The organism is Gimesia chilikensis, assembly GCF_007744075.1.
Lineage (GTDB): Bacteria > Planctomycetota > Planctomycetia > Planctomycetales > Planctomycetaceae > Gimesia > Gimesia chilikensis_A.
On the sequence record NZ_CP036266.1, the window covers coordinates 3446160 to 3907532 of the forward strand.

The window sequence follows — 461373 nt, forward strand, 5'->3', positions numbered from 1 at the left end:
TCTGAATGAACAGCTTTGGACGCGGATGATCAAATGGTGGATGCGTCGCGATCTGACGCTATCGATGCTGGGTGTGCCCCGGGCGCAACGGACTCAGATTGATCAGGGTTATCCGGGCGGGATTGTGCAGTTCGTGATCGATCGGATCGAGACGGTCTTCACCAGTCGCTCGCTGCGGGACAACTATTTCTGGCGCGTCTATCTGACGGGTAGTTATGATCCCGAATGTTGTCCGGAGTATCTCAAACGCGAAAACTTTGAACGGCTCAAAGGAGGACTGGTCGACCGGATCAGTGTGAATACGAATACCGTGGAAGGGTTCCTGAACCAGCACCAGGGTACGATTTCCCGTTATGTGCTGCTGGACCATATGGACTGGATGGCTGGAGCACAGCCTCAGTTGCTGCAGAGTGAGTGGCAGGCGATTGTGAACCGGGCGGCTGAAGAGACGCGCATAATCTGGCGGAGTGCAGGTATGCAGGTCGATTTCATCGATCCGCTGCAGGTGCAGCACCAGGGAGAGACAACCCGGGTGGGAGAAATGCTCCGTTACCAGAGTCAACTCGCAGACGAACTGCACGAGCGGGACCGCGTGAATACTTACGGTAGTTTTTATATCGCCGATCTGCAGGTCTGATCTGATGCCGAAGAAGAAGCGGCTTTTACTCGCGCGGAAAGGAATCGCCCGATGAGTTATCTGAGTGGACGCTGGAATGATGTCCGGACGCTGTGGCATTTGCTGGCTTCACGGATCGAAGGGCAGACGCACGCGGAGCGGCTGGACTCTTTCTATTCCGGACAGGCAGCGGGCTATGATCAGTTTCGACGAAAACTCCTGCATGGTCGTTGTGAATTATTCGAAAGTCTGCCGGTTCCCGAGAATGGCGTCTGGGTCGATCTGGGAGCCGGGACGGGAGAAAATGCTGAACTATGGGGCCCGCGCCTGCATGAGTTTCGTCAGGTCTACCTGGTCGATCTCTGTCAGCCTCTCCTGGATGTCTGTCAGCAGCGGATTACGGACCGGGGCTGGGAGCGGGTGTCTGCGGTTTGCGCGGACGCCACGCAGTTCTCGCTTGCGGAAACGGAGGTGGACCTCGTGACGTTTTCCTATTCCCTGACGATGATTCCCGACTGGTTTCAGGCTGTGAATCGGGCCTGGGAGTTATTGCGGCCGGGTGGGAGGCTGGCGATCGTCGATTTTTATGTCTCCCGTAAATACCCCGCTGATACCCTGCGACGGCACAACTGGTTTCAACGTCATTTCTGGCCGACCTGGTTTGCCGGGGACAATGTGTTTCTGAATCCGGACCACCTGCCATACCTGCTCGACCGGTTTGAACTGGTTTCACTGAAAGAGTGTCAGGGAAGTCTGCCGTTTGTGCCTCTGCTGAAAGTGCCTTATTACAGTCTGATTGCCCGTAAACCCGCCTGACCATTAAACGGAATCTATTGTGACTGTCGTCGGCTGCCCTCTGCGCTCGGTTCCGATTCTGTTATGATACGCGCTGTGTCACGAATGAGAATCAGAGCCACGTACAGGATGCCGACCAGATGTTGATTGAATCACTGCAGAATCCATCGCTCTTCGCACATGAGGTAGACGACTTCCAGGTCCTGGAGACACATATCTCCTGGGTACTGTTGACGGGGCCTTATGCATATAAACTCAAAAAGCCGGTCGATCTGGGCTTTGTGAATTTCACCACACTCGCTTTGCGGGAGCAGTACTGCCACGAGGAAATTCGGCTGAATCGACGTCTCGCGCCCGATTTGTATCTCAAGGTGATTCCCATTACCGGGACTGAAGCGGCACCGGAACTGGATGGCGCGGGGGAAGTCATCGATTACGCTGTGCAGATGCTGCAGTTTTCTCAGGATGATCTGCTGAGTAAAGCGATCGGGGACGGTCGGTTAACCGCCGGGCACATCGATCGCCTGGCTGAAGAAGTCGCGGAGTTTCACGGCCGGGCTGCGGTCGCGGATAGTGACTTGCCTTATGGAACGCCGGATAAGGTTATGGCGCCCGTCAAGGAAAACTTTCGGCACGTGGACGAGTTATTCGGCGATGATGACGAGGTCCGCGAAATGGTGGAGCAGATTCGCACCGAGAATGACCGCTGGCATGAATCCGCAAAAGGCTTGCTGGCGGAGCGGAAATCGCAGGGCTTTATACGGGAATGTCATGGGGATATGCACCTGGGGAATATGATTCTCAATGACGACGGGGTGACGATTTTCGACTGCCTCGAGTTCAACGCCGACCTGCGGTGGACCGACGTGATGAGCGAGGTGGCGTTCGTGGTGATGGACCTGGAAGACCGGGGACGTCCTGACTATGCGATGCGGTTTCTGAATCGCTACTTCGAACTGACGGGAGACTATGCTGGTGTGCCCCTGCTGCGGTTTTATCTCTCGTATCGGGCGATGGTTCGCGCCAAGGTGGCGGCGCTACGACTGAGTCAGCATGAATTTTCCCCAGCTGAAACCCGGGAGATCCGTGAGGAGTTCTGGTCTTATCTGAAACTGGCTCGCAAGTATGTGACGCGGGATGAACCTTTATTAATTCTGACACACGGCGTTTCGGGAAGTGGAAAATCGTATGGGACCGGGCTGCTCTTAGAAGGGATGCCGGCGATTCGCGTGCGTTCGGATGTGGAGCGGAAGCGATTACAGGCGGAGCAGGAGATTCCCGACGAGCGTCTCTATACATCCGAAGTGACCGAGCTGACCTATCAGCGGCAGGTGGAACTGGCCGAGACGATTCTGGACGCGGGCTGGTCGGCAATTGTCGATGCGACGACGCTCCAGGTCTGGCAGCGTTCCCTGTTCAGAGAACTGGCGTCAGCGCGGGGAGTCCGGTTTGTCCTGCTCTGTTTTGAGGCTGAACAGGATGTGCTGGAGCAGCGGATCGAAGACCGGCAGGCGTACGAAGAAGATCCCTCAGATGCGACTCGGGATGTGCTGCAATTGCAGCTTGATGTACGGGAACCGCTGACGACCGAGGAACAAGCGGTTTCAGTCGTCCTCCCTACAAAGCAGGAATGGACGACTGAAATGCTGGTTCAACTGGTGACTGGTTAGACACCGAATGCTGGAGGCAGCGGTGAACTATTCCGTTTCTGAAATCCAGGTGCGGGCGGCGTCCAGTTCGTGCAGGTCGAAGTATTTGACCTTGGCGGAGGTGAAGGGTTTGCAGAACATGGCCATGCCCTCTTCCCATTTCTTCTCGCCGACCATGGCCAGTTTGCCGATGTCTTTGAAGTGCTTGAGGTCGAACTTGATGTCTTCCCAGATGGCTTCCATGGACCAGCCGTGGAAGTCGTGGAGAACGACCAGCATGTGCAGGGGGCCGTGCTGCTGGATCAGTGTTTCAATCGTGGGGGTAAAGTCGTGGTAATCTTGCTTGACCAGCTTACCGGACATGTTGATTTCCACGTAGTTCTCAGTCTCGTGGTGTATGATTTCAAGTGACATCGGTTGTCTCCTTTAAAGGTGAGAGAAATACTTACAGTCTCCAGCATAATTAAATCAGGGCTGGTTTCCAATTCGTAATGGACAGATTTCACGGTTCCTTGATAAACCTGATTGCCCTGGTTCAGGCGGTTGTCGGAACCGGTGCCAGGGTGCCGGCTGGAAAGGTCATGATCTGTGTGGCGACACGTTCTGCCTGTGTGTGATCGTGGGTGATCCAGACGAAGGCCGGACGCTGGTTTGAGGTCTCAAGCCACTGTTGAATGATCTGCTCAAACTGCCGCGTGGTTTGCGGATCGAGGCCGGACGTCGGTTCGTCCATCAACAGGATCTGTGGGGCGAGAATCAAAGCCCGCAGCAGAGCGACGATCTGCCCTTCTCCCCCTGAGAGGGCACTGGATTTCCGCTTGAGAAACCCGTTGGGCCGTTCGAAGGAACTGAGCAGTTCCAGAACCGCGTCGACATTGTTGGATTTATCCTGGTTGATATGAAACTGCAGTGCGAATTTCAGATTGCTTTCTACGGTTCCTTCGATGAGGACGGGCCGCTGCTGCAAATAGACGACCTGGCTGCGGTAGGCGGGCAGGTCCTTGTCGGCGACGGGGGCATTCTGAAACAGAATGTCTCCCGCCTGGATTTCATCCAGCATGGCCAGAGATCGAAGGAACAGCGATTTTCCCGAACCCGTGGGGCCGACAATCGCGATCCGATCGCCGGGATGGACCTTGAGTGACAAATCGCGGACGAGACACTCCCCTGCACTGGTCTGACGGCCGATCGAGCGGGCTTCCAGTAGACAATCCTGGTCTGGTTCCGTCGCGTCACTCAAGCGATCTGCTCCACTTCGATCTGATCGTAGAAGGTTTGCATCCGCTTTTCCGACAGGCGGGCGGGCAGGAGTTGTGTCAGGTTGTCGGCAGCGGCCGCCATTCCCCGGCGGATGGCATCGGGGACCGGTTTGCCGCGATGCAGGGCCACCGCGATGCCCGCTGCCAGGCTGTCACCACAGGCAATGGGATTGACGACTTCCGCCCGAGCGGGTGTGAAGCGATAGACGTGTTCCCGCGAGGTGGCCCAGAGGGTGTCTTTGCCCTGCGAAATCACGACCCAGGTGGCGCCCCGCTGGTTGATCTGCTGCATGCCTTTAATGAGCGCCTCGGTATCAGCGAGTTTGGTCATCAGGGTGCGTTCCAGTTCCTCATGATTGGGTTTGACCAGGAACGGTTTTTCTTCGAGGGCTGCTTCCAGTTCCGGTCCGCGGGCGTCGAGAATCACGGGACAATGTGTCTCGGCGATCAGATCGCGGTAAAAGCTGGAGGGGGTGCCTGCGGGAAGCGAACCGGTAAGTACAACCACCTGGGCAGACTTGAGGTGCTTCAGGTATTCCTTCTTGAAAGCCGCCAGCTCCTCTGCAGTGATGGGTTGTGCGTTTTCAACCAGTTCGGTGGTCTTGCCGGTGGAACGATCCAGGATCGTCGTGCAGACCCGGGTCGGCGTCTGTTGCGGGATGACGCAGGATGAGACGCCCAGCTGATCGAGTTCGTTTGAGATCAGCTCCCGCGCGAAGCCTCCCGCCGGGTAGATCGTCTCGCAGGGAGTTCCCAGGTGCCGGACTGCGATGCCGACGTTGATGACCTTCCCGGAAGAGGCCCATTGCGCAGACTGACAGCGGTTGACCTCACCTGTTTCCAGGGAGGTCACTTCCAGAATCTGCTGCCAGGCCGGGCTCAAGCCGGCTGCGATAATCATGGTATCAATCCTTTACAAAGATAAACGGGAAAGGGGTCAGGGAACGAGTTCGCCGCGGAGCATAATCTGGCCCACGCGAATGCGGGTTCCCTGGTATTTGGGAGATTTCAATTCTTCATCCGGATTTTTGAGGCGAAACGCGACCGGAGTACGGTCCGGCTGCTCGGGATGAATTTCAACGGTCACGGTATGAATCTGGTTCGGGTCCAGGTTCTGTGCCAGTCGAAGCGTCGAAATTCGATGGTAGGTGCAGTAGCTGTCAAAGCGGGCTACCGGTTTCTGGCTCGGCTTGCCGTCGACAGTGATCAGGACCTGTCCCCCGTCGGGGCCGAGCAGGTCGTAGAGGGCTGCCTGGGTTCCGCGGAAGCGGAAAGTGATGCGACTGCCGGGTTCGTCAGCTTCCCAGATCTGCCCCATGCGATTGCCGAAGCGTTTCTGCAGAATATTGTCAGCGGGCAGCTTCTTCCAGTTGCCGGTGAGCATGGATGGTTCGAGGGGAATCATCTTGGCATTGGTCCAGTGGCTTTTGACGAAAGGCTGTTTCAGCTTGTCGGCATGATTGACTGGTTGAGAGTCGTTTTCCATTTTCTGGATAGCGTCGCCAATGACTTCGGTGTAGATCTCGTGTCCCTGGTCCAGCGGGTGAACACCATCTTTGGAGAACTGGATAATGCCGTCTGCCAGCGGCTTGTCGGACTGAAACTTAAGTTTCCCCTGCTGTTCGAGTTCGGCAATTTTGAGGGCGACATTGATGGACGGGATGCCGTAATGGTCGGCCAGGAGTTCCATGGCGGAAGCGGCCCGCGGGCATTCTCCCTCGCGGAGTTCCTTTTCGTAGTTCACGCGGAAGGTATAGACGAAGCAGATATCGGTCTGCGGATTTGCCTGCCAGATCTGTCGCACGATGCCATCCATCGAGTCCCAGATGGCCTCGGGTTGACGTCCCCCGTCATTGACGGCGAATTCGACAAAAACCAGATCGGGTTTGTGATCGAGGACATCGCGCTGGAGTCGAAAGACGCCCAGGTCACTGCCCGTTCCCCCGATGGCAGCGTGGATCTCGTGAATCCTGGCTTTGGGGAATGCCTCCTTGAGCCACTTGGTCGTTTTGACGCGCCAGCCGTTGGCTGCTGTGATGGAGCCGCCGAGATAGGCAACGTTGACTTCTTTTCCCTGCTGCAGTTTCTGAAGCACATTGCCGAGACCCTGGCGGGGTTTCACCAGTTCGGCTTTGACGGCGTGGTAAGCAGGCGGTGCAGCCTGGATTGAAAACAGAGCGGATAAGAGGAAGAGTCCAGCTGTGAGCAGCTTCAAACAGGACAGATGCATAGCGCGGTATCTCCGGAGGCAGACTTGCGAGTAAAGTATCAGTTAACAGGCCCAGTTTAACCTATCAGCAGGCAGATTGAAATGAGCGCGCACAGTCCAATTCACAGAGCGGATTATTCAAGAAGCCTCAGTAATCTTACAGAAGATCCTGCAGGATACCGGTCAGTTCGTCGTCGGAAATTTCGCGCGGATTGCCCCGCATGCTGTTGCCCCGGGAATCAGCGACGAGTGTGGGAATCTGTTCGCTGGTGACGCCCAGCTCTGAGAGTGTCGCAGGAATGCCGATACTGGCGTTTAAGGCTTCGATTTGCTGAATCAGGGAATCGGCGGCGTCGGCATCCGAGAGGGAGAGTCCGGGATCGAGGTGGCGGGCGATTTCTGCGTACTGCATTTCACAGACACTGCGGTTGGCTTTGAGCGTCGAGGGGAGCATGACGGCACAGGCGAGTCCGTGTGGAATGCGACAATGGGTTCCCAGGGCGGGGGCGACGCCGTGTGCCATGCCCAGTCCGGAGTTGGCGAGTGCGATGCCGGACAGCAGAGCGGCGTGAGCCATGCTCTCGCGACCCGTGCGGGAGTTGCCATCCGCGACAGCTTGCGGCAAGGCGGGGATGGCCAGCTTCAGACCCTGCAGGCTGAGTGCCTGGGGGATGGGTTGGGCCCGGCAGGAGATGTAGCTTTCCAGTAACTGGGTGATGGCATCCATGCCGGTGCGGGCGGTGATTTCGGGGGGTACCGAACAGGCCAGCTTCGGATCACAGAGGATGATATCGGGAATCATCTCGGGGGAACGCAGGCTCTTCTTGAAAGTGGGGGCGTAGCTGGAGATGACTGCGTTCTTGGTGGCTTCGCTGCCTGTGCCTGCCGTAGTGGGAATGGCCATTAAAGGGAGCGGTTTTGCTTTGAGTTGCAGCCCCTGCCCGACCCCTTCGAGGTAATCGAGGACGGTTTCGCTTTCCCGGTTGGTGATCATCGCGGCACACGCTTTGGCGAGGTCGATGCCGGAACCGCCGCCGATGCCGATCAGAAAGTCCCCTGCTCCCTGGGTATGGTGCTGGAGGATGTTCGTGACCTGGTCGACATCGGTTACTTCGGGTTCATGCGAAATCGTACGGATGTGTTCGCTGGAGATGCCCGCGCGGGAGAGCAGCGATTTCAATTCGTCCAGAACGCCGTTGGTTTCCAGGGAACGTGAGCCGGAGATAATCAGTGCCCGACTGCCCAGGGATGCGGCCAGTGTGCCTGCTTCCTGGAAACGATCCCAGCCAAAATGAATCTGCGGGGGAGCAAAGAAATCGTAGTGCATGGCGCTGTCTTTGTTATTAGAGAAAAATTCAGCCCGTGGCTTGCGTTGGTGACACTTCACTCGTGGGACAAGACATAAAAAAAGGGATACACTGAAAGGAGTGTATCCCCGGGACCGTATGAACTACGGTGTGTTACTTCTGCTGCAGTTCTGCTTCGATCGTTGAGACGACTTCTTTGGACTGCGGATTGGTGCGAGTCGGGAAGCGGGCAGCGATATCGCCGTCACGGCCGATCACGAACTTTTCAAAGTTCCAGCTGATAGGACCGGAGGATTTCGGCTTGGTGTTCTGAGAGGTCAGATACTTGTAGAGCGGGTCAGCGTCTTTACCGTTGACGTCAATCTTGTTGAACATGTCGAAGGTGACGCCGTAGTTCTTGGTGCAGAATTCAGAAATCTGAACCGAGGTTCCGGGCTCCTGGGCACCGAACTGGTTGCAGGGGAAACCGAGGACAACCAGACCTTTGTCTTTGTATTTTTCGTGCAGCGACTGCAGGTCTTTGTACTGGGGAGTCGCACCGCATTTGCTGGCGGTGTTGACGATCAGCAGAACTTTGCCCTTGTACTTGCTCAGATCAACGTCTTTGCCTTCCAGGGACTTCATGGTGCGATCGAGTACGGGGGGAACGGATTTCTTATCATCCTGACCGGCAATCAGAGTGGAACAGGTCAGTGCCAGCATGCTTGCCAGCAGGGTCATGGTCGTGAGGCTTCTCATCAATCTCTCCCTCATTTGGGATCCGGGCAATGTGCACGGCTCGTAAGTTAATAAAACAGACACAGGATGCTTTTCGTCGCCTCATGCGAGAACACTACGATCCCTCCAGTGTTATCGAATCAGAATGATAACCTTACTCAAATATTACATTGATGCCTGAGTAGAATCAATTGCACAGAAGTGTTTCCTGCAGGTATTGCAGGTGGGAAGCTGATTTATTTGAAGCGGACAGCTGGTGGATTAGGGAGAATAACGGCTTCAGGAGAGACGGTTGGCGAGGTTGGCTTTGTGGTAGAGGGTGCCCAGCAGTTCCGAAATGGGGAAGTCATCGTTGGTGCTGCTGGCTTCGATTTCGAGTTCATTCACCCAGCGGTTGCGGAGGTCTTTCTCGAGTTGCTCGCGGGCCGAGCTATTGAGTTCCTGGAAGTCGAACAGTTCCACGATATAGTGTTCAGAGGTATTGTCTGCATCCGGTTTGAGGGTGAAGGCGAGATGGGCCAGTGGTTCCCTGGCGATGATAAAGTCTTCGAAGGGAGCCAGTTCGAAAGATTTTTCCAGTTCGGAAATCAGGCAATGCTGAAAGGTTTCGTAGGGACGCTTCCGTTCTCCGGGGAGCATGAATTCCTGACGTTCGTAGTTCCAGTGGACCAGCCAGTGAGGCTTTCCCTCGATGGTAGTCTGAAACAGGATGAATGCACCAACAAAGTTGCTCATTGTTGTCGGTTAACCTTTCGCGGGAGGATGCTGCGCTCTGGATGTTGAAACTAGATGGCCCAATCGAATTTTATCATCACAGCAGATTCAGATGTTGTTGATTTCAGCGAAAACATGCTCATCCTCGAAGAAAGTGAGCGCAGAGCCCAGATTCCACGCTATTAGGGGAACCGCAGATTTGTGGAATTCTGAGGGAAATTCAGATTTTATGATCTTTTTCCTGTTTCCCATTGCATGCGTAGAATGGAAATTGTAGAATTACGCATAAGAGCTCACGTATGTAAGGTGAGCCCACAAAACTAATACAATCCCCCAAGACACCTGCCCCCTACACACCCGCCCCTGAAGGCAAACATTGTTGAGCCAACACTTTGGACCGTGTTTCGCCTGAGCGTAAGAAGGTTCCTTTAATGAAAATTCATCTTATCAGTGATCATCCCGATTTACCGGATATCGAGGTCAGTGTTGATGAGTTACCCGTTGTAATGGGAAGAAGTAACAATTGTGATCTGCGTGTGCTGGATCCGATGATGAGCCGCCAGCAGTGTGAATTGACCTTCCTGAACAACTCCGTTCGCGTACGTGACCTGGAATCGACCAATGGTACGATCGTGAACTCGGAAACCGTGCATGAAGCACCCCTCTACCCGGGCGATATTCTGACCATCGGAATGGCCAACTATGTCATCAGTTACTATGATGGCGAAGGTCAGGAAAGTTTCGAAGAGAGCTATTTCTCCGAGAATCCAGTTTAACAATTCCGCCTGAAGGCGGACCTCTCCCCTGGCTGACAGTGTAGTGGAATCGATTCCTGCACGTTGAATTTCTACTGAGAAATCGAAACAGCCATGTCTCACTCTGAAGAACTGTTTGATGTTGTCGATGCCGACGACCGGGTCTTGGAACAACTGCCCCGTTCCGTCGTCCACGCCCGCAAGCTCCTGCATCGTGCCGCAAATATTTTTGTCTTCAATTCCCGCGGAGAACTGCTGTTGCAGTATCGCGCCGCGACCAAAGACGAGTACCCACTGACCTACACCTCTTCTGCTTCCGGTCATCTGAGTGCCGGCGAGGATTATGCCGAGTCGGCTCGACGTGAGATGCAGGAGGAGATCGGCATCACGACGCCCCTGGAGCGACTGGCGAAATTCCCCGGAACACCCCATAACGCTTATGAGCATACGGTACTGTTTCGCACCGTTTCCGATGGCCCCTTCATGTTTGATCCGGTTGAGATTGAACGCGCGGAATTTTTCAGTATGGCCGACATCGAACGTATGCTGGAGGAAAACGCGGAAGGTTTCACGCCCCCTTTCAGGCAGCTTTTTCGCTGGTACCGGGCCTGCTACCGGGATTGAGCGTCTGCACGGAAACCTGCGGGAAGTTCAGCGGGGGACATGGCAGGAAACCTTCAACGTGAGGTATGCTTTTCGTGACCAGCGAAGTATTATTCAGGCTGATTCCCTTTCTCCTTGTCTAAATGCGATCAATTATGAGCTCAAAACCAGCCCTCTCTACGAACACTGTGGTGGGTACGAACACTGTGGTGGGACTCCTTCTGATCTGGGGAACTCCCTTGCTGCTGGCCGGGCTGATCCTGCAGCAGACCGCTGCGTTTCGCAATTCCAAAAGTGCAACCTTTGATGAAACCTACTATCTGAGCACCGCTCTGAAGACGGTTCACCAGGGGTTTCTGGACACACGGATCAGTGGGGAAGGCGTTGCGCCGCTGCCGATCATGCTGGATTATCTGCCGGTCGTCTGGAATGAGGAAGGCAGCCTGCGTGAGAATCCCTGGGAAGGTGAAGTCAGTGATCCTGCATTGATCCGACGCGCCCGCGGACTCAATTCGATTCTGGTGGGAATTCCAACGATGTTGGTGGTGTACTGCTGGCTGTACCGACGCCGGGGTTACCTGGCGGCCCTGCTGGGAGGCGCGCTGGTTACCTTTTCCCCGACGATGGAAGCTCACTTTTCCCTGGCCACGACAGATGCCTGCTTTACGCTGATGGCGCTGCTTGCACTGGCGACACTGGTCCGTTACTGGAAACAGCCCGGTGGCTGGAATCTGTTCTGGGTTGCTCTGGCGGTTTCAGTGGCCATCTCGGCGAAGTACTCGGGGATTCTGTTGCTGCCCTGTACCTTGTTGATTGTTGGTCTGGTCGCTCTGCAGAAATGGACCTCATTTTCCAAGGCGGCGGTCTGGTCTCTGGCGAAACGGGTCACACTGGTCTTTGGGATGTTTCTGCTCATGTTCGTTCCGCTGACCTGGGCGCTGCATTTGTTCTCGTTCACGGGACCTTTGAAAAACGTGCCTTATGCCGAAACCCCCGATTACTCTCCCTGGGTCAAGCTGCTCGGTCGGGGCCCGACGGCTCAGAAGATTATGGAAATCGCGCACAATGATATTAAACGGCCTGCTCCCTTTGCGGGTGTGTTGTTTCAGTTCCAGCATAACGAGGCAGGCCATGATGCCTATCTGATGGGGGAACTCTCCAAGAGTGGCTGGTGGTATTTCTTCCCCCTGGCCTGGCTCTGGAAAAGTACACCCGTGGAACTGCTGTTAACGGTGATCAGCCTGTGCCTGCTCCCCTTTCTGTGGGGCGATCTGAAACGGCTGGTGAGGCCCGTTCCCGCTCCTGTTTCTGAACTTCCAGAGGAAGAGCAGCAGACCGATGTCAGTGCACCGACGAGCCATGCGCCGCTGATCTGGGTGCTGGCTGTGGTGGTCTTTATGGGGATGTCGTTGACCAGCCGCTTGAATCTGGGACAACGATACCTGCTGCTCCTCTATCCCCTGCTGTTTATGTTCAGCATCGATCAGATGTGGCGCTGGTTCGAAGGGAAACTGGGCCTGCTGGTGACAGTGTCGGTGGCCTTGATCGGTTTTCAGGTGCAGTCGATTGTTTCGGTTCAACCCAATTATCTGTCCTACTTCAATGATGGAATAGGCGGGCCTCAAGCGGGGCACAAATACCTGCTGGATTCAAACCTTGACTGGGGGCAGGATCTGCCTGCGCTCAAGAAAATTATGGACGAACTGCCTCTCGAAGATCAGAAGAACTCATTGATTTACTACTTCGGGACCGCTCGACCGGATGCATTCGGGATTAAAGCAGCCCCGCTTCATGCCAATCTGGATGCTGATCCAGATCAGTGGAAATACATGATTATCTCGGCGAATCATCTGCAGGGACTGTATGCTCACGGGGAGGATCCCTGTGCTGAGTTCCGGAAGCTGGAACCATTCAAGATGGCCAATTATTCGATTTACGTCTTTGATCTGCAGAGTCCGGAAGCAAAACAGGCTTTGAAGCATTGTCTGAAAATCTATCAGAAATACGAGGACGAGCAGCAGGAAAAATAGAGCGGTTTTCTCTATATGCCTGTTCTGGTGAGATCGATCCTCTCGACTTTTGTTGAGACTATGGTTCCGGCTGTGGTCACCTGTTAGAATAAACGAATCTTAATATGTCGCTGAGACTGTGGTTCGCCTCCTGTTCTAACCAAAGTGGGGACTGCTGTGATAAGACTGCGATTGCCGGGACTGGTTTGCGCTGCGGGCCTGCTCGGATTCTTACTAATGAGCCCGTCCTCTGTTTGCGGAGGCGAGATCGAGTTTAACCGTGATATGCGGCCGATCCTTTCTGATCTCTGTTTTCAGTGTCACGGCCCCGATGCCTCTCAACGCCAGGCTGACCTGCGGCTCGATCAGGAGAGCGGTCTGTTGGGAACCAAGGCTGACCCGGGAGTGGTGGTTCCCGGAAATGCGGCTGAGAGTGAATTATTCAAACGACTCCTGACGACTGACCTGGAACTGGTGATGCCTCCACCGTCGTCTGAGAAGCAGATCACAGCAGACCAGATCGATATCATCAAACGCTGGATCGATGCGGGTGCCCGCTGGCAGAAACACTGGGCCTTTATTCCACCCCGACGCCCCGAGATTCCCCAGGTCAGGCAGCAGGCTTGGGTCCGTAATCCCATCGATGCGTTTGTGCTGGCGCGACTGGAAGCAGAGGGGTTGAAACCCTCTCTCGCAGCCGATCGATCGACGCTGCTCCGCCGACTGAGTCTGGATCTGACCGGTCTACCCCCTGCTCTGGCAGAGCAGGACACGTTTTTTCAGGATGAGTCTCCCGATGCTTACGAACGCCTGGTGGATCGTCTGCTGGCATCACCCCATTATGGCGAGCGGATGGCGCTGGAGTGGCTCGATGCAGCCCGCTTTGCTGATACCAGCGGTTATCAGACCGACGGGGAACGGCATATGTGGCGCTGGCGGGAATGGGTGATCAATGCATTCAACAGCAATAAGCCTTTCGATCAGTTTACCATCGAACAACTGGCCGGCGATCTGCTGCCGAACCCTACGCTGGATCAACTGGTTGCCACCGGTTTCAATCGGAATCATCGGGCCAATTCCGAGGGGGGAATCATCTTTGATGAATACCTGCTGGAATACGCGGTCGACCGGGTTGAGACCACGGGGACGGTCTGGCTGGGACTGACGGTGGGATGCGCGCGCTGTCACGAGCACAAGTACGATCCTGTTTCGCAGAAAGAGTTTTACCAACTGATCGCGTTTTTCAATAACATTCCTGAGCGGGGGCGAGTGATCAAATACGGCAATGCGGCCCCCTTCGTGAAAGCACCGACTGCTGCCCAACAGCAGGAGCTGGAAGCATTGAAACAGCAGATCAGCGGACTGGAACGGAAGCTCAAGTCCGCAGAGCCAGAGTTGAAGCGTCTGCAGAACCAGTGGGAGGCGAAGCAGCCTTCAGCCGACCTGGAGCTCAAATATCCGCAGCAGCACCTGGCCTACCGGATTGACTTTAACGGCGAACTGAAGCTGCAGGTCATTGGTAAGCAGCAGATGGATTACTATGCGAACCGGACGAATGCTTCGAGTGATGTGGAGAGATACGAGCGGGATGGATCGACCAGTCAGGCCCAATACGAGCCGACTGCAGAAGGACAGGCGCTGAAACTCAATGGCACCGAACAGCATGAAGTTAAAGAGTTGAGAGAGCCACAGGGGATCAAACTGGATGGTCAAAAGCCGGTCCATTTGAAAGGAGACGCGAAGCCGATTTTGAGCGACAAAGACCCGTTCTCGGTCGTATTTCAGGTCAACCCTGCTCAGCCAGACGGAACGATTCTGGCATCACTGACACCGAAGCAGGACGAGAGCGGCTTTCGGATCTTTCTCGAAGATGGACGGCTGCAGATCAACGTGGGGCCACGCTGGCTCGACGATGCGGTATTATTGGCAGCCCGCGACAAGCTCAAACTGAACCGTTGGTCGCATGTGGTTCTCACCTATGCCGGGAATTCGCAGGCAGGCGACTTCCAGCTGTATGTCAATGGAGCGCCACAGGAACTGGAGGTCAAACTCGATTATCTGACCGGCGGGTTCGCGTTTCCTGCGCCGTTTGTGTTCGGTGCCTATCACGATCGCGATTACTTTCGCGGGCTGATTGACGATTTCCGAATCTACCGAACGCAGCTGACTCCAGACTGGGTGACCCTCGACCTGGTGCGAGAGTCGGTCCCCGAAATTCTGAAGATTCCTGTCGGCAAACGAAGTGCAGGCCAGCAGCTGAAAGTGTCACGCTATTTCATGACGTATCGGGCGCCGACGGAGTACCGTCTCGCTTTCTTTAATTTGCGGTCTCTGAAAGAAAAACAGTTCGCCTTGGAACGTCGTCTGCCAACCAGCATGGTGATGCGGGAGCAGGATGAAATGCAGCCCACCTTTGTGCTCATGCGAGGCGAATACGACAAACCGGGCGAACAGGTCTCTGCCGACATTCCGGCCAGCCTGGGAACGTTGTCCGCCGACCTTCCCCGCAATCGACTGGGGCTGGCCCGCTGGCTCGTCGATCCGGCGAATCCGTTGACGGCCCGGGTGATCGTGAACCGCTACTGGCAGATGTATTTCGGGAACGGCCTGGTCAAGACGACCGAAGACTTCGGTTCACAGGGTTCCTGGCCAACGCATCCCGAACTGCTCGACTGGCTGGCGACCGAGTTCATTCGCACGGGCTGGGATGTAAAACGGCTGCAGAAGCTGATCGTCACATCCGCGACCTACCGGCAGTCATCGCATGTCTCGCCTGCTTTGTTGAAAGCGGATCCCGAGAATCAGTTACTGGCGCGGGCGGCCCGGTTGCGTCTGCCTGCGGAGATGATTCGCGATCAGGCACTGTCTGTCTCCGGTCTGCTTCGTCCCGAGATCGGTGGGCCTTCGGTCAAACCCTATCAACCTCAAGGAGTCTGGAAGGAGATCGCCAGTCAGGTCTATGAACCGGGTACCGGAGCCGAACTGTATCGCCGGAGTATGTATACCTACTGGAAACGCACCGTGCCTCCCCCGACGATGGCGACCTTCGATGCGCCGTCCCGGGAGACCTGCATCGTCAAACGTTCGCGGACCAATACGCCGCTGCAGGCTCTCGCGCTGCTCAATGATGTGACCTATGTCGAGGCGTCCCGCAAGCTGGCCGAGCGGATGCTCAAACTAAAAGTCCAGACGCCGGCGGAACGGATTCGTTTCGCGATGCGGGTTGTGCTGGCGCGTGAGCCGAGCGACCGCGAGCTGGATATCTTTCTTAAAGGATGGGAGCGTTACCACAGCCGTTTTGCAGCGCAGCCTGAAGCGGCGCGGAAGTTCCTCGACGTGGGTGAGTCGCGGTCGGCGATTCAGTACGATCCCGCGGAGCACGCCGCTTACACGGTGATTGCCAGTCTGATATTAAACCTGGACGAGACCATTAACAGGGAATAACCAATGCAGAACATGACAGATCAACTGACAATGCAGGTCAATCGCCGGTCATTTCTGCGCCAGAATACCGCCGGTGTGGGGCTGGCGGCACTCGCGACGCTGCTTCAGGAATCACAGGCAGAAAATCTGCGGGCGGCTGAACCAAAGCCGACTGTTACCAGCGGTCTGCACTTTCCGGCACGGGCGAAACGGGTGATCTACCTGAGTCAGTCGGGGGCACCTTCGCAGCTCGATCTGTTCGACTATAAACCGGGCCTGAAGAAGTTTCACAAGACAGAACTCCCAGATTCGATCCGCCAGGGCCAGCGGCTGACGGGGATGACCTCCGGCCAGAAGAGCTTTCCGATCGCTGCGTCGATGTTCAAGTTCGCCCAGCTGGGAGAGTCCGGCACCTGGATGAGCGAACTGCTGCCGCACACCGCGAAAATTGCCGACGAGATCTGCGTGGTCAAATCGCTGTTCACCGAAGCCATCAACCACGATCCCGCGATTACGTTTCTGCAGACCGGCAGTATTCAGGCGGGACGCCCCAGTATGGGGTCGTGGATATCATATGGACTGGGGAGCGAGAACCGGGATCTGCCGACGTTTGTGGCGTTGACTTCAGGAGCCGGCGGACAGCCTCTGTATGATCGTCTCTGGGGGAGCGGGTTTCTGCCCACGAAACATCAGGGAGTGAAGTTCCGACGTTCCAGTGATCCGGTGCTGTTTCTCTCGAATCCGCCGGGGATCGACTCCGAGCTGCGACGCGAGATGCTGGATGAACTGGGAACGCTGAATCGGATCGCGCTGGAGGAAAAAGGTGATCCCGAAATCGCGACCCGCATCTCCCAGTACGAACTTGCGTTTCGGATGCAGACTTCGGTTCCGGAACTGGCCGATCTGTCGCAGGAATCAGCCGAGACCTTTGACCTCTACGGAGAACAGGCGAAACAACCGGGCACGTACGCCGCGAACTGTCTGCTGGCCCGGCGTCTGGCAGAACGGGGCGTGCGGTTCATTCAACTATATCACCGGGGCTGGGATCATCATCTCAACCTGCCCAGTAAGATTAAGCAGCTGACCGGAGAGACCGACCAGGCGACGGCGGCGTTGATTCTTGATCTCAAACAACGGGGCATGCTGGATGACACGCTGGTGGTCTGGGCGGGAGAATTTGGTCGGACCGTTTACTGCCAGGGAACGCTCACCGCGTCGAATTATGGCCGCGATCATCACCCGCGGTGTTTCACAGTCTGGGCTGCGGGCGGCGGAATGAAACCCGGGATGACCTACGGGGCGACCGACGACTTCAGTTATAACATCACCGAAAACCCGCTGCCCGTGCATGACTTGAATGCGACGATCCTGCACTGCCTGGGGATCGATCACAAAAAACTGACGTTCAAATTCCAGGGCCGCGACTACCGCCTGACCGACGTGCACGGAAACGTGGCACAGCCTCTGTTGAGTTAACCTCTTGCTGCTCCATCAATAATCAGCTGGAGTCCAAGCCTCAGTCAGCCGATTCTGAAAAATGCGGGAACTTGACTGTGCCGACATGCGTCATTGAGTGAGACCGTCGCCGGCTCTGCCGGGACGCTGCATCGCAATTCACTATCTGACAAGGAGTTCAAGAGATGAAACGCTGGTCTGTTCCTCTGTTGATCGTGCTGGTTGTCGTCAGTCTGGTTTCCAACAGCTTGTGGAGTGCGCCTGAGGCGGAGTCGGAACAGGACAAAGTGCAGGCTCTGCTGAAACGCATCGAACAACTGGAGCAGCGGGTTGAGCAACTGGAAGGGACCCGCCCGCAGACGATCATGCCGACATATCCCCAGGTGCAGTTGCGAGATTTGCAGCAGAACGTGACTCCTCCAGCTACGATTCCTCCGGGCTGGAAAGAGCAGCAGATTAACGGGATGAAATATTACATCGTCCCGCTCCAGTCATCCCAGGTGGAAAGCGACATCAAAAGCGTTGCCCCCAGGCTGCCTCGGAAGGCGGATCCAATCCGGTAAAATCGGTACTATCGATGCGTTGTGGATACGTCCGGGGAGACGGGCGTCTACCAGCTCTGCAAATCGGTGAAACTGGCAAGAATCTAATAGGAATTGCCCCCGGGGGCGATTAAGATGGCAGAATGATCACCGTTTCATGATTTTGCCTCCCTGATATTGCCGCACCAAAGACGATGACAGCTCCCGTTTCTCGACCAGCCAACAGTATGAGCATGCGGATTCTCGTCTGGGGAACTCCCCTGTTCTTCTCCCTGTTGATCCTCGTACAGACTGGTGCCTTTCGCACGGTGAAAAGCCCGACTTTTGACGAGACGTTTTACCTGAGTGCAGCCCTGCAGACAGTACATCAGGGGGAACTGGATCAGCGTCTGCCTCGCAAGGGAGTGGCACCGCTGCCGATTCTGTTGAATTACTATCCGGCAGTCTGGGCCACCGGTGGCGTTTCGCGCGCCTTTATCTGGAAGGGGGAACTGACCGATCCTCCGCTGATCAACCGGGCCCGATTGATGAATGCTCTGCTGGTCGGTATTTCCAGCATGCTCGTAGTATATCTGTGGCTGTATCGACGTCGGGGATACCTGGCCGGATTACTGGGGGCGGCTCTGCTGGTGTTCTCGCCAGTGATGCTGGCTCATTTTTCTCTGGCCACGACGGACTCCTGTTTTACGCTGATGGCACTGCTCGCCCTGGCGGCTTTGACCGGCTACTGGAAACGCCCGCTGATCCGTACCCTGTTCTGGGTAGCATTGACGGTAGCACTGGCGATTTCCGCCAAGTACTCGGGTATTTTTCTACTGCCATGCGTGCTGGTTGTGGTCATCCTGGCGGCAGCACAGCAGCAGCTTAAGGGGGTTTCCCCGTCACAGCTGTGGAAGTTGTGTCAGCGTGTGATTGTTGTATTTACGCTGTTTTTGTTGCTGATGATTCCATTCACCTGGGCCTTTCATCTGTTCGCTTTCGCGGGACCGTTGAAAGCGGTTCCCTATGCCCGCACGCAGGACGATTCACCCTGGATCCGCATTCTCGGCCGCGGCACTACGGCGCAGAAGATCATGGAACTTGCTCACCGCGAGCTCCAAAGTCCGGCTCCCCTGTGGGGCATTCTGCATCAGATCGAACACAACTCGGAGGGACACCCGGCGTATCTCCACGGCGAGGTCTCTCTGGATGGGTGGTGGTATTATTTCCTGCTGGTCTGGCTCTGGAAAAGCACGCCGGTCGAACTGGTCTTCACCGTGCTGACACTGATTCTGATTCCCTTTTTGTGGCAGCCTGCCAGGAAAAATCTGCTGCCCATTTTAGCCCGGGATCAGACCGAAGCGCCCTCCACTGAAGACGAAACCTCAGAGACCGCGCCTACGCCACACGCGCCCTGTGTCTGGTTGCTGGCGGGAGCGGTACTGCTAACACTGGCGTTGATGAGCCGATTGAATCTGGGGCAACGTTACCTGCTGATTTTCTATCCGCTGTTGATTCTGTTTACCGTCGATCAGATCTGGCCCTGGCTGCAGAAGAAGAAAGCAGTGCTCTACCTGTTTTGTGGCGGTTGTATCCTGTTTCAGATTATTGCGCTGCAGACTGTCAGGCCACACTACCTGTCGTATTTCAATCGACTCGCCGGCGGTCCCGAGTCGGGCTATCAGTACCTGCTCGATTCCAATCTGGACTGGGGACAGGATCTGCCCGCGGCCAGAGCGGCCCTGGAGGAACTTTCCCCCGCAGACCGGGAACGTTGTCTGATCTGCTATTTTGGCACCGCGTTGCCGGAATCGTATGGGATTAAAGCCTTCAATATGCGGGAGCGGATGCCGACCAATCCTGAAGATTGGAAGTATCTTGTGATCTCGGCCAACTATCTGCAAGGTCTGTATTCCGGGAAAGACCCTTATCAGGATTTTCGTTCGCTGATTCCCCTGAAGCGGGTCGGTTACTCCATGTTCCTGTTTGACCTGCAGAGCCCCGAAGCCCGGCAGGCCCTCGAGACGGTGATTCAGGTCAGCATCGAAATGCGGAAAGAGTACGAGCAACGAGTCAAAGCACAATCGCAGGCAGAGGAAGACGAGCCGGGGCAGCGCTGACGGTAGACTGGTGGAATCCACTTAATCTTCGCTCGCGTGCTCCCGTACACTCTCATCCGGACTGCGGGGTGGTTATACTGTCGGCTGGCCCTTTGGGGCTGAGAACTTACCAGATCAGCACGCAGGCGACAGGCAAACATGCTTGAAAAAATGCCTGCAACAGGACACCGATAGAGACCCATGGAACTGACCCCGACCGAACTCAAACGCCTCGACGACCAGACGCTGCTCATCACCTGGAGCGACGGACAGCGGAAACGCTATGCTGTCTCTGACCTGCGTAAGGCTTGCCCCTGTGTGATGTGTCGCAATGAACGCAAGGCGGCCGAACACGCTCCCCAGCAGCTGACAATTCTGGCCCCGACCGAACTGGCACCGCTCAAGATCGACCGCATGGCACTGGCGGGAAACTACGCCTACCGCATCACCTTCAGCGATGGCCACAACACGGGCCTGTTTACCTTCGAGCACCTGCGTCAGCTGGGTGAAGTGGTTGAGTAGGCCTCAGTCCTGCTTCTGCCATTTCAGGGTGGTTAAATCGAGTTCGTAGACGTCTGGATTCTCCACTTGATCTGTCTCTTCAGCCGGGGTCGCGAGTTGCTGAGTGCCCCCCTCCACGCGGATGACATTCCGCTGTGGATCGTAGTTGGCGCGGTGCCGAAAGATCCAGCCGGGGTTTGTCCCTGTGGTCTCCAGTTTTTCAATCTGCCAGGTGTCTGTCTTGAGGCGGTAAACGGGCGTCTGACCTGTCACGCGCTGTTCCGAATATCCCAGACAGCCGATGAGGTAGATTTCGTCTTTGACCAGGGTGGCCGAGTGGAAGTCGGTGGGAGGGAAGACCGCTTGGGGGTAACCATAGATTTCAAAGTTTCCCTGGCCGTCGTGGACCACGACATCATTGTAAATGTAAAAGTCCGGATCGTAATAATCTTCGTGCTCACCGCCGACCTGCACGTAGCGGCCATCGGGCAGTTTCGTCAGGGATGAGCCGAAGCGGTCAAAACACCAGACGGCTCCCGGTTTATTAAAGTCTTTTTTATCTTTGAAGTGTTCGCGTGCGAGATAGGCGTTCTTGCCGGAGCGAATCATGTCGTCCCAGAACGGGTTGTTCATTCGCTGGGGATTGGTTGCGCCGAAGCGGGGCACTTTCCACTGCTGGTAGTCTGCGGGAGTGGCGCGAAATTCTGCTGAATCATCCAGCTTGAGCAGGTGCCGTTTCATTTCCTTAGAGGTCTGGCTCAGGTTGTCGCCGGCTGCCAGGAAGAGGTCCAGGATTTCGAGATTGTAAACATCTTCAATGACCGGGTAGAGATAAGGTTCGATTTCCTGTTCGGAACTCTCTTCCGCCTCTGGCCCCAGTGTCTCTTTCAGTGACTGCTGCCATTCTTCTCTGGTCATCTGGCCTTCGAGTTCTTTGGGCATTTTGAGCTGTGAGAAGTCGATGGGCTCCTGCGTGTAGCGAATGACCTTGAGCGGGTATTTGGGGTGATAGCCCCGATCCACGCCCCGGTCCAGCAACAGACGGACCCCTTCGACGAACTCTTCCTGCACGGCGCGGCGGAGGGCCGTGTTATTGAAGTCATCAGCCAGTTCGGGGTCGGCCCCCTGCTCCAGCAGCAGTCTGGTTTTCTCAAGGTCCTTAGCTTCCAGTGCGACCATCAATGCGGTTTCGCCAACGTGTCCGGGGGCATTGATATCGACGCCGCTCTGCAGTTGCTGTCGGATCTCGTCCGGTGTTCCCTGTTTGACGATCTGATGAAATTCCAGTACGGCTGCCTGTGGTTGCTGCACCTGTTGAGGCTCCTGTGGGGGATCTGCACATCCGGTAAGACACATCAGCAGACACGACACCAGGCAGGCGTTCGCGGTTCGTAAGCAAAGTAAAGCGAGTGGAAATTGCATCAGAATCACGGGGATCTCGTTAAGGAATCAGGAGCGCCGGGAGGCAGCATTATACGGCGGTCTGCTAGGGCTTCTCAAGTTCCTCGTCCGAGATAAACGAGCCGCCGCGGATCAGTTTATTCTGGCCGTTGCGATGGTCGATGATCTGCGTTTCGATGATCCCCTTCTCGCCGTCATCCGTTGTGACAGGCAGGCCTTGCGGGAGGTCCAGCGCATCAATAGTGAAGGTGGCGGCAGGGATTTTCTGGTTGACTTTAAGCCATTTCAATCGCATGGTGACGTGATGATCGATCCAGCGATTGGTGGATTCATACTGCACCGGCACCCAGACTTTTGAACGTTTCTGCCAGGTGACCTTGTTCTCAATGACGGGGGTGGACTTAAATTGCGGGGGCATGCCCGACTTAATAAAGAAGCGGTAACTGACGGGCGTGTATCCTTGTGCCGGGTCGAATTGCAGAATGAGCTTAGTGTCTTTTGGGTTGTTCTTGTTCAGGGTGACTTCCGTGAGACCCGCGGCGGTGGACTCGATCTGTTCCGCTTGATATTGCTTTAACCATTCTACGAGATCGGGAAGGAAAAAGTGTTCTCGACGTTTACGGGTTTGGGTCTGCATCAGTTCCGCAGTTTTAACCAGTCCCAGCACGCGGACATCGAATGGGGAATAATAGCCGCCCGGGTGCGCGTCCGGCTCATAAATGCGTACGCTGGTTCGATTCCTTTCGGTGTGAATGCTCATCTCCGGCGTGCGGATCCACGTTGATAGTGAGGTTTGAATCTCCGGTTTCTCTTCGTATCGCAACAGCGGCTGTTTGACTGTCTGATCAAAGCGGACTTTCTGGAACCGGTCGGCAAACCAGCACTCTGCGTCAAAGAGAATTGTGGCTTCTTCCGGTTGCGTTTTGGGAAAGGAAATGCGCGTCGTCGCCTGGAAATGCCCCGCTTGCAGCTGCAGGCGTTGTTGAATCATGCGTTCCACCAGCGTGTGCCACTGTTGTTGCACAGGGGGCGCTGTTTGCGTTTTCGGCTCCGCGGTCTGAGCTGAGGTCAGCAGCATACCAGACCAGAGGCAGGCGAACAGACAACAGCCGCGGAGTGCAGGTAACAGGTTCATCGGCGTCTCCCTTCACTGGTTGAGTGGAACGCGATAGCATCGCGCTATCGGATAGTGTACTATAGGTTATGTGTCGAAATAAAGCCGTAAACCTTCGAATCTGAAATCACAACGGGAGCCCTGCGATGGGAACCGCGGGTGATGCCGGGGGATGAACCGTGAGCTTGTCCTGGACCATGACTATTGATCAGAATGGGCACACAGAATCCGTACTTAATTTAAATTACAGAGATCAATCGAACGGAAGAGACTATGGCCGGACTGGCAGACCGCTTACCGATGCTCGTTGAACTGCTTAGTGAGGATCGGGACATCGTACGGGCAAACGCAGCCGATCAGAAAAAGGACTGGAATGGCAGTTGCAGCAGCACGTTGGCCAGCGACTTGCGCTTCTTTGCGATCGCCGATTATTTTCTGAAGCACGACATCGCTTCGTTTCAATCTCAACTTTCAGAGGCGGTCGAAATCAGGATTGAGATGTTCGCCCGTTCGGACAAAGGAGAGCCCATTGACGGTTCTTATCTGACAATGCTCTGTTACAAATCGTTGTTCGATGCCCTGGCGGCCTGTGACATGAATCGTGCCAAACAGTTGGCGGCACATCTCGGCCGACGCGTTGAACTGGAGCGCGAACATGACCATCCGTTTGATTATACGCTCGGTTACACTCTGCGTGCCTTCGTGTTGCGCGATCAGGAGCAGATGCAGGAATGGACTCCGAAATTCGTGGATCAGTGTCATAAGTCGAAAATGACGGATTTCCTGGGGTATGGTGCTGTCTTTCAGGCGCTCATCAGTCGAGATACAGCGGGCGTGAATGACGGACTGGCGAACATCGTCCAGGGACATCAGAAACAGTCGAAAGGGAGCGGCATCTTCGTGAGCACTGACGATGAACTACTCTGCGTGTGGGGGCTGGGGCTGGCCAATCTGGCGCGGGCACACGGAATTCCGTCCGAAGCCGTTCCGCCACTGATTCCCCGGGAATTGTTGAGTCCGGTGAATCGCAGGTTGGAGTAACTGTTATCAAACGTTGTTCAACCTGTCTGAGAATCATTCTAGAATAAGTCACAACATGGGTCACTCAGTTATCGAATTTCAGGGACAACAGCTGCGGTTGCACGACTCGAAAGTCAGGTGCGTTTATGAGGGGCTGCTCTATGAACGCGACCGACTGGGGGAACGCGACCGACTGGGTGCGGCGGAACTGCCCCGCAATGTGAACCGGTTATTTGACCGCTGGGAGTCAGAGCGGAATGGTCTGTTTCAGGCTCCGGGCTGTATCGACCTGGAACTGGATGACTGCCTGCAGGATCCCGAGGATGTCGTGGCCTGTCTGAAACTTGTAGATCAGCTGGAAGTCCACATTCGGGGGCTCAGCCTTCCGGTGCCTGGCGTTTTTGCCGATATGAAAGAGCTGCTGGAATTTCGCGAAATTGTCCCGTTCTTCGAACCGCAGAAAATTATGTTGCCTGTACTCAAGCAGTTTCGAGAACTCTTGCAGCAGAGGCCAGGCTTATGAGCAGCTACGACTGACGTGGGAACTGCGGGCGATGCCGGGGGATGAACCGTGAGCTTGTCCTGGGGCATGACTATTGATCAGAATGGGCGCACAGAACCCGTACTTAATTTGAATTACAGAGATCAATCGAACGGAAGAGACTATGGCCGGACTGGCAGACCGCTTACCGATGCTCGTTGAACTGCGTAGTGAGAATCGGGAAATCGTACGGGCAAATGCAGCCGATCCCAAAAAGGACTGGAACGGCAGTTGCAGCAGCACGCTGGCCAGCGGCTTGCGTTTCTTTGCGATCGCCGATTATTTTCTGAACCACGACATCGCTTCGTTTCAATCTCAACTTTCAGAAGCGGTCAAAATCAGGATTGAGATGTTCGCACGTTCGGACAAAGGAGAGCCCATTGACGGTTCATATCTGACAATGCTCTGTTACAAATCGTTGTTCGATGCGCTGGCGGCCTGTGACATGAATCGTGCCGAACAGTTGGCGGCACATCTCGGCGGACGCACTGAACTGGAGCGCGAACATGACCATCCGTTTGATTACACGCTCGGTTACACTCTGCTTGCCTTCGTGTTGCACGATCAGGAGCAGATGCAGGAATGGACTCCGAAATTCGTGGATCAGTGTCATAAGTCGAAAATGACGGATTTCCTGGGGTATGGTGCTGTCTTTCAGGCGCTGATCAGTCAAGATACAGCGGCGGTGAATGACGGACTGGCGAGCATCGTCCAGGGACATCAGAAACAGTCGAAAGGGAGCGGTATCTTCGTGAGCACTGACGATGAACTACTCTGCGTGTGGGGGCTGGGGATGGCCAATCTGGCACGGGCACACGGAATTCCCTCCGAAGCCGTTCCGCCACTGATTCCCCGGGAATTGCTGAGTCCGGTGAATCGCAGGTTTGAGTAACTATATTGCGCTTTGCGTGGTGCTTGGACTTCCCTGATCGAGACTGGGTTGTGTTTTGGGATACGAATGTGTACTTGTGTTGTTATGGCAGAAACCATCGTCTTGAAACTTTTTTACTTTTGAGGCCGAGCTTATGAGTAGTCCCGGGTATATCATCGCCCTGGTGATCACCTGCGTGGTGGTTGGGTTGATTCATATCTTTGGTTTTAAATCCCGAAGACAGGCCATCCGGATCCGTCGCGGCCAGATCATCTCTCCCAAAAAGAGTTATGAAATCCACGCCTGGTGCACGAACAAAGACGCGCGGGGCTTCATTCCGAATCGCCTGGCGAAATATGGCTACGAGGTGTTTATGGTTACCCCTTCTTACGACCGACCCGGAGATTTTACGTTCGCCGTGCGGGGCCCGAGTCTGAAAAAACTGATGAGATTACTTAATGAAGATGCCGACTTTGAAGTGGTGTAGTGCGACAGCGGAAGTGTTTCGGGATTAGACGACGCAAGCAAAGGAGACGAATATGGGGGCGAGTGGCTGGGTTGCTTATTGTGCGTATGAGTCTGATGTGGCGCGGGCGTTTCAGCAGTTGCGGCAGGCGGTGTTTGAGCGTCGCGACTATTCGCTGCCGGGGGATCTGCTGGATGGGCTCGACGATGCAACGTTGAATCAGAGTGCGCCGCCGACGCAGGATTTGCAGAAGCTGCTCAAGATCAGTCAGGCCCTGGACCAGGCGCTGGGCGGCATGGGGTTTGATACGAAAGATACTGAGAAGCAGACGCGGTCGGTCGAGAAGCTGCTCGGCAAAATGGAGCAGCACGGCTTCGCTTCCGCCGCCCGGGAGACGCTCCAGCCATCGCAGACGCCTCCGCCGGCCTCGATTGATGAGTTACTCGAACAGTGCGCGGAAGCCGGCACGCATTCGCTGCTGGACATCGACCATCTCTCCCCCACCCCGGAGCCGGGTGCCGCGACCCCGCTGAGCGAGGCAGACCTGCAGACCCTGTTCGGTACCACCACGCCCGCGAAAGCCGCTGTGGAAACCGCCGTCACGGCGGGAACGCTGCACGACCACTGCGCCCGCTGGCAGGCGGTTTACTGCGCGGTGTATGCGGAGGGGACGCCGGTGGAATATGTGTTTGTGGGGGTGAGCGGGGATTAGGGGGGGCTGATGTATTTTTATTTTATATCCGAATGAGTATTAATTATTACGACATCGGAAATGCGAACTTCTAAGAAAGAAATCTTGTCTTGGTCTAATAGATCTATCGTGGGTAAATGGGAATGTGCCAAAAGATTGTATGATTTGTTTTCTGTTAAATTCTTTAATTCATTCTCGGGATAAAATAGAGACTAGTTTCTGGAGTCTGAAAAATGCTGGGATTACAAGAGTATCTAGACAAGTTCTTGAAAAAGAATAATCTCATAGTGGCACTACTCAGAAGAGGTTTAACTAAACGTTTAGATGATATAGGGCTGGATCTGAAGACTGCTCAGCTAGATCAACTTATCGAATATATCTTAAGTGATGGTAGCCAACCAATTGATCTGAACTTTAATGACGACGATTTATACAAATTTAGTTGTTCTAATCAAAAAGAAGTTGAAGAAAAAATAGATGCGGTCATCCATGACTTAATTAATACTAACGAGATCGAAGATGAAATCCTTGAAGTTGAGAATGATCATCTTCAGTCATTGATTGATGAAACATCTTCTGTCCTTCTTGCATCCCTTAAAAATGAATCTCATGAGATGTTGAAAGGAAGGCGGGAATGTCGCGATAGATTTTCAAATAAAGTCACAGAAGTATGGGGGGAAGCTATAGGACTACTTGAGATGTTGTTTGTGATTGCATCTGAGTCAGTTGAAAATTATTTTGATCATTTCATCGAAGACTCATCGACTGATCGAAAACAACTACTCGACATTTTAGTTCGACTTCATGCAAGATCTTGCCAAATTACATCAGAGATACTGTTACTTTTACGAAACGGTTATGCTGATGGAGCACATGCTAGGTGGAGGTCACTACATGAAGTTGTATGCACGGCACTCTTTTTATCTCAAGGAGATCAAGATCTACTCGAGCGATACTTACTCCATGAGAAAATAGAATCATACAAGGCAGCGTTACAATACCGAGAGTACAGCGAACGTTTGAGTGTAGAGGAGATTACTGATCTCGAATTCGAAGAATTAAAGCAGAAGAGAGATGAACTCCTTACAAGGTATGGGAAAAGTTTCAATAGTACATACGGTTGGGCATCTGATGCGTTAGCAAAAAAAGCACCTACATTCGCTGATATTGAGTTTAGAGTTAAATTGGATCATTTGAGGCCTTACTACAGACTGGCTAGCCACAATATTCATGCTAATTCAAAAGGGATCACTGTGAAACTCGGCTGGGGTCTAGCAAACGATGAATATTTATTGGCTGGTCCAAGTATATATGGTCTTTGTGAAGCAGGACATTCAACAAGCATATCCTTAGTGCAGATTTCTATTGCTATTCTTACTTTGATTCCATCATTTGATTTTCATGTTATTTCCCAGTTGCTGTTGTTGTTGGAAAAAGAAGTAGGAGAAGCTTTCTTGTCTGCTCATCAAGAGTTAAACGAGAAAGCGAATTCAATGTAATAATGATTATATCCATGGATGAAGTTGTTAAACATTTTGTACAACGGCAGTGTTTTATTGTCGACATGCGTGAATGCTACCCACTGGTGTCTACTTAATAGTCATAATTGATATCTCCTTTCCCTGGTCTATGCCGACCGGTATGATTTCTGGTTGCGTGCGCTGGTGCGTGGTTTTTCTGAGAACCGGGGGACCGGTCGTTCTGGGTAGGCGGCGCGTTTCTGCCTGAGACGTTTCAACCGGGGCTAAGGCCCTGCGGCTAATGTCTTTTGTGTGGCCCGTGTTGCTGAGTATCGGGGGGACGGTAGAGCAGCGGCTACTTGTGATGATTGCCCTGGTGCGTTTTTCTGGGTTGTGATTCGATCGGCGGGCAGGCACACAGGCCTGCCCCTACTTTATTGTGTGCCAAATATTGTCATCCAAGGCTGGTTGTGGATTCATGATGCTGGAATGTAGAGTGGAGCAATTGCTGGTTGCTGAACCTGGGGCGTCTCGTGATATAATATGAGTGGCACTGTCTTGCTTTCGGATTCGCAAAATCCGTGTGCGTACCGGGATTCGTTGCTCTGTGATGAAACCAGTTCCAGTGATTCGAGGGGCTCATTATGTCTTACTCGCAATTTGTCGTTTTTTTGTGGGTCATCACTCCTTCGTTTATACTGGCTTTCCTGATTCGAAGTATTCAACGTTCTCAGAAACAGAATTCACGTCTTCAATATTTGTATCCTTTTGTATTGGGATTGTTGTGGGGGGCTCTCATGTTTTACTGGGATGGACTCACTGAGAATCTTGTGGAATCACTGTTGAAAGCCTGCCAGACATTTCTAGTGCTGTTTTTCATTTCTCTACCGGCTTCAATGACCGTATATCTCAAGGACAGACCTGACTGGCTGGTGCCTGTCGTTATTTTCACTCTGCTGACTACCATCGTGCTGACAATTCCCAGCATATCCTGATGTCTGAAGAATTGACCTGACCGGCTTCTGTTTACATTGAACTGGTGCCTGCTGAGTACTGGTCGATATCCCCCTTCCCTGGTCTGTGCCGATCGGTATGATTTCTGGTTGCGTGCGCTGGTTCTTGGTTTTTCTGAGAACCAGGGGGGCGGTCGTGTCTGTGTATGTGCGCGTTTCTGCCTGAGACGTTTCAACCGAGGCTAAGGCCCTGCGGCTGATGTCTTTTGTGTTGTCCGTGTTGCTGAGTATCGGAGAGGCGGTAGAGCAGCGGCTACTGGTGATGTTTGCCCTGGTGCGTTTGCCTGGGTTGTGTGCTGCGCGGTGGGCGGACAGGTGGGTCCGCACCTTGCATTTTTGATGGAATGTGAGTTGGTTATGGAGGGCTGGTTTGTTCGTTGTCTGTTGTGTGGCTTGCGGTTTGATTGTGGCGATGGGGACGTGGGGGTCAAGACAAAATTTTGTCCCGATGTGGCCGGATTTTGTCCTGGTCTGTCCCGGAATTTGTCCCGCTGTGTCCTGAATCTGTCTGGCTGTGGCCGACTGTTAAGTTCGATTTTTCGAACTGGTGCTGCAGAAACAGGTGTGGAGCGGGTGAACATGGGCGGCGATTCCGGTGCTGAGGTGTCACTGGTGCGGCGTGTTTCGGTGCTCAATCAGGTGCCTCGCGCGCGAGCCAGATTTCGAAGAGGATACGGTTCGGCGGGAGGGGATCAAGGGCGGTCTGGTCAGGTGTGGGGATTTGTGTGTGGGGATTTGTCTGGTGCGGTTGGGGAGATGGATGTGGATTGTGTGGTTGAGCTGGGACCTCTTGTTGCCTGTGGCAATCCCGGATTTTATCCGGGACCACCCGGTGGGGGGTTCATCAGGTGCGGTTGGGGAGTGTTCTGGGGTTGTTTGTCGCGTGGCGGGCGGACACGTGGGGCCGTGCCCTACGGTTGGGGTTGGGGAGATGAGTGTGGATTGTTTGGTTGAGCTGGGGTTTCCTGTTGCCTGTGGCAATCCCGGATTTTATCCGGGACCACCCGGTGGGTTGTGAGGGGAATGGGTTTTGTTGCTGGTTGGTGGGTTGGTTGTTTGATCAATTACCGGCGGCTAGCGCCTTGCCGCTCAGAGTATTTAGTTTCCTGGTTAATCGACTACGGTTGTCATGGGGCCTACGGCGGCGGTGGTGCTGTGGCCGAGGGGGTATTTTTTCAGGAGTTCCTGGATGTCGTCCAGTGAGATGTTGTTTAAGAGTTCGAGATCGTCGGCGACGGAGTAGTACTTCTGGCGATAGACCCAGTTGCCTCCCAGGGAGGAGAGGCGGCCCATGGGGCGTTCGCTGCGGAGGACCAGTCGCGAGGCGAGTTTGTTTTTGGCACGGTCCAGTTCTTCCTGGGTGATGCCGTTCTGGTTCACGTCGTCGAAGATCTGCTGGATCAACTGGAGGTTACTTTCAATCAGATCAGGTTCGGAACAGAGGTAGGTCAGCCAGGTGCCGCTGCCGTCGTATTCGTTGAAACCGATCTCGGCGGATTCGGCCAGGCCGGGGTCGACCAGCTTCCAGTACAAGCGGCTGTTGGAGTCGTCGCCGATGACGACCGCGAGGATTTCTGCGGGGAGCCGCAGGATGTCGCGGGCGGAAGGAGCCGGAGCGAGCTGCATGATGTGCTGCTGCTGGGTCTTCTTTTCGGTGATGATCTGCGTGCCAGTTTTGGGCTGGGCTTCGTCGGTGGGACGGTCTGTCTGTCCGCCGGGCCAGTGGTCGCAGAATTTGTGTGCGAGCTCGAGGACCTTGTGCCAGTCGGCGTTGCCGGCTACCGCGAGGGTAAGGTTGCCGGCGAGGTAATGTTTCGCGTGGTAGTCGCGCATCTGCTCTGCGGTGAGGTCGGTGATGGACTGCACGGAACCGAGGATGCTCTGCCCCAGCGGGTGACCCTGGAAGTGGGCCTGCATCACTTTTTCGTAGGCGGTGAAGCTGTGCAGGTCGTCGTACATGCCGATCTCTTCGAGGATGACCTTCTTCTCCATGTCGAAGTCGTCCTGGCGGAGACTGGGGTGAATCAGTGTGGAGAGCAGTTCCATTGCGGTGTCGATGTACTCGGGGAGAAACGAACCGTAATAGAGGGTGATCTCTTCGCTGGTCGAGGCGTTATAGTTCGCACCGATCTCGTCGAAGATGCGGTTGACGTCGTCGGCCGTGTATTTTTCGTTCCCCTTGAAGGCCATGTGCTCGAGGAAGTGACTGACGCCGGAGACGTCAGCGGTTTCATCGCGCGAGCCGGTGCGGACGAAGTAGCCGATGGCGAGGCTGTGTGCGTTGGGATTGAGTTCGGCGATGATCTGCAGGCCGTTGTCCAGTTTGGTTTCATGAAAGATCACGGGGCACCTCCAGCGGTTTGGGGCCGATCGTTAAGACGGTGAAATTGGCGGCGGGATGAGCGTGGACATAACCGAGAATACGGTCGGTCGTGAGCTGCTGAATTTCGTCGTGAATCTGATCGAGGGTAGTAATGTGTTTGAGATAGAACCAGTCGCGGGCGATCGAAGCGGCGCGGGAAGACGTGGATTCCTGCGACATGATCAGCGAGCTTTTGGCGCGGGCCTTACAGCGTTCGAGTTCGGAGATGTCGATACCTTCGCCGAGTCGCTGGAGTTCGTGGAGCGTGACGTCGAGTGTTTCCTGGGCCCGTTCGGAGGTGGTGCCTGCGTAACAGAGGACGCGCCCGATGCCTGGCATGCCGACGAGCGAGGCGGAGACGGTGTAGCAGAGCCCCCGCTTTTCGCGGACTTCGGTAAACAGGCGGGCGCTCATGCCGCCACTGAGGATGCCGACGGCGGCCCAGGCGGTGTAATAGTCGGGATGGCCGTAGGGGACGGCGTCATAAGCGACGCCGAGGTGTGTCTGGGTGGTTTCCTGTTCGGTAAAGAAGGTTTTCTCGGTCGGGAAATCCAGAGCGGGTTCTTCGCGGCCGGCACTGGGTTCCCAGTCGCCGAAGAGGCTTTCGATGAGGTCGCGAACTTCGTCGAAGTCGATGTTGCCGGCGATCCCGATGATGGTGTCGTCGGGATGGAAGCCTGCGTTGTAATGAGTGCGGATATCATCGATGGTGATGCCTGCCAGGTGCGCGAGTTCGCCGTCACTGGGAAGTCCCCAGGGAGCGGGAAAGGCGCGGCGTTTGAGTTCGACGAGTGCTTTCTGCCGGGCATCGTCTTCGACGGACAGCAGGGCCTGGGCGACGCCGGCGCGGGAGGCATCGAACTGGTCCTCGGGCAGATGCGGTTCACGAATGATGTGGGCGTAGATTTTGAGGGTCTCACCGATTTTGTCCGCGAGGGTGGCCCCGGTGAAGGTGATGTGGGCGTTGGAGACCCCTTCATGTCGCTGGACGCCGAGGTTGTCGAGGGCGCTGGAGAGCTGCTGGCTGTCGTACTCCCCTGCACCGCGGGAGATCAGATCGGCGAGGATACTGGCGGTGCCGCGTTTGTCGGGGGGATCGTAAATGCTGCCGCCGGGGACCATGATCGTGAATGCGGCCGACTGGACGTCGGGCATCGATTCGGTCACCAGTGTCAGCCCGTTTGGAAAACGATGCGTTTGAATCAGTTGTTTGCCCATACGGGTTGCAACCTTCCTGACTGGAGAGACGGTATAAACTGTGAGCAGAACGGGGGTCGCGATGGGTCTCGTCTGAAGGGAGACCGCGTTTGTCGTTCTGCAGTTGGATGTTATCTGAAATACTCGGGCGATCTTAGCGATTCGGCTGGTGAATTGGTAGTGTCATTTCGGGGTGGGATGGGAGTGTTGCTGCAAATGGTTGAGATGAATTGGGGGAGGCTGAGATCGGGTTTTATCGATTGGGGAGTTTTCTGTTTTTTCACTGTTGGACAAGCCAACAGATGGCGCCCGGTGGGAGGAATCTATCTGGTACCGTCGGGGCAGTGTTCTCTAGTTGTTTATCGCGAGGCGGGCGGACACACAGGTCCGCGCCCTACGGAAGAGGTTGGGGGGGGGAATATGGATTGTATTGTTGAACTGGGACCTCCTGTTGCCTGCGGCAATCTCGGATTGCATCCGAGACCACCCGGTGTGGAGGTGTAAATGGAAGCTTTCGCAATGTTTTACTGTCAGTTTCCTGCTCGCTGTGCTCGCCCCGAATTACATTTGGGGCTATCTATGTGGGGTTCAGTGGTGTTGATAAAAGTGAGAAAAAAATGTCAGGCGCTGGACATATTGGGGGTTGTTGATGTTAAGATGGGACAAGAGATGATTCCGGCAGCGTTCCCGTTTCAACTTGAGTCCCTCCCGAAGAATCCCCCCAGACAAAGGAATCCCCTGGTGCGAGCACATAACAAGTCGACAGCAATGAACCGAATTTCCAGAAGACGATTCCTGCGCCGGAGTCTGGCTGGAGTGGCAGGTATGGGAATAATGACGATGATCTCCGACTCAATTCAGGCTGCAGAGAAAAAGGCATCACCCCAGCATTTACGCGTCGAAAAGATCGAGCGAACGACGGTAAAAGTTCCCTATCGGGACGTGCCCGCCCGGAACATGGCACGCGAATTACCGCATTGGCAGTATACCGAAATTGTGGAAGTGCATTTGAAATCGGGGCACGTTGGCTTCGGTGAAACGCTGCTCTATTACACCTGGAACGAGACTTCGGATGAAGCCGTAGAGCGGGCGCAGGGTAAGAATGCGGCCGAGCTGATGTGGGACGACGATCTGGGAGCGGGGCTGCAGATGGCGCTGTTTGATGCGGTCGCGAAAGCAGCGGAAGTTCCCGTGCATGCGTTGCTGGGGAGGAAGGTTCACGACAAGACTCCCCTCTCGTGGTGGAACATTGATACTTCGGTCGAGGATATGGCGCTGGAATGTGCCGAGGCTTACAAGCAGGGCTACATGTCCTATAAGACGAAAGGACGTCCGTGGTACGACGTGTGGGCCCAGGTTGAAGAAGCCAGCAAGGTGGTGCCGAAGGATTTCAAGATCGACATGGACTTCAACGACACGCTGCTGGATGCGGAGCGTGCCCTGCCGATCCTGGAAGATCTGGCTCAGTATCCGCAGGTCGACATTTTTGAATCTCCGATTTTCCAGGATGACGTGGCAGGAAACAAAATTCTGATGGCGGCGACCGATGTGAATATCGCCATGCATTATGGAACCCCCGACCCGCTGATTGCGATTCGCGAAAACATCTGCGATGGCTTTGTGATCGGGCATGGTGCGCGGGAGCTGATGGCATCGGGGGCCGTGGCTGCGATGGCGGATAAACCGTTCTGGTTACAGCTGGTGGGTACGGGGATTACGGCTGCTTTCTCGCTGCATTTCGGTGCGGTGCTGAGTCATGCCACCTGGCCTGCTGTAAATTGTCATCAGTTGTACAAGTACAATCTGTTGACGGAGCCGATTGTGGTCAAAGAAGGGTTTGCTCAAGTGCCCGACAAGCCGGGCCTGGGATATGAACTGAATCGGGATATGCTTGAGAAGCTGCGCGTCGAGAAACCGGAGTCTCGTCCTGAACCGCCGCGTTTGATTGAAACGACGTGGAAAGACGGACGGAAGATGTACTTCGGCAACACGGGGGAAGTCAACTTTGTCCTGAACCCGGCCCGCGATGGGAATGTGCCTTACTTTGAGCGGGGCGTCGATACGCGACTGGTTCCGAACGACGGTTCAAAGGAATGGAAAGAATTGTATCAGAAGTCGAACACCAAGCCGTTATTGATTAAAGGATAGGCGACGGCAGCCAGCAGCAGGTTCGAAGTGAACTGGTTTGCAACGGGAGCGTGATCTCTGCTTAGAGCGAGGGAGCTTCGACGTAGTGGCTGGGTTTGTAGAGGGTCCGTGTGAGGCGGAAGCCGATGGACCGGTAGAGGTTGATGGCGGGTTCATTCTCGGCGGTGACTTCGAGGTAAGCCCGTTTGACGCCGGCTTCGCGGAAACCGAGGAGGCATTTGGTGACCAGTGCCCTGCCGAGCCCGAGTCCGCGGTGTTTGGGGGTGATGCCGACGTTCTGAATCGCACCCATGATGCGGCTGGGGACGATGGCCTGAATCGTGCCACAGTCGACGGGTTCTTCGTTGCCCATGCCGTCCCAGGTAATGAGCCAGGTACCACCGGGCAGGAAGTTGCGTTGCGTCGAGATATCGCGCATCAGTTTGCGACAGCCGTCGATGTCTCCCAGGCAGGGAAAGACGCGGGCGTCGAGTTCGGAGCGGAAGCTGTGATACTTGGTGATGGCGTGACGGTCGAGTGTGGTCAGTTCCCAGGGACACCAGCGGTAGCCTTCGGGCAGAGGATCATCAACCAGGCGCGCGTTGAGCAGGTCGATTTCCATGCGGAATCTACGAAAGTAAGTTTCGGTGAAGTCCATGAGAAGCTCGCTGCTGCACGAGGAGTCGGATCGAAAACGGACCAGATATTTAGAATACCTAATTTTACCATTCTCTATACTAGTGTCAATCTGGGGAGTTCGATTCGGCGGGAAAGCGTTGATTTTCCTGAAGCGAGTGCCTGTCGTGGCTGATGTACCCGATGGTAGCAGTTCGCGTGATTTACTTAAAATGCGGGCTGGAACTGTCCAGCGAGGAAAATCAGGAGATGCGATTTCAAATTCCGAGGTTTTCACTCAAGTTCCGGGAGTGGTGCAGCGGGATTGTCGGATCTGGAATTGTGGCTGTTTCCCTTAGTTGAAAAAACGGGTGAAACTTCTAGAATGAACTAACCGTTAGAGTTCATGTTTCCTGGTGAACATGATGATTCCCCGCCTCTGTTCCTACCCTGTTTGGAGTGATTCTCACAGTGACCGACAACAGTAACCTTGACGAATTGGTAAAACAGCATCAGGACATACTCGATGCTCACACGCGCGAGCACGTGCAGTGGCACTTCAATCCGGAAACGGGATCTCCCTACTGGCTGGAAAAAGCGAAGTCGTTCGACTTCGATCCGCTGACCGACGTGAACTGCTTCGAGGACTTGAACAAGTTTCCGCTGTTCGAAGATGATGAACTGCGGGGTGGTCCGGTTGATCGCTGGATTCCCAAGGCACTGCAGGGCAAGCCGACCTACGTCTTCGAGACTGGCGGTACGACAGGGATTCCCAAGTCACGCGTGGTAATCGACGACTTCCGCATCGACTATGAAAACTTCAGCGATACCCTGCCCGACGAGTACTTCCCGAAAGGTTCGAACTGGCTGATGTTGGGGCCCTCGGGTCCGCGTCGTCTGCGTCTGGCTGTTGAGCATATGGCTCAGCATCGGGGCGGGATCTCCTTCTGCGTCGACCTTGACCCTCGCTGGGTGGTCAAGCTGATCAAAAAAGGCAAGATCGACGAAGTTAAAGAATACAGTAATCACGTGATCGATCAGGCAATGACGATCCTGAGTGCGGGGCATGACATCAAGTGTATGTTTACCACTCCCAAACTGCTGGAAGCTCTCGCCATGCGTCTGATGGACGAAGGTTCGAGCATAGAAGAAGCCGGCATTAAAGGGATCTTCTGCGGTGGAACCGAATTCACACAACAGTGGTATCGCTTTGCCCGCGAAGAGCTGCTGGGTGAGAACGTCTTCATCACCCCGACCTACGGCAACACGCTGATGGGGCTGGCCTGCGGTAAGCCATTCGATCCGGCTGACAACTACAAAATTACATATTATGCACCGCAGCCCCGTGCTGCGATTCGCGTGGTTGATTTCGACGATCACACCAAGGTGGTGGGGTACGGTGAAACCGGTCGCGTGAAGCTGTTTACCATGACCAAAGAACTGTTCATTCCCGGCTTCCTGGAACGCGATGAAGGCGAACGCGAAATGCCTCACGTCAAGTATCCATGGGATGGCGTGAGTGGTGTGCGTCCCTTCCACAAAATCGCTTCGTCGACCACGGTGGGCGTTTACTAAGACGCAAGTGCTCGAGCAGTCAGAGATCGGCGACCGTCATTCAGGCGGTCGCTGTTGTTCCGGCTGTCTGAATCGGATTGAACTTCTGAACTATTTTGCCTGGATGCAAATTGCTGCCTGATTTGCATTGAATTCACAAAGGATAGCCGCCGTGCTGGAAATACCTGTACTTCGCTGGGGTACCCCATACGAAAGTTTCGATCAACAGGAAGTCGTTCATTTTGAAACAGGCGAGCCTCTCGCCAAAGTGCATCAGGCCAACGCCGGTCTGGTGAAAATGGACATGCGGAAAGCACAGCGGGCACGCGACCTGCTGCGAGAGATTCCGATTCCCAAGCTGCTGGAAATCTGTAAGAAAGCAGCTGAACTCTACATGACGGCGGAACTGCCGCTGGGCAACGGAACACAGACTCCCGAAGAGTTCTGCCGGATTCAGTCTGCCAGCACCGGGATGCCCGAGTGGATGTGTGCCAGCAACATGAAGAAGGTCTCCTTCGTACTGGAACACATGGAAGAGATTCTCGACGCCCTGACCCGCGGTCTGCCACTGGATATTCTGACTAAGGGGTATGGTAAAGAAGAGCGTGGCGTGATGCTGAGCTACCAGGCCAATTCGCCGGTACTGGGACTCGTGCTGCCTTCAAACTCACCAGGCGTGCACACACTGTGGATGCCGATCCTGCCGATGCAGATCGGTCTGGTACTGAAGCCGGGGTCATCTGAGCCCTGGACTCCTTACCGGATGACCGAAGCCTTCTGCCAGGCGGGTATACCACGGGAATGTATCTCCGTCTATCCGGGACCTCACGATGTGGGTTCCACGGTGACCGAGCTCTGTAAGCGAGTGATGGTATTTGGTGGTCAGCAGACCATCGATAAGTACAAGGCGAACCCGAACGTGCAGGCGCACGGTCCTGGTTTCAGTAAGATTCTGCTCGGTGACGATGTCGTGGATCAGTGGGAAGATTATCTCGACCTGATCGTGGACAGCATTTACCAGAACGGTGGTCGCAGCTGCGTCAACGCATCCGGCGTCTGGGCATCGCGGCATACTGAAGAGATTGCAGACGCGATCGCCAAACGGCTGGGACCGGTCGGACCGACTTCGATGACCGACCCCGAAGCCCCGCTGGCAGCTTTCACCATGACCGGTGCCGCCAAGGCGATGAATGGTCAGATTGAAGAAGGACTGAAAGAGTCCGGCGTGACCGAAGTGACTGAAAAGTATCGCGACGGTGATCGACTGATTGAGATGGAACGCTGCGATTATCTGCGTCCGACCATCGTGCACTGTGACAATCCCGACGCGACGCTGGCGAACACCGAGTACATGTTCCCCATGGCTTCAGTCGTGAAATGCGAACAGAAAGACATGCTGAAAAAGATCGGCATGACGCTGGTCTGCTCTGTATTTACTGAAGATCAGGACTGGACGCAGCAGTTGCTGGATGCAACACAGATCGACCGGTTGAATATCGGTCCGGTGAAGACGAATGCTCTGAACTGGTTGCAGCCGCACGAAGGGAATATTGTCGAATTCCTGTTCCGGGCGCGTGCCTTCCAGAACGAACCGCCGGCCGCTCACTGAGCCGGAAAGGTTAGATAAATCGAACTCTCACTGCAGACCGTCTGGTGAAAATCAGGCGGTCTGAATCAGTGAAGAGTGAGTCTGCTCCCGGATCTGGCTGGCCAGTGCTTCGGGAGAATCAGACATTAGCCATTGCACGATTCGCCAGTCTGACCACCGCGGATCGGGATCGCTGGAAGGACCTGCGATGAAGCCGAGGTGTCCCCCCTGCTCTGTGAGATAGAGCGTGACCTTGTCGTGGTTCGCGAGTTTTTCGATCGCGGGCTGGTAGGATTCGAACGGGATCAGCGGGTCGTCCTTAGCGGAGATGATCAGCGTCGGAACCGAGATTTCCGGCAGGACATCACAGGGACTGCAGCGGTTGTAATAGTCTTCGGCAGACTCAAAGCCAGCCAGCGGTGCAGTGAACTGATCGTCGAATTCAAGTAGCGTGCGTGGATAGTTCGCGCCGGTAATTTTGTGTGTATGTTCCTGGTACTGATGCGACTTGCGGATCTGTTTGATGAGGTTCGTCACAAAGTGCCGCTGGTAGCGACCGAAGAGTGGCTTGCCGAATACCTGCACACTTTCGGCGAGGCGAAGTGGCGGATTGAGGACCAGCGCCCGGTCGACGAGTTCCGAACCCGGTTTGTGACGGGCAAGGTAATTGAGTGTGATCGTACCACCCAGCGAAAAGCCCACGACGCCGATCGGCGAACGCGGGCACATGAACTCGATCTGTTCGAGGGCGACCTGAAGATCGTGAAAGCTGCCGGCGTGATAAGGAGATTTAGCGAGTCCCGTCCCTGCCCCACAGCCGCGGAGATCCATGCGAAACACACGAACTCCCCGCGCATTCAGCTTGTGAGCCAGGCGGATCATGTAAGAACTCTGATGACATCCCGACAAGCCATGCAGCAGGATCACCACGCGGTCCCCCGGTTTCCAGGGGCCCGGGCAGTCATCGTGCAGAATCAACAGATCGCTGTCAGGCAGGCGGCACGAATGCTGCTCTGCCTGATAGGGCGTTTTCACACGCGAGTGGAACTGCCCTACGATCGTCTGCAGATGAGGATTTTTATAGAGACGATGCGGCACAAACGGTGGAAATACCAGATCACTCTTCATTCAGCTTGATTCCTGCGGAACACACTTAGAATTACCGAATCAGACGAAGGCCGCGGTAGTCGGCTTGATGGTCAGATCCTGAACGTGAGCACGAGGTGGTAACTGGCTGATCATCAAGACGGCAGCAGCAACATCCTCGGGCTGCAGAATTTTGGCGCGATGTTCTTTGCTGACGGGCACAGGCCGTTCGTCCAGAATCGGAGTTTCGACCTCACCCGGGTAAATGGTGGAAACTCGAATCCCACGGTCTTTTTCCTCCTGGGCGACGGTGGTTCCCAGCGCAGTCATCGCAAACTTGGATGCATTATAGGCGACGCCGCCGAGCAGAGCAGCCCGCAAACCGGAAATCGAACAGATATTAATGATCAGTCCGTCCTGACGTTCCCGCATCTGGGGCAGAACCGCCTGCATGCAGTTGAAAGCTCCGGTCGCGTTGACGGTCATCAGGCGATCCCAGTCTTCAGGGGAGACAACTTCCATGGAGCGGTCTCGACAGTTGATGCCGGCACAATGGACGAGGATGTCGATCTGGCCCAGTTTCTCATTGGCTGCTTTGAAGAAAGCCGCAACGCTGTCACGATCGGCGACATCGATCACATGGTAGTCAATTTTGCCTTCGGCTTTGGCAGCAACTTTCTCCAGTGGTTCCTGACGACGGCCACCCACGACGACATCCGCACCGGCCTGGGCCAGTATGAGGGCACAGGCCTCTCCGATTCCAGTCCCTCCCCCGGTAACAACAACTTTCTTATTTTCTAATCCTGGCATGTTTCTGTTTCTCAATCTGGTGATATAGACAGGTGGGTCAATTCAAGGCGGGTCCTCAGTTGGAACCTGTCCCAATCTTACGAAAAATCAGATTGAAAAGAAATGATGTGCAGAGGGAAACCGGGATAATTCAGGCTTCCGCAGGCGTCTGTACAGAGGGTTTTCGACGCGGAGGCGCGAAGAGAAATGTGAGCAGGACCAGCAGCCCGAACAGCGTATAGCAGACCGTAAAGACCCAGGGAGCCGCATCAAAAAAGAGCGCTTCATGGACCCAGCTGGCAATAAAATCGCCCTCGTAGGAGGTTTCCCCTGCCTGGTCACGCAACCATTTTTCTAGTGTGGTCAGCGGACAAACGATACCCAGCAGGGATTCGGCTACGACGAACAGAATCGAACCCAGGTGGATCAGCCGGAATTTGAAATTGCGGATCCAGTTCCATCCGGCCAGGGCGCCGACCATGATCAGCAATTGTCCGATCAGAACGAACAGCACAAAGGCGAAGTGAATCACCACAATGGTATCCGCGGCCAGCTTGCTCAGAAATTGGGTATCGTGAAAATTCATCTCCACTTCCAGCGAGACAGGAAACTGTAGACGGGAATAACTTTTAATCCAGAGACTCTCTCTTAAGAGACGCCGGGTTGATTGAATATTCCTGAAAATGAGAGAGAATTCTCAAATTGTACCGAACTGGACTCTGAGTGGCGATTTGTGAAAATGAAGTTATGATGATTGACAGCACGACTTATATTCAGTTTAAGGAGACTTCGCTATAATGGCGTTGAGTTCCGAATGACCGTCGATATCATACTCAATCGATGAGTCAGCCATGAAGATGGATATAGGTGTGTTGATGACGGGACGTCGAATTTTGGGAACACGCATCGGAAAAGAAACTGTGAAGTCATCCGCAGAACAGCAACAGAATGAGGGACGCTCTGCCGCAGCGAAGTCTTCAGTCGCAGCAGACGCGCGTTCTACTAATCGCGGGACGGAAACGCTGATGAGAAAAGTGCGGCGGGGACGATTACGGTTACCGATCACTTTAAGTGTCGTACTGATGATCCTGAATGTCGCACTGATGGTGTTCTGGATCATTCTGGCGGCGCAAATTTACTGGTGGACGGCCCTGGCGATCGGTACGGTCGTCTTCGTGTTGATTCTGGTGGGACTCTCGCTGTATCTCGTGCTGACCATTAAGGAAGTTCGCCTGAATCAACGTCAGTCTGATTTTATCGACAGTGTGACGCACGAACTGAAAACACCACTCGCTTCGCTGAGACTTTACCTGGAAACACTACAGCTTCGTCAGCTTTCTGAAGAGCAGCGAGGCGAATTTTATGTCACGATGAAGACTGAGCTGGAACGACTGGATCATCTGATTTCGCAGCTCCTGGAGGTGAAACGTCTGGATGCGCTGGGGATGCAGTCCGATCCGGAAGACATTCTGCTGGAACCTTTGATTCGCCACTGTGCCAAGCTGGAATGCAATCGACGTCAGCTGGATATCGACCAGGTATGCGAGTTTGATATCGAGGCTGCCACGGTACATACACGCAGAATTCTACTGGAAATGATCTTTCGCAACGTGATCGACAATGCCATCAAGTATGGCGGTGCAGTGCCGAAGATTCAGATTCAAGTTCGCGTGAGTAGTGGTGGCCGGGTGATTTCCCGAGTGATGGATAATGGCGAGGGAGTCGATCCGGAAATCCGCAAAGAGATCTTTAAAATCTTCTATCGAGGCGAAAGTGAGTTGGAGCGGCGCAAAACAGGAACGGGACTGGGCCTGTATATTGTACGGACACTGGTACATCTGCTGGGCGGCAAAGTCACCGTACATGATCGACTGGACCAGCCCGGGAGCGTATTTGCCATCGATTTGCCAGGGAAAGCGGAAGAATGAAGTTACTTGTTGTTGAAGACGAAAAAGCACTCGCACAGGGTTTAAAGTTCAACTTCGAACAGGAAGGTTATACGGTACTGACTGCCGAAGACGGTCCGACTGCGATCCGTCATTTCGAAGAATGCTATGAGTCGGACGGGGAGAGTATTGACCTGGTCGTACTGGACCTGATGCTGCCGGGAATGAGCGGTTATGAGATTGCTAAGGAGATCCGCCGGATCGACGAAGTTGTGCCGATCCTGGTTCTCAGTGCCCGCGAGTTGAGTGAAGACAAGGCCTACGCCTTCGATTGCGGGACCGATCAGTATATGACGAAGCCATTCGCCTTGCCCGAACTTTTGAGCCGGGTCAAGAACCTGCTCAAGCGGAAAAGCCTGGTCCAGAAAGCGCCAGTCACGACGCGGAATGTGCCCAAGGAATACCAGTTCGGTAATGTGACGGTGGACTTTGAAGCATTTGAAATCGAAGTCGATGGTGAGCGAAAAAGTCTGACCAACCTGGAGTTGCGACTGCTCCAGTATTTCATCGAGCACGAGGGCATGGTACTGACGCGGGCCCAGATTCTGGATGACGTCTGGGGTGAGCAATCTGCCTTTGTGACCACCCGCACGATCGATAACTTCGTGCTGCGGCTACGAAAACTGGTTGAGAGTAATCCTGCCGAACCGGTGCACATTGTTTCCGTACGCGGGGCCGGATATCGCTTCATGCCGGAAGAGATGTCGGAGTAATCGAGTGGACAAGTGTGTGATCCCTTGAGGGTTTTCGGGTTGGAAGTCCTGAAATTGCAGACTTTTTTTCACTTTGACATAACTTTGACAATTATATGACCCTTACCAGACACCTCGTGTCGACCTCATTGTTAGAATCCCGTGGAAGTGAGAGATCAGTGGAAGTCTGGTTTCTGCAAATAAACCATCAAGACACCTAACGAAACGATGAGGATATCATGGCGAGTGTCATCTTAGAGCAACCTCCTGAGAATCAATCCACGGTTACAGCTCAGCCGAAGAAATCCAAAAAGCGCGAAGAGCGCGAGCAGATCATTTCCAAGTTCCACAAAGAGAACCTGAAATGGAGCAATGTGGACTGGGTCATTCTGTTGTGGATGGCAGGCATTCACATCGGTGCTGTCGCGGCGTTTTTCTTCATCTCCTGGCAGGCCGTCGTGACCTGTCTGGTACTGCACTGGGCCACAGCCAGTATTGGCATCTGCCTGGGCTACCACCGTTACCTCTCACATAAATCCATGAAGCTGCGTGCTCCTGCTGAGTTCTTCGTGCTGCTCTGTGGCGTGCTGTCGGGTGAAGGTTCACCTCTGACCTGGGCTGCGACTCACCGCTTGCATCACCAGAAATCTGACAAGCACGGTGATCCACACTCTCCGTTTGAGGGAACCTTCTGGTCTCACCTGCTCTGGTTGTTCGTGTATCGCAGCAAGGAAGTCAACCAGAAGTTCTTCGAGCACTATGTGCCCGACATGAAAGATCGCAAGATGCTGCAGTTCTTCGAAAAGACCTACGGACTCTGGGTGGTTGGTTCCGGCTTCGTCCTGTTCGGCATTGGATACGCAATGGGCGGCATGTACATGGCCTGGTCAATGCTGCTCTGGGGCCTGTGTGCCCGGATGGCATTTGTTTACAACTCAACCTGGTTTGTGAACTCCGCGACACACCTGTGGGGTTACCGCAACTATGAAACGACCGATCAGTCCAAGAACCTGTGGTGGGTCGCAATCGTCGCTTACGGCGAAGGCTGGCACAACAATCACCACGCTCATCCTTCTGTAGCACCCGCCGGTCACCGCAAATGGGAATTCGACATTACCTGGTGGTCCATCAAAGCACTGCGGGCCATTGGACAGGCATACGACGTTAACGATCGGATTCCTCAGAAGAATGCCGAGCCGGAAATCGATCCGGAGCCCGGCAAGAACGGCATCGTAGTCGCGAAGTAAACGCGTCGATTGAATAAACAATATGAAAGCCCTGACTGGCGAAAACCGGTCAGGGCTTTTTTTATACATGAATGAGATTAAAGAGGATGTCAGCTTTGTTTAATCTGTTCCAGATACCCCGGCCTTAAGACGTTTTCGCACCACTGTGCGGCTTTGAGCAGATCGTCAAATTTATCGGGATGTCCAGTGATCTGGATTCCCAGCGGCAGGCCGGTCTCGCTGACAGCCACGGGAATGGTAATTGTCGGAAAGCCGGTCAGGCTCCAGGGGGCATTCATACCAGGATTCCCGGTCGTTGTTGTGTCGGGAGCTGCTCCATGGGTGGCGGGAGAGATCAGGATTTCGGAACGGACGAAACAGCGTCGCATGATCTGGCTGATAGTATTCTGGTAGTCCAGGCAGGCCTGATAGCGTTCCTGGGAAACTCCCCTGCCCGCTTCGAGGACGTCGCTGATCGCAGGACCATAATGTTCCCGGTTCTGTTCGTAATCCTTGCCTAACTGGTGCAACATTTCGTACTGCATCAGGCTCAAGTGCTCTTCCAGGATCGAATCAAATTCGGATGGCAGTGGACATTCTCGAATCGGAGCACCAGCGGCGTTCAGTTCATCGGAAGCCATTGTGAGCGCCAGTTGCATTTCGGGTTCCGCACGCGCTGAGAAGAACCCGGAAAGCCAGCCGATCCGCGGTGGTTCGATCACCGGCTCCACGAGTAATGGCAGATATGTCGCCTGATCGGTCATGCAGTCCAGCATGATAACCAGGTCAACCACGGTTTGGGCAATCGGTCCGACATGATCCAGATGGTCCGAGAGCAGGATGACGCCATGTCGGTCAACCATTCCAAATGTGGGCTTCAGCCCGGCAACTCCGCAATACGCAGCCGGGCGAATGATGGAGCCTCCGGTCTGGGTGCCCACTGCAGCCAGGCACATGCCTGCAGCGACAGCGGCGGCAGAACCACTTGACGAGCCACCAGGCGTGTGTTCCTTGTTCCAGGGATTTCGTGTGGGTGGTGGATCGAAGCAGGCCAGCTGAGTCGTCTCCGTTTTTCCGGGAAAGATCGCTCCTTCCAGACGCAGGTTGGCGACGACCATCGCGTCCTGGGAGGCGGGCGTCTCGTCCCGCGATTCCAGCCCGGCCCGGGTGGGCATGCCTTTGACGTCGATGATGTCCTTGATACCCACGGGGATGCCATGCAGCGGACCCCGCCAGATGCCGCGTTGAATTTCCGCGTCCAGTTCATCGGCCTGTTGAAAGGCGGACACACGATCAAGGTAAGCCCAGGCGTGGATGACATCTTCTTCCGCATCGATTTTTCGGAAGCATTGTTCCAGAAGTTCGCGGCACGAGAGCGTGCCTGCCTTGAGGGCCTGTTGTGTGTCTGCGATGGTTTGAGGTGGTGTCTGGAACAGATTCATAATCGGTTTCTGATATATGGGTGCGGATTATCACAGGTTTTTTTGATTTTCAATGATTCCGGGTCGGAAATCAAATGGCAGTGGGTTGACGATTGGAAAATTAGCTCCATAATGCATGGTTCACGCGTTGATACGCTATCAATTCAGGGGCGGAATGCTGTCCCCGAGTATGGTGGGGTAGTCGTTGACCGGGTCAGATCTTAACCGAAGCAGCCCACAGCGGTTTATTCCAGGTGTACGAGGGGGCAGTATTTCGCCCCTGTTTTTATTTCCCGTGTCTATTCGCGATGCAGATCTCAATCAGGGCTACTCTCTCACTGGATAAACAGCCCGTAGTCTTCTATTGTAGATGTTTGAGCAGTCAGACGATTGCCGTTTGCCAAACAATGCCTCTATTTGATTTCGATCTCTGAAGTTACGCATGTCCAAACAATCACTACAGTACACCGTGCTGGCCCGTCGTTTTCGCCCGCAAAACTTCTCGGAAGTGGTGGGACAGGAAATGGTCGCTCGGGCGCTGCAGAACGCCATCCGGGGAGACCGGGTTGCCCACGCCTACCTGTTTACCGGTGCCCGCGGAGTCGGTAAAACGTCGATGGCCCGAATTTTAGCCAAGGCGTTGAACTGTCCCAACACGCAGGATGGAATCCCCTGTGGCGAGTGCGAAATCTGTCAGAACATCGCGACAGGCAGCGATGTCGACGTACTGGAAATCGACGGTGCGTCGAACCGCGGGATTGATGATATCCGCTCTCTGCGGGCCAATGTTAATGTGCGTTCGATGCGATCCAAATACAAGATCTACATCATCGACGAAGTGCACATGCTGACCAAAGAGGCCTTCAACGCCCTGCTGAAAACGCTGGAAGAGCCGCCTCCGAACGTTAAATTCATCTTCTGTACGACTGAGCCTAACAAGTTACCCGATACGATTCTGTCCCGTTGTCAGCGGTTCGATTTCGGGTATATCGAAGAGACGAGTATCTGTGAGCGACTCAGACAGATCGCGGAAGCAGAAGGGGTCACGGTTGCCGATGATGCCATCCAGCTGGTTGCCCGGCGGGCCGGCGGTTCAATGCGGGACAGCCAGTCCATTTTTGACCAGCTGCTTTCGTTTGGTGAAGATAAACTGACTGCAGAAGGCGTGCACCGTATCCTGGGGACTGCCAGTGATGAACGGTTGATAGAACTGCTGGATGCGTTGATGCAGCAAAAGCGGGATGTGGCGCTCTCACTGTTTGATGCGGCCCTGATTTCAGGCGTGCAGCTGAATGAGCTGGTTGATCAGCTCCTGAATTACCTGCGCGATCTGTCGGTCGTGGCGAGTGGCGCCAATGATGTTACGCTGCTGGCCATCTCGGAAAATAATCGGGAGAGCCTGCAACGACAGGCAGAGGTCTGGGGGATTCATACCTGTCTGGCAGCGTTTCAGGTGTTGAATGAAGCGCGGAATAAAATGTTCCGCGCCAGCCATGGTCGTGCCCTGGTCGAGCTGGCGTTGATCCGGATGTCTCTGCTGGAAGACCTCGACCAGTTGTGTGCGTTTGTAAAATCAGGCGGAGCAGTGCCTGCGATGGCAGCCGCTCCCCGTCCCGCGGTCTCCGCAGCCCCGGTTTCGGCTCCCGCTCCCCCTCCCCGGGAAGCCCCTTCCCGTCCGGAACCGGCTCCTCAACCGGCTGTCGATCAAAAAAAAATTGAAAAAAAAAATGAAAATCAATCGGTTGTAGCGTCAAATTCAATTGAAAGCACACCTCCTGCCCGGGATTTGATTCCACTACGGGCTGGGATGGAAAGTTTACTGTTGTCGCAACTTATTGAAAATACAGGGGATCTGTTGAAAGACTCCCTGAAGGGAGTGGCGTCAATAGCAATTTCTGGGCCGAAACAGCTGGATTTACAATTCTCCAAGAGCTATAATTTCGCAAAACAATACTGCGAACGACCTGAGATGTTGGTCAAACTCGAAGCAGCATTGGAAAAACTGACAGGAGAGCGGGCCAAGATCCGCCTGATTGTTCAGGAGCCAGCAGAGGCTGAAGAGGCCGCAGATGAAAATAACACACTGGCACAAAAAAAACGGGTAGAAAAACGAGATCTGGCACCTGCTGGAGATGAATTTCTGCAAGAGGCTCTGACTGTGTTTAATGCTCAGAGCGTGCGAGTGGATGTCTTAAAAGTCAAAACGGAAGAGAAAAAAGAGGAATCATAGCCATGTTCAAAGGACTGGGAAATCTGGCCGGCATGATGAAGCAGTTTTCGGAAATGCAGGGACGGATGCAGGAAATGCAGGACAAACTGGCCAAGCTGAAGTTCGAAGGCGCCGCCGGTGGTGGCATGGTGACTGTAGAAGCAAACGGCCAGCAGAAAATTCTGGGTGTCACCATTGATCCGACACTGATGGAGAGCGGTGATAAGGAAATGCTGGAAGATCTGGTTACCGCAGCTACCAATGCCGCTCTCGATAAAGCCCGCGAAGGCGCAGCGGAAGAAATGGCTCAAATCACAGGAGGGCTGAACATCCCCGGTCTCGATGAGGCATTGTCCAAGTTCAATCCCAATTCGTAGGCTGAGGTTTCCTCCCCCTGATTTCCAGCCAGGTATCGCTGGGTTTCGTTCGTCGATTTCTCATGATAAAGAGTTCACTTTTATGGCGTTTCGTGGAAGAGAGAATCAGTCTCATCCTTACGGTTCCAGCGTGGGGCAATTGATTGACCAGTTTGCTACGCTGCCCGGAATCGGTCGCAAGTCGGCGGAACGTCTGGCGCACTATGTCCTCTCGATTCCCGAGGCCGAAGCGCGTCAACTGGCAGATGCCATCATTGCTGTGAAACAGGCGATTCATCCCTGCAAGATCTGCTTTAACCTGACCGAACAGGAAGTCTGCAGCATCTGTGCTGATCCACGACGGGATAAAAAACTGGTCTGTGTTGTCGAACAGCCCCGGGATGTGGTTTCACTGGAAGCCACCAGTTCGTTTCAAGGTGTGTATCATGTGTTGCAGGGACGAATTTCTCCCCTGGAAGGAGTCGGCCCCGATGATCTGACGATCAACGCCCTGGTGCGCCGGGTCAAGCAGGATGGCGTACAGGAAATTATTATGGCTACCAACCCGACCCTGGAAGGGGACGGGACTGCGCTCTACATTTCGAATCTGCTCGAACACGAAAATGTGGAAATTACCAGGCTGGCGCGCGGAATAGCTTCCGGCAGCGTCCTGGAATTTGCGAATAAAGAGATGTTGGCGGATGCCTTGCAGGGACGACAAAGGTTCTAGGTTTTCATTTTCATTTGTTTCTTTAACAACCATGATGAGTTTGAATTCGGATAATATATGCATCTGAATATTTCACAACAAATGAAACTGGGCCAGCAGATGAAGCTGGCTCCCCGGATGATCCAGTCCATGGAGATTCTGCAGCTCCCATTACAGGCGCTGGAGGAACGCATTGACCAGGAACTGGCAGAGAATGTCTGCCTGGAACGCGTCAGCGATACTGAAGGGACAACGGATACCGAAACGGAACTGATGCGGAGTCAGGCTGACGACGATGCCAACAGTTACAAGCTCGACGAAAAAGAGATGGTCGCCGGCAACGAAACCAACAACGAGTCCGATTTCGAACGGCTGCTCGAGATGGCAGAACAGTGGCCGGAAGATAATGTGACTTCCGCGACCAAGCCTTCGTCAAACCGAATCAGCGAAGACATCGAACGTAACAACGATGCGGTCGCCAATATTTCAGAACGCCAGCAGACCATCAATGAATACCTGCTGGAACAGTTTCATTACTTTTCCTGCTCTCACGAGATCAAGGAATTCGGCGAATATCTGATTCAGAACCTCGATCATAATGGTCGGCTGCAGAGTTCCCTGCCCGAGATCGTGCAGGTCTATGGAAAATCAATCTCGCAGGAAGAGGCCGAAACCGCCCTGCACCTCATTCAGAAATGCGATCCTCCCGGCGTGGGGGCGCGGGATCTGAAAGAGTGTCTGCTCCTGCAACTCAAGCCGGACGCTCCCTATCGCGACGTGCTGGTCACCCTGATCACATCACACCTGGAAGATCTGGGACAAAATCGGTTACCCGTCATTCAACGAAAGACCGGCTACTCGATCGATACCATCAAAAATGCGATGTCCTATCTGCGTTATCTGGATCCATTCCCGGGACGTGGATTTGAATCGGAGCCGGTGTTGAAAGTGACGCCGGATGTCTTTGTCAAAAAAGACGAAAACGGCAAGTACGTGGTCGAACTTGAGAATGAGTACACACCACCACTGCGGATCAGCCGACATTACGCACAACTGCTCCGCAATAAAAATGACGATCAGACCAAAGACTACATCAAGAAGAAGATCGATGCCGCCAAATGGTTGATTGAAGCCATCGAGCAGCGGCACAGCACTTTGAAACGCGTGGCGCAGGCGATTGTCGACTTTCAGACCGACTTCCTCGATAACGGTCCGGAATACATCGTCCCCCTCAAAATGCAGCAGATCGCAGATGTGGTTGGCGTGCACGTTACGACGGTCTCGCGTGCCGTCGATGATAAATGGATCCAGACTCCGCGTGGTTTGTATCCTCTCAAGCGTTTCTTTGGCGGCGGTACCAAGACCTCCGACGGGGAAGACGTGGCCTGGGGCATTATCCGTCTCAAGATGAAAGAGATCATCGATGGGGAAGATAAAAGCAAACCGCTCAGTGATGACGCACTGGTCGATGCCCTGGCGAAGGAAGGTTACAACCTCGCACGACGAACCGTAACCAAATATCGCAAAGCGATGAATATCCCCTCATCCCGACAACGGCGTGAGTATTAAGCGGTCGCCACTTCAGAGTTGATGCTGCCAGCCACTTCGTTCCAGTGAAACGCGGGAACCATCGGTCTGTTCCAGGAACGCCCCCTGCCCTGAGTTGATTTCACCCAGGTGCGTAAGTGGGATTGAGAGTGGGTTTTGCTCAAGCAGTTTTTGTCCCTCTTCAGGTGAGACGGTGAAGAGCAATTCGAAGTCTTCGCCGTCGGAAAGTGCCTTCTGCAGACGCTCTGCTTCAGTCAGTTCTGTAGAAAGGCAGGCGTTGATGGGAAGCTGCTCTGAGCGGATCACGGCGCCCACGCCTGATTCAGTTGTTATATGCTGTAGATCGGAAGCCAATCCATCGCTGATGTCGATCATCGCGTGCAGGGAGACCATTTGCCTGAGGAGTGTTGCTTCCCTGATGCGTGGCGTAAAGGTCAGGTGATGTGACGCCAGGCTGCCTCCCAGAGCGCCGGTAACGAAGATCCAGTCCCCGTCACGGGCATTGGAACGTGTAATTGACTGCAGGCTCGGAGCCATTCCCATGACCGCGACATTGATCACCAGCGGACCGTCCCAGGTGTTCGTGTCACCGCCGATGACCTCAACGTGAAATTCTCTGGCGAGGTCAATCAGGCCCTGCATGACAGACTTGGCAAATTCAGCCCCCCGTGAACGGGGTAACGCCAGACTCACCAGGGCGGAATGCGGTTCTCCCGCCATCGCGGCGATGTCACTGAGATTCACTGCCAGCGCCTTGCGGCCTGCGAGTTCAGGAGTCGCAGGAGGAAACGTGAAATGCGTCCCTTCCATCAACATATCGGTTGCCAGCAACAGCTCCCTGCCCGCCTGCGGTTGCACAATGGCAGTATCATCGCCGATGCTCCGCAGGTCATGCGGAGGAGCCGGGCAACGGGTCTGGATCCATTCGATCAGTTCAAATTCGTGGAAAGCGGCAGCCATAGGTGATTCTAAAAGCGGGGCTGGTTGGACGGTAAATCGAGTCTATGTGAGTTCGACAACGAAGCTCATCATATCAGACAAGAGTCCCGCCTGGCGAGGCGGTGAGGTACAGATTCTGAGCGTAACCTGTTGATCGAATTCATCGCTTGTAAAAAAAGAACCCGGCACGCTTATACAAAAAGCGTGTCGGGCTGATGGATCCAGTTGATGAACTGAATGATGGATCTGTTAACTGAGCTTACGGGTTTCCGGCCAGATTCAGTGGCAGGTGTCCGTAGAGCGTTTCGTTCTGTCGCAGAATGTAGAACTTCAGCGGATTGAAACTGGAAAGCTTGGAATTGCTCAGAACGTAGGACACGTTGCTGAGGTTCACAGTTTCCCAGATGTGCAGCCCGACGAGGATATCACCCCGACGCATACCGTTCATGGCGGCAGGGCTGTGAGGACGCACGTCTTCGATCAGCATGCCTCCCTCATAGCGAGGGCTCAGCAGGTGCTTCTGAGAGTCAGGGATCTTTGCCAGTTTAATTCCCAGGACTTCCCAGGTCTTCTCGGCAGTCGGGTCCATGGCAATTTCGTTGTTTTGAGCACGTACAACCGGAGCACTGACGGGAGTCGTCCGGGCAACCGCACCAGCATCTGCCAGTGTGATCTGCACCGTCTGGGTTTTGTCCTGACGACGAATCAGCAGGTCGATTGTATCGCCCGGTTTATGTCCCATGAAAGCACGCTCGAGGTCAGCCCGGTCGACGATGTTGACCGAACCGGCTTTCATGATGATGTCGTCTTTCAGAAGCCCTGATTTTTCAGCTGGGCTGTCTTTTGCCGGTACTTTCAAAACCAGCATTTGCTTGTCACCCTGCTTGATGTCTTTCGCATGGATTCCGTGGTAGGTGTGATCGATCAGTTCGCTGCTGATCAGGTCAGCGATGATCTGACGGGCATCGTCGATGGGAATCGCAAAGCCGATACGCTGAGCACCAGCACGAATGGCGACGTTAATACCGACGACTTCTCCGTCCAGGTTGAGCAGTGGCCCGCCGCTGTTTCCCGGATTGATGCTGGCATCGGTCTGGATCAGGTTCTTGTAAGACTGTTTTTCGTTGACTTCCACGTCCCGTGAGAGGGAGCTGATAATACCGGAAGTCACTGTATGTTCATAACCGAAGGCATTACCGACAGCAATCACGGTTTCACCCAGCATCAGGTCCGAGGACGTACCGGGCGGCATGACGGTCAGTTTTTTGTTCGGGTTGATTTTGATAATTGCCAGGTCTTCGCTCTGGTTGGAAGAGACGATCCGGGCGTTGTAGGTGCTGCCGTCAATCATGGTCACACGCAGCGCGTCAACGCCGTCGATGACATGGTGATTGGTGACAATGTATCCACGGGGATCGACAACAATGCCGGTTCCCATGCCATTAACTTTGCGACTCTTACCGGAACCAAAGAGGGAATCGTCGGTACGTGCTGTCTTTTCGCTGTGGATGTTGACCACAGACGTCTTAGCACGCTCAATGGCGCGGACAAGAGGCGTTTTCCGTACATCGGAGGCTATACTCTGCTCACATAGGGCACCCGCTCCTGTTGCAAGAATCAGAGTGCACAGTGTGAGTCTATAAAAGCACTTAATCATTCGGTGGCTCAGTTCATCGAGGTGGCGGTGCGATTACTCGCGTGTCCTAGTTCCATCTACCGACCGGAGGCGATCCATCAATGCTCCGTAGAACTGGGTATCGGAATGAATTCTTTGGTGTCTTAATTATGAACAGACTCTCTGGAATAGTTTACCTAGTTGACAGTGCGTAACTTTAGGTAAGGCATGCGGATTGTCGCGTTGTCGCTTTTCGGTTTCTATTTGGGAATTCCGAAAAAGGCTCATGTCGGCCAGATTGGATAGCTGCGGAGACCACCTTCAGACACTAAAATGAGACTGTGAACGATGTTCAGGTTGCTTAATCCTGTTGATCTTGAGCGAGATCCTGCATTTTTCTGTATTTTGACAGCTTCTCCTGCATTTCAGATTTACCGTCGGGAGCAGCTTTCTGGATGGCGGATTCCAGTGTTTTTATGGCCAGTTCGAGCTGGTCATTCGCCTGATAAGCAGTCGCTAAAGTGTCGAGCAGATTGGCATCCTGTGACTCGGTCAGTTCACAGGCCTGTTTCGCATGCAGCACCGCTGCCTTGGGGTTTCGAAATTCCGGGTCCTGGCAGGTTGCGTAAAGCCAGGCCAGATCATTGTGTATGATCGGTGAGAGTGGATTGAGTTCAATCGCCCGCTGATAATCTTTTATCGCGGCTGCATATTGTTGTTTCTCTTCCCAGACGTCGGCTCGATTTCCAAATACTTGCGATACGAAGTTGTTGAGCTTGATTGCTTCATCGAAGTCTTGCAGCGCCAGATCGGGTTTCCCCTGCTCCAGATACGCGATGCCGCGGGCATTGAGTGAGTCCACTGCTTTGGGATTCCGTTTCAGAGCTCGATTGAAATCAGCGATTGCGAATTTTGGCTGATGGTCTTCCAGGTAAAGCATGCCCCGCAGTTGATAGGCGTGTGCGCTGTGCGGGGCCAGTTTGATCGCGTGATTCAGATCGTCCAGGGCCGCACGACTCTGCTGTTGTAAACGTTGAATTCCGGCCCGGTTAATATACAGATGAGCGTTGTCCGGTTTCAGTTTGATTGCTGCATCAATGTCAGCTATTGCCGCTTCGTAGTGTTTCAGCTCCTGGCGGGCAATAGCTCGGAGCTGGTACCGCTCCACGGTTGGTTTCTCTTGAATTGCCTTGTCCAGATATGAAATGAGATCGCCCGGGATTCTGACATCACTCTCCCGCACCCAGCCTCCCAACAGAGGCACCCAGAGCCACTCCTGGTTCTTTTCCGTGATGAGCACCACTTCTCCGGGGTTGAGTTTCTGTTTGATGCCGTCTGCGGTTTTCAGATCGGCTTCCCTGGATGTCACAATCCGAGTGTGCGGAGCGAGTTTCTGATTTTCCGCGCTGGCAGCAGGCAGGCAGCATAAAAACAGGTATCCCAGCAGGAGGCCTGGTCGGGGGCTAAACTTTAGAGAGGTGGACATATGGTTGCTCGTGGGGTGGGCTGGTCGTAAGTTCTTTGTGATTGTTAGTTTTTCTTTATAATTGATATTTTCTGTAGAATTCCCATGTTAACATGGTATGCTAGATGCGCGTACAACCGTTTTCAAATTTCAGGGAAATCCAACCCAGTCCAATCTGATTTTACGGGTACGTTGTCTTCCGGAACTATGATGTTAGAACAATGATCGAAAGGGGAGAATCGTGAAATCGATACTCAAATTGGTGAGTGTGGCTGCAGCCATCATGATGATGACCACTGCAGTTCAGGCAGGTAAGTGTCGATCGCAGTTGTGTTGTGTGAGCTCTGCACCTTGTGTGAGCGGATGTGATCCCTGTGCGACGATCACCTGCAAACCCGCCTGCAAGACAGTCGAACAGACTGTGATGGTGCCCGAGATGGTAACAGAAACCCGCAAGGTTCACTGTACCGCTTATCGGACAGAGACGCGGCAGCGGGATGTCACCATCTACGACAATGTGCCTGAAGTGAAAGAGATCACTCAGACTTACACGGCGTATGTTCCTGAAGTTCGCACACGGACTGAGAAGTATGTCGTCTGTAAACCGATCTGGAAGACCTCTCAGAAATCCTACACCGTCAACGTGCCCTACTACGAAACCCGAACCGCGACCCGCATGGTCGAACAACGGTTCTGGCGGGATGAGCAGCAGGAATACACGGTCAACGTTCCCTACACCGAACAGCGGACCGCGACCCGGATGGTTCAGAAAGTCGTTACCAAAGACGTCCAGCAGACCTACACGGTCAATGTGCCTTACACCGAAAAACGGACCGGCATGCGGACCGTCATGAAATGCGTGCCCGTCAAGCGCTATCGAACTGTCTGTGAAGATCAGGGACACTGGGAAGATCGTCCTATCGAGACCGCCTGCCCTGCCCCTGCCTGCGGTGATTGCGGGACCTGTGGCGATTGTTGTCAGCCCGCTTGTACTCCCGTCTGCACACAGCGGGTCTGGGTGCCGAAGATTGTACAGAAGAAGGTCGAATACACGTCCTACCAGCAGCAGTGCGAGCAGGTACCATTCACTTATGAAGTACAGTGCTGTAAGCCAGAGCAACGGACTTGCACCGTGCAGGTTTGTGAGACCGTATGTGTTCCCGAGAAGTATACTTACAACGTTCAGCTCTGCCGACCTGAAACCCGGACACGCACCGTCAAAGTCTGCGACGTGAAATGTGTGCCTCAGCAGTATAACTATCAGGTGCAACTCTGCCGTCAGGAAACTCGGACCTGCGATGTCAAAGTCTGTTCCTTCGTCAAAGAGGAAAAGACTCGCCAGGTTAACTACACCGTCTGCGTTCCTGAGCAGCGTACCTGTACACGCACGGTAACCGTCTGCAAGCGTGTGCCCCGTGTCGTGCAGCAGTCTTACACGGTCTGTGTGCCCTACACCGTCGAAAAAGAGGTTCCGGTTCAGGTCTGCCGTAGAGTACCCAAAAAGGTACTGGTTCAGGTCTGTGAGCCAGCCTGTTCGACCTGTAACTAATTGCACTGCAGGAGACTCACCCTGCAGACTGTGATAGTCGAAATCAGCCTCATACTTTCGAGTATGAGGCTTTTTTTATAAACTAAGTAATACGAAACGGTTTTTTATTCTATCAAGTACGAGTGATCTGATGTCTGCAGATTTAGCGAACGGGAACCCTCCCTCACGGTTTACCGAGGAATTTGAACAACTGACTGCTACACTGTCCCAACTGGCCACTGGTGCGGAGGCCGAGTTGAACTGGCCTGCCGAAGCCTGGAACGCTCTGAAAGAGGCTGGGGTCCTGGGCTGGAATGTACCTGTGGAGTTTGGGGGAGCAGATTTTGACTCACTTGAAATGACCTATGGTTATATTCGCCTGGCAGAAGCCTGTCTCACGACAACATTCGTGTTGACCCAGTTCAATGCGGCCTGTCAGCGGATCAACTGGTCCGCGGATACTGATTTCAAAACCACCGTATTCCAGGAACTGGTCAACGGAACGAAGTTCGCCACCGTCGGTATTTCGCATCTGACTACTTCTCGTCAGCATTTAAAGAAGCCGACCGTGAGTGCGCGTTCGGATGAGAACGGCTGGATTCTCGATGGTTTCGTTCCCTGGGTCACCGGGGCCGTCCACGCCGACTACATTGTGACCGGTGGTGTCTGCGAAGACGGAACCCAGATTCTGGCACTCGTCGATACAACGGCGGAAGGCGTAGACCCGCAGTCCCCGATCGAGATGCTCTCGATGACCGGATCCCATACAGGGGCGGTCAAACTGAACCAGGTACAGATTCCCTCAGAACACCTGATTGCAGGTCCTGTGGAACAGGTGATGAAACGCCCCGATGGCCAGGGAGGCGCCGGTTCCCTGACGACCTCTGCCCTCGCACTGGGAGTGGCACGACGGGCGATCTCCCGGCTGCAGGAAGAAGCAGAAAAACGTGCAGATCTGCTTGAGATCTATGAACCCCTGCACGCAGAATGCGCGGGGATTTACCGCGAGATGTTTGAGACCCTGGAAGCAGGAACCTTGAACGGTACGTTCTCTGAGAAAATTCGCGAGCGATCGAATTCGCTGGTGCTGCGGTCTTCACAGGCGCTGCTGGCTGCTGTGAAAGGAGCGGGGTTTGTCAAAGGGCATCCCGCAGAACGGGCGATTCGTGAGGCGATGTTCTTTCTGGTCTGGTCCTGCCCGCAACCGGTCGTACATGCCAATATGCGGGAGTTTGCCTGCGTGCTCGACTGAAGCTGATTACTTTTCTCCGGCCATGGCTTCGGCCAGGTTGATGATGTGATCCCGGACACGCCGCATGGCATTCAGTGTGGATGTGTAAGAGACGTTGATATAGGGATCGACCTTCTCCTCAGAAAGGTAATCCAAGTGCTCTTTGGAGAGCGACTTGACCTTGTTTTTGATCTCATTGCCGGAGTGCACGGTCGAATCCACAATGTCCCGGTTTTCGTGCTGATAAGCCTCAGTCACCTGGTGCAATTGATGTTCGACCATCGCCAGCACTTCAAGCAGGGAATCGTTATGCGATTCGTCGAAGCTTCGGCCCTGCTTTTTCAGTTTAAGCCGGAATTTGGCAATCCGCTGCAGATAGTCGCTGATCGATTCGTATTCATCTGCCATTCTCAACTGGCAGCGACCCTGGGAAATGACTTCCTGGGAGAGATCCATCGCCAGCAGATGCGTGATGTAACTGGTGATTTCATCCTGCATCCGGTCCAACTCTTCCTCGTGCTGGAAGAGGACTTCTACTTCCAGAGGGTCAGGCGTGTCCTGGGAAAGGATCCGTTTCAGAATCTGTACCATTTCATCACAGAGCTTGCCCATTTTGAGCACTTCGCCCCGCGACTGTTCGATCGCCAGCACCGGAGTTTCCAGAATGCGGATATCCAGGCTGGTCAGGTGGGAAATTTCCTGCGGTTTGTCCCTGACAATCTTGGTGAGCAGCGTGGCAATATTGCCGGCAAATGGCAGGAATACAAGTGTATTCAGAATATTGAACACCGAATGGGTGGCCGCGATGGCTTTGACGGTTTCCGGAAAGGTCACTTCGCCGTTAACCACGACCTCTTTAGTCACATCGACGTCAATCAACCAGGGAATAAATTTGACATACCAGAAAAAGATCGTGGAAATCCAGAGCACGCCGCCGATATTGAACAGAAAATGGAAGTAAGCGGCACGACGGGCATTCGTTGTGGTACCGATTGAAGCCAGCAGAGCGGTAACCGTAGTCCCAATGTTTTCTCCCAGAACGAGGGCTGCTGCCGTTTCAAAGGGAATCAGACCACTGGATGCCAGGGAGATGGTAATCCCCAGAGTTGCAGAAGAGGACTGCACAAGCACAGTCAGAATGCAGCCCACCAGCATACACTGGAAGACGCCCAGAAACGTATTGGCCTGGAAGTGCAGAAACCACTGGCGGAACTCGGGCATCTCATGAATGAACTTACAAGACTCTTTCATGAGCTGTAAGCCAAAGAAGACCATACCGACCCCCATGATCGCCAGGGCCACGTATCGCAGTCGTTCATTCTTGGAAAACAGATAGACGAACGCCGCGATTCCCAGCATGGGGAGACCGTACTTACCGATCTTCAGCACCAGAATCCAGCCGGTAACGGTCGTACCGACGTTGGCGCCCATGATCACGCCAATTGCCTGTGTCAGTGACATCAGGCCGCCATTGACGAACCCGACTGTCATCACGGTTGTCACAGAACTGGACTGAACGAGAACCGTGACCAGGAAGCCCACAACTGTTGCCAGCAGCCGGTTGTTAGTGACGGCACCAATCAGCCGTTTCAAACTGGCTCCTGCAATAGATTGAAGACCCTGGGACATGTACTTCATTCCCAGGAGGAAAATTCCCAGACCGCCAATGAGGGTGGTCGTCATTTCAAACATGTTGTTTCTGGACCCTGTGGTTGATGTCTCACTCCCCTGATTTCTGCGAAACGGGAGCGTTTAATCGTGTTCGTATGTCTTGATGTGTGTGAAACTATCGTTAAGATTTCGCATAGTTATTATGTAGATCAGGTGAGAATACAAGGGAGTAGGCGGCCTGTCTTGGCAGAGACTGCCAAAATTTTGCCCCTGATCCTTGTAGGATTGCTTCAGGCGCGGTAAATCAGTTCTAAGGCGGTTTTAGAACAATTTCCGCACTATTTTTCGCTGACAGACGTGTTTAAACGTTTACTTGGCGCAATAAGCCCCCGTAGCTCAATTGGATAGAGTGCTGGCTTCCGAAGCCAGAGGTTGCTGGTTCGAGCCCAGCCGGGGGTATTCTGCTTTGGCCCGCTGCTTACGGGGCTGATTGAGGTGAGGCCTGAACTGCCCTGCACCTTCTCTTCTGACATCCCCTTCTGAATCTTCCCGAGCGATTAACGGCCATCGTTGTGGTATGTGGAATCTTCAACGCTGGTGTGCTCGTCATCTGATGTTTTCAATGTGATCTCTATAGTGACTCCAAGCACCAGTCCGGCGATTACTCCACTCCAGAGATTCGATACCGTCTGCCACATTTGGGCATCGATCGGACCACTTTTGATCGGGGGATCGATAAATATTCCAAAGAGTGTGCCGCAAACAGTACACGGAATGAGCCACCCTGAGCGAAAGATGAGCGCTGTCATGCTGCCTGCGAACAGGCCGGCATAGAGTCTCCAGTAGGGACCGATGTCGTTCAACCACGCGAGTAAAGTAAATACACCCGTGAGGGTGGTCAACAGGATCTGAACAGTCAGCAGTGTCCGGCTGCGTGGGGGGCTGTCGCTGGATGATCTATTCATGAAATGCGTCCCAATCCCGTTTATGACGAAGACTGACTGACTCACCACAGAAACATGCTTGCCTTCTTGTTTAAGATCTGAATCTCATAAACCGCGCTGCACGGGGCCTGGGCGACTCCGTAGCAGACGTGGAGCGGCAGCAGATGTTCTTCCCGGGGATGGCAGAACCGGGCTCCATAAACGTCAGCCCATGCGGTCAGTCGCTGCATTCTCTCTGTCTCCGAATAGTCCGTGCTGCAAAACGTTTCCACGAGCCACTCTTCAAATGACTGATTCATTTTCTGCGACTCAGGAGTCTCGGCTGAGAAGAAGGCATCCAGATTATGGAAGGAAAATCCCGAGCCGATCACCAGTACTTTTTGCTGGTGAAGTGACTGCAGTGCCTGCCCCATTTGAATGTGTTGCTGTGGCTCCAGCGAATTCACAATTGACAGCTGGACACAGGGAATATCGGCTTCCGGATACATGATTTTGAGAGGCACAAACATGCCATGATCAAATCCGCGTATCTCATCCAGTCGGGCTTCGATATTGCTTTGTTGCAAGAGTTCAGCGACTTCGTGCGCCAGTACAGGCTTGCCCGGGCAGGGATACTGAATTTGATAGGACTCTTCCGGAAACCCGTGGTAGTCATAGATCAAAGGTGGCTGTTCCCCGGCCGTGATGGTGGGCAGCGACTCTTCCCAGTGGGCACTCACGATCACTATCGCAGCGGGTCTGGGGATTTGGGAGGCAATCTGTTTCAGGCAGGAAACCATTTCACGATGGCCGGGATCCCCCAGCAGCGGCAGTGGGCCGCCCCCATGTGAGAGGAACAGTGCTTTCGGGGACTGTTTCGTCATGACCTGCTTCTCTCAATGCTGCTGGCTGGCGAAAGGGGAGGACGTGATTCCGATTTGCTCAGGAAACGGTCCCTGAAAATCGCATACGCAGGTTTTCGATGACTTCGATGCCGCGGGGCATGGTGCCGATGCGTTTGAGGCGGCCTTTGTGTTCCAGGGCTTTGAGGTGGTCGACAACGCCGTTGGTGGATCTGATGCCGAAGGCGGCGCCGATTTCCCGTACGGTGGGGGCGGCCCCTGCTCTGGCTCGGTAAACGCGGATGAAACTGAGGATCGCCTGCTGTTTTACTGTGAGTCGTTTCATGCTCTTAACCTGATCGATGGGGAAATCAGTCAGGCCCTCAATCTGATCGTGGGGCCTGTGGGAATTTTGACAGACGGCCTGTAGAAATTCCAGAGCAGATTTATCTTCTGGCGTCGGAAAATGCAACTGAACGTGCCAGCTTAGATTAGTTCTTTGATTGGTGAACCATGAGGCAGAATAGGCATGGGGCGGCCGCTGCGGTCCAGGAATTCGTGATTCTGGTCAATGCCCATGAAATGGTAGACAGTGGCCAGCAGGTCGTTAGGATCCAGCTTGTTGTCCTTGGCGTATTCTCCCTTGGCGGTCGTCGAGCCGATGACCTGTCCCATGGGAGCCCCACCTCCGGAGACCAGGACCGACATCGCCCCCGGCCAGTGGTCGCGGCCCGGCTGCATGACCTTGCTTTTGGTGCCGGGTTTCACATCAATCCGGGGTGTGCGGCCGAATTCTCCCGAGACGACCAGCAGGACTCTCTTATCAAGACCGCGAGCATAAATATCTTCAATCAGTGCCGAAACGGCCCGGTCGAACGGAGGCATCCGCACGCTCAGGTCGTAATACAGGTCGCCGTTAATCGCGTGGATGTCCCAGTTGGAATGGATGCGGTTTTTCTGGGTACCGGGAATGTCGGGGTTGTTCATATACATCGTGACGAAGCTGGTGCCCGCTTCGACGAGTCGCCGTGCCAGCAATGCCCGCTGGCCCCATTTGTGTCTGCCGTAACGGTCGCGGGTAGCTTCGCTCTCCTGTGACAGATCAAAAGCCTGACGGGCTTTGTCACTGGTGAGCATGCCCAGGGCCTGTTCGTTGATGTTATCCAGGGCCTGCATGGAACCGTGCAGGTCGACGTCTCTGCGGAAGCTGTCAAACGACTGCAGCAGTCCCAGTCGGTCATCGAGGCGATCTTTGACACTGTTGGAAACCGAGAGGTTGGGCACTGAGTAACCCGGCGCACCCGGATTCCCACCTACGACAAAGGGCATCGCGGATTCCCCCAGGTAGGCACTGCCACCCCCGTAAGCCCGTGGAGAACTGGCGACATAATTGGGCACGCCGACGCGACGGTGCTCGCGCATTTTGGCGACGATAGGACCGACGGTGGGAAACTCGGAGACCGGGTTAACGCTCTGTGTTTTACGACCGCTCAGAAAACGGACTGAACCGCGGGCGTGTTGTGAGTCTTCATGTGAGATGGAGCGGATGATCGAAAATTTATCGGCGACTTTCGCGTGCAGCGGAAGCAGTTCGCAGATCTCCATGCCGGGCGTCCGCGTAGCGATGGGATTGAGCTGTCCGCGATAGTCACTGGGGGCGTTGGGTTTCATGTCATACGTTTCCATATGACTGGGGCCGCCCAGCAGCCAGATGAAAATCACTGCGGTATCTTCACGGTTGCCTGCCTGGGGATTGAGTGAGTTAGCCAGTACGCGCTGACGAAGCAGGTCGGCCAGCCCCAGACCTCCCAGTGCCATGTAACCGGCCTGAAGAAAACTGCGGCGTGACATTGGGCCGGGACAGTAAACAGAACGGTCAGCACTCATGAAGTTACCTCTGGCTTGTGGATACAGGCGGGAACGTCAATTACTTCGGGGGGGCACTTTGTGATGTCGGGATGCAGGAATTTCGCAGGGTTGTTTAGTTTTGATTCTAACCGTGCGAGTGGATACACACAAGTGGGAATTGATGCGTTTGTCTGTTTCTCCGGAGTTACTGCACTGGCTCTGTCCCACTGTCGGCGCGTACGTTGAGCCTGACAGGGGGACCTGGAAAATTCAAAAAGATTCAGAGAGACCGGCTGGCGGATTCAGTCGTGGTGGGAGGTAGGCAGGCTGTGGTGGCAGGGTTTCGCCCGGACAGGGGCAGGAAGGCGCGGGTGCGCTTCCTCCGGCTGTCCGATCTGCGAAACCGGTTCAGGAAATCGTACCACAAAAGGAGAGGGAAAACTGAGAATTCTCACGGTTTCCTTCCTGTGTGGTGGTTTCCTGAGTCACAGTCTGTTTGACCTGCTCAGGACGGGAAATCTGAATTTCCCGGGGGGCGTTAATTCCCAGACGCACGGTCCCCTTGCGGGTTTCGATAATCGTAATCTGGATGTTGTCGCCAATCTGAATGGATTCGTTGACTTTGCGGGATAAGACCAACATTGAAAGACTCCTTCTTGTAATGCGGAACAGAACGTGTTTCAAACAACTCGAACACTGCCTGGGCGGGATACGGATGCAATTCGATCTGTCTGTAGATCGACAGTAATCCGCTCTGTGCACCGACAAACTCTGATACGTGTCGGCGGTAGAATCAGGCAACCAAAAGGACTATTGAGTCAGTCGTTCGACTCAATTCAGCAACTGTTTTGCTGTCATGTGTCTCTTATATAGGAAGGGCTCGCTCCTCCAGCGGCGAGCATGCGGCCGGCTCCTGCCGGGCAAGTAGTTGATTGCTGGCGCGAACTGTATATCGGTTTGAATTTTCTTGCAAGACCAGTTTTGACTTTTTTACAAAAATGTCGTTTCAGGAGCCCTGCCTGACCTGTTGCAGCACGGAATCGTCGATCGATTTCATGTTCGAAAGGATCTTCTGGTGCAGTTCATCGCGAATTTTCTGGACCTTCGGATCCTGGGACTGGATGAGATTAGTCGCTTCCTGTGGATCTGTGGTTAGATGGTAAAGCTCATCTCTTTCAGGGTTTAGAAAGTCGCGGATCAGTTTCCATTCCGGCGTGCGGTACATTCGCATGTGGGTGTGTGACTGATGCTTAGTGCTATACTCCGCGTAAAAGTCGTTGTCCCATGCTTGCTCGTTTTCTTTTTTCAGCAGGGGTACAAAACTCGTGCCACGAATTGTCAGATTTGAGGGAATCGGGACCTGGGCCATCTCCAGAAGTGTCGGAAACCAGTCCAGATTCGAGACGGTTCCTTGAACGACCTGCCCGGATTGTGTGACTCCGGGCCAGAGCACAGCGGTAGGAACGCGGATGGAGTTGTCGTACATGTTAGGCCGCTGCCCCTTGGGAATGTTCTTTGTGGCGGGGGGATTCTGGTTGAGCACCCAGTGCCCGTTCCCTTTATGCCAGATGCCGTTGTGTCCCATGTTGTAGCCATGGTCGCTGGAGAAAATCACGATTGTATTTTCAGACAGATTCAGTTGTTTCAGTGTCTCCAGCAGACGTCCGACATTCCGGTCCACACTGGCCACGCTCGCCAGGTATTCGCGGGTCATCTGCTTGACCCGTTTCGTGTTCAGATCCGGATAGTCCGGGTTTGGAATCTGTGGATCCAGGTCTTTAAAGGGGGCCCAGTCTTCATCGGCGACCGGCAGCCAGCGTGTGTGCGGCGCGCGGAAGTGCAGAGACAGCAGGAACGGTTTGTCTGATTCCTGGCTGATGAAACGAATGGCATCATCGACGAGGATGTCGGGAAGCAGGCCTTTGAGCTTCTGATCTTTGCCATTTACTTCGAGCGTGGGATCTTTAGGCACATTGCCTCCGCTGCGAAAGCCCATGAAGTAATCGTATCCGAAGCGGGTCGGATGCTGTTGATCGAGCAGTCCCAGGTGCCATTTTCCGATCAGGCCGGTTCGGTAGCCCGCGTCGTTAAGCAGTTTGACCCAGGTGATCGTATCACCTTTCAGCCCCAGTTCCGGTTCCGTGCGGGGATGCAGCCAGTCTGTGATGCCCAGTTCACTGCCGTAGCGGCTGGTGACCAGACTGGCCCGAGAAGGACTGCAGACCGGCGTGGTTGTGAAGGAATTGACCAGGTAAGCTCCGTTCTGAAAGATCTGATCGATGTGGGGTGTCCTGGCGTGCGGATGCCCTGATTTCCCGAGTGCCCAGGGGGCCTGATCGTCGGTAAACAGGAAAAGAATATTAGGCTGTGAGGCGGCCTGAGTCGCCTGTTGTGCGGGGCTGATGAGGCAGCTGAGAACAATCAGAAACAAAAACAGAACGGAGCGCATAGTATCTGCCTTAAATAAACAGTTGGGGACAATTCACCGAACCAGGATTCCAGCTTGTCATCTCAGGCCAGCAACGTCAAGCATGTTGTAAACTCCTGTCTGGAAACGGGAAATGCACGATCTTTTTTGCATTCTGCCAGCCGGTCACATACAATCAGAGTGATTAAGTAGCTCACCCCCTTCCCCTTACGAGGATGCCTGCCCATGTTCAGACGAGTTTGCCGGGCTGAACGCGTTTCATTCCCAGCCCTGTCCGTTTTCAGTTTGACCTGTCTGCTGCTCATGCCCCTGGCGTTACGAGCGGCCGAGGAGCAACCCCTGGTGGCACCACGTCCGGAAGCACAGGCATCAGAATCAGATCCGGGGGTGTCAGCAGAAGATCTGGCGGTACGGGCTAAAGAATCGGTCGTGTCAGTTTCCTTCGCGGGACGTGACGGACAGGAAGCCGGCATGGGAACCGGATTCGTGATTGACGCCAATGGCTTGATCGCGACCAACCTACATGTGATCGGAGAGGCACGGCCGATTACCGTGCAACTCCTAGATGGGACCAGTTATGAAGTTCAGGAAGTCTACGCCACCGATCGGCAGATGGATCTGGCGGTCTTGAAAATTGCCGTCGATAATCTCAAACCACTCAAGCTGGCGGAGCCTGATACGCTCAAGCAGGGAGCAGAAGTGGTTGTGCTGGGGAATCCTCAGGGACTGCGTTACAGCGTGGTCAAGGGAGTCAACTCGGGTACCCGGGAAGTTGATGGTAAGCCGATGCTGCAGCTGGCGATTCCCATCGAACCCGGTAACAGTGGCGGTCCGGTCCTGGATTCCCAGGGACGCGTGCAGGGAATTGTGACACTCAAGTCAGCGGTCACCCGCAACCTGGGATATGCAGTGAATGTCAGTGCTTTAAAGGGACTGCTGGAAAAGCCGAACCCCGTACCCATCGATCGCTGGCTGACCATCGGTACTTTGGACGAGCATCTCTGGAAGCCCCTGTTTGGTTCCCGCTGGCGACAGCGTGCCGGACGGATCCAGGTGGATGGCTTCGGCTCCGGTCTGGGCAGCCGTTCGTTGTGTGTCTCTCAGGAAGTGTTGCCCGAACTCCCTTACGAAGTCGCCGTCGAAGTCAAGCTGGATGATGAATCGGGGGCTGCAGGGCTGATTTTCTATTCTGATGAAAATACAAAACACTACGGTTTCTATCCCAGCAACAAGAGTCTGCGAATCAGCCGTTTTGACGGGCCGGATGTCTTTTTGTGGCGGGTGCTGGATGAGAAAAAGAGCAACGCCTATCGCGAAGAAGAATGGAATCATTTGAAAGTTCGCCTGGAGAAGGATCGCATCCTCTGCTTTGTGAACGATGAAAAGGTTTTTGAGGTCAAAGATCAGCGCTATACCGAGGGGAAAGTCGGACTGGCCAAATTTCGTAATACGGTGGCCTCGTTCCGCGGATTCCAGGTTGCTTCCGAAATCCCCCCCTACCGCCCTTCCAAGGAGACCGCACAAAAGATTCTGGATCTGACGGAAGACCTGCGAGTGGATCGTCCACCCCAGGCAGATCTGATCGAGGCGGTAGTGAAGCAGACTGACGAGCGACGGGCGCAGCAGGCTCTACAGGAGCGGGCACGTCTGCTGCAGAAACAAGCCGAGCGTCTGAAGCAGTTGGCGCAGTCAATCCACGAACGTGCCGTACGCGATGAGCTCAAGGCAATTTTCGCCAGCGACAAAAAAGAGGCGGACATTGATCTCATGGAAGCCGCTTTATTGATCGCGCGTCTGGACAATAATGAAGTGGATCCTAAGGTCTACCTCGGCCAGATGAAGAGCATGGCCAATGAGATCAACAAGACGTTGCCCGAAGATGCGAATGCGAAAGCGAAGCTGAAAGCGTTGAATCAGTATCTGTTCCATGAAACGGGCTTCCATGGCAGCCGTACGAATTATTACAGCCGATCCAACAGTTATATCAACGAGACGATTGAGGATCGCGAGGGGCTGCCGATCACACTTTCCGTATTGTATATGGAACTGGGACGACGCCTGGGGCTCGACATTGATGGCGTGGGGCTGCCGGGACATTTTGTGGTCCGCGTGAATTCCATTTCGGAAAAGGGAGAACTGGTGGACGTCTTCGAGGGGGGCGAACCCCTGAGTGATGAAGCTGCCAAGGTGATGATCCTCACAGCGAATGGAGGCCGCTTTGATGCCGAGTTTCTCAAGTCACAGCCCAAACGCGAAATCATCCAGCGGATGTTGCGCAACCTGTTGAATCTCGCCCGGGACGACGAAGATGTGCAGGCCATGCTCCGCTATGTGGAGACGATGATTGCCATCGACGAGGAACTCTTGCAGGAACGCTGGCTGCGGGCCGTTTTGCGTTATCAGACGGGACGAATCGCCGAGGCGATCGCCGATACCGATTATCTGCTGGAGAAATCACCGGAAGGCTTTGATCTTCGGCGGATTCACGAATTTCGTAACTACCTGGACACAATGCAGCAGGACTGAAGTCAAGCACCTGCCCGAGGGGAGAGCTGATATGAACTGGATCCGGTGCGCTCTGGCTGGACTGGTATTATATTGTTTCATGGTGAGCCCGTTATCAGCCAGGCATCCCCTGGCGGCGCCGGGGGTAACCAGTCTGACCAACCCTCAGGTCAAATATCGCACGACCAGCGAGCATGCGATCGTATTAAAACGCGGCAAAGTGACTGCGGTGATTGTCGATAATGCGGCCGTCGATACCGAACTGCTACCGGGACATCGCGCCGGCTATAATGGTCTGGCTTCGCTCAAGTATACAGGGCAGAAAGAGAATCTGTTTGTTCCCGCGCTGGCTGGGCTCAACTTTGAGCACATTCACGATGGGACGACCCGGCTGCCGGAAAAGTTTGAGCCGCGTAAGTTTCCCATGCAGCTGAGGCTGATCTCAGAGGATACGGTGGAACTCTACCAGGCTCCGACGCCGAACTGGAACCTGGAAAGCTGCGGACGTTACCAGATTCTGGACGACGGGACCATCGAATACACGTTTGAGTGTATCCCACATGCGGATCTGTTCAAAAATGGCTATATCGGCCTGTTCTGGGCGAGTTACATCCAGGCTCCCCAGGATCGTCGGATCCATTTTTACGGGAAGCGGAAAGAGGGAACGGATCAGGTCGAACAATTTTTACATGCCCGCACACCCGCACATGGAGTCGAGAGTACACATCCCCCTGCCGGAGTCCGGTTCTTGCCGCGCGTTGCTGAAGATTTCCCGCTGGCATTGGTCAACCACCCCTCTGCATATGTGTATTCGCGTCCGTGGTACTATGGTATTCGCGACAATTATGCTTATACTCAGCTATTCAGATCACAGGATCAGATCTGGTTTGCCCAGTCCCCGACCGGAGGGGGAAAGCAGAATCCCGCCTGGGATTTTCAATGGTTTATTCCGGACTATCAGCCGGGAGAAGCCTATGGTTTTATCATGCGGGCCCATTATACTCCGTGGTCTGATCGCACAACTTTAGAACAACAAATTCAAACTCACTTATCTGCCCTGAAGCAGGACTGATTTCTCCCGTTTTACCTGCGGGTCCGTTGATGCCTGACATGGAAGTCAATGTTGTTAAGCAGGGGCATGGATTGTAAACACGATGCGAAAAATTGGGACGCTGCCCTCAGAGCAGCAGGCGAAACTGTTCGAAGACTTTCTGCTCACAGAGGAGATCGGCGCCAACATCGATACCTCCGGTGACGAGTGGAACATCTGGATCCTGGATGAAGATCAGGTCGAACAGGCCAAGCAGGAACTGGCCGCATTCACAGAGGATCCTGGCGCTGAGAAGTACCAGGCAGCAACCCGTCAGGCGGAAGCCATTCGGGACGAACGAATCGCCCAGGCCCGGGCGGCCGTCAAACGTCAGGTGAAAGTGCGTGATACCTGGAATCAGCCTTTTACCAGTCGCTGTCCGGTAACATCCCTGCTGATCGGTATCAGTGTGGTCGTATATCTGCTGTTAAATTTCAGTGAGTGGAATATTCCGGTCCGTCAGGCACTCAGTATCTGCTCGTTTCAGGTTTCGGGGGATATGATTCGTTATGACACTCGTTTACTGGATATCAGGCAGGGAGAGATCTGGCGGCTGATTACCCCCATCTTCATGCATTTTAATTTTCTACATATTCTGTTCGATTGTTTCATGACCTACCAGTTAGGAGGGGCAATTGAAATCAATCGGGGTAGTACCAAGCTGGCTTTGATGGTGGTCTTGTTGGCAATCCCTTCTAACCTGGCGCAGTTTTACTGGGGAGGCGCGCATTTTTCCTACGGAGGTCCCGGGTTTGGTGGGCTCTCCGGCGTGGTCTATGGACTGTTTGGCTATATGTGGATGAAAAGCCAATATGATCCACAATCGTCGTTTTATGTGCCTCCCAATATGGTGATCATCCTCATGGCCTGGTTCTTTATCTGTATGACAGGTGCGGTAGGAAATATCGCCAATATGGCTCATGCATTCGGATTGATTACCGGTATCGTCATCGGGCTGGCATCCACGTGGTGGCGCGAGGCTGGCAAATCAAATCGAACTGGCTGAAATCTGCTGTCAGTGATTGTTGCCCTCCCGCCAATCGCCTATAATTTCAAAAGAGTTTGCCGACACTACTGAGTCAAGAACAACAACTAATATTGCTGAACCTCTCAAGTGGAGCGAGATATCGGATGATGAATCGACAAAAATGGAGTTTAACCGCAGGGGTACTTTTTGTAATGAGTTTTGTTTCCCAATCGTTTGTGACTGCTGCAGACAACCCTGCTCCTCCTCAGAAAATTCGTACCGTGGAAGGGATCACGGAGTATGAGCTGGATAACGGGATGCGTGTGCTGCTCTTCCCTGATGCATCCAGCCCCAAGGTGACCGTCAACCTGACACTGCTGGTCGGGTCACGGCATGAAGGCTATGGCGAGACCGGCATGGCACACCTGCTGGAGCACATGTTGTTTAAAGGGACACCCACGCATCAGAATATCCCAAAAGAACTGCAGGCCCGTGGTGCCCAGTTCAACGGAACCACCTGGTACGACCGGACGAATTACTACGAAACGCTACCTGCCAGCGAAGACAATCTGGAATTCGCCCTGAAGATGGAAGCCGACCGCATGCTGAACAGTTATGTGAAGGCAGAAGACCTGGCTTCAGAAATGACGGTTGTGCGGAATGAGTTCGAACGAGGGGAAAACAGCCCGTCCCGCATGCTGATGCAAAAGGTGATGGCATCAGCATTCGAATGGCATAACTACGGAAAGTCGACGATCGGTAACCGGGCTGATATTGAGCGTGTCCCAATCGATCGTCTGAAAGCCTTCTACAAAAAATATTACCAGCCCGATAATGCCGTGCTGATTGTGGCCGGGAAGTTCGAAACGGATCAGGCTCTGCAGTTGATCAACAAATATTTTGGCACCATTCCCCGCCCCGAGCGCAAACTGGATAAGACTTACACTGAAGAGCCTCCCCAGGAAGGTGAGCGGATCGTGACGCTGAAACGCATTGGGGAAGTTCCCGTTGTCGGTGTCGCATATCACATCCCTGCCGCAGCCCACAAAGACATGGCGGCTCTGGATGTACTGGAATCGACGCTTACAGATGATCCTTCCGGTGTTCTGTATCAGGCCCTGGTGAAAACCAAAAAAGCATCCAGCGTATCGGGTTCGATTTTTGCGTTACACGATCCGGGCGTGCTGCGGCTGATGGTGGAAGTCATCAAAGGTAATGACCCGCAGGTGGTACTGGGCATTATGTTCGATACCCTGCAGGAAGTTCGGGAGAAAGGAATCTCTCCTGAAAACGTGGCCCGCGCCAAACAGAAACTGCTGAAACAGTACGAACAGGCCGAAAACAACAGTTCCCGTCTCGCGGTTGAGCTCTCTGAATGGGTGGCGATGGGCGACTGGCGTCTGCGGTTCCTGTATCGCGATGCGCTGGAGAAAGTAACTCCCGAAGATGTCAAACGGGTTGCCGACGAATATCTGAAAGAGAACAACCGGACGGTGGGGATCTTTGTTCCCGTAGAGGAAAGCCAGAAAGTCGCGATTCCCCAGGTGGCTGACATCGAAAAGATGATTGGCGATTACAAAGGCCGCGAAGCGGTCGCGACGGGTGAAAATTTCGACGTTTCTCCCGAGAATATCGAGAAACGGACCACCATTAAAACACTGCCCGGCGGTGTGAAAGTGGCGTTACTGTCTAAGAAGACTCGTGGCGAAGAGGTCAACCTGAGAATGACCCTGCGTTATGGGAACCTGGAAAATCTGCAAGGCAAGCGGACAGCTTGTGAGTTTCTGCCTGCGATTATGAAGCGGGGCACGAAAAACTTGACGCGTCAGCAAATTGAAGATGAACTCAACAAGCTGCGGGCCCAACTTTCGCTTTCCGGTTCGCCGGGTGAAGTGAATGTAGGAATCAAAACCCGCCGCGACAGCCTGGGCAAAGTGCTCGATATTCTGCGTCAGGTTCTACGTGAGCCGACCCTGCCGGCCAGCGAACTGGAACTGCTGAAAACACAGCAGGTCGCGATGTTGGATAAGCAGAAAACCGATCCTCAATCGCGGGCCATTCTCTCGGTACGGCGTCAACTGCGGCCCTATGCACCCGAAGATCCCCGCTATGTTCCGGATATCGATGAAGAGACTGCCCGCGTCAAAGCGTTGACGCAGAGTGATCTGCAGTCTCTGTATGAGAATTATCTGGGCGCCTCTGTGGGTGAAATCGCCGTCGTCGGTGATTTCGCAGAAGAGGAAATCTTCGAGCAACTGGGAACCGTACTGAACGACTGGAAATCTCCTGCCGCGTATGCTCATATTCCCTCTGAGCCACATAAGATTCCCGGCAAACTGACGGAGATCATCATTCCGGATAAAGCGAATGCATTCTACTTCGCTGGTCTGACATTTCCGATGAACAGCATGTCTCCCGAGTATCCGGATCTGATTGTCGCCGGTTCTGTTTTAGGATCCAGTGGTCTCTCCTCACGACTGGGTGACCGGGTACGTCAGAAGGAAGGTTTGGCTTATGGCGTGGGGGCGTTCATTCATGCAGATAATGTCGATCCCCGCGGATCGATTTCCATCTATGCCAGCTGTAACCCGGACAACATGGAAAAGGTCGAAGTTGCGATCAAAGAAGAGTTGGAACTGCTGATTGCCAAAGGCATCACAGGTGAAGAACTGGCTAATGCCCAAAAAGGCTACCTGGAACAACAGGAAGTCTCACGGACCAGCGATGCTTCACTGGCCGGGATTTTGACGACGAACCTGTTCGCCGAGCGTGACATGACTTATTACATTGATCTGGAAAAGAAGATCAATGCGGTCACAGCCGAAGCGGCTCAGAAGGCGTTTGCTAAATTCATTACCCCCAAAGATCTGATCATCACGGTCTCCGGGAGTTTGAAGAAGTAGCCTTTGCGATCTGTAAATCGTTAATCTAAGCTGATTCGGGCGGCTCAAACGGAATGGTTTGAGCCGCTCTTTTTGATTAATGGTCCGCAACTCTTATTTAACTTCCTTTACTATATCTCCGTTTCCGGCTGAGCTGTTTTCGCGTGGTGTAGTTGCTTTCAACTGTGATCGATCGACGGTTGATTGTTAGCTGAAAGTCACATGCCTTCAATCAACGATGCTTGATTCTCGCTCTGGAACTGGTTACCTTGGGCTTCTTGTCTTATTAACAAAGTCGATTTTACTCGCCCGATAAATACAGATATAGTAAGAGTTTGCAATGACAGACGAAGCAGACAATTCCCGGATTGAACAAGATCGCCAGTTAATTCTGGATGCTAAACAGCGTGGTACGGGAGCCAAGTTACTGGCATACACAAAACTTTCCGGTCCCGGCTGGTTGCAGAGTGCAATCACACTGGGGGGCGGGTCCCTGGCCGGTGGTCTCTACCTGGGGATTCTCTCTGGTTATCACCTGATGTGGCTGCAGCCACTGGCGATGATCATGGGCGTGATCATGTTGAGTGCCATTGGTTACGTTGCACTCTCCACCAAAGAACGCCCCTTCACGGCGATCAATACACACATTAACCCGGTTCTGGGTTGGGGCTGGGCGATTGCGACCCTGATGGCCAACCTCGTCTGGTGTATGCCTCAGTATGCACTGGGAACCGCGGCACTCCAGCAGAATCTGGCCCCCGAACTGTTTACCAATGATGACAGCGGGAAAATCTTAGCGGTCGCGATGATGTTTGTTCTTTCCGGGATTGTGATCTGGTTCTACGATTCGGGCGGATGGGGCATCAAGCTGTTTGAAGGGATTTTGAAGATCCTGGTCGGGATCGTGGTGATCTGCTTCTTTGGTGTGGTCATCAAGATGAGCGTTTCCACGAACGATCTGGACGGGGCCAAGATTCTGGCAGGCTATATTCCTAATTTCAGTCTGTTTAATAATCCCTCTCCCGAGTTTGCGGGTGTTTTATCCGAAGCGGGACAGTACGCCGATTACTGGAGGAATCTGATTGTCGGCAATCAGCAGAAGGTGATGATCACCGCGGCAGCGACAGCCGTCGGTATCAATATGACCTTCCTGTTACCCTACTCCATGCGGGCCAAAGGCTGGGACAAGGACTTCCGTGGTCTGGCAATGTTCGACCTTTCGACCGGTCTGTTTGTGCCATTCGTTCTGGCGACCAGTTGTGTTGTGATCGCAGCTGCTTCCCAATTCCACGCGAAACCGGCGGCGGGCCTGCTGGGAGAAAAAGACGAACAGGGACAGGTTGTTCAGGCCGATCCAGGTCTGCTGGGACAGTACCATAAACTGCTGGACAGCCGGATTCAGGCGGAAGTTTCTCCCGCAGAGTGGAAGGAACTGTCGAGCGATCAACAGGCACTGGAGCAGAAGCGGGATGCCATTCCCCTGCCGGAACGTAAGCTGGCTGCGATGCTGGTCAATCGAGATGCCTTCCAACTGGCTTCTGCACTGAAGCCGCTGGCGGGGGCGACAGTCTCACAACTGGTCTTCGGGATCGGTGTGTTATCGATGGCCGTTTCCACCATCATCATTCTGATGTTGATCAACGGCTTCGTATTCTGCGAAATGCTGGGAGTAGAACCCAAGGGGATGTACCACCGGATTGGCTGTTTCATGCCGGCGATTACAGGGGCAGTTGGCTCCTTCTTCTGGAAAGGGGATGCCAAGGCCTGGCTGGCGGTTCCAACTTCGATGTTCGGAATGGTGCTGTTGCCGATCGCCTACCTGACGTTCTTCTTTATGATGAACTCAAAACAGATCCTGGGCGAGCGGATTCCCACCGGCGGCAAACGGCTCGCCTGGAACATCGCGATGGGGATCGCCACCCTGCTGGCAACCTTCGGTTCGCTGTTCAGTATTAAATCCAGCAGCTTTGCCGGATACGGGTTTACCGCACTGGGGATCTTTATTGGACTGGCAATCGTGGTGCACTTCGTGCGCCAGCCCGCGCCGGTTGAACAGCCCCCTGCGGCTGAATAACGAAACCGCGTTAAGAGCTTCTTCAAGGCAGGCATTCGCTGGAATTAATTTTCCGGCGTGCCTGTCTTTTTTTGTGAAGCCTGCTGGAGTTCCTCGCGATTCTCAGTGTCTGAATCGGTCCGCTTACTGAAGAAGATTTTTGAAGGACGAATTCGCAGTCGTTGTGCCCAGAACCTTGCCAGCACAGCCAGAGTGCAGATGCCATACTTTACACAACGGCGGAAGTTGATACTCGAAGCTTCCGGAAAATAGCGGACCGGAACCGGTATGTCTCCCATGCGGAATTGAAAGTGAACAGCCTGTGCCAGGAACTGGCTGTCGAAGACGAAGTCATTGGAATTACGTTCGAATGGAATTGTTTCCAGGACTTCCCTGCGATAGGCACGGAAACCGCTGTGAAAATCTCCCAGGTTCTGACCCAGGGCAATGTTTTCGGTAATGGTCAGCATACGATTTGCCAGATATTTCCAGGCTGGCATACCTCCCGCGAGGGCTTCCTTACGTGTGCGGATCCGCGACCCCATTACGACGTCACAGATATCCAGTTTGAGTAACTCGACTGCGAGTCCTACCACGCGACTGTCATATTGATAGTCGGGGTGCAGCATCACGATGTATTCGGCGCCATGCTCCAGGGCATACTGGTAACAGGTCTTCTGGTTCCCGCCATAACCCCGGTTTTCTTTATGTCTGATGACCGTGAGCCCTTCCCGCAGAGCGAGATCCACGGTGGCGTCTGTACTGCCGTCATCAACCAGGATGATTTCGTCGACGACATTCTGTGGCAGATCAGCGAGTGTTTTGAGCAATGTCGATGCGGCATTATAAGCCGGCATGACGACGACGGTCTTGCCCGTCGTGGGAACTGGTTCCGCCGGAGCCGGTGGTGTATCAGTCTGTGGAGTGTAGGCCTGTTCGATTTCGGCCAGCAGTGGTTCCAGGTTTTGAAACTGGGCCATCATCTCGGCGCTGTCAGGTGCAAAGACGGGGACGGCGACACTCTGGTTGCTATCGGTACTGGTGGATGAATCGAGCACGTTACTCTCCGAGAAGAAGTGAAGTAGATCACTGCCGGGCAGCTTAAATCATGTTGTATCTAAGCTTAGTTCACGATTCGCTCCCTTCCCCGCTGGGATAGAGGACGCTGTCCTGCGGATTTTGATATGCTTCCGATTCTATCGATTTTGCCGGCTCTCGTGCCCGTCCCCGCTGAGGATGTTGTCTTCAGGCAACATTTTTTTCAAAGCGTCTGCAGCTTACGGATTTCAAACTATGTTTTGGGTACGTGATACTCCGTCCGCGGATCCAGATAGAAATGGTGTTAATCTCATGAATGGTCAAAAGCGAATCGAACTGCCCTGGCAAATCTGGCAGGCCATTAAGAGTCAGCAACTGCCGCTGATCTCGTTGGCGCTGGTCGTGCTGGTCAGCTATGGTGCTGCTCTGACCTTTGATTTTGTCAACTGGGATGACCCGTGGTACGTGATTCACAATCCGCTGATCAAGAGCTGGCAGCCCGAAAACCTGCAGCTGGTCGCTACAAAAGTGGTGACGCGAAACTATGCGCCACTCACCGTCTTTTCGTTTCTGGTTGATCATACACTCTATGGTTTGTGGGCCGGTGGATATCATCTGACGAACATTCTGCTGCACCTGATCAATGTGGTGCTGGCTTATCTGCTGGTCACCCGACTCAGCGGTAATCGAATGGTGGGCTGGGCGACGGCAGCGGTCTTCGCGATTCATCCAGTGCAGGTTGAAACCGTGGTCTGGATCTCTTCACGCAAAGGGCTGCTGTCCGGAGCGTTCATCCTGGCCGCACTCTGGTACTGGCTGAGAAAAGAGCGGACACTCGAACAGAATACCTGGGGATTTGTCTGTTTCATCGGAGCGCTGCTTTCCAAGGCACTGGCAGTCGTCGTGCCGGCGATTGTCTTCTGTTACGACTATTGGGTGGCAAAAGTTCCCTTCCGGGAAGCGGTCAAGCGACAGATCTTCCCGGGCTGCTGTGCCCTGCTCCTACTGGTGATTACCATGCTCGCACAGACGAGTGAACTGGGGGGCGTGCGCGACCATTTCGGTATGAGCAAGCTCGAAATTCTCTCCGTAGACAGCGTAATTATGTCCAAATATGTGCAGATGCTGATCTGGCCTCAGAGCCGTTCGGTGCTGTACGACCCGCCTGTCTCAGGCATTGGTCAGTTGGTGCTGTTGTCGGTCGTCTGCTGGCTAATCGCAGCGGCGCTGTTTGTGCGGATGGGCAGACGAAATCCGTTGATTCTGTTTGCGGGAGCTACGTTTTTGCTCCTGCTGTTACCGGTGCTGAACCTGTTCCCGATCACGACATTGATGAATGACCGCTATCTCTATCTGCCCTGTATCCCATTTTTTGCACTGCTGTTCAGCGGCGTTTATCAGATTCTGGAGCAACTGAAAATTCGTGTGATTATCGGATATTTTGGTAGACGGCGTGTGTCAGGCTATCTGGTGCCAGCTGTGTTTGGTGTTCTGGCGCTGGCACTCTTCACGCGTTTCAGTCTGCAGACCTCGCACTACCTGAGTGTCTGGAAAAATGGCATGAACTTGTGGCAATATACCGCGCAGCAGGTGCCCCAGTTACCCGTCGTGCAGATTCAACTGGCGAACAGTTATCACCAGCGGGGAGAGTCCGTTCAGGCGGTCGAAATCCTCAAGCGAGCCTTGCGCGACACACATCCGGATCGGCTGGACCGCGAACGGATAGAGCAGAAGCTCCAGGACTGGCAGGCAGAATAACGCTCCTTTGGAGATGCTCAGTCACCCTGCGAGGGCAGGCTTGCATTCTCCAGCTAAATTAGCGGCTTGCGACCCGAAAATAATTTCGAGTTGTCGATTCTCAACAGGCAAAAAACAGACGCTATCCCGCCAGCGGTTTGCGCGGACTTGAGTGTTTCTTTTACGAAACCGGTAAATATTATCCAAAAAACTTTTCTTTCTCTGCTTGACTGTTTTAACCCGTGACCTAGGTTTAGGTAGCAGAAGTTTGATCTTGAAAGTGAAAACGGATCAGCGCTGCAAAACGAGTTTGACATCATATCGGAAAGAGATTTCCGTTTTCATATGAGTTCAATCTACACCAATATTTTCTGTGAACATTTTTTGTGTACAGAATTAAGCTCTTCTAAGAGGGGGCATATTGGACGCTTCCTGCGAGGACGTCACTCAGGGAGGCAATGTTTCGGGTGAGCTGTGGTTCATTACCATGGCTTGGTTGTTTTGTCGATGCATGTGGTTCATGACTCGACTCCAATTGGAAAGAAAGAGAGCAACAATGAAGAATCTGACAAAGAGCATCAAGAATTTCCTGGTATCAGAAGATGGTCCTACAGCTGTTGAATACGCTGTCATGCTGGCTCTGATCGTTATCGTTTGTCTGACTGCCATCCAGGCTGTTGGTACAAACGCCAATGCGAAATTCGAAGCTGTTCGTGACGCGTTGACCTAATCGAGGCGATCTGTATCGCAACGAATCTACGAGAAAACCGCTCAGTCGAACACTTCGGCTGAGCGTTTTCTTGCGTAACGGGACACTGAAATTCAGGGCCTCAGCCTGCCCCGGCAATGAAATCCCCATGTGTTTCAATCACTGTTAAAAATCAAGGAGAGTGCAGTATGTTTCCGTACTATTTTGATGCCCACGCGGGAGCAGTTCTGGAATTTATGATGATGATTATGATGGTCATTGTCTGGTTCACTTCACTGCTGACCGGCAGCCGCATCTAAAGCCCGATCAAAAAAATGGCACACTGTCAGACCAGTCTCGCAGACTGGCGGGTTATTCTGCCGTCGATTGTCTCAATAATCCGGCGTTTCAACAGACAGTGTGACCTTCTCATGCAGGCCCTCCAGTGGCGTGGAAAAACCGTTGTTTTTTCAAGATATTCCCTGCCCTGCCCGGTCTGTGACCTAGACTGAATAATAAGCATACAACTGATCGCAGCTCAGCTCCTCTGCTTCGAACGGCGGTGGAACTCACAGAAAATGAGCCTTAACTGGGCTGTGAAATTTACTGACAAGAACTATCCCTCAGGAAATGTGTTCAACCGCATTTCACTCAGAATGAAATAAGAAAGGCCAGATTGATGGATTGGCATCAGTTACTTCTCGAGAATTGGCATGTTAAGTTTGTTTCCATCGTCTTGATTTACGCTGCTTACATTGATGGTAAAGAACTGCGGGTTCCGAACTGGATCACCTATCCGATGGTTCTCTCTGGTCTGGTCTACATGACCTGGACCGGTGGTCTGGCTGGCCTGGGCTGGGGACTGCTGGGAATGGCTGTCGGACTGGCTACCCTGCTCCCGCTGTATAGCGTAGGTGGCATGGGCGCGGGTGATGTGAAACTGATGGCCGGCATCGGTGCCTGGCTGGGAGTGAAAATCACCTTCTATGCATTCTGTGTGACAACCGTTGTGGGAGCTGTGATGGCTGTCGGCATGGTGCTCTACCGCAAGAGCTTTTACAAGCACCTGGGGCAGGCGATCATGATCCTGGACGAATGGCGTTCCGTCAAAAACCCACGGGAACTGTCGCGGATTGCTAAAGATCGCAAGCCTACCATGTACCTGCTGCCTTACGGGATTCCGATCTGCATCGGATCAATCGCTTACTTCTTCTATGCCGGCCTGCTGTAAGACTGGCAAATTTGAAGTCTGTGAAAATAGATAAAATAAGAGTTGTGGGCCTCTTCGGTTGTTATGCCGAAGAGGTCGCTCCAATCGGAATGATTATTTTAAACGATAAAATCGTTATAAATTGAAGCGAACGCTCTCTGAGTGCCGATGTTGACCATGATGACAGAAGTTCTTTCTGTTTTACTGTGAAAGCAGTTACCCATCGGGTCAGTCACTTCGATTCACAGTGCTCCTATGAGCCTGTGTGAAACATGAGTGTCGCTGATGTGTTTCTCTTTTACGGGTGACAGAAATGAAACTGAAGTCATTGATGATGTTGGTAGTCGCAGTCGGCTGTGGTTTAGTTGCGATGTTGGGCGTCCGACAGGTTCTGAATCGGGATAATCAGAAGGAAGAGGTTAAACGAGCGAACGTGCTGGTGACCATTTCCGAGATTGCTCCCGGGACTCCCCTGACGGAATCCAACGTGAAGTTTAAATCATGGCCCATTGATCAAATACCAGAAGGCTCAGTGACAAAGCTGGAAGAATATAAAGAGCGCTCAATTAAAACCCGGGCCGTTCCTGGCGAAATCGTGATGAAAGCGAAGCTCAGTGAACAAGGTGTAAGGGGCGCATCAGTTGAGATTCCAGATGGAAAACGGGTCTTTACGACATCGGTCGATATGACCAAAACACACAGTGGTTTGATACTCCCGGGTGACTTTGTTGATGTGTATGTGACATTCACGGCGCGAAAGCAACAGGGGGGATTGTCGACCATCACAAAAGTAATTCTGGAGCGCGTCAAGATCTTTGCCACGGATCATCTCACTGACGTTGGTGGAACCGAAAGCAATCAGGTCAAATCCAAGAACATATCGTTACTGCTCTCTCCCCGTGAAGGAGCGATTCTGAAGCTGGCTGAGAAAAAAGGAGAAGTTCACCTCGCCCTGCGGTCGCAATCAGATGATTCTGACACCGAGGACGTTCAGTTTGACGATCAGGAACTGGCAGAAGTCTTTTCAATTGATGGCAGTGAATATCTGCAGGATGATGAAGAGACACAGGGCGATGTAAAAGAAGACAAGCAGCCTGTTGTTAAGCAGTCACAGGAAAATACGAAGTCGGCAAAAGAGTTTCTCGATCAACAGCAAGAGCCTCAGATGATGACCTCTGCTGAAGTCGAAGTCGAGCCGATGGAAGAAGAGAAGAAAATGTGGCAGATTGAGATTTATTCAGGTGAAGAAAAAATTGTTCAGGAAGTGGAACTGCTGGAAGAGGAACTGAGTGACCAGCAGGCAGCTCTGAAAAATCTGTGGGACTCGTTTACGAAAAGACAGAAACAGAAAATCAATTGAAGTGTGACCCCCTGCTCTGTTTCACCGGACAGGGGATCGCCCAGACAGGCAGGATGGCCTGGCAGGCACAAACTGATAACCGATTCTGAGTAATACCAGGGCCCTCTTCAGGGGGGCACTGGTTGACTCAATTGTTAAAAGCAAGGGGCACGGATGCTGGCCTTCAACAAATTCTTCAAAGTTCATGGACTCTCACTCTGTCTGGCGCTGGTCTTCAATTTGATCGGTACCACGGCGTATTCTCAGAACGAACCACCCGTTCCGCCCGGAGCAAGTGAGCCGGTTGTCCAGGTTTCATCCGAGCAGATGAAACTGGAAGTGACCGAAAAGTTCTCCAAGATTCTGAAGTTTCCCGGCAAGATTAAGCGTGTCGACGGCTTCGACCCCACGGTTTTGAATGTCACCGCGCTGACTCCCAACGAAATTCGAGTGCAGGCTCTGGTGCCTGGAGTGACCACTCTGGTCATTACTGATGAAAACGGAAAGATCTATTCGGTAGAGACCTTCGTCAGTGGTGATGCCCGTCACCTGCAGGCTTATCTTAAAGAACTCTTTCCCCGCTCTTCTGTCACCGCAATCAAAGTGCAGGATTCGGTTGTGCTGCGAGGCTGGGTAACCGAGCCCGAAGCGATTACCGAAATGGTCGAAATCGCAGAACAGTTTTTCCCTAACGGCGTTTTGAATCAGATGAAGCTGGCTGGTGTGCAGCAGGTTTTGCTGAAAGTCAAAATCATGGAAGTACAACGTTCCAAGATTCGGCAGTTGGGCGTGAACTGGCTGTTCCTGAACCAGAGCGGATATGTTTACAGTAACCCGGGGTCACTGGTGCCGCTAACGGGGATTTCTGTTCCCTTCGGTGGTCCACCGGCTCTGACTGCTTCCCAGCAGCTGCTGGGGAATGCCACTATGGGCTTTGGTCTCGTTGGCGATAACAGCATCTTCCAGTCCTTCATCGAAGCGTTAAAACAGGAAGCCTTACTGAAAATTCTGGCAGAACCGGAACTGGTTACCACCAGTGGCCGCCCTGCTAACCTGCTGTCTGGTGGTGAATTTCCGATTCTCGTACCTCAGAGTCTGGGGACGGTGACCATTGAATGGCGTGAGTTTGGTGTTCGCATGGAAGCAGTTCCCATCGTACTGGGAAATGGACGTCTGCGACTCGAAGTACAACCTGAAGTCAGTGAACGTGACTTTTCTAACGCGGTACAGGTTTCCGGAACTACTGTCCCCGGTTTGACTGTGCGGCGGGCCAATACAGCTGTGGAAATGAACTTTGGTGAGACCATGGTCATCGCCGGTCTGATCTCCAGCCGAAAAACGGCTGAGACATCCAAGACTCCCTTCCTGGGCGAGCTGCCTGTCGTGGGAGCTGCATTCCGCCGGGTACGGTATACGGAAGGCGAAACGGAACTCGTGATCATGGTGACGCCGGAACTGGTCTCGCCACTGAAATCGGGACAGATTCCTCCGGGAGGACCAGGGCGGTTCACCGCGACACCAACCGATCGTGAATTGTATGGAGATGGAGTGCTGGAAGTTCCCAGCTATGGAGACAAATGTCCTGACTGCCGCTATTCAGTGCCTGGACCGATCAGCCCTGAGTCTATGATGCAGATGGAAGATAATGTACTGCCACCCGCTTCCCGGTCGCAGATGCCACCTCCGCCTGCACCACCGACGATCCAGTCTGAGGTGATTCATAAGCCCGCAATGTCTCCTGAGGAACTGAAAGCTCTGCAGGAACAGCAGAAGATGCAACAGGCTCCGGCGAAACCGGTCGCCGGTGCTCAGGGGATGAAAGTCCCTGACCTGACCGAGGGGACGCAAGGACAGTGGAAGGCGAAGCAGAAAACAGGAAATTCCGCACCAGCTCCCAAACCGGGGACTTTAAGTACACCACCCAAAGGACAGCCTGGTTTAATTGGACCGGGGGGCTAGAAAAAATTTAAAACCCGCCCCGCTCTGATTCGATAATAGAGTAATCAGAGGGAAGAATTAATACCTTAAGCAGAAGTGATCACTTATGAGTGGAGTAGTTCGACTATCAATTATTGATCCGAATGAGGCGACGCGCAATGAGCTGAAAAACATGCTGATTGGTGTCGATATGGTCTGGCTCGAGGCTGAGTGCAGTCGATATGAATTCTTCACCGAGGTGGTCTCACAGACCAAGCCGGACATTGCTCTGATTTCTCTGGATGCAAATCCTGAACTGGCACTGAACCTGATTGCCCAGGTGACCCGTGACCTGCCCAGTTGCAGTGTCATCGTGGTCAGCAGCTCGCAGGAAGGCAGCCTGATCCTGCGTGCCATGCGAAACGGGGCCAAAGAGTTCCTGGGCTTCCCGCTGGTACTGGAAGACTTCCTGTCTGCGCTGAATCGGATCCAGATCGCTTCGGGAAAATTAGAAGGTGGCGAGCACAAAGCGCCTCGTTCCAGCCAGGTCATTACCGTGGCTGGAGTGAGTGGCGGCGTGGGCTGTACTTCACTGGCCATCAATCTGGCCTGCTGTCTGGCGAGCAACGAACACAACAGCGTTGCGGTGATTGACTTGGATCTCGCACTGGGAGATACGGATGTCTGGCTGGACATCATTCCCGATTACACGATTCAGGACGTGGCTGAGAATATTTCCCGTCTAGATTATTCACTGCTGAAACGATCATTGACCAAACATAACTGTGGTGCGTTTCTGTTGCCGCGACCAGTGCAGATGGATATGTCTACGCAAATCAATACGGACGTACTCAGGCGAATTATTGCCCTGTTGCGGGCTACATTCACCCATCTGGTGATCGACGTCAGCAAGAGCTATAACAGTCTCGACCTGGCTGCGATGGAGCTTTCCGATACCGTTTTATTGACAGCACAGCTGGACCTGCCCTGCTTACGGAATGTGGTACGTCTTTCCCAGTTCTTCGACAACCATGATCAGATCGCTGACAAAGTGAAGGTGGTCATGAATCGTCTGGGGCTGGAAGATACACAGATCAGTATCAACAAAGCGCTGGAAACGATCGGTCGCGAGATTTTCGCGCAGATCCCCAACGATTATGCCACAATGGTTGAGTCCCGTAATAACGGGGTCCCACTGGTTATGCAGGCCCCCAAGGCCAAGCTCACCCGCAGTATTATGCAGCTGGCTGCACACGTGGGGGGAGACAGCCTGTCCCATGATGAAGACTCAGCCGCCAAGAAGAAAAAGAGTCTTTTTGGGTTCCTGAATCATTCCAAGTAGGTCGCCGAACACCCTCAGGCGTCCAGGTCGAGGTGTGTTCCGAGAGTGCCGTCTGCGTCGGGAGTCCGTCGCGGATGCTCCTCTTCGCTCTGCTGGTCCTTGCCAGGTGGGTGTTCCTGACCGTCGCCTTCATCATAACCCAGAGGCATGCGTCCGTCGGCATCGCGGTCTCCGGATTTGTCAGCGTCACCAACATCATGCAGTTGGTGATCGGTAATCTCTTTCTGGGTGATCTCACCACTGCGTTGCGCCGAATCAGCCTTCTGTTTTTCGGCTGAGGCATCACTACGCTGGGCCCCCGCGAATGAGCTGTTTATATTGACAGCTCCGGGATTGATCGAACTCATGATCACTGATCCTTCAACTGAAAGAGGTGCAAAGGCTCACTTCAGGTGGAATCTCTTCAGTAAAAATGTCCTAGTATCCAGACCGTACTGTCGGTGGATACCAGGATATTGTCAATAGCGATTCAGCAGCGTCCTGCTCTCTCGGAGGACAGTCCTGGAAATTACTGCTGCGCTTTCCAGGAGTTCAGTGTTAAATGGGCCTGCCCCTGATGGTGTGGCTCATGCCAGCAGAGAATCTGTAACGCCATCTGATTCGTCCAGCCACGTTCACTCAATCCTGCGGGAACCGTTTCCAGATCAGCTGCGGTGATCTGCGAGATCGCATCGAGGACATTTTCCCGGGATTCGCTCAGCACCGAACGAATGGTGTCGATCGAGGGGATTTCGTCGCTGGCGTTACTCCCCTTCTGGTACGAATCGAACCATTGAGTGAGGGATGAATCCGTTGAGCGCAGACGCTGTGAGGCGAAAAGCTCTTCCGTGATGCCCAGATGCATGATCTGCCAGGCGATATGTGCCCGTCCGGGGCCAGGTCGGAAGGTCAGCGCGCTGGTCGGATCGGAGAACTCACTGATTTCATCCAATATTTTTAAGGTCATGATCCGGTTAAACTTGAGCAGTTCGGGGATCGTGGCGATATCGATACTCATTTTCTGTTCACCCTGTTGTTCTGACGGTGTGGCGGTTGTGAAATTCTTTGCTGGATTGTATACCTCACGGTCTACATCGGAAAAGGGGCTGACTATAATATCAGCCAGAAGTACACAAGAATCGGGATTGTGGTTGAACAGACTGGAATCTTGAGAGGGAACAGATCAATTTTCAGCGTTAGATAAGGAAACTGCCTGACATGGGAGTCTTGGCAGAAAGATACCAGCAGAGCCTGGACTTTCTATTTGGTCGTCTCAATTATGAACGGATGGGGAGTAGCAAGTATTCCACCCAGGATTTCAAATTGAGCCGAATGGAGGAGTTATTGAATCTTCTGGGGAATCCTCAGAATCGGATCCCCACGATTCATGTCGCCGGAACCAAAGGAAAAGGTTCTACTTCGGTAATGATGGCAGAAATGCTTTCAGCAGCCGGCTATCGCGTGGGACTGTTTACTTCTCCACATGTGACTCGTTACGAAGAACGGATTCTAGTCAATGGTCAGCAGATGGAGCCGGAAGAACTGGTCGAGCTGGTAAGTGAGCTGTCCCAGGTCGTTGTGCAAATGGACCAGGCAGAGACTGGTCTGAGTCCGACATTTTTTGAGCTGACGACCGCTCTGGCCTGGATGCAGTTTGCTCGTCAGTCGGTTGACTTCGCGGTCATGGAAGTTGGTTTGGGAGGTCGACTCGATTCGACGAATGTCTGTTCGCCTCTGGTGACGGTCATCACGAATATCAGCTACGACCACACCGCCCTGCTGGGCAATACAATCGAACAGATTACCCGTGAAAAGGCGGGAATCATCAAAGCGGGGATTCCAGTCTTCAGTGGCGTTACCCAGCCCGAGGCGATTGCCGTGCTGGAGGAAATCAGCCAGGAGAAACAGGCTCCGCTCTATTTAATGCAGCGAGACTTTTCCGGAACATCAGTGGAAGCAGCTGAAATGCCGGTACTTTCAGCGGCAACCGGGCTTCCCTGTCAGCAGGTTGAAGTGCAAACCCCCTGGTCCAGGCTGGAACAGATTCCAGTGAGCCTGCTGGGGGCGCATCAGGCAATCAATGCGACTCTGGCGGTGACTGTTCTGGACTATCTGCGTCAACAGGGAGTCGAGATCCCGTTGGATCTGTTACGTAAAGGGATGGCAGACTTGAAATGGCCAGCCCGCATTGAACTGGTGCAGAAGCAGCCTCCCGTTGTTCTGGACACCGCACATAACGGTGCTTCGATTCAGGCTTTGGTTGATACGCTGTCGGCCGGTTTTTCTGAACCAGACCGGGTGCTGATTTTCGCGGTCACGCGGGACAAGGATGTGCAGGAGATGTTGAGAACACTGCTGCCTCATTTCCAGACAGTGATCCTGACACAATATCTTTCGAACCCGCGGCGGATTCCTGCAGAGGAACTGCATGAGATCACTCGATCGGTTCAAGAGGAGATCGGGAACGCGTCTGAACTGGTCGTGACTGCCAGTCCCGAAGCCGCCTGGTCGCGAGCCAGATCAGAAGCAACAGATAAAACTTTGATCTGTGTGACGGGGTCGTTTTTTATCGCAGCAGAGATGCGGGAACTGCTCCTCGGTAAAACTGATGAAGTGCTGCTGTCCGGGACCTGTTAAGTTTCCCGTGTTCAACTGACCCAATGGTCCTCGATCTAGTGTCATCGTACGCGCAGAAAAAAAGGGAAGCGGCATTTAAGCCACTTCCCTTTGGTATTATTAAGAACACGAGAGATTACGGTCCGACGCGAATCGGATTCCGTTTCCGTTTGTTCTTCTTACTCTTCTGCGTGGGAGCCATCATCTCAGCTTCGATTCCGGCAAAGTCAGCACTCATGCCTTCCAGACCAAAATCCATACCATCAGTGGGGGCTGTTTCACGGGCTTCGGTAGCTTCCTTAACCCATTCGAGACTCTTGCGTTCCCGACCGAAGCGGGTTTTAACAGTCTCGTAGTCGCGTGAAGCGGCTGCTGGCAATGAGGTTTTCAGATTGCCGAAGTTATCCACGATAATGGCTTCTGCATCGATGGGCAGATTGCCGCGTGTGTTCGCCGGCAGGTTGAGATCCGGGTGATCTTCCAGACGAATGGAAGGTGAAGCCACGGCATCAACCAGGTAGTTCTGTGTATCAAATTCGACAGTCGCTTTTTCGTCGAATTCTTCTTTAGCGACGTCGTACAGTTCAGCGACCTGCTCGCCACCGATTTCTTCACCGACTGCTGTTTTCAAGACAGAGTGAATCGTCGTTCCGGTTTTGGGGTACCACTGGAAGACTTCGAAGTTCGCCGTCTTGCCGTTGATGCCTCGAGGAGGTCGGACACTTTCCAGATAGTAGTGCACGTCTTCTTCAGCGGTTACCGCAGCGGTTTCATTACTCCAGGGAGTCATACGGGTTTCCCCTTCAGCAACAGCCGGCAGGACCACTTCTTCGATGGGACGCTGATAGTTCGGGTTTCGCACCACCAGCCGGACGCGATATTTGTAGGTCGCACCGGGAGTGAGGTCAAAGTCAAAGTAACGGAACAGCAACAGACGGCCTGCAGCACTCACATTCGCTTTCAGTTTCTGAACGAATTTCTTTTCATCGAAGGCTTCGCCGGGACGCTGCTGTCTCATGTCATCGACCATGCCACTGAAAACGTTGTCCATGGCTTCGGGCTGGCTGCCGTACATGAAGTCGCTGCGAATGCCACGCATGTCAAGTTGCAGGGTGGAGAACCCTTTCTGCTTTTCTTTGAAGACGCGTTCACTCGCATGTGTTTTCTTGTACTGATCCAGGAAGCGACGATTGATTTCCAGTTCCTGTTCGATTTCCTCCTGGCTGAGGGTGAAGTTCTCAACACGGGGGTGTGTAGCGACCTTGTACCAGAATCCAGCGATACGGCTGGGGAGTGGCATGGTGAAAACCCGGTCGGTAATACCTGTGTTGACGACTTCGGGATCGAAATCAGAGCTTTGGTTGAGAGTCTCAATGGCTACATCGATATCGACTTTTTCCCAGGGACCAGCCCAGGGATCTGCACCGGAGACGGCTTTCTTGCGTTCCAGTTCGAAATCGAGGAATTCCAGCAGTTTGCCGGTCTGCATGTTCTGCAGAGAGTAGGCATCACCCAGTGAACGTTCCAGTTTATCCTGCTGTGTGGCCAGGTCGAAGACACCGCGGACGGCAACAAACCGCAGACCACGTCCTTCGCGGGCCGGGCCAGCCATTCCCATGCCACCCATCCCTTCCGCGCCCATCATAGCAGGGTCTTCCGGCAGTGCGCCGCCTACCATTTCGGGGGCAACCATTCCCGGATCGTAGCCACCGGGGCCAGCGGCCATCATTTCAGCTTCGCCAGGAATCGCACCGAAGGTCAGACCAGTGGGAGAGCCGGGACCGCCCATGCCATCCATGCCCATTCCGGCAGTCGTAGTACGACGCTTGAATTGATCATATTCCGGTTCATCCGGTTTCGCTTTTTCAGTTTCGGTACCAGACTCTGAACCTTCCGCTCCCTCTTCTGTGGTTGCGTCAACAGGACGAGTCATCATGATGAAACGTCCGTAAGAGGCGACCAGGTCTTCCACGGGGAGCCAGTCCACTTCTTTGGCGCGTTCTTTTTTAGCGTAGATCTGATAATCCAGTGGGGTAGAAAAAGCATAAGGCGAAGCTTCGACGCCATCGATCATCAGCTTTTTCACTTTTTCCCGTAAGTCATCCTGTTTGAGGAATTCTTTCCGTTTGTCCTCAGGCCACTGGCTGTTAGCCACCATGGACTCAGAGGTATCCACCTTCTGGATTAACTCCTGTGGAGTCCGTTGTTCGGTCGACCATTTGGAGGTAAAGATGGCGAAGAGTACAAACAATGCAACGAAGCCCAATACGATTTTTTCCGCATGGTTCACTGCAAATTCTTTGTAATTCATTCCTTTGAGATTGGACATCAGGTTTTTCACGGGACCTTCTCCGTTAAGTGAGTTTTACTGTCTCTGATTAACTTCAGGTTCAGATCAATCTTATGTTACTGGTTTCCAGCAGGTTCAGCAGGTGTCTCGTTCTGCGGTGACGGCTGGGATGTATCTGGTTGTGTACCTGCACCAGGTTCTGCTGCAGGGGGACTGTTATTACCGTCCGCTGGCTCTGCGGGAGTATCTCCCTGAGCTGCGGGGGGCGTTACCGGTTGACCAGGTGCCGTTCCTGGAGTTGCCAGGCCTGAGGCTGCTGGTTGACCGGGAGCCGCTGGAGTATCTGTTGCCGGTGCTTCTGTCGCAGCAGGATCGCCTGGCTGCCCTTCAGTTGCTGCACCTGCATCCCCAGCAGGTTGCTGATTTCCATCAGTCTGTTCTGCTACTTCAGACCCTTCGGGTGGTACGTATGGTTTGTAAAGCGTCATCAGTCCGGCGATAGTGACGACTGCCAGTTCCGGGTCATTCATGGCTGCCTCGAGTAAGCTGCGGTTTTCCGCACCGGGTTGAAGACCGGAACCAGGAACGCCTCCGGCTTCCGCTTCCATTCCAAAACCACCAGACACGCCTGCACCAGGTAAGCCAAAGTTGTCGTTGCCAAAACCAGATTCGGCACCGAAGCCTCCTGCTGCACCGGAGCCTCCCATGGCACCGCCCCGCGTGGCTCCACCGCCTGCGTTGGAAACGATCGGCTGCATGTTGTCCGAGTACATCGAAGCCATCTGGACGCGAACAATTTTGGTCGGCCAGGGCATGCTGCTCAAGGATGCCAGCAGGTCCGGAAGTTTGGAAGACTGGATTGTTGCTTTGAGATAAAAGGCGCGTGTTTTGTAAGGGAGGTCTTCTTCCTCATTATAGTAACGTTTCAGGTTTTGGGACTGGCCACCCATGCCGCCGGGGACCATACCCATGCCTTCAGCAGACATGTCGCCGCCCATATCTCCATCACCACCACCGGCTGAGCCGTCGACGTTGTTACCAAAGATCTTCATTAAGTCCATATCGACATCGATGGACAGTGTTCCATCGCGGCCGCCGTCCATGCCTGCACCAGGACCAGCGCCACCGCTGCCCCCGCCAAACATGCCACCGCCGCCGGCCATCATTTCGGGATCCATGCCCCCCATTCCTTCCATGTCGCCGCCAGCCGGAGCACTGCCATCATCACCGGGGGTTCCACCACGCAGTTCCAGGACGGAAATCTGTCGTACCGGCGATTCGCTGATGTTGGCTGCACCTTTATTGACTTTAGCGATTGCTTCCAGAATGGATGTGACCAGCCAGACATCTTCCTGGGCATTCCACATCTCTTCGGATGTGGGAGGCAGGGTTTTCCACTTGTCCAGGGGAACGTGAGGAATGGTATTCGGCGAAAGCTGAACCAGTCCCGTGCCATCTTTGATGTCAAAGGGATTGGCGGCTTTATGTGCACGCAGGATTTCAAATTTGTAGGCACTACGATAAAGGTTACGCGGTACACGGGTGATCTCACCCCGGTAAGGGGTATCTGACATCAGAGGTGTGATTTCCGGCGGCCAGACAAACAGTTCTTTCTGCTTTTCCCAGACGAACTTATTCGACTCACCGATATAGTTCTCTTTCTTCTTGTTGATTTCCCGCAGTGCACTGGACCAGGTCTCATTGGGAGGATTCGGCTGAATCTGGGCATCGGTAAACGCCTTGTCGATAGCGGTTTTACGCTCATCGATTTCTTTAGCCAGACTTCCCGTTGCCATACTCCAGCCTACCACGGGCAGGATGAGGGCGATGAACAGGATGATCCAGAATTTATGAGTAATCAGAGGTTTCAATTTATCCATTGGGGTTTCCTCTACACTCCGAAGAGAATCAGTTTATTTTCAGTTTTACTTGTACTTCAAAATCCGTTGTCACAAAAGTCGAATCCGTTTTCGCGGATCAGGCAGGAGGAGCCTCGCCTTCAGCGCCGGGGGTCTCTCCCCCTTCTCCTTCAGCAGCCGGTGCTTCCGGTGGATTTTCTTCTCGCTCAAGCACTGGAATTGGTTGCCAGACGAACTCCAGCGTGAAGGTGGTCTTCTTCAGCGGGATGACTTTCGTTTCTTTCTCGGGACGTGGTCGAGGGCGAACTCCCGGACGTCCCATCGGACCCATTGGAGACGAACCGAAGCCGACATCCTCTCCCGGAAGCGCTCCCATGCCTGGCTGACCGCCTCCCAGTCCCGCGAAACCGCGGCCCATACCGCCGTCCGTGCCGCGCATACCGGGTGGTTTACCGTACGGATAGTACTGGAAGGGACGAACTTCGTCCTTGAGAATGACCGCATGGGAAATCCCCATTTTGCGAACATCGACCGGTTGCGAATTCGGGTTTTTGACAGTCCAGGACTGCAGGTTCTTGAGTAGTGTTTCATGCACGTAGAGTACGCCGACATCAGTTGTCGGTTTGGATTCATCGTGATGGTAATGCACGCCGGTCAGTGTGAAGACGTAGCCTTCACCTTCGGGTGGCTTTTCTTTATCAATAGGTGGCAACAGCGATTTGGCCTGGGGAGAGAGTTTTTCAAACCACTGGGCCAGATCTTTGTGATGGGTGACTGTGATACCGGGTAACTTGATGCGGTTGCTCTTGGCAATCTGTTCGTTGTCGATTTCATCGCCGACATCGCGGGGCAGACATTCATCAATGGCCTTGTAAACTTCCAGCCAGTTCTCGCGCGAATCGAGGTTCCAGACCAGTTTGTTACCGTTTTCGATCAGGGTTGTGAAATCCCCGGCAGCAGAGTCATAGCTGGATTTATAGCCTGAGACCTGTGTGGTGAGGTTATTGACTTTTGTTTCTGCTTCCCCAAAGCGATCTTTGCTGACCGAATTAGCAACATTGCTATAACCGACGGCTGAAATACAGAGGCCGACCATCAGAGCAGCAGCACTGACCACCGCCCATGGTTTCTTGCGGCGGATTTTGCGGGCCGTCGCAATTTCCGGTGGCAGAAGCGTGGTGCGAATCATGGTCTGCTTGAGTGCCTGCAGGGCGATCCCGTAGGGCACTGTGAAAGTCAGGATGTTGTCCTGGAACAGGGGTTCGTTGAGGACGGCATCGCCGACCAGCCCCTGGAAGTCATCCAGACGTTCGACTTCGTATTGCAGGTTCTGCTGCAGGAATTTCTGCAGACCGGCGAGTTTGAAACCATTGCCGGTACCGTAGACCTTAGAGATTTTGGCTTCGCGGTTCACACTGGAGAAATATCCGATGGAACGCTGGATTTCCGAGACGTATTCGTTGAACACGGGACGCAGCGCCTGGAAGACCGCACGAGGATCTTCGGAGCGGGTGGCATTACATTTCAGGTGTTCCGCTTTGGCAAAGGTGAGTTTCATTTCCTTGGTCAAAGCACGTGTGAAGTGGTTACCGCCGATGGGAACGTTACGGATCCAGATTTTGCTGCCGTTCGTTACCATCAAGGTGGTACTGTCGGCACCCATGTCAACCACGATGGATGACTCTTCCGGGTTGCCGTCGTAATCGGTATCAACCCGCATGCCGAGTGAGTCGTAGCAGAGTGTATTGTACAGACCCAGTGGTGCGATCTGAATCAGTTCCACTTCGACTTTACGATCAATGAACGGCTTCAGGGTTTTGAGGACCTGATCTCGTTTCATGGCGAAGATACCGACTTCGGCATCCAGCATGTAGCCCCCTTCTTCGATACCGCCTCCCAGAGGCTGGTAATCCCAGATAACATCTTCCAGGGCGAAAGGGATCTGCTGTTTGGCTTCGTACTTGACGATTTCCGGAACACGGTTGGACTGGACTGGCGGCAGTTGGATGAAACGGGCCAGTGAGGTCTGCCCCGGAACGCTGATGGCAATCACATCTCCCTTGATTTCGTTACGGGAGAGGAATGTATCCAGTGCCTGACTGATCAATTCTTCGGGATCTGCATCGGGCTGGCTGAGAATTTTCGGATGCGGAATATAGTCGAAGGCAACCGCAATAACCTGGTCGGCCGCTTCGGCATACCGTAGTCGGATGGCCTTCAAACCGGCCTGTCCTATTTCAATGCCCCAAACAGCTTGATTTTCTGCCATGTGTCTGGTTACTCCTGCTTTCTGGTGGAACTGGAACCAGTACTACCAGAGTGCTTGCGAATCGTGTTGCGAAATTGAATGTACGAAGTGAATTCCCGTCACCTGGATGAGAGAGCTTGTTCAGGCGGCCGGAAGAATCTGATTTCAGTCATTTCTGTAGAGACAGGTCAGGAAAAAATCGATAGAGATAATTCCCTAACATAAGGCTATCACAGGGTTTTGTATAAAGTCAATGAAATAACGGGTTTTGCCATCGAGTTCATCAAATTTTATCAGTCTGCTCCCTGCAACTGGAAGCCCGGAAAAGCGGTTTAACGATGCTCTTTTTGGGCCTCTTGAGTGACCTGTTTGTCTGCCTCTCGAAATGTTGGACGGATGCTGCAGGGCGAAAAGTTCCCACAATCATCATTTTTAGTACGATTTTTCCAGATTTTTTGCTGGATTTCATCCGCAGAATCATCTCACTCGCTGTGAGATATGGTCTGTGAGCGGGTGAAATGGGGCTGTATTTAAGTATTGTTTCAGCATGCATTTGGGATTTCTGACCCCTGTAGGAATCAGCACTATGGATACTCGGAACCAGTTTACGTATGCTAATTGTTGTGACGGTTTGTGCCGACACCAGGCCTGCCGCGTAATCTCATAAAGTTATATCTTCTGTAAAGTATTGCAGTGAAATGACATACAATGACATTGTGATATTGATTCCGTGCCACAGTCTGGATGACTTCCCGACAGAGCTCGATGAAAAAGAGGCGGAAAGCCTGCTGAATGCCTTTGCGGTTGCCTGGCATCCGGAGCTGTTGGCGACAACCCGGGTGATTCCGAGCTGGCACCGCTCCGATGAGCCTCCCCAGTTTCTGACCGATCGACTGTTGCTGGTCCCCAAGACGGCGGAAGACTGGCTGCCTTACGGCTGGATTGAAGAGGCTGAGTCGAACGGAGCGACCGTTGTCAGCGGCAAAATCCAGCGTGACGAATATTCCGAGGCGGCCTTAGCCCCCCTGCACTCCACCGAGGAGTCGAGCGAATCTGAAACAGAGAAGCCTGATTCGCCGTCAATAGTCGAGTTGTCAGCAGATCTGGTCGCTGATTTTTACGCACTCGGTTTCTGTTATATTCAGCTGGAACTGCTCACCCGCTGCATGCACCATTTCAGCAGTTTGGATGAAGCCACAATTCAACGGGAAGCAATTGCCGCCGCTGATGCTGCCCTCGCTCACGATGAAGAAGCTGCCCGGGCGCATCTCAAGGCCTGTTTCGAAGTGTTGCTGGAAAACCGCGAACGGTTTTATCCCATCGATTGTTACCTGATCGACCTCTGTCTGGTCGCTCCAGAATGGGCCAAGGAGAGTTTCCAAGAGGCGATCGAAGACGAGCAACCTCTGAATATCCTGATTACGGCGCAGGATCTGGAGACCGTTGCGGAGCAGAATCCAGACCTGATCACGGTTTTGAAAAAGAGCTGTGATAACAGGGAGACGGAAGTCATCGGTGGTGAACGGGAAGAGATCGCCACTCCTGTGATTGCGGTGGAATCGCTGATCTGGCAACTCCAGGCTGGTTCAGAGAAGATCCGCGAACTTTCAGGACGGGCACCGACGACCTGGGCGCGACGCCGGTTCGGACTGGCTTCCCTGCTGCCGATGCTCCTGCATCGATCGGGATTCCATTCAGCCCTGCACCTGGTTCTGGATGACGGGATTTATCCGGATTACGAACAGAGTAAGATACACTGGGAGGGCGCAGACGGCACCATTCTGGATGCCTACTCCCGGATTCCGATGTCAGCCGAAGGGGCTGCGAGCTATCTGCGATTTCCCCAGCGAATGGCGGAGTCGATGGAGGAAGATCAGGTCGGGGCATTAATGTTTGCCCGCTGGCCGGATGTGAAATCACCCTTTTATCAGGACATGAAACGCATTCATCGCTACGCGCCTGTATTAGGTAGCTTCGTCCTGCTGAATGACTTCTTCCAGGATACCGAATCTTCCGGGCGGCATTCTTCCTATGATGCGCGAGAGTACCTCTCTCCCTTTTTGAGCCAACTGGTGGCGATGCGGAAGCCGGATCCGTTGAGTCGTTTCATTGACTGTTTTCAGAGACACGACGAGTTTATGGCGGGACGCTGGTTTCAGACAGTGGCCCAGGCAATCTATGGGAAGCCGATTCAGGAACCTTCTTTATTAGAGCTGGAAGCAAAGGTCGAAGACGCGCACCCGGACGCTGAGGAACAGACGATTCAGGGGGCACGTACAGCACTGGATGGTTTCCGGGAGGCAGGTGTCAAAAAACTGGCCGACATCATTCTGCAGGGGGCTGACTCATCGCAGTCCGGTGTGCTGCTGTTGAATTCACTTTCGTTTAACCGGCGTGTCGTTGTCGATCTCCCTGATTTTCCCTTTGAACCGGAACCGCGGGATTACATCAAGGCGACTCAATTCGATGGGCAGCGCAAACAGGCGGTGGTGGAAATACCAGGTGCGGGATTCGTCTGGTTGCAGCCCGGGAAGAAGCCGGCCCCGGCGGCTAAGAGTAATATCCCGATCGGTGAGCCCCTGCTGTTACGCAACGAATTTTTTGAGGTGCATATCCACGAAGAGACCGGCGGGATTGCACAGATCAAAGAGTATGGACGAAAGCCCAATCGACTGAGTCAGCAGTTGTCATATCGTTTCCCTTATCAGCGGAATATTCCCCGCCCCGATCCCCTGGGGGACTGGGATGAGAAAACACCCTATGCTGCTGTTCGAGGCGTGAAGGCCGAACTGACCTGTGCCGGACCCGGAATGGGCGAGATTGTCACCACTGGTGAGTTGTATGACCAGGTCAGCGACAGTCCCCTGGCAACGTTCCGGCAGACATTTCAATTATGGCGGGGACGACCGGTACTGGATGTGAAAATCGAGTTGGATGTGCAGGTACAGCCCGAAGGAAATCCGTGGGACCATTACTATGCGGCCCGTTTTGCCTGGGGAGACAGCACGGCGTCTCTGACGCGTTCGCTACTGGAAAGTGCCCACGCGTTTCAGGGAGAACGTTTTGAAGGCCCGCACTATTTTGAAATCGCCGAAGGCGAGGAGCGGGTGACGATTCTAAATCACGGGCTGCCCTTCCATCGCAAAACGGGTCCCCGCATGCTCGACAGTATGCTGGTGGTCGAAGGGGAAACCAGACGCGAGTTCCAATTCTCGATTGCCTTGAACCAGAACTTCCCCATGCAGCTGGCCCGTAATGCCATGGTGCCAGCAGGTCAGTATGCGAGTCCCGCCGGTCCGCCGCGAATGGGCAACCAGGGTTGGCTATTCCACGTATCAGCCAGTAACGTGCAGATCACCCGGGTGATGGATCTTAAACACGATGAGCTGCGCCCCGAGGAATCACGAAAGGGGTTCGCCGTACGTCTGCTTGAAACCGAAGGCGTACATCGTTCAATAAAACTGCGTTGTTTCAAATCCCCTGTGAGCGCCCGACAGCGTGATTTCCAGGGAAAGACCGTTGTGGAACTTCCCGTAGAAGAGGATGCGGTGCTGGTCGAAATGTCGCTGTATGAAATTGCCGAGATCGAAATTTTCTTTGAGGAGTCGAACTGACAGATGATCGTGACGATTGATGGTCCTGCAGGATCGGGTAAAAGTACTGCGGCACGGGGGCTGTCTCAGCGATTGGGTTTCGAGTTCCTGGATACCGGGGCCATGTATCGTTGTGTGGCTCTGGCGGTCCTGAACCAGGGCATCGATCCAGCAGACTCAAAGTCCGTCGGCGACGTCAGTCAGCAGATTCGTATTACCTTTGCTGACGCTCATGTGATCTTGAACGGTGAGGATGTCACCCAGGCAATTCGGACCGCAGAGGTCTCGGAAACGGCGTCAAAGGTCGCACAATATCCTGTGGTTCGGGAAGCACTGGTGGATTTACAGCGACAGGCGGCCGAAGGAGTAAATATTGTCAGCGAAGGCCGCGATCAGGGGACGGTGGTGTTTCCAGATGCGTTGTGTAAGTTCTTTCTGATTGCCGACCCTGAAGAACGGGCCCGACGTCGCTTTGATGAAATGCAGGGACAGGATCAGGAGATTACCCGGGAAGAGATACTGCAGCAGATCCACCAGCGCGATCAGCGGGATGAAAGCCGCACCGTCGCCCCGTTAAAACCGGCCGACGATGCGGTGGAAATCAATACATCTCAGCTTTCAATCGAGGAAGTCCTGGATCAGCTTGAGCAGACAGTTCGTAAGCGTCAGGCTGCATCAGCCGATTAAATACCGAACCGATCTCGATTGAAACTGTTATTAGAACATCAGAGTCAAAGTGGCAGTCGTGCGGCTGTCGAGCAGATCTTTTCTGTTGGACAGCGGGAATTCCCAGGCAGCTGCGAATGACAGACACTTATTAAATCGGTAGTCGGCCCCGAAGGCGAATGTCAGGACGTTGTTTCCAGCGACACTGGATGAACCCAGGTTGATCCAGTCGCCTCCTTCGATATTCAGAGGGAGAGCCTGACCACTTTTGGTGTAGACGATGCCGTTCAACTCAGCCAGTGCAGAGAGTTTGCTGGTTACCGGGTGATCGTAGTGCACGCTGTAGTAAATCGACTGCGATTCTTCAGCCGTATCTCCGGGAACGTGATAACCGGTGGAGGCGATAAGGTGCCCGCAACCAATCTGCTTACCGATCGACAGGTACGGAGTCCAGACACTGTCGCCATTCCCCTGGAAGACGCGTGAACTGCCGTTAGTTGCTTCGTAAATCAGTCCCCCCGACAGCAGGAACTGGTTTTCCACATCGCGGACCAGAACGTATTTCAGTCCCAGACCGATATCAGACCAGCCGGTTCGGTTGCCGATTCCCCGTGTCTGCAGGGTGTTATAACCGTCTTTGACGGCGATGACTGAGAGGCGTTCGTTGAGCGCGACTCCCAGCTGAAGTGCGTAAACCTGCAGGTCCCCTGCCCCCAGAACCGGTGTTTGAGAATCAATCATCTGATTGATGAAGATGCCCCTGACATAAGTCAGCGAGCGGGGATCGATGGACCAGACCGGATTGCTGACCGGCATCACGAAGTCTTCAAAACAGCGATCGCTGGGAAAGCGATTCAGTAGAGGAATGCGATCGCAGAGCGTACAGGTCTGGCAGGATTCACAGCTGCAGACCGGAGTCTGGCAATTACAGGTACCACAGTTACAGCCCGTTCCACCAGGACAGGCTGCAGGCTGAGCAGTAGGTGCAGTAATTGCTTCGACCTGGGAATCCAGGGGGAGTTGCGCTGGAGTTGCGGGATCTGTCAGAGGAGGAGCCGGCGCAGGTTCGAGTTCACGAAAGACTTCTTCAATGGACTTGGGTGCTGCTGGTTCTTCGGCAGAAATTGCCGATCCGCAGATGTGGATAACGAGCATGGAATAGAAAACCAGCGCAAACCTCATCTCTTCCCCCTCCTGAAAATGAGACTGTTGTATTTTTGGGTTGTTTCGTCAGAAACACTCAATTGTCTCTTCAGATATCGGCAGTTCCGAAATGTGAAAACAGGTATATAAGTGCAACTTTATTCGTTTTTTCTGATTTGAAGGTTATACCGCTTTTGCTGCTGGCGTAAAAAAAGCACGCCAGTGAGGCGTGCTTTCTGGTTCAGGAGATTCAGAAGAACCAGTATAGCTTCAGTTGATTTGCAGTTCGTGCGTGCTTAGTGCATCAACTGTTTTTCGAAGTCGATCTCGTATTTTTTCATCTTCTTATAAAGCGTAGTTCGGTTGATACCCAGGGCTTTGGAAGTGTTCTGTCGGTTCCAGCCGTTGGCTTCCAGTGCTTCGATGATGATCTGTCGCTCGGGATTGGCGAGGGCATTTTTCAGTGAACTGCGTCCGCCGCTGCTGGTTTCTGTAGAGAGCGAATAGGACTGTTCCTGACGAATCTGCTCGGGCAGATCGTGTACGCGGATGTACTCCCCTTTGGAGAGGACCACAGAGCGTTCGATGACGTTGATCAGTTCTCGCACGTTGCCTGGCCAGGAATATTTCAGCAGGGCCTGCATGGCGGAAGGATCGAAACCTTTGATCGATTTCCCGATCTGTTCGTTGTAAACCTTAAGATAATGTTCCACCAGCAGCGGGATGTCGCTCATGCGTTCTCGCAATGCCGGCTGGGTGAGTGTGATGACGTTAACACGGTAGTAGAGGTCCTGCCGGAATTCCCCTTTCGCCACCATCTCTTCCAGATCCTGGTTGGTGGCCAGAATCAGGCGGATGTCCACGGAGTGTGTTTTGTTATCGCCGACAGCTTCAAACTCACGGTCCTGTAGAACACGCAGCAGTTTGACCTGCAGGCTGGGAGAAGCGGTCGCGATTTCATCCAGGAAGAGTGTGCCTCCGTCGGCCTGAAGGAACTTACCAATTTTGTCGTGAGTCGCTCCGGTAAACGAACCGGCTTTGTGTCCGAACAATTCGCTTTCGAGCAGTGTGTCGGGCAGTGCCCCACAGGCGACTTCGACGAATGGTTTGTTGGCACGATCGCTCAACTGATGAATGGCACGGGCCGTCATAGTCTTACCGGTTCCGTTCTCTCCCAGAATCAGAACTGTGGTGCGCGTATCGGCGACGCTTTCGATCAGATCGAACATCTTCTGCATTTTGTAGTCCTGTCCGACAATGTTGGACAGGCCATAGCGCTGATCGAGTTGTTTTTTAAGTGATTTGTTTTCTTCGACCACCTGTCGCTGATCCAGGCAGCGTTCAATGGTCAGGCTGAGTTCTTCATCAATGACCGGCTTGGTGAGATATTCGAAGGCCCCGAGGCGGATTGCTTCGACTGCACTTTCGATCGTGCCGTATCCGGTGAGCATAATTACGGCGGTGTCGGGGGCATTCTGCTCAACCCACTCCAGCAGATGGAATCCATCCTGATCCGGCAGGTTGACATCACAGATCACGACTTCAAACGGAAATTCTTTCAGTCGTTCGATGGCATCGAGGCAGGTTAGAGAGGTCTCTGTACGGTGCCCCAGACTACGCAGATAGTCTGCCATGGCTTCCAGAATGTATTGGTCGTCATCAACTACCAGTAATGAGCCTGAATTTGTCTTCATTGATTTATGTCTCGCCAAAAGGTGCTTGTAGCGTTGTAATCGTCGTACAACCGATTTGATGAACTAAAATTAATTGTGTGTTGGATCTCACTGGAACCAGTGTCTGACACTGTCAGCAACCGTCCAGACGGTTCGACAGCGCAGGTAGTGGAATCGCTCACCTGCTCCAGGGAGCATGTGAAGAGACCGGGTTTCAAGTCAGGCTTCTGGTCCGCCATCCCGGCGAACGGTAAGACCCGAGTTGAAAACTGGGAGACAATCATGATGAAGGGGTACCAAAACATAGACCACAGTTTCCTGCAGGCAACATCGGGAGCGACGCGGCTGTTGATTTTGGGAAGCAGCTGTTCCTCGGTTGCATCTTTGAGGTTCAGGAAACTGTTAATGTGACCACTGCTTGGCGGAAGCGATGGTTGGATCATGCCGCTTGCAGGGATCGCAGTGGATCTCGCACTGTGTTGCAGTGGCTCAATTGCCCCGCAGAACTGCTTCAGGCCTGAAAGTCGGTACAATCCCTGATTTCGCCATTTGAAACGCTATTTAGCCAGTTTTATCCCAGTTTCCTATGTTTTGGCTCAATCCGGGGAGAGAAATCATCACCGATTTTGGTGATCTGGGAGAGTTTTGGTGTGTTTTTCAGTCATGAATGAGGCAATGTTGTTTTTTGAAGGCATTCAGCAGAGATGAAATCAGAAGATTTACTGACAGGTAACGAATGATAACTGTAAACAGAGCCTTGAGATGGTGCCCCTGTACTGCTACTATTGGGACTTTGGTGGAAAGATTTTGGACGGTCTCTCAGAGCTGTAGTGATCTTTTGTCAGACCCGGTCAGACTCAGTGTCCCGTTGCATGTTATCGCTGCTTTTCTTTCGCGGTGCCGTGGCGGTGTTTCATTGTGTGTATGCATTCATGTCTGTTTTGACAGATCTGACCCGTCGCAGTTTTATTTCTGATGAGAACTTCGGGTGGTCATGCTCCGTAAAAAGCAACCTGCCTGGATAGTCTTTCGAACTGGTATTCCCGGTCAAACAAAGTGGGAGTTGTCCGTTGTTAAGAGCGATAATTAGTGATATTCACGGTAATCTCGAGGCGCTGGAAGCTGTCCTGGCTGACATTGATCGCCGTGAGATCAGCGAGATTTATTGCCTGGGTGATATCATCGGATATGGACCCAATCCGCGGGAATGCATCGATCTCGTCAGACAACGATGTAAGAAGTCTCTGCTGGGGAACCACGATCAGGCAGCCCTGTTTGATCCGGAGGGTTTCAATGCCGGTGCCGAACGTGCGATCTTCTGGACTCGGAAGATGCTGGAGACGGGTGATGCCAATAAAAACCAGGATCGCTGGGATTTTCTGGGCGAACTGCCGCGGATGATTCGCGAAGACAAACTGCTGTTCGTGCACGGTTCCGCCCGTAACCCGCTAAACGAATACGTCTTCCCGGAAGACATTTATAACCAGCGGAAAATGGAACGTATTTTTGGTCTGGTCGACCAGTACTGTTTCCAGGGACACACTCATATTCCCGGCATTTTCACAGAAAGCATGAATTTCCTTGCTCCGGATGAGATCGATTACGTTTACTCATTTGGCGAAGAGAAGTTCCTGGTGAATGTCGGTTCGGTGGGACAGCCTCGTGACGCAGACAGCCGCTCCTCTTATGTCATCATTGATGATGAGAAGGTGACCTTCTGCCGGGTTGAATACGATTTCAACACGACCGCCGAGAAGATTTACGAAATTCCTGATTTAGATAACTTTTTGGGCGATCGTCTGCGTGACGGTCGATAATCATGGAACAAAAACGACTTTTACTCTTTGTAGTACTGTCTGCCACAGTCATCTTTTTCTGGCAGATGTTCATTGTCCCCCGCATTGCTCCCCGTCCTCAGGTTGTCGCAGAACAGCAGGCTGAGAACGCGCCTGTGCAGGATGAGCAGGATCCCGATCTGCCCCTGGTCGCGAAAAAGCCGCCGACTAACGGCGAAGTCAAGCCGTTGCCCGAACAGCCGGAAGAACAGAAAGCCGGTTTTGCCCGCAATCCCAATCGGACAATTGTACTCGGTTCGCTTGATTCGGACTCAGGCTACTTTCTGCAGGCGAAGATCACGACTCAGGGGGCTGCCGTCCTGGAAGCCTCTCTGAACGATCCACTCTACAGGGATCTGGATGATAACAAGAAACAGTTGCAGGTCCTGGGGGAATTCAGTGGTGCCAAAGAGGTGTCACGGTCTTTACAGATCGAGATGAAACAGCTGGACCAGAAACTGGCCCCCTTCCTCACCAATACCCGTCGCGCTGACTGGAAGGTGCTGGAAGAAGTGAAAGATGCCGACGGAATCATTCATTCAGTCCGCCTGGGACTCAGTGCTCCGGATGGGAGTATTGAAGTGCAGAAGGTATTCAGTCTGAAAAAATATCCGGTTCCGGAAGGAGAGGACTTTCGCGAGTTTCGCAATACCCAGCAGGCCGGTTACCTGATTCACTTTGATCTCAAACTGATCAACGAAGGTTCTCAGGGGCAGACGCTGGATTATCAGCTGCTGGGTCCCGTGGGAATTCCGCTGGAGAACGCAGACAATACGCGTAAGTTCCGCGATCTCCGCATTGGATTTCTGCAGAACGATATGAGCGTCGACACCACGACCTTATACGCAGCAGACATTATTGAAGAGGTTCAGGAACAGAACGTCGAGAAATACACGCGGGCGTTTCAATTCGCCGGCGTGGACGTTCAATATTTTGCCGCCCTGATTACTCCGGATGGGAAAAACTATAAGCCGGAACTGGTCAATGGTGAGATGCGTTCGAATTATTCTGCCAGCGTCGAGCCGGTGCTCATCCAGCAGAATGTGAAAACCGAAGAACAGAGCCGCATCACGGTCAAAATCAATTCTGATGAAATCGAACTGCCCGCCGGCGGTGAGACCGAGCACAGCTATGCTCTGTATGCCGGCCCCAAACGGGAATCGTTGCTCGGACCGCCGTTGAAGGCGACCGAGATCATGGACTTCGGTTTTTTCGGTCCGGTAGCCAAACTGATGTTGTGGCTGCTGACGACATTGCACAGCATTGGATTGTCTTACGGGATCGCCATCGTCTGCCTGACTGTGATTGTGCGGGGAAGTCTGTATCCCCTGTCGCGTAAGCAGGCCGTAGGTGCTCAGAAGATGAAAGAGCTGCAACCGCAGATCGCCGAGCTGAAAAAGAAATATGGCGATGATCGCGAGAAACTGGGCCGGGCGCAGATGGAGTTGTTCAGCAAGAACAACTACAACCCGCTGGCTGGCTGTCTGCCGATCTTCCTGCAACTGCCGATTTTCTTTGGTCTTTATACCGCGTTGAACAACGCCGTCCAGTTGCGGGGAACCCCGTTCCTCTGGATCGACAACCTGGCTGCTCCGGATGCCCTGTTCAAGCTGCCATTCAATCTGCCGGTTCTGGGAGATAACTTCAACCTGCTGCCATTGATTACTGTAGGACTGTTTGTGGTCCAGCAGAAGCTGTTCATGCCGCCTCCGACTGATAAAGATCAGGAACTGCAGCACAAGATCATGAACTACATGATGATTGCGATGGGCTTCCTGTTCTACCGCGTGCCGGCCGGTTTGTGTGTGTACTTCATTGCCTCCAGTTTGTGGGGGATCTGTGAGCGGAAGCTGCTGGATTTCCAGGCCAAACGTCATCCCGCGACCAGTGCCGATCCGAATGTGATCGAAGTCACGGCTGAGACGAAGAAGTCATCTCCTAATAAGAAGAAGACGGACAAAGAAGAACAGCCTGCGAAAAAAGGCTGGTTTGCCCGCTTGCAGGAGGTTGCCGACCAGGCTCAGGCCCAGGCAGCGCTGAATGAAAAACAGCGTGATCAGAATTCCCGCGACAAAGGCAACGGGAAGAAGTCCAAGAAACGTCGATAGTCAGGACGTCCTGAGAGACGCGACATGAATCTGCAGTTTGACGATACGATAGTGGCACTGGCGTCTGCGCCCGGAGCAGGCGCAGCCGGCCTGATTCGCATCAGTGGTCGTGAGATTCTGCCCTGTCTGTCAGCCTGCTTTGATGCGGAAACGGACTGGCAGCAAAGCACGCGCTCGCAGCGGTATCCGGGAACTCTGCAACTGGCAGGTTCCGAAACCCGCCTGCCCGGTGCACTCTATTACTGGCCGACGTCGCGGAGCTTTACCGGTCAGCCGCTGGCGGAATTTCATACCGTTAGTTCTCCCCCTCTGCTGGAAGCCGCCATTGAGCAGATCGCTTCCCGCGGTGCCCGCATGGCGCGGCCCGGAGAATTCACGTTGCGGGCCTTTCTGGCAGGACGCGTCGATCTGATGCAGGCCGAAGCGGTACTGGGGGTGATTGATGCTCACGATCATGAAGAGCTGAACCTGGCACTCAGTCAGCTGGCGGGCGGTGTCTCGACCCGGATCGGGCGGGCACGCATCGAACTGCTGGAACTGCTGGCCGAACTGGAAGCGGGGCTCGATTTTGTCGAGGAAGACATCGAATTCATAGACCGCGTGACGCTGGTTACCCGTCTGGAAGGCATTCGCGAGTTCTGCGAGCAACTGTATGCCGACTCGGCACAGCGGATGGAGTCGACCGGAAGTCTGTCTCTGGTGTTGGCGGGGCTGCCTAATGCAGGCAAGAGCACACTTTATAACGCGCTGGTCGGGGATGCGGAAGCCGCACTGGTGTCGGACATCGCAGGTACCACCCGCGATTACCTGGTGACACCTCTTAAGTGGAAAGGTCAGAGTATCCACCTGATTGATACCGCCGGCCTGGAAACGGGCGCCCATGAAATTTCAGTCAGTGCTCAGAACTTTCGTCAGGCACAGACGCAACAGGCGGATCTGGTGGTCTGGTGCACGGCCGCTGATTTGACGCCTGAACTGAGAGTCGAGGACCGCCGTCAGCGCGATCAGTTGGCAGCCGTTCGCAATGTGCTGACGGTGCGAACGAAATGCGATCTCTCCCCTGCCCCTGTAGAAGCTCATTCTATAGAGGCCGACCTGGAGATCAGTGTTGCGGAGGGGACTGGTTTGGAAGCTCTGCAGGATCAGATTCTGGAACGGCTGTCTGAGACGCATCGCGGGGGGAGGCATCTGATCGGCTCCACCGCATCACGGTGTCGAGAAAGCCTGCGGGCAGCAGGTGAATCTCTGGGAGCCGCGGAAGAAGCCGCCGAACTGCAACTCGGAGAAGAACTGGTGGCGATTGAAATACGCGAATCCCTGCAGCATCTGGGGCAGATCGTCGGCCAGGTTTATACCGACGACATCCTTGATCGTATCTTCAGCAAGTTCTGCATCGGTAAATAAGCTGTCGCATCAGACAGTCAGCGGGCGTGAAGCCAGTCCGGCACAGTTCCGGGCTGGATACCCATTTGCGGAATGAAGTAGAAGAACATGAAGGCCGTGAGCAGGAATACGCCGATCAGATTCAGGATGATGCCGTAAGTCAGCATGTCGGACATCTTGATTTTTCCCGAAGCAAAGACAATCGCGTTCGGGGGCGTAGCGATCGGCATGGTAAACGCGCAACTGGCCGAGATCGCTGCGGGAATCATGATCAGCCGGGGATCGATTTCCAGACTGACCGCGGTGGCAGCCAGGATCGGCAGCACCGTATTGACGGTCGCGATGTTCGATGTGAATTCGGTCAGGAAGGTCAGCATCAGGCAGGCGGCCAGAACCAGAGCCCAGGCGGGCCAGCCGGCGATTACCTGCGAGAAGACATGCCCGACCCAGTCGGAGAGTTCGGTCGATTTAAAAGCGCCCGCAATGGCGAAGCCGCCGCCAATCAGCAGCAGGACGCCCCAGGGCAGTCGTTCTGCGGTCTCCCAGTCCATGAGATATTCCGTCTGCCCCGTTTCGGATTTCCGGGCAGGAATGGCAAACATCAGAATCGCCATCCCCATGGCAACGGTCGAATCGTGGACCCAGCTTGAAGCCTGATCCGCGGGGATGCCCCACTTCTTGAGGAAGTGAATCGGTAACTGTTCCCAGCCGGCCAGCAGCTCCCATTCACCAAAGATCAATGGTTTTCGCGTGACCCACAGAATAGCGGTGGTCGCGAAGACGAACAGCATCAGGGCTTCTGCGCGGGTGGGCTGTCCCAGCTTCTGAATCTGTTCCTGAATGATATCTCGGGAGGAGGTTTTAGAACTGGAAAGCGAAGGCATTCTCCAGCAGAGAACCAGCCAGGTGATCATAATAAAGGTCACCCCGAACGGGACAACCATGATCATCCACTCCCCTGCCGAGAGTTGCGGGCCTTGCGGAAACTGAGCCAGCCAGATCTGCTGAAAGGCGATATTGGTGGGCGTGCCGATCAGCGTGGTGACACCGCCGATGCTGGCGGAATATGCGATGCCCAGCAGCAGTGCGACTGAAAAATGGCGTATGGCTTTGGAAGAATCGACGTTGGAATCGAACAGTGAGAGTTCGGACATGGAACCGATGATCGCCATGCCGATAGGGAGCATAAGCAGCGTTGAGGCGGTATTACTGATCCACATCGAAAGAAAGCCGGTCGCGAACAGGAACCCCAGTACCACCCGGCGGGGGCTCGATCCGACGACATTGATCGTATGCAGGGCAATGCGGCGATGGACGCCCCATTTTTCGATGCCCAGCGCGATAATGAACCCACCCATATACAGAAAGATATTCTGATTAATATAAGCCTGACTGACCGTCGCCGGGTTCTGGATACCGAACAGCGGAAAGGCAAACAGCGGAACCAGGCTGGTAACGGCAATGGGTAGTGCCTGCGTCATCCAGAGGATCGCCATCAGCGCGGTCACCGCAGCCAGGCGCTGCGCAGCGGAGGACATGTCGTCCGGCGTCGGCAGATTCAGAATGATCACAAACGCGATCAGGCTGAACAGTTTACCGTAGAAGGGAATCCGGCTTTCTGAAGTGTGTGATGCGTCGCCAATCACGTAGAGAGTATCCCTGAGTTATCAGCAGGCGCGCTCCGCAGGGAGCAGGCACTGTCAACAGGTTAAGTCAGCGTGCCGAATCAGGATTAGTCCTGTGCCGGATGAATGAACTGGTGTCCTTTGGGGCGGACGGTCAGTACCGGACAAGGGGCTTTCCGCACGACCTTCTCTGCTACACTTCCGAGCAGGAGGTGCGCGGTGAAGGAACGACCGTGTGTGCCGACCACGATGACGTCGATGTCTTCTTTTTTCGCGTACTTCAGAATGTCGACAAACGGGTTGCCGTGAACCCAGTGGGTCACCAGGTCGAGCCCTTCTTTATCTTCGTCCAGGATCCAGTTTTCGAGTCGGGTTTTGGCGAAGTTTTCGAAGTCTTCCTTGGGCGGAAGTGCATAGCTTTCAAACATGGGCATGTAGACAATGGGGTCTTCAATCACGTTCAGCAGATGCAGCTGGGCATCGAATTTCCGTGCCAGTTCGACAGCGTATTGAGTAGCGGCCTGAGAGGGTTCACTGAAGTCTGTGGGGATGAGGATTTTATTGATTTCAATCATGAGCGGTATCCTTTCAGTGGCCGGGCCGACTAAATTATTCAGGGGCAATCATTGCAAGCAGGCTCCATTATAAGGGGAGTCGTGCGGGAAACAATAGACGGGGGAAGCGGGAAACGACATTCGAAAAAGTGTTTCTTTTTTTTGTTAAGAAACCGAGGTCGTGGTTTGTGAAACCGGGATGATCTCCTTATGATGAGTTGAGGCTCCCGAGAGGCGGGGGCCTGTTTTGTAATGAAAACCGAACAATTTGAGACCTAGAGAAACAATCAATCGGGGAGGCAAAAGAATGGAAAAATGGCCTATTGGTGTATTCGCATCCGTCGACGCGGGACTGGGGGTACACTTCGATGTCGTCCAGGAATTAGGAATCCCCACGATTCAGATTCATGCACCCCATGCGGAGACTCGGTCGAAAGAACTCGCCGACGAATTCATGAAGAAATGTAATGATGCCGGCATTCAGTTGACCTGCGTCTTCGGTGGTTTTGAAGGTGAAAGCTACGCAGATATTGAAACGACGAAGAAGACCGTAGGGCTGGTTCCAGCCGAAACCCGGGCCGCCCGCACGGAAGAGATGAAAGAGATTTCCGATTTCGCCAAACAGCTGGGTTGCGATACCGTGGCGCTGCACATTGGCTTTGTTCCCGAAGATCGTGAATGCGACGATTACAAAGATCTGGTGAAAACCACCCAGGATCTGCTGGATCATGTCAAAGTGAACGGCCAGAATCTGAACCTCGAAACCGGGCAGGAAAGCGCCGATCATCTGCTTGATTTCATCGGTGATGTGGCTCGTGACAATCTTAAAATCAACTTTGATCCCGCGAACATGATTCTGTACGGGACGGGCGATCCGATTGCTGCTCTGAAGCGGGTCGGCCATCTGGTCGGCAGTGTGCACTGCAAGGATGCCACCTGGGCTCCTGAAGATCAACGTGGCGTGGCCTGGGGAGCAGAAGTGCCTCTGGGGGACGGTGATGTTGGCATGGGAACATACCTGCGGACTCTCGATGAAATCGGTTACACTGGCCCGTTGACCATTGAACGGGAGATTCCCGAGCAGCGGGATCAGCAGAAGGCTGATATCGGCAAAGCGGTCGCTTTGTTGACAGAGTTGAAAGAACAACTGGCCTGAATGCTGCCTGTTTCCCCTGAAACTGCTGGCGGAGACTGTTTGTGAAGAACGTGTTTGAAGATGTGACCTGTGCCGGATGTTGCTGCGTCTGCGATGACATCCAGGTCACGACAGACGGCCAACAGATACTAGACGTGCAGACCACCTGCCCCCAGGGGCAGGCGTGGTTTGCGCGCTCCCGCCAGACGAATCAGTTACAGCCTCTGATCAGAGGCGCTGAAGCGTCTCAGGAAGCTGCTTTGACTCGCGCTGCAGAGCTGATTCAAACTGCGACTTCTCCCCTGCTGTTCGGTATGGGACAATCCGCGACCGAAGCGCAACGGGCTGCCATCAGTCTGGCGGATCGAATCGGAGCCACGATCGACAGCGGTGCTTCAGACTCTACGCGTGCACTCCAGCAGGTGGGGGAAGCTTCCTGCACCCTGGGAGAAGTGCGTAGTCGTGCGGATCTGATTATCTACTGGAACGCGGAGAGTCTACGGACGAATCCGCATCACCAGCAGACCCTGAATTCCGGGACCGACCCGATTTCACGGAAAATCGTCACCGTTGGTTCTTCCCTGTCAGATGCAAGTGCTGATGTTGATCTTGCACTCCGTGTTCCTGTTGAGGGGGAATTCGAAACCCTCTGGCGGTTGCGGGCACTGCTCAGAGGGATTGAGCTGAATGGGGAGGTCTCCCCAGGTCTGTCAGCCGGAGAACTGGAATCACTGGCAGCGCTGATTCGGCAGAGTCGCTATATCGTGATTTTTTTCGGACCTGCTACCTCTGGAGATCACCTGTTCCATCGTAAGCTGGAAGCACTTTCATTACTGGCCCGTGAGATTCAGTCTGAACGTCGCTGTCATACCATCAATGTTCCTGCTTCGGGGGCTGCAAAAGGGGCCGAATCGGTGCTGGCCTGGCAGACAGGTTATGCGGCGGCGGTGAACTTTGCAGTCGGGTATCCGCGTTTTTCTCCCTGTGAATATGCAACTGTTCGCATGCTGGAACAGAAAGAGGCTGATGTCTGTCTGCTGATCGGTGATGCACCTTTGACGGGACTTTCGGAGCTGGCCCTGCAGGAGTTGCAACAGATCCCGCTGATTCACGTCGGCCCTGCTCCTCTGAGCGACCTTGAGCCGGAAGTCTTCATCCCGACGGGTATCTCTGGGATTCATTCAGCCGGTTCCCTCTACCGCTTTGACGGAACACCGCTTCCATTACGTGCACTGATTGCCACACCTCAGCTCAGTGAAGCAGAGGTGCTGCAGCAACTCGAAAGCCTGCTCACGCCTGTTTTGCCTATCTGTTAGCAGGTAAAACCCTTAGGTGATTTCTGGCGAAACAGCATGACTGTTATAACAGTCAGGACCTGAATGAGATTTTTGCCACGGATATCCCTCCTCAGGTGAGGGAGCAGAATTCTGACCTAGAGTTGAAATAAGTCTCTACTCAGGAGAACCATGTTGTGACCGGCGGCTCACACAGACGCTCAAAGCTGTCAGGTTTCATCAGTATTTCTTTATGGTTCGCTCAGGTTCCGATTATGATTACAGAAATTCAGGAAAAAACAGGACTCACTCAAAGTGATACAGCGGGAAATCAGGAGACCGTTGCGATTCGTGTAGAAGATCTGATCGTGGGACGCACGATTCAAAATCCGATCCATGATGCGAATGGTGTGCTCCTGCTGGCTGAAGGTTCCGTGATTACCTCACGCTTCAAAGATTTATTGCGCGAGCGCAAACAGAGTCATGTGGAACTGCACGGCGACGATGCTGCTACAGTGAGCCTGAATGCACTGGCGGGAAATCCGCTGGTCGACGGTGCCAGCCAGGGGATCTTTTCTACTGAGTTGACAGAAAAACTGGACCGGTTAATCGAATCAGGGTCCATGTTTGTTGCCAATACCGGACCGGCACTCCGCGATTCGATGGTGGTACATGGCTGTAAAGGGTATGACCAGAAGCATCGCGAGCATCTGTTCGAGCAGCAGAAAAAGTTCGGTGAATCACTGGATGGAATGATGCGCGGCGCCCTGAGTGGGACAACTCCCAGCGGTTCGCAAATCACCAGCATGGCGGCCAGTTATCTGACACAACTGACTGCTGACGCAGACAGCGTGATTTCCGTAGCAACAGAGGCGGGAAAAGACGAAACCCTGTCGCAGCACTGTTTGCAGATGTCGCTGTTAGGCATGGCGATTGGTGCCGAACTGAACCTGGATGAAACCAACGTAAGAAACATCGGCCTGTGTGGGCTGGTCCACGACTGGGGCATGGTCAAAGTACAGGCGAAAATCGGTAAATGGCGTCGTAAGCTCGATCCACTGGAGCGGATGGAAATGCAGAAGCATCCCATCTTTTCTCTGGAAATGCTGGAAGATGTGGCAGGGATTCCGAGTATTGTGCCGGTCGTCTGTTACCAGGTACACGAACAGCCGAACGGACTGGGTTACCCCCGGCAGCGAAGTCAGAAAATGATTCACCTGTTCGCCCGGATCTTAAATGTGGCCCATTGCTATGTGTCGCTGACCAGTTCCCGTGAGGACCGCCCTGCCCTGATGCCTTACGCGGCGATGGAGCACATGCTGCGTCTGACGAACGAAAAAATGATTGATTCTTCAGCGATGCGAGCCTTGTTGAACCTGCTCTCGTTGTTTCCGGTGGGAAGTTTCGTCACCCTGACGGATGGAAGTGCGGCTCGCGTGATCCGTCGCAATGGGGAAAATTATACGAGTCCGATCGTACAGATCATCCAGACCGCGGATGGCAAACAGGCCGATCCCCTGGATCCGAATTGCATTATTGATCTCCGCCAGAGTGAGTTGGAGATTGATCAGGCCCTGCCCACCCCTGGAAAAGATGAGATCGAACTGACATCCGAACTGTTTTACGGACAGGTTTAAGCTGCCCTGACCGTTAAATTGCTGCTAATCCGAACCTCATAAGCCGTGAAACTGTCGATATTTGCAGAGCCAGATCCACTTCTCCGGGAAAACTGACGATTCCTGAATCAGAAACGGTGGTTATGCTTGAAACTGATCGCGGAATGGCTTATATTTCCATCTCGCTTCCATTAAGCGATGAATTCACAGGGAGTTAACGCCAGTGATTTCAAAGCGGAAACGAAGGGCATGTAGCTCAGTTGGTAGAGCACAGGACTGAAAATCCTGGTGTCGGCGGTTCGATCCCGCCCGTGCCCACTTTTAACCTGAAAACGACGCCGAGCGGGAATGTCTTTTGATATTCCCGCTCGTTTTTTTGCGCCCTGCCCTCACCAGATTCGCCTGGTCTGAACAACCTGATCCCGGGGTTGTGAGCAAGGGCTTCTTTGTTGACGGACGGTCTGATTCTGTTACGATATTTTTGTTTAGATGCTGCTGGCGTCAAAGCATTTCAGTTCGCGAATCATTTCTTGGTAGAGCAAATATGAGTTGTGCCGATGTTGTTGACAGGACTATTTTTCTACAGCGTTTTTTAGATGAATCACAATTATTGATGGGGGTTGTCTGATTCTAAAATCTGATCTGCAAGCGTGGATTTCATCTCAAGACTGCCAGTTTTGTGCGCAGTCATTTTCCAATATTCAAGTCAACGAAATAATCGAAACTGGCAGTCCCTGTTTTTACTGTCTGCCACCGCTTCCTGAATGTTGGGAATTCAAGTGTCACTCTTGCAGTCGACAGGTTGTGGTCTGCGTGAGCCATGAAAAACCATGGTTTATTGGAAGAGGGACCATAGTAATGTTGAACCCGATCTCGGTAAACGCCGCACTGGATCGACTAATCGAACTGAATGGTCAAATGGTAAATCTGGTGGGAGCATTGTCGTTAGATTTTGAAGGAACATGTATTAATCACATCCCAAAATCTGAGTGCCATTCAGAGAAGGTAGGCACGCATCAATCCAGTATCTGGGTAAACTTCGATTTAGCGGCCATGAAGCAAAACGAACAATGGTTACAAGAGTTTGACGGCCGTCATGTGCGGGTTGAAGGTAGACTGTCTGTTCCAGAAAAAGGCTTTGATGGCTGCGGGCATTTTTCACTCTGGCCTGCGGAAATTACAGTGACCAAAATCGTCAATTCAAATGACGGTGATTAGTACCCGACTTGATGCTAAGTTATCCCTTGCTGGAATTATCATAGCGTTCTATGAGGCAAGACATGAGAAATCTCGAAACGCTCGAACTGAAAGCATTTGTGCCTGCGCAGGACTTTGAACTTTCCAAACGCTTTTACTCGGATCTTGGTTTTCAGATTCCCTGGTCTTCGGATGAACTGGCCTATCTGCATTGTGGTAATTGCACGTTTCTGTTGCAGAACTTTTATGTCAAAGCGCTGGCAGAGAATTTCATGATGCATCTCTCGGTTGAGAATGTCGACGACTGGCGTGCGCATGTCCGGGAACAGCAGATTGCCGAGAAGTATGGCGTGGTAGTGACCGAGCCGGAACAACGCCCCTGGCGGATGCGGGACTTTGTACTGTATGACCCCTCCGGCGTATTGTGGCGGATTGCGGAAAATACAGATTGAGTTGTTGCAGTTGTGTTATTGGGTTTCGTTATGAAAAGACGAATCATCCTACTGTTACTCTTGCTCGCAGGATGCTCAAGGAGCACTCCCTCTCCCGGGCCTGCGATTTCGTTTGATGAAGCTTCCGGCGTGATTACGATCAATCCGGCTGTCGATGCAAAACGAAAAATCAGTTATGGCTTTCCACTGGGATCGGTGACTGTAGAAACGCTGGGACACAAAGAGGGTGAGTTACTCTTTGAGTACACCCACGAAGTCGAAGGAGGCTATACCGTCTATCTTTGCCGGGTTCCCGTGACCGATCAACCAGTGACGATCGAACTGCCGAAAGGCGGGGATACTGAGCCCAAGACTTCGTTTGACCTCGAAGACAGCAAGTTCGTGCGTGAGGGCAGTGTGTTCTTCGATTAAAGTCTCTTCCGATTTCAGTGCCGAATGAAGTGGCTATCCGTGCTGCTGCTGATCCCCAGACTGATTTTATCTGATATGTAAAATGGATCGCGTCGGAATCGACTTGAACGAAACGCATTTACAGGTACTATGAAAGGGCGTTGGGATTTCCTGTCATTAGAAAATGGATCTGTATCTGAGAAAGTAGAGCCGATGGAAGATCAATGGGCCGTGGGCCAGACTGAGTGGGAAGGTCACCCACTGTTTGTACGCTTTAACACGTCCGTCCAGGATGGTCATTTGAAAGGCGAATTTCCGATCAAGGTTGGCTTTGCCCTGCCCTTGCATACGCCCTCATCAGAAGGTCTGCCCGGGGAAGAAGAGATGGAACAGCTGGGCGAGATCGAAGAGCTGATGGAAGAATATCTGGGTAGTGACGGCGTATTGGTACTGGTATTGACCACTGGGGGTATGCGTGAAGTAATTTTCTACGTTCGTCCTAACACTGATATCGCAGGCGTCCACAAGCGGCTGATGACGGAAGTCACTTCACATGAAGTCCAGTGTGTCGGAGAAGAAGAACCGGGGTGGGATTCCTATTATGCGTTTGTGGGTGAGTGAATTTCGATGAGTCTGAGCGGAATTTTCCAGTCGAGAGCCGGACTGCTGTGGCTATGCTTGCTGCTGTGGAGTTGCCAGGAGGCGGCGCCTCCTGCGGGAGCGAAACTCCCTTCCGAGGCAGAAGCGGCGTTGCGGCTGGCGCCAAAGTGGGAGCTGTTCTCCCTCGATCCGGAAGTGGAACCGGATGATGCGCAGCCCGAGACGTTTCATGGCTGGAAGGTGCTGGGGAGTGTGGAGATCAGAGACGAGGCGACCCGGCAGAGATTGCTGGAATCGTTGAAGGCAAGTGTGGCTGCGAATCCGGGGGTCGTCGCTGCCTGCTTCTCGCCCCGGCACGGGATCCGGGTGAAGCAGAATGGAGAGCAACATGATTTTGTAATCTGTTTTCAGTGTTACTATATCAGGTGGTATCCGCATGACGAACCGGAGTCTGGCTTCAATCCTACGGATTCACCAGTCGACGCATTTAACAGTGTGCTGCAGCAGGCGAATGTGCCTTTGCCGGCACAGCCGAAGTAACAGGTGAATGGACTCCGTTTCTACTTACTGATGATGAGTGATTCATGGTTCCCAGAAACATAAATCTGTTTTTCGTATTGCTGCTCACCCCCTGTTTCTGCGGATGTGAGATCATCAAGATGGACTATGTGCCAGAGGATGAGCAGATAAGAAATTCATTTGGTTCGTTTCTGGTAAAACCAGCAGAAGTGACCGGCCATTATGCGAACATGGATATTGACTGTATTGTCTTTACTTATAGATCAGAGGCGTCAGATAGTGCTGATTTCTGGACGTTGCTTGATGATGCCCTGACGGAACGGGAATGGAAGTGTACTCTAGAGGATGAGACGCAGCGGCATTATGAACGCATTTTTCGCAAGACGGGAGAGCAACTGTTTCACAGTGCCGAACAGATGCGGATCAGTTACAATCCTGAGACGAAGTTTGCAGTGGTAGCCTGGGTGCAGGCGGATTCGCTTGATCCCGTGGAGCGGTTCAGTGAAAACGATGAAGCCAGCTTTGCCGCCAAAGTTGTCTGGCCGCGATTTGAAAGACTCGCTGCGGATGAAAAAGGGACTGCGAAAATTGAGTAAGTAGACTGCCTGAAGTCGAGCTGAAACTCAAATGAAGGATGAAATGAAAATGTTTTGAAGGTGAGCAATCAGGATCAACGGGAATTGCGATGAAGATTAGCTGCTACTGCGGGGAGATGATATTTGACTCGACGGACAATCTGCCTCAAAAGGGGCGTTTAATACCGGATCAGGACTGGCTGGCGATGTTTGATGCACTGGAGGTCCAGGTTGTGGAACGTCTGGCTGCGGGAACGCTTTCCTTTGAAGCGGCCTGCATGCAGATGAGAGAACTGATCTGCTCTCCAGTCCGTGGTATATGGCAATGTGCGAGTTGTGGCAAGCTTTATGTTGATGATCTGGAGGGACAGTTGCAGTGTTATGTGCCGGCAAATGAGGAGACTGATCAACGAATTTTACGCGGGCGTTGAGGCGCGAATCCGGATGCGATGCCTGAAAGAGAAATGACGACGGGATCAGACCATGGCTGAATTCATGACGGACGGAGAAGTTGACTGGACGACCCTGGCCCTGGCCGTCGGCTCCCTGGAGGAAAATGGACGCGAACACGGGAGTTCAATTGAAGCCCGGGAAGCGATTTCGCTGATCATCGGGCACAACAATCTGTGTGCAGCCGTGGAGCATTATGTTGCGTGCCGGCCCGGGGCCGAACTGACGCGAATGGTACTCTGGGCCCTGCACCCCTGGTGTGCCATGGAACGCTGTTATGAAATCTATCAGCAGTCCGATGATCTGGAGGCCCGGCAGGAGGCCGTGGAACTGTTGCGCGTTGTGGCAGATCATCGTGCGTTACCCTGGGCTCAAGGTTTTCTGGAAGATCCAGACGAGGGTATTCAGGCCTGGGGCGCCGGTATGGTGGATCAGTTGCTGTTTACACATCTGGTTGATCCGGAAGATTGTGTGGAACTGCTCGGATTGATGGCGGCGCATCCCAATCGACTGGTTCGTGAACGCTATGATTTCATCACGGAGTTTTTGCAGGCACGCGGGGAATCCGCTTCGTAGCTCATCAAAAGGAAGGTGAATCAGATATTTCCGTATAGGGAATGTTAAAAAGCGATTCTATTGCTGCGTTTATCCCCTGATTTGTGTCTGGACAGATCTATGCGAATCGGCTAAACAGGACTGTTTGTAGGTGCAGATGTTTCTGTTGTGTGAAAGGAGTAGAGGGCCCGATGAAACAGATCTTGCTATGGATGCTCGCTGTTGGTGTCTGGTGTGCTGCGTGCGCGAAAGCGGATGCGGAAGAGGAATACCTGTTGCGCGTCAATGTGATGGAATATGAATATGGGGCCGAAGAAATTATTAAAACGCAGTCGTTCAGTGAACTCATGAAAAAACTTCCGAATGAGAAGTTGCTGCGAGGGGTTGAGATGGTCGTCGTTCCCGGCGAGCGATTTTATTGTAAGACCCGTCAGGGAGGACATACCCAGACCGTATTGGGAATGTTGACGGAAGAGGACGGCAAATTCAATATCCAAGTTGATTATCTACACACGTATGATGATGGGAGACGCGTTCCGGTATTGCATAAATTCGGTGTCCGTGGATCCCTCTCTCTTAAAGTCGGAGAGGAAGGTGTCCTGGGAGGTTCGCTGGTGGAGCGCAAAAAGGAGACCTGCCAACTGTTGTTAACCAGATTTGAGACACCCGATGACAGCAAGCCAAGCCTGCCCTTAATGAAAGACTTCGAGAAAGAGATACAAGATCATCAGGAAGCTGGCCCTGATTGATCGAAGGGAGCGTGAGTACGATGGACGATGCGAGCCAAACAAGCTGAGGTATTCAAAGTACCGAGCCCCTTAAGCCCATGATCTCCCCTTGAATGAAGTTATCTCCCAGGAAGTATTCCAGTTGGTATTAAAAAAACTGAGAAACCAGATGAAAATGATACGTTTGCTGATGATCGGTTGTTGTTTTTCCCTGGGTGTGTGTCTGATGGGATACGCTGAGGAAGACTATCTACTGCGCGTGGAGATGCGCGGGTATGAAAAAGTGCCGGAGGAAAATCCGGAAGAGAAGCTGCTGCACAGTATCGAGGTAGTAACGCGTCTCAATCAGAGATTTCATGGTAAATCACAAAGCGGCCGCTATGCGCAGACCATCAACGGTAAGCTGATCCGGAAAGAGGGGAAATTTGCAGTGCAACTGGAATACCTGCAGACGGTCGATCTCGGTTATGTGCCGGATGTATTCGGCAATCCTCAACTGGGTGAAACGGGAATCAAGATATCGAACCATGAGTGCCAGTTGGACAAAGTCTATTTTATTGGTGGTTCGGAGACAGAATCACAAACGAATTCCTGTCCCCTGGTGAGGTCGAGGCTGCACATCTATCTGCAGGTAACACGTTATGTTCCGCAAGAGGCGTTTAAGGCACCCGATGACAGCCAGCCGATCGTTCCTTAAATGGAAGACATCGAGAGCAGCTGCAAGACAATATCATCAGGAAGCTTGCCCTGATTGATCGAAGGGAGCGTGAGGACGATGGACGATGCGAGCCAAAGTACGATGCAGTTGCTGGAAACGCTGCAATCTGCCAATGAACAGATAAAAAAACAAAAGTACAAATACACCCTCCTTGGTTATCGTACTAGTCAAGCTGGTTTCATTCTCAGCGGGTCTCCCTTTACCGTACATGAGAATGGGGAAAAGACCGAATATCATGGCTGCCTGGTGCTCGGGTTTGTAGTCCAGGGTAAGGATCAGAAAGAGTATGATCTGGGGCTCACCATTTTTTGGGATGCGACGCAATGGTTGATTACGACTGAACTGAGCGAGGTCAACGATGAACAGGGGCAGGTCATTATCAAGGAGTTACCGGAGAGAAAATGTGATAAGCTGTCCGATTGCCTCAGGGAGATACTCGAAGCGGTCAGTGATCTGGCGCAGTTTGAAGAGATTGTGACCGCTTTTGAGAAAGGATCCGAATGATGTTATCACGCTGGTTTGAAGTACCCGTTGTCTGTAATGGGCGAGTTCTCAGGCCGGTGCTGGCAGTTGAGAGCGTGACTGATGAGGATCTGGCGGATCTTTGTATTCGAATGAATCTGATACTGGATTCGATTGAATATGAACGCTGTGAGGGGCGATTGATCAATCTGGATATTTTTGATCCGGTGACTTCACTGCTCGATGAACTGAGAAGTGACAGAGATGTTCAATTGGAAGACTGGATTGAAACGATTAATACATTCGGCGAATATTATCAGCTGGAAGACATGAATGTGATCGAGGTGACTCCCCGGGCAGTTGCCAATATCGAAACGGATGCAGCGCGGCTGGGCATCTTTTTAGGATGATCAATTCTGTATGCCAATCACTCTGATTTGCTTTCTCATCAGCCTGACGAGACTGACATTGTTAGGATGCCGATATGGGTATTGATCTGCTGGATCTGATATTTAGGCTGGAGAACCGGTTCGGGATTAAAATCCCGCGTCAGCGAACGCATGACCTGCTTGAGCAGGGAAATACAGCTGACCCGCCTGACGGAGCATGGACAGACTTTCGTGTCTCTGACCTGGTTGCATTGGTCGAGTCCCTCGTAGCGGAGCAACATCCGGACATAGAACAGGACGTGTTTGCAGGCGTCCGTATGGAGATTGTTGCCTGCCTGCAGGTCGAGGAACAGGACGTCACGCCGGAGGCCTGGCTGGTACGTGATCTGGGTATGGAGTGAGCTGAAATCAGGCTGTGTCGGATTCAGAGAGTTCTTTGAGGGTGGCAATCACTGTCGGATCTTCCAGCGCTTCACACACTGCCTGATCGACAAGGGCAAAGGCGTACGGATGTGTGTAACCTGCTTCTTCTCCAGTGCTGATCAGGTACTCTCGCCATGCAGCAGGATTGTAGCCGAAGTCAGTTCCTGTGGATTTCTGTAACGAGCGGAGGCCATCCCGCATGGCTCGTTTCCGGGCATTACCGCCGGTTGCTGGATCGAGCGATCGGCCTTTCCATTCGTAACCTACCAGTTGCAGTAGATAGATCTGGATCGGAACCACTCTGCCAAAATTACGAATCGTCATAGACTCATCAATGCCTGTAAAAGCCGATTGAATTGAGCAAGTGATTATTTCTGCTTCTCACTGCAGGCATCGCCCAATGCGGTCAACAGTGGCGTGAGTGTCTTCACATCGTCCAGTGGGTTCTTTGCATGGCCGGTACAGCGGAGTTTGAAGAAGGTGTTCGCGTGGGACCAGACATAGGTGTCGGAGTTGACCTCACCCTGGTCAGTAGCAAGCTGGTAGCGGCACCAGAGTGCTTTTTGTGGTGAGTCACCCAGCGAGACGGTGCCGTGATCAGTTTCTGTCGCCGAGTTCCAGAGTCCAAGTTCGACTGCCTGTTCGATGCTGGCTTTGGCATGCTTCATTTCGTTTTGCACGGGCTCACTGTTGAGATTGTCGGGAATCTCTTTCAGGCCGCGCGTAAACTGATAGAAGGTTACCGTCATGCCACCCGCGTGATCGTAGGCCACTGAGAAGCCATGGTCGGAGGCCGGCAAGGCCCGGGGTGCGGAGCGTTTCCAGTCGGGCAGGTTCGGGAGTGGAAACACCGGGGGAGGCGGTTCGGCGCTGGCCGATTCCTGTTCCAGTTTCTGGATCTCCTGCATGATTGCCTGGTTGGTGGCTTCCTGTTGTGGCGTGGGCCCCGGAACATTCGTATTTTCCTGGTCCCGGCACCCGGTGAAACAGATAAGTAGTAGCAGAAATGGGATCTGTCTGGCGTTCCGCATGATGTCTCCGCAGCGAAGATTTTGAGGTTTGTGAATCAGGAGACAGTATTGTAACATGGGGTGATCTGTTGTCGAGTGTGGACCCTGGGAGCGAGAATCCATTGCGAGTTGTCTGAAATGACTGGTGTGCCTGTCCTCCACCCGTAAAGCAAAGTCTGGATGCCTCCCAATCTGAAAGTTCGAGTCTGCGATGTCTGAATTCACCGAAATGATGCGTGCCGTTCAGGCGGGAGACCGTGAGTCAGCTGAAAAAATGCTGCCCCGAGTCTACGACGAACTCCGTAAGCTGGCTGCAGGATATCTGGCGAATGAGCCGACAGGACATGCGCGTCAGGCCACTTCCCTCGTCCATGAAGCGTATCTGCGGCTGATCGGGAATGACGAGGATTGGAATGGTGAAGGACATTTTTTCGGGGCCGCCGCAATCGCGATTCGCCGTATTCTGGTTGAAAATGCACGAGCCCGCCGAAGTCTCAAGCGTGGTGGAAATGCAGTTCGTCTAGATCTGGAGGAGGTGCTGCCTTCCACATTGCCTGAACCCGTAGAAGATCTGATTGCGCTGGACGAAGCCCTCGACAGGCTCTCTACAGTAGACTCCCGGGCCACGGAATTAGTGCAACTGCTTTATTTTTCTGGTCTTACACTAAGTCAGGCAGCAGAGGTGATGGGGGTTTCTCCCCGCACAGCTGATCGATTATGGGCCTATGCCAAAGCCTGGCTACGGAGAGAAATGCGGAGAAATTCAGAAAAATCTGAGATTTGATGACGTCCTCTGCTGCTGGTTTTCGCACTGAGGGGTAGCGAGGTTCAAAGAGGGCCATTGGGATCCACTTTGTTCTGTTTTACAGACTCCCCCCTGTTGCATGAGGTCGAATCGTGTCTTTGAAAACCAGAAATCTGATCTGTCTGTTGTTCCTGGTTCTGAATGTTACGGCTTTACAGGCTGCCGATTATTTCAGACAAATACCCCGTCAAGCAGCGAAGACGGGGGCCCGCTGGAATGGCAAAACGCAGAACGGTAAAGCCGATTCGCAGGTTACCACCCTGCCCTCCTCAAGTGAAAAGTCGGGGCATGTGCAACGGGCTAATTTTCCAAGTCAAAATCGGAGTAAGGTGATTATTATCCTGGCTAAAGCGGGGCCCGGTCAGGGGAAGCCAGAGCTGGATGCTGCCCGGGAAGAGTTTCAGGAGCGGGTTGAGACTGCCATGAAGGCGATCAACGAACTGTTTGACAAACAGAAGGCAATTGCCATCAAACAGGGGAATACACATGCTGCCGATTTGATTGAACGTCAACGCAGACGGTTTAAGGAGAAACGGGTTTTACCCTCGGTCATCAATACCACTCACTTCGAAAAAGAGATGGTCGTAGCGGTGACGGCGATGCAGAAAGCCTACCAGCATGAAATCGCGGAGTGTGCACGGAATGGAAATCAGGCGAAGGCATCCCTGCTGAAGACGAAGGCCCATAATGAGCTGTCTCCCTGCGTATTTGACGGGCGGCGCAGATACGTTCGCGGGGGGGGCGGGATATTCACAATCCAGGCGGATCAAAGCTGGCTGGAAGTCAAAAATCGGGGCAAGAATCATGTTCGCTTTACTGAAGTAGCCCGCAAGCCGGATTACATCGAGTTAAAAGACAATACAACAGACACGCGACTCCGATTATATCATGACCGGGTTTCACTGAAACACGGTTATTATCCCTGGCGTCACTTCAAAAATGGTCGGTGGGCAAACTAGAATTTTAAGCGGTTCACTTCTTCTGAGAAAAGTCTTATATGAACGAACAGGAAATCTTTATGGCCGCGCTGGAGATTGAAGATCTTCAGCAGCGGGCGGCTTACCTCGATCAGGTGTGCGGCGAAGATCGTCTGTTGCGGGAACAGGTGGCTGCCTTGCTGAATGAGACGGAACAGTCAGGCGAATTTCTCGGTGTCCCTGTGCTGGAGCAGATGCGGCGGTCGAGCGAAGCAACACGCGTCGCGGGGGAAGATACGGGGGCTCAGCCTGGACTGGATGATCTCGACCTCGGATTTCTGCAGCCGGCAACGGATGCTGGATCACTGGGAGTACTGGGGCACTATGATATTCAGGAGCTGATTGGCCGAGGGGGCTGTGGTATCGTCTTTAAGGCGTTTGACCAGCGCCTGCATCGGATTGTCGCCATCAAGGTGATGACCCCGGCCATGGCGGCGACTTCTCCTGCTCGCAAGCGGTTTTTGCGCGAGGCGCGGGCTACTGCGGCCATACGGCATGCGAACGTCGTTAATATTTACGCGGTCGAGGAAGCCCCCCTGCCTTTTCTGGTGATGGAATACATTGACGGTAAGACACTGCAACAGATGATTGATGACAATGGGCCGCTCGATCTGACTACCATCGTGAAGTATGGGCGGATGATCGCAGATGGTCTTGAAGCAGCCCATTTACAGGGATTAATTCACCGGGATATTAAACCGGGGAATATCCTGATCGAGTCCGGAACGGGACGCGTCAAAATTACCGACTTCGGTCTGGCACGCGCTGCAGATGATGCGAGCCGGTCTCAGAGCGGTATCATCGCGGGTACGCCGATGTATATGTCGCCCGAGCAGGTTCAAGGGCTCAAGCTGGACCGGAAGAGTGACCTGTTCAGCCTGGGGAGTGTTTTATATGTGATGTGTTCCGGACGCCCTCCTTTCCGCGCCCCGTCGACTCTGGCTGTGCTGAAGCGGGTCGTGGATGAGGAGCCCCGGAGTATCCAGGAAATCATTCCTGAAGTGCCGGACTGGCTGGTTGCCATCATTCGTCAACTGCACGAAAAAGACCCTGATAATCGGTTCCAGTCTGCACGGGACGTTGCCGAGCAGTTAGCCGGAGGTGCGGAAGCAGCTGTGCCGATGCGTCAAACCAGGGATGAGTCGACATCAGCGAAATCAAAAAATCTGAGGCAGAATCGGTTATCGTGGATGAAGGCTGCGGGGATCCTGATCGTGCTTTTATCGAGTTTTGGCTTTACGGAAGCAACCGGCATCACCCGCTTGAACAGTACAGTAATCCGCTATTTGTCACCCGAAGGGACTCTGGTGATTGAAGTCGAAGATCCCGGTGTGAGTGTTTCCATCGACGGTCAGGAACTGGTAATTAAGGGGACTGGAGTCGAAGAGCTTCGACTGAAACCGGGACAGTATCAGTTCGAGGCTACAAAAGACGGAGAAGTTCTGAAGAGAGAGCTGGTAACTGTTTCACGCGATGGGCGCGAAGTGGTTCGTGTCAGTCGGGAGGTGCCACGATCGGCAGCCCCCACCACGAAAAGTGCAACTGAGGTTTCACTTCCCGATCAGTTTGAGAATCAGCTTGGAATGAACTTCATCAAAGTCCCGGCCGGGAGTGCGTATCTTGGTGGCAATGGAGGACTGGCAGGTTGGGAGCATGTGAGCTTCTCACAAGATATTTATATGGGAGCTTGTGAGGTAACACAGCGGGAATGGCTGGCTGTGGTGGGTAAGAATCACAGCCACTTTTCTGCTGAGGGAGCAGGTAAAGCAGCGATTGCGTCGCTTTCAGTAGAACAACAGGGGGATCTACCTGTCGAGAGCGTCTCCTGTTTCGATATTCAGCATTTTGTCGATGTACTGAATGATAAATATGTGGATCAGGGATGGATCTACCGCCTGCCAACCCGGCTTGAATGGGAATATGCATGTCGGGGAGGACCACGGGGTACTTATTCAAACGGCAGTCATGACTTCTATCTGAATAAGCCCGTCGATCAACTCTTAACGGGAGAAGCCAATATCGATTTCGGTCTGAATCGGACTCAGGAAGTGGGATATTATTCGGCAAATCGACTCGGTCTATATGATATGCATGGGAATGTATCGGAATGGTGCCTGGGAGTAAAAACTCCCGAGGGACAGCAGGAATATGTGCAATGTGGTGGGAGTTGGCAGCAACGTTCGAATCGGTGCCGCGCAATTGATTATCGAAAGGAACCTCCAGGCCTCGTTTCGATCAAGGCGGGATTTCGTCTGGTTCGAGTGCGTGCAGATATGCCTCCACCGGATATTCGCATTGAAATTCCACCAGAACAACGCTCGTCATTAGAATGGGTGGTTTTACATGGAGGGAATGTTACGGTTTTTGTCGGTGACCAGCGAGTTAAAGTCGGTCCAGGCGGTACTTTGCCTGAAGACATCACTTATCTACATGCAGTCGATTTGAAAGGAATCCGTTTGCTGAATGCTGAAAATGTGGAGAATTTACGAAATACTCCCTGGGTTCGGAATGCGGTCTTTGTCGGGGCTTCTGTTGACGATCTGGTATTTGCCAGACTGATGTCCTTTCCCGGGATTACTTACCTGTCAAATTTGAATGCAGAGGGGGCTTCAATTTCCGATCAGGCTGTCACTGAGTTACGGCATCTGACCGATCATTTCTTTGGATTGATCCTGTCTGAGACGAAGATATCAGCTGAGGGGCTGAAGCAGATGCGTTATTTGAGCAATCACGGTGTACTCCTGAAGGAATGCAAGAATATCGACGACGCAGCTTGCCGCGTACTGGCTGAGACGCCTCGCTGGGTCTGGCTGGGGCTTAGTGGGACTCGAGTTACCGATGCCGGCCTTGAAGAATTACATGTCTGTAAAAAACTGGTCGCAATCGATGTCGCGCGTTGCCCCGTCACAGAAGGAGGCGTCCGCAAACTGGCGGCTGCGCTGCCCCGCTGTCGCATCGAGTGGGACGGTGGTTTTATCGAACCTGTCTCGGGGAAGTGATTTCGGTTTCCGCCTGATGAGAGACGCGGTAGAATGGCCCGACAGAGTCACAGTTAGCAGATTGACTTCTATCTGAGATAAGTGAAGACCGGCCATGAAGCTGAGAGAGACAATGCTGATTTCCAGACGGACGATGCTGGCGCTGGCTGCCGGTTCGATGATCAGCGGCTGTAAGCCGGTTGATCAGGAGGCCGCGCTTGAGTTGAGCTCAACTGAAAAGGTGGAAACGCCCCCGGAAACCGTTAATGGGTGTCACCTGGTGCCGGAACGTCTCAAGCCGTTTGACCCCTGTATGATGTGCTGTGGTCCTGAATTTCCGCGAGACGAATGGAATCATAGCACCCTGCACCCGCACCTGGCTGTTTACTCCTGTGGTTGTCTCTTTGTGCCGGGCAGACCGAATGTGCACGAACATGATCCAGAGGAGATCGTATTGTGTGAAAAACTGTCGGCAGCGATGGCTTCCATTCTTAAAGGTGTGTCGGTGAATTATTCAGAAGGTTCCAGCACCTTTGATCCCTTTTTTGTGACCATCAATGGCGGAGTGGAAAAGCCGACGCGGATTACCGCCTCCCTGATTCGCACCGCTTTCAATGGGGCGATCTATCCCCAGGCTAAAATTCAGAGTTCCGTGCTGCAGGAATACAGCCTGCTGTGGGAAAGTTTTGTCGCCGAAGATGCCGCCTGGCTTGCCCAGTGGCGGAAACTGGTTGCCTGGTGTGAACGCACGGAACAGATCCACTCCCCCGTATTCGTGGCAGTGGGAGATGGCGATAAAATGAGTGATAGGAATTTCGGGTGTGTGTTCCCGCGGCTTGTGGTGGGGTTGACTGAGGCCGGTAGTCTGGTGGGGGTGATGGCCCATTCGGTACAGACTTAATTGAGGGGGAACTGTCGGTTTATTATTTAGCGTACTTCCAGATGCATTTATATGTACCTTGATCTGTGAGATAACCAATGGACAAAGCGAATCTATTACCCGAGTTTCGAGTCTCTCTGGAGCGTGTGAAAGAAGGAGAAGAGGCTTATCCGAAGGGGGAAGATATACCACATTATGAATACCAGGGACAGCGGACCAAGCTGGGAGGCAGTCCTGACTGGATACAGGGGAATGAAGAGGAATGGCCGGGCTGTCCCCATTGTAAGAACAAGATGCGATTCGTGGCACAGATCGACTCTGTCGAACACGACTGGAATTCGAATCCTCATCGTGTTGACAGCTTATCTGAGGATCAGAAATGGATGTTTGGCGATGTGGGGATGATTTTTGTCTTTTTCTGCTTTGAATGTCTGGAGACAATCTCGGTCTTTGAATGTGGTTAGGATTGTAAATGAGCATAGAAGCATTCATCTGGAACTATCGTGATGGCGAGCCGATCGGCTTTGATTATGCGACAGTATGCGAAATACTTTCAACTGACCAGACCGAGTCCCTGGATCAGTACGGCTGTCTGCGGGTCTGGTTTCAGGAGCCCGATGATGTGGTCGATATCTATCTGGGTGGGAAAGAAGCGGCTGAAAGCGGCGATGTCGCTGGGATCATGGTCGCCCGGCCGATCCGGCATCCCGCATTTCTGGAACGGCTGTTTCAAGTGCTGCAGTTGGGTGATGTGATGCTGTTTTACTCCGATGAAACGACGCCGGTTTTCCGCAGTGGTGCGGATGCGGGACAATACCCGGCTGATCTGCTGGCACAACTGGGGGAGCCCCGCTACGTCAATGCACCAGAGGAACTGGTTCAACAGGAACCATAAAGTGCGAGCGGCTAGTCCAGTCGCTGTTGCGCGTTCAATGTGAGACAGTCTGGGAGAACAGATTGATCACGAGAACTCCGGCGATAATCAGTGCCAGTCCCAGAATGGCGGGCAAATCCAGTTTCTGCTTGAAGAGAATCAGGCCAACACAGGAGATGAGCACGATGCCCACGCCGCTCCAGATGGCATAAGCGATACCGACGGGGATCATCTTCAAAGCCAGGGAGAGAAAATAGAAGGCGCTCAGATAGGTGACCACCGTGATTGTGGTGGGGACCGGGCGTGTGAACTGCTGCGAAGCCTGCAGTGCAGACGTGCCGATCACTTCCAGCACGATTGCCACTCCCAGAGCCAGATAACTGGTTAACATGATTTGCAGTACTCCGGTGCTGGTTTTGTCTTATAGAATGAGACGTATGGTGGCTGCGGCCACACAGACGTGTTACAAGATATCGATTGATGTATTAGTGTCAACGCTGACCTGTGTTTCATTCCGACAATCTCGAAACAGGTCCCCCCTGGGGGGATTGAGTTGCTTATGTACGAACTAAATTGGGCAGTTGACTGTCAGTTCTATTATATAATAATCGTGACGTCTCTCAGAGGAGTAGTAGGCATGAGTCGTAGTATTTCCATTGGATACATGGAATCACCTGGAGGGCCTAAGACGTCGATCGAGGTCAGTGCTCCCTATTACCTGTTGGGAACACAACAGACGAGTTTGCAATTCTGGTCGCTGCCCGTCTGGGAGCGAATCGGAGTGAAACAGCTTGCTACATTGGGGGAATCTGATCCGGTGTATTTCTGGGGCTGGGAGATGATGGACGAACTGGCGGAAGAACTGCGGTTATACCAGGAGCATTTGGCAGAGATTGAATTTCAGCCGGAGGTCAAAGCTGCCTGGCTTGCTCATTTGATTTATTGCTATTCACTGCTACTGAGCCAAGCTCCTCGAGATTCGATTCCGGAATTGGTGATCGGTTAGTTTCGTCCCCTGGTTGCTGAAGAACATCGATTGAGGACACACCGTTGAAGCTCTTTAATGTGCAGGAGTTGTACGCGTAGAGCAGAATGAAAGGAAGTCGTCATGTTACTGGGGTTTGGCTGGTGTCATCTGCGCAGCAGTCGTGAAGTCATCAGGGGGGCGAAGCTATCTGACATTGATCAGGTCGATGCGGAAATCGATGCCGCAGATCAGAAATTATGGAACGAATTTCGAACATGGATGGAAGTGTCTGCAGAAAGCTTCATCCAGTGGCAGCTGTGTGAGTCGTTAAATAATGAAAAAGGCCTGCTGACCTGGTGCGTTTCGCGCAATCACAGGACGTCTGCAGTGTGGGAGATGCTCGACTGGATCGTGACACATGGCCCGGGTAGCTATGGCCTGTTTTATTGTCACGACGATGAAGACACGCGTGAGAGCAGTTTTATTGGCCGTCATCCATCGATGGATTATGACAACGTGTTTCGAGTCCACCGTTTACTGCATGGCGAACTGACAGAACTGGACGATCCGTTCTTTGGACTGGTTCAGGGAAATATTGACCCTGTGCACCCTTATGATCGGGGTGATGAAGCATAATTCAAGAGAGAAGTACGATAAGAAAATCCTGCTCAGGCAACGAGCCCCTCATTCCTCTGCAGCGGCTTCGAGCAGGGCGTCGTTGATGGCCTCTTCGAGGGTCGTCTGGTCGAACGGTTTGTTGATGAGGCGATAGCCCTTCTGGCAGAGATCCGTTTTGAGGGTCTGATTGGAATCGTAGCCGGTACAAAAGACGATCGGCGGTGATGTGCCCAGTCTGCTGATTTCGTCGTATGCCTCGGTACCGTTCATCAGTGGCATCGAGATGTCGAAAACAAGACATTTAATGTCTTCCCGTTCCCTGCGGTAGACTTCCACGGCTGCCCTGCCATTATTTGCGGAAAGCACATGATATCCCAGGTTCTCCAGCATGCGGACGGTAACCCGCATGACGATCGAATCGTCTTCTGCGACCAGGATCGATTTCACCGTTTTTGAGCGATTCTGGGTGGCTTTGATATCAAAGCGATCGACGACATGTTGTGAAGTGGGGGTATCGTTTTCATCGACGACAGGGATCATGATTTCAAAGCGGGTCCCTTCACCCGGTCGGGATTCGAAGTTGACACTGCCCCCATGTTCTTCAGCGGTGGAATAAACCATCGCCAGCCCCAGACCGGTCCCCTGCCCGACTTCCTTAGTGGTGAAGAAGGGATCAAAAATCCGGTCCTGGATATTCTCCGGGATGCCTGGACCGGTGTCTTTGACATAGAAGCCGATCCTGGCGTCTTCTGATGTGCTGATCAACCGATCGCCGATAGTGATGGTGCCTCCGGACGGCATGGCGTCGCGCGAGTTCATGCAGAGGTTGAGCAGTGCCTGCCCCAGGACAAGTGGATTCGCCACAATTTGAGGTAACTGGGGAGAGAGTTCATACTCGAGCGAGATGTTTTCGGGGAGCAAGGGACGAAGCAGCACGCGCAAATCGTCAATCACATTTTGAGGATCGCAGGTGATTTTTTCCACTTCCTCAACGCGGCTGAATCGCAGCAACTGTGTCGTGAGTTTTGCGGCACGATCAATGGCGGTGATACTCTGGGTCAGATCGGAATGAGCCATAGAATCGGAGGCGACTTCATCCAGGGCAAAAGTCACGTAACCACGGATGGCCTGCAGCAGATTGTTAAACTCATGCGCGACACCACCGGCCAGTTTTCCAACCGCCTGCATACGGCCGCTATGTCTGAGTTGCAGTTCATTCTGGCGTAACGATTCGCGGGCCATCTCCAGTTCGGTAATGTCGATTGAGATTTTCAAGAGTCCCGTAGTGCCATCATAGAGTCTGAGGGGGACTTTACTGGTGTCCAGAATCTTCTGATCGCCGTTGGACGAAACGCGGTTTTCAATTTTGTGCATCAGCGGCTGACCACTTTCGACGATGGCACGGTCTTCACTGAGGATATGTTCGGCTTCTTCAGGGGTGAGATGGAATTCGCGTTCCGTTTTCCCGATTACGTTTTCCCGTTCACCTAATCCAGTGAGTTCGATAAACAGATCGTTGCAACCCAGGTAGCGGGATTCAGCATCTTTCCAGGAGACTGCGAACGGAATCACATCCAGAATCGTCTGCAGTAGATCATTTTGTTCATCGAGTAACTGTTGGGTTCGTTTCTGCTCTGAAATATCCAGGTGGACGCCTACCATGCGGGTGGGGTTTCCGTGCTGGTCACGGGCAACCACCTGTCCCCGGGCCATCGTCCAGCGATACTGATCCCGTTCGCATAAGATCCGGTGTTCAGATACGAAATGGTCGTGTTTATCACGCGTTACCAGGGCCAGCTGTTGAGTAAACCGATCAACGTCATCCGGATGAATTCGCTTGACCCAGGTTTCGATTTTGTGCTCGAGTGTCCCGGGTTCGGCACCGACCAGATTTTCCCAGCTTTCGTGGAAATAGAGATCATCGTCGGTCGGGTTCCAGTCCCAGCTGCCGACAAGCCCGCCGGCAAAGGCGAGCAGCAGCCGTTCTGAATTCTCCTGAGCACGCTTGTTGGCTTCGATCAACCGGTTTTGAAATTCGATACTCGGCGTGACATCGGTCTGGATCGCCAGGAAACCAGTGTGTATCTCGTTTTCAAATAAGGGCAGGCACTCGATGTAATTCCAGAATGTCTCCCCGTTTTTCTTGTAATTCAGGATGGTCACATCGAACGTTTCTGCATTGGAGATTGCAAGGTGCATTTCTTCAATGACATGAGCGTCACTGTCGGGGCCCTGCAGGAGTTCTCCCGGCTTTTGTCCCAGTATTTCGTTTGCGCTGAAACCAGTGATCCGTTCAAAACCCTGATTGATCCAGGTAGTGTATCCTGCCTCGTCAGTGATAATGACTCCGTTGACGGTGCGTTCGATTACCTGTTGAAGAATCGAATTTTCCATCCGTTTGTTGGGGAGCGGGTTCATACCTCTTGCTCATCGCCTTCCTGGAATTGAGTGGCGATGGCTTCTAATTCCTCTGCTGATAAAGGGGGAGTTCTTAAGATTTCCGACATCTGATTTGATTTGTCAATCGCGGTCAGGAAGACGTCCTGGGCTTCCATGCGTCCCTTCTGGTAGTAGTCTGACAGTAGTTGATTCACTTTCAAGATCCGTTGGGGAACTGGCTGGTCACACATTTCGGCGAAGGCTTCTGCGACCCGCATGCAGCGGACGAGCCCCTGTGTCATGATGGGCAGGTTCAGCTCGGCATCGTCCTGATGATGGGCATAGACCGGTTGTACGATGGAGAATGGAAAGCCCCATGATTGCAGAACCGCTGCTGAGACCATCCCGTGGTCGGTGTTGGTGACCATGTTTTCTGAAGCGGTGAACTGCAATGTCGGGATGCTGCGGACCCGCTTAATGACCCGTTCAAAATAGACTTCGCCGTAGTGCTCTGCGAGCACCAGGATCCCGATGTCCTGCAGGATTCCCAGCAGGTAGGCTGTTTCGGGCGGGACCGAATCATAATAACGGGCGATGGATTCCGCGGTGGCGGCGATCAGGGAGGTTCGTTTCAGGTACCAGTTTCGGAAGTCTTCTGCCCAGGGTTTCATGAGTTTGGAACGTACGGTTCTCAAACCGAGAGAGAGGCAGATCGCGATGGCCTGCCGGGGGCCGAGCAGAGTGACGATGCCTTTGAGGTCCTTCTGCTTGGAAGAAGATGCGACCTGCGAAGAGTTACCCACTTTGATGAGTTCAGAGGTCAGACGTGAATCAGTTTCGATCTCTTTGACCAGCTGCGGAATTGAAATTTCGAGCGTGGAGCGGGCGGCATGTTGAGCCAGTCGGGTTAGCACATGAGGGAACGGGGGCACATCGGTGAATTCGGTGATGAGCCTACGGGCTGCCGGATCAATCATCAGGCAGTGGTGCGAGCGGCGAGAGAGATAGCCGTATGCCGTGTTCAGGATATCGGCTTCATCCGTATCGGCTTCAATTGTTTTTTCGACACCCAGAGAGCTCTCAATGTCAATCCGGTTCAGCGTGTCACTGTCTCCCCTGAGGAAGGCGGGGATGTTGATGAGGTCGGCGTGCAGGCGTTCGACAATCTGATTCCCACGCAGGAAGCCAGAGATTTCCTGATCAATGATCAGCAGGTCGACCCGTTTTTCGTTTACAATTTCCAGGAGATGATCGGTGCTGAGAGCGATGACGACATCCAGGGGTGAATCGGCAGCAGCCAGCACAATTTTGTGTGTGAATGAGGTGTCGGGACTCAGGATAACGACGTTATGTTTTGATCCGGAGTTCTGCGTGTCTGGTGATTGATCGGGTGCTTTGATCAGGGGTTTTGCAGACGGGCGGTCACCCAGGGCCTGAAGCATTTCCTGGGCGAATTGCTTATAATCGATCGGCTTATGGAAGATATGTTTGATGCCACGTTTGTTTAAATCCTGCTCAATCCGGGGTTCGACGATGCCGGTGAGCACACAGACCAGAGGTTGACAGTCTCCCCGACCAATCAGCTGTGCACAAAACGCATGGCCATTCATGCCAGGCATCTTGAGATCGGAGATGACCAGATCATATTGATGCCGATCACACATTTGTAAAGCGACGCCTGCCTCACCTGTGGTATCACAGTGGAACCCCGCCTGAGTCAACGCACGTGCCAGCAGCTGTCGTAGAGATGGTTCATCATCGACGATCAGCGCGTGATATTGAAAGGAACTAATTGCTCAATCCTCCGATTGTCGTCATGACTGTGAGCAGGCTGATCAAACAGCTTCATGCTGTGCCGTGAGTCGCTTTTAAATTTATCATTCAAAATGGCAAAGCAATGTCAGTCATCCACTGAAATGGAACAGTAACCGGCAGACATTGAGCATGCGATTTTACTGTTCAATACGAAATACTTGTTGAACGCTATCAGAAAGGCAAACTTTTTGTACTCGTAGTCGTAAATGTCAGAAATGTCGGAGATGGAGGAGGCAAAAGATCTGAGATTTACAGTCAATCAGATCAGGTCACGTGGCGTTGAATTTCCATTTCAATTCGTCTTTCAATGTTGAGGTCCTGATGAGGGAAATCTGAACTATTTTGACTAATTAAATCTCCAAATTGCTGTGTTTCGAATCGTGATATTCAATGAGAGTTGCTCAGGGAATGATTTGCACAGTCGTGGAAAAGATTAGCTCTATCCACGTTTTCATACAATATTGAACGGATTTTTCTCGGGCGGAAATTAGTAGAAATTTGACACGTTTGGTGGATTTACAAATATAGTTCCTTATTGGTGAAAAAGAGTGAGGTGAACAGAGCAGTGACGTGCGACATTCTGTCTTGATTAATGTGGTTAAGTCATTGAAATGGCTAGTCTTGCACTCAGTGGGCATGGAGGGAAAAGCCTCCTGATTCAATGGGGAGGCAGATAGATTGTGAACTCAGTTTGGTGCTGCAGGAGCACACTATGGATGGCTGGCTCAACTCCTGATGTGACCAGTCCCATTTCCTCGAGAAGTGAGAAGCGAGCAGTGTCGATTTTCCCGGCGGAAGTCTGCAGCCGGTCATGCCAGATCTGGTACGTCCCCAGTCGACCATCGCGACGATAGTAAAAACCTTTGCGGGGGTGGGTTAAGATCACCAGTCCTGTTTGCAGGTCATCAAAGCCTGTGAGTTCAGTGGGGGGCTGGCCGGTATCCTGTAGTTCGATTTCCGCGTCGGCCCAACTGTCAGTTGTCTGCATGCGATAGCGAGTGTAACGGCGTGCTGTCTCGTCGTAGTTACAATCAAAATGGATCCTGGCGCGGTGCCAGGGAAGTTTCCAGAGATGTCGGGGGATGGAAACGGTCCAGGAGTCCAGGGACGTCCCGATGAACCAGGCCGCGTGTTCGCCGGTTTGGGTGTCGGTGACGTAAACCCGATAGTTCGTCTGACCGAAGCGCCATTTGAGCCAGGGAAAGCGGACGAAGCGGAAGTCCTGATCCATGAAGGGGACCACCGAGAGCAGTGCCCTCTCCTGTCCATCGACTTCCACCAGGTCGAGTTGGAAGCGGGGATGGATCAACGGACGAAGTAATGCCGGGTCGATCAGACAGGTGATGATGGCGAAGTGCGCGAGCGTGGTTTCGACATCAATGCCGCGAGCAGGCTGGCGTGCGAGGAGTTCATCGTTGAAGGTGAGTTTGTCCATCGGAAAAGTCTGAAGACAAGGGGTGTGATTTAACCGGGTACGAGTGCAGTGTGATCTTTACGGTTGCGAAATTTATAGCGGGAGGCATGTTCGACATAAGGAGTCGCCAGATCGTAGGCCTGGTGTCGGTCGGTACCTGCAGAGAAAATTATTCCCTGGAAAGCAACTCCCTTGAGTTTCATGTGAAAGGGATACGGGAAATCCGGTTTGTTATCGATAAAGCCACCGATGCGGCCTTGCCAGTCTATGGAGAAAGTTGACTTTTTAGGTTCCTTACGAAACTTGAGCGTCTGGTAAGCAACCTCCTCATGCCCCCAGCGATAGATGGCAAAGGGACGCGGATAGCCTTCCGTCACTGGTGGGGTATCAATTTCGAACTGTTGACCGGAGAGTTTTTTGAAATTGAAGGGAAGATCGCGATCCCCGGCCTGAAATCCATAGGCTGTGCCCACCCATCGAGTGGTTGAAAGCGTCAGACTGTTATAGTTATCCCAGAGAGTATGTGATGCAGTCGGGCTCAAGTTTTCGTCCTCATCATCGGGAAGGTCTTTTCTCTTATCTGCCGCAGAATAAGATTCGCTCTCGATATGAAAATCAAACCAGAGTCCTGTAGCTCGCTCAATGCGGGCCGACCAGTCACATTTAATAATCTTGTGCCCTTTGGGCCAGGGATTTCCGGGGAAAAAGATACGTCCATAGTCTTTCTCAGCAGGCATGTTCAGGTTCCGTATTGGTGACGATTGTTACCGAATGTGAAGATCGTTGTGGGAGAGAAAAATGTCACTCTCCTGCATCACGATCTTCATTTGATTTTGATTTGGGGAGATTCAGAAACAGCAGGAGCATCAGCCCCACGGCCAGAGTACCTACGCGGAACAGGAGTTGGGCTGTATTACTGGAGGGGCCTTTCATGAACAGGTAGCAGCTCATGAAAATCATCATCAGGGGAATAAAGAGGCGATAGTTAACGGGCTGCTGCGGATCGCTCATGCCTGGGCCTGAGAATAGATGACGGAATTCAGAAAGGACAATGAATGCTATTCTGGTCGTAGAATGTTCAGTTGTCAACAGGCTTGCCTTGAGTGCGTATTTCTTAAGTTGTCAGACAGCATCGCGTCGATTCCCTGTGTTGCTCGGACTCGGTGAAAAATCGGAATCAAATAAGTGATCACTGCGTAAGAATGTCGCGGTGTGGCTTTATTGATTTCAAAACTCGAGATCTATCTAAGAGGTGGTCGTTACACAGGCTGTCATGACAGTCTCAATGTGTCCTCTGTTTGATTTGTCTGTTAAGGCGGCATTTTGAGTGCACGTGAAAACGTACTCAGAATCGATGTGGTGACTCGATGATAATACCGATCCTGTATTGACAATCTAATTCTGAGACATAAACTCCAGTCGCGGTAAGTGTATCGGAACGGATTCCCTTCAAGCTCACTGATAGCGAGAAAGCCGACAAGACGTCGCCGCTTACCTCGCTCGTCACAGGTCAGTGATCCGAAGAAACGATACGGAGTCGAAACCCGACGGTTCGATTTCGATCAGGAAAGGAACCCAACAATGCTCGTACTATCGAGACGTCCCGATCAGAAGATCGTATTTCCCTCCATCGGTGTCACGATCAATGTGCTCAAAGTTCGAGGCGGAGTTGCCAAAATTGGCATTGATGCCCCGCGTGAACTGGAGATTTTGCGAGAGGAAGTTGCTACCAATCAAGGAACTGCGACCTCATCTGCTGACCGACCTTCCATGCTCGTCAATAAAAGTCAGCATGATTTGCGAAACCGGTTGAACACAGCACGGCTGGCAGTCTATCTGGCCCAGTTACAGATTCATCAGGGCGATAACGCTGAGGCAGCTAAAACTCTGGAGACCGTAGTGGAAGGCTTTAAAGAAGCAGAGAAAATCATGGCCGCGCAACGCTCGCCACAGAAGTTGCGCGCCTTGCTGGTCGACGATGATCGCAACGAACGCGAGCTTTTAGCGTCCTGCTTGAAATCGTTCGGTTATGATGTCGAGACCGCCGGCGATGGCGTTGAGGCACTGGAATACCTGCAGGAACACCAACTGCCGGATGTGGTTTTGCTGGATATGGCGATGCCTGTCTGCGATGGTCCCCTGGCGGTACGTCACATCCGCGAAACTCCCTGGATGCGAAACCTGAAAGTATTCGGCGTCAGTGGCGCTGATCCTGGTGAAGCCGGCGTAGCCATCGGTCCAGAAGGTGTGGATGGCTGGTTCAAGAAGCCGCTGGATCCCGCACGTATGATCGGACAGATTCGCCAGGAAACGTTTGGCTCAATCACTACCGTCTAATTACCGCTTTTTTTGAGCAAGGCTAACAGTCGGTCGAGGTCCAATGGTTTGACCAGGTATTCGTCGAATCCCGCCTCTTTCGCACGTTGAATGTCTTCTGGCTGACCATAGCCCGTCAAGGCGATGAGAAACAGGTCGTCACCGCGTTCGGAGCGTAGTGTGCGGGCGACTTCATTACCATTGAGTTCGGGGAGTCCCAGGTCGATTACTGCTGCATCGGGATCGGTATTTCGAATGAGCTGGAGACCTGTTTTACCGTTCTCCGCGGTACTCACGTCGAAACCTTCCATGCCCAGTAAGGCATTCAGCATCTCGCGGTTGTCCTGCTGGTCTTCAATGACCACAACGCTGCGGATCTGCTGCCTGGACTGTTCGCGATGAGAGTGACTGCTCGATTTTCCGTTCCCCTCTGAGGGTTTCGGTTTGCCGTTTCCTCCATTGGATGATTCATCAATCTGGCTGAGATCCTGTTGCTCCAGCAATGGCAGACGAATCGAGAAGACACTACCCCGATTGATTCCTTTGCTTTTGACCTGAATGTCGCCATCGTGTCCATCGATGATGAATTTGACCAGGGAGAGACCAACGCCCATGCCGCCATCCTGGTCATCGTGAGTGCGATGCGACTGGACGAACGGTTCAAAGATGGTTTCCATCATCTCGTTCGAGATTCCTTTACCGTTATCTTTTAATTCCAGAACGGCACCATCCGACTCCCTGCGGACATTCATCCGGATGACATCGCCCCGAAATGAGTATTTTACTGCATTGTCGAGTAAATTCACGACGACCTGCCTTAAGCGGTCTTCATCGCCGTAGAGGTTCAGCGGATCGTCTGTGATATTCAGTTCCAGTTCCTGGTCCTGCTGCTTGATGGAAGGCAGCATCGAATCGATGGCTTCCTGCAGGGGATCATGCAGATCAAATTTCTTCTTGCGGAGTTCCAGTTTGTCCTGGGTCATGCGCGAAATATTCAGCAGGTCATCCAGCAGGCGTGCCATGTGAGCGGCCTGTCTCTGGATGACGGTAACCGCTTTCTGCGATTCTTCAGTTTCGCTGATGCGGTTGTTCAATAATCGAGACGCACTGAAGACGGCACTGATGGGATTGCGCAGTTCATGAGACAGCATGGCCAGGAACTGCTCGCGGTTTTTGACTGCCGCGGCCAGGGAATCCTGTGTCCGTTTCAGAGTGTTGATGTCTATGAGAGTCAGTACCACGCCCTTCAGATCTCGCTTGGAACGGTACGGCAGGACGCGGAGGTACATCCAGCGTCCCTCATCATCCTGGACTTCTTCTTCGATCGCTTCTCCTGTATTCAATACATTTCGAATCTCTTTGATTAAACCGGGGCGGTCAATGTGATGGGCGAAGCTGTCGATGCAGCGGCCCATGTCGTGCGACATCAGTTTGAAAATGGGCCCAATCTGAGGCGTAAATTTCCGAATGCAGAGGTTTTCGTCCAGGAAGACGGTCGCGACATCGGTACTTTCCATCAGACTGTCCAGGTCGGAGGTCATATCCGTCAGGTCATTGATCTTGTTCTGATACTCAGCATTAACGGTATAGAGTTCTTCGTTGACCGAATGGAGCTCTTCGTTTGTGCTCTGTAACTCTTCGTTAGAGGCGATCAGTTCTTCGTTCGCTGCCTGCAGTTCTTCATTGGATGTCTCCAGTTCTTCGACAGTGGCCTGCAGACTTTCCTTGGTGTGCTGCAGTTCGGTTTCCAGAGTCTTAATACGTTCCCGGGCGATGCGCTCTGAACTGAAATCTTTCATGTGGGAGCTCGAATCGCGGCTGGTATCCGCTTCATCATCATCCATCTTTTCAAACATAATCAACAACTGCTGCTGCGAGGCGTGTTTGTTTTCGACAGGCTCGATGGAGACACGATACAGGCCCTCTGCACTCCCGGATTCGACGCGCATGCCGCTATAGCAGACGGGAACCTGGTCTTTGCTGATGCTCTGCATGGCTGCCAGCAGCGCTGTGCGGAGATCGTCTGTGAACAGATCGAGCGCGTCTTTACTTGGACGACCTTTGCGGATCTTCATGAATTTTTCCGCGTCGCCGAATACGTGCAGCAGTTCGCGGGATTCGTCGATCAGGACGGCAGCCGGCATGTGATGCGCGAGAACCCAGTCGTAGGCGCCCAGCAGGCTGATATCCATCAGTTCGCGTTTCTTGGTGGCGGGCTGCCTGGTTTCTTCAACTTTTGTCGAGGTCAGGCTGGTATGGGTCAACGGGCCACGGATATCCGCGGGCAGTCGGATGTCACGACGTTTGTGGTACAGCTTCCAGTGTCCATCAATGACTTCGAATTCATCGGCCAGTTCCCCGGGGGACTCACTGGGACCCAGCATGAGAATGCCGTTGGCTTTGAGGCCAAAATGGAACAGGGACAGAGCCCGTTTCTGCGCGCGGTTCTGGAAGTAGATCAACAGGTTGCGGCAGGATATGAGATCCAGCTTGGTAAAGGGAGCGTCTTTCAACACGTTATGGGGTGCGAAGACGATCATCTTACGCAGATCCGGATCGACAGAGTAACCCTTCTGCGTTTTATTGAAGTAGCGTTTCAGACGTCTGTCGGAAACTTCCTTGAAGGCGTCTTCTTCATAGTTACCCGCACTGGCAAACTCGAGTGAGGCTTTATGTGCATCGGTGGCAAAGATCTTGATGTTGATGGGGCGGTTGCGTTCTTCGAGCTGTTCATGAAATAGAATCGCGATGGAATAAGCTTCTTCCCCTGTCGCGCAGGCTGCGATCCAGATGCGGATTTCTTCTTCAGGGGGGATGCTGTCGAGCAGATTCGGGATAATCTTCTTTTCCAGAATCGAGAATGCTTCTGGATCGCGGAAAAAGCGGGTGACGCCGATCAGCAGATCCATGTAGAGCGAATTCAGTTCCTGGGAATTCTCCCGCAACTGCTCTGCGTAGTCATTAATCGAATCGACCTGCTGCATCAGCAGACGGCGCTGGATTCTTCGTCCGACGGTACTGGACTTGTAGTGGGAAAAATCGATGCCGTATTCCTGGTTCAGGAGTCCGAAGATCAATTCGACGCCTTCGTCAAGTGGTTTTTCCTCTACCTGATTCGATGTCAGGGAGTTGTTGTGAAAGGTGACATGCTTTTCAATGGCACCGGCTATTTCTCGCGGTTTCAGGACCAGATCCACCAGTCCCGTTTCTCGTGCCGACTGGGGCATTCCATCAAATTTTGCGGTTTCATTACTCTCACAGATTACAAGTCCGCCTGCGTCGTGAACGTCACGAATGCCACGCGAACCATCACTGCCACTGCCCGAGAGCACGACCGCGATCGACCGGGAGCCTGCTTCCTGAGCCAGTGAGCGGAAAAAATAATCAATGGGCAGCGTCAGGGTTTCTTTGGGATCTTTATCTCGCAGACGAAAGCGTCCATCGGAGAGGATCGCCTCTTTCTTAGGAGGGATCAGAAAAATCCGATTGGGAGAGATCGGCAGTCCATCTTCCGACTGTTGGATGGGGATATCAGTCCGTCGCGCCAGGAGCTCATCCATGACGCTTTTGAAATCGGGGGACAGGTGCTGCACCACGACAAATGCGATGCCGCTGTCGACGGGAACCTTGGCGAACAGCTCTTCCAGGGATTCCAGTCCACCTGCTGACGCACCGACGCCGACGATCGGAAAACTGCTCGGTTCATCGTCCTCATCTGAATTACGATTGGTTTCACCCAGCTTAGCCTTATCGCTGTTCATCGTTGAATGTCCTTTTCTCAGATTACGCTGCATCAACGTGCGATCATTTTGACGCGCTTACAAATTTCTCTGTTTGCCACTCCCAAAAGCGAACGGCATGCCAGTCATGTCCACAGAGTGTCGTTCGTGTTGTAAGTGGCTACTGTGTAATGATATGCGGTGAAGGGAGGTGGAAGGGAAACCAGCAGAAGGGGCAATGAAATGGCTGCCCATCGATCAGTTCGGCGGCTGATAATACGGCTTTGTGTAGCCTGTTCATCAGAATGTGCAGTCCTGATTAAGACCGCGGATCCCGCAGGAACAGCCAGAGGAAAATCGAGAACAGGCCGAGCAGCCCCAGGCCGATATGCAGGGATGCGACACTGATCGAACCTGCGAGCGCATTGCCGGTGGTGAGTGGCCAGAAGGGATGCATGTCGGCGTGCATCAGGCTGTCGAGGAAGACATGAGAGACTCCGCCGATCAAACCGGCGATGAGAGACTGTAGCAGCAGCCGTGTCCGGGATGTTTGCGCGAGACGCTGTTTCCAGCGTGAGGTTGGGGGCATGAGTCGGGCCAGAAAAAGTATGAGTCCCCACATCAGCAGACCAGCCACGAGTCCTGCGGCGCTGCCTCCCAGGTAGGTATGCAGACTGCGGTGGAGAGGCAGCTCATTGCGGCTCATATAGTAGAGCACTTCCACATCAATCAGCACGTTGGCCGCCATAAAGGAGGTCAGCCAGAATGAACGGGGACCGCAGACTTTGGTGAGCAGGCCGGGACTGAAATGAAACGGGGTGAGCGGAATGAGTGATCCTCCATGCTGAAATATTTCTGGCCGGAATCATAGTCGGATGAGCGCGAATCTGTCTATCGCTGTTTGGACGTGTCTGAGGGATGCTGGCTGGAAATAGTTCTTGAATGCCGGTTTGCACGGACTATGATGGCGGATGTATGACTGTGCCCAAATGAATCGGCGACGCTGCAAGAGACAGGCTATTGGCCTGGTACCCCCTGCTGCGGAGGTGGGGTACGCAACTGGCTGGGGTCGGGCTCGACTGTGACCAGCAGGAAGTTGTACCACACATTATCTTCCGGCTCGCCTCTGGTAATGCGCTGAAAACACCAGCGCATGGGATTGATCACAGGCTGTCCGGCCTCCTCAGTGAGTTGAAGTGTGACGGCTTTAGTTTCGGGATCAATTTTCCATTCACTCGGCTTGACTGTTTTAATCACCTCACCAATATAGGCTCCCCAGAGATAGCTCCGCGCAGACGGCGTGATCGAGCGGTCCGCGTTTGGATCCTGAAGATAGCGTTCCCGCGATTTGGCCAGAATCTGTTCTACCTTCTCAACAGATTCCGGAGAGTAATCCAGGTCGACCTGAAATACGTCTTGCGCTAACCGGACTGCCCGTTCTGCCTCTTGTTTCATATGACCGGAAGCTCCCAGCCGATCGATTTTCGGCAGACTGACATAGTAATGGCTCAACTGCACGCAGCCGGCGACTCCCAGAATGATGAGCAGGATGATTACATAAATTCTGAGATTACTTTTGGGAGAACTGGTCGTTTTGGGGGCTGTTTCGTTCATGAGTTCGCTTGATCTGCAGAGAGAAGGATTCGCGCTGGGGCTTATTTTACGCTACACAGCAGGCAGGGAGAATATCGACAGGTCGAAATAGAGCAGATGTTGAAAGATCCGCTGCAGCAAACAGCAATTGACAGGCTCCCCTGCTCTTTTAAGATAGCGGGATGGCTGTATTTGCAAACATCATCTTTCTGTTGATCTTATTCATGATCGGATTCGCAATCATTGCGCTGATTTTGATGGGGACGTTATATTTTTTGCGTGTCAATCGAAAGTGGCAGTGGCTGCTGGGGGCGTTTGTGATTTACTGCAGTGCCCTGGGAATCTGGCAATACGGGTTATCACGTCCAGCCGCCGTCTTTGAACGGCAGTTTGGCTTTGCCCCACCAGCTGATGTCTGCGAGTTGCAGTCTTCTACATGGATCCTGGGGGATGCGGGACATATCCGGCTCTCGTTTAATGGGAGCCGTGAGACGGTGCAGCGGATTCTGAAACGTGGTCTCCAGCGGCAGGAGGACATGGGATTTCTGGAACGTTATAATCGCGAGTTTTCAGAATACTTCGTGCACGAACGGGAAGAGCTGATTTATAACAAGGATACCGGGCATGTGGAATTCACCTGGCAGGGCATTGATTAAATAGTGAGTTTCAATCAACGTTGTTTTTTCCTGCCGAACCAGCGACCGATGAGGGCGTAGCGATACCAGCGGAAGTATTTGGGAAGCCAGCGGAAGAGCTGGAAGCGGGATTCGCCGGCGTCGCGGTCTTTCCAGGTAGTGGGAATCTCGCCGATCTTTTCGCCGCGGACAAAGGCCTTGGCGGTCAACTCCAGGGCGATTTCGAAGCCCTGCTCGCTTTCGATCTGCAGTTCATTGACCAGGGCGGCGTCATACAGACGGAAATTATTGGTCGCGTCGTGGGTGGGGAAGCCGACCAGGTAATAGAGTGAGAGTCCCGCCAGGCGGCTGAGCGTGCGTTTGAGCAGCGGACCGCCGAGTTGCCTGCCTCCCTGCATATAACGTGAGGCGCAGACGATCCGGCATCCAGAATGATAAAGCTCGAGCATGGGTGCGACATCGTTGAGGTCGTCGGAAAGGTCGGCCATGATGACCAGGGCCGGTCCGTTGTCTGCCGCCTGGAAGCCGGCCCGGATGGCATTCGCGGGTCCCCTGCCCAGTTCGTTTTTGACCAGTGAGAGGTAGGGACGCGTGGTCGCCAGTTCGCGGGCCACCGGAACCGTGGTGTCTTCGTCAAAGTCGTAGACAACCAAGACGCGGAAAGGTTGCGGCAGCCGCTGGTCGATGGCATCGATCAGGCGGGGGAAGTTTTCGTCCTCGTTATAGACGGGGACGATGACCGAGAGAGGAGTGGCTGCCTGCTCCATCAGATGGTTCCGCGTGCAATCTGTTCTTTAATCCAGGGGATGACCTCGTCCAGCATCTGATCCAGAGTGGTGTCGGCGGTGAAGCCGAGCATGTCTTTTGCTTTCTCAACTGCGGGAGAGCGATACTGCACATCGTGTGGGAATGGCTGTTCGCTTTGATAGCGGAAAGGCTTATCGGGCCCATGAATTTTCTGCCAGATCGTCTCGGCCAGTTCGAGGACCGTCGTCGCCTGGGGGGTGGAGAGGTTGAAGTCTTCGTTGAGGGCCTGGGGATGTTCGACACAGAGCCGGATGCCCCGGGCGAGGTCTCCGCCGTAGGTGTAGTGACGGACCTGCGAGCCGTCGCCGAGAATCTGCAGCGGGTCCTGCCCTTTCATGATTTTCTGAACGAGGTCGGGGACGACATGGCTGAGAGCGAGTTCGATATCACCCGATTTGACATCTTCATCGGTGACTGCCCGGCGTTCTCCGATGCCGACGCAGTTGAAGGGGCGGGCAATTGTGTAAGGCAGACCGTATTGCTGATGTGCTCCCTGGGCATAATACTCCACGGCGAGTTTCTGAAAGCCGTAGGTCGATTCGGGAGGCGGGCAGGTGCGCTGGTCCCCTTCCTGACTGGGAAACTGCTGCGCACATTCAAAGACCATCGACGAGGAAATGACGGTGATTTTCTGCAGTTGTCCTTCACGATGGGCGGCGAGAGCCGCGTCGAAAGCGGCCGCTGTGATGCGTTCATTTTCTGCGAGCAGGTCGTAGGCGAATTTGTGGAAGTAGGAAATACCGCCGATCATCGCGGCGCCGGCGATGAAGTGATCGCAGTCCTTGAGCAGCCGACTGAGCAGGTCGATGTCTTTGGCATCGGCCTGCAGGAATTCGTAGCGGGGATGTCCCTGGTGAGCGGGACTTAATTCGCCGTACTTGGAGAAATTGTCCAGACCGACGACATCGTAGCCGGCCTCCAGCAGTTCTCCGACAACATAACTGCCTATAAACCCGGCGGCGCCGGTAATCAGAACTTTCATGGCTCCTGCCTTGTTGTGAATCCAAATACGTCAATCAGGGGTTTGGTGGTCTGTAAACTGCGATACTCGTCGTGACAGGCCCCGAGGATCAGAATGTCTGACTCCTGCTGAATGGTTTCGAGCGAAACGAAATCGGAACTGTCGATGAAGGGATCGGTACAAAGCACCCGCCGGCATTCCAGCGTCAGCACTTTTCTGAGTTTGTACGATAAAGAACTCCGAGGATCATCGCAATTCCCCTTGAAGCCCATTCCCAGAATCCCGACCGTCAAGCCGGTCAGGTCGTGATTTTTCTTGAGTCGTTCCACAATGAACCCGGGGAGTCCCTCGTTGACCGCCATCGCAGTCTGACCGAGGGTGAGCAGGTTGTGATTGAAGGATGCCAGCTGCATGGTGTCTTTGAGCAGACAGGGACCGCCGGCAAACCCGGCGCGGGCAAAGCCGTTCATGCGGGGGTACTTGTAGGTGATCGCATGATAGATGCGGTCGAAGTCGGCCTCGTAACGCTGGGCCAGCATGTAGAACTGATTCGAGATCGCGAAGTTAATGTAGCGATAGGAATTGGTAAACAGCTTACCCAGTTCGGCTTCGACGGGAGAAAGCTCGATGACTTCCTGACCGAAATCGGAGAAGAAACTGGCCGCCCGCTGTGCTGCCTGTGGGGTACAGCCGCTGACTAACTGGGGGAGTTGTGTCAGTTCCAGGAGTGCCCGACCCTGGGCAATCCGTTCGGGGCAATAGGAGACATCGATCTGCAGGTCACGTTCGGCGACGAGTCGCCCCAGTCGCTGGGTGACTCCGGGGAAGACCGTACTGCGAATGATAAGTAACTGACCGGGGCGGCAGTGCTGGAAGACATCTTCCATCACCTGATCGAAGGCTCTGAGACTGGGGTCGAGATATTCATCAACCGGGGTGCCGATGGTGACGATGATCACATCCTGTTCGGAAAGCGCCGTGAAGCTCGTGGAACAATGCAGGCGGCCGGATTCGAGAACTCGCGGTAGAAGCTGGTCCGCGTTGATTTCCTGGAACGGCATCTGGCCGGAGCGGATTGTATCGAGCTGCGCCTCGTTGAGATCGACGAGCGTTACCGTGTGTCCGCAGTCACACAAGGCCAGGCCGAAAGGGAGTCCCACATGACCGCCTCCCCCGATGATGGCCACGCGGAGAGGATGTTGCACCTGTGTCGTCTCTGTCTGTCCCTCTTGCGCGTTCAACCGGTGACTCCTGTGCTGGTGATGATGGTTGTCATTTCTGACTGGTCTGATCGAGGCTCTGTACCGGGCTGTCTTCCGGCACATAAACTTCGACAAAACAGCTGAAGGGATCATCCGGATCTCCCCAGGTTGCCACGAGACGCCCTTTGAATTCTTGACTCAACTCCCTGTCCCGCATGTCATGGCTGACAATGAGGTAATCGTAGGGAAAAGGACGTGCATCAAAGGCGAATTCGCGGTTGTCCCCGAGGAGCGTCTGACGTCCCGCGGCTGCAAAATTGAAGACATAGGCGCGATCGACCGTATAACGGGCGTCTGCAGGTAACTCCTGAATGATCCGACTGATAAATCGAGGTGCATTGTAATTCACATTCGACCAGTTCGCAATGTGAGCGCCCCAGGTGCGGATCCCCGAACCGGGAAGCATCGCCAGCACAAAACAGGCTGCACCAACCAGTACCGGAAGACGCCAGACGACGCTGCGGTTCCAGAGTGGCGTAGCGAGGCGGCTCAGCCCCCAGCCCAGGCAGAGGAACAGGAGCACGCCGGGATACGACCAGTAGCCTTTGGTCGGGTGGTGGCCCTGGCAGGCAATGAGCAGGTAAATAGAGGACCAGGTGAGCAGCAGCAGGATACGCTGACGATGGTCCCGGGAGCGCCAGGCCAGCCCGGTGCCGATGACTAATCCTGCGGCCATGAGTGAGAGCTGAATCGTGCCCGCGTGTTCGCGGAGCAACTGAAACTGCGTGGCGAAGTAAGGCCAGGGAAACAGAAGACGGGAGATCAGTCCCGGACCGGAGCGGTCGAGGACGTTGGTGAAAAACTGATAGCGGAACGGTTCGGGGTAAGCCAGTATCAGAGGGAGCCATAAGGCGAAGACCGCGAGGGCGCATCCGGTGATCACGGTGCCCCGCAACAGGCGTTGTTGCCAGGTCCCGTTGACGAGCAGTGCCCAGCAGCAGAGCTGAATGCAGTAGACCAGCGCAAAGGGATGCGTGAGCATGCCCAGTCCCAGCAGGAGGCCGACGAGACCCAGGTCGCGGTAGCGTCGTGCGCTATCATGCCAGTGATACATCATCAGGATTGCCAGCAGTCCCCAGAGGCAGCAGAGCATGTCGGGTCGGGAGATGACAGCGGGGAAATAAAGGAGCCGGGAGAGGCTGAAGAGCCCCGCGGCGATCAGTCCGGCCTGTGGGTCTTTGAATACGCGCACGGCGAGCAGGTACATCAGAATCAGGGTTCCGACCCCAGCCGCGATGGAGACGAGCCGCGTCGTGCTGTAAGTTGGAGGCAGGAAGGCGTACAGCGGTGCGGAGACATAAAAGTAAAGCGGCGGAAGTGCGAAGAGCGCTTCGTCAGCCTGATAGAAGGCGCTGCCAGTCTGGCGTTGTGGAGCATACGGGACGCGGGGGATGGCTGTCTCGAGAATCGTCCACCCGGGAATGGCGAACCATTCTTCATCCTGGCCCCCTGCCTCGCGGAGTACGAGGGGGACCCGCCAGATCAGAAAGAGGATCACAATCCCGGCGAGGGCCCAGCGACACCAGTGGCTGGTGTGAGAGGTGGTCTGATTCGATTCGGGTTCGGACAAGGTCGGCAGCAGGCTTTCGGTGACGGGACGCGCGGAAGTCGTTTCTAAGATTTTACCGACGATAAACGGTTTTCCAGTCGGGATCAAGCAGATTCCGAAGCAACGATGTGAATCGGCGTTCGCTTATTGCGGCAGGCATTCCAGAAGGCCGAGTACCGCCCAGGTGGTGCCCCAGTAGACGGCAGTTTCTTCGATGCGATCTTTCTTCTTGGCTTTGGTCCCTTTGACCGGCCAGGAGCCATCTTTTTTCTGAGTCGAGATCAGAAACTGCTCCGCCCGTCGGACTGGGTCGGCCTCTAAATCAACGCCTGCTTTACGGAGGGCGTACAGTGCCATGCCGGTGCCGAGGGCATCGCTGGGATCGCTGGTGAGCCAGCCCCAGCCACCATCATCGTGTTGCAGGCTCTGTAATTGCTGGATCATCTGGTCGCGCTGCTGGTCTTGTTTCTGGCTGGTCGCGAGCAAGAGTTTCATGACGTACCATTCGGTGCTTTTGCCCGGTGCACTCTTGTCGATAAAGGTCTGGGCCTGCTGGATGGTCTTTTGATTTTGAGGATCATCGGCGGCGGTCAGCAAACCGAGCGTGAGCCACATGGTACTTACGGCATCGGTTTCCGGTTTGGGACGCTTCTGAAAGGGAAGTTGCCCGCCTGCTTTCCAGGAGCCGTCGGGCCTCTGATCGACACGCAGCAGACCGATCAGTTTTTTGCGGGTTTCCGGATCTGAGTTGGCTGGCGTAAATGCGAACAATTGCTGGACTACGCCTTCTTTATTAGTCGTCCCCGCGATCTGGCCTTTGTCGTTCTTGGCCAGTGCCTTATCGTTGGCCCAGTCGGTCCATTCCTGCAGACGGTCGCTGACGGTGAAGCCATGCTGCTTCGCGTTCTGCAGACTCCAGAGCATGGTTCCCACGCGGTGGCAGGACGCACATTTCTTTTCCTCAATCCACCACAGGCCCTGTTTTTCAATATACGGGATGCTGCGCTCTACGGTCGACCGAACTTCGGCGGTGGTGGGCTGGGCGTCGGAGACTGCGCCGGTCAGAGCGAGGAGGAGTGAGCTGAAGAGGAACATGGTGAGCGCCTTTGGTTAGGAGACGGATCTGAGGATTAATACTTGCTTCTATTCTAACAGACCAGCATCCATTTATCAGAGTGAAATATAAAACGATTTCGATGAAATCGGGATAGAATTTCCGATTCTCAATGATGTGCCTTTGTTCCCGTTAAGAATTGATGAATCGCAATTTATGAAATCCAGAGAATCTCTTGCTGACTTAAGAAAGCACGACATAATTGCCATGAAGCATGCTAAAAAGGAGGGAGCACAAGTCGATGTTAAATTCAGGGGATATCTTGGCAGCTGAGGTCCTGGCGGTGCAGGTCTTCGGAGTTTTTTGCGCGTCTGACAAGCAGGAGATTCAGGTGCTGATCCCGGAGATCTCCTGGATCGCCTCTTTTAATTCTTGTGTGCAGTTTGCATCTCCGGGTGATCAATTACGGGTTAAGATCATTCATGTTGATGCGGCAGGCGGTCGGATTGCTGGTACGATTAAAGGAATGTACCCGGACCCCTGGGAGTCGAATCAGTTTGAAGTGGGAACAATTTTTTCGTCAAAAGTGATGCGTCATGTCGATCAGGCAGATCGATGCGATGGACAGTCTGGCTATCTGGTTGAACTGATACCAGGGTCTTATGCGATGTTATGTGAGCAGAACATTTCACTCACACCAGGTGAGCACTGTTCCGTCATCGTGAACGCAGTCAATCGGCGGCAACATGCAGTGCGTATCTCTCTGGTATCTCCGAACCAAAAAGCCTGTTAAGAAACGGTGAAGCATCCCGAGCGCGACTGGAACCCCGGATGCGTGACGATTAAGCTTTTGTTTCTCTTGTCAGTCAGGTTCTTCAAAGGTTTGTGTCAATGGGTTTCAGTCGATTGTTTTTCGTTGTGCTGCTGGTTATCAGTTGTAGCTTCACGTCATTGAATGCGGAGGAGAAGACGCAGACGCCCCTGTTTCAGGCGCATGCCCATAATGATTATGAACATGCCCGACCATTGCACGATGCGCTGGAGCATGGGTTCTGGTCTGTGGAGGCGGACATTTACCTGGTGGATGGTGAACTGCTGGTGGCCCACGATCGGCCTGATGTAACGCCGGAACGGACGCTGCGGAAACTTTACCTGGATCCGCTGCAGGCATATTTTCAGAAACGCACTTTTTCCAGTCAGGAGAAAACGCCCCCCTTCACTCTGCTGGTGGATATTAAAACGGATGGTGCGGCGGTTTACCCCATATTACGGCAGCAACTGGAAGACTATGCCGCGCTGTTGTGCAGGGTTGAGGATGGGAAATCGATTCCCGGGGCGGTGCAAATTGTGATTTCGGGAGACCGGCCGAAGAGACTGATCGCCGACGCCAACCCGCGGTATATGGGGATTGACGGGCGGCTGAGTGATCTGGGCTCGAAGCAGCCGGCGGAACTGATGCCGCTGATCAGCGATCGCTGGACGTCGCATTTCAAATATCGCGGCAAAGGAAGCATGTCTGAGGTGGAACGCACCAAACTGCGGACGATAGTGAAGCAGGCGCATGCCGCGGGGCGGCGGGTGCGGTTCTGGGCAACGCCGGAGTCAGAAGCCGTCTGGCGGGAACTGGTGGCCGCGGATGTGGATCACATTAACACGGATCAGCTCGAACGGCTGAGTGCGTTTCTTAAGAGGCAGACCGATTAGCTGGTTGCTGGTAAATTTACTCTCCCAGGGATGACTATTTCTGATCAGCGGCTTTCTCTGGATGCTCCCAATCCGCAGGCTGTGTTTCCCGTAACCATTGGATCATGCTGATGTCTTCTTTGCCGGGACGCAGGAAACCAATGTTCCCGATTTTCTCAACATACTGATTTGCTGTTGCGCCCTCGAGCGTCTGTCGAAGATATTTATCTATGAAGCCGCGTTCATTTTTATTTCGCATTTCTGCTGCGGCAGGAGTCGCGATCTCAATGAATACCAGTGCGTTGCTGAGGTAATAAACCCTGATGCATCTGCCAGAACCCATGCTGGCGTCTGGGGGGCCGAGCACCGAATGGAGCGGTTTCCCGATGGCACCCCCACCCAGCGTGTGTAGTTTTCGCATCCGTTGTTGTATTAGAGCGTCACTCAATTCTGGAGGCTTGAGTTTCTGCCAATGATCAAAGGCGCGATACAGGACTTCTTGGGTACCATCGTTGTGAACGTGTACTACCTGGGCTGCTTTATCTTTGTAATGACCGCTTCGGCCAATCAAATATAAAACAGGTTCAACGACGAGATAGCCATCGTCAACCTGATAGCATTTCCCCTCGAATCCTGCCGAATCGAAGGCGGGGCCTGCAAATTGAGGCAGGACAGTAAAGGATCTGGTTGTCAGATATTTTTTACGCTCGGCGAGGTGTTCCGGTGCTAACTTACCGCCCCAGGTATAAAAACAGTTATTGATTTCTCCATTGGGGGCTTTCAGATCACAATTCAGAAGCGTGCTGTTCTGATAATCCAGTTTCAACTCTCCCTCCGGCAGGTGGTAAATGTCTGTGGTTTCGCTAACTGAGTCCGGTTTGCCCGCAAGCTTGTGAAGCTGAGAACGCGTGATGTCGGGAGTCAGTTTGTGGTACCACTTCCATTCGATTTCCTGGGATACTACGATGGATGAGTTCAGGAAAGTACAGACCAGGGAAAATAAGCAGAGAAATTTATTTGGCTGCATCATAGCTCTCCTGGCTGAAAATTACTGCGAAATGAAACTACGCGTCGTTTCTGTTCACTGTATGCGACGCGAAATCGTAGCAGACACAGGCAACCTGTCAACAGAAAGTGTCGATTAGACCTTACCGTGCGGCAACGAATTGTAGCTGAAAAGTGTGTTTCGGGTTTTGATGCACCGAGCGATTTGATTTACACTAGGAGAGAAGAAATGTCAGCCTCTCTGGGAACCAGTCAACCGGAGCCGGATGCTGGATCAGACCGGACAGCAGAAACTGAAGCGGCGCTTATGGGGAGACGTCACTTCCTTGGGCTCTCAATCTTCCTCTGGTTGGTCCCATTAATCGTTTCCTGGGGACTGTTTATCTTTTCATGGGGAGATTTTGAGTATCTTGGGTTCTGGGGCGTCTTGCATGCTGGCCCGTTGCTCTCAATGCTCTCTGGAAATGTATCGAATTCAGAGTTGTTAATTTGCGTGATTTTATTCGATGCCGCCTTTCTGGTTGCGATCTCGATGATCTATCGGTCACAATCATTTCGACTGGGCTTACCGCTGCTATTTACTCTGATTGGCTGGTATCTCTGGGCAGCTTATGATTTCCTCAAACATCTCCATATCGCGTAGGATGAATGCATATCATGAAGCATGAGCTGGCATGGCCAGACAGCTTAAGGCTGTGATCGATAGGATCGATTACTCAAACTCGATATCAGTAATCACGGTACCCGGGGGGAGGTCTTTAACCTGATCGTGGATCTGGCCGTGGACGCTGACGTGCACGGCGACGTCGATCGGTTCGATGTTATCGAGTTCATCTTCGCCACTGAGGACGAGGGGCGTCTGGTGGCCGTAGACCTGGCCCGGTTCCAAGGTGACGCCGGCATCGCGAAGTTCCAGCACGCGGGCGGGAAAGAACAGGTCGGTGACGAAATCGGGATCCTGAAGCAATGTTTCAAATTCGCTGCTGTCCTCGGCGACCGGGGAGATCTTGCCTTCGACCATATCGGCAAAGTAGATGGCCCCCGATTCCCCCTGCGCGAAGACGTCCCCCATGGCGGTGACCAGTACGGTCTGCATCGATTCGGGCATGGCCCAGGTCCAGTCGTCGAGCAGGACCTTGCAGTCGACCTGATCCAGATTGATTGTCAAATCATTTAATGTGAGTGCCACGGTAACCTCGTACTGGGTAATGAATGTGAATGGTGACGGGATGTCTTGATTTCTGTGGCTGAGAATTTAACAAGATTAAAGTCAGCTGACAAATGCAGACTCGCGATTCCTATAAATTATGTGTCTGTTTCAGTGTCAGGTTGAGTAGTACTACCTTGCTGCAGTGCCTGTTCTGCTGCAAGCCGACATTCGTCCGCTTTCGCCTGCAGGGAATCTGCCTGCTGCTGAAATTCGCGGGCCAGGCGTTCGAAGTGGATGCGTTTAACGATTGGGTTGGCATTCGGTTGTGCCAGGTACTCGGCCAGGTTTCCTGTCTGCGGGGGATGCATACGGTTGGCCTCAGTGAGCAACGTGGCAAAAGGTTCGGCCGCTTCGCTGGAGGAAAAGCCGATCCAGTTGTCCTGGTACACTAGCGCGTGGTGATCGACGAGATAGAACTGTGTTTCCAGGAGTTGATCGAGACAGGGATAGAGTCCGTTCAGCCAGAGGGGGTTGACGCGGAAGCCGGCCTGCTCAAGTGTGGTTTTGATCCCATCCTGGCTGTAGAGACAGGGCGCTCCGAGAGTCAATTCCTGCAGACAGAGAGTGACAAGGAAGTTTGCCAACGAGGGGTGTTCGAGGACGGGTTCATCAGGCTCTGCGATAATCCAGACGGGAGGATCGTCGCCGGTGGGCTCAGTCAATGCGCTCCAGCAGCCCTGGTTTTCCAGGGCAAACAACAGACGCCCCTGTTCGTTCCGCGTCAGTTCAAAAGGGAGCAGATAATCCTGATGCCAGAAGGGAAACGGACGCCCATCCGCTCCCGGCATATTTCCCAAAGCGCCATAGAGACGGGCCAGTGGTTGGGGAAGCGTAACCGCCTGCAGTTTCTCTTCGCTCACCCCGTACCAGGGACGAATTCCCTGCCATTCGTCTACGAATGCGATTAACGAGTCCAGCAGATGGACGGGATCCTGAGGATGGTCAAACATAATGCGACTTAATCAATGTGCAAGAAGGACGTTCCAGTAGCGAGAGCGTACCAGATGTGAAAAGACAGTCAAGCAGGATCTATCACACTGAAATTCCAGTGTCCTGGTAATGAATGATAGAGAGGAAATTCCCGCTACGGGCAGAGATTTGCAGAGGAGAGCAAAAGTTTGCAGATGGTTGTCTGGTCAAAATACCCTTGGTTTTACGATTGCCGAGAGAAAAAATGTAACATCAGCTACAAATTCATACAGGTTCTTAACGTGAGACTCGCTCTGGTATGCAGCCCGGGAAAAAGATCGCAACTATATTGATTTGACTTACTTCGGTCATGTTCAAGGAGTGAGAGTCAGATTCTGTCAGGAGACTGGTGGATAGGAAAAATACCTATGCGGGAACTCAGGGGAATTCCTGCATTTGAAAACGCGGTATGGGGTTTGCTTTTCAAGATTAACAACGCGGCCAGGAATATTCATTTTTCCTCCACTTGAAAGGAAGGTGCTCAAATGAAAGGCCTTAGTTTAAAAGTGTTGACTGTGACTGCAGCGTTGGGGCTCTGTCCTCTGCTGTTGTCAGCCCAGGTCCAAACTCCTCCCGATGCACAACCGAATTCGGGCGATCAGCTGCAGATTGATCCGGTCGTTCGTGCGGGAACCGCGCATCTGAATCTGGACGATGCAACCCGGGCCCGGTATCGCTACCATGACGGTCACTGGTGGTTTAAGACAGCTCAGAATGGCTGGCTGGTGGAACAGAATGGTCAATGGGAAGAATTTTCTCCCATGACTTACATTTCTCAGTCCTCATCTGCAACTGCTCAAACGACTCAGAACGACAACACGGGTAACGCCCAGACCACGGGGAGTGGTAATTACTACTATGGAACCCAGTACACATCGGCTGGTGCCCACAAGCCATTCAGTCACCACCATTTTGGTGGGGCACAGTTTGGTCACTGGGGAACCGGTTATCGTGGCTGGAGTGCTCACTGAGTTTAATCCTGTCCGGCTCTGACCTGATAGGCCTATAGCGCCGCGAGGCCAGAAATCAGGTCAGCTGACGGAGTTCAGGAGCTGCTGACTGCTCGAAGTGACTCGCTTAGATGAAACGTTCATCAGGATCTTCGGACGGTCATCACAATCAGGAGTGTGTTTAAGGCAGACCAGTAGCTTGTTGCTGATCTGCCTTTTTTGCTGCGCTGATACTCACAGGCGATTCAATCTGTGTCCCTGGTGATGAACTCAATGGTCAGTTCATTTTGTCTGCCATGCATTTCTGCGAAGTGGAGTGCGAGGATCCAGGATGTGTGGCTGGGGAGACAGATCGTTGCTCCGGGAGCCGCGGAGAGGATCTGATCTGTGAATGAGGGCCCCAGCTGTTTCAGATGTTGCGGATCGTGCCAGTCCATGCGACAGAGCAGGCATTGGCCCGCCTCTGGATGCAGGGGAACCCCACAGAAGCGGCAGGGAACCGTGTCCGGCGTTACCAGGGGATGGGGACCGTCTTTGTGCTGAGCCCAGATTTTGGCCCACGTTAAACGGCAGCCTGTTCTGGTGCGCAGGGTTTTGATGGTTTCAAAAAGGCTGGCCTGTTTGAGTTCTGTCCGCTCTTCTGGAGTGATGTCTGCGAATTCGGGGATATAGAGACCGCAGGCGGGGCAGAAGATTCCCCGCGCGGGTAACTGAGTTCCAAGGCCCTTGATTTCGGCGCGGGTATAAGGGACTGGTGAAGTCATGGTTGATACGATCCCTGCAGGAAATTCGATGCGAGTCGGGTTTGAAAAAATTCTGGTATTTGTTTTTTCGAACGAAGGAACGACACCCGAGCACTCTTACTGGTTCGTTGTTCAGAGTTCGGACAAGATCAACGGGTGGCTGGTCTTACAACGGGCAACAGTCTGGCGGATTTCAGACCGGCATGACCGCTCATCGTTCGCCGCCCAATTCTGCTGATCTGTCTGTGAGTGGCAAAAGCGCGACATTCTGTCGCTTTTGGGGTGATTTCAGGTCTTTTTCTCAAGTTGGTATGCCGGTTGCGATTGTCGAAAAGCGTGGCCAGGAAATACCACTAATAACAATAATTGAAAGGAAGGATTTCAAATGAAAGGCCTGAGTTTAAGAGTATTGACAGCAGCGACAGCGCTGGGGATCAGTCCCCTGCTTCTGTCCGCACAGTTAGAGACAGGTGCACAACTCGACGCAGGGGCCAAAGCAGCCGGCAAGGCTGTTCAGGGAGCGGGCAGCAAAGCTGCCGCTGGTGCTGATGCCGGTGCGAAAGGCGCAGTGCAGACGCCAAACCGAGATGCCGCTCCTACGCCGCCAAACACAAAGACACCCGGTAAAGCGCTGGATCAGGCGCCTCCCAAATTAGATAGTGAAACAGATGCAAATCTGAAGGGTAAGACGAACGTTCCGACACCCGGTGAAGCTGATTTGAAAGGTAAATCAAACCTGGATGGCAAGGCGAATGTTCAGACTCCCGGTGAAGCCAACCTGCGAGGAAAAGCAAACCTGCAGAATAAGACAGATGCCGACCTGAACGACGGTGTCAACCTGCAGAACGATGCTGATGCCCGGATCCAGGGAAACATGAAAGCCGATGGTCCTATGCGTCGCCGGACCAACCGTCCTAATATGGATGCTGAAGGAAGCGTCCAGGGGCAGGTCAATGGAGACATTGATCCCATGGTTCGAGAAGGGACTGCTCATCTCGACATCGACGAAGCAACCCGTGCCCGGTATCGTTACCACAACGGTCACTGGTGGTATCAGACTGAAAATGGTCAGTGGTTGTTCGATAATAATGGAAGCTGGGAATCTTTTGATCCTATGACCTACCGGAACCCGCGTCAGCAGATGGCACCGCCACAGACATTTCAGAACGACAGTGATGGAAATGCTCAGGTTGATGTAGATTCAGGTGCTTACTACTACGACAACTCACCCGGTAATGGTTACTACTACGACAATGGTTCGTACTATAGTGGTAACTATGGAAGCCCCTATTACAACAACCGTGGACGTCGATTCTACAATGGTCGCGGTTACTACAACGGTGGCTACTATGGTGACGGATACTATAACCGTGGTTACAACAATCGTGGTTGGAACCAGGGTTGGAACAATGGTCGTTATGGAACCGGTTACCGTGGATGGTCACGAGATCAACGCCAGGGAGCCGCAATCGGTGCTGGAATTGGTGGTTCACTCGGTGGTCGAACCGGAGCTGCCATTGGTGCCGGAATCGGTGCTGAAGTTGCCGACTAGTCTTAATTCGGCAAGGAGGAATCTGATCAATTGAGTTTGATCATTCCATAAAGGAGTATGTTTAAGGCAGATCAGCCCAGCCCTGAAGCTGATCTGCCTTTTTTCGTGCGCGGTGAAAAAGTGGATGTGCAGGATCTTGTTGATTTGTGATGAGGAGAACGGTTCAAAATGTGTTGTCTGGAGCTTGTTTCTGGTATGATAGAGAGACTGCAATGCTGCTCGCTGTCTGTGATCTAAGTGGTCTGAAACGAGCGCTGACATTCAGCAGGATCTGAAATGAACAGGAGTATTTTCCATGCAAGGCCTCCGTTTCAAAAAGTCGATTGCGGTACTGGCGTGGGGCATCGGTCCCCTGCTCTGCTCAACACCGGCAGTGAATGCGGCGAGTGAGGTGGATCGCGATGCCGGTCCGATCGCTGCCGAGAAGCCGGTCACGGAATCTGCGACTGATGCTCCCGAGCAATCGGATGCGAAGGGAAAACAGCCAAAGCTGTCACCGATCAAAATCGATCCGGTAGTTCGCGAAGGAACAGCGCATCTGGATATCGATGAAACGACACGTTCCCGCTACAGCTACTATAACGGACACTGGTGGTTTTATCTGGGAGACGGCAACTGGATGATCTCCAGGAACGGAAAATGGGAGGATGTGGATACTTCCCGGTATCATCAATCGCAGCAGAAGATGGGATCGTCGGGAGCCGCCGTCCAGGGTGGTGCTAAACCTAAGTTACAGTCTGGCACTACAAGGTACTACGACGATTCTCCCGCCTATGGCAACTACTACGGGAATGGTACCTACTACGACGGGAGCTACACCCGCCCCTTCTATAACAATAACGGCCGGGGAGATTATGGGCGCGGTTATTATGGCAATGGCTTTTACGGACGCGGCTACTACGGTCGTGGCTATTACGGAAACGGTTACTACGGACGTGGTTTGAACAACGGTTCCAGCAACGGGCGCTGGGGGACTGGAGCGGGTGGATATTCGGGAGGCCGGGGATTCGGTTCCTCCGGTGGTGCCGCAATTGGTTTTGGGCCGTGACTGATAGATTCGATCTTTATCCCTCAGGATTTGTCGAGCGGAAATGCTCTGTTTGCAGCGGAAATAGTGAAAAGCTTGCGTTTTGGTCCAGAGTTGGTATTGTGAATAAAAGATTCCCTGTTTAACCAGGTTTGCCTATTTGCTCTGGAGATAAAAGGACGAAATTCAAATGAAAAGCCTTTGTTTGAAAGTAATGACCGTAACGGTGGCGTTGGGAGTCAGTCCTCTGCTCCTGTCCGCACAGAAAGTGACTGCAGATTCTGAGGTAAAACTCGACCCGATTGTGGCAGAGGGAACGGCCCATCTGAATCTGGATGACGCGACCCGGGCTCGTTATCAATACATGAACGGCCACTGGATGTATCAGACTGAAGAGGGCAAATGGCTGGTCCATAAGGACGGAGCCTGGAAAGTGGCTGATCCGACCTTCTATACAGTCCCGCCGTTGCCACGGCCGGGTGGAAATCCGCTGGGACCCTATTTTGATCAATTCATCCCCGAGTACGCCCGCTGGGGAGCCATCCGTCCCATCGGAAAAGCGTATTATGATCAGTTTATCCCCGCCAATGGCAGCTGGGGATATGACGGTCCGATCGGTACCGCTTACTACGATCAGTTTATTCCTGCCAACAGCGACTGGGGATACAATGGACCGATTGGCACCGGCTATTACGACCAATACATTCCCGAATACGCTTATTGATCCCAGCGATATAAAGACTGTTTCAGGCAGATTAACCACTGTAGTGTGTTGATCTACCTTTTCTGTTGCGCGGTGCGAGATTCTGTTGACAGCTTTGCTTTGCGATTTATGATCGAAGCGGGTTGAGCGGCTGCCTCGCGCTGTTCTGTCCTGTTAAGATTTAGTGAAATCAGGCGTACTGCCTGTTGCTATCCGTTGCGATTCTGTGTTCATCGTTCAGAGTAATATCAGCGACTTAGTCGTTGTTTATGAATCAGAGATCTCAACGGTTTTTCACGAGGTTGTCATTTGTCGGCAGAACAAGGTGACTCCGATTACCTTTCCGGTCATCAGGAGTATCAACAGGTCTTTGAGGAACTGGTTGTCGTTCGAGATAGACTGGTGGCAGAGGTCGTCTGCTCACAGCCTCTGCTGGATCAGATTCACGTGCAACATCGCGAAAGTGCGCGGAACCTGTTGTACTATCTGGCACTCAGACGTCGCGACCTGAGACCTTTGCAGATACGACTGGCGGCGCTGGGACTCTCTTCCCTGGGACGGGCGGAATCGCATGTCATGGCGACCATCGATGCCGTTCTGGAAATGCTGCAGAGACTGCTTGATAAGACCACAGATGTTACAGACTCCGGCGAATCATCAATCGATTTCAACACGGGGGAACGATTGCTGGCGGCGCATGCCGAATCGCTGTTAGGGCCTGCTGCCCCGGGACGCGGCGTGCGGATTATGGTGACGATGCCCAGTGAGGCCGCCGATGATTACGAGTTGATCTATCACCTGTTGCAACAGGACATGGAGTGCATGCGGATTAACTGCGCGCACGATGATGTGGAAGCCTGGTCGCGGATGATCGCACATCTCCGCCGGGCCGAGCATGCATTGGGAAAGCGGTGTCGAGTTGTGATGGACCTGGGCGGTCCTAAACTGCGGACCGGTCCGCTAGAGCCGGGTGCTGCTGTGGTCAAGGTGCGTCCCCGCCGTGATGAGTATGGCCGGGTGATCGCTCCCGCACGCATCTGGCTTTACCCGGCTGAGCAACCAGCGGCCTCCCCTGCCCCCGCGGATGCCTGTCTGCCGGTCGAGGCGGCCTGGCTGAAGCGTCTGGAAGTGGGCGATAAAATCAGGCTGATCGACGCCCGCCACTCGCGACGGAGTTTGCGAGTGGTCGATTGTCTGGATCAGGGTTGCTGGCTCGAAGCGAACAAGACAACCTACCTGGTGCCGGGAACGACATTACGCTTACGGAGTCATAAAGGTAAAAAACTGAGAGCGACAGAAATCGTCGCGGTATCGCCCCGCGAAAACTGTCTGCTGCTGCATCCGGGAGATCAGTTGATCGTCACCCGGGATCAGACGCCGGGACGACCCGAGGTGCGGGACAGTGCCGGACAGGTACTGACGCCGGCCCGGATTGGTTGTTCTATTCCCAGTGTCTTTAATGATGTGCAGTCAGGCGAGTCGATCTGGTTTGATGATGGTAAAATTGGCGGCGTGGTGGAAAAAGTTGCATCGGATCAGGTGCAGGTGCGGATCACACAGACCCGTCTACAGGGGGCGAAGCTCAGGGCCGACAAAGGGATCAATCTGCCTGAGAGTCAACTCCGTCTCCCCGCACTGACGCAGCAGGATCTGGAAGACTTGTCGTTCGTCGCGCAGCATGCGGATGTGGTGGAACTCTCGTTTGCTAATCGGGCGAGTGATATCGAACAGTTGCAGTCAGAACTGCAGCGGCTGGACGGACGGCAGCCGGCGATCGTCTTGAAAATTGAAACCCGGCTTGGTTTTGAAAATCTGCCGGATATGCTACTCACGGCGATGCGTTCCCCCTGTTGTGGAGTTATGATTGCCCGCGGCGATCTGGCAGTCGAGTGCGGTTTCGAACGGATGGCGGAAGTGCAGGAAGAGATTCTCTGGATTTGTGAAGCTGCCCACGTTCCGGTGATCTGGGCGACGCAGGTGCTGGAGACGCTGGCCAAAGAAGGCATGCCCTCTCGCGCGGAAATCACCGATGCCGCGATGGGGCACCGGGCGGAATGCGTGATGCTCAACAAGGGCCCCCACGTATTACATGCGGTCAAGACGCTGGATGATATTTTAAGACGGATGCAGGCGCATCAGACCAAAAAACGTTCGATGCTCCGCGAACTTCGATTAGCGACTCACTCTTCAGGAAAACAGGACCAGGATGGACATCAGAGCAACGACGTCAACGGATCTTGAGACGGTCAAAGCGGTTCACCGCGAGGCATTTGGACCTGAAGAAGGCCCCGTCATTGTCGCGCTGCTGGATGAACTGTTCCCCGATCCGACAGCAGCGCCGTTGCTCTCTCTCCTGGCTGAAAATGCAGGAAATGTGCTGGGGCATGTGCTGTTCACGAACGTGGTTGTTCACGGGGCTGAGTCTGTCACCGCGCGGATTCTGGCACCCCTGGCGGTGCTTCCCTCTGCCCGGAAACAGGGTGTGGGGCGACAGCTGATCGAAGCCGGACTTTCCCAGTTGCGCGATGCGGGAGTCGAACTGGTGTTTGTGCTGGGGGATCCCGCTTTTTATTCGCGGTTTGGTTTTGAACCGGCGGGCGTGCGAGGTTTGCAGGCACCGCATCCTCTGCCGGCGGAATACGCGGAAGCGTGGATGGTACAGGAACTCTGTTCTGGCGTGCTGGGACGCGTTACAGGTGAGGTGGAATCTTCGCAGGTACTCAACCGGCGAGAATACTGGATCGGTTAGCGTCTGTGTTACTCGTCCGTGCTCGAGCCGTTTGTTGACAGTCACCTTGAGTCTGGTACGATTTGAGAAGACTGTTCTCCCAGGAACAAGGCTCGTTGACGCTTCATTATCAAAGGACTGCCCCATCATGATCAGCACTGCCGAAATCAGTTTCTATCCCCTGCAGGAAGAATACAAACCGCTTATCAAAGAATTCATCGCAAAGCTGCAGAGCTATTCCGGTCTCCGCGTGACCCCGGGCTCTACGTCAACGTATGCTGTCGGCGACTACGACCGGCTGATGGAATGCATGACCGAGATCATGGCCTGGAGCCACGAAGAACAGGGCAAAGGCGTGTTCGTGGTGAAGTTTCTGCCCGGATATGAGGCGAAGTGATTTAGATGACAGACCGTATTGATCCTGAAACTCAAGAGATGATCCTTCAGTTTGTGCAGAAGCGGATTGACTTAATTCGTGCGGGGGACCGGGCTGGCCTGGATCAGACCTATGTTGAGTTAGACCTTAAGCGGCGGAATCCATACAACAGCCACGATTACGACTGGTATCTGAATCTGATTGAAGAAGGATTTGGGGAAAAAACACAACGGATTGATATCCAGCCTTGCAAGCATCCTGATTCCCTGCCTTTCTCGGGCCTGGTTACAGTTCCGTGGGCGCCGGATTACAAAGTCTTTATCTATACTGTCACCGATCGCCGCACCCTCTGGATGATCAGAATGTTCGATGATGGCCCGAAAGTTGTGCTCCCTGCATTCGGAGGTAAAACTGCTGATCAGGTTGCAACGGGAGTCTGGCAGTTACCGTTACCAGGAGAACAGATTGAGGATGCTACGACCATTCTGGAATTTCACCCTGAGAAATTTACCGCTGATGTCGTTGAGTCTTTGAGATTAAGCTTACCAGTGTGGCAACGTCTCCTTCAATTCGAGAAAATCAGGGCGCTCGTTCTGGATTGCTTTCCCTGGTATGGTCAATGCTGGATCGCGTTTCTGACCAATCATGAAGATTTTCCTGAAGAAGAGACTGGTAAATGGGATATTGGCGATTGGCGCTGGGGAGAGGCAACTGAAATTAGTCTCAATCTACTTGAACTTCTGAGAAAGTATTATGAAGGAAAAACTGTAACGGACACTGATTTGACACTTCAAGAGCGCGCAGATGTGATCTATCGTTGCCTGGCGAAGGCCCTGCAGCATCCGCAGATTACTGAAATCATCCAGAGGTTTGATCTGGCAGATGATTTTGAAATCGCCGTATTTGATCCGGATCATTTTGATCGTGGGAATTTCTGTGGGCAGCAATAACTTATAGGTTTCTACCCCTGCCATCTGAATCAAAAACAACATCGACTGTGAAAGGTGGAATGAGGAGTATGAACCAACTGATAGTCAGTGTTGATCCCTCCAGAAAGGAGAATCCAGATCTGGATATTCGTTATGACCTGTTCGATTTCCTGGATGAGTTGTTTCCTGATATGCTGAAAGACGGAGGCTACGATTATGCAGGAACACAACCGCTGTTACTGATCTTCATTGAGATCCGACGTGAGTCGCCCCGTCCGCAACTGGATTCATTGCTGGAAGCGATTAAGTCATATCAGCGATATGGGACTGATTTTAAAAACGCCATCAAGATTTTCATCGATTCTGTGGACAATAATCCGGTTTACTCCTATTCAGATTAATGCCAGACGCGTATTCAAAGATTTATTGGAGACATTCCCCGTTCTCGTTGTGATGTCGGTAGAGGAATGATATGGAGAATGACAGGCAAACAAGGGCCTTGTCCTGGTGGTTACTACTGCCGTTCCGGTTTGTGGCCGAGGTGACTGTTGGACTCTATGATTTTATTCTTAGTCGGTATCTCGTCGCGGCTGTTCTGATCGGAATTATCTGGGTGCCACTCCACCTTATCTGGGGGATCTCGACAGGATATTATAAATGGCCCACTCTGATCATTGGGTTGATATTGACGGGTTTGTGGGAGGGATGTTCGATCTTCACGATCCGACATCGAGTGCCACGCTGGATGTTACTCAGGGAAGATTGAAGCGGCCCGCTGACTGATCTATGATGACAGTTTCTATTCAGTCAATGTTCGGTTAAAGGGTCCCCTGCTCCATGGAAGCTGTTCCGGATGTCGTGCGGCATCTGATTCATTATGCTTGTCACCTGCTGGTTCCCTTTCTGATTGCGCGCCTGTTCTGGAAGGAACACTGGGTGCAGGCGGGGTTGATTATGCTGGCGACGATGCTGATTGACGTGGATCATCTGCTGGCCGATCCGATTTTTGATCCGCATCGCTGCAGCCTGGGGTTTCATCCATTGCATACCTGGTGGGCGGCGGCCGTGTATGCGGCATTACTCTGTATTCCCTCCTGGCGCTGGCGGGCGGTGGCGGTGGGCTGTCTGTGGCATCTGGCGACGGATGGGATTGATTGTCTGCTGGGCGGGCACTGTCTGTTTTGTTGAGCGGGTAGGGTTCCAGATTCGCATTATGGAAGACTGATCATGTATGAGCAGATTGCGCGTGAGAGTTCTTCGACGGAAGTGGCTCTTGAGAAGCTGCATCGTGCCGGTGCGGGGCCGATTGAGGCGATTAAGGCCCTACGCGCCGGCCGGGGCCTTACGCTGGCGGAAGCCAAGCAGCGACTGCATCAGTCCCCTGCCTGGAGCACAGAGGTCCGGAATGCTGAGTTATTGCATGAGGCTTTATGGGAGGCACTGGATGAAGAGGACCTCCAGGAGACAGAGGGAGATGAGGATTAACTCCGGTTCGATTTCTCAAGAACGTTAAGCATGGTGTTGCTTCGTCTGGCATCCGGCGGTAAACCATAAAGATTGTTTACTCCTGCTGAAAACTGATCCTGCAAAACTGGTCTGCCATCATGATATTATCCTGCCTGCGTCAATGGACTTTTCTGGCGATCCTGAGTCTGGTCGCCTTTTCCGGAACGAATACTGCTGTGGCGCAGCCTGAAACCGTGGAAGCGGATGTCTGCATTTACGGGGCGACTCCTTCGGGAATCCTGGCGGCGGTGGCGGTGCAGCGTGCGGGGCGGGCGGCGGTGATTGTGGAGCCCAGCCGCTGGGTGGGGGGCATTCTGGGGTCGGGGCTTAAGCCGATGCAGGACTGTCCCAACTATGCAGCAACCGGGGGGATGACCCGGGGGTTGTTGAAAAGCCTGGGGCAGCCGAACTGGACCGAAGATCGAACTGAGAACCGCCGGGTGCTGGCGGAGATCAGCCCGAAAACGATTCGCGAAGACTTTCAGAAACTGCTCGCGGCGCACAAGATCAGGGTGATCTTCGATCATCGCATTGCCGGTTGTAAACCACAGGATGGAGACAAAACCGCGATTCAGGCGGCTCTGTTCGATCGGGCTCCCTTTAACGAACTGGGGACGCCGGTCGTGGAACCCGCAGCCCGCGAAGCGTTGCGTGTCGCGGCGAGGATCTTTATTGATGCCAGTTACGAAGGGGATCTGCTGGCGAAAGCGGGCGTGTCCTATCGCGTCGGGCGGGAATCATCGGAGGAGTTTGGCGAGGAATTCGCCGGTGTGCAGCCCCCGGTGGGGTTGACTCCCGTGGATCCGTTTCAGACGCCCGGCGATCCGGAGAGTGGCCTGTTACGCGGTGTGGAAAAAGATCATGGGAAGCCGCTGGGGTCGGCGGACGATTACACGCAGGCTTACAATTTTAGGTATTACACCACCAGCGATCCCGCACACCGGGCTCCGTTTGGTGTGCCTAAGGATTACCGGGCGGAAGACTTCGAACTGGTGGGCCGGTATGTGGAATATCTGAAGCAGCTGCATCCCCGCGAGAAGGACCTGCGGCAGCGGCTGATCGGGATCTTTCCGGGCTGGAAGAACTCGGGCGAGTGGAACTACCAGCGGAGTTCGCTGATTTCGATGTCGCCGGTGGGTATCAGCCGGTTTTATGCCGACGGTGATGTCGCCGCGCACGTGAAGATCTGGCAGGCACACCGGGACTATTTGAGCGGGCTACATCATTTCATGAGTACCGATGAACGCGTGCCTGAGTTTTATCGTCAGGAAGTGGCTGAACTCGGGTTGGATAGACGCCCTCATCCCGAGACAGCCGGCTGGCCGCATCAGTTGTATGTGCGTGTGTCGCGACGCCTGGCGGGGCGATATACGGTGACGGCGCACGATGTGTATAACAAGACAGAGATCGAGGACCCAATCTGCCTGGCGCAGTACGGGATCGACGTGTACCCGGTCCGGCGGATCTGGTTACAGCAGAAGGGACAGACCCTGGTCGGCCTGGAGGGCAAGATGTTTGTCGGCGGTTCCAAGGGACCGACGAATCAGCCCTACCCGATTGCCTATCGGGCGATCACACCTCAGCAGGACGAATGCACAAATCTGCTGGTGCCAGTCTGTTTTTCAGCGACGCATCTGGGATACGCCTCGGCACGAATGGAGCCGGTGTTTATGATCTGCGGTGAGTCGGCGGGGATCGCGGCCTGCCAGGCACTGGCGGAAAACTGTGCCGTGCAGGAGATCGATGCGAAAGCCTATCGACGGGCCCTGGAGCGGGCCGGGCAGAAACTGGTGTGGGATCCCGCGACGGATCAACCCGATTCAGGGATGGGAAAATCAGGGGGCCGCTATACGATGCAGGGGCTGCTCCGGGAGTGCGATGCGGATGACAACGGGACGGTCTCCCAGGCGGAATGGAATGAGAAGAAAGCTCCCTATGAATGGCTGTTCGTGTTCATTGATGCGAACAGCGACGGACAGATCGTCGCCGGCGAATATGAGGCGTTTCAGAGGTATAAAGCGCAGCACACGGACTGGCAGAAACGGATTAAAACCGCAGGCCTGAAGTGATTTCACTAGAGTCCTGCGGCGCGTGTTCCGTCTAGTTATGATCTGCTTTCAACAAAGCATCGATGTCGGTGAGTTTCACGCGGAAGACTTCGGTCTGCAGTTTGTTGCGTGAGAAGGCGATGTAGAGGGAATCGTCGTGCTCGATGACGTGCGGGTATTGTAGACTGGCGATGCCGGCACTGAATTTCTTGTTTAGCGAGGCAAGCTCAGCGGGGAGTTCGGCTGGAGAGGGGATTTCCAGCTTCGCCAGGCGGGTGAAGGTTTTGTTATCGGGGCTGACTGCGAGGTGCAGTTCGCGGCGGTTGACCTGGGGATTTGCATTGAGAACGAGTACACGGTAGCCGTGGCTGGTGGCCAGCGAAAACAGTTTGCTTTTGGCGTTGGGGAAGTTAGAGAGGACCGGGGTATCCCAGGTGCGACCTTCATCTTGAGAGGTCGAGAAGAAGAGCCGTTGCGATTTGCCGTTATCGCGGAAGAGTGCATACAGGCTGTTGTCGGGCAGGACCCAGAAGATCGGTTCGTCGGGACGGAAGCCGGAGACCTGTTTGACGCCCACGACGGGAAAGGACTGCCAGTCGTCGAGCGCTTTGACACCGCCGATCAGTACGCTGACATTGAACCGCGAATCGCGGCGGGTGAGAATCCAGTTGTCGGAGGGGAGTTTCTGCGGGGGGAAGTTGTTGATGGCATTGTCGTAGAGCTTGCCTTCATAGACCCACTTATCCTGCTGTGGCTCCCAGCGGTAGGCGACCAGTTCCAGGTGCTTTTTATCCGGAGGGCCGAACGCGCCGTGTCCCTGGTATTTCGCTGCCAATATCAGTAGTTGACCATCGCGGAGCCAGAGTCCGCGGGCGATGAAGGCGTGGGGCTTTTCGGGAGTGCCGGTGACTGATTTTGCTGGGCTCCAGTGGAGTCCATCGACGCTGGTGGCGTACTTGATTTCCTGGGTCGGTTCGTCTTCGATGCGGGGACCGTCGCTCCAGATGCACCAGAATTTGCCATCATGATAGATCAGGTAGTTGTGCAGGTTCAGTCGCAGGTCGCGGAGGTCGATCTTGTCTGATTTCCGCGGGTAAGGACCGAGGGCCGCCGGGTTGATGATGGCGTGTTCGCCTTTGAGGACCGGGAGACTTTGGTAATCGATGGCAGCCGGATCGGTGCCGGAACCGGGGAGGTTCAGGACGATGACCGGTGATTCTGATTTCTCTGCTGCGACGGCAGTAACGAGTGCTGCGGTGATCGAGGTTAGTAGGGTGAGCGTATAAATCAGATGTTTCATGACTGGGGTTCCCTGGTGGAAGCGTGGTTGAGTTCAGGTTGATGTTTGAGGATCTGACCTTCGCTGGCCAGTTGCTGTTGCAGTTCGTGAATCGGAATGTTGCGGGGGGCACACTGTTGCGCAATCGCCAGGTGGGCAGCGACGCCGGCGGCCTGCCCGAGGGCCATCCAGGTCGGTTCCATTCTAATCGAAGAAAAGGCGACATGCGTCGTCGAGGCAGCCACCGGGACGAGGAGTCCGTCGATGGTTTGCGGCACCATGATCCGATAGGGGATCTCGTAGGGGCGGGTAATCTGGTCCAGCATACCAAGGTAGCCTTCGAGGACGATGGTATCGCCCGGTTGTCTGGGCTGGCAGGGGAAGCTGTCTATGGGGAATTCGCCGATGGCGATGGTGTCGGCGAAGGTTTCGATTTCTGCCTGGTCGATCCCCTGCTCCGGCTGATGGGTGATGTGGCGTTCCGTGAGCGTGAATTCTCCCTGGAGGCGACGCCCCTCGCGGATGTAGAGCTGCCAGGGGAAGTGTTGGTTATCGGCAAATTCGTCCTGCGGGAGATGGTATTGTCGGGCGATCTGGCGATGTTGCGTTGGGATCTGTGTGTCGTTTTGCAGGAACCAAAGCAGGCCGAGAGTCCGATTGCGGATGCGGGTGGAGATAGCGGTGCGGGTGGCGGTGTCTCCGGTGATATAGCCGCGGTTCAGTTCCGGAAAGGGGAAGCCGAGCGGACGCGGGTTGATGTTGACGTCGGTTTTGTGATTGGGGAGCGGCGTAACGCTGAGGGCGCGGACCAGCGTGTTAAAGTGCGCCGGTTCGTAGCCCCGGCCCGGTTTGAGTTGCAGCGGACCGGCCAGGCGCCCGGTGGCCAGGTCGTCGAAGTAGCCGACGTAGGGGCGGCGATCATAGTCGGGAGGCGGCTCTGTTAAGGGGGCCGCGTTCGCGGGGTCGGTGGTCAGGCAGAGACGGTACGTGTAGGCGGGGAGTCGGTCGTCGCCTACCCCGGTGCTGCTGGCGAGAAACTGTTGTCGCTGGTAATCGAAGTAGATCTGACCGGCATGGGGTTCGTCGAATTCGTCGCGGGATTCGCGTCCCAGTCGAAAGTCGGCACCTGCAGCAGCCAGGAGATCGCCTTCATACGTGGCGTCGAGGAAGACCTGCGCGTGAACGGTGATGCGTTGTTGCTTAGGGCTGAGAATGTCGATTGTGGTCAGTCGGTTTTCTCTGGTGGTCGCGGAGTTCAGAGAGTGACTGGTGAGGACTGTGATCTGCAGTTGTGCCTGGAGCATGTCGTGGAATACGGTTTCGGCGACCGAGGGTTCGAAGTAATAGCCGTCCTGGCAGAGGGCGAGGTCCTCTGATTCGGGGGCGTAGCGATCGAGGTAGTACTGGTGGATCCGCTGTGTAAATTCCTGAAACAGGCCGCCAATCAGGTGGCGGCGTTCGACGTCGCTTTTGCCCAGACCGCTGGTGGACATACCGCCGAGATGGGCCTGGGGTTCGATCAACAGCACGCTGCGTCCGAGGCGGGCGGCAGCGATAGCCGCGGCGATGCCGCCGGGTGTGCCTCCGAGGATGGCGATGTCGGTCTGTAGAGTGCTGCTCATGTCTGTCGCTCCTGCGTCCAGACGGTCAGGCCGGTGAGATCGCGGTTGTTGGGGCTGCGGAAGAGGCTGATCAGCAGGGCCAGCGATATAAAGGCCAGGTTGACGAACAGGCCGACCCAGTAGGTGTGAATCTGGAGGGACCAGGCTGCGGGCAGCCAGCCGCCGGTGCTCAGGCCGAGATAGAGGTTGACAAGGATTGCTCCGGCCAGTCCGATGACAGCGGCGGTGTTATCAACGCGGCGGGTGAAAAAGCCGAGCATGAACAGGCCGAGCAGACAGCCGCCAAAGACGGAGGCAATGATCCAGCTGAGGTCGTTCATGCTTTCCTTTTCGACGGAACTGAAGAAGACGGCACCGCCGATCATGACGACTGAAGCCAGGACGGCGATCAGGCGGGCGCACCGCAGGTAGAAGCGGTCTTCCCTACCCGGGGCCAGCCAGGGTTTGAGCAGATCGACCGTGGTGACTGTGGCGATGGAGTTGATCGAGGAGTCGAGGCTGGACATGGCAGCCGCGAGGACTCCCGAGATGACGAGCCCGGCGAGGCCCGCGGGGACCTGGGTGAGGATGAACCAGGGGAAAACTTCGTCGGCCTGGAGGTTGGTGACTGCGGATTCCGGGAAGACGCGGTAGAAGACGAAGACGCAGGTGCCGACGAGGAAGAAGAAGGACCAGGTCAATACGGCGAGGACGGAGTAAATCGTGGTCGCCTTGCGGGCTTCGCGGAGGCTGCGGGCGGCGATGAACCGCTGGACGACGTTCTGGTCGCTGGAGTAAATCGTCAGCCAGTTGAGCAGGCCCAGCAGGGAGACAGTCCAGAAAGTGCGTTCGGTCAGGTTGAAGTCAAACGAGCCGATGCCGAACTTACCCTGGGCGGAACCGACTTCAAAGACCTGAGCGAGTCCGCCGGGCAGACGCAGGATGATGATCGTGAAACAGAGAATGCCCCCCAGCCAGAGGACGATGGTTTGAATGACGTCGGTCCAGATGACGGCTTCGATTCCTCCGGCGATGGTGTAGAAGGAGATGAAGATGCCGACGCCGATGATGACGAGGCGGATATCCCAGCCGGTGAGCAGGCTGACCGGAATCGAAACCAGGAAGAGAACTTTTCCGAGGCGAATCAGTTGCAGGAGAATGAAACTGAGGGTGCCGTATAGACGGGGGATGGTGCCGTAACGGTCGCCCAGGTATTCGAAGGCACTGGTGGTGTTTCCCCGACGAAAGAAGGGGATGAAGACGATGATGGCCAGTACCGCGACGAAGGGTAAGGTGAGGTTGGAGATCAGCTGTCGCCAGTCGAGGGCGAAGGCAGCCGCCGGGAAGGCGAGGAACGTAACCGAGCTGATGGAGGTGCCCAGCATGGAGAGGCCGATGGCCCAGCCGGGGAAATTTCGATCGCCGAGGAAGTAGTGTTCGGTGGACTGGTTGCGGCGGGAAAACCAGATTCCCATTCCTGCCATGAGCGTGAGATAGACGAGGATCGCGGCCAGATCGAGTGGCCGAAAGTGAACCGAATTGGCGAGGAGCACTGATAACATAATCGGCCATCCTACTGTTGACGGTGCCGCTGCGGAATAGGAGAATCGGTTATTTATATGTCAAAAACGATCATGGGGCGTGGCTGTGGCGGGAAGTCCTTTTCAGTATGTTGCGAGCAGCCGGGTGCGCTTTCACCAGGAACTGCATCTGCGGCCCCGACGGATCTCGCATTACCGGTTTCTGTATGTGGAAGCGGGCAGCGGTGCGTATCGGATCGCTGAGGAATCGTTTGAGGTCACTGCGGGTTGGCTGGGCCTCCTGGCACCCGGAGTGCGGGAGAACCGGTATTTCGGGCGGGAGCCGGTGTCGTATCTGTTCGTCGAATTTCAGGCGGCAACGCGGCTGACCGAACAGCGCGCGGTCCCCTTCCCGGGTCAGGATCCGCAGCGATCGGCGCTGATCGGTTTGTTGAAAACGATCCAGGCGGAACAGGCGGATGCGGGGGGCTGTCTCTTGGCGGCGTCGGTGCGGCTGATGTTTCCGGAGGGCGATCAAGGCACACAGCGACGGCTGGATGATCGACTGCGGAAGGTGGTGCGGCTGATTGAGGCGGCTCCGGATCAGAATCATCGGATCAGCGCGCTGGCGGAGACTGCGGGGCTCTCGGAGCCGCATCTCAGGCGGTTATTTCGTGAGCAGGTGGGCGAGAGTCCCAAGCAGTTTCTGAGACGGACCCGCATGGAATTCGCACGGCGGCTGATGCAGCAGGAGGGGCTGCGGGTGGGAGAAGTCGCGCACCTGTTGGGCTTTGCGAGTGTCTTTCAGTTCTCGGCCCAGTATCGGCAGGTGCTGGGGCATCCGCCTTCGGCGGATCGGGGGACGGGATGATGCGTCAGCAGGAGAATCTGTTTCGCTTCCTGACGTCGATATTCCGGGTGTGTATGATGTATGTGGTAAGATGATCTGATGGTGGCAGGAGTGTCGTTACTGCAATGTATTCAAAGAGAACTGGTGGAGAGGTGATGGACGTCTTTAAGCGAATCAATGAGATTGTTGAGAAAACGAATATTGATGATTTCAGAATAGATTCTTATACAGGGGCTGATCTTCTGATTACCGGAAGTTTTGATTTCGCGTATTATCACGAGGTCGAAGTCGAGTTTCACGAGGTTATGTATCTTTCCTTGCCAGTTCTGTTTTCGAACCCACTCTTTCGGCTGGCCTCCGATGACGAAATCGAAGTGGTTCGAAAATTCATTGCCGTCAGTGACAGGCATACGGTTTTTTGTATTGAAGCTGAAAGTGATGCCAGTTTTGAGAAAATTCCTTTTTATGTGGTTGCTGAAAGTGTCAGGCTGCGAGAAGGGATCGTTTATTATTATGAACGGGAACATTTAGAAGAGAATGAGCGGATTGCGGACTGGGTGAAACGAAAATCCTGAAGGTGGCCTGCTGCTCTTTTTTTCAGCCGGATGGGCGTTGTCTGGTATTCACTGTCGGGCAAGCCGACAGGTGGCACCCCGTGAGAGAGGAATCGTCAGAACAAACATGATTAAGAACATCAGAGAATGTATCCTTGTATTGTTTTTTATCCTGCTCTTACCGATTCTTGTGCCTTATTCGCTGTTAATGGACCGGGTTGAGAAGCGCAGACGCAGACAGCTGGCGAGTCGGTTTGTCTGTGAGCAATGCGGTAAAGTGCTCGGGGTCGAGGCGCTTCAACTGGCGGATGAACGCTGGGATGAGATCGTGAAAGAAATTATCGCAAAGAGTGAACCAGGAACCAGGCTGAGGCTGGTTCGCACGGTCGATGCGATCTGTCCGCACTGTGGTTGCCAGTATCTGTATCGCAAAGCGGAACGGACCTTCGTGGTACGTGAGGTGTCTCCTGAGTGGGAACGGCTGGAATCGAAACTGGATTCAGAATAATGAGATTGAGTTGTTCCCTGCTCTGGAGAAACTGCTTGCAGTCTGCTGGCTAGATTGCTACGTTGAGGCTGGCACTAGTCTCGATCAAAGCATGACATTCTCACAGTAAGCTTTACTGTGTGAGGGGGAGACTCTGCCTGAGCCGCGATGGCGGTTCGCATTTCTTCCGCTCACAGTCTGCTGTGTATTCATGCCGTCCCTTCACAAAAATGCCTATCGAATCTACAGGAGTGTGCAATGATCGTTCACGATCTGGTGCAGGCGCAACGCACCTTGCTACGAAATGTCTGGTTCTGCTGTCTGGGGCTGACGATGTTCACGGTTGCACCGCTGGCAGTGCAGGCAGATGAGGAACCGCGGACTTCGGAAAATGATCCAGAACTGCAAGAGGACCTGAAAAAGCTGCAGGGGACATGGGAACTGTACCACGGCAATGAACTCAAAGGAGCACCCAATACTCGCAGCGTGAAGATGATCGAAGGGAACATAGAAACGATGCGGCGTTACAACCTGCAGGGGAAATTGGCTCGTGAATGGCAGGTCGAATTCATTCTGCAGAAAGACGGGGATTTGAAGATCTTTACGTTCTATCCCGTCGGCGGAAAACCGGGTCAGGGGGCTTCGTTTCTGTATCGCATCCAGGGGGATCGTTTTTTTGATGTGCCGGGGATGTTCACAGGCGAAAAATACCGCAACTATCTGCGGGAGCCGGCGTTCTGGGTCTGGAACCGAGTAAAGGATGAGGATGCGGACAGACAGCAGCAGACGAAATTGACGCCCGCGCAGCTGAATATCATCACGGTGATGCCGGGAGATCATATCTTTGTGGGGCATCGCCATCAGAACAAGTATCGAGAGATGAATCTGGATGAGCTGAAAGCGCACCTGGAAAAATATAAACCGAAGCAGGTCACGCTGGCCGTAGATCAGAAAGCGGAGATGGAATTCACGAACAAGGTGATTCAACTGTGCCAGGACCTGGGAGTGAAAGAGCTGGAGATCAGGAAGACGAGTGATGATCCGCTCTTGAAGTCGGAAGCCAAACCAGAAGCGAAGCCGGAAGCAAAGCCCGCAGAGTCAGCCACGATATTTTAGCAGGTGTTCTGTTATGGCCGGTCAACCGAATGACTGTCCGCTGTGTGCGGCTCCTGTGGAATACAAGCTGGATGCTGACGCCGAATTGCTCTGCTGTCCGGTGTGTGGTTGTCGGATCGAGGGGGCCTCGCTGCTGCTGGCGTTCTGGGAACGGGAGCGGACGGCGATCGAACTCTCGCTCTCCGGCCCTGTGACACTGGAGACCCGGTTAAGCGAACTGGAGTATGAATCACTGACGCTGGTCGAACTGGTGATGTTGCTGGAAGGCAATGTCGATGTCGTCGGTTCAGAAGTCGATTATGAGGCATTGAATCAGGCGCGGACAGTGCGTGAGTTGTTCGGCCGCCTGTCGCATGTGGTTGCAATGCGGGAAGATTGAAACGTGTTGACTTTTTTCAGATCGATGTATCTCACTCAAAAGTATCGGGAAGAATTGAAAGGGTGCGAAGAACGCGTGCTGGCGGAATGCTTTGCCGGGCTGGAGCGTGGCAGGTCCATCAATGATGGCATGACGGCGATACTGACCGTTTTTCTATACGGGAAGGTCGTTCGAGAAGAGCACGGTCGACTCTATATCGAATTTTGTTACTACCTCAAAAATAAAGGATTTGTTGAGGCACGCGGAATTGTGGACTGTGTTTCTGAAAACGGGGTTGTGACTGAAATCAGACTTGAGGAGAAATCATGAACGAGCGACTGGAGGAGAAAACGAATCCGTTGATGGAGGCGGTGACCTCTGACGCACGGTGGGAATTAGAAGACGAGCTGCTGGTGCAGGTGCTGGGCTTTACGCTGTATGGTTATGCGTTTGGTGTGGGGCGTGTCATCTTTCTGATGGATGTGGAGGACATCAATGCGAGTGTGGCGGGACAACTGGCGGCACTGGGAGTCGGTCCGAAATATGCGCAGGGTCTGGTCGAAGCGGCGTTCGAATGTTTTATGAATGAAGAGGATCAATCGGTGCATTCGCAACTGGTGAATATCGGGCACTCGCATATCGCATCCGAGGATTTGAGCGAGTGTGTGGAATCGATTTTCACGAACACCGAAACGCTGCGCGAGCATCTGGAATGAGCTGGTGGCGTAGTGCTGGCACGCGCTGAGGCGCAAGATTGATGTGCACACATCTGAGAATCGTGGCGTCAGATAACGACTGCGGGAATTCCTGAGATTAATTACGTTTCTCTCTGAAAACGTTTTTGAACTGGTGATCAGTATGGTATAAGTGTGAGTGTTCTGTGCTGGCTCCAGTACAGGCGCGGCAGAAGCACAATAGCGCGCGACGTGGTCTTCTGCATTCTACGTTAGCACGAATGAATACATCACTTCAGGGGAAATGAGCTATGAGTAACGCAGAAGCGGCGTCGCAGGATGAAATGATCCAGGCTGTCTATCACTTCGCTGCAGAGAAGATGCGGGACGGCGCGTCGAATCAGGAGATCCAGAAGGCACTGATGGAACAAGGCGTCGATGAAGAATCAGCGGGCATCATCGTGACGCAGTTGAATGAACTGCGGGATCAACAGGCGAAAGAAGCCGGTCAGAAAAACATGATGTTTGGCGCCCTGTGGTGCATCGGCGGGATCGTGGTTACCGCACTGACGTATTCCGCTGCTTCCGAAGGGGGCTCTTACGTAGTTGCCTGGGGCGCGATTATTTTTGGTGCCGTTCAGTTCTTCCGGGGGATGTTTCAGACCGGGATGTGAGACTTGGAGACTTGTTGATGCGACGGGGAATTGTACTTATTCAAGTGTGTGTGCTGTTGCTGCTGGCGCCGACTCCCCTGCCCGCCTGTTTCTGGGATTACGATACCCTGCAGATGGAGCGGCAACGGTTTCCTTACGCGCAGGAACTGATTGCCGGTCATTTTCTCAGACATTCCGAGGCTTATTATCAATGGCGTGTTCAAGACCGGAGTGCGAAACCATCTGCAGAACGGTCACTCGCTGATTTTGATGATCTGGCGGTGGCGTATGAAAAGCTGGGAGAACATGACAGGGCGATCGAGGTCATTCAGGAAAAAATGGCGAGCTGGCCAGATGAAGGCCGCTATGAGTCGGAAGCGAACCTGGGGACGTTCCTGATTCACGCCGGTCGGTACGAAGAGGGGCTGGAACATATTCAACGGGCGATTGAAATCAACCCGGAAGCCCATTTCGGTCGTGAGATCTATCAGAAGCTGCTGGTGAAATATGTGATTCGGCAGAGGGAACAGGGAGCGACCCTGCCATTAAAGCAAAGAGGAAACAACGGGTTTACTGCGTTTGTATTCGAACAGCAACAGATTCCGGAAGAAGACAGACAGGCGGAAATCCGCAAGGCTGTGAAAGGTGTCCTGGGCATGATGCGTTTTGGGAATTATCGTTCGCCCATCCTGCTGGAAGCGCTGGGTGATCTGCTGCTGTCGAATGGACAGCAGGATGATTCCAAGCTGCTGGCTGCACGGGCGTACTTGAAGGCCTCCTATGAAGCTCCCGAGACGAAAGCGAAAGAAGAATATCGAACGAAAGCTGCCGAGGCGCTGCAGATGCAGTTTGGAAAAAAACTGAGTGAGCTGGAAACGGAATTACAGCAGGATATTAAAACGGCAGAAGAATACTACTCCCGGATTGAAGCGGATGAACATCGCTGGTCTGAAAACGGGAAAAATCTGGATCATGAATTCAATTTGAAATATTATAAGAATCCAACGTTACCTTATGCCCCGGATCCGGAAGTCGCACAATCTGGCTTCAAAGCAAAAACGGGGCTTCCGGTTGCCCAACTGGTTCAGAGGGCTCTGCTCTATGTCATGCTGGCTGGTGCGGTGGTATTATTGATCGTTCTCAGAATTTCCCGTAATCGGCGACGCAGGCTGGTGACAGATCAGGGACCATAAGAAAGTCGAAACGATGCAACAAACATCATCCTCTCTCATCGAAGCGCCGGCGACGCCGGAGTATGTGCTGGAGGTGCTGCTGGATCAGTCGCGTCAGGAGTGGAGCAAAAGTTTAAATATTTCCGAGGAAGAAGAAATCCCGGTGACACTCGATTCTCCACTGGACACGCTATTTGAGGCCTGCCAACTCTATGACTCGGCGTTGATTAGTATATTTACTAAAAACTGGCTGGGGTTGAGCGAGTCAGACTGGACGCAGGTGGTATCGGGGCCTCAGATGCACACAGTGCGCGATTTTTGTGAACGGATCGCCGTGCGAATGACAATGCCGGTGATTTCACTGGAGACTTTTATCGGTCGAACGTGTCGACCTGCGTCTGCTTTTCTGGCGATTCGTTCGCTGTTGCAGGAGGCTGGTGTTGATGTCGCGGACGTTGCTCCCTCGACTTCGTTATCGAAACTGACACGGCAACACCTGGATCTGTTTCTGGGACCGATCGCCAAACTGGCCCCGGGGGGCTTACCTACGGTGCGGGTGAAAAGACCGGTGTGCGATACGAACTGGATTGGAACCGCGGCTATCTTATTCTATCTCCTCCTGTGCCCTCTGAGTGTTGGGTATGGGACCGCAGCTTATCTGTTGTGTATGTTTCTGTTGGCATGCCTGGTGATTGCTGCCTATGGTACTAAAGAACGTGATCCGGCCCGGGTACGATTCGGGAACCTGCGAACCTTTAGAGATCTGTCGGAACTGATTGCCCAGCGTGCTGTGTTTCGAGTGTGAATGGTGCACAAGAAAGAGTATGATCTTTGAGATGTCGAATTATATTTTTAAAAAGTCCACCGGATTCACGGATGTTCTGATCAGCTTGATTCTCCTGTCAGCGATTCTGGACGGAGTGGCGGTTGTCAAGAATTATCAGCAGTATGAACTGCTGATGTCTGCGAAGAATGGTGTGGATGTGAAGATGGATGAAGCAGGTTCCCTTCTGGTGCATCTCTTTCTGATCAATGTGACGCAACTGGGGTTCAACATTGTTCTCGGGATACTGTTTCTGATGTGGGTCTATCGAATGTGTCGTAATGCGCACTGTGTGGAAGCCGGTAAACCAACGGCTTCGCCGGTTTGGGCGGCAGGGGTTTATTTGATTCCGGTGTTGAATATGTGGAAGCCCTATCTGATTATGAAAGAGATCTACGAAGCCTTCAGACAGCGACCGAGCGACAGCAAAGTACTACCGTTCTGGTGGTCTGCGTGGGTGCTGAGCAATGTTGTCGGATGTTTTACATCATACTATATGTCGCGTGCTGAAACACTGGATGAACTGCTGGTGGCCAGTCGCTGGGGGATTGCGTTAGACGCATCGCTGGTTATTCTCAATATCGCGGCGGCCCTGATGGTTTATGTGGTGAATGAGGCGTCTGTCGAATGGCATGAAGTAACGCAATACAAAGACCTGGGAGTCTACTGGGAACTGGTCTGAGCTGGATCAGAACGGGAGTATGATATGGATGGCGATCTGCTGATATTAAAAGAACCAGTGACTGCAAAATATGTGCTGTCGGTGTTTCGGGAACAGCATCGACTCTATTTTCTGCTTGATTTTGATATGCTCCCACGAGAGGAATTGACCTTCGAATCAACGGTTGAAGAGTGGCGGGAACAGATGGACCTGCTTGACTGGCGGCCTCTGGGCCAGGCCGAGAATGAACTCTGGGAGATCAATCTGCCGGATGAAGAATGGAAGCAGGTGCTGGAGCCCGAGGATGAGAAAACTCTGGGAGGTGTGTGTGAGTTGATCGCCCGGCATGCATCTGCCCCCGTGATTCGTGAAGAGACGTTTTTCGGGAAACCATGTCGCCCTGCCTCGGCGTTTCTGACGATCCAGGCTCTGTTACAGGAAGCTGGCGCGGATGTGTCTGAGATTTCGCCTTCGACAGATTTGAGTGCGTATTCTTATCAGTATGGCCGGACCTTCCTCTATAAAATTGCCAATCTGTCGCCGGGGACTCTCCCCCGACCTGAGATTCTGAATGGGGATTCGTATCGAGGGGCCGATCTGAGTCTGCTCTGGATGACGGGGACGCTGCCTTTCGCGTTGATGTTTTCTCTGGGGATGCGCAGTCCCTGGTTCCTATTAATACCAGGGGTGTTTTTCCTGATGTATCTGCTGTTTCGCTGGGAACTTCAGCGACTGGGAGGCACGCAGTTGAAATTTGGTGAACTGAAAACTTTTCGTGATCTGGCGGAACTGATGGCAGCCAAGGCGCCGGTAGTCGTGTCGATCTGAGTGAGCTGGAGAGGATGTTATATACCAAAGTCGTTTCAAACGGGCCTGACGCCCTGCGACTCAGTTCCTGCTGATCCGGGTAACTCAAACATTTCTCTAAAACGACTCCTGGTTTTCACTGCTGCACTGCATCGGTGTCTGTTTTTCAGCTATGCGATGTCGGGAACCTGTCATACCATCTGATTCTGGCTATCTGGTCCTTGCCAGACCTGGCAATTCGGTAGTGCGGATTTCTGATAGAGAACGACAGTGATGATGATCGATAGAAATGATTTTGTGGAACTGCGGGTGGGCGTCAAGAGGGAATTGTGCTTTGAGTACTTCGGGAAATGCAGTGAGTATACTGTGAGTTATCTGCGAAATCGGTTGAATGTGCTCCGAAATGATTTGAAATTGTACGAGACAGGGAGAACCGATGCGGGTTGTTCCGGTGAAAAACTGGAAAAATCGACGGTGATTCAGGTGAAGCCGGGTCACTTAAGCGTCGTGTTCCAGTGCACGCATCGTCCGCCTCGCGCGCGAAGCACAATTGCAACACTTTACGATTCGGAGAGTGATGATCAAGTGCAATCTGAGCATGTACCGGTGAGCCAGGTTCAGTGATAAAAACGAATGACGAAACAGAACAGGCGGTTTGTGGTTGCCGAGATAATTTAATCCGGATTCGGGCCGACTGCGTTGATGCTAAAGGGAAGTCAGAAAATGAACCGGTTTCTATTCCCAATGAGACGCGGAGCTCACTTTGGCAGTGTTGTTCTGATATGATAATTACTGGATGAAAATATATGTTTGAGAAGCCGATACGATTCGGCGGGAGAGAGTTTCATGCAAAAAGAAGATGTGGCTTATATTGGTTGTCGACTGGTGGGGTTGTTCTATGCGATCAAGGCGCTGGAGACCGTGGCATCGTTCATCATGACGTTAGTGGCCTTCAGAGCGGGGGCTGAGTTTCCGGCATCGAAGGCAGCGATGTTTTATCTGCAACTGATGCCGTTCACGTTTTATACGATTGTGGCCTGTATGCTCTGGTTTGGAGCCGGGACGATTGTCAAATATCTGCTGCCGGAGATTGATGCTAAAGCTTCCTCATCCAAACCAACTGTCGAGCAGATTCAAGCGGTGCTGTTTTCCGCGGTGGGGCTGCTGGTGTTGACCTGGGGGATCACCGATTTGGGGAGCGTGCTGTATCAACTGTTTCAGTTGAAAAAAGCCAGCAACTATGCCGTGATCCCCCCGACCCTGCAGGCTCAGTGTGTGGCGGTCGCCTGCCGACTGCTGCTGGGTTTCTTACTGGTGTTTGGTTCGCGTGGTTTGAGCGGTCTGTTGACGCGGTTCCGGCAGCCTGAGCTCAGGTGAAAGTCACTGTTCGTATTACACAGAGTTTTCATGGCCGAAGTCAGCAGCTGTGATAAAAGTAATCTGATCCGAAATATCCGTTGAAGCCCAAAGTGGTATTGGTCTGTTGTTAATTCGGATTAAAATGTCCCCTAGTAAATGTTGTCGTGAGAACCCCGATTGTGAGTATGTGCGAGGTTGCGTACTGATGAGATGATTTTGATTCTCATCCAGAGAGTGTCCCAGTTTGTTTTAATCACGATCCTGTTGGGAGTGAGGTGCTTGTGCAGCGGTCATCAGAAACCTTACCTGAGGTCAGTTTGATCCTGGAACTGATCAGCAAAGGGCACTCACTTACAGATACTTTGACGACATTGATCGAATATCTGGAGTCGAAGTGCGAGGACATGGTCTGTTCGATTCTGCTGGTGGATGAAGAAAACCGACTGCGCAACGGCGCTACGCTGCATCTGCCGGAGGAATATGTCCGACTTACCGATGGGGCTCCGATTGGGCCGGAAGTGGGTTCGTGTGGTGCGGCTGCCTATCACAACAGGCAGGTTGTGGTGACGGATATTGAGACGGACCCTCTCTGGAAAGACTATAAAGACCTGGCTTTGAAACATAATCTGCGCGCCTGCTGGTCGACTCCGATTCGTTCTTCCACGGGAGCGGTGTTGGGGACATTTGCGATTTATTATCACAGTCCGGGGGAGCCGACCGATTATCACCGGCATCTAATCGAACAGGCGGTTTACCTGGCAGCGATTGCGATCGAGCATGTCCGGATTGAAGCAGACTTACAGAAAAGCGAACAGGAGTCTCATCGGCTGCGGCAGCATCTGCAGGAGGCGATCGAATCGTTGACCGAGGGTATCGTAATTTATGATTCGGATGATCGGCTGGTGATGTGTAATTCGAAGTACCTGGAGATCTATAGTGAGAGTCGGGATATCCTGGTGCCTGGACAGCGTTTCGAGGATCACATCCGGATTTCAGCCTACCGGGGACAGGTAGCTGATGCGGTCGGCCGGGAAGAGGAATGGATTAAGGAACGAATATGCCAGCACCAGAATCCTGCAGGCAGTTTTCGCCAGAAATTGTGCAATGGGCGCTGGCTAAAGATTTCCGAACAGAGGACGGCAGAAGGAGGTATTTCCGGAGTCCGCACTGACATTACCCAGCAGGTGCTGTATGAAGAGAAACTGCGGAAATCGATTCACCTGATCGAGACTATCCGCAGGCTGTTGTCACAATACATCTCTGATACGAATCCGGATAAGGTATTTGACGATCTGTTGCAGACGTTTTTAAATATCACAGAAAGTGAGTCCGGTTTTTTTGGAGAGGTCCGTCAATCAAAAGTAGGGAACTATGAACTGATTCCCCGGGCAAGCTGTTATCGCGCGTCACTGACTGCTGACTGGGATTGTGCGGAAGTCGAGAAGAATCGAACCCGGGAATTCTTTGAACAGCAGGGATTGTTTGAACGGATCATAACAGACAAAGAGTCGCTGATCGTTAACGATATTCAGAGGGCTTACGAGGGTGACACTACGGCAGCGGGTAGATCTGATGTCGGTGTGATTAAATCGTTTCTGGTGCTCCCCGTTTTCTCCCAGGGAGAACTTTCAGGGGTAGCGGGAATCGCAAATTGTCCGTCTGGTTATGACGCAGCTCTGATTGAGTTTATCAAACCACTGCTGGCTGCTGCGGGGACGCTGCTCACCGATTATCGGAATGAAGTCAGGCGACAGGAGAATGAACGGGCGCTGCAAATCTCGGAAGAGCGATTTTCCAAAATCTTTCGACTCAACCCGATTGCCAAGGGAATTCTGAGTCTGTCGACAGGCTCTGTGATCGATGTCAACGAATCATTCCTGACGACCACACGTTATCAACGCGAAGAGGTGGTTGGGAATACGATCCATGAACTGCAGTTCTTTCCGGATGCCAGTTACTGGGAAGAGATCATTCAGAGTGTGTGTGAAAACGGGCACGTCTATGAGCAGGAAATAGTAGCACTCATCAATGGTGGTGAAAAAAGGATCATGGACTGTTCCGCCTGGATTATTGAAAGTGACGATGAACCGCTGTTGCTGTTAATGATCAAGGATCTGACGGAACAGCGGCAGACCGAAGAACAAAATCGGCAGATGCAGATTCAGCTGCAACACAGCCAGAAGATTAAAGCGATCGGCCAGCTGGCAGCGGGAGTGGCGCACGAGTTTAATAATATTCTCGTCGGCATCAATTTGAATGCAGAACTGTTGTTACTGACACCTGAGGAGCAGATTCCGGAAGACTTTCGAGAACCCTTGCGGGAGATTCAAAAGTCAGGCGAACGTGCTGCGGAACTCGTTAAACAACTGCTGGCTTTCGGACGGAAGAAAGCCCCGAATACTTCCTGGTTTGATGTAAATGCACTGATCATGAATCATCGTGCCATGATCCAACGAATCCTGGGAGATTCCGTTAAACTGATCCTGGATCTGTCACCCATGGCTGGGATGGTCTGGGCGGATGAAGCCGAGATCGAGCAGGCGTTGATGAATCTGGTCGTCAATGCGCGAGACGCGATGGTCTCAGGCGGCGAGCTTATTTTAGGAACTCAGAATGTGAGTCTCACCGCAGCTCAGATGGCTGATCAGGGTGGATGTCTGCCTGGAAGTTATACGCTTCTGACTGTGGCGGATACCGGTTGTGGGATGACGTCCGAAGTTCTGGAGCGAATTTTCGAACCGTTTTTTACGACCAAACCTGCAGCGGAAGGGACCGGACTGGGGTTGTCCACCGTCCAGCGTAATCTGTCTGACAATGGCGGATTTATTTCAGTAGAAAGCCAGCCGGAAGAAGGGACTCAATTTCGAGTCTATTTACCGCAGGATCAGCGCATCAAGGCGAGAGAAACCAGGCAGACCGAAACTCCCACGAACAATAAGCAGATGGCCGGTGGTTCGGAAACAATTCTGGTCTGCGATGACGAACCGATTGTGCTGTCGACGATATCAGCACTCTTGAGCCGACTGGGGTATAAGGTGCTCCGGGCACTGGGGCCGGTGGAGGCGCTGAAAACTGTCGAAACGCATACCGAAGCGATCTCGTTGTTATGTACCGACTTTAACATGCCTCAGATCAATGGCGTGGAACTGGCACAGCGATTAATGGAGATGCGTCCCGGCTTGAAGGTGGTCTATTTATCCGGGATTGCAGAGAAGATCCCGGCTTCCGCGCTGACTGGGGGCAGTCTGGTCATTCAGAAGCCAGCGAACCTGGGAGAACTTTCGGTCGTCATCCGACAGGTTCTGGATGAGGGGGCAAAACAGAAGGTATAACCAGTCTGAGACTGTCGCAAAGATGCCGGTATGAACGCGAACCTGTGAGGCTGGCTGGCTGTCTTGTCGATGTCGTGTGTTTGTGTGAGAACTTAGCTAGGGATACAGCTTGATGCCTGTCTGGGATGCGGATCAGTATTTAAAATATCAGCGTGAACGGACGCAGCCTGCCATCGATCTGGCAGCACGGGTACAGCTGGAATCGCCTGAGCGTGTTGTGGATGTGGGCTGTGGTCCCGGGAACAGTACCGCGGTGCTGGCACAGCGTTTTCCCGAGGCAAAGCTGAGTGGTCTGGACAGCTCTACAGAAATGCTGGAGACCGCGCGGGAGGCTCTGCCTGACGTGCACTGGTTCCAGGCTGATATCACCACGTGGCAACCGGATGAGGCATTTGATCTGTTGTTTTCGAATGCCGTCCTGCAGTGGGTGCCGGACCATGAAACGATCTTTCCCCGGCTGATGAGTTTTCTCAAACCCGGTGGGGCACTGGCTGTGCAACTGCCCGCGCATTATGCGTCTCCCCTGCACCGCTGTGTGGTTGAGCTTTCCCAGCTACCGGACTGGCACGATGCGACCGCTGCTGCACGACAGGCTCTGGGCTGCGAATCGCGGTCGTTCTATTACGATCTACTGGCTCCGTTGAGTTCCCAACTGGAACTCTGGGAGACTGAATATATCCACGTGCTGGAGAGTGTCGAGGCCATCCTGGAGTGGTTCCGGGGAACGGGACTGCGACCCTATCTGGAAGCGTTACCCGATGAAGCCACCCGCAACCGGTTCGAGGCGGAACTGCTGAAGCGTTTTGCGATTGCTTATCCCCTGCAACAGAACGGGAACGTGTTGTTTCCGTTTCGCAGGTTTTTTCTGGTGGCGTATCGTTAGGCACGATATTTCACTGGCTGAATGTTGTTTTGATTTCTCTCTGGGAACCTGATGTGGTGAGTGTGATGTCGTATTGTGTGTTGCTGGGGCTGCTCTGCCTGTGGGTTACGGGCAGCCGGTGTTTGTCGAGGCTGGGGTTGAAAACCGGCTCCTGTTGTCTGACGGCTATTGTGTTCGGTTGTTTCGGACTGAGTTACCTGGTGGGCCTGTTCTACAATTTCGGGTTATATAATTCAGGTCATTTTTCGACAGCGATTCTGCTGAGCTATCTGCTGGTAGCCCTGGTCGTCAGCCTGTTTCTGATCCCTCTTTCCTTTGTGGCTGCTCTCTATACACCCTCAGCCAGTCTGCGGATTCTTGAGCGTTCTAAACAGGTATGAGCACTGGTATGGACTGGACTTGAACAAGCTGCGCCGATTGATACCATTCCTGTTCGAGTGAGTTCCCTTAGCTTGGGAGCTGAATCAGTTTGGAATTACATCTTCCACTTCCAGGGTGACCCGTGTCGATTTGAAGCCGGGGGTTTTTGACAGGGGGTCGACGGTGTGTGGGACGAGGACGTTGGCTTCGGGATAATACATCAGGGCGCTGCCGGCGCGGATGTCGAATTCGCGGACCAGGATATACGGCATCTCCCCTGCCTCGCTTTTGACTTTCACGCGTTGATCGGGTTTGAGGCCGAGACGGTCGATGTCGGCTCGGTTCATCAGGATGACGTCGCGGCGTTCCTGTCCGCGGTAGATGTCTTCCTCGTCGTAGACGACACTGTTGAACTGGCCTTCGGAACGGATAGTGATCAGCCGCAATTCATTTTCAGCAACGGAGAGATCGGGCAGCGGGAGGGCGTGAAACTTGGCTTTGCCGCTCTCGGTGGGGAAATTGTATTCCTCAACGGCGCGCCCGGTGACGTGGAATTCCTTATGGGACTGGAGAGTTTCTTTCATGTTTTCGTAGCCGGGTATCAGGTCGGCGATCAGTTCCTGAATGGCACTGTGACTCTCCAGTTTTTTCCAGTCGATGCGGTCATCGCCGGCGAACAGTTTCTGTCCGATGGCCGCCAGGATCGAGACTTCGCTGCGAGGGCCGGTAAAGCGGGATTTGCCGCCGTCACTCATGCGGACGTAACTGAACATGGACTCCTGAGTCGTGGGCTCGGGTTCTTCGTCACGAGGGAGTACCGGAAGAATCAGGGTTTCTTCCCCGGTTCCCCAGACGTGACCGGTATTCAGCGTGGTCGAAAGGTAGAGCACAGTTTTGATGCGGCTCATGGCTTCGAGTGCGTATTTCGTATCAGGGTTACTGCCGAAGAGGTTGCCTCCGAGGCAGAACGCGAAGTCGATCTCGCCGCGATGGGAAGCTTCCATGCAGGCCATCGTGTCGTACCCGGGCGTGGTGGGGACCTTGATGCCGAGCTGTTTCTCAAAGCGTTCGAGCATCGCCTGTTTCATACCGGGGACGACGCCGACCGAACCGAGACCTTGTACGTTGCTATGGCCGCGGATGGGCATGAGTCCCGCTTTGCGGCGGCCGACCATACCGCGGAGCAAGGAGAAGTTGACGATCGACTGCACACTGTTGGTCCCGTGCAGATGATGCGTGATTCCCATGCACCAGCCGATGACGACGTTTTTCGCGGAAAGGTACTGGTCTGCGATGTTGCGAATGGTCTCTCTGTCGACGCCGCTCTGGGCGATGATGTCGTCCCAACTGGTTTCTGTGACCTGCTGTTTGAAAGCGTCAAAGTTTTCGGTGTGGGCGTCGATAAAAGCCTGGTCGTGTGCGTTGCGTTCCAGGACCTCTTTCGAGAGGCCGATCAGCAGGGCCATGTCACCGCCGACGTGCGGTTGCACGTAGGTGGAAGCGATGCTGGAGCCGAAGAGCAGACTGCGGACGTCACTGGGAACCTTGAAATTGACGAGCCCCAGTTCCTTAACCGGATTGACGACGATGACTTTGCCGCCCCGTCTGCGGATTTCCATGAAGGCCTTCATCAGGCGAGGATGATTCGACGAAGGGTTTGCGCCGATCAGGATGTAGAGGTCGGTGTGATCCAGATCTTCCAGACGGAGTGTGCCGGCTCCGGTGCCAATACTCGAACCCAGGCCAACGCCACTGGCCTGATGACAGTAAAAGGAGCAGTTATTCACGAAGTTGGTGCCCATCAGGCGGGACATCAACTGGAAGAGAAAGCCGGCTTCGTTGGAGGAGCGGCCACTGGCATAATAGAAAGTACGCTCGGGGCCGGCGGCTTTGAGTCGCTCGACGACCAGGTCGAAGGCTTCGTCCCAGGAAATCGGCTTGTAATGTTTTTCACCGGGCGAGAGCAGCAGTGGCTGGGTGAGACGGCCACTGTATTCGAGCTTGCGAGAGGACATGGCGCGGAGCTGGTCGATGTTGTTTTTCGCGAAGAAGTCATTAGCGACCGCGGGCTGCATGTCGGCGGCCATCGCCTGGAAGGATTTTTTGCAGACTTCGGGGAACAGACCGGCTTCGTTGACCATGCCCCCTTTCTGTCCCCCCATGCCAACCGCGCAGGTCTTACAGGCATTGCGGGTCCGCATGGATTTCCAGAGCTTCCACCAGCCGACCTTGTTTGCCAGTGTCAGACTGTATTTGATCGCCTTCCAACCGCCGCCGCTTCGTGGAGCTTTCACTTTGATGCCTTCCTATGTTGTTCCTCAGGAGCACACTGCAGCCAACCAGGTGAATTTCGGATGAAGGTAAACAGGAATCTTTTACCAAAATCTGAAACCATTATAAGTTACGTCGAGTATATCCAAAGGAAAGAGAGCAATCAATCTGGCCGGGCTCTATTCTGTACAGTGGGGGTTGCGGGGGTTTCCGGGCGGTTGATAGAATGAACGCACCCGTCGTTACCTGTTCTGGAGGAAGGATCGTAGATGTTTCGTCGTAATTTCACATTCCTGTGTGCGCTCGCATTGCTGGGCACCAGTTCCCTGCTGGCTGAAACGAAAACCAAATCGTCGCAGGATGCCTCCCACACGTTTCGGCTGCCAACCGCTCAGGGTAAAGTGGTCGAGTTAACGGCTGAGCCAGAGTCGAAAGCGACTGTAGTCTGTTTTCTGGGGGCGGAATGTCCGCTGGCCCGGCTGTATGGTCCCAAGCTGAATGAGATGCAGGCTGCTTATGCGGCGCAAGGCGTCCAGTTCATCGGTGTGAACAGCAATCAGCAGGACTCTCTGGAAGATGTAAAGCAGTACGTCAAGCGGTACGAGATCTCGTTTCCGATGGCGAAGGACTATAACAACGAAGTCGCCGACCGATTTCATGCGGTACGCACACCTGAAGTTTTTGTACTGGATCAGCAGCTGACCGTCCGGTATCGTGGGCGGATCGATAACCAGTACCTGCCAGGCATCTCACGGGCTGAGACGACCACGCATGATCTGAAGAACGCACTGGATCAACTGCTGGCGGGTAAGCCGATTGAAGTGAGTGAGACCAAACCGAATGGCTGTTTCATCGGCCGGGTGAAACAGAATGAAGTGACCACCAAACTGACTTTCTGCAAGGAAGTCGCGGGGGTCTTGCATCGTCATTGTGTGGAATGCCACCGCACGGGAGAAATCGCACCATTCAGTCTGACCGACTACGATGAAGTTCGGGGCTGGGCGGATACGATGCTGGAGACCATTGAAGATGGCCGGATGCCCCCCTGGCACGCCAGTCCGAAATATGGTCATTACGCGAATGCCCGGTTCATGCCCGAAAAAGATAAGGAAATTCTGCGGGAATGGGTGGCCGGAGGCATGCCTTATGGTGATATCAAGGATCTGCCGGAACTGCCCAGGTTCCGCGAAGGTTGGCACCTGCCCCGAGTGCCAGATGTCGTTTATGAAATGCGGAAGCGCCCCTTTGTCGTTCCCAAAGAGGGCGTCGTGGAATATCAGTATTTCGTCGTCGATCCCGGTTTCAAAGAGGATAAGTGGATCACCGGAGCACAGGTCCTGCCGGGGAATCGGTCGGTCGTGCATCATGCGATTGTTTTTATTCGTCCCCCTGATGGAGCCGATTTCCGTGGGATTGGCTGGTTGACGGCTTATGTGCCGGGACAGCGGATCAATATGTTGCCTCCCGGGCGGGCGCGCAAGGTTCCCGCCGGCTCGAAACTGGTATTTCAGATGCACTACACACCGACGGGATCGGTGGCAGAAGACATTTCGAAAGTCGGTTTGATTTTCGGCAAAGATGAGGAGATATCCCACGAAGTCTTTACACTGATCGGCATCGATCAGGAATTCGAGATCCCGCCGCACGCCAGTGATTTTCCGGTGTCGGCGAAGGTTCGTCGCATACCTCCGCACGCGGAACTGCTGGCGATTGCCCCACACATGCATCTGCGCGGGAAATCCTTCCGCCTGTTTACAAAGCAGGACAAGAAGAAAGAGATTCTGCTTGATGTGCCCAATTATGATTTCAACTGGCAGCATATCTATGAACTGAGCAAGCCGATGTCGCTGGATACGGTCGACGGGCTCGAGTTCACGGTCAAATTCGATAATTCAAAAGACAATCCGTTCAACCCGGATCCCAATGAATATGTGACCTGGGGCGATCAGACCTGGGAAGAGATGGCGATTGCTTTCTTTGAAGTCGCTGAACCCCGGAAACAGAAGTCTCAGGAAACGAAACAGAAGCCAGAGAAAAAACTGACCAAAGCGGAAGCGGAGAAACAGCGGGAGGTGGAGTTGAAAAAAGAGCTCGATAAGCGTGCCGCTGCTTTTTTCAAACGGTTCGACAAGAATGGCGATGGACGCGTTGATGTGGAAGAAGTCCCGCTGGCGACGCAGCGCTATGGGCGTATCCGGGATGATAACGGTGACGGTGTGATTCAGAGAGAGGAACTCAGATTGCAGGTTCGCTAATACCTGAAGCTGGTTGAGATTCAGCGCCTGGTAATCTTCAACCTGATCCCTTTAACATTCTACCGCTGAGAGAAAGTGAATCGCGCGTGTCTCGTACGTTCAATCGCTGTTCGGTCTGGATGGTTGACCATCCCCTGCTGGTAACTTTGTTCATTCTGCTGCTGAGTGGAATCGCACTGCTGGGGTACACCATGCCCGAGGAAGTTCGCGACTGGTTCACAGCAAAGCCCGAACCGGTTCCCCAGGTAGACCAGCAGAAAGCAGACAAGCCGCGCAAGGTTCGGGAAACACCGCCTGATGTCGACCCGATCAGCCTGACCGACGCTGATACGATCCTGGTGATTGATTCCAATCAATTCTTCACCGCCGACGGCCTCAAGGCCCTGCGGGAGATCGTTGCCGAAATCGAATCGCTGGATTACGTGGAAAGTGTTTTCTGGCTGGAGGATATTCCCAACCTGAATATCTTCGGCCTGCGGGAACCGATCCTCCCGAATGAGCGGGCCTCCCAGAAACGACTCGATGACGCTAAGGAGAAGGCAATCAAGCATCCGCTGGTAGGCGGCCAGCTGTTATCAGTAGATGCGCAGACCATTCTGCTGATGGTAAAATTCAAATGGATGTATGTGACGGACGACGATGCCTGTACGACCGGATTGAAAGAAGTCGCGAAAAAAGTCGTCACTGAATATCCGGATGTGAAGTTTTCCTTCACGACCACGGGCCGCGTACCCATCTATCTGACCGCGGTGCGTACGCATAATGCGAACAAGGTCAAATACCAGGTGATCGGCTATGGGATGATTCTGCTGATGGCCATCATTCTGTTCCGGGGAATCACAGCAGTGATCATTGTCGCTCTGGCACCGATGTTCGGCGTGTTTCTGACGATGGGGATCATTCAGTTCTTCGATTTCCAGGACAACCCGTTTAACGATGTGGTTTTGCCGGTTTTGTTGAGTCTGGTAGGGTTAACCGACGGCGTGCATCTCATGGTGCAGATCCGCCGCCATCGGGCTTCTGGTCTATCGGGAAGGGATGCTGCCCGGCGTGGTATTCAGGAAGTGGGACTGGCCTGCTTTCTGACTTCGGTTACGACGGCCATCGGCTTCGGTTCGCTTTCGCTGGCTCATCATGAGACGGTCCGCGAATTTGGTTACAGCTGTGTGGTCGGCGTGCTGTTGACTTTCATTGCGGTGGTGACGGTGATTCCCCTGGCCTGCCGCACCGGGCTGGGGCGTTCCATTCACGTGGGCTATGGTAAGGGAGTTATCGACAAAAACCTGAACCGGATCAGCGTGATCATCGAAATGGTGTTGAAGCGTGCGGGGTGGATCAGCAAGGTGGGCATAGGCCTGACGGCGGTACTGATTCTGATTTCGCTGACATTGCGTCCCGATGAACGCCGGGCCAATATGTTGCCCGATGGTTCGGAAGCAGCGACTGCCTTGAATCATATGGACCAGGCGATGGGAGGGCTCGAGCATTCGCGGGTCGAAGTGAAATGGTCGGATGAGGTCGAATCGGATTCACCCGAAGTTCTGGTTGCCATCAGCGAAGTGGATCAACTGCTGAACCAGGAAGCGTTGATTGGTCATCCGATATCGATTGCGAATATTCTCTCAGCGCTACCTGGTGAGGGACCTCCTGAAGAGCGGATGTCAATGATCGACCTGCTGCCTCCACCGTTGAAACGGGCGTTTTATACGCCGGAGCGGAACCAGGCGACGGTCAGTTTTCACGTTCAGGACTTGGGAATTGCTAAATACGGGCCGACCTTCACCCGCATTGAAGAGGGACTGGCCAAGATCGGAAGCCAGCATCCGGAGTTTCAGTTTCAGTTGACGGGGTCAGCTGTCTGGCGCTGGCGGAACCTGTATCAGATTGTCGTCGATCTGGCGTCCAGTCTGGGGAGTGCCGCGATTATCATCCTGATTGTGCTGGCGATCGCGTTTCGTTCATTGCGACTGGGGCTGATCTCCATCATTCCCAACATGTTTCCCCTCGCCGTAACGGGGACCTTCCTGGTCTTTACGGGACAGGCACTCGAGATCGTCAGCGTATGTGCGTTTACGGTCTGCCTGGGGATTGCCGTCGACGATACGATTCACTTCCTGACCCGCTTCCGCGAAGAACAGCTCCAGGTTGAGAGTGATGACGAAGCGATCCGTAAGGCGTTTACAGGGGTGGGAACCGCGTTGATCATGACGACGGTCATCCTGGTCGCCGGCTTCTCGACCGTGATCTTCAGCGACATGCGGGATCAGCGAATCTTCGCCATCATGAGTGGCCTGACGATTGGCTCGGCCCTGTTTGGCGATCTCATCTTCCTGCCGGCACTGCTGGCCCGCTATGCCAAACGTTCGCAGGTGCCTGCGATGGAGGAAGAGGAACTGATTCCCGATGAACCGATGCAAGAGTCGCTGGTACGGGAATAAAACTCCTTTTATTGATGACTTCATGGTTGACGGTTGTTCTTCTAAGTAAACTTAAATAATTTGACGCGGCTGCCGATATAGGGTACTATAGAACCTCACCAAAACAGTTAATTTCACAGCTTTTATGTGATTTAACTCCCGCCCTGAATGTGTTTCCTCTGAAAAAGGAATCCTGCCTTGTATATCCGCGCCATCGCTTTCCTGCTGACGGCTGTTTCTGCCTGTCTCCTCGGGAGTGGATCGAGCTCCGCCGCTGATTCGCGAGTGACTTTTGAAAAAGACATTCGGCCCATTTTTAAGGCGTACTGCTTTCACTGTCATGGCGAGGAGAAAGAACTTTCCGGTGCACTGGATGTGCGGTTACGTCGCCTGATTATGAAGGGCGGCGATTCCGGAGAGGCTGTCGTTCCCGGTAAACATGCAGAGAGCCTGCTGTTTCAGTACGTTGAATCGGGAGACATGCCCCCCGATGAGAAACTGCGACTCAAACCAGAAGAAGTCGCTCTGATTGCGAAATGGATCGATCAGGGGGCAAAGACAGAGGGGTCGGAACCCGAAGGGGACATCAAGCCGGGCGACTTCCTGATCACCAGCGACGAACGCTCCCACTGGGCGTTTCGTCCCATTCAGAAAGTTGCTCTGCCCGAACTGCCCCAGTTACAAAAAGAAAATGGAAAGCAGCCAGTCAATCCGGTCGATGCTTTTATCGGACGAAAGCTGAAAGCGAACGGCCTCTGGTTTTCTGAAGAAGCAGATCGACTGACGTTGATCAGACGGGCCGCCTTTGACCTGACCGGACTCCCCCCTGCTCCGGAAGACGTCGATACTTACTTGGCAGACAAGTCGCCTGACGCATACGAAAAGATGATCGATCGGCTGCTGGAATCACCCCACTATGGGGAGCGCTGGGCACGGCACTGGCTGGATGTTGCCGGCTATGCCGACTCAGAAGGCTACAACGACAAAGACATTATCCGTCCCGATGCCTGGCATTACCGGGATTATGTGATTCGCTCTCTGAATGCAGACAAGCCCTGGGATCAGTTTATCACCGAGCAGCTCGCCGGCGATGAAATGGTCAAAGCCACGCATGCAACGGCTCAGAAACTGGTAGACCAGGATCCCGCGGTCTGTGAGAAGTTGACCGCGACCGGTTACCTGCGGCTGGCTCCCGATGGGACCGGCTCGAGTCCCATGGATCCTGCCATCGCACGCAACCAGGTGATTACAGAGACGGTGAAGATCATGTCTTCTTCACTGCTGGGCATGACCGTGGGTTGTGCGGAGTGCCATCATCACCGCTTCGACCCGATTCCGCAGGAAGACTTTTATCGTCTGCGGGCGGTGATTGCTCCCGTGTATGACGATCAAAAATGGCGAATGCCTGCCAGTCGACGGGCGGCCCTGATGTCAGCAGAAGATAAAGCCAAAGCTGCAAAGATGTCAGCGCAGGTCAAGGAACTGGATGCCGAGCACAACAAAGTCAAAGCGGAAGTGACCCAGCTGATTGCCGAGCGGGTGCTGAAGGAAGTCCCCAAGGCAGACCGCGAACAGGCGCGCACCGCTTATGAAACCGCGGTTAAAGAACGTTCGAAAGAGCAGGCGGATTTTCTGAAACAGAAATACCCGATGCTGGACCTGTTGGTGCCGGGACGCCTGCACCTGTTTTTGGCACGCTTCAAAGACGGAAACGATCTGAAGAAACGCTATGAGGATATCAAGGCGGAAGCAGACAAGCTGCGGGCGCAGATTCCCAAGCCGGAATACATTCGCGTCGCGACCGAAGACACACAGCACCTGCCTCAGACGTTTGTCTTTTATCGGGGGGATATCTCTTCCCCTGAGAAAGATTTGATCGCTCCCGGTGGTCTGACTGTGATTTCTTCTAAAGCAGACAACACGTTTGAGCTGAATGATCCCCAGCTGCCGACCACGGGACGTCGACTGGCGTATGCCCGCTATCTGACCAATGGAAAGCACCCGCTGGTGGCGCGTGTGTTGATGAACCGGTTCTGGATGCATCATTTCGGACAGGCGATTGTCGATTCCACGGGTGACTTTGGTTCCCGGTCTTCCGTCCCCACACATCCCGAACTGCTGGACTGGCTGGCGGCTGACTTTATGGAACAGGGCTGGCAGCTCAAACGCATCCATCGCCTGATCATGACCTCACGGACTTATAAGCAGACCTCTGCGACCCACTCCGAACAAGCAGCCGCGATTGACTCTGATAACCGTCTCTACTGGCGCATGACAATGCAACGCCTGGAAGCGGAATCGATCCGCGATGCTATCCTGGCGGTCAGCGGTGAATTGAACCGAGAGCAGTTTGGTGAGCCAGTACCGGTTGCATTGGCGGACAGCGGCATTATTACGGTCGGCGCTGGTAAAGTATCAAAAGATCGCCGGGAACTGAAACGTTCCATTTACGTGCAGGTCCGGCGGACACAGCCGGTGACAATGCTGAATGCCTTTGATGCCCCCAGCATGGAGCCTAACTGCGAGCGACGGGTCTTTTCGACAGTGGCAACACAGTCACTGGCGCTGCTCAATAGTGAATTCATGCGGAATCAATCTGAGGCCTTTGCTAAGCGAGTACTCACCACGGCAGGGAAAGACGCCGACGATACTAAGCTAATCAAGACAGCCTGGAAGCTGGCTTTAAGTAGTGAGCCTTCCCCGGCTGAACTGCAGGCGCTTGAGAAAAACTTCGCGCTGCAGTTGAAAGAATATCAGACAAAGAAAGCCAAACAGCCTCGGGAGGAAGCACTGGCTGCCGTCTGTCATGTGCTGTTTGGAACCAACCAGTTTCTGTATGTGGAATAAGCGGGAAATGACGCCCGTTTCCTGACAGAATATAAATATCGATCTCCAGAGGGAGTCTCTCGTGTCTCAATTTATCAATCAAAACTCCGCCAGTTCTCGCCGTCACTTTCTGGCCCAGAGTGCCTTTGGCGTCTCCTCACTGGCACTGGCCTCGCTGTTAAACGACGAACAGCTGCTGGCGGCTCCGGAAAAGCCGGCTCTGGAAGAGAAAACGTACGATCTGCTGCCGAAGCAGACCAGCCATCCAGCCCGCGCCAAATCGATGATCTCAATTTTCTGCGGTGGTGGACCGAGTCACCTGGATCTGTTCGATCGAAAGCCGACACTCGACAAGTATGCGGGCAAGAGATTTCCCGGCGACGGAATCAAATACGATAACGCCGGTCAGGCGACTTCGATCATCATGCCCTCTCCCAACACGTTTGAGAAGTGTGGTGAATCGGGGATGGAGATCAACACCGCCCTGCTACCCCACCTGGGAGAGATTGTTGACGATATCACGCTGATTCGCTCTATGCAGCTGCCCAATATTCGGAATCACGTGGCCGGCATGCGGGCCATGACCACCGGTCGAGGGCGAGAAGGCTGGCCTTCGCTGGGGAGCTGGATCACTTATGGTCTGGGAGCCGAGACACAGAATCTGCCGGCGTTCGTAGCGATTACGATTCCCCGCAACCCGGTCGGCTCACCGTACTGGGACAGCCGCCATTTACCTTCGATTTACCAGGGAACCGTGGTCAGCAAGTCAGAGCCGCGGATTGCGAATCTGAATCCGATACGCGAACTGCGCGGCAAGCCCCAGTCAAATCAGTTGGATCTTCTGAAAGAGTTGAACCAGATCCATCAGCAGCGTCATCCCGGCGAAGACGATCTGGCAGCTCGCATTGCCAGCTATGAACTGGCGGCCCGGATGCAGACCGCAGCGACCGAAGCGCTCGATCTGACTAAAGAGACTGAAGCCACCCATCAGATGTATGGAGCCGATGATCCGGTGACCAAAGAATTCGCAGATGCCTGTATGCTGGCCCGTCGATTCGTGGAACGTGGCGTCCGTTTCGTGCAGATCTGGAATTACGCCTGGGACATGCACGAGAATATCTTCGCTGCACTGGAATCCCGTTGTAAAACCTGTGATAAGCCGTGTGCAGCCCTGGTAACCGATTTGAAGAATCGGGGACTGCTGGATTCCACGATGGTCCAGTGGGGCGGCGAAATGGGACGTCTGCCTGTCATTCAGGACCGCGGTAAAGGCAAGAAACCGGGACGCGACCATAACACGGAAGGTTTCAGTATCTGGATGGCCGGTGGCGGCATCAAAGAGGGGCACATTCATGGAGCGACAGATGACTTCGGCCATCGGGCGGTTCAAGATGTGGTGACCCAGCATGACTTCCATGCGACGCTGCTGCATCAGTTCGGTCTGAACTATGAAGGCCTGAATTTCGAACATAACGCCCAGTCAGTGGCACTGGTCGAACCCGGTCAGGGAAAGGTGGCGTCTGGCATCCTCAAGTAATCCCCTTGCGCAACAGGGAGCGTCGATGCAAACAGCTGGTTATCGTCAGAGTAGTCTGATTCTGTCACTGTTATTACTGGTTCTTCCTGTAGAAGCTGGTGAGCTGGTCGTTACAGCTGACTTTCCGGGAGGCTCGGCTGAGGTTCTGAAAGTCGATCAGCGTACGCGTTCGATTACCGTGCGTCCTGCCGGAGATCCACAGTTTGGCTGGCCCTGCTGGTGGTATTTCAAAGTCTCCGGCGTTAAACCAGGTGAAACGCTGACTGTTTCGGTCGATGCGAGTACTCTCAAACAGGCAAACGGCTCGAAGCTGTCTGCCAACTGGGCTCTGCCCGAGCGGGCGGCGTTTAGTCCCGATGGGAAGTCCTGGAAACAGACTGGTTCTGGAACCAGGGAGAAGGACCACAGTCGCTGGACACAACAGGTAGATGCCGAACAAGCCTGGTTTGCCTGGGGCCCTCCATTTGTGCCCTCGGATGCACAGACACTGGTTGATCGCCTGAGCCAGAAATATGATTATGTGACGGCATTTGAATTATGCAAAACCCGCGCTGGGCGCAGTGTGCCTGCGCTGGCGGTGAGCCCGGATGGGAAACATTCCGACGATCGCATGGTGATCTGGGTTCAGGCCCGCCAGCATGCCTGGGAAACAGGGGGCAGCTGGGTTGGGCGTGGCTTCATTGAATGGGCTGTGAGCGATGATCCTCTGGCGGTGGCTTTGCGGGAAAAGGTCGTTATCTACTACGTTCCAATTATGGATATCGACAATGCGGCGACCGGGAATGGCGGCAAGAACCAGGTCCCCCACGATCATAACCGTGACTGGTCTGAGATGCCCCGCTGGAACGCAGTGCAGGCAGCCATGAAGGCGCTGAAACAGTTCGACAAGCAGAACCGACTGGTGATGTTTGTCGATCTACATAACCCCGGTGCCAGTTCGAAACAGCCGTTTTTTTATATTGCGCCTCCTGAACTGAATACTCAGCGAAGAAAAGCACTGCAAGATGCTTTTATTGCAGTCTGTCGCGAGGAGATGCAAGAGCCTCTGAAGCTCGATCGAAGTACACCCTCGACGGGACCAAAGTACGACAAACACTGGAAAGAGATCTCCAGTAACTGGGTACGTAGTGCCACCCGCGAACATGTCGTGGGAATTACGCTCGAGACCTGCTGGAATACGCCCCACAGTCACCCGCAGGGTTACATGACTGTGGGACAACTACTGGGTCGGGGGATCGCCCGCTATCTGAAACAGGATCCTCGCCAGTCCCCTGCTCTGGATTGAGCCAGAGCAGGTTATCTAGCTCTTAGTTTCATCCTGTCTGTGGAAGCCTCAAACCACAGTTTATGAAGCGGAGTCCAGTTTTTCGAACACGGCTTTCATCAGCAGTGGGAGTACGACGGTGGCATCAGAATAGACTTCCGCGAACCGACCGCCATCCTGGGGTGAAAGGAATTTGCCCCAACTGACTCCTTCAGAATAAGTGCATCCAGAGAGACCTCCCCAGTGAACCGGTTCGGGGCAGATACGAATGCCATAGCGGAAGCGGGGCTCTTTCCACTCTGTGCCCAGGCGGTAGTTGGCAATTTCGTAATACGGGGCAACCTGCTGTGCCCAGTTACGGGGAACTCCCCCACCAATGGTAAAGATGCCGAAGGTAACGGCATCCCGCATCAGGCGGGCATATTCCTGCAGGTCGAGAAACGGGTTGAAGCTGGGGAGTGCGGTGAGAATTTCTTCCTGTTCGAGCTCTTCCAGAGGCTTGCCTGATTTGGCGATCAGTTCGGACATGGCCCAGGTGGAGACGTCGAGGCCGATTTCACTGTCAGTGAAGGCGGGGATGAAAACAGGCACATTCTGCTCATATGCACTGCGGAGGATGCCGCGTCCGTCGTTGATTTCGGAGAGCCGCTGACCGAGTGCCCGGCAGAGACGGGCCGAAGACCAGACGCCATCTTCGGGCTGGGATTCCCTCAGGACCGAGCGGACCAGCTTTTCGACGTTATTCAGATTCGACTCCATTTCCAGGGTGTCGTAAATCCGGTTGTAGCCTTTTTTGTAGAGTGTTTCGTCGGAATCCGTGGGGTTGTACTGGTAGTGGACCAGGCCGATCGATTCGGTGAGACCGTGGGCAATCAGGGCACCAGTGGCGACGACGGCATGCACGAGGCCACGGTCAATCATGTCACAGATGATGCTGCCCTGTTTGGCGACGGTCATGGCACCGGAAAGAGTGAGGACGACTTTGCATTCAGAGTCTTGTGCCATATCCAGCAGAATGTCGTAGGCATCCCCCAGGCGTCTGCCCGAGAACGCGGTTGCAGACATGGCCTGCAGCAGTTCGCCAAACGAATTGACACTCGACAGGTCCAGGCTTTTCAGTGGTTTTAAGCCGTCTCCTCGACCGTCGTGGAACTCTCGATCTCCACTCATGATTCACTCTTCCTTCGTGAGTTGATGCGGGGCGCAAAAAAAGAAAACAACGCTCAGTCAGGTGCGCTCCTTGTCTGAATACAGACTTCAAAGCGCACCTGGCATGATGCGATGTTTATACCGTAATTCAACGCCTTTCAGATTTCCAGAGTGGGAACGGTTTATCAGCTGTAATCAATAGATACAGGAGTGGTTCCCGTCAGGAACTTTCAGGTGGGAATTTACAGAGCAACAACCTGATCCGCTTCGCAGTGGGAACCGGCTGGTTCCTGAAGCGCAGGTTGCCCATTTGGAATGGGGAACCGGGGCATTTCGAGAATGCTGACGTCACCCAGATCGACTTCTTCCCGAATGTAACGGAGAACGTCATTCGGATCAGTATTGCCGCAGGTGAAGACGTCGAGAGCGATTAAGCCCAGGTCGGCGTAACAGTGGGCTGAGCAGTGGCTTTCATCAAGAAGGCACATCGCGGTGAAGCCCGGTGCTGAATTATGACCAAAGTGATATCGTACCTGTGAGATCACAGTAGCACCAGCACGGGTAGCTCCACGTGCCATGGCTTCCAGAATCAGTTGGTCGTTTAGACAAATGTCCCGCGAGACATTACGACAATCAATGAGAAGATGTCTTCCTTTATGCAACTCATAAACCCTCCACTGAGGTGCCAGAAAAAAACAGGCATCCGATTTTTAATGAAACTGTTCGAGACGATTTCGAATCGTAATGCCTATATCGGTACGCTTTTTTAAAAGTTCGAGATTATTATGTCAAAGGGGGAGAAAATACAAGAAATAAATCGATCATTTTGCGTGGAATTTACAAAAATTGAAACAAGTATTTCCCACGTCTGAAGACGGGCAGAATCCTGGGCCCAACCCTTGGCGGGGCTGGGGGTTCCAGCCTGTCTAAAAATGCGTCAGTCGCCCCCGGAAACAGCCTGCCAAAGTAAACGGAGATGCGCAAGTTCTACACTATGTTAACTCCCCGTCGGTCGGGAGATTGCCAGCCAAGAAAACCGAAGGCCCGGGTAGCTTTAAGTGATGATTGCAGGCCAGTTTAAGAAACAGGGCTGAAGCTCGCATTGAACTTCAGCCCTGGTATAGACACTTTTGGTTTGAGAAACCGAAGCTTAAAACTCGCCGATGGGGTTGCCGTCGGCGATCATTCCGAGTCGCTGGAAGGTCTCGTAGCTCATGTTCTCACTGAGGAAGCGGACCGCCCCGTCGCCTAGCAGGAAGTGGGCTCCCCCTTCATGCTTACTGGAGAAATTGGCAATGTGGTTCGTGGTGTTGGGGGGATGGTGCATGGCCATCATACTCATCATGGCCGGCTGACCGACATGCCCCAGAATCAGGGATGCCGGCCCCTCAGTCATGGAAGGCATGCTCATCATCCCTGCCGGTCGGGTGGCGTTGGGGATGGCGGCGTACCAGGTGGAATCAGCCTCGATGATTGAGGCCGCACCCACGAACTGATGCTGATGAGAGCGTTCCCCGGCGACAATCGTATTCGACGTTCCGTCGATGACATCGCGAACTCTGACATTACTGTTGCGGTAGAGAATCCCTTTCTGCATGGGATTCCCCGGGGTCATCGTCAGGCTGCCATACCCGAAAACACCCACATAGTTCGCAGAAGACAGTTGGTAGGTGTTAGAACCATCGGTGACCGAGAAGACGCCCTGGTTGGTGTCACTGGGACAGCGAAAGATGGGTACAACCTGGTCAGCGAGATCGATATTGGGAGAAACGGTAGCATTCAGATTCAGGTTGAGCTGGTTATACAGCGGAGCCTGGTCCAGGAACGGGAGCAACATGACGCCCCAGGCAAAACCGGAGCCGGTTTCAGAAGAACTGGGATCACTGTTGACGACACCTCGTGCGATGTAGCCCGGAGGATACGTGCCGTGCGTATCGTGGTAATTGTAAAGCGCCAGGCCGATCTGCTTGAGGCTGTTTTTGCAGGTGGAGCGGCGAGCCGCTTCCCGGGCCTGCTGGACAGCAGGCAGGAGTAAGGCGATCAGGATTGCGATGATGGCGATGACCACCAGCAGTTCAATGAGGGTGAAGCCACGTCGATGAGGGCGAGGATTCTGTGAAAAATTCATGGTAGGTTTACCTTTTATGTTACGTTGCATGTCGCGCAATCGTAAACCGGATGTTGGGTGGGAAAGAGTTGCCAGCGCAGCAGATCGGACATTTCCAATCTCTGAGTGCCTGCTGTCAAACTTGCTTGGTAAGGCGGGGTCTACGCCCTGGGGGGAGGGATTTCCGGTTGCTGAGACAGCGAAGTGATCGTGTCATCAGCCACAAGCAGAGAGTCGAGCCGAGTATTGTCAGAAATGATTCGAGGAGCCAGGTTTAACTGGCGGGGATCTGAGACATACCAGCCTTTGAGTTGAGAATCGCCACAGCCACAAATACGAGAAACCTGGCACACAGTGGGCTTCGACTTCTCGCCGGGGGACTCTTTGTCTGCACCGGCAGAACAGCAGCTTCGGTTGGAAGCCATGGGTCTTGTACAACAGGTGCCCTGTTCCATCTCGGAAACCGACCGGCTTTTGTTTACACAGCAGCAACGGGAGTTCGTTTTGTGGTCCTCGGCACACCGACAGCCAGATCTTACAGACAGGCTGGGAACCACAGCGGTATTCGTGATCAGGTAACCCAGGCAGAACAAGGTAACACAAACACCGCGCAGCACTCTTCTCAGAGAGAAAGAGGCAAATAATTCAGTATGGCAGGTGCTGCGGTGGGAGGTCACGGTAAGTACTCTTTGAATCAGAACTTGAGGTTTCTGTTCGATGGTAAGCGTCCCTGCTATTACCATTGTTCAGAACTACTGGGGGTAAAAAAAGTGAATAACCACCATTTTTTTACTGATCCGCAGATTTTTCCGGCCTCCAGCTCCAAATGCTCGAGTTCTTTACTCGTTGGTGGAGGAAGAGTCGACCCTGTTACCAGATTGGAGCGTGTGCTGACGAATGAATTTAACGACCCGATCCGGCTCGGGATGCGTGAAGTGGTGCCCCTTTGATTTTTCAGTCCCTTCTTTGACGGAGATGATCTGAAAGTTATTTTTACGATATTTTTCAGGTACCCGGCTGAACATGAGCAGTGTGTTTTCATTGGGAGGAACAACCTGATCATTTTCCGAAATGATGTGCAGCACCGGGATCTCTGCTTCAGCGATCGTTGTGATGCGGTCTACCGGGTTATTGGGCCAGTCCAGTGCTTCCTGTTCTGTCAGACCATAGGACTTGAGGCAGGCGTTCCAGCGGGCCTGCGAGCCTTCGCTCTTCCCTTTTCCACCGGGCCAGCTTTTAAAATCGCAGACAGGAGTGTCAGCATAGATACAGCTCACTTTGTCCGGATTGGCCAGGGCCCAGTTGTAAATGAAGAGTCCCCCGCGGCTCACTCCCTCTAAAGCGACCTTGGACTGCAGTCCGTGCTGCTGTGTCAGTCGCTTGTAAAATTTATTTCCGTATTCGATGGCCTGGGGGGAACCAAATAGATCCGACACATCCAGGTATGCGATATGAAAACCCTGTTTCAGGAGTTCCACATCCATTTCATAATGGAAGTCAGGGAAGCGGGCGCGCCAGACCCAGGGGTTGCCGGGGGCGGGCTTCTCCGGAATGACGACGTAAGATTTTCGCCCTTCGGTAGGGAAATGAACCCGCTTGAACCCATGCCACGTATCCTGTTTGCCTGACCAGTTTTGAGGCGTTTTTGAGGAGGCTTCTCCTGCAAATCCAGCAGGCAGAAAACAGGCCACGAATAGCAAGGCGAAAAAAGTGCGAAAAATTGAAATGGAGGGATTCATAGGCTGGCGCTCGCTCTCTGCACAGGTATGTAAGAATTTAGATTGGTTATCTCAAGCAAAATCAGGATGTTAGCGTTACATAAGGTTTCCGGCGATTCAGTAATTCTTCATCAACATGAATATGGGTCGTATCAGTTTTAATGACTTTGTGTCGTGGTGGGGCACTGCCGGAGGCGCTGAGGACAAACTGACGCTACCCGAAGATTTTTCTGACATATAGTTTAATCAATCCACATTGAAATGGAAATTATAAACTAGACCCGGTCGTCGGGTGATGGTCTGGAGAGGATAGAGTTCTCCACACTTTTTGAATGCCTTTCATTATATCTAGCGATAGTTCATAACAAGACGGGTTCCTGCTATGTCTTTCATTCCTGCCACACATACAACAGAGACCTTGACCAAGCGGTTTTCTGATCCAGTCATTAATTCGGTCATTGATGTCTTTAAATATTTTGTCGGTACCACTGCTGAGTTGGAAACGATTATCGATGTCAGCGATGCCCCCCGCCACCTGTTGAGCTCTGCGATTGAGGTGAATGGTCCGGGTAAAGGGATCGTTGTCGTCAACGTCCCACGGGATCTCGTTTCTCGCGCTGTCACGTTGTTAATCGATGAAACCCTGGCTGAGGATGAGCATGTTCTCACCGACTTTGCCTGCGAATTATCGAATATGATTGCCGGTCAGGCTAAGAAAGCAGTCGATCATATGGGCTTCCAACTGGGACATCCGACTCTGATCGAAACGGAGCAGATCGATACTCTCTATCCTCCGGAAGCCGGTTCCAAGTGCGGTATATTTCAAACCGGAATTGGCGAAATTGCCGTCTATTTTGGCTTCGTGGGACAGCTGGGAGAAATTCTGGATCAGGAAGGTCCGGAAGTGGAAAAGAAACGGTTGCTGGTTGTCGATCCTGATGAGCTGAGCTGTGCCCTGTTTAAAGGGCTGTTGCATGAGCGTTACCAGGTTCAGACGGCTTCGACAGTAGAAGAAGCATTTATGGATGCCGCTTTGAATGAACCGGTTCTGATTCTCCTTGAAATTGATGCGGACCATGGTCATCAGGCGGAGGCTGTGCGCCAGATCAAAGAGTCTCCACTCATGGAAAACGTTGAGATTCTGGTGGTTACCTCCAATCGTTCTACGACTGCCATTATTCAGGCATTTAACCATGGTGCAGCCGATTATATTCTGAAGACGGACTTCACAAAGCAGATTCTGATTGGCAAAATAGAACGCGCTCTGGGAAGAACACCGGTTGTCAAAGAGGTCATGGCGACTACAAAATAAAGATCTCCCAAAGTGGAACTTCTTTCATTCCCCGGTTTGATCGCCGGGTTTTTTTATTGTCTGACCTGAATTGACAGTGAGCGGAATATTATGAATCTGGAAGGAAAAGTCGCCGTCATCACCGGCTCAGCCGTCCGCATCGGACGGGCAATCGCACTGGCATTGGCTGATGCAGGCGCTGATATCTGTATTCATTATAACTCGTCAGATCAAGCCGCGCGAGATACCTGTGCTGAAATCGAACAGAGGGGACGGATGGCGATGCAGGTTTCCGCTGATCTCTCTGATCCTGTCTCGGCAGCAGAAACGGTTTTTTCAGAGGTGATGACAGAACTGGGGCGGGCGGATGTGCTTGTTAACAGTGCCTCAGTCTTTGAGAATAAGCAACTGAAGGGAGCGACCGAGGCTGACTGGGACTCCCAGCTGGATATAAATCTGAAAGCCCCCTTCTTTCTGAGTCAGAAATTTGCGGAACACCTGCCCTCTGATCGGTCAGGACACATCATTAATATCGTCGATTGGCGAGCCAATCGGGCCGGGATAGGTCACCTGCCCTACCGGATTTCCAAGGCGGGACTTGTGACCTTAACGGAGTGTCTGGCCCTGGAACTGGCTCCCGGAATTCAGGTCAATGCGATCGCCCCGGGCGCGATACTCCCTCCTCCGGGTGAAGATCGTTCCTATCTGGAGCAACGTTCAGGCGGAATTCCGCTGAAACGGGTGGGAAATCCAGAGGAGATCTGTCGGACGGTACTCTATCTGCTGAACTCCGAATTTGTAACAGGTGAAGTCATCTCCGTGGCCGGCGGCGAACAGTTGACAGGTGGAGCCTGAGCGAACTGTTCCGTTCCGCCGCTTCCTATTCAGGAAGTGTGCGCTTTGAGGACCGCCTGCCTGACAACCTGCATCGTTCGCTTTTGACGGGCGCTGATGGACTCCATGACCGTTTTGAGTTTTTCCAGAGACTGATCGTAGTTCTCGTAGACAGCAATCACACGGTCTGCAATCTGTTGTTGATTGACTTCGTCAATTTCAAACGTCCAGTCCGCTAATCCGATATCGTACCACATCTGACCTTTGATGGTATCTGTGGGTTGTCGGACATAGAGTCCTGGCGTCCCGTGTGCACAGGCAATGATGGGCGAGTGGCATTCCATGCTGACCACCGCTGATGCATCTCGATAGAGTGAGCCTGCTTCGTCAGGAAGCCAGTATTGATCGTGGGCGACCACTTTTGCTTTTACATCCTCAGGCAGTGGATCGATCACCAGTGGCTGAATGATTTCTGTCTGGTAAGTCATTTCGGGACAGACGACCGCTTTCTGACCGCTGGTGCGGACCCACTTGATTATTGCCGCGCGTAGTTTCGCATGATCAATTTCCTGATACTCTTTATTTACCGATTCAACCTTTGCGATTTTCTCTTTGGACCAGCGGGACCCTTTGTGGATTTTGTGATACGGGGTATACCGCAGTCGGGGAACCGCACAGAGATACTGCCCTGGCTCCAACTGGTGCTGTTGCTGGAATGCTTTAGCTTTGGGATCGTCGGTGAGGTCGATGGCAAATGTGGCATCCGGGGCGAAGTCCTGCTCGAGAGATGTCACCTTGGCCTCTTTCAGGTTTTTCAGCGAACTGGTCTCTCTGGTATAAATGAAGTCAGCCCCTGAGAGCAGTCGATGGAGTTCGGGGGTGACTTCGGAGACCGTCACACCATAAATTCCGTAGGGCTTGCCTGTGGCTTTGTCCCAGTGGGCCAGTTCCCTGCGGGAAACCACGCTTGGTCCCGAGCCATGCAGGAAAAAATCGGCCTGTTCAAAAGCCTCTTCCAATTCTGGAGAATCCAGTTTCCCATCACGGGTGAGGCGACCTTTGACGATCTTCAGATGAGGAAATCGCTTTTGCAGCATCGGTTCGACACCCCGGTCAACACTGTTAGGCCAGAGGATGATCCGAAAATCGGGCGCATAAACTTCGAGCAGTTTCAGAATGCCGGGTGAATGTCCAATGTCGCCGATATTAACAGTCTGCCATCCGGATCGGAGCAGCAGTGTTGGGGCATTTTCTGCGGGTTTGCTGTCTGCTGCGCAGGTTGAAGGCAGGGAAATTCCCAGCTGAGAAGCTCCTGCCAGAGCCAGGGAATGTGTCAGAGTCTGTTTGAGCCAGTTACGTCTAGTGTAATTATCGGGAGTCGGTTGCATCAGTTCTCTGTAATCTGTTGAAGGTGTGTCGATTTGTTAGTGAGAATCAGGGATTCCCGCGGGAAGGAACTGTTTCCTACCTGTCCAATCCGGTTCTGCGTGACTATAGTAAGCTGTAAGTGTATTGTAGCTGAGATTTAATTGAAGTCTGCCCCATTTTTAACATCGCTAAAAATTATGCCCGACCAGATTCATATCGCCGATCTGTTACTACGAACCATCATCGGTATTAATGAGGAAGAACGCGAAAAAAAACAGGATGTTCTGATTAACATCACGATGGGCGTCGATCTGAAAGCAGCCGGTCATTCGGATCAGATAGCGGATGCCGTCAATTATCGTACGATTACCAAGGAGATCATTGACCTGGTAGAGAATTCCCAGTTCCAGCTGGTTGAGGCGATGGCGCATGAGGTGGCACGGATCTGTCTGAAAGATGAACGCGTTGCATGCGCTGAAGTCCGGATTGAAAAACCGGGAGCTCTGCGTTTTGCCCGCTCTGTGGGAGTGAGTGTGGTACGCAGACGCGAGGATTATCAGCTGTGAGCCAGCTCAATCAGGCATTTCTGGCACTGGGCAGTAATATTGAGCCGGAAAAGAATCTGCCTCAGGCAGTCCAGCTGCTGGCTGATTTTGGGACCGTTACAGGAAAATCGTCAGTCTGGCAGAGTGCTCCGGTGGGGGATCCGGACCAGCCGGATTTTCTCAACGCTGCAGTTCTGCTGGAGACAGAACATAATGCTGATACAATCTGCGAAAGGGTCGTTCCCGAAATTGAAAGCAGATTGAAGCGAGTACGCGATCCTCTGAATAAAAATGGTCCGCGTACCATTGATATTGATCTGGTTCTCTTTAATAGAGATTCCCTGCGGATCGCACATCGGATCATCCCGGACCCCGAGATCGAATCACGAGTGTTTCTGGCAGTGCCTCTGGCGGAGATCGCCCCGGATTACGAAGTCCCGGGACTCAACACCACGTTGTCCGAAATCGCACGTGACTTACAGCAGCTCCCTCAAAATCAGCTGCTGCTCCGGGATGAGATCCAGCTCTAAGCGTCTGCCAGGGTCAGGTCATCACCGGGGAGGCAGGCCATCGTATACAGCAACTGCTGTGCTTCGCACTGCGTCTTGTAAGCGTCTGGAATTTTCTTTTCCGTGGCTTCATCCCACTCCAGAATGTAGGTTCGTTCGGAAACTTTCTTACCACGAACTTCGACGACCATTCCCGTCCAGCCTGCGCAACTGATTTCTGGAAACTCAGGCAGACAGACTCCCTCTTTAACCTGAATCATTGAGCCTGCTTTGATAGCTGACGACGCCTTTTTACCCATAATTTATTTCTACCAAAACATTTTTGAGATATTTTTTTGCAGGAAACCTGTTGGCACGACTGGCAACAGTGTATCGCTAAAGCAGCATGAATTTCAATTGAAGTCGATCCAGAACCGTCTCGTTGAATCGAGAATTTAACAAAAAACGGGAATTCCAGCTGAATAACGTGTTCTTTAAGCAACAGAATCCGAAATCACAAAGGTCATTTCTGATGTGAATGTTGCAATTATACGACACGGCTTAGCACACAGATAAATGGAAAAAACAGGAAAAATATCTGCTTTCCTATTAACCGTGACCTATGTTTGTAGTGGACCAATCCCTCCCCTCCTCTGGTCTATTCTCCCGGCTTTGTCCAGCCTGTCAGAATCTGAAGTTCTGACCTGGGAGACACACTTTATTTCACAGTTAATGAGGCAAGCGATGTTGAAGCGGCACAGCCGTTGGGCATTGAATCAAAAATCGAAGCAAGAGCGTTCCGGAACCACACTCGTGGAACTGGCGTTCGTGGCGCCAGTTTTTCTGGTGTTCGTCTACGCGATCTTTGAGTTTGGTTACGCCTACATGATTTCGAATATCATTCAGGAAGCAACCCAGGAAGGGGCTAAGCTGGGACGCTGCGAAGATGTCACCACAGCCCAGGTCGAAACACGAGTCCGTGATCTGCTTGACACCGTGTTCGACTCAAATCTGGCCACAATCATGGTCAAAAACGCCAGCCAGTTTGACACTCCAGGCGCGGATGTAGAACAAATCAATTTTTCCGAATTACCCGATCTCGAACTGGCGAATGCAGAGAAAGCACAGCTGTTTATCGTTCGTGTGGAAGTACCTTACAAAGATGTGCGATTGCTCAATTCATTTTTTGTGGACCCGGTAAAAGCAGCTGAGGCAGCTGATAAAGAGAGAAACCTGGTCCTGTCCGGACACAGTGTCAGGCGACACGAGTGATTATCCAGGAAAACATGTCAGCCTGTAGTACGTCACTGCAGGGGGAAGAGAAAACATGAGAATCAACTATATCAGAAAAAACAAAACAAACCGACTGGATTCCGACCGCAGAGGTGTTGCTGCGGTCGAATTTGCCGTTATCGCACCTGTGTTCCTGGCTCTGGTGCTGGGAATGGTAGCCGTCCGGCGCGCCGTGCACACCACGACTGTCATGGAAGCCGCCCTGTCCCAGGCAGGACGTCTGGCATCCATGGATGCTGATCTCGATTTACCCTCGGGTACATCACTGAATGATAAAATTATCCTGGATGTGCGTAACTTTCTGCGTGCTTCCGGTATCGAAAATGATGAGAGCAATCTGACGATCACCATCACACGCGCTGATGACGCAGATGGCAATGCTCTGGATCCCATGCCTAATCCTCCCAGTTCTGGAGACACTTTCGATTTGAGTGATCCAGACAACCGCAATCGCCTGTTCCGGATTGGGATTGAGATTCCGGAAGGAGCAATGAATTCTAAACTGACTGAAATTATGAATCTGGAGGGTTCCATGGCGAAACCCATGACGGGGGATGCAGTATGGGATCTGATATTAAATAACGGCACGACAAAGATTGTCAACTAGTGACAAAACGCATTTATGATCAGCAGCATTTTGAGAAAACAACTTTATTTTTCGGGGAGTCAGAGGGGGTAAAATGAAAATGTATCAACGAGCCAGAAAAGCGAACGTGAATCTACCCGGCGACCAAAGTCGTCGTGGTGCGTTCATGGTGATGGCGGTACCATTCCTCGTTGCGACCATGGGCTTCATGGCGTTCGGGATTGATATCGCTGTGATCACCATGACCAAAACGAAAATGCGCAATGCAGTCGAGGCAGCCGCCCTGGCTGCAGCGCAACAGATTACCGATGCCGTTCAGACAACGGCAGACGGCATCACAGAAGGCGGTGACGTATCGAGCAGCGTGCAGGACGCGAACTCGATTGCAGTCGAAGCAGCTAAAGCGATGGCGGAGAAAGTTGCCGGGCTGAATGGCGTGTATGTGGATCCGGAGACCGATGTCAAATTCGGTAAACGGTACCAGGACGCCTCAGGTACTTTCCATATGATCTGGGGAGAAACAGCCAAACCATATAACGTGGTGAAAGTCATCGCCCGTCGTGATAATTCTGAAGAAGGTAAGCCAGACTCGCAGCTGCAACTGTTCTTCGCTGGAATCATGGGAGAAAAGACGGCCTCAGTCACCACATCTGCGATCGCCTTCATCGAGGCACGTGATATTGTGCTCGTGCTCGACTACTCCGGCTCGATGAGCTACGACAGTGAATTTGATGCCATGTCCTCTTATCGTTTGGGAAAATCGGCAGTAGAAGACAACCTGGATGATATCTGGAATACACTGGTTGATTCTGGCGCGACTTATTCGAATTCGGAAAAACTCAAATTTCCTCCTGAAGGCTACGGAAAAATCGATTCCGCAGTGGGTGAGTATATCAGTTCCAACGATGAAGATTACATCTTCCGGAGATTGGATCTGGATGAAGTCGACTCAAGTGGAAATTTGAAATACCCCTTCCCTCAGGAAGGTAAAAATTATTACGGAAGTCTCAACGGTCAGCCTACAGGCTATACAAACAAAAACTTATGGAAGGGTTACATTCGCTGGGTCCGGACGAATGGTACCGTCAGTAATTTTGGCTACCGCAAGAAGTATGGTTATCGCACACTGATGGGCTATCTCATCAGTCAGCGTAAGAAAAACGACCAGTCCGAAGATCTTTGGCGGGCTCCGATTTATCCGTTCCATGCGATGAAAAACGGGGTGACACTGTTTACCCAGTTTCTGGGTGGTCTGGAGTTTGGTGACCACATCGGGCTGGTGACCTATGATGATTCGTCCCGAGTCGAATCGGTCCTGAATGACGATGGCGTTTCGGAAACGGTCAACCTGGGTGATGAACTCATCACTAACAACTACACAGATATTAATACGATTCAAAGACACAAGCAGGCTTCGCACTATGCCCCCTACACCGGTATGGGTTACGGGATTCGTGATGCCAGAGAATTGCTGAGTTCACACGGTCGTGCTGGTGCACGTCCGACGATCCTGGTGATGACCGATGGTAACGCGAATCGTTCACCTTCAAACTGGTCTCTCCCGGGAAGCTGGGACTGGGATGATGTGACAGATTTCGATGGCGATGGACAGGCTGATTATCAGACCGGCGATCGCCATAAGCAATATGCTCTCTGGCAGGCTGTGGAAGCGGCCAACCTGGGGTATACCGTGCATACCATGACTGTGGGTGAAGGTGCAGACCGAGACCTGATGCGGGCCATTGCCAAGGCCTGTAACGGAATCAGCATCGATGCTCCCGGTGGTGCGACGATCGAAGAGATGCGATCACAGCTGTTAATCGCCTTTGGTAAGATTGCAGCTAATGTTCCGCCAGCGAAATTGCTGGCAGATCCGGAAAGTGATTTCTGAGTCTCAACAATTGTCGAATCATGCCTGCTTGGGTTGATTTCTACCTGAGTGAGAAAGAGGTGGTCGAAAGTCGGCCACCTCTTTTCTCGTTTTGTTGGGCTGTGAAGCCGCAATATTGAAAAGTAATCAGTAGTCTGGAGTTCCTTCAGGCTCTGGATTTAGCGTCAATTTATTGACTGACAGGAAGTGTAGAAATCTCCAGAAATTTATTGAAAAAGCAGAAATTCTTATCGACGAAGAATTAGGATCTATTCATAATAGAATATGTATATCATTGCATGCGAGATTTAAGTTTCCGGTAGTTTTCTGTCGGCTTAACTTATCCTTCCACTACTCTCACCCTGTTTGATAACACGCTCTATTTCAGAGAGCCCTTTCAAAACCATTCAGGGGCAATGAGAAGAGATTTACCTCTTTTCACCACCAGAGTTATTTTAACTTAGGTTTGATAAAAGGGGGTTCTGGTTCATGTCCTTCGACAAGTTCCGCGCTTATTCTTTTTCCGGCTTTGCGCTCTGCTCGGTTTTCTTTACGACACTCATCAATGCGGCTCCTTCTCATGCGGATCAAAAGGTCAGCTTTTATCAGCAGGTCCGACCCGTTTTGCAGGCCCACTGTGCCGGCTGTCACCATCCGCGAAATCCGGAAGGTGATTATGTTGTCACTGAATTCGTCGACCTGCTGAAAGGGGGCGAAAGTGAATCGGCTGCCATCGTTCCCGGCAAGCCGGATGAAAGTTACCTGGTAAAATTGATTACACCTGAGGGTAACGAAGCCGAAATGCCCAAGGCGAAAACGCCTCTGGCTCAGGAACAGATCACTCTGATCCGTACCTGGATCCAGCAGGGAGCCGTGAATGACTCGCCGGCAAAAGTGGAGTATCGCTTTAATAAAGAAAATCCACCGACTTATTCAGCACCGCCTGTCATTACTTCACTGGACTATTCTCCCGATGGGAAACTCCTGGCTGTCGCCGGCTTTCATGAGGTCCTTTTGCATAAAGCGGAAGGAGACCAGATTGTCGGACGTCTGATTGGCAAATCACAGCGGATCGAATCGGTCACCTTCTCTCCTGATGGGAAATTCCTGGCTGTTACGGGGGGAACTCCTGCAGAACGGGGCGAAATCCAGATCTGGGATGTGGCGCAGCAGTCACTCGTCAAGTCGATTCCCATTACCTACGATACAATCTATGGCGCCAGCTGGTCTCCTGATGGAAAGCTGCTGGCCTTTGGTTGCAGCGATAACACTCTTCGTGCGGTTGAGGTTGCTACCGGTAAAGAAATTCTCTACCAGGGAGCGCACTACGACTGGGTGCTGGATACCGTATTTTCCCAAGATGGAAGTCATGTGATCTCTGTCAGCCGGGACCGCACTACCAAACTGACCGAACTCAAAACTCAGCGGTTCATCGACAATATTACATCAATTACTCCCAAAGCACTTACGGGTGGGTTAGCAGCCATCGATCGCCATCCTACACAGGATACCGTGCTGGTGGGTGGTGCAGACGGGGTTCCCAAGTTGTATCAGGTCTTCCGTCAGTCCAAACGCGTGATTGGCGATGATGCGAATCTGGTGCGGACCTTCCCTGCCCTCAAAGGCAGGATCTTTGGTGTCGACATTCATCCCAACGGCAAACAACTGGTCGCTGTCAGCAGTCTGAATCATACCGGGGAATTGAAAGTCTTTTCATTCGATATTGCTGAGAAATTTCCCGATAATCTAGTTGCAATCTTAAACAAACGCGTCGCTTCGCGTAGTGCTGCCGAAAAGAAACAGATTGAAGAGAGCCGTACCCAGAATGTGAAACTGGTCAGTGAAGCCCAGGTGCCTGAATCAGGACTTTATACCGTCTGCTATCATCCTCAGGGGGCCGTGATTGCAACCGCTGGACAGGATGGCCAGATACGGTTATATGATTCCGCGACGGGAAAACTGAAAAAGTCATTTGTTCCGGTCCCATTAAAGCAGACGCAGCCTCAAATCGCTGCGAAACCCGGATCAGGCAAGACTGAGAATCAAGAGTCGCAACAGAACGAACTTGTTGTGATCGACCTCAATCAGGCGAAACTGCCGAAGGAGACATTCTCGGGGGCCGACCCAATTGTAAAACTGGAAGTACAGCCTGCTCAGGCCACCATCGCTCAGAAGTTTGATACAGTCCAGTTTCTCGTAACCGGTCATCTGAAATCCGGAGCCAAAGCGGATTTAACTCGTCTGGTAAATGTCAGTCAGAAAGGGAAACCCATTCTGCACATTTCCGAAACTGGACTGGTGCGTGCATTGCAGCCTGGAACTGTTGAAGTGAATTTCAGTCTGCAGGGCCAGCAGGTCACTTCGAAAATTCACGTGTCCCCCTTCCCCGCAGATTACAGTCCGGATTACTGGCGGGATGTGGCACCTGCGTTTACGAAAATGGGATGTAACTCCGGGCTCTGTCACGGAGCCAACAAGGGGAAAGACGGCTTTAAACTTTCTCTCCGTGGAACTGATGATCTGTTTGACCTGCGTGCCTTCACGGATGACTTGAAATCGCGTCGTGTCAATCTGGCCGCCCCAGAGCAAAGTCTGATTCTCTTGAAAGCGATTGCTGAAGTGCCTCACAAGGGTGGCCAGCTGGCCTTACCCGGGGACGCGCATTACCAGATTGTTTCTTCCTGGATTAATAAGGGGACGCCCCTGAACCGGGAAGCTGCCCGGGTAGAACAAATCAAAGTCGTGCCAGAGAATCCAGTTGTTCCCCGCGCTGGACTGCTGCAGCAGTTCCGTGTCCTGGCCACCTATTCCAATGGAGAAGAACGGGATGTCACCAGTGATGCCTTCATTGACAGCAGTAATATCGAAGTTGCCAAAATGCATCATGGCGGAATTGCTGAAGTCCTGCGTCGAGGCGAAGCGCCACTGCTGGCCCGCTACGAAGGGAAGTATGCAGCCACGACCGTTACTGTCATGGGCGATCGCTCTGAATTTGCCTGGAAGCAGCAACCGGTTTTTAACTACATTGATCAACTCGTCGATCAGAAACTGAAAAAGACAAAAACCCTGCCCTCTCAATTGTGTACCGATGCAGAATTTATCCGGCGGGTTTACATCGATCTGACTGGTCTGCCTCCTACGATTGAAGATGTGAAAACGTTCCTGGCAGACAAACGCGATTCACGCCTCAAACGAAATGAACTGATCGATCGTCTGCTCGGTTCTCCGGAATTTGTAGAACACTGGACTAACAAGTGGGCTGATCTATTGCAGGTCAACCGGAAATATCTGGGCGTTGAAGGGGCAAAGAATTTCCGTGACTGGATCGAAAAATCAGTCTCCGAGAATATGCCTTACGATAAGTTCGCTTACGAAATTCTGTCAGCCAGCGGATCCAACAAAGCGAATCCCCCTGCATCCTATTTTAAAATCCATCGCACACCTGAAGACACGATGGAAAATACGACGCATTTGTTCCTGGCAATTCGCTTCAACTGCAACAAATGCCATGACCATCCCTTCGAACGTTGGACCCAGGATCAGTACTATGAAACCTCGGCATTCTTCGCTCAATTTGGTCTGAAAGCAGCCCCGGAAAGTAAGGGGCGGAATATTGGTGGTACGGCCGTTGAAAGTGGTAAACCCCTGTTTGAGGTCGTCTTCGACAAAAATGAAGGGGAAATGATTCATGAACGAACCGGCTTGAAAACGCCGCCGAAATTCCCCTACCCTGCTGAGTTCAAAGCCGATCCGAAAGCGGATCTTTCACGCCGTGAAAAACTGGCCCGCTGGATCACCTCTCGGGACAACCAGTACTTCGCCAAAGCATATGCCAACCGGGTCTGGGGATATCTGACCGGAACCGGGTTGATCGAACCGATTGATGACATTCGTGCCGGAAATCCAGCTTCCAATCCAGAACTGCTGCAGAAGCTGACCGAGGATTTCCTGTCTCACGATTTTGATGTACGGCATCTGATGCGCGTGATCTGTCAGTCGCGTACCTATCAGCTGTCTATCGAATCCAACGAATGGAACGAAGACGATAAGATTAATTATTCGCATGCCAAAGCACGTCGCTTGCCTGCAGAGGTGCTTTACGATGCTCTCTGTCGAGTGACCGGGTCTGAATCCAATATTCCTGGTGTTCCTGCAGGGACTCGGGCAGCAGAACTTCCCGATGTGGGATTCAAACTGAAGAGCGACTTCCTGGCGAAGTTCGGTCGTGCTCAGCGCGAAAGTCCCTGTGAATGCGAACGATCTTCGAGTGTTGAACTGGGGCCGGTGATGGCTCTGATCAGTGGTCCTACGGTAGGTAATGCGATCAGTGACCCTAATAATGCCTTGAGTAAGCTGGTTCAGCAGGAAAATAATGACTCTTCCCTGGTCGATTCAATCTTTCTGCGGGTATTAAATCGTCCGGCGACTGCTGAGGAAAAGCAGGCTGGCGTTAAACTGATACAACAGCAGATTCAGAATGAACACCAGTCACTGAAGCAGCGTCTGGCGGAATATGAAAAGAGCCTGTCCCCTGAGATCGTTCAGCAGGAAAATCAACGGGTTCAGAATATCAAAGACGCACAAGAGAAAATTGCTTCGTTCCAACAGGCCATCGCCCCCCGCGAAGCCTGGTTGAATAAAGAGCAACAGGCCAGGACAGCACGGTTGCAAAAGGAGTTAACGGAGTATCAGAAATCCTTGCAATCCCGGATCGCTGCCTGGGAGAAAGAAGAAACCAAAGGTTCCAATTGGGTCGTCATCAAGCCGGAATCATTATCGGCTACCAACGAATCGACCCTGGAAGTACAGCAGGATCAGTCGATCCTGGCCAAAGGTAAAAATGGAAAAGGCGACTATCAGATTGTTGCTCATACAAATCTGAAAGCGCTCTCTGCGGTTCGCCTGGAAGTACTCACCGATGATTCCCTTCCTCAAAAGGGACCGGGACGTTCTGGGGACGGAAACTTCGTACTCAATGAGTTCGAGGTTTATGTGGCTCCTAAATCGAAACCAGATCAGAAACAGAAGCTGAAACTGTTTAACGCCCAGGCTGATTTCAGTCAGAATACGTATCTGGTTGCGACCGCCATTGATGGTCAAGTCAAGCCATCAGGCGAGGGCTGGGCTGTCTCACCACAGATCGGGAAGCCTCATAAAGCCAGTTTCGACATTCAGTCTCCGCTACCGTCTGATGATCAGGGAGTCATTTTGACCTTTGTCATGAAACAGCACTTTAGCAGTAATACGCATTCTATCGGTCGTTTCCGGCTCTCTATTACCAATGGTAAAGGACCAACTACGCTCGATCAGCATCCCCAGGATATCCGTAACATTCTGGCGAAACAGGCTGATAAGCGTAACGCTGCAGAGAAAAAGAAACTGCTTGACTATTACAGTAAATCAGACAGCAGGCTGCAGTCGATGATCAAAGCAGTTGCGGACAGTAAACAGCCGCGGCCAACCGATCCCAAACTTGTCGAATTACAGCAGCATCTGACAGCGATGCAGAATGTGCGTCCCGTCGATCGCAAATTGACACGTCTGCGTGATGATGTGCAGTTGAGTGCAGAGCAGGTCAAACAGAATCGACTGGTAGCCGCCCAGGACCTCACATGGGCGTTAATCAATAGTCCTGCCTTCCTGTTTAACCACTAAGATTCATCAGGACAGCAGCACAGAATAAATGCGGATGGATACAATATTGAAACAGTTCTCTAACAAAAACTGAGGAGACACAGAAATGCTGATCATTCCAGGTCAATCAGGCAAGGAGCCGTGCGAGTCTCGAAGTCAAATTTCCCGTCGTGATCTGCTGCGGGTCGGCGGTTCCAGTATGATGGGTATGGGACTGGGAACCATGCTCCAGTTACAGGAAGCTGCGGCCAACAGTAATGAAGGCGGTGGCGGCCCCGGCTGGGCGAAAGCCAAAAGTGTTATTCTGATCTTCCTGCAGGGCGGTCCCAGTCATCTGGACCTGTGGGATCCCAAGGAAAACGTTCCCGATAACGTGCGGAGTGTCTTCCAGCCAATTTCGACAAAGCTGCCTGGTGTGCAGTTCACCGAACTCTTGCCGAATCTGGCGCAGCAGAACGACAAGTTCACCATGATCCGCTCCATGAGTTATACTCCCAAGGGGTTGTTTAATCATACTGCCGCCATCTATCAGATGCTGACCGGCTATACCACAGATAAGGTTAGCCCCTCCGGACAGCTGGAACCACCAAGTCCCAAAGACTTCCCGAACTTTGGGTCAAACATTATTCGTCTCCAGCCACCACAGGTCCCCATGCTGCCGTTCGTGATGCTTCCACGACCTCTGCAGGAGAGTAACGTGGTCGGGAAAGCCGGGACAGCCGGATTCCTGGGACGTGCCTACGATCCGTACTATCTCTATCCGCCGGGAGACGATATGGATATGAACAAGATGGACCGGATCAGCGTCGATGATCTGAAGTTGCGTCCGGATGTCTACACTTCCCGGTTGCAGCGTCGTGCCAGTCTGCGGGATACCATCAACCAGGGTATGCCTCAGCTGAACAAGGCTGTCGAAGATTACAAGCTGGATAAGTACTACTCACGGGCACTGGATCTGGTCATTTCGGGTCGAGCCCGCGATGCTTTTGCCCTGGATCAGGAGTCCGATGCCGTCCGCGACAAGTACGGTCGGAACACCTTTGGTCAGAGTCTCCTGCTGGCCCGTCGTCTGGTAGAAGCCGGGACTCGGGTGGTTGAAGTTGTCTGGCCAAAAGTCGCGAACTCGAATAACCATTCGTGGGACGTCCATACAGGATTGACAAATCGATTGAAGAACCAGTCTGCTCCCATGTTTGACCAGGGACTCGCCAGTCTGATTTCTGACCTGTATGATCGGGGCACACTGGACGAAACACTGGTTGTGGCAGTGGGTGAATTTGGCCGCAGTCCTCAACGCGGTGTCAGTACTTCAGGGAACTCAAACAGTGACGACGGTCGAGATCACTGGCCCTACTGCTACACTTCTCTGATGGCAGGGGCCGGGATGAAACGGGGATATGTTCACGGCGAATCCGATAAGACCGGTTCCAGTCCGCGTAAGGATCCCGTTCATCCACGGGAACTGCTGGCAACGATCTATCATTCGTTCGGAATCAACCCCGAAACCATCGTCTATAATCACCTGAATCAGCCACGCGAACTGGTGAAAGCACAAGCCGTTACCAAACTGATGGGATAAACGGCTGACATAATTTTATCTCCAATCAGGCCTGTCTCTGTATTTCAGAGGCGGGCCTGTTTTTGTTAGTAGAGCGCAATTCTACGCGGCATTTCTGCTGCTGACACGAAATCGAAATCGTCTGTAGGCCAGGTAATTTCCTGAGAAAGATTTTAAAAAGAGAAAAACCGGACAATTTATACTTGAATTTATGAACCCAATGTGGTGTACAATGATTTAACAACGTCAGGGCTGACTTGGACAGAGTTGCAGGTTTTTGAAACCCGTGAAATTGATTCACAAACCGGGAACTCAATCCACCCCACATCGATCCTATTTGATGTTCTGACAGATCGCGCCAATTAAAAACTAATTGACTAACCAGACCGTCAGGCCCATTCTCATTTGCAGGATGGATTTTGTTGGATAAAGGTGCGCCCATTATCTGTTTACAGTTCATAAATGATCGATTCACGCTCATCATCGGCTGGCTGATACTGCCAACTCTGCTGCTGATTCCCAGAGAGCTTCCCGGGCAAGTCGCTGTCGAAGTTGGCGTGGCCGAGGCTGCAGTGCAGCCCCCCGAGACGTCCCCACACAAGATTCCGGGTTTCAGTATTTCTGTCGATGAAAAGAAACTGAATCTGCTGGATGACTTTGAACGCTATGTGCGTCATCAGATGTGGGAAAAAGCATTGACGACGATCAAGGATCTGTCTGCTTCTCAATCCAGTTCCGCCCTGCTCCCGACTCAGGATGGTTTTCTGATCGATGCGAATCAGCGGATCTTTCGAGCCCTGACTTCACTTCCACCAGAAGGGCGAGAAGCATATCGACTCTTCTATGACGGCAAGGCCCGCAAGGAGTATGCTGAGCTCTCGGAAAAACATCCGTTGTATTCCGCTGATGCCGAAAAGCGGGCAACCGAGATTTATTACCAGTATTTTTTGACATCGATTGGTGATGAAGTCGCTGACCTGCTGGGAAATCAGGCTTTTGAACGGGGAGATTTTCATCAGGCAGCCGAATACTGGCGCTCGATTCTCGAGCATCATACTGATACCAGCCTGCCAGAACTGGATTTGAATGTGAAACATGCGCTGGCGTTGATCCGAGGCGCACGAACAGAACGGGCTGCTGCAGCAATCGAGGTGATCGCTCAACAGTTTCCTGGTCAGAAAGTGACACTGGGAGGCAATGCCCTTGATCCGGTAGCTTATCTGAAGTCTTTACTGCCGCAGCAGAACGTGTCTTCTGTTGCTTCTTTGAAATCCAATGACCCAAAGTCGGTCTCTCAGTCATTCCAGTTACCCGATTCTGATTCTCAACCGCACTGGCAGTTGCATTTTCTGGATCAGAGTGTGGAACAGGCGCTGCAGAATTCTCAATCAGATTATTACGGCCGCAGCAAATCGTATGCAACCTACGTTCCTCCCATAGCCTTTGATCAGCAGCATGCCTATATAAACTACTATGGTGTCTGTTTTGGTCTCGATTTGAAGTCCGGGAAGCTGCTCTGGAGGAACGCTAAGTTCAAGGATCTGGGAAATCATTTCAACAACTATAGTTTTCATCAGTCCAGCCATCTGAATCAGTATCATATTGCCGTGAGTGGAGATTATGTACTCGCTACTCTGATCCCTCAGAAGGAAATGAACCGTTACCGTGCCTGTTATCGGCTGGTTGCCTATCAGAAAAAGACGGGCAAACAAGTCTGGCAAACCAGTGCGAATAACGAAAGCTATATCTGTGAGCCTCTGGTGGTTGGAGAGCAGATTTACACAATCTCTCACCAGCAAAACAGTAAACAACTCAATTTGAGTTGCCTGTCGTTGAAGACGGGAAAGAAGGAGTGGGGGATTCCCCTGGGATCTGTCGTGGCAGGCAGCTCTACAAACGGGATGGAAGACATGCCCTCTCCCGTGCTCAAACTGAATGGAGAGTCACTTCTGGTACTCACCAATAATGGAGCACTGTTTGATATATCCCTGTCTGGCAGGTCTATCAACTGGGTATTCCGTTATCCCTATCCCGTGAATCAGACGACTTCCAATTATTACTATGCAGCTGCCAAAGAGGAAGTACAACTGCATTCCAGAGGGCAGATGTACTGCGACAACAATCTGCTTTATTTTAAAGAAGAGGGGGCCAGCGAGGTCTATGCCCTGGATCTGGCTGCCAAAAAAGTGGTCTGGAAACGCCCCATCAAAGCGGCTGCTCAACTGGTGGGAATTGATGATCAAAATGTCTATCTGCTCTCCAGGGAACTGGAGGCATTGAGTCGCGAAACGAGCCGTCTGAACTGGGCGGTTTCTCTGCCTATCGCGGCAGGAGGCTTGAGTGCCGTCATTGATCCGCAGCATGCCTGGATATTTACCAGTCGGGGGATCTTCGAAATTTCGAAATCAAACGGGGATATTCTTGATATTTATCGCGGGCACGATCTGAGTTCGTTGGGAGGTGCAATCATCCTGAATCAGGGGTTAATGCTTTGTATCTCCAATCAGGCTGTGACCGCATACCCCTCCACTCCCGCTGGAAAACAGAAGTCAAAAGAAACACCAACATCAGAACCTTAATCAGATGGAATGTAATATGTGTGGTAAGTTACTCCTGTCACAAAGTCGAAGCTTGTTTTTACTGGCGCTGGCTCTGCCCTGCTTTGCTCAACTGTCACCGGTCGCTGCTGAAGGTGAAACCGGGATTACCGTTGTAGGGACTGGCATTGTTGAACAGAAACCAACGGTCGTCGAAATGACCGGACTGGTCATCGGTCAGGGCCAACTGGCGGGAGATGCTGTTACCAAGTATCACGGAAATCGACGCCGGGCCGAAGATGCATTTAAAAATCTGAAGATACCAGGACTGGTCATTCAGGGGGATGGGATGTCACTCTACTCGTCCTTAAATGCCAGTCAGATGCAGGCCATGATGCGGGGCATGGCTGTGAATAATACGCAGTCTCAGGAGTTATCGGTCTCAGAAACACTCAAGTTACGTCTGACGGGAGTTGATAAGCTGAGCTCCGAAGAACTGCTGGAAATGATCGTTCGGATTGTTGATGCCGGCAAAGATGCGGGAGTGGTGATTGGTAATGATACGACTCCCATGGTGCCGGGAACATATAACGCTTCAAAAGCACGCAACACGATGGTTGCCTTTAAAATTCAAAACGTGGAAGACTTGAAAAACAAAGCTTATGCAAAGGCCCTGGAAGATGCACGCTCTCAGGCGGAGGCACTGGCAAAACTGGCAGGCGGCAAACTCGGGAAAGTTGTGGCCATTAATACGGTGGATCCAAACCAAAAGAGCAGCGACAGTTCCAGTCAGATGCTGGCACAATATCTGGCTGTGCTGGGGATGGGGGTCGGTCAGTCCGAGGAGCAGTCCTCTGCACTAATGAAAGCGATCCCTGTCTCTGCTGTCGTTCGCGTTACTTATGCTCTCGAATGAATTCTCAATAAAACGGGCGTCAAATGAGTATTTCTGTAATCATCAGGATTGTTGCCGGTGGGCTGTTTCTGCTGTGTAGCTTTACGCAGATCCCGGCGCAAGAAATTCTGCCCCGGCACGTCACTCCTGCAACCGTCAAGTCAATTCAACGGGGGCTTGACTATCTGGCGAAACAGCAGACAACCAGTGGTAGTTTTCAAACAACCCAGGATGGTAGTACCTATCCTGTCTCGATGACTTCGCTGGCAGGAATCGCCTTTCTGGCAAATGGAAATACGTCGACCCGGGGGCCTTACGCCGATCAGGTTCGGAAAGCGACTGAGTACGTACTGAGTCAGGCCCAGCAAAATGGACTGATCGCAGCCGGCGCGGAAAATGGGCGCCCCATGTACGGGCATGGATTCTCGTTGCTGTTTCTCTCCAGCGTATACGGGATGGAGACAGACGCAAAAGTCCGCGCCCGGATTGCCAAAGTGGTCAAGGATGGAATCCAGTTGACCTCTTCGGGACAGAGCCCTTTAGGAGGCTGGATTTATACCCCGGGGGGAGGAGATGAAGGCAGTGTGACCGTCACCCAGATGCAGGGACTCCGGGCTGCGCACAATGCCGGCTTTACCGTACCCAAGGGGACGATTCAGAATGCGGTCCGGTATCTGGAACTCTGTCAGACGCCTGAGGGAGGAATCCGCTACTCATATCATTCTGGTAATGATACCCGTCTGCCAATATCCGCTGCCGCGATTACCTGTCTCTATTCTGCCGGGGAATATGAATCACCGCTGGCCGAAGAATGTATGGAATATGTTTACGGACAGTTCAAAAACCGAAAAAGTGGATTTCAGTCGGGACATTATTTTTATTTGAACCTGTATGCATCGCAGGCGTTTTACCAGGCAGGCGATGATTATTGGGATGCCTACTTCCCGGGGCAACGCGACAGTCTCATCAAATCACAGGCATCCAACGGCAGCTGGAACGGCGATGGCGTCGGTCCCATTTTTGGAACCAGCGTCGCCTTAATCGTTTTACAACTGCCTTATAAGTTTTTGCCAATATATCAACGTTAATCGACATGTATTGTGACCAGCAGACAGGCTGGTAGAACAGGGAGTGAATCTTGTCTGAAATGAAAACAGCACCAGATATGGCAGCTTTGGAGAAGCTCAAAGCCGCTCAGGAACGGATTCGCGAACAGATTCGCACGGTCGTCGTTGGTCAGGATGATGTCGTCGAGCAGTTGCTGGTCAGTATTCTTGCAGGGGGACACTGTATTCTGGAAGGAGTCCCGGGCCTGGCGAAGACGTTGCTGGTCTCGACGCTGGCTAAAAGTCTGTCACTGGACTTCGGTCGTATCCAGTTCACTCCCGACCTGATGCCCGCCGATATTACCGGAACCGATGTGATTTACGAAGATCGACAGACTGGAACGCGTGAGTTCCGATTTATTGAAGGGCCGATTTTCACCAATCTGTTACTGGCAGATGAAATTAACCGGACACCGCCCAAAACACAGGCGGCTTTACTGCAGGGGATGCAGGAAAAGAACATTTCCGCAGGGACGAAGCATTATCAGCTTCCCCGGCCGTTTTTTGTGCTTGCAACCCAGAACCCGATTGAACAGGAAGGGACCTACCCCCTTCCCGAAGCGCAGCTGGACCGGTTTTTGATGAAGATTATCGTCCAGTATCCCACGCGCGATGAAGAAAGACAGATATATAAAACAGTGACTGGAGAAGAACAGTCGGAGCCGGAAGCCACCTTGACGGGAGAAGAAGTTCTGGAACTCCAGCATCTGGTACGCCGGGTTCCTATCAGCGATTTTCTGGTGGATTACACGATGGACCTGATCCGGGCGACACGCCGTGACAGCGAAGATGCTCCGGAGTTCATTAATCGCTGGGTACTCTGGGGAGCGGGGCCACGTGGCGGCCAGTCGCTGATTCTGGCAGCCAAGGCCCGGGCTGCTCTGTATGGTCGCCCTGAAGTCTCTGTGGAAGATCTGCAGGCGGTTGCCAAGGCCGTTTTGCGCCACCGGATTGTTCTGTCATACAACGCCGAGTCGGAAGGCCAGACGCCGGATACCGTAATTGAAAAACTGATCGCGGAAACTCCATTGCACCAAAGCACTGCCGGAAAGGATGGTCAGTTTGAACACATACTTAAATCCTGAGATCGCAGGCAGTCTGGCCGGGATTGGGTTCAAGGCCCGCCAACCTGTTGAGGGTTCGATTGCTGGACTGCACCGCAGTCCCCTGCACGGTCTGTCTCCGGAATTTGCCGACTATCGCAGCTACACGCCCGGTGATGATTTGAAGAACCTGGACTGGAAAGCGTATGCCCGTTCGGACCGGTTTTACATTAAACGTTTCGAAGAAGAGTCAAATCTACGCGCGGTGTTTATTGTTGATTCTTCGGCCTCGATGAAGTACGGCGGTCCTGACTTTTCCAAGTATGATTGTGCAGCAACAATCGCCGTCTCGCTGTCATCTGTTTTATTGAAACAGCGTGATGCCGTCGGACTGGCGATACTTAATGATCGTGTTCAGGAAGATCTGCGGACAGGGAGTACTGCCTCCCATCTGGCTAAATTCATGGAAGTACTGCAGCAGACCGAACTCCAGGGAGAAACCGACATTGGCCCGGCTGTCGCCCAGGTCGCGGATCAGATTCACCGTCGAGGCATCGTTGTGGTCCTGTCTGATCTGCTGACACCGCTGGATCGATTTTACGAGTCGCTGGGTAAACTGCAGTACGCAGGGCATGAGGTGATTGTGATGCACGTACTGCACCGTGATGAGGTTGAGCTTCCATTCAAAGATTCTGTGATCTTCAAGGATATCGAAGGCGAAGAAGAGATCTTTGCCGAACCATGGGCCTTTCATAAAGCGTATCAGGCAGCCATGGAAGAGTTTATTCAGGAGACACGCCAGCGCTGTCAGTTTTGTGGCATCGACTACCTGCAGATATTTACTGACGCCAATTTGAGCAGAGTTTTGAGCAGCTATTTACACAATCGGCAGTTTGGAGGTGCGAAAACACATCGAGGACGAATGGCGTCTCTCGGTGGATCTGCCGGTTCAGATAATCAGACTTTAGACTCCCCTGCTCTCGATTCCAGAGCAGGTCAACCATCAGAAAGTGAGTAAATAGTTTCAATGCATTTTCTGGCTCCCTTACTTCTGACGGGAACGGTTCTGGCAACCGCACCGATCATTATTCACCTGCTAAACCGCAGACGGTTTATCCGCGTGGACTGGGCGCCCATGGAATATCTGAAGTTAACCTTGAAGACAAATCGTCGGCGCTTACGGCTGGAACAGTGGCTCTTGCTTGCGATTCGAACGCTGGCGGTTCTGGCTCTGTTTCTGGCGGTGGCGCGTCCCATCAGTTCAGGCACAAATCTGGCCGGATTTCTGGCGGTAGAAGGTCGGGCAAGCCGCGTGATCATTCTGGATGATTCTCTGAGTATGTCTTATCAGACCGGCGAACAGTCTGCCTTCAGCCGGGCACAAAATGCAGTTCGACAGGTATTGAACCAGTTGGGACCACAGGATTCGGTATCGGTGGTACTGGCTTCTCAACCGGAGCAACCACTCGTGCGGATGGCACATCTGACAGAGAAAGAGCGGGACCAGTTGATTGCGCGCATCAATGAGATTAATTCCAGCCAGATGGCCAGTCACTGGATTTCTACCTTAGAGGAAGTAGATCGCCAACTGAAAGAAGCCACATTCCCGATTAAAGAAGTGATTGTTGTTACCGATCTCTGGTCGGCCGGTTGGACTTCTGAAGTGCGCGATCTTTGTGACCGTTGGTCGGGCGAACAAGTAACGTTGCGATTTATCGATATCGGAAATGAGCCGACGGGGAACCGTGTACTACGTTCGCTTGATCAGGACAGCCGGATTGCACTGGTCGATCAGGAAGTTAAATTGACTGCCGTCATCGAGAATTCCAGTACAGAACCGCTTAAGTCAGGTCAGGCATTGTTAGACGTGGACGGAAATGTTACTCCAGTGACCCTGCCTGAAATTCCAGCAGAAAAAACGGTGACCGTTCCCGTGAGTGTGCGATTTGATGAACCGGGTCAGCATGTCGTAACTCTATCCATTCCTGCAGATTCCTTGATGGAAGACAACGTTCGCAGCAAACTGATCAATGTTCGTCAGATGGTCGATGTCGTTCTCGTTGATGGCGAACCGGGGCTGAATCCCTTCGAGAGTGAAACTGATTTTCTGGCGCTGGCTCTGTCAGCCGGAAATTCAAACTGGCAGGTGACACAAACGGAAAGTTCAACCTGGAAGTCACAGTTATTGACAGCCCCGGATCTGATCGTCCTGGCAAATGTGGATCAGCTGTCAAAGGAGCGCGTCGCCGAACTGGAAGAACTGGTCTCGCTGGGAACCGGTTTAATGATTTTTGCCGGCGATCAGTGTGACTTGCAACTTTATAACGAACGACTTTTTAAAGGGGGAAATGGACTCCTTCCGGCAAAAATCAATCAGATTCGAGATTTGCAGGCGCAAGGGCTGGTTATCGAACCAATCGCTGATTCTCCGATTGAGTTACTGAAGAACCTGACTCCGGAACTGTTGAGTCGGGTGCGTCCCCATCGATTTGCGGATGTTGTTCTGGAGCAAGGTGAAGGACAGCGTCAGGTTAACGTGTTGGCACGCTGGAATGATCCCCAGCAGTCTCCTGCAGTTCTGGAAAAGCGTTTTGGTGAAGGTCGCGTCCTGTTCTGGACCGTTTCAGCAGATAAAAGCTGGAGCGACTGGCCAGCAGAGGCGAGTTTTGTTCTGGCAATGCGGTTAGCGGCACAGGAAATCGCGGCAGAAATTCAACGGGGCGAGAATCTGATTGCCGGTGAACCGATCCACCTGGAACTGGAGACGATCACCGCACCTCAGGCTGGAGAACTGGTCTGGCTGGATCGTGATCTGAAACCCCAGGAAGTCCGTTTTGGTACGGAAGGTGAATCGAAAACAATTCTCAGCTCCGATCCGATTCGTTTCTCAGGCGTCGTGGAAGCAACGTGGCAAGGCACACAATCTGGCGGGCAGACTCAGAAATTTGCCATCAATGCGAATGTGGAAGATTCATTGCAGGAAAGGCTGAATGAGCAGGAATTGCAGCAGTATCTGGGGCGCATGCCTTTAAAGCTGATTCGTTATCAGGGAAAAGAAATGGACTTATCGACAGCCGGGACTGAATTATGGCGATATCTGGCAGTCGTATTACTGGGTTGTCTGATTTCCGAGAGTATGCTGGCGGCCTGGATTGGTCGTCGTCGCTAAAGAAAGAGTTGTGAACTTGAACCGATTTCTGGAAAAACTGTTTGGTATTCAATCCTCGACCTGGGCCGAAGGTGGTCAGTGGTCCGCGCAGTGGGTTGGCTTGCCGTCAGGAGATCGGATGCTCTTTCTGATTCTGGGAGTCGTCGTACTGGTAGCTGGCGGCTGGTGGTTGTATCAACGGGATGCAAGGCAGATACCCCTGCTCCGCCGCTGTCTGTTGTACTCAATCCGAATCGCTCTGGTCCTGCTGGTGATTGCCATGCTGCTCGAACCAATTCTGGTATTGAGCAAAGAGGAAAAAATTCCTTCGCATCTGCTGGTCCTGTTGGATACTTCGCAGTCCATGTCGCTGAAGGATGCCTGGCAGGATGAAGAACGGGCCATGGAAGTGGCGCGTAGTCTGGGGATGTCGTCAGACGTGGATGCCCTCCGCAGAATGAACCGCCTGCAACTCGCGCAGAAATTAGTGACACCTTCATTCCTGAAAGACCTGTCTGCTGACGGAAAACGCACTGTCCACCTGCATGGGTTCAATGATAAGTTCAATCCAGAGGCACTATCAGACTCTGAGGAATGGCACGCCGGTGGAAATGCGACTGCTATCGCCAGTTCTCTTCGCCAGGCACTGCTTTCCTATTCCGGGATGCCTCTCTCGGGGGTTTTACTGATCAGCGATGGACAATCGACGTCTGGAGAACCCCCGGAGGAAGTCTTGCAGATGCTGTCTGATGAAGGAATCCCTTTGGTTGCGGTTGGTATGGGGACAACTGATGGACCGCGGAATGTCGCGATTACAGAACTCGAAGTCAGCCCTGTAGTGTTTGTGCAGGATGCGAACCAGCTGACGGTGCATATTGAATCACGGGGAATGCAGGCTCAATCCGCGACCCTGCTGATTGAACAGCGACGCAATGGCGGGCCCTGGCAGGAATTTATCCGCGAGGAAGTCGTGCTTAACCTCGAAGGTCAGTTACAACCGCGGACGTATCAGTTCACTGAAACAAAAACCGGTAAGGTTGAATTTCGAGCGAATATTATCGATGCGGGGCCGGAAATCTCGCAGGATGATAATCTGGCCTCCGCCGAAGTACGCGTGATTCGACAGCGGTTGAATGTCCTGTTTATTGCAGGATCGACCTTTCCCGAAGTTCAGTTTCTGCGAAATTCATTTTTACGGGACCGCCAGATTAATCTTTCGACCTGGCTCATGGCGGCTGATAAAACCTATGAACATCCGGGCGATCTGCCAATTCGTCGGCTGCCGGTCACTCAGGAAGAACTCAACGATTATGACTGTGTGATATTGTACGATCCTGACCCCAATGGCTGGCCCGTTAATTTCCCGGAGTTGCTTACGAATTTTGTGACCAAAGCAGGAGGCGGACTGGTTTATATTGCCGGAGAAATGCAGACCGCGAGTATGTTCGATCATCAGTCTGATCCTACCCTGGAATGGTTGAACTTATTGCCTGTTATTCGAGAGCCGGGACTCTTTCGCTCTCAAGTTCAAATTCGGTTGAGTGCTCGCTCACCCTGGAAACTGGATGTGACTACTCAGGGAGTTCAGGATCCCATTTTCAACTTTGCCAGTGATCGACAGGCAAATGAACAGCTTCTGAAAAATTTACCCGGTATGTTCTGGCACTTTCCGGTGACCAAAGCGAAACCGGGGGCGACGGTGCTCGCAGTTCACGCGGATCCCCGCATGCGAAATGAATACGGTCAGGAGGTTCTGATCGCCTCGCAACGCGTGGGGCCCGGCTGGTCGATTTTTATTGGTTTTGACAGTACCTATCGCTGGCGGTATCTGAATGAGCAGTTGTTTGACGGATTCTGGGCACGAGTCGTGGATCGGGCCGGCAGGAGCAAACAACTGGGAGGAAATTACCCTTTCCGGCTTTCGACGCCACAGGCACAGTACCAACCCGGCGAACAGGCTAAGGTGATTGCCCGTTTTCTGGATGAGAGCCAGATCGAGCCTGGTCTACAGCGTTTATACGGTGAAGTGGAGCGCGGTGATGAACAGCCGATTCCACTGACGTTGACAGAAGGAAATCAAAGAGGTGAATTCTCTACGAACTTTCCGGTACCGTCACCTGGGACGTATTTTGTCCGTGTCTGGATGGGAGATGAAGCAGCCGGGGCGAGTGTGAAAGCGGCTACCATGCCGATAAAAGTCGAATTTCCAAATCAGGAACTGCAAAATCCGACTCTGAACGAAGCGTACCTGGAGACCATGTCGAGTTCGACGGGAGGTCGGGTCTATCAGTTGTCAGAAATGAACGACATTGTAGGTGCTTTCAAAATTAAAGAGGTCTCCCGTTTTCTGGAAGAACGACAGGAAATCTGGGATGCACCAATTTTCTATATTTTAATCTTTGGTTTACTGGTTACCGAATGGATTTTGCGAAAGTGGTCCCGTCTGATTTAAAAGATGGTATGTCACAACAGGAGTCAGCGGTAGATGTCCGAACTAAAGTCGCATAAATATGCAGAGCTGCAAAACATGATTTCCAGAAAACTGGATCGTGTGGGACGTGCGCTGCGCCGGCATATTCTGCTGGAAGCGGCGGCACGAATCGGTCTGGCTTTGCTGTTTCTGGCTGCGTTTTCACTCCTGTTTGACTGGTGGCTGGAATTGAGTCTGGTAACCCGTATCGGGTGCCTGCTGGCGGGTTTTGCGATCATCGGTTACCTGGTGTGGCGGTATATCTACATTCCGTTCCAGGTCTCTCTTTCGCCCATTGAAGTCGCTAATCTGATCGACCGCGCGCGGCGGGTCAATGATCAGCAGGCACTGGCGCCTCGGGTGGCAAGCCTGTTACAGTTGCCCGGTCATCAGCATGAAGCAGAGCAGTCTGATGAGATGATCGCACACGCGGTTCAGGAGAATTATCAATGTCTCAGCAATTATCCTTACGAGAAAACAATCAACCATAAGCACACCCAGGCCTGTCTGCTGGGACTTTTCGCAGCTATTCTGATCCCCGTCTGTTTTCTGATGGTTCTGCCAGCAACGGCACAATTATGGGGAGCACGCTGGTTACTCGGTTCCAGTCAGCCCTGGCCTCGCGATACCCGATTAATTGTCGTTGGTCTGCAAGAAGGACAGTGGGTGCTTCCACGGGGGGAAGCAGCGACCTTACAGATTCAGGTGGAAGATGGAGACAAGCCGACGGAGAGTGTCTGGCTCTCTCTGGAGGATGCAAATGGTGAGAGTGAAACAATTACCATGAATCGCTTTCAGGCAGGAGATTTTCGCTATGAACTGCCCCCTGTTCAACTTCCGATTCAGGCACAGGCCTGGGGAGGTGATGGCCAGACAGAACCTTTTGAAATCGTTCCCATCGATCGTCCCCGAATTACCGATTTATCAATTCGTGCTTCACATCCCCGTCTTTCGGAACCATTTGTCTCTCATTTTTCCGCTTCGGAAGGAAATGTCCGATTACTGCCTCAGTCAAAAGTAAGATTGGAGCTGACCACGAATGTGAAGGTCCGGAAAATTGACGTTGATTCTGAGGAGATCTCGCTACAATGGAAAAGTACGGATGGTAAGCATTTTCAGACAGAATGGACGCATGAGAAGCCTGTTAATTTCAGGCTGACATTACATTCTGCAGAGCACGAAATCAGTTCCCATCCCCGTCCGGTATCCATTGGTGTGCAACCCGATCGCAGCCCGCGGCTTAGTTTTCGTTATTCAGGGCTGCGGCAGCGAATTACTCCTCAGGCAAGGATCCCCTTTTCGATCTTAGCTCGGGATGATTTTGGAATACGGCAGGTGGGGATGACATCAGAAGTTCCTTTGACCGGGATTACAACTTCAGAAAAATCAGCAATTGAACCTGAAGAATTATCGGATACATCGACTCCGAAAAATATGAAGCATGAGCAGAATTACCCTGTTTATGGTCCGGAGGATCCTGCGAGAGAGACCGTTGTCGAGCATGAACAACGGGTTTCCATTGCCGAGATGAAACTGAATCCGGGAGCGGTGATTACCTTTCAAAGTTTTGCAGAAGACAACTGTTTCACGGGGCGTCAGAAAACCAACTCACGACAGTTAGTGTTTCGAGTGGTTAAGCCTGAGGAACTGTTCCGCGAAATTCTGTTGCGACAGCAGCAATTGAGAGCACGGCTCCGAAAGGCACGTGATCAGGCAGAACAGTTACGTGATAAATTGAAATTGGCTCAGAATTCAGAAGAAGCAGCGGCCTGGATTCGAGAACATCAGTTGATTCGACGGGAAGTCGGACAGGTCGGCCATGCTTTAAACAGTTCTGTGGAAGAGATGAAACTGAATCAGCTGGGAGGTGCGGAGACCTGGCAGTTAATCGAGCAGACGGTGCTCAAACCATTGCAAGGTCTACACGATCGTGAGATGGAACAGCAACGGCAGTCGTTGGAGTCACTTCGGAGTCAGACTCCGGAACCGCTGTCGCAACTGACCGATCAGCAGGACCAGATTCTAAAGACGATAGACCAGATCCTGAAGAATATGGCCCAATGGGACAGTTTCATCGACGTCGTCAATCAGTTGAACGCTGTAATTAAACTGGAACAGGTTGTAAGAGATAAAACAGAAGAACTCAAAAAGAAGCAGACCGATTCCATTTTCGATAAGTAAAGGTCGTGACGATCGCGTCACTCTGATTCCCCCTGTGATGGAGGTGTGGGACATGCGAAACAAACACAAGGCAAGAAAATACGGGATGATCTGGCTGGTCGTACTGACGATTCAGCTGGGAGCGCTCCAGGCTAAAGACAAAACAGAGACCGTATCCAATTCTGCAGTCAGCTCAAATGAGAAAGTTACGCCTCAGAAACGGATCCAGTTCGAGCAGGACAAAGCCAAGGCTCACATGCAAGAGTTGGAGGAGCGGATGTTTCGACTCTCCCGCCTGATTCAGGAGGCGCAGCCCGAGGACGCCGCCAGACTACTGCTGGGATTACGTAAAGCTCGCGAACAGCTGATTCTGGATCGGATGGGAGAAGCTTCCCGAATGCTGGATGACCTGAAGTTGAATCAAGCCAGCCAGGAGCAGAAGGAAATTCTGGTGCTGCTGGAAGAACTCAAAAAACTGCTGCTGACAGCAGATATCGGGCTGGAGCTGAAACTGGAACAGTTGCGTAAATTGATTGATTCTCGAGAAACCTTGAACAAACTCATCAAAAAAGAGGAGCTACAGCTTTCTCACACACTGGAGCAGCAAAAAACACAAAAGACCGATTCTGAGAAATTCAAGGCCCTGGAAACCAGTGAACGTCGCAATCAGAAGTCCGCAGAAAATCTGCAGCAACAACTGCGTGAATACGGAGCTGCATCTAAGGGAATCTGTAATTCACTGTCAGGAGCCGGCAAATGCATGGGAGGCGCCTGTAAAAAACTGGGAGAGTCTAAACCTAAACCGGCTTCACAAGAGCAGAAAAAAGCAATAGAGCAATTGAGCCATGCGGATCAGGAAACACAGAAACTGGAAGAACAACTGCGGAAAGAAGTCGAGTCACTTGTTCGTCAACGTGTGATGGATCAGTTGCAGGATATGATTGTGCAACAGAAACAGATTCGCGAAGTTACAACCAAGCTGCAGGACCGCGTGGCGCAGAAGCAGAAACAGGCCCTGGCGGCAGTCAGGCGACTGTCGAATTCTGAAGAGAAGATAATCAGTCTCTGTTCAGGGGCGATTGAGCTCTGCGAATTGACCCGTTTCAGCCTGGTCCTGCCTGTTGCGCTGGGCGCGATTCGTGAACAGATGGAATTCGTCAGCGAAGGTTTGGAACAGGGACAGGCCGATCAGGAAATCATCGCAGATCAGCAGCAGATCGAAAAAGACCTCCAGACACTGCTCGATGCGATGCAGGAAGCTTCGCGTCCGGTCAGTAAGAATGGTGGTGGTCAATGTAAAGGGTGCCAGGGGAATCGGAATAAGTTGCTGGCGGAAGTCAAAATGCTCCGCTGGATGCAGCAGTCCGTGCACCAGCGGACGGAAAACCTCGATCGACAGATTGCAGATAAAAAAATCACGGGCGATTCGCTGAAAGACCGCATCGAGTTACTGACGGTACGTCAGAAAGAGATCGACACGGTTACCGGTCGCTTACACAGTATGACCTGTCCTCATTGTCTGGGAGGTGAATGATGCGACGCATGCAAATTCGCTTAAAACACAGCCATGTATACCTGGCAGTGACAGTCTGTTGTGTAACGCTCTGGCTGGAGACGGCACAGCCTGCTGACATAGATCGACCGGAGAGAACTGATAAGGCAGTCGAGGCCGCTAAACCAGTTCCGGGAAAAATCTCGCCAGGTGCTCTTCCTGGACAGCAGGATGTCATGTCCCTGATGCGCGATGATGCCTGGTTAAAAGATCCGTTTAAGAATATCCAGACCGATGTCAAATCGGTGATTAATGATTTCGATCAGGGCCAGACGAAGAAACCAGCCAGGACAACGCAGCCACGCATTATTTCCCGTTTGGACACCCTGATTGAGATGCTTGAGAAATCATGCAAGAAAGGGGGCGGTGGCGCAGGTGCGAATCCATCACGCCCGGCAAATGCTTCGACACTGGGAAAAGGTCCTGGTGGTCAGGGAGACCTCAGAGCACCCGACAAAAAAGGACGCAACTGGGCCGACTTGACGCCTAAACAGCGCGAGAAAATTCTGCAGTCACGAACGGAGGGCTTCCCTCCCGGCTATGAAGACATACTCGCAGATTACTTTCGGCGACTGGCGCGGAACAAGGATCTGAAGAAAAATGAGACGACTGATAAACAAGAGTAAAATCATGAATCGAATGCTGGTATCAATCGGATTGAGCCTTGCCTGGATCTCTGCGCTGTTGTCCGGCCTGGAGGAGCATGTTCAGGCTGATGAGATAATGCTTTATGACGGGAAAAAAATCAGCGGTCAGATTCGGAGTATCACCGCTGACTCATTGACTGTAGATGTTGGAAAACAGCAGCAGAAGGTGAACCTGTTTGATGTGACATCATACAAATTTGTCGAACCTGCCCTGCCACAAAACGTCAGTCAGTTATTAATTGATGGTGAGAAACCCAGCTATACCAGTGGGCCACGCACCGCGAAAATCAAGCTGCGGAAAGGGTATCACCGATTTACTCTGCCCTATTATCATACGCTGGGGGTGGCGAAGCTGGAGATCAAAATGTCGGGGCCCGGGATCAAAAATGCAGAAGTACCCCGGGAGATGCTTTCCCGGGTCACGGATCAGGTAAGGAAAATAGCCACGCGTGAGTATCAGGTCGATCAGGCTGGTTTCCGTTTGCCAGTAGAAGTGAAACAGCCGGAACGGTATGTCGCCTACCGACTGATGGAATGGACTGATCCGGCGGCAGTAAAATCGATTCTGGATCTGCGTTACCTGTCTGTGAAGAAATATGGTGCCAGTCCGCGACTGGCACTGTTGACCAAACGCAGTGCGATTCATTTTGGAATTATTTACGAGGGACTTATCAAGATTCCGCAGGATGGCGAATACACATTTTCGATTGATACAGACAAAAACAGTAAGGCACAGTTTTATCTCGGAGCGTTTCCTCGTGAACTGTATCGCAAATCGCAGGGTAAAAAAGAATCCAGCTGGAAACTGGCCTTTGATCAGGACGGAAAGCTGACGGGTAAACTAAAACAGTGGGATGCAAACGGAGTTGTCATGACGCTGCCACTCGCATCTCAGGACGTTGATGTTCAATTGCAGCCTGATGTGATTCAGGAAGTCTGGCATCAGGCAGAAGGAATCAGTCAGCCAGGAAGTTCTGAACGAAAAGGTGAATCGAAGACTGAAGATACTGCTTACATTCGAACCAGTGATGGGAAAGTTCACCGGGTGACAGGCGAAGTTGTGAGTATGGATAGTCAGAGCCTGCGGTTCCTCTACCAGGGAGAGGAACGTGAAGTCAAACAGGATCGCGTTGTAGGGCTCGTGCTGCACAAAAAACGAACTGAGAAAAAAAACAGCCTTAAGCTGATCAGTCTGATTCGACTGGTCGGTGGTTCTCAACTGCCAGGGGTGGTCTCATCTACCGATCCCTCTCAGCTGACAATTGACCTGCCTGGCGGGGCAAAACTGTCTGTTTCCAACGAAGATCTGGAATCTGTAAAAACGATCAATGCCCGCTCTGTCTCATTGACGGAAATCATTCCTGAGACTGTAACAGAAGTGCCGTTTTTTAATCAGGTCTTTCCTTACCAAATCAACCGTTCATTTAACGGAAAAGAGCTGCAGATCGGCAAGCAGTTATTTTCAAAAGGCTTGTGTGTGCATGCGAAAACGATCCTGGTTTATCGCCTCGACCGGCAGTTCGAGAAATTCACTGTGACCCCAGGACTGCAGCATGGGACCGGCGATTCCGGCAATGTCGCTGTGACTGTCTCGGTAGATGGGAAAACCCTGTTTGAAAACCAGGCATTTACCAGTCAGACGCAGCAGGGACCGCTCAACTTAGACGTGAGCGGTTGTCAACAACTGACTCTGACAGTTGATTTTGGTCAACAGCAGAATGTGGGAGACCGATTCGTCTGGGGAGTACCTCAGTTGATCCGGGCATCTCCCCAGGGCCTGGCTGTCAGTAAGAAATAGATCAGATTTGGATGAAGTAATGGTAGATATCATCATGAATACCCGGGATAAATGTATTTCTAAGAGCAGAGAACTGGAGTTTCAAACTCATTCTCTTAGCAAACTGCTTTGTACTGGTTTGCTCATGGCAGTCCTATGCGCGCCGATACTGGGAACTGACTGCCTGGCAGAAGGTATTCCAACTCAAGGCGGATCGAAGCTGATTGTCCGTGATGTGGGAGTTTACCTGGTCTCTGCTCACGGAAAAAAAATGAATGATTCTGGTATGTTCCGGTCCACACTGCCAGGCTTTATGCAGTCGCGGCGGTTGAGTGCTGATAGTGAGGGAAGCGATAAACCGACTCCTCTGGGGCTGATTACATTTGCCGGACCAGAAGTTAAAGATATCGATGTTCTGGTGGAATTCCCCTCAGGACGATTCCTTTCTCACTGGCCCACAGCGCGGATCCAGTCTCGGCGGATTTACTGGCGCGCCTGCCAACTCACGAAATCAGGTTCGGCAAGTTTTCAGATCCCGGGTTCTCACTGGCTGAGCCCCCTGCAGCAGGCTGATCGCCTGTTTGTAAATACGAACAACAAAAGTGATCGCTTCATTCTGTATGATGTTGAAGTCAATCATACGCCCCAGATATCCATGACCCACTCAGCAGACGGGTTCCAGATTCAGAATCGAGAGCCCGGGATGCTACAACATCTGACGGTTATTCAACCGACAGCCAATCCAAAGCAATGGAAACTGGCAGCCGTTGATCGGGTTCCTGGATTGTCAAACCAGAAGTCGAAACCGCAGTCCGGGACAGAAGATAAAACGAAAGCATCCAAGGTCGATCCGCTCTCTGATAAAAAACTCAAAGCCGAGGCGGCAGCAGAAGAAGCAGCGAAGTTGAAAGTTCTGGGGGATCAACTGCGGAACGTAGGTGCGCTACCACAGTTGTTATCTGGTAAAGCTGCTGATTCAAAGAAGCCTGCAACACCTGCGAAGACGGAAACTAAAGTGGATCCCGTCAAAATACCTTATGTAGAAAAGCAGCCGGTTTCGCGTGAACAGATCCTGAGTTTCTGGGGAGACTATCTGAGTAAGCGAGGGCTGGGAAAATCTGAGATTGAGTATGTGCAGCGCATTCTGAATGAATATGGTTTTCGAGAAGATCAGGCAACGGTGATTTATTGCATGGATGAAGGAGTGCTTGACAAAAGTATCCCGCTGGAACTGACACCCCATCCTGATGTGCTACGTCGGATTGCACTGGTGATTCTGGTTGACGTGGATCCTGCATTGCAGAAGCACATAGATTTGTTAATCGCGCAGCTTGGTGATCCGGTCTGGGCTAAGCGGGAAGAGGCTCAGCAGGAACTGGCGGAGTATGGTCGGGCAGCCCAAAAACAGTTACAGCAGGCCACGAAAAATAAAGATCTGGAGATCGTGTTTCGCTCAGAACAACTACTGGAAAAGATCAAATAATCTGCTGCTTCAGATCTCGCTACCTGGCGATTAATGAATCGTGATCGGGGTCAGAGTAAAGCCGATGATGAAGAACGCGAGTGTTGCCCACCCAATAAATGTTCGCATGGGGCCCAATTCAACGGTATCGTCGGCAGTAGGAGGATGTGTGACTCCGAAGAAGATGAGCAGCAGAATCAGCAGCGAATAGGAAAATTCATTGGAATACGCCATATATCCAATCGCACCGAGCAGAACCAGCTGAGCGACAACATTGGCGCGTTTGCCGATCAGGGTATACAGGATGTGTCCTCCATCCAGCTGTCCAATAGGGATCAGGTTCAGGGCAGTGATGAAGATGCCAACCCAGCCTGCAAACAGCATTGAGTTCATGGCGATTTCCTGGTTTTCAGCCAGGGGACCGTGTACGAGTGTAATCATCCATTTCAGAATCAGTGGTTCGCCGAAACTGACGACTCCAGAGCCGGGAACGATCGTTTCCACGGTTGAATTGAGCAGCCCCCAGTAAACGAAGGGAATTGCAAACACCAGCCCTGCCAGAGGACCGGAGACCGCGATATCAAACATCTGCTTGCGATCGGCAACTCCCCCTCTCTGGAGAATGACTGCTCCCATGGTACCAAAGGGGCTCATCGGCATGGGGATAAAAATCGGACGGGTCGCTGGGATGTGGTAACGTCGCGATTGGAGATAATGTCCCATTTCATGGGAGAGCAGAATCAACATCACCGGCCCGGCATATGAAAAGCCGTTGCTGAAAAACGTCGTCCAGCCCATGGCCTGGATTTTCGAGAACAACAACTGGAACTGCCCGGGAGTCGGGATAAAAGGGCTATGTGTACCGCCGACGATCAACGTGCTCAGGCAGGTCAGAATGAAGAGAATCAACGGGACCTTGCTCCGCGTGGGAGCGGGTGGCCTGTTGTAGACAGGTTGCCGGGGTGAATAGTCCTTGACCTCGGTCTGATAGTCACCGGGCTTAACCTCAATGATCTGATCAGAAGGAGGCCGTGGCTGGTTTACGTCATTCATGCATCTATTCAAATTCAAGAGCTGATAAAATTAGTAGTTCAATCCATTTTATACCGCTGACAGCAGCTAGATGAGCTGTGATTTTGCTGAATTCTCGAATTTGTTATTCGATTCGTCTGATAGAATATTGCGAAGATGTGTCTGGAATATCTCAGATTACAGTGGGTTACGTTTCAGCATCCGGGAGGCACGGAGCACGTAATCAATGCCACTGTACAGTGTAATCAGAGCCGTTGCCCAGATGGTGACATCGCGAAACATCAGGAAACCAGGGGTATTATACGGGGCTTCAGGGCTCAGTGAGAGCAGGCTGACCACAACGGCGACACACTGTACGCCCATTTTAATTTTCCCACTCCAGCTGGCGGAAAAATCGCGTCCTCTTTTTTCGAGGAAGCCACGGAGACTGGTGATAAACATTTCCCGACCGATGATGATCAGGACGAACCAGGCATTGATGCCGGAAGCAGAACCTCGTTCCAGGAGGAAGATAAATGCACCACAGATGATGAATTTATCCACAAAGGGGTCCATGATCCTGCCCAGCGTTGTGACCTGATTGTATTTTCGAGCGAAATAACCGTCCAGAAAATCTGTAGCCGCTGCCACGATGAACAGGCAGGCAGAGGTTTTCCACCAGCCTTCGAGATAGATGATCACGAACAGGATCAATGAGAGCACCAGTCGACTGACGGTGATCAGGTTGGGCAGGTTCCAGATTTCAGGCCCCAGCAGCTCCGTACCTGGCCCGGTATTCTCGGATTGAGGTTCCGAAGTCGAATTCATATTGGCTTCAGGATCTTTGAATAAACAATGTGTCAATTATCAGCGCACAACAGCACAGAGCACTCCCCGGGACTGCTCACAGGCATTCTATCGACTGGACTGGGAAGTTTACAGTGCAGCTCTGTGGCTTTTATGGGGATTCGTCAATCGATTCCAGGACGGGCAGTTCGTAGGCAATAATCCGGGTATTGCTGCGTACAAAAATCCGATTTTCCGCATAAGCGGGATGGGCCCAGGTCTCTCCAATCAGGTTGGTCCGGGCCAGTTCCCTGTACCCGGATGGATCCAGTTCAGCCAGAATCAGATCCCCGTCTGAGTTTAGAATCAGGGCTCGGGGCTCTTGCTGCTTGAGCCAGATCAGGGTTGCCTGTGGATTACGAGTATTACCGGGGGTCATCTGGTTTTTGTCGTCCCAGATTTTTTTCCCCGTGGCGAATTCAAAACAGGTCAGACCAAATTTTTTATCGAGTAGATACGCGTAGCCATCTCGGTAAAGCGGTTGTGACATCAAACCTCTCAGTGTGCGTCGGTCTTCCCATTTCAGTTCTGCCTCTTCTGGCTGAGTGCCCAGCTGGATGGCTTTGGATCCATCCCAATAACCTGCCACAAAAACCAGCCCCTCATGCGCAATTGGATTGGCGATCGCGACACCGTAAGTGATTTTGTAAGGGACCGACCAGAAATGATTCCCTGACTGTGGATCGACACTGTGAATGTGATTGGGTGACCAGATGATTAATTGTGACCGGCCCTGATGTTTGATCAAAAGCGGTGTCGCATAGCCGGCAGTATCGGAGAGTGATCGCCAGCGTTCGACGCCGGTCTTACGGTCCAGGGCAACGACCGCGGTCCCCTGCTCTTTGCCTCCGGGTAGCAGGATGACCATGTCTCCCAGTACATAAGGAGCAGCGGCATACCCCCACTGTGGTACTTTCCCCCCGAAGTCTTCGACGAGGTGCTTCTTCCAGATCACCTTCCCGGTTTTCGCAGACAGACAGTAAACATCGCCCATCGTTCCCAGCGTGTAGACCAGATCATCGATGATCGTGGGGGCCGCGCGAGGGCCATTGCCATAATCGAGATCGCGATAATCGCAGGGATAGGTATGCGCCCAGATCTGTTGCCCCGTCTGGGCATCAAAGCAGAGCACCCGTTCAATCTTCTGCCGCGCGACTCGATGGCTGTGGATGCCAGCAGCTTTTTGCTGATCTTCAGACGAGGCTACAGGCCGATCCATGACATAGAGTTTTCGATTCGCGACAGAAATCCCCCCGTAGCCTCCTCCCAACTCGTGGGACCAGAGTTTTTTCAACCCCGATTCAGGCCAGGTTGTTTTGAGTGGAGGACCATTCCAGGTGCCATCACCGCGCGGTCCTCGCCACTGCGGCCATTCCTCCCAGGTCGCTCGTGGGTTTGCTCGGGTTAAATTGGGAGTCTCTGTAACAGCAGGTTTCAGTGAGATCAGGCAGAACAGCATGAGCAGTGAGTTTAAAGCGAAAACACGCATGGTCGTCTCGTTGTTGGCGGGAATCAGGAAGGCAGGTTGAAGTATCAACGGCTCTCAATATTTTCTCTGATTCGCAGATAAAGCTCAAGGGGCGGAGCCAAAAACGGTCATACCAGTGCAGCTTCCGGAAAGTGATCGGGAATGCTTGCAGGATCCATAAAGGTTCGAAACCACATTTCCAGAACCAGCAGTGACCAGAGCCGAGCGCTGTGATCCCATTGCTGATTCTGGTGTTCGTTGATCAGCTGTTCCACAGCTTTCCGATCAAAGATCTGACGATCAATGGCCCGCTGATCGAGTAGAACATCGTAGAGTAATGGTTTCAATTCATGACGGAACCAGTGATTGAGGGGCACACCGAATCCCATTTTCTTGCGTGTCTGGATCGATTCGGGAAGGAGATCAGCAAAGGTGTCGACGAGAATCTGTTTGCCGCGGCCTTTGTGCATTTTTAGATCCAGGGGCATAACTGCTGCCAGTTCCGCCACATGATGATCCAGGAACGGGCTGCGACATTCCAGACTGTGCGCCATGCTGGCAATGTCTACCTTGGTCAGAATGTCACAGGGGAGATAAGTCAGCACATCAGTCGCAGTCGTGCGGGTCACAAAGTCGCGGTCAGGACAGAGCTGGTAAGCGTCAAGCAGGAACTGATCTGCATCGAAGTTCTGGATTTGCTCTCTGAATTCGGGAGTATACATCTCCAGTCGACGTTCTGTATCAAAGATGCCGACCCATTTGAGGTAGCGACGTTCCGGAGGAACCGCGAGTCCTGCCAGGAATCGCTTGACGCGGCGGCGAAATGATTTCTGTTCCACAGATGCGGGGAGTTTCTGCCAGATGGAAGCAGTCATCATTTTTCTGACGAACCCCGGCAGTCGATCAAACAACTGTGATAGCGCCACGGCTCGATAGCGGTCGTAGCCTGCAAACAGTTCATCGCCTCCGTCTCCGGAAAGAGAAACGGTGACTTCCTGCCGGGTGACTTGTGAAAGGTACATCGTCGGGATAGCGCTACTGTCGGCAAAGGGTTCATCATAGTGCCAGGCCAGACGGGGCAGCATTTCGAGGGCTTCGGGTTCGACCACATACTCGTGATGTTCAGTCCCCAGCATGGCAGCCGCTTCGCGGGCATAGCTGGTCTCGTCAAACTGTTTCACCGGAAAGCCGATCGAAAAGGTATGAACCGGTCGTTCGGACATGCTCTGCATCAGCCCTGCGATGATTGTCGAATCGATTCCCCCGGAGAGAAACGCTCCCAGAGGGACATCACTCCGCATGCGGATTCGAACGGATTCCGTTAATGTCTGGCGAAGGGCCTTTGACCACTCCTGAGGTGTCTGGAACTTCAGGTCTGTTCGTAATTCAGGATGCTGATAAGGGGGCGTCCAGTAGCGCTCAACGGTGAGTTGTCCCTGCTCGTAGATTGCGCGGTGTGCCGGGGGCAACTTCTGGTAGCCTTTCAGAATTGACCAGGGGTGTGGCACATATTGATAGGCGAGAAACAGCTCGATGGCGTGGGGATCAACTTCCCGGCTGGCACCAGGCAGCTGCAGGAGCGATTTGAGTTCACTGGCAAAGCTTAACCGACTTGGTTCTTCCCGATAAAACAGGGGCTTCTGTCCCATGCGGTCGCGTGCCAGAAAGAGACGCTGGCGACGTTCATCCCAGATGGCAAACGCAAACATCCCCCTCAGATGTTCCACGCAGGCAGCCCCCTGCTCTTCATAAAGATGGACGATGACTTCCGTGTCGGATTCCGTTTTGAACTGGTGCCCCTGTCCTACCAGTTCTGTTCTGAGCTCCTGGTAGTTGTAGATTTCGCCGTTAAAGACGATCCAGACAGTGCCGTCTTCATTGCAGAGTGGCTGATGCCCGGTTCCCAGGTCGATGATCGACAGGCGGCGGTGTCCTAGGGCGGCACCGGTTTCAGAGTTCGGAGTGAAGTCGGACCATTGGTTTTCATCAGCGAACAGAAATGACCTGGATTCCAGGTCGGAATGATAGCCTCCCGCATCATCGGGGCCTCGATGAGCGATGACACTGGTCATACTGCGGAGCACCAGTGGGGAGATATTCTTGTCCCGTGTGGTCCACGAGGTTCCGGTGATTCCGCACATGATCTGAATTCTAAAAGCTGGGGGACAGGAGACGTGCTCTGGTCAGCAACATCGGTTACTGGAGGACTTCACGATAGAGTCTGGCATAACCTTCTACCATCTTATCGACACTGAATTCCTCTTGCATCCTTTTTCGAGCGGCGTTTCCTAAATCATTTGCGAGTTGCGGGTCTGCCAGGATTCGTTCTGCAAATTGTGCGAAACCTGTACTGTCACCCACTGAAGTCAGAAAGCCAGTTTCGCCATGCACGACCAGTTCCCTGTTGGGGGGAATATCACTGGCGACGACGGGAATGCCGTATGACATGGCTTCCATAATGCTGTTCGATTGTCCTTCAAAATCGCTGGCCAGTTGAAAGACTTCAAAAAGAGGAAATAGCTGATCGACATCGGTGCGGTGGCCCAGGAACCGTACGTTGGGAGTGACCGTATATTTGTGAGCCAACTGCTCCAGCTTTGCTCGTTCGGGGCCATCGCCAATTACGAGCAGTACGATATCCCCATTCATCTGACGAATCAGCTGCAGGGCCCAGAGCAGTTCTTCGACACGTTTCTGGCGGGCCAGACGTCCCACGAAGGCAATCAGGCGCGCATTCGGGGGAATATCATGTTCCTGGTAGAGCTGGGAACGAACTGCTTCATTGACCGTCGTGTCCGGTAGAACGATGCCGTTAGGAACGACTCGCAGTATTGAATCCGGTACACCTTTTTCCCTGTAAAAGTCGACCACACCCTGAGAATTACCAACCAGCAGCGAAGTTTGCGGTAACAGACGCCGATCGACGTTATGCTGCCAGTTACTTTTCCATGAATCCACACAGCGCTCAGAGACGATGACCCTGGGTGTTTTTTGTGAAGACGACAGGCGTTTGACTGCCATCCTGCCATAAGAGTTGGCTGCAAAAAGCCAGGTATGCAGAATGTCGGGTTGCTGCTGTTGCAGAGTTTTCTTTAACGCTCGGTATGCCAGCGGGTCGAATTTGAATCGTTTCTTGAGGATCGTCACCGGAATATCATGCTGCTGGAGTACCTCTGCATAAGGGCCTCCCCGGGTCAGCGCAATGACCTGCACATCAAACTCATCACGGGGTAAAGACGTCGCCAGCAGAGTGAGCTGCTTTTCGGCACCGGACTGATCAAGAGTCGGAATGAGAAGGCTGACTTTTATCACGGTGAAAGGGTTCGCATTCGTTGCTGAGAATTGTTTCCGGGTTCGCGCTTTGAAAGACGCCTATCGTATTTTATACTGCAGGCGGAGATCAATATCTGATCTATACCCAGCAGGTTGTTCGTATCATAGAATGAAAGTCGATGATCGTACAGTTTGGATCTGCCCGGATTGAGCTGGTTCTGGGAGATATTACGACACAGCGCGTGGATGCGATCGTCAATGCCGCAAATGCGATGTTGGCGGGGGGCGGAGGCGTGGATGGAGCAATCCATGATGCTTCTGGGCCGGAAGTAATGAATGAGCTCAAGCGTCGTTACCCGGATGGATGCCCGACGGGAAGTGCCGTTGGGACGTCCGCTGGAAACCTGCGGGCAAAATACATTTTTCATGCGGTAGGCCCCATCTGGCGGGGAGGTGGAAATCAGGAGAAGGATCTACTGGAGTCTGCCTATCAGACCTGTCTTTCCCTGGGGGAAAAACTGCAGTGTCGGAGCCTGGCGTTTCCTTCTATCAGTACCGGAGTTTATGGCTATCCCGTTGATCTAGCGGCAGAAACGGCACTACGGACGGTAGCAACGCGTCTGGAAGCGACCAGTCAACTGGAGTTGGTGAAATTTGTTCTCTTTGATCAGGGGACGTTTGGTGGCTATGCCCGGGTTTTAGAAACCATGCTTGTCTGAGCCTTATGATAGAACCCTTCATTCAGGAATTTGTTGCCTCTGATAATTACCGGCTGCAGGGGCGCGTCTGGAGCCCCGAGGCGGAGGACATCAAAGGGGCTATAGTCGTACTCCACGGAATCCAGAGTCATTCCGGCTGGTATGAAGCCTCCTGTCAACAGCTTTGTGAGAGTGGTTATCAGATCTATTTTTTTGATCGCCGTGGATCGGGGCTGAATCGAGAACAGCGTGGCGATACCCTTCACTGGCAACGACTGGTGCAGGATACCGTACAGATTTTATCACAGGTTCGATTCCAGCAGTCCTCGTCAGGGAAAGCTGCGCCTGTGATTTTGCAGGCGATGAGCTGGGGGGCAAAACTGGCGGCGGTCGTGGCGACTCGACGACCTGACCTGATAGATGGACTGGCTTTACTCTATCCGGGGATTAAAGCACGCGTCCGCCCGAATCCCTTCCAGAAGTTTCAGCTGAATCTGGCTGACAAGTTGGGAGTGAGGCAGAAGCGGGTCGCGATTCCGCTTAGTGATCCGGCATTGTTTACGGGAGACGTCGGCTGGCAGAATTTTATTCGTCATGATCCTCTGGCACTGCATAAGGTCACCGTTTCGTTTTTACTGGCTAACCGGGAACTGGATCGACTGGCAGACCAGGCCGCGGAGCAGATTGAATGTCCGGTGTTCTGTCAATTGGCGGGACAGGATCAGATCATCGATAACAGGGCTACCGAAGTCTGGCTGGACCGTGTCAGATCGGTGGAGAAGCGATATATTTCCTATCCTGCTGCACGTCATACTCTCGAATTTGAGCCGCAGCGCGAGCAGATTGTGGCAGATTACGCTGACTGGCTGGCAGAAATCTGTTCTTCTGGTGAGATCTGAGATTTCCCACCGAATCGGGGCAGACTTTTGACAATGAGTATCTAAAATGACACTAGATTTCCGACGGGCCTGTTTATGTCTTCACTTTGTGGAATGATTTAATGAAGTATTCGTTTAAAAAACTCTTCCCTATGTTATTGGTGTTGCCGATTCTCATTGGGAATATTTCTTCACGCGCCGCGGAACCGGTTCAGGAAACAGCGACTGATTCCAAGACTGCGAAACCCGTGAAACAGGTCCCAAAGGATTCCGAGGAGAAACTGGTTCCTCTGAATCCCCAGAAGACAGTGTTGCTGGATCTGGAACACAAGAAATTGTTCTTGAAAACACACGTCTGTCTGGTCGAAGGCGTATTGGAGATGCTCTGTTGTAAGAAACAGACCAAAGAACACGAGTCTATTTTATCCATCGATTCTCCTGCAAAAGCGATACACGCTGGACTGTTGGCGATTGGTGCGAAGGCAGGGACTCCGGTCCAGTTCACTCCCAAGTTTAAACCTCCGACCGGGCAGAAACTGAATCTGATTCTGGAATGGAAAGACAAAGCAGGCAAAACGCATCGCGAAGAGGCACAGAAGTGGGTACGTACTTCGACTTCCCGTTACTTCACGGCGAAACTGGATCAATTACCTCCTGGTGTGGTCATCGACAGAAAAACCGAACTACGGTACGACGACAAATACAAAGAATTGATCTGGTTCGGTGAGATGACCAAAGAAGAACGGGACCAGTTCCTGGCGAAATCAGATAACAAGACATATCAGGCAGCGATCAAAGATTTCTACGAAAAGACCCGTCCGCGGTTGATGGAGGCTGACTGGGTTTTCGCTGGCAGCGGTTTCTCCGTCGATGAGATGACCGGTGAAAAATACTATCACGCAGAGAGTGGTGACCTGATCTGTGTTGCCAATTTTCCGACCGCCACTATTGATGTCAGTATTGAAAGCTCTGCCTCTGGTGAAGGAAATCTGCTGTTTGAGGCGAATAAGGCCAAGATCCCACCGCGGGGGACTCCTGTGACAATTGAAATTTCGATTGCCCAGGAGAAGAAGCCCGCTAAAGAGAAATCAGCTGATTAGAGCAAAAGCTTTCTTCATCGCCTTAGCTGTAGTGGCGACGGCCTGATCGCCGGGCATTGCGCGGAGTGCTGCGTTGAAAGGTTCTGCTCTCACAGGGCCATCGTAGCGAATTTCGTTCAGGGAATTGAGGAATGTGGCCAGATCGATCACGCCGGTCGCCATGGGCAATTCACGTTTCTGATCAATCTGCTCATCGATTTCAAGCCCTTTCGGAGCGTCGTTCAGATCAACGGCAACGATCTGGTCGTTGGTCAGTGCCAGGATATCATCCTGCGTTTCATGTGCCGTGTACCAGTGCCAACTGTCCAGAATCAGTCCTGCCCCTTTGACGTCAATCGCGGCAATCAGTTCCTGGGTTTCGGGCAGGGAGTGAATGAACGGGTATTTTTTACTGGACCAGAGAGTTTTCGGGCCAACATATTCCAGCCCGAATCGGAGGCCATGGTCTGCCAGAATCTGTGTGACCGCTTTCAGGCGTTTGGCGTGACGTTTGAAGTTGGCGTTATAGGTCAGTTCTGCATGCGTAGGCATCAGCCAGGTGCCTGTGCGAGTGACACCAGCCCGTTGAAGTGAGGATGCGTAGGCGGGAAGCGCCTGTAATCCCTGCTGGAATTTAGACTCATCGTTGCGAAAATCGACGGGCATCCCCGCGGCACTGAAAACCAGTTTTTTGCTCTTGAGTTCTGAATTTAATTCGTCCAGTTGACTGTCGGTGAGTTTTCCCAGATACCCGGCATCAGGTACGACGGCTTCAAAGCCATATTTGTGTGCATAATCAATGGCCTGTCTCTGATCTGCTTTCACTCCAATCCGCCCGCAGGAGAGGTCAAGTTTCATTAAACGGGGTTCTGATTTTGTACTAAGTGCACTTGAAGCACTTTGAGAAAAAGCCCCCGTGAACAGAGTGGCAGTGGCTGTCTGGAGGAATGAGCGCCGGGAAAATAGCATCTTGTTGTCCCTTTCGAAGGCAAAGACAGGGAATCCCTGTGGAGTGTTTTGTGAACTGTATGAATATAACTCATTCTAGATGAGCCTCTTAGAAAAATAAAATGTGTTTGATGTATTTTGGTGCTCTGACGGAGTTGTCATCCGAATTCAGACGTTAATCCAACCTGTTAATATGGGGGCTTCTGGTTGAAAGTGTCAGTTTGATCTGATCTGAACCCTGTGGTCCGTCAGAACATGCAGGATTCAATGCAAGGGGCGAGTTTTGTTAATAATGCCCCGGGAAGGATGTCGATTTTTCTTTTATAACCACCCCCGAAATGATCAATGTCCACCCACAACAGTGAGGTTGTGGCAGATTCAGAGACTATCAGGATCGGGAATACGCAGATTGCGTAATGTTCTCCGGTTTTGAAACAGGGCCGTTTTGTCGATGAACGCTCCGATTTCAAATTGATGAGAGCACATACTTTTATGGGAACAAACATCCGTCAGACGCACAAAGGGAATACCGTGTGCTGGCTAGATCACATCACCACGACGGGCAAGCCCGAGCGACGTCTTTTCACGGATGAGTGGATCCCGGATCAAGGATTCAGTTCAGACAAGACGGTGCCTTGCAGTTTCTTAATGAAAAGGAACGGTACCGCATGATGCGCATGCTTAAACACAGGTCCAAACAACAACTCCCGAACATGCTGGCTTCCGCCATTCTGTCTGCTGCGATTGGTGTGTTGTATTTCAGTTACGATCCATCTCCGGCTGACGCCGATCCCAACGATATGGCTGTGGTCGCTGCCCGACCGATTCCAGTTCCGGTGATTGCTTATAAACCAACGGAATTTTCAGAATCCAATCAGGAAATTAAACAGGATGGTCAGGCACAGACTCAGCAGCAGCCAGGTACGTTAACCGGACGGATGGCTCTACTGATGAATCAGTTGTTGCTGGAAAAAGGCTGCCGTCTGTTGGATTCCGTCTCAGATTACACAACCACTTTCTCAAAGCAGGAATACGTGGGCGGTGCCCTCACCGAGAACCAGGTTATTAACCTGAAATGTCGCCACAAACCCTTCAGCGTTTATATGAAGTGGGTTGTGGGAGACAAAGGCCAGGAGCTGCTTTACGTTGATGGTGAAAATGATCAGAAAATGCTGGTCAAGATGGGCGGTCTGAAAGGTCGTCTGATGCCTACGCTGAAACTGGATCCCCACGGATCGCTGGCTATGCAGGAATCACGTTATCCTATTACCAAGGCCGGTATCCGAGCATTGGCCGAAGAAATCATTGGCTTTCGTAAGAAAGACCTCGCTGAGAATCTGAATACCGAATGTGTGATGCTCAGTAACCAGAAATTTGATGGTAAAGATTGCTACTGCTTTATCGCTCACTTTGCGAATGCAAAAGAATCACCGACCTATCGTAAGTCAGTGATTTATATTGATCAGGAATCCTGCCTGCCTGTATTCGTTCGTGGATTTGGCTGGCCACGGGAAGAAATAGCTTCTGCCTCTCCCGAAGAACTGGATGAACAGACCCTGATTGAGTCCTATTCATTTACTGATATCAATCTGAAATCAGAGCTGGCAACAGCTGATTTCAGCGAATCCAACTCTGATTATCGCTTCCGCCGCTAAGCGGAAACGTTTCGAATAGATGAGTCGAGCATAATCGCCTGTCTTGAGCTCTTGTCAGAGCTTGAGATGGGCGATTGCTTCTTCCGGGGGCATGATATAGCTGAGATAGAAGGGCCCGAACTCGGCGTACTTGGCAGAGGCCTTGTCGAACCGCATCGTGTACACGATTTCTTTAATCGGTTCTGGTGCCCTGCCCCACAGCGTGACCCCCCATTCCCAGTCGTCAAAGCCGGTAGACGCTGTAATCACCTGGACGACCCGCCCCGCGAACTTCATGCCGCTCAGACCGTGTTCTGCCATCATGTGATAACGGCTACTGAAGGGCTCCATGTACCAGTTCGCCCCGGGAACCCGTGATTTATTCATCGGGTAGAAAGTGCAGACGGGGAAGTCGGGAAATTCGGGATACACCCGCTGTTGATTCATAGCTGGCAGACGTCCTTCGTAAGCCTTGAGCTTCGCCTGGAATGCCGGGCTGTCAGGATCAGTTCCCTCCTGCTTGAGTTTGTCCGCATACTGTTCCAGTGTAGGAACGTATTCGGAGATCTCCGTGAGCGACACAAAAGAATAGGTGGGAATGAGCGCGGGACCCACCCCACAGGATCGAATGGCATGTTTAATGCCATCGATCTTGATCGGATCCGGATCCATGATCAATACCTGCAGATCAGCTTTATGGCCGGTAACGACAGACGTTTGAATCCGTACAGGAGCGTCTTCCTGATCGGGGTCCAGGATGGCTGCCAGTTCCCGACGACCGCTGTCGCGAGTGGACTGATCAAGCTGATTAAGGATTCCCTGATCGACACGGTAATAAAGATGCAGGCAGTGCCAGCCTTCCGTCATGTTTGCTGTCGGATCAGGAAGTGGAGCAGATGTATGGGGAGGACGATTCACGTCGAAAAACCTTTAAGCTTGGAAACTCTATTTCTGTCTCATTATTGTAGCCTGCCAGAAACGTACTTTTTTCGTCTCAGGCAGAGTAAGTTGATTATAACGGCGCGCACGCTCTGAGCAAACGCTGAGCGCGTCTGGTGATTGCCTGTATCCAGAAATCGCGACTTTTATTTTTCGATTCGCAGCTGTTTTTCCTGCCAGCCCATCTGTTTGCCAACCTGAATTGCATATTTCCAGTCCTGTGGATCAACCTGTTTGAGTATGACCGGCGTGCGACTGGCGGCCATGCTCAGAGCCTGTGGCAGGTCCAGGAATCGTAGAATGTTCAGGAGTGCAGGCCCCTGCTGATGCGATGCCGGCATGCCGGACAGTTCCAGCTGACTGATTCCTTGTTCGAACAGTGACGCATACAGACTGAGGGCAGCAGCTTCTCCGCTGGCCTTCAATGTCAGATTTGCCTTTTTGAATTCCGGCTGTGCCTTCAGTTGCTGAATCGCCTGGCGGATATCCCAGATCTGCATCCCTTCGAGTGACTGCCCCAGCAGATAGAAGCGGCGGCGGATCTGAACCTGTTTACGTGGATCCTGATTCCACTGATCCAGTCCCACGCCTCGTGGAGTGAAGAAAACCAGGGCCGTCTGATCCTGCTGCACACGCTGCTGCATCTCTTTATAGAGTGAGGAAGCTTTCTCGGGTGACTGCTTTGCGTCCTCTTTTGTAGAAAAGAGGGGAGCGAGTGCAGACTGGAATTGTTCCCACTCTGCCTGATTTAAGACATTCAGAGTGACTTCAGAGACGGTTTTTGAATAGTCCGGCAGAACGATGAACAGTTTCAGGGGGACATGTTTCTGACTCTCAAACGAAATAGTTTTCAGAGTAAGACCATCACGATGGCTGGTTTCTACCTTGACGTTCGAATCGACCTTTTCCGGCCAGGCGCGGAAGGTTTTTTTGAGCAGCAGGTTTTTCCAATTTTCCGTCATCTGGTGCCATTCCGCCGAGTCCTGCGGGACCTCTGGTTTGGCTGTGGCGACGAACGATTCCTGGATTTTCGCATTTTTCTGATCTGCGGGCAGTTTCTTGAAGACACGTAATTCTTCAGGACTGTGAAACTTCGTGGCAGCCATCTCAATCAAGGAGTCATCCCCTTTCAGATAATGGTTGAACCAGCGAAACGCATGAATTCGCAGTTCCTGGGTATCCTTATGAGGTCCTTCTGTGATCTGCAGCCCGAGATGCTCCGGGACACCGTACAGTTCATAAATCTTCATGGTAGAGTTATAGACGTCAACCACGCCATCCAGGGGGAAGATACTGTCTTTGTCGGTGTTGGAAATCAACAGGGGCCGGGGAGCCACCAGGGCGGCGACCTGGGCGTAGTCCCACTGGTAAGTATTGACCATGAACATGCAGTCGCAGTGTCCTTCGACTGCCCCGTCAATGACATAATTCTTTAGATTCGTAATGCCTGCTACCGGAACAGCTGCTTTGATGCGCTCGTCCAGGGCTGCGATCCACCAGCTGTAAGCGCCCCCACCGGAACGTCCAGTGACCCCGAGCTTATCTCCATCAACTTCGGGACGCGATTGCAGGTAGTCCAGAGCGCGAATACAGTTCCAGGCTTCTACTCCAGCGGGCGTGTATCCCCGGGAGAGCCACCACCACATGCCTTCCCTGTAGGTACCATGGTGCAGCCCTTCGATTTCACCCAGTTGCAGAGTGTCAATCGTCAGGCAGACATAACCATTGCGGGCAAACCACTCGCCATGATGCTGGTAATGCACTTTGTTTCCGTAACTGATGCCATTCTTTTTGACGCCCCCGTGCCCACATACATACAGAATCGCGGGAACCTTACCTTCCTGTTTGAGAGGTCGATAGAGATTGCCGGTAACGTACAACCCGGGACGCGACTGAAACGTGATGTTTTCAACGATGAATCCGTCGCTCTCGATCTTACCTGTGATTTCTGGTTTCAGATCTGTTTTGGGGGGAAGCGGCGAAAGTCCCAGCATTTCGAACAGCTGCTCTCGATATTGCTTTCGCTTTTGTTCCCAGGTCTTGAGGTCTTTGATGTCAGCCAGACTGCGATCAGCGAGACGCACTGCATGAAGCTTGAAGTAGTCGCTCAGGTTTTGATCTGCCTGGGAGGGACCGAGCACTTTACGGCGGTCCTGTACTTTGTCTGCTGCCAGCGTCATGGTGGATTGCAGGAAGAGTCCGGCCAGGGTCAAAACGAGACAAGTTCGTCGGAAGGATGTGTGAGCCATGGTTAATCCTGTCGATGGTTGAGGGCGGGATTGGAGGGAGTCAGGGTTCGTTAATAATGCTTATTATTGTATCAGCGTTCAGACGCTTTGTCAGTCTTGGGCGTCTGATTCTCTGTTATCACTGATATTTCAGGTTTTGTCTGAATAAAAGCAGGTCAGCAGCACTCTTTCATGCAGAAACATGCATGGGGCTGCGAACCCCTGATGGGGCCTGATGGTCTTCCTGTTAGAGATTCTTCGGCAAACTGGTTTCCGGGCTGAAGAATGCGTTGTTGACCTTTCTGGAAATCAGACTGATGGAATACTCTGATGTCAAAACAGACAAACAATCTGCAAACAGTGCTGAATAAATGGCTCGAGCGTGATCTGACAAAAGAAGCAGATACGGGGAAACTCTCTCCGGTGTTTCTGATGGATGACCTGGTTTGCGATGTGACCGATATCATCAATGCAGACCGCTTCCCTATTTTGTATGGCGGGAGTGGTGTGGGAAAATCTTCGGTCATCCACAAGCTGGTAGCACTTTCAGCAGCTGGACAGGGGCCGGAAGCATTGCAGGGAACGCGGATTCTCAAACTCTCGTTTCGACGAGCCCTGGCCAGTCTCAAAAAAGAAGATCAGCTGCGCGGTGAATTTCAGAAACTGCTCGATCTGTTACTGGAAACAGATGAGAATATCGTTCCGTTTTTCTCTGACATGGAGATCCTGAACGACTATTATCTGCAGCCGTTATTACAGTCTTACGCCTATCAGACTCAGCGTCCCCTGCTGGCCGAAGGAGATCGGACCAGCGTGGAAGCGATGTTTGAAAACTATCCGGATCTGGAGAGCCACTTTGTCGCTCTGAAAGTTGATGAGCCGGACTTGTCAACGGCCCGACAGATTGTAAGCCACTGGTCTGAATATCAGCAAAAGACGGATCGGGTTCGGATTACGGAGACCGCACAGGAAGAAGCATTGCTGTTATCGCACCGTTTTCTCTCCCGGCTGAATATGCCTCGGAAGGTGCTGGATCTGTTGAACCAGGTCAAGGTCGTGCGGAAAAAGGCCCGAAAAGTCAATGGACGGGATGTCATTGATAGGTTTCACCAGGTACACAAGGTTCCGTTGTCCCTGATTGATCCCGCAATCAAGCTCGAACTGCAACAGGTACGAGCACACTTTGCTGAGTCTGTCCTGGGGCAGGATCAGGCTGTGGATGCGGTTGTGCGGATGATCGGTACGATTAAGGCGGGTTTGAGTGATATACGTCGTCCACTGGGAGCGTTCCTGTTCGCGGGACCGACGGGAGTGGGTAAAACGCATATCGCACAGAAACTGTCTGAATATCTGCTGGGACGGCCGGACAGCATGGTTCGGTTGAATATGGCAGATTTCCAGACGGAAGTATCTGCCTTGACTTTGTTCGGTGATCCGGAGGCGTATGCGTTATCCAAACGCCAGGGACTACTGACCCAGCGTCTGCAGGGGCAGTCATTCACGGTGCTGTTACTGGATGAATTTGAGAAGTGTGCGCCGCCTGTCCTGGACCGCTTTATGCAGTTAATCGATGAAGGCTGTTTCATTAATGGAACGGGCGAGACGGTTTCCTGCCGTTCGACTGTGATTATTGCCACCACGAACGCGGGAGCTGAGCTTTATCGTAAGAGTCTGATCGGTTTTGCAGACGGAGTGTCATCTCAATTAGAGATGGAACAGGCTATGCAGCGGCGGCTGATGGAACATTTCCGTTTCGAATTTTTGAATCGTTTTGACGAAATCGTGTATTTCCACGCGTTGAATGCGGGTCATATACGGGCAATTGCCGCTTGCGAGCTGGGTCTGTTACAGGATCGCATTGGTTTGAAGCGGCACCGGATTTCCATTCAGCCGGATCGGTCAATTCTGGACTGGCTGGCATTGAAAGGGTACGACCCTTACTTCGGTGCCCGTTTTTTAAGACGGACGATTGAGCGTTATGTCACCCCCGTGATTGCGGATGTGATTAACTCTCAATCATTGGAAAAAGGGACTACACTCGAACTCTCATTCGAGGGACAGCAGGTCGTGGTCCGTTTTGCCAGGAAACAGTCTGATGATTCGAACCGGGAGCAGACTGCCACGTTTGCGGGAAAACCCGTGGCTGAAAAGTCTTTGCCTGGTCGCAAGAAGGAACGATCGACTACAGCGGTCTGAATCGAAGGACGCCGGTAGGCCATACTCAAGTGTGGCCTACCGGTTTATTCTTAGACGAATATTTCTTTGCGATGAATTTTCGCATGCGGTGACAGTCCACTGCGCTGCGCGTGTTCGAGCAGCTCTGCTCCTTTACCTCGATAAGCGAAGCAGGCCTCGCCCGGACTGACATACTGATTCCAGTGCTTCTCAAATACAGAGACGAGCTGTTTGTTGCGGGCCAGTTCGGAAGGGACCGCATGTACCATCGCCAGTTGTTCCTGACGTTTGCGAAAGTATCGCCCCAGCAGATCAGGCAGCAGACTGGAAATCCAGGTGTCCTCAATCTCGTGCACCACACGGGGGATTACATATCGTGCTCCCTGAAGTGGACCGAATACTTGTTGTACGGCTTCGAGAAAGCGATCGCAGTCGTCTTCGGGGGCCTGGTCCAGAAACACACGAATGTAGTTTCCGGAACGTTCCCCGACCTGCATTCGGGAGTTACTGGAGATCAGGTTCGTTTCCTGCAACGCTGCCAGTACTGCCTGGCTGACAGCTTTCGTTAGTGAATGGGACGACCAGGGCTGACGAATTCCGCTGAAAGGGGGGAAGCCACTACTTCCCCCTACTCGGCTACCGTTATTCAATTCAATCGTTTTGAGCGGTAGCCCCTGATAGGGTTCTCCGATTCTCCACAAGGCACGTGAGTCGTCTCGTTTGGAAGCACGTGTCAACATGTCACTATTTAGTAGCTGCACCGAACCTTCGAGACCTTCCGGCTTGATTTCGGTAAAAGCAGCATGGACATGACCGACGCCTTTTTCGATCAGGCCGTCATCGGTAACGCCGAACAGGCGTTTGTGCTTTTTGATAAAGCGTTCGTAGTCGTCGAGTCCTTTGGTGAATTCCGGCGCAATACAGACAATGTCCCAGTTGTTCGCAACTTTAGTGGGCATGTCCGGATCCAGGCGAAAAGAACGGCCTCGAAGCTGGTTGACCGTCATTGATGTCGTCACAGTTGTCAGATCTACCAAAACATTGACTTTATTCGCGTCCCAACCTTCCCCCAACAGCCCCCGGGTTCCCACCAGGCAGCAGGTGAGTCCCTGTTGAAAGAGGTCCGTAATCATCTCTACATACACCCGAGGAGACCACTGTGCACCGCTGCCATTGAGGACATGGAATCCATCGTAAGGCTGCAGGCTGAGCGTGACCTCAATCTTTCGGTCAGCCAGCCATTGTTCGGCTGCAGTCTGCAGAAGCTCACCGATATCATCATCAATGAGCACGCTGGAACCGGTGAGCAGCACGGGATTTAATTTATCGGTTTCCGGGTCTCTGACCAGTTCTTTGAAAGCAGCAATGGCGCCTCCCGCTTCTTCATCGAGCAGATGCTCCACTTCCGCTGAGGTGGCTGAAGTCTTTTCAAAGTCAGCTATCACCACGGCGCGTATCGTGGCTCCCAGATTCTGCATCTCGGCTCGGAGGACAGGGATCAGTGCCTGGATTTTGCTCCGCGAATACGCAATCACGCGTCCTACCGGGGACGCACAGGGCTGTGAACCGGTTTCCGTGATTTGCAGTCCCAACAGCCGCAACTGATCGACGGTTTGTGTCGCCAGCTCCTGATCTTCTGACGCGGGGGAACGCCGGAGGCGATGTCGGATGTAGCGATCCAGTACAGGCCCCCAGTAATTCAGTCGGGGGATCTCTTCATCGATGTTGGTGATGTCCAGCGGTGGTACGTGTGACGGAAGTTCCAGTCCGCGTTGTTGCAGAAACAGACGGGCCGCGTCTGCCAGTGAAGGATCGCGGCGTTCAAAGGTCGTCCAGTCATCCACTTTGCCGGAAGGCAGTTCCAGATTCTGCAGGCGAGACAATAGCCATTCTGGGAGTGGCTCAACCCGCTCCTGTGGCACGAGAGACGTGTCAGTGGGGTCGTCGCCATCAGAGATCAGAGGAGTCGCTTCTTTCTCGCTGCACAGGGTTTCCATGATCTGCTGCAACTGGTCATCGGTATTTGCGATATAAGTCAGTTCTTCCGTCGCAGGACGCACAAAATAAGCCAGGTCCTGATATGGAGCCAGATAGCCGTCCTTGACCACCGCGGGAATCGGCACTTCGTAATCAATCGGTCCGAAAAAGTTGTGATAGCGATCAATGTCCTCCTGAAGTTTCCCTTTTTCGTCAGGAGGCGTGGCGGTCAGGCCGATGATGACGGGTTGTTCCAGAAAGTCGTGTGCATCCGCGAGTACGCGCCCCCAGTGCCCCATCAGGTGGTGACATTCGTCGAAGATAATCAGGCCGACTCCCCTGCTCTTGAGCTGTGTGAGCGTTTCCTGAGACGAAGTATGCAGTAGATCGAGTGCATTCCCGCTCAGCACCAGTTGGTCACGTACCGTTTTACGGTAGGTACGGAACCGCTTCTCGTAATAATCGGGATTGTGCTGTTTGAGATCCGCAATCCAGGTGAACGCTTCCAGAGGATCCTGGGCCTGCTCTCGGGCGATCAGTAATTCGATCCAGTATTCCAGCGCTGCTTCTTCAATTTCGGAGTCTCCCTGTCGTGGGAGAGTCACTGACTGATAGGTCAGTGAAGTCAAAAGTGCATTCTGTTCCGAGTCTGTCGTGACAAACTGCCGGGTGTCGACGGGCGAATGAAACAGATCGGTACGAGCCGCCCATTGAGATTGAATCGCCGAATTGGGAGACAGGACCAGGGCGGGACGTCTGACGTGCTGCGCCCAGAGATAAAGACCGAGCACCGTTTTGCCGGAGCCGGGAGGTGCGACGATGTGCAGTCGTTTTTTGCCGGAGTTCAACTGCTGTTCAATTACCGAAATCGCCTCAGCCTGCGATGGCCTGAGTGTGCCACGAAAACGGACTTCCGGGAAATCAATCGTCACTATGGATTATCCGTCCGATAACCGGCGGGATGAGTCCGGAACCAGTCCCAGGCTGTCTGAATGATCTCTTCCAGACTCCTGTATTTCGGAGACCAGCCCAGTTCGCTCGAAATCCGTTCGTGAGAAGCGGAGAGCATGGGGGGGTCACCGGGGCGTCGTGGCTGGATATCAACGGGAATGGGACAGCCTGTCACTTTTTCCGATGTGCTGATCACTTCCTGAACCGAGAAGCCCTGCCCCAGACCAACGTTATAAAAACGGCTGGATTGCGTGGTCAATGCATTCAGGGCCAGCAGGTGGGCAGAACAGATATCTTCCACGTGAATATAGTCGCGAATGCAGGTTCCATCTGGAGTCGGATAATCGTTCCCCAGCACTGTGATATGCGATTGCTGTCCCAGGGCGGTACGAAGACAGTTGGGGATCAGGTGTGTTTCCGGATTGTGATCTTCCCCTACCGCACCATCTTTCGAGCAGCCTGCCACGTTAAAGTAACGCAAGCCGATAAAACCGAAGTTGGGATAACTGCTGGCGCAGTCTTTCAGGATCTGTTCGACAAACAATTTCGACCAGCCGTAAGGGTTAATGGGGCGTTGAGGGCTATCTTCTGTTATGGGAAGTTGATCCGGAATGCCGTAGGTTGCACAGGACGAACTGAAAACAAGCTGACTGACACGTGCCTGACGCATGGCCCGTAACAGCGAGAGCGTACCTGCAGTATTGTTGGTATAATAGGGCAAAGGATCCGCAACCGATTCCCCAACATAGGCCAGGGCTGCAAAATGAATGACCTTTTCAATCCGCTGGGATTTCATGATTTCCGTGAGTGGCTCGGTCTCCAGCAGATCCAACTGAAAGAAAGAGGCTTCAGCAGGGACTGCTGCACGATGTCCCCGTGATAGATTGTCTATCACGCAGACTTTTTTGCCGGACTGAATTAACTGCCGGACACAATGCGAGCCAATATAGCCGGCACCGCCGGTCACCAGGATGGTCATGAAACTCTGCTTAAAATAAGGAAAGATCGACTTTGTTTGATGTTTTACACTGCCAGCCAGACACGGTACGATAAAAGCAGTCTTTCAGGCCCTGGCAGAACCAGTAGATTGACTGTAGTCATACCTTAGCTTTTCTTTCTTCATCGGTAAATCAGATGACACAAAATACTCCGAATTCAGAGTCACATGAGCCGGAAACCATTCCTCTGCAGAAAACTCCGGAAACAGAGTCTGTCACACCACCGGCGATTCCTCCTGAAACCGCTGAAAAAGAACAGCAGGAACAGAAGCAGGGAAATACACCTCCGGTCAGTCAGCGTCTGACGTCTCTGGATGCCTATCGTGGATTTGTCATGCTGGCGATGGCCTCCGGAGGACTCTACATCGCCAACGCGGTGCGGAACTCACCTGAAATTCTGCAGCAGTATGATGGTACCCAGTGGGAATCCTCGTGGAAGCATCTCTGGCAGACACTCTCCTACCAGTTAAGTCATGTAGAGTGGACTGGTGCCGGTTTCTGGGACCTGATTCAGCCGTCCTTCATGTTCATGGTTGGCGTTTCGATGCCCTTTTCGGTACGCAAGCGGAAACAGAAGGGGGATTCCACGCTCCGCATCTGGGGGCATGCCATTTTTCGATCGGTGCTTCTTGTGGCTCTGGGAGTCTTTCTCTCTTCTCGCTCGGGCCCTCACACCAATTTCACTTTTGCGAATGTTCTCTGCCAGATTGGCCTGGGTTATCTGGTGGTCTTCTTTTATGTAAACCGGTCTTTTGTGACGCAGCTGATTGGCGTCGTCACCATTCTGGGAGGTTACTGGTTCTTTTTCTATCAATACATGCCTGCAGAGGCAGAGTTGACTGCGGTCAAGAACTACCTGACTGAAGTCAAACATTTGGACGAATCGGAGTGGACTCAGTTTTCCGGCTTTGGAGAACCGTGGAATAAACACACAAATGCGGCTGCTTCTGTAGATCGTCAGTTGCTGAACCAGTTCCCCCGCTACGAAGAGCCCTATCAGGAGCAGAAGTTCTGGGTAAACCACGGGGGCTATCAGACGCTCAATTTTATTCCGTCCATCGCGACCATGTTGTTTGGCCTGATGTCCGGACAACTGTTGATGTCCAACCGCCTGGATAAAATGAAAGTGAAATGGCTATTGCAGGCGGGCTTGATCTGTTTCGTGATATCGATGTTGCTGGATACTTCAATCTGGCCGGTCAATATCGAGCAATGGGAGTGGCACCTGGTTCCGATCGTCAAACGGATCTGGTCCCCCGGCTGGGCAATATTCAGTGCCGGCTGGGCCTTCTGGTTTCTGGCGGTATTCTATTGGATTATCGACGTCAAAGGTTATAAAAAGTGGGCCTTCCCCTTTGTTGTCGTTGGCATGAATTCAATTGCCATGTACATCATGGCGCAGTTGATTCGTCCCTGGATTCAAAAGTCGCTCGAGATGCATCTGACCACGGTCGATAAAATGACCGGCTGGTCTGTGGCCGGTTCACTGTTCAGCTCAGATTGTCCCTACGCCCCGATCGCTGTATCTGCGACGGTTCTGTTTGTATTGTGGCTGATCTGCCTGTGGATGTATCTACAGCGGATCTTTATCAAGATTTGAACCGATTTGCGTGAAAATGCGTGTGATTTGCTTGCACGCCTCGGAGAATCGCTATAGAACACGGTCACATTTGTGATACGTCATACCGAATCCACCGATAGAGAAACATACGACCATGAGTGAAGCCGATTCCCCACGCAGCCTGCTGGAAACGTTCGAAAATCCCTACCCCAACCGTGACTATGTCATGGAAACGGTCTGTCCCGAATTCACCTCGGTCTGCCCCAAAACCGGTCAGCCTGACTTCGGCACACTGATCATCACTTATATCCCCGATCAGGTCTGTTTCGAACTGAAATCACTCAAGCTTTACCTGCAGAGCTATCGCAACGTAGGTGCCTTCTACGAAGACGTGACCAACCGCATTATGGATGACCTGGTTGCAGTCACTGATCCGCGTTGGCTCGAACTGCGAGCAGAATTTACTCCCCGGGGCGGGATCAGCAGTACCATCACCGTGTCACACCACAAAGCAGGTAGCGGAGAGTAAGCGTCAGCGTTTGAGCTGCGAGAGGACCGGGTGATTGCTGCGGAGGTGCAATTCCAGCTCTTCGCGGGCGGTCGTCCAGTCTTCATTGATGAGTGCGGTCAAGATTCGCTGATGTTGCTGGATCTCCTGGATGGCTGCGTCGCGGTCGTTGGATTCCCAGAGGAACAGCAGGTCGAAATAGCGACCGTGTCGATCAAAAAAGCTGATAATGTAATAGTTGTCCGACTGTTTGATCAGATATTCGTGCAGGCTGTTGTCGATCTGCAGCGGTTCCTCATCAGTCCCGGGAACCTGGTTGCCGTCCAGTATTTTCTGCAGCACCCCTTTATCGAGGCTCTCTTTCGCCAGATCCAGTGCCTTGAGTTCGAGGACCACGCGAACTTCGATGAAGGCATCGAGATCGTGTTGATTGAATGAACGCAGCTTCCAGCCTCTGCGAGGGACATGCTCCAGCATTCCGTCACCGGCCAGCCGATTGAAGATATTCCGCAGACTGGTGCGGCTGATGTCATACTTTTTCGCCGACGCCATTTCCCGCAGAAACACGGATTCACCATTCAGGCTCATCGTGAGCAGGTCATCGGTAATACGTTTGAAATGATCTTCGGGGGGCGCTGGTTGGGGGGACTTAGCCGCGGTCTGGGCATCGCTCATTTTCTCCTGATTGACGCACAGCCGCCGATTCTTTTCCCGATAGAGATACCCTTCTTCAATCAGTTCATTGATCGCATGATAGATTGGGGTAACACTCACCTGATAATGGTCTGAGAGTGCCGCCAGTGTTAGCGCATCGGGAGACAGTTCATCCCGCGACAGCCGGGCGATCAGGTCGGCTTTGATGTATTTGGTGAGAGTCAGAATCTGCATGGGCGCTCCTCAGCTGGTGTCTATTGAGCGAATTGTAATTGTTATTGGCGACAATGTAAATATATGGCGCGAGAGAAAATACTTGTGTTCATGTGACTAGATGATAAAATGAAAAGCACAATTCATTTCTCAGATATGAAAGGGAGTCGCGCGATGAAAACTACTTCTCCCCCCGTCAGTCCAGCTGTGTTGACTCGGTTTAAAATCCTGGTCTGGATGGGACTGCTCATTTCACTCAGCGATCTGACCTGTATCCTGGTACTCGGAGATCGTTTTCCCAAACTGCTGGCCGGAATTGTGCTGATGCCGGCGCTGTTATTCATGCTGGTGGCTTTTAAGGTACTCTACAAAGCAGTGCCTCCCAAAGAACGCCGGTGGCGCGTCGAGAATGGAAGCTGAGCCAGAGCCAAAACATACACATCAGAATCTGATTGGATGTGCCACCAGTGGCGGATTGGATATTTGATAGCAGGTATTTTGCCCGCTATCTGGCCGGATTATAGATCATGAGGTTTTTCAATCTCAGTATTTTTCCGATCACCACCAATCCTGATCTTCGCTTGTGTTCAAGTGAATAGATTGGCATGATAGACCCAAGTAATGTGAGTGCGAGAATTGAGTAAGAGGAAATTCGATGACGGATCTGGACCGACGAGCAGAAAATTATCTGCAGAAAAGTATGCAGGCGTTGGTTGGCTTTGTTGGCTCTTATATTTTTCTCGCCTACATGTTTATGTTTCTGGGGCTGTTACTGATTGATACTGATTTGACCTGGCCTGAAGAGAAGCGGCAGTCATTCATACTCTGGCTCACTTTCGGTCTCGCTTGCGGGTTTGCCGTTTTCACGGTCTTCTATGGAAGCAAAAAACTCTCCCGCTTCTGGCTCTGGTTTTTGTTGATATTCAGTCTGGGTTCCCTGATCCAGGTTGTACCGGAAAAGGGAAGTTTACATGTTGAGTTGAATCAGAACTGGCCTCAATGGACGATCGTTTCTCTATATGTTCAATCGAACTTTCATCCTGTCAAACTGATCGTCTTGGCAATTCATGCTTCCCTGGCGCTGGGATTAGCCTGGCTCCTTCCTTTTTGCTGGTCGCGACTGTTTCAGTCACGAACGGCGCTGCGAAATTCTGATTGAATACACTTAGTAAATACATCACTGAAGATTTCTGGAAAGTAAGTTAAAGAGAGAAAATCATGCGAGTTGTGGCGAAGTTGCTGGTTGTGGTTCTGATTATTGCATTCGTGCGATCCAACCGGAATTCAAAAAACGACAAACCGGCGCCACCAATTGAACCTTCCGCGGTGATCGAAAATAACGGTGCGGAACACAGGCTCTATCGAGGCGTCAAATTACTGGATGTCTTTGAGACGCTCCCGACCAGTGCCATCGATACGCTCGATGCGGATACCCGCACCAAACAGCACCTGATCGTTGTCATCACAGTTCCTCTGGGAAATCATAAGGTCAGCGATCTGCGAACCACCTTCAAACTGAGAAACGGTCAATCCTTCGTTAGAAAATGGCTGCCTGTGAATGATAACAAGAACGAAATCGCGACGGGCGTGTTCGCGGTGATTGACAGCGTCGTTTCCTGTTCGACGGAAATCAAACCATCCGCGAGCAAGTGAAACCAGCAAGCGCGTGATCAATATGAGAAATGAGCCCAGACGCTCCGGCTTTACGAAGATGGAATTCCTGGTGATAATTTTCATCAATGTCATACTGATCGCTCTGCTTTATCCTGCAATAAAGCCTCCTAATCCAGATGGCCCCGTCGGAAAAATGATTCCAGTGACGACGCCAGACGAAAAAAATCGTGTCGCTCACGCATCTGGGATTTCTTTTATTCCTCCGCCCAACTGGGGGCAAATCAGGGATCTGGGGCCTGAAAAACACTGGCTTCGCATCGCTCCTCGCGGTAGCAGTAAAAGGCGTGATCTTGCGGTTCTCATAATTGGCAAAGTGGGGGCTTATAACCACGAAGACAGGCTACCTGACCGGAATGATCTGGAGCAATTTAAATGCGTCAAATTTCAGGGATTTCCAGCCTATGAAAGGATGGTCGTTGTCCGGAAAGATTCGTTTGATGATCCTGCCAGATCCGATTATGAGCTCTATATCAACAGGCATGGTGAGTGGTGGAATGTCCATTTTCTAATTTCGGAAGAAATGACTGAGTTGCCTGCTATGATGCGCAAGTACATAAATATGATTCGCTTTCCGCCAAAAGCAGTTGAGGAAGCAGAACAGTCCATGAAGTCAGAGCAATAGTAAGGAACCTACTCCCCAACTCAGGTGTCTCTTTAATTAAGAATATATTCCGCTTCCTCATTTTCAAAGCCAGTGAACGCCATGCAGGAATCTCGCGACGCTAGCCGGCGGTTGATAATCGACTTTTACGACATCGATTCCCTCCGTTATCCCACAATCACAAAATCCGTGGTCAGACTGTTTCAATTGGAACCGGCGGGTGAACTGACCATTGGTCTGGATGAAATGTTCCAGGATTATCAGTGTGAGAGACAGATCGTGGGGCTGGAGTGGGATCCCTGGTCGGGGTATATCGTGGTGGCGAAAACGGAGTCAGCGGAAGATCTGGTAAGGGAAATTGGTGCTTTTATTCAATCCAGGTTTTCCCGGTAATAAACAGAGTTGTTCACATGGCGAATTACTTCTACACCCGCAACGACGAGTACGGTGCGTTTTCGAACTTCTCGCCGCATGGGGTCGAGATGGATGGGCTCTGGTGGCCGAGCGTTGAACACTATTTTCAGGCGCAGAAGTTCAGTGATCCGGAATACCGGGAACGGATCAGAACAGCCCATAATTCGAAACAGGCGGCCCTGCTGGGACGCAGCCGCAAGGTCAAACTCCGCGACGACTGGGAAACAGTGAAAGAGGAGATCATGTCGGCAGCCGTACTCAAGAAATTTCAGACGCACCTCGAATTAAAAGCACTTTTACTCTCCACGGGTGATGAGGCAATTGTGGAAAACGCCCCAAGTGACTATTTCTGGGGTTGCGGACAGGACGGGACCGGTTTGAATCGTCTGGGGATGATCCTGGAACAGGTTCGCGATGTACTCAGACAGGGACTCAACTCAGATCGGAAATGATCCCGTCCGATTCTTTTTGTTTATGACAGAATTTCATTAATCACCGTCCCATGTACATCGGTCAGACGGTAATCTCTGCCCTGATGCTTAAAGGTCAGCCGTTCATGGTTCAGGCCCATGCAATGTAAAAGCGTGGCGTTCAGGTCGTGAACGTGGACCGGGTTCTCGGCGATGTTATAGCAGAAGTCGTCGGTCGCACCGTAAGACATGCCCGGCTTAATGCCGCCGCCGGCCAGCCACATGGTGAAGCAGCGGCCGTGATGATCTCTGCCGTAATCGGTGCTGGTGAGTGTACCCTGACTGTAAATCGTGCGGCCGAATTCGCCTCCCCAGATGATCAGTGTGTCGTCCAGCAGTCCACGCTGTTTGAGATCGGTGAGCAGCCCCGCAGTCGGCTGGTCGATGTCGCCGCACTGCAGGCGCAGGTCGCTGGGCAGATTGTAATGCTGGTCCCAGCCCCGGTGATAGAGTTGAATGAACCGCACACCCCGCTCTGCCATTCGCCGGGCCAGCAGGCAGTTGGCGGCGTAAGTTCCCGGTTTACGGGAAGCCTCACCATAGAGGTCGAATGTCTGCTCACTTTCATTCGAAAAGTCGGTCAGGTCAGGGACGGAGGTCTGCATGCGGTAAGCCATCTCGTATTGCGCGATGCGGGTCTGGATTTCCGGATCGCGATAGGCTTCAAACTGCCTTTGATTCAGCAGCGCCAGGCTGTCCAGCATACTCCGTCTGCTGGCGTCAGTGAGACCTGACGGATTGGAGAGATAGAGTACCGGATCGCCGTTCTTCCGGAAGTTGACTCCCTGGTGACTGGAAGGGAGAAATCCGGTGCCCCACAGGCGGGCATACAGGGGATCCGCGGGACGGGACGCGCTGCCGTCGGAGATCAATACCACAAACGCGGGCAGGTTCTGGTTCTCACTGCCCAGTCCGTAACTGGACCACGCTCCAAAGCTGGGACGTCCCGGTTGCTGGTGTCCGGTCTGCATCAGTGTGACTGCCGGATCGTGGTTGATCGCTTCGGTGTGCATTGATTTGATCACGCAAACATCATCGATCACCTTCGCCATGTGCGGCAGTGCATCGCTGACCCAGGTACCGCTCTCTCCATGCCGTTGGAAACGGAACTGGTTCGGCGCTGCGACCGGGAACGATTTCTGATTGGATGTCATGCCGGTCAGCCGTTGATCACCGCGGACCGAGTCGGGGAGCGGACTCGCGTTTAAGTCTTTGAGACGTGGTTTATAGTCGAAGAGTTCCATCTGTGAGGGGCCGCCATGCATGAACAGGTAGATCACACGTTTCGCTTTCCCCGGAAAATGGGAGGGTTGCACCGAGTCAGCAGGACCAGCATCGAGATCCGGATTGAGCAGTGATCCCAGGGCAGCCGCACCAATGCCTGTGGCGTTGCGGCGGAAAAACTGCCGGCGGGTGACTTCCTGTTGGAGCAGGTTAAGTTCGTGCTGCATCGGGGATCCTGTCGAATTAGTGTTTCGTGACGGTCTCGTCCATGTTGAGAATCGTGCTGGCAAGCATGGTCCAGGCTGCCAGTTCCGAGGGAGGAATCGTTGCCTCAACGGGCATTTCACCAACCTGAATTAACTGTTGTGCTGTACCGGGATCGGAGTGATAGATCTTCTTCTGCTTCTGGAGCAGGCGTGTCAGAATCTGCTGTTCCCGCTTATCGGGACTACGGCTGGTGGCAGAACGGAACAGGAAAGCGATACGTTCCGAATCCGTTCCCTCCTGTTTTAAGGTGCGTGTTGCCAGTACCCGGGCCGCTTCGAGGTAAGTTGGATCATTCATCAATACCAGAGCCTGGAGCGGTGTGTTGGTACGGGGGCGGCGAACGGTACAAGTTTCGCGCGTCGGAGCATCGAAGGCCATCAGCCCGGGAGGAGGACTCTGTCGTTTCCAGTAAGTATAGAGGCTGCGACGGTACAGCCCATCTCCCGAATCCTGTTGATAGGTGACATCGCCATCATAGGAGACCGCTTCCCAGAGTCCTGCCGGTTGATAAGGTTTGACGCTTGGTCCCCCCTGCTTCGCTACGAGCAGACCGCTGATGTGCAGTGCGTTGTCGCGGACTGTTTCTGCATCGAGTCGGAAACGGGGGCCGCGTGAGAGCAGCCGGTTTTCGGGATCGCGCTCATAGAGTTCGCTGGTACCGCGAGAAGACTGCTGATAAGTCGCTGAAAGCGCGATGAGCTTGATCAGGTGCTTGACATCCCAGCCGCTTTCACGAAATTCGACGGCCAGCCAGTCGAGCAGTTCCGGATGACTGGGCCATTCTCCCTGCGAGCCGAAGTCTTCGACTGTTTTGACCAGGCCGACTCCAAACATCTGTTGCCAGAGCCGGTTCACATAGACGCGAGCTGTTAATGGGTGTTCAGGGCTGGTGAGCCAGCGGGCCAGTCCGAGCCGGTTCGTCGGGAATTGATCACGGAAGCCTGGCAGGACGTCGGGGACCCTGGCGCTCACTTTTTCGTCCGGATGATTGTAAACGCCCCGCTCCAGGATAAAGGTCTCCCGTGGTTCCTTGTTTTCCTGCATCACCATCGTTGAGGGGATCTGCTTACGCAAGCGTGCGAGTTGATCGCGTTTCTTTTGCAGAGCCTGTTCCTTACCACGGAATGCCTCAGGAGCTGCCGTGTTGAGGAAGTAGGTTCGTAGTGCCTCCTGCTGTTGTTGCGTGCGTTTCTCCCTGGGGACCGCGAGAGTGGCGGTCAGGAATTGCGAATCGGCGAGTTGCCTGGCTTCCTCTGCACTTAACGTGCGGCTGTAGATTCGCAAATCATCGAGGTCGCCTTTATAAAAGGCGCTGGTCGAGCGTCGTCCGAGGCGAAAGGGTTCGTCGGTTGTAATACTGCCGGTAAGGCTGTCGTAGGGGGCAGAGGTACTTTGCAAAGCACCATTCAGATAGATGCGTATCCCTGCTGCCGTCGACGAGCCATCATAGGTGACGAGTAGATGCTGCCAGCGACCGGTACTGATGCTGCCGTCGGTCACCACCTGAATCGCATTGCTGTTCCAGGCGTGGATCAGGTGGACGCAGAGCTTTCCTTTACGGAGCATGATGTCGAAGCCCCGGAGTTGTTGACGATCGTCATTCTGGGAAAGAATGCAGATCGGGCCCCCCGAAGCGGGTTTGATCCAGGCAGCGATGGAAAAGGGCGTGTGCCGATCGAGGGGGAGTTGCTGATGACTCTCCAGCAAGGTAGTTCCGTCAAAGTGCGCACCCGCTCCCAGAAAGCCGGCGTTGTTTTCGACGTTGCCGATGGCCTTGAAGGTCTGGTTATGGTTCAGATCATCCAGGGGATCATGGAGGATCAGTTTCTCGGTCGGAGGCGATTTTAGCGTCGCAGCAATCTGTTGTTCCCATTCCGTTTGAAGTCGAGCGAGCTTCGTTTCGTTCTGCTGATGCTGCTGTTCGAGGGTTTGCAGCTCGTTCTGCAGTTTCAGTTCTTTGTCCTTGTAGTCTAGGGACGGGATCTGCAGAACCGGCTGGGCGTTACCTGCAGTGCGGGTGTTGCCTGTCTCGGGGGTATTGTTGAAGAAGGCAAAGAGCTGGTAGAACTCTTTCTGCGAAATGGGGTCGTATTTGTGATCGTGACAGCGGGCGCAGCCCATGGTGAGCCCCATCCAGACCGTGGACGTCGTATCGAGGCGGTCGACGATGTATTCCACGCGGTACTCTTCATCGATGATTCCTGTCTCGCGGGTCGTCATATGATTGCGATGGAAGCCGGTGGCGATCAGCTGTTTTTGAGTCGGATCGGGGAGCAGGTCTCCAGCCAGCTGCTCGATCGTAAACTGATCGAAAGGCAGGTTCCGGTTGAAAGCGTCGATAACCCAGTCCCGCCAGTGCCACATCTCCCATTCTTCATCAGTGAAATAACCGCTGGTATCTGCGTAGCGGGCAGCGTCGAGCCAGTAGCGAGCACGATGCTCGCCATAATGCGGCGAGCTGAGCAGGCGGTCGATCAGGTTTTCCAGGGCCTGTGGTGAGTCGTCCTGCAGGAAGGCGTTCAGTTCCTCCAGCGTGGGAGGCAGGCCGATCAGATCAAGTGAAAGCCGCCGACAGAGTGTCGCTTTGTCGGCCCGAGGAGACGGCTTGAGCCTTTCCTGTTGCAGACGAGCCAGCACAAAACGGTCGATCGGGTTTTGTACCCAGGCCTGCTCTTCAAACTCAGGCAGATTGGGACGTCGGGGCGGAATGAAAGACCAGTGCTGCTGATAGGCGGCTCCCGTTGCGATCCAGCGTTTGAGCAAATCAATCTCTCTGGATGATAGTTCCTTACCGGAATCAATGGGGGGCATTTTGAGAGAATCATCTGTGGTAATCAACCGTTTGACTAACTCACTCTGATGGGGATGCTGACGATCAATAATGCGGTAGCCATCACGGGGGCGAATTGTGTTTTCCTGGTCATCCAGACGGAGATCGGCTTCTCGGGTCGCCGCATCGGGCCCGTGACAGTGCAGGCATTTCTCAGAAAGGATCGGCCGGATGTCACGATTGAACTCGATTTGTCCAGGTTCGCTCTCCTCTGCTGCGTGAAGCAGTGATACTCCCCAGAGAGAGATGATCAGGGGCATTAAAGCTATCCGTAATGAATTATGCATGGATCGAATCTGGGCAATCCTGAAATTAAATGGGGCGGGCAATATATAAACTAAATTAAATATTAGCAGGCTCCGCTTGGATTGTCACTTGCGGATCCGGAGAAATCAGGATTCAGAAATGGTGGGATAACTGGTGATGACGCCGATGGGGAGTTCGGTCTTTCCATTACGAATCCGTTTCAGTTGATTCAACCGGCTGATGGCTTTTTCTAATTGTTTCAGATCAGAGGCGATGATCTGCCCTCCGCCAGGTTGAATCAGGATGACATAGCCTGGCGTCGATGGATTGGGCTTCCATAAACCAACCTCCAGCCAGAGAGCACAGACCGGATTCTGATCGGTCTGGATGGCATTAAGTGGGTTTTTGAGTGCTTTGTTCAATCGATCTGCAGCTGTTTTAATTTCGGGGCTACTGTCTGAGGGGAGTGCGACGGGCCACGGCCAGGCAGCAAATGTCTGTCTGGAATTTTTAAACTGTCCAGTCTGTGAAACAACTATCGATTCGCTGGCGGGGAGAATGAGGAATCCGAAGAGGGAGAGATAGAAAATGAAGAGACGAACCATGTTTCTGCCTGTTTCTGAGAAGAAAATGGAATCGGAGAAGAACCTGTCTCCAATGATTATAGTCCTGCTGCATAGAAAAGTGTGACTTTACTTTCATTGAGCGATCTAAAATTAAACATCCCCTCTTGTGCCCAAACTTGTGAGAGCGAACCTGATGAGATCCGACTTACCGCCGTGGCCCCTCGACGCGATATGCCTTCGTCCTGATAACCTGACGATACCTGAACTGGCACAGATCGTTTATCAAAGGACCTGCCGTACGGATTTCAGCGAGCCTGGCTTCTGTCTAATCAACCTGGGAGCAGACCTTGGTTCGAAGGGCTTGCGTAATACAATGGTTGCTCTTAAGCAGGAACTGGCGACGATTCATGAAACCACGCGAGGAGAAACACTGCAGTATGTTTCGCTGGGACGCTTTGATCAACAAAATTCGACAAAACCTCATCGCGACAATGGGCCGGAGGAGTGTTTCCTCATGCTGGGATATGAGCCAACCGAGGTGGAAAGCACTCTGGAGATATCCGACTATGCACTCTGCGCACATGAACTGGGTCTGACCCCTGCTACATTTCTTGCTCAGCACAACCCGATGTTTCAGTCGGGCTATGAAATGCTACAGGCTTTTGCGACTCAGGTCCCCTGTTTTTCCTGCCTGGATTATCAGATCATCTGTATCAATAATTCTTCTGTTCCCTGCTCCGCAGATCATTCAACCTGGCTGGGGACCCTGCATACAGCGACGATCAAGAATCCGGATACGTCAAAACGCCGCGTGATCAATTCGACTTTAATTGCTTCCGTTCCTCCAGGAATGAAGGATGTCATTTCTCAGGTAGATGTTGAAGAGTTCTTGAGCACTAATCTGATTCGACGTCGTGATTATGATGGTCATCAACAGACCGACGATTTTTGATTCTGTTGTGGGGAACTGGTAAACTAAAGTCAGAGTTCTGTATTCAATTATAGTTAAAGGCGCGGGTATGTGGGGGCAGCGGCTTGCGAATCTACTTAAGGGATTGATCGGCGGTGCTTTTACCGGCCTGTTAGTGGGAGTAGTTATCGTGCAGCTCACGATGGCATACGTGATTCAGCGATCTGATTACATCCATCCGACCCTCTTTGAAACTGCTGAAGTGCGCTATCGCTGGACCCTGATCCTCAGTTTTGTCACTGTCTTCATCCTGGTCGGTCCCTTCTTCGCCTTCCATACATTCGGCCCCTGGGTGCGGCAGGCGATGTATGGTCTGCTGGGAGGTGTAGCTCTGGTTGTGGGAATTGCTCTGTTGGGAGCCTGGATTGAGGGAGAATTTCCTTTTAATCACTATAAAGGATCGGAACAAAACTGGATCTCTGCGGCACGGGGGTATGGGATTCCGGCTGCGTTTTTGTTCGGACCTGTAACCGGGATTCTGATTGGCAGGTACTGGATTTCTGGGGCTGATGATCAGTAGTTATCGGGGAAAATAAGCTGTTGGGGCAACTTTTGATGAAGGTGATTTCCCATGAATGACGATCTTATTATCTACTGCGGGTCAGTCTAGAAGAGGGATCTTCAAACGATGCATGCATCTCAACCCGTCATCTTTTATCGGCTCCGTCGCTTTTATCTCTATCTGGGAATTGCCGGGACGAGCCTGTTTTCGCTGGTCGGCATCGGTTCTACGCTGGCTGCTTTCTATAATCTGGATGGCTCTTTTCGCTATCCGGTCTTTTCCGCCTTGCTGTTCGGTGGGTTCTTTCTGCTCTGCACATTACTGGGAATCTGGTGTATCCTGGCCTGGAGTCGGGAGCGACTGGAAATTTCCGGGATCAGGCTGGTGAAGCGGGATGTCTTCCACATCACCGAAATCCTCTTTGATGAGGTAACCCATCTGCAATGGTACTCTCTGACGGGAGCGATAGTCGTGGAGGCTCCGGAGAAACGGTTTAAATTTCATATCGATAATTTCCAGAAAGCGGAACAGATTGAGATTACAGAACGCCTGCGACGGGAGATTGATCTTGATCTGCAGTCCGGCTGGGAAAAGTACCAGAAATTTAATGCCGCGATCTTTGAGACGACAGAGCAGCCTCCCCGACCGGAGAGTGTTGTGTTTATGATCCTGTTGCTGATCTTCGCTTGTGTATTCGGTTATGCCTGGTGGTCCGGACGCGGAGTTCATTTTCTACTGATCGGTCTGATCAATTTCTTGATTGCCCTGTGGTGGCTACTCGATTTCAGAAAGAAAAGACAGCGCGCGACAACGATCAATCTTTCGGAACAGCGTGCCGGAGTGGATCCGTGAATCCGATTGTCTTTCACATTGCCTCGGGCCAGGCATTCTTCACTGGCTGCACACTGATTATACTGGCAGCTCTCCTGTCACTGAGTCAATCAAAGCTGGCCCGACGCGGGATGGGCCTTGCATTCCTGTTGGGAGTGATCGCGGTGGTTGTCTCGTCAACTCCCCTGCCCTGGTGGTTGTATGGCGTATTGGGTATTGTGACCCTGATCTGGCTGCTGGTACAGTTTCGGAAGCCGAAGCAGCGGAGACTATCGTATGTGGTGATCGTTGTCTGGCTGGCTGCAGTGGGGTGGGAACTTCCGTTTCACCTGCTGCCGCGTGTCGATCCGGTGGAAGACCGGAGTTTGACAGTGATTGGTGATTCGGTGACTGCTGGCCTGGGGGATGAGCAGACGAGAACCTGGCCGGTACTTCTGAACCACGAACACGGGGTGACTGTGCAGGATTTGTCACGAGTGGGGGCGACTGTCTCCTCGGCGCGAAAGCAAGTCGCGGAGACCCGGATTAAATCACCTCTAGTCCTGCTGGAGATCGGTGGAAACGATATTCTGGGATCGGCCACGACAGCGGAATTCGAAACCGGTCTGGAACAACTATTAGCGGAACTGGCTGCCCCGGGGCGCCAACTGGTGATGCTGGAACTACCGCTGCCTCCCTTTTATAACAGATTTGGCCTGATTCAGCGAAAACTCGCTTCAAGATATGAAGTCAAACTGGTGCCGAAACGGGTCTTCTTATCTGTCCTGGCAGGCGGAGGGGCGACTCTGGACAGTATCCACCTTTCCCAGGCGGGGCACCAACAGATGGCGGATGAGGTTTGGGAGATCGTGGGGCCAGCTTATCAGACTGAGTGACCCCGTCATCGCTTACTTCTCAAACGTAATCACCTGCCGAACTGCGGCTCCGGTGGCGAGGTCATCGAAGGCGGAGTTGATTTCATCCAGTTGAATCGTGCGCGAGAGCAGCTTGTCGACGGGGAGCAGGCCCGCCTGATACATGGCGATGAAACGTGGTAGATCCCGTCTTGGAACTGCCGAACCCATATAAGAGCCTTTAATGGTGCGTTCCTCTGCTACGAGGCTGACTGCGGGAATGGAAAACATTTTCGCTGGATGGGGGAGGCCGATGGTGACCGTGGTGCCTCCCCGCTTTGTGGCAGCATAGGCCTGCTGCAGGACCTGTTCGTTGCCCACGCTTTCGAAAGTGTAATCAACCCCCTGCATGAGATCTTTGAGCAGCATGACGGGGTCTTCCTCGCCGGCATTGATCAGATGTGTTGCACCGACCTGGGCTGCCAGTTCGAGTTTTTCGGGGAGCAGATCTACGGCAAAGATCGATTCGGCGCCTGCGGCACGGGCTCCCATGATCGTACTCAATCCTACGCCTCCCAGACCAAAGACGGCCACGCTGGAACCTGGTTCCACTTTGGCCGTGTTGACCACTGCGCCTACGCCGGTCATGACCGCGCAGCCAAACAGGGCGGCGGTACTCAAGGGGAGTTGTGAATCGATTTTGATCAATGATTCCTGGGCGACGACCGTGTATTCAGAAAAGGCGGCCACGCCCAGATGGTGATAGATCTCTTCTCCCGCAGCGTTGCGAAAAGGACGGTGTCCTGACAGCAGAGTGCCGGCGGTATTGGCTTTCGCACCAGGTTCACACAACGCGGGGCGACCGGTGGCGCAGGGAATACAGTGACCGCACAACGGGACAAAAGAAAAGACCACATGATCATCGGGCTGCAGGTCGTGTACGCCGGGACCGACTTCGCGAACGATACCGCTGGCTTCATGCCCCATCACCATCGGCATGACCCGGGGCCGCGAGCCGTCGATGGTGGAGAGATCGGAATGACAGAGACCGGCGCCCGCCAGTTTTACGAGCACTTCCCCCGGACCGGGGTCGTCCAGTTGCAGCTCTTCAATCACCAGCGGTTTCGACTCGGCATAGGGAGTCGGCTTCTCCATTTCATACAACACAGCGGCGCGAGTGTGCATGTCCCGGGTATCCTTTTGCTATTCGATTTTTATTCTGAATCCTCTTGGACGATATAATTCAGCTCGCCTCCCTGAGGATTTGGATTGCGTAGATCAGAGACGTGTGCTCCCGGGGGGAGTTTCATCTTAAACTTCTCAATGTGTATCGTAACATTGGATTTAATGGAGTCGACTTTGAACCTCGAGGCGTATGTCAAATAGTTTTGGTTCTCATAAAATTGATACTGCTTCACTTCCCAGGTTGTGGGTAGAGGTCCTGATTCCATATTGTTGGAATATTGGAACTGGTACGTAAAGTATTTTCTTCCAGATTTTATGCGCTCATATTGCATGACGACACATTCATAATCACGGGGAGCAACCCACAGACGACTGACGCCTGATTTGTCTGTTTTTTCCAGAACGGTGCAATCCAACCCCTGGATCTGTTTGATTTGTTTTTGGGGAGAGAAACCATCCAGCGACGTTTCCGTGCAGGGATCGCCTGCCAGCAGAGACCAGTACAAAGGGCTCAGGTTGATACAGTTTAAGATCCTGGGCTCTACAGGTTCTTTATAAATCGTGATATTGGTTGTTTCTCTGAATTGATAGGAGAGTGCTGCAGTCTGGCCATCGGTCGTCACAGTCATATCATGATTGTACATCTCTTTTAACTGCAAGTAGGGATGACGACCCCAAGAGCGGAAGCGAAATCGTGGAGAATCCAGCAGGAGCGAGTACTGCGTGTTGTATTCAACCTGCTCATGCAGGTAGCGACGGGTTTCTTCAGCTGTAAGTGGCACATCTTCATCATCGATAGTTGACTTCATATATCGGAGCTTACTGGAAGTCGTTTCCTGAGACAGCTCGACCTGCATGGCTTGCAGACGTTCCCGGCGGTGTTGCCAGATCTGGTTGATCTCCTTGATCGTGAGAGGCTCAGTTTCTGCAGCATCGGTCGTGAAACAGGTGCCCACACAGAAGATGAGTTGGCTCAGAATGAGAAGTGTGAGACAGCAGCGATCCATGCCTGGGGCCTTTCTATTCGAGTGACAAAAGTCCATTTCGTCGCGCGCCTAATATAGAACATCTTCCGTTGAGCGACCAGAGCGGATTGATTTCAGGCGGAGAGACTGCACGGATGCAGGTTTCACCATGTTTGACAGAACATGCTCGTTTTGGTCAAAGTATGCTGTTATACTGCTGCAACTTCTTTGCTCACCAACCCTGATGGAAAGCTGAAACAACATGTCCAGTGTGGAATCGTCCCGATCGTATGTCCGTTATCGTGTGATCTTTGCCTGCATGCTTATGGCGGTGTTGTTGTACCTGGACCGGTTCTGTATTTCCTTTGCAGAGGTGTTCATCAAGGACGAACTGGGTCTGACCGATCATCAGATCGGGATTCTGCTGGGCTCGTTTTTCGTTTCCTATGCGTTATGCCAGGTTCCTTCCGGATGGTTCAGTGACCGGTTTGGCGCCAGGAAGATGCTGACGCTTTATATCCTCATGTGGTCTCTGTTTACAGCACTGACAGGCTTTGCGACCGGTTTCATCATGTTGTTGATTTTCCGGTTGGGATTCGGCCTGAGTCAGGCGGGCGCTTATCCCACAAGCGCGAATATCGTCAGCAAATGGATGCCTTTAACAGAACGGGGTTTTGCCAGCAGTATGGTGACCGTGGGGGGACGGATCGGAGGCGCTCTGGCACCCGTGTTGACCGCCTTTCTGATTATCCTGTTCGTGCCTATCTCGGAATCGTCTGATTTGAAACCGGGGGCCCTCCTGCAACCGCATCAGTTGGCCAGTACGTTTCTGAAGCGAGTTGATGAGAAACAGACTTTTGAATCCGAAGTCTATGCCCAGCTTCCCCCCGCCGATCAGGAGTTTCTGAAATCGGCGGCCGCTGATCCTGAGATACTGCCGGGATCGGCAGAGGAAGATAAATTCATTAACGATCTGAATCAGATTCTGCAGAACGCGTCCCTGTATAATCCGCAGGAGTACGAAGGGATGAAACTGAATCAGCAGGCCGAACAACTGCTGACGATCAACTCCGCCGACATGACTCCGGAAGAGAAATCGCGTTTAAATCGACTGCTGTTTGAAGCCCGCTATTATAATGACGTTCGCAAGGTGCAGGGACAGGGCTGGCGAAAAATGATGATGACCTACGGTGTTATCGGCATTTTCATTGCAGCAATATTCTGGTGGATCATTCGCGATTATCCCCGGGCCCACCCCTCCTGTTCCGAGCAGGAACTGGAGTTGATCGAACATGGACGCCTGGAGGAAGACAAAGATCATTCCAAACAGATCGGCGGAATTCCATTTAAAGCCATCGCGATGAACAAGAGTCTCTGGTTGCTTTCGCTGTCGCAATTTTGTACGAACGTGGGCTGGTTGTTCCTGGTCACCTGGCTGCCACGATACCTGGATGAAACCTACCGGGTTCCACTGGAGACAAGAGGCAAAATGGTGACGTTTGCACTGGCGGTCGGCTGGTTTGGAACCCTGTCGGGTGGTAAAGTGACCGACTGGTTGATGCGCCGCATCAGTCTCCGCTGGAGCCGCGTGCTGCCGATCGCACTCTCGCGTTTTACCGCGATGGCTGCTTACCTGGTCTGTATGCTGGATATCTCCCCCTGGACGGCGGTAGCCATGTTTTCGATTGTCGCCTTCTCTACGGACTTTGGTTCTCCTGCGATGTGGGCTTTTAACCAGGACATTGCAGGAAAACACGTGGGGTCAGTACTGGGATGGGGCAATATGTGGGGGAACCTGGGGGCGGCTGTCGCTCCCGTGCTGATGATTGCTGTGATCGGTTTAGACCATCACTGGAACAATGCCTTCATTACCTGTGCGTTCGCATTTCTGATCGCCGGCGTGGCTTCGCTCTGGGTTGATCCAGCACAGACACTGGTTGTGGAGACCAGTGAAGAAGAAACGGAGACCGAGACACCTGAGTCATAGGAAATCGTCAGTGTGGCGGACGGTGAGACCAGCCTGGCTTACCTGCTTTGGGAATTGCTGTCGGCGAGCGCATCCAGCTCAGCCAGTTTGAGTCGTACGCTGAGGATGTAGGGGGCTTTCCCTTTCTCCCAATGGCCGTAGGTCGTCAGCACATAGGTCCCGTCGGGGAGCACTTCCACTCCTGGATAGGCACAATCTGCGCCGCGGGTATTGTCTTTGAGACGCACGTGATACTGTCCCTCACTCCCTTTAACCAGATCTTCGTACGTGCCGACCCAGGCCACCCAGTCACCTTCGGTGGGCGCCTTGTGTCCGCGGGGTGTGTTGCTGCGGAAGGAGATCAGCAGGCGTCCGCTGATGGGATCATATTTACCGGTGTGACGATCACCATTCAGTGCGCCGGGGAGGTCCCGGGGTTCAGTCCAGTTTTGGCCTTCGTCGTTGGAAAAGATGATCTGAGAATTATGACGGCGACTGTTTTCCCGCAGTAAGACCGCCAGTTGTTTTCCATCGGGAGAGCGAATGATGCCGGGTTCGCAGATGTGGTAATCGGAAGACTTGTGAATGGCCATCGGGGCTGACCAGGTCTGACCGCCATCGGTAGAGAGACTTTTAAACAGCGTGAACGCGATGGGCGATTCCTGCTTTGAATCCCGGGCAATGAAGCGGCCGTCATCGTGGAACAGCGCCATGTAATGACCTTTACCGGTCTTAAGTGGTTCGACACACCCCATGACGACGATGCCACCCCAGTCACCTACCTGCCGCAGCTCACTCCAGGTCTGGCCATCATCTTTGGTAATCGCCATGCGGGTGGGATAGAGACCGGAGAACATGATGATACGTTTTTTGCCCGCTGCATCGATCACGCGGTGCAGCGTCGGAACTTCGCGTGAAGTGACCCAGGAAGCGGGAGTGGGCAGTCGCTCGCTCCAGGTTATCCCTCCATCGAGCGAGCGTTTGTAAACAATGCCTCCCTTGCCGTGCCCCTTGGGATAGACACAGAGCATGGTTTGATTGTCTTCCAGCAGAACTGTGGTGGGGTGTCCCAGGTATTGTCCTTCTTCGCGATCGACGACAATCTGGCGATCGCTGTCCGCGGTGAGATCCAGATAGGGAATCGTGAAGCCCGGCTGCTGTTTAGTTGGCTCTGGTTCCTGCGCCTGACTGAAACCGCTGACGTAGTTGAGTAGCAGCACGGAGGAGAGAATCCATTTCAGGACGTCGCGAGACTTCAGTAACATGTGAGAATTCCTGCTGCTCAAGAATGGTGGGAGCGGTTGACTCAATGAGGATAACCGACCAGGGCTGACTGTTTAACAACTGTTCAGACTAACCGGGACGGATCGGGACTGCAACTTTTTGTGGGACGGGATGGCTGTTTAAGCAATTTCAGTGGTCGAAGATGGGGGAAATCACAGCTTGAAAATACGAAAAATCGGGGCTATTCCCCAGAGGAGCAGGCGAAAACGGAGGATTCAGCAGGCTTTTTTAAATATTATATTGTTATTCCCGGTTTTTCCCGATACGATATAAAGCACGCTTGATGTATCTGATTGCGCCTCAACGAGATACACAAGTGACATCCTCAGCCAACTGGCTTAATCCCACCTGCCTCTAAACATCGTAGACATGACTATGAAAACTTTGCGAAAAGTGACAGTCGTCATCGTATTCACGAACCTGTTTCTCGCTCTGCCTCTTGCTCTATCCGCCGCTGATGCTGATTCCGATCAGGCCGGCCTGGATTTCTTCGAGAAAAAGATTCGTCCCGTGCTGATCAAACACTGTTACGAGTGTCATTCAGCCGAGTCTAAGAACCTCAAAGGCAGTCTATTGCTGGACACTCGCGAGGGATTAATTACCGGCGGAGATTCAGGAACGGCCCTGGTGCCTGGAAAACCCGACGAAAGTCTGGTGCTGGAGACATTGCACTATAGTGAAGACAGTTACCAGATGCCTCCCAAGGGCAAACTGCCTGACTCTGTGATTGCCGATTTTGAAAAATGGATCAAAATGGGGGCGCCTGACCCACGCAAGGGAGACGCCACATCGGCCAAGCATGCCGGGATTGATTTTGATAAGGCCCGCGAGTTCTGGTCGTTTCAGCCGCCGAAACACTACCCTGCTCCCCAGGTAAAGCAGGCGGACTGGCCACGCAACCAGATCGATCACTTCATCCTCGCGGCTCAGGAAGCTAAAGGCTTTTCACCAGCCCCAAAAGCTGATAAACGGACATTGATCCGCCGGGTCTACTTTGATCTGATCGGTCTGCCTCCGACACCGCAGGAAGTGGAACAGTTCGTCAAAGACGAATCGCCCGAAGCGTATTCCCGCCTGATTGACCGTTTATTACAGTCTCCGCACTATGGCGAACGCTGGGGACGTCACTGGCTGGATGTCGCCCGTTATGCAGAAGACAATACAAACATGGGGCCTCACAATGGTCCCTATCCTCACGCGTATCGCTATCGTGACTGGGTCATTAAAGCGTTTAACGAAGATATGCCCTATAACGAGTTCGTGATCCGTCAGCTGGCAACTGATTTCCTGCCTGAAACCGGCCCTGAAGATTACCCTGCTCTCGGCTATATGGGACTGGGACCCTCTTATCACAAAGAGGTCGCGTTATCACAGGTCACGCTGGAAAACCGCTATGCTGACGACTGGGAAGACCGGGTCGACAGTCTCTGTCGTGGGTTATTGGGGCTGACGATGGCCTGTGCCCGTTGTCACGATCACAAATACGATCCGCTGACCGTGGAAGACTATTACGGGATCGCAGGGGTCTTTGCTTCGGTTCGACAGACAACGCGTCCGATCATTCCCGAAAAGGAAGTTGCGAAAACACAGCCGGCCCGCGACCAGGTTGACAAGCTGACTGAAGAGAATAAGGGCCTGACCGACAAGGTTCGTGACTTAAATAAACGGAATGCCCTGCTCAAGGAACAGATCAAAAAAGCCGGTAAAACGGAATTTGCACTGATCGCACCCCGTCCCGATGTGAAGAAACAGACGACCGTGAAATTTCCCATTCCGCCGGTCGAATTAAAGCAGAATACGGAACTGGTCACACAGCACAACCAGTCCATCAAAGCGAACAAAGCAAAGATCGAAGAGATCAAAAAGAACACGCCTGGCTTTGATTTGCCGCTGGCAGATGCCCTGACTGAAGAGCAGGTACGGGTTGAAGAAATCTCGAAAGACCGGATGAAGATTGTTTACTATCCCGAAAAACCTCGGGACTTGAATGTATTCATTCGTGGCAACGCGGCCAATCTCGGGAAGCTGGTCCCTCGACGCTTTGTCCGGGTTCTGTCGGACGGGAAACCGGAACCTTTCCAGAACGGCAGTGGCCGACTGGAACTGGCACAGCAGATCGCCAGTCGCGATAATCCACTGACGGCAAGGGTTATGGTAAACCGAGTCTGGCAGCATCACTTCGGTGAAGGCCTCGTCGATACGCCGAGCAACTTTGGCAGTACCGGTTCCCGACCCAGTCATCCGGAACTGCTGGATGATCTGGCCGTCTGGTTTATGGACCAGGGCTGGTCGATTAAGAAACTGCATCGGCTGATTCTGCTGTCTGCGACCTATCAGCAGGCTTCCAATGTGGAGCCAACAGAGGCACAGAAAAAGGAGGATCCGAACAATCGTCTGCTGACGCACTTCAATCGCAGACGACTGGAAGCGGAAGTCTACCGGGACTCTCTGCTGGCGGCCGGCAATAACCTTGACCCTGCCCAGGCGGGGCCCTCGGGGGATATTGACGATGCAAGTTTCCAGCGTCGGGGAGTTTATGCAACAGTCTCCCGGCATAAGCTGAGTACATTTCTGCAGTCATACGATTTTCCTGATCCTGCGATCCATGCGGCCCGGCGTTCGAAAACCACGACGCCCCTGCAGCAGCTGTTTGTTTTAAACTCCCCCTTCGTCAGACAGCAGGCCCAACTGCTGGCGAAACGGTATGAAGTGGAATCCTCCGAGCAGCGGATTGACGCGGTTTACCGGACGCTCTTTTCACGGGCTCCGACTTCGAATGAGGTACAGATCGGCCTGCAGTTTATTGAACAGGCTGCGAATGGGACCACACCGTCACCAGCACAGGAACAGATTCCAACGTTCGCCGGGAAGCGAATGAAAGCCGATGTGAAACAGCTCGGCGATCAATATTCTGTCGCGCTCTGGCTGAAGAATCAGGTTCCCAATGAAAAGCGGATTATCACCGGTTACTTCTTCTCACGAGGTAAAGACGGCGCAGTTAAAGCACCCGGTGACCATCTGGGAATCGCCGGCAAGTACCGCCCAAACAAAGCGGGTCGTCTGTTCTTCTATAATGGCGACCAGAAACGCCAGTCATTGTTTGGGACGACAGTCATTCAGCCGGGAACCTGGAACCATGTGGTCCTGTGCCGTGATCAGAACCAGATTCGGGTTTATCTGAACGGGAATCCGGAACCGGAGATTACTGGCGAGGCTGCTCCCGGTTATGACAAAGGGGTTTCTGAAATCATCCTGGCGGGACGCAATGACAATTTCTCCAACTTTGAGGGGCAGCTCGGAGCAGTCGCTTTGTTTAACCGGGTTTTAAAACCAGAAGAAGTCAAGACTCACTTTGAGGCCGCGCAACTCAAACAGGACAAGCTGGCCCATGCGGAATATGTCGCCTCGCTGCTGGAGTCGGATCCCCTCTCCTGCTGGCCATTACGGACCGATAACCCCAACCTGGCCCAGGCCGCTGATATTACCGTACATAAAAACAATGGCACCTATGAGGGCCGTGATGACCTGGATCCCGCTCAGTTGACTCCCTGGCAACGGTACTGTCAGGCCCTGCTCTGCAGCAACGAGATGATGTACGTCGACTGAGCCTTGGTTTCCAACAAAACAGAGTGATCAACACAACTGTCTGAGAGATTGAAGATATGATTCCTTCCGATAATCTGAACCATATGTCCCGCCGCGATATCCTCCAGAAAGTGGGAGGCGGGTTCGGGATGCTGAGTCTGGCTGGAATGCTCTCTGCTGCCGATGCGGCTCCTTCCAGCGTGCTGGCACAGACGCCCCACTTCAAGCCAAAGGCCAAACGGGTTATCTTTCTGTTTATGAGCGGCGGTCCTTCGCAGGTCGATACCTTTGACCCCAAGCCAATGCTGCAGAAGTTTGCGGGGCAGCGACCTAAAGAGGCCGACATCAGAACGGCTTCGAAAACCATGGGACTATTGCCCTCTCCCGTGAAATTCTTCAAGGCCGGTAAGTCGGGTATTCCGGTTGCCGAACATCTTTCCAAGACGGCGGAACACATCGACGATATGGCGATTATCCGTTCGATGCATACAGACTTCCCCAACCATGCGCCAGCCCTCTGTATGATGAACTTGGGAACATTGACCCCGACGCGTCCCAGTCTTGGATCCTGGCTGACTTATGGACTCGGATCTGAAAATCAAAATCTGCCGGGATTCATCGCTCTCTGCCCGGGTAAACCGGTGGTCGGCCCCAAACTGTGGGGAAGCGCGTTTCTGCCGGGTAAGCACCAGGCGACACACATCAACAATAAAGATCTGACTCCGGAGAAAATGATTCCGTTTCTGAAGAACGATGTCCTTTCATCCAATGAGCAGAAGCGTCAGCTTGATCTGGTCCAGGCAATCAACAAACAGCATCTGCAGCCACGGGCCGGCGATAACGAACTGGAGACACGCATCAAATCAATGGAGATGGCGTACCGGATGCAGTTCGCAGCCACCGATGCTTTCGATATTTCCCGGGAACCGGAAAAACTGCAGGAAGCTTACGGGAAGAGTGAATTCTCCAAAGCCTGTCTGCTGGCGCGGCGTTTGAGTGAACGAGGCGTTCGATTCGTGCAGGTTTATTATGGAAACCGGCAGCCCTGGGATACGCACAGCAATCACGATAAGAGCAATGAGCGACTCTGTAAGGACATTGATCAGCCGGTCGCTCAGCTCATGACCGATTTGAAACAGCGTGGTCTGCTCGATGAAACCCTAATCGTCTGGGGCGGTGAATTCGGTCGAACCCCAACCGCCCAGGGTGGCATCAACGGTCGCGATCATAATCCGTACGGCTTCTGCATGTGGCTGGCGGGAGGCGGGATCAAAGGAGGCACCATTCATGGTGAATCCGATGATTTCGGATTCCGCGCGATGCAGGATAAAGTCCACGTTCATGACCTCCATGCCACGATTCTGCACCTGATGGGCATCGACCATGAGCGACTGACCTATCACTATTCCGGTCGCAACTTCCGCCTGACCGATGTTGCCGGCGAAGTGGTACAGAATATCATCGCCTGATCTTGCTGATTCCTGGATCAACGTCTGTAAATGCATGTACGCTATCTATTTCCGTAGATAGCGCGGCTGCCGCTTTTCTCTCCTGTCACAATCATATATAATATCTCATCACGTCTTTGGTTCTCATTTTCCAGTCTGTGACAGGCTGCTCAAGGATTTATTATGTCGACGTCCAATCTGCCGGGTTCCTTCTCCATGGTGCCTCGGGGTAATATTCGCGAAGTGGTCGTCCAGAGAATTCTGGCTGCCGTCATTCGAGGCGAATTCCCTGTCGGTCACCGGATGGTAATCCAGAGTTTGGCAGAACAGTTTGGCGTCAGTGCAACCCCCGTCCGGGAAGCCCTCGTTGAGCTCGCTTCGATCGGTATCGTGGAAAATCTTCCCAACCGGGGTGCCGTGATGCGGGAATTCGGCGTTACGCAGATCCGGGAAATCTATCAGCTGCGTCGTATTCTGGAAGTCGAAGCCGTTCGGACCGCCTGCGGGAATATTGAACCCAGACAGCTCGCTGAACTGGCAGAACAGTTCGCTGCGATCGCGAAGGAGAAGCGGGATAATAACTGGTCTCAGAAAGCGATGTCGCTGGATATCCGACTGCATTCCCTGATAGCAGAACGTTGTGGCAGTACCCGCTTACAGGATGAACTACGCCGCTATAACACCCTGGTTCAGGCGATCCGTGAAGTGGTCGATAATGAGAGCCAGGCGCAGGAAATTGCCTTAACCGATCACGAAGAGATCATCGCCGCACTGCAGGCCAACGATTGTGATCTGGCGGCGGAAAAAATGGAACAGCACATTCGTCAGACCGCCTCCCTGGTAGAAACGCTGGTGCAGGAACGCGAAGCGGCTAAGTAGCTTCCATCTCGACTCTCTGTTTGCCAGCCTGCCCTGATAGGAAGCAGACTCTCTTTTCAATTCTTCAAAATTCTCGCTGAAATAAGCGAACTTTTCTGCTGATCAGACGTCTTTGTAGTTAGTAGAACACAACAGAAGGACATTCCTTAAAACTTGACTACAGGTATCGATGTGAATTTTTCAGAACAGACCTCACTTACAGAACGGAAAGACCATCATGGGATTTCGGGAAGCGATTCCGAAACCAGTCTCCCGTTACGTACCTGACACCAGAGGATCTGTCTGCATCGATTTAAATCATCTAAGACCTGGTGTTCAACGGAACTCAGGTCTTTTTTTACAGGGATCGGTAGCTGAGATGGTTTAGCGGCGATCTGAAGAATCGCAGACGAGGATTCGAGCACCTCCCGATCCACTTAACAGAGTTACAATTACGCCCCGTTCGTCTAATGGCCAGGATACCGATCTCTCATGTCGGAGACGCTGGGTTCAATTCCCGCACGGGGTATTTCAAAAACAGAATAACCAGGAAGTCATCCGGCTGGATGAGGGCCCTGTCTTGAAAACAGGTGGTGTCTTGTGGCATTTGTGGGTTCGAGTCCCACGGCTTCCGCTCGAAATTTAAGAGATGCCGAACGTCTCCGCCGAGTCGGTAAAACGTTCGTGCATCGACACAAACTGGAAAACGGAAGGTAGCCGGATACGGTTTGCCGGACCGCACTGCTAATGCGTGTGCCTGCCAGGCGTGTGGGTTCGAATCCCATGCCTTCCGCTTTGGACTGAAATCCGATATGGTGTTCGTAGTGTAATGGTTTGCACGTAACACTGTGAATGTTAAGGTGGTGGGTTCGACTCCCCTCGAACACCCTTCTCACGACTGTTAAATGCAGGAATTAGAATCATGGTGTCCTCAACGCTGCAGCGGCCTACGCTGATCCTGAACCGAAACTGGCAGCCTGTCGGCATTACGACGGTAGCCCGGGCTGTGGTCAAAATCTGGAATGAGACAGCCCGCGTGGTTGACCCTGCAGATTACCAGACTTATTCCTGGGCTGATTGGGCAGCGCTCCGACCAGCTGAGGATGAACTGGTAATTCACAGCAGTCATGATCGATTCCGCGTTCCTGAAGTGATTACGCTGCTGAAGTATGACCGTGTTCCCCGGAACGTGGTGACCTTCAGTCGGCGGAACGTCTTCAAGCGTGACCGGTTTACCTGTCAGTATTGCGGTTGTCAGCCCGGTAGCGAAGAGCTGACGATCGACCACGTTCTCCCACGCTCTCAGGGGGGCGAAACGTCTTGGGAGAACTGCGTGCTGGCCTGTGTTGAGTGCAACTCACACAAAGCGGCTCGTACTCCAGGGCAGGCGAACATGCAGCTGCTGAAAGAACCGGTTCGTCCCAAGTGGAAACCGTTCTATGCACTGCAGAATATTCAGGTCGACAGCTGGTCTCGCTTTATCAGCGAGAACTACTGGAATGTCGAGCTGGAACGATAGCTTGTTAAATGAGTGCTCCTGATCTGGTATCAGGAGCACTTTTTTCGTTACTGCAGCTTGTCCAGAATCGGAATCGCTTCTTCCTGGTTCAGCGGTTTTTCCATCTGCTGAGACTGAACCGTCACCAGTACACGGGCATCCCCTTTGTTTCTGGCTGCCAGTGTCAGTTCGAAATCAAGTGACTGCTGCGGTGCGAGTACCTGGGCACTTTCGAAGATTACGAAAGAACCAGCCTGCTTGTAACGTGCAGGACCTTTCGCAGACACGAAAACCATCTCTCGAGGGATTTTCACGCGGAATTCAACGTTGTTGGCCGGGGCACTCCCCTGATTCACCAACTGTACCTGCAGCGACATTTTCTCGCCGACTTCCAGGGGCCCTTTCAGTTCGCTCGTTTCCACTTTGAGCAGAGGCTGACCAATCACATTTACTTCGGATTGCAGATTCGCCGAGAACTTACTGTTGTTTCCAGTCACAACCTGCACGGTACTGACTTTCTTACCAACCTCGGTCGGTTCAAGTTCAATATTCAGAACCTGCTGCATACCCCCTGCCAGCTCAGCAATGTCCCACTGGACGACTCTGCGGACAGGATCAAACTTACCATTGCCGGACGCGGAGACAAACTTCATCCCCGGAGGAATTGATTCAAAGATCGAAATGTTCTTGATCGTCTGCTCGGTATTATTCGTAATTGCGTTTTCATAGGCACCGGAACGTCCGAGATAGCGGTTTTTCGGCCCCTTACGGGTAATCAGAAACTCTTCGCTGGTTCCGATCACTTTAAGGGGAACCGCAGTCTCCGCCTTGAGATTGCCGTCGCCAACGACACTCGAGATGTTCTTACCGGCTCCCGGTTTAATCGCTTTCAGTTGCAACTGGACTTCTCTCGTCTCGCCAGCAGGAATCAATCCTACGTGGTATTCCAGGTCGTCGCCTCCCGGATGGGAGAACTGAGGGGGAATAAGGCTGCGGACATACACATTCTTGGCATCTCCGGAACCGGTGTTCGTAATCGTGTAATTGACGACGGTGATTTCACCTGGTTTGACTGCCGAGGGTTGATCGGATTTGATGCTCAACTGGGGAGAAGTAATCTTGGTTTCCGAAGCGACTTCGGTGACGAAGTTCACGGTCGCGACACTGCCGATCTGGCCGGGCTGCTCGGGAATGACCCGGATTGAGATCTTTTTCTCTTCACCAGGGCCCATTGCCCCCAGTCGCCAGATAATACGATCATTGATCTGCTCTGCTCGGGGAATGGTGCCGGTCAATTTCGCTCCCGCAGGAATCTTATCTTCGACAACGACTTCCCGGGCAGAAGTCGTACCGCTGTTTTTGACCAGCACGTGGTAGATAAACGGTTGCCCCAGAACAGCCTCTGGTGGAGCGACCTTTTGAATCGTCATTTTGGGAGACTGAATCTTCTGCTGCATGTTCAGCTTGGCCGGTTCCTCTGGCTGCGGCTGACTGCCTTCGACCAGGTTGAGTGGCTTGGCACCTGATGCAGGAGCGATTTCGATCGGCTGCGGAGTGGCAGCTTCCATTTTCTCCGTCGGATTTCCTTCAGGAGCAAACAGTGATGGTTCCTGTGGATTATCTTCCGGCTGACGTTTTTTGATGACAACAACATCGGGTTCCGTCGGTTCCTGAACAGCAGGACGCGCTGGTTCCTCGAGTGCCTTCGGCTTCATCTGTGGAGACGGATTGATACTGAATGCCGGCTCGGCGGGAGCAGGCTCGGGTTCTTTGACTGGTTGCAGTTCAAATTCTGGTTTGGTGGGCTCCTCTCCGGCCGTTTTCAGTTCCGGCTGAGGCTCGGGAGCTTTCATTTGAGGTTCGTTACCGAATGGATTGAAATCCGTCTCTACTTTGGGAGTTTCCGGAATGGTAGCAGGTTTGACCGGCTGTGGTGCGGGCTCATTCGTCTGCTTAGCCTCGGGTGTAGTCATGAATGGATTAGAATCGACGGCGGGAGTTTCCGGGGGCGGCTCTGTTTTCAATTCGAATGGAGACGCATTGGTTTCCAGTTTCATCGCCGGCGATTCGTCGGCGGGCAGCGGTTTCTGCTGTGCGGCTGGTTCCGGAACGGGGCCCAGACCAAATGGTTCGGGTTGCGGTTCTGCAGCCGCCGGTTCAGGTGTCATTTCCGGTTTGGATTGTGCGGGAACGGCATCAAACGGATTGGAAGAGTCTAACTCGGTCACGAGTGTTTCGCGCGGGGGGACTTCGGTTTTGGGAGCTTTCTCTTCCACTGGTGCGGGGCTGGGCATCGCGGGGCCGAATTGAGGACCCGCGTTGAAATCGAGCTCCGCCACAGGTTTCGGTGTTGGTTGCTTTTCAACTGAAGCAGCTGGTTCGGGCTGGGGAGTTCGGGAAAATGGATTCAAGCCTGGTTCAGGCGTCGCTTCTGCGGGAGTTTCGCGGAAGTCCAGTCCCTTGCTGGCAGGCATCAACGCTGCCTGATTGTCCGGTTCGAATTCACTGGGAGTCGCATTCGGAGCCTCGAAAACAGCGTTTTCATTTTCCCCTGTATCGCTACCCGCGGTTTCGTTGCCCGCAGTCAGTTTAATTTTGGGGCGCGGCGTTTTGATGTTGGGAGCAAAGGGGAGCTCCGGCTGTTTCTTTTCATCAACCTTCAACGGTTGTGCATTAAGGGCTGCCAGTTCGGAGAGTTCTGCAGGGACCTGGCCTGAAGGAATGGTACCAGACTCCGGTTCTGCTTCTGTGACAGAAACCGTTTCCCCTTCCAGCAACGCATGCTGCTCGATCTGGTTCTCGTTGCTGGTGGACTGAATGCCTTTTTGAGCCTGAAGAAACATCAGTACCCCGAGACCAACGACTCCGGTCACGGCGACGAGTTTGATCGCTACATTCGACATGGGACTCCCTTCCCGCTGAAGAAGCTCTTAAATAAAACAGATTAAACCAATCACGATCGTCAGATTAAGTGAATCTGTCCTCTCCACAGAGACTCGATTTCTCTGCCGGGCAACACGGTTTTGTGGCTGTAAAAACACCTTGCACCACATGTTGCGTGGGTTTCATAGCAAAAATTACAATTTGAGGGAAGAGAATATTCAGAAAAATTTACGTATCTGCTTGTAAAAAGCCACGATACAGCAGCGATACCAGACCGCAAAAATTTTGAATATTACTCGGACTGCGGTGGTTCGGTATCAAAATCGAACCATTTCATGGCACTACTCATTGGTTCAATTCGCAGAACGACATAGCCGTCCTGGAAAATCCGCACAGTACCGGTAGATTCAGAAACCGCGATGGCAATCGCGCCGGTTTCCTTGGAAATCGCTGCAGCAGCCCAATGCCGGGATCCCAGTCCCTTAGAGAGCGTCAGGCCTTCCGCAGATGCATTCAGAATCCGCCCTGCCGACTGGACGACTCCGTCTGAGCTGATAATAAAGGCACCGTCGATCTGGGCCAGTTCCTTCATGCTCTCCTTGACACGCGGGTTGTTGACCATGCGGTCCTTCTGGGAGTAGCCTTTGAACGGGTCGTGAACCTGTTCGTGTGAAAGCGACAGGACTTTGCGGTGGTTCCCCACTACAAATAAAGCACCAACCGGCTTCCCTTCGCGTCCTTCGCGTCCGATCTCCACTGCCAGGTCCACCACGGCTCGCAGAGTCTGCAGAGGAACCTTGGTCTCCAGACGCTGCAGATCGCGAGAGGTCAGCTTGGCCAGGTGATCTGCCAGGCTGACGATGCTCAGTGAATCCGCGTGCTCCCGTTCAAAGCCGGCATACAGCGCGATAATCCGGTCGCCCGATGCGAGAATCTCGTCGGCAATTGCTTCCAAAATGGCCTGGCTGATCTGTACCTGACGCGTCTGGGGTTCGTGGATCAGCGGAACCAGGGCAATCCCGTCTTCCTGGGCGGCGCGTTGAACGTCCGGTTTATCGGAAGAGACTACCAGCCTTAATTTCCCGAGAGATTTGCTGATCTCCAGGAAGTCATAAGGAATATCTGCTAACAGGAAGACGACATCAATCTCACAATCACTGGCTAATCGTTTAGCTGCTTTTAATAAGCTCGTTAATTGTGGGGATAAGTCAACCCGTTTCATTTCCGGTCTCGATAGAAGCAGTGGCAGTGAATACTCAGTGTGGATCGCGATCGTGCCAGTTCAGGTAGACAACCATGAGCTCAACAGAGACTGCAGCATCGACGACACGAAGAGAGCAGGAAATCGAGGGTGTTCAGTTTCTGTTCACATCGGTGTGGTGTGGCCAGTTGGCTACGCGAAATGGATGACTGCAGGGGCTTGCGTACCTTAGCGGCGAATTCTAAGTGTAAAATAATTGCTGTCAGCGTCAACACATAAGTGCTTGTCTCCCCTTAAAAAAAGTGAGACAAGCACTGACTTTTGAGTGTTGTCGACAGATCGCCTGTCGGCCGGGCCCAAATATCGGCTTCTGCTGATCAATTACTGGGCTTCGGTAGTCTGTTCTTTCTGAGCGACTTCGGTCGGATCGACCAGCGTTTCCAGTCGGGTCGAGACCGCCCGCATCGCTCCTTTTCCGTCAAATACGCCTACCTGGGCTTTATCCAGTGAGACATCCTGGGAAATAATCACACCCCGTTCGATATCCAGCTTAATGGTTCCGGAAGGTGTTTTCTGAATCAGCTGCATGCTCAACTTCGGGTCGTTGAGTCGGGTCATGATTTTGGTTTTGAAGGTGATCACAGCCAGGCCGTCTTCTACCGATTCCAGCGTAAAAGTACGCCGTACAGGCACTTTTTTGCGCAGAGTCTTGCTGAGGGCCACTTCCACATCCAGTTCGTCGTCCCAGGTGCTTCCGACTTTGACCTCTTCTTCAGGCAACGGAATCAGGAAGCCCAGACGACGCGATTTTTCCTGGTCCAGCTTGCCTGGCGCCTGGGCTTCTTCGAATTTCGCCCCTTCGCCATCGACTTTCAGTTCCTGGATGGAAATCACTTTACCCAGCGGTGAATAGACAATACGTGACGGCTTGCTGATGTTCGCCCGGATCGGTTTAAACTGCTCCAGATCCTTCTCGGGATTTTGTTCACTGTCGAATGTCGCGGGAGTCGCATCGTCGAACTGAACCTTCATTTTGACGCGGTCGATACGGGTTTCCAGTGTCCCATTGCCTTCTTCATTCACGGAAATCACACGATAATGCTTCAACGTGTTCGAAGAGTTAGCGGAGGTCTGAGTGTCCTGGTTGAGCTGAACCGTAATCTTGTTCTCGGTTTCAACCCGGTAATGGACAAACTCGTTCGGAGTGAATTTATAGCGGAGCGAGTAGCTCTTCGCGTCTTCATCCGCAGCAGAGGTGACAGACAGTGGTGCTGAAAACTGGCTCAGCATGAGGGTCAGTAGACAGAACACAGTAGACCGCATCAGGGACTCCTTCCCGGAAAAGTTGGTGGTTTCTCCATAAACTGCGCTGAAAATAGCAGATCTGAATCTGCGTGGGGAGATCAATTTGGGACCGGAACCGCAGTTTTTTCAGGTATTTAACTATTCTGCTCCATATTTCGGTTGGCCTCCCCAGCCCAGCTTGCGATTCAGACGCGTATAGTAGTTGAAGCCCGGAATCCGGGCCAGTTTGAATGCCACCGGAGCCCGCTTCAGTTCCAGGCGGTCACCAGAGGCATAGGGAACCTTGATCTGACCATCAATCACCAGCATCGCTCCCTCTGGTGCATTCGGGGAAGACAGCGAGTACAGCGCGTTTGCATTGTCCACCAGTGGTCGGTTGGTTGGTGTATGCGGACAGATCGGAGTGATCACAAACGCCTGCAGGTCCTGTTTCAAAATCGGGCCACCCGCCGAAAGACTATGCGCGGTCGAACCCACGGGCGTACTGATGATCAGCCCGTCACCACTGTAAGTCGTCACCAGCTCGTTATTCACAGTCAATTCGACATCAATCATCGACATCGCCCCGGCGGAACTGATCACCACCTCGTTGAGTCCCAGGTAGGTATTCACCGATCCATCCGCCAGATAGTGCTTGCATTCGAACATCAGGTGCTCGACGATCCGATACTTGCGCTCCACGATCTGGGCAAAGTTCTTGCAGAACCCGTCCGGAGTCAGGTCTGCCAGAAATCCCAGCCGACCCAGGTTCACACCAATCATCGGCAGCTGATTCAGTCCCATCTGGCGACACGCTCGCAGGATCGCACCGTCGCCCCCCAGAACCACCACCAGGTCAGCTTCGGAATCATCGGGAGTGAAATCTTCGATCACGGAGACCGCTGAGACATAGACCGAAGACTGGGATTGCAGGTATGCGTGGATCTGATCCCAGGCCGTCTGAATGTGTGCGCTTTGATCCCGCAGGAGGAACATCAAATTTAATGGAGACTCAGACATATTTTACTTTCGGCACAAATTCAGCGTTGGTTAAACTCAGCGATGTGTCAGGCATTATACGCTTAAGGTAGCTCGTATCCAATGTCACACCTCCCTTCCCGGGACAGGTTCCCCTAAATCCCCCTGTGGCAACTGTGAATCTTCCGGCCAATCCGCTACGATTGAGCATTCGAACCGAACAGAGACCGTTAGCAAAATTCAGAGTATCATGAACTACTTTGCCCATGGAATGCGATTCGTCGATCGCCCCTATTTCCTGGCAGGAACCGCCCTGCCCGATCTCCTCTCCGTGGTGGATCGTCGCGTCCGTCTGCGGATGAAAAACGTCGCCCCGTTTGTCGCAGAGACTGACAGCATCCAGGCCGAACTCGCCTCTGGCATCAAGCAGCATCTCGACGACGACCACTGGTTTCACTCCACGCAGGGCTTCCTCGAAATCACCACCGATCTCTCGCTGCTGTTCCGCGAACTCTTTCAAAATGACGATTCCGCTCGCGTCGGTTTCCTCGGTCACATTACTACCGAACTCCTGCTCGATGCTGTCCTCATCGAGCAGAACCCCGGCCTGATCGACCGCTACTACGATGCGTTTCTGGAGATCGATCCCTTCGTGACACAACAGGCCACGAATCGCATGACAACCCGCGAAACCGATCAACTCCGGGCCTGGCTGGTGCTGTTCCATAAAGAAGCTTTCTTAAGAGATTACCCGGATCCACAAAGAATGCACTTACGCTTGAATCAGGTCATGAAACGGGTCAAACTACAACCGTTACCGGAAGGTACGATCTCAGTTCTCAAAACAGGTCGGGAAATCGTAGAAAAGCGTCTCGACGATTTATTGCCGCCTGAGCATTTTTAATCTCCAGTGATTGAAAGATAACAACAATGAAGTACGGCTTAAACATGCTGCTGTGGACCTCCGATGTGAATGAGTCCCATTTCGGACTGCTCGAGCAGATCAAAGGCTGGGGCTATGATGGCGTCGAGCTGCCTGTCTTTGAGGCGGATGAGAAAAAATTCGCTCAGGTCGGAAACAAACTGGAAGAACTCGGTCTGGGCCGCACCGCTGTCACCGTCTGCACGCCGGATGAGAACCCGATCTCCAGCGATCCCGCCATCCGCGAAGCTGGCCTGAATCGTCTCAAACGCATGATCGATATGTGTGCCGCTTCCGGTGCCACTCACCTCTGTGGCCCCATTCACTCTGCACTCGGCGAATTCTCGGGCTCCGGTCGCACACCTGACGAATGGAAGTACGGCCAGGAAATCCTCGCCCAGGCCGCCGACCACGCCCAGGCCAACAACGTAATCCTGGTCTGTGAATACCTCAACCGCTTTGAATGTTACTTCCTCAATACGGCGGAAGACTGTTCTCAGTTCACCCGTGAAGTCAATCATCCGAACCTGAAGATGATGTATGACTCCTTCCATGCCAACATCGAAGAGAAAAGTATCACCGAAGCCGTCAAAGTCTGTGCCGATCAGATGGTCCACGTGCACATCTCCGAAAACGATCGCTCCACCCCCGGCGAGGGGGGCGTCAACTGGGATGAAACCTTCGCTGCACTCAAAGAAATCAACTACGACGGCTGGTTCACCATCGAAGCCTTCGGTCTGGCTCTGCCCGACTTGGCCGCTGCCACCCGCATCTGGCGGAAGATGTTCCCCACCGAAGAACATCTGGCAACCAAGGGCCTCGAATTCATGAAGACCCGCTGGGAAGGCTGAGCCCGCCCCGACAATATGCTCACAGAGAGTGGACCGTATCTCAGGTTCACTCTCTTTTATTATGCGCCGCATTCACAGACACCTTCCCGTTGTTTCCCTGTAAAAAATATCTCTACTTCCCTGTTTTTACCTGTCTCGTTCAGTGCACAGGACTGCATAGACTGACCTTGATCCCCGCTTTCCGAATCGTAAAGTATCGCAATTGTGCTTCGCGCGCGAGGCGGACAATGCGTGCACTGGAAAACCGGAACAAGCGACTCATCAGCACCTGAATCGCCGTCGATTTTCACCCCCTCTGCACCGGAACATCCGCCACCGGTTCCCGTTGTCTCGTCAAATTTCAAATCATTTCGGAGCATATTCAAAGCAACTCGCGGCACACTCACTGCACATTCAGCAGGTTTGATAGTCATTTCAAAAGTCAAAACCCCTTGACCTCCCCACGCCCTTCCACAAAATACGAAGCCATGACAAACAACAACTCCAGTTATTAGATATACGATCTACGAACCTGCCAGCAGCATCTCACACAAATCATCGGGTAACCCCGAATGCAATTCGGGGCGAGCAACGCGAGCAGGAAACGGTCAGGAGAAAACTGCCGTCCAGAAAACCACCGCGCAGCAAGGAACCACGACAATAGCAATGAATCGTAAGCAGCGGCGCGAGCCACACCAGATAAAAACCGGGCAGCACTGAACTGTCCCCTGGTGTAGGGGCATAGAGAGCAGCAAAGCCAAATTAGCCGCAGGGTGTTAGCCCCGGTCAGGCGTTTTGGGAAAGACTCTCATTCGCACTCATGCTGTGAAAAACCGTTGGGAGTCTTGGCTTTGATGTTCAGTTTTAATAGCCCCTTTGCTGTAGACAGCTCTACTATGTTGCCGATTCGGACGGCTTTGATTTCTTCAATAAATCTTGCCAGATGTTCCAGGCACTGTTCGACATCCGAGACAGGCTGCCCCGCGTCGACCAGCTTTGCAAACAGATCATTCTCATTCACGAGTTGACTTGTCAGCACCACCATTCCGTATCGCCTGATCTTTCCCGATTTGATCCCCAGTAATTCAAAATCCGCTTCTGTAGTCGGGATGGGGACTAAAAAATCACTCGATCTTTGCTGGGGGAACTGGGGATCAAAGGCCACCAGCACTTTTTTGGATTCCACCATCTCTCTGGGCTCCTTGAGACGTTTGTTTTTCGGGGCGTTGGCAGGATGATCCGTCATGGATGTTAGAGAATGATTGTCATTGGGGCCATGTCGGTATTTCGTTTATCGCTGATCGGCGACAATATATCTGATTGATCTTTCAAAGTGATTACAAAGATTATTTCAGTCTCGGCAAAGCCTGGCTCATCAGTTATGCAGCCAGTTCACTCCCCCCGCTCATCCCCCACCAGTTCCACCGGCGGCAATCCCGCAGCCAGGCCCGGATGATCCAGGGATGACTCCCCGCGACCGCACCGGTACAGAACATGAAACAGGGCATTCATTGCCAGGACGCTCCCCAGTGCCGCCAGCAGGGCCACTCCGGTCACCCGTTCATGCATGATCGTCCACACGAACTGCACGATACACAGCAACGACACCAGCAGCAGCGTCGGCGTGCGGGAAATCAGGTTCACCACCAGTGCACCAAAGGGTGCTCCCAGGGCGACAATCGGGGCTGCGGCCAGCCAGTTGGCATACACTTCCGGATCCATGTGATACAGACCGGGGTGGAACCGTGACAGCAGCAGGTTCGAAAAGATACCCACAACCGACGTAAACGCCATGAGCAGCACCGAGGTCGGAATCGCCACCTTAAGATCGGCCCGGTACAGCAGCACCAGCGTCGCATAGACCATCATGTCAATCCCCACGCCGGTAATCGAGGCGACGATGCCGCCTGTAAAACCGACGGTCAGTCCCAGTTGAGTATCGTAGCACCGCCAGCGGTCACTGACTCCCTCGGCGGCTACCAGTTCCTTCAGCTTCACCAGGTGCATAATCCCGAAACTGCACCAGACCACCGCGAACGTCAGCTTGACCCACAGGTCCGGAACAAAGGGGGCGATCAAAGCAGCACCCAGGGGTGTTCCCACCAGGGCACCTGCCAGCGCCGGTTTCAGCAGTCCCCAGTCGAGCGGCCGTCGCGCCGAGAGAATATAAATGCTGGCCGAAACCATCCCCACCGACTGGACAGCCAGACCAAAGTTGCGTCCCAGGGAACCGGGCATATCAAAAAACAGGACCAGTACCGGAAAACCGACAGTGCCGCCCCCCATCGGGGTCGAACCGGCGATATAAGAACCCAGTGCCATGGAAACGGCGATCGGCCAGTGAGCACGCAGCGTATCCCAGCCATCAGTCAGCAGAACAACCGTCAGCCAGACTGCATAAAACAGGACCAGCCACAAACAGAACGGCCACAGTTGGCGTAACGGAGAAGCGGAACTCTGACCTTTCATCTGGCTGTCTCATACAAACTTGATCTGACTGGCAGGCCCCAGCCGGCAGGTAATACTACAGTGAATCCAGCCAGTCGCAACTGGCATCCTCATGCGGCGCACGTGCTTTCTGGAGCAGCCGAATCAGCCGTTGCTGTTCGCTGTCACTCAGGTGCCCCAGCTGTTGCCCGTGCATCTGCACCACCGCTTTCTCCATCCGTTTGAGCAATGCTTCGCCCTCCTCCGTAATGGCTACCTCCACCACGCGGCGGTTCTCGGGTAACCGGCTGCGCTGCACCAGGCCCCGTTTCTCAAGGCGGTCCAGCATGCGGGTGGTATCCGGACAGCGTGAGATCAGCCGGCGGCCCAGCTCCATGGTCTGTACTGTTTCGGGGGCTGCCATCTGTAACAGCCGCAAAACGTTGTACTGCTGCGGTGAAAGTTCAAATTGGACAAACAGCGACTCTTCCAGCACCTTCAGGCAGTCATAGGTCCGCCAGAGCTGCAGGAAGACTTCTTGTTCCGGTGAGTCAAAGCTCACACGCTGCGATTCGGTTTGGGTGGCTCGTGGATTCATAATCTGAAATAATGCGCGTTCCAACAATAGTTGTCAAGACAAATGTTGTCGCAACAGGGTTTCCGAGGGGACTCTCAGGAAGCAGCCGTACCTGCGCCCAATGATCGCTACGTGGTTCCGGTATCCCGACCCATCAGGGGAACACGCTACGGATCAGGAAATATTAGCGATCTGATCCAGAATTTTGTCTTCGCCGGCGACCAGCAGCGTATCCGTGTCATTCAACAGCTTGTCCGGGTCGGGCGAGGCGATGATCTTATCCGTCAGAATATCGTGGACGGCGACGATGGTAATATCGTATTCCTGCCGCAGCTTGAGTTCACGGATCGATTTCCCCATCCAGTCGTTGGGCACACCCATCTCCTGCAGGCTGAAGCCTTTCCCCAGTTTGACGTAGTTCAGAAGTGCGGAGCCGGTCATGCGGGTTGCCAGGCTGATCGCGGAATCACGTTCCGGAAAGACGATATCGGTCACGCCGATGCGGTCCATCACGCGGGCATGATCATTCGACACGACTTTAACATAGATGTCCTTGATTTTCAGATCGTGCAGCGCCATCGTGGCCAGGATGCTGGCGGTAATGTCATCTCCGGTCGACACGATCGCCGCGTCCGCCTCTTTGGCACTGATGCGCACCAGCGTATCGAAGTCGGTTCCATCGCCGACCACCGCGTGCGAAATCAGCGACGCCAGCCGGTCGACCAGCGTTTCATTGAGATCGATGGCGATCACGTCATGCCCCCCTTCATAGAGGGTGCGTGCCACGGAGAATCCGAAGTTACCCAGTCCGATGACCACAAAACGTTTCATGGCAAAACCCTGCTCTTTATATTCAGTTCACAAATGAGATACGATCACTAACCCACGATGACATCTTCGTAGGCCAGTCGGAATTTACTGCGATGTGCCAGGCGCACAATCAACGCGGATGCGATCACCAGAGGCCCGGTGCGCCCCGCAAACATTAAAAATATCAGCACCCACCGCGAAGGTAACGACAGCGAATCAGTCAAACCCATCGAAAGCCCCACGGTATTGAACGCACTGATCGTTTCAAACAGCCGCACCAGGAACCGCTGCTCGTATCCATGGAAATCACCAATCGACGACATCAGGAAGACCCCCGTCACGACCACCGATGTGGAGATCACAAATAAGCCGGTGCCCCGCTGAATGGTTTCATCCGGAATCGAGCGACTGGCGAATGTGGTTGTCGTCTGCGAACGCAGTTTGGACCACGCCAGCAGTCCCAGCAGCGCGAAGGTGGTCGTTTTCAACCCACCGGCCGTCGAACTGGGGGAGCCGCCAATCATCATCAGGATCATCGTCAACAGGTTCGTACTGTCGGTCGCCTGCTCGTAGTCGATTGAGTTGAACCCCGCTGTCCGGGGCGTGACGCTCAGAAACAGAGAGTTGGTCAGCTTATCTGACAGTGACATCTCGGCCAGCAGACCGTTCCATTCAAAGCCGGCAAACAACAGCCAGCCGCCGAGTATCAGAATGAAGGAGGTCCACAAGACCAGCTGACTGTGCACGGACAGGCGCTTGATCCGGGGCAGCGACTGCTGACGTTGGGCAAACCGCAGGTTCAGTTCCTGCATTGTTACGAAGCCCAGCCCGCCCAGAATGATCAGGACCGAAATCACCAGCAGTGTTCCGGGAGAATCCTGATAGTTGATCAGCGAATTGCTGTTCGTCGAGAAGCCCGCATTACAGAAGGCACTCACGGAATGGAACACTGCAGGCCAGGCAGCCCCCTTCCAGCCCAGGCGGGGCACCCACATACAATACAGAAAGAATGCTCCGGCAGCTTCAATCAGAAAAGTAAATTTCAGAATGTTAGTGATCAGCAGCCGCGCTGAGACCTGCGGGATCAGTTTGCGGGAATCCGCGGTCACCGATTCCAGGTTCAGCGAGATTTTTCTCCCCAGCGCGGTGATGATCACACTGGTCAGAATCAGCATCCCCAGACCACCCAGCTGAATCAGCAGCAGGATCAGCGCCTGGCCCCGCAGGGTGAAGTACGTAGCCGTATCGACGACAATCAGTCCCGTCACACAGACGGCACTGGTGGACGTAAAGATTGCATCGGTCCAGTTCAGGGGCTCTCCCTGGTAGATGCCCGGCAGGAATTTCAGCCCGAGGGATCCCAGGATGATGAGTGCGATAAAGGAACTGAGAAAGAGTTCCGCGGGGGCCAGCCACCGATTGGGAGTCAGAGCGTGACGCACGCCTGACCCTTGATACCGGGAGACTGAAGAACCGTCCGGCCGGGTTGATTTTTTTGTGATCACTGTCAATACACCCGAGGGGTGTCCTGGACTTTCGCAGCAGATAAACTCAAAGTTGATTGCACATGCTGTTTTTCACACTCGCTGAGCACTTGTTGAAAAACATTCCCCCTATTGTCCGTTTCCCGCATGCTTTCGCAAATGTGCCCCGCGCGATCCTCACATATTTTCCATTATTTTTTTCTGAACGCCACATCCTCTGGAAAATCCACGGCAGATTGGTTAGAACCAGACTCCCGACCCCTCTAATACCACAGTCAAGAGCTAAGGATTTATACAGGCCCGATCATGTTGCTTGCCTTTATCGCGATCATCGCCGGACTCGCATTATTGATCTGGAGTACAGACCGCTTCATCGATGGTGCTGCAGTGACGTCACGCTATTTCGGTATGTCACCCCTGTTGATCGGCATGGTCGTCGTCGGCTTTGGTACTTCACTGCCGGAAATGGTGGTCTCGGTCATCTCCGCCTCCGAAGGGAACGCCGGCGTTGCGCTCGGGAATGCTTACGGATCGAATATTACCAATATCGCCCTGATCCTTGGTCTGACAGCGCTCATTAATCCACTGACGGTGCAGTCCAAGATCCTCCGCAAAGAATTACCCGTTCTCGGGGGTTGTACCCTGCTCTCTGCCTGGCAGATCTGGGATGGACACATCAGTCGTCTGGATGCAATTGTCCTCTTGTCGGTCTTTGCCTTCCTGATGGGCTGGACTATCTGGCAGGCCGTCCGTAATCCGACCGACGAACTCGAAGCCGAAATGGAACGCGAACTCTCCAGTCATACCATGCCCATTAAACGCGCCGTAATCTGGCTGCTCGTCGGTCTGGTACTGCTGGTTGTCAGTTCCCGCATGCTGGTCTGGGGAGCTGTTTTCCTGGCCCGCTACTTTGGCGTGAGCGATCTGGTTATCGGCCTGACCATCGTGGCCGCAGGCACTTCGCTGCCCGAACTGGCTTCTTCGATCATCGCCACCCGCAAAGGGGAATTTGATATCGCCGTCGGCAATGTGATCGGCTCCAACATGTTCAACACATTGGCTGTGGTCGGCCTCGCCGGAGTAATTCACCCGATTTCCGTGAATGGAGAAGTCTTTTCCCGCGACGTGATGGTCATGCTGGCGTTGACCTTCTCCCTGTTCATTCTGGGACGCGGCTGGGGTGGCCCGGGACGCATCAATCGTTATGAAGGTGCGCTGCTCCTGGCCTGCTACATTGGCTACACCTGGTGGCTTATTCGTAGTGCCCTGCTCTGAAACAGGCCTCCTTCCGGCCTCCAGCCTTGACAAAGGGGACTCCCTCCAAGATAGTTCATGCTGATTCCTGGAAGGAAAATGTCTCAATGAACTGGCTGCGTAATTTCGCGATGATCTGGATGGTGGCAACCACGGTACATGCCCCGTTCCCGGTCTGCGACGGTGACAACCTTGCCAGTGGACAGACCGCGTCCCTCCATTTTGAGGTGCTCAACCACTCATTCGATCTCGATTTCATCCTGCTCGGCTGCGATCTGCCGGATGATTACGACGACGGTCCTCTCGATGTGGATCCGGAAGAGGGCTCCAGTTCAGTCTTTGGTTCGCCCTATACGTCACAGGGACAACCGCTTAAACTGTGTCTCTGGAATCCAGCGGATGCCTGGGGCACGCTGTTCTGTATGCCCCCGGAACGCAGCATCGCCTGTCTGGCCCGTACCGCGGATCGTTCCTCCTGTCTCCCCTTTCTGAATTTCTCATTTGGAAAACTGAGCCAGAGCGGAAATGCGCATTTTCATTGTTAAGCAATGAACCGCATTTCGTGTTTAGCTCAATACCGTTTTTCCTGACAGCCTGATGTGGTGCGCTGTCAGCCTGTAATGAGGATTCCAATGCGCGTCCATCCTACCGCTTACATCCATCCCGATGCCATCGTCCACCCTTCGTGTGACATCGGCCCCCATGTCGTCATTGAGGGCCCGGTCCGCATCGGCGCTCACTGTCACCTGGGACCCTCCGTGGTCGTCATGGGGAATACCGACATCGGCCCCGAATGTGAAATACATGCCCACGCCGTCATCGGCGATGTTCCCCAGGACCGAAAGTATACCGGGGCGATCAGCTACTGTCGCATTGGCCAAGGCTGTGTGATTCGTGAGTCGGTCACCATCCACCGGGCCAGTATCGAACAGGCGACGACAATCATCGGCAACGAGTGCCACCTGATGACCTGTTCCCACGTGGCCCACGACTGCATCCTCGCGGATGAAGTCACACTTGTCAGCGGTGCCCTGCTCGGCGGTCACGTGCAGATCGGATCCCAGGCAATCATTTCCGGCAATGTCGGCATTCATCAGTTTGTACGCGTCGGACAACTCGCCATGCTGGGAGGCGTCGCCATGATCAGCCGCGATGTTCCCCCCTTCACGATGACAGACCACCAGGGCGAAATCATCGGCCTGAATGCCGTCGGCCTGGCCCGGCGGGGGATTTCAAACGCAGAGCAGCAGGATCTGAAAAACCTGTTTCGAGTTATCTGTCGTTCAGGAATGTCCCACTCACGCTCCCTTGAACTGGCTCAAGAACTGGCTCTGACCGATCTGGGACGCCAGTTCGTGGAATTCTTCCAGGTGGACACACAACGGGGCTTCTGTCGCTTTCGAGGCAGAAAATCTCGCTCCCGGAAAAACCTGGTCCCCCCGGTTCAGCATCCTCCGCTCGCTGAGTGATCCCTCTTCGAATTTCATGAGTAACTCTTTGCGTAACTCCTGATGCGACAGGCAGGAGTAGTTGAAGCCAATGTGTGGCAGCGGGATACCGCCCCGGATCCTCTTTCAGGTGAGAGATTAGGACGAACCTGGAACGTTCCGGGGCGGTACATTTTTGACCCGCGCAGCCAGACAATGCTGGCATCACTGCCGGTAGCGATTACAATAAACGGGACAACGTACTTCTACGTCAGCTGATCCCTCATGCTTTGACACTTCTTACTCGGGGAACGATATCATGCGCCGCTGCTTCCTGGTTTTGATCGTGCTGGCTCTCGCCTGCTTTACTCGTGCCGGTCATCTGCAGGCAGAAGGCTATCGAACCTCCATTGGAACCGGCGCCGATCGCATTCCCGTCATCGTGGTCTCAGGCACTCCCTATGAAATGGGTCTGCAACAGGGAAAACTGATCCGGGAAGAAGCCACGCAGATGATCAACTCACTGCTGCAGAAAGTACAGACCGCCGGACCGGAACGTGCCTCCGATGCCCATCTGGATGCCGCCTGGAACGCGATCGCACCGCATACCGATGTCCGCTTCAAAGAAGAACTCCGTGGCTTCGCTGAAGGGACTGGCCTTCCTCTGAAAACGCTGCAGCGGGCACACGCGTTACCAGTCGTCATGGATTATTCCTGCAGCGGCATCGCTGCCTGGGGCGCAGCGACGAAAGATGGTCACCTTTACCAGACACGCAATCTCGACTGGACCATGGAACTCGGCGCGCAGGACTTTCCCTGTATCACGGTCTACATTCCCAAACAGGGTATTCCCCACGTGAATATCACCTTCGCCGGATTCCTCGGTGCCAACACGGGAATTAATGCCAAAGGCATCGTGCTGTCGGAAATGGGAGATTCCCCCGGCAAGGACTATCCTTTCGATATGAACGGCGTCCATTTTACGACACTGTTTCGCCAGGTGATGTATGACGCCAATAATCTGGACGAGGCCATCGATCTCTTCAAGCAGGCAAAGCGGATCAAGAAATATCACTATGTCGTCGGAGACGGCACCAGCCGCCAGGCCGTTAAAATGCTGGCACATGCTCCCGATCTGGTGATCTGGCGAGACAACGACCCAGCCGACGAACTCGCGCCGGCGGTCATGAAAAACCTGGTCTACCAGGATGAAGGCCGCGGCGCGTTTCAACCGTTACAGAAAGTCTATGGCAAAATCGGTGCGGAGGAAATGAGAGACATCGCCTGTCAGATTCCCATCAAGGGGGGCAATATTCTGGATGTCGTCTACGACGCAACCGCGCTGGAGTTCTGGGTTTCCTATGCTGAGAAACAGGAAGAAGCCTATCAGAGGCCCTTCGTGCACTTCAAACTCAAAGACTACCTCAAGTAGTTTTGTGATGTTCTGAACGCGATGCTTCGTGTTCCAGATCCATATGCCGTTTCGCGGTTTCATGCAGGGACCGCGTCGCGATCGCAATAACTAAACCGACGACAATCATCCCTACCAGGCCAATCCCCACGCTGATGATTTTTCCCATCGGCGTCTCAGGTGTAATATCACCATAGCCGATGGTCAGACCGGTAATCATCGAAAAATAGACGGCGTCGCCGAAGCTCAGGTTCTCAAACCGCCAGATCAGGAAAGCCCCCAGCAGCAGAATCAACAGCAGAGCCACAATCACCTCGCGGACATACGAGGCGTAGCGCATAAACGAACTGAAGAATTCAACAAACAAAGGCAGTCGTTTCTCGATGATGTGCTTCAGCATGGGGCTTGTCTCGAATTGCGAATTAATGAAAAGTGGAAACGGATATGAAGGATTTCATCAGAAAACCAAGTTTACCCGTTTGATCACACACTGCCCAGAGAGTTTCCCTCGTCTTTCGTACTGCCAATGGTGATTGGAAACATGAGAATGGACCTGACCAGAGAACAAACGGCGCTCTGCTCACGTCCAATCCGCTTGATTCACCTGCCCCCAGACGTTACTTTTGTTAAATAACTACAGCGTCTCTCCTGCCACTTAAGATCGCCTGCCCTGCCAAGGAGTCATCCATGCTCTCTGCTCTCAAGAAAACTTTCCTCACCGCCCTGCTGCTGCCCGTCCTCTGCTCGGTTTCCGTCCACGCACAAACACCGCGACTCAATCCTGATGACCTGCTCCTGTACCGCGATGGATCCGGAAAAGTTCAGAAGGTCACCACACCGGACGACTGGAAACAACGCAGGCAGGAAATCATTCGCGGTATGGAAACGGTCATGGGCCCCTTCCCGGGTGACGATCAACGGGTTCCACTCGACATCGAAGTTCTCGAAGAGGTCAAGCTCGACAACTACACGCGCAAACTGATCACCTACCAGTCCGGCCCCGATTCCCGTACGCCCGCCTATCTCTGTATTCCTCACACCGCCAGCAAGGATCACAAGGTCCCCGCGGTTCTCTGTCTGCATCCCACCGACAACAAGGTCGGCCATAAGGTCGCGCTCGGACTGGGAGGCCGCGCCGGTCGTAATTACGCCGCCGAACTCGCGGAACGTGGCTATGTCACCATCGCCCCCGCCTACCCGCATCTCGCGAATTACTGGCCCAACCTGGGTAAACTCGGTTTCGTCAGCGGCACGATGAAAGCCATCTGGGACAACTCCCGCGCCATCGATCTCTTGGCTTCCCTGGACACCGTCGATATGAGCCAGGGCGTCGGTGCGATTGGACATTCCCTGGGAGGCCACAACGCGATCTACACCGCCGTCTTCGATCCACGTGTTACCGCCATCGTCAGCAGTTGTGGCTTCGATTCCTATCGCGACTATTACGACGCTGCCGAACGCGTCTGGTATTTCGGCAAAGGCTGGTGCCAGATCCGCTACATGCCCCGCATGTCAGACTACCGCGGCAGACTCGACGAAATCCCCTTCGATTTCACCGAACTGCTCGGCGTCATGGCCCCCCGCCCGGTCTACGTCAACGCGCCCCTGCACGATTCCAACTTCCGCTGGAAAAGCGTCGACAAATGCGCGAGCGCAGCCCGGCCTGTCTACGAACTGCTGGACGCCAAAGGCAAACTCGTCATCGACCACCCGGACTGCGATCACAACTTCCCGGAAGAACAACGACAGAAAGCCTATCAGCTGTTCGATTCGGTACTGAAGAAGTAAACGGATTCCAGCAATATCGAGTGCGAAATAAGGAGGGTGAAACTATGTAAGAAGGCCGAGCCGGTGGTGGTATTCTTTAACGCGTGGTAAACATAGTTTGTTACAACCTTGTTTCCACAAAAGAAAGGAACCACTCATGTTTTATGCCGGCATCGACCTTCACAAACAGAGTATCACAGTCTGCGTCGTAAATGAAGCGCGTAAAATCGAGAAACGGAAACGTCTGATGTGCGCCAATGAAGCTGCTATCGTGGCCTTCTTCAAGGAGGTCATCCAGGAACTGGGGCCCTTTCGCGCGGTCGTGGAAGCGACGGCCAGCTACGAATGGCTGATCAAACTCATCGAGCCCCTGGCTGATAAAGTGATCCTCGCCCACCCTGGTAAATTGCGGGTCATCGCTGAGTCCACGCGGAAAAGCGATCGTCTCGATGCCCAGGTTCTGGCCGAGTTTCTGTCAAGAGACATGGTACCAGCCTCGTATCGCCCAACCCCTCGGCAACGCGATCACCGCGGCCTGGTACGTCAGCGGAGCTCCATTCAACGCCGGATTACTTCGGTCAAGAATCGCATGCGACGGATCATGAGCAACTACAATGCAGATCGACCAGACCTGTTCAGAAAAGCGGGACAAGAGTATGTCAGCAGCTATCCCCTGTCGGCCGCTGATCGGATTTGCATGAATCAACTGACCTCAGAATGGCTTTTCTTTCTCCAACAGTTGAAGTCAGCCAACCAGGCACTGGTCGACTTTGCCGGGACGGCTCCGATTCGTGAACAGCATCAGCGGGAACTGCTGCAGAGTATCCCGGGCGTTGGTTTTGTGATCACTGAAGTCGTGTTATCGGAGATTGCAGACATCGATCGATTCGACTCTCAGAAGCAGGTAGTTGCCTACGCGGGCCTGGCACCGGGACAACGGGAAAGTGCCGGGAAGATGAAGGAACTCCACATCGAAAAGGCAGGTTCCCGTTATTTGCGCTGGGCGCTGGTGGAGGCCGCCTGGCAACTGGTGTATCGGGTACCGCGCTGGAAGACGATCTACGAGAGGTTGAAAAAACGCTTGAAGGCTAAAAAAGCCATCGTGGCGATCGCCAGGCGTCTGCTGGGAATGATGGTCGCGATCATGAAATCAGGCGAACCATTCACAGCGACACACCAGCCTGCCTGAAACAGGCTGACGAGTAATACAGATTTGAATTAATAACATCAGAGACAAAATCAATCGGGAATGTGTGAACGACCCCGACCGGGCCCATGAAGGCGGGGAAATGTCTGCGACCTTCGTCAGGGTGAATGGGGCGTTCTTCGTACGGATGTTTAATGGCGACGGCCTGCAACAGTGGTCGATCCCGAATAGATGGTTGAGCGTACCGCTTGATTGTGTCTCAGAAAGGAATCCATGCGCAAAGAATTAAATCACTTGACAAGATGTTCTTCATAGATGGGCCCGAATGCAATTCGGGCCGAGCGCAGCGAGCAGGAAAATGCCAGAGTTGCCTGCATCACAGGAAAAACAGTTCTACTCACCTCCTGGACGAGGTGAGCGAATTTCGACAGATTCCGTAAGCTAACGTTTCAGCTCTGCTGGAATCTCGTAATCGCCCACCTTAACCCCCTGATTTCGCAAGGCATCCATGATCGCCTTGTAAATATAAGGGTTGTTTTCCAGAGCCCTGCGGTTTTCTTCGGTCCACTTTTCCAGCTTCAGATCTTTGAATGCAACATCATCCATCTTTCCGAGCTCAACGATGATGTCACGCATGACCTTCCCCCCCTGCAGAAATCGATCCCTCAGCACAGGAGTTCCATCGGCATAGGTGAGACTGGCCAGTTTTTTCCCCAGCATTTGTGTAGAGAGAGAACCGTCGCGGTCGGTACCGGCTGCAATCGGATTCCACAAAACGTGCTCGGACTCAGATTTCATTTTCGCCAGCTGAGCCAGATGCGCCGGTATTTGCGGCCAGGGACCTTTGGGAGAGTATTTGATTTCTCCGATGCCCTCCTTCCCGGTCCCATGTTCGGCCCAGCGTGCCATCCCTTCCAGAAACCAGGTGTTTTTGAACTGCGTTGCGCCATATTGCACCAGGTGAAATGTCTCATGGGTGGGTGTGACATTCTTCGTGGGATCGAGTTGACTGGAAATCGCCATCACAATACAGCGGTCCTTGGGGCTCCCCTCGGGAATCTTGCGCGCCCGCTGGGCACTCGAGTAAGCGATCCCGTTCAGGCCCCCCATTTCCTTGCGATCCCTGATGCTGACCTGAATACAGTTCACACCTTGAAACCGGTCACTTTCGAATGGATCAGGAAACTCCAGCGCACGGCAGAAGAGTTGATGCGCCGCCCACACCTGCTTGGCAACGTTTTCCACCTGATCTGAGACACCATTCTGGTTCACATCGATGGGAGAGACCGCCCCCGTTCCTTCTTTAGTGTAGAAGACCCGCACAAAATCAAAGACGTAGTGTTCCTTGAGCTCCGCTTTTTTGCTCTGCTGGGCAGACGCCAGCTCAGGAGAGAGAAACACACCCGCAAGAACTGCGAGCGTAATGAGCCGACGCGGTATAAAACCAGGAATGCCTCGCATCGGAGTTAACCTTTCGGCTGACGACCAGACTGGTCGGGTTGACGGACCGATAGAGCTGTGACTGACACGTGAAGATATGTACCCAATCAATCATAACTGAAGGCAACGCTGTGTCAATCAGATTCACACACCTGGCAGCATGTTGACAATTTCTCGTCGAGCCCCCGCCGGTCAATTGATTTTTTCCCTGAAGAGTGCGTTTTACCGCTTGACCCCGTACCATGGTACAGAGTCTATAATGCCTCAGGAGGTGAAACATGAATCAATTAACAATCGGTCGTGTCGCTCAGGCCGCTGGCGTGGGAGTCGAAACAGTACGCTTTTACGAACGCAAAGGTCTGGTCGATCAGCCACGCATCAAAGCCCCCTTCCGGGAATATCCGCCGGAGACTATCGATCGCATCCGGTTCATCAAACGGGCTCAGGAACTCGGGTTCACGCTGGCTGAGGTAGACCAGTTATTGAGCATTGCAGACAACCCTGGCTCTTCCAAGCGTGAGGTCAAGCAGCTGGCGGGACAGAAGCTGTCCGAGATCCGTCAGAAAATCGACGATCTGAAAAGACTGGCAGACACGCTCGACTCACTCTATGAACAGTGTTCGGGACATGGCACACTGGAAGACTGCCCCATCATTTTGTCGATTCTTCCCTCTGAAAAATAAATCATCATCCATCCGATACGGAGATAATAAAATGCAGACTCTTGAACAGACAGAACAGTTTCAGGAAGTGACGGTATCAACCAATCTCAAGTGCCAGTCCTGTTTGAGCAAATTACAACCCTCCCTGGACCAGGCTCCCGAAATCCTTGAGTGGAAAGCCGATCTCACGAGCGCCGCAAAGACGGTCACCGCGAAAGTCAGCGGAGCTCAGCCTGCCGAAAAACTGGTCGAAGTGGTCACGAACGCCGGCTATGAAGCAGCCATCGTAGAGAACTCCCAGCCCGGCCCGGAAATCCTGCAGAGTGAACCTGCGGCGGTCGCGGAAGAGAAATCGAAATTCAGCCTGGCAACCTACAAGCCGCTGCTGCTCGTCGTGTTCTATGTGGCTGGTGCCGCCGCAATTTTAACTTCGATGCAAACTACAGGCGCGACGCTCGAAAACTTTATGCGTTACTTTATGGGCTGCTTCTTCCTGGGCTTCGCCTTCTTCAAAATGCTCGATGTCAGCAAATTTGCAGACGCTTTCGCGACCTACGACATCGTGGCCAGGCGATCGCGTCTCTACGCCGTGCTCTACCCCTTTCTGGAGTTCACGCTCGGCGTCGCCTTCATTCTGGGCGTCTTTCCGACCATCGTGAATCTCGTCACCGCCACTGTCATGGGCGTCGGCTTAATCGGAGTCCTGCAGGCAGTCCGCAAACGCCAGGCAATTCAATGTGCCTGCCTGGGAACGGTCTTCAATCTGCCGATGTCTGCAGTGACGATCATCGAAAACACAGCCATGATCCTGATGGCCCTGTTCATGTTGTGGCCGTAGAGTGAAGAGAGTGATGTGAAAGAAATACTCTACCCCACCTCAATCAGATAGCCACCCTCAACAATCTGAGTCCCCGCTGCGGTTATCACCGCCGCCTTGGGGGGCTTGTCTTTCCGACCCTGAATCGCAAAGCAGCCCGCTTCGCCATTCTTATTGATCGCCACGATCTTGTCGGTGAAGTTCACCTTCTCCGGACCGCCGTTGATCTTCACGATGCGGTGACACAGCGCTTCGCACGCTTCACGCGGGCTCTTTCCGGCCCGCATCTGTTCCACGACGAAAAAGCTCCCGCAGGTCCGCAGAATCTCTTCACCCCGTCCCGTCGCACCCGCGGCTCCCACTTCGTTGTCCACATACAGACCCGCGCCAATAATCGGCGAATCCCCAATCCGGCCCGGCAGCTTCCCGAACAACCCCGAGGTCGTTGTGCAGCCGGCCAGATCCCCTTGGCTGTCCAGGGCCAGAATGTTGATCGTCCCGGTCGGCCGTTTCTCCAGTTCGTAATTACCGTCTTTCGGCGGGAACCAGTCGTCCTTGTCGCTCAGATTCTCTTTCCAGCGGAGCCACATCTTCCGCGATTTGTCCGTCAGCAGGTTCTCTTCCTTGAAGCCATGCGCCCGCGCAAACTTGCGGGCCCCCTCACCCACCAGGTGAATGTGATCGGTCCGCTCCATCACCAGTCGGGCCACCGAGGACGGCGTCTTAATCATCTCCAGCGCCGCCACCGAACCGCAGTTATGCGTCCGGCCATCCATGAAGCAGGCATCGAGCTGCACCACCCCTTCCTCATTCGGCAAGCCGCCATAGCCCACCGACTGATCTTCGGGATCCAGTTCCGTTACCCGCGCAGATTCTTCCACCGCGTCGAGAATATCGCCCCCCTTTTCGAACACGTTCCACCCGGGACGCAGGACCTTCTCGGCCCACTCCTCACCCCGACTGCACAGGATCAAAGGTCGGCGGGGAGCGGGTCCCTCCTGCGCGCGTACCTTCAGGTTCGTAAACAGGGAAAGCGAAGCACCCAGCCCCGCTGCCGTCTTGATGAAATGTCTGCGATCTGTCATGCCCCGATTATACGAAGCCACAGATTCAAAGATCAAACACTTCCTCGGCAGATCACCAACTTTCGTGTCGTTCGTGCTGACCGTGGTAGAAAACCCGTTAGGACGGGCCTTAAACAGATCACGCTCATTGTGTGAATTGATAGGGTTCATCAACCGTCGGGAGCTGATATTGATTGTACTGCCGTTTCAGTACCTTCAGCAGGAAATCAGTAAACGAATCTCCTTCCAGGTGGATAAACTCGTTCCCATCGAAAAACCAGTAAACGCAGTCCCAGTCATCGGCCGGACCTGCCGTTCTCCAGTTCAAATAATCTATTTCGAAAGCAGTACAGAACGGTAAAAGTCCTCCCGGTTCCGGAAACATAGTCCACGATCCGGCTGTCAATATGTTATACTCTTCGTTTACCTTCTGATAAAAACTGATAATGCCTTCAGGTCCACAAATCACCTCTTGCAAAGGTGAAGGAAAGAGCGATTTATCTCGCAAATTCCAGACATCAATCCATTCACAAATCTGACCTGATCCATACTGGTCGATGAATTCCTTATAGTCAGCGGGAAGCGCACATCCCAGGTCTTTCTCAACCTCCTCCCACGACCGATCCAGTCCCTGCGGTTCAGCGGGCGGCGGAAGAAGTTCCATAATCTCGGTCAGTGATGTCGTCATTTCCAGCGTTACCTGTCAGTAGAAGAATCAGAATTCAGGGACGATATGTGATTGGCGGCGAAAACGAATCGACATTACAGAACGCATTTCCGAACGGGTTTTCCTGTTGCACCAGCCTGCACAGACACGCCACCATCCCCACACTCTCTGCACAAATCAGTTGGCCAGATCCACAGTCATAAGCCACCACACTCCAGTCGTCCGGTGCACCTGCGGTCCGCCAGTTGAGATAGTTTCCATCGTCCGTACTGGCAAAGGGAATCAGGCCACCCGGCTCCGGGTAAGCCACGAAATCAATCTCGTACCCCGCTGCCTGATCGTACTCATACTCAGCCGTAATCTGCTGAATGATCTCTTTCGGATCTTGCTCAGCAGGCAGGGTGAGATAATTCCAGATGTGCAGAAACGACTGCAACGAACCGGAACCATAATCGGCAATGAACCGCTTGTAGTCACCCGGAAATTCAATCCCCAGCTGTGCTTCAATCGCCCGCCAGTCGCCATCCGGACAGACAGGCTCTTCAGGCGGCGGAACCAGTTGCTTGAGTATTTCTAATTCCCCGGCCATCCTGCTGGCTCCACTCTGAATGAAATAAGCCGATCGAAACTTTCGTGTCGTTCGTGCTTTTCGTGGTAGAAAATCCGTGGTGAATAAACTTAAGCCACAGCCGAACCCACGATCTCCATCGCCGCTTCACACAACTGCTGTGCTTCGTCATTTTGTGGTGCTTCCGCGATGACCCGGATGATCGGCTCCGTGTTGCTCGCTCGCACCTGCACCCAGCGGTCGTCCCAGTCCAGACGCAGGCCATCGCCCGACGAGGCCGTTGCCGAGTCGAAATGTTTCTCCAGCGCCGCACATGCCTCGGCTACTTTTTCACGCGGACAGGTGATTTTGTTCTTCACAATGCTGTATTGCGGCAGCGAATCGGCCCAGGCGGACAGCGTCTGTTTCGATGCCGTCAGCCCCGCCAGCACATACGCCATGCTCACATAGCTGTCCCGCACATAACCGACTTTGGGATCGATCACCCCGCCGTTCCCTTCGCCGCCGATGATCGCCTTTTCCTGCTTCATCTTCGCACAGACATGCGCTTCGCCCACATAGGAACGGAAGAAAGGACAATCGTACTTCGCTGCAATATCCGCCGTCACCCGGCTGGTGGAACCATTCACCACAATCGGTCCGGGAGTCCGTGCCAGTACGTAGTCTGCTCCCAGGGCCAGCGTCAGCTCTTCGCCGATGTACCGTCCCGTCTCATCCACGATCGCCAGTCGATCTGCATCGGGATCCTGCGCAAAACCGGCATCCGCGCCCTGCTTGACCACTTCTTCACACAGTGAGGTCAGGTTCTCCTTCAGCGGCTCGGGAGTGTGGGCGAAATTGCCGTCCGGCGTACCACCCAGCACAATCACTTCACAACCCAGCGCTTCCAGCAGTTGTGGCGTCGCCACACCACCCGAACCATGATTACAGTCCAGCACCACTTTGAACTTCCGCTGCTGAATTGCCGCCTGGTCAATCAACGCCAGCACCCGTTCGATATGGGGACCTGCAGCATGCTCGTACCGCTCCACCTCTCCCAACTGATCCCAGGAGACAAAGTTGAACTTCTCATTGTTGAGTACATCCAGCAGCCGCTCTCCCTGCTCCTGGTTGTAAACCGAACCTTTAGGCGAGAACGGCTTGAGTCCGTTCCAGGGGATCGGATTATGGCTTGCCGTGATCTGGATTCCCCCGGCGGCCTTCAGATGTGTCACCAGCACGCCGCAGGTCGGCGTCGTCGCGATGTCGGCGTCAATCACCTTGCAACCCGTCGCCAGCAGACCGGAAATGACCGCATGCCGCACCATCCGCCCACTGCCTCGTCCATCGCGCGAGAGTACCACGGTTCCCTGGTCGGCAATCGTTCCCACCGCGGCGGCAAAGCGGGTCAGATAATCGGGAGTCAAACCGTTCCCCACGACACCCCGTAAACCAGAAATACTCAGAATCCGTTCCGACATAATCAGCCCCTGCTGTTAAAAATCGATGTGCTGTCAACGAGAAGAGAAGACGTCCATTCCGTAGCGCAAACCATAGTGGACTCTGACCGAATTGACAATCCCGACTCCCCCGGAAATCAGGCTGAAATCAGTCCTGTGACTCGGGATCCAGCCAGATTGCCGCCTCACGCTGACAGGCGATCACCCGCTCTTGTGTCAGGGCCAGCAGATCTTTCTCAGCCCCCCGCGCACAGTACTCCTTGACCGTCGCCGCCGGGATCGGCTCACCATAGACCACGCGTACCGCCCGCGGATGCAGAAACCATGCCCCCCGCGGCAGGGCCTGGTAGGCCCCCGCTATCCCAATCGGATAAATGGCGGCATCGGTCCGCTTCAGCAGTGCCAGAAACCCCGGCTTGAAACGCTGGACCTCGCCGTCCTCGGAACGGGTCCCCTCGGGGAAGATCCCCACCAGGTTTCCGTTTTCGATATTCTCAATCGCAGCCCGAAAACTGGTCGAACTCGCCGACCGGCGGCTGATGGGTATCACATACGTGTAGCGCAGGAAGGGGCCCAATAGCGGAATCCGAAACAGGGAATCCCGCGCCATGAAGCTGATCGGTCGACTCAAGGGCAGACCGATCAGCAGCGGATCGAGAAAACTCTGGTGATTACTGACCAGCACCCCGCCCCCCTGGGCAGGCAGACGCTCTTCATGGCGCGCCCGGTACCGCAGCCAGATTCCAAAGATCACCTGGAGAATCCATTGCAGCACCAGCCAGATCAGCATCCTGCGGTGGGGAGGAACTCGTTTTTCTTCAGCCAACGCTCACGCCTCTCAGTCGATCGCTTTGAGTTTGAGCTGGCTGGGGTCCAGCACCACATGCTTGACCAGATCCCGCTTCCAGGTGTAGGTGATGTGCACCTTCCCGTCGTCGGTCTGAATCACAGCCGGGTAGGAGTATTCCCCCTTCTGATCTTCCAGCACCAGGGCCGTCGACCAGTGTTTGCCGTCTTCCGAAACCGCGACATGCAGCGGGCTGCGGCCTTTCTTCGTCGGGTTATAAACCAGCAGCGCGCGGCCATCTTTCAGGGTAACCGCGTCGGTGCCGCTGTTCGGGTTGGGCAGAGAGGTCATCGTGACTTCACCCCACGAACGGCCATTGTCGTCCGACCAGGCTTCAACGATTTTCCCCTGACGGCTCCGGCAGAGAATCTGCAGTTTGTCGCCATATTTGAGGACAGAAGGCTGAATCGCACCGATTTTGTGCCCGTCGTTCAACGGACCGGTCCGGTGCCAGGTCTTCCCGAGATCGGGAGTCCACTCCATCTGCAGCTGCCAGCCGTTGTGTTCGGTACTCGCGGGACAGAGCAAAGTGCCGTCGGCCAGCAGGAACGGTTTGTTTTTGACAGGACCGACAAAGCCGTCGGGCAGCCGTTTCGCAGGCCCCCAGGTTTTGCCGTTATCGTGGGAAACTTTCAGCATGCCCCACCATTCACTCGGATTGGGACCGACCTTATAGAACAGCAGCAGCGTGCCCGGTTTTGTCTGAAACAGCACCGGATTCCAGCAGGGATACCGCTTCGAGTCACTCTCGACGCCATCCGCGACACTTACGGGAGCGGTCCAGCCATCACCCTCGTTGCGGCACACCCAGATCTCTACATCGGGGTTTTTCTCATGCGTACCGCCGAAGAAAGCACACACCAGGCCTTTGGGCGTCTCCACAATCGTCGAGGCATGGCAGGAAGGGAACGACGCGTCGGTATACACGAACTCCTGTTTCACCAGGCCGGGCTGGTCGGCGGTGGTGTTTTCGGGTGGGTTGGCGTGGGTGGATGCGGTCATGCCGAAACAGACGAGAAACAGAGGCAACACGTTGCGGAATACGTTCACAGGTCGTAACTCTCTCATAAGTCGTACTTTCTTCACCACAGAGTATCAACGGGAAATGAGAATCGAATGGTCAGTACTCAGGATATCATCCCCCCACCCAAAGGGGAATTGGCAATAATTCGCTTCTCCCGTTTTTCACCAGATTTGATTTTCTTAACTCTATTTCGTTGAATTTCACTCCTTTTCCGGGAATGGCACATTCAAACACAAGAACGCCGCGGGCGAATTGTTTTTTACTTTCAACATCGATAGGATGGCGGATACTCCGAGGGGCTGTTTTCCTCTGCAAAATTCGCCTCAATTGAAGCTCATCCCGGCACATTCTGCTCACTTCAGCCAATGTCGTTATCGTGGATCGAGTTCTCTGAATTACTTTGGTGCTTGAGAACAAGCCAGATCACACCCTTATAAGAAGGTTATTAGACAATGGATGCCGAAGCATTGAAATTAGCGACTCTCTGTCTGCATGGCGGTCAGGAACCCGACAGCGCCACCAATTCCCGCGCCGTTCCTATTTACCAGACGACCTCCTACACCTTTAACGATACTGATCACGCGGCCAGACTGTTCGGCCTGCAGGAATTCGGGAACATCTACACCCGCCTGATGAACCCCACCACCGACGTACTCGAAAAACGCCTCGCTCTGCTCGAAGGGGGCGCTGGCGCCCTGGCGGTCGCTTCCGGACAGGCTGCTGAATCGCTGGCGATCATGAACATCGTCGAGAGCGGTCAGAATATCGTCTCTTCTTCCAGCCTGTATGGCGGAACCTACAACCTGTTCCACTACACGTTCCCCAAGTACGGCATCCAGGCGAAATTCGTCGATCAGAGCGATCCCGAAAACTTCCGCAAAGCCATCGACGATGACACCCGCGCCATCTACCTCGAAGCCCTGGGCAACCCGCGGTGTGACGTGGCCGACTTCGAAGCCATCGCCGCCATCGCCCACGAAGCCGGCATCCCCGTAATCGTCGACACCACCCTGGCCTCCCCTTACCTGTTCCGTCCCTTCGAACATGGTGCCGATATCGTCGTGGCTTCCTGTACCAAGTTCATCGGCGGTCACGGTACCTCGATCGGCGGGATCATCGTCGAAAAGGGTGACTTCCCCTGGGACAACGGAAAATTCCCCGGTTTGACCGAACCCGATCCCAGTTATCATGGTCTTAAATTCTATGAGACGTTTGGTCCCATGAACCTGGCCTACATCCTCAAAATCCGGGTCCAGCTCCTCCGCGATCTGGGACCGGCAATGAGCCCCTTCAACGCCTTCCAGCTGTTGCAGGGACTGGAAACGCTGCACCTGCGAATGGAGCGGCACTGTCAGAATGCTCTGGCCGTCGCGAAGTTCCTGGAAAGCCATCCCAAGGTCTCCTGGGTGAACTACAGCGGACTCGAATCGCATCCGGATTACAAGCTGGCGCAGAAATATCTGCCGAATGGCTCCGGGGCGGTCTTCGGTTTCGGCATCCAGGGTGATACCCCGGAACAGCAGCAGGCCAATGGCATCAAACTGATCAACAGCGTCAAACTGTTCTCGCATCTCGCCAATGTGGGCGACAGCAAGTCGCTGATCATCCATCCGTCCAGCACGACCCACCAGCAGCTGACTCCAGAAGAGCAGCTCAGCTCGGGCGTCACCCCGGACTTCATCCGGATTTCGGTCGGTACGGAAGATCAGGAAGACATCATCAACGACCTGAAACAGGCCCTGGATCAGATCTGATCCCCGGCACGTTTCAGCCAACGAGACAATCTCAGGAACCGGCGCGGGATTTCCCCCCGGTTCCTGATTTTTCAAACAACTTTTATCGAGGTTTTCAAGCAGAGCGGACGATAATTCTTATTATCGACCACCAGAACGCCCGCCGCATCTCTTGTCGACGGCCAGAGCGTTCATTAAAATGCCGACAATTCATTCGCCCTTGTAGCTCAATTGGCAGAGCAACTGACTCTTAATCAGTAGGTTCTAGGTTCGATTCCTAGCGGGGGCACTTCAAAAGCCGTAACTCACACCGAGTTACGGCTTTTTTGTTTGTTAAAGGAATGAGATGTCATTTCTCGTCCGCGAAAACCAACCATCTCTCGACCGGACTTGTGACATAGCTGAAAATAGCTTTGTCCAGGCTTCAGCAACTGTGGTGATTCGACGAGATTCCGCATCCATACTGGTTTCATGCCGGTACGAGCCATAAACTCATTCAGCGTGTAACTGAAATCAATGGTGATTTCTTCGCAAACTGACTTATGGCACTCTTTTCCGCAGGAATTTTTCCCAGCCATCGGGCAAACAGGACTTCAAGACCAACTTTCTCTTTGTCGTGTCCCGTGTTTTATCAGTTCTGATTGTTTCATCTTCAATCATTGTCAGGAGTGTTTCTTGGCTGATAGGGACTCCATCAACTGCAAAGATTTCACGAAGCACTTTGCATGGTATTGGTCCAGAATACAAATCCGGTTCATTGAGTGTCTTCTGGACTTCCGCACGCCCCTGCTCACTGGCGATCGAAAACAGGTGGTTGCTCAACCTATGGCTGGTTTTCCAGACCTGATCCAAAAGATACTGATATTCATTAGCCGATCGCTTGGATCTATAGTCAGTGGGGCCACCACCGATTGACCTGACGTTGATCGTTTCCGCATGTAGCGCGTGAAGCAGTTCTACTATAAACTGAGGGTCGATATTGGTCTTTGTATCACAATATGCAATTATCGCACTAGCCGGTATCTCGACATCAATGATAAAGATTTCGTCGCGTTTACTGATACGACCGTCAATCGCATCGAATACCAATTCGCGTAGAGTCAAGAAAGTATCTGAGGCAATCAGAAAAAGCTTCTCTGGGGGGGCATTGTAGATTTCGTCCCACTCTGCCTGGTCTTCCTTTGATTTGTCCCAGATTTCCATAGTCTCGCCCTCCCGAGTGAATCCAAAAGTTAAACGGGGAAACTGGATGGATGGTCCGGTTTTCGATGATTAGTCTATTCCCGTTTGTATCGTTTCAGGTGGAGAATAAAGGGGTCAGCGACTGTTCGGGTTGAAAACGATGCGGCTCTGCGATCCAGCTGACCCACGGTGTCTATCAGCACCAAGGACTCGACGATCTACAAAGTCGCAGCTCATCCCTGATGGCCATCAGGGATGAGCTCTTATCAATATAACCAGCCACATCAACTCTGTAAGTCTGGTTTAACAGTGCTCGTATCCGAGATACTAGGACTCTTGATAAAGAGACCTGACCTCTTTGTCTTTCCGGGAAAACCTCAGGATAGCGTTCTGGAAACTCTAAGTTTCCCTCCCTGGCATAGCCAAGAAATTCTTCTACACTTGAAGCTCAGAGTCTGTGATAAGATCAAATATTTGTAAACTGAAGCTGCCATTTACTGTGAAATAACCGACTCCAAAATAGCTTATAAAGTCAACATAATCCTGCGGCAAATCAATGCGCTTTCCCAGCTTTGAATTTAACACTTTCCTAAGCAACAAGTCAGCTTGTGTTGAGGAAGGAAATAATCGCTTCAAATCAGTCATCACGTTATTTGGCATTTAGATATGACACTTTTATATCTTAGGTTTTTGATTGCATTTTATTTCAACTCAAAACCTGTATGTTGGGATAAATAGCCTTTGTGTCTAACCTGCCCCAGACGGCTGATTTGTTATTCTGCTATGAATGTAATAACGAAGAACTAATTGATAAAAATTAAGAATGATGAATCAGGCAAGCGGGTATTGCGGCCTTCAATTTCGTCACTCCCTGTTTGGTGACTTCAGTTCCGTACAATTCCAATAAAGTTAGTCTGGTCAGCCCTTTGAGATGCACAAGTCCCGCATCAGTGATCTTGGTGTGTGAAAGGCTCAATGTCGTCAACTTGGTAAGCTCTTTAAGATGCATAAGTCCTGCATCAGTGACTTTGGTGTACTGAAGAATCAGTGTGGTCAGATTAGTCATATTTTTAAGCTGCACAAGCCCTGCGTCACTGACCTGGGTGAGCGCAAGGCTCAATGTCATCAGATTGGTCAGTTTATTAAGCTGCACAAGCCCCTCATCACTGGTATTGGTACCATCAAGGTCCAATGTCGTCAGATTGGTCAGCCCTTTGAGATACACAAGTCCTGCATCACTGATGTCGGTGACTTGAAGGTCCAATGTGGTCAGCTTGGTCAGCTCTTTGAGATGCACAAGTCCTGCGTCACTGATATCGGTGTCCCCAAGGTTCAATGTGGTCAGGCTGGCCAGTTCTTTGAGATGTACAAGTCCTGCATCACTGATGTCGGTGTCCTCAAGGTTCAATGTGGTCAGGCTGGCCAGTTCTTTAAGATGGACAAGTCCTGCATTACTGATGTCGGTGCGTCGAAGGTCCAATATCGTCAGCTTGGTCAGCTCTTTAAGATTCATAAGTCCCGCATCTGTGATGTCGGACTGTTCAAGTCTCAATGTCGTCAGTTTGGTCAACCCTTTAAGTTGCACAAGCCCTGTGTCACTGACATGGGTGTACCCAAGGTTCAATGTCCTCAGATTGGTCAGCTCTTTGAGATGTATAAGTCCTGCATCACCGATGTCGGGCCCTTCAAGTATCAATGTGGTCAGATTGGGTAGCCCTTTAAGATGCACAAGTCCTGCATCAGTGATATCGGTACGTCGAAGGCCCAATGTCGTTAGACTGGTAAGCTCCTTTAGATGCACAAGCCCTGTATCAGTTATGTTACAACGTGAAAGGTTCAATGTCGTCAGGCTTGTCAGCCCTTTGAGATACACAAGTCCTGAGCCATTGATTTTGCTGACAGAAAAATCGACTCGAATTACATTTCCCTTGTCATCACGAGTGATTTTTCCCCCAAGTGCCTTGATCGCGTCGATATTAGGTTCATCCGTGTTACCACAACCACTGCACAACAGAAGAAAAATGAAAGCGTTGAAAACACAGTGATTGGTCTTCGAGGTGAAAATCTTCATAGAATATCGTTCTTATGAAATACGAGATGGACCCGGACAAAGAAGCTTATACATAATTATGGAAATTGAACTCAGCCTCGTAAATAATTATTATCTATGTCACAGTCATCATCGGTCTATCATTGATAAGACTATTACTCAGTAGATCAACGTACTGAAAAAGAGGGACGGACAAATATTCTATCGGTTGTAGCCGAACTTTTATTACGGAAAACATTAAATGATACCGACGCGTGTCAGTGTGTCTGGTTAACTGCTCTTTTGCCCTCGGAATCTCCTACGTCAAAATCATCATCTCTTTCTTATGCCCTCTTGGTTTTATCCTTCGATCATCCGATCTTTGATACATCAGAACCGTGCCGTCGGTATGCTGCAATCTTTGAATTGTCATCCGCCCACGACGCTAATCGTTTCGCTTCATCCTCGGTGATGAACATCATGAAATGAGAATGCATGCTTAGCAGTTGGATCTTCCTGAGATTGCCTCCTCCAGGTGAATCCAGGATCATGATCGGCGAATCAGTGGATAGATTGATAACTTTGTTGTTCACACCGGGCAATACATAAAGTTCTATGGATTCATACTTCGACACTTCAATCTTTCGTCGAAAACATTGACATAAGATCGAGTACGCAATCATACCTGTCATGATGATGGGTTGTAAGAAAGCATGTTTCGCAGGGACTTTAGTGAGCCCCTGTAATACCAGCACCACGAGGAGACACCACATGTAAGTGACGAAGACCCGTTTCAACCAGGTGAATCGACCGCCAGGCGTCGCAATCAAAATGGGTTCTGAGAACGTGAATTCAGGTTCATTCAATTTTTGAGACTCTAGATAGTTGGCAGGACAGATAATTTCTTTTTTATACAGAAGTCTGCTTTTTCTGATCGTTGCGAGCCAATTCTACTGCAGTTTCAAGTTGTCAACAATCCAGCGCAGATGGTCCGGCATTCCGGAACCCTACCTGCAGGCACTGCCAACCGAATCACGCGAGATCTATTTTACAAGCAGATCTTGACGCCGTTTAAATACACTTGAAGACTGTTTCACATCGACTCTCCCAGTCTTAATGTATTTGCAGGACGCCCCGAGACGATTTAGATTGTCCCGCAGATTATGATCCTTGCCCAGCAGAATGACTGCCGTTCCCTCTGCTTTCAACAGGTTCCTGACGATCGCATCCTCTCGCCTTTCGTTGGCATTCTTGTCAAATTCAATCTTTTTAGCAAACTCAAGCGGTCCACCAGAGTTTGCTGGATTGGAGGCTTCATAGGCCGCGGACTCCTCGGCGGGCAGAAGCGTCTGCAGTTCACCTGAAACGATCAGCCGGCCCGCAGCCCCCAGTTCGACGAAGTCAGACGAGACACGCTGGATCGCGGCCCCATTTTTCACACTGTGGACGAGTCGCAGTAACTCATTCACATTTTTTTCTGTTACGCCTTCAACATAAACGGCATTGACTCCGTGCCGTTTGATCAAATCTTTGAGGGTCATCATTTGCCCCCGTTGTTCCGATCGAATTGATTCCAGGAAATTGTGGTATTCCGTGTCGATCTCTTCCCGCGTGACGCTGTTGTTCTGAGCTTTCAGGTCGGCTGCGAAATCTTCAGGAGAAACATAATGGTTGCCGCAGACTTGGATGATGGTATGAGGTTGTGCCTGGACAGAGACAGGAAGCAGGCACACTGTAATGAATAAGATTCGGTACATGAGAAGTTCCACCTGCTGCTTTGGGGTTATCGATTTGATCGAAGTTCATGGAGTTATGAAGAAACCAGATTCCATGCAATTGTTGATGTAGTATTTTAGCAGGCTGCTGATATTGATGCAAAAAATGTATCTGGCACAATAGAAAATTACGAATCGACGCTGCGACCCGTCACACAAATTCAATTTCCCCAAACACGAACTCCCGAAAGTTGTCTTCGTGGATCAATACACAGTTCGTGCTTTCAGCCAGCTCAATGGCACTTGCCGTGAATTTACTGTTTGTAACCACGGCACAGGCATGGCAGTTGTAATGCCGCATGCCGGTAAAGGCTTGCTGGATGGCGGAGTTGCTGACGCTGTGAAAGTAGCCTTTGACCTGCACCGCAATTCTGCGGCCTGCTTTTTCCACTATTAAGTCGACTCCCTGATCACCCGTGGTATTGGTAGTCTGCGTCTGGTAACCCAGCAGCTGAAAAACACGCTCCAGGTACTGCTCGAATTCAACGCTTCGCATCGCACGCCAGTTCTCGTTGAATAACTGCTGGCACTGATATCTGGCTGAGGAAATTCGTTCCCGTTCTTTATTTTGCGCGACTAAATTCGCATTCAGTGCCAGTTCCTGTTCCAGCCCCTGTTGCAACTCCCCGATGCGGGTTTCCGTCTGAGCCGCTTTCCTGGAGAGTTGAGCCAGCTCGTTTTTCGTCTGCTCCATATGCTGCGGAAGCTCAGCGTCGGAAGGATACTTTGACAGCGCCAGGAGGGCCACCAGAGAAATGACAATCATCAGAACGGCACCCACCACACTCACGGGGCGAAACCCCGTGATTAGATCAATCAAGATGAGCATCACCAGTCCCAACGCAGGTGGCAGGACGACCCAGGCGCCAGGCTCCCAGATATGATACTGTTTCAGGCTGGCTCGATAGGTCCGGGCAGAATTGAAGTATGAAGTCTTCAGTCGGAGCGATTTCACTTTTGAGGTGAGTTCCTTAAGCCGACTTCGCTCCTGTTTGAGTTCATGATGAAAAAAGCGTAATCGCTCTTCAGATTGTTCCAATGCTTCCTTGGGTGGGGTGCGTTCTGACTGAGCGGGAGGTAAGGTTGTGTTATGCATGTGCGACTGAGCCCGAGATTGAAAAGTAAGTTATTGGCGAGCGAAATAACTCAGGGCGCATCACCGCAGAATCGGTTTCACACATTCTTCACAATCACGGTAAATGGCCCTGTATTACCTTAAATATAGTAGAGATTGTGTCCAAATGTGATTATGTTTGCAAGTGTATAATATAAACGCAGTTTCCAGTTGGAATCAGCCCTTTCCTGATGGTTTCAAATGGTCAGGATCATGACTTCAAACTGGTAACTCGCCTCTCCTGCTCATACAGTAAAAGAATCACAGTACCGAGCACTCAAACCAACAAGACCAGCCTCATGTCCACCCAACCACCTCCCGAACCACGGGTTCGCTTTCTTACACTCGTCCCGATCCTGGCGGTGCTGATCGCGCTGGGCTTTGTCTGGTACGCGCGGAACAAGGCGCCCCGCGTCGCCGCCGGTCAGCTCATTCGTGAGACCGGCGTCTATACCGCACCCGGGGGACCGCCGTGCTGACACTCCGCCGATTGGAAAACCAGGATCGGATCAGCGTAGACGTCTCCGCCCAACCCGGCACCCCCGACGCCTCAAGTGCCAACTGGGAGATTGACGGCACACAGCCCTGGCTGTTTACCTTCGATGCAACCGACAAACTCTGGGGCTATTCTCCCGACCAGGGACCACACAGCGTGGGCACGGCGCCGGCCGCGAACGCGTTTACCAGCATCGGCATTCACGGTGGCTGGGCCGGCATTCCCGAACCCTTCCTGCAGGCACTGCCAACCAAATCACGCGACGTCTATGATAAGTGGCGCGCCAGTCAGGATACCGCTGCCCCGTGAGCGGTTGCTGACGCTTCCCTGGATTGCCCGTCAATCGTCATTGCTCTCAATGACTCCACCGTATACTATGAGTGGAAACTCTCTATCGGGCAGCAGACGCCGTCCGCAAGGAACAACATGATTTCAGAAAGTGATAAACCGGGTAGCGGTTGCGGTTCAATGCTTCTCGGCTGCGCTGGCCTGTGTCTCGTCGGCCTGGTGCTGGTGATGTTCTTACTCAACCTGAGCAGTGATGAGGACGCCAACAGTAAACAGGGCCCCGGAAGTATAGAAGAGGAGTTTCCCGCGGGCACCGAGGAACGACTCCGGTTTGAAGTACAACAGGCGCTGAGTAGCGTCAAGGCGGCCAGGGTTACGCTTGAGAATGGTGAACTGAAGATTGTCATTACTGGAAAAGATGCCTCGCGAGCCGCCCCAACCGAAGCCGATTTCCAGATCGAAAATACCCGCATCCTGAAGGGGATCCATGAATCAGGTTTTAATGACTTTTCAACCATTGAGCTCATTTCATTTGTCCCGATATTAGATAAGTTCGGCAATGAGAAACTGTTAAACGTTTCAACGATGGTTTTTGACCGGCCCACACTCGACCAGATCAATTGGGAGAACTTCCGGCATGTCGATCTCACTTCAATTGCCGCTGATTTCACATTTCATGAAGTCGTCAATCGGTCTGAGTGATCAAACTGAGTATGCCCGGCCTGTCAGATCTGCCAGACGAATCACGCGACGTCTAAAATAAGTGGCGCGCCGGTCAGGATACCGTGGAACGCTGAAAATCAGTTCTGCAATCAGAACGACTGCTTGGACAACCACAACCACACCGCTATACTGAAAACGCGTAGTGGCATCGTTGATGTTTTCAGGAGTGGAAAGCGGGTTAAGGAATGTGGCAGATTGTTCCAGGAGAGTCCGTCGGACCATTCGAATTCGGCCGTGAGCCAGTTGAATATTTTGATATCCTCACGGGAGCTTTCAAAAAGTTCAGACGCTTTCCCAACGATGCTGAAATCTATGCATTCGGTGAAAATCGTGTGCACTTGAAAGTCGACGATCAGAATCGGATTATTGAGATCTCCATCTTTCGCCCTCATGAACTCTATCTGGGGGATCTGCAGCTGTTGGATCAACCACTCCAGGAGCTCGCTATTGCCCTCAATGCTACGAACTATCTGTTTGAGTCCGTCGATGTAGGACTGGAAAGCGATCAACTGGGCATCGTTCTGGTCGAAGTTGATGACAAAATCGACGGTGTCGAGGTCCGTGTGCTTTCTGCTTAAGTCCCGCGCCGGTCAGGATACCGCTGCCCCACAACCCATCACCAGCGATTGATAAGTCAATCCTGTCCCGCTTTCGCCGTCGGCAGGCTTGGGTCTCTCCCCGCGGATCGAGTACAATGCCCCTTGCCACTTTTGAATTCTGATGACCGCCAACACAGAATAGCGCCGCGTATGTATGAGACTGCTACACTGGGATATCGCCTGCGACGCGATATGACCGCCAGCCTGGTGATTTTCCTCGCCGCCCTGCCCCTTTGTCTGGGTATTGCCCTCGCCTCGAATGCCCCCCTGATTTCCGGTTTGATCTCGGGCATCATCGGCGGAATCGTCGTCGGCTCACTGAGCCATTCGCAGACCAGCGTCAGTGGACCGGCGGCGGGACTGACAGCAGTCGTCGCTACACAGATCGCCCTGCTCGGCTCCTTCGAAGCCTTTTTGCTGGCGGTTGCCCTGGGAGGATTGTTGCAGGTGATCGCCGGCCTTTGTCGTGCCGGCTTCATCTCGATGTTCATTCCCTCCGGCGTCGTGAAAGGCATGCTGACCGGGATCGGCCTGCTGCTGATCCTCAAACAGCTGCCTTACCTGATCGGTCATGACGGTCTGCAGACAAACGGTTCACTGAGCGCTGCTCCTCAAAATCTGGGACTCTATCAGAGCCTGGTCTCGCTCTCCGACCTCGACTGGCACGCAGGCGCGACTGTGATTGGGCTCCTTTCGGTGCTGCAGCTGATCCTCTGGGATCGCATTCCCGTCCTCAAACGGTCCGCGATCCCCGGTCCGCTGATCTCTGTCGTCCTGGGAGTCGCTATCAGCCAGCTCTGGTTCAGTGGACTGGGCGCCGCCTGGCGGATTCCCAACCCGCAACTGGTCCAGGTGCCGGTCTTCAACAACCCCGCGGAATACGGGGCGATCCTCGTCTTCCCCGACTTTTCGCTGCTCACCGATAGTAAGGTCTACATCGCGGCACTGACGATCGCGATTGTCGCCTCACTGGAGACACTGCTCAACCTGGAAGCCGTGGACCGCCTCGATCCCCAGCAACGGCACTCCCCCCGCAGTCGGGAACTGTTTGCCCAGGGGGTCGGCAATATCACCGCAGGTCTGACCGGTGGGCTCCCCGTGACCTCGGTCATCGTCCGCAGTTCGTTGAACATCAACTCGGGTGGCCAGACGAAACTCTCCGCGATTCTGAACGGCGGCCTGCTGCTGGGATGTTTTCTGCTGATCCCCCAGGTGTTGAACCTGATCCCGCTCGCCTGCCTGGCTGGAATTCTGCTTGTCACCGGCTACAAGCTGGCCAGCCCGGCACTGATCCGACAGATGTACCAGGCCGGCCGCTATCAGTTCATCCCCTATTCCTGCACCGCCTTCTTCATCGTGGTGACCGATATCCTCACCGGCATCCTGCTGGGCCTGGCAACCAGCATCAGCTTCATCCTCTACAGCAACATGCGCTGCCCGCTGCACCGTGTCCTCGAAAAGCATGTCGGCGGCGATGTGTTACGCATCGAACTCGCGAACCAGGTCAGCTTTTTCAACCGGGCCGCCATCGAACGCGCCCTGCTCGAAGTACCGCGCGACGGCTTCGTGGTCATCGATGGTCGTAAAACCGACTTTATCGATCCGGACGTCCTCAGCCTGTTACACGACTTTCAGAACATCACCGCCCCCGCGCGGGGTATCCGCGTGAGTCTCCAGGGATTCCGCGAACGCTACGACCCGGCTGGTGAAATTCAGACGATCGATTATTCCCAGACAGAACTCCGCGGACAACTCACTCCCGATGATGTCTTACGCCTGCTGATGGAAGGCAATCAGCGATTCCGCGCTGGTGTACTTACCCGCGGAGAATCACAACAGAATTCAGCGGGAGAACCCTACGCTCAGAACTCTTTCGTGACGATCCTGAGTTGTATCGACTGCTATATGCCAGTGGAATCCATCTTCGATCTGCGGCCCGACAACATCTGCAGTGTGCAGGTCGCCGGCAACGTGATTGATACCGAAGTCGTGAATAACCTCGAATATGGCTGCATCCTCTCCGGCACCCCACTTCTACTGGTTCTGGGACACACCCGCTGTGGCGCCATCCGGGCCTCGCTGGCACAGCAGCAACCCGGACTCCCGGAAGACAGAGGCAATAACCAGCACCTGAATCAGGTCGTCAATCTGATATCAGAGTCGATCCAGGAAGAGACTGACAGCAAAGCACCAGTAGATTCCCCGGAGCAGAATTCACTCTCCTCCACGCAGGTCAGTCACCGGAATGTCCTGCGGGCCGTCGCAGCCATTCTGGCTTCCAGCGATCAGATCCGCGAACGCGTCCAGGCCGGCACGCTGGGAGTCGTCGGAGCCGTCTACCATGACGACACCGGCGTTGTCGAACTCCTGAAGGAAGAACCATAAGGCGAGTAACTCAATCCGTTGTGGAAGCTTTCCACATCAGAACGGCAGTAATTCACTCTCTTCCGAGGCAGAGCTGAAATACAGGTCCAGGCTCTCGTCCCAGTCGATTTCCTTACGAACTCCCGGCAACAGTGTTTCTTCCATCACCCCGTCATCGCTGTGGTCGAAACCGAGAACATGTCCGAGTTCGTGCTGGATCACCGTCCAGAGATCGACGAGTCCGAACGCCTCACTCTCAGGCAAGGCGATGAGAGTCAATGCGCTGTCAGGCTGATACTCGGAATGGTCCAGGGGCGTCGCATCCACAAACCAGCCCAAGCCTGCGGCATCCAGATCGACGTAGATCGTATTCCCCACAGCCCGCCCCAGCGCTCCGTCTTCCAGATCGACCACCTGAATCTCGATGGCTTTCAGCTGAGATTGATCCAGCTCTGGATGTTGGGAGGCCAGGCTGGTGATGGCTGTCTCCAGCATCATGTCGGCTGATGATTGTGCCAGGCTCTCCGCTGGTTCTTCATATGAGGACACCGTTGCTACCACCAGATTATTATTCCAGGCATCTGGATAATTACTGGGGTAGGTCACATTAGGGTCCAATTGTTTCTGCTTTCCATAGTTACTGGCGAACAGAATCAGGTCTCTGAAATTCACGCGATCGCTCTGATCAAAATCGGAAACCCACGCATAATCCGACCCTGACTGGCTGGGAATGTCACCATAAACGCTGACAAACAGAATCAGGTCCCGAAAAGAAATCGCTCCGTCATCATTCAGATCGTAGGGATTTGCCCAGACATCAGTTCCGGTAAACGCATTCACGGACGCGCTGGCGGGATCTCCGGAAACAAGACTGACCAGCGGCGAACCAAGAGTAAAGTCCAAAGCGTGCGGTCCGATTGACTGTTGAGCATAATCAATATCAACCCCATCTCCCTCCAGCGATTCAAATTGAATGCGAGCCACGAGCAGATGCCGGGAAATCCCCAGGCCCGTCGTGTCCGTTTCGGCGGTCAGGTTTTCAATCACGCCCCCTGCATCATTGATTGTACCGCCCTGGTTCAGGTTGAAGGCGGCTCCATATTCGATCGACGTGGGAGTAAAATAATCGGTCTGGTAGTTTAAATCGAAGTCGGTGGAGAGAATGCCCTGGCTGTCGACGCTACTCGTGTCCACCCAGATTTCCAGCCAGAATGAGGACCATTCTTCAATCCAGTCCAGACTGTCCGGCAAGACGTCGACTTCACCGTTGGAGTCCACTGTTGTGGCCTCGCCGACCACCCGCATATCGAAGTTGACCGGAGTCGAATTCTCCACGGTCACCACGAAGGTCCGTTGAAAAAATCCATTATCATCGGTCGTGTTCAGGTCGCCATCCAGGCCTCCGTCTTCAACGGTGACGGTCACTGTTGCAGAACCAGTCGCATCCGTAACGGGGGTGAACGACAGGCTGGCAGTGCTGTCTGGCGAGGAATAGATAACGCCCGGATCCGGAATCAAACTGGTGTTATCGCTGGAAGCAGTCACCCGCAGAGGCAGAGGATTATAGCCACTGGCCATAATTCCGGACAGATTCACGATCTGCTCACCGGAATTAATACCCAGGGCCAGCGGGGCGATCTCATCCAGCATCTGACCCGGAAACCCGTCTACCTGCGAACCGACCAGTACGATTCCCTCATTGTAAGCGATGTAAAATCTGCCATTGATATCATCGACGGTGATTTCGGGATAGGCGTAGTTTGTTGTTGCAAAACTGAAGCTGTTATTGGTCGTGGGAAAGCCAAAGGTGCCGGTAGTCCCGTCACCAAACGACACCACCCATTCGTCGTCACCGAAAGTGCCAGTAACGCTGCGGGTCAGTATCAGAAAGTTTCCACTGGATAAGGTGACGATTCCAAAATTTCCAAGACGATCCCAATTTGCGGGCCCGATGAGACTGTTGGATGTGGTAATTGGACCAACAACGCCGGTAGCTGCATCGCCAAATGTGAATGCACCCGGGTCCGCGTCTCCACCATTGTCCCAGATGGTGCTGTGGATCAGGAAATTTCCGTTCGCCAGAATCTTAATGGGATCATAAAAGTATCCGACTTTGTCCGACATGGAAGAACCGACAAGGCTGTTACTGGCAGAGACTGCCCCTGTTGTGCCGCTGGACCCGTCACCCAGGGTAATCGCCCCGGCATCTTCGATGACGCCGTTATCCCAGTTGGGAGATTTGACCAGGTAGTTTCCATTGGGCAAAGCAATCACAGATTCTTCAAACAGGTCGCCTACCCAGTCCCCCGCAGTGGTTCCGTACAGACTGTTGGAAGTCGTGACAGCACCGGAGATACCTGTGGTTCCATTTCCCCAGGTGACGGCTCCGGCATCGCTGATGGCTCCATTATTCCAGACGGTACTGCTGACAACATAGTTCCCGTTGGCCAGGGCAGTCACTCCCCCGCTGCCCACCGAATCATTGTAGGATGTTCCTACCAGGCTGTTCGCAGCAGAGACAACACCGATCGTGCCTGTGGTACCATTCCCCCACGTGGCGGCTCCGGCATCTTCTTCCGTTCCGTTATCCCAGAAGCGACTGGCAACGACGTAGTTACCGTTTGTTAAAGCGTAGACATCTTCGCCCACATTATCATAATCAGAAGCGCCGATCAGACTGTTCGCGGCTGACATGACTCCTACTACGCCGGTCGTGCCGTCTCCAAACGTCACTGCACCGGCTTCCATCACCGTGTCACTGCTCCAGTAAGGATCATAGACGACATAATTTCCGTTGCTTAGTACGAGAACATTACTCAAACCCTGATAATCATAATCTCCAACCAGGCTGTTGGTGGCAGAGACTTCTCCCACGGTGCCGTTCGTGCCATCTCCCCAGGTAACCGCTCCTGCATCTTCAATGGAGCCATTATCCCATTCATAACTGCTGACCAGATAGTTGCCGTTTTCCAGTGGCGTCACAGAATCGCCGACCTGGTCATAATCTAAGCTTCCCACCAGACTGTTAGCTGCTGAAATTTCTCCGGTGACGCCGGTCGTCCCGTCGCCAAAGGTGACCGCGCCGACGTCGGTTTGTGTATCACTGTCCCAGTAGGGACTGCTGACCACATAGTTTCCATTGGAAAGGGCATGGATGTAACCGTAGCCCGCCAGGTCATATGCGCTGGTACCTACCAGGCTGTTACTGGAACTGACTTCTCCCGTGACACCTGTCGTGCCGCTACCCCAGGTGACTGCTCCCGCATCTTCAACCAGTCCGTTGTCCCAGTTGGAATTCATGACGACATAATTACCATTGGTCAGCACCGTCACACCATATACTCCAAACAAATCGTAATCGGAAGTTCCGACCAGACTGTTACTGGAGGACACGAGTCCCGTGATTCCCGTGGTGCCATCCACAAAAGTGATCGCGCCCGCCTCCACAGCCGATCCATTACTCCAGTAGGAACTGATCACCAGGAAATTGCCGTTGGGGAGCACAGTGATATCATCACCCACAGCATCATAATCGCTGCCTCCCACCAGGCTGTTCGCAGAGGAGACTACTCCGCTCACCCCGGTAACACCGTTTCCAAAGGTCATGGCTCCGGCATCTTCAATGGAACCGTCATCCCATTCGGAACTGCCGACCACAAAGTTCCCATTGGGGAGAGCATAAATATCATCCCCCACGTAGTCATAATCGCTTGAACCAATCAAGGTGCTGATCAGCTCACCGGTGGTCCCGTTAAACAGGTATACCGCACCGGCATCTGTTCCCCCAGCGTCATCTCCCGGAGACGAGATCACAACATTCCCAGTACTCAAGGGAAGGATCTGTGTGCCGAATCCGTTATATGGAGACGGATTCGGGTCAATAAACGCAGTAAAAGCAGCGGTGAGCAGCGTGCGATCTTCCAGCAGCTCGATCCGGGAACGAGGAGAGATCGCTTTGCGTTTTCCTTTTGGTGAAGCGGAACGCCTCAACCAGTCTGAAATTTTGTTTTGTAAGAAATGAGTGAACCAGCTAGAGTTGTAGACGGAGATCGATTTAGATTGCATAAAACCATAGATCCAACTGAGGGGGCATATTCAAAGTTAGGAGATGTGCGCTGGGTACTGAATCTCGTTTAGCATCGTGATAATAAAGCTACCCGAAATTGATCTGAGTATGCAAGCAATATTTCAAACTGGTCTTACGGGTGTACAGTGAATGCCTCCGCATGAGTTGTCATTGAAGCTCGAAGACACATCTTGAGACAGAATTGTGTGCAGGGATGAAGACTATCAGCACACTTGTTGGAATGTGACCATGAACACTCACCCCGCGTGGATATTAATCGGAGTTGGACTATTCATCGCCGCTATTGGTCTGTTCTGGCTGCTCGGCCCCTCGCTGCCCTGGATCGGAAAACTGCCCGGCGATATCGCGGTTGAACGGGAAAACGTCCGCTTCTATTTTCCCCTGACGACCTGCATCCTGCTCAGCTTATTGCTGACGGGAATCGTGTGGGTGATCCGCTTCTTCTCGAAGTGAAGTATCACTCTCGGTAGCAGGCCTGTGACGCGGACGCCGCCGTTCGTCGTCTTCCAGCATGCGGAGTGCCGGCGTGTCGAGGTCATCGTATTGACCACGTGACACCGTCCACACGAACGCGATGACAGCCGCCAGGGCGAGCAGAATGGCAACCGGGAGGGCGATATACAATACGCTCATGCATGCGTCTCCCGGAAAGAACGGTTCATGAACGATAGAACCAGCACCGTCAACGAACTGATGGGCATCAGCACCGCCGCGATCAGCGGATTGATCAATCCACCCAGCGCCAAGCCCGCAGCCAGTAGATTGTAGGCCAGCGAGATGAGCAGGTTTCGTATGATAACCTGGTTCGTCATCCGGGCCCCGTCGATCAACTCCCGCAGCGGACTCAAACCGGGGCGATTGAGATAAACATCCGCGACCTGCAGGCTGGCTTCGGCTCCTCCATGTACGGCGATTCCCACTGACGCGGCTGCCAGAGCGGCACTGTCGTTGACGCCATCACCCACCATGACGGTCAGCCCCCCGGGCGTGGACTGTTGAATAATCTGCAGCTTCTCTTCCGGCAAGACGCCTGCATGTACAAACTCAGGATCGATGTCGAGCTGCCGGGCGATCGGATTCACAATCTCCTCATGGTCGCCCGAGAGAATTCCGATCGACCAGCCGGCCGCCTTCAGGTGATCCAGCGTGGCACGGGAATCGGGACGCAAGCTGTCGCCGATACCACAGACCGCCTCCAGTTCTCCATCGACGGCAATCAACACGGTCGTCAGTCCCTGGCTGCGACAGTCAGCAATACTCTGCTGATACTCAGTAGAAATGCGACAACCTTCCGAAGTGAGTAACGCCTCGGTACCAATCAGCAGCTGATGCCCGTTCACAGTACCGCTGATTCCTTTCCCCGGACTCGCCTGCACATCCTCAGGAGTCGGCAGATCTGTCAACGCACCTCCGGTCTGCTGTTCGATATAGCCCAGTATCGCCGTCGCGATCGGGTGGACAACCTGCTGTTCCAGTGCAGCGATCTCGCGGAGCCGGCTCTGATCTCCCTGCCAGACCTGCACCTGCATTTTACCGGTAGTCAGCGTCCCCGTTTTATCCAGCCACAGAAACCCGGGGCGGGCCAGTTTTTCGACCGCGTCTCCGGAATTGATCAGAATAGCCCGTTTCGCCGCTTTACCCTGCGCGACAGCCAGCGCGAGTGGAGTCGCCAGACCCAGGGCACACGGACAGGTGACAATCAACAGAGAGATCGCATTCGCGACGGCAACTTTCGTCCCGCTCGACCACCAGAGCCCCAGGCAGAGCAGCGCTAACAGAATGACCGTAACCACGAACACGCCGGCAATCCGGTTAGCGAGTTCAATCAGCGGGAGTTTGGAGCTGACCCCCAGTTCCACCAGGTTCATCAGACGCCCGATCCGGGTCTGTTCGCCCACGGACTGCACCTGCATTCGCAAGGGGGAAGTCAGGTTGAGCGTGCCCGCGGTTACCTCTCCGCCTGTCAGCACTCTGCGGGGCCGGGACTCCCCCGTCAGAATTGATTCATCAACTGACGAGTCGCCACAGAGAATGATGCCGTCCGCCGGAATCACATCACCAGCGCGAACCTCCACCTCGTCTTCCACCTGCAGGACTTCAATCGGCACTGTCAGCACCTCTGTCCCGGTGACAAGGCGTGCATGGCGGGGCGTGATATTTTTCAGGAGCGAGAGCTGGCTCAACGCATGGTGTTGCTGGCGGAACTGAATGTAGCGGCCGACCAGCAGTAGAAATATCAATACGGTCAAAGAGTCAAAATAAATCTCTCCACTACCCCGAATCGAATTCACCAGCCCCGCGATCCCACCGATGGTGATGCCCAGGGCGACCGGCAGATCAATATGCGGAACGCGCGTCTTGAGCGCGAGTAGAGCGCCTTTGAAAAAGATCTGACCGGGCCAGAAGATCGAAACCAGTGCCAGTCCGGCGCTCGTCCAGCGAAACAGATTCAAGTGTTCGGCAGACATGCCGGTAAACATACCTGCGTATAGGGCGAATGCGATCAGCATCACATTCCCGGCACAGGCACCAGCGATCCCCAGGCGAATCAGATGCTTGCGGTTTTCCAGGCGATAGAGTCGCTCGGTCTCGTTGGGTTGTGCCGGGTGCGGTCGATAGCCGAGCCGATCCAGTGTGCGGCCGATTTCAGACAGCGCGACGGCGTCCGGATTCCAGAAACAGTCCAGTGTTGCGGTGGTGAGATTCACCCGGGCATTGATCACGCCGGGCAGGAATTCCGGCAGTTTTTCAATCACAAACACGCAGGAGGCACAATGAATGCCTTCCAGGTGCAGCCGAATGCGATTCAGGCCGGAATCCAGCTGGTGGGCATAGAGCTCCAGGAACCGGGGGTGGTCCATCTCCTCGTAGGTCAGCTCAGAAGGTCCCGTTGTTTTGGCTTCCGCAATTTCCTCCAGCAGACGCGGATCCATGTCCTGCAGTATCGCATAGGCGACTTCGCATCCCGCGCAGCAGAATTCCGGTCCGGAGCTGTGCTGACGCGATGCGGGGATTGGCAGAGCACAGTGAATGCAGGTGCCCTGCCCGCTCGACTGCGCTGTTTCGCCTCCGTCGATCTCATCGATCACCGGCGTGCGTTCGGGTTGGGAACGGGGACTGTTAATCGGATTCACCTCGGCGGCAACAGGGGAGCGGTTGTTCTTTGAGCTGCTCTAATTGTTCTGTCTGAGAAGGCGCTTCCAGCTGTTTGTGAAGCGTTCCCATGTCAGCCTGCGCCCGCACGCCCATTGTAAAGATGCCACTGACAATCAACAGGCTGGCGATTAATGTGTTGCCCAGGGTGTTCCATTTCCGTGGAAACCAGCGACTGGCCAGACTGGCGAGCGACAGCGCCGGAATGGTACCCAGCCAGAAGGCGACCATCGTCAGTCCGCCGAGCAGCGGTGTGCGGGCACTGACCGCCAGGAGCAGAAACGCGTATAACCAGCCACAGGGAAGGCAGGCCGTCATCAGGCCGATGGACAGTGGTCGCAATCCGTGCGGCAATTGATGCACGCGTTTAACGAACTTCGCAAACACCCGGCCCACGCGCGCCGTACCAAAATGGGGAATACTGCCGGTTCGGTAGATCGTCACCAGTGAAAACAGGCCAAACAGAATCATACCGGCACCGGTTACCAGCGCCGCTGCCTGTTGCAGACCAGCCAGTTGACCGCCCGATTCCATCAGCCAGCCCAGGCTGCCTGCCGCGAGGCCCAGTAGTGCATATCCCAGCAGTCGCCCACCGTGATAACAGCTTTCATAAATCAGGGACGACCACGATCCTGATTCAGGGGAGCGATTCGTCGCCAGCAGCATCAATGGTCCACACATGCCGACACAATGTCCGCTGCCGGCTATGCTGGCGACGAAGATGGTCGCCAGGAGTGGAATGATGGTCTGCAGGTCTGACATACTTTGTCCCGCACTTCGGTTAAAGTTGGTGATTTCTTGCTTGGCTGGCAGGTGTGGCTGCTACGGCCTGAAATTCTCCCGAATCTTTCAGCCGAAACTGTTTCTTCTCCTGGAAATGACGAGTGTCCCCGGCGGTCTTCAATGAGAGTTCCCACAGTCCGGAACGCTGCAGCGGCGCGACGGCCGTGTAGTTGCCGGGCCCCTGTTCTTTAAAATGGAGCTTGAAGACGTCGCCGCCTCGTGCGTGGTGAAAAATTTCTCCACTCAGCTGACAGCCGCTGACCGGCTTGCCGTCTGGTCCTGCCAGCTGGATGGTCAGCAGCCGTTCTCCCATCAGTCCCTGCGGTTTACCCAGGTCAAGACGCGTTGTCCAGCCCAAAGCATCACTGGCTGCCTGGCGTTCCCGCTGTTGATCCCAGGAGATGGCCTGTTCGTAGTATCCTTCGACAATCACATTCGAAGGATCGCTGGTCGCCAGGAACACAGCAACGCCCGAGAGCACGATCTGCAGACCGAGGAAACCCAAGATAACGCCGCCCCACTTCCAGCGGGCCAGGGTTTCTGCGGACTCGTCATTCTCAATGTTTTCGGGTTCGTTGGTTACGGGCCGAGAATCTGACATGTGACCCTCCTTTCATCTGCCTGGTTCTGTGACTGAATCGAGAGCTCAACTTCCCGCAAGCCTGCGACAAATGATTTGCGCGGCGCCGATACCAGCATGGGAATCGTCTTGGTTTCCCGGGCTTTGAGATCGGGAGAGCCGATCAGTTCCATCGTGACATCAGGGGCATCGAGTACTTTGATAGTGTATTCATCCGGCTGATCCGTGCGGTTGACCAGCTTCAACTGCAGGTTGTTTTCAACCTGATCATCTTCAGTCACGATAAACGGATTGCCATAATTACGCATGATCGTGATATCGAACGATTTCTTATTCAGCAGTGTGATGGTAAACGCAGAGACCGACAACAGCAGCAGTAAAGGATAGATGATCACGCGCGGCCGCAGTTTCTTTGTCGGCTGGCCGTCGATTTCATCCTGGCAGGAATAGCGGACCAGGCCCAGCGGGCGATCGACTTTAACCATGATTTCGTCACAGGCATCCATACACTGCGTGCAGTGCAGACATTCCATCTGCAGACCATCGCGAATATCAATGCCGGTAGGACAGGCCTGCACGCACTGGCCACAGTCGATACAGTCCCCCTTGGGTGTCGGATCCGTTTTGCTGATTTTACCCCGAGGTTCGCCCCGCTGGGGATCGTAACTGACAATCAACGAACGTCGGTCCAGCAGAACCGATTGAAAACGTCCATAGGGACAGGCGATGGTGCAGAGCTGCTCGCGGAAAAACGAGAAGTTAAACATCATCAGAACAACCGTAGAGGTCATCACCAGGAACCCGGTCGGATGCGTAAACGGCGACTGTCGCACCCAGTGCTGCAGTTCACTCACGCTGACGAAATAGGCCAGGAACGTATGCGCTAATATCATGGAGATAATCAGGTACGCACCATACATCATCACCCGTCGGATCAGTGGAACCGGTTTTCGAGGCTTGCCGCCATGACCGGTGGTGCCACAGAATAGACGTTCGATGGGACGGTAAACGAATTCCAGGTAAATCGTCTGGGGACAGGCCCAGCCACACCACACCCGGCCAAACAGTGCCGTCAGCAGGAAGATTGACAGGAAGACCGAGATCATGAAAAAGGCGAGCAACAACGTATCGGTCGGCAGAAACGTAAACCCGAAAATTGTAAATTCCCGTCGGGTGATATTCAGAAAGATCGCCGGCCGCGAATTAACCTGCAGATGAGGCAGGACGATGAACAGCACGATCAGGAAGTAGCCGACAATCCGCCGCCGATTCCAGAACTTCCCCTTGAACAGGCGGGGATACATCCAGCGACGTGAACCGTCTTTCTCCAGCGTGGATAAAACGTGTTCTTCAGGTTCCAGGACTTGGTCACTCATCGGGGTTCACCATATCACATTCTTTTAAAACTTCTCAAGACTCCGGCTGTTTCTTGGCGGCGTCCTGCTCCGCCTTAGGGGCAGATTCAGTATCAGACTTCCCCTCCGCGGCAGCGGGCGCTTGCCAGGGGCCGATTTTTTTGGCATTCGGTTCAGGTGGCTTCCCGGTGCCTTCCGGTAGAGACCCCTGCAGACTGGCCACATAGGCGGCGACCAGCACGATTTCATTGGGATGCAGGCGATTTCCCCAGGCAGGCATCGCCTGACCGTTGGCCCCCTTCTCGACGACCGTGGCGATGTCACCGATCTCTTTGACGTGAATCCAGTAATCATCGGTCAGGTTAGGGCCGACTTTCCCTTCGGCTTTTTCAGCATGGCAGGCCACGCAGTGCATCTGAAACACACTTTCGCCCACCTTGAGCCATTTCGGGTCATCCTTGTATTTATAGACTGTCGCTGAATTCAGCTGCAGTTCACCGATTTCTGCGAACTGCAGCCGCAGGTTGTCGGCGACTTCTTCTTTATACTGATCGTAGATCGACCGACCGGGAACGCCGGATTCATAGTAGAGCCAGTAGGGAAACGCAAAAAAGATGCATCCCCAGAACAGCATGATCCACCAGCCCGGCATCGGGTTATCGTATTCCTGAATTCCGTCATAGTTATGTGTGGTTAACTGGTCTTTTTCAGACATCATTGTCTCCGAATCTGGTTAGTCGTCCGAAAGCGGAATTTCTGATTGATGTTTAATCTCTGCTTTACTGGTCAGCGCGACCTTGATACCCACCAGGGCAAACGCGACCAGGAACAGCACGAGTGCGATTTCGGCGCAGAAATCATAATTTAACAGACGCATGACTTCTTTGATCATGATAATTACCTCGTTGACGCTGGTTCTGCCCGGGCGGTCTTATTATCGGCCGCAGGCGCGGGTTCAGCGGATGGATTCGGGGATTTCGGAGTCTTGAACAGGTCCGTTCCCAGTCGTTGCAGGTAGGCGATCAGCGCGACGACCTGTTTGTCTTCCAGTCCCGAGGGCCCTTTCTGACGTTCAATGTCATCCGCGATTGCTTTCGCCTGTTTCTTCGCGAGTGCGATGGAATCGTTCAAGGCGGCTTTGTCATAAGGAGCTCCCAGGTAGGAAGCGGCCCAGACACGGTCCGGAATCGTCTTGAAGTTCAACTTGCGTTTTTCCAGCCACGGATAAGGAGGCATGATCGAACCTTTGGTCATCTTTTCCGGATCACGGAAGTGAATCAGATGCCAGAGGTTGGACTGCTTGCCCCCTTCGCGTGCCAGGTCGGGACCGATGCGACGCGAACCCCACTGGAACGGATGGTCGTAAACGAATTCACCCGGTTTGGAATATTCACCATACCGCTTGGTCTCTGCCAGCATGGGACGAATCATCTGCGAATGACAGTTGTAACAACCTTCCGCGACGTAGATGTCCCGTCCGGCTAACTCCAGTGGTGTGTAAGGTGTCACCGTTGCGATGGTCGGCACGTTGGACCGGATCAGGAAGGTCGGAATGATTTCGAACAGCGATGCAGCTACCACAGCGATGATCACCCAGATGGTCATCAGGCGGGGGAGACGTTCCCAGCGACGGTGCCACGCGAGTTGCTCGAACACATCCAGCTTCTTGGCCACCTCCAGCACGCCCGACAGTCGAGACTGGGGAGCCGGATCGTCATCGTAATGCGGTTCCAGCGCGGGAGCGTAATGTTCAACTTCTTCGTAGTTCGCAGGACGTCTTTTCCAGGTCTGAAAGAAGTTGTAGCTCAGCAGCAGTGCCCCGGAGAGATAAACCACCCCGCCGACTGCGCGGATCAGGTATAACGGAATCAGCACGCGAACCGTTTCCACGAAGTTAGGATAAGCCAGCTGACCGGTATCGGTGATGGCCCGCCACATCAGTCCCTGCGTCAGCCCCGCAACGTAGATCGGGAAGATATACAGCAGGATCCCCACTGTTCCCAGCCAGAAATGCAGATTTGCCAGTCGTGTGCTGTAGAGCTCGGTCTGGAACAGACGTGGCAGCAGCCAGTAGATCATGCCGAAGGTCATGAACCCGTTCCAGCCCAAAGCGCCCGCATGCACGTGGGCGATGGTCCAGTCGGTGTAGTGTGACAGGGCATTCACAGATTTAATCGACAGCACGGGGCCTTCAAAAGTAGACATCCCGTAAAAGGTGATGCCGACGACGAAGAATTTGAGCACCGGATCGGAAGTCACTTTCTGCCAGGCCCCGCGCAGGGTCAGCAGTCCGTTGATCATCCCGCCCCAGGAAGGCATCCAGAGCATGATCGAAAACAGCATGCCCAGAGTTGAAGCCCATTGAGGCAGCGCAGTGTAGTGCAGGTGATGCGGACCGGCCCAGATATAAATGAAGACCAGTGACCAGAAGTGCAGAATACTTAACTTATAGGAGAAGATCGGTCGGTTTGCCGCCTTGGGCAGAAAGTAATACATCAGCCCCAGGAACGGCGTTGTCAGGAAGAAGGCCACCGCGTTATGCCCGTACCACCACTGCATGAAAGCATCCTGCACGCCGGCATAGACGGAATAGCTCTTGAACAGGCCAATCGGTACGACCAGGTTGTTGAACACATGCAGTAGCGCAACGGTCACAATCGTGGCGATGTAGAACCAGAGGGCCACATACATGTGCCGTTCGCGTCGACGGGCCAGCGTCATAAAGAAGTTCACACCAAAGAATCCGACCCAGACCACGGCGATCGCCAGGTCGATGGGCCATTCCAGCTCGGCGTATTCCTTGCTCTGCGTGATGCCTAAAGGCAGAGTCAGTGCGGCTGCCAGGATAATCAACTGCCAGCCCCAGAAATGCAGACGCGACAACATGTCGCTCCACATCCGGGCCCGACACAGACGCTGCGTCGAGTAATAGACGGCGGTGAAGATGGCGTTGCCGGCAAAGGCAAAGATGGCTGCGTTCGTATGCAGCGGTCGCAGGCGGCCAAAAGTGATGAAGTCCAGCCCCAGGTTCACGGAAGGAAACGCGAGTTCGGTCGCAATGACGATCCCCACCAGAAAGGCGACTACGCCCCACACCAGTGTTGCCAGGGCAAACATCCGGGCAATCTGGTCATCGTAAACAAACTTTTCCAGATTACTGTCCTGAGTGGCGTTTTCTAAAGTCGTTTCAGCCGACACGGTTGCTCCTCTGCTCCTGAAAACAATGCGAACGCTTGATTACAATTGATAGATGTCTATGAGATCTACATATCTGAAACATGGGCAAAAAAATAATTGCCCTGAAACAGGCGTCTCTGTGCTTTAGTTTAGATGTTTGACCTAAGTCCTTTGAGGGGAATGCCTCACATCTGTTCGTGGCAAACAGCACAACCCCGTCAGTGTGAAACCTTGCGGTTGTCGATTTTACTTTTTTATGAAATTCGTTCCAGAATATTTTTCGACCTCACGCGCGAATTCTATGAGTGGCGAAATAGAATTAACAGATATAAATGTCGTATTTGGTGTCGAAGTCTCACGAAAAAGAAAAATCACATTCGACAGATTCGGTTTTTCTCATAATCGATAATCAAGGATTCAAGGAAATAGAAATGGATATCAAGCTGATGTGTGGTGCCGGGGCGGCACTGCTCTTCAATCTGCTGACTGTATCGGCTCAAGCTGACGAGCCGACACTCTTCGATTCACCCGATATTGAGCTGGTAAGTACGTCTGCCGAACCCGCTGAATTACAGCTGTCAGGGGCAGAAACCGAAGTTGGCGTGACACCGGATGCCGTCTTTACCGCGTATGAAGTCATTCCAGAGGCAGCCCCCTGTCAGACCTGCCAGTCAGATTGTGGCTGTCAGCAGTTCTGCCAGTGCGATTCCTGCCAGGGCTGCACACTCTGCGACCGCATTCCCCTGCTCAACCGTTTTCCCAGTGATCCCTGCTTCAAACACTGGGTGATGCCCGTCAGTAACCCTGTCTGGTCAATCGACCCGCGTTCCCTGACCTACGTCCGTGGCGTGTTTGTCAATCAGATGATCGACTCGCAAACCCCCGTACTGGGAGCCGGCGACCTGCAGGTTTATGCTCTGCAGCTGGGAATCGCCTTAAATGAGCGTCTCTCGATCATCGCTGTCAAAGACGGATTCAATACGTTACAGACTCGCGGCGTCGGCAATGCACACGGCTGGGCTGATATCGCCGCTGGTGTGAAATATGTGCTGATCCGGGATGTCGATAATCAGTTCCTGCTCTCCACCGGGATTATCTACGAAGCCCACAACGGCAGCACCCGTGTCTTTCAGGGGAACGGCCAGGGCATCTGGAACCCCTTCCTGACCGGTGGTAAGGAACTATGCAACGGCGGACACTTCATTGCCAACGCCGGTTTCCATCTCCCTGCAGATGACTTTGATAATTCCACCTCATTCTGGTACAGCCTGCACTACGATCATCCGCTGACCGAAAAACTCTCCGCCCTGGCCGAAATGAACGGCATCGTCTATACGAAAAGTGGTGGTGCTCTGCCAGTCAACTTCGAAGGGGGCGACTGGATCAACCTGGGCTCATCAAACGTAGCGGGTAACGATGTGATCACCATGGCCTTTGGTGCTGACTACAAAATCAACGAGTGCCTTTCGTTTGCCGGTGTCTGGGAATTCCCTGTTACCGAACGCAAAGATCTGCTCGACAGCCGTACCACGGTTACACTTACACTCACCTTCTAATTTCGATAACAGTGATTACATAAGCGCCTGTTATACCGGGAAAGGAGGTCCTGTATCGCATTAACGGACAATAGACTAGTTTAAACGACAGCAGGTTCGCAAATGGGGGGTCATTTGCGAACCTGTTTGTTTGCGCTTGTCAGTATTGTCTCTGTGAAATCAGGCGAACAGATCATGTACGATGCGACCTTCCACATCGGTCAGGCGGAAGTCGCGACCGGCGTGTCGGTAGGTCAGCTTTTCATGATCGATTCCCAGCAGGTGCAGCAGCGTGGCGTGCATGTCGTGCATGTGGACCTTGTTCTCAACCGCTTCATGCCCGAATTCATCGGTCGCCCCAAAGGAAAAACCAGGTTTGACACCGCCGCCGCACAGGAAGTGGGTAAAGCCTTTCGGGTTGTGATCGCGACCATCGGCCCCCTGTTTGAATGGGTTACGACCGAATTCGCCTCCCCACCAGATCAGAGTGTCTTCCAGTAGCCCGCGCTGTTTCATATCAGCGATCAACCCCGCGACCGGCTTGTCGGTTGCCCGGGCGTGGATCTCGTGCTTCTGAATTTTGCTGTGCTGGTCCCAGCGGGGTGTATTCGCATTGTCGGAATAGTTGACCTGAATATAGCGGGTCCCCGCCTCAGCCATTCGACGTGCCAGCAGGCACTGACGTCCAAAGTCGTCGGTCGCTTCATCACCAATGCCGTACATTTTGAGCGTCGCCGGAGATTCCTCAGACAGATCGGTCAGTCCCGGAGCATGTTGCTGCATGCGGAACGCGAGTTCGAATGAGTTCACAACCGCCGCCAGTTCATCATCTTCCCGATAGGACTGTAGCTGGTCGCGGTTCAGAGACTGCAGTAATGCCAGTTGCTGACGCTGCTTCCTCAGGGGAACCTGACCATTGGTGATATTGTTAAAGCGGGCCTCACTGGCGGGCTGCCCTGCTCTCCCCAGTGCCGTTCCCTGGTAATGCGAAGGCAGAAAAGCATTGGAGTAATTGCGCGGTCCACCGTTCCCATAAGAGGGAGAGATTGTAATGAAACCGGGAATGTTTTCGTTTTCTGTTCCCAGGCCATAAGTAATCCAGGAGCCAATCGAAGGCATGATCAGATTCGTAGTCCCGGTGTGCAGAAACAGCGTACTCGGACCATGGGCGACACCATTGGTGTGCATACTGTGAATGAAGCAGAGGTCATCCACATGACGTCCGATTTCCGGAAACAGGTCGGATACCCAGTGCCCGCTCTCCCCGTACTGACGGAATTTCCAGGGGGACTGCATGATCTGCTCTTTGCCGTAGGTTCCTGTCTTGGCGATGCTGCGGGAATTCTTGAATTCCATTTTCTCGCCGTTCTTCTCTTCGAGCAGCGGTTTGTAATCGAAGGTGTCGACCTGGCTCGGCCCCCCCTGCATGAAGATAAAGATGATCCGCTTGGCCCGGGCCGCGAACATCGGCTGCCGGGGTGCCAGTGGATTACCGGTAATGGGACTGGGCGTATTCCCCCGTGCCTGGGAAAGCATTCCGTTCAGGGCCAGCGCTCCGAACCCGCAGGCGGAAGAACGCAGCAGTTGACGTCGTGTCACAGGGTTATATTGAACTGACATGGAATCACTCCAGGTTCGTTATTGAATGTAGCGAAAATCAATACAGGCAATCATGGTCTGGCAGAAGGCGGTCCAGGCTTCGATCTGTTCCGAAGCGGTTTCTGTCTGCGACAGTTCCAGGAATCGCTCTGCATTTGCCTTCTCTGTTGCGTATGGCAGACGTCCCAGCATGATCCTGAATAAGGCGTCAATGCGGGCTGACTGATCGGCAGGATAGTCGTGATTCACGCGCCGAGCGATCTGCTCGGCCTGCTGCATCACGAAAGGGTTATTCATCAGATACAGCGCCTGTGTGGACAGAGTACTTGTATTTCGACGACCCACGGACAGATTGGGATCAGGGAAGTCAAACACTGCCAGCAGTTCGTGCAGACGATTGCGGAATACCGGGATGTAGACACTGCGGTAATTGTTCCTGAACTCGTAACCGTATTCTGATTTCGTACCGGGACGAACCGTCTGATCGTGCTGCTTGAGGTCGAGGTCACCGCTGACGAACAGGATCGTATCGCGAATCGCTTCAGCATCCAGTCGACGGTGGTTCTGATGTGTGAGCAGGCGATTGTCCGGATCGGCAGCACGCTGTGCAGCCGTAGAATGACTGGAGAGTCGATAGGTTCGCGATAAAACAATGTCACGAATCAGGGCCTTGGTTGACCAGCCGTTTTCGATCAGACGCTGTGCCAGGTAGTCAAGCAGTTCGGGGTGCGAGGGTGTTTCTCCCCGTACTCCAAAGTTGTCCACGGTTCGCACCAGTCCGGCACCGAACAGATGCTGCCAGACGCGATTCGCATACACGCGGGCGGTCAGTGGATTCTCCGGGCTGGCAACCCATTCCGCCAGTTGCAGACGCCCGCTGGCATCAGCGGGAATCGACGGAGCCGACTCAGTCTGGGCGACAGTGAGAAATCCGCGCGGGACCTTCTTGCCCAGTTGATGCACATTCCCGCGAATCAGCAGATGGTAATCACCTGGTTCCTCCCCTTCGTAGACCGACATGATTTCCGGCACTTCCGGAGGCGCGTTCTGCTTGCGTTCGGCAATCTCGTCCCGAATGGATTTGATTTTACGCTGCGTGGCTTTGATCTTGCTTAAAGTCTGCTCGTATTCAGGATTGACTTCCGATTCTGTTTCGCTGGTAGAGGCGCTGACGGGAATCGACACGAAGCGGATCGCATCGACAATCACGTAGCCATCGGTGCCTTCATTCGAGACAACGATTTCTTCTTCTTCTGTCCCCCGGAAGTCAAACTTACCCAGTGAGGCGAATGTGCCATCCGTCGGTTGTACCCGCTGGTTGACATACACGGTCTGCTGACCGGTTGCAGTCTTGATGGTGACGGGCACACGCGAAGCGCGGGACTCAGCGGAGTTGTAAGCCAGTTGCACATCGTAACGCCCTGACTTGAGCTGTCGTGGCGTGAATTTGACCAGCTTTTTGCCTTTGGCCTGTTGCTGGTCATGGATGTAGCCTTTGCCGATGAAGTCTTTATAGAAGGTGGATTGCTTCCAGTCTCCGACCAGGGTCGCGGACGAATCATCGAGTGTGATTGTATTCAGTTCCGCCTTCAGTTGTTTCAATTCTTTCTGGCTGGCTTTCTGCTCAGACGTGAGTTGTGCCAGAGCTTTCTCATACTCGATTCGCGCCTGTTCCTGCTGACCCGGGAGTGGCAACGGGCGTTTCGTCCAGCCGGAAACATTACCGGGGGTCAGCACCTTGGTGCTGCGGAGAATGCCGGCCAGGGCGTAATAATCGGAGGCGGGAATGGGATCGAACTTGTGATCGTGGCAACGGGCACAGCCAAGCGTCATCCCGAGGAAGGATCGACCGATGGTCTGAATCTGCTCATCGATCACGTCCATCCGCAGTTGTTCTTTATCCTGCTGTTCGTAATTGGTCGGTCCCAGCAGCAGAAAGGCGGTCGCAATGAGTTGGTCCTGACGCTCGCGGAAGTCATCTGAGTCCAGCAGGTCGCCGGCGATCTGTTCCTTGATGAACTGATGAAACGGCTTGTCCTCGTTGAAAGAGTCGATGACATAGTTGCGATATCGCCAGGCGGAGTTGTAGAGCAGAGAACGACCTCCGCCCGTCGACTGAGAGAAGCGTGCCACGTCCAGCCAGTAGCGGCCCCAGCGCTCACCGAAATGGGGGGAATCCAGCAGTTGGTCGACCAGGCGGGCCGTTGCATCCTCACTGGTGTCATTCAGGTACGCATCGATCTGGGCGGGAGTCGGTGGCAGACCGGTTAAGTCATAATACAGGCGGCGAACCAGAGTCGTCCGATCAGCGAGTTCCGACGGCTGCAAAGCCTGCTGCCTGGAACGAATGAAAGCATCGATGGGACTCTGCTTCCAGGCCTGTTCTGTGACCTGGGGAGGATTCGATTGCTTTACAGGCTGGAAGGACCAGAACTGCCGACCCTGTTCGAGATCGATCTGCTGGCTGACGACCTTGCTTTCGCCTTTGCGTGGATCGGGAGCCCCCATTTTGATCCAGGTTTCGAAATCCTGAATGATTTCATCGGAGAGCTTCCCCGACGGAGGCATTTCATAACTCTCGAACCGCAGTGATTCGAGCAGCATGCTCTCTTCAGGTTTCCCGGGGACAACAGAAGGGCCGGAATCGCCCCCCTGCAAGGTTCCCGCGCGGGTGTCCAGCAACAGTCCGCCGCGAATCGATTTCGCATCCGCAGCGTGACATTCGTAGCAGTGTTTGATCAGAACCGGTCGAATTTTCGTTTCGAAGAATTCAACTTCATGATCCTTGAGCGGGGCTTCTTCTGCGGAGAGATCCTGCAGGTTCGTGAATGTTAATGCTGTAATAGCCATTAAAAGCATTAACCAGGATTGTCGCGCGTGCCGCCGCATTGCCAGTACTCCTCACCTCTGAAACAGAGAGATGGATCTGTCGATCTTCAGAAACAGACGTATTTAATCAACTTATGTTTATATCAAGATTTACGTGTGGAAACAACTCTTTTTTGCCCGTCTGACCCATTCACATTTATTCATATCGGGGATATCTGGTACGAAGATACAAAAAAAATCCCCCGACTCGGTTTACGGAATCGGGGGAGCGAATAGTGACAGGCTTGCCTGTTCCTTCAGCACGTTGGAACAGGCACCTTATCAACAGTACTAGCTGTTTTTCTTTTTCTTTTTGCCAGCTTTACCCGGTTTTTTAATTTTGGCGAGCTGTTCTGAAGTCAGAACTGATTCCAGCTTGCCACGGACTTCTCCGTTCAGTTTGCGGGTAGCAGCAGTCACTTCCTTCATCTGCTTTTGCTGCTCGTCAGTCAGTTTGACGGCTTCGTCTACAGATTCACGAAGTTCTTTTCCTTTTTTTCCGGCATCTTTCGCTGCTTTCATGGCTTCCCGACGGGCTTTCAGCTGATCAGGAGTCAGGATTTCGCGATTTTTCTTCTGCAGGGCGACAAATTGCGGCGTGTATTCTTTCTTCAGCGCGGCAACTTTTTCTTTCTGCTCTGCACTCAGTTCGATGGAGTCAGGCAGGTTCAGGGCCTGGATCCGAACTGCGGGCTGCTTCTTGTTGCCTTTTTTCTTTTTGGCACCTTTTTCAGCTGCATCAACAGTCGCGACACAGGCCAGGATCAGAGCAAAGGTCAGAAGCGCTTTCGATACTTTCAACATTCGTATTCCCCCTCAGGAAATTATATAAAATGCCAGAGAACACCATTGCACCTGGCGGTTGAAACCAATGCTCAGTTTTAGCTGAACAGTTCGTTAATTACGGAACCATCGCGTACGATTGTGATCGGACGACCGGTGTTCGTGTGGTATTCCCGGGTAAAGTCAATCCCCAGGTTGTGGTAGAAGGAAGCAGCAACATCGTCGGGAGACCGACCGGCGTCAGCAGGCTCAGTCCCATTGGCGGTACTTTTACCGATGACCTGGCCGCCTTTGACCATGCCACCTGCCATCAGCATGAACATGCAACGGGGATAGTGATCCCGTCCGCCACGCTGAGTGTTGATCTTGGGGGTACGACCGAATTCCCCGGTGACGTACACTGCCGTGGTTTCCAGCAGACCCTTTTCAGCCAGTCCGTTGAACAGAGCAGACAGCCCTTCATCGAACGGAGGCAGCAGGCGGTTTTCCAGGCTTTCCCAGTTGTTGCGGTGTGTATCCCAGCCCCCCATGGAGACCGTGACGAACCGCACGCCAGATTCCACCAGCCGCGATGCCAGCAGACAGCTCTGACCAAAACTTGATTCGCCGAACTGTTTCGTGAATGCCGGCGATTCTTTCGAAATGTCGAAGGCATCACGGGCACGCTTGGAAGTGATAATGGCATGCGCCTGCTGTCCAAAACGATCCAGACCTTCGATCAACTGCGAATTCTTTTCCAGGCTGTTGAAAGTCTGGTCGATATCCCGCAGCAGTGTCTCGCGGCGTTCGATGTTTTCGACGGTCAATCCTGAACGCAGTGAAATGCCACGCACGTTGAACGGCTGACCGGGACGAGGAGTCGCACCGGTATTCAGCGGAGCGTACTTCACTCCCAGGAAGCCTGGTTTCTGAGTGGAGTTCGGAATCGAAACATAAGGCGGCAGGTTAGCCGGTCCTGGATATTCCTTGGTGAAGACCGCACCATATCCCGGGTATTCCAGAGAAGGCAGCGGACGGCTGCCGGTGTTGACATATTCACGACCCAAAGCATGCGCGGCAACGGAGTGAGAGACACCCCGCAGCAGAGCGTACTTATCCATGCAGGAAGCCAGTTTGGGCAGATGCTCGGAGATCTCGATGCCACTCACATTCGTTTTGATCTGCTTGAATTCGCCCCGGTATTCACTGGATGATTCCGGTTTGAGGTCGAAAGTATCCATGTGAGAAGGACCGCCGGAAAGCTCGATGAAGATGGCGGAAGTCGCCTGCTTCGGTTTTGCTTCGCCGGCATCCACCATCCGCAGATAAGAGGAGAGTGTCAGCCCGGTGAAACCGAGCGTCCCGATTTTCAAAAAGTCGCGGCGCTTCACTCCATCGCATGTCATAGATACGGCCATTAGAGTTCCTTTCAGAATGAGGTGCCTGAATCACGGCGTTCAGGCTGTGTGTGGATGTAATTGTTTGAATATGGTTCTTGTCTGCCGAAGCGGTTTAGTGATTCAGCATGAATTCTTTGGTATTCAGTACGGCCCAGATCAGGTCGTAAATACCAGCCATTTTGTCTTTCGATTCTTCGATGTACTTCTTCGCAGACTCGGTTTCCTGTTCCGTGGGATAACGGCTCAGGCTCCGCAGGTATGTCCGGGTGATGATCTCTTCGGTTTTCTCTGCGGAGATCGGTTCTTCCAGGGTTTGCACCTTGGCCGGACTGTTCTGGGCACGACCTGCGTTCTGTCGGACTTTCTTCAGTTCTGCAGTCAGAGTTCGCAGACGCTTCTGTGCCTGTTGCAGCTGCTTTTTCTTATCTTCCTGCTTCTTGAGCTGGGCAACCCGCTGTTTCAACTGCTGAGCCTGCTCTTTGAGCTGATCGGCACGGTCGTTCATGCGAGTTTTCTGAGCATTCTTAGCTTCAACGGCTCCCAGTTGCTGTCCCACCTGGAACAGCCAGCTGCTGTTGGAGCGGTTGATGGCGGAATACACATCGTTGTCGTTCTTGATGTACATGGTCTGCAGCAGGCTGGGATCGACAGAGCGATCGCAGTCACAGTTGCTTTCCCGTGTCGAGCGTCCGAAGATTGTCAACGCGTATTGCTTGTCGCGGAGAGCCCGGTTACGGACACCCGAAGCTGCGATGCCGATAGCCCGTTCGCCGACACTGTTCTTCATGCTGTCGATGGCATCATCCGAAGCGGTTGCCTGGTGAATCGCATCGTAGAGCACTTCCGCCGGCATCCGGTGAGGAATGTAGTGGCTGAAGTTGACTTCATCGAGTTCGTTGGTCGGGTTGGTTTTCCAGCTGCGCTGGTAGGTGTCGCTGTTGGCGATCTCCCGATGCAGCCATTTCATGTCGTAATCGTGTTTCACGAATTCACGAGAAAGGTAATCCAGCAGTGGAGCATTGCTCGGAGGATTGGCCAGGTTCAGGTCATCAGCCGGTTCAATGATGCCCCGGTTGAAATAGGCAGACCAGACACGGTTCACGAATGCTTTCGCGAAGAATGGGTTATTTTCCCGACGTAACCATTCCATCAACGCAGCGCGGGGATCATCCATTTCGTTGATCTCGACGACTTCGGCTCCCAGAAGCTTGGCGGTAGCCGGGCTCTGGTTGCGTCCCTGTCGACGCTGTTTTTTGTTTTTGTTCTTATTTTGATTCTTGTTCGCAGGACGGGCCTTGGGAACATACACTTCCATGAAAGGTACGGTTTCCCCTTTGTTAACCTGTTTATTCAGCTCGCGGAGTAACTGGTTACCGCGGAGCTTGTCTGCGCCCAGTTCTTCGACCATCGCCGCATATTCCTGGCGTGACTCAGGATTGACGCCGAAGTTGACGCGGGTAAAGAAGCCGCGGAATTCTTTGAAGTCGTTCTGGGTCCACTGGTCAAAGGGGTGCTTATGGCACTGGGCACATTGAATGCGAATCCCCAGGAAGGTATAGGCGAAGCCGAGTACCCGGTCGTCTGGGTTACGGAAATTCCGCCGGGCCCAGTAGTAAGGCATGTGCTCGCGATCAGCGAAATCCTGTCCCGGTTTGTCCTGGTAAATGGCGTTCATGTTCTTGGTGAACTGATCGAAGTCTTCCCCTTTTTCGCGGCTGGTGGCCAGCAGGATGCCTTCGACAATGTCGTCATAGCCAACGTTGTCTGTAACGCGTTTTTTAATCCAGTCGTACCATTCCTGGCTCGGTTTGTCGCGAACAGGAGCGACATTGATCAGATCGTCATAGTTGTTCTGGGTGAAATCACAGAGCTTTGTCGTCCACCAGGCAGCGTAGCCGGGGCTTTCCAGCAACTCGTCGATTTTTTCAGCACGTTTGTTGGGAGAGGTATTCTTGAGGAAGGCTTCAACTTCATGCGGTGCAGGCAAGGTTCCGGACAGGTCCAGGCTGACGCGGCGGAGGAACTCGGTGTCATCACAGAGATCTGCGGGGACCACGCCCAGCTTCTGCAGTTTGTTGACGACCAGCTTGTCGACCTTGGTTGAAGCAGCAACCTGTGGATACTTGTCGCCATACTGATCGGAAACGGGCTGCAGTACGGGAACGGGAATCACGCCGGCATCGTAGAACACGACCACGTGCGTATCGCCTGGTTTGTTGGAAGTGACCAGACCTTCTTCATTGATGGTTGCGATCTGCTCGTTGTTCGTCTGGAAGCGGCAGATGGGTGTCACGTTTTCACGGGTACCATCAGACCAGACAGCAACCGCTTTCAGCTGAACGGTCTCCCCTTCTTTGCTGAACTGAATCGCATTTGGAGTGACTTCCAGGCGATCGAACTTGGGTGCGTTTTTAGGTACTCCCTGTGCGCCGCCGGCAATCCAGCGGGTCAGCAGGCGATGCTGCCAGCTGTTGAGCTCGAAACGTTTGCCCCCTTCGTGTTCAATTTCATTCAAAGGCTTCTGAATGATCAGGCTTTTGCCGGGCTCTTTCATGTTGACCCGGTCAGCTTCGGCGTTGGTCAACTCTTTGTGGTCCATGACGAAGTCGTAACCGAACAGAGACAGACGGAAATCGCCTTTGCCCTGGAACGAACCGTGACAGGCGCGGCCGTTACAGCCCAGTTTTCCCAACAAAGGCACGACGTGCTGCTGGAACTGGGGAACTTCCTGAGTGGACTCATCAGCATACCGCTGATCGACCGGCTGTTTCACCTGATCGGATTCTGCGGCGGTCGCTGTCAGGGAAAACAGCGCCAGTGCCAGCATACCTGCTGTGAGAGAGTAAACACTACGATAGAGTTTGAGTGATTTCATACCACACCTTGCAATAAGGAAGACAACTGTGTCTGTCAAAAGGTAATCCGGTTACTTTTTGTCGCTTGTTTTGGACTTGGTTTTCTTGAGATTTCGCTTAATGCGTTTCAGCTCGTCATCGACGAGCTGGTCCCGGTTCTGTTCCATCTCGGAGATGGATTTCTCCAGTTTCTGCAGACGCTTCTCTGCGGATTTCTTTTCGTGCTGTAACAGTTCCAGCTGCAGATCCACGCGCTGCTTCAAAAGTGATTTGAGTTCCGCCTGGTCTGCATCGCTCCCCTTGATCGAAACCCGGGCCGCCAGCAGACGAATGCGGGAATCGACTTCCCAGCGTTCGAGTGTCAGGCGATAGCGTTCGCCATCCCGATGTTTGAACCGTTCGAGACGGGTCAGCGTTGTATCCAGGTCACGGACAGCCCGACGGTATTCGCGGGGACGATGTTTTTTGAGTCGTTCGATCAGTTCGGCCAGCTCGGGGTGATGCGAGCGGGCAAACTCCAGCGCCTGTTTTTCACGCTCCGGGGAGAGTGCACCAGCATTTTTTGGTTCTTTCCGGGCACCGTCTGCTTTGTCCCCTGCTTTCTTCGATGCTTCTTTGGAAACATTGACGGTGGCCGAGGCCCGGGGATCTTCCGCGGAGAGCGTACTGCCGGTGATCAGGGTCAGGCAAAACAGACAGACCCAGGTCAGGAGCGGACATTGATCGACGGTGAAACGGTTCATACTTCGCATGCTCAATTGACGCTTTCTTCCGGAAGTGATACAGCCGTGTAGAGCCAGTCCGGAACTTCCAGGGACTGGTTGTCAGCGAGCACATTCTGTTGATCGCTGAATTCAACCGTTTCCGTATTCATGTTCGAGGTGAGTGCGACGTTGCTTTCCTGGGAAGACTCAGCCCAGAGGCTCAGCAAATATTCGGCATCTTCAGTAGAAGGTTCGGTCTGAGCGGTGGGGATTGTGGGGGTGTCCGTAGTGCCAGTCGATTTGAACAGACTGGGAACCAGCAACGCTACAGCGGCGGCGGTGGTCAGCAGTCCCCAGAAGGCCCAACGGGTAGTTGAGGTCGTTTCCGGCTGTTGAGCAGCAGCGACTGTCTCCTGCGCGACAGATTGGGACGCGATGGACTTCAGACCGGCAACCAGCTGAGTGGCATGGGCCAGTGCTTCGCGGGCAGACTGCTTTTCGGCCAGCAGGGATTCGAACTGCAGGCACTCCTGCTCCGAAAGCTCATTGGCCACGTATTGAAACGCCAGCCATTCCAGGTCGCCGGTTTGATCTGCATCCAAATTGTCAGGTGAATTATTCATAGCGGTCATCTTAAACAGTGGCGGACAAGTGAGACTCAGGAATCATCTGAAGGTGAGTTCAATTGCCGGGACAGTGTTTGAATCGCGAGCCTCATTCTGGTGAGCACAGTTCCCAAAGGAATCTCCTGTTCTTCCGAGATCTCTTTGAAAGTCTTGTTATCGTAAATCCGGGCGATGACAATCACCCGCTGGTTGTCTGGCAGGCTTTCAAGGGCCTGTCGGATCTGTTCCTGGTTTTCGTGATCCAGAAGTCGCTGATCTGGTGCCTCGTCCCAGAACTGGCTGGTCATCTGGCTGAGATCGTTCAGTGACTTCCTGTGGACTTTATCGCGACGGATAAGGGCCATCGCTTCATGGTAGGCGACACGAAACAACCAGCCCTTGCGGGTCTCTTCCCGAGACTGACCTCCTGACTGGAGTGCTTTGGAAAAGGTAAGCTGGAATGCTTCATCTGCCAGATCATGGTTGCGGAGCATACCCGTCAAAAAAGCGCGCAATTCGCCTGCATGAGTCTCAAACAGTTGATGGACGATCTCGGGGGCGAGCTTGCCATCGTTACCGGTGGCCAATATCTACTCCCGTTTACATAACAAAACCACGGCTTTTAGTAACAACGATGCACGAGCAGGCGGATTTATTTTCAGAATCTCGAATAATTCTGAAAGATCCACAAAGAATACTGAGAAGACATAAGTCCCAATGTGGCAGGTGGATAGGGGTGATTTGTCTGTCCCATGGCGGATTATTTATCCGTCAGAATACTCCGCTTTCACGAGAGATGCAAAATAAATTCGCGGTTTCTGAGGCCTGGTGAGAGGGACAGCATTGAGTATCAGTCAGGGCGTGACAGTAGACAGTGAGGTCTGGCGGGAAGAAATGTGCAGTGTTTTCAGTTGCTGAAATAGATGGCCGGCACAATGGCTTCCGCAATTTGTGGGTGGCTGTAGTAGTTAGGGAACATGTGGCCTCCCCCAACACACTGTGAGACATCGATATCGTGGACGCGGTTGACGTCATCTCCCAGTTTACGACGGTCCAGCCAGGTAAAGCCGGTCTTGGCAAGCGCCCGTCGCGAGATCGGCGCGAGCACTGGATAGAACCGCAGAATCCGGTCCTTATGGTTTCTCAGGTTGACCAGGCAGTCAGTACAGTTCAATCCGCAGCCATAACGATCACCGGGGTTTAGCCAGTTGTGATTGATCGCCGCAGCGGCAAAGACGACGCGGAAGTGCCGACAATGGCAGCAGATCTCTAGTCCACAATCCTGCAGGGAAACTCCCTGAATCGATCCCCCGCCAATCAGGTGCATTGTAGAAGCGACCACCCGGGCACCGTGACTGTGACCCAGCAGGCTGATCGGATGGTGAGGCGGCAGTTCGGCGATCAGTCGAGAAACATAGAAACCGTTATACTCGGCCCGTTTCCCCAGGATATTGACATCGACGGGAACAATCTTCGTCGGTGTATCATCGCTGGGCCAGGTAAAGAAGATCACGTTTAAAGGCAGGTGCGGGGCCGCATTCCTCAGCCAGAGATACGTATTATAAGAATCGAGGAGTATACTCTCCCATTTGACGAAACTCCCATGCACCATAATGCAGATAGGGGCATTCGGATCCAGGGACTGCAGCAGACTCTCCATCGACTGAGTAGAAACCCTCCCGGCTTCGTCTGAGTGATAGACTTCAAAATCGCAGCAGGGACAGCAGCACTTGCTCTTTTGCATACAGCAACGCGAACTGACGACCCAGTAATTGATCTCTGGAACGCAGGAGGTGCAATCCGGGGTATTCACGCATTGTCCCGGCTCCTGGTCGCAGCCCGGTGCAGGAGGCACCCCCTGACCAAATACGGGAGCGACAAACAGCAGTAGACAACAGAAGATACCCGCCTTGAGGTGCATGGATTGAGTTTGCAGTAAATTCATGGGCCCGGTTTATGAAATTCAATGGATGAGGGGGTGTCATCGTCTCACATGCAGCGCGCACTGTCTGAGGTAATTTCCCGTAAGTGCTTATAGAGGGGTATCGGTAATCGCCGGGACTCTTTAGCGCGATTTAATACAAACTCCGGTTCTGCCGACGCCGGGAAGATATTTTGCGAAAATGAAGCCGAGGGGGAGAATTGTGCTCAAGTACTGTCGTTCTGGTGTGTGGTCGGACCGGTCACCTGAGGGAGAAATGTTCCTGCTTCCTGGAAAGAAATGGTGCCAGTCTTCCGGGGGCGTCACTCATTAATAATTCGCACAGCACAACATTTATAGGAAGGCTGACTGGAGTGCGGGTCGAAGACGGCATCGGTCAACTGGTTGGTCTCTTCATAATGCATGGGGATGAAAAGCTGTCCCGGTTGGACCGACTGGGTAATAAACGCGCGAGCTTTCAGACGACCGCGTTGTGACTCCACAAAGATCAGGTCATTGGGTTGAACGGAGTGCTTCTGCGCATCCTCCGGATTGATCTCAACATAGATTCGATTGGGATACAGCTTCCGCAAGACATCGGAATTCCGTGTGCGGGTCTGTGTGTGCCACTGGGAGGCAGTGCCCCGTCCCGTCAATAAGACGAAGGGATACTGTTCGCTGGGCGCTTCCGGCATCCTGGTCGGTTCAGAAAAGACAAACCGCGCCCGACCATTCTCGTGAAAGTAGCGACCATCCTCGAACAGTCTGCGTTGCTGTTGTGGTGGTTCTGTTTCACTGGCTGCAAACGGCCACTGGATTCCCCCCTGCTCTTCGATGGCGGTATAGTCTTCGATCCCGGAGAAATCACAGGCCTGGCCGGCACTCAGCTTTTTCATCAACTGGAAAACTTCCGCGGGAGAACTCCACTGCGAGAACATCTCACCACAGCCCCAGTACTGGGCGATCAGTTTGAAGATAGAGAAATCAGACAACGCCTGTCCTGGTGCCCGCTTGATGCGTTTGACCCGACCGATGCGACGTTCTGCGTTAATGAAGGTCCCCTCTTTCTCGCCCCAGCCTGCTGCGGGCAGGATCAGGTCGGCATGGCGCGCCGTTTCGGTGGTGTGATACATATCCTGTACTACCAGGAAATCGAGCCGGTCCAGAATGTCGCGGGCCTGTCCCTGGTTGATCCAGGAATGCGCGGGGTTCGTGCAGATGACCCACAGGCCTTTGATTTTACCCGCCAGAATCCCTTCCATGATCTTATGGTAAGGCAGACTGTTCTCAGCGGGAATCCGATCCACGGGAATGTCAAGAATATCAGCCACCTTCGCCCGATGGCGGTCATTCAGGAAATCGTGACCACCCAGCAGGTTGGTTGTATTACTGAAAAGACGCGATCCCATCGCATTGCATTGACCGGTAATCGAATTAGGACCAGTTCCGGGCCGACCGATGTTTCCCGTCATCAATGCCAGGTTGATGATCGCCTGGGCGGTGCGTACTCCCTGGTAACTCTGATTGACCCCCATAGTCCACCAGAACGATACCCGTTTGCCTGTGTGAATCAGTTCGACCAGCTGTTCGATCTTTTCCTGGCTGACGTCGGTTTCTGTTGTGATACGTTCTAATGGATAATCGCGCACATGGGCTTTGAAATCGTCGAAGTCTTCCGTATGTTCGCGCACGTAGTCCGCGTCGACATAGCCCTTCTGAATCAGCAACTGGGCAATCCCGTAAAACAGAGGCATGTCTGACTTGGGTGCGATCTGCAGATGCAATGTCGACTGCATCGCGGTTTCCGTCTTCCGCGGGTCGACAACAACGATCTGCGGCGAATGGGGGTTCCGCATCACACGTTCCCACATGATCGGATGCGCGATACAGGGATTCGCGCCCACAAAAACCAGTACGTCTGATTCTTCGAGGTCCTGGTAAGTGAATGGTGGTGCATCGAAGCCGAAGGACTGCTTATAGGCGGTCACCGCGGAAGCCATGCACTGACGCGTATTGCCGTCTCCATGTACCATGCCCATCCCAAATTTGGCCAGCGCGCCCAGGAAAGCCATTTCCTCGGTGACCATCTGACCGGTACTCAGGAACGCGACCGATTCATCGCCATGCTTTTCCTGGATGGCTTTGAACTTACTGGTAAACAGGCTCAGTGCGGAATCCCAGTCGACCGGTTCCCAGTGATTGGGGGACTTTTTCACCAGCGGACTGACGGCCCGATCCGGCGAATCAAGTACCGACAGTGCTTCCCAGCCTTTGGGACAGGCCATGCCCAGGTTGACAGGATATTCGGTCGTGGGACTGATGCAGACCCCTTCGCCGTTTTTCAGATGAATATTCAGATTACATCCGGTGCCGCAGAAGCCACAGACCATTTGAGTAGTCGCATCGGGTAAGTTTTTCTCAGGGACTTTGCCCAGACCGAAGCCGCCGGGTGAGAGCAGTAATTCCCGGGTGAGATGGCCCTCTTTCTGATGAATCAGAGAGCTTAATTTTGATTGATCGATTATCGACATCGAAACACCGAGTCCTGTCCGAGTAATTTAGTGGATCACACCAGGCATGCGGGGAGCGGCTACCGCAGAGAAGAACAGATAACGTTCCAGGAGTTCACCAGCTAAACAGGCTATGAATAAAATACTAACAATAAGGAATAAAGTCAGGTTCTGAACCGGTTGCGTCTGTTGGTTCAGCAGAAACAGAGGCATCAGGATGCCTCCTAAAATACCGCAGGCAAAACGGGCCAACGTCACGCTGGAGAGTTCCCCACTCATCAGCAACGCAGAACGTTTCAAAGGCGAGTTCTGACGCCGCAGCAGATACCGGAAGATAGAAGTCTCAAATCCCAGTTTGAGCACGGTCGTCACGATCAGCGCTTTGGAGAGAATCGGGCCGGCCTGTGCCAGCAGCAGATTGGTCGCGGCAGAATTGACTGTCAGATTCAAGGCGAAAATGACCACCCACGTGGAGGCAATCCCCAGCAGCGCTGCGGTGAGCACAAACTTGGTTGTGGTGGCTTCGAAACTCCAGAATTCACGTTTGGTAAAGACATAGATCATGATGGAGCAGAAGATCCCAACTGCACCCAGGGCACTGACCAGCCAGCCTGCGGCAGGTTGCCAGACCTGCCAACTGGGTAACAGTGATCCGGCAAACCAGGTCAGGCCGGCATAGACCTGCGCCGCACCGGCAAACACACCAAAGGCCAGGATTTCCCGGCTCAACCAGGAATGCTTGAGTCCGAGAATACCACGGAAGGCATACAAAGGACGCCCCAGGTGCAACGTGGAAGCCCCCAGTGCCAGCAAACCAAAGAGTAAGGCTGTCGTCGCTGAGAGGCGTACCATCACTGATGTGGTCTCAGCACTGAGAAAGTACTCCAGCACGGAGCCGGTGAAAAAGGCACCAACGGACAGCTGTGTCAGCACCAGCATGATCACCAGAGGGAAATGTGCATGTTGTGGACGGGCAGAATAATAGTCGGCCGGCAGCGTATTCCGCGGGAACGGCTTACGTGATTTATAGGTGGTAGTGGGATACGTGTGCTGAGGATCGGGGGCTGCGGGAAGAAATGTGTTGATTTCCGAGTCAGCCAGAACCTGTTCTTTATTGACGATATCAATCGAAATCGCCTGGTGCGGACAGGCCTGCACACAGGCCGGAGCTTCGCCGTCTGTCAACCGCTGACTGCACATGTCGCATTTGCGGACAATCCCCTTCTGGCTGTGATACTTGGGCACATCGTAGGGACAGGCCAGTGTGCAGTATTGGCAGCCGAAGCATTGATCGTCGAGATGTTTCACAATTCCCGTGATGGGATCTTTTTCATACGCATTCACCGGACAGGCCTGCATGCAGCCAGGGTCCAGGCAGTGATGACAGGCGGTGGTGACGTGCTGGTAAATCGGGTCCTGGCTGGTCCCACCGATCAACAGACCCACGTCGCGCCAGGTTTCATTTTCATCCAGCCCATTCATTGAGTGGCAGGCGGTGACACAGGCTTTGCATCCCGAACAGCGATCAAGGTCGACCTGAAATGCATACTGTTCGCCGGACTGTGGTGATTTGGAAGGAATCAGATCCGCATAGTAACGCGACTGAGCCGGGAGGGCTTCTGCTTCATACTGACGGGCAAATTCGTCGACGGCGGTCAGAGTCTGTTGCTCTTCCAGCAACAGTGAAATCAGGTCGAATTCCTGATGACAGGTCGCTGTTCCCTGTGAAGCCGAGTTGTTCCCATCCAGAGGCGCGTCTGAACCGGTGTTTTGTTCGTCGAAGTTGAAGCTCATGAGTTAACTGTTTTTTCGTTTTTTATGGAATTGCTCGCTGTGAATCAGCTCCGCCGGGGCTCCCATTTCCTCAAGATGCTCCTGGAATTCCTGATTGAAATTCCGGGGGCCACACAAAAAGAAACGGCAGCTGGGAATCTGAGGAATTCGGGAAATGATGAAATCGAAGTTGAGATGCCCGCAGTAACCCATCCAGTGGGGGACCGGCTGTGAAAGTGTCAGGAAGTAATGAAAACCCGGTAACTGGGTGATGAGTCGACGTGTTTCCTGGTCAAAGATGACATCCCGATGTGTACGCGCACCGTAAAACAGGTAGCAGGACCTGTTCTCCTGCAAATCATTCAGATAGCGGACGATGCTCATCATGGGAGTAATTCCGATTCCGGCACAGAGCAGAATCAATGGCTCGGTGTGGTGTTCCGGATCATAATAAAACTGGCCCAGCGGTCCTTTCAGCCGAAGCTGACTGCCACGCTGTACCTGTTCGAAAAAGTAATTGCTGGCCTCCCCTTTTCGGTTGCGTTTGATCGTCAGGTCAATTCGTTCTGGACGCAAAGGTGAAGAACTGATGGAAAAACTCCGCCAGACTTCTTTGCCCCGGATATCCAGGCAGACCTTGATAAACATTCCCGGTTTGTGAACCGGCAGTTGGCCCTGCAGGTTGTCCAGACGAAAGGTGCAGACATCCTCGGCTTCCTGAATCACATCACAGACAGAAAGGGTTACCAGTGTTTCGTTTTGTTTTCGTTCGTCTTCCGGCTTCGATAAGATCATTTCTTAAACCTGTGCTTAGTGAGCGCCAGCACATACTGTTTGGTTAATTAATTCATCGAGTACCTCGGGAGCAGGCAGCTCGAGGTAAACGTTTTCCTCTTCATCAACTTTAACATTGAATACCTTGACTGCATATTCTTCATCCCCACTCAGGCAGGAACCGTTCTCCAGGGAAAAGGTCTTCTTATGCAGCGGGCAGGCAACTTTGGGGATCCCGTGTGAATCTCCCACGATGCCCCGTGAGAGTACCATCGCCTGCTTATGCGGGCACATCTGCTGACAGGCAAACCATTCCCCGCGACTTTCGAAATTGAAAACAGCCAGCTGAGATTGACCATATTTGACGGTCGATCCCGATTCCGCTGGGAAATCGCTGACCTGCCCCACTTTGACCCATTTGCGTGGCGGTTCATCCATTACGGGGGCCGGTGGTTCAGCGGCCTGCAGGCTCTCGAGCGGAACAAAGTCCGGTGCCCAGTCAACAGGTCGTTTCTGGCCGCGTTGTGGAATGAGCTCGATTGATGGTTCGTGTTCGTCGGTATTGACGAACTGTTCAAACAAACGCCGCTTGGCAGGATTATCAACGACCTCTTTCCATTCACAGTGATAGCTGTCGACCAGCGACTGCATCATGTCTTCGAGTTCGTCGCAGATTCCCAGCTTGTCTTCAATGACTACTTCGCGCAGATGTTCGATTCCCCCTTCCAGCTTATCCAGCCAGGTGGCGGTGCGTGTCAGTTTGTCTGCGGTCTGAATGTAATACATCAGGAAGCGGTCCAGGTATTTGATACAGGTCTCTTCGTCCAGGTCCGAAGCAAACAGGTCGGCGTGTCGTGGCTTGGCTCCGCCATTCCCACAAATGTAGAGGTTGTATCCATTCTCGGTCGCGATCAGTCCAAAGTCTTTGCTCTGCGCTTCCGCACATTCCCGGACACAGCCCGAAACGCCCCCTTTGATTTTATGTGGTGCACGGATTCCGCGGTAGCGCTCTTCGAGGCGAATTGCAAAACCGACCGAATCTCCCACCCCGTAACGGCACCAGGTGGTACCTACACAGCTTTTGACCGTTCTCAGGGCTTTGCCATAAGCGTGTCCGCTCTCGAAACCGGCATCAATCAGTCTTTCCCAGATTCGGGGCAGATCATGCACTTCGGCTCCAAACAGGTCGACCCGCTGACCCCCGGTGATTTTCGTGTAAAGTCCGAAATCCCGGGCGACTTCACCGAGTACGATGAGTTTTTCTGGCGTGATTTCACCACCGGGAACACGGGGAACGACGGAATACAGACCACCCCGCTGCATGTTTGCAAGGAACCTGTCATTGGTATCCTGCAGCGGTGCATGCTCGACAATATGCTCGTTCCACAGACTGGCCAGAATCGAGGCCACCGTAGGTTTACAGACCTCACAACCATCGCCGGCTCCGCAATCTGCAATCACTTCAGCAAACGACTTCAGCTTTTTGATTTTGATGATATTGAACAACTCGGTGCGTGAGAACTCGAAGTGCTCGCAGAGGTGGTTGTTAACCGTGATTCCCGCTGCTGCCATCTCGGCTTTGAACACGTCGGTTACCAGGGGCATACAACCACCACAGCCACCGCCTGCTTTTGTGCAGGCTTTGACTTCGTCGACCGATGTCAGCTCCTGATCCTGAATCGCCGCGCAGATCTGTCCCTTCGTGACATTGTTGCATGAGCAGATTTGTGCTTCGTCAGGCATGTCCGCAGCACTGCCGCCGGGAATCCCCCCTCCGCTGCCCACGACCAGTTCGTGGGGACTGCAGGGGAGTTTGTCTTCCGACTTGGCCAGCAGGGACAGGCTACCGTAATCGGAAGCATCTCCAATCAGGATGCCTCCCAGCAGGTGAGTCCCCTCGGTGTTAAACACCAGTTTTTTGTAGACGCCCTTAAACGGGTCTTCGAAGGTCAGGCTTTTGGAAATGTCAGGCCCCGCTTCGTAATCACCGAAGCTGGCAACATCGACGCCCATCAGTTTGAGCTTGGTTGAAAGATCGCTGCCCGTAAATTCCGCTTCGCCGTGACACAGATGGGTCGCTGCCACTTCAGCCATCTGATAGCCGGGAGCGACCAGACCGTAGACCATACCGGAATGCAAGGCGACTTCACCGACCGCGTAAATGTCGGGATCAGACGTCTGCAGAAAATCATTCACCAGGATGCCGCCACGCGGTCCGACTTCGAGATCACATTGCCGGGCCAGTTCATCACGGGGACGGATCCCGGCGGAAACGATGATCATATCCAGATCCAATGTATCGCCATCCTGGAAGAGAATTCCCTCGACGCGGGATTCGCCCAGAACCTTTTCGGTGGCTTTATTCAGATGGACCTGGACGCCCAGTTCCTCGATTTTCTGTACGAGGACTTTCGAACCCGCGTCATCAATCTGACGAGGCATGAGCCGGGGGGCAAATTCCAGCACGTGTGTCTGTAGTCCCAGGTCGAGAGCTGCCTTGGCTGCTTCGAGTCCGAGCAGACCGCCACCGATGACTGCTGCAGTCTTGGACTGTTTCGCGTAAGCGATGATCTGTTCGAGGTCGTTGATCGTGCGATAGACGAACACCCCCCGGTTTTTGATCCCCGGCACGTCCGGCACAAAAGGATAAGAACCAGTGGCGATTACGACTTTGTCATAGGGGATTTCCACCCCTTTCTGGGAGCGGATGATCTTATTTTCACGGTCGATGCTCACGGCTCGATCGGAGAGATGCAGGTCGATCTGGTTGTCCGCGTACCATTCCTTGCGGGCCAGCATCAGTTTTTCCGCATCATTATGGGCAAAAAACTGGGTCAGGCCAACGCGGTCATAAGCGGCCCGGGGCTCTTCACAGAACGTGGTGATTTTATATTCCTGTTGCTCATCCTTATCGACAAGCTGCTCGCAAAATCGCAAGCCGACCATTCCGTTGCCGATGACGACGACATTCTTCTTGTTGTCGAAGTTCTGCTGAATCACGTTATCCTACCTTTTAATTGAGCACTTGAAGTTTGATATTTGAATTGCTTTCCTCGTCAGTCGCTTATTGTCCCATGGAGGGGGCAAGTTCCTGTTCGCCAGGCTGTGGTGCGAGCGCAGATTCATGGGCCAGGCGGGCTTCCTCTTCCATTTCCTCACTGAACCGCACGAGGAAGGTCAGAAAAGCACAGCAGGTGACGATCGCTCCCAGAATGAACAGAGCGGTCGGCCAGTTGATGGCCTGGGTTTTAAACAGAAAGCCCGCTGTGACTGCCCCGGCGTTGCCACCGGCGCCGACGATACCTGAGACTGCTCCCAGCGCTTTTTTGTTGATGAACGGTACAACGGAGTAAGTCGCCCCTTCTGACATCTGCACAAACAGGCTGAAGACGATCAGTGAGGGCAGTGCCATGGCGAGAACACTCATCTGTGAAAAGACCATCAGAGCAATACCTTCACAGAAGACGGCGATAAACAGCCATTTGACGCGGCCGCTGAGCCCCCACTTCTGTCCGAAGCGGTCACCGAAGATTCCCCCCAGTGTTCGGGCGAAGATATTCATCAGTCCGAACAAACCCGCAAACAGACCGGCCATTTTCACAGCCTTGGTCGTATCCATGCTTTTGAAGTAGTCGAAGTAATCGAGGAAGTAGAGGGCTGCCACGTTGTTGATGGTCAGTTCGATTCCGAAACAGGCACCATAAATCACGAACAACGCCCAGACGCGATGGTCTTTACAGACATTCAGGAATTGCCCTTTCTGCTGAGCTTTCTGAGGCATCTTGCCTGCTTCCCGGAGTTCTTTGAAGTTCCCGTCAGGAGCATCCTGGGTCAGAAAGTAATAGGCGATTCCAGTCAAGGCACACACCAGGCCGGCAAGAAACATCGATGCGCGCCAGCCGATCGAATCGCTGAACCCAAGGATGCCGACGAACAGTCCGAAAATCAGTGGCATCACCATCTGTGTCACTCCACCCCCCAGGTTTCCCCAGCCGGCGGTGGTTGCATTGGCGGTTCCCACACAATTCGGTGCGAACATTAAAGAAGTGTGATACTGCGTGATCACAAATGCGGCCCCAATCGCCCCGATCGCAATCCGAAAGATCAGGAACGTGGTGTAATCATGCGCGAAGCCGATCCCCATCACGGGAATGGCTCCCAGGACCAGCAACCAGGTATAGGCCAGGCGGGGGCCAATCTGATCACAGAGCCAGCCGATGAACAGTCGCGCGATGACCGTAATCGCTACTGATCCTATAATACACCAGCCGACCTGCTCCCTGGTCAGGCTCATTTCCTCGCGGACAATATTCATCAACGGTGCGATGCCGAACCAGGCAAAGAAACACAAAAAGAAAGCAAACCAGGACATATGAAATGCCCGCATCTGGGGCGTTGAGAAGTTAAACAGGTTGATCCGGGTTGCTTTGTTTTGAAGTTCCATTTTCTGAGAGCTTTCTTGTGGATTCGAGGTGAACTCGAGACTGCTTCCACTCTCTTCAGTAAAATGTCGTGGCGGATCGACGGTCTGCGCAGAGATACCCTGCGTAAGATTGAGAGAGGAGTTAGACTGCGTCTGTCGGGATCAGTCAGTCTCTGCTGCAAGCATTGGAAGGAGCGCGGCACTAATGGCTTGCAGACGAATTTGAAATATCAATTGTTGAATGAGTTGGCTTTAGTTCATGTTCAATCAGATATTCTGTGATGGACTGCGACTCCACTAGCGCAACAGAGACCGCAGAAAGATCTACCGACAGGATGTGAAGCATGCCGGTATTAATTCTGAATGAAGACTAGGCAAAGCGTGTGCCTAAAAAATAAGACAATGATCTTAATAAAATCGACACGGTCGTTAGCATCTTGAAAACCCCTGCGATGGGAGAGCGAATCGGGTTTTCAAGTACTCAAAAAAATTCGAGCAGGCGGAAGGAGACGCTATTAAGTGTGCAGGTAATGCGCGTAAGTGCCCGGTATATAAGCAGGAGGCAGCATCCGGGATAGGAGGTTCGACTACTGCAGCAGGCTGCGTTCGAGAACGTCGCGGGCTTTGTCGAAGTACGGCTGCCATTCGATTTCCGGCTTACCATATTTCAGACAGTCGCGGACTTTCTGTAGCGTATTGAGGGCCATATGCGGGCAGCGGTTACAGGCACATGTTTCTCCTGAAGATGCCATGATGCCCGGCACGGGAAGATAATTGTGCTGGGGAGCCGATTTTTCCAGGGGGTGAATCATGTTCGCTTCGGTTGCGATCAGAAACGTACCCGGTTCTTTGATCGACATGACATACTGACGCAATTTCTCTGTCCCTCCGATGAAGTCAGAGACTTCCAGAATCGAATGCGGGCATTCGGGGTGTGCCAGGACAATCGATCCCGGATTATTCTTCTTGGCCCGCAACAGATCCTGCACGCTGAAGATCTCATGCACCATACAGGAACCGGGCCAGAGAATCATCTGCCGACCGGTGACTTCCTGCAGGTAACGTCCCAGGTGCTGATCCGGCACGAACAGGATTTCTTTATCAGCAGGTACCCGGTCAATAATTTCCCGGGCATTTCCACTGGTGACAATCCAGTCGCAGAGGCTTTTGACCTTCGCACTGGTATTGATGTAGGCCACAGTTTCAAAATCACGCCCTTCGGCGCGGAGCTTCTCCTGGAACTGGAGCAGGTCTTCGTACTGGCAACTGTCTGCCAGGGAGCACCCGGCATGCAGATCGGGCAGCAGTACCGTTTTTTCGGGGCTGAGAATCTTGGTCGATTCCGCCATGAAATGTACGCCGGAAAAGACGATCGTCGAGGTTTCTACTTTGACGGCGTCACGGGCCAGTTTCAGGCTGTCGCCCGTAAAATCTGCGACATCCTGAATGTCTCCATCAATATAGAAGTGAGCCAGCAGAGTTGCATCTTTTTCTTTCTTCAGCGCATCGATCTCATCCATCAGATCAAGGGGATCTTCATAGACACCTTCACCGGGATCGACTGTAGGCAACGACATTGACTCACATCCTTTGAAATTCGAGAGCAGAAACAGGTGTGTCGAGGGGAAACCATCGCGTTGTGCCAGGTTCAACAGTTCAGCATCATAAACTTGCTGGAGAATCTGAAACCTTTGCTGTACAACATTAGTAATATTGTTTAAGGAATTACCTCCTCGTCAAGCACCCAATATTCTATATAATTCCGCGAAGGTTTAGAACTCTATGGCTGATCAAACATTGCGAATCCTGGTATTTGGCGCTCACCCTGATGATTGCGACATCAAAGCGGGGGGCACAGCCGCCCTGTACCAGCAGGCCGGTCATACCGTGAAATTCGTCAGTGTGACCAATGGAGAATCGGGTCATCACCGGATTTCCGGAGAGGAACTGGCCGGAATTCGTCGTGCTGAAGCTGCTGCCGCCGGGCGTGCTCTCGGGATCGAATACGAAGTTTTGAACAATCGGGACGGTTACCTGCAGCCCACAATCGAGGCCCGTTTCGAGATTATTCGACTGATTCGTACTTTCCAGCCCGACCTGATCCTGACACACCGCCCTAACGATTATCATCCTGATCATCGATATACCTCGCAACTGGTCTGTGACGCCGCCTACATGGTTACGGTGCCTCCCATCGTACCAGACGTCCCTGCCCTGCGGGAAAATCCGGTCATCGCGTATCTGTCAGATCACTTTACCCGGCCTTACCCGTTTTCGCCCACGGTGGTCATCGATATCGAACCGGTCTGGAATCGCGTGATCGATGCCCTCGACTGTCACAGCAGTCAGTTCTACGACTGGCTGGCTTATAACCATTTCTATGAAGATGAGGTTCCGCAGGATCCCGCGGAACGCAAAGTCTGGCTTAGTGGCAAGATGAAAGACCGCATCGGGCCGCTGGCGGATCGATATCGGGATCTGGTAATCGAAATATATGGGCCCGAACGCGGCAAGGAAATTCAACTGATCGATGCGTTTGAGCCCTGTGAATATGGCTCTCCCCTGACCTCTGACAATGTCAAAACCCTGTTTCCGTTTCTTCCCTGACCTGTTTTCTTTCTGAGATTGATTTGAAATAACATGCGAACCCTCTGTTTCTGCTTCTTGATGCTTGTGCAGCTAACTGCCTCTGTCATTCCGTTAATGGCGGAAGAAGAACCGTCTGCTGCACGCGGATACCAGCTGCTGACCGAAAAAACGTACCTGCCTCCCGACTTCGATCAGGCTGTGTTTGATGATCTCTGGAAAGTCTGGCCGGAAGACCAGCGCAAGCAGGCTGAAGCAGCGACTCAGGCAGAGCGGCGACAGATGATTTTTGACTATTACGGGATCATGCAGAAACCCGAGTCGGAGTCATCCCCGCTGGGCTATGTGGTCACGAACGAACAGAAGTGGGTCATGAACTGCTTTGCCTGTCATAGTGGCAAGGTGGCCGGTCAGGTGATACCTGGAGCTCCCAACAGTCATATTGGCCTGCATACGCTGACCGAAGATGTAAGCAAAATCAAACTGCAACAGTTAAAGAAGCTGAGCCACCTGGATCTGGCTGCAGTAGGGATGCCCCTGGGGACGACGCACGGCACGACCAACGCTGTCATTTTTGGTGTCGTACTCGATTCCCTGCGTGATGGGGAGATGAATTTCGATAAGACCCGACCGATTCCCGAACTGCTGCATCATGATATGGATCCCCCGGCCTGGTGGAACGTAAAACGCAAGTCGAAGATCTATTCCGATGCCTTCATGACCAAAAATCACCGGGTGCTCATGCAGTTCATTCTCATTCCTCGCAACAATGCACGACAGGTCAAACAGTGGGAGGCGGACTTCGCGAACATTCTGGCTTACATTGAATCACTTGAACCTCCCCGCTATCGCTGGCCCGTTGATGAACAGCTGGCCGCACGGGGGCGTATCATCTTCGACCAGAATTGTGCCCGTTGTCACGGTACTTATGGAGAGAACCCGAGTTATCCCGAGAAGGTTATCCCGCTGGCTGAATTGAAGACAGACCCCGTGCGTCATCAATCCCTGCCTCCCGCTTACCGGGCAGCCCTGAATGAGAGTTGGCTCTCTCGCTATGGCAAGGATCCGGTCGTCGAAGCCCCAGCCGGCTACGTGGCTCCGCCACTCGACGGAATCTGGGCATCAGCGCCTTATTTTCATAACGGATCGGTGCCCACGCTCTGGCATGTATTGCATCCCGAAGCACGGCCGCAAGTCTGGAAGCGGACTGTAGACGGTTATGATGTGAATCGCGTGGGACTGGAGATCGAAAGTTTACCTGAGCTGCCGGCAAAACTGTCTACCGTCGAACGGAGACGCCACTTCGACACTACGAAGTTCGGCAAATCAGCCGCGGGACACGAGTATCCCAATGACCTCAATGAAGCAGAGAAACAGGCAGTACTCGAGTATCTCAAAACGCTATGAGCTGCATCGCCTCGGGTTGTGCGGTAACAGCTTCCTGCTGAGGGCTGAATGCCGCCATGCTCACAAGGAATATCAGAAACAGGAACACGCCTGCCGCGTAAAGCAGCGGATGCGCTTTCTCTCGCATCATGGTCACCGGGCTGTTTGCCGGAGGCTGTTCGGTGGAAGGATAGCCGGGAGTCCACTCCTCGCCCTGTGGCGTCATGTATTTCACCCGTGTCTTCCAGAGTTGGACACAAACTGCGGCCAGGAACAGTGCCGCGGATGCCACGATCAACGGATGTACTGGCTGAGTTTCGTCTCCCAGACTGGCTGCGCTTTCGGGAATCGCGGTCGCCATTTTCGCCATCGAGACGGCAAACGCATTGTTCATGAAATGCACCAGCATCGGTGCCCAGAAACTGCGGGTCACGTAATACACATAATGCATGAACATCCCGAGCGGAATGACGGCAATTACATGCGCGGGGTGTGCATGCACGATACCGAACATGATCGACGTGATCACAATTCCCGGCACCAGTCCCCAGCGTGCGATCAGACCACGGCCAATCATGCCGCGAAAGATGAGCTCTTCTCCAATAGCGGGGAAAACGGCTATCACCAGAATCAGAGACCAGAGCGAGTTGTTCGCCGCCATATCCTTTACGATTTCCATCGTCTGCATTTCGTTGAAACGTTCGAGGATGGGAATCTGTTTCGCGACGAGACTCCAGGCGTCAAAGGCAATTCGATACAATTCTCCCGACATGAGCGCCAGGGGCAGCACGCAGATAAACAGCAGGAAGCCTGTTGAAAACGCAAACGGCTGCAGATTGAGTTTTTGCAGGGGACGTTTACCCAGACGTAAGCCGACGGCAATCAGTCCGATAAAGACAAACACGGCCTGTTCGACCCCCGCTGCCTCCAGCGGATGGCCTTCCACGAGCTGGGCAATTTCTTTGCGGAACGTGTCAGGATCCTGACTGATATTGGATGTGGCGATCAGATAAATCACCCCGCAGACCAGGAACAGCATGATTCCCAAAAAATGGGCACCGAAGACCCCGAACATCCAGCAGATCGACTCAATCAGACCGGGACCCGGCGGAGCCGCGTTTCCGGAACTTCCATCATGCGGACGAGGTGCGTCTTCCCCTTGGGCTGTCTGCAACGCCTGATCCAGAAACTGATCCAGTTCCTGGGCAGACTCTTGATCCTCTGACTCAAAGATCGGGGAATCAGCTGCGGTGTGTGCAGAGAGTCTCTCGGGATTTGTATCTTCCGAAGGAGAATTTTCAGGAGCGACCATGGAGATATTCTAAATCTGAGGGAAGAACGCCGGCCAAACTCGGTGCATTTACCGGAAGGTGACCGTTGTAAGTGATTATATAGTTGAGGCTTATGCCGTAATTCTGAGTGCGGGCTGTCGTCTGTTTAATAAGTCTATGTCTTAATAGTCGGATTTACGAAGCGGGAATTTGTATTTTTTGGGGAAATCCGGGAATCCTGTCAAATAATTGGCCGTGCGGAACGAATCCTCACCTGACGCCCGGCATTGTGCAGGAACTGGTTGTCGCATTTCGTTCAAATCCCGATATGATAGAAATACTGTCTCAAGCATGAACAGATTACCTTCTGTAGAGATCCCCCTGATCGAGCGCAATTCAGCAATGTCCCCCAATTCATCCTCAGATTCCGGCACCCCGCAGCAAGATCGACAGTTGCAGTACTGCGCGAACTGCAATTCCACTTACTTTCAGCAGACCGGTTCTGATAATTGCCCCGTCTGCGGTGCACACGTGGATGACATTTCGTTGATGGATCTCCAGGAAACAATCGTTGTGCAGGAGATCGACGGGCTGGTTGACAATGCAGATTCCGCTTCCATTGTTGTGGATGATCCGATTGCGGGTACCGATCTGCACGTTTATCAGTGCCAGTCTCTTTTGGGCCGGGGAGGCATGGGCATGGTCTACCTGGCCACCCATCGCGATCTGGGACGCCAGTGTGCCTTGAAGATTCTGCTGCCACATCTTTCGGAACGCGATCCTGAATACGTGCAGCGTTTCATTCATGAAGGTCGCGCCGTCGCCACATTGAATCATCCGAATATTGTGACCGCCCATGCGATTGGCGAAGAACGCGGTTATCGATTTCTGGAAATGGAACTGATCACCGGACGTGCGTTGAGCCATGTTGTCCGCGAGGATGGCCCCCTCTCTGCCCTGCACGCGACATCATTGATCGCACAGGTGGCGTCAGGGCTGGGAACCGCGCACGCTAAAGGCATCATTCACCAGGATCTGAAGCTGGAAAACATTTTGTTGACCGGTGCGGGAGTCCCGAAAATCGCTGATTTCGGCCTGGCGAAGCGCATCTCTGCTGAGGAGGGAGGCGCGCATCAGCACAATCTGGCCGGTACTCCAAATTACATGGCACCGGAACTCTTTCAGGGGGGCATGGCCAGCGCCACTTCGGACGTCTATTCGCTGGGGGTCTGCTTTTTTGTGTTGCTCACAGGCCATCTGCCGCACCGTGCGGAGAACTTTAATGCTCTGATTCAGGATGTGGTTTCCAAACCGGCACCGAGCGTTCGCGATCTCTGCCCAGAGATTCCTCTGGAGATCGCTGAGTGTGTCTCCCTGATGCTTGATAAGAGTCCCGTGAACCGGTTTCAAAACGGTTACATGGCCTCTCTGTTTCTGAATGCAATTCTCGGCCAGGTACAGAATATCGAGTCGATGCTGCACGAGGCGTTTGGGAATAACCGCAACGTTTCCTGGAAACGCAACGGTCACCAGTACATCCTCGAAGTCAAACAGAGTGAACGACGCAAGCAGACTGTCATCATCGAACCCAGCGAACATCAGCTGCATGAACGGCTGCTGTTAATCTACAGCACCTGCTGTGATGCCCAGACCGAATATTACGAGGAAGCACTGCGTCTGAATTCCGAAATATCGCATGGGGGAATCTCGATTCGGGACGTGAATGGCCAGGCAAAGTTCGTCATGGTGGATACCTTCCCCCGCTCTTCAGTTGATGCCGAGGATATTCGCAAAAGTGTGATCGCCGTGGCCCAGCACGCCGATGAAATCGAAGAGAAACTGACCGGTCACGATTTTCACTAGGTCGCCTTCCTCTCTCTGCATCTGATCAGAGGGGTTGCAGGGATTATAGAGGCCAGGTCAGCCTGTCAGCCGGTGCCGTTTTGCTGCGAGCAACTGACATAATCAGGCGGATTTACTGTGAAATCCCCCCGAACCGAAAGCAGGCGCTTGACCCTGCTTTCCAGACAGGGATATATTGAAATCGGAGACTTTACGGGAAACAGACGCGCAGCTCCGGCTGCGACAACGCATTCCCGTCTCTCAAAACCGCTCTTCCTGAGTGTACATGTTTATGCTGGCCTGTCTGAAATCTACCTGATAACAAGGTGATTTTGCAGCGAATTGGTAAAGACTCTATGGGATTTTCCCGGGTTACGTCGATATACTGTAACAGACAGCCAATTGCTCATTTCCGTGCATCGTGAGAAACTTCGGGGTTATTACATGCGTCAATTACTGAAACGTTCTGCTCTGACAACATTTATCTGCAGCTGTCTGGCACTGCTGACAGGTGGTATGCCAGCGCAGGCTCAGGAAAATAAACTGACTCGTGGATTTACCATTAAACCCGATTTGACCGCGACCGGTGAAGAACGGGCGACTCAGAAATCTCTCTGGGTTCTGGATGCGACTTTCAAGCCGATGCGTATGATCCGCATGGATCTGACGAATCCCAAAACGGGGAAAAAAGAGAAGACTCTCGTCTGGTACCTGGTCTATAAATGCGTGTTACGACCGCTGGAACGTCCGGGCTCATCAAATGACCTCACGCCACAGAATGTAGAAGTTCCACCTTTGGGGCCTTCCCTGTTCGTGCCGGAAGTCGTCTTGATCACCAACGATAACGGCCAGCAGACCAGCTACCCCAACCAGATCGTTCCCGAAGCGGAAGTGATCATCAATAAGCGGGAGCGTCGTCAGTTCAAAAATGCCGTCGATATCATCGGAGAGTTGCCACCCGAGACCGCAGCCGATGCAAAATCGGAAAACGCCATCTATGGTGTCTGTGTCTGGACAGGCGTGGACCCCAATACTGACTATTTCACGATTCTCTTCTATGGTCTCTCAAACGGCTATAAAAAGGTCGAAGGTCCCGATGGAAAAGAAATGACCCTCCGCAAGGTCCTGGTTCAGCAATACTGGCGACCGGGAGACCAGTTTGGACAGCAGGAACAGGAGTTCCGTCCGAAAGGGAGTCCCTTCTGGCAATACCTGCCCGATGATCCTGAGCAGGCTGCCGAGATGGAAAAGAAGCTCAATCTGAATGCGGCTGAGCAAAAACAGCCCTGATTTCTCCCTGACTGCTGAAAAACAGTGGGAAATTGTCCAGAAAAGGGTTTATCTCTTGCAAGTTCAGGCCTGATTCGCCAATATACGGCCTCGATTAACCAATATTTTAGGAAAAGCCCCTGTCAGGGGCGACTTTTGCTACCTGAGGAAAAGAGTAATGGCACATAAGAAAGGTCAAGGTTCCAGCCGTAACGGTCGCGATTCAGAAGCTCAGCGCCGTGGAATCAAGAAATTCGGCGGTGAAAGCGTTCTGGCAGGAAACATCATCGCCCGTCAGTGCGGTACCAAATGGCATCCTGGTAAAAACGTGGGAATGGGCAAAGACTACACCATCTTCTCACTGGTTGAAGGCACTGTCTTCTTCGATAAGGATGGTCGACGGATCAACGTAGAGCCTGCTTTGAACTAAGCATGCTCCCCTGGTGCACTCAGTTGCATCATGAGAATATAAAAACTCCCCGATGAGCTTTCACCGGGGAGTTTTTTTTATGGTCGGTTGGACTGACTGGCGGTCAGGGTGACCGAGACTTTGGTCGGCGTCTGTTCCTTCCCCCGCAGCACGGTCACCACAACGGTGTCACCAGGCTTTTTGCTCTCGATATAATCCAGGAAGTCCGCAGCGGATTTGATCTGCTTCTGGTCTACAGCGACGATCAGATCCGCTGCCCCCCGGTCGACCCGTTCGATGACGATCAGTCCCCTTCTCTGTCGCACGATCTTTGGACCGCGCAAACCTGCCTTCTCAGCGGGTCCCCCCGGTGTCAGTTTCGCAATCAATAAACCCTGCTCGGTCTCATAGACACGCTGAATACCGATTTCCGGATGAATCATATGTCCGTGGGTCAGCAATTGGGGAACGACGCGGGCAACGAGATTCGAAGGAATCGCAAAGCCCACGCCGGAACTCTGACCGGTATTACTGGCGATTGCGGTATTGATTCCGATTAACTGCCCATGCGAATTCAGCAAGGGGCCACCTGAGTTCCCCGGGTTCACTGCGGCATCAATCTGAATGATGGATTTGATCGTGCGGTTACCCCGCAGTTTCAGGGACCGGTTCAAACTGGAGATAATACCGCAGGTCATCGTCCGTTCCAGTCCGAACGGGTTGCCAATCGCAAAGACACGCTGTCCTACTTTCAACTTACTGGAATCGGCCATGCTGACCGGAAACAACACTTCCGGAGCTTCATCAATTTTGATCACGGCAATGTCATTGATGGCATCAGCGCCGACAAAGGTGGCCTGGTATGATTTCCCGTTAAACAGGGTGACATTCACCTGCTGGGCATCTTCGATCACATGGTAGTTGGTCAGAATGTGCCCTGCTTTGTCGATGATGGCTCCCGAACCTGCGCCTTCCGTATCATATTCGAGCATGAAAAAACCATCGCTCTTCGTGCCTTTGGTCGTGATGTGGACCACGCTCTTATTCAGCTTTTCATACACGCTGACATTAATCTCCTCTTCGGGAGACAGCCCGCGTTGATTGAATAATTCGGTGATATGTTCCGGCGTCGTCTTGTTGGCATTAACCTCAGGGGGCGCGGGTTTCAGTGGCGTGGGAGGAATGATTCGGGGGCCGGTTAAATTCGGTTGTACCTGTGCCTCTGAAGAGGCAATCAGACCTGCAGACGGGGCATCCAGAGCAGAAACGACCAGACCACCGATCACGGCAGAGAAAAAACAACCAATGGCGTATTTCACGATAAACCTCGCATGACTCAGAAATCAAAGAGATTGGATAAAACAGGTAGCGCAGGGGCCTGGCTGAGAGCCGGTGGGCATGCGATTTTTCAGGAAACATAAAAAAACACATGCAATCTCTAAGAAACTACATCATAATTCGCAACCGGGTTCGCGAAGAAAACGGGATTCTTGCGATAATAGACAGTAGTGTAAGCGGCTGAAATCTTATCGAATCAACCCTGATACCGTAAATAGGAAATCAAAGATCCAGCTGGATTACACTCATTTTCTGTCTGACAGAAATGGCGAATGCATCGATGTATTCCCAGCCAGCTACCCGCAGTTCAGCATGAAAGGACCGCTATGCGTCGGATTGCTCTTTTAACGGCAGGTGGTGACACGCCCGCATTGAATGCCACAATCTTTGGAGCTGTGGAGCGTGCAAACGAACTACGGCTGGAAGTCGTGGGGATTATCAAAGGCTTTGGCGGACTGCTCGACCCCGCCGTACCTCACATCAGGTTGAATCCACTCTATTCAACTCTTCCTGAACTCGATCCCCGCTGCGGTGGTACGATTCTGGGTTCATCCCGCACCTATATTGATGAGTCCCATGCCGGTGAACTGCAGGTGGTTAAGAAACGCCTGGATCAGCTCGGGATCGAAGGCTTGATCTGTATCGGCGGCGACGGAACTTTGAATGGCATGCAGCCGATCTCGCAGTTCATGCCTTGTGTGCTGGCTCCCAAAACCATCGATAACGATCTCGGTTTGAATTACCTCGATGAACCAAATGAATGGGTGAAGGAAACGAACCCGGAGACCGGGAAAGAGAAGCTTCGCAAGTTGCCGGCCAAGCAGGATCTGGAACTGGATGACATGGTCAATTACGCGACCCCCGGCTATGCGACTGCGGTCTACGTCTGTGTGCAGGGCGTGCAGCGTATTCGAACCACTGCCGAAAGCCACCGACGGATCGCGATTATCGAAGTCATGGGACGGGAATCGGGATATCTTGCATTAGGGGCCGCCTATGGACAACCCGATATTGTCCTGATTCCGGAAGTCCCCCTGGATTACGATCGATTCGAACGCCGGGTCCGCGAACTCTACGACACACAGAAAAATGTGGTGATCGTCATTGGCGAAGGACTCCGGGATCAGAATGGGAAACGACTGGGGGACATTTCGCAAAGTGTCGACCCTGCCGGAAACGTGATCTTCAGTGGGGCTGCCGAGATTCTGCAGAACATGTTGATCGAGTCACTGGGGGATCATTACTTTGTCTCGAGGAAGCGACATGAAATGGCCAAGTCGGCTACATTCACCCGTAAAATTGGTCACACACAACGCGGCGGACGTCCTATCCGCTTTGACCGGTTTTATGCCGCCCAGCTTGGGGGAAAAGCGGTCGACCTGCTGGTCCAGCGGCAGAACAACTATGTAGCCATCCTGCAGTGGAATGAGCAGCAGGGATTCCACGTCAGCTCAATCAGTGGCAATGCACTGCGGGATGCCTGGCGGGGAATCCACCCTCGTACCCTGCACCCCTCGTTCTATGATGAGCATCGCTACCAGCCTTCGAAACTGGGTGTGCAATACCTGTCAAAAATCTTTACGAACGCGGTTGGGTCTGATGACCTGGAGCTGCTTAAAGATGACCTGTTTGATACCGGGCACCTTAAAACCCGGTATCAAAGTATCAATGTAAGTGTTCACAAACACATTCGCTATCTCAGTACTCCCCAGGATCAGGGCCCCGTTGACCAGTTCTAGGGCTCTTCCTGTGGAACTTCAAATCCAGCCGGCTCTACTTCTGGAATCGAGATGGTAGAACGTTCTTCGGAGGGAGTTTTGTTTGAGATGGTGTATGTCGCCTGTACCGCCTGATTGTTTCGCAGCAATCCGGTGTCTGCTGCCATAGCCAGACGAAGTTCCTTCTTGGTGGAAACGTAGCGGGAAGCCACTTTGTCCGAATGAATCATGATATCATCAATCACATACTCATCGTGCTGACGCTTGATTATCACTGTGGCACCCTGCTGGTCATCACCCAGTTTGAGGCGAGCATAGCCCTGGTTTTCATTCAGTTCCATTGTCGTCAATCGTGACATCAGCAGTTCCGGGATAGAGAAGCCAATCTGTGGAACCCGATCAACCTGTCTCCAGACCAGTTCATTGAAGTCACGAGTCGAGTGACGCTGCAGATTGCGAATATTGTTTTCGTGCATGTCGTAGGCGTAGTTCTGTACCTGAACCAGCAACTCCAGGGTGGCTTTCACAGACGATGGTCGGCCCTGCAGGTCGAGTTCGATATCATCGACCAGCAGTTGTCCCAGGTGGTCACGCAGGATGTAAGTTAACGGCAGGTTCCCCTGTCGGGCATGGACCTTCGTAACAGAACCATTGAAGTCGATGTCCAGGATCTCAAAGCCTGGCTGTGCGATTTCGTCAATAGGCAACTGGGCTACCAGGTTGGGATTGACCTGCTCCCAGACGCGTCGGTTTAAATCGGGAGTCGAACTGAAACCCAGAATCTTGACATCCCGTTTGGTCAAAGCTTCATTGAACAGCAATGTGATCGCGCGGGAGGAGAACAGTGAGGTCAGAGTGACCTGCTGTTTCCCATGATCCTGGAACAGTGTGACTTCTTCAACCAGGTACTGATCGGGGATATCCATTTCATCGGATTCGATCTTGAGCAGGGAGAGGTTAACCATCTTCCCGTCTTTCTGGGTGATGAAGTTGGCCAGTTTGTCTTCCACTTTCAGTTCATAATCTGCTGCTGCCATCTGCGATTCCGGCAGGGGAGCGACTTTGAGGTCTCCAAAGTTCAGGCTGCCCTGGTAGAACTTGTCGGCCGAGAATTTTTTCAGGGCGACTTTGTCAGCCTGGTTGTAAGCATCCAGGAAGTTGCTGACTGCCAGCAGCATCTTGGCTTCTTTTTTCGCGGACTTCACATGATTCCCATCCTCGCGGGATTCGACAGCGACGTCAGTCGCTTTCCATTTGCCTTCGTTGAGTTTCATCGTGATGATCATCTGCCCTGAACGTCGCGAAATACGAATAATGGCGATGTCTTTATCCATCTGGGCGTCGGGGCGTTTACGTTTCGTGCTGGAAGATTCGCCGGCGATTCGCTGGGAAAGCTTGGCCAGGAACGCGGGGTGCAACTGCTCCAGTGTTTCTTTGAATTCACCATCTGTGGATGCCAGAATGTCATCCCGATTGCCGTCTTCCCAGGCATCGACAAATTCGCGGATGGTCACTAACAGATCCATCTGCTCGGTGACCGACTTCATCACGTTCAGGTTTTTCGATTTCTGGTTGATGTAAATGTCATCAACAACCCACTCTCCGGTCTTGGTGACTTTCTTCAGCTCGTAGAGCAGTTTCTTTTTGTTTTTACCGACTTCAACAACCACTTTTTTGTGATTCTCGGAAACATCCTTGATTTCTACAATCGTGGCTTCACCGGTCGGAATATTGAGAACCTTCAGGTCATCCAGCGACGACTTGTCTCTGAATGCCACCTTGGAAAACTTCATGGTGGTATGATGTTTCAGTTTTCGGATGTCTTCTTTTTCCATTGCCTGTGCAAACTGCTCAATGGTCTTCATTTCGACCATGGAAGCACAACCTGTTACCGATACAAGTAGAAGCAGGCCACTGACCAGAGAGAAACCGTTTTTTAACATCATGATTAGTCCAGGCAGGTATTGGGGTTTTGAGAGGTATGAGGATTTGGTGTTTCAATTCCGAAAGCGGAGACGTTTACAACAAGATATGCTTTCGAGATTCAAACGAATGACAACTGCTTGTGGATTGAGAGTCTTAAAGACAGTTGCGAGAGAGGAGACGTTTTTTTGCAGGTTTGCGGATTTTCGTCAAGAGGGTTCCTGGAAAAAACGGTACGTTTCGTGCAGATCAGGAAAAAATTAATTGGGGTTGGCCTGAATTCCGAAATTAATATAATACGTGCCCTCGCCTGTTATTCATTTCTAAAGTGATTCCCCTCTTCGTCTGTTTTCCGTTCAGGCTAAACACATTTCCTGGGCCTTTCGCTACTGTCTGTGTTAGTGGAAAATCTGTGACTCATATTCGGAAACGAATTCTATTGATCTGTGGTTTCATCTGCCTGCTTGCCGGTTCGGCGCTCGCAGACGGCGATACCTCTGTCGCTACCCGGCTGCGGGTTGAATGGGGTGAGCAGACTCCTCGACTCTGGAATGCACGCTTCGAACTGACTGAGGGTGAAATTACTGCGGTTCGCTCGTTGGGAGTCGATGCCGACGAAATCTCTGTCATCACCCGGGATCAGGGGGCTGTACTCTATCAGCCACGAACCAGTCGGGTGTTCAATAGTATTGAATTGGAAGTCCAGGGAGCTCCTGCTGCTAAGCTGCAGGTCTTTCTTCAGGACCGCAATGACTCCTCGATCACTTTGAAACAGGAATTCTCACTGAACGAACTGCTGCAGCACAAAGAGATCCTGCCGATCACCCAGACCGGTGCTCAGTTGATCGTCCAGCAGGCTCCCGGAGAAAAGCTGGCTCTGCAGGTAGACCGCCCCCATCTGGTATATGAACCGGCAGAATCAGTTCAATTTCAGGTTGTTCCCACTTTTTTACGAGGAAAAGAAATCTCCTCAGCCGACGTTCTCAAGTGGCGAGTCACTCGAGCCCGCAGCACGGAAACCGTGCTGGAAGGCCAAATCAAACTTTCCGAGGTGTCACAAGAGAACCTTACCAAAACAGGTATCTCTCTGGAGTTCAAGGCACCCGCAGAAGGAGTTTATCTGCTGCAGGTCAACGCGGACTCGGGGCAGGAATCCCTGGCGCAGTTTGTTGTCCTGGACCAGGGCGTGACGACTTCACTGGCTGAAAGTGAATCATCCGTGCTGGTCGACAGTCTTTCGCTGGATGGAAAACAGGATCAGAACGATCTGGTCGCGCGGCGGGCGCGCAACCGGCTTCGCAATTCGTTTCGCTCGTTGTTTAAATCTGGCAAGGACTTACCTGCGGACACTTCGGCAGCAGCCCCCTGGTCTGCTTACCACTTGAAAATCAGGCATCCGCACCTGCCACATAAGCTGGTGATCACCTATCCTGAGTCAACAGACACCCATCTGGGGTTCAGTCTGCTGGAACCAGACGCTGCAGGGCAACTGGTTCCGGTAGGCATTGATGGGGGCGTCTACCACGCTGCAGCATCCCCTGCCTCAAACCTGCAGAAACGGGAGACTGAGTCACGGACCGAACTGCTGTTCTGGCCTAAAGTCACCAATCCCGTGTTGCTATTCCATAGTCTGGGGCATCCTGAAGCCGCAGAAGTGGCTGAGGTCTCGGTTTATGAATTGGCGAGTAATAAAAATGAGATGTCAGCAGAACTTTCATTACCCACAGAGAAAAAACGACTGGTGGGTCCCTATCTGCAAAAGCCACTGCTTCCCGAAATCTTTGGCGCCGCCCAGGTCCTGGACCTCAACAGTCATCGCAGCCTGGATGACTGGCAGACTTTCTATGAGGCGGGAGACCGGTTGGCACAGTATCTGAAGTACCAGAGTTTTAACAGCGTTCTCCTGGGTGTCGCAGCCGATGGCAGTGCGATCTACCCTTCCCGGCACTTACAGCCAACTCCCCGTTATGACTCTGGAGTGTACCATTCTTCCGGGCAGGATCTTCAGCGGAAAGACGTTCTGGAACTGCTGTTTCGGATATTTGACCGGGAGCAGTTAACCCTGGTGCCTGAATTGCAGTTCTCGTCAGTCAATGCGGCTCTGGAAAAACTGATTGAGGAACAGCCTGAGCAGGCAGTGGGTATCGAACTGGTTAACCTGCACGGCCAGACCTGGAAAAAATCACAAGTGGCCGCCCGCGGGCAGGCCCCCTTTTATAATCCCCTGCATCCCCGGGTTCAGGAAGAAATTGTCAACGTCTTTACTGAACTGGTCCAACGTTATCAGGCACACCCTTCGTTTCAGGGGGTGGCGGTACAACTCAGTCTGAATGGATACTTACAGCTTCCCGGACTGGACTGGGGCTACGATGATGCGACTGTCGCCGCTTTCTCCCGGGAGACAGGTGTGCGAATTCCCCGGTTTGCTGAATCGCAACGGTTTGAAAAACGATATCAATACCTGACCACGACGGCTCTGCCTCAATGGACCGACTGGCGCTGTCAGAAAATCCGGGCCCTGCATGAACAGCTCGCAGCAGTATTGTCGAAAGCGAAACCCGACGCACAACTGGTATTTTCTGCCCGCGAATTGATTCCGACTCAAAGTCGGCAGGGGAATGTGATTTCTGCTTTGAAAACCGGCGCCCCGTTTCGACCGGTACTGATGGAGATGGGGCTCGATTTATCCCGCTATGATCAGATCACCAATGCCGTAGTAATCAGGCCTCAGCGTTTCATCTGGGGACAACAGGCCGAGCACGATCTTCAGTTTCTGAACACTCACTCCAACATTGATGACAGTTTCAAGTCGCGCGTTAATGGCGTCGTCTATTATCATCAGCCACTGGAAATCCGGATTCCTGAATTCGACCGGCTGTCTCCCTGGCAGCCGGCCTTTACCTGGCTGGCCACTCAGGCTTCGCCCTCAGCGGCAGCCAATCGGATTCGCTATGTGCATTCCGTTGCAGCACTGGATCCCTATATGACATTTGACGGAGGCTGGACGATTCCCTTTGGGCAGGAAGAGGCCACACGTTCCCTGCGATCGCAGCTGATTCAATTACCGGCCCGTCCATTCCAGACAATCGACTCCTCAGAGCAGCCGGTGATTACCCGTTTTTCCAGAGGGAAAGAGAAGTCTGTCTTCTATCTGGTCAACGACTTCCCTTACCGCTGCGAAGCGACCGTATCGTTGATGATGACACCAAAAGCGACCGTGGCCAGACTCGGAAACGGCGAATCGGTGCATTTCACTCGTACGACTGAAGGTGTCAGCAGCTATAAGATCTCGCTGGAAGCCTACGATCTGCAGGCGTTCGAGATCGACGACGCCCAGGCGAGATTGATCTCCGTCAAAACCACCATTGATCAGGTTGATCTGCAGGAATTACAGGCGCGCATTGATCAGAAGAAAAAAATGCTGGTGCAACTGCATCGATCACTGGATGATGCATCGGCTGTCGTCTTCAAGGCGGATTTTGAAGCCAAAAACTCACGGGATTATATCCTCGCAGGCTGGGAGTCTAAAACGGATCAGCGGGTTTCCTGGAATCTCGATACTACAGAAGCGCATTCGGGTCGCACTTCACTCGTGCTGGATACCCGCCCGGGTAATAACTTCCTGCGTACGAATCCCATTCCCCTGGAGAATTGCCGCTATCTGAATATGGGCGTCTGGATGAAATCAAAGTCACCCAATATGCAGGTGCGGATTTCACTGGAAGCGGAGCAGAATGGAAAGCTCAAGGCGCAGTCTGCCATCATCGGTGTGGACCAGAACTGGCGGAAGTACGTCTTCCGTGTGAAAGACATTCCCTCCTCACAGATTCAGAATGCCCAGATCGTGATCGAGAAGCTGGGGAATGAAAAACTATGGATCGATGATGTCGATCTGCAAATCCATCAGATTTCTCCCGAAGATGACCGTCAGCTGACCAAGCTGATCTCAACGCTGGCTCTGGCCTGGGACTCACAACGCTACCTGGACTGCTATCGCCTGCTGGAAAGTTACTGGGGCCAGTTCGGGGAAACCATCGCCCCACAGTCTCAGCCGACCCAGGAGGGAGCTGAGCCCGTCAAACACGTTGAGCGGCGGGGCCTCCGCAAGCTGATTCAACGCTGAAAGGCACAGCGCAGTGCGCGAGTTAGTGCTGTCGGACTCGCTCTAACATCAGTCATATTAAGGGAATATGCGAATTCCCCTGATTCGAGACTGTGGAAGTGCTATAATGGATGATGAACACTTCATTCATTGATATTCTCATGCAACCACTCATCTTGCAAGGAAGGGTTTGTGATGGCAGCTCGCAAAACAGGCACCAGATCAGGTGGAACCAAGTCCCGGTTACCCGCAAAAAAAACAACCACAAAACGTTCGGCAAACAAGCAGAACGGAAAAGTACATACGATTGGCAGTTATCTGATTCAGCGTCTGCAGGACTACGGAATTACCGATCTGTTCGGAATCCCGGGCGATTTTGTGCTGCAGTTCTATGGGATGCTGGAAGAGAGTCCGATTCGTGTGATCGGAACGACACGCGAAGATAACGCGGGCTACGCCGCCGACGGATATGCCCGCGTGCATGGCTTGGGGGCAGTCTGCGTCACCTACTGTGTGGGGGGCTTGTCGCTGTGTAACTCGATAGCTGGGGCCTACGCTGAAAAATCTCCTGTGATCGTCATCAGCGGCTCACCAGGTATGACAGAACGTGCCAGCGACCCCCTGTTGCATCACCGGGTCAAAGATTTTCACACCCAGCGGGATGTCTTCGAGAAAATCACGGTCGCTTCTGCCGTCCTCGATGACCCGATGACGGCTTTTCATGAAATCGATCGCTGCCTGGAAGCCTGTGTGCGTTTCAAGCGGCCCGTTTACCTGGAAATCCCCCGTGACTGCGTCCATACCAAAGCGATTGTCCCCCATATTCCGGACGACAGCCAGGCGGAGAGCGATAAAAATGCACTCCGCGAGTCACTGGAAGAAGCTACCGAACTGCTCGAAGCCAGCAAGAAGCCGGTCATTGTGGCTGGTGTTGAACTGCATCGCTTCGGGTTGCGGGAAGAGGTCCTCAAATTCGCGGAGAAGCACCAGATCCCGATGTGTGCGACCATTCTGGGGAAATCGGTTGTCAGCGAATTACACCCTTTGTACCTGGGCGTCTATGAAGGGGCCATGGGGCGCAACGAAGTGCAGAAATACGTCGAAGAGAGCGACTGTGTGATTCTCCTCGGCACCTTCATGACAGATATTAACCTGGGCATCTACACCGCGCACCTCGATCCCGGCAAATGCATCTACGCTACCAGCGAGAAGCTACGAATCAGCTATCACCATTTTCACGATGTCGTCTTCTCGGACTTTGTGAAAGCACTGCGTAAGCAGAAAATGAAAGTGGTGAAGCGAAAAATTCCGGATCAGGTCCGTCCGCCGCAGATCGATTTCGAAGTGAATCCAACTGCGCCCGTGACCACAAAACACCTGTTCCAAAGCATCAATCAGATTTTGAGTGACGATACGGTCGTAGTGACGGATGTCGGGGACTGCCTGTTTGGGGCCGTCGATTTGACTATCAGCACCCATACCAAGTTCCTGAGTCCCGCTTACTATACTTCCATGGGGTTTGCGATCCCGGCTTCGATCGGAGCCCAGGTCGCTAATCAGGAACTCAGGCCGATTGTTCTGGTGGGAGACGGTGCGTTTCAGATGACCTGCCTGGAGCTCTCAACGGCCCTCAAGCTGGGGTACAATCCAATCGTGATTGTGCTGAATAATAAGGGCTACATGACCGAACGTTTTCTGCAGGAGGGGCCGTTTAATAATATTCCCGACTGGAAATATCATAATATTACGGATCTGATCGGCGGAGGCTGGGGCTTTGAGGTCAGCACGGAAGGCGACCTGGAGAAGGCACTCAAAGCGGCGCTGGCCAATACGGACAGCTTGAGCGTGATTAATGTCCATCTGAAGCCGACGGATGTCAGCCCTGCCTTGACGCGGCTGGCTGAGAAGATGTCCAAAACACTCTAATCTGGTGGCCTGAAAACGTAAAAAAGCCGGGCGAGAGTCCCGTTCTCATCGTCCGGCTTGAGTCCTTTCGCATGCAGATTTCGGCACAAGGCGCGAAATCTGCGTGAGTTACTACGAAAGGGTCCCCCCTGTTGTAACTGGCAGCGATTATTGCTGCTGCTGAGCTTCGTGCTCGAGCTTGTATTGTTCCAGTACTTCCCGCTGGTTGTACAACTGCTCTTCGGGGCCGGCCGGGAAGAACTGTACGTCATCATTCAGGTAGTAGGCTGAAGGCAATGTCTGGCCTCCCAGGCTGGTCTGGCATCCAGAGTTTGCTAATCCCATCAGTGCTAAACCCAGTACTCCAACAGTTGACCAATTTTTAAGCTGGCGAATCACCATGATTGTCCTCGGAAAGTAAAGTTGTCGAATGGCACCTGTCGGGGAGAAACGGAAACAGGGTAAAACAAGTGCCGGTAATACCTTGGGATCAGTCTGTCCATAAACTTAATCCATCATTTCAACGGGAAATGACTGGCAAGGTCACGCATTACTATCATGTGTGTACTTCTATTATCGACAATCACGGCCGGAATCTTCGGTACAATCTGCGTAATCGGACAATATTTTGTATCAAGCACAACTGGCGGGCATAGATATGGCGTCTACGAACCTTATGTTCAGTTGGTCGATGTGGCGTTGTCTGAACTCTGCACCGACTTCCGCTCCTGCTGATATTGTTCCAGAACTTTCCGCTGATCATTCAGCTGGTCTTCAGCACTGATTGGAAACATCTGCACGACGTCCATGCTGTAAAACTCATAATGGTGTGGGACCGCCCTTTCGTGAGGCTGACGCACCATCTGGTTCTGGATGCTGGTAAACGTGATGACAGTGAAGAAAAGTAAACCGGTACTGAAGAGAACGAGTTTCTGGCGAGCCTGCATCATAACCTCGAACTGCAAATGAGAGAGAACAGTCACCCCGCTGCTGTGAGAGGTGACCTGGATTGGAAGGGACCAAAGGGTTACTCTCGGCAAGAGCAGTGCCCTCATCCGCGAGCGAAGTGGAGCAACAATAAAAAACAGAGGCTCCATCAGCAGAGTATCGGTCGCTCCAATCGGAATCTTTAGCGCAGTCTGCCTGGTGTGCCAGTTAATGAGCAGGCGCACCGGGATTGCAGAACTCACTTTTTTCAGTTGGATCACATCCGCAAGACTATCAGCCCTGCTTGAACGCCCGTTGCAGTTCTTCCAGAGAAGTCTTGCCTTCCGCGACCAGACGGATACCGTCTTTCTGCATTGAAGGCATATCCTGTTTTTTTGCCAGGGCTTTGATTTTGGCGGGATCGCCGCCAGCAATGATCAGTTGCTTCATCTCATCGGTCATTTCGATGAATTCCAGAAGCAGAGTCTGTCCATAGTAGCCGAGCCCGTCGCACTTTTCACAGGGTTCGATTTCGTTGCCATCTTCATCCACGGTTTCACGCGGCGGACGATACAGCATCTTGGTCGTTTTGGGTAACCCCATCTTGGCGATCAGTTTAGGATTGGGACGGAATGCTTCTTTACACTTGTCACAAAGTGTGCGGATCAGGCGATAGCCTACGACACACTTCAGTGAATCCACGCCTTTCTCGACACTGCCTGCCAGTTTGCAGAACTTCATCATCCCGGTAACAGCGTCTTTGGCTGAGATCTCTGCAATCATCGTGATCTCATCTTTGACCCCCATGATGCTGCGGACATAGTCTTCATCGGTAATGGGCTTCAGATAAATGATATCTGCTTCCATACGGATGATTCGCCGCAACTCATCGTCAAACGTATCTCCCTCTTTTTCATCCAGGGTTGCGATGTGGCTGAACTCGCGATGCTCCGGTTCTGCCAGAGCGAAGATCGTATACTGGTAGGCGTCAACAGATCGCACCACACCAAAGGTGGTGGTGGTCAGTCCTGAATTCGGGGGGCCACTGACCAGAATCAATCCGTTGCGACCGGTGCTCAGCGAACGAATGCGTTCTTTCAGCTCCTCGGTAATCCCGATATCGTCTGCGCGATCCAGGGGATGTTTCACGTCGATGGCTTTGATTGTCAACCGTTCGCCCGCAGGTGTTGGAGCAGTGGCGACCCGCAACTGGTAATTCACCTCTTCCAGTTCCGCATTCACGCCCCCCTGCTGGGGACGTTTCCGTTCCTGGATGTTCAAACCGGAGAGCAGTTTAATAATCTGCACTACAGCCATACCCTGTTGTTTGGAAAGCTTGGGGCCCGGGTTTGGTACGCCATCCACGTAAAAGGCCACCTGATACCGTTCACCCTTGGGTTCAAATCGAATCATCTGTGCCCGCAGAGCCAGCCCGTCGGTGATGATATTCTTGGCGGGCATCAATCCCGCTTTGACCAGACGTGCATTGTCTTTCAGATTCGCGGGCTGTCCATTTAACGCCCCCTGGAACGAGACCGGTTCGATCTCTTCTTCGAGTTCTTCCTCTTCATCCCGGGACTTTCCAAAACCAAAGATCACAGGCGTTACCTCTTATATTAATCGGAGTGAATATCTGGCGGGCGATCGTAAATCAGACGATTTCGACCAGTCTCTCAGCACTGGTACCCATTTTAACAGAAACCTTACAGCAGGCCATAATCCTGCAGCGTTTTCTCGAGCACCTTCATTGAGTCGGCATCCAGTTGTGTCATGGGGAGACGGACTTCACCATTGTCGCGCCCCAGTAATTGCATGGCTGCTTTGATCGGGATCGGGTTTGTCGCCAGTCCCAGCAGGTTACGACAGAGCGTAAACAGCCTGTAGTGCCATTCGCGGGCCTTGGCGAGATCGCCGGCATTGAATGCCGCCAGCATCGCTTTGACGTCCGCGGGAACGATATTACCGACGACCGACACAACCCCCTTGCCTCCCAGCGCCATTAGTGGCAGAGTCAGGCTGTCATCGCCTGAGAGAACTGCCAGGTCGCAGGAAGAAAGGATATGCGAAGCCTGATCCATCGAGCCGGTAGACTCTTTGACGGCAACAATATTCGGGATTTCGGCGAGGCGAATAATTGTTTCCGGCTCGATATTCTTGGCAGTCCGGCCGGGAATGTTATATACGACGATCGGCAGTTCAACAGACTCGGCAATTGCTTTGTAGTGCTGATAAAAGCCTTCCTGGGTCGGCTTGTTGTAATAAGGGGCAACATGCAGAGCACCGTCGGCACCAGCCTGCTCAGCGTACTTGGTCAGCTCGACTGCCTCACGGGTACTATTGGAACCGGTGCCTGCCATGACTTTAATCCGGCCGGCAGCCTGTTTGCAGACGATGGAAATGACCTGTTTGTGTTCATCGTGTGAGAGTGTGGGAGATTCTCCGGTTGTTCCCACCGGACACAAGGTGTCGGTTCCCTGCTCGACATGGTAATCAACCAGCGCCTGTAAGCCGCTTTCGTCGATTTCGCCATTCTTGAACGGGGTGATCATTGCCACCGAAAGACCTGCAAACAGGTCACTTTGATTCGCCATGCTTATCTTACCTTATTGGAATTTTACTGTCCGGTTTGATTCTGTCCGACCAGTTCGATTTCATTTAAATGCTTGAGACTAGGAGCGGTTTTCCCAGTCGACGTTCGACAGGGATGCCAGTGCCAGCTGCAGGGCGTGTGTGCCGTCGCGGCCATGTCCCTGTGCCTGGACAGCCATGTAAAGCTGATGTCCCAGGGCCAGCCCGGGCAGGCTCAGGTTCATCTTTTTAGCTTCTGCCAGGGCAATTCCCATGTCTTTGATGAAGTGCTCTACGAAAAAGCCCGGATCAAAATTATTGTCCATGATCCGCGGTCCCAGGTTGGAGAGCGACCAGCTGCCGGCGGCACCACTGCCCACCGACTGCAGAACCGTAGGCAGGTCCAGACCCGCTTTATAACCATAGAGCAGCGCTTCGCACACGCCGATCATGTTGGTGGCGATGAGAATCTGGTTCACCATTTTCGTGTGTTGACCGGATCCTGCTTCCCCCTGGTAGACAATCGTTTTGCCCATGGCGTCCCAGCAGGGTTTCAATGCGTCGACCACAGCTTCGTCGCCACCGATCATGATGGACAACGTGCCGTTTTTCGCTCCTACATCCCCACCGGAGACGGGAGCATCCACGCTGTAGACACCTTTGGTCTGAGCGGCTTCCGCGATTTCCACAGCCAGGGAAGGATCGCTGGTGGTCATATCGACCAGGATCTTACCCTCGGAAGCACCGGCGAGTGCTCCGTCTTCACCGAGAATGACTTCCCGGACGTCAGTTGGAAAACCGACGATAGAGAAGATGACATCGGCTGCTTCTGCGACCGCTTTGGGAGAGTCAGCCCAGGAGGCCCCTTTCTGAATCAGCGGCTCTGCTTTGGATTTACTGCGATTATAAACCGTGGCTGAGAAACCTGCATCCATCAGGTGTCCCACCATGCTGGCTCCCATGACTCCGGTTCCAATCCAGCCAATTTTTGTTGTTCCCGGTTGAATGGTCGGTATCGCCATAAAATCAATCCCTTTGTCTTTTAAATCAAATTCGTCAATATACTTACAATCATCCACTCGATTTCCAACTGGAGATCGTAAAAAAATGATTGCCATATCTCAAGTTAGCACAATATTTCCCACTGGCAGTATATCGAGCTGAGACTCAGATGTCATATGACTGGTTCATTTTTTTGCGAACAATTGACGTCGGCATGCGAGTTTCTGAGCTGTTTTACAGGGGGAAAGCAAAAGAAACTTGCATCACAGTCTGGAGCGAGGGAGAATTTGGCAGATGAATCGCTCCCTGCCCCTCCCCACGCAGTTCAGGTTGACTAATTTTCAGATAGAGAGACAGGTTTGTGATGAAGATCAAGAATGTGGCGTCAGGGCTGGTGATTTTAGCAGCGTTGACCATGCTGCTGCCCTCCGCAGCCCGGGCTCAGTGCAGTAATTACCCTTGTGGACCCGACGGGGCACCCCTGCTGCAGAGACTGACGCCGCAGGGATTTATGGGTGCCGATTTTCGAGGCAGCTGCGCCCAGCACGATCAGTGCTACCAGATACCCGGAATCAACAGGCGTTATTGCGATTTGCAGTTGAAGCAGGAACTGCATCGCCGCTGTGAGTGTTCTGCCTTTCCACTCGGCTGCCGCATGGTGGCCAACACGATGTATATGCAGGTCCGATTGTTTGGCAGACGGCCTTACTTGAACTCACAGTACCAGTCGCCTTATCATAACCCATCGCCTTACTATGCACCGCCTCCGGTTTATTCGGCTCCGGCACCGGTTGCCTATCCAGCGCCTGTCGTCTATTACGGATACTAGCGGAAACGGTAGGGCTGACTTACTCTCTATATTCCCTCTCGCATAGTACGAAGTCAAACGATGTCCGAGCCCCAGGCTTATCTGAACGGCGAAATAATCCCCCAGTCGCAAGCCCGGCTGGCAGTTTCGGATCTGGGAATCGTCTATGGTGCGGCCGTAACCGAAATGGTACGCACATTTCAGCAGCGTCCCTTCATGCTGGATGAGCATCTGCAACGCCTCGAGTCTGCCTTGGACTATGCCTGCATCGATACACCAATGTCCCGATCCGAGCTCAAACAGATCTGTCTGTCGCTGGTTGAACAGAACGCTTCTCTGCTCTCCACCGAACAGGACCTGGGATTGACGATCTTTATTACCGCAGGTCAGAATCTGCCTTACCTGGGGCTGGCAGCCCTGGAACAGTGCCGCACTCCCACTGTTTGTGCCCACACCTTCCCACTCGCATTTGAGCTGTGGGATCAGAAATATACCAGCGGTCAGTACCTGATCCGCTCGGAAGTGGAGCAGCTCAATCCCCGGGTCTTTGATCCGCGGGTAAAGTCCCGCAGCCGGATCCATCTGTTTCGTGCCGATAAACTGATTCGCAAACAGGTTCCCGCAGCGAGTGCCCTGCTGTTTGACGAACAGGGATATGTTGCGGAAACCACCATCGGGAATTTCTTCCTGGTCCAGGACCGGACGATCCTGACACCCCGTCCGGAATATGTTCTGCAGGGGATCAGCCAGATGATGGTGGCCCGATTAGCGAAGCAACTGGGACTGGACTATGTGGAAACAGATATTTCTGAAGAAATGCTGCTTCAGGCAGATGAAGCATTGACGTCCTCCAGTGGCTATTGTCTGATGCCCGTTACGCGTTACAATGATCATTTCCTTTCAGAAGGAAAGCCGGGCCCCGTGTATCAGCAGATGATCGCCGCCTGGAGCCAGGAAGTCGGAGTCGATATTGTCACGCAGGCGCAGCAGATTGGCGCAGCCCGCCGTGATAAACTTTCCTGAGCTATTGTTAAATTTCTGTCGTTTGATTGAATCCCGGGAACCTGGACGTGTCGCATTATCTGGAATTTTTTAAACAGTTTCGAACGACATTTGAAACAACCGGGGCCATCGCTCCCAGCAGCCGGTTTCTGGCCAGCAACATGGCGGAGCCGATGAAACGCCATCAGGGCCCCAAGAAGGTTCTGGAGATCGGTCCGGGTACCGGCGCGGTGACCCGCGAGATCGTCAAACAGATTCGCCCGGAAGATTCACTGGACCTGGTTGAACTGAATGAGAAGTTCGTCGAAATTCTGCATAATCGGTTCGATGCCGAACGTGCTTTTCAGGAAATCAAACACCTGACCTCCATTCACAACTGCCCACTGCAGGAGTACGGCGTTGGTGAGGAGTACGATTACATCGTCTCTGGACTGCCGTTGAACAATTTTCCGACCGATCTGGTGAGCGAAATCTTTCAGGCCTACTTTCGGTTGCTGAAACCGGGGGGAGTGCTCTCGTATTTCGAGTACATGTATGTCCGACCGGTTCGCAAAGTCGTATCGCGTGGTCCCGAGAACGAGCGGATTTGTCAGATCGATCAGATCATGCGGAGCTATACCAGCCAGTACCGGATCCGTACGAACTGGATCTGGTTCAACCTGCCTCCCGCCTGGGTTCAACACCTGCAGAAAACAGACAGCCCGCCACCATTGATTGAACAGGCGGCGCCTCAGGAACAAAGCTCCTGAGTTCAGGCTCAGTCTGCTTTTTTCTCTGTGTCCTCGGTTTTGGATTTATTTTCCGGTTGATCCGCTGCAGGTCGTTTGGGTTCCTGGAGGGAAAGCGGAATTCGGGTGCGCTGTCGGCTCCGTGATTCCCCACCTGCAATTTCACTCCGATCCAGGAAACCGTCCCGGTTACGATCGACTTCGTCAAACCAGCGGTTAACCTGCTGCAGTTCTTCTTTGCTCAGTTTTCCGTCACCGTTCTGATCAACGAAACGTATGAAGGCCGGCCCAGAGCGAGGAAAGTTTGTCCCAAACCGTGGGCGGGAGCGTTCCTGCATCTGCAATTCGGGACGCTTCATTTCACCATCCTCTTCAGCTGGTTTTCGGCTACGCTCCCTGCTCTGCCGTTCGGGACGTTGTGCAGGACGGAATTCCGCCATCACTTTCATGAATTCTTCCCGGGTCAGTTCCGCATCACCGTCCTTCCCGGCTCGCTCATAGAGCCGTTTAAGGAAGGGACGAATTCGCTCGGGGGCTTCGTCCAGCGTCAGTTTATCATCACCGTTGGTATCCAGAGACTTAAAAAAACGTCCGGCCCGTTCCTGGGAGTTCATGTTCGCGCCTTCGGGGCGAGGCGGACGTCCGTTTCCCAACATACGTCCCATGCGCTGCATTTGTTCGAGTGATATTTCGTCGGTATTTAATCGTTGGAACAGCGGTTCCATTCGTTCGCGTAGCGGCTCGGGTAACTCGTCTTTCGAAATCTTTTTGTCGCCGTTGCGATCCAGCTGACTCAGGAAGCGGTTGTAGAATCGGGGCCCCTGATCGAATCGGCGTTCTCCGCCGGGCTCGAATTTCTGATCTTCTTTTTTCAGACCGCCTGTAAACTCGTCCTTTGTGAGTTGACCATCCTTGTTTTTGTCGCCTGAACGCAGGAGAAACTCAAAGAAGCGCTGCTTCCCTTCAGGAACTTCATCTGCCGAGATCGTGCCATCAGCGTTTTTATCCAGTTGCTGGAATACCTTTTCTTGCGCTGATGATTCTTCTTCAGGTGCTGCCGAGAGGGGGCTGAGCGAGAAACCAGTCAGACCGACGAGAGCCAGTACGGGAAATAAGCGTTGCATGGTCGTCACTTTCCTCAAAACAACGGGAGATTTACAGACGATAACAGGCATTAAGCTGCCATTATACGATTAAACCCGTCGCGTGTCGAAAAGTATTGCAGGAACTGAAATATTCGTTTGCGCATGAAAAAACCCGGTGAGTGACCTCACCGGGTTAAGCGATTGTTCAGCAATCAAATTCAGTTCGCCCGTTTCTTGGAAAAGTTAGAACTGAAGAATCCCTGATCATCGGGGATTGTGTATCCGCCCGTGACAGGCAGGTACTTCTGGAAGAATGAGAACGGTGGCAGCTTGGAAAGATCGAGCCCTTCCACCTGAATCTGATCCTGGTTTTTCTTGATCAGGTCATACAGGGCGTGCAGCTGTGCGTCTGCATTCTGGTAGTTGATGATCGAGGTTTTTTCGGGGAAGTTTTCCGCGATCTGCTTATAGTTCGGATTGTTGATCAGCGAACCGACTCCCCGATCCTTCCGCAGAATGCTTTCAATCTGTTTGACATCGTTGGAGATGAACAGCTGGTTTTCTGCGATGCAGAAAGCAGCATCAGCGGGAGACTTCAGAACAGCAGCAGGCAACTGATACAGGGTCGTGCCCTGGAATTCGCGTGCCTGCCCCGGGAAATCATCCCGCGTGGTCACCGATGCGATGATTTTCTGGAATGCATCAGAGTTTTTGAGCCCCAGAGCAACGACAAACTGACCAGACATTTGAGTCAGGTCAATCTGCTCACCTTCTTTGATTTCGGTCGCAATCTGAATTCGACCGCTCAGGTTATCAACGATGTCCTTTTTGATGTGAATCTTGGGGCCATCGGGATTGTCAGCCATCTGATCAATGATGGCAGCCAATGCACCGGGACGCCCCTGGAATCCATCGAAGAGGGTTTCGATCGAATCGTAAGCACCAGTGATGCTCCAGTTGATTGAATAGTAAGACGAGACCTTGTCTGAAACCCAGACTGGAGGCTGCTGAGCAATCGCCGGGCATTTGAAGATATCAATGATGCCGGACGTGGGCTGATCAACGTAGGTAAAGGTTTTCGTGATCGCGTCAAAATTCTTGGTAGCAACATAGCTGGAACCGCCAACAGCTTTCAACTGAGTGATCCCCAGTGCGGGCAGGAATCCCTGAACCATACCGATCTGAGGATTGACACGGCTGGCTACTCCCAGGATCGACTGCAGCGCGCCAATCGGGTTCATGTACCAGTGCATGACAGCAGGCGCATCTGCATCAGAACATTTATCGATGATGTACTGATACTCTTTCTTGCTGGACAGTGTTCCCTGTGCCTGGCCATCCCAGCGGCCGAGAACTCCTTCAAGGATTTTGTCATCATTGGAAGCGACAAATGTTTTATCCTTCAGGAAGTAAGCGAATTTTTTAGCCAGGGGAACTTTGACAGGACCTTCATCATCACCTTCTTTTTCGAAGGAAAAAATGGTGATCTTGGTGCCGTCGACACTGCGAACCGTTCGTTCTGCACCTTCCTTGTCGAGCCCCTCAGCGGTTTTTTCCAGAATCTTCTCAACGATTTCGCCGCTCTCGCCATACTCGACGAAAGCCAGACCGCCGAATTTGCCTTCATCACTTTTGACGAACGCGATGGCGAATTCTCCGGAGGGAATGCTGAGAACATTACTCAGGCCCAGGTTGGTCTCTGCCTCGAACAGTTTCGAGTATTTTTCCACAAGCTGGATGAGGTCTTTTTTCATGTCAGCGAAGGCGGGATCACGGACCATTTCCGCCATCGAGCTCTGTGCCCACTTTTCTTCCAGCAGTTCTACATCCGGAATGGAGAAGTAGAGCATGGAATCATCGGGGATCCGCTGCACGGCAGTGACCCGGTTTTGAGCAGACGTGTCTTGCGCGGAGAACAGGAACATCGCCTGCATCAACATGAAAGTGAAAAACAAAAGTGGCTTTCTCATGGGAGCCTTCATTCTTTCTCTACCTGAGGGGATTTAAAAATTTTCGCGCTGGATCAACTCTTCCAATCTGTCGAACCACCAGAGCGCAACAATTTCGGTAACTGTTAATTTGTAGCAAGTCTGAAATATCTGACAAGATCAACCTGCAATCAGACTTTCAACGTTGGCCCGGAAGTCTGCATAGCAGCAGGCAGGGACATTACCTGCCTGAATGAACGCGGGTTGCAGGAATTTTTATTTACTTTCATTTTCAGCAGATTTTCTGCGCGGTGCGTCAAAGTAACGATAACCGGTATTGGGGCTGGTTTTATCGAACGCAAACGCATCACGGTTATCCAGAAAATGTTTGACATAGGAAATCGGAATCGCAAAGCCCAGACCTTCTCCCAGGATCAGCTTCATATTGGTGACGCCGATCACTTCGCCGCGAGAGTTAAACAAAGGCCCACCGCTGTTTCCCGGATTGATTTGCGTTGTCGTCTGAATATAGACGATCCCCTGCATGTTCCGGTTACGCGTACTGATAATGCCGCGCGAGACGGAGCGTTCCAGTCCCAGCGGGTTTCCAATTGCAAATACCTCTTCTCCTTCACGCTGGGAATCATCCTCAGCCAGGTACACCTGCCGGAATGGAAAGTCTTTTTGAAGAGGAATTCTCAGCAATGCCAGATCGAAAAATGGATTCAGAGCAATGATTTCGACATCCTTGATCTGTCGTCTCTGGAATTCACCACTTTTCGTCCGATGGAAAATGGTGACGGCGATTCGCGTCTCTTTTTCAACCACGTGATAATTGGTGACACAGTAGCCGCGGTCATTGATAATGAAACCGGAGCCGAGTCCACTGGGTGTCTGCACCAGCGTGACCGCCTCGCCGTAGATGCGAGCCAGTTCTTTGATGCTTTTCGCGGGCAATTCCGCGACGGAATAAAATTTGTCTTTACTCTGGGAAACACTGGTTTTATTGGAAGACATTGATTCCGACTTGGTGCGGGAGCGGATTTGATCGCTGGGAATCCGCAGCACTTCAATGCCGATGTCTACCAGCAGATAATCTGAGCCCTGCTTAAGTACATCCCCCTGCACTTTGTGACCGTTGACCAGTTCGATAACATCCGCCTGCGCCGGAATGGAAAGACAGAGAATCGTAATCAGCAGGCAGGTAATTCTTTTCGGGCAGCACCAGTTGTCAATCATTCCGTCGATTTCCTCTCTTCTTAGCGGCTGTCAGACCAGAAACGCGGCGAGTCGTTTCGCCTTGAGGGATGTTTTTACTCTTTGTATTCGCTATGGCATTCCGTGCAGGATTTGTAGACCCGGGACATTCCCTGATCAAACTCCTGGAAATTGTCGTTCTTGGCAGCTTCCACCATTTTCAGGCAGGCTTCCTGCATCGGATTGGCATGCCCCAGGAAGCCTTTGTCATCGACATAGCCGTAACCTTCCAGTGTGATGATCTTGGAAATCGCTGCAAGCAGGTGTGCTTCTTCGATGACCTTCTCTTTTTCTGCTTTGAGGGCATCTGCACTTCCGACATTCGATTTGAGCCATTTGTAGGCGATATCAGCGCGTTTCATCAGATCGCCCATTGAGGCGACTTCGGCGATGGGTTTCTTATCGTCAGCTTCAGGCAGTCCCGCAGGGGCACTGCCGTTTAGAATCACGATAATCTGTTCGTAGGGAACTTGCATGGCGCGATAGGACTTGGCACCACGCATCAGCGGCTCTGCTGTGAAAGCGGCTGCCAGCTCCCGCAGATACTTGGCATTCTTTTTCCAGCCGACATCTTCTGAATGCTGATTCGCAACTTCAGCCAGTGCCGCCAGGGTTGCAGTAAATGTGGGTATCTCAAGATAGCTCGTATTATAGGTGCCGACCGACTGCATATTCTTGGTCAGACGATTACGAATGTCTTTGACCTGCGATTCCAGAATTGGCATGGGGATAATTGTTTTCCAGTCCGCGCCTGAACCGCCGCCGGCACTCGCCTGTGCAGTCTCCGTTTTCATTTCTCCCGCGGGAGCAGGAGTGGTATTGGCTGCGACATTGTTTCCAGGTAGAGCAACGGGCTGAACTGACTGATTATCGCCCGCGACAGCCAGCGGATTGTCAAACCAGACATCATAGGGGATCCCGTCGATCATTTTCTGCCCGTCATTCGCCGGGGCAGGTGTCGGTTTTGTTTCAGTTGGCGTTGATTGTGCTACCTGTGGAGTCGCTGCAGCCGGAGCGGGCGTCTGGGCCTGTTGTTGAGCTGGCGCGGGGGCAGGAGCATCATTTCCACCACATCCAGTGAACAGGAACAGTGTGAGTAACGTACCTGTGGCCAGTGAGAAGTTGCGAATTGGTTTTCGATACCTGTGCCGAGATGGCTTGTTCATGGATGACTCCCTCAAGTCCTTGAAATAAAACCAATTAGATTATGTGTGATCTTCGCGGGAGATGCAACTCCAGCTTGCCCAGTTTATGAAATTGGTTTTACAGGTCTGGATGGACCCTCTGGTGCCTCACCCTCAGCAAATCATGGAAACCATGTGTCTAATGAACCAGGCCATGCTTCCAGACCGGGGATTACCTGACTGTAAGCATCCCCAGCTGTAAAAATATTCCGATCAGGATAAGCGGGTGCGTTTGGTTGTTTGCGTAAAAATATGGCGGACGGCCCTTGTCAACTCAAACTCCACTTATTATTTCTGACCATTATCAGGTGCGTAACTGGTACCGGTTTTTCACACACACAGTTGAAAAAGTCGAGACTTCCCACTTGCGGAAGTTATACTTGAGTGGTGGACAACCGAGAAAAAATTCGTTTCCTGACTATTCAATAGCCTGTTATTGACTTCTGGAGAATTAACACAGGCGCGTTGTTGGGGACACACAACATTGATTTTTATCAATCAGCTGCCATCATGGAGTTCACCCTGGTAGCAAAAGGAGTAAATGAGAGATGAACAAGATTGTTTGTTACACGTTGGGCATGATTGCCCTCACCCTTACAACAGCTCAGGCTCAGGGCCCTTCCCTCAATTTCGGTCAGGGATTCCTGCTGAGTCAGACAACAGCTCCGCCTCCGGCACCTCCTGCTGTTCTGCCTGAACCAATGCCCGAGTTGACCCCTCAACCTTACGAACACCACGTTGCTTCCCCTGCGATTCCCATGTTTGACTGTGTCAAATACAGAAAAACCAGGAACATCGCTCCCTGCTCAAATCCGAAGATTGTCACCATTGTCGATCCCTGTGCTCCCAAGAAAAGCTGTTGTGAGCCAGGCTGTGTTGCTGTCGAAATCTGTGCTCCCGAATGTGCCTGCGAGTGCGTTCGTTGCAGCAAAGATGGTCGCCGCAAAGTATTTGACTACGGGAAATATAAAGTGGTCGTTGAATCTCATCGTGGTAAAGTTGTTGTGACTTACCGCGACTAAATAGAGCTGAAACAGCTTCATCACAATTTCGAACAGCCAGAAACGTTTTTGTTTCTGGCTGTTTTTTTCGCACTTACGATCTTAGATGCCTGTCAGCGCGAACTCCATATATTCAGCAGCAGGATCAGGCGAGTTTCGACAGCAGGTTCGTCAGGAAGATAATCGCAGCTACACCACACCAGGCCAGAATGAACCCTCCCAGATCCTGAAACGTAGGTTTGGGGATTTCGATGTCTTTCGAATTCGGGAACATCTTTTGTCCCATCGGCTCTGGTTCCGACGGCAGCGTACAGGGCGCATCGATTTGCTCATCCAGTTTCACGGGGGTATGCATCAGCTTGTAGAAATGATCCAGTTTTTCCTGTGGCTGGCGTGGCGTAATGAAACTGACAAGCACTCCGCTGAGGATCGCCATACTCATGAAGAAGAACATCTGCCAGACATCCCGCATTTCAGTGGGAGATTTAAACATATCCTCAGGCAGAATACCGGAGTTATAGAGTACGTCTGCATGGAAAGCGACGCCGATCCAGACCAGGATGCCGGTCAAAGTCGAAACCCAGACGGAAATCACATTCCAACGCCGCCAGACAATGCCGATCCAGAGGCTGATTCCAATACAGGCCGGCGTTTTGACGATGATTTTCAGCGCATGAATGATGTCGGTAAATGTGGTCTGGAGAATCAGGGCGAGAATCACGATCACCAGGCCGGCAATTCGACCAACCCAGAGATAATGCCGCTGCGACTTATTCTTCACCATACATTTGCGATAAATGTTCTCAGTAAACAGGCCACTGGAAATAATCATCTGGGCGTCACTGGTACTCATCACCGCCGCCAACAGCGATGCCAGCAGCAGCCCGATTAATCCCGGTGCGATTCGCGGCAGGATATCGTGGGCAGCCATTCCGAAAAGTTTATCAGCGAAATCACGGTCTGCACTATCGACTTTTTCTTTTTCCTCAGGAGAAAGTGCGTTGTATTCGGGGCTGGCACGCATCACGAGTGACTGGTAGACCGCCTGATCTGCCGGATCGGGTGAGTCTTTCAAAGGACTGCTGTCACCCATGTACCAGACGATGCAGGCCAGTCCGGTGAACGTCCAGGCGACCGTGCAGAATCGTTTTAGGAAGTTCCCTACCGTGAAACCGAAACGGCCTTCATATTCCGTCTTCCCTGCACCACAGACGCCCATAATATGGGGCTGGATTACGATCCCGGCCAGTGCGGTGACGGACAGCATAAATACGTAAAAGGGAGTGATCGGTTCGCCCATCGTGGCAGCCAGTTCCGGGCTGACGGTCAAATCCAGCATCCCTTTTTTAAGGTCGGCATTCTGGTTCAGTTCGCCGAATCCGCCTATTTCATAGAACACAAACGGGAGCAGGAGAAACGAAAAGATGATCGTTAGAATCCCCTGGATAAAGTCTGTGATAATCGCTGCCCCCAGACCACCGGCCATGCCATAGATCACGAACATGACTGTGACTGCCAGAATCGCGTACTCATAGCCCTGCAGACGCCGTTCGGTAATCTGAAACGACTTGGTTTCCGTGTTCCATTCCGCTGCCGGTACCATGAAGTTCGCTTCGACGGCGATGCGGTCCAATTCATTTCCCGTCAGGGCATCCACCATTTTTCCGGTACCGAACAGTCCCCCGGCAATAAAGGTGATCGAGATGGCGATACCGTAAAAGGAATACAGCACCGCGGTGGGGCCATTAAAGCGGGTTTCGAAGAAGTCGGCGGTCGTCAGGGCCCGCATGCGGCGCATAATCGGAGCGACGATCCAGTAGAAAGGCGTTGCCCAGAGCCAGAGAAACTGCCACCAGATCCCCGCGAGTCCAGCCCGCCAGGTTCCCGCGACCACGCTGATGGCCTGCTCACTGCTGGTTCCCGAACCGAAGGCGAAGAACATCATGAAGACTTTGCCGAACCGGCGGCCCCCCATGAAGAAGTCGGTCATATCTTTTACTTTTTTCACCGACCACAGACCAATGGCGAGAATGACGACGAAATACAGACCCAGTACAATCCAGTCTGCAGTATGGAGCCCGAGCCAGGTATTCGATTCGGCGGCGATTAACATAGGCCTGTCCTCTTAATCAGGAGCCTTTGGTAAATTTTGTTTCGAAATCAGCCTACCGCGGATTTATGAAATATGCAAACCTACTGATACAAGGTCACTTTGAATATCCAGCGAATGCCGGCACGACAGACCCTCGCCTGCCAGCAACTCAACAGATGAAACCGCGCACATGTCCCTGATTCCCTTTCACATTCAAAACCAGAACCTGCAGGACCGACGGGTTACCGTTCTGGGGTTGGGCCGGTTCGGGGGAGGCATCGCTGTCACTCGCTTTCTGGCAGATCAGGGAGCACAGATCACCGTCCTGGATAACTTGAGCGCGAGTGAGCTGGAACAGTCACACCAGCAGTTAGCGGACATCCAAGGGATTCGTTATTTCCTCGGGGAGAAAACCCAGGAATTACCAGCCACAGACCTGCTGGTACTGAATCCCGCGATTCCCCCGCAGCATCCCCTGCTCGCTCAGGCGGAGCGGGAACAGATTCCCGTGACCAGCGAAATCGAACTGTTCTGGCAGTTGAACCCTGCACCCATAGTCGGGGTCACAGGCAGCAATGGAAAATCAACCACGACCGCGATGATTCATTCCGTCTTTTCCGAGTCAGGCAGTACTTGCTGGTTGGGGGGCAATATTGGTGTCAGCCTGTTGCCGCAGGTTGAACAGATTCAACCCACAGACTGGGTCATCCTGGAATTGAGCAGCTTCCAGTTACATGGTCTGGATCGTTTACAGCTGAGTCCCCAACTGGCAGTGGTGACCAACTTCAGTGCGAATCATCTCGACTGGCATCAGTCCCTCGAGCATTATCGGCACGCGAAGCAGACAATCTCACGCTGGCAGACCGCGGATGAAACAACCATCATCAACGGCGATGATCCTGATTTGAGAAACTGGGACTACCCGGGAAACGTACTGAGGTTTGGCAGCGATGCAGCGCTGAACACGGATGTACTGGTTCAGGAGCAGGGTTTTCATGTTGACCAGTTCGAGGGGATTTTTCAGCCCCAACTTTCTGTACCAGGTTCGCATAATCGTTTGAATGCTGCCGCTGCCATTACAGCAGGACTTTGTATTGACCTGGAACCAGCAACAATCCAACGGGGACTGGAACGTTTTCAGGGCCTGCCACATCGCCTGCAGTTTATCGGGGAACATGCCGGTCGGCGGTTCTATAATGACTCACTGGCGACCACACCTGAGTCGGCCATCTGCGCACTGGGAGCGTTTGAGTCGGGAAAGATCATTGCCCTGGCGGGGGGCTACGATAAACAGGTCGACCTGACCCCGTTTTCCCGGGAACTGCTCTCGCGTACGAAAGCAACCGCCCTGATGGGAGATACCGGAGTCAAACTTGCAGGGCTCATGTCGAGTCTGCGGGTTGAGGCACAGTCGTTCGCGACGTCAGTGATTTCAGAACCGCAGGATTCATTTGAGAACGCATTTGACTGGGCCTGGCAGCAGTCTGCTCCCGGCGACGTGATTCTGCTCTCGCCGGGCTGCGCCAGTTATGGCTGGTTTGCCAACTTCCAGGAACGCGGGGCGCGCTTTGAAACGTTATTTCAGAATCTTGCAAACGCCGCTAATACTTAATCTGTCAGCGGAGTTTTGTGCGGCTCTCCACTGATCTCCCGCACATACTGCGGGACCGCGTAGCCTGGCAGACGGGTACGCAGTTCGCGAATCAGCGTCCTGCCCTGTTCTTCCGGGACTTCAAAGTGGGCCACACCGCTGACGCGATCCAGTTGATGTAAGTAATAAGGCATCACTCCCAGATTGATCAGCTTTTCGCACAAGGCTTCCAGAGTATCCACATCATCGTTGATCCCTTTGAGCAGCACCGCCTGATTCAGAGCTGGGATACCAGATTGCATCAGTTGCTGAATCGCCTGTTCAACGTCACCTGAAATCTCCCGGGGATGATTGGCATGGATCACCATCCACACAGTGGTCCCGGCAGATTTGACCTGTTCCAAGATCTCGATCAGCCCCGGATGGATACGATCCGGCAACACAACAGGGAGACGGCTATGAATTCGCAATCGTTTGACGTGCGGTAGCGCGGCAATCCGTTCACAAAACACGCGCAAGCGGGCGTCGGTCAACATCAGCGGATCACCGCCACTGAGAATGACCTCATGCAGGGATTTGTCCTGCTCCAGGGCCTGCCAGACCGACTCCCATTCCGCGAGGGTCCGTGGCTCCTCTCCATAAGGGTAGTGTCTGCGGAAACAATAACGACAGTGTATCGCACAGGCCCCACTGGCGATGAGCAATGCCCGACCCTGATATTTCTGCAGTAGACCGGGAGTCGACCTGACCTGTAAATCGCCGACCGCGTCGAGACGGAAGCCAGGGACCTGTTCCTGTTCGTTCAGATGCGGGAGCACCTGTCGCAACAAGGGATCCTGGAGATTTCCCGGTTCCATCCGTGCCAGAAAACTGGGGGGAACCATCAATGGGAACAAAAGGGCACTTTTTTCCGCAGCAGGTAACAGCGCCTCTGGCAGATCCAGACGCGCCAGTAATTCACGTGGATCGCGAATGGACTGCGCCAGTGATTGCTGCCAGGTGGTTTCCGGGAGTGTAGAAGACATTAACGCCAGTATTTCCAGTGGTTTAAACGAAAATCCATGCCCTGCCTACCGAAGTAATGGTACGGGATCATTCCCGTTCGCTAACGAGGGGCTGTAGAGGGATGCCAGGGGGACAAGAATTGCCTTACAATTCGCCTGCTCTCCGTTTGCAACGGCTGAAAGATATGTTATTCTCTCGCCCTTGGAAATAAAACTCAAACGTATTTTTTACCACTCCATCATTGTCAGAGAAATCAAGTAATGCCACAAATCAGTACAGGCGATTTTCGCAAGGGTATTAAAGTTATTGTCGAAGGTGATCCATACGAAATGATCGAGGTCAATTTCGTCAAGCCGGGTAAAGGACAGGCCCTGTATCGCACCAGGTTGCGTAATCTGCTGAAGGGCACCATTCTCGACCGCACTTATAAGAGTGGTGGTGAAAGCCTGGAACAGGCTGATATTCGCAAGGGAGACGGTCAGTTTCTTTATAAAGATGCGACCGGTCTGCACTTCATGGACAATGAGACATATGAGCAATACGCCATTGATGAAGCCGTCTGTGGTAACGCCGCTGATTACCTTCTGGATGGAGCCATCTGCAGTCTGCTGTTCTGGAACGATCAGCTGATCGGCATGGATCCCCCACAACAGGTGATCGTGGAAGTCACTTACACTGAGCCTGCTGCAAAAGGTAACACCGCAACCAACGTTACCAAGCCAGCGACTGTTGAAACAGGTGCTACGGTGAACGTTCCCGCCTTCATTAATGTGGGCGAAAAAATCAAAGTTGATACCGCCACGGGTTCCTATGTGGAACGCGTCCGCGAGTAATTCCGAACCTGCCCTGCCTGAGGCGGGTCTGTTTCAGGCAGGATTTCAGGGCTGATTTGCCATAAATGCTTAGTTTTTATGATTCTTTTGCGTAGGTTTCATGAAACTGGGCAAAATGATATTGAATTATTAACAGGTGTTGCCAAGAATACCTGAACGATCTTCGTATCAATAGATATACGAAGCGCTTAAAGGAGTATACCGCCGGGTCGTCACTGATAATTCGCTGCAAGCGCCACCATGGATCTCAGGGAGGATTGACATGGATGTCTGGAATTTGTTTTTGTATGTCGTTGCATCACTGTTAGCGTTGAAATCGCTTGCCTCACTGATGTCTCACCATAAAAAAGTCGTCGTCCAGCAACTGGCAATCGAGTATACGCAGGAACTCGCCCCCAAAGGGAAGAAATCCCAGGGTCAGACACCCGACCAGCATTCAGAGCTGTCTCCCGCGGACCAGAACGCTTCAGCAGCCTGAGACTCATCTGCTCTGTTTCTGCCCTGATTTTCGTGGGAACTTCAAGGCTTTCTGGATTGGCCTTTCTCTCAATTGAATAAGTATTACAGTTCATGTCTCAATCAGAAGAAATCACGCAGGAAGTTCCACCAGCAGTCCAGGCAGATTCCGCTCCGGATGCGGTGGTGACCGACCACAACCATAAGCTCTACATCGAAACCGTCGGCTGTCAGATGAATATGCTGGACAGCGAGCTCGTGGTAGCTGACCTGCGTAAACGGGGATATGAACTGACCCAGAACGTCAAAGAAGCGGAGACCGTTCTGTTCAACACCTGCAGTGTCCGCGAACACGCAGAGCATAAGATTTACAGCTCTCTGGGGCGGCTTCGCTACGGTGCCCGTAAGAACCCCAAAAAAGTGATCGGCGTGATGGGCTGCATGGCTCAGAAAGACCAGAAGCTGATCTTCCAGAAAGCCCCCCAGGTCGATTTCGTAGTCGGCACCGGACAACTGGCACAGGTCGCCGACCTGATCGACAAAGCGCGCGTGAATCATAGCCAGAATAAACGCAGCCGGGAACTGGCTGTCGGACTGGGACGAAAAGACGGCAAGCGGGATGAGATCACCAACAGTTTCCAGAGTTACGATCCGCTGCGTGATCCGGAGATGCGACCTTCGCCTTACCAGGCATTCGTCCGCATTATGATCGGCTGCGATAAATTCTGTTCCTACTGCGTGGTCCCTTCGACGCGCGGCCCCGAACAGAGCCGTTCACCACGAGAAATTCTGTCCGAAGTCAAAGTACTCGCCGATCAGGGAGTCAAAGAGGTCACACTGCTGGGACAGACCGTCAACAGCTACAAACACACGCAGGACGGAAAACTCTTCCGCCTGTCTGACCTGCTCTACCTGATCCATGATGTCGCAGGCATCGATCGTATCAAATTCGTTACCAGTTACCCCAAAGACATGACCAACGACCTGCTGGAAGCAATCCGGGACCTGCCCAAGGCAACCCGCTACCTGCACGTCCCGCTGCAGCATGGCTGCGACGACGTTCTGAAGCACATGAAGCGGGGATACACGGTCGAAGATTACCGGGACATGATGCAACGCATCAACGAGATTCTGCCCGGCTGCTCGGTTTCCAGCGACTTCATCGTCGGTCATCCAGGTGAGACTGAAGAGTCACACCAGAAGAGCCTGGACTCAATTCGCGAATTCCGGTTCAAAAACAGCTTCATCTTCAAGTACAGCGAGCGTCCTGGAACCAAGGCGGCCGAGCGATTTGCCGACGACATTCCCGAGGATGTCAAAAAACGCCGTAATAACGAAATGCTCGATCTGCAAAACGAAATCAGCGAAGAAGACAACGCAGAATTCATCGGCAAACAGGTTGAAGTGCTGGTCGAAGGTCCGAGTAAGTCTGCCCTAAAGGCCAGCGATAACGTATCCAAAGAATCGCTGGCGGAACAGTTGATGGGACGTTCCAAGTGTGACCGGATTGTGGTCTTCGATGGAAATCCCCGACTGGCTGGTTCGCTGGCTGATGTCGAGGTGATCGACGTGACCCCCACGACGCTGATCGGGAATATCATTACCCGCGAATACCAGCATCAGACCGGTGCATCGCTCCCCATCCTGCAGTAATCTGAACTACAGAACGCTGCGGAATGCATCTTCCAGTTGCGGATACTGGAACTGAAAGCCCGCTTCGTTCAGCTTTTTCGGAACCACCCGGGCACTGGTCAGCATCAGTTCCTGTCCCATCTCGCCAAACGCGGTTTTGACGCCCCACGCAGGAACGGGAAGACAGGTCGGACGTGACAGGACCTTTCCCAGGGTCTTTGTGAATTCCAGATTGGTAACTTCATCCGGGGCGACAAAGTTGACCGGTCCTGCCAGCTCGCTGTGGTTGAGGCAGAACTGCAATGCGTTAATCACATCCGGCAGTGCGATCCAGCTCCAGTATTGTTTTCCCGAGCCGAGCCTGCCTCCGACGCCCATTTTGAATGGCGTCAGCATCTGTCCCAGTGCCCCTCCCTTGCGGTCGAGAATCATGCCGAATCGCATGTTGACGACACGGATGCCCGCATCCTGGGCTGGTAAAGTGGCCTGTTCCCATGCCTGACAGACATCGGCCAGAAACCCTTCTCCCCGTGGACTGGACTCATCGAGTCGTTCCTCACCACGATCTCCGTAGAAGCCAACTGCGGAGGCGCAGAGAAAGACGGTCGGTTTCTGTTCCAGTGTCGCCAGCTGACTGGCCAGCAGGGAAGTCGATTGAAAACGACTGTTGAAGATTTTCTGTTTCACTTCCGGGGACCAGCGTTTGCCGGCTATATTGACGCCCCCCAGATGAACCACTGTGTCTACACCATCAAATGCCTGGGGCTCCAGTTGTCCCTCTGCAGGATTCCACACGACCGAAGTCTGTTGTGTATCTGGTGACTGCTTGCGGACCAGGCGGACGATTTCACAGTCGGGTTCTGCTTCGAGTCGTTGACATAACGCCGAACCGACCAGTCCGGAACTTCCTGAAATGAGAACTTTCATGAGAGTGTCTTTTCCAATCCCTGGGGAATCGCTACTATAAAATATTGAGTGCGCAAAGCTTGCACTGCCTGTCTTTATTGTAGCCTGCCCCCGGTAAGAGACCATCATGGATCGTTCACAAATTCGAAAGATGCTGCTGCAGACGTTTGAAGATTTTCAGATGACCCGCAGTGAACGCTCCGCTTTGAATCAGATTTTTGATCATCTGAACCTCTCAGACCACCATCTGGCTCTCATCCGTGCTGAGGCGTTTCAGATCTTCAAAGATCAGCAGCCGGTCCCCGGTATGCGTGAAAAAAGCCTCGGCTGGCTGGAAGACGTGATGAAGATCCTCTCGCGGCCGGCCAGTGAAGATTCTGCCATGAAGTCGGAAGCCTGGTTCAGTCCACACGATGAATGTGCCCATCGCATCTGCAGAATGATTGGCTCAGCGACTCGTCAGATCGATATCTGTGTCTTCACAATTACCGATGACCGTGTTTCCGAGGCGATACAGGAAGCGCACCGCCGCAGTGTCTCGGTGCGTATCATCTCCGATGATGATAAATCCTTTGATCCCGGTTCCGATATCGACCGTCTCTCGCGTGCCGGGATTCCGGTTCGCATTGACCGCAGCCAGTATCATATGCATCATAAGTTTGCACTCTTTGATTCGAAATACGTACTGACCGGCAGCTACAACTGGACCCGGAGTGCGTCTGAAAAAAACGAAGAGAATTTTATCATCACCAGCGATCCGGCGCTGCTGTTTCGCTTTGAATCCGAGTTTGAAAAGTTGTGGAACCGCTACGACAACTGAAGATGTTTACGCCCTGAATAGTGTATACGATCAGAGAGAAAGCTCAACCATGAATGTGCTCAACCTGCTCCGCTATCTGTTTCCGGTATTTCTGGTTCTGATTATTGGAAACCAATCCCTTCAGGCTCAAAAGAGTCAGGCACGTCCCAATGTGCTGGTGATACTGGTAGACGATCTGGGATATGGCGATCTCAGCAGCTATGGTGCTACAGATCTCAAATCCCCTCACATTGATGCGCTGCTGAAACGGGGCATGAAATTCAATAATTTCTACGCCAACTGTCCGGTCTGCTCCCCTACCCGGGCAGCATTGCTCACGGGACGCTACCAGGACATGGTGGGGGTGCCCGGCGTTATCCGAACCCATCCGCAAAACAGCTGGGGTTATCTCGTCCCCTCGGCAGTTACCCTGGCCGATGTCTTTCAAGAGGCCGGTTATCACACAGGGATTGTGGGTAAATGGCATCTGGGGCTGGAAGCGCCCAATGTCCCGAATCAACGTGGATTTGATTTCTTTCGCGGTTTCCTGGGTGACATGATGGACGATTATTACCACCATCGACGCCACGATGTCAATTACATGCGATTCAACGAACAGCAGGTGGATCCGGAAGGGCACGCTACAGATCTGTTTACAGAATGGACCTGCGATTTCCTCAAGCAACAGGCACAAACGGAGCAACCCTTCTTTCTCTATCTGGCATATAATGCCCCGCATACTCCCATCCAACCGCCGGCTGACTGGCTCGAGAAAGTCAAACAGCGCGAAGCTGGTATCGACCCAGCCCGGGCTAAGCTGGTGGCACTGATCGAGCATCTGGATGCGGGTATCGGCGAGGTGGTGAAAACCCTGGATGAAACCGGATTAAGCGAGAATACCCTGGTCATCTTCAGTTCCGACAATGGTGGTCAGTTAAGTGTGGGAGCCAATAACGGCGATCTGCGTGATGGTAAACAGAGTATGTATGAAGGGGGCCTGAAAGTTCCCACGGGCATTGTCTGGAAAGGTCACATCTCACCGAATGTGGAAACCGATTTCATGGCGATGTCGATGGATCTGTTTCCTACCGTCTGTGAAGCCGCAGGCATCAAAGTTCCTGCAGGTTTGGACTCGGTCAGCATTCTGCCGACACTGGAGGGTAAGGCACAAACACCATTGCGAAAGCACTGGTTCTTCCGTCGACGTGAAGGGGGCAACCGTTATGGAGGAAAAACCATCGAAGCCGTTCGCAGTGGTGACTGGAAACTACTACAGAACAGTCCCTTCGCTCCGCTGGAACTTTACAATCTGAAAGCAGATCCCCTCGAGAAAGAGAATCTGGCGGAAAAGAACCGCAAGAAGTTCAATGAGCTTTCGACACTCCTACGTGCAGAAATTCAGCGATACGGCAGTGTTCCCTGGCAGAAACCACTCAAGTAAGTCGGACGAGCTTATTTATAAACCGTCGCGCCACCCAGATTGGATTTGAGGTCATCGATGGTCTGGGGCTTAATCACGGTTCCGTAGAGGAAGATTTTCTTCAGCTTGGGAAAACGGGTCAGTTTGCTGACTTCAGCATCGCTTACGCGTGTGTAAGACAGTTCCAGTGATTTCAGACGGGGGAGATCCTGAATCAATACCAGTCCCTTGTCCGTGAGATTGGTGCCGTGCAGGTTCAATGTTTCCAGATAAGGCAGATCTGACAGTTTCTGTAAGTCGATATTTTTCAGTTTGGCATTTGTCAGATCGATTTCCCGTACGGCAAAACCCGATTCCGGGATATCGGCGGCTGTCTCAATGGGGAGATCGCTATGGACTGGTACCACTTTTCCTCCCAGTTTCAGTACAAATTCTGTGGCTGCTTTGCTGTTGGAATCGCTTTTATTTCCACAGCCGGTGACGAGCAGGATTGTCAGACTGAATGCCAGTCCCCACACTAATTTGCTCGTGAATGTTTCTTGTGACCATTTCATGGCGTTTTTCCGTTTTCGGCTAAGATGTGGTTTCTGTCAAAAAATTCTAGAGAATTCTTTTACGGCCCATCTATAATGTATCATAAGACCGTGCATCATAATCGGTTGCAACCGATCTGTGAAGCTGGTCAGAGAAAACTCTCGACATCCCCTGACTCGAAAAGTGACCTATCAGAATGACATCTTCTTCCCCTGAACTGCTGGCGGATGAGATCCACCCCGCCTCGTTGGATCAGGATCTCTTACTGAAAGATTGCCAGATTCAAAATGTGCGACGCTCCGGTCCGGGTGGCCAGCATCGCAACAAGGTTGAAACTGGAGTAGTAATCAAGCATGTGCCCACGGGAGTCACCGCCGAAGCTTCGGAGAAGCGGCAACAGGGGCGGAACCGCTCAGTCGCTCTCTTTCGACTTCGCATCAATCTGGCGATTGATTGCCGGTTAAAGCACTTTGGAGAGGCTCCCTCCAAACTCTGGCAACGACGGATTCTTAACGGGACTGTGAAAGTCAATTCCGAACATGATGAGTTCCCGGCTTTGCTGGCAGAGTCCCTCGATGTTCTGACACACTTCCAGTTTGATCCCAAAGAAGCCAGTCTGTTTCTGGGCTGCACCTCTTCACAATTAATCAAGTTTCTAAAGAAGGAACCCCGGGCATTTGCCTGGCTGAATTCAAAGCGTCAGGCTGCGGGAATGCACGCCTTAAAATAGAGACGCGACCATCGATACATTTTAAGAACGCATAGAGCGCCCGGCTTCACTTGCATAGAACTTTGAATTCTGGCTGATAGAATGGAGACTGTTCCCGGATTCACCAGGACACGGCATCAAGACAAACCGACCCCCAGATAGCAACTGGCATTTTATGAAGCATTTTTTCCACCATGTATGGCAAAAACGGTCGCAAGTGGGGCCCTGGCTGTTTCTGATGCTGCTCTCGGGCATCATCTTCAAATACACCTATGATGCTCCCCTGACCCTGGGGCAGTTCCACCATAATCTGCCTCTGCTGCTCCGCGTAGTCGCGGTGGCCCTCTGTCTGTGGAGCATCTATCAGATCCTGATGGTCTTTTTTCCAGGACTGCAGAAATATCAGATCAAACGGATCGGACGCAACCGGGTCTCCCTGCCCCGGGACGGGATCGTCTATCTGTTAATGATGACAGTCCTGTTTGTGGGCTCCGTGCTCTCCCGGGAAAATATGCTGATGCTGGTCTTCGCGATGATGACCGGACCATTCGTCTTGAACGGCTGGATTACCTACAGCATGCTGAAACAGATTCAGCTGAAACGCTTGATTCCCCAGCGGGTCATGGTCGGGGAGACTTTCACCGCCGAAATCATACTGGAAAACAATAAAAAGGTACTCGCTGCCCATCTGATGGAAGTAACAGACGAAGTCATCAATGGAGATGACCAGTTAAGTCCGTCGGTTGTATTTCGCAGAGTCGGTCCTCGGCAGCAGGTATCTGCGCATTATTCTGCCAAACTCATGCGTCGGGGAATCTATGAATTTGGTCCCCTGCAGGTATCCACCCGCTATCCCCTGGGGCTCGTCAAGCGGGGGGCGGTCTTTTCCGAATTCAGTGAGTTGATTGTTCATCCGCAGATTGGTCGTCTGAGTTCACAATGGGCGGACGATTTCTTCTCGATTGCGGAAGTCGCGCAGCAGAGCCGCAGTCGAAAAGGCGTGTTTGATGACGAATTCAATCATATCCGTGAATATCGAACCGGCGACAGCCAGCGTGCGATTCACTGGAGGAGTTCCGCGCGCCTGGGTGAGTTGATGGTCCAGGAATACCACCAGAACCGCAATTACGACCTGATTATCGGCCTGGATCTGTGGTTACCTGCCTACCCGAGCGAGCAGCAGTCCGAACGCATGGAGTGGGCGATCAGTTTCATAGGCACCCTGTGCCGCGAACATTTACGCTACAGCCGCGACACGAAACTGACTCTGGTATCGCAAGGGAAAACCCTGGAAACGCTGGAAGTCGGCATCGGATCACAAGGGCTGGAATATCTGCTGGACTTTCTGGCGACGGTACAACCGGGAAAATCGACCGTCAAGAAGGAGTTTCCCAGACTGGTGGCTGAAGCCAGCACACCTCGTTCCCGCACTGTGCTGATTACGACACGCTGCGAACAGGACGTCCCCAAACGGGAACGTCTGCAGACCTGCTTTGAAGAGCCGGGTAACGAGCTCAGTGGTCAATGGAGACTGCTCGAGGCTGACCCCGAAATTCTTTCCCGCTGGTTGATTTTGGAAAACAGTTAACGAATTGATTGGTTGGTTGAAATAACGTTCCACCATTTCAGATAGAGAAGAATTACTGGTGAATTTAACTCTCATATTTCAGATCAGTGTCTACTGCCTCATCGCATTGTCCAGCTTCATGTTCATGCTGGCCGAAGGGGGCCTGTTTCCACAGCTGTTCACAATTCCTCTTGGGTTAATCACCCTGTTTTTCACCGATCGCTGGAACAAATTCAGCATGAGTCCGCTCTGGGCGAACATTCTGGGGCTCCTGGCGTTTCTGCTGGTGTGTGGCGAATTCTTTTCTGATATCGAAGGCCGCCTGCTGGCGGGGGCGCATTTCCTGGTCTACCTGACCTGGATCATCCTGCTGCAGAAAAAAGGGGACACCCAGTACTGGTGGTTGTTTGCGCTGGGATTCCTGCAGATCGCAGTCGGGGCGGTGCTCACCGAGTCCGGCTTCTATGGTATTCTGCTGGTCGTCTATCTGTTTCTGGCTTTCTGGACGCTCACCGTCTTCTCGATCTATCGCACCGATAAAACTTTTTCCAGTGAGCAGGCACCGACTCCCTTGCCTCGTACCTCGGTTGCTGCGAGTACTTCCTCCCCGTTTCACCGGCAGAGTCACGTACAGGACGGCATTCAGTCAGACCAGACACGCAAGTGGATCACGGCAGAATTTATCTGGTCCTCGATTGGCTGCTCCATCAGTGCGCTGATCATTTCCATGTGTTTCTTCCTGTTGATTCCGCGACTGTGGGTCAATCGTTCCTTCTTTAACAATGAGACTCTCGAAGCCGAAAAACGCCCCCTGGTGGGATTTGCTGAGAAAGTACAGCTAGGCGAAATGGGAGAAATTCTGGAAAGCTCTGAGCGAGTACTGGAACTGACGGTTTACGACAACCAGACCGAGGAACCGATTCCCGTTATGGAATTCGTCAGAATCCTGGGCATGGACGAGCCCCTGTTTCGCGGTGCGGTTCTTTCGACCTACGACAACGGCAGTTGGAGTCGGCTGCGCCGTCACTCCAACTGGCGGTTACTGAATTCGCAGGAACTGGAAATCAAAGACCTTTACCGGCAGGAAATGGTAATGGAGTCGATCGGGACTAATGTTCTGTTCGTACTGCAACCAATCGTGGGCATGGACATGCTTAGTAAAACCGAAAATACATTGAATCTTGATACGCTGGAGATCCGTCAGACCCACCCCCCTGAAGTGGATGGGAACACCAAATACAATGTCTTTACCGCCAAGGATCTGGATCAGAATATTCTGATGAATCAGCTCGATAATGAAGAGGTCTACCTGGACTTACCTCGCAAAGATTTAAGGCGGCTGATTCAGTACACAAAGAAGCTGATCGCCGAGCAACCTGAGTTGAAGACGAATCTGGCTAAGGCAAAGTTTCTGGAATCGCATTTACGCGATTCCGGTGAATTCAGCTATACACTCAACATGTCGATCGTGGATCCGGAAATCGATCCCGTGGAAGACTTCCTGTTTAATCGCAAATCAGGACATTGTGAATATTACGCATCAACACTGGCACTGATGTTACGTGCGATTGATATTCCCACGCGAGTAATCAGTGGTTTCAAAGGGGGAGATTCCAGTTATCTTTCGAACCAGTTTGAGGTTCAACAGCGTTATGCCCATTCGTGGGTTGAAGCGTTTCTGGACGGCAAATGGATCACCATGGACGCCACTCCCAGCCTGGAACGGGCAGAGATGGTTGCCCAAAGTGCGCCCTCCCTGGGAAGCTGGAAAGGCATGTCGAAATTCTTCAGCCAGTTCTGGTCTGATTATGTGATTGGAGTCTCTTTTCAGCGGCAGAAAGCGACCTTCTACGACCCCCTGCTTCGGGCTGGTAAGAAAATCGGAAACCGTCTACTCGATATTCGAACAACGACCGTCAGTATGTTTCAGTCCATCAAGAAGTTCCTCTCTTCCCCCCGTCGCTGGTTCAGCTGGGAAGGTGCGGCCGCTGTCTTCATTATTGCCGGTCTGTTCTTTGCTCTGAAATGGTTATGCCAGGTCATGATTCGTCTGATCCGTAAATTACTGGCCAGAAATCAGGACGAGGAAAGTAAAATGCGTTCTGCCCAGATTGCATTTTATGAACGGTTCCAGAAACTGCTGGCCAGTAAAGGCTTGATTCGTAAACAGACAGAGACTCAGCAGGAATTCTCTCATCACGTGAAAGTAGACCTGAAGCAGGAACTGACTCAGGCGCAACTCAGCGAATATCCGGAAGAAATCTCCCGACTGTATTATCAGGTCCGCTACGGAAATCATCCCCTGGAACCGGAGCAGTCTGCAGAGATCGACCAGAAGCTGACGACACTCGAATCTGCATTGCTGGAACAGAAAGAGGGTTCCGCAGTTGCAAAGTAGCGTGTTCTCCACGCTTCATTGATCCTGTATAGAAGAATTCTCTACAGGAAACAGACTCAGGTTCAGGCATCCCGCAGTCGGGGATCTGAAGCTTCCTGCAGTCCTTCGCCGATCAGGTTATATGCCAGTACGGCCATAAAAATCGCCATCCCCGGGAAGAAGATTAACCACCACATCTGCAGGTTCTGCCGCCCCATATTCAGCAGTGTTCCCCAGCTGGGATTTGGGGGAGGTGCTCCAAATCCCAGGAAGCTCAGTCCGCTTTCAATCAGAATGGCGGCGGCAATTCCAAAGGTGATGGGAACCAGAACCGGTGCCAGCGAGTTGGGCAGGATATAGCGAAAGATGATACGAAACTGTCCAACCCCGGTGGTCTTCGCGGCCAGGACGAAATCGCTTTCTCGCAGTTTCATGAATTCAGCGCGTGCCAGTCGGGCAATACCAGTCCAGCCGGTACAGCCGATAATGGCCATCATATGCCAGATAGTGGGCGCATCGATGATAGCAATGATCGCCAGAATCAGGATTAATGTTGGAATGCACATCACAACCTCGATGACCCGGCTGAGCACCATGTCGAGGCCTTTTCCATAAAAACCAGCCAGTGCGCCGACAATGATTCCAATGACTCCCGCAATGCCCATCGAGACGAAACCCACGGACAAGGCGATCGTGGTTCCGTGGACCATCTGCGCGAAGACATCCACACCCCGTTGGTCGGTACCAAACCAGTTACGCAAACTGGGTTTCCCGTTGTCCTGGGTGGGATTACCCGGCATTCCCTTCCATTCGTCGTCATACACGCGGCGATAAGGATCCTGATAGACCAGTGGCCAGATCGCCCAGCTGTCGGGATCTTTCGCTTTCAGGTTTTCCGGGTAGCGGTTGCGAAAGCGGTCTTTGTAGAAGATCGGGTTTTCCCATTCGCGGCGGAAGTAGCCCATCGCGGGAAAGTAAATGTGACCTTTGTATTTACAGATGATCGGTTTGGTCCCGGCAATCGCAGGAGCAAAGACCGCTACCATGCAGAGAAAGCCGATGTAGATCAGAGCGATCATCGCCATTTTGCGATGTTTGAAACGCTGCCAGGTCTCAGCCCAGAAACTGGGTGACTTTTTGACCTTCTTCGGTGCAGTGACATTATTCTGGTCAGTGTCAGATTTCTGTTGCATGATGAGTAATGACTTTAAGAGAAATCAGTTTCAGATATAAACCATGGTTGAGTACAGAAGCCGCATCAGTGATCAGAGATTTTGACCCGGGGGTCAGCCATCGCGTAGAAGATGTCGGCCATAAGTTGTCCTGCCAGAGTCAGGATCGCAAACATCAGTGTCAAACCCATGATCGTCGGGTAATCCCGTTCCAGAATGGATTCAAAATAAAGCTGTCCCATGCCGGGCCAGCTGAAGATCCGCTCGATAATCACTGAGCCTCCCAGCAGCGAGGGAAGTGTCAGTCCAATGAGAGTCACCAGCGGAATAAATGTATTGCGGAAAGCATGTCTGACGAGAACATTCACGGGGCCCAGGCCCTTGGCGCGAGCCGTGCGGATGTAATCCTGTCTCAACACTTCGTGCATATTCGCCCGAATGAACCGGCTGTAATACGCGAGACTGCCATAGGTGTAGCAGATAATCGGCATGATGGCGTGCAGGAAAATATCCCAGACCTGCTGGATCGTCGACATCGAGCTGTAGTTATCGCTCTTCATGCCATACAGAGGCAGCCAGCCCAGTTTGTTGGCCAGATAGATCTGCAGAAACAGAGCCGCTACGAAACTGGGGAACGAATACAGCATATACAGAATCGTGCCGATGGTTCGTTCGTCGAGATGCCCCTGACGCGCCGAGGAATACAGGCCCATTGGAATGGCCAGCAGATAGGTTAACAGCAGTGAGCTCACCGAGAGAATCAGTGTCGGTCCGATTCGTTCGCTGATCAGACGGGTGACCGGTTGCTTGCGGGAAATGGAGCGCCCCAGATCGAGACGGCAGACATTACTCACCCACAAAACATACGCCTGAGGCCAGGGTTTATCCAGCCCGTAGGCTTTTTCCATTCGTTCACGGTCTGCCTCACTCAATTCCTTGCCGGGGTCGATCATCGCCATGGCATTGGAGAGAGGCGTTCCCGGCATGTTACGAATCAGGCCGAAGATGATAAACGTAATCAGCGTGAGTGTGACTAACCCGATGAGGAGCCTTCGCACGAGGTAACTGAACATGCTATTGAATCAATCCATTATCAGAATCAACAAAAACAGTAGCATTCGCTCCGCCACAGGCTGAGCAGACTCTCAGCCTGTGATGAATCGAATCAGAGCAGCGTACGATGACTATTTCTCGACCGGTTTCCAGAGACTGCTGAAACCGGGACCGTACCCATAAGGACCACGGGGGCTGAAGACATAGCCTCTCAGGTCTTTATTGAAGCCGTAGAAGGAGTTGCGGTAGTAGAGCCAGGTGTAAGGCTGATCTTCATACAGAATCTTATGGATTTCTCCATAGATTTTTGCACGCTTGTCCTTATCAAATTCCCGACGCCCCTCTTCGAACAGTTTGTCGACTTTCGGGTTAGAATACTGTCCGTAGTTACGGCCTTCCCCTGTTTTCCAGAGGTTCATGCCGGTATCAGGGTCGGTGCCGGTTCCCCAGCCACCGAACATGGCCTGGAACTGATGTTTGCGGGCTTTATCCTGCATCACGGTGAATTCTGTCGCTTTGACCTCACAGATAATCCCGATCTGGTCGAGGTTCTCCTTGAGGAGCGTACAGATGGAAAGTGACAGAGGTCGGCTGGCAGTCATAATGGTGAAGCGGAATGGAATCGTTTTACCGTCGAATTCTTTATCGCGGATCCCGTCTCCGTCATGGTCGATCCAGCCAGCTTCGTCGAGCAGCTGTTCGGCTTTCTTCAGGTCCTGGTGAAACGGTTTCGTCATCGGCTTAGGCGACATCCAGGCCGTTTCATGAAAAATACCAGTACAGGGCTGATAGAGTCCGTAGCAGAGTTCATCCAGCATTTCCTGATGATTGAAAGCATAGGACATCGCGGTACGCACTTTCTTATCCTGGAAGAACAGCGTTTCGCAGTTCCAGCCAAAATAGAAGTAGACCCATTCCAGTCCACTGGCTTTGGTGCAGACATCATAGAAATCTTTCCCATCCGTCTGGGTTTTCCAGAGTTCGGGATTCAGAGCCATTTCGTCGATCTCGCCATTTTTCAGAGCGAGCAGCGCCGTGTTGGGATCTTCAATAATTCGCAGGCGAACACGTTCGAAGTAAGGCCGACTGCGAACCTGTTTGCCGTCCTGCATGTACCAGCCTTCCCGGCGTTTGAGCAGGATCTCCTGTCCACGAACCCGTTTTTCGTATTCGTAAGGGCCGCCGGTGACCGGGCTGTTCTCGTACTTGACGTGATATTCGCTGTCCTGCAGCGTGGGGTCGCTATCCAGTTCTTTGGAGTAGATATGTTTCGGAATAATCGGGAAGTTCAAGTTCCAGACGTTGGTCGGCAGTGCTTCTTTATGAAAGAAGACCAGTGTCTGATCGTCGTAAGCTTCGATCCAGCGGATCTGGTCGGTTCCCGAACGAACAGCGGGCACCGGGACGTCCGGATTCATGATAGTCTTGAAAGAAAAGACAATGTCGTGAGCGGTAATCGGTTCGCCGTCTGACCAGGTCAGGTCGTCCCGCATCACTACTTTGTCGTACTTCTTATCTTTACTGGTCTGCCAGGAAACGACAGTGTCAGCGACAGCAAAGGGACGGAAGTTCCAGTCGAAACTAAACAGTCCAAACCCGGTTAAGGAACCCACTTCGAATTCGACCGCGGAGCTGCCCATGATAGGGTTGGTGCTTTTCATGTCCGCACCAACGTGGCGGTTGATGGTTGCGCCCCAGTCAACCTGTTCGTCATTTTCAGGCAGACGTCCCAGGGCACTCAGAATCTTTTCATTGTTTTCCTGGGTGTCATTTTTCAGTTTCAGAGCTTCTTCTACAGAGACCAGAGGTTTTTCCTTACTCTGTCGCTCACGCATCAGCTCGAGACTGTCGAGCACCGGCTGTTCTTCCCATTCTACTTTTTCATCCAGTTCCGCCAGTGACGGGGCATCGAATGGCTCGAGCAGAGGCTCTGATTTCACAGCTTCTTCTGGGGTTTCGGGAGCAGGTCCGGGGCAACCCGTCAGGAAGAAGGTGAGTAAAATAGTCAAAAGCAATCGATTCAGCGTGGATGAGTAGTACATGGATATTCCTTCAATTACTCCATTGGATCGTCGGGAAAATCTCGGGTGGATTCAATCGGGGTTCAGATCACTGCGAAACAGGTTCTGCGAGCTATTTGTAGTAGATTGTGGCAGACTCTGTCAAATAGAACAAGGCTGATTCTGGTTTTAAAGGCAAGTTGCGTTTAGACTTACCATCAACCAAAATCAGCCTGATTCAGTGAAAATTCAAATTGTCATCCCGTAAACGGGATCAGGGGGTGAATCCTATTTGAAAACTCCCACCCAGTAGTGTTGTCCATTGCGGATCATATATCCGAAGCCCACCTGCGATCCGGTCAGCATGATCGAATGGTGTGCGGGTGATGCAATCCAGCCATTGACGGCAGCTGCTGCTGAGGTCGGTCCCTGGAAGATGATTTCCGGCCAGGGAAGGTTGCTGTGCTGATAGTATCCGGTGTCGGCCATCCAGGTGGCATGTTCCTGAGCTTGCAGGCACATTTTGGTATTCAGTGTCAGGGCAGGCATGCCATTACGGGCACGTTCCTGGTTGTGAAGTTCGAGCAGTCGCTGAATGGTAGGATGTTTGATCAACCAGTCATGCTCTCCCTCTTTCTTTTCTTTCTCCTCAGAAAAAGCCGGCTGAATCAACAGCAGGCACATTAGACTTGCAAACACGACTCTCCATAATGGTCTTATAGTCATAATCCCTTTTCCTAGTCCTTCCCTATAGGATGTTAAGATGTGGGGCCGGCGAAAACTTTGACGGTCCCGTAACCTGAAGGGCAAGGTTAGCAACGGCAAAACGGCCGGTCTACTGTTCGGAAAGGGGAAAATTCAGAACTCGGATCATATTGAAGAATCCACATATCATTGAGCGTTGGCGCTACGAATTCTGCTTTTTTCTATGTTCAACCCGGAGCCGGATTTGCGCCAAGTCATCAGTAGGCACTGATTCGATGAGACGTTTTGTATAGTCCTGCTGTGGGGCCTGATAAATCAGTTCTGAGGGGCCCAGTTCGACGAGTTTTCCCTGATTCATCACTGCCATCATGTCTGACATGAATTTCACCACACTCAAATCGTGGCTGATAAAAATGTAAGTCAGGTGATGCTGTTCCTGTAGATCTTTGAGCAGATTCAGCACCTGCGCCTGCACGGAAACATCGAGGGCCGAAACAGATTCATCACAGATAATGAACTCTGGCTCGACCGCCAGTGCCCGGGCAATCGAGATGCGCTGACGCTGACCGCCGGAGAATTCATGCGGATAGCGATCCAGATAATCAACCGTTAACCCGACCTCTTCCAGCAGTGCAGCAGCACGATCGCGCCGGTCCTGTTTGGAGCTTCCCAGATTGTGCGCGATCATCGATTCGGTAATGATCGTCGAGATCATCATGCGGGGGTTGAGTGAACTGTAGGGATCCTGAAAAATGATCTGCACTTTACGTCGAAACGGTTTTCTGCCCGAACGACTCATGTGCGCCAGATCATTCCCCTCGAGTAGAATTTTCCCATGCGAAACTGGTGCCAGGCCCACGATGGCTTTGCCGGTTGTCGTTTTTCCACAGCCGGACTCGCCTACCAGTCCCAGTGTCTGCCCACGATAGATATTCAATGAGATGCCATCGACGGCACGCACATGGTCGACTGTGCGACGTAATACTCCGCTTTTAATCGGGTAATGCACGTGCAAATCATCGAGACTTAAAATCGGTTTCTCGCCGTCCTGGACACATTCCGATTCGGGAAGATTCTGCACCGTGTCCCACTGATAACCCATCGACTCCAGTTCGCTCCGCGGATGCAGCAGGCGGGGACGACCGTGAGTCGTCAACTCGAGAAAGCGGCTTTCATCGAACTTTTTTTCCTCAATCCGGTATTCGCCGGGTGAGGTTTCTTCGAAATCCATAAAGTCAGAAACGGTAGGCAACCGCTTAAAGGAAGTATCGAGTGCCGGACGACAGGCAAGCAACCCTTTGGTATAGGGATGCTCTGCATTTTCGAAGATCTCCATCACGGGTTTGTATTCCACCAGTTTCCCACGAAACATGACGGCCACATCGTCGGCGATTTCCGCGATCACTCCCAGATCGTGGGTGATGAACAGTACCGACATGCCCCGCTCATCCCGCAGTTTGCGAATCAAATTCAGAATCTGTGCCTGAATGGTCACGTCGAGGGCGGTTGTGGGTTCGTCGGCGATCAACAGTTCCGGGTTACAACTCAGGGCCATCGCGATCATCACGCGTTGCTTCTGACCGCCTGACATTTCGTGTGGATAACTCGAAAAACGTCGCTCCGGTTCCAGGATTCCGACTTCGTGAAACAGTTCGATGGTCCGCTGCTTTGCCTCAGCCTGACTGACCTTCTGGTGCAACATGATGGCTTCCATCACCTGCTTGCCGACCCGGAAAACCGGATTCAAAGAAGTGCCCGGTTCCTGGAAAATCATGCTGATTTCACGGCCGCGAATCTTGCGCATCTCGGGATCGGGGAGCTTGACCAGATCTTTTCCCAGGAAGGAAATTGAACCGCCATCAATTTTCGCAGCGGTATCGGGGAGCAGTTTCATGATCGACAGCGAAGTCACCGACTTGCCGGACCCCGATTCTCCCACCAGCCCCAGTGTTTTCCCCTTTTCAATATGAATGGTCAGATCTTCGACCGCTTTGACTACGCCACGATTGGTGTGAAAGTAGGTCTTTAGTCCCTGGATATCGAGCAAAGCGGCAGACTCTGTCATGGGATTTCCTCTTGAAATCTATGGCATCATATGGGGAATCATCAGGCGGATCCGATTTCCGCAACCACGCTTTTGTAATTTCAAAAGCGATCTGCGTATAATAGCGAAACTCCGAGGAGTTGGCAGTGGAAACACAAGAAACCTGACGATTGTAGGAAAATGAATCGAATCACAATGAAACGCACTCTGACTGTAATCTTTTCTGTCCTGTTCTTTCAAGCCCTGATCGTTTCTCTGCGGGTGCAGACACTCAGTGCAGAAGAGATCACATTTCCCGATGAACTCACAAAATTCGTCCCTTATCAGCACAATCCAATCTTCGAGGCCCAGGGGCCTGGACACTGGGATGTCAAAATCCGTGAACGTGGGTGGATCATGCCGGAGGGGGATCTGTATCACCTCTGGTTTACGGGTTATGACGGCAGCCGGGAAGGCCTGAAAAAGCTGGGCTATGCCTGGTCCTATGATGGCATCCACTGGACCCGTTCTCCCTGTAATCCGATTTACGAGAAACACTGGGTTGAAGATATGATGGTCCTCAAACATGACGGGACCTATCACATGTTCGCGGAAGGCAAGAACGACATTGCCCAGCACCTGGTATCGACTGACGCTGTGAACTGGAAGCGGGTCGGTGCTCTAGACGTTCGGCTGAGTAACGGAAAACCGATTCCGGAGGGGCCCTATGGAACCCCGGTTGTCTGGCGTGAAAATGATCAATGGTACCTGTTTTATGAGCGACGGGACGCCGGCATCTGGCTGGCGACTTCTCCCGACATGAAAGTCTGGACCAATGTGAACAACGATCAGCCGGTGATGGTGCCTGGCCCGGGAAAATACGATCAGAAAATGATCGCCATGAATCAGCTGATTAAGCATCATGGAACCTATTACATGGTGTTCCACGGGACAGCGGCGGCCAGAAAACCCTCTCTCTGGACGACAAATCTGGCGGCTTCTAAAGATCTGCTGAACTGGGTCAAATATCCAGGGAATCCCCTCACCAGACCGGAAGCCAATCAGTCCAGTGGACTGTTAATACCGGATGGAGAGCGTTTCCGCTTCTACACGATGCATGGTCAGGTCGATCTGCATCTGCCCGAAAATTCAAAATCGGAATGAATCAGGACAGCAACTCATGAGCAATTCTTCTCTGGAAAGACCGTCGGTCACTACAGAGAAGGATCGCGAAGTGAACCGTTTTCCCCGTTCGCCTGCCCTGACAGTTCTGCTGGTATTTGCCGGCGGGATTGTAACGGATGCCTTTTATCCACTTCCGCTGGGTGACTGGATCTGGTTCAGCGGGCTGGCGTCACTGCTGTGGTGTGTTGCCTGTTACCAGCGGCGATTTGCCATTTCGGGGTGTCTGTTACTCATCTCGCTATTCTGTATGGGAGGACTACGGCATCATGTTTTCTGGTACAGTCATGCACCGGATCATATCAGCCGGATATTTGATGACGGACTGACTACAGACGAAACAAGCAAACTGGTGCGAGTGACAGGCATCGTCAGCACGATGCCTGTCACAGAAATCGCGGATGGGGATGAACAGTATAATCCTGACACCCCTCAGCAAAGGACAATGCTCGTACTCGCGTGCCGGAAGATTGATACAGGGCAAAATCAGTTTCCGGTCTCCGGAAAAATACAGGTCTCAATTTATGAACCAGCCACGCCGGGACGATCGGTTCCCTTTTCACTGGGCGATACTGTCACCGTCTGCGGGAAATTAACCCCTGTCAGTGGTAAACTGAATCCACAGGATTTTGACTTCAGCCAATATTACCGCAAACGACAGATCGAAGCCCGTCTGTCGGTAAAATTTTCAGAAGCGGTGAGCGTTATCACCCCCAGTGCTCGCTGGTCATGGAGTTCTTTTCGTCAAACACTGCGCCAAAAAGTCAGAGACAATATCATTCAGCAGACGTCAGGAGAAACTCAAGGGATCGCCCTGGCATTGATGCTGGGAGACCGATCGGAATTGCGTCCTGAAACTCAGCAGAAGTTCAGTCGCTCCGGATTGGTGCATTTCCTCGCGATTTCTGGGCTCCATATCGGTTTTTTCAGCCTGTTTGTCTGGAGCTTCTGCCATGTGTTAAACCTGCCTCGCAAGGTGGCCTTTGGACTTCTGGTGCTGGCGATTGGCTTTTATCTTTCCATTATTGAAATCCGACCTCCGGTATTGCGTGCGGCTTTCTTTTGTCTCCTGGCCGTTCTAGGACTGATCAACTGGCGCACAATAACCACAGTAAATCTGGTCTGTATTACTGCATTGGTGATTCTGATCATCAATCCCACAGACTTGTTTGACCCGGGAACGCAATTGTCGTTTCTCGCCGTTGCCGCCATTTTGTGGACCGTACAACAGGACTTCTACAGCAAGCCGTTCGCACAATCCTGGATTCCGTTACGCTGGCGTATTCTGGCAGAAGACCCGGTTCTGCAGACACCGTTGCACAAGGTCCTGATCCGACTGTTCCGTATGTTTTACAGCGTTTTTCTGGTTACATTGATGATCTGGCTGCTGACGGCACCGCTGGTCATGTATTATTTCAACCTGCTGGCTCCGATCGGATTGCTGATCAATACCCTGGTATTTCCGTTCCTGTTTCTCGTGTTGCTGTTGGGATACCTGCTGATCTTCGCAGGACCGATTCTACCCTGGGGAACATCCCTGTTTGGCTACTGCTTCAACAGCAGCTTGCAACTGTTATTGTCACTAGTTGATTTCGCATCACAGATTCCCGGCGGCCACTATGAGTTACCGTCTCCCCCGGTCTGGTGGCTGATTAGTTATTATTTGCTCATTTTACTGGCCGTTCTTCCGGTAAGAGTAACTGCTGATCTATTTTCGCCTGCGTGGTTACGAAAGATCCGACTGTCACTCGTCCCCTGCTGGGTAGTGGGGGGACTGATTTTCCCTATTGTCAACCACGCTGAACCCGCATTGAAATGTACGATCATCGCCGTTCATCACGGTGCGGCAATCCTGATTGAATCCCCGGCTGGTCCCACCGTACTCTATGATGCCGGTTCGCTGGCGCCGGTCGAAGGAACCAGTGAAATTATCCGCAAAACGCTGTTGGCGCACGGCATCCGTCGCGCCGACCTGCTCTTGCTCTCGCATGCAGACAAGGATCATTACAACGCGGCATCCCGTCTGCTTGAGCGGGGGTATGTCAGAGAACTGGCCTTCCCGAAGTCATTCCTGGACCACCGTCAGGCAGGTACGATTGAATTAAGCGAACTGGCGGAAGACGAAGGGTTACCGATGACGCTGGTCGGCAGAGGCGATCAGCTGGATCTTGGGGCAGGCGTTACAATCCAGGTTCTGCATCCAGGCAACGCGCAGACTTTCGAAGAAGATAATGCCGCCAGTCTGACGGTGCTGGTTTCCTATCAAGGTAGAAGGATTTTGTTGACTGGTGATCTGGAAGGAGATGGATTACAGGCACTGCTTGCGCAGGAGTCGCCCGGGACAATTGATGTACTTCTCTCCCCGCATCACGGCAGCCTGACAGCGAACACACGGGAGTTGGCAGAATGGGCCCATCCGGACTACGTGATTGTGAGTGGGGGCAAACCACAGACAATTGGCCAGCTACAGCAGGTCTATGCGCTACAAACCAGGGTTTATGCCACCTCAACCCACGGCGCCCTGACCTGCTCCATCAGCCATGATGGGAAAGTTTCAGTCACTTCCTATCGAACGCAGCGTCGTTTGTTGCGGTGAAATTCGGATCAGCAGTTTACTGCATGTCGATCGTATTCATCAGCTCTTCATGAGCACGGATTTCCAGCATGCGATGTTTGAGCAGTTTCCGCATATCGTTCATCGTTTTGAGTTTTTTCTGGAAGTCCTCATTCACCTTGGCCAGTTCAGTGTAATGTTTTGCCCCCTGCGAGATACAACGGTTGAGGTTCAGAATCGAGGGAGTGACCCCCGTTTTCAGATCGCGGATAATACTCTCCGCCGCAACCTGCACTTCTTCACAGAGTTTATGCAGGTCCCTGCGATCGATTTCGCGTTCTTCTTCGGTAATGGCTCGCGTTGCAATCGAAACGTTCTTTTTACGTAGCGTTGATTCATCGACGAGTCTACCGAAGGGATTGAAGCCAGCTTTCTCTTTGGTCGTTTCAACATCGAGAAGTTTGAGGGCATTGATCGCTTTTTTGAAGGAAGGCGTGATTTCCAGGGCGCGGCTGAAGCTCATATGCGCCTGGGTATGGTTTTTCATTTCGAGATATACATTACCCAGGTTAAAGTGAGCATCGACCATATCCGGGTCGAAAGTGATCGCCTGCTTGTAAGCAGTCACCGCCATACTGAGCTGATTCAGGCCTTTGTGAGCGATGCCCATATTGTAAAACGCATCTGCCGATTTCTTATCCTTATGCACCGCTTTGCGGAGCACGTCCAGAGCCTGCCGATATTCTCCCATGCGATTATAGATGGCTCCCATGTTAATGTAAGGAGAGGCATCGGCCGGGGAAAGCCTGGAGAGAGTTTTGAAGTGCTCGATCGCTTCCGGGTATTTTTTGAGCTGAAAGAAAACGGTGGCCAGTCCGGTATGAGCTTTCTTTTCCGTCGGTTTGGTACCAATGATCCGCTGATAGATCTCAACGGCCTCAGTAACCTTGCGCTCTTTCAGTAACTGACGCGCCTGCTGGTAGAGTTCTGTCAGATTTGAGCCTTTCATCAGTAAAGATTCTCCCACAGGGCAATCCCGAAACGACTCTGATTCCAGTCTGTCCGCAGTGATGTGCCCAGATCGCTGCGGGCAGTCAGAAATCAATCTGTAGAACTGTCTGCTATTCTTCCTTCAGAGAAATGAGTTTGCTGCGAGAGCCTTTATGAAAGCTAATTTTTCCTTCACGGCCCAACCAGCCTACGGCCTGCATTACCAGATCGCGGGGAGCATCTATTTCACGAGACAATTTGCTTAATGTAACCGGCTCATTCTCGCTCAAATATTGCCAGACGAGGCCTGCAACGACTCCGATGCTCTCGACCTGGTGCGACTCAATTTCCACTGACATCAGCCTGCTCCTGAACTGTAAACGTGTCGATTACGGTTATAGAACGTCAGTCACATTATCCAGATTAGGAGTTCGATCTACAATACCTCATCAGAAAAAACGTAAAATCGACGGGGATTCCACCGGGATTCGTGAATAATTCTGAGGATATCGCATGGAGAGTCGGAACGGATTTCGGTGATCCCTAGACGATGTCCAGATAGCCCTCATAGCCGCTATCAAACACATCCAGGCTGGCTGAAATTGCTTCCAGATCTTTCCGAGTTTTGGCGAGTTCCTGATCTGTTCCCTGATAGAGCACGAATGCCGTAAACAGATCCGTCTCGAATACGCGGAGAAAGGCGCTGTTAATCAGTTCAGAACAGACAAATTCCAGATCGCGTGCCAGGCAGGTTTTCCCGGCCAGCTTAACGTCAGTTTTATAGACATCGACTTCTTCGTATTCTTCCCGAAAGACTTCCAGTGAACGGTTGAGTAATTCCTCAGGGGGGATATCAACCATGTAGAGTGAGATCAACCAGAAGGATGATTCCTCACTACTGACGCTGATCTGGATTTCTCCGTGCTCCTCATCGACCTGTTTGGCGAGCTCCCAGTCATCGGGATATTCAAAGGAGATACCGTATTCGTTAAATAATTTCATGACGTTTCTGTAACTGTGCTTAAGAGCCGGGAATTTCGTTCTCACAGCGATATTGGTCTGTATGGAACGCTGCGGGAGAGAATTATAGTTTCCTGTCGCGATGATTTCAGGACTGTACTACGAACTTTTTCTAAAACTGTTCGAACCCGTTTATCGCGACAGAAGTTCAGACAGCATTTCGCCGGTCGCCCCTGCTTTTCGCTGGGCCACATCCCGGGGAGTGCCGGCATCGAGCAGGTAACCACCGGCTTCGCCTCCCGTCGGTCCCAGTTCAATGATCCAGTCAGCCTGGATCATTGCCTGAGCCTGATGTTCGATAAACAGGACCGAATGACCTGCTCCAACCAGTCGTCGTAATACCTGCATCAATTGTTCAATGTCATGCACATGCAGCCCGCGTGTCGGTTCATCGAGCACAAACAGCGTTTGTCCCGGCGTGCGGGTGATGAGTTCTTTCGCCAGTTTCAATCGCTGAGCTTCACCGCCGGAAAGCATGTTGGCCGGCTGTCCCAGTGCCAGATAGCCCAGTCCCAGTTCAACCAGTACATTAAGCACATCACTGATCTTGGGAATCGCCTCCAGAAACTGTGCCGCCTCCGCTATGGACATGTCCAGCAGATCGCTCACACTTTTGTCACGATACTTGACGGCCAGTGTCTGCCGGTTAAAACGCCGCGTGTCACACAACTCACAGGGCAGATACAGGGAAGGCAGGAACTGCAGATCAACACGCCGGTACCCTTGTCCCTGACAGGCCGTGCAGCGTCCCTGTTTTGAATTGAAGCTGAACCGGCTCGCCGTGTATCCCCGCAATCGCGCTGTCTTTGTGCGCGAATACAATTTGCGGACTTCATCCCAGATTCCACAAAACGTCGCCGGATTAGAACGGCCGCTGCGACCAATGGGAGTCTGATCAATGGTCTTCACCTGTTGCAGGTGTGCGACTCCTTCCAGGGAATCGTATGCTTTGTTCTGAACCTGCTGCTTTCGTAATTCTGCCTTCAGAGCCGGCAGCAGGGTTTCCATGATCAGCGTACTTTTCCCGCATCCACTGACGCCGGTGACACAGACGAGTTGTCCGAGGGGAAGTTTGAGTGTGACGTTTTTCAGATTATGCAGCCGGGCCCCGGTCAGGCTGATTTTCGCGTCTGACGGGGGACTTGTCAGCGTGTCTGGAAAGTGAGCTGCGTGGCGGAGTGCCCGGGCGGTAAACGATTCTTCATTCCGGACCACTTCCTCGTAAGACCCCGCGGCGACGACTTCGCCTCCCGCCTCCCCTGCTCCCGGCCCCAGGTCGAGAATCAGATCACCGGCTTTGATCAGGTCCAGATCGTGTTCCACCACAATCACGGTATTACCATTCTGCTTAAGTCGATTCAGAATGGTCAGGAGTTTTTCCGTCTCTTTTGCATGTAAGCCGGCCGTCGGCTCGTCGAGAATATAACAGGCGCCGGTTGTCTCGCTCCCCAGACAGGCCGCCAGTCGCGCCCGTTGCAGCTCTCCCCCCGAAAGCGTTCGGACAGGCCGGGACATCTGCAGGTAGCCCAGGCCGATTTCCTCCAGATACTGCAAACGACTCCGGATCGGCGGCACCAACTGGCTGGCAATTTCCCGATTTCGGGCACCGGACTGTTCGAGATCCTGAGACTCCCACTCACTCAGCCAGGCGGTGATGCCTGAGGGTGTCATTCGCATCAGCTGGACAAGGGAGGTCTGGTGGAGAAAAATGGAGCGGGGATAAATATTCAGTCGCCCTCCCTGGCAGTCAGGGCAAACGGAGACCGTTTGCTCATCATCGTCCGCTTCAATCACCCCCAGTCCATCACAGACGGGACAGGCTCCGTAGGGGCTGTTAAAGCTGAAGGTGCGGGGTTCGGGATCCGGGAAACTCAGATTACAGGCCCCACAGGCCAGGCGGGTGCTCAGATAACGGTCCGACCAGCCATCCGGTGTCTGATGGGTTACATAACAGGCGCCATTGCCATGCTTAAGAGCCAGATCGACTGATTCCTTAAGACGGGCCTCAATCCCGTCTTTTACGATAATCCGGTCGATCACAATTTCAATATCGTGGTCCGTCTGCTCGTTGAGAGAGGGAGCCTGTGTGACATCCAGAATCTCTCCGTCAATGCGTGCGCGCACAAACCCTTCTTTGACAATCTTCTCCAGGAGTGCGGTGTGCTGCCCCTTCTTACCGCTGACCACCGGCGCGAGAATCATGACCTTCTGGCGATCTTCCAGTGCCAGTATCAGATCGACGATCTGTTCGGCCGACTGCTGGTGCAAGGGTTGCCCACAACGCGTGCAATGTACGATTCCCACTTGGGCATAAAGGATGCGAAAAAAATCGTAGACCTCGGTCAGCGTCGCCAGTGTGCTGCGTTTCGACTGGGTGCGCGGAGTCTGTTCAATACTGATTGTGGGAGGCAATCCTGTGATCTGGTCCACATCAGGAGGCGTCATCTGGCTGAGTAATTGACGGGTGGCCGGTGAGAGGTTTTCCAGAAAGCGCCGCTGACCTTCGCTGTGCACGGTGTCAAACACCAGGCTGCTTTTGCCACTACCGCTCACTCCAGTCACCACGGTCAGCTTCTGGTGTGGAAATGTAACGTCGATATTTTTCAGATTATGGCAGCGAGCTCCATGAATCTGAATGGCTTGCATCGACTGGCTGGGCATAGAAGGCTTTCTGAATCCCGGCTGGTTTCAATGAAAAAACAGCTGGGAAAGAACGGGGACAACGCTGGATGGGGTGACAGGCAACTGATATGATTTTAATCGCTGTTGAGAATATTAAAAGTTCAGGACCTTAAAGCTTATGTCGATCATTCCACATTCCTTTTACTTTCGCCACGCGATCACGCTGCAGGAAGTCAAAAAGATTCCCCATCAGAAGGGACGGCTGCTCAAACTGCCCGCTGCCTGTACCCTGCCCGATCTGACGTTTCAGCAGGATGCCTCAAAATGGGGAACGGTCAAGCTGGCCTGGAATAACGAGGGACTGGGAATCAGTCTGAAAGTGGATTCGAAACAGCATCCCACGACTCCCGCAGAGACCTTTCAGGTCTGGATTGACACACGCGATACCAAAAACATTCATCGGGCCAACCGGTACTGTCACCTGTTTCAGCTCCAGGCCTGTGGAAATACCCGGAAACAGCCGCTCTGCACGCAGATGACAATCAATCGCGCCCAGTCAGACGCCCCGCAGTCGGACCTCTCTCAGATCAAACTCTGGTCGGAGCTCAAAAACAACGGCTACGAACTGGAGGCCTGGCTGCCTGCGGAAACGCTCAACGGTTACGATCCTGCCGCTTATCCACAGCTCGGTTTTTACTATAAGATCTTTGATTCGGAACTGGGTGAGCAATTCATGACGATCAACCAGGAATTTCCCTTTGGCCAGGACCCGAGTCTGTGGTCGACCATGCGACTGGAATCCTGAAACGAAAACAGCGATGAACCAGGTACGTTCATCGCTGTTGATCTGATATCTCTGAGGTCAGTCGGAGATTATTTGTTTTTTTTGGGCAATGCAACTGCGTAAAGCATGGTGACTGCACCGATCGACATCAGGCTGAAGGCAGCCCAGTCAGGGGGATTCAGTTCTTCCTGCTGATCCTCATTCAGTGAGGTCATCCCCAGAAATCCACGGAACTCAGGTTCGCGAACGGGCTCTGGTTCTTCTTCCACCGTCACTTTGTGTGAGAGGACCATCTTGTCCACAAACAGAAATGACGTACCCGTCAGCAGTACAAACAAGCCGGCAGCAAAAAATGATGAGCGAAACATGCGATGTCCCTGTCCTGTAGCATACATCGATTACTATTTCGCTAGCTCCTCCTGAGCGTAAGCCCCTTTCCAAAAAACCTTCCTGACCAGTCTTGGGGGCTGTGAATGCGAATCGACGAAGTAAATCAAATAACGACCCACTCTGCAAAAACAGCGGGTTCTTATCTTTCTCTATCGGTAACTTGCTCTTTTCACTTGATTTTCTATAGGAATTCAACAGTTTCGGATAATAACAGCTGTCCGATTATGACAGTCATAGCGATCACCAATGGGGTGTACATTCTGTTTCTGGCGCCTTCCAACCGCAAAACTGCATCGTGACCGGGATCCATAAAAAATCGCCTGAGCCACGACTGGAGTTTTCACTGTTCAGTCGCTAAATTGACTCTTCCGTATGATTTATCTATCGTTTGCTGAAAAATTTAAGATCTAGTGAGGAAAGTACCGTGGAAGCTCGGATTACCCTATTACCCGGCGATGGTATCGGGCCGGAAATTGTTGCACAGGCCAAGCGAGTTATTGATACGGTTGCCGATAAGTATGGCCACCAGTTCGAAACTCCCTCCTGCCCGATGGGCGGCAATGCCATCGATGATTTCGGCGATCCGCTGCCTCCACAGACTCTGGAGACCTGCCAGGCCTCACAGGCGATCCTCCTGGGAGCCGTCGGTGGTCCTAAATGGGACGATCCAACCGCGAAAACACGTCCCGAAGCTGGTTTGCTGAAAATTCGTAAGGAACTGGGGCTGTTCGCGAATCTGCGTCCGATTAAGCCTTACAGTGAGTTGCTCGACGCTTCACCGCTCAAACGGGAAATTATCGAAGGCACCGATATCCTCTTTTTCCGTGAACTAACCGGCGGGATTTACTTTGGTGAGTCTGGCCGCATGGAATCTCCAGATGGCGAAAAAGCATACAGCATGATGACCTACACAACGTCGGAAATCGCCCGTATCGTCCGCCTGGCTGCAGAATCGGCCCGTAATCGGCGGGGTAAGCTGACCTCCGTCGACAAAGCGAACGTGCTGGAAGTCTCTCGTCTCTGGCGTCAGGTTGCCGCCGACGTGATCAAGAACGAGTTTCCGGATATCGAATACGAAGTGGTTCTCGTCGATGCAATGGCCATGCACCTGATCTCGCGACCTTCCGATTTTGATGTTGTCGTCACTGGAAACATGTTTGGCGACATCCTTACTGACGAAGGATCGATGCTGCCCGGTTCGCTGGGACTGCTCCCCTCTGCATCACTGGGCTCCGATGGCCCCGGCCTGTACGAGCCGATTCATGGTTCCGCACCGGATATCGCCGGCAAAGGGATTGCGAACCCGCTGGCGACGATTCTGGCTACCGCCATGCTGCTGCGACATTCACTCAACCTGGAAACGGAAGCTGCTGCCGTCGAAGAGGCTGTTGCCCGGGTTGTGGCTGCAGGACATCGCACTGCAGATATTGCCGCCGGTGGTAAGAGCATTTCGACCAGTGAGATGGGCGACCTTGTCATTCAGGAACTGACTGCCTGAGAACGGTATTCACCGTAATTCAAAGCAAAACGGCTGGGAAGAAACATGATTTCCTTCCCAGCCGTTTTTTGTTTTCTGCAACTGAATTGCTTAGACGTCACATAGAATGACGGCTTCTTTCAGGCCCTCGTAAGGATCGCGCGTTGGAATGAATTCCTGTCCGACAAACCCCTGATAGCCAATATCGAGCAGCGCCTGCATGATTGGCGGATAATTGATTTCCTGTTTCATATCCAGTTCGCCACGCCCCGGATTCCCGGCTGTGTGCACGTGACCGATGTAGTCCTTATGTTCGTGCAGGCGACGGATCACGTCCCCGTCCATGATCTGGACATGGTAGATATCAAACAGCAGCTTCATTCGGTCTGAACCGACCTGCTTGATGATATCAATACAGTAATCTGTATGATCCCCATGATAACCGGGATGCCCTTTCATGGGATGGCTGCTGTCCCGTGAATTCAGCATTTCCAGGCAGAGATTCACATTATTCTTCTCGGCATAACCGATGATCTTTTTCAAGCCGGCAACGCAGTTCTTCGCTCCTTCATCATCGCTGATACCGTCCCGCATACCGGTGAAAGTGATCACATTTTTGACACCGCCCGCGGCACATTCATCGATTCGCTTACGCAGAATTTCAATACATTGATCCCAGTTATCCGGGTTGTTGAATCCGACTTTGAATCCATGGCTGGATGCGATCGCACAGGTTAAACCATGTTTCTGGAGTGTCTTCCAGTTCTCGGCTGGCGTCAGTTCTACACTTTTGATTCCCAGCTGACTGGCGACCTGGGCCGTTTTGTCGATGTCCCAGTACTTCTTGAAGCACCAGTGAACGACTGACTGATTGATATTTCCCTTAAGTGTTTTGGAAGAAGAAGCATGGGCCGCCGAAAGCCCGAGCGCAGTTGCTGCCAGCACGCCTGATGTCTGCAGCATGTTTCGACGACTGATGGGTGAGTGCATAAGAACCTCTGTTTCAGCAGGTAAAAGGAACAGTTTATTGTGAAGCCAGATGGACCAAACGTTCTTTGATCAGATAATGAAAAGCAACAATACCAATCATCATCATAAACGTTAACGCGACGGAAAGTCCATCCATATCAGGCGCCCCTGTTCCCAGGGAAAGTAAACTGACTGAAACGAAGAAAAAGGTGTTACCCATCCACATGATGAAGAACGAAAGGGGCAATGCACCCCATTTAATATAGGTGGACAGAAAAGCCGTCAGATGCCAGAAAAACAGGATCTCGGTACACATCATCCAGAACCCGGGTTCGGCAAAGACCAGGCCGGAATCGTAACGCATTTCTCTGAGGCTGAACAACACACCCAATGACAGATAGAAGAAGGCCGGCAGGATACTCAGCAGAGATCCCAGCACTTTCGTATATGCTATCTTCGCCATCGACTCAGGGAGCATCGCCGTGGAGACCAGCGTTTTCCACTGGATTTCCACATGAAAGATCCGCGCCGAGATCAGGCTGATTTCAATCAGAATGACAATCAACATGGTCCAGAACATCGTCATTCCGATTTCCTGGATGGAATAGCTACGCGTGGTATAACCAAAAAAAGTACAGAGAGAGAACAAAGCCATTCCGTAGGCAATGAATTTGATCAGGCTCATACCATAGCCGCCGTGGACAAAAAAGAAGTCTTTCCACATCAGTGCCTGAGGCCAGGCACGCCCCGGCGAAAACATACTGCGTTTCTTTTTCGCGACGAGTCTGCGTTCGGGAGTAGAAGACTGTTCGAGCAACGCAAAGCGGGTGAACAACCAGTTCGCCACACCAAACAGGAACAGTCCAAACAACAAATTGCTCCAGAACTGGTATCCCCAGGCCGTCTCGTTGAAGCCGGTCGACAGGATGGTCGTAACCTGTTTGATCACTGAGGAATCGTAGATCCATTCGAGAATAATCCCCGCGACTTTCACAGGGAAGAAATTTCCGGAGATCCAGTTTTCATTGATGGCCGCAGTTCGTAGCAGTTCAAACAGAGGGACACCCAGAAAGTACGTAACCAGGCCGATAAAGACCAGGGTGGAAGCCGTCCGCGAACGTGCGCTGATCACAGAACACAACAGGCCCAGGTTCGCGACCAGAAACAGGAAGGCTGCGAGCGCGATATAGGCGGCAAGGACCTGCGAGAACATTACACCGCCGAGCGTGATTGCGAGTAAGGTAAACGGGAACTGAATCGAGAGCAGTAACAGGGCGGCAATCAGGCGGGGCAGCATTTTTCCCAGCAACAGTGAGACCGGGTTAACCCCTGCCATCAATAGCAGCCCGATGGTCTCTTCTTCCTTTTCTTCGGTGATCGCTGTTGCGAAGAAGCTGATGCCTGCAATCAGGATAAACACAAAATTCAGATAGACGATCTGTCCGAACAAAGCCAGACCAGCAGCCCCCATCAGGGAACTGCTCATCTGGGCAGAGAAGAGGCAGAACAGGATCAGAATCGCAAACAGGAAGCGAAACAGGTGTGTGCGCATCAGACGAAAGTCGACTGCCAACGCACGGTGAAACAGCGCAAAGGTTCCCTGAAACATCAGCGTACCCCCTGCTCTGTGAGATCCAGAAACGCCTGGTTCAAGTGCTTCTTGTCGCGCTGGAAGGAATCAATGACTCCATTGAGTGCGATGATTTTAGAAAGCAGCGCACTGGAATTGAGGATCGTCATATCAAAGGTCACCCGCATTTCCCGTGGCTTGGGTGTCTTTTCGACACTGACGATTCCGGGTTCATTTGCCAGAGCTGCGATGATTGCATCCGGTTCCGATTCAAGGGTGATTTTATAGACGGGATGTTCCTGTTCATAATTCAGCAGACCATCCATGGATCCGCTGTATTTAATCAATCCTCGGTCAATAATGGTTACACTGTCGCACAACTCAGCGAGCTCACTGAGGATATGTGAACTGATGAAAATCGTTTTGCCCATTCGCTTCAGTTCCTGGAGAATTTCCATTAACTCAATCCGGGCACGAGGATCCAGGCCGGAAGCAGGTTCGTCTAACAACAGCAAGTCGGGATCATTCACCAGCACCCGCGCCAGACTCACCCGCTGCTGCATACCCCGCGACAGTCCACTGATCAGCGAATCTCTGCGGCCATCCATGTCTGTTAACGTCAGCACATCATTGATGACCTGGTCGCGCTGTTCCTGCTTTAAGCCATAAGCAGCCCCAAAGAAGTCCAGATATTCGAAGACAGTCATCTGTCGGTAAGTACTGAAATGATCGGGCATGAAACCGATTCGCCGCCGAATCTCTTTGACGGCGGTACGCACGTCATGCCCAAAAACGGCGACTTTGCCTGCCTGAGGTTGCAGCAGCGTACAGATGATTTTGAGTGTCGTCGTCTTGCCGGCACCATTCGGCCCTACGAAACCATGCAGGGATTGTGGGTGAACCTGAAAACTGATTCCCTGAAGTGCACGATGCCCTTTGAAGGAATGCGAGACATTCTCAATATTGATGACAGGCGGATGATTCTGTTGGTCATTTATCATTGGTCAGATTCTTTTTCTCGGGTAAGGCGAGATTATAGGCGAAGAGAATACGTCCCTGCTGGGTTCCCTGCACGTTGGTTTTTACTTTGAGTGTTTCCGGAATCTCGCCGTACAGAAAGAGCTGCAGGCGAGATGAGTTACCCTGGTACTGTTGCAATTTTTCGGAACTGAGCAGACCGAGATCTTTTAATATCAAGTGCGTACGCAATCCGTCATAGACCTGCTCAATATCTTCATCCGAATTTGCAGTTCTGAGCCGTGAAGCATACAGCAGATCCGAATCGAGGTGTCTGTTCCAGGCTGAAAGCAGCTCTCGGCTTTTGCCTAACGATAATTCGCTCGGATTTTCACCGGAAGAGGGAATCAGGTCGTAGACGTATTTTCCGAGGATGAGTTGCCGGTGATTCAGCCCGGGGGGAAGTGGCGTTTCTGACTTGAGGGTCAGCTGTTTGAGAATCACGTTCCCGTTTTCCATGTCGATTTCATAATCCTGCACCGAAAACCGGGGGGACGTATAGGGAGCTTTGATCCGGTACATCATTCGGCGGCTCGAAAAGGGAGGAATGTCGGAGACGAACCTGCCGTCGTTGCCATTGAAAATCCCGCCACGAACCCGTTCGATCACTTGCGCTGTTGAAAAAATGGCGCCTTCACCGTCTTCTGTAAACTGGTAATCGTCCCCCTCAGTGACGAAACAGTTCATCCAACAGCTCAGGTCCAGTTGATTGTCAGGGAGTGGTTTCGCGAGCAGCAGGCTGTTGATTGTGGTTTTCTCACCGTAACCGCGCTTCCCGATGGTCCAGAAGATGATGCTGAATACGCTTACGGTACAGAGTAGAAACAGGAGAGAATTGCGATACCGCATCATATTTTTTCGATGCTGGAACAGATAACAGCCGGGAAAGATCAGAAATATATAGAATAACGTCATAATATAAATTACCGCCCAGTTATGAGTGGGGCGGGTCAGTTCGGATAACTGGTAGAGAAACCCAGAGTTGATGTCCCCATACTGGTAAGGATCATCGTTCTCTCCGCTGGACTGGGACTCATTCGCCAGGGGAGCAGCAGCATAAATGCCTAAGGACTTTGCCTCGCTGTCGCGGACGGCCTGGATTCGTTCATCAAGAGTCGTCGCCTTCAGTTGATTCAACTTCGTATCGTGGCGGATCACCAGTCCCGCACCGACGCGAAAATGATCGAAGGGGGCATTCAGTGGGGCTAGCGTCGATGTAAATTTCAAACTCTCCCCACTGGGGGCGGGAAGCAGATGCAGAACGCCCCCCTGCTCCAGCCAGTCCATGAACGAGACTCGACGGGCCACATCCCAGCGCGGCACATGACCCAGAATGACTTCATCCAATGAATCCGTCGCGGTCACAAACGGAGGAAACAGGTCTTCTGGGTATTTCTTAAAGCTGGCTCCCCCCTGGAGGAGGCCATCGCTTCCGGCGATGATAATCCGCAGAGGCCCGGTCGTGGTGACGGTACCTCCGGTTCGTTTGACGCTGCGATATTGTACAAATCCGGGGCCCCAGTTCAGACTCCAGTCTTCATCCTGACCATCGACGATATACGGGTAGAACTGGACCCACTGGGAGCTGTAAGGCGGCAGATAGACTTTTTTATACAGTGGCGCGCCGACTTTCGTTCCATTAAACTGCTGACGGTTTAACTGGACTGCTTCGTCGAAGACCTCGGGCGTATTATTGCTTAAACGCAGAGAGAGCGGGACAAATTTTCCCCGAACTGGTTGGTTATTGAATCCCCAGATAGTCTCCTCGACATCAATCGCATAGACAGCGGAAGGCAACATCAACAGCATGAAGAGCAGCAGCAGCTGGTTAATGATTTTGTAGTTTAGATACGTTCGAAACATCCTCGTCACATTCTATCCTTCCAGGGAAGAACTCAATACTGGTTTCGATTCACTCGGTGGTGCGGGAGGAACATAATCCTGTTCAGGCGTGTCCCCCAACCGCCCCAGTCTCTCATCAATGTGCCCGAGACACAAGTGGCGAAACCAGAAACATAGGCAGCCATAGATCAGGGAATTAAGGATGAGAGGAATCCAGATCGAACCGAATTCACGAAATTCAGCGATTTCATTCACCACGATAAAAGAAGCCGGTCCCAGTAGAACGCCGTAGATCACGGAGTCTTCATTCATTGAGGGATTTAATACAAAAAGTGGAAACGCCAGGATGAACGGTGACAAACACCAGAGAATGACGCCCCCCAGAGCCGTCAGGATGGCTTTCGTCTGGGATTTGATTTTCATCCCGATCCAGCAGAACAGATAAATCAACATCGGCAGGTAGATCGAAATCGTCAGCATCGAACCGGTAAAGTAAGCGAACCAGCGTGTCGAGTAATTGGTGTGTCGGTAAAAGTTTATGGAATAGCCGGCCAGGTGATACTCCATTTTCCACCAGGTTTCAAACAACACGATGGTCAACAGGGGAATCAACAGCACCAGGCAGAGCCTTCTGACGCCGGCGATTTTTTGTCTCAGAATTTCTCTCCCCGAGAGAGGCGCCGTGAGCAGGACATCGAGTGTTTCGTGAGAACGCTCCCCTGCAATCAGACTGGTCGCTGAAACTGCGAGCAGCAGCGTCGTCAGAATCCAGACACCCCACAGCAACATGACCGCCCCGGGAACCACCGGTTCCGGACTACCGGTGGCAATTAAGATACACAAAAACAGAATGGGGACTTCCAGCGCAACCAGGATGCGAAACAGGTAACGAAACGTGCCCAGTGATTTCTTGGAGGTTTCCCGCCAGGCAATGGGATCATCCTCGGGCAGCTTTACATCATCCTGCACCAGTACGATTCCCCGTGTCACGCGATTGTCATTAATTTTACTGAACTGCGAGTCCAGCTTCCTGAACATGTTTAACAGCAGATTTCGCGGCGTCAGGAAGGCACGTCGCACGAGAAAGTAATGGGCCATGATCAGAAACATCAGCGTGACTGTCAGCATGGGAATACTCAAAATGAGTGGTCCCAGGATCGCGGAGATACCGGTCGTACGGGAGCACAGATCAAACAGGTAAGGGCCGAACAGGAACAGGTTCAATTCAGACGAGCGTCCCCAGTTTCCCAGCAGATTACTCAAAGCCGGTATATTTTGCAGCACCTGTGAAAAAACGTGAAACAGTTCCCGGTAATAAAACAGATTCAGTTCGTAGACGATGATCGGCCCAAACAGCATGAAAAAACCAAACACATAGGTCGCAATAAAGGCACCAACCGTACTGCGAAAGAAACTGGAGCAGAGAACGCCTAAAGCCGCGACCTGCAGCATTGTCATGAGCAGAAACCAGATCCCGCTGATGAACATCGCCGGCGAAACCCCACCCAGGGCATAGGCGAAAGCCAGAATCGGGAGTCCCAGAGTCAGAAACGTGAGCATCGTAATTAAACGCCCCAGGTACTTTTCGAGAATGATGGTCCCGGGACTCAGTCGAGTAATCAGTAACAGCCCCAGACTGTTGCGCTCTTTTTCGTGGGTGATCACGCTACAGGAAATCGCGGGCAGGAAGAGATAAATGGCGATAAACTGCAGATAGATCATCGCCTCGAAGATATCGCGGCCCCGCCCCAGAATGGCCATCGGGTTATTTTGAAGTCCCGACATCAGATCAATGTAAATAAAACCGACAAAACCGAGGAACAGCAGCGCATAAATGGTGCGGATGATGTAAGTTCTACGGCGGTTGGCCAGTTCTGTCAGCTCTTTGGAGAGCAGCGGAAGCCCGAGTTGGAATCCTCTGGATTTCATGCCGTCTTGCCCTCCGTCAACTTCATGAATACCGTTTCCATATCCATGGCTTCCGCCTGAAACATGCGGATCCGGGCGCCCGTCGCAGCCAGTCGGGCATGCAACTCATCGACGGCCATCTGGTCTTCCTGCAGTTGAATTGCCAGTCGGTCCGCCTGCACGGAAACCGACTTGACTCCTTCGAATTGTTCAATCTGCTGACAGATCCCGTTCATCTCACCGACAATCTGCACGTGAACAACCCGGCTGAGCTCAAGTCGTTTATAAATCTGATCCAGAGATCCCTGGGTGACAAACTGACCTGCCTCAATAATGCCGATACTGGTACAAAGCTGTGATAGTTCGTGCAGAATATGGCTGGAGATGATGATCGTCTTCCCCATTTCTTTGAGGGCTACCAGAAGTTCGCGAACTTCAATTCGTGCCCGCGGATCCAGGCCACTGGCTGGTTCATCCAGCAGCAGCAGATCAGGATCGTGCAGCAGGACGCGTGCCAGAGCCAGTCGCTGTTTCATTCCGCGCGACAGTGAGTCAACGGGCGAGTCTATCTTCGCTGTCAGATCGGTCAATTCCAGCACGTCGTCAACAATTGCTTTGCGTCGACTGCGATTAATGCGATAGGCGGCGGCGAAAAAGTGCAGATACTCGCGGGCAGTCAGGTCTTCATACACGCCGAAGAAATCGGGCATGTAGCCGATCATCTCGCGGATCAGATGCGGTGCTTTATGCACAGAAACTCCGTTGATTTTGACTGCGTCGCATTCATACTCCCGTTGCAGCGTCGCCAGAACTTTGATCGTGGATGACTTCCCGGCACCGTTGGGGCCGATGAAACCGAAGACTTCGCCTTTGGGAATCGTAAACGAAATCCCTTTGACGGCTTCGTATTTACCATAGCGGACCCACAGATTTTTCACTTCCACCATTGGAGGTTGTATGCTCATAGTATTCAATTCACACTTCTGTCAGAGGGCTTGTACGGCCTGCCGGCTTGGGGAAAACAACAATTGACGATAGACCGTGTCCTGGGTCTCTCCCGGAATAAAGATCACAACCAGCCACTGGTCGGGAGCGGAAGGGTCCAGGATACTCAGATCTTCGTAGTTGTTTCCCCCGGAAGGAGAAACCTGCGAGACAATCTGGAACAGTCCTCCCTGATTGCGTACGCACAGGTCATCCATGAAACTCTGCTGAACATGGTTATGGATTCCATTGTGATACTGCTCGGTATTGAAGAGTCGGTATCTCGACGGGTAATGCGTCTGGTTCTGTGAGGGATGTTGCAGCCGGTGATTCATGGGATATTTAGCCACTTTTCCGGCAGAGGTCCCGTTGTAGATCATCACTAAAGCCTGATTACCGAATTCTGCTTCAATCTGTTTTTTCAATTGCTCTCGCCCCTGCACGGTGGCCAACTGCTTTGTGTCAATCGAGGCCCAGTTAAAAGACGGCTGTTCTGACTGGGGGTAATTATTGACGATGCGATTGAGCTGCGGCGTCCATTGCGGCATACGCTGGAAAACCGAATATTGTGTTGGAATGGAGCCCGCATAATAGGGCGGCCCAACCAGAGCGGCGTCCGTCCCGCGTGAATAACGATAATAATTCTCCCCCATGCCCAGCTCCAGTTGATTGAGCGAGGTCAGCAAGCCGGATTTAATGGGGGTTTCGACATCCTGGTAAGAGCCCGTGAAGATCAACTCGATCTGATTTTCCTTGACGGGGCGTCCCTGCGAATCCAGGTCGATGATCATCACTGATTTGCGTTCGTGCGAAGTCTGCATGAAGAAATTCGAAATCAGAAACGCGATCACTGCAAAACCGACGGAGATCAGCGGGAAGGTAAGCCAGGTAAAGCGTCTCAGGTTGAAACGGCCCAGAACATAATACTCTCCCGGCCCGATTACGATGACGTAGCATATCAGAATCAACATTATCAGCGATGCGGGCACGATGCGGAGATGTTCCGGCATCAGACTGGAAACAACAGCGCCCCCCGTGCTGACAGGGTGATAATTCAGATTGAACATTTCGGCGGGAGTATAAGCTTCTCCATAGCGACTATGATTCTGCTTTGCCCGATCGACATAGGCATTGATCAGCGGCTGTTCGTCCCAGCGTTGATTTGCTGCGTAATAGTCCTGTTGAGACTGACGCAGTTTCCAGAGAAAAAAGGGAATCTGTCTGCGGTGCGTTTCAGATAACGAGTCGTTTGCGATCGCATCTGCCGTCACGATCACAGAGCGTCCCCAGCCGGTTCGGAAAAACCAGGTGGTCTGGGCTTCGTCCTGCTCCAGTTTTCCGGCGGAGTTGAGCACAAAGGGCGTGCTTCCCGCATTATCTGACAACTGATTGAGAAACTGTACCTGTGAAGGCTTTGGATTCTCCCCTACCAGCACGCACAGACTGCCCCCCGAGCGTACCCACTGCAGAATGGCCCGCAGATGCCGTGATTCGAGTGCTTCCAGCCCCTGCTCTGTAATCAGCAGGATGTCGTATTGATGACAATCTAAAGGAAGCTGGGGAAACTCAGCCGGCCCTACATAGATCGAGAATGTCTGCATATTGAGAGATAAGGGGCGATTGGTCAGATAGCCGCGATTATCCAGACCGTGTTTTCTGAGAATTTGCCGCAGATCGACGGGTAACGGATCGGAGGGACTGATCGCTTCAAATTTAAGTTCATCCAGCAGACGTTTTTCAGCCTGGGAGAGACTGGTGTCAAACGAATCACAGACGCCGACAGCAAACATGCGTTCATAAACACGCCCGACACGGAGTAGAAACTCATTTTTCAGATCGTACTTTCTGTCCGCTGTAACGAAACTGACCTGTAAGCTGACATTGGAAAACGCGTTGTCCACCTTCATCGGAGGCAGCATCATGGGGATTTCATGGAAACCGGCGTGTAACGCAACATCATTCGAACGATACTGACCAAACTGTTGAACGCCATCGTGGGCAGTGACCAGGAAATAGCCTTCCAGAAGTCCTGTCGAGGCAACCGAGCATTGCCAGACCAGGGTCAGTGGTCCATCTCCCTTGGGGGACTGAGATGTCTGCCGCAAATCAACCGTCATGGGCAGGTTCTGCGCATGGACGGCAGCAGGCATCGACAGACACAGCAACCAGATCAAAATCAGGAGTTGGCGCAACATGGTTCGATTTCAGGTTGAGGACGGATTTTAAGTAGGAACACCCGATGGTTTGCGTTGGAAATACCACCATTCGAGTAGTAACAGGAAAAACGCGATCAGGGCAAACTCACTCCAGAGCGGTTTATCGCTGTCAATCTGCGCTGCCGCTGCGCTGACCGGAACTTCGCTGAACTGGATCTTCTCTACGGAAACGAGAGAAGTTTCCAGAGGGTTCAATAAACTCACGCCAATTTCGGCATCTTTGGCACCTTCGCCACTGATGTTGTAAGTGCCCACGTGGAGCGCCGCTATGCCGGACAACACGCCATTCGCATCACTCTTAACTGTCATCGTCTTACCGACAGGGGGCTTAATCTGGTAACTCTGCTCCGGCTGGTATTCCACAACCGGTAAAACCGGTGTTGCTGCGGCTTGAGTTTCAGCGATTCCGGCCTCCTGCAGAGTCAACTGAACCAGGTTCGAAACCATGATGGGAAAACCAACCCGATAAGGGAGTGTCGAACGGTCTGTATCGAACAGAAAATAGAATTCCTGATCGGTGGGAGTCCTTTTCTGCAGTAACAGTGGTCCCAGTTTGCCGTGAATCAGAACTTCGTAGCCCAGTTCTTCCAGATTTTCTACGCCGGAGTTCTCCGTCCAGACCGGCTGCTGGGTGATCTGGACATCACTTAACTGTACGTGTCTGAGCAGCGATGAACTGCGGTTCCAGTCCACCACTTCGGTCAGTTCCGTTTCCAGCTTGATATACTTCTCTAACTCTTCCGGTACAAAGCCGACTCCCAGTTTGATTAATGCTTCACGATCCATATCCTTAGCGGCACCGGAAATGACCAGATCGTATTCCGCAGGTGCTGAGCTTTGATCTGGTTGTGGATAAAGGATCATCTCGGAGTTTTCATCCAATGCATACCGATAGCTGGCTAACTCAGGATCCACATAAACCAGAAGTTGACGAGACTGTGGAATGGTCAGATAGGCTTCGTTATCTGCGACCAGACTGTCTGCGCCTGCAGGAGTCAGGATGGCTTTGATTTTTGAAGCGCCTCCCGCATCAACGGAGAATTCCAGTCGTTGTGATTCTCCCGGTCCCAGAACAATCTCTTCCCGGGCCACACTCTGTCCATCCTGGATCAGTTCGACGGAGGCGGAACTGTCTGCCTGTTTTGAGTTCTCGATTCGCAGGAAGACATCCCAGGTCCCCGCCTGATTTTTGCGGGCATTCATGGAGGTGATTCCGACATTCACGCCAGCAGGAGGCAACAGCTGGTAATTCAGCTCAAAGGGGAGTTCAAAGTCGATCTCTTGTGGGAAATTGCCATCGGAGTAGAAGAGGACAGATTTAATCGGGGCGGTGCGTGAGAGTGCCTGTGTCATCCGCAGCGCGTCTTCCAGCTGGCTGGGAACATCATCTACTTCGAGTGATGCCAGCGACTTTTTGAGAACACGCTGATTGTCGGTGAAATCAGTCAGCCGACGGGCAGTCGAGCCGACGGCGACCAGCGAGATTCTCTGGTCGGGCAGCATATTCTCGATCAGCTCATTCACTCGCTCTTTGGCGAGATCCAGCCGTGACTTTTTTGTTTCCGGATCGGTCGCAGCCATACTGGCGGAGCAGTCGATCAGAATCGGCAGGTATTCGGCCCGTTCTGCCCCGCTCTGGATATAAGGCTGCATCAAAGCCAGAACCAGGAACAGCAGTAACAGGATCTGCAGCAGCAACAGAATGCTGCGTTTGAATTTCTGAAAAGGAGAATTCACCCGACGGTCATTGATGACCTGGCTCCAGAGTGCCAGCGAAGGCACGCGCTGATGCGGTCGCTTGAGTTTCAAAAAGTAAAACACAAGCAGCGGAATCAGCAGCAATAGAAACCAGGCACCCTGCAGAGCGTAAAATCCGGGCCAGAAATTCATCGTACCCATCCTTTCCGCCGCAGCTGATCAAAGAGAACATGCTCCAGGGAATCGCCACTGTTGACTGACAGAAAACGTCCCGAACGCTGTCGACACAGGGATGAGAGGTGGTCTTCCAGCATGGCCCGGTGCTCGTGATACAACCCCAGCAGGTCACCTGCAGAGGAAATATCGAGAGTCTGGCCTGTCTCGCTGTCGACCAGACGCAAGTCCCCGTTGATTTCCGGATTGACTTCTGAAGGAGCCAGAATCTGAACCCCGAAGATTTCCAGCCCTGCACTGAATAACATATTCAAAGGACGCTGCAGATCACCGAAAGATTCAAAATCAGAGAGAATGACCGCGATCCCCCGTCCACGGTGCGTCCGTAACACATCTTCCACGGCCTGCTCGACCGGTTCATCTCCGCCTGGTTCCAGAGCCGTCAGAAAGTCAAACAGTCGTTTCATACTGACCCGACCCGATGAGGGCGGAAACTGGGCCGGACGATTCCCCCGCTGATTACAGGCATATACGCTGACCTTCTCAAAGTTTAACAGCCCCATGACTCCGAAAGCTGCAGCCAGTTGTTTTCCCCGTTCGAATTTGTCTTCGTAATCCATTGAAGACGAGGCATCGAGGATGATGACGACGTGCATTTCCTCTTCATGCTGATACTGTTTCATGAAGGGACGATTCAGACGCGAAAATATATTCCAGTCGATGTAGCGGACATCATCGCCGGCCACGTAGTTCCGATAATCAGAAAACTCGGTGCTCGATCCCCCTTTGCCGGTCAGGTGTTCGCCTCGACTTCGATTCGTAAGCCGCCTGGTCGGATTGAGGCGCATCCGCTCCAGCATCGATAACGTCTTGTTTTCGAACAGCGGGGTATACTGCGTTAAGGCTGAATTCTCGGCCACGGTCCGTTACTCCTTCTCGGGCAGTTCCTGGCAGATTTTGGTGATCAGATCGGTTACTTTGATATTTTCCGCCTGCCCGTCATAGTTGAGCAGCACCCGATGCTGTAGCACCTCGTTCGCAAAGTAGCGAATGTCTTCAAACGCCACGTGCGCCCGGCCTTCACTCAAAGCACGCACCCGCGCCGCTTTTACCAGGGACTGTGCTGCCCGGGGACTGGCGCCCCAGTGAATGAATCTGCGGACTTCATCGGTTGCGAAATCAGTTCCCGGATGAGTTGAGAGCACCAGGCGAATGGCATAGTCGCGGATTGGTTCGACAACCACAACCTTTTCCAGCACCGAACGCAGTTCCAGAATCTGACTGCTGTTGAGCAGCTTGGTCAGTTCGACCGGCTGTTTCAGAATGGTCTGCTGCACAATCGTGTTGAGTTCTTCACGGTTAGGAAACGGAACATTAATTTTGAACATAAAGCGGTCCAGCTGTGCTTCAGGAAGTGGATAGGTCCCTTCCTGCTCAATCGGGTTCTGGGTTGCCATCACGAAAAATGGCTGGTCCAGCCGATACTGTGTCCCGCCGGCGGTGACGGTTCCTTCCTGCATCGTTTCCAGCAGGGCCGACTGTGTCTTGGGGGACGCCCGGTTGATTTCGTCTGCCAGCAGCAACTGGGTAAAAATCGGTCCTTTGCGGAATTCGAAGCGGTAGGTCCCGGTTTCGTCGGTACTCATGATATTGGTGCCGATAATATCCGCAGGCATCAGGTCGGGGGTAAACTGAATCCGTTGAAAATGAAGGTCCAGTACACGGGAGAGCGCTTTCACCAGTTCGGTTTTCCCCAGTCCAGGGACCCCTTCCAGCAGGACATTGCCGCCACAAAACAGGGCATAGAGTGTTGATTCCACGACCCGCTCCTGGCCGATAATCATCCGGCCTACTTCGGAGCGCACCTCGTTGAACACTTTTTTAAAGTGATCGGCTTCGGCCTGTAACACGATGGGTTCGTCGGTTGTTTCCGGCTGATTCATATTATTCTCCACGGTTGAAAACCTGTCTGATTACTGATCGTTATCTTTGTCTTCTGAATTTCGTTTTCGTTTCATGTCCAGTAAACGCCCTGTCGTGGACTGATTATCTGGAGGCGTTTGCGGCGGAGGTGGTGCCGACTGCTGATTTCCGGAATCCTTTGCCCCGGGGGGCTTCGGAGTGGCTGCAGGCCCCTTCTGCAGACGCAGCTCCTGTAGTTGGGCGAGAGTCGACTGGCCAGTTTGTTCGGTCGAGCCGCCGCGGCGGGCATCCAGATCGTCCACCACATCCTGTTTGCGCTGCAACAGTGCTCCCATCGTAGCGGTGCTCTGTTTCTGCTCCTTCCCGAACCCAAACCAGCCTTTGATGACGTACCAGTCAAGCTGTACCCGACGGATGGCAACGTCCAGGGGAACGAGGATTGCCAGTGCCATCAGAAACCAGTCGAAGACCGGGTTGGAACTCTGTTTAGGATCGCGGCGACCGTAAATGACGTCTGTTGCATTCACGGGATCCAGCCGTTGCCCGCCGGTCTTTTGTGCAATTTCTTCCAACACAATGGGATTTGAGCGGAACCGCAGGAATTCTGGTGAATAAGGTACTATGAAACCACCATTGGCGTGATCTTCCCGTTCCCCCGATTTTCCAAGAGCCGTGACCTGGTATCGCCCCTTCCCCCAGAGAGGTACCTCAGCCTGGTAGCGACGGGGGCTGACCTGCTTCAGCACCACGGTCTCTTTCCGATCATGGGGGCCAGCAATCCGGGCTGCGACATTTAGAAACGATTCTTCCGGGTGAAAGTCTTCCACCATAATCGTTGCTTTATTACCTGTAACATGGCTCCACAGTTTCAGATGATCCTGTTTCTGCACACGCGAGATCTTGATCATCAGCTGTTTGACAAACGCCTGGTAGTGATCCCAGTTGACCCAGTCTTTTCCCCAGTTGGGAGAGAGGTCCGAAGTAAAGGCGGCCGTCGTTCCCAGTCCGTAACGCCAGAAGGAAAGAACCGGATCAATCTCCCCTTCGGCTTCTTTCTTTTCCGGCGCGTTTAAGACACCTTCTGCCCGCGGTTTGATTGTGGTCAATACATAACCAAACAGGGGTGGAATGCGCTCAATGCCTTTCAAGACTGGAGAGATCATTCCGACCTCCGGCACGAACGTTTCATTCTGAATCATGCTCCGTTTCAGCGTTTTCGATTCTTTGATGAAGATCGAAGGTAACTGGTTGGGATCGGAGGGGAAGTAATACCGGCCGCCCGTGGCGCCCGCGATGGCCCGCATAGTCGAAATATCGCGCCCGCCATGCGGGAAGATGGCGACCATTGAAACGCTGACCTTATTCTTCTGAAAATCACTGATCAGCTTTGGCGCGGGGGGCTGAGGATCACCATCCGAGATGATGATCATGTGCTTGGTGGAGGCATCACTTTCTTTCAGACCCTTCAGCCCCAGACGCATCGTGTTGACAAAGCTGGGCATATCGCCAATTTGCGCGCCATTGATCTTGGGGACCATTTTTTCATAATCGCCGGCGGGCGTCAGCTTGAACAGCCACTTTTCCCCTTCCATATAATCGTAGACCAGAACCCCGACTTCATCCTGAGCCCCCAGCACCTTGATCGCCTGTTTGGTAATCCGTTTCCCCCAGGTGTTCCCCTCCGGAAACTCACAGGTATGCAGAATTATCGCCAGCGCGCCTTTGGGTAAAACTTTCTTTTTAGTGATGTCCATCGTGACGGGCAACGCGTCTTCAATGACCGTACGATGATAGCCTCCCGGGCCAAAACTGTTGTCTCCGCCGACCATCATGAAGCCGATGCCCTGGTTGAAGACGGAGTCGTGGACGGCTTTGAGCTGAATGACATTAAACGCATCAGCGGGTACGTTTACGAAAAGAACCGCGTCATAGGGCATCAGTGAGAGCGAGTCATTCGGAAATTCATAAGCCGAAACGACATCGACATTGCGTTCCCCTTCGCGAATCGCTTTCACCAGCGACTCCCAGTCCCGGTCATCACCGGCTGGATTCGTAACAACGAGAACTTTCCCTTCGCCTTCGACATAGATGTAATTGATGACGGTATTGTTTTCGCGGATCTGGTCATCGGCAGCCTGGGTTTCGATTGTCGCGGAATACTCGTAGTAGCCGGGATCCCGCAGGTAGATGGGGACGACAAATCGATTTTTGCCGGCTTTGAATTTGACTTCCTGTTCGTAAATCTGTTCTCCGTTCTCACGCAGTACCAGCTTGCCTGCACCATCCTGGAGCGAAGAGAGTACCACGGAAGCTTCATAGTTTTCGCCCAGTTTGACGAACCGTGGCAATTCCAGATTTTCCAGCCAGACTTCTTTGTCATATTCATATTGAATCGGTAACACGTCCACGGCGATATCGCGGGATTTCAGCTCGTCCAGAATCTGTGAAATGGAGCCTTCGGTCTCGGTGCCATCGCTGATCAATACGATGCGTCCGCGGTTTTCTTCAGGCAGCATCGCAGCGGCAAGTGACAGAGTCTGCTCGAGATTGGTTGCATCCCTGTCGATACGCGAATTCAATGCTTCAAACGGGAACGACATGCGGGGCGGCAGTTCGACAGCCGAATTTCTTCCGAAAACAACGAGACCGGCTTCATCCTTGGGCGGTTTTTCAGTGACCGTTTTCGTAACGAATTCCAGTGCCTCATCGACGGATCGTTCACCGATGGAATCGGATAGATCCACGGCATAGACTACCGAGATCACATCGCGTACTCGAACGGACCGTGGCTCTGCAATCAGGATCACAAACAGCCCCAGCATCACCAGTCGCGTCAGCAGCGCAGCCAGGGCTCTGCCCCTGCTCAGCCCGCCATAACCGGCGACAGAGAGCCACCAGACCCAGACTGCGAAGAGAATCAGCACGAATGCCCAGGGCCGGGCAAAGAGCAGAACTCCTGAAAGTTCGAGGCCCACACAGAGGCCAGCGTAGAGCAACAGGAAGAAAATCAAAGGGAGTGCCCGCCGCCACGTCACCTGCGTGCGTGCTCTGGGAACTAACTGTTGGTAGAGTTCTTTGATTTTCATGGTGTCAATTTTACGATTAAACGATTTCCGGTGTCAGCCACGAATACCTGATCTTTTGAATTTACTGTCAGTCCCCAGGGAGTCAGAAATTCTCCCTGTTGCATCCCCGTTTTCCCAAACCACCCCAGGATGTTTCCCTGCAGGTCTGTTTTGGTAATGCGTCCCGATCCGTATTCCACGATATACAATTCGCTGGTATTGCGGTCGATGGCGATGTCATAGGGGTAATAGAGGGGAATTCCCCCGGTTTTTGCTCCCAGAATTTCCAGAAACTCTCCTTCATCTGAGAAAATCTGGATCCGATTATTGATTGCATCCGAGACATAAATTTTGTGATCATGCCAGACCATTCCCGCCGGCCGCTGAAACTCCCCCGGTCCGGTCCCCACCTTACCGAATTCGAGCAGATACTCGCCCGTTTCCGAGAACTTCTGAACGCGGTCGTGATTACCATATTCACAGACGTAAATATCGCCCTCCGGATCCTGCACCACAGACACCGGGTAGATAAACTGGGAAGGACCTTCGCCATACTCGCCCAGCATGCGGAGCACCTTTCCTTCTTTGTCAAAGAAGACGACGCGATGATAGTGGGTATCCGCAACCGCGATCTCGCCATTTCTGAGCAGACAGACCCCTTCCGGCTTGCCGATTTCAAAATCAGGCATCTCCCACTGTTTGATTAATTCATCATTTGCATCGTAAACCAAAACCCTTCCTGCGTTATCCAGCACGTAGAGTTCATCGTCAGGCCCCACATTCAGACTGCGCGGCGCCGGAACCTTGATGCCTTCCGCGGGAACAGTCCACTGAGAAATGTCAGAGAAGGATAACTCAGGCGCATCACCGGGAATACAGCCTCCGCACAGGAGCAGACAGCAGAACAGAATCAGCAGTCGAATGGAAATCCGCTGTCCCACTTCCAGTACTGCTCGCGCAGGTCGATGATAAAAAGTATGTGCTGCACCGGTTTCCCGGTTGACGGTACGAACTTCTTCCATAGTTCCGAGAAAGTGAGTCTGTTTGATTTCGAACGGACCGGCAGGATCGGTGATCAGTTCCACCTGTTCGGGGCGTGCCAACATGGGTAAAACGGAGGTATCCCCGGACGAATCGATTTCATTCACGGGCCCCAGAAATGACGCCACCTTCACCGAGGGAGGCGAACGATAAAGTTCTTCGACTGGACCATGATAGATAACCTGCCCCTGATCCAGGCAGATGACCTGTTGTGCTTCGCGGAGTACCAGCTCGGGAGAATGAGTCGAAAAGATAAGTGAAATACTGTGAGAGTCACAATACGCGCGAATGAAATCCCAGTACTGGGGCCAGTGTGCCTGATCGACGTGGACCAGTGGCTCATCCATCACCAGAACTTTCGCCTGACTGGCCAGGGCCCGGACAACCGATAACCGGGACGCTTCCCCCTGCGATAACTGTCCAGGGTATTTATCACTCACTTCGGTTAACCCGAAGGCGGCAAGCAGTTCATCGGCTCGTGCCTGTTGTTGATCTGTATCCGGACTGACCAGCAGACAATGCTCGCGGACCGTGTACTGAGGCCAGAGGCCCATACTGTGCGGAACCCAAAAGAGGTCGAGGGTTGGGGATTTCAAGTGCGTATGATTGCGCTGAAGATCACCCCGATCGGGGCGTTCAAAGCCAACCAACAGGTTTAACAGAGATGTCTTTCCCGCACCGGAATACCCCATGATGGCGGTCACCCCGGCTGGAATTTCCAGGTCGATGCCCTCCAGACGTACGCCCCCCTGCCAGGACAGGCTGACTTCGGTCAGTCGCCAGAGAAGAGTTTCAGATTGGGGAGCCGTTACGACCATCGTTGATCTTTTTTACTTTCAGACAGACACGCGATAGCTGGCGATCCAGAATCGTTTCACAAGGGGAACAAGTGCCAGACAGAGACAAACCGGCACCAGAAAACAGAAAAAGGTGATCGCGGACAACATTGCGTTCTGTCCGTAATGCATCAGTCCGTATAAACGAACAGATGAAGTCATCGTGCTGCCGGGGGCAAGGATCGAGCTGATCGTGACATCCCAGTAAGCCCAGAATGCCAGCAGCACCACGGCCCAGAATTGCATTCTTCCCGAGACAGCCCAAAGCAATTCGCCCCCCTGTCCGGCTTGAGAGGGCCGCGGGGACTGACGAAGTATCTGTGCCAGAAACAGGCCGGCATACTGTTCTCGTTTGAGGAGCATCAGCCGCAGGAACAGGGCGCGGGGAAACAGAAACAGCACAAATCCCAGCAGAACTGGAATCGGCGTCCCATACATCACAGAACCGGCCCGGGTGAGAAACAGGGATGCCAGTCCGAGAGCGAGGATCAGTGCGCCACACAAACCAGGCAGACAGCACAAGAGGCCCGTCAGGCGGGTGAATACGGTGGAACCCTGTTTTAAAAAGAATGAGGCCAGTCCCCAGGCGGCAATACCGGTTGTCGCTGCGTAGGCCAGCGCCCAGGCGCACTCCTGTAAAATGCTGATGAGTTGATACTGATTCTGGAGCAGATTCAGCAGTGATTTTAAACTCCCACCACTGATTAAGAGAAAGGGAACCAGCACGACCAGGGCAAAAGCGGCACCCAGGTAACACCAGTCCCAGAGCTTTACATTCTGAAGTGCGGGAGTAGGAGTTTCAGTCGCTTCCACTTTTCTGGTCTCTCTCTGAAACCGCTGCAACAGGCTGAAGACCCCCAGCAGGATGACGACTTCAATCGCGAGAGGCCCCAGTAGAAAGGAGAGTGTTTCCTGCACGGGAACGCCGCCCGCCTGCGCATCAAAGATCCAGACGGTCCAGGAATCGCGATACATCAGCGAGGCGATTTCAAATTCCTGAAAGCTCAACAGAAATAACAGCGTCCAGACGGGGATCCACAGTCGCAGGGAATTCCAGAGCAAAAAACTGGCTCGAGTTTTCAGGCTGGCCAGTCGCGAACCCGGCGCGCGAAAAACGCGTCGGATGAAATCCGCTTCGGGAGAGATTAATGCTCCCCCTGCCATACTGAAACAGAGTATTCCCACAGGGACCACTTTCATTAAAACGAGAGCTGAGTATGTCAGCTCGACCAGAGCAGGATACTGCACGAATCTGACAGAAATCAGAGACCAGGCATATCCCACCAGGAGTTCAGGAACAAATAACGGTGATAAAATCAGAATTAACAGGAACCAGGAACGAGATTCAAACGCTTTCCGTGTCGGCGGGGTCAACCGCCGGGCTAAAAAGACTCCGATGAATGAAATACATAAACTGCGCAACACGGTCACGCCACAGGCAGTGGCCAGGCTCATTTCAAATACTCCGTTTTGAGCCAGTCCAGCGTCTGCTCTCTTTGTTTGACCAGATTCGTCAATGGATATGCTTTTTCGATCTCAGACCGATACTGTTTTACTTCTTCCGGAACCTGCTCCCAGTCAACCGGCCCCAGGGGGATCTGGCGTGACTGCGAGTGGGCCAGTTCCAGTTCAACCCGCTCCGAGAGCAGAAAATCGACCAGTTTCTCTGCCTGCTCCCGTTTTTGAGTTCCTTTGATGATCGCCACGCTGTTGGGAATCAGAATCACTTTATCCTCGATCGTCACGGGGACGGCAGCCACCGGCTGTTGTTCATCGACGGCGACAAAATAGTCATCCGTGTCTGTATAGCCCAGTACGCAGGCACCGCCGGCGACGAGGTTCTTGACTTGAGAATTTCCGGTCGTGACCTGAATCCCCCGTTTGAGTTGTTCCGCATACCAGGCTTTGAGTTGATCCAGTCCCCAGACATCACAGAGGATGGTGAAATGAGTGAGCGTCGTCCCGTACAGGGGTTTGGCAATCGCGACCTGATCCAACGGCCCGGCCAGAACCTTTTCGATGGCGGCGGAATCCGCCTGCAGCTGATTCGTATTGGTAATAAAAACCCGCAAACGGGCTGCGAAACCGGTCCAGCAGCCTTCCGGATCTTTGAATGATTCAGGGATTCGTTCGTAGCCGGAACCTTTGTAGCTTTCCAGCAGTCCCCGGGATTTGAGATCCGCGGTACCCAGCGTCTGATTATTCCAGAAAACATCGCACTGGGGATGCTCCTGTTCCCGTATGATCAGATTCGTCAGGCCGAGAGATTTAGTGGCTTCGGTATCAAACCGGGGTTCGACGGCGATTCCCGTCTCTGCCATGAATTCGTTGAGTATTTTTTCCGAAAAGATAGAGTCATGTGCGCAGTACACAACCAATGGATCTGCCTGCTTCTGAACATAGAAGACGACTCCAATTCCCAACAGGGCAAGCAGCAGGATGATAATTAAGGTAAGCCAGCCGGGAGCACCCTGGGGCCTGATTTGTTCATTCATTTCTGAGGTGTATTCTCGTCAGTTTTTTTCTCGAGTGAGTTGAAATACTTCTTGATTCCGTCGTGATACCCGGGCGGGATCTGCTCCTGCATGATGGCTTCGCTCATGCCCTGCTTGAGATCCGTGACCAGCTTGTTGTAGTTCTTCTTAGCTTCGCCACTGACGCTGAGCCCCTTGGATTTGAAGGAAAGCAGGACCTTACCAGCGGTGATGGCCGACTTGGACTTTTCGGTTTTAAAACCTTTATCACCCGTGTCGTCTTCATCGACTTTGCCTCCTCCGCCCTGTCCCTCATTGCCGGTCCCTTCACCGGGCATTTCTCCCCCCATCATTTCTGCATAGAGTTCTTCGTAGTCTTCGAGAGTCATGCAGTTTTCGCAGGCTTCTCCATCCAGGCCCGATTTGTCGTTCGCCTTTTTGGCCATCTGGAGAACTTTCAACGCTTCTTCCAGCTTTTTCATATCCTTGGCCGACTGGGCAACCTCTTTGAGTTCCATTTTTGCCAGATCCATGGACTCCATGGCTTCTTTGAAAGCCTCTTCGGGAGAAAGCCCCTTGGACTGCGCCATCTGCATCTGTTTCATGGCTCGCTTCAGCGCTGCTGCCATCGGTTTGGAAGAAGTCTGTTCCCGGGCGAATGACTCCATCTCTTTGAGTTTCTTCTGGATTTCATTCTGCAGTTTTTCCCGTTTGACCGGGTCTTTTTCTTTCATCAGCCGTTGCAGCTGATCTTTCAATTCATCCATCTCTTTGGTGAGTGACTGAGTCGAACCTTCCTGCAGCTCTTTAGACCACTTCTTCATGCCGTCATCTTTCGACATACCACCAAATTTCTGGGCCTGGTCTGCCTTCATCATCATGCTTTTCATATTCTCTTCGGCGCGCTGCCGCCACTTGCCTCCCAGGGACTTCTGGTGACCAGCCAGTGTCTTGGCATTTTCCTGTTTTTTGCCGGGAGTCATCTTGCGGAAGTCCGATTTCAGATTCTCTACCGCCAGTTTGACATCTTTAGACTCTTCGTCGCCTGCACCGTTATCTTTGTTCTTCAACTCAGCCATGCGGGCCTTTGTTGCTTTTTTCTCTTTCTGGAACTCCTTGACCTTTTCCTGTTCAGTTTCCGCAGCCTGGACTTCACCGAAGGGGTCGAGTTGCGGTGCGTATTGCAGTGTCAGAAACAGAACCAGCGTGGAGGCACAGACCCAACCCACCCGTTTCGCCCAGGCAAATTCCACAACCTGGGATGGTTTGATTTTCTGTGCCTGCTTTTCTGCGTCTTGCGCGACCAGGGGCTTATAATTGCCGACGGCCTGTTCCAGCATCGTCACCGTCAGAAACAGATCCTTGGTTCCCTGTCGCTGATCGATCAGGCGGGCTGCCTGTTCGCGATCGGGCCGGCGAAACAGAATCGCTGACAGCACCAGCGTACCAATGGCGACACTGCTGATGGACTCCAGTGGGAACCAGCCGGTCCAGTAGCCGGTCAACCGGCTGAAGAGCATGAGCGCCAGGTACAAGGATGCAGAGATTACAAATGACACAAAGAGTGCACGCCCCCAGACCGCTAGAGCCAGGCGGCGTTGTACGCGTTCGATCAGTCGATTTGATTTTGTCATTTGTTCCATGAGATTTCTCCTTGTTAACAGGAGTTGTTAGTCCATTGATTTATCTGCGATACTAATCCGATTTCGGGGAGAGGGCCTCCGCCTCAGCGGCGCTGATTAGGTGGTCCTGATTCTGGTCCAGTCGTTTAAATGTGGCTGCATCGAACAGAAATTCCCGTTCCGAAATGTCACCATCCCGGTTACGATCCATGCGTTGAAACCAGCGCGGTCCAGAAATGGTACGTGGGATTGTACTGTTCTGGTTCATTGCCATGGAATCCATCCGTGGATCAAACTGAAACAATTGCGGTTTCCCGAGTTCAAATGTCAGTTTGAAATGTCCTCGCAATTCTGCAGGATCCAGTGACTGGTCCCGGTTTTTGTCATACTCCCGCACTCGCTGGAGACTGTTTTTGAGTTCGCGAGGGCTCAAGCGTCGATCCAGATCGGCGTCGAGAATTTCAAACAGGGATTTGCCATCGTTGCTGATGGTCATCACGACTTGGTTCTGTACGGAAGACGTTTTCTGAATCAGGTAGTCGGTCAGCTCTTCTTTGTGCAGCATTTCATCCTGATCCTTATCCGCTTTCTGATAGTCGGCACCGGGGATATTCAACTGCATGAATTCGTTTGGAGACAGATAACCATTTTTATCACTGTCGACGACTCGAAAACGTGTCTGGTAGAAACGGACATTGTCAGCCAGCATGTGCCGCGAACTCTTGACGCGAAATTCGAGTTGCAGACTGTCGAGCCGCAACTGCAGTCGCGAACGGGACGGGGACTCAACCTCGGTGACGCGAGGCGTCTGCTTACTGACGAACTTAAGCGTGGGGCGGAATGCTTTCTGTCGCGGGAGCGCCATTTCCAGTTGCAGATCACTTACGGGATGATGCAACCAGGCGGACATCTCCTCTCGATTCAAATAACCATCCGCGTCCTGATCGAAATCCTGAATCAGGGATGTCCCACTGCTGGTGGAACTGAAACAGGCCAGAGCCAGGGCATCCTGCTTGGGATTGGCGTGTTCAACATATTTTTTCAACAGTTCATCAACCGCCTGGCGAATCGAGCGATCGTTGTCCAACTGCCGGAAGGGCGTCTCGGTTTCTCCCTGACCTCCTCCAACCACGGTTTGAGTCTGATTCGCATTAAAAGGTCGAAGTTCCGCCAGATTCAGCACTTCATCTTCATCACGATCGAACTGCGTCAACGCGCGGGAGCTGGCTTCGAATTCCGCATCGCTCACGGAACCATCACCGTTGTAATCCAGTTTGCGAAATAGTTCGATTACCTGGGAAGTTCGTGTGGGAGCCCCCGCGATGCGAAACGCGGAACCCTGGGCACGGTGAATATAGGTCGCAAATTCTCCGATGCTCAACTTCTGGTCCCGGGGCGCTACATCCAGCAATTTTAGCCGCTCTGCCGGGCTCCCCTGATCAAACAGGCGGATACCGAATGCCGGGACGTTTTCCATCTCGGTCTGATCAATGAACTGATCCTCGTTACGGTCCAGCGAGGTAAAGAGGCGTTCGATGTAATCGGTCGTTGTCGCGCAGAAATCAGCTTCATCTACGTGAATGTTAACGGCAATCACAACGGGGGCTGAGGGGGCCAGAAGCAAAATTCGCTGTGCCGTTGTTGATTGCGGCGCGGAACCCTGAACTTCTCCTGCTAAGCTGATGCGCAATGGGACCAGTCCCAGCAGAGCTGCGGTCAGGTAGCAACAGATTGTCCTGGCGGCTGCGGTCATGTGTTAATGATTCAATAAAAACTCACTACTGTTTAACAGGGCCCAGAACAGATTCGCATAGGCGTCCGTCTGGTCTTCACTGGCTGTGATATACGATTTCAGTCTGTTTTGTTCGGCCGATGTGGGAGGCCGGGAAAGCGTGGACAGATAAAAGGCTTCGATTTTCTGTTCGACCGATTGACCGGGGAAATCCACAATCGCGGTAAACACATCGGACTCTTCCAGACTGGTCGCGTTGGTGATAAAGGTACCGTTCATCAGCGCCAGAGCCTGCAATATTGTAGCCCGGGGCTCCAGCTGGTTTTCGGCCTCCGATTGAAACAGTTCGTAAATTTCCGTCTGGGGAGAATTTGTGCCTCCTGCGACCAATCGCGGATCCGTTTCTGTCGTCTGGCGGAAGAATCCCGTGGACTGGACCAGATTGGCAAAGATCTGTTCTGAGGTCAGCCCCCGTGTCGGCATTTTTCCATACCATTCTGCACGAGACTGACTGGGATCGGTCTGATGGCTGGTGAGCTGATAGGTCTCGGAATTAGTGATTTCGCGAATCAGATATTTCAGATCGTAATCGTGCTGCTGAAAGGCTCGCGCCATGGCATCCAGCAGTTCCGGATGCGAGGCGGGGTTGGTCGCAGAAAAATCATCGACCGGGTCCACGATGCCTCGACCAAAGAACAGACTCCAGATTCGATTCACCGACGCTTTGGCAAAATAGGGGTTCTGTGAAGATGTGATCCATTCCGATAGCCGTTCCCGGGGCCCACGCTGATTCTGCTCCCAGTCGATCTCCTTTCCGTTCAGAAAGCTGGCTTCGACCAGTCGATTTGTATCGGGAATTTTGATCGCGGGTTTGCCGGTAACTTCTCTCAAGCTGAATCCGGTAATCAGATTATTCTGTTGGGACTGATCGAAATTGGCAAAGAAAGCCGCGAACTTCCAGAACTGCTCCTGCTTCCAGGTATCAAAAGGATGATCATGACACTGGGCACATTCAATCCGGACTCCCAGAAAGGCACGGGAAGTACTGGCGGCCAGACTCTCTGGTTTGAGCTGCTTGGACACATAGAAAGCCCGCGGAGTGGGCTCCATTGTCTCTGCCTGTGCTGCGTCCTGATCAAAGGGCGCACCTATGATGGCTTGAGCCAAGGCAGCGTAGGAAGTGTCGTTTCGCAGTTGAGTTCGCAGCCAGGCTTCGAATTCGGGCACCTGTTGTCGGGCAAATGGATCTGTGCCGGCTTCGGGGATCAGGATCTCCCGCCAGAGACTGGTGAAGTGGACCACGAACCCCGGACTGGCCAATAAGCGTTCAATCAACTGAGACCGCTTATCGGGAGTAGTATCTGCCAGAAACTGGCGTACTTCAGCTACCGGTGGAATTTTGCCGGACAGATCCAGGTAGACCCGCCTCATGAATTCCGCATCCGAAGCACGGGGAGCGATCTGAACCTGTTCGCGCTGGTGGGCTTCTCGGATGAACTGATCGATCTGGCCGGCCAGCCGCTGTGGTTCTCTGTCGGCTGCAGACTTTTCCGCAGCGACTAAGATCGACTGCTGGCAGATCAGAAATAGTCCAGCCAGTAGCAGACTGCCCGCCTTGTTACCTCGGTTGTGCTGATTTTCGCTGGCACTTAACACGGGTGCAGTCCTTAAAGAGAAACGGACAACGGATTCACTCAGTCTAAAAGAAATGATTGCCAGACATGGCCTGATTACATATAGTCAATTGTACAATGAGCTTGCAGCAATACAAGGGCGTTCCCGGTCTCGAGTCTAGAACCGGTCAGATCAGAATTCGTTCCAGAAGCACTGATCTTGAAATATTTTATGAAAGTTCATGAAATACTGATTCACCCTTAGTAAGTTAGAGGCGACAGTAAGTCCGTTTTGCTCAACTTTTTCTCCAGATTCACGATTTTCTTACTGAAAGATGACATGTTGCTCCTGTCGGGTCTGCGTCAGCAGATGAAAAAACATAAAGATGACCTGCTGGTGATTGTCGGTGGTGCCGGATTGTTTATGTTCGGTTTCCTGGATGAGGGTCTGGCCTGGTTTTTCAAGTCGTCGGGTGTGCTCATGTTTCTCTGGGGCTGTGCGACCCTGTATGTGAATCTCAAATCGAGCGAACAGCAATAACAACGTCTCAGTTCAAAGACTGATTGGGCGTTTTTGAGTGTGTTAACCATGAAAATCATTTCTATGACTCGTTCTATATCTTGCGTGCCGCTCCTGATCTGTCTGACGGTCTGTCTCTACAGTGTCTCAGTTCTGCAAGCAGGCGACTGGCCCATGTGGCGCTACGACGCCGGACATACGGCTTCTTCGCCTGATGCCCTGCCCGACCAGTTGACGCCTGTCTGGACCCGGAAATTCAGCCCCCGGAAACAGGTCTGGGATGATCCGTTAAACAATGACCTGATGACGTACGACAAAGTCTTTGAACCGGTCGTGTCTGGCCGACGGATGTTTGTCGGGTTTAACGACGCCGATAAACTCGTCGCTCTGGATACCCGGACCGGGGAGACGCTCTGGACGTTCTTCACCGATGGTCCCGTTCGTTTTTCGCCGGTTGCGACGGAAGACAGGGTCTACCTGGTCAGTGATGACGGACACCTCTATTGCCTCAACAGTAGCGACGGAACTTTGATCTGGAAGTTTCGTGGCGCGCCAGCGGCACAGAAGACATTGGGAAATCAGCGGGTGATTTCTGCCTGGCCTGCCCGCGGCGGTCCTGTTTTATACGACGATCAGATATATTTTGCAGCCAGTATCTGGCCGTTTATGGGGACGTTCATATATGCTCTGGATGCAGAGACCGGAACGGTCACCTGGGTAAATGATTCGACCAGTGCCAGCTACATCAAACAACCGCATAGCGCCCCTTCTTTTGCGGGTGTGGCGCCACAGGGCACGCTCGTGGCAACTGAAGAACTGCTGCTGGTGCCCGGCGGTCGTTCTGTTCCCGCAGCCCTGGATCGCAAGACAGGCGAATTGAAGTACTTTCATCTGGGAGGCAAAGGGAACGGCGGTTCGTTCGTCATCTCAGGCGAGAAAGAATTCTTTGTGCATACCCGCTATCGGGGAGTTCGCGCTTACAATCTGGAAACCGGATTGCCCAACCTGTACGTGCACAATGAACCGGTGCTCCACGACGAACAGATCTATTCCGCCAGTGTGAAAGATAAACAGCCGGTGCTGGAAGCCTTTAATCGCCAGCATAAGGCACTCTGGTCTCTCCCCGTCGATGGACAGGGAGATCTGATCCGAGCCGGAAATCGTCTCTACGCAGTTGGTGAGCAGACGCTTTCCGCTGTCGAACTGCCAGCCAGTACAGATGCCAAACCGCAGGTTGCCTGGCAACAACCTATTTCCGGAACCGTCGCTCGTTTACTGGCTGCAGATAACAGGCTCTACGCGGTCACTCAGGAGGGCGCGATCATGGCGTTCGCCGCACCAGGAGAGCAAACTGAATCCATAATCACGGAGTCCACACCTGAAACGAAACTAGCGGTCGATCGTGCTGCCATGGAACTAGCTGCCCGGATTCTGAAACAGACTGAAGCCCGTACCGGGTATGCAGTCTGCGTGGGCGGGGATAATCCTGATTTACTGGACGCTTTCCTGCGACTCTCTCCGTTGCAACTGGTGGTGCTGGAGACTGATCCGCATAGTGTCACTGCTCTTCGCAAACGTTTCGATGCTCGCGGGGAATATGGCACGCGTATCTCGGTTCACCAGGGAACTCCGACCCGTTTCCAGGCGCCACAGCACATTGCCCGGGTGACGATCGTCAGCCCTTCGCAGGTGGAATCGTTGACCAGTGCCTCTTTGCAGCAAATTTATCGCTCGGTTCGCCCGTATGGCGGTGTCATCTGGATTCCTGCAGCAGACGAGCGACTTGAGTCTCTCAAAAACATGATCCGTCAGGCGCAGCTTCCTAAAGCTGAGGTGACGGAACTGGCTGATGGTCTCCTGATTCGCCGAGTGGGGGCACTGCCTGACTCGGCTGACTGGACTCACCAGTATGGGGATATCGCGAACAGTGTGAAATCGAATGACAAGCGAGTCAAGCTCCCGTTGGGAGTTCTGTGGTTTGGCGGAAATTCGCACGACGATGTACTCCCGCGACACGGGCATGGCCCACCTGAGCAGGTGATCGGCGGTCGCACATTTCTGGAAGGCATGAACAGCCTGAGTGCCCGCGATGTTTACACGGGGGAAGTGCTCTGGAGACGTGAATTTGACGACCTGGGCACGTTTGGCATCTATTTTAATTCGACTTATGAAGACACGCCGCTCAGTACGCAGTACAACCAGAAACACATTCCCGGCGCGAACGCCCGTGGCACAAACTATATCGCCACAACTGAAGAGGTCTATCTGGCCATTGGTCCGGAGTGCCATGTGCTGAGTGCCGTTGATGGGCAGACGCAACGAATCATCAAACTGCCGGATCCTAAAAAAGACTGGGCCTTTATCGCTGTGGACCAGGATATCCTGCTGGCCGGAAATGGATTTGCTCATTATGGCAAACGGGCTCAGGAGAAAGCAGGCAAAGACGGCCCCGCGGCGACTGACTTGTCTGCCAGTCGGGGGTTGATTGCCTTTGATCGTCGGTCAGGAGAAAAGCTCTGGCAGGTCGATGCCGTGCATTCATTCTTACACAACGGAATCGTTGCGGGACGGAATCGGTTGTACTGCCTCGACAAACTCCCAGCGAGTGCCGAGAAAAAACTGTCGCGGCGCGGTATGGCTGATCCATCACAGTATCGCATTCTCTGCCTGGATCTGCAGACCGGGAAGGAACTCTGGTCGACCAAGGAAAGTATCTTTGGTTCCTGGCTGGGCTACTCTGAAAAACATGATCTGCTGTTGCAGGCCGGAGCCCGGGCCAGCGATCGCCTCAGTGATGAGGTGGGCCAGGGAATGATTGCCTACCAGGCCGATGACGGCTCCATCCTCTGGCAGAAGAAGGATCAGAAATATACCGGTCCGCTGGTGCTGCACAACGATCTGATTATCACTTCCGCCAATTCGTACCAGGTCTCAGGAGGCGCCTTTCACATCAGGGATGGCAGCCCTTATACGATTACGAATCCAATTACCCGCGAAAAAGAACCCCTGAAGTTTTCCCGCACCTATGGCTGCAATTATGTGATCGCCAGTGAGAATCTGCTGACGTTCCGATCCGGTGCTGCAGGTTTTTATGATCTGGCCAATCAGAGTGGGACCGGTAATTTCGGCGGGTTCAAATCGAGTTGTACTTCGAATCTGGTTGTGGCGAATGGTGTATTGAATGCCCCCGATTACACTCGCACCTGCAGTTGCTCCTATCAGAACCAGACCTCCCTGGCCTTAATCCATATGCCTGAAATCGAAATCTGGACCAACAGCCAGTTACAGGACGCTGCAGAGTCGACGGGAGTCGTGAAACAGGCGGGGATCAATTTCGGTGCCCCCGGGGATCGCAGGGCAGACACCGGTACTCTCTGGCTGGATTATCCCAGCGTGGGTGGGGAGTCTCCTGACTTAGCAGTCACCATCGCAAACAAAAACTATCGCACCTTCCGCCACCATGCACTTAAAATCAACGATTCACCGTCGAAACCGGGTTTGAACTGGGGCGCTGCCTCCGGCATTGAAGACCCACAGAAGATTACGATCGCCATCCGCCAGGAGGATTCAGCTAAACAAGGAGAAGGCATTCCGGTGGTGAGTGTCGACGATGACGCCGAAGAGAACTCCAAGGGGAACGTCAGCATGAACAGCAGCGATCTGGAACTGACGATGGATGGCGGTGATCCCCAGGTCGTGGCGATTCGTTTTACCGATATTCCCCTGTCACGCACCGAGGAACTGGATGCAGCCTATATTCAATTCACTGTCGATGAGACGGGTAAGAAAGAGTGCCAGCTGAAAATCCAGGGCGAGCTGACAGTTAATTCGAAACCGCTGATGGAAGCAAAACACAACCTCTCCAGCCGCAAACGGACGCGGGCTGTCGTTGCCTGGTCGCCCCCTGCCTGGACCAAAGTGGATGCTGCTGGAGAAGCACAACGGACACCCGATCTGAAACCGATTCTCGATGAAATTCGCCAGCAGCCTGGCTGGAAACCGGGTAACCCGATTTCATTTATCATCACCGGTACGGGCACACGCACGGCCCGCTCTTATCGGGGGCCGACTTCCGGATCGGCGCGACTGGTACTGAAAAAGAAAGAGTCAGCGACGGAGAACCGTGCTGAAGATGTCGCTGCGAAAACGAATGAAAATGCCCGACGCTATTCAGTTCGCCTGACCTTCAATGAACCGAACATGAAACTAAAAGTCGGGGAACGAAAGTTTGATGTGTTCCTGCAGGGAGAACGGGTGCTGCAGGACTTCGATATTCTGGCCGAGACTGGTCAACCCATGCGGAGCCTGGTTAAGGAAATCCCCGGAGTGGTTGTAGCCGATCAGCTGGTGCTGGAATTCAAGTCCGTCAGCAGTTCTCAAGCCGTCCCCCTGATCTCGGGAATCGAGCTGATCAGTGAGGACTGACCAGCGTCCGTCTGCTCAGGAAGTAACGGTGGTATCAGCTGTCTCGGAGATCCAGTCTTTCAGTTGGAGCTGTACGCTTTCAAAACCACGAAAGCGGTTGATATTCGGAGCGAAGCTGATCGAAAAAGGACCGCCGGCTTCTTCCATCTGGCTGGCCCACTCTCCTTTGCCGAAGGCGATGGCACGAATACGGGTTTTGTGCTGCTGAAAGACCAGCGACAGGTGCCGTCCCCCTTCTCCCATCGTTTTAGGAGGCTCGGCCAGTTCGACCCGGGTGGCGACAAACTGAGGCCGTGGATTCTCCTGCCCGAACGGGCCCAGGCAATCCAGTTCCAACACCGCCTGTTTGGTGATTTCGTTCAGACAGACTTCCGCATCGATCTTCACCAGTAGATCGTCGTCTGATGGCGGGGGCGCCGTAGCCGCATAGGCGGCGAACGCCTGGCGAAAGTCTTCAATTTTGTCCTCTTCGATGCGCAAGCCTGCGGCAGCCTGGTGACCGCCGAAGCGCATCAGGTGCTCAGCACAGGATGAGAAACCGGCATGCAGATCGAAGCCGGCGAAGGACCGCGCCGATCCCTGACCGGTACGGGTCGCGGCTTCAAGGGCGATCAATACCGTTGGTTTTTCAAAATGCTCGGCGACTCGGTTTGCAACGATGCCGATCACACCGGGGTGCCAGTCCGGATGGGCAAGGACCAGGGTCTGGTGCTCTTCCCACTCGGCGTTCTCTTCGACCATCTCGCGTGCCTGTTTGAGAATCCGGCGTTCGACCGTGCGACGGTTTTTATTGAGTTCATCCAGGTAGAGTGCCAGCTGCACGGCCCGCTCCCGATTACTGGTAGTGAGCAGTTCCACCGCCAGGCGGGCCTGTCCCAGTCGACCGGCGGCATTCAGTCGGGGCGCGATGGCAAAGCCGATGTCTTCGGTATCAAGCGGTTGACCGGTTTTGATCTCCGCGACCTTCATCAGCTCCTGCAGTCCCAGGGGAGCCAGTTCTGCGAGTGCCCCGAGTCCGTAGCGGACAATAATC

Annotated in this window: 372 protein-coding genes and 8 tRNA genes (2 of these 380 running past the window's edge); 205 read left to right on the forward strand and 175 right to left on the reverse strand. The window is 53.0% G+C overall.

Features of this window, described 5'->3' with window-relative positions:
• From HG66A1_RS13035 to HG66A1_RS13045, 3 genes are all read left to right on the forward strand, one after another.
• Positions 1-637: the 3' portion of a DUF3419 family protein gene (locus HG66A1_RS13035; protein ID WP_145184372.1), read on the forward strand. The gene continues 560 nt to the left of window position 1, outside the view; 637 of the gene's 1197 nt are visible here — the last part of the coding sequence; its start codon lies beyond the left edge, outside the window; the stop codon is at positions 635-637.
• Positions 638-688: 51 nt separating this feature from the next.
• Complete coding sequence (locus tag HG66A1_RS13040) at positions 689-1432, forward strand: class I SAM-dependent methyltransferase (protein ID WP_145184375.1); 744 nt, start codon at positions 689-691, stop codon at positions 1430-1432.
• A 119-nt stretch (positions 1433-1551) separates the two neighbouring features.
• Complete coding sequence (locus HG66A1_RS13045; protein WP_145184378.1) at positions 1552-3081, forward strand: AAA family ATPase; 1530 nt, start codon at positions 1552-1554, stop codon at positions 3079-3081.
• Between the two features lie 27 nt (positions 3082-3108).
• On the opposite strand, the gene HG66A1_RS13050 is transcribed toward HG66A1_RS13045, so the two are convergent.
• The 7 genes from HG66A1_RS13050 to HG66A1_RS13080 all read right to left on the reverse strand — a co-directional run bounded on the left by HG66A1_RS13050 (position 3109) and on the right by HG66A1_RS13080 (position 9287).
• Positions 3109-3474: an STAS/SEC14 domain-containing protein gene (locus tag HG66A1_RS13050; RefSeq protein ID WP_145184381.1), complete on the reverse strand. Its 366-nt coding sequence runs from the start codon at positions 3472-3474 to the stop codon at positions 3109-3111.
• Positions 3475-3595: 121 nt separating this feature from the next.
• Complete coding sequence (locus HG66A1_RS13055; protein WP_145184384.1) at positions 3596-4300, reverse strand: ATP-binding cassette domain-containing protein; 705 nt, start codon at positions 4298-4300, stop codon at positions 3596-3598.
• Positions 4297-5220: a 1-phosphofructokinase family hexose kinase gene (locus HG66A1_RS13060; protein WP_145184387.1), complete on the reverse strand. Its 924-nt coding sequence runs from the start codon at positions 5218-5220 to the stop codon at positions 4297-4299. Before HG66A1_RS13060 ends, HG66A1_RS13055 begins: the two co-directional genes overlap by 4 nt.
• Before the next feature lie 36 nt (positions 5221-5256).
• Entirely contained in the window at positions 5257-6549 is a 1293-nt protein-coding gene (locus tag HG66A1_RS13065; RefSeq protein ID WP_145184390.1) for an SGNH/GDSL hydrolase family protein, read from the reverse strand.
• Between the two features lie 136 nt (positions 6550-6685).
• The gene (locus HG66A1_RS13070; protein ID WP_145184393.1) at positions 6686-7855 is read right to left on the reverse strand and encodes an iron-containing alcohol dehydrogenase; all 1170 of its coding nucleotides are present in this window, start codon (positions 7853-7855) and stop codon (positions 6686-6688) included.
• Between the two features lie 133 nt (positions 7856-7988).
• Positions 7989-8573, reverse strand: coding sequence for a glutathione peroxidase (locus HG66A1_RS13075; protein ID WP_145040476.1), 585 nt, complete (start codon positions 8571-8573; stop codon positions 7989-7991).
• A gap of 258 nt (positions 8574-8831) precedes the next feature.
• The gene (locus tag HG66A1_RS13080; RefSeq protein ID WP_145184396.1) at positions 8832-9287 is read right to left on the reverse strand and encodes a hypothetical protein; all 456 of its coding nucleotides are present in this window, start codon (positions 9285-9287) and stop codon (positions 8832-8834) included.
• Between the two features lie 410 nt (positions 9288-9697).
• Between HG66A1_RS13080 and HG66A1_RS13085 the strand changes: the two genes are divergently transcribed.
• The 8 genes from HG66A1_RS13085 (at position 9698) to HG66A1_RS13120 (ending at position 20653) form a co-directional block, all read left to right on the forward strand.
• Positions 9698-10042 (forward strand): FHA domain-containing protein, encoded by a 345-nt coding sequence (locus tag HG66A1_RS13085; RefSeq protein ID WP_145040480.1) that lies wholly within the window; start codon positions 9698-9700, stop codon positions 10040-10042.
• 93 nt (positions 10043-10135) lie between these two features.
• Positions 10136-10645 carry an NUDIX hydrolase gene (locus HG66A1_RS13090; RefSeq protein WP_145184399.1) on the forward strand — a complete coding sequence of 170 codons (510 nt, stop codon included), beginning with the start codon at positions 10136-10138 and terminating at the stop codon, positions 10643-10645.
• Between the two features lie 134 nt (positions 10646-10779).
• Complete coding sequence (locus HG66A1_RS13095; RefSeq protein ID WP_197997129.1) at positions 10780-12654, forward strand: ArnT family glycosyltransferase; 1875 nt, start codon at positions 10780-10782, stop codon at positions 12652-12654.
• Positions 12655-12870: 216 nt separating this feature from the next.
• Complete coding sequence (locus HG66A1_RS13100; RefSeq protein ID WP_145184404.1) at positions 12871-16077, forward strand: DUF1553 domain-containing protein; 3207 nt, start codon at positions 12871-12873, stop codon at positions 16075-16077.
• 3 nt (positions 16078-16080) lie between these two features.
• Positions 16081-17532 carry a DUF1501 domain-containing protein gene (locus HG66A1_RS13105; RefSeq protein WP_145184407.1) on the forward strand — a complete coding sequence of 484 codons (1452 nt, stop codon included), beginning with the start codon at positions 16081-16083 and terminating at the stop codon, positions 17530-17532.
• 164 nt (positions 17533-17696) lie between these two features.
• Positions 17697-18074, forward strand: coding sequence for a hypothetical protein (locus tag HG66A1_RS13110; RefSeq protein WP_145184410.1), 378 nt, complete (start codon positions 17697-17699; stop codon positions 18072-18074).
• Between the two features lie 173 nt (positions 18075-18247).
• The gene (locus HG66A1_RS13115) at positions 18248-20152 is read left to right on the forward strand and encodes a phospholipid carrier-dependent glycosyltransferase (protein WP_145184413.1); all 1905 of its coding nucleotides are present in this window, start codon (positions 18248-18250) and stop codon (positions 20150-20152) included.
• A gap of 180 nt (positions 20153-20332) precedes the next feature.
• On the forward strand, positions 20333-20653 hold the full coding sequence (locus tag HG66A1_RS13120; RefSeq protein WP_145184417.1) for a DUF971 domain-containing protein: 321 nt from the start codon (positions 20333-20335) through the stop codon (positions 20651-20653).
• A 3-nt stretch (positions 20654-20656) separates the two neighbouring features.
• On the opposite strand, the gene HG66A1_RS13125 is transcribed toward HG66A1_RS13120, so the two are convergent.
• Positions 20657-21943 carry an ankyrin repeat domain-containing protein gene (locus tag HG66A1_RS13125; protein ID WP_197997130.1) on the reverse strand — a complete coding sequence of 429 codons (1287 nt, stop codon included), beginning with the start codon at positions 21941-21943 and terminating at the stop codon, positions 20657-20659.
• Positions 21944-22118: 175 nt separating this feature from the next.
• Entirely contained in the window at positions 22119-23168 is a 1050-nt protein-coding gene (locus HG66A1_RS13130) for a hypothetical protein (RefSeq protein WP_145184423.1), read from the reverse strand.
• 252 nt (positions 23169-23420) lie between these two features.
• Between HG66A1_RS13130 and HG66A1_RS13135 the strand changes: the two genes are divergently transcribed.
• From HG66A1_RS13135 to HG66A1_RS13160, 6 genes are all read left to right on the forward strand, one after another.
• Positions 23421-24188, forward strand: coding sequence for a hypothetical protein (locus HG66A1_RS13135; RefSeq protein ID WP_145184426.1), 768 nt, complete (start codon positions 23421-23423; stop codon positions 24186-24188).
• A gap of 55 nt (positions 24189-24243) precedes the next feature.
• Positions 24244-24690: a hypothetical protein gene (locus HG66A1_RS13140; protein ID WP_145184429.1), complete on the forward strand. Its 447-nt coding sequence runs from the start codon at positions 24244-24246 to the stop codon at positions 24688-24690.
• A 142-nt stretch (positions 24691-24832) separates the two neighbouring features.
• Entirely contained in the window at positions 24833-25600 is a 768-nt protein-coding gene (locus HG66A1_RS13145) for a hypothetical protein (RefSeq protein ID WP_145184433.1), read from the forward strand.
• A gap of 133 nt (positions 25601-25733) precedes the next feature.
• Positions 25734-26066 (forward strand): hypothetical protein, encoded by a 333-nt coding sequence (locus tag HG66A1_RS13150; protein WP_145184436.1) that lies wholly within the window; start codon positions 25734-25736, stop codon positions 26064-26066.
• Positions 26067-26118: 52 nt separating this feature from the next.
• Positions 26119-26757, forward strand: a complete 639-nt coding sequence (locus tag HG66A1_RS13155) for a hypothetical protein (RefSeq protein WP_145184439.1) — start codon at positions 26119-26121, stop codon at positions 26755-26757.
• A 212-nt stretch (positions 26758-26969) separates the two neighbouring features.
• On the forward strand, positions 26970-28235 hold the full coding sequence (locus tag HG66A1_RS13160) for a DUF5677 domain-containing protein (protein ID WP_145184442.1): 1266 nt from the start codon (positions 26970-26972) through the stop codon (positions 28233-28235).
• 2084 nt (positions 28236-30319) lie between these two features.
• On the opposite strand, the gene HG66A1_RS13165 is transcribed toward HG66A1_RS13160, so the two are convergent.
• Together HG66A1_RS13165 and HG66A1_RS13170 are read right to left on the reverse strand one after the other, a co-directional pair.
• Complete coding sequence (locus tag HG66A1_RS13165; protein WP_145184444.1) at positions 30320-31552, reverse strand: M16 family metallopeptidase; 1233 nt, start codon at positions 31550-31552, stop codon at positions 30320-30322.
• Positions 31539-32789 carry a M16 family metallopeptidase gene (locus tag HG66A1_RS13170; protein ID WP_145184446.1) on the reverse strand — a complete coding sequence of 417 codons (1251 nt, stop codon included), beginning with the start codon at positions 32787-32789 and terminating at the stop codon, positions 31539-31541. Before HG66A1_RS13170 ends, HG66A1_RS13165 begins: the two co-directional genes overlap by 14 nt.
• Before the next feature lie 813 nt (positions 32790-33602).
• Here HG66A1_RS13170 and HG66A1_RS13175 point away from each other — a divergent pair.
• A complete protein-coding gene (locus HG66A1_RS13175; RefSeq protein WP_232106824.1) occupies positions 33603-34916 on the forward strand; it encodes a mandelate racemase/muconate lactonizing enzyme family protein in 1314 nt (437 codons plus the stop codon).
• A gap of 61 nt (positions 34917-34977) precedes the next feature.
• Here the strand turns inward: HG66A1_RS13175 and HG66A1_RS13180 are convergent, their stop codons facing one another.
• Positions 34978-35553 carry a GNAT family N-acetyltransferase gene (locus HG66A1_RS13180; RefSeq protein WP_232102197.1) on the reverse strand — a complete coding sequence of 192 codons (576 nt, stop codon included), beginning with the start codon at positions 35551-35553 and terminating at the stop codon, positions 34978-34980.
• Positions 35554-35981: 428 nt separating this feature from the next.
• On the opposite strand from HG66A1_RS13180, the gene HG66A1_RS13185 reads away from it, so the two are divergent.
• Positions 35982-37085 carry a hypothetical protein gene (locus HG66A1_RS13185; RefSeq protein WP_145040521.1) on the forward strand — a complete coding sequence of 368 codons (1104 nt, stop codon included), beginning with the start codon at positions 35982-35984 and terminating at the stop codon, positions 37083-37085.
• 151 nt (positions 37086-37236) lie between these two features.
• The gene (locus HG66A1_RS13190; RefSeq protein WP_145184452.1) at positions 37237-38673 is read left to right on the forward strand and encodes an aldehyde dehydrogenase family protein; all 1437 of its coding nucleotides are present in this window, start codon (positions 37237-37239) and stop codon (positions 38671-38673) included.
• A gap of 51 nt (positions 38674-38724) precedes the next feature.
• Here the strand turns inward: HG66A1_RS13190 and HG66A1_RS13195 are convergent, their stop codons facing one another.
• The 3 genes from HG66A1_RS13195 to HG66A1_RS13205 all read right to left on the reverse strand — a co-directional run bounded on the left by HG66A1_RS13195 (position 38725) and on the right by HG66A1_RS13205 (position 41113).
• The gene (locus tag HG66A1_RS13195; protein ID WP_145184455.1) at positions 38725-39780 is read right to left on the reverse strand and encodes a YheT family hydrolase; all 1056 of its coding nucleotides are present in this window, start codon (positions 39778-39780) and stop codon (positions 38725-38727) included.
• A gap of 39 nt (positions 39781-39819) precedes the next feature.
• Positions 39820-40548, reverse strand: a complete 729-nt coding sequence (locus HG66A1_RS13200; RefSeq protein ID WP_145184458.1) for an SDR family oxidoreductase — start codon at positions 40546-40548, stop codon at positions 39820-39822.
• 130 nt (positions 40549-40678) lie between these two features.
• Positions 40679-41113 carry a DUF2784 domain-containing protein gene (locus HG66A1_RS13205; RefSeq protein ID WP_145184461.1) on the reverse strand — a complete coding sequence of 145 codons (435 nt, stop codon included), beginning with the start codon at positions 41111-41113 and terminating at the stop codon, positions 40679-40681.
• 265 nt (positions 41114-41378) lie between these two features.
• Here HG66A1_RS13205 and HG66A1_RS13210 point away from each other — a divergent pair, with 265 nt between their 5' ends.
• The 3 genes from HG66A1_RS13210 (at position 41379) to HG66A1_RS13220 (ending at position 44412) form a co-directional block, all read left to right on the forward strand.
• Positions 41379-42455, forward strand: a complete 1077-nt coding sequence (locus HG66A1_RS13210; protein ID WP_232102196.1) for a sensor histidine kinase — start codon at positions 41379-41381, stop codon at positions 42453-42455.
• On the forward strand, positions 42452-43186 hold the full coding sequence (locus HG66A1_RS13215) for a response regulator transcription factor (protein ID WP_145184464.1): 735 nt from the start codon (positions 42452-42454) through the stop codon (positions 43184-43186). The genes HG66A1_RS13210 and HG66A1_RS13215 overlap by 4 nt, the downstream gene beginning before the upstream one ends.
• A 218-nt stretch (positions 43187-43404) precedes the next feature.
• The gene (locus HG66A1_RS13220) at positions 43405-44412 is read left to right on the forward strand and encodes an acyl-CoA desaturase (protein ID WP_145184467.1); all 1008 of its coding nucleotides are present in this window, start codon (positions 43405-43407) and stop codon (positions 44410-44412) included.
• A gap of 89 nt (positions 44413-44501) precedes the next feature.
• Here HG66A1_RS13220 and HG66A1_RS13225 read toward each other — a convergent pair whose 3' ends face one another.
• Positions 44502-45833 carry an amidase gene (locus HG66A1_RS13225; RefSeq protein WP_145184470.1) on the reverse strand — a complete coding sequence of 444 codons (1332 nt, stop codon included), beginning with the start codon at positions 45831-45833 and terminating at the stop codon, positions 44502-44504.
• A 421-nt stretch (positions 45834-46254) separates the two neighbouring features.
• On the opposite strand from HG66A1_RS13225, the gene dnaX reads away from it, so the two are divergent.
• The 4 genes from dnaX (at position 46255) to rpoN (ending at position 50655) form a co-directional block, all read left to right on the forward strand.
• The gene (dnaX, locus tag HG66A1_RS13230; protein ID WP_145184473.1) at positions 46255-48042 is read left to right on the forward strand and encodes a DNA polymerase III subunit gamma/tau; all 1788 of its coding nucleotides are present in this window, start codon (positions 46255-46257) and stop codon (positions 48040-48042) included.
• Positions 48043-48044: 2 nt separating this feature from the next.
• Positions 48045-48398, forward strand: coding sequence for a YbaB/EbfC family nucleoid-associated protein (locus HG66A1_RS13235; protein ID WP_197993946.1), 354 nt, complete (start codon positions 48045-48047; stop codon positions 48396-48398).
• Between the two features lie 82 nt (positions 48399-48480).
• Entirely contained in the window at positions 48481-49107 is a 627-nt protein-coding gene (gene recR / locus HG66A1_RS13240) for a recombination mediator RecR (protein WP_145184476.1), read from the forward strand.
• A 57-nt stretch (positions 49108-49164) separates the two neighbouring features.
• Positions 49165-50655 (forward strand): RNA polymerase factor sigma-54, encoded by a 1491-nt coding sequence (gene rpoN, locus HG66A1_RS13245; protein ID WP_145184479.1) that lies wholly within the window; start codon positions 49165-49167, stop codon positions 50653-50655.
• A 12-nt stretch (positions 50656-50667) separates the two neighbouring features.
• On the opposite strand, the gene HG66A1_RS13250 is transcribed toward rpoN, so the two are convergent.
• From HG66A1_RS13250 to HG66A1_RS13260, 3 genes are all read right to left on the reverse strand, one after another.
• Entirely contained in the window at positions 50668-51594 is a 927-nt protein-coding gene (locus HG66A1_RS13250) for a thiamine-phosphate kinase (protein ID WP_145184481.1), read from the reverse strand.
• A 238-nt stretch (positions 51595-51832) separates the two neighbouring features.
• On the reverse strand, positions 51833-53092 hold the full coding sequence (locus HG66A1_RS13255; protein WP_232102194.1) for a trypsin-like peptidase domain-containing protein: 1260 nt from the start codon (positions 53090-53092) through the stop codon (positions 51833-51835).
• Positions 53093-53549: 457 nt separating this feature from the next.
• Positions 53550-54674, reverse strand: a complete 1125-nt coding sequence (locus tag HG66A1_RS13260; RefSeq protein ID WP_145184484.1) for a tetratricopeptide repeat protein — start codon at positions 54672-54674, stop codon at positions 53550-53552.
• Between the two features lie 220 nt (positions 54675-54894).
• Here HG66A1_RS13260 and HG66A1_RS13265 point away from each other — a divergent pair, with 220 nt between their 5' ends.
• On the forward strand, positions 54895-56202 hold the full coding sequence (locus HG66A1_RS13265; RefSeq protein WP_145184487.1) for a hypothetical protein: 1308 nt from the start codon (positions 54895-54897) through the stop codon (positions 56200-56202).
• Positions 56203-56332: 130 nt separating this feature from the next.
• Positions 56333-57433, forward strand: coding sequence for an acyl-CoA dehydrogenase family protein (locus HG66A1_RS13270; RefSeq protein ID WP_145184490.1), 1101 nt, complete (start codon positions 56333-56335; stop codon positions 57431-57433).
• Positions 57434-57439: 6 nt separating this feature from the next.
• Here the strand turns inward: HG66A1_RS13270 and HG66A1_RS13275 are convergent, their stop codons facing one another.
• The gene (locus tag HG66A1_RS13275) at positions 57440-59095 is read right to left on the reverse strand and encodes a Na/Pi cotransporter family protein (protein WP_145184492.1); all 1656 of its coding nucleotides are present in this window, start codon (positions 59093-59095) and stop codon (positions 57440-57442) included.
• A 313-nt stretch (positions 59096-59408) separates the two neighbouring features.
• Here HG66A1_RS13275 and HG66A1_RS13280 point away from each other — a divergent pair.
• A tRNA-Arg gene (locus HG66A1_RS13280) sits at positions 59409-59482 on the forward strand.
• A 98-nt stretch (positions 59483-59580) separates the two neighbouring features.
• On the opposite strand, the gene HG66A1_RS13285 is transcribed toward HG66A1_RS13280, so the two are convergent.
• The 6 genes from HG66A1_RS13285 to HG66A1_RS13310 form a co-directional block, all read right to left on the reverse strand.
• Positions 59581-59988 carry a hypothetical protein gene (locus HG66A1_RS13285; protein WP_145184495.1) on the reverse strand — a complete coding sequence of 136 codons (408 nt, stop codon included), beginning with the start codon at positions 59986-59988 and terminating at the stop codon, positions 59581-59583.
• A 41-nt stretch (positions 59989-60029) separates the two neighbouring features.
• Entirely contained in the window at positions 60030-60830 is an 801-nt protein-coding gene (locus HG66A1_RS13290; protein WP_145184498.1) for a DODA-type extradiol aromatic ring-opening family dioxygenase, read from the reverse strand.
• A gap of 58 nt (positions 60831-60888) precedes the next feature.
• A complete protein-coding gene (locus HG66A1_RS13295) occupies positions 60889-61134 on the reverse strand; it encodes a LexA family protein (protein WP_145040567.1) in 246 nt (81 codons plus the stop codon).
• 140 nt (positions 61135-61274) lie between these two features.
• The gene (locus HG66A1_RS13300) at positions 61275-62675 is read right to left on the reverse strand and encodes a DUF1501 domain-containing protein (RefSeq protein WP_145184501.1); all 1401 of its coding nucleotides are present in this window, start codon (positions 62673-62675) and stop codon (positions 61275-61277) included.
• Positions 62676-63044: 369 nt separating this feature from the next.
• On the reverse strand, positions 63045-63278 hold the full coding sequence (gene csrA, locus HG66A1_RS13305) for a carbon storage regulator CsrA (RefSeq protein WP_145040571.1): 234 nt from the start codon (positions 63276-63278) through the stop codon (positions 63045-63047).
• 364 nt (positions 63279-63642) lie between these two features.
• Positions 63643-65085 carry a sulfatase gene (locus tag HG66A1_RS13310; protein WP_145184505.1) on the reverse strand — a complete coding sequence of 481 codons (1443 nt, stop codon included), beginning with the start codon at positions 65083-65085 and terminating at the stop codon, positions 63643-63645.
• Positions 65086-65289: 204 nt separating this feature from the next.
• On the opposite strand from HG66A1_RS13310, the gene HG66A1_RS13315 reads away from it, so the two are divergent.
• The 5 genes from HG66A1_RS13315 (at position 65290) to HG66A1_RS13335 (ending at position 74582) form a co-directional block, all read left to right on the forward strand.
• Complete coding sequence (locus HG66A1_RS13315; protein WP_145184508.1) at positions 65290-67590, forward strand: transglutaminase family protein; 2301 nt, start codon at positions 65290-65292, stop codon at positions 67588-67590.
• A 31-nt stretch (positions 67591-67621) separates the two neighbouring features.
• Positions 67622-68641, forward strand: a complete 1020-nt coding sequence (locus HG66A1_RS13320) for a hypothetical protein (RefSeq protein ID WP_145184511.1) — start codon at positions 67622-67624, stop codon at positions 68639-68641.
• Between the two features lie 82 nt (positions 68642-68723).
• Positions 68724-69665: a rhomboid family intramembrane serine protease gene (locus HG66A1_RS13325; RefSeq protein WP_145184514.1), complete on the forward strand. Its 942-nt coding sequence runs from the start codon at positions 68724-68726 to the stop codon at positions 69663-69665.
• A 173-nt stretch (positions 69666-69838) separates the two neighbouring features.
• Positions 69839-72529 (forward strand): M16 family metallopeptidase, encoded by a 2691-nt coding sequence (locus HG66A1_RS13330; protein WP_145184517.1) that lies wholly within the window; start codon positions 69839-69841, stop codon positions 72527-72529.
• Between the two features lie 319 nt (positions 72530-72848).
• A complete protein-coding gene (locus tag HG66A1_RS13335) occupies positions 72849-74582 on the forward strand; it encodes a divalent metal cation transporter (RefSeq protein ID WP_145184520.1) in 1734 nt (577 codons plus the stop codon).
• A 44-nt stretch (positions 74583-74626) separates the two neighbouring features.
• On the opposite strand, the gene HG66A1_RS13340 is transcribed toward HG66A1_RS13335, so the two are convergent.
• Positions 74627-75619, reverse strand: coding sequence for a glycosyltransferase family 2 protein (locus HG66A1_RS13340; RefSeq protein ID WP_232106825.1), 993 nt, complete (start codon positions 75617-75619; stop codon positions 74627-74629).
• Positions 75620-75911: 292 nt separating this feature from the next.
• Between HG66A1_RS13340 and HG66A1_RS13345 the strand changes: the two genes are divergently transcribed.
• From HG66A1_RS13345 to HG66A1_RS13370, 6 genes are all read left to right on the forward strand, one after another.
• Positions 75912-77357, forward strand: coding sequence for a hypothetical protein (locus HG66A1_RS13345; RefSeq protein WP_145184522.1), 1446 nt, complete (start codon positions 75912-75914; stop codon positions 77355-77357).
• A 535-nt stretch (positions 77358-77892) separates the two neighbouring features.
• A complete protein-coding gene (locus HG66A1_RS13350) occupies positions 77893-78066 on the forward strand; it encodes a Flp family type IVb pilin (RefSeq protein ID WP_002649391.1) in 174 nt (57 codons plus the stop codon).
• Between the two features lie 637 nt (positions 78067-78703).
• A complete protein-coding gene (locus HG66A1_RS13355) occupies positions 78704-79255 on the forward strand; it encodes a prepilin peptidase (RefSeq protein WP_145184524.1) in 552 nt (183 codons plus the stop codon).
• A 292-nt stretch (positions 79256-79547) separates the two neighbouring features.
• Positions 79548-80594, forward strand: a complete 1047-nt coding sequence (gene cpaB, locus HG66A1_RS13360) for a Flp pilus assembly protein CpaB (RefSeq protein ID WP_145184526.1) — start codon at positions 79548-79550, stop codon at positions 80592-80594.
• Positions 80595-80747: 153 nt separating this feature from the next.
• Positions 80748-82532 carry a type II and III secretion system protein family protein gene (locus HG66A1_RS13365; protein ID WP_145184528.1) on the forward strand — a complete coding sequence of 595 codons (1785 nt, stop codon included), beginning with the start codon at positions 80748-80750 and terminating at the stop codon, positions 82530-82532.
• 85 nt (positions 82533-82617) lie between these two features.
• Positions 82618-83832, forward strand: a complete 1215-nt coding sequence (locus tag HG66A1_RS13370) for an AAA family ATPase (RefSeq protein WP_145184530.1) — start codon at positions 82618-82620, stop codon at positions 83830-83832.
• Between the two features lie 14 nt (positions 83833-83846).
• Here HG66A1_RS13370 and HG66A1_RS13375 read toward each other — a convergent pair whose 3' ends face one another.
• Together HG66A1_RS13375 and HG66A1_RS13380 are read right to left on the reverse strand one after the other, a co-directional pair.
• Entirely contained in the window at positions 83847-84179 is a 333-nt protein-coding gene (locus HG66A1_RS13375; protein ID WP_145184533.1) for a hypothetical protein, read from the reverse strand.
• 161 nt (positions 84180-84340) lie between these two features.
• Positions 84341-84829: a DinB family protein gene (locus tag HG66A1_RS13380; RefSeq protein ID WP_145184535.1), complete on the reverse strand. Its 489-nt coding sequence runs from the start codon at positions 84827-84829 to the stop codon at positions 84341-84343.
• 200 nt (positions 84830-85029) lie between these two features.
• Here HG66A1_RS13380 and HG66A1_RS13385 point away from each other — a divergent pair, with 200 nt between their 5' ends.
• Entirely contained in the window at positions 85030-86448 is a 1419-nt protein-coding gene (locus HG66A1_RS13385; RefSeq protein WP_145184538.1) for a bifunctional folylpolyglutamate synthase/dihydrofolate synthase, read from the forward strand.
• Between the two features lie 115 nt (positions 86449-86563).
• Here HG66A1_RS13385 and HG66A1_RS13390 read toward each other — a convergent pair whose 3' ends face one another.
• The 3 genes from HG66A1_RS13390 to pilM form a co-directional block, all read right to left on the reverse strand.
• Positions 86564-88756, reverse strand: coding sequence for a hypothetical protein (locus tag HG66A1_RS13390; protein WP_145184541.1), 2193 nt, complete (start codon positions 88754-88756; stop codon positions 86564-86566).
• Between the two features lie 77 nt (positions 88757-88833).
• Positions 88834-90597: a hypothetical protein gene (locus HG66A1_RS13395; RefSeq protein WP_145184544.1), complete on the reverse strand. Its 1764-nt coding sequence runs from the start codon at positions 90595-90597 to the stop codon at positions 88834-88836.
• A gap of 97 nt (positions 90598-90694) precedes the next feature.
• Positions 90695-92845, reverse strand: a complete 2151-nt coding sequence (gene pilM, locus HG66A1_RS13400) for a type IV pilus assembly protein PilM (RefSeq protein ID WP_145184547.1) — start codon at positions 92843-92845, stop codon at positions 90695-90697.
• A gap of 677 nt (positions 92846-93522) precedes the next feature.
• Between pilM and HG66A1_RS13405 the strand changes: the two genes are divergently transcribed.
• On the forward strand, positions 93523-96438 hold the full coding sequence (locus HG66A1_RS13405; RefSeq protein WP_145184550.1) for a hypothetical protein: 2916 nt from the start codon (positions 93523-93525) through the stop codon (positions 96436-96438).
• Positions 96439-96441: 3 nt separating this feature from the next.
• A complete protein-coding gene (cmk, locus tag HG66A1_RS13410) occupies positions 96442-97104 on the forward strand; it encodes a (d)CMP kinase (RefSeq protein WP_145184553.1) in 663 nt (220 codons plus the stop codon).
• A gap of 30 nt (positions 97105-97134) precedes the next feature.
• Here cmk and HG66A1_RS13415 read toward each other — a convergent pair whose 3' ends face one another.
• The gene (locus HG66A1_RS13415) at positions 97135-98265 is read right to left on the reverse strand and encodes a hypothetical protein (protein WP_145184556.1); all 1131 of its coding nucleotides are present in this window, start codon (positions 98263-98265) and stop codon (positions 97135-97137) included.
• 257 nt (positions 98266-98522) lie between these two features.
• The gene (locus HG66A1_RS13420; protein ID WP_145184559.1) at positions 98523-99920 is read right to left on the reverse strand and encodes a sigma-54-dependent transcriptional regulator; all 1398 of its coding nucleotides are present in this window, start codon (positions 99918-99920) and stop codon (positions 98523-98525) included.
• Positions 99921-100969: 1049 nt separating this feature from the next.
• Here HG66A1_RS13420 and HG66A1_RS13425 point away from each other — a divergent pair.
• From HG66A1_RS13425 to HG66A1_RS13435, 3 genes are read left to right on the forward strand one after another with little or no spacing between them, the layout of a single operon-like run.
• Positions 100970-101716: a metallophosphoesterase family protein gene (locus tag HG66A1_RS13425; protein WP_145184562.1), complete on the forward strand. Its 747-nt coding sequence runs from the start codon at positions 100970-100972 to the stop codon at positions 101714-101716.
• A gap of 2 nt (positions 101717-101718) precedes the next feature.
• Positions 101719-103842 (forward strand): YidC/Oxa1 family insertase periplasmic-domain containing protein, encoded by a 2124-nt coding sequence (locus HG66A1_RS13430; protein WP_145184565.1) that lies wholly within the window; start codon positions 101719-101721, stop codon positions 103840-103842.
• Between the two features lie 24 nt (positions 103843-103866).
• On the forward strand, positions 103867-105246 hold the full coding sequence (locus HG66A1_RS13435) for a tRNA modification GTPase (RefSeq protein WP_145184568.1): 1380 nt from the start codon (positions 103867-103869) through the stop codon (positions 105244-105246).
• A gap of 17 nt (positions 105247-105263) precedes the next feature.
• On the opposite strand, the gene HG66A1_RS13440 is transcribed toward HG66A1_RS13435, so the two are convergent.
• Both HG66A1_RS13440 and HG66A1_RS13445 read right to left on the reverse strand, forming a co-directional pair.
• A complete protein-coding gene (locus tag HG66A1_RS13440; protein ID WP_145184571.1) occupies positions 105264-106871 on the reverse strand; it encodes an SLC13 family permease in 1608 nt (535 codons plus the stop codon).
• An 86-nt stretch (positions 106872-106957) separates the two neighbouring features.
• Positions 106958-107425: a universal stress protein gene (locus HG66A1_RS13445; protein ID WP_145184574.1), complete on the reverse strand. Its 468-nt coding sequence runs from the start codon at positions 107423-107425 to the stop codon at positions 106958-106960.
• Between the two features lie 286 nt (positions 107426-107711).
• Between HG66A1_RS13445 and HG66A1_RS13450 the strand changes: the two genes are divergently transcribed.
• From HG66A1_RS13450 to HG66A1_RS13530, 17 genes are all read left to right on the forward strand, one after another.
• Positions 107712-108560, forward strand: coding sequence for a sugar phosphate isomerase/epimerase family protein (locus HG66A1_RS13450; protein WP_145184577.1), 849 nt, complete (start codon positions 107712-107714; stop codon positions 108558-108560).
• Between the two features lie 41 nt (positions 108561-108601).
• The gene (locus HG66A1_RS13455; protein ID WP_145184580.1) at positions 108602-109855 is read left to right on the forward strand and encodes a hypothetical protein; all 1254 of its coding nucleotides are present in this window, start codon (positions 108602-108604) and stop codon (positions 109853-109855) included.
• 233 nt (positions 109856-110088) lie between these two features.
• Positions 110089-111450 (forward strand): HD-GYP domain-containing protein, encoded by a 1362-nt coding sequence (locus HG66A1_RS13460; RefSeq protein ID WP_145184583.1) that lies wholly within the window; start codon positions 110089-110091, stop codon positions 111448-111450.
• 224 nt (positions 111451-111674) lie between these two features.
• Positions 111675-111747: transfer RNA gene (locus tag HG66A1_RS13465), tRNA-Phe, on the forward strand.
• A 540-nt stretch (positions 111748-112287) separates the two neighbouring features.
• A complete protein-coding gene (locus HG66A1_RS13470) occupies positions 112288-112647 on the forward strand; it encodes a hypothetical protein (RefSeq protein ID WP_145184585.1) in 360 nt (119 codons plus the stop codon).
• A gap of 62 nt (positions 112648-112709) precedes the next feature.
• A complete protein-coding gene (locus HG66A1_RS13475) occupies positions 112710-113078 on the forward strand; it encodes a VOC family protein (RefSeq protein ID WP_145184588.1) in 369 nt (122 codons plus the stop codon).
• A 30-nt stretch (positions 113079-113108) separates the two neighbouring features.
• Entirely contained in the window at positions 113109-113489 is a 381-nt protein-coding gene (locus HG66A1_RS13480) for a hypothetical protein (protein ID WP_145184591.1), read from the forward strand.
• Between the two features lie 192 nt (positions 113490-113681).
• A complete protein-coding gene (locus HG66A1_RS13485) occupies positions 113682-114089 on the forward strand; it encodes a DUF695 domain-containing protein (RefSeq protein ID WP_197993943.1) in 408 nt (135 codons plus the stop codon).
• A 6-nt stretch (positions 114090-114095) separates the two neighbouring features.
• Positions 114096-114608 (forward strand): hypothetical protein, encoded by a 513-nt coding sequence (locus HG66A1_RS13490; RefSeq protein WP_145184597.1) that lies wholly within the window; start codon positions 114096-114098, stop codon positions 114606-114608.
• Positions 114609-114652: 44 nt separating this feature from the next.
• A complete protein-coding gene (locus HG66A1_RS13495; protein ID WP_145184600.1) occupies positions 114653-115183 on the forward strand; it encodes a hypothetical protein in 531 nt (176 codons plus the stop codon).
• An 89-nt stretch (positions 115184-115272) separates the two neighbouring features.
• Positions 115273-115593, forward strand: coding sequence for a hypothetical protein (locus HG66A1_RS13500; protein ID WP_145184602.1), 321 nt, complete (start codon positions 115273-115275; stop codon positions 115591-115593).
• A gap of 52 nt (positions 115594-115645) precedes the next feature.
• Positions 115646-116188, forward strand: coding sequence for a hypothetical protein (locus HG66A1_RS13505; RefSeq protein WP_197997132.1), 543 nt, complete (start codon positions 115646-115648; stop codon positions 116186-116188).
• Between the two features lie 170 nt (positions 116189-116358).
• Positions 116359-116916 carry a hypothetical protein gene (locus tag HG66A1_RS13510; RefSeq protein WP_145184605.1) on the forward strand — a complete coding sequence of 186 codons (558 nt, stop codon included), beginning with the start codon at positions 116359-116361 and terminating at the stop codon, positions 116914-116916.
• Positions 116917-117070: 154 nt separating this feature from the next.
• Positions 117071-117592, forward strand: coding sequence for a hypothetical protein (locus HG66A1_RS13515; RefSeq protein WP_145184608.1), 522 nt, complete (start codon positions 117071-117073; stop codon positions 117590-117592).
• A 102-nt stretch (positions 117593-117694) separates the two neighbouring features.
• Positions 117695-118117, forward strand: a complete 423-nt coding sequence (locus HG66A1_RS13520; protein WP_145184611.1) for a hypothetical protein — start codon at positions 117695-117697, stop codon at positions 118115-118117.
• Entirely contained in the window at positions 118114-118485 is a 372-nt protein-coding gene (locus tag HG66A1_RS13525) for a hypothetical protein (RefSeq protein ID WP_145184613.1), read from the forward strand. Before HG66A1_RS13520 ends, HG66A1_RS13525 begins: the two co-directional genes overlap by 4 nt.
• 74 nt (positions 118486-118559) lie before the next feature.
• Positions 118560-118865 carry a hypothetical protein gene (locus tag HG66A1_RS13530; RefSeq protein ID WP_145184616.1) on the forward strand — a complete coding sequence of 102 codons (306 nt, stop codon included), beginning with the start codon at positions 118560-118562 and terminating at the stop codon, positions 118863-118865.
• A 7-nt stretch (positions 118866-118872) separates the two neighbouring features.
• Here HG66A1_RS13530 and HG66A1_RS13535 read toward each other — a convergent pair whose 3' ends face one another.
• Entirely contained in the window at positions 118873-119211 is a 339-nt protein-coding gene (locus tag HG66A1_RS13535; RefSeq protein ID WP_145184619.1) for a hypothetical protein, read from the reverse strand.
• A 44-nt stretch (positions 119212-119255) separates the two neighbouring features.
• Positions 119256-119918 carry a hypothetical protein gene (locus HG66A1_RS13540; RefSeq protein WP_145184622.1) on the reverse strand — a complete coding sequence of 221 codons (663 nt, stop codon included), beginning with the start codon at positions 119916-119918 and terminating at the stop codon, positions 119256-119258.
• Between the two features lie 190 nt (positions 119919-120108).
• Here HG66A1_RS13540 and HG66A1_RS13545 point away from each other — a divergent pair, with 190 nt between their 5' ends.
• The 6 genes from HG66A1_RS13545 to HG66A1_RS13570 all read left to right on the forward strand — a co-directional run bounded on the left by HG66A1_RS13545 (position 120109) and on the right by HG66A1_RS13570 (position 126432).
• On the forward strand, positions 120109-120681 hold the full coding sequence (locus HG66A1_RS13545) for a sigma-70 family RNA polymerase sigma factor (RefSeq protein ID WP_145184625.1): 573 nt from the start codon (positions 120109-120111) through the stop codon (positions 120679-120681).
• 113 nt (positions 120682-120794) lie between these two features.
• Positions 120795-121661 carry a hypothetical protein gene (locus tag HG66A1_RS13550; protein ID WP_145184628.1) on the forward strand — a complete coding sequence of 289 codons (867 nt, stop codon included), beginning with the start codon at positions 120795-120797 and terminating at the stop codon, positions 121659-121661.
• Between the two features lie 38 nt (positions 121662-121699).
• The gene (locus HG66A1_RS13555) at positions 121700-124678 is read left to right on the forward strand and encodes a bifunctional serine/threonine-protein kinase/formylglycine-generating enzyme family protein (RefSeq protein WP_145184631.1); all 2979 of its coding nucleotides are present in this window, start codon (positions 121700-121702) and stop codon (positions 124676-124678) included.
• A gap of 94 nt (positions 124679-124772) precedes the next feature.
• Positions 124773-125558, forward strand: a complete 786-nt coding sequence (locus tag HG66A1_RS13560; RefSeq protein ID WP_145184634.1) for a UPF0261 family protein — start codon at positions 124773-124775, stop codon at positions 125556-125558.
• 77 nt (positions 125559-125635) lie between these two features.
• Entirely contained in the window at positions 125636-126001 is a 366-nt protein-coding gene (locus HG66A1_RS13565; protein ID WP_145184637.1) for a DUF1963 domain-containing protein, read from the forward strand.
• 8 nt (positions 126002-126009) lie between these two features.
• A complete protein-coding gene (locus HG66A1_RS13570; protein WP_145184640.1) occupies positions 126010-126432 on the forward strand; it encodes a hypothetical protein in 423 nt (140 codons plus the stop codon).
• A gap of 34 nt (positions 126433-126466) precedes the next feature.
• On the opposite strand, the gene HG66A1_RS13575 is transcribed toward HG66A1_RS13570, so the two are convergent.
• On the reverse strand, positions 126467-126802 hold the full coding sequence (locus HG66A1_RS13575; protein WP_145184645.1) for a DMT family transporter: 336 nt from the start codon (positions 126800-126802) through the stop codon (positions 126467-126469).
• A gap of 246 nt (positions 126803-127048) precedes the next feature.
• Between HG66A1_RS13575 and HG66A1_RS13580 the strand changes: the two genes are divergently transcribed.
• A complete protein-coding gene (locus HG66A1_RS13580; protein ID WP_145184648.1) occupies positions 127049-127417 on the forward strand; it encodes a hypothetical protein in 369 nt (122 codons plus the stop codon).
• A 102-nt stretch (positions 127418-127519) separates the two neighbouring features.
• Positions 127520-128014, forward strand: coding sequence for an Imm7 family immunity protein (locus tag HG66A1_RS13585; protein WP_197997133.1), 495 nt, complete (start codon positions 127520-127522; stop codon positions 128012-128014).
• 48 nt (positions 128015-128062) lie between these two features.
• Here the strand turns inward: HG66A1_RS13585 and HG66A1_RS13590 are convergent, their stop codons facing one another.
• The 5 genes from HG66A1_RS13590 to HG66A1_RS13610 form a co-directional block, all read right to left on the reverse strand.
• Positions 128063-130414 (reverse strand): PAS domain-containing hybrid sensor histidine kinase/response regulator, encoded by a 2352-nt coding sequence (locus HG66A1_RS13590; protein ID WP_145184651.1) that lies wholly within the window; start codon positions 130412-130414, stop codon positions 128063-128065.
• Entirely contained in the window at positions 130411-132168 is a 1758-nt protein-coding gene (locus tag HG66A1_RS13595; protein ID WP_197997179.1) for an HDOD domain-containing protein, read from the reverse strand. The genes HG66A1_RS13590 and HG66A1_RS13595 overlap by 4 nt, the downstream gene beginning before the upstream one ends.
• A 680-nt stretch (positions 132169-132848) precedes the next feature.
• Positions 132849-133625 (reverse strand): DUF2071 domain-containing protein, encoded by a 777-nt coding sequence (locus tag HG66A1_RS13600; protein ID WP_145184657.1) that lies wholly within the window; start codon positions 133623-133625, stop codon positions 132849-132851.
• A 29-nt stretch (positions 133626-133654) separates the two neighbouring features.
• The gene (locus HG66A1_RS13605; RefSeq protein WP_145184660.1) at positions 133655-134341 is read right to left on the reverse strand and encodes a hypothetical protein; all 687 of its coding nucleotides are present in this window, start codon (positions 134339-134341) and stop codon (positions 133655-133657) included.
• Positions 134342-134405: 64 nt separating this feature from the next.
• Complete coding sequence (locus HG66A1_RS13610) at positions 134406-134615, reverse strand: hypothetical protein (RefSeq protein ID WP_145184663.1); 210 nt, start codon at positions 134613-134615, stop codon at positions 134406-134408.
• A 570-nt stretch (positions 134616-135185) separates the two neighbouring features.
• On the opposite strand from HG66A1_RS13610, the gene HG66A1_RS13615 reads away from it, so the two are divergent.
• Positions 135186-135941, forward strand: coding sequence for a response regulator (locus HG66A1_RS13615; RefSeq protein ID WP_145184666.1), 756 nt, complete (start codon positions 135186-135188; stop codon positions 135939-135941).
• Here HG66A1_RS13615 and HG66A1_RS13620 read toward each other — a convergent pair.
• From HG66A1_RS13620 to HG66A1_RS13630, 3 genes are all read right to left on the reverse strand, one after another.
• Positions 135938-139681, reverse strand: a complete 3744-nt coding sequence (locus HG66A1_RS13620; protein WP_197997134.1) for a chemotaxis protein CheB — start codon at positions 139679-139681, stop codon at positions 135938-135940. The two genes, HG66A1_RS13615 and HG66A1_RS13620, sit on opposite strands and share 4 nt — an antisense overlap.
• A 277-nt stretch (positions 139682-139958) precedes the next feature.
• Positions 139959-140492 carry a DUF4184 family protein gene (locus tag HG66A1_RS13625; protein ID WP_145184671.1) on the reverse strand — a complete coding sequence of 178 codons (534 nt, stop codon included), beginning with the start codon at positions 140490-140492 and terminating at the stop codon, positions 139959-139961.
• 164 nt (positions 140493-140656) lie between these two features.
• A complete protein-coding gene (locus HG66A1_RS13630; RefSeq protein ID WP_145184673.1) occupies positions 140657-141253 on the reverse strand; it encodes a hypothetical protein in 597 nt (198 codons plus the stop codon).
• Positions 141254-141414: 161 nt separating this feature from the next.
• Between HG66A1_RS13630 and HG66A1_RS13635 the strand changes: the two genes are divergently transcribed.
• The gene (locus HG66A1_RS13635) at positions 141415-141888 is read left to right on the forward strand and encodes a hypothetical protein (RefSeq protein ID WP_145184675.1); all 474 of its coding nucleotides are present in this window, start codon (positions 141415-141417) and stop codon (positions 141886-141888) included.
• 14 nt (positions 141889-141902) lie between these two features.
• Here HG66A1_RS13635 and HG66A1_RS13640 read toward each other — a convergent pair whose 3' ends face one another.
• Genes HG66A1_RS13640 through HG66A1_RS13660 form a run of 5 tightly spaced genes read right to left on the reverse strand, consistent with a single transcriptional unit; the run spans position 141903 to position 147541 of the window.
• On the reverse strand, positions 141903-142634 hold the full coding sequence (locus HG66A1_RS13640) for a glycosyltransferase (RefSeq protein WP_145184677.1): 732 nt from the start codon (positions 142632-142634) through the stop codon (positions 141903-141905).
• Positions 142634-143656 carry an NAD-dependent epimerase/dehydratase family protein gene (locus HG66A1_RS13645; RefSeq protein ID WP_145184679.1) on the reverse strand — a complete coding sequence of 341 codons (1023 nt, stop codon included), beginning with the start codon at positions 143654-143656 and terminating at the stop codon, positions 142634-142636. Before HG66A1_RS13645 ends, HG66A1_RS13640 begins: the two co-directional genes overlap by 1 nt.
• On the reverse strand, positions 143653-144876 hold the full coding sequence (locus HG66A1_RS13650) for a nucleotide sugar dehydrogenase (protein ID WP_197997135.1): 1224 nt from the start codon (positions 144874-144876) through the stop codon (positions 143653-143655). The genes HG66A1_RS13645 and HG66A1_RS13650 overlap by 4 nt, the downstream gene beginning before the upstream one ends.
• A 31-nt stretch (positions 144877-144907) precedes the next feature.
• On the reverse strand, positions 144908-146554 hold the full coding sequence (locus HG66A1_RS13655; protein ID WP_197997136.1) for a glycosyltransferase family 39 protein: 1647 nt from the start codon (positions 146552-146554) through the stop codon (positions 144908-144910).
• 36 nt (positions 146555-146590) lie between these two features.
• Positions 146591-147541 carry a prenyltransferase/squalene oxidase repeat-containing protein gene (locus HG66A1_RS13660; RefSeq protein WP_145184685.1) on the reverse strand — a complete coding sequence of 317 codons (951 nt, stop codon included), beginning with the start codon at positions 147539-147541 and terminating at the stop codon, positions 146591-146593.
• Between the two features lie 260 nt (positions 147542-147801).
• On the opposite strand from HG66A1_RS13660, the gene HG66A1_RS13665 reads away from it, so the two are divergent.
• On the forward strand, positions 147802-148293 hold the full coding sequence (locus HG66A1_RS13665) for a S1 RNA-binding domain-containing protein (protein ID WP_197997137.1): 492 nt from the start codon (positions 147802-147804) through the stop codon (positions 148291-148293).
• A gap of 98 nt (positions 148294-148391) precedes the next feature.
• Positions 148392-149204, forward strand: coding sequence for a phosphatidylinositol-specific phospholipase C/glycerophosphodiester phosphodiesterase family protein (locus HG66A1_RS13670; RefSeq protein ID WP_145184690.1), 813 nt, complete (start codon positions 148392-148394; stop codon positions 149202-149204).
• A 34-nt stretch (positions 149205-149238) separates the two neighbouring features.
• Here the strand turns inward: HG66A1_RS13670 and HG66A1_RS13675 are convergent, their stop codons facing one another.
• Complete coding sequence (locus HG66A1_RS13675) at positions 149239-150213, reverse strand: hypothetical protein (RefSeq protein WP_145184693.1); 975 nt, start codon at positions 150211-150213, stop codon at positions 149239-149241.
• A 123-nt stretch (positions 150214-150336) separates the two neighbouring features.
• Here HG66A1_RS13675 and HG66A1_RS13680 point away from each other — a divergent pair, with 123 nt between their 5' ends.
• Positions 150337-150831, forward strand: a complete 495-nt coding sequence (locus HG66A1_RS13680) for a hypothetical protein (protein ID WP_145184696.1) — start codon at positions 150337-150339, stop codon at positions 150829-150831.
• Between the two features lie 69 nt (positions 150832-150900).
• Here the strand turns inward: HG66A1_RS13680 and HG66A1_RS13685 are convergent, their stop codons facing one another.
• Both HG66A1_RS13685 and HG66A1_RS13690 read right to left on the reverse strand, forming a co-directional pair.
• On the reverse strand, positions 150901-151377 hold the full coding sequence (locus HG66A1_RS13685) for a T6SS immunity protein Tdi1 domain-containing protein (protein WP_145184702.1): 477 nt from the start codon (positions 151375-151377) through the stop codon (positions 150901-150903).
• Positions 151378-151493: 116 nt separating this feature from the next.
• Positions 151494-152348 (reverse strand): hypothetical protein, encoded by an 855-nt coding sequence (locus HG66A1_RS13690; protein ID WP_145184705.1) that lies wholly within the window; start codon positions 152346-152348, stop codon positions 151494-151496.
• A 504-nt stretch (positions 152349-152852) separates the two neighbouring features.
• Here HG66A1_RS13690 and HG66A1_RS13695 point away from each other — a divergent pair.
• Positions 152853-153338 (forward strand): hypothetical protein, encoded by a 486-nt coding sequence (locus tag HG66A1_RS13695; RefSeq protein WP_145184710.1) that lies wholly within the window; start codon positions 152853-152855, stop codon positions 153336-153338.
• A 224-nt stretch (positions 153339-153562) separates the two neighbouring features.
• On the opposite strand, the gene HG66A1_RS13700 is transcribed toward HG66A1_RS13695, so the two are convergent.
• Positions 153563-154081, reverse strand: a complete 519-nt coding sequence (locus HG66A1_RS13700; protein WP_145184713.1) for a hypothetical protein — start codon at positions 154079-154081, stop codon at positions 153563-153565.
• A 364-nt stretch (positions 154082-154445) separates the two neighbouring features.
• Here HG66A1_RS13700 and HG66A1_RS31995 point away from each other — a divergent pair, with 364 nt between their 5' ends.
• The 12 genes from HG66A1_RS31995 to HG66A1_RS13755 all read left to right on the forward strand — a co-directional run bounded on the left by HG66A1_RS31995 (position 154446) and on the right by HG66A1_RS13755 (position 164950).
• Positions 154446-155612 carry a hypothetical protein gene (locus HG66A1_RS31995; protein WP_197997138.1) on the forward strand — a complete coding sequence of 389 codons (1167 nt, stop codon included), beginning with the start codon at positions 154446-154448 and terminating at the stop codon, positions 155610-155612.
• Positions 155613-155907: 295 nt separating this feature from the next.
• Positions 155908-156660: a hypothetical protein gene (locus HG66A1_RS13710; RefSeq protein WP_145184716.1), complete on the forward strand. Its 753-nt coding sequence runs from the start codon at positions 155908-155910 to the stop codon at positions 156658-156660.
• Between the two features lie 169 nt (positions 156661-156829).
• Positions 156830-157363: a hypothetical protein gene (locus HG66A1_RS13715; RefSeq protein WP_145184719.1), complete on the forward strand. Its 534-nt coding sequence runs from the start codon at positions 156830-156832 to the stop codon at positions 157361-157363.
• A gap of 288 nt (positions 157364-157651) precedes the next feature.
• Positions 157652-159583: a pyruvate kinase gene (locus tag HG66A1_RS13720; RefSeq protein WP_145184722.1), complete on the forward strand. Its 1932-nt coding sequence runs from the start codon at positions 157652-157654 to the stop codon at positions 159581-159583.
• Positions 159549-160091: a GNAT family N-acetyltransferase gene (locus tag HG66A1_RS13725; RefSeq protein WP_145184725.1), complete on the forward strand. Its 543-nt coding sequence runs from the start codon at positions 159549-159551 to the stop codon at positions 160089-160091. Before HG66A1_RS13720 ends, HG66A1_RS13725 begins: the two co-directional genes overlap by 35 nt.
• Before the next feature lie 127 nt (positions 160092-160218).
• Positions 160219-160467 carry a histidine kinase gene (locus tag HG66A1_RS13730; RefSeq protein WP_145040837.1) on the forward strand — a complete coding sequence of 83 codons (249 nt, stop codon included), beginning with the start codon at positions 160219-160221 and terminating at the stop codon, positions 160465-160467.
• A 5-nt stretch (positions 160468-160472) separates the two neighbouring features.
• Positions 160473-161396, forward strand: coding sequence for a hypothetical protein (locus HG66A1_RS13735; RefSeq protein WP_145184728.1), 924 nt, complete (start codon positions 160473-160475; stop codon positions 161394-161396).
• 68 nt (positions 161397-161464) lie between these two features.
• Positions 161465-161776, forward strand: coding sequence for a hypothetical protein (locus tag HG66A1_RS13740; RefSeq protein ID WP_145184731.1), 312 nt, complete (start codon positions 161465-161467; stop codon positions 161774-161776).
• Between the two features lie 256 nt (positions 161777-162032).
• Positions 162033-162158 (forward strand): hypothetical protein, encoded by a 126-nt coding sequence (locus tag HG66A1_RS32635; RefSeq protein WP_261344731.1) that lies wholly within the window; start codon positions 162033-162035, stop codon positions 162156-162158.
• 54 nt (positions 162159-162212) lie between these two features.
• Positions 162213-162563 carry a DUF6122 family protein gene (locus HG66A1_RS13745; protein WP_145040838.1) on the forward strand — a complete coding sequence of 117 codons (351 nt, stop codon included), beginning with the start codon at positions 162213-162215 and terminating at the stop codon, positions 162561-162563.
• Between the two features lie 39 nt (positions 162564-162602).
• Entirely contained in the window at positions 162603-162860 is a 258-nt protein-coding gene (locus tag HG66A1_RS13750) for a hypothetical protein (protein ID WP_145184733.1), read from the forward strand.
• Between the two features lie 119 nt (positions 162861-162979).
• Positions 162980-164950, forward strand: coding sequence for an FAD-dependent oxidoreductase (locus HG66A1_RS13755; RefSeq protein WP_145184736.1), 1971 nt, complete (start codon positions 162980-162982; stop codon positions 164948-164950).
• Positions 164951-164981: 31 nt separating this feature from the next.
• Here HG66A1_RS13755 and HG66A1_RS13760 read toward each other — a convergent pair whose 3' ends face one another.
• Genes HG66A1_RS13760 through HG66A1_RS13770 form a run of 3 tightly spaced genes read right to left on the reverse strand, consistent with a single transcriptional unit; the run spans position 164982 to position 169371 of the window.
• On the reverse strand, positions 164982-166229 hold the full coding sequence (locus HG66A1_RS13760) for an exo-alpha-sialidase (RefSeq protein WP_145184739.1): 1248 nt from the start codon (positions 166227-166229) through the stop codon (positions 164982-164984).
• Positions 166226-167830, reverse strand: coding sequence for an FAD-dependent oxidoreductase (locus HG66A1_RS13765; RefSeq protein ID WP_145184742.1), 1605 nt, complete (start codon positions 167828-167830; stop codon positions 166226-166228). The genes HG66A1_RS13760 and HG66A1_RS13765 overlap by 4 nt, the downstream gene beginning before the upstream one ends.
• Entirely contained in the window at positions 167827-169371 is a 1545-nt protein-coding gene (locus tag HG66A1_RS13770) for a sodium:solute symporter (RefSeq protein ID WP_145184745.1), read from the reverse strand. The genes HG66A1_RS13765 and HG66A1_RS13770 overlap by 4 nt, the downstream gene beginning before the upstream one ends.
• An 85-nt stretch (positions 169372-169456) precedes the next feature.
• Between HG66A1_RS13770 and HG66A1_RS13775 the strand changes: the two genes are divergently transcribed.
• The 16 genes from HG66A1_RS13775 (at position 169457) to HG66A1_RS13850 (ending at position 183438) form a co-directional block, all read left to right on the forward strand.
• Positions 169457-170200 carry a helix-turn-helix domain-containing protein gene (locus HG66A1_RS13775; RefSeq protein WP_145184750.1) on the forward strand — a complete coding sequence of 248 codons (744 nt, stop codon included), beginning with the start codon at positions 169457-169459 and terminating at the stop codon, positions 170198-170200.
• Between the two features lie 134 nt (positions 170201-170334).
• Positions 170335-170754, forward strand: coding sequence for a hypothetical protein (locus HG66A1_RS13780; RefSeq protein ID WP_145184753.1), 420 nt, complete (start codon positions 170335-170337; stop codon positions 170752-170754).
• A gap of 106 nt (positions 170755-170860) precedes the next feature.
• The gene (locus tag HG66A1_RS13785) at positions 170861-171241 is read left to right on the forward strand and encodes a hypothetical protein (protein WP_145184756.1); all 381 of its coding nucleotides are present in this window, start codon (positions 170861-170863) and stop codon (positions 171239-171241) included.
• 237 nt (positions 171242-171478) lie between these two features.
• Complete coding sequence (locus tag HG66A1_RS13790) at positions 171479-172336, forward strand: hypothetical protein (protein WP_145184759.1); 858 nt, start codon at positions 171479-171481, stop codon at positions 172334-172336.
• A gap of 13 nt (positions 172337-172349) precedes the next feature.
• A complete protein-coding gene (locus HG66A1_RS13795; protein ID WP_145184763.1) occupies positions 172350-172715 on the forward strand; it encodes a hypothetical protein in 366 nt (121 codons plus the stop codon).
• Positions 172716-172718: 3 nt separating this feature from the next.
• Complete coding sequence (locus HG66A1_RS13800) at positions 172719-173024, forward strand: hypothetical protein (protein WP_145184766.1); 306 nt, start codon at positions 172719-172721, stop codon at positions 173022-173024.
• The gene (locus tag HG66A1_RS13805; RefSeq protein WP_145184769.1) at positions 173021-173410 is read left to right on the forward strand and encodes a hypothetical protein; all 390 of its coding nucleotides are present in this window, start codon (positions 173021-173023) and stop codon (positions 173408-173410) included. The genes HG66A1_RS13800 and HG66A1_RS13805 overlap by 4 nt, the downstream gene beginning before the upstream one ends.
• Positions 173411-173679: 269 nt before the next feature.
• Complete coding sequence (locus tag HG66A1_RS13810; protein WP_145184772.1) at positions 173680-174042, forward strand: hypothetical protein; 363 nt, start codon at positions 173680-173682, stop codon at positions 174040-174042.
• 17 nt (positions 174043-174059) lie between these two features.
• Positions 174060-175214, forward strand: a complete 1155-nt coding sequence (locus HG66A1_RS13815) for a hypothetical protein (RefSeq protein ID WP_145184775.1) — start codon at positions 174060-174062, stop codon at positions 175212-175214.
• Positions 175215-175227: 13 nt separating this feature from the next.
• Entirely contained in the window at positions 175228-175998 is a 771-nt protein-coding gene (locus HG66A1_RS13820) for a hypothetical protein (RefSeq protein ID WP_145184778.1), read from the forward strand.
• A gap of 31 nt (positions 175999-176029) precedes the next feature.
• On the forward strand, positions 176030-176698 hold the full coding sequence (locus tag HG66A1_RS13825) for a DUF4328 domain-containing protein (RefSeq protein WP_197997139.1): 669 nt from the start codon (positions 176030-176032) through the stop codon (positions 176696-176698).
• A gap of 24 nt (positions 176699-176722) precedes the next feature.
• On the forward strand, positions 176723-177505 hold the full coding sequence (locus HG66A1_RS13830; protein ID WP_145184784.1) for a hypothetical protein: 783 nt from the start codon (positions 176723-176725) through the stop codon (positions 177503-177505).
• 825 nt (positions 177506-178330) lie between these two features.
• The gene (locus HG66A1_RS13835) at positions 178331-178861 is read left to right on the forward strand and encodes a hypothetical protein (RefSeq protein WP_145184787.1); all 531 of its coding nucleotides are present in this window, start codon (positions 178331-178333) and stop codon (positions 178859-178861) included.
• Between the two features lie 263 nt (positions 178862-179124).
• The gene (locus HG66A1_RS13840; protein ID WP_197997140.1) at positions 179125-182175 is read left to right on the forward strand and encodes a GAF domain-containing protein; all 3051 of its coding nucleotides are present in this window, start codon (positions 179125-179127) and stop codon (positions 182173-182175) included.
• A 112-nt stretch (positions 182176-182287) separates the two neighbouring features.
• Positions 182288-183058, forward strand: a complete 771-nt coding sequence (gene tam / locus HG66A1_RS13845; protein WP_145184793.1) for a trans-aconitate 2-methyltransferase — start codon at positions 182288-182290, stop codon at positions 183056-183058.
• 29 nt (positions 183059-183087) lie between these two features.
• Positions 183088-183438, forward strand: a complete 351-nt coding sequence (locus HG66A1_RS13850; RefSeq protein ID WP_145184796.1) for a hypothetical protein — start codon at positions 183088-183090, stop codon at positions 183436-183438.
• A gap of 84 nt (positions 183439-183522) precedes the next feature.
• Here the strand turns inward: HG66A1_RS13850 and HG66A1_RS13855 are convergent, their stop codons facing one another.
• Entirely contained in the window at positions 183523-185712 is a 2190-nt protein-coding gene (locus HG66A1_RS13855; RefSeq protein WP_145184799.1) for an FdhF/YdeP family oxidoreductase, read from the reverse strand.
• A 246-nt stretch (positions 185713-185958) separates the two neighbouring features.
• On the opposite strand from HG66A1_RS13855, the gene HG66A1_RS13860 reads away from it, so the two are divergent.
• The 5 genes from HG66A1_RS13860 to HG66A1_RS13880 all read left to right on the forward strand — a co-directional run bounded on the left by HG66A1_RS13860 (position 185959) and on the right by HG66A1_RS13880 (position 196009).
• The gene (locus tag HG66A1_RS13860; protein ID WP_145184802.1) at positions 185959-187944 is read left to right on the forward strand and encodes a redoxin domain-containing protein; all 1986 of its coding nucleotides are present in this window, start codon (positions 185959-185961) and stop codon (positions 187942-187944) included.
• 86 nt (positions 187945-188030) lie between these two features.
• A complete protein-coding gene (locus HG66A1_RS13865; RefSeq protein WP_232106827.1) occupies positions 188031-190382 on the forward strand; it encodes an efflux RND transporter permease subunit in 2352 nt (783 codons plus the stop codon).
• Between the two features lie 177 nt (positions 190383-190559).
• Positions 190560-193208 carry a PSD1 and planctomycete cytochrome C domain-containing protein gene (locus HG66A1_RS13870; RefSeq protein ID WP_145184805.1) on the forward strand — a complete coding sequence of 883 codons (2649 nt, stop codon included), beginning with the start codon at positions 190560-190562 and terminating at the stop codon, positions 193206-193208.
• A gap of 61 nt (positions 193209-193269) precedes the next feature.
• Positions 193270-194724 carry a DUF1501 domain-containing protein gene (locus tag HG66A1_RS13875; protein WP_232106828.1) on the forward strand — a complete coding sequence of 485 codons (1455 nt, stop codon included), beginning with the start codon at positions 193270-193272 and terminating at the stop codon, positions 194722-194724.
• A gap of 25 nt (positions 194725-194749) precedes the next feature.
• On the forward strand, positions 194750-196009 hold the full coding sequence (locus tag HG66A1_RS13880; RefSeq protein ID WP_145184808.1) for a M14-type cytosolic carboxypeptidase: 1260 nt from the start codon (positions 194750-194752) through the stop codon (positions 196007-196009).
• Between the two features lie 60 nt (positions 196010-196069).
• Here HG66A1_RS13880 and HG66A1_RS13885 read toward each other — a convergent pair whose 3' ends face one another.
• The 5 genes from HG66A1_RS13885 to HG66A1_RS13905 all read right to left on the reverse strand — a co-directional run bounded on the left by HG66A1_RS13885 (position 196070) and on the right by HG66A1_RS13905 (position 200983).
• Positions 196070-197158: a deoxyhypusine synthase family protein gene (locus HG66A1_RS13885; protein ID WP_145184811.1), complete on the reverse strand. Its 1089-nt coding sequence runs from the start codon at positions 197156-197158 to the stop codon at positions 196070-196072.
• Between the two features lie 221 nt (positions 197159-197379).
• Positions 197380-197799 carry an S-adenosylmethionine decarboxylase family protein gene (locus HG66A1_RS13890; protein WP_187781962.1) on the reverse strand — a complete coding sequence of 140 codons (420 nt, stop codon included), beginning with the start codon at positions 197797-197799 and terminating at the stop codon, positions 197380-197382.
• 488 nt (positions 197800-198287) lie between these two features.
• Positions 198288-199265: a DUF1559 domain-containing protein gene (locus HG66A1_RS13895; protein WP_145184814.1), complete on the reverse strand. Its 978-nt coding sequence runs from the start codon at positions 199263-199265 to the stop codon at positions 198288-198290.
• Positions 199266-199405: 140 nt separating this feature from the next.
• Positions 199406-199669 (reverse strand): hypothetical protein, encoded by a 264-nt coding sequence (locus tag HG66A1_RS13900; RefSeq protein ID WP_145184817.1) that lies wholly within the window; start codon positions 199667-199669, stop codon positions 199406-199408.
• A 414-nt stretch (positions 199670-200083) separates the two neighbouring features.
• The gene (locus HG66A1_RS13905) at positions 200084-200983 is read right to left on the reverse strand and encodes an alpha/beta hydrolase family protein (protein ID WP_145184820.1); all 900 of its coding nucleotides are present in this window, start codon (positions 200981-200983) and stop codon (positions 200084-200086) included.
• 361 nt (positions 200984-201344) lie between these two features.
• Here HG66A1_RS13905 and HG66A1_RS13910 point away from each other — a divergent pair, with 361 nt between their 5' ends.
• Both HG66A1_RS13910 and HG66A1_RS13915 read left to right on the forward strand, forming a co-directional pair.
• Positions 201345-202274, forward strand: coding sequence for a chemotaxis protein CheX (locus HG66A1_RS13910; RefSeq protein ID WP_145184823.1), 930 nt, complete (start codon positions 201345-201347; stop codon positions 202272-202274).
• Between the two features lie 90 nt (positions 202275-202364).
• A complete protein-coding gene (locus HG66A1_RS13915) occupies positions 202365-203108 on the forward strand; it encodes an SDR family oxidoreductase (protein ID WP_145184826.1) in 744 nt (247 codons plus the stop codon).
• Between the two features lie 29 nt (positions 203109-203137).
• On the opposite strand, the gene HG66A1_RS13920 is transcribed toward HG66A1_RS13915, so the two are convergent.
• Positions 203138-204475 carry a polysaccharide pyruvyl transferase family protein gene (locus tag HG66A1_RS13920; protein ID WP_145184829.1) on the reverse strand — a complete coding sequence of 446 codons (1338 nt, stop codon included), beginning with the start codon at positions 204473-204475 and terminating at the stop codon, positions 203138-203140.
• Positions 204476-204652: 177 nt separating this feature from the next.
• Here HG66A1_RS13920 and folB point away from each other — a divergent pair, with 177 nt between their 5' ends.
• Together folB and folK are read left to right on the forward strand one after the other, a co-directional pair.
• The gene (folB, locus tag HG66A1_RS13925; RefSeq protein WP_145184832.1) at positions 204653-205021 is read left to right on the forward strand and encodes a dihydroneopterin aldolase; all 369 of its coding nucleotides are present in this window, start codon (positions 204653-204655) and stop codon (positions 205019-205021) included.
• Entirely contained in the window at positions 205018-205530 is a 513-nt protein-coding gene (gene folK / locus HG66A1_RS13930) for a 2-amino-4-hydroxy-6-hydroxymethyldihydropteridine diphosphokinase (protein WP_145184835.1), read from the forward strand. Before folB ends, folK begins: the two co-directional genes overlap by 4 nt.
• Here the strand turns inward: folK and HG66A1_RS13935 are convergent.
• Complete coding sequence (locus tag HG66A1_RS13935; protein ID WP_232106829.1) at positions 205527-205769, reverse strand: hypothetical protein; 243 nt, start codon at positions 205767-205769, stop codon at positions 205527-205529. The two genes, folK and HG66A1_RS13935, sit on opposite strands and share 4 nt — an antisense overlap.
• A gap of 463 nt (positions 205770-206232) precedes the next feature.
• Here HG66A1_RS13935 and HG66A1_RS13940 point away from each other — a divergent pair, with 463 nt between their 5' ends.
• The 17 genes from HG66A1_RS13940 to HG66A1_RS14020 all read left to right on the forward strand — a co-directional run bounded on the left by HG66A1_RS13940 (position 206233) and on the right by HG66A1_RS14020 (position 235247).
• A complete protein-coding gene (locus HG66A1_RS13940) occupies positions 206233-206760 on the forward strand; it encodes a TadE/TadG family type IV pilus assembly protein (RefSeq protein ID WP_197997141.1) in 528 nt (175 codons plus the stop codon).
• A 55-nt stretch (positions 206761-206815) separates the two neighbouring features.
• Entirely contained in the window at positions 206816-207388 is a 573-nt protein-coding gene (locus HG66A1_RS13945) for a TadE/TadG family type IV pilus assembly protein (RefSeq protein WP_145040923.1), read from the forward strand.
• Positions 207389-207461: 73 nt separating this feature from the next.
• Positions 207462-209258, forward strand: coding sequence for a vWA domain-containing protein (locus tag HG66A1_RS13950; RefSeq protein ID WP_145184845.1), 1797 nt, complete (start codon positions 207462-207464; stop codon positions 209256-209258).
• A 468-nt stretch (positions 209259-209726) separates the two neighbouring features.
• Entirely contained in the window at positions 209727-214892 is a 5166-nt protein-coding gene (locus HG66A1_RS13955) for a DUF1549 domain-containing protein (RefSeq protein WP_145184848.1), read from the forward strand.
• Positions 214893-214977: 85 nt separating this feature from the next.
• Positions 214978-216450, forward strand: a complete 1473-nt coding sequence (locus HG66A1_RS13960; RefSeq protein ID WP_145040930.1) for a DUF1501 domain-containing protein — start codon at positions 214978-214980, stop codon at positions 216448-216450.
• A gap of 401 nt (positions 216451-216851) precedes the next feature.
• On the forward strand, positions 216852-219008 hold the full coding sequence (locus HG66A1_RS13965) for a PQQ-binding-like beta-propeller repeat protein (RefSeq protein ID WP_145184851.1): 2157 nt from the start codon (positions 216852-216854) through the stop codon (positions 219006-219008).
• A gap of 16 nt (positions 219009-219024) precedes the next feature.
• Complete coding sequence (locus HG66A1_RS13970; RefSeq protein WP_197993932.1) at positions 219025-219882, forward strand: SIMPL domain-containing protein; 858 nt, start codon at positions 219025-219027, stop codon at positions 219880-219882.
• A 23-nt stretch (positions 219883-219905) separates the two neighbouring features.
• Positions 219906-220949: a prenyltransferase/squalene oxidase repeat-containing protein gene (locus HG66A1_RS13975; protein ID WP_197993931.1), complete on the forward strand. Its 1044-nt coding sequence runs from the start codon at positions 219906-219908 to the stop codon at positions 220947-220949.
• A gap of 59 nt (positions 220950-221008) precedes the next feature.
• Positions 221009-222052, forward strand: a complete 1044-nt coding sequence (locus HG66A1_RS13980) for an AAA family ATPase (RefSeq protein ID WP_145193780.1) — start codon at positions 221009-221011, stop codon at positions 222050-222052.
• Positions 222030-223028 carry a DUF58 domain-containing protein gene (locus HG66A1_RS13985; RefSeq protein WP_145184857.1) on the forward strand — a complete coding sequence of 333 codons (999 nt, stop codon included), beginning with the start codon at positions 222030-222032 and terminating at the stop codon, positions 223026-223028. The genes HG66A1_RS13980 and HG66A1_RS13985 overlap by 23 nt, the downstream gene beginning before the upstream one ends.
• 9 nt (positions 223029-223037) lie before the next feature.
• Positions 223038-225179 (forward strand): BatA domain-containing protein, encoded by a 2142-nt coding sequence (locus HG66A1_RS13990; protein WP_145184860.1) that lies wholly within the window; start codon positions 223038-223040, stop codon positions 225177-225179.
• A 10-nt stretch (positions 225180-225189) separates the two neighbouring features.
• Positions 225190-227610 (forward strand): VWA domain-containing protein, encoded by a 2421-nt coding sequence (locus HG66A1_RS13995; RefSeq protein WP_145184863.1) that lies wholly within the window; start codon positions 225190-225192, stop codon positions 227608-227610.
• A gap of 33 nt (positions 227611-227643) precedes the next feature.
• A complete protein-coding gene (locus tag HG66A1_RS14000) occupies positions 227644-229809 on the forward strand; it encodes a hypothetical protein (RefSeq protein WP_145184866.1) in 2166 nt (721 codons plus the stop codon).
• Positions 229810-229861: 52 nt separating this feature from the next.
• Entirely contained in the window at positions 229862-231322 is a 1461-nt protein-coding gene (locus HG66A1_RS14005) for a hypothetical protein (RefSeq protein ID WP_145184869.1), read from the forward strand.
• A gap of 8 nt (positions 231323-231330) precedes the next feature.
• On the forward strand, positions 231331-231966 hold the full coding sequence (locus HG66A1_RS14010) for a hypothetical protein (protein WP_145184872.1): 636 nt from the start codon (positions 231331-231333) through the stop codon (positions 231964-231966).
• A 4-nt stretch (positions 231967-231970) separates the two neighbouring features.
• Positions 231971-233785, forward strand: a complete 1815-nt coding sequence (locus HG66A1_RS14015; protein WP_197997142.1) for an NPCBM/NEW2 domain-containing protein — start codon at positions 231971-231973, stop codon at positions 233783-233785.
• 124 nt (positions 233786-233909) lie between these two features.
• Positions 233910-235247 (forward strand): hypothetical protein, encoded by a 1338-nt coding sequence (locus tag HG66A1_RS14020; protein WP_145184878.1) that lies wholly within the window; start codon positions 233910-233912, stop codon positions 235245-235247.
• Between the two features lie 30 nt (positions 235248-235277).
• Here HG66A1_RS14020 and HG66A1_RS14025 read toward each other — a convergent pair whose 3' ends face one another.
• The 5 genes from HG66A1_RS14025 to HG66A1_RS14045 all read right to left on the reverse strand — a co-directional run bounded on the left by HG66A1_RS14025 (position 235278) and on the right by HG66A1_RS14045 (position 241863).
• The gene (locus HG66A1_RS14025) at positions 235278-236279 is read right to left on the reverse strand and encodes a site-2 protease family protein (protein ID WP_145040954.1); all 1002 of its coding nucleotides are present in this window, start codon (positions 236277-236279) and stop codon (positions 235278-235280) included.
• 156 nt (positions 236280-236435) lie between these two features.
• Complete coding sequence (pgsA, locus tag HG66A1_RS14030; protein ID WP_145040956.1) at positions 236436-237065, reverse strand: CDP-diacylglycerol--glycerol-3-phosphate 3-phosphatidyltransferase; 630 nt, start codon at positions 237063-237065, stop codon at positions 236436-236438.
• A gap of 130 nt (positions 237066-237195) precedes the next feature.
• The gene (locus HG66A1_RS14035; RefSeq protein ID WP_145184881.1) at positions 237196-238620 is read right to left on the reverse strand and encodes a PQQ-binding-like beta-propeller repeat protein; all 1425 of its coding nucleotides are present in this window, start codon (positions 238618-238620) and stop codon (positions 237196-237198) included.
• Between the two features lie 59 nt (positions 238621-238679).
• Entirely contained in the window at positions 238680-240692 is a 2013-nt protein-coding gene (gene asnB, locus HG66A1_RS14040) for an asparagine synthase (glutamine-hydrolyzing) (RefSeq protein ID WP_145184884.1), read from the reverse strand.
• 55 nt (positions 240693-240747) lie between these two features.
• Positions 240748-241863 (reverse strand): glycosyltransferase, encoded by a 1116-nt coding sequence (locus HG66A1_RS14045; protein ID WP_145184887.1) that lies wholly within the window; start codon positions 241861-241863, stop codon positions 240748-240750.
• A gap of 140 nt (positions 241864-242003) precedes the next feature.
• Here HG66A1_RS14045 and HG66A1_RS14050 point away from each other — a divergent pair, with 140 nt between their 5' ends.
• From HG66A1_RS14050 to HG66A1_RS14060, 3 genes are all read left to right on the forward strand, one after another.
• Positions 242004-242543, forward strand: coding sequence for a macro domain-containing protein (locus HG66A1_RS14050; RefSeq protein ID WP_145184891.1), 540 nt, complete (start codon positions 242004-242006; stop codon positions 242541-242543).
• A gap of 5 nt (positions 242544-242548) precedes the next feature.
• Complete coding sequence (locus tag HG66A1_RS14055) at positions 242549-243421, forward strand: alpha/beta fold hydrolase (RefSeq protein ID WP_145184894.1); 873 nt, start codon at positions 242549-242551, stop codon at positions 243419-243421.
• A gap of 101 nt (positions 243422-243522) precedes the next feature.
• Positions 243523-244500, forward strand: a complete 978-nt coding sequence (locus HG66A1_RS14060) for a YdjY domain-containing protein (protein WP_197993929.1) — start codon at positions 243523-243525, stop codon at positions 244498-244500.
• Here HG66A1_RS14060 and HG66A1_RS14065 read toward each other — a convergent pair.
• The gene (locus HG66A1_RS14065; protein ID WP_232106830.1) at positions 244489-245337 is read right to left on the reverse strand and encodes a sugar phosphate isomerase/epimerase family protein; all 849 of its coding nucleotides are present in this window, start codon (positions 245335-245337) and stop codon (positions 244489-244491) included. The two genes, HG66A1_RS14060 and HG66A1_RS14065, sit on opposite strands and share 12 nt — an antisense overlap.
• 758 nt (positions 245338-246095) lie before the next feature.
• Here HG66A1_RS14065 and HG66A1_RS14070 point away from each other — a divergent pair.
• On the forward strand, positions 246096-247082 hold the full coding sequence (locus HG66A1_RS14070; RefSeq protein WP_145184900.1) for a DUF1571 domain-containing protein: 987 nt from the start codon (positions 246096-246098) through the stop codon (positions 247080-247082).
• Between the two features lie 54 nt (positions 247083-247136).
• Here the strand turns inward: HG66A1_RS14070 and hemQ are convergent, their stop codons facing one another.
• Together hemQ and HG66A1_RS14080 are read right to left on the reverse strand one after the other, a co-directional pair.
• On the reverse strand, positions 247137-247979 hold the full coding sequence (gene hemQ, locus HG66A1_RS14075; RefSeq protein WP_232106831.1) for a hydrogen peroxide-dependent heme synthase: 843 nt from the start codon (positions 247977-247979) through the stop codon (positions 247137-247139).
• Positions 247980-248146: 167 nt separating this feature from the next.
• A complete protein-coding gene (locus tag HG66A1_RS14080; protein WP_197997143.1) occupies positions 248147-250249 on the reverse strand; it encodes an alpha/beta hydrolase family protein in 2103 nt (700 codons plus the stop codon).
• 309 nt (positions 250250-250558) lie between these two features.
• Between HG66A1_RS14080 and HG66A1_RS14085 the strand changes: the two genes are divergently transcribed.
• Positions 250559-252424, forward strand: a complete 1866-nt coding sequence (locus tag HG66A1_RS14085; RefSeq protein WP_145184903.1) for an AAA family ATPase — start codon at positions 250559-250561, stop codon at positions 252422-252424.
• A gap of 50 nt (positions 252425-252474) precedes the next feature.
• Here HG66A1_RS14085 and HG66A1_RS14090 read toward each other — a convergent pair whose 3' ends face one another.
• Both HG66A1_RS14090 and galE read right to left on the reverse strand, forming a co-directional pair.
• Complete coding sequence (locus HG66A1_RS14090; RefSeq protein ID WP_145184906.1) at positions 252475-255312, reverse strand: DEAD/DEAH box helicase; 2838 nt, start codon at positions 255310-255312, stop codon at positions 252475-252477.
• Positions 255312-256310 carry a UDP-glucose 4-epimerase GalE gene (galE, locus tag HG66A1_RS14095; protein ID WP_145184910.1) on the reverse strand — a complete coding sequence of 333 codons (999 nt, stop codon included), beginning with the start codon at positions 256308-256310 and terminating at the stop codon, positions 255312-255314. The genes HG66A1_RS14090 and galE overlap by 1 nt, the downstream gene beginning before the upstream one ends.
• A 155-nt stretch (positions 256311-256465) precedes the next feature.
• Between galE and HG66A1_RS14100 the strand changes: the two genes are divergently transcribed.
• Positions 256466-257929, forward strand: a complete 1464-nt coding sequence (locus HG66A1_RS14100) for an acyltransferase family protein (RefSeq protein WP_145184913.1) — start codon at positions 256466-256468, stop codon at positions 257927-257929.
• A 115-nt stretch (positions 257930-258044) separates the two neighbouring features.
• Positions 258045-258419 carry a preQ(1) synthase gene (gene queF / locus HG66A1_RS14105; RefSeq protein ID WP_145184916.1) on the forward strand — a complete coding sequence of 125 codons (375 nt, stop codon included), beginning with the start codon at positions 258045-258047 and terminating at the stop codon, positions 258417-258419.
• Between the two features lie 3 nt (positions 258420-258422).
• On the opposite strand, the gene HG66A1_RS14110 is transcribed toward queF, so the two are convergent.
• A complete protein-coding gene (locus HG66A1_RS14110) occupies positions 258423-259286 on the reverse strand; it encodes a GntR family transcriptional regulator (RefSeq protein ID WP_145184919.1) in 864 nt (287 codons plus the stop codon).
• Positions 259287-259439: 153 nt separating this feature from the next.
• Here HG66A1_RS14110 and HG66A1_RS14115 point away from each other — a divergent pair, with 153 nt between their 5' ends.
• The 6 genes from HG66A1_RS14115 to HG66A1_RS14140 all read left to right on the forward strand — a co-directional run bounded on the left by HG66A1_RS14115 (position 259440) and on the right by HG66A1_RS14140 (position 262406).
• On the forward strand, positions 259440-259685 hold the full coding sequence (locus HG66A1_RS14115; RefSeq protein WP_145040986.1) for a hypothetical protein: 246 nt from the start codon (positions 259440-259442) through the stop codon (positions 259683-259685).
• A gap of 235 nt (positions 259686-259920) precedes the next feature.
• A complete protein-coding gene (locus HG66A1_RS14120) occupies positions 259921-260424 on the forward strand; it encodes a hypothetical protein (protein WP_145184922.1) in 504 nt (167 codons plus the stop codon).
• Positions 260425-260483: 59 nt separating this feature from the next.
• A complete protein-coding gene (locus HG66A1_RS14125; RefSeq protein ID WP_145184925.1) occupies positions 260484-260918 on the forward strand; it encodes a hypothetical protein in 435 nt (144 codons plus the stop codon).
• Between the two features lie 70 nt (positions 260919-260988).
• Positions 260989-261561: a hypothetical protein gene (locus tag HG66A1_RS14130; protein ID WP_145184928.1), complete on the forward strand. Its 573-nt coding sequence runs from the start codon at positions 260989-260991 to the stop codon at positions 261559-261561.
• Positions 261562-261642: 81 nt separating this feature from the next.
• Positions 261643-261933: a hypothetical protein gene (locus HG66A1_RS14135; protein ID WP_145184931.1), complete on the forward strand. Its 291-nt coding sequence runs from the start codon at positions 261643-261645 to the stop codon at positions 261931-261933.
• A 17-nt stretch (positions 261934-261950) separates the two neighbouring features.
• Positions 261951-262406, forward strand: coding sequence for an NADAR family protein (locus tag HG66A1_RS14140; protein ID WP_145184935.1), 456 nt, complete (start codon positions 261951-261953; stop codon positions 262404-262406).
• 20 nt (positions 262407-262426) lie between these two features.
• Here the strand turns inward: HG66A1_RS14140 and HG66A1_RS14145 are convergent, their stop codons facing one another.
• From HG66A1_RS14145 to HG66A1_RS14155, 3 genes are all read right to left on the reverse strand, one after another.
• Positions 262427-263875 carry a DUF1501 domain-containing protein gene (locus HG66A1_RS14145; protein WP_145184937.1) on the reverse strand — a complete coding sequence of 483 codons (1449 nt, stop codon included), beginning with the start codon at positions 263873-263875 and terminating at the stop codon, positions 262427-262429.
• Positions 263876-263891: 16 nt separating this feature from the next.
• Entirely contained in the window at positions 263892-267005 is a 3114-nt protein-coding gene (locus HG66A1_RS14150) for a DUF1553 domain-containing protein (RefSeq protein ID WP_145193783.1), read from the reverse strand.
• A 132-nt stretch (positions 267006-267137) separates the two neighbouring features.
• Complete coding sequence (locus HG66A1_RS14155; RefSeq protein WP_145184940.1) at positions 267138-267596, reverse strand: hypothetical protein; 459 nt, start codon at positions 267594-267596, stop codon at positions 267138-267140.
• A 334-nt stretch (positions 267597-267930) separates the two neighbouring features.
• Between HG66A1_RS14155 and HG66A1_RS14160 the strand changes: the two genes are divergently transcribed.
• The 4 genes from HG66A1_RS14160 (at position 267931) to HG66A1_RS14175 (ending at position 270735) form a co-directional block, all read left to right on the forward strand.
• Positions 267931-268509 carry a hypothetical protein gene (locus tag HG66A1_RS14160; protein ID WP_145184943.1) on the forward strand — a complete coding sequence of 193 codons (579 nt, stop codon included), beginning with the start codon at positions 267931-267933 and terminating at the stop codon, positions 268507-268509.
• Between the two features lie 67 nt (positions 268510-268576).
• Complete coding sequence (locus tag HG66A1_RS14165) at positions 268577-269047, forward strand: hypothetical protein (protein ID WP_145184946.1); 471 nt, start codon at positions 268577-268579, stop codon at positions 269045-269047.
• Between the two features lie 108 nt (positions 269048-269155).
• Positions 269156-269881, forward strand: a complete 726-nt coding sequence (locus HG66A1_RS14170; RefSeq protein ID WP_145184949.1) for a hypothetical protein — start codon at positions 269156-269158, stop codon at positions 269879-269881.
• A complete protein-coding gene (locus HG66A1_RS14175) occupies positions 269878-270735 on the forward strand; it encodes an SGNH/GDSL hydrolase family protein (protein ID WP_145184952.1) in 858 nt (285 codons plus the stop codon). Before HG66A1_RS14170 ends, HG66A1_RS14175 begins: the two co-directional genes overlap by 4 nt.
• A 12-nt stretch (positions 270736-270747) precedes the next feature.
• On the opposite strand, the gene HG66A1_RS14180 is transcribed toward HG66A1_RS14175, so the two are convergent.
• Complete coding sequence (locus tag HG66A1_RS14180; protein ID WP_145184956.1) at positions 270748-271878, reverse strand: zinc-dependent alcohol dehydrogenase family protein; 1131 nt, start codon at positions 271876-271878, stop codon at positions 270748-270750.
• Between the two features lie 29 nt (positions 271879-271907).
• Positions 271908-272735 (reverse strand): hypothetical protein, encoded by an 828-nt coding sequence (locus HG66A1_RS14185; protein ID WP_145184958.1) that lies wholly within the window; start codon positions 272733-272735, stop codon positions 271908-271910.
• A gap of 370 nt (positions 272736-273105) precedes the next feature.
• Here HG66A1_RS14185 and HG66A1_RS14190 point away from each other — a divergent pair, with 370 nt between their 5' ends.
• Positions 273106-274830, forward strand: coding sequence for an MFS transporter (locus tag HG66A1_RS14190; RefSeq protein WP_145184961.1), 1725 nt, complete (start codon positions 273106-273108; stop codon positions 274828-274830).
• A gap of 38 nt (positions 274831-274868) precedes the next feature.
• On the opposite strand, the gene HG66A1_RS14195 is transcribed toward HG66A1_RS14190, so the two are convergent.
• The gene (locus tag HG66A1_RS14195) at positions 274869-276074 is read right to left on the reverse strand and encodes a sialidase family protein (protein WP_145184964.1); all 1206 of its coding nucleotides are present in this window, start codon (positions 276072-276074) and stop codon (positions 274869-274871) included.
• 394 nt (positions 276075-276468) lie between these two features.
• Here HG66A1_RS14195 and HG66A1_RS14200 point away from each other — a divergent pair, with 394 nt between their 5' ends.
• From HG66A1_RS14200 to HG66A1_RS14230, 9 genes are all read left to right on the forward strand, one after another.
• Positions 276469-279699 carry a DUF1553 domain-containing protein gene (locus HG66A1_RS14200; RefSeq protein WP_145184967.1) on the forward strand — a complete coding sequence of 1077 codons (3231 nt, stop codon included), beginning with the start codon at positions 276469-276471 and terminating at the stop codon, positions 279697-279699.
• Positions 279700-279755: 56 nt separating this feature from the next.
• Positions 279756-281147 (forward strand): DUF1501 domain-containing protein, encoded by a 1392-nt coding sequence (locus HG66A1_RS14205; RefSeq protein ID WP_145184970.1) that lies wholly within the window; start codon positions 279756-279758, stop codon positions 281145-281147.
• Between the two features lie 162 nt (positions 281148-281309).
• On the forward strand, positions 281310-282005 hold the full coding sequence (locus tag HG66A1_RS14210) for a GntR family transcriptional regulator (RefSeq protein WP_145184973.1): 696 nt from the start codon (positions 281310-281312) through the stop codon (positions 282003-282005).
• Positions 282006-282348: 343 nt separating this feature from the next.
• Positions 282349-282420, forward strand: a tRNA-Phe gene (locus tag HG66A1_RS14215).
• Between the two features lie 20 nt (positions 282421-282440).
• Positions 282441-282513 (forward strand) — tRNA-Glu (locus tag HG66A1_RS14220).
• A 20-nt stretch (positions 282514-282533) separates the two neighbouring features.
• Positions 282534-282618, forward strand: a tRNA-Ser gene (locus tag HG66A1_RS32000).
• Positions 282619-282692: 74 nt separating this feature from the next.
• Positions 282693-282777 (forward strand) — tRNA-Ser (locus HG66A1_RS32005).
• A 22-nt stretch (positions 282778-282799) separates the two neighbouring features.
• Positions 282800-282872, forward strand: a tRNA-His gene (locus HG66A1_RS14225).
• A 34-nt stretch (positions 282873-282906) separates the two neighbouring features.
• Entirely contained in the window at positions 282907-283503 is a 597-nt protein-coding gene (locus tag HG66A1_RS14230) for an HNH endonuclease (RefSeq protein ID WP_145041035.1), read from the forward strand.
• Positions 283504-283550: 47 nt separating this feature from the next.
• Here the strand turns inward: HG66A1_RS14230 and HG66A1_RS14235 are convergent, their stop codons facing one another.
• The 4 genes from HG66A1_RS14235 to HG66A1_RS14250 form a co-directional block, all read right to left on the reverse strand.
• Positions 283551-286385 (reverse strand): DUF11 domain-containing protein, encoded by a 2835-nt coding sequence (locus HG66A1_RS14235; RefSeq protein WP_145184976.1) that lies wholly within the window; start codon positions 286383-286385, stop codon positions 283551-283553.
• Positions 286386-286657: 272 nt separating this feature from the next.
• On the reverse strand, positions 286658-287587 hold the full coding sequence (locus tag HG66A1_RS14240; protein WP_145041039.1) for a DNA integrity scanning protein DisA nucleotide-binding domain protein: 930 nt from the start codon (positions 287585-287587) through the stop codon (positions 286658-286660).
• A gap of 360 nt (positions 287588-287947) precedes the next feature.
• Entirely contained in the window at positions 287948-288889 is a 942-nt protein-coding gene (locus HG66A1_RS14245; RefSeq protein ID WP_145184979.1) for a DUF6263 family protein, read from the reverse strand.
• A gap of 120 nt (positions 288890-289009) precedes the next feature.
• A complete protein-coding gene (locus tag HG66A1_RS14250; RefSeq protein WP_145184982.1) occupies positions 289010-289870 on the reverse strand; it encodes an NAD(+)/NADH kinase in 861 nt (286 codons plus the stop codon).
• Positions 289871-290078: 208 nt separating this feature from the next.
• On the opposite strand from HG66A1_RS14250, the gene HG66A1_RS14255 reads away from it, so the two are divergent.
• Together HG66A1_RS14255 and HG66A1_RS14260 are read left to right on the forward strand one after the other, a co-directional pair.
• Positions 290079-290732, forward strand: coding sequence for a hypothetical protein (locus HG66A1_RS14255; protein WP_145184984.1), 654 nt, complete (start codon positions 290079-290081; stop codon positions 290730-290732).
• A 26-nt stretch (positions 290733-290758) separates the two neighbouring features.
• Positions 290759-291601, forward strand: a complete 843-nt coding sequence (locus tag HG66A1_RS14260) for a sugar phosphate isomerase/epimerase family protein (RefSeq protein WP_145184987.1) — start codon at positions 290759-290761, stop codon at positions 291599-291601.
• A gap of 59 nt (positions 291602-291660) precedes the next feature.
• Here the strand turns inward: HG66A1_RS14260 and HG66A1_RS14265 are convergent, their stop codons facing one another.
• The 6 genes from HG66A1_RS14265 to HG66A1_RS14290 all read right to left on the reverse strand — a co-directional run bounded on the left by HG66A1_RS14265 (position 291661) and on the right by HG66A1_RS14290 (position 296836).
• The gene (locus HG66A1_RS14265; protein WP_145184990.1) at positions 291661-292026 is read right to left on the reverse strand and encodes a hypothetical protein; all 366 of its coding nucleotides are present in this window, start codon (positions 292024-292026) and stop codon (positions 291661-291663) included.
• A 362-nt stretch (positions 292027-292388) separates the two neighbouring features.
• Positions 292389-292769, reverse strand: a complete 381-nt coding sequence (locus tag HG66A1_RS14270; protein ID WP_145184993.1) for a hypothetical protein — start codon at positions 292767-292769, stop codon at positions 292389-292391.
• Positions 292770-292972: 203 nt separating this feature from the next.
• Complete coding sequence (locus tag HG66A1_RS14275) at positions 292973-294049, reverse strand: sulfite exporter TauE/SafE family protein (protein WP_145184996.1); 1077 nt, start codon at positions 294047-294049, stop codon at positions 292973-292975.
• Between the two features lie 55 nt (positions 294050-294104).
• A complete protein-coding gene (locus tag HG66A1_RS14280) occupies positions 294105-294569 on the reverse strand; it encodes a MarR family winged helix-turn-helix transcriptional regulator (protein ID WP_232106832.1) in 465 nt (154 codons plus the stop codon).
• Between the two features lie 189 nt (positions 294570-294758).
• On the reverse strand, positions 294759-295415 hold the full coding sequence (locus HG66A1_RS14285) for a potassium channel family protein (protein ID WP_145185001.1): 657 nt from the start codon (positions 295413-295415) through the stop codon (positions 294759-294761).
• 47 nt (positions 295416-295462) lie between these two features.
• Positions 295463-296836, reverse strand: coding sequence for a TrkH family potassium uptake protein (locus HG66A1_RS14290; protein WP_232106833.1), 1374 nt, complete (start codon positions 296834-296836; stop codon positions 295463-295465).
• Positions 296837-297184: 348 nt separating this feature from the next.
• Here HG66A1_RS14290 and HG66A1_RS14295 point away from each other — a divergent pair, with 348 nt between their 5' ends.
• From HG66A1_RS14295 to HG66A1_RS14310, 4 genes are all read left to right on the forward strand, one after another.
• Positions 297185-298153, forward strand: coding sequence for a calcium/sodium antiporter (locus tag HG66A1_RS14295; RefSeq protein ID WP_145185003.1), 969 nt, complete (start codon positions 297185-297187; stop codon positions 298151-298153).
• An 86-nt stretch (positions 298154-298239) separates the two neighbouring features.
• Positions 298240-298677, forward strand: a complete 438-nt coding sequence (locus HG66A1_RS14300) for a hypothetical protein (RefSeq protein ID WP_145185005.1) — start codon at positions 298240-298242, stop codon at positions 298675-298677.
• 87 nt (positions 298678-298764) lie between these two features.
• Positions 298765-299601: an acyl-ACP--UDP-N-acetylglucosamine O-acyltransferase gene (gene lpxA / locus HG66A1_RS14305; protein ID WP_145185008.1), complete on the forward strand. Its 837-nt coding sequence runs from the start codon at positions 298765-298767 to the stop codon at positions 299599-299601.
• Positions 299602-299878: 277 nt separating this feature from the next.
• On the forward strand, positions 299879-300991 hold the full coding sequence (locus HG66A1_RS14310; protein ID WP_145185011.1) for a C45 family autoproteolytic acyltransferase/hydolase: 1113 nt from the start codon (positions 299879-299881) through the stop codon (positions 300989-300991).
• Here HG66A1_RS14310 and HG66A1_RS14315 read toward each other — a convergent pair.
• Positions 300984-301370 carry a potassium channel family protein gene (locus HG66A1_RS14315; protein WP_145185014.1) on the reverse strand — a complete coding sequence of 129 codons (387 nt, stop codon included), beginning with the start codon at positions 301368-301370 and terminating at the stop codon, positions 300984-300986. The two genes, HG66A1_RS14310 and HG66A1_RS14315, sit on opposite strands and share 8 nt — an antisense overlap.
• Before the next feature lie 287 nt (positions 301371-301657).
• On the opposite strand from HG66A1_RS14315, the gene HG66A1_RS14320 reads away from it, so the two are divergent.
• Together HG66A1_RS14320 and HG66A1_RS14325 are read left to right on the forward strand one after the other, a co-directional pair.
• Positions 301658-302758: an alpha/beta hydrolase gene (locus HG66A1_RS14320; RefSeq protein WP_145185017.1), complete on the forward strand. Its 1101-nt coding sequence runs from the start codon at positions 301658-301660 to the stop codon at positions 302756-302758.
• A 136-nt stretch (positions 302759-302894) separates the two neighbouring features.
• Positions 302895-303926 carry an IS110 family transposase gene (locus HG66A1_RS14325; protein WP_145181141.1) on the forward strand — a complete coding sequence of 344 codons (1032 nt, stop codon included), beginning with the start codon at positions 302895-302897 and terminating at the stop codon, positions 303924-303926.
• A gap of 399 nt (positions 303927-304325) precedes the next feature.
• On the opposite strand, the gene HG66A1_RS14330 is transcribed toward HG66A1_RS14325, so the two are convergent.
• Complete coding sequence (locus HG66A1_RS14330) at positions 304326-305345, reverse strand: hypothetical protein (protein ID WP_145185020.1); 1020 nt, start codon at positions 305343-305345, stop codon at positions 304326-304328.
• A gap of 257 nt (positions 305346-305602) precedes the next feature.
• On the opposite strand from HG66A1_RS14330, the gene HG66A1_RS14335 reads away from it, so the two are divergent.
• On the forward strand, positions 305603-306007 hold the full coding sequence (locus tag HG66A1_RS14335; RefSeq protein WP_145185023.1) for a MerR family DNA-binding protein: 405 nt from the start codon (positions 305603-305605) through the stop codon (positions 306005-306007).
• Positions 306008-306038: 31 nt separating this feature from the next.
• Complete coding sequence (locus HG66A1_RS14340; RefSeq protein WP_145185026.1) at positions 306039-306824, forward strand: heavy-metal-associated domain-containing protein; 786 nt, start codon at positions 306039-306041, stop codon at positions 306822-306824.
• Between the two features lie 29 nt (positions 306825-306853).
• Here HG66A1_RS14340 and HG66A1_RS14345 read toward each other — a convergent pair whose 3' ends face one another.
• The 6 genes from HG66A1_RS14345 to HG66A1_RS14370 form a co-directional block, all read right to left on the reverse strand.
• A complete protein-coding gene (locus tag HG66A1_RS14345; protein ID WP_197997145.1) occupies positions 306854-307924 on the reverse strand; it encodes a N(4)-(beta-N-acetylglucosaminyl)-L-asparaginase in 1071 nt (356 codons plus the stop codon).
• Between the two features lie 88 nt (positions 307925-308012).
• Positions 308013-308555, reverse strand: coding sequence for an SMI1/KNR4 family protein (locus HG66A1_RS14350; protein WP_145185029.1), 543 nt, complete (start codon positions 308553-308555; stop codon positions 308013-308015).
• Between the two features lie 34 nt (positions 308556-308589).
• Positions 308590-309123, reverse strand: coding sequence for an SMI1/KNR4 family protein (locus HG66A1_RS14355; RefSeq protein WP_145185032.1), 534 nt, complete (start codon positions 309121-309123; stop codon positions 308590-308592).
• A gap of 89 nt (positions 309124-309212) precedes the next feature.
• Complete coding sequence (glmM, locus tag HG66A1_RS14360; protein ID WP_145185035.1) at positions 309213-310562, reverse strand: phosphoglucosamine mutase; 1350 nt, start codon at positions 310560-310562, stop codon at positions 309213-309215.
• A 127-nt stretch (positions 310563-310689) separates the two neighbouring features.
• Entirely contained in the window at positions 310690-311367 is a 678-nt protein-coding gene (locus HG66A1_RS14365; RefSeq protein ID WP_145185037.1) for a lysophospholipid acyltransferase family protein, read from the reverse strand.
• Positions 311368-311379: 12 nt separating this feature from the next.
• The gene (locus HG66A1_RS14370) at positions 311380-312456 is read right to left on the reverse strand and encodes a sialidase family protein (protein ID WP_232106834.1); all 1077 of its coding nucleotides are present in this window, start codon (positions 312454-312456) and stop codon (positions 311380-311382) included.
• Between the two features lie 408 nt (positions 312457-312864).
• Between HG66A1_RS14370 and HG66A1_RS14375 the strand changes: the two genes are divergently transcribed.
• Together HG66A1_RS14375 and HG66A1_RS14380 are read left to right on the forward strand one after the other, a co-directional pair.
• Positions 312865-314166 (forward strand): O-acetylhomoserine aminocarboxypropyltransferase/cysteine synthase family protein, encoded by a 1302-nt coding sequence (locus HG66A1_RS14375; protein WP_145185040.1) that lies wholly within the window; start codon positions 312865-312867, stop codon positions 314164-314166.
• 195 nt (positions 314167-314361) lie between these two features.
• Positions 314362-314434, forward strand: a tRNA-Lys gene (locus tag HG66A1_RS14380).
• Between the two features lie 251 nt (positions 314435-314685).
• Here HG66A1_RS14380 and HG66A1_RS14385 read toward each other — a convergent pair.
• The 5 genes from HG66A1_RS14385 to HG66A1_RS14405 form a co-directional block, all read right to left on the reverse strand.
• Entirely contained in the window at positions 314686-315348 is a 663-nt protein-coding gene (locus tag HG66A1_RS14385) for a hypothetical protein (protein WP_145185045.1), read from the reverse strand.
• A gap of 796 nt (positions 315349-316144) precedes the next feature.
• Complete coding sequence (locus tag HG66A1_RS14390; protein ID WP_145185048.1) at positions 316145-317398, reverse strand: leucine-rich repeat domain-containing protein; 1254 nt, start codon at positions 317396-317398, stop codon at positions 316145-316147.
• Positions 317399-317727: 329 nt separating this feature from the next.
• The gene (locus tag HG66A1_RS14395) at positions 317728-318222 is read right to left on the reverse strand and encodes a hypothetical protein (protein WP_145185051.1); all 495 of its coding nucleotides are present in this window, start codon (positions 318220-318222) and stop codon (positions 317728-317730) included.
• 177 nt (positions 318223-318399) lie between these two features.
• A complete protein-coding gene (locus HG66A1_RS14400) occupies positions 318400-319113 on the reverse strand; it encodes a hypothetical protein (protein WP_145185054.1) in 714 nt (237 codons plus the stop codon).
• A gap of 169 nt (positions 319114-319282) precedes the next feature.
• Complete coding sequence (locus HG66A1_RS14405; protein WP_145185057.1) at positions 319283-320227, reverse strand: restriction endonuclease; 945 nt, start codon at positions 320225-320227, stop codon at positions 319283-319285.
• A gap of 317 nt (positions 320228-320544) precedes the next feature.
• Between HG66A1_RS14405 and HG66A1_RS14410 the strand changes: the two genes are divergently transcribed.
• From HG66A1_RS14410 to HG66A1_RS14430, 5 genes are all read left to right on the forward strand, one after another.
• The gene (locus HG66A1_RS14410; protein ID WP_145185060.1) at positions 320545-320724 is read left to right on the forward strand and encodes a hypothetical protein; all 180 of its coding nucleotides are present in this window, start codon (positions 320545-320547) and stop codon (positions 320722-320724) included.
• Positions 320718-321050 carry a hypothetical protein gene (locus HG66A1_RS14415; protein WP_145185063.1) on the forward strand — a complete coding sequence of 111 codons (333 nt, stop codon included), beginning with the start codon at positions 320718-320720 and terminating at the stop codon, positions 321048-321050. Before HG66A1_RS14410 ends, HG66A1_RS14415 begins: the two co-directional genes overlap by 7 nt.
• A gap of 117 nt (positions 321051-321167) precedes the next feature.
• Positions 321168-321731, forward strand: a complete 564-nt coding sequence (locus HG66A1_RS14420; RefSeq protein WP_145185066.1) for a hypothetical protein — start codon at positions 321168-321170, stop codon at positions 321729-321731.
• A 206-nt stretch (positions 321732-321937) separates the two neighbouring features.
• On the forward strand, positions 321938-322330 hold the full coding sequence (locus HG66A1_RS14425) for a hypothetical protein (protein WP_145185069.1): 393 nt from the start codon (positions 321938-321940) through the stop codon (positions 322328-322330).
• 171 nt (positions 322331-322501) lie between these two features.
• Positions 322502-324736 (forward strand): bifunctional SulP family inorganic anion transporter/carbonic anhydrase, encoded by a 2235-nt coding sequence (locus HG66A1_RS14430; protein ID WP_145185072.1) that lies wholly within the window; start codon positions 322502-322504, stop codon positions 324734-324736.
• 36 nt (positions 324737-324772) lie between these two features.
• On the opposite strand, the gene HG66A1_RS14435 is transcribed toward HG66A1_RS14430, so the two are convergent.
• The gene (locus tag HG66A1_RS14435) at positions 324773-328780 is read right to left on the reverse strand and encodes a hypothetical protein (RefSeq protein WP_145185075.1); all 4008 of its coding nucleotides are present in this window, start codon (positions 328778-328780) and stop codon (positions 324773-324775) included.
• A gap of 250 nt (positions 328781-329030) precedes the next feature.
• On the opposite strand from HG66A1_RS14435, the gene HG66A1_RS14440 reads away from it, so the two are divergent.
• Positions 329031-329255, forward strand: coding sequence for a DUF2905 domain-containing protein (locus HG66A1_RS14440; RefSeq protein WP_145185078.1), 225 nt, complete (start codon positions 329031-329033; stop codon positions 329253-329255).
• On the opposite strand, the gene ccoS is transcribed toward HG66A1_RS14440, so the two are convergent.
• The 8 genes from ccoS to ccoN are packed head-to-tail and all read right to left on the reverse strand — an operon-like array spanning position 329208 to position 337871.
• The gene (ccoS, locus tag HG66A1_RS14445; RefSeq protein ID WP_145185081.1) at positions 329208-329435 is read right to left on the reverse strand and encodes a cbb3-type cytochrome oxidase assembly protein CcoS; all 228 of its coding nucleotides are present in this window, start codon (positions 329433-329435) and stop codon (positions 329208-329210) included. The genes HG66A1_RS14440 and ccoS overlap by 48 nt on opposite strands.
• Positions 329432-331936 (reverse strand): heavy metal translocating P-type ATPase, encoded by a 2505-nt coding sequence (locus HG66A1_RS14450; RefSeq protein ID WP_145185083.1) that lies wholly within the window; start codon positions 331934-331936, stop codon positions 329432-329434. Before HG66A1_RS14450 ends, ccoS begins: the two co-directional genes overlap by 4 nt.
• A complete protein-coding gene (locus HG66A1_RS14455) occupies positions 331923-332717 on the reverse strand; it encodes a sulfite exporter TauE/SafE family protein (RefSeq protein WP_145185086.1) in 795 nt (264 codons plus the stop codon). Before HG66A1_RS14455 ends, HG66A1_RS14450 begins: the two co-directional genes overlap by 14 nt.
• 19 nt (positions 332718-332736) lie before the next feature.
• A complete protein-coding gene (locus tag HG66A1_RS14460) occupies positions 332737-333339 on the reverse strand; it encodes a FixH family protein (protein WP_145185089.1) in 603 nt (200 codons plus the stop codon).
• A complete protein-coding gene (ccoG, locus tag HG66A1_RS14465; RefSeq protein WP_145185092.1) occupies positions 333318-334694 on the reverse strand; it encodes a cytochrome c oxidase accessory protein CcoG in 1377 nt (458 codons plus the stop codon). Before ccoG ends, HG66A1_RS14460 begins: the two co-directional genes overlap by 22 nt.
• Before the next feature lie 34 nt (positions 334695-334728).
• The gene (locus HG66A1_RS14470) at positions 334729-335391 is read right to left on the reverse strand and encodes a cbb3-type cytochrome c oxidase N-terminal domain-containing protein (RefSeq protein ID WP_145185095.1); all 663 of its coding nucleotides are present in this window, start codon (positions 335389-335391) and stop codon (positions 334729-334731) included.
• Between the two features lie 15 nt (positions 335392-335406).
• Positions 335407-335565, reverse strand: coding sequence for a hypothetical protein (locus tag HG66A1_RS32010; RefSeq protein ID WP_187781973.1), 159 nt, complete (start codon positions 335563-335565; stop codon positions 335407-335409).
• A gap of 5 nt (positions 335566-335570) precedes the next feature.
• Positions 335571-337871 carry a cytochrome-c oxidase, cbb3-type subunit I gene (ccoN, locus tag HG66A1_RS14475; RefSeq protein WP_232106835.1) on the reverse strand — a complete coding sequence of 767 codons (2301 nt, stop codon included), beginning with the start codon at positions 337869-337871 and terminating at the stop codon, positions 335571-335573.
• A gap of 410 nt (positions 337872-338281) precedes the next feature.
• Here ccoN and HG66A1_RS14480 point away from each other — a divergent pair, with 410 nt between their 5' ends.
• Positions 338282-339406 (forward strand): hypothetical protein, encoded by a 1125-nt coding sequence (locus tag HG66A1_RS14480; RefSeq protein ID WP_145185098.1) that lies wholly within the window; start codon positions 338282-338284, stop codon positions 339404-339406.
• 159 nt (positions 339407-339565) lie between these two features.
• On the opposite strand, the gene HG66A1_RS14485 is transcribed toward HG66A1_RS14480, so the two are convergent.
• The 15 genes from HG66A1_RS14485 to nadA form a co-directional block, all read right to left on the reverse strand.
• Positions 339566-341005, reverse strand: coding sequence for a DUF1501 domain-containing protein (locus HG66A1_RS14485; protein WP_145185102.1), 1440 nt, complete (start codon positions 341003-341005; stop codon positions 339566-339568).
• Positions 341006-341023: 18 nt separating this feature from the next.
• Complete coding sequence (locus HG66A1_RS14490) at positions 341024-343834, reverse strand: DUF1553 domain-containing protein (RefSeq protein WP_197997146.1); 2811 nt, start codon at positions 343832-343834, stop codon at positions 341024-341026.
• Positions 343835-344143: 309 nt separating this feature from the next.
• Positions 344144-344656 (reverse strand): hypothetical protein, encoded by a 513-nt coding sequence (locus HG66A1_RS14495; RefSeq protein ID WP_145185109.1) that lies wholly within the window; start codon positions 344654-344656, stop codon positions 344144-344146.
• Positions 344657-344733: 77 nt separating this feature from the next.
• Entirely contained in the window at positions 344734-346032 is a 1299-nt protein-coding gene (locus HG66A1_RS14500) for a DUF1501 domain-containing protein (RefSeq protein WP_145185112.1), read from the reverse strand.
• A gap of 94 nt (positions 346033-346126) precedes the next feature.
• Positions 346127-348889, reverse strand: coding sequence for a DUF1549 and DUF1553 domain-containing protein (locus tag HG66A1_RS14505; RefSeq protein ID WP_232106836.1), 2763 nt, complete (start codon positions 348887-348889; stop codon positions 346127-346129).
• Positions 348890-348940: 51 nt separating this feature from the next.
• Complete coding sequence (locus tag HG66A1_RS14510; RefSeq protein ID WP_145185115.1) at positions 348941-349612, reverse strand: hypothetical protein; 672 nt, start codon at positions 349610-349612, stop codon at positions 348941-348943.
• 11 nt (positions 349613-349623) lie between these two features.
• A complete protein-coding gene (locus tag HG66A1_RS14515; protein WP_145185118.1) occupies positions 349624-350196 on the reverse strand; it encodes a hypothetical protein in 573 nt (190 codons plus the stop codon).
• Positions 350197-350231: 35 nt separating this feature from the next.
• Positions 350232-350765 (reverse strand): RNA polymerase sigma factor, encoded by a 534-nt coding sequence (locus tag HG66A1_RS14520; RefSeq protein WP_197997147.1) that lies wholly within the window; start codon positions 350763-350765, stop codon positions 350232-350234.
• 320 nt (positions 350766-351085) lie between these two features.
• Positions 351086-352123 carry a hypothetical protein gene (locus HG66A1_RS14525; RefSeq protein ID WP_145185123.1) on the reverse strand — a complete coding sequence of 346 codons (1038 nt, stop codon included), beginning with the start codon at positions 352121-352123 and terminating at the stop codon, positions 351086-351088.
• Positions 352124-352422: 299 nt separating this feature from the next.
• On the reverse strand, positions 352423-354630 hold the full coding sequence (locus HG66A1_RS14530) for a molybdopterin oxidoreductase family protein (RefSeq protein ID WP_145185126.1): 2208 nt from the start codon (positions 354628-354630) through the stop codon (positions 352423-352425).
• Positions 354631-354657: 27 nt separating this feature from the next.
• A complete protein-coding gene (locus tag HG66A1_RS14535; protein ID WP_145185129.1) occupies positions 354658-356403 on the reverse strand; it encodes a DmsC/YnfH family molybdoenzyme membrane anchor subunit in 1746 nt (581 codons plus the stop codon).
• A 3-nt stretch (positions 356404-356406) separates the two neighbouring features.
• A complete protein-coding gene (locus tag HG66A1_RS14540) occupies positions 356407-357177 on the reverse strand; it encodes a ferredoxin reductase (RefSeq protein WP_145185131.1) in 771 nt (256 codons plus the stop codon).
• Positions 357178-357192: 15 nt separating this feature from the next.
• On the reverse strand, positions 357193-360156 hold the full coding sequence (nirB, locus tag HG66A1_RS14545) for a nitrite reductase large subunit NirB (RefSeq protein WP_145185134.1): 2964 nt from the start codon (positions 360154-360156) through the stop codon (positions 357193-357195).
• 64 nt (positions 360157-360220) lie between these two features.
• Positions 360221-361600, reverse strand: coding sequence for an MFS transporter (locus tag HG66A1_RS14550; RefSeq protein WP_145185136.1), 1380 nt, complete (start codon positions 361598-361600; stop codon positions 360221-360223).
• Positions 361601-362166: 566 nt separating this feature from the next.
• Positions 362167-363156, reverse strand: a complete 990-nt coding sequence (gene nadA / locus HG66A1_RS14555; RefSeq protein WP_145185138.1) for a quinolinate synthase NadA — start codon at positions 363154-363156, stop codon at positions 362167-362169.
• 205 nt (positions 363157-363361) lie between these two features.
• Here nadA and HG66A1_RS14560 point away from each other — a divergent pair, with 205 nt between their 5' ends.
• Positions 363362-364186: a PIG-L deacetylase family protein gene (locus HG66A1_RS14560; protein WP_145185140.1), complete on the forward strand. Its 825-nt coding sequence runs from the start codon at positions 363362-363364 to the stop codon at positions 364184-364186.
• Between the two features lie 33 nt (positions 364187-364219).
• The gene (locus tag HG66A1_RS14565; RefSeq protein ID WP_232106837.1) at positions 364220-365572 is read left to right on the forward strand and encodes a c-type cytochrome; all 1353 of its coding nucleotides are present in this window, start codon (positions 364220-364222) and stop codon (positions 365570-365572) included.
• Here HG66A1_RS14565 and HG66A1_RS14570 read toward each other — a convergent pair.
• On the reverse strand, positions 365559-366863 hold the full coding sequence (locus HG66A1_RS14570) for a CPBP family intramembrane glutamic endopeptidase (RefSeq protein ID WP_145185142.1): 1305 nt from the start codon (positions 366861-366863) through the stop codon (positions 365559-365561). The two genes, HG66A1_RS14565 and HG66A1_RS14570, sit on opposite strands and share 14 nt — an antisense overlap.
• A 310-nt stretch (positions 366864-367173) precedes the next feature.
• Between HG66A1_RS14570 and HG66A1_RS14575 the strand changes: the two genes are divergently transcribed.
• The 3 genes from HG66A1_RS14575 (at position 367174) to rpmA (ending at position 370363) form a co-directional block, all read left to right on the forward strand.
• Positions 367174-368685: a serine/threonine protein kinase gene (locus tag HG66A1_RS14575; protein WP_145185146.1), complete on the forward strand. Its 1512-nt coding sequence runs from the start codon at positions 367174-367176 to the stop codon at positions 368683-368685.
• A 423-nt stretch (positions 368686-369108) separates the two neighbouring features.
• Complete coding sequence (locus tag HG66A1_RS14580) at positions 369109-369954, forward strand: hypothetical protein (protein ID WP_145185149.1); 846 nt, start codon at positions 369109-369111, stop codon at positions 369952-369954.
• Positions 369955-370111: 157 nt separating this feature from the next.
• Positions 370112-370363, forward strand: a complete 252-nt coding sequence (gene rpmA, locus HG66A1_RS14585) for a 50S ribosomal protein L27 (protein WP_145041157.1) — start codon at positions 370112-370114, stop codon at positions 370361-370363.
• Between the two features lie 77 nt (positions 370364-370440).
• Here rpmA and HG66A1_RS14590 read toward each other — a convergent pair whose 3' ends face one another.
• The gene (locus HG66A1_RS14590; protein ID WP_232106838.1) at positions 370441-371661 is read right to left on the reverse strand and encodes a S1C family serine protease; all 1221 of its coding nucleotides are present in this window, start codon (positions 371659-371661) and stop codon (positions 370441-370443) included.
• 345 nt (positions 371662-372006) lie between these two features.
• On the opposite strand from HG66A1_RS14590, the gene HG66A1_RS14595 reads away from it, so the two are divergent.
• Positions 372007-373419: a 6-phosphofructokinase gene (locus HG66A1_RS14595; RefSeq protein WP_145185153.1), complete on the forward strand. Its 1413-nt coding sequence runs from the start codon at positions 372007-372009 to the stop codon at positions 373417-373419.
• Here HG66A1_RS14595 and HG66A1_RS14600 read toward each other — a convergent pair.
• Complete coding sequence (locus HG66A1_RS14600; RefSeq protein WP_145185156.1) at positions 373416-375344, reverse strand: hypothetical protein; 1929 nt, start codon at positions 375342-375344, stop codon at positions 373416-373418. The two genes, HG66A1_RS14595 and HG66A1_RS14600, sit on opposite strands and share 4 nt — an antisense overlap.
• Positions 375345-375733: 389 nt before the next feature.
• Here HG66A1_RS14600 and HG66A1_RS14605 point away from each other — a divergent pair, with 389 nt between their 5' ends.
• Positions 375734-379444, forward strand: coding sequence for a family 10 glycosylhydrolase (locus HG66A1_RS14605; RefSeq protein ID WP_145185158.1), 3711 nt, complete (start codon positions 375734-375736; stop codon positions 379442-379444).
• Positions 379445-379618: 174 nt separating this feature from the next.
• The gene (locus HG66A1_RS14610; protein ID WP_145185161.1) at positions 379619-381349 is read left to right on the forward strand and encodes an alpha-keto acid decarboxylase family protein; all 1731 of its coding nucleotides are present in this window, start codon (positions 379619-379621) and stop codon (positions 381347-381349) included.
• Between the two features lie 147 nt (positions 381350-381496).
• Here HG66A1_RS14610 and HG66A1_RS14615 read toward each other — a convergent pair whose 3' ends face one another.
• The 5 genes from HG66A1_RS14615 to HG66A1_RS14635 form a co-directional block, all read right to left on the reverse strand.
• Entirely contained in the window at positions 381497-381673 is a 177-nt protein-coding gene (locus tag HG66A1_RS14615; RefSeq protein WP_228030422.1) for a hypothetical protein, read from the reverse strand.
• Between the two features lie 335 nt (positions 381674-382008).
• Positions 382009-382278 carry a hypothetical protein gene (locus HG66A1_RS14620; RefSeq protein ID WP_145185164.1) on the reverse strand — a complete coding sequence of 90 codons (270 nt, stop codon included), beginning with the start codon at positions 382276-382278 and terminating at the stop codon, positions 382009-382011.
• A gap of 271 nt (positions 382279-382549) precedes the next feature.
• Entirely contained in the window at positions 382550-383854 is a 1305-nt protein-coding gene (locus HG66A1_RS14625; RefSeq protein WP_145185167.1) for a GspE/PulE family protein, read from the reverse strand.
• Between the two features lie 104 nt (positions 383855-383958).
• Complete coding sequence (gene dapA, locus HG66A1_RS14630) at positions 383959-384846, reverse strand: 4-hydroxy-tetrahydrodipicolinate synthase (RefSeq protein WP_145185170.1); 888 nt, start codon at positions 384844-384846, stop codon at positions 383959-383961.
• Between the two features lie 78 nt (positions 384847-384924).
• Positions 384925-385845 carry an NAD(P)-dependent oxidoreductase gene (locus HG66A1_RS14635; protein ID WP_145193791.1) on the reverse strand — a complete coding sequence of 307 codons (921 nt, stop codon included), beginning with the start codon at positions 385843-385845 and terminating at the stop codon, positions 384925-384927.
• Between the two features lie 344 nt (positions 385846-386189).
• Between HG66A1_RS14635 and HG66A1_RS14640 the strand changes: the two genes are divergently transcribed.
• The 3 genes from HG66A1_RS14640 to HG66A1_RS14650 are packed head-to-tail and all read left to right on the forward strand — an operon-like array spanning position 386190 to position 388384.
• On the forward strand, positions 386190-386654 hold the full coding sequence (locus HG66A1_RS14640) for a hypothetical protein (protein ID WP_145185197.1): 465 nt from the start codon (positions 386190-386192) through the stop codon (positions 386652-386654).
• A gap of 60 nt (positions 386655-386714) precedes the next feature.
• Complete coding sequence (locus HG66A1_RS14645; protein ID WP_145185200.1) at positions 386715-387656, forward strand: aminotransferase class IV; 942 nt, start codon at positions 386715-386717, stop codon at positions 387654-387656.
• A 47-nt stretch (positions 387657-387703) separates the two neighbouring features.
• Positions 387704-388384 carry a class I SAM-dependent methyltransferase gene (locus tag HG66A1_RS14650; RefSeq protein ID WP_145185203.1) on the forward strand — a complete coding sequence of 227 codons (681 nt, stop codon included), beginning with the start codon at positions 387704-387706 and terminating at the stop codon, positions 388382-388384.
• Positions 388385-388392: 8 nt separating this feature from the next.
• Here the strand turns inward: HG66A1_RS14650 and HG66A1_RS14655 are convergent, their stop codons facing one another.
• The 4 genes from HG66A1_RS14655 to HG66A1_RS14670 all read right to left on the reverse strand — a co-directional run bounded on the left by HG66A1_RS14655 (position 388393) and on the right by HG66A1_RS14670 (position 393799).
• The gene (locus tag HG66A1_RS14655; RefSeq protein WP_197997148.1) at positions 388393-389487 is read right to left on the reverse strand and encodes an EF-hand domain-containing protein; all 1095 of its coding nucleotides are present in this window, start codon (positions 389485-389487) and stop codon (positions 388393-388395) included.
• A 179-nt stretch (positions 389488-389666) separates the two neighbouring features.
• Complete coding sequence (locus HG66A1_RS14660) at positions 389667-391418, reverse strand: hypothetical protein (protein WP_145185209.1); 1752 nt, start codon at positions 391416-391418, stop codon at positions 389667-389669.
• A gap of 234 nt (positions 391419-391652) precedes the next feature.
• Positions 391653-392615 carry a S1C family serine protease gene (locus HG66A1_RS14665; RefSeq protein ID WP_145185214.1) on the reverse strand — a complete coding sequence of 321 codons (963 nt, stop codon included), beginning with the start codon at positions 392613-392615 and terminating at the stop codon, positions 391653-391655.
• Between the two features lie 74 nt (positions 392616-392689).
• The gene (locus HG66A1_RS14670) at positions 392690-393799 is read right to left on the reverse strand and encodes a cytochrome c (RefSeq protein WP_145185217.1); all 1110 of its coding nucleotides are present in this window, start codon (positions 393797-393799) and stop codon (positions 392690-392692) included.
• 566 nt (positions 393800-394365) lie between these two features.
• Between HG66A1_RS14670 and HG66A1_RS14675 the strand changes: the two genes are divergently transcribed.
• Entirely contained in the window at positions 394366-394839 is a 474-nt protein-coding gene (locus HG66A1_RS14675; RefSeq protein WP_145185220.1) for a hypothetical protein, read from the forward strand.
• 124 nt (positions 394840-394963) lie between these two features.
• Here HG66A1_RS14675 and HG66A1_RS14680 read toward each other — a convergent pair whose 3' ends face one another.
• On the reverse strand, positions 394964-396931 hold the full coding sequence (locus HG66A1_RS14680) for a sodium:solute symporter (protein ID WP_145185223.1): 1968 nt from the start codon (positions 396929-396931) through the stop codon (positions 394964-394966).
• 169 nt (positions 396932-397100) lie between these two features.
• Here HG66A1_RS14680 and murD point away from each other — a divergent pair, with 169 nt between their 5' ends.
• Entirely contained in the window at positions 397101-398522 is a 1422-nt protein-coding gene (gene murD / locus HG66A1_RS14685; RefSeq protein WP_145185226.1) for a UDP-N-acetylmuramoyl-L-alanine--D-glutamate ligase, read from the forward strand.
• Here the strand turns inward: murD and epmB are convergent.
• Positions 398519-399526 carry an EF-P beta-lysylation protein EpmB gene (gene epmB, locus HG66A1_RS14690; protein ID WP_145185229.1) on the reverse strand — a complete coding sequence of 336 codons (1008 nt, stop codon included), beginning with the start codon at positions 399524-399526 and terminating at the stop codon, positions 398519-398521. The genes murD and epmB overlap by 4 nt on opposite strands.
• Positions 399527-399766: 240 nt before the next feature.
• On the opposite strand from epmB, the gene efp reads away from it, so the two are divergent.
• From efp to miaB, 3 genes are all read left to right on the forward strand, one after another.
• Complete coding sequence (efp, locus tag HG66A1_RS14695; RefSeq protein WP_145185233.1) at positions 399767-400339, forward strand: elongation factor P; 573 nt, start codon at positions 399767-399769, stop codon at positions 400337-400339.
• A gap of 262 nt (positions 400340-400601) precedes the next feature.
• Positions 400602-400817: a hypothetical protein gene (locus HG66A1_RS14700; protein WP_145185236.1), complete on the forward strand. Its 216-nt coding sequence runs from the start codon at positions 400602-400604 to the stop codon at positions 400815-400817.
• 92 nt (positions 400818-400909) lie between these two features.
• Positions 400910-402448 carry a tRNA (N6-isopentenyl adenosine(37)-C2)-methylthiotransferase MiaB gene (gene miaB / locus HG66A1_RS14705; protein WP_232106839.1) on the forward strand — a complete coding sequence of 513 codons (1539 nt, stop codon included), beginning with the start codon at positions 400910-400912 and terminating at the stop codon, positions 402446-402448.
• Between the two features lie 6 nt (positions 402449-402454).
• Here the strand turns inward: miaB and HG66A1_RS14710 are convergent, their stop codons facing one another.
• Complete coding sequence (locus tag HG66A1_RS14710) at positions 402455-403354, reverse strand: TIGR01777 family oxidoreductase (RefSeq protein ID WP_145185239.1); 900 nt, start codon at positions 403352-403354, stop codon at positions 402455-402457.
• Positions 403355-403460: 106 nt separating this feature from the next.
• On the opposite strand from HG66A1_RS14710, the gene HG66A1_RS14715 reads away from it, so the two are divergent.
• Positions 403461-404153, forward strand: a complete 693-nt coding sequence (locus HG66A1_RS14715; RefSeq protein WP_145185242.1) for a phospholipase D-like domain-containing protein — start codon at positions 403461-403463, stop codon at positions 404151-404153.
• Between the two features lie 49 nt (positions 404154-404202).
• Positions 404203-405573 carry a sulfatase gene (locus HG66A1_RS14720; RefSeq protein ID WP_145185245.1) on the forward strand — a complete coding sequence of 457 codons (1371 nt, stop codon included), beginning with the start codon at positions 404203-404205 and terminating at the stop codon, positions 405571-405573.
• A gap of 11 nt (positions 405574-405584) precedes the next feature.
• Here the strand turns inward: HG66A1_RS14720 and HG66A1_RS14725 are convergent, their stop codons facing one another.
• On the reverse strand, positions 405585-406106 hold the full coding sequence (locus tag HG66A1_RS14725; RefSeq protein WP_145185248.1) for a leucine-rich repeat domain-containing protein: 522 nt from the start codon (positions 406104-406106) through the stop codon (positions 405585-405587).
• Positions 406107-406282: 176 nt separating this feature from the next.
• On the opposite strand from HG66A1_RS14725, the gene HG66A1_RS14730 reads away from it, so the two are divergent.
• From HG66A1_RS14730 to HG66A1_RS14740, 3 genes are all read left to right on the forward strand, one after another.
• A complete protein-coding gene (locus HG66A1_RS14730; protein ID WP_197997149.1) occupies positions 406283-406816 on the forward strand; it encodes a peptide chain release factor family protein in 534 nt (177 codons plus the stop codon).
• Between the two features lie 154 nt (positions 406817-406970).
• Entirely contained in the window at positions 406971-408383 is a 1413-nt protein-coding gene (locus HG66A1_RS14735) for a DUF58 domain-containing protein (RefSeq protein ID WP_145185251.1), read from the forward strand.
• 58 nt (positions 408384-408441) lie between these two features.
• Positions 408442-410760 (forward strand): DUF3488 and DUF4129 domain-containing transglutaminase family protein, encoded by a 2319-nt coding sequence (locus tag HG66A1_RS14740; protein WP_145185254.1) that lies wholly within the window; start codon positions 408442-408444, stop codon positions 410758-410760.
• Positions 410761-410822: 62 nt separating this feature from the next.
• On the opposite strand, the gene HG66A1_RS14745 is transcribed toward HG66A1_RS14740, so the two are convergent.
• The 5 genes from HG66A1_RS14745 to HG66A1_RS14765 all read right to left on the reverse strand — a co-directional run bounded on the left by HG66A1_RS14745 (position 410823) and on the right by HG66A1_RS14765 (position 417734).
• Positions 410823-411932 carry an ABC transporter permease gene (locus tag HG66A1_RS14745; protein ID WP_145185257.1) on the reverse strand — a complete coding sequence of 370 codons (1110 nt, stop codon included), beginning with the start codon at positions 411930-411932 and terminating at the stop codon, positions 410823-410825.
• A 65-nt stretch (positions 411933-411997) separates the two neighbouring features.
• Positions 411998-412984, reverse strand: coding sequence for an ABC transporter permease (locus tag HG66A1_RS14750; RefSeq protein WP_145185259.1), 987 nt, complete (start codon positions 412982-412984; stop codon positions 411998-412000).
• Between the two features lie 111 nt (positions 412985-413095).
• Entirely contained in the window at positions 413096-415006 is a 1911-nt protein-coding gene (locus HG66A1_RS14755; RefSeq protein ID WP_145185262.1) for a peptide-binding protein, read from the reverse strand.
• Positions 415007-415252: 246 nt separating this feature from the next.
• On the reverse strand, positions 415253-415663 hold the full coding sequence (locus tag HG66A1_RS14760; protein ID WP_197997150.1) for a CAP domain-containing protein: 411 nt from the start codon (positions 415661-415663) through the stop codon (positions 415253-415255).
• A gap of 208 nt (positions 415664-415871) precedes the next feature.
• The gene (locus HG66A1_RS14765) at positions 415872-417734 is read right to left on the reverse strand and encodes an ABC transporter ATP-binding protein (RefSeq protein ID WP_145185268.1); all 1863 of its coding nucleotides are present in this window, start codon (positions 417732-417734) and stop codon (positions 415872-415874) included.
• A 174-nt stretch (positions 417735-417908) separates the two neighbouring features.
• On the opposite strand from HG66A1_RS14765, the gene HG66A1_RS14770 reads away from it, so the two are divergent.
• Together HG66A1_RS14770 and HG66A1_RS14775 are read left to right on the forward strand one after the other, a co-directional pair.
• Positions 417909-418856, forward strand: a complete 948-nt coding sequence (locus HG66A1_RS14770; protein ID WP_232106840.1) for a glycosylase — start codon at positions 417909-417911, stop codon at positions 418854-418856.
• A 16-nt stretch (positions 418857-418872) separates the two neighbouring features.
• Positions 418873-421470, forward strand: coding sequence for a DNA internalization-related competence protein ComEC/Rec2 (locus HG66A1_RS14775; RefSeq protein ID WP_197997151.1), 2598 nt, complete (start codon positions 418873-418875; stop codon positions 421468-421470).
• A gap of 16 nt (positions 421471-421486) precedes the next feature.
• Here the strand turns inward: HG66A1_RS14775 and HG66A1_RS14780 are convergent, their stop codons facing one another.
• The 4 genes from HG66A1_RS14780 to HG66A1_RS14795 form a co-directional block, all read right to left on the reverse strand.
• Positions 421487-422455: a tetratricopeptide repeat protein gene (locus tag HG66A1_RS14780; protein WP_261344732.1), complete on the reverse strand. Its 969-nt coding sequence runs from the start codon at positions 422453-422455 to the stop codon at positions 421487-421489.
• Positions 422456-422549: 94 nt separating this feature from the next.
• Positions 422550-422777 (reverse strand): winged helix-turn-helix domain-containing protein, encoded by a 228-nt coding sequence (locus tag HG66A1_RS14785; RefSeq protein ID WP_145185280.1) that lies wholly within the window; start codon positions 422775-422777, stop codon positions 422550-422552.
• 184 nt (positions 422778-422961) lie between these two features.
• Positions 422962-423420: a hypothetical protein gene (locus HG66A1_RS14790; RefSeq protein ID WP_145185283.1), complete on the reverse strand. Its 459-nt coding sequence runs from the start codon at positions 423418-423420 to the stop codon at positions 422962-422964.
• Between the two features lie 150 nt (positions 423421-423570).
• The gene (locus HG66A1_RS14795; protein WP_145185286.1) at positions 423571-426099 is read right to left on the reverse strand and encodes an excinuclease ABC subunit UvrA; all 2529 of its coding nucleotides are present in this window, start codon (positions 426097-426099) and stop codon (positions 423571-423573) included.
• 139 nt (positions 426100-426238) lie between these two features.
• Between HG66A1_RS14795 and HG66A1_RS14800 the strand changes: the two genes are divergently transcribed.
• Positions 426239-426865 (forward strand): hypothetical protein, encoded by a 627-nt coding sequence (locus HG66A1_RS14800; protein WP_145185289.1) that lies wholly within the window; start codon positions 426239-426241, stop codon positions 426863-426865.
• Between the two features lie 68 nt (positions 426866-426933).
• Here the strand turns inward: HG66A1_RS14800 and HG66A1_RS14805 are convergent, their stop codons facing one another.
• Positions 426934-427212, reverse strand: coding sequence for a hypothetical protein (locus HG66A1_RS14805; protein WP_145185291.1), 279 nt, complete (start codon positions 427210-427212; stop codon positions 426934-426936).
• 446 nt (positions 427213-427658) lie between these two features.
• Between HG66A1_RS14805 and leuB the strand changes: the two genes are divergently transcribed.
• Positions 427659-428732: a 3-isopropylmalate dehydrogenase gene (gene leuB, locus HG66A1_RS14810; protein WP_145041252.1), complete on the forward strand. Its 1074-nt coding sequence runs from the start codon at positions 427659-427661 to the stop codon at positions 428730-428732.
• 90 nt (positions 428733-428822) lie between these two features.
• Here leuB and HG66A1_RS14815 read toward each other — a convergent pair whose 3' ends face one another.
• Genes HG66A1_RS14815 through HG66A1_RS14895 form a run of 17 tightly spaced genes read right to left on the reverse strand, consistent with a single transcriptional unit; the run spans position 428823 to position 455438 of the window.
• Entirely contained in the window at positions 428823-429701 is an 879-nt protein-coding gene (locus tag HG66A1_RS14815; protein WP_145185293.1) for a hydroxypyruvate isomerase family protein, read from the reverse strand.
• 34 nt (positions 429702-429735) lie between these two features.
• Positions 429736-431289, reverse strand: a complete 1554-nt coding sequence (locus HG66A1_RS14820; protein WP_145185295.1) for an ABC transporter permease subunit — start codon at positions 431287-431289, stop codon at positions 429736-429738.
• Entirely contained in the window at positions 431289-432251 is a 963-nt protein-coding gene (locus HG66A1_RS14825) for an ABC transporter ATP-binding protein (RefSeq protein WP_145185298.1), read from the reverse strand. Before HG66A1_RS14825 ends, HG66A1_RS14820 begins: the two co-directional genes overlap by 1 nt.
• The gene (locus HG66A1_RS14830; RefSeq protein ID WP_145185304.1) at positions 432241-434130 is read right to left on the reverse strand and encodes a hypothetical protein; all 1890 of its coding nucleotides are present in this window, start codon (positions 434128-434130) and stop codon (positions 432241-432243) included. Before HG66A1_RS14830 ends, HG66A1_RS14825 begins: the two co-directional genes overlap by 11 nt.
• 12 nt (positions 434131-434142) lie before the next feature.
• A complete protein-coding gene (locus HG66A1_RS14835) occupies positions 434143-436038 on the reverse strand; it encodes an ABC transporter permease (protein ID WP_145185306.1) in 1896 nt (631 codons plus the stop codon).
• Complete coding sequence (locus HG66A1_RS14840) at positions 436035-436982, reverse strand: ABC transporter ATP-binding protein (protein ID WP_145185308.1); 948 nt, start codon at positions 436980-436982, stop codon at positions 436035-436037. The genes HG66A1_RS14835 and HG66A1_RS14840 overlap by 4 nt, the downstream gene beginning before the upstream one ends.
• Positions 436983-437003: 21 nt before the next feature.
• Positions 437004-439196, reverse strand: coding sequence for a hypothetical protein (locus HG66A1_RS14845; RefSeq protein WP_145185311.1), 2193 nt, complete (start codon positions 439194-439196; stop codon positions 437004-437006).
• 27 nt (positions 439197-439223) lie between these two features.
• On the reverse strand, positions 439224-441107 hold the full coding sequence (locus HG66A1_RS14850; RefSeq protein WP_197997152.1) for a vWA domain-containing protein: 1884 nt from the start codon (positions 441105-441107) through the stop codon (positions 439224-439226).
• Entirely contained in the window at positions 441104-442009 is a 906-nt protein-coding gene (locus tag HG66A1_RS14855) for a DUF58 domain-containing protein (RefSeq protein ID WP_145185316.1), read from the reverse strand. The genes HG66A1_RS14850 and HG66A1_RS14855 overlap by 4 nt, the downstream gene beginning before the upstream one ends.
• A 6-nt stretch (positions 442010-442015) precedes the next feature.
• Positions 442016-443032, reverse strand: coding sequence for an AAA family ATPase (locus HG66A1_RS14860; protein WP_145185319.1), 1017 nt, complete (start codon positions 443030-443032; stop codon positions 442016-442018).
• A 30-nt stretch (positions 443033-443062) separates the two neighbouring features.
• Positions 443063-446098: a VWA domain-containing protein gene (locus HG66A1_RS14865; RefSeq protein ID WP_145185322.1), complete on the reverse strand. Its 3036-nt coding sequence runs from the start codon at positions 446096-446098 to the stop codon at positions 443063-443065.
• Positions 446095-447936, reverse strand: coding sequence for an ATP-binding cassette domain-containing protein (locus tag HG66A1_RS14870; protein WP_145185325.1), 1842 nt, complete (start codon positions 447934-447936; stop codon positions 446095-446097). The genes HG66A1_RS14865 and HG66A1_RS14870 overlap by 4 nt, the downstream gene beginning before the upstream one ends.
• Positions 447937-447954: 18 nt before the next feature.
• Entirely contained in the window at positions 447955-449409 is a 1455-nt protein-coding gene (locus HG66A1_RS14875) for a hypothetical protein (RefSeq protein ID WP_145185328.1), read from the reverse strand.
• The gene (locus HG66A1_RS14880; protein ID WP_145185331.1) at positions 449406-450449 is read right to left on the reverse strand and encodes an extracellular solute-binding protein; all 1044 of its coding nucleotides are present in this window, start codon (positions 450447-450449) and stop codon (positions 449406-449408) included. The genes HG66A1_RS14875 and HG66A1_RS14880 overlap by 4 nt, the downstream gene beginning before the upstream one ends.
• Complete coding sequence (locus HG66A1_RS14885) at positions 450446-452071, reverse strand: hypothetical protein (protein ID WP_145185334.1); 1626 nt, start codon at positions 452069-452071, stop codon at positions 450446-450448. The genes HG66A1_RS14880 and HG66A1_RS14885 overlap by 4 nt, the downstream gene beginning before the upstream one ends.
• A gap of 52 nt (positions 452072-452123) precedes the next feature.
• A complete protein-coding gene (locus HG66A1_RS14890) occupies positions 452124-453803 on the reverse strand; it encodes an EF-hand domain-containing protein (RefSeq protein ID WP_145185337.1) in 1680 nt (559 codons plus the stop codon).
• A 3-nt stretch (positions 453804-453806) separates the two neighbouring features.
• Positions 453807-455438, reverse strand: a complete 1632-nt coding sequence (locus tag HG66A1_RS14895; RefSeq protein WP_145185340.1) for a DUF1549 and DUF1553 domain-containing protein — start codon at positions 455436-455438, stop codon at positions 453807-453809.
• Between the two features lie 297 nt (positions 455439-455735).
• On the opposite strand from HG66A1_RS14895, the gene HG66A1_RS14900 reads away from it, so the two are divergent.
• Both HG66A1_RS14900 and HG66A1_RS14905 read left to right on the forward strand, forming a co-directional pair.
• Entirely contained in the window at positions 455736-455936 is a 201-nt protein-coding gene (locus HG66A1_RS14900; protein WP_145185343.1) for a hypothetical protein, read from the forward strand.
• Positions 455937-455999: 63 nt separating this feature from the next.
• Positions 456000-460340, forward strand: coding sequence for a PQQ-binding-like beta-propeller repeat protein (locus tag HG66A1_RS14905; RefSeq protein ID WP_197997153.1), 4341 nt, complete (start codon positions 456000-456002; stop codon positions 460338-460340).
• Positions 460341-460355: 15 nt separating this feature from the next.
• On the opposite strand, the gene recJ is transcribed toward HG66A1_RS14905, so the two are convergent.
• On the reverse strand, positions 460356-461373 hold the 3' portion of the coding sequence (recJ, locus tag HG66A1_RS14910) for a single-stranded-DNA-specific exonuclease RecJ (protein WP_145185349.1). 746 nt of this gene lie beyond the right edge of the window; only the last 1018 of its 1764 coding nucleotides appear in the window; its start codon lies beyond the right edge, outside the window — the gene reads right to left on this strand; its stop codon occupies positions 460356-460358.

Bases quoted from the DNA above. Each gene is read 5' to 3' on its own strand.
- HG66A1_RS13040 (WP_145184375.1), top strand. From the start codon at position 689: ATGAGTTATCTGAGTGGACGCTGGAATGATGTCCGGACGCTGTGGCAT.
- HG66A1_RS13045 (WP_145184378.1), top strand. From the start codon at position 1,552: ATGTTGATTGAATCACTGCAGAATCCATCGCTCTTCGCACATGAGGTA.
- HG66A1_RS13050 (WP_145184381.1), bottom strand. From the start codon at position 3,474: ATGTCACTTGAAATCATACACCACGAGACTGAGAACTACGTGGAAATC.
- HG66A1_RS13060 (WP_145184387.1), bottom strand. From the start codon at position 5,220: ATGATTATCGCAGCCGGCTTGAGCCCGGCCTGGCAGCAGATTCTGGAA.
- HG66A1_RS13065 (WP_145184390.1), bottom strand. From the start codon at position 6,549: ATGCATCTGTCCTGTTTGAAGCTGCTCACAGCTGGACTCTTCCTCTTA.
- HG66A1_RS13070 (WP_145184393.1), bottom strand. From the start codon at position 7,855: ATGCACTACGATTTCTTTGCTCCCCCGCAGATTCATTTTGGCTGGGAT.
- HG66A1_RS13075 (WP_145040476.1), bottom strand. From the start codon at position 8,573: ATGAGAAGCCTCACGACCATGACCCTGCTGGCAAGCATGCTGGCACTG.
- HG66A1_RS13080 (WP_145184396.1), bottom strand. From the start codon at position 9,287: ATGAGCAACTTTGTTGGTGCATTCATCCTGTTTCAGACTACCATCGAG.
- HG66A1_RS13085 (WP_145040480.1), top strand. From the start codon at position 9,698: ATGAAAATTCATCTTATCAGTGATCATCCCGATTTACCGGATATCGAG.
- HG66A1_RS13090 (WP_145184399.1), top strand. From the start codon at position 10,136: ATGTCTCACTCTGAAGAACTGTTTGATGTTGTCGATGCCGACGACCGG.
- HG66A1_RS13095 (WP_197997129.1), top strand. From the start codon at position 10,780: ATGAGCTCAAAACCAGCCCTCTCTACGAACACTGTGGTGGGTACGAAC.
- HG66A1_RS13100 (WP_145184404.1), top strand. From the start codon at position 12,871: ATGAGCCCGTCCTCTGTTTGCGGAGGCGAGATCGAGTTTAACCGTGAT.
- HG66A1_RS13105 (WP_145184407.1), top strand. From the start codon at position 16,081: ATGCAGAACATGACAGATCAACTGACAATGCAGGTCAATCGCCGGTCA.
- HG66A1_RS13110 (WP_145184410.1), top strand. From the start codon at position 17,697: ATGAAACGCTGGTCTGTTCCTCTGTTGATCGTGCTGGTTGTCGTCAGT.
- HG66A1_RS13115 (WP_145184413.1), top strand. From the start codon at position 18,248: ATGACAGCTCCCGTTTCTCGACCAGCCAACAGTATGAGCATGCGGATT.
- HG66A1_RS13120 (WP_145184417.1), top strand. From the start codon at position 20,333: ATGGAACTGACCCCGACCGAACTCAAACGCCTCGACGACCAGACGCTG.
- HG66A1_RS13130 (WP_145184423.1), bottom strand. From the start codon at position 23,168: ATGAACCTGTTACCTGCACTCCGCGGCTGTTGTCTGTTCGCCTGCCTC.
- HG66A1_RS13135 (WP_145184426.1), top strand. From the start codon at position 23,421: ATGGCCGGACTGGCAGACCGCTTACCGATGCTCGTTGAACTGCTTAGT.
- HG66A1_RS13140 (WP_145184429.1), top strand. From the start codon at position 24,244: ATGGGTCACTCAGTTATCGAATTTCAGGGACAACAGCTGCGGTTGCAC.
- HG66A1_RS13145 (WP_145184433.1), top strand. From the start codon at position 24,833: ATGGCCGGACTGGCAGACCGCTTACCGATGCTCGTTGAACTGCGTAGT.
- HG66A1_RS13150 (WP_145184436.1), top strand. From the start codon at position 25,734: ATGAGTAGTCCCGGGTATATCATCGCCCTGGTGATCACCTGCGTGGTG.
- HG66A1_RS13155 (WP_145184439.1), top strand. From the start codon at position 26,119: ATGGGGGCGAGTGGCTGGGTTGCTTATTGTGCGTATGAGTCTGATGTG.
- HG66A1_RS13160 (WP_145184442.1), top strand. From the start codon at position 26,970: ATGCTGGGATTACAAGAGTATCTAGACAAGTTCTTGAAAAAGAATAAT.
- HG66A1_RS13170 (WP_145184446.1), bottom strand. From the start codon at position 32,789: ATGGGCAAACAACTGATTCAAACGCATCGTTTTCCAAACGGGCTGACA.
- HG66A1_RS13175 (WP_232106824.1), top strand. From the start codon at position 33,603: ATGACGATGATCTCCGACTCAATTCAGGCTGCAGAGAAAAAGGCATCA.
- HG66A1_RS13180 (WP_232102197.1), bottom strand. From the start codon at position 35,553: ATGGACTTCACCGAAACTTACTTTCGTAGATTCCGCATGGAAATCGAC.
- HG66A1_RS13195 (WP_145184455.1), bottom strand. From the start codon at position 39,780: ATGAAGAGTGATCTGGTATTTCCACCGTTTGTGCCGCATCGTCTCTAT.
- HG66A1_RS13200 (WP_145184458.1), bottom strand. From the start codon at position 40,548: ATGCCAGGATTAGAAAATAAGAAAGTTGTTGTTACCGGGGGAGGGACT.
- HG66A1_RS13205 (WP_145184461.1), bottom strand. From the start codon at position 41,113: ATGAATTTTCACGATACCCAATTTCTGAGCAAGCTGGCCGCGGATACC.
- HG66A1_RS13210 (WP_232102196.1), top strand. From the start codon at position 41,379: ATGAAGATGGATATAGGTGTGTTGATGACGGGACGTCGAATTTTGGGA.
- HG66A1_RS13215 (WP_145184464.1), top strand. From the start codon at position 42,452: ATGAAGTTACTTGTTGTTGAAGACGAAAAAGCACTCGCACAGGGTTTA.
- HG66A1_RS13220 (WP_145184467.1), top strand. From the start codon at position 43,405: ATGGCGAGTGTCATCTTAGAGCAACCTCCTGAGAATCAATCCACGGTT.
- HG66A1_RS13225 (WP_145184470.1), bottom strand. From the start codon at position 45,833: ATGAATCTGTTCCAGACACCACCTCAAACCATCGCAGACACACAACAG.
- dnaX (WP_145184473.1), top strand. From the start codon at position 46,255: ATGTCCAAACAATCACTACAGTACACCGTGCTGGCCCGTCGTTTTCGC.
- HG66A1_RS13235 (WP_197993946.1), top strand. From the start codon at position 48,045: ATGTTCAAAGGACTGGGAAATCTGGCCGGCATGATGAAGCAGTTTTCG.
- recR (WP_145184476.1), top strand. From the start codon at position 48,481: ATGGCGTTTCGTGGAAGAGAGAATCAGTCTCATCCTTACGGTTCCAGC.
- rpoN (WP_145184479.1), top strand. From the start codon at position 49,165: ATGCATCTGAATATTTCACAACAAATGAAACTGGGCCAGCAGATGAAG.
- HG66A1_RS13250 (WP_145184481.1), bottom strand. From the start codon at position 51,594: ATGGCTGCCGCTTTCCACGAATTTGAACTGATCGAATGGATCCAGACC.
- HG66A1_RS13260 (WP_145184484.1), bottom strand. From the start codon at position 54,674: ATGTCCACCTCTCTAAAGTTTAGCCCCCGACCAGGCCTCCTGCTGGGA.
- HG66A1_RS13270 (WP_145184490.1), top strand. From the start codon at position 56,333: ATGTCTGCAGATTTAGCGAACGGGAACCCTCCCTCACGGTTTACCGAG.
- HG66A1_RS13275 (WP_145184492.1), bottom strand. From the start codon at position 59,095: ATGACGACCACCCTCATTGGCGGTCTGGGAATTTTCCTCCTGGGAATG.
- HG66A1_RS13285 (WP_145184495.1), bottom strand. From the start codon at position 59,988: ATGAATAGATCATCCAGCGACAGCCCCCCACGCAGCCGGACACTGCTG.
- HG66A1_RS13290 (WP_145184498.1), bottom strand. From the start codon at position 60,830: ATGACGAAACAGTCCCCGAAAGCACTGTTCCTCTCACATGGGGGCGGC.
- HG66A1_RS13295 (WP_145040567.1), bottom strand. From the start codon at position 61,134: ATGAAACGACTCACAGTAAAACAGCAGGCGATCCTCAGTTTCATCCGC.
- HG66A1_RS13300 (WP_145184501.1), bottom strand. From the start codon at position 62,675: ATGAGTGCTGACCGTTCTGTTTACTGTCCCGGCCCAATGTCACGCCGC.
- csrA (WP_145040571.1), bottom strand. From the start codon at position 63,278: ATGTTGGTCTTATCCCGCAAAGTCAACGAATCCATTCAGATTGGCGAC.
- HG66A1_RS13310 (WP_145184505.1), bottom strand. From the start codon at position 65,085: ATGCGCTCCGTTCTGTTTTTGTTTCTGATTGTTCTCAGCTGCCTCATC.
- HG66A1_RS13315 (WP_145184508.1), top strand. From the start codon at position 65,290: ATGTTCAGACGAGTTTGCCGGGCTGAACGCGTTTCATTCCCAGCCCTG.
- HG66A1_RS13320 (WP_145184511.1), top strand. From the start codon at position 67,622: ATGAACTGGATCCGGTGCGCTCTGGCTGGACTGGTATTATATTGTTTC.
- HG66A1_RS13325 (WP_145184514.1), top strand. From the start codon at position 68,724: ATGCGAAAAATTGGGACGCTGCCCTCAGAGCAGCAGGCGAAACTGTTC.
- HG66A1_RS13330 (WP_145184517.1), top strand. From the start codon at position 69,839: ATGAGTTTTGTTTCCCAATCGTTTGTGACTGCTGCAGACAACCCTGCT.
- HG66A1_RS13335 (WP_145184520.1), top strand. From the start codon at position 72,849: ATGACAGACGAAGCAGACAATTCCCGGATTGAACAAGATCGCCAGTTA.
- HG66A1_RS13345 (WP_145184522.1), top strand. From the start codon at position 75,912: ATGAATGGTCAAAAGCGAATCGAACTGCCCTGGCAAATCTGGCAGGCC.
- HG66A1_RS13350 (WP_002649391.1), top strand. From the start codon at position 77,893: ATGAAGAATCTGACAAAGAGCATCAAGAATTTCCTGGTATCAGAAGAT.
- HG66A1_RS13355 (WP_145184524.1), top strand. From the start codon at position 78,704: ATGGATTGGCATCAGTTACTTCTCGAGAATTGGCATGTTAAGTTTGTT.
- cpaB (WP_145184526.1), top strand. From the start codon at position 79,548: ATGAAACTGAAGTCATTGATGATGTTGGTAGTCGCAGTCGGCTGTGGT.
- HG66A1_RS13365 (WP_145184528.1), top strand. From the start codon at position 80,748: ATGCTGGCCTTCAACAAATTCTTCAAAGTTCATGGACTCTCACTCTGT.
- HG66A1_RS13370 (WP_145184530.1), top strand. From the start codon at position 82,618: ATGAGTGGAGTAGTTCGACTATCAATTATTGATCCGAATGAGGCGACG.
- HG66A1_RS13375 (WP_145184533.1), bottom strand. From the start codon at position 84,179: ATGAGTTCGATCAATCCCGGAGCTGTCAATATAAACAGCTCATTCGCG.
- HG66A1_RS13380 (WP_145184535.1), bottom strand. From the start codon at position 84,829: ATGAGTATCGATATCGCCACGATCCCCGAACTGCTCAAGTTTAACCGG.
- HG66A1_RS13385 (WP_145184538.1), top strand. From the start codon at position 85,030: ATGGGAGTCTTGGCAGAAAGATACCAGCAGAGCCTGGACTTTCTATTT.
- HG66A1_RS13390 (WP_145184541.1), bottom strand. From the start codon at position 88,756: ATGTCCAATCTCAAAGGAATGAATTACAAAGAATTTGCAGTGAACCAT.
- HG66A1_RS13395 (WP_145184544.1), bottom strand. From the start codon at position 90,597: ATGGATAAATTGAAACCTCTGATTACTCATAAATTCTGGATCATCCTG.
- pilM (WP_145184547.1), bottom strand. From the start codon at position 92,845: ATGGCAGAAAATCAAGCTGTTTGGGGCATTGAAATAGGACAGGCCGGT.
- HG66A1_RS13405 (WP_145184550.1), top strand. From the start codon at position 93,523: ATGACATACAATGACATTGTGATATTGATTCCGTGCCACAGTCTGGAT.
- cmk (WP_145184553.1), top strand. From the start codon at position 96,442: ATGATCGTGACGATTGATGGTCCTGCAGGATCGGGTAAAAGTACTGCG.
- HG66A1_RS13415 (WP_145184556.1), bottom strand. From the start codon at position 98,265: ATGAGGTTTGCGCTGGTTTTCTATTCCATGCTCGTTATCCACATCTGC.
- HG66A1_RS13420 (WP_145184559.1), bottom strand. From the start codon at position 99,920: ATGAAGACAAATTCAGGCTCATTACTGGTAGTTGATGACGACCAATAC.
- HG66A1_RS13430 (WP_145184565.1), top strand. From the start codon at position 101,719: ATGGAACAAAAACGACTTTTACTCTTTGTAGTACTGTCTGCCACAGTC.
- HG66A1_RS13435 (WP_145184568.1), top strand. From the start codon at position 103,867: ATGAATCTGCAGTTTGACGATACGATAGTGGCACTGGCGTCTGCGCCC.
- HG66A1_RS13445 (WP_145184574.1), bottom strand. From the start codon at position 107,425: ATGATTGAAATCAATAAAATCCTCATCCCCACAGACTTCAGTGAACCC.
- HG66A1_RS13450 (WP_145184577.1), top strand. From the start codon at position 107,712: ATGGAAAAATGGCCTATTGGTGTATTCGCATCCGTCGACGCGGGACTG.
- HG66A1_RS13460 (WP_145184583.1), top strand. From the start codon at position 110,089: ATGATTACAGAAATTCAGGAAAAAACAGGACTCACTCAAAGTGATACA.
- HG66A1_RS13470 (WP_145184585.1), top strand. From the start codon at position 112,288: ATGTTGAACCCGATCTCGGTAAACGCCGCACTGGATCGACTAATCGAA.
- HG66A1_RS13475 (WP_145184588.1), top strand. From the start codon at position 112,710: ATGAGAAATCTCGAAACGCTCGAACTGAAAGCATTTGTGCCTGCGCAG.
- HG66A1_RS13480 (WP_145184591.1), top strand. From the start codon at position 113,109: ATGAAAAGACGAATCATCCTACTGTTACTCTTGCTCGCAGGATGCTCA.
- HG66A1_RS13485 (WP_197993943.1), top strand. From the start codon at position 113,682: ATGGAAGATCAATGGGCCGTGGGCCAGACTGAGTGGGAAGGTCACCCA.
- HG66A1_RS13490 (WP_145184597.1), top strand. From the start codon at position 114,096: ATGAGTCTGAGCGGAATTTTCCAGTCGAGAGCCGGACTGCTGTGGCTA.
- HG66A1_RS13495 (WP_145184600.1), top strand. From the start codon at position 114,653: ATGGTTCCCAGAAACATAAATCTGTTTTTCGTATTGCTGCTCACCCCC.
- HG66A1_RS13500 (WP_145184602.1), top strand. From the start codon at position 115,273: ATGAAGATTAGCTGCTACTGCGGGGAGATGATATTTGACTCGACGGAC.
- HG66A1_RS13505 (WP_197997132.1), top strand. From the start codon at position 115,646: ATGGCTGAATTCATGACGGACGGAGAAGTTGACTGGACGACCCTGGCC.
- HG66A1_RS13510 (WP_145184605.1), top strand. From the start codon at position 116,359: ATGAAACAGATCTTGCTATGGATGCTCGCTGTTGGTGTCTGGTGTGCT.
- HG66A1_RS13515 (WP_145184608.1), top strand. From the start codon at position 117,071: ATGATACGTTTGCTGATGATCGGTTGTTGTTTTTCCCTGGGTGTGTGT.
- HG66A1_RS13520 (WP_145184611.1), top strand. From the start codon at position 117,695: ATGCAGTTGCTGGAAACGCTGCAATCTGCCAATGAACAGATAAAAAAA.
- HG66A1_RS13525 (WP_145184613.1), top strand. From the start codon at position 118,114: ATGATGTTATCACGCTGGTTTGAAGTACCCGTTGTCTGTAATGGGCGA.
- HG66A1_RS13530 (WP_145184616.1), top strand. From the start codon at position 118,560: ATGGGTATTGATCTGCTGGATCTGATATTTAGGCTGGAGAACCGGTTC.
- HG66A1_RS13535 (WP_145184619.1), bottom strand. From the start codon at position 119,211: ATGACGATTCGTAATTTTGGCAGAGTGGTTCCGATCCAGATCTATCTA.
- HG66A1_RS13540 (WP_145184622.1), bottom strand. From the start codon at position 119,918: ATGCGGAACGCCAGACAGATCCCATTTCTGCTACTACTTATCTGTTTC.
- HG66A1_RS13545 (WP_145184625.1), top strand. From the start codon at position 120,109: ATGTCTGAATTCACCGAAATGATGCGTGCCGTTCAGGCGGGAGACCGT.
- HG66A1_RS13555 (WP_145184631.1), top strand. From the start codon at position 121,700: ATGAACGAACAGGAAATCTTTATGGCCGCGCTGGAGATTGAAGATCTT.
- HG66A1_RS13560 (WP_145184634.1), top strand. From the start codon at position 124,773: ATGAAGCTGAGAGAGACAATGCTGATTTCCAGACGGACGATGCTGGCG.
- HG66A1_RS13565 (WP_145184637.1), top strand. From the start codon at position 125,636: ATGGACAAAGCGAATCTATTACCCGAGTTTCGAGTCTCTCTGGAGCGT.
- HG66A1_RS13570 (WP_145184640.1), top strand. From the start codon at position 126,010: ATGAGCATAGAAGCATTCATCTGGAACTATCGTGATGGCGAGCCGATC.
- HG66A1_RS13575 (WP_145184645.1), bottom strand. From the start codon at position 126,802: ATGTTAACCAGTTATCTGGCTCTGGGAGTGGCAATCGTGCTGGAAGTG.
- HG66A1_RS13580 (WP_145184648.1), top strand. From the start codon at position 127,049: ATGAGTCGTAGTATTTCCATTGGATACATGGAATCACCTGGAGGGCCT.
- HG66A1_RS13585 (WP_197997133.1), top strand. From the start codon at position 127,520: ATGTTACTGGGGTTTGGCTGGTGTCATCTGCGCAGCAGTCGTGAAGTC.
- HG66A1_RS13590 (WP_145184651.1), bottom strand. From the start codon at position 130,414: ATGAACCCGCTCCCCAACAAACGGATGGAAAATTCGATTCTTCAACAG.
- HG66A1_RS13600 (WP_145184657.1), bottom strand. From the start codon at position 133,625: ATGGACAAACTCACCTTCAACGATGAACTCCTCGCACGCCAGCCTGCT.
- HG66A1_RS13605 (WP_145184660.1), bottom strand. From the start codon at position 134,341: ATGCCTGCTGAGAAAGACTATGGACGTATCTTTTTCCCCGGAAATCCC.
- HG66A1_RS13610 (WP_145184663.1), bottom strand. From the start codon at position 134,615: ATGAGCGATCCGCAGCAGCCCGTTAACTATCGCCTCTTTATTCCCCTG.
- HG66A1_RS13615 (WP_145184666.1), top strand. From the start codon at position 135,186: ATGCTCGTACTATCGAGACGTCCCGATCAGAAGATCGTATTTCCCTCC.
- HG66A1_RS13620 (WP_197997134.1), bottom strand. From the start codon at position 139,681: ATGAACAGCGATAAGGCTAAGCTGGGTGAAACCAATCGTAATTCAGAT.
- HG66A1_RS13630 (WP_145184673.1), bottom strand. From the start codon at position 141,253: ATGAACGAAACAGCCCCCAAAACGACCAGTTCTCCCAAAAGTAATCTC.
- HG66A1_RS13635 (WP_145184675.1), top strand. From the start codon at position 141,415: ATGGCTGTATTTGCAAACATCATCTTTCTGTTGATCTTATTCATGATC.
- HG66A1_RS13640 (WP_145184677.1), bottom strand. From the start codon at position 142,634: ATGGAGCAGGCAGCCACTCCTCTCTCGGTCATCGTCCCCGTCTATAAC.
- HG66A1_RS13645 (WP_145184679.1), bottom strand. From the start codon at position 143,656: ATGAAAGTTCTGATTACCGGCGCCGCCGGGTTTATAGGCAGTTATGTT.
- HG66A1_RS13660 (WP_145184685.1), bottom strand. From the start codon at position 147,541: ATGTTCCTCTTCAGCTCACTCCTCCTCGCTCTGACCGGCGCAGTCTCC.
- HG66A1_RS13665 (WP_197997137.1), top strand. From the start codon at position 147,802: ATGTTAAATTCAGGGGATATCTTGGCAGCTGAGGTCCTGGCGGTGCAG.
- HG66A1_RS13670 (WP_145184690.1), top strand. From the start codon at position 148,392: ATGGGTTTCAGTCGATTGTTTTTCGTTGTGCTGCTGGTTATCAGTTGT.
- HG66A1_RS13675 (WP_145184693.1), bottom strand. From the start codon at position 150,213: ATGATGCAGCCAAATAAATTTCTCTGCTTATTTTCCCTGGTCTGTACT.
- HG66A1_RS13690 (WP_145184705.1), bottom strand. From the start codon at position 152,348: ATGTTTGACCATCCTCAGGATCCCGTCCATCTGCTGGACTCGTTAATC.
- HG66A1_RS13695 (WP_145184710.1), top strand. From the start codon at position 152,853: ATGAAAGGCCTTAGTTTAAAAGTGTTGACTGTGACTGCAGCGTTGGGG.
- HG66A1_RS13700 (WP_145184713.1), bottom strand. From the start codon at position 154,081: ATGACTTCACCAGTCCCTTATACCCGCGCCGAAATCAAGGGCCTTGGA.
- HG66A1_RS31995 (WP_197997138.1), top strand. From the start codon at position 154,446: ATGAAAGGCCTGAGTTTAAGAGTATTGACAGCAGCGACAGCGCTGGGG.
- HG66A1_RS13710 (WP_145184716.1), top strand. From the start codon at position 155,908: ATGCAAGGCCTCCGTTTCAAAAAGTCGATTGCGGTACTGGCGTGGGGC.
- HG66A1_RS13715 (WP_145184719.1), top strand. From the start codon at position 156,830: ATGAAAAGCCTTTGTTTGAAAGTAATGACCGTAACGGTGGCGTTGGGA.
- HG66A1_RS13725 (WP_145184725.1), top strand. From the start codon at position 159,549: ATGGACATCAGAGCAACGACGTCAACGGATCTTGAGACGGTCAAAGCG.
- HG66A1_RS13730 (WP_145040837.1), top strand. From the start codon at position 160,219: ATGATCAGCACTGCCGAAATCAGTTTCTATCCCCTGCAGGAAGAATAC.
- HG66A1_RS13735 (WP_145184728.1), top strand. From the start codon at position 160,473: ATGACAGACCGTATTGATCCTGAAACTCAAGAGATGATCCTTCAGTTT.
- HG66A1_RS13740 (WP_145184731.1), top strand. From the start codon at position 161,465: ATGAACCAACTGATAGTCAGTGTTGATCCCTCCAGAAAGGAGAATCCA.
- HG66A1_RS32635 (WP_261344731.1), top strand. From the start codon at position 162,033: ATGGCCCACTCTGATCATTGGGTTGATATTGACGGGTTTGTGGGAGGG.
- HG66A1_RS13745 (WP_145040838.1), top strand. From the start codon at position 162,213: ATGGAAGCTGTTCCGGATGTCGTGCGGCATCTGATTCATTATGCTTGT.
- HG66A1_RS13750 (WP_145184733.1), top strand. From the start codon at position 162,603: ATGTATGAGCAGATTGCGCGTGAGAGTTCTTCGACGGAAGTGGCTCTT.
- HG66A1_RS13755 (WP_145184736.1), top strand. From the start codon at position 162,980: ATGATATTATCCTGCCTGCGTCAATGGACTTTTCTGGCGATCCTGAGT.
- HG66A1_RS13760 (WP_145184739.1), bottom strand. From the start codon at position 166,229: ATGAAACATCTGATTTATACGCTCACCCTACTAACCTCGATCACCGCA.
- HG66A1_RS13765 (WP_145184742.1), bottom strand. From the start codon at position 167,830: ATGAGCAGCACTCTACAGACCGACATCGCCATCCTCGGAGGCACACCC.
- HG66A1_RS13770 (WP_145184745.1), bottom strand. From the start codon at position 169,371: ATGTTATCAGTGCTCCTCGCCAATTCGGTTCACTTTCGGCCACTCGAT.
- HG66A1_RS13780 (WP_145184753.1), top strand. From the start codon at position 170,335: ATGGACGTCTTTAAGCGAATCAATGAGATTGTTGAGAAAACGAATATT.
- HG66A1_RS13785 (WP_145184756.1), top strand. From the start codon at position 170,861: ATGATTAAGAACATCAGAGAATGTATCCTTGTATTGTTTTTTATCCTG.
- HG66A1_RS13790 (WP_145184759.1), top strand. From the start codon at position 171,479: ATGATCGTTCACGATCTGGTGCAGGCGCAACGCACCTTGCTACGAAAT.
- HG66A1_RS13795 (WP_145184763.1), top strand. From the start codon at position 172,350: ATGGCCGGTCAACCGAATGACTGTCCGCTGTGTGCGGCTCCTGTGGAA.
- HG66A1_RS13805 (WP_145184769.1), top strand. From the start codon at position 173,021: ATGAACGAGCGACTGGAGGAGAAAACGAATCCGTTGATGGAGGCGGTG.
- HG66A1_RS13810 (WP_145184772.1), top strand. From the start codon at position 173,680: ATGAGTAACGCAGAAGCGGCGTCGCAGGATGAAATGATCCAGGCTGTC.
- HG66A1_RS13815 (WP_145184775.1), top strand. From the start codon at position 174,060: ATGCGACGGGGAATTGTACTTATTCAAGTGTGTGTGCTGTTGCTGCTG.
- HG66A1_RS13820 (WP_145184778.1), top strand. From the start codon at position 175,228: ATGCAACAAACATCATCCTCTCTCATCGAAGCGCCGGCGACGCCGGAG.
- HG66A1_RS13825 (WP_197997139.1), top strand. From the start codon at position 176,030: ATGTCGAATTATATTTTTAAAAAGTCCACCGGATTCACGGATGTTCTG.
- HG66A1_RS13830 (WP_145184784.1), top strand. From the start codon at position 176,723: ATGGATGGCGATCTGCTGATATTAAAAGAACCAGTGACTGCAAAATAT.
- HG66A1_RS13835 (WP_145184787.1), top strand. From the start codon at position 178,331: ATGCAAAAAGAAGATGTGGCTTATATTGGTTGTCGACTGGTGGGGTTG.
- tam (WP_145184793.1), top strand. From the start codon at position 182,288: ATGCCTGTCTGGGATGCGGATCAGTATTTAAAATATCAGCGTGAACGG.
- HG66A1_RS13860 (WP_145184802.1), top strand. From the start codon at position 185,959: ATGTTTCGTCGTAATTTCACATTCCTGTGTGCGCTCGCATTGCTGGGC.
- HG66A1_RS13880 (WP_145184808.1), top strand. From the start codon at position 194,750: ATGCAAACAGCTGGTTATCGTCAGAGTAGTCTGATTCTGTCACTGTTA.
- HG66A1_RS13885 (WP_145184811.1), bottom strand. From the start codon at position 197,158: ATGAGTGGAGATCGAGAGTTCCACGACGGTCGAGGAGACGGCTTAAAA.
- HG66A1_RS13895 (WP_145184814.1), bottom strand. From the start codon at position 199,265: ATGAATTTTTCACAGAATCCTCGCCCTCATCGACGTGGCTTCACCCTC.
- HG66A1_RS13900 (WP_145184817.1), bottom strand. From the start codon at position 199,669: ATGGCTTCCAACCGAAGCTGCTGTTCTGCCGGTGCAGACAAAGAGTCC.
- HG66A1_RS13905 (WP_145184820.1), bottom strand. From the start codon at position 200,983: ATGAATCCCTCCATTTCAATTTTTCGCACTTTTTTCGCCTTGCTATTC.
- HG66A1_RS13910 (WP_145184823.1), top strand. From the start codon at position 201,345: ATGTCTTTCATTCCTGCCACACATACAACAGAGACCTTGACCAAGCGG.
- HG66A1_RS13915 (WP_145184826.1), top strand. From the start codon at position 202,365: ATGAATCTGGAAGGAAAAGTCGCCGTCATCACCGGCTCAGCCGTCCGC.
- HG66A1_RS13920 (WP_145184829.1), bottom strand. From the start codon at position 204,475: ATGCAACCGACTCCCGATAATTACACTAGACGTAACTGGCTCAAACAG.
- folB (WP_145184832.1), top strand. From the start codon at position 204,653: ATGCCCGACCAGATTCATATCGCCGATCTGTTACTACGAACCATCATC.
- HG66A1_RS13935 (WP_232106829.1), bottom strand. From the start codon at position 205,769: ATGATTCAGGTTAAAGAGGGAGTCTGTCTGCCTGAGTTTCCAGAAATC.
- HG66A1_RS13940 (WP_197997141.1), top strand. From the start codon at position 206,233: ATGTTGAAGCGGCACAGCCGTTGGGCATTGAATCAAAAATCGAAGCAA.
- HG66A1_RS13945 (WP_145040923.1), top strand. From the start codon at position 206,816: ATGAGAATCAACTATATCAGAAAAAACAAAACAAACCGACTGGATTCC.
- HG66A1_RS13950 (WP_145184845.1), top strand. From the start codon at position 207,462: ATGAAAATGTATCAACGAGCCAGAAAAGCGAACGTGAATCTACCCGGC.
- HG66A1_RS13955 (WP_145184848.1), top strand. From the start codon at position 209,727: ATGTCCTTCGACAAGTTCCGCGCTTATTCTTTTTCCGGCTTTGCGCTC.
- HG66A1_RS13960 (WP_145040930.1), top strand. From the start codon at position 214,978: ATGCTGATCATTCCAGGTCAATCAGGCAAGGAGCCGTGCGAGTCTCGA.
- HG66A1_RS13970 (WP_197993932.1), top strand. From the start codon at position 219,025: ATGTGTGGTAAGTTACTCCTGTCACAAAGTCGAAGCTTGTTTTTACTG.
- HG66A1_RS13975 (WP_197993931.1), top strand. From the start codon at position 219,906: ATGAGTATTTCTGTAATCATCAGGATTGTTGCCGGTGGGCTGTTTCTG.
- HG66A1_RS13980 (WP_145193780.1), top strand. From the start codon at position 221,009: ATGAAAACAGCACCAGATATGGCAGCTTTGGAGAAGCTCAAAGCCGCT.
- HG66A1_RS13990 (WP_145184860.1), top strand. From the start codon at position 223,038: ATGCATTTTCTGGCTCCCTTACTTCTGACGGGAACGGTTCTGGCAACC.
- HG66A1_RS14000 (WP_145184866.1), top strand. From the start codon at position 227,644: ATGTCCGAACTAAAGTCGCATAAATATGCAGAGCTGCAAAACATGATT.
- HG66A1_RS14005 (WP_145184869.1), top strand. From the start codon at position 229,862: ATGCGAAACAAACACAAGGCAAGAAAATACGGGATGATCTGGCTGGTC.
- HG66A1_RS14010 (WP_145184872.1), top strand. From the start codon at position 231,331: ATGCAAATTCGCTTAAAACACAGCCATGTATACCTGGCAGTGACAGTC.
- HG66A1_RS14015 (WP_197997142.1), top strand. From the start codon at position 231,971: ATGAATCGAATGCTGGTATCAATCGGATTGAGCCTTGCCTGGATCTCT.
- HG66A1_RS14020 (WP_145184878.1), top strand. From the start codon at position 233,910: ATGGCAGTCCTATGCGCGCCGATACTGGGAACTGACTGCCTGGCAGAA.
- HG66A1_RS14025 (WP_145040954.1), bottom strand. From the start codon at position 236,279: ATGAATGACGTAAACCAGCCACGGCCTCCTTCTGATCAGATCATTGAG.
- pgsA (WP_145040956.1), bottom strand. From the start codon at position 237,065: ATGAATTCGACTTCGGAACCTCAATCCGAGAATACCGGGCCAGGTACG.
- asnB (WP_145184884.1), bottom strand. From the start codon at position 240,692: ATGTGCGGAATCACCGGAACCTCGTGGACCACACGGGACAAGAATATC.
- HG66A1_RS14050 (WP_145184891.1), top strand. From the start codon at position 242,004: ATGATCGTACAGTTTGGATCTGCCCGGATTGAGCTGGTTCTGGGAGAT.
- HG66A1_RS14055 (WP_145184894.1), top strand. From the start codon at position 242,549: ATGATAGAACCCTTCATTCAGGAATTTGTTGCCTCTGATAATTACCGG.
- HG66A1_RS14060 (WP_197993929.1), top strand. From the start codon at position 243,523: ATGAAGTATTCGTTTAAAAAACTCTTCCCTATGTTATTGGTGTTGCCG.
- HG66A1_RS14065 (WP_232106830.1), bottom strand. From the start codon at position 245,337: ATGAAACTTGACCTCTCCTGCGGGCGGATTGGAGTGAAAGCAGATCAG.
- HG66A1_RS14070 (WP_145184900.1), top strand. From the start codon at position 246,096: ATGATGCGCATGCTTAAACACAGGTCCAAACAACAACTCCCGAACATG.
- HG66A1_RS14080 (WP_197997143.1), bottom strand. From the start codon at position 250,249: ATGGCTCACACATCCTTCCGACGAACTTGTCTCGTTTTGACCCTGGCC.
- HG66A1_RS14085 (WP_145184903.1), top strand. From the start codon at position 250,559: ATGTCAAAACAGACAAACAATCTGCAAACAGTGCTGAATAAATGGCTC.
- galE (WP_145184910.1), bottom strand. From the start codon at position 256,310: ATGACCATCCTGGTGACCGGCGGTGCCGGCTATATTGGCTCGCATTGT.
- HG66A1_RS14100 (WP_145184913.1), top strand. From the start codon at position 256,466: ATGACACAAAATACTCCGAATTCAGAGTCACATGAGCCGGAAACCATT.
- queF (WP_145184916.1), top strand. From the start codon at position 258,045: ATGAGTGAAGCCGATTCCCCACGCAGCCTGCTGGAAACGTTCGAAAAT.
- HG66A1_RS14110 (WP_145184919.1), bottom strand. From the start codon at position 259,286: ATGCAGATTCTGACTCTCACCAAATACATCAAAGCCGACCTGATCGCC.
- HG66A1_RS14115 (WP_145040986.1), top strand. From the start codon at position 259,440: ATGAAAACTACTTCTCCCCCCGTCAGTCCAGCTGTGTTGACTCGGTTT.
- HG66A1_RS14120 (WP_145184922.1), top strand. From the start codon at position 259,921: ATGACGGATCTGGACCGACGAGCAGAAAATTATCTGCAGAAAAGTATG.
- HG66A1_RS14125 (WP_145184925.1), top strand. From the start codon at position 260,484: ATGCGAGTTGTGGCGAAGTTGCTGGTTGTGGTTCTGATTATTGCATTC.
- HG66A1_RS14135 (WP_145184931.1), top strand. From the start codon at position 261,643: ATGCAGGAATCTCGCGACGCTAGCCGGCGGTTGATAATCGACTTTTAC.
- HG66A1_RS14140 (WP_145184935.1), top strand. From the start codon at position 261,951: ATGGCGAATTACTTCTACACCCGCAACGACGAGTACGGTGCGTTTTCG.
- HG66A1_RS14145 (WP_145184937.1), bottom strand. From the start codon at position 263,875: ATGCAGCACGAACTTAACCTGCTCCAACAGGAAGTCACCCGCCGGCAG.
- HG66A1_RS14150 (WP_145193783.1), bottom strand. From the start codon at position 267,005: ATGCCCCTGATCATCTCTCTCTGGGGAGTATCACTGCTTCACGCAGCA.
- HG66A1_RS14155 (WP_145184940.1), bottom strand. From the start codon at position 267,596: ATGGTTCGTCTCTTCATTTTCTATCTCTCCCTCTTCGGATTCCTCATT.
- HG66A1_RS14160 (WP_145184943.1), top strand. From the start codon at position 267,931: ATGGTTGCTCTTAAGCAGGAACTGGCGACGATTCATGAAACCACGCGA.
- HG66A1_RS14165 (WP_145184946.1), top strand. From the start codon at position 268,577: ATGTGGGGGCAGCGGCTTGCGAATCTACTTAAGGGATTGATCGGCGGT.
- HG66A1_RS14170 (WP_145184949.1), top strand. From the start codon at position 269,156: ATGCATGCATCTCAACCCGTCATCTTTTATCGGCTCCGTCGCTTTTAT.
- HG66A1_RS14180 (WP_145184956.1), bottom strand. From the start codon at position 271,878: ATGCACACTCGCGCCGCTGTGTTGTATGAAATGGAGAAGCCGACTCCC.
- HG66A1_RS14185 (WP_145184958.1), bottom strand. From the start codon at position 272,735: ATGCAGGTCGAGCTGTCTCAGGAAACGACTTCCAGTAAGCTCCGATAT.
- HG66A1_RS14190 (WP_145184961.1), top strand. From the start codon at position 273,106: ATGTCCAGTGTGGAATCGTCCCGATCGTATGTCCGTTATCGTGTGATC.
- HG66A1_RS14195 (WP_145184964.1), bottom strand. From the start codon at position 276,074: ATGTTACTGAAGTCTCGCGACGTCCTGAAATGGATTCTCTCCTCCGTG.
- HG66A1_RS14200 (WP_145184967.1), top strand. From the start codon at position 276,469: ATGAAAACTTTGCGAAAAGTGACAGTCGTCATCGTATTCACGAACCTG.
- HG66A1_RS14205 (WP_145184970.1), top strand. From the start codon at position 279,756: ATGATTCCTTCCGATAATCTGAACCATATGTCCCGCCGCGATATCCTC.
- HG66A1_RS14210 (WP_145184973.1), top strand. From the start codon at position 281,310: ATGTCGACGTCCAATCTGCCGGGTTCCTTCTCCATGGTGCCTCGGGGT.
- HG66A1_RS14230 (WP_145041035.1), top strand. From the start codon at position 282,907: ATGGTGTCCTCAACGCTGCAGCGGCCTACGCTGATCCTGAACCGAAAC.
- HG66A1_RS14235 (WP_145184976.1), bottom strand. From the start codon at position 286,385: ATGTCGAATGTAGCGATCAAACTCGTCGCCGTGACCGGAGTCGTTGGT.
- HG66A1_RS14240 (WP_145041039.1), bottom strand. From the start codon at position 287,587: ATGAAACGGGTTGACTTATCCCCACAATTAACGAGCTTATTAAAAGCA.
- HG66A1_RS14245 (WP_145184979.1), bottom strand. From the start codon at position 288,889: ATGCGGTCTACTGTGTTCTGTCTACTGACCCTCATGCTGAGCCAGTTT.
- HG66A1_RS14250 (WP_145184982.1), bottom strand. From the start codon at position 289,870: ATGTCTGAGTCTCCATTAAATTTGATGTTCCTCCTGCGGGATCAAAGC.
- HG66A1_RS14255 (WP_145184984.1), top strand. From the start codon at position 290,079: ATGAACTACTTTGCCCATGGAATGCGATTCGTCGATCGCCCCTATTTC.
- HG66A1_RS14260 (WP_145184987.1), top strand. From the start codon at position 290,759: ATGAAGTACGGCTTAAACATGCTGCTGTGGACCTCCGATGTGAATGAG.
- HG66A1_RS14270 (WP_145184993.1), bottom strand. From the start codon at position 292,769: ATGGTGGAATCCAAAAAAGTGCTGGTGGCCTTTGATCCCCAGTTCCCC.
- HG66A1_RS14275 (WP_145184996.1), bottom strand. From the start codon at position 294,049: ATGAAAGGTCAGAGTTCCGCTTCTCCGTTACGCCAACTGTGGCCGTTC.
- HG66A1_RS14285 (WP_145185001.1), bottom strand. From the start codon at position 295,415: ATGAAACGTTTTGTGGTCATCGGACTGGGTAACTTCGGATTCTCCGTG.
- HG66A1_RS14295 (WP_145185003.1), top strand. From the start codon at position 297,185: ATGTTGCTTGCCTTTATCGCGATCATCGCCGGACTCGCATTATTGATC.
- HG66A1_RS14300 (WP_145185005.1), top strand. From the start codon at position 298,240: ATGAACTGGCTGCGTAATTTCGCGATGATCTGGATGGTGGCAACCACG.
- lpxA (WP_145185008.1), top strand. From the start codon at position 298,765: ATGCGCGTCCATCCTACCGCTTACATCCATCCCGATGCCATCGTCCAC.
- HG66A1_RS14310 (WP_145185011.1), top strand. From the start codon at position 299,879: ATGCGCCGCTGCTTCCTGGTTTTGATCGTGCTGGCTCTCGCCTGCTTT.
- HG66A1_RS14315 (WP_145185014.1), bottom strand. From the start codon at position 301,370: ATGCTGAAGCACATCATCGAGAAACGACTGCCTTTGTTTGTTGAATTC.
- HG66A1_RS14320 (WP_145185017.1), top strand. From the start codon at position 301,658: ATGCTCTCTGCTCTCAAGAAAACTTTCCTCACCGCCCTGCTGCTGCCC.
- HG66A1_RS14325 (WP_145181141.1), top strand. From the start codon at position 302,895: ATGTTTTATGCCGGCATCGACCTTCACAAACAGAGTATCACAGTCTGC.
- HG66A1_RS14330 (WP_145185020.1), bottom strand. From the start codon at position 305,345: ATGCGAGGCATTCCTGGTTTTATACCGCGTCGGCTCATTACGCTCGCA.
- HG66A1_RS14335 (WP_145185023.1), top strand. From the start codon at position 305,603: ATGAATCAATTAACAATCGGTCGTGTCGCTCAGGCCGCTGGCGTGGGA.
- HG66A1_RS14340 (WP_145185026.1), top strand. From the start codon at position 306,039: ATGCAGACTCTTGAACAGACAGAACAGTTTCAGGAAGTGACGGTATCA.
- HG66A1_RS14350 (WP_145185029.1), bottom strand. From the start codon at position 308,555: ATGACGACATCACTGACCGAGATTATGGAACTTCTTCCGCCGCCCGCT.
- HG66A1_RS14355 (WP_145185032.1), bottom strand. From the start codon at position 309,123: ATGGCCGGGGAATTAGAAATACTCAAGCAACTGGTTCCGCCGCCTGAA.
- glmM (WP_145185035.1), bottom strand. From the start codon at position 310,562: ATGTCGGAACGGATTCTGAGTATTTCTGGTTTACGGGGTGTCGTGGGG.
- HG66A1_RS14370 (WP_232106834.1), bottom strand. From the start codon at position 312,456: ATGAGAGAGTTACGACCTGTGAACGTATTCCGCAACGTGTTGCCTCTG.
- HG66A1_RS14375 (WP_145185040.1), top strand. From the start codon at position 312,865: ATGGATGCCGAAGCATTGAAATTAGCGACTCTCTGTCTGCATGGCGGT.
- HG66A1_RS14385 (WP_145185045.1), bottom strand. From the start codon at position 315,348: ATGGAAATCTGGGACAAATCAAAGGAAGACCAGGCAGAGTGGGACGAA.
- HG66A1_RS14390 (WP_145185048.1), bottom strand. From the start codon at position 317,398: ATGAAGATTTTCACCTCGAAGACCAATCACTGTGTTTTCAACGCTTTC.
- HG66A1_RS14400 (WP_145185054.1), bottom strand. From the start codon at position 319,113: ATGTACCGAATCTTATTCATTACAGTGTGCCTGCTTCCTGTCTCTGTC.
- HG66A1_RS14405 (WP_145185057.1), bottom strand. From the start codon at position 320,227: ATGCATAACACAACCTTACCTCCCGCTCAGTCAGAACGCACCCCACCC.
- HG66A1_RS14410 (WP_145185060.1), top strand. From the start codon at position 320,545: ATGTCCACCCAACCACCTCCCGAACCACGGGTTCGCTTTCTTACACTC.
- HG66A1_RS14420 (WP_145185066.1), top strand. From the start codon at position 321,168: ATGATTTCAGAAAGTGATAAACCGGGTAGCGGTTGCGGTTCAATGCTT.
- HG66A1_RS14425 (WP_145185069.1), top strand. From the start codon at position 321,938: ATGTGGCAGATTGTTCCAGGAGAGTCCGTCGGACCATTCGAATTCGGC.
- HG66A1_RS14430 (WP_145185072.1), top strand. From the start codon at position 322,502: ATGTATGAGACTGCTACACTGGGATATCGCCTGCGACGCGATATGACC.
- HG66A1_RS14435 (WP_145185075.1), bottom strand. From the start codon at position 328,780: ATGCAATCTAAATCGATCTCCGTCTACAACTCTAGCTGGTTCACTCAT.
- HG66A1_RS14440 (WP_145185078.1), top strand. From the start codon at position 329,031: ATGAACACTCACCCCGCGTGGATATTAATCGGAGTTGGACTATTCATC.
- ccoS (WP_145185081.1), bottom strand. From the start codon at position 329,435: ATGAGCGTATTGTATATCGCCCTCCCGGTTGCCATTCTGCTCGCCCTG.
- HG66A1_RS14455 (WP_145185086.1), bottom strand. From the start codon at position 332,717: ATGTCAGACCTGCAGACCATCATTCCACTCCTGGCGACCATCTTCGTC.
- HG66A1_RS14460 (WP_145185089.1), bottom strand. From the start codon at position 333,339: ATGTCAGATTCTCGGCCCGTAACCAACGAACCCGAAAACATTGAGAAT.
- ccoG (WP_145185092.1), bottom strand. From the start codon at position 334,694: ATGAGTGACCAAGTCCTGGAACCTGAAGAACACGTTTTATCCACGCTG.
- HG66A1_RS14470 (WP_145185095.1), bottom strand. From the start codon at position 335,391: ATGATGTCTGAAAAAGACCAGTTAACCACACATAACTATGACGGAATT.
- HG66A1_RS32010 (WP_187781973.1), bottom strand. From the start codon at position 335,565: ATGATCAAAGAAGTCATGCGTCTGTTAAATTATGATTTCTGCGCCGAA.
- HG66A1_RS14480 (WP_145185098.1), top strand. From the start codon at position 338,282: ATGGATATCAAGCTGATGTGTGGTGCCGGGGCGGCACTGCTCTTCAAT.
- HG66A1_RS14485 (WP_145185102.1), bottom strand. From the start codon at position 341,005: ATGTCAGTTCAATATAACCCTGTGACACGACGTCAACTGCTGCGTTCT.
- HG66A1_RS14490 (WP_197997146.1), bottom strand. From the start codon at position 343,834: ATGGCTATTACAGCATTAACATTCACGAACCTGCAGGATCTCTCCGCA.
- HG66A1_RS14495 (WP_145185109.1), bottom strand. From the start codon at position 344,656: ATGTTGAAAGTATCGAAAGCGCTTCTGACCTTTGCTCTGATCCTGGCC.
- HG66A1_RS14500 (WP_145185112.1), bottom strand. From the start codon at position 346,032: ATGGCCGTATCTATGACATGCGATGGAGTGAAGCGCCGCGACTTTTTG.
- HG66A1_RS14505 (WP_232106836.1), bottom strand. From the start codon at position 348,889: ATGAAATCACTCAAACTCTATCGTAGTGTTTACTCTCTCACAGCAGGT.
- HG66A1_RS14510 (WP_145185115.1), bottom strand. From the start codon at position 349,612: ATGAACCGTTTCACCGTCGATCAATGTCCGCTCCTGACCTGGGTCTGT.
- HG66A1_RS14515 (WP_145185118.1), bottom strand. From the start codon at position 350,196: ATGAATAATTCACCTGACAATTTGGATGCAGATCAAACCGGCGACCTG.
- HG66A1_RS14525 (WP_145185123.1), bottom strand. From the start codon at position 352,123: ATGAATTTACTGCAAACTCAATCCATGCACCTCAAGGCGGGTATCTTC.
- HG66A1_RS14530 (WP_145185126.1), bottom strand. From the start codon at position 354,630: ATGTCGATAATCGATCAATCAAAATTAAGCTCTCTGATTCATCAGAAA.
- HG66A1_RS14535 (WP_145185129.1), bottom strand. From the start codon at position 356,403: ATGAGCTTCAACTTCGACGAACAAAACACCGGTTCAGACGCGCCTCTG.
- HG66A1_RS14540 (WP_145185131.1), bottom strand. From the start codon at position 357,177: ATGATCTTATCGAAGCCGGAAGACGAACGAAAACAAAACGAAACACTG.
- HG66A1_RS14550 (WP_145185136.1), bottom strand. From the start codon at position 361,600: ATGGAACTTCAAAACAAAGCAACCCGGATCAACCTGTTTAACTTCTCA.
- nadA (WP_145185138.1), bottom strand. From the start codon at position 363,156: ATGTCGTTGCCTACAGTCGATCCCGGTGAAGGTGTCTATGAAGATCCC.
- HG66A1_RS14560 (WP_145185140.1), top strand. From the start codon at position 363,362: ATGGCTGATCAAACATTGCGAATCCTGGTATTTGGCGCTCACCCTGAT.
- HG66A1_RS14565 (WP_232106837.1), top strand. From the start codon at position 364,220: ATGCGAACCCTCTGTTTCTGCTTCTTGATGCTTGTGCAGCTAACTGCC.
- HG66A1_RS14570 (WP_145185142.1), bottom strand. From the start codon at position 366,863: ATGGTCGCTCCTGAAAATTCTCCTTCGGAAGATACAAATCCCGAGAGA.
- HG66A1_RS14575 (WP_145185146.1), top strand. From the start codon at position 367,174: ATGAACAGATTACCTTCTGTAGAGATCCCCCTGATCGAGCGCAATTCA.
- HG66A1_RS14580 (WP_145185149.1), top strand. From the start codon at position 369,109: ATGCGTCAATTACTGAAACGTTCTGCTCTGACAACATTTATCTGCAGC.
- rpmA (WP_145041157.1), top strand. From the start codon at position 370,112: ATGGCACATAAGAAAGGTCAAGGTTCCAGCCGTAACGGTCGCGATTCA.
- HG66A1_RS14595 (WP_145185153.1), top strand. From the start codon at position 372,007: ATGCGTCGGATTGCTCTTTTAACGGCAGGTGGTGACACGCCCGCATTG.
- HG66A1_RS14600 (WP_145185156.1), bottom strand. From the start codon at position 375,344: ATGATGTTAAAAAACGGTTTCTCTCTGGTCAGTGGCCTGCTTCTACTT.
- HG66A1_RS14610 (WP_145185161.1), top strand. From the start codon at position 379,619: ATGGCAGCTCGCAAAACAGGCACCAGATCAGGTGGAACCAAGTCCCGG.
- HG66A1_RS14615 (WP_228030422.1), bottom strand. From the start codon at position 381,673: ATGGGATTAGCAAACTCTGGATGCCAGACCAGCCTGGGAGGCCAGACA.
- HG66A1_RS14620 (WP_145185164.1), bottom strand. From the start codon at position 382,278: ATGATGCAGGCTCGCCAGAAACTCGTTCTCTTCAGTACCGGTTTACTT.
- dapA (WP_145185170.1), bottom strand. From the start codon at position 384,846: ATGGCGAATCAAAGTGACCTGTTTGCAGGTCTTTCGGTGGCAATGATC.
- HG66A1_RS14635 (WP_145193791.1), bottom strand. From the start codon at position 385,845: ATGGCGATACCGACCATTCAACCGGGAACAACAAAAATTGGCTGGATT.
- HG66A1_RS14640 (WP_145185197.1), top strand. From the start codon at position 386,190: ATGAAGATCAAGAATGTGGCGTCAGGGCTGGTGATTTTAGCAGCGTTG.
- HG66A1_RS14645 (WP_145185200.1), top strand. From the start codon at position 386,715: ATGTCCGAGCCCCAGGCTTATCTGAACGGCGAAATAATCCCCCAGTCG.
- HG66A1_RS14655 (WP_197997148.1), bottom strand. From the start codon at position 389,487: ATGCAACGCTTATTTCCCGTACTGGCTCTCGTCGGTCTGACTGGTTTC.
- HG66A1_RS14660 (WP_145185209.1), bottom strand. From the start codon at position 391,418: ATGAGAAAGCCACTTTTGTTTTTCACTTTCATGTTGATGCAGGCGATG.
- HG66A1_RS14665 (WP_145185214.1), bottom strand. From the start codon at position 392,615: ATGATTGACAACTGGTGCTGCCCGAAAAGAATTACCTGCCTGCTGATT.
- HG66A1_RS14670 (WP_145185217.1), bottom strand. From the start codon at position 393,799: ATGAACAAGCCATCTCGGCACAGGTATCGAAAACCAATTCGCAACTTC.
- HG66A1_RS14675 (WP_145185220.1), top strand. From the start codon at position 394,366: ATGAACAAGATTGTTTGTTACACGTTGGGCATGATTGCCCTCACCCTT.
- HG66A1_RS14680 (WP_145185223.1), bottom strand. From the start codon at position 396,931: ATGTTAATCGCCGCCGAATCGAATACCTGGCTCGGGCTCCATACTGCA.
- murD (WP_145185226.1), top strand. From the start codon at position 397,101: ATGTCCCTGATTCCCTTTCACATTCAAAACCAGAACCTGCAGGACCGA.
- epmB (WP_145185229.1), bottom strand. From the start codon at position 399,526: ATGTCTTCTACACTCCCGGAAACCACCTGGCAGCAATCACTGGCGCAG.
- efp (WP_145185233.1), top strand. From the start codon at position 399,767: ATGCCACAAATCAGTACAGGCGATTTTCGCAAGGGTATTAAAGTTATT.
- HG66A1_RS14700 (WP_145185236.1), top strand. From the start codon at position 400,602: ATGGATGTCTGGAATTTGTTTTTGTATGTCGTTGCATCACTGTTAGCG.
- miaB (WP_232106839.1), top strand. From the start codon at position 400,910: ATGTCTCAATCAGAAGAAATCACGCAGGAAGTTCCACCAGCAGTCCAG.
- HG66A1_RS14710 (WP_145185239.1), bottom strand. From the start codon at position 403,354: ATGAAAGTTCTCATTTCAGGAAGTTCCGGACTGGTCGGTTCGGCGTTA.
- HG66A1_RS14715 (WP_145185242.1), top strand. From the start codon at position 403,461: ATGGATCGTTCACAAATTCGAAAGATGCTGCTGCAGACGTTTGAAGAT.
- HG66A1_RS14720 (WP_145185245.1), top strand. From the start codon at position 404,203: ATGAATGTGCTCAACCTGCTCCGCTATCTGTTTCCGGTATTTCTGGTT.
- HG66A1_RS14725 (WP_145185248.1), bottom strand. From the start codon at position 406,106: ATGAAATGGTCACAAGAAACATTCACGAGCAAATTAGTGTGGGGACTG.
- HG66A1_RS14730 (WP_197997149.1), top strand. From the start codon at position 406,283: ATGACATCTTCTTCCCCTGAACTGCTGGCGGATGAGATCCACCCCGCC.
- HG66A1_RS14735 (WP_145185251.1), top strand. From the start codon at position 406,971: ATGAAGCATTTTTTCCACCATGTATGGCAAAAACGGTCGCAAGTGGGG.
- HG66A1_RS14745 (WP_145185257.1), bottom strand. From the start codon at position 411,932: ATGCAACAGAAATCTGACACTGACCAGAATAATGTCACTGCACCGAAG.
- HG66A1_RS14750 (WP_145185259.1), bottom strand. From the start codon at position 412,984: ATGTTCAGTTACCTCGTGCGAAGGCTCCTCATCGGGTTAGTCACACTC.
- HG66A1_RS14755 (WP_145185262.1), bottom strand. From the start codon at position 415,006: ATGTACTACTCATCCACGCTGAATCGATTGCTTTTGACTATTTTACTC.
- HG66A1_RS14765 (WP_145185268.1), bottom strand. From the start codon at position 417,734: ATGACAGAGTCTGCCGCTTTGCTCGATATCCAGGGACTAAAGACCTAC.
- HG66A1_RS14770 (WP_232106840.1), top strand. From the start codon at position 417,909: ATGAAACGCACTCTGACTGTAATCTTTTCTGTCCTGTTCTTTCAAGCC.
- HG66A1_RS14775 (WP_197997151.1), top strand. From the start codon at position 418,873: ATGAGCAATTCTTCTCTGGAAAGACCGTCGGTCACTACAGAGAAGGAT.
- HG66A1_RS14785 (WP_145185280.1), bottom strand. From the start codon at position 422,777: ATGTCAGTGGAAATTGAGTCGCACCAGGTCGAGAGCATCGGAGTCGTT.
- HG66A1_RS14790 (WP_145185283.1), bottom strand. From the start codon at position 423,420: ATGAAATTATTTAACGAATACGGTATCTCCTTTGAATATCCCGATGAC.
- HG66A1_RS14795 (WP_145185286.1), bottom strand. From the start codon at position 426,099: ATGCCCAGCCAGTCGATGCAAGCCATTCAGATTCATGGAGCTCGCTGC.
- HG66A1_RS14800 (WP_145185289.1), top strand. From the start codon at position 426,239: ATGTCGATCATTCCACATTCCTTTTACTTTCGCCACGCGATCACGCTG.
- HG66A1_RS14805 (WP_145185291.1), bottom strand. From the start codon at position 427,212: ATGTTTCGCTCATCATTTTTTGCTGCCGGCTTGTTTGTACTGCTGACG.
- HG66A1_RS14815 (WP_145185293.1), bottom strand. From the start codon at position 429,701: ATGCACTCACCCATCAGTCGTCGAAACATGCTGCAGACATCAGGCGTG.
- HG66A1_RS14820 (WP_145185295.1), bottom strand. From the start codon at position 431,289: ATGTTTCAGGGAACCTTTGCGCTGTTTCACCGTGCGTTGGCAGTCGAC.
- HG66A1_RS14825 (WP_145185298.1), bottom strand. From the start codon at position 432,251: ATGATAAATGACCAACAGAATCATCCGCCTGTCATCAATATTGAGAAT.
- HG66A1_RS14830 (WP_145185304.1), bottom strand. From the start codon at position 434,130: ATGTTTCGAACGTATCTAAACTACAAAATCATTAACCAGCTGCTGCTG.
- HG66A1_RS14835 (WP_145185306.1), bottom strand. From the start codon at position 436,038: ATGAAATCCAGAGGATTCCAACTCGGGCTTCCGCTGCTCTCCAAAGAG.
- HG66A1_RS14840 (WP_145185308.1), bottom strand. From the start codon at position 436,982: ATGAGCATACAACCTCCAATGGTGGAAGTGAAAAATCTGTGGGTCCGC.
- HG66A1_RS14845 (WP_145185311.1), bottom strand. From the start codon at position 439,196: ATGTTGCGCCAACTCCTGATTTTGATCTGGTTGCTGTGTCTGTCGATG.
- HG66A1_RS14850 (WP_197997152.1), bottom strand. From the start codon at position 441,107: ATGAATTTCTGGCCCGGATTTTACGCTCTGCAGGGTGCCTGGTTTCTA.
- HG66A1_RS14860 (WP_145185319.1), bottom strand. From the start codon at position 443,032: ATGAATCAGCCGGAAACAACCGACGAACCCATCGTGTTACAGGCCGAA.
- HG66A1_RS14865 (WP_145185322.1), bottom strand. From the start codon at position 446,098: ATGAAAATCAAAGAACTCTACCAACAGTTAGTTCCCAGAGCACGCACG.
- HG66A1_RS14870 (WP_145185325.1), bottom strand. From the start codon at position 447,936: ATGGTCGTAACGGCTCCCCAATCTGAAACTCTTCTCTGGCGACTGACC.
- HG66A1_RS14875 (WP_145185328.1), bottom strand. From the start codon at position 449,409: ATGAGCCTGGCCACTGCCTGTGGCGTGACCGTGTTGCGCAGTTTATGT.
- HG66A1_RS14880 (WP_145185331.1), bottom strand. From the start codon at position 450,449: ATGAATGAACAAATCAGGCCCCAGGGTGCTCCCGGCTGGCTTACCTTA.
- HG66A1_RS14885 (WP_145185334.1), bottom strand. From the start codon at position 452,071: ATGGAACAAATGACAAAATCAAATCGACTGATCGAACGCGTACAACGC.
- HG66A1_RS14890 (WP_145185337.1), bottom strand. From the start codon at position 453,803: ATGACCGCAGCCGCCAGGACAATCTGTTGCTACCTGACCGCAGCTCTG.
- HG66A1_RS14900 (WP_145185343.1), top strand. From the start codon at position 455,736: ATGTTGCTCCTGTCGGGTCTGCGTCAGCAGATGAAAAAACATAAAGAT.
- HG66A1_RS14905 (WP_197997153.1), top strand. From the start codon at position 456,000: ATGACTCGTTCTATATCTTGCGTGCCGCTCCTGATCTGTCTGACGGTC.